Annotated in this window: 447 protein-coding genes, 9 tRNA genes, 1 pseudogene and 1 CRISPR repeat array (1 of these 458 only partly in view); of the genes and pseudogenes, 271 read left to right on the forward strand and 186 right to left on the reverse strand. The window is 29.3% G+C overall.

What is annotated here, in order from left to right; all coding sequences use genetic code 11:
- The first annotated feature begins 157 nt into the window (after window positions 1-157).
- From AANAER_RS03400 to AANAER_RS03415, 4 genes are all read left to right on the forward strand, one after another.
- Window positions 158-1,225, forward strand: a complete 1,068-nt coding sequence (locus AANAER_RS03400; RefSeq protein ID WP_228714775.1) for a hypothetical protein — start codon at window positions 158-160, stop codon at window positions 1,223-1,225.
- On the forward strand, window positions 1,215-1,520 hold the full coding sequence (locus tag AANAER_RS03405; RefSeq protein ID WP_044415998.1) for a metal-sulfur cluster assembly factor: 306 nt from the start codon (window positions 1,215-1,217) through the stop codon (window positions 1,518-1,520). The genes AANAER_RS03400 and AANAER_RS03405 overlap by 11 nt, the downstream gene beginning before the upstream one ends.
- A gap of 21 nt (window positions 1,521-1,541) precedes the next feature.
- Entirely contained in the window at window positions 1,542-2,135 is a 594-nt protein-coding gene (locus AANAER_RS03410) for an FmdE family protein (RefSeq protein ID WP_129082415.1), read from the forward strand.
- A gap of 392 nt (window positions 2,136-2,527) precedes the next feature.
- Window positions 2,528-2,803, forward strand: a complete 276-nt coding sequence (locus tag AANAER_RS03415; protein ID WP_129082416.1) for a c-type cytochrome — start codon at window positions 2,528-2,530, stop codon at window positions 2,801-2,803.
- 128 nt (window positions 2,804-2,931) lie between these two features.
- On the opposite strand, the gene AANAER_RS15065 is transcribed toward AANAER_RS03415, so the two are convergent.
- Together AANAER_RS15065 and AANAER_RS15070 are read right to left on the reverse strand one after the other, a co-directional pair.
- Window positions 2,932-3,117, reverse strand: coding sequence for a hypothetical protein (locus AANAER_RS15065; protein ID WP_228711165.1), 186 nt, complete (start codon window positions 3,115-3,117; stop codon window positions 2,932-2,934).
- On the reverse strand, window positions 3,081-3,236 hold the full coding sequence (locus AANAER_RS15070; RefSeq protein WP_228714776.1) for a hypothetical protein: 156 nt from the start codon (window positions 3,234-3,236) through the stop codon (window positions 3,081-3,083). The genes AANAER_RS15065 and AANAER_RS15070 overlap by 37 nt, the downstream gene beginning before the upstream one ends.
- A 254-nt stretch (window positions 3,237-3,490) precedes the next feature.
- On the opposite strand from AANAER_RS15070, the gene AANAER_RS03425 reads away from it, so the two are divergent.
- Complete coding sequence (locus AANAER_RS03425; protein WP_129082417.1) at window positions 3,491-4,753, forward strand: DEAD/DEAH box helicase; 1,263 nt, start codon at window positions 3,491-3,493, stop codon at window positions 4,751-4,753.
- A gap of 23 nt (window positions 4,754-4,776) precedes the next feature.
- On the opposite strand, the gene AANAER_RS03430 is transcribed toward AANAER_RS03425, so the two are convergent.
- The 5 genes from AANAER_RS03430 to cowN form a co-directional block, all read right to left on the reverse strand.
- Window positions 4,777-5,979, reverse strand: coding sequence for an acetate/propionate family kinase (locus AANAER_RS03430; protein ID WP_044415991.1), 1,203 nt, complete (start codon window positions 5,977-5,979; stop codon window positions 4,777-4,779).
- A 31-nt stretch (window positions 5,980-6,010) separates the two neighbouring features.
- Window positions 6,011-7,003, reverse strand: a complete 993-nt coding sequence (pta, locus tag AANAER_RS03435) for a phosphate acetyltransferase (protein ID WP_140544037.1) — start codon at window positions 7,001-7,003, stop codon at window positions 6,011-6,013.
- Window positions 7,004-7,174: 171 nt separating this feature from the next.
- Window positions 7,175-8,374: an acetate/propionate family kinase gene (locus AANAER_RS03440; RefSeq protein ID WP_044415987.1), complete on the reverse strand. Its 1,200-nt coding sequence runs from the start codon at window positions 8,372-8,374 to the stop codon at window positions 7,175-7,177.
- Window positions 8,375-8,444: 70 nt separating this feature from the next.
- The gene (pta, locus tag AANAER_RS03445) at window positions 8,445-9,437 is read right to left on the reverse strand and encodes a phosphate acetyltransferase (protein WP_140544040.1); all 993 of its coding nucleotides are present in this window, start codon (window positions 9,435-9,437) and stop codon (window positions 8,445-8,447) included.
- Between the two features lie 173 nt (window positions 9,438-9,610).
- Window positions 9,611-9,925: a N(2)-fixation sustaining protein CowN gene (cowN, locus tag AANAER_RS03450; RefSeq protein ID WP_044415983.1), complete on the reverse strand. Its 315-nt coding sequence runs from the start codon at window positions 9,923-9,925 to the stop codon at window positions 9,611-9,613.
- A gap of 93 nt (window positions 9,926-10,018) precedes the next feature.
- Between cowN and AANAER_RS03455 the strand changes: the two genes are divergently transcribed.
- Complete coding sequence (locus AANAER_RS03455) at window positions 10,019-11,026, forward strand: AraC family transcriptional regulator (protein ID WP_044415981.1); 1,008 nt, start codon at window positions 10,019-10,021, stop codon at window positions 11,024-11,026.
- On the opposite strand, the gene AANAER_RS03460 is transcribed toward AANAER_RS03455, so the two are convergent.
- From AANAER_RS03460 to AANAER_RS03560, 21 genes are all read right to left on the reverse strand, one after another.
- A complete protein-coding gene (locus AANAER_RS03460) occupies window positions 11,023-12,216 on the reverse strand; it encodes an acetate/propionate family kinase (protein WP_044415979.1) in 1,194 nt (397 codons plus the stop codon). The genes AANAER_RS03455 and AANAER_RS03460 overlap by 4 nt on opposite strands.
- Window positions 12,217-12,273: 57 nt before the next feature.
- Window positions 12,274-12,894 carry a 3'-5' exonuclease gene (locus AANAER_RS03465; protein ID WP_129082918.1) on the reverse strand — a complete coding sequence of 207 codons (621 nt, stop codon included), beginning with the start codon at window positions 12,892-12,894 and terminating at the stop codon, window positions 12,274-12,276.
- On the reverse strand, window positions 12,887-14,728 hold the full coding sequence (locus tag AANAER_RS03470; protein ID WP_129082919.1) for a putative nucleotidyltransferase substrate binding domain-containing protein: 1,842 nt from the start codon (window positions 14,726-14,728) through the stop codon (window positions 12,887-12,889). The genes AANAER_RS03465 and AANAER_RS03470 overlap by 8 nt, the downstream gene beginning before the upstream one ends.
- A 98-nt stretch (window positions 14,729-14,826) precedes the next feature.
- Window positions 14,827-16,476 (reverse strand): cation acetate symporter, encoded by a 1,650-nt coding sequence (locus AANAER_RS03475; protein WP_129082920.1) that lies wholly within the window; start codon window positions 16,474-16,476, stop codon window positions 14,827-14,829.
- Window positions 16,476-16,790, reverse strand: coding sequence for a DUF485 domain-containing protein (locus AANAER_RS03480; RefSeq protein ID WP_044415972.1), 315 nt, complete (start codon window positions 16,788-16,790; stop codon window positions 16,476-16,478). The genes AANAER_RS03475 and AANAER_RS03480 overlap by 1 nt, the downstream gene beginning before the upstream one ends.
- A 219-nt stretch (window positions 16,791-17,009) precedes the next feature.
- A complete protein-coding gene (locus tag AANAER_RS03485) occupies window positions 17,010-17,642 on the reverse strand; it encodes a 3'-5' exonuclease (RefSeq protein ID WP_129082921.1) in 633 nt (210 codons plus the stop codon).
- Window positions 17,642-19,456: a DUF294 nucleotidyltransferase-like domain-containing protein gene (locus AANAER_RS03490; RefSeq protein WP_129082922.1), complete on the reverse strand. Its 1,815-nt coding sequence runs from the start codon at window positions 19,454-19,456 to the stop codon at window positions 17,642-17,644. Before AANAER_RS03490 ends, AANAER_RS03485 begins: the two co-directional genes overlap by 1 nt.
- A 53-nt stretch (window positions 19,457-19,509) precedes the next feature.
- Window positions 19,510-21,387 (reverse strand): sodium:solute symporter family protein, encoded by a 1,878-nt coding sequence (locus AANAER_RS03495; RefSeq protein WP_129082923.1) that lies wholly within the window; start codon window positions 21,385-21,387, stop codon window positions 19,510-19,512.
- Between the two features lie 9 nt (window positions 21,388-21,396).
- Window positions 21,397-21,651 (reverse strand): DUF4212 domain-containing protein, encoded by a 255-nt coding sequence (locus AANAER_RS03500; protein WP_044415964.1) that lies wholly within the window; start codon window positions 21,649-21,651, stop codon window positions 21,397-21,399.
- Window positions 21,652-21,819: 168 nt separating this feature from the next.
- Window positions 21,820-22,482, reverse strand: a complete 663-nt coding sequence (locus tag AANAER_RS03505; protein WP_044415962.1) for a response regulator transcription factor — start codon at window positions 22,480-22,482, stop codon at window positions 21,820-21,822.
- Window positions 22,463-24,046 (reverse strand): sensor histidine kinase, encoded by a 1,584-nt coding sequence (locus AANAER_RS03510; RefSeq protein WP_129082924.1) that lies wholly within the window; start codon window positions 24,044-24,046, stop codon window positions 22,463-22,465. The genes AANAER_RS03505 and AANAER_RS03510 overlap by 20 nt, the downstream gene beginning before the upstream one ends.
- A 91-nt stretch (window positions 24,047-24,137) precedes the next feature.
- Window positions 24,138-24,214: transfer RNA gene (locus AANAER_RS03515), tRNA-Asp, on the reverse strand.
- Between the two features lie 56 nt (window positions 24,215-24,270).
- A tRNA-Val gene (locus AANAER_RS03520) sits at window positions 24,271-24,346 on the reverse strand.
- Between the two features lie 8 nt (window positions 24,347-24,354).
- Window positions 24,355-24,429, reverse strand: a tRNA-Glu gene (locus AANAER_RS03525).
- Window positions 24,430-24,483: 54 nt separating this feature from the next.
- Window positions 24,484-24,559: transfer RNA gene (locus tag AANAER_RS03530), tRNA-Lys, on the reverse strand.
- A 19-nt stretch (window positions 24,560-24,578) separates the two neighbouring features.
- A tRNA-Asp gene (locus tag AANAER_RS03535) sits at window positions 24,579-24,655 on the reverse strand.
- A 14-nt stretch (window positions 24,656-24,669) separates the two neighbouring features.
- A tRNA-Glu gene (locus AANAER_RS03540) sits at window positions 24,670-24,744 on the reverse strand.
- Window positions 24,745-24,749: 5 nt separating this feature from the next.
- Window positions 24,750-24,825, reverse strand: a tRNA-Val gene (locus tag AANAER_RS03545).
- A 4-nt stretch (window positions 24,826-24,829) separates the two neighbouring features.
- A tRNA-Lys gene (locus AANAER_RS03550) sits at window positions 24,830-24,905 on the reverse strand.
- Between the two features lie 59 nt (window positions 24,906-24,964).
- Window positions 24,965-25,474: a CinA family protein gene (locus AANAER_RS03555; RefSeq protein ID WP_129082925.1), complete on the reverse strand. Its 510-nt coding sequence runs from the start codon at window positions 25,472-25,474 to the stop codon at window positions 24,965-24,967.
- 51 nt (window positions 25,475-25,525) lie between these two features.
- Window positions 25,526-26,878 carry an FAD-dependent oxidoreductase gene (locus AANAER_RS03560; protein WP_044415957.1) on the reverse strand — a complete coding sequence of 451 codons (1,353 nt, stop codon included), beginning with the start codon at window positions 26,876-26,878 and terminating at the stop codon, window positions 25,526-25,528.
- A gap of 380 nt (window positions 26,879-27,258) precedes the next feature.
- Here AANAER_RS03560 and ileS point away from each other — a divergent pair, with 380 nt between their 5' ends.
- From ileS to AANAER_RS03580, 5 genes are read left to right on the forward strand one after another with little or no spacing between them, the layout of a single operon-like run.
- On the forward strand, window positions 27,259-29,991 hold the full coding sequence (ileS, locus tag AANAER_RS03565; protein WP_129082926.1) for an isoleucine--tRNA ligase: 2,733 nt from the start codon (window positions 27,259-27,261) through the stop codon (window positions 29,989-29,991).
- A 1-nt stretch (window position 29,992) separates the two neighbouring features.
- Window positions 29,993-30,115, forward strand: coding sequence for a hypothetical protein (locus AANAER_RS15125; RefSeq protein ID WP_267884006.1), 123 nt, complete (start codon window positions 29,993-29,995; stop codon window positions 30,113-30,115).
- A complete protein-coding gene (locus AANAER_RS03570) occupies window positions 30,112-30,390 on the forward strand; it encodes a NifU family protein (RefSeq protein ID WP_044415953.1) in 279 nt (92 codons plus the stop codon). Before AANAER_RS15125 ends, AANAER_RS03570 begins: the two co-directional genes overlap by 4 nt.
- Window positions 30,390-30,983, forward strand: a complete 594-nt coding sequence (locus AANAER_RS03575) for a hypothetical protein (protein WP_044415951.1) — start codon at window positions 30,390-30,392, stop codon at window positions 30,981-30,983. The genes AANAER_RS03570 and AANAER_RS03575 overlap by 1 nt, the downstream gene beginning before the upstream one ends.
- A complete protein-coding gene (locus tag AANAER_RS03580) occupies window positions 30,964-32,247 on the forward strand; it encodes a UDP-N-acetylmuramoyl-L-alanyl-D-glutamate--2,6-diaminopimelate ligase (protein ID WP_129082927.1) in 1,284 nt (427 codons plus the stop codon). Before AANAER_RS03575 ends, AANAER_RS03580 begins: the two co-directional genes overlap by 20 nt.
- Here AANAER_RS03580 and AANAER_RS03585 read toward each other — a convergent pair.
- From AANAER_RS03585 to AANAER_RS03605, 5 genes are all read right to left on the reverse strand, one after another.
- Window positions 32,244-32,957 carry a hypothetical protein gene (locus AANAER_RS03585; protein WP_129082928.1) on the reverse strand — a complete coding sequence of 238 codons (714 nt, stop codon included), beginning with the start codon at window positions 32,955-32,957 and terminating at the stop codon, window positions 32,244-32,246. The genes AANAER_RS03580 and AANAER_RS03585 overlap by 4 nt on opposite strands.
- An 11-nt stretch (window positions 32,958-32,968) precedes the next feature.
- Window positions 32,969-33,772 (reverse strand): vWA domain-containing protein, encoded by an 804-nt coding sequence (locus tag AANAER_RS03590; RefSeq protein ID WP_218937436.1) that lies wholly within the window; start codon window positions 33,770-33,772, stop codon window positions 32,969-32,971.
- Window positions 33,773-33,875: 103 nt separating this feature from the next.
- Window positions 33,876-34,262 carry a hypothetical protein gene (locus tag AANAER_RS03595; RefSeq protein WP_129082930.1) on the reverse strand — a complete coding sequence of 129 codons (387 nt, stop codon included), beginning with the start codon at window positions 34,260-34,262 and terminating at the stop codon, window positions 33,876-33,878.
- Window positions 34,262-35,095: a DUF58 domain-containing protein gene (locus tag AANAER_RS03600; RefSeq protein ID WP_179951808.1), complete on the reverse strand. Its 834-nt coding sequence runs from the start codon at window positions 35,093-35,095 to the stop codon at window positions 34,262-34,264. Before AANAER_RS03600 ends, AANAER_RS03595 begins: the two co-directional genes overlap by 1 nt.
- Before the next feature lie 3 nt (window positions 35,096-35,098).
- Window positions 35,099-36,049: an AAA family ATPase gene (locus tag AANAER_RS03605; RefSeq protein ID WP_129082931.1), complete on the reverse strand. Its 951-nt coding sequence runs from the start codon at window positions 36,047-36,049 to the stop codon at window positions 35,099-35,101.
- Window positions 36,050-36,280: 231 nt separating this feature from the next.
- Between AANAER_RS03605 and AANAER_RS03610 the strand changes: the two genes are divergently transcribed.
- From AANAER_RS03610 to gmk, 6 genes are all read left to right on the forward strand, one after another.
- A complete protein-coding gene (locus AANAER_RS03610; RefSeq protein WP_129082932.1) occupies window positions 36,281-37,258 on the forward strand; it encodes an NAD(P)-binding domain-containing protein in 978 nt (325 codons plus the stop codon).
- A 278-nt stretch (window positions 37,259-37,536) separates the two neighbouring features.
- Complete coding sequence (gene rpsB / locus AANAER_RS03615; protein WP_044415938.1) at window positions 37,537-38,340, forward strand: 30S ribosomal protein S2; 804 nt, start codon at window positions 37,537-37,539, stop codon at window positions 38,338-38,340.
- 1 nt (window position 38,341) lies between these two features.
- Window positions 38,342-39,391, forward strand: a complete 1,050-nt coding sequence (tsf, locus tag AANAER_RS03620; RefSeq protein WP_129082933.1) for a translation elongation factor Ts — start codon at window positions 38,342-38,344, stop codon at window positions 39,389-39,391.
- Window positions 39,392-39,419: 28 nt separating this feature from the next.
- On the forward strand, window positions 39,420-40,109 hold the full coding sequence (locus AANAER_RS03625) for an ABC transporter ATP-binding protein (RefSeq protein WP_044415934.1): 690 nt from the start codon (window positions 39,420-39,422) through the stop codon (window positions 40,107-40,109).
- Window positions 40,109-40,888, forward strand: a complete 780-nt coding sequence (locus AANAER_RS03630) for a hypothetical protein (protein WP_129082934.1) — start codon at window positions 40,109-40,111, stop codon at window positions 40,886-40,888. The genes AANAER_RS03625 and AANAER_RS03630 overlap by 1 nt, the downstream gene beginning before the upstream one ends.
- Entirely contained in the window at window positions 40,888-41,502 is a 615-nt protein-coding gene (gene gmk / locus AANAER_RS03635) for a guanylate kinase (RefSeq protein ID WP_164969371.1), read from the forward strand. Before AANAER_RS03630 ends, gmk begins: the two co-directional genes overlap by 1 nt.
- 3 nt (window positions 41,503-41,505) lie before the next feature.
- On the opposite strand, the gene AANAER_RS03640 is transcribed toward gmk, so the two are convergent.
- The gene (locus AANAER_RS03640) at window positions 41,506-44,139 is read right to left on the reverse strand and encodes an HD domain-containing phosphohydrolase (protein ID WP_129082936.1); all 2,634 of its coding nucleotides are present in this window, start codon (window positions 44,137-44,139) and stop codon (window positions 41,506-41,508) included.
- A 51-nt stretch (window positions 44,140-44,190) separates the two neighbouring features.
- Window positions 44,191-45,810 carry an EAL domain-containing response regulator gene (locus tag AANAER_RS03645; protein WP_129082937.1) on the reverse strand — a complete coding sequence of 540 codons (1,620 nt, stop codon included), beginning with the start codon at window positions 45,808-45,810 and terminating at the stop codon, window positions 44,191-44,193.
- 116 nt (window positions 45,811-45,926) lie between these two features.
- Between AANAER_RS03645 and AANAER_RS03650 the strand changes: the two genes are divergently transcribed.
- Window positions 45,927-48,368: a heavy metal translocating P-type ATPase gene (locus AANAER_RS03650; RefSeq protein ID WP_129082938.1), complete on the forward strand. Its 2,442-nt coding sequence runs from the start codon at window positions 45,927-45,929 to the stop codon at window positions 48,366-48,368.
- Between the two features lie 8 nt (window positions 48,369-48,376).
- Window positions 48,377-48,610, forward strand: coding sequence for a cbb3-type cytochrome oxidase assembly protein CcoS (ccoS, locus tag AANAER_RS03655; protein WP_129082939.1), 234 nt, complete (start codon window positions 48,377-48,379; stop codon window positions 48,608-48,610).
- Window positions 48,611-48,636: 26 nt separating this feature from the next.
- On the opposite strand, the gene AANAER_RS03660 is transcribed toward ccoS, so the two are convergent.
- The gene (locus tag AANAER_RS03660; RefSeq protein WP_044415925.1) at window positions 48,637-48,918 is read right to left on the reverse strand and encodes a c-type cytochrome; all 282 of its coding nucleotides are present in this window, start codon (window positions 48,916-48,918) and stop codon (window positions 48,637-48,639) included.
- A 166-nt stretch (window positions 48,919-49,084) separates the two neighbouring features.
- Between AANAER_RS03660 and AANAER_RS03665 the strand changes: the two genes are divergently transcribed.
- The 15 genes from AANAER_RS03665 to AANAER_RS03735 all read left to right on the forward strand — a co-directional run bounded on the left by AANAER_RS03665 (window position 49,085) and on the right by AANAER_RS03735 (window position 67,464).
- Window positions 49,085-49,702: an ATP-binding cassette domain-containing protein gene (locus AANAER_RS03665; RefSeq protein WP_129082940.1), complete on the forward strand. Its 618-nt coding sequence runs from the start codon at window positions 49,085-49,087 to the stop codon at window positions 49,700-49,702.
- Between the two features lie 3 nt (window positions 49,703-49,705).
- Window positions 49,706-50,641 (forward strand): ferrochelatase, encoded by a 936-nt coding sequence (gene hemH / locus AANAER_RS03670; protein WP_129082952.1) that lies wholly within the window; start codon window positions 49,706-49,708, stop codon window positions 50,639-50,641.
- Window positions 50,642-50,661: 20 nt separating this feature from the next.
- A complete protein-coding gene (amrA, locus tag AANAER_RS03675; protein ID WP_129082941.1) occupies window positions 50,662-51,216 on the forward strand; it encodes an AmmeMemoRadiSam system protein A in 555 nt (184 codons plus the stop codon).
- A gap of 1 nt (window position 51,217) precedes the next feature.
- Complete coding sequence (gene amrS / locus AANAER_RS03680) at window positions 51,218-52,210, forward strand: AmmeMemoRadiSam system radical SAM enzyme (RefSeq protein ID WP_129082942.1); 993 nt, start codon at window positions 51,218-51,220, stop codon at window positions 52,208-52,210.
- A gap of 11 nt (window positions 52,211-52,221) precedes the next feature.
- Window positions 52,222-53,025: an AmmeMemoRadiSam system protein B gene (gene amrB / locus AANAER_RS03685; protein WP_129082943.1), complete on the forward strand. Its 804-nt coding sequence runs from the start codon at window positions 52,222-52,224 to the stop codon at window positions 53,023-53,025.
- Window positions 53,026-53,158: 133 nt separating this feature from the next.
- Window positions 53,159-53,911 (forward strand): metal ABC transporter ATP-binding protein, encoded by a 753-nt coding sequence (locus AANAER_RS03690; RefSeq protein WP_129082944.1) that lies wholly within the window; start codon window positions 53,159-53,161, stop codon window positions 53,909-53,911.
- Between the two features lie 3 nt (window positions 53,912-53,914).
- Window positions 53,915-54,712, forward strand: coding sequence for a metal ABC transporter permease (locus tag AANAER_RS03695; RefSeq protein ID WP_044415915.1), 798 nt, complete (start codon window positions 53,915-53,917; stop codon window positions 54,710-54,712).
- The gene (locus AANAER_RS03700) at window positions 54,709-55,545 is read left to right on the forward strand and encodes a CvfB family protein (RefSeq protein WP_129082945.1); all 837 of its coding nucleotides are present in this window, start codon (window positions 54,709-54,711) and stop codon (window positions 55,543-55,545) included. Before AANAER_RS03695 ends, AANAER_RS03700 begins: the two co-directional genes overlap by 4 nt.
- A gap of 139 nt (window positions 55,546-55,684) precedes the next feature.
- A complete protein-coding gene (gene tpx, locus AANAER_RS03705) occupies window positions 55,685-56,173 on the forward strand; it encodes a thiol peroxidase (protein WP_129082946.1) in 489 nt (162 codons plus the stop codon).
- 520 nt (window positions 56,174-56,693) lie between these two features.
- Window positions 56,694-59,405 carry a methyl-accepting chemotaxis protein gene (locus AANAER_RS03710; protein ID WP_129082947.1) on the forward strand — a complete coding sequence of 904 codons (2,712 nt, stop codon included), beginning with the start codon at window positions 56,694-56,696 and terminating at the stop codon, window positions 59,403-59,405.
- Window positions 59,406-59,675: 270 nt separating this feature from the next.
- Window positions 59,676-61,718 carry an ATP-dependent helicase gene (locus AANAER_RS03715; protein WP_129082948.1) on the forward strand — a complete coding sequence of 681 codons (2,043 nt, stop codon included), beginning with the start codon at window positions 59,676-59,678 and terminating at the stop codon, window positions 61,716-61,718.
- 85 nt (window positions 61,719-61,803) lie between these two features.
- The gene (locus tag AANAER_RS03720; RefSeq protein ID WP_129082949.1) at window positions 61,804-64,440 is read left to right on the forward strand and encodes a valine--tRNA ligase; all 2,637 of its coding nucleotides are present in this window, start codon (window positions 61,804-61,806) and stop codon (window positions 64,438-64,440) included.
- A 16-nt stretch (window positions 64,441-64,456) separates the two neighbouring features.
- Window positions 64,457-65,224, forward strand: coding sequence for a hypothetical protein (locus AANAER_RS03725; protein WP_129082950.1), 768 nt, complete (start codon window positions 64,457-64,459; stop codon window positions 65,222-65,224).
- 76 nt (window positions 65,225-65,300) lie between these two features.
- Window positions 65,301-66,563, forward strand: a complete 1,263-nt coding sequence (locus AANAER_RS03730) for a serine hydroxymethyltransferase (protein WP_140544043.1) — start codon at window positions 65,301-65,303, stop codon at window positions 66,561-66,563.
- A gap of 52 nt (window positions 66,564-66,615) precedes the next feature.
- The gene (locus AANAER_RS03735; RefSeq protein ID WP_129082612.1) at window positions 66,616-67,464 is read left to right on the forward strand and encodes a methylated-DNA--[protein]-cysteine S-methyltransferase; all 849 of its coding nucleotides are present in this window, start codon (window positions 66,616-66,618) and stop codon (window positions 67,462-67,464) included.
- Here AANAER_RS03735 and AANAER_RS03740 read toward each other — a convergent pair whose 3' ends face one another.
- The 5 genes from AANAER_RS03740 to AANAER_RS03760 all read right to left on the reverse strand — a co-directional run bounded on the left by AANAER_RS03740 (window position 67,465) and on the right by AANAER_RS03760 (window position 75,588).
- On the reverse strand, window positions 67,465-70,548 hold the full coding sequence (locus tag AANAER_RS03740; RefSeq protein WP_129082611.1) for an efflux RND transporter permease subunit: 3,084 nt from the start codon (window positions 70,546-70,548) through the stop codon (window positions 67,465-67,467).
- A 118-nt stretch (window positions 70,549-70,666) separates the two neighbouring features.
- Entirely contained in the window at window positions 70,667-72,886 is a 2,220-nt protein-coding gene (locus tag AANAER_RS03745; RefSeq protein WP_129082610.1) for a bifunctional diguanylate cyclase/phosphodiesterase, read from the reverse strand.
- Between the two features lie 11 nt (window positions 72,887-72,897).
- On the reverse strand, window positions 72,898-73,548 hold the full coding sequence (locus AANAER_RS03750; protein WP_129082609.1) for a transglutaminase-like cysteine peptidase: 651 nt from the start codon (window positions 73,546-73,548) through the stop codon (window positions 72,898-72,900).
- Window positions 73,549-73,608: 60 nt separating this feature from the next.
- On the reverse strand, window positions 73,609-74,208 hold the full coding sequence (locus tag AANAER_RS03755; protein WP_228711169.1) for a transglutaminase-like cysteine peptidase: 600 nt from the start codon (window positions 74,206-74,208) through the stop codon (window positions 73,609-73,611).
- Window positions 74,209-74,271: 63 nt separating this feature from the next.
- Window positions 74,272-75,588 carry an MFS transporter gene (locus AANAER_RS03760; protein ID WP_129082608.1) on the reverse strand — a complete coding sequence of 439 codons (1,317 nt, stop codon included), beginning with the start codon at window positions 75,586-75,588 and terminating at the stop codon, window positions 74,272-74,274.
- A 73-nt stretch (window positions 75,589-75,661) separates the two neighbouring features.
- Here AANAER_RS03760 and rdgB point away from each other — a divergent pair, with 73 nt between their 5' ends.
- Complete coding sequence (gene rdgB, locus AANAER_RS03765; RefSeq protein ID WP_129082607.1) at window positions 75,662-76,252, forward strand: RdgB/HAM1 family non-canonical purine NTP pyrophosphatase; 591 nt, start codon at window positions 75,662-75,664, stop codon at window positions 76,250-76,252.
- A 12-nt stretch (window positions 76,253-76,264) separates the two neighbouring features.
- Here rdgB and AANAER_RS03770 read toward each other — a convergent pair whose 3' ends face one another.
- Genes AANAER_RS03770 through AANAER_RS03785 form a run of 4 tightly spaced genes read right to left on the reverse strand, consistent with a single transcriptional unit; the run spans window position 76,265 to window position 77,966 of the window.
- On the reverse strand, window positions 76,265-76,591 hold the full coding sequence (locus AANAER_RS03770; RefSeq protein WP_129082606.1) for a hypothetical protein: 327 nt from the start codon (window positions 76,589-76,591) through the stop codon (window positions 76,265-76,267).
- Window positions 76,588-76,938 carry a hypothetical protein gene (locus AANAER_RS03775; RefSeq protein WP_129082605.1) on the reverse strand — a complete coding sequence of 117 codons (351 nt, stop codon included), beginning with the start codon at window positions 76,936-76,938 and terminating at the stop codon, window positions 76,588-76,590. The genes AANAER_RS03770 and AANAER_RS03775 overlap by 4 nt, the downstream gene beginning before the upstream one ends.
- Window positions 76,925-77,215 (reverse strand): hypothetical protein, encoded by a 291-nt coding sequence (locus tag AANAER_RS03780; RefSeq protein WP_129082604.1) that lies wholly within the window; start codon window positions 77,213-77,215, stop codon window positions 76,925-76,927. The genes AANAER_RS03775 and AANAER_RS03780 overlap by 14 nt, the downstream gene beginning before the upstream one ends.
- Window positions 77,202-77,966 (reverse strand): pyrroline-5-carboxylate reductase, encoded by a 765-nt coding sequence (locus tag AANAER_RS03785; RefSeq protein WP_044415888.1) that lies wholly within the window; start codon window positions 77,964-77,966, stop codon window positions 77,202-77,204. The genes AANAER_RS03780 and AANAER_RS03785 overlap by 14 nt, the downstream gene beginning before the upstream one ends.
- Window positions 77,967-78,094: 128 nt before the next feature.
- On the opposite strand from AANAER_RS03785, the gene AANAER_RS03790 reads away from it, so the two are divergent.
- The 8 genes from AANAER_RS03790 (at window position 78,095) to AANAER_RS03825 (ending at window position 86,227) form a co-directional block, all read left to right on the forward strand.
- Window positions 78,095-78,766, forward strand: coding sequence for an outer membrane protein assembly factor BamD (locus tag AANAER_RS03790; protein WP_044415887.1), 672 nt, complete (start codon window positions 78,095-78,097; stop codon window positions 78,764-78,766).
- A gap of 19 nt (window positions 78,767-78,785) precedes the next feature.
- A complete protein-coding gene (gene lon, locus AANAER_RS03795; RefSeq protein WP_129082603.1) occupies window positions 78,786-81,203 on the forward strand; it encodes an endopeptidase La in 2,418 nt (805 codons plus the stop codon).
- Window positions 81,204-81,207: 4 nt separating this feature from the next.
- Window positions 81,208-81,783 (forward strand): hypothetical protein, encoded by a 576-nt coding sequence (locus AANAER_RS03800; RefSeq protein ID WP_129082602.1) that lies wholly within the window; start codon window positions 81,208-81,210, stop codon window positions 81,781-81,783.
- Window positions 81,770-82,309, forward strand: coding sequence for a rhomboid family intramembrane serine protease (locus tag AANAER_RS03805; RefSeq protein WP_129082601.1), 540 nt, complete (start codon window positions 81,770-81,772; stop codon window positions 82,307-82,309). Before AANAER_RS03800 ends, AANAER_RS03805 begins: the two co-directional genes overlap by 14 nt.
- Before the next feature lie 298 nt (window positions 82,310-82,607).
- Window positions 82,608-83,900, forward strand: coding sequence for a Y-family DNA polymerase (locus tag AANAER_RS03810; protein WP_129082600.1), 1,293 nt, complete (start codon window positions 82,608-82,610; stop codon window positions 83,898-83,900).
- Between the two features lie 28 nt (window positions 83,901-83,928).
- A complete protein-coding gene (locus AANAER_RS03815) occupies window positions 83,929-84,243 on the forward strand; it encodes a hypothetical protein (RefSeq protein WP_044415880.1) in 315 nt (104 codons plus the stop codon).
- A gap of 9 nt (window positions 84,244-84,252) precedes the next feature.
- Complete coding sequence (locus AANAER_RS03820) at window positions 84,253-84,657, forward strand: hypothetical protein (RefSeq protein ID WP_129082599.1); 405 nt, start codon at window positions 84,253-84,255, stop codon at window positions 84,655-84,657.
- 4 nt (window positions 84,658-84,661) lie between these two features.
- Window positions 84,662-86,227: a PAS domain-containing sensor histidine kinase gene (locus AANAER_RS03825; RefSeq protein ID WP_129082598.1), complete on the forward strand. Its 1,566-nt coding sequence runs from the start codon at window positions 84,662-84,664 to the stop codon at window positions 86,225-86,227.
- Here the strand turns inward: AANAER_RS03825 and AANAER_RS03830 are convergent.
- A complete protein-coding gene (locus AANAER_RS03830; protein ID WP_129082597.1) occupies window positions 86,224-88,086 on the reverse strand; it encodes a mechanosensitive ion channel family protein in 1,863 nt (620 codons plus the stop codon). The two genes, AANAER_RS03825 and AANAER_RS03830, sit on opposite strands and share 4 nt — an antisense overlap.
- 155 nt (window positions 88,087-88,241) lie before the next feature.
- On the opposite strand from AANAER_RS03830, the gene AANAER_RS03835 reads away from it, so the two are divergent.
- From AANAER_RS03835 to AANAER_RS03855, 5 genes are all read left to right on the forward strand, one after another.
- Window positions 88,242-88,544 (forward strand): DUF2325 domain-containing protein, encoded by a 303-nt coding sequence (locus tag AANAER_RS03835; RefSeq protein WP_044415875.1) that lies wholly within the window; start codon window positions 88,242-88,244, stop codon window positions 88,542-88,544.
- Between the two features lie 3 nt (window positions 88,545-88,547).
- Window positions 88,548-88,748 carry a hypothetical protein gene (locus AANAER_RS03840; RefSeq protein ID WP_044415874.1) on the forward strand — a complete coding sequence of 67 codons (201 nt, stop codon included), beginning with the start codon at window positions 88,548-88,550 and terminating at the stop codon, window positions 88,746-88,748.
- Window positions 88,748-89,506: a hypothetical protein gene (locus tag AANAER_RS03845; protein ID WP_129082596.1), complete on the forward strand. Its 759-nt coding sequence runs from the start codon at window positions 88,748-88,750 to the stop codon at window positions 89,504-89,506. Before AANAER_RS03840 ends, AANAER_RS03845 begins: the two co-directional genes overlap by 1 nt.
- Window positions 89,507-89,519: 13 nt before the next feature.
- Entirely contained in the window at window positions 89,520-90,011 is a 492-nt protein-coding gene (locus tag AANAER_RS03850; protein ID WP_129082595.1) for a flavodoxin, read from the forward strand.
- A 99-nt stretch (window positions 90,012-90,110) separates the two neighbouring features.
- Complete coding sequence (locus AANAER_RS03855) at window positions 90,111-91,298, forward strand: Opr family porin (protein WP_044415869.1); 1,188 nt, start codon at window positions 90,111-90,113, stop codon at window positions 91,296-91,298.
- A gap of 48 nt (window positions 91,299-91,346) precedes the next feature.
- Here the strand turns inward: AANAER_RS03855 and AANAER_RS03860 are convergent, their stop codons facing one another.
- The 9 genes from AANAER_RS03860 to AANAER_RS03900 form a co-directional block, all read right to left on the reverse strand.
- On the reverse strand, window positions 91,347-93,239 hold the full coding sequence (locus tag AANAER_RS03860) for an EAL domain-containing protein (protein ID WP_129082594.1): 1,893 nt from the start codon (window positions 93,237-93,239) through the stop codon (window positions 91,347-91,349).
- Window positions 93,229-93,696: a hypothetical protein gene (locus AANAER_RS03865; protein ID WP_129082593.1), complete on the reverse strand. Its 468-nt coding sequence runs from the start codon at window positions 93,694-93,696 to the stop codon at window positions 93,229-93,231. The genes AANAER_RS03860 and AANAER_RS03865 overlap by 11 nt, the downstream gene beginning before the upstream one ends.
- The gene (locus AANAER_RS03870; RefSeq protein ID WP_129082592.1) at window positions 93,696-94,670 is read right to left on the reverse strand and encodes a TonB-dependent receptor domain-containing protein; all 975 of its coding nucleotides are present in this window, start codon (window positions 94,668-94,670) and stop codon (window positions 93,696-93,698) included. The genes AANAER_RS03865 and AANAER_RS03870 overlap by 1 nt, the downstream gene beginning before the upstream one ends.
- A gap of 102 nt (window positions 94,671-94,772) precedes the next feature.
- The gene (locus AANAER_RS03875) at window positions 94,773-95,576 is read right to left on the reverse strand and encodes a TonB-dependent receptor plug domain-containing protein (RefSeq protein ID WP_129082591.1); all 804 of its coding nucleotides are present in this window, start codon (window positions 95,574-95,576) and stop codon (window positions 94,773-94,775) included.
- A 116-nt stretch (window positions 95,577-95,692) separates the two neighbouring features.
- Window positions 95,693-96,853 carry a cytochrome-c peroxidase gene (locus AANAER_RS03880; RefSeq protein WP_129082590.1) on the reverse strand — a complete coding sequence of 387 codons (1,161 nt, stop codon included), beginning with the start codon at window positions 96,851-96,853 and terminating at the stop codon, window positions 95,693-95,695.
- Entirely contained in the window at window positions 96,853-97,755 is a 903-nt protein-coding gene (locus tag AANAER_RS03885; RefSeq protein ID WP_129082589.1) for a sterol desaturase family protein, read from the reverse strand. Before AANAER_RS03885 ends, AANAER_RS03880 begins: the two co-directional genes overlap by 1 nt.
- 12 nt (window positions 97,756-97,767) lie before the next feature.
- The gene (locus tag AANAER_RS03890) at window positions 97,768-98,754 is read right to left on the reverse strand and encodes an imelysin family protein (RefSeq protein ID WP_129082588.1); all 987 of its coding nucleotides are present in this window, start codon (window positions 98,752-98,754) and stop codon (window positions 97,768-97,770) included.
- A 1-nt stretch (window position 98,755) separates the two neighbouring features.
- Window positions 98,756-100,153, reverse strand: coding sequence for a di-heme oxidoredictase family protein (locus AANAER_RS03895; RefSeq protein WP_228711168.1), 1,398 nt, complete (start codon window positions 100,151-100,153; stop codon window positions 98,756-98,758).
- Window positions 100,122-101,465: an imelysin family protein gene (locus AANAER_RS03900; RefSeq protein WP_129082586.1), complete on the reverse strand. Its 1,344-nt coding sequence runs from the start codon at window positions 101,463-101,465 to the stop codon at window positions 100,122-100,124. Before AANAER_RS03900 ends, AANAER_RS03895 begins: the two co-directional genes overlap by 32 nt.
- 234 nt (window positions 101,466-101,699) lie before the next feature.
- On the opposite strand from AANAER_RS03900, the gene AANAER_RS14940 reads away from it, so the two are divergent.
- The 9 genes from AANAER_RS14940 to AANAER_RS14945 all read left to right on the forward strand — a co-directional run bounded on the left by AANAER_RS14940 (window position 101,700) and on the right by AANAER_RS14945 (window position 109,190).
- Entirely contained in the window at window positions 101,700-101,870 is a 171-nt protein-coding gene (locus tag AANAER_RS14940; protein WP_157840819.1) for a hypothetical protein, read from the forward strand.
- 153 nt (window positions 101,871-102,023) lie between these two features.
- Window positions 102,024-104,177 (forward strand): heavy metal translocating P-type ATPase, encoded by a 2,154-nt coding sequence (locus AANAER_RS03905; RefSeq protein WP_129082585.1) that lies wholly within the window; start codon window positions 102,024-102,026, stop codon window positions 104,175-104,177.
- Between the two features lie 65 nt (window positions 104,178-104,242).
- The gene (locus tag AANAER_RS03910; protein ID WP_129082584.1) at window positions 104,243-104,557 is read left to right on the forward strand and encodes an HMA2 domain-containing protein; all 315 of its coding nucleotides are present in this window, start codon (window positions 104,243-104,245) and stop codon (window positions 104,555-104,557) included.
- Window positions 104,557-105,348 (forward strand): ferritin-like domain-containing protein, encoded by a 792-nt coding sequence (locus AANAER_RS03915; protein ID WP_129082583.1) that lies wholly within the window; start codon window positions 104,557-104,559, stop codon window positions 105,346-105,348. Before AANAER_RS03910 ends, AANAER_RS03915 begins: the two co-directional genes overlap by 1 nt.
- A 93-nt stretch (window positions 105,349-105,441) precedes the next feature.
- Window positions 105,442-105,696 carry a YtxH domain-containing protein gene (locus AANAER_RS03920; RefSeq protein ID WP_129082582.1) on the forward strand — a complete coding sequence of 85 codons (255 nt, stop codon included), beginning with the start codon at window positions 105,442-105,444 and terminating at the stop codon, window positions 105,694-105,696.
- The gene (locus AANAER_RS03925; protein ID WP_129082581.1) at window positions 105,683-106,030 is read left to right on the forward strand and encodes a magnetosome protein MamC; all 348 of its coding nucleotides are present in this window, start codon (window positions 105,683-105,685) and stop codon (window positions 106,028-106,030) included. Before AANAER_RS03920 ends, AANAER_RS03925 begins: the two co-directional genes overlap by 14 nt.
- Window positions 106,030-106,365 carry a YtxH domain-containing protein gene (locus AANAER_RS03930; RefSeq protein WP_129082580.1) on the forward strand — a complete coding sequence of 112 codons (336 nt, stop codon included), beginning with the start codon at window positions 106,030-106,032 and terminating at the stop codon, window positions 106,363-106,365. The genes AANAER_RS03925 and AANAER_RS03930 overlap by 1 nt, the downstream gene beginning before the upstream one ends.
- Window positions 106,366-106,373: 8 nt before the next feature.
- Window positions 106,374-108,500, forward strand: a complete 2,127-nt coding sequence (locus tag AANAER_RS03935) for a heavy metal translocating P-type ATPase (RefSeq protein ID WP_129082579.1) — start codon at window positions 106,374-106,376, stop codon at window positions 108,498-108,500.
- Window positions 108,501-108,509: 9 nt separating this feature from the next.
- The gene (locus AANAER_RS14945) at window positions 108,510-109,190 is read left to right on the forward strand and encodes a SpoIIAA family protein (RefSeq protein WP_129082578.1); all 681 of its coding nucleotides are present in this window, start codon (window positions 108,510-108,512) and stop codon (window positions 109,188-109,190) included.
- Between the two features lie 10 nt (window positions 109,191-109,200).
- Here AANAER_RS14945 and AANAER_RS03945 read toward each other — a convergent pair whose 3' ends face one another.
- From AANAER_RS03945 to AANAER_RS03970, 6 genes are all read right to left on the reverse strand, one after another.
- Window positions 109,201-109,452: a hypothetical protein gene (locus tag AANAER_RS03945; RefSeq protein ID WP_129082577.1), complete on the reverse strand. Its 252-nt coding sequence runs from the start codon at window positions 109,450-109,452 to the stop codon at window positions 109,201-109,203.
- Window positions 109,453-109,622: 170 nt separating this feature from the next.
- Complete coding sequence (locus AANAER_RS03950) at window positions 109,623-110,474, reverse strand: DUF4198 domain-containing protein (protein WP_129082576.1); 852 nt, start codon at window positions 110,472-110,474, stop codon at window positions 109,623-109,625.
- Window positions 110,475-110,559: 85 nt separating this feature from the next.
- On the reverse strand, window positions 110,560-110,859 hold the full coding sequence (locus tag AANAER_RS03955) for a hypothetical protein (protein WP_044415837.1): 300 nt from the start codon (window positions 110,857-110,859) through the stop codon (window positions 110,560-110,562).
- A gap of 2 nt (window positions 110,860-110,861) precedes the next feature.
- On the reverse strand, window positions 110,862-113,378 hold the full coding sequence (gene feoB / locus AANAER_RS03960) for a ferrous iron transport protein B (protein ID WP_129082575.1): 2,517 nt from the start codon (window positions 113,376-113,378) through the stop codon (window positions 110,862-110,864).
- Window positions 113,365-113,619 carry a FeoA family protein gene (locus tag AANAER_RS03965; protein ID WP_129082574.1) on the reverse strand — a complete coding sequence of 85 codons (255 nt, stop codon included), beginning with the start codon at window positions 113,617-113,619 and terminating at the stop codon, window positions 113,365-113,367. Before AANAER_RS03965 ends, feoB begins: the two co-directional genes overlap by 14 nt.
- 114 nt (window positions 113,620-113,733) lie before the next feature.
- On the reverse strand, window positions 113,734-113,850 hold the full coding sequence (locus AANAER_RS03970; protein ID WP_119173267.1) for a FeoB-associated Cys-rich membrane protein: 117 nt from the start codon (window positions 113,848-113,850) through the stop codon (window positions 113,734-113,736).
- Window positions 113,851-114,083: 233 nt separating this feature from the next.
- On the opposite strand from AANAER_RS03970, the gene AANAER_RS03975 reads away from it, so the two are divergent.
- The gene (locus AANAER_RS03975; protein ID WP_129082573.1) at window positions 114,084-116,207 is read left to right on the forward strand and encodes a sensor histidine kinase; all 2,124 of its coding nucleotides are present in this window, start codon (window positions 114,084-114,086) and stop codon (window positions 116,205-116,207) included.
- A gap of 269 nt (window positions 116,208-116,476) precedes the next feature.
- Complete coding sequence (locus AANAER_RS03980; protein ID WP_129082572.1) at window positions 116,477-118,042, forward strand: BCCT family transporter; 1,566 nt, start codon at window positions 116,477-116,479, stop codon at window positions 118,040-118,042.
- Between the two features lie 75 nt (window positions 118,043-118,117).
- Here AANAER_RS03980 and AANAER_RS03985 read toward each other — a convergent pair whose 3' ends face one another.
- From AANAER_RS03985 to AANAER_RS04005, 5 genes are all read right to left on the reverse strand, one after another.
- Window positions 118,118-118,519: a hypothetical protein gene (locus tag AANAER_RS03985; RefSeq protein WP_179951809.1), complete on the reverse strand. Its 402-nt coding sequence runs from the start codon at window positions 118,517-118,519 to the stop codon at window positions 118,118-118,120.
- Window positions 118,512-119,006 (reverse strand): hypothetical protein, encoded by a 495-nt coding sequence (locus AANAER_RS03990; protein ID WP_129082571.1) that lies wholly within the window; start codon window positions 119,004-119,006, stop codon window positions 118,512-118,514. Before AANAER_RS03990 ends, AANAER_RS03985 begins: the two co-directional genes overlap by 8 nt.
- Window positions 119,007-119,245: 239 nt before the next feature.
- Window positions 119,246-119,330 (reverse strand) — tRNA-Leu (locus AANAER_RS03995).
- Window positions 119,331-119,439: 109 nt separating this feature from the next.
- On the reverse strand, window positions 119,440-121,575 hold the full coding sequence (locus AANAER_RS04000) for a methyl-accepting chemotaxis protein (RefSeq protein ID WP_129082570.1): 2,136 nt from the start codon (window positions 121,573-121,575) through the stop codon (window positions 119,440-119,442).
- A gap of 150 nt (window positions 121,576-121,725) precedes the next feature.
- Window positions 121,726-122,040, reverse strand: coding sequence for a F0F1 ATP synthase subunit C (locus AANAER_RS04005; protein WP_044415827.1), 315 nt, complete (start codon window positions 122,038-122,040; stop codon window positions 121,726-121,728).
- Between the two features lie 217 nt (window positions 122,041-122,257).
- Between AANAER_RS04005 and AANAER_RS04010 the strand changes: the two genes are divergently transcribed.
- Entirely contained in the window at window positions 122,258-124,411 is a 2,154-nt protein-coding gene (locus AANAER_RS04010; protein WP_129082569.1) for a hypothetical protein, read from the forward strand.
- 4 nt (window positions 124,412-124,415) lie between these two features.
- On the opposite strand, the gene AANAER_RS04015 is transcribed toward AANAER_RS04010, so the two are convergent.
- Entirely contained in the window at window positions 124,416-125,120 is a 705-nt protein-coding gene (locus AANAER_RS04015; protein ID WP_044415824.1) for a rhodanese-like domain-containing protein, read from the reverse strand.
- Window positions 125,121-125,216: 96 nt separating this feature from the next.
- Between AANAER_RS04015 and AANAER_RS04020 the strand changes: the two genes are divergently transcribed.
- On the forward strand, window positions 125,217-125,921 hold the full coding sequence (locus AANAER_RS04020; protein WP_129082568.1) for an SDR family oxidoreductase: 705 nt from the start codon (window positions 125,217-125,219) through the stop codon (window positions 125,919-125,921).
- 110 nt (window positions 125,922-126,031) lie between these two features.
- The gene (locus tag AANAER_RS04025; protein ID WP_129082567.1) at window positions 126,032-126,631 is read left to right on the forward strand and encodes a TetR/AcrR family transcriptional regulator; all 600 of its coding nucleotides are present in this window, start codon (window positions 126,032-126,034) and stop codon (window positions 126,629-126,631) included.
- Between the two features lie 33 nt (window positions 126,632-126,664).
- Here the strand turns inward: AANAER_RS04025 and AANAER_RS04030 are convergent, their stop codons facing one another.
- Genes AANAER_RS04030 through AANAER_RS04050 form a run of 5 tightly spaced genes read right to left on the reverse strand, consistent with a single transcriptional unit; the run spans window position 126,665 to window position 131,300 of the window.
- On the reverse strand, window positions 126,665-127,861 hold the full coding sequence (locus AANAER_RS04030) for an APC family permease (protein WP_129082566.1): 1,197 nt from the start codon (window positions 127,859-127,861) through the stop codon (window positions 126,665-126,667).
- Window positions 127,845-128,753 (reverse strand): DMT family transporter, encoded by a 909-nt coding sequence (locus AANAER_RS04035; protein WP_129082565.1) that lies wholly within the window; start codon window positions 128,751-128,753, stop codon window positions 127,845-127,847. Before AANAER_RS04035 ends, AANAER_RS04030 begins: the two co-directional genes overlap by 17 nt.
- Window positions 128,754-128,784: 31 nt before the next feature.
- Window positions 128,785-129,591 (reverse strand): AraC family transcriptional regulator, encoded by an 807-nt coding sequence (locus AANAER_RS04040; protein WP_129082564.1) that lies wholly within the window; start codon window positions 129,589-129,591, stop codon window positions 128,785-128,787.
- 54 nt (window positions 129,592-129,645) lie between these two features.
- Window positions 129,646-130,926 (reverse strand): Na+/H+ antiporter NhaA, encoded by a 1,281-nt coding sequence (nhaA, locus tag AANAER_RS04045; RefSeq protein ID WP_129082616.1) that lies wholly within the window; start codon window positions 130,924-130,926, stop codon window positions 129,646-129,648.
- Entirely contained in the window at window positions 130,926-131,300 is a 375-nt protein-coding gene (locus tag AANAER_RS04050; RefSeq protein ID WP_129082563.1) for a Fur family transcriptional regulator, read from the reverse strand. Before AANAER_RS04050 ends, nhaA begins: the two co-directional genes overlap by 1 nt.
- A gap of 134 nt (window positions 131,301-131,434) precedes the next feature.
- Here AANAER_RS04050 and AANAER_RS04055 point away from each other — a divergent pair, with 134 nt between their 5' ends.
- Both AANAER_RS04055 and AANAER_RS04060 read left to right on the forward strand, forming a co-directional pair.
- Window positions 131,435-132,379 (forward strand): metal ABC transporter solute-binding protein, Zn/Mn family, encoded by a 945-nt coding sequence (locus tag AANAER_RS04055; RefSeq protein WP_129082562.1) that lies wholly within the window; start codon window positions 131,435-131,437, stop codon window positions 132,377-132,379.
- Window positions 132,360-133,778, forward strand: a complete 1,419-nt coding sequence (locus tag AANAER_RS04060) for a nickel/cobalt transporter (RefSeq protein WP_170218428.1) — start codon at window positions 132,360-132,362, stop codon at window positions 133,776-133,778. The genes AANAER_RS04055 and AANAER_RS04060 overlap by 20 nt, the downstream gene beginning before the upstream one ends.
- Window positions 133,779-133,791: 13 nt before the next feature.
- Here the strand turns inward: AANAER_RS04060 and AANAER_RS04065 are convergent, their stop codons facing one another.
- From AANAER_RS04065 to AANAER_RS04080, 4 genes are all read right to left on the reverse strand, one after another.
- A complete protein-coding gene (locus tag AANAER_RS04065) occupies window positions 133,792-135,735 on the reverse strand; it encodes a methyl-accepting chemotaxis protein (protein WP_129082561.1) in 1,944 nt (647 codons plus the stop codon).
- Between the two features lie 156 nt (window positions 135,736-135,891).
- Window positions 135,892-136,488 (reverse strand): FAD-dependent oxidoreductase, encoded by a 597-nt coding sequence (locus AANAER_RS04070; protein ID WP_129082560.1) that lies wholly within the window; start codon window positions 136,486-136,488, stop codon window positions 135,892-135,894.
- A gap of 86 nt (window positions 136,489-136,574) precedes the next feature.
- Window positions 136,575-138,068 carry a PLP-dependent transferase gene (locus AANAER_RS04075; RefSeq protein WP_129082559.1) on the reverse strand — a complete coding sequence of 498 codons (1,494 nt, stop codon included), beginning with the start codon at window positions 138,066-138,068 and terminating at the stop codon, window positions 136,575-136,577.
- A gap of 1 nt (window position 138,069) precedes the next feature.
- Window positions 138,070-139,224: a trans-sulfuration enzyme family protein gene (locus tag AANAER_RS04080; protein WP_129082558.1), complete on the reverse strand. Its 1,155-nt coding sequence runs from the start codon at window positions 139,222-139,224 to the stop codon at window positions 138,070-138,072.
- Window positions 139,225-139,367: 143 nt separating this feature from the next.
- Here AANAER_RS04080 and AANAER_RS04085 point away from each other — a divergent pair, with 143 nt between their 5' ends.
- From AANAER_RS04085 to AANAER_RS04095, 3 genes are all read left to right on the forward strand, one after another.
- Window positions 139,368-140,825, forward strand: coding sequence for a protein adenylyltransferase SelO (locus tag AANAER_RS04085; RefSeq protein WP_129082557.1), 1,458 nt, complete (start codon window positions 139,368-139,370; stop codon window positions 140,823-140,825).
- A gap of 109 nt (window positions 140,826-140,934) precedes the next feature.
- Entirely contained in the window at window positions 140,935-141,960 is a 1,026-nt protein-coding gene (locus AANAER_RS04090) for a cytochrome-c peroxidase (RefSeq protein WP_129082556.1), read from the forward strand.
- Between the two features lie 108 nt (window positions 141,961-142,068).
- Window positions 142,069-142,929 carry a patatin-like phospholipase family protein gene (locus AANAER_RS04095; protein WP_129082555.1) on the forward strand — a complete coding sequence of 287 codons (861 nt, stop codon included), beginning with the start codon at window positions 142,069-142,071 and terminating at the stop codon, window positions 142,927-142,929.
- A gap of 3 nt (window positions 142,930-142,932) precedes the next feature.
- On the opposite strand, the gene AANAER_RS04100 is transcribed toward AANAER_RS04095, so the two are convergent.
- Window positions 142,933-143,247: a hypothetical protein gene (locus AANAER_RS04100; protein WP_129082554.1), complete on the reverse strand. Its 315-nt coding sequence runs from the start codon at window positions 143,245-143,247 to the stop codon at window positions 142,933-142,935.
- Between the two features lie 47 nt (window positions 143,248-143,294).
- Here AANAER_RS04100 and AANAER_RS04105 point away from each other — a divergent pair, with 47 nt between their 5' ends.
- The 3 genes from AANAER_RS04105 to AANAER_RS04115 all read left to right on the forward strand — a co-directional run bounded on the left by AANAER_RS04105 (window position 143,295) and on the right by AANAER_RS04115 (window position 145,585).
- Window positions 143,295-143,726: a secondary thiamine-phosphate synthase enzyme YjbQ gene (locus AANAER_RS04105; protein WP_129082553.1), complete on the forward strand. Its 432-nt coding sequence runs from the start codon at window positions 143,295-143,297 to the stop codon at window positions 143,724-143,726.
- Window positions 143,727-143,849: 123 nt separating this feature from the next.
- Window positions 143,850-144,701 carry a DMT family transporter gene (locus AANAER_RS04110; RefSeq protein ID WP_129082552.1) on the forward strand — a complete coding sequence of 284 codons (852 nt, stop codon included), beginning with the start codon at window positions 143,850-143,852 and terminating at the stop codon, window positions 144,699-144,701.
- Between the two features lie 38 nt (window positions 144,702-144,739).
- Window positions 144,740-145,585: a bifunctional helix-turn-helix domain-containing protein/methylated-DNA--[protein]-cysteine S-methyltransferase gene (locus AANAER_RS04115; protein WP_129082551.1), complete on the forward strand. Its 846-nt coding sequence runs from the start codon at window positions 144,740-144,742 to the stop codon at window positions 145,583-145,585.
- Window positions 145,586-145,622: 37 nt separating this feature from the next.
- Here AANAER_RS04115 and AANAER_RS04120 read toward each other — a convergent pair whose 3' ends face one another.
- The 9 genes from AANAER_RS04120 to AANAER_RS04160 all read right to left on the reverse strand — a co-directional run bounded on the left by AANAER_RS04120 (window position 145,623) and on the right by AANAER_RS04160 (window position 153,551).
- A complete protein-coding gene (locus tag AANAER_RS04120) occupies window positions 145,623-146,771 on the reverse strand; it encodes an MFS transporter (protein WP_228135465.1) in 1,149 nt (382 codons plus the stop codon).
- Entirely contained in the window at window positions 146,772-147,113 is a 342-nt protein-coding gene (locus AANAER_RS04125) for a metal-sulfur cluster assembly factor (protein ID WP_044415792.1), read from the reverse strand.
- Between the two features lie 3 nt (window positions 147,114-147,116).
- Window positions 147,117-147,524 (reverse strand): SufE family protein, encoded by a 408-nt coding sequence (locus tag AANAER_RS04130; protein ID WP_129082550.1) that lies wholly within the window; start codon window positions 147,522-147,524, stop codon window positions 147,117-147,119.
- 11 nt (window positions 147,525-147,535) lie between these two features.
- On the reverse strand, window positions 147,536-148,717 hold the full coding sequence (locus AANAER_RS04135) for an aminotransferase class V-fold PLP-dependent enzyme (RefSeq protein WP_129082549.1): 1,182 nt from the start codon (window positions 148,715-148,717) through the stop codon (window positions 147,536-147,538).
- Window positions 148,710-149,546, reverse strand: coding sequence for a SufB/SufD family protein (locus tag AANAER_RS04140; RefSeq protein ID WP_129082548.1), 837 nt, complete (start codon window positions 149,544-149,546; stop codon window positions 148,710-148,712). The genes AANAER_RS04135 and AANAER_RS04140 overlap by 8 nt, the downstream gene beginning before the upstream one ends.
- Complete coding sequence (gene sufC / locus AANAER_RS04145; RefSeq protein WP_129082547.1) at window positions 149,521-150,288, reverse strand: Fe-S cluster assembly ATPase SufC; 768 nt, start codon at window positions 150,286-150,288, stop codon at window positions 149,521-149,523. The genes AANAER_RS04140 and sufC overlap by 26 nt, the downstream gene beginning before the upstream one ends.
- A gap of 123 nt (window positions 150,289-150,411) precedes the next feature.
- Entirely contained in the window at window positions 150,412-151,848 is a 1,437-nt protein-coding gene (gene sufB, locus AANAER_RS04150; RefSeq protein ID WP_129082546.1) for a Fe-S cluster assembly protein SufB, read from the reverse strand.
- Between the two features lie 134 nt (window positions 151,849-151,982).
- Window positions 151,983-152,780 (reverse strand): amino acid ABC transporter permease, encoded by a 798-nt coding sequence (locus AANAER_RS04155; RefSeq protein WP_044415781.1) that lies wholly within the window; start codon window positions 152,778-152,780, stop codon window positions 151,983-151,985.
- 3 nt (window positions 152,781-152,783) lie between these two features.
- Entirely contained in the window at window positions 152,784-153,551 is a 768-nt protein-coding gene (locus tag AANAER_RS04160; RefSeq protein ID WP_228711170.1) for a transporter substrate-binding domain-containing protein, read from the reverse strand.
- Window positions 153,552-153,807: 256 nt separating this feature from the next.
- On the opposite strand from AANAER_RS04160, the gene AANAER_RS04165 reads away from it, so the two are divergent.
- The 4 genes from AANAER_RS04165 to argH all read left to right on the forward strand — a co-directional run bounded on the left by AANAER_RS04165 (window position 153,808) and on the right by argH (window position 157,764).
- Window positions 153,808-155,004 (forward strand): NifS family cysteine desulfurase, encoded by a 1,197-nt coding sequence (locus tag AANAER_RS04165; RefSeq protein WP_044415779.1) that lies wholly within the window; start codon window positions 153,808-153,810, stop codon window positions 155,002-155,004.
- A gap of 21 nt (window positions 155,005-155,025) precedes the next feature.
- Window positions 155,026-156,006, forward strand: a complete 981-nt coding sequence (locus AANAER_RS04170; protein ID WP_044415777.1) for an iron-sulfur cluster assembly scaffold protein NifU — start codon at window positions 155,026-155,028, stop codon at window positions 156,004-156,006.
- Between the two features lie 98 nt (window positions 156,007-156,104).
- Window positions 156,105-156,287, forward strand: coding sequence for a hypothetical protein (locus tag AANAER_RS04175; protein WP_044415775.1), 183 nt, complete (start codon window positions 156,105-156,107; stop codon window positions 156,285-156,287).
- Window positions 156,288-156,369: 82 nt separating this feature from the next.
- On the forward strand, window positions 156,370-157,764 hold the full coding sequence (argH, locus tag AANAER_RS04180; RefSeq protein ID WP_129082544.1) for an argininosuccinate lyase: 1,395 nt from the start codon (window positions 156,370-156,372) through the stop codon (window positions 157,762-157,764).
- A 24-nt stretch (window positions 157,765-157,788) separates the two neighbouring features.
- On the opposite strand, the gene AANAER_RS04185 is transcribed toward argH, so the two are convergent.
- Window positions 157,789-158,694, reverse strand: a complete 906-nt coding sequence (locus AANAER_RS04185) for a chemotaxis protein CheV (protein WP_044415771.1) — start codon at window positions 158,692-158,694, stop codon at window positions 157,789-157,791.
- Window positions 158,695-158,765: 71 nt separating this feature from the next.
- A complete protein-coding gene (locus tag AANAER_RS04190; protein ID WP_129082543.1) occupies window positions 158,766-159,416 on the reverse strand; it encodes a tRNA threonylcarbamoyladenosine dehydratase in 651 nt (216 codons plus the stop codon).
- A 74-nt stretch (window positions 159,417-159,490) separates the two neighbouring features.
- On the opposite strand from AANAER_RS04190, the gene greA reads away from it, so the two are divergent.
- The 8 genes from greA to nth all read left to right on the forward strand — a co-directional run bounded on the left by greA (window position 159,491) and on the right by nth (window position 167,641).
- A complete protein-coding gene (gene greA / locus AANAER_RS04195) occupies window positions 159,491-159,976 on the forward strand; it encodes a transcription elongation factor GreA (protein ID WP_044415767.1) in 486 nt (161 codons plus the stop codon).
- A complete protein-coding gene (gene argC / locus AANAER_RS04200) occupies window positions 159,976-160,980 on the forward strand; it encodes an N-acetyl-gamma-glutamyl-phosphate reductase (RefSeq protein ID WP_129082542.1) in 1,005 nt (334 codons plus the stop codon). The genes greA and argC overlap by 1 nt, the downstream gene beginning before the upstream one ends.
- The gene (locus tag AANAER_RS04205) at window positions 160,970-161,665 is read left to right on the forward strand and encodes a UDP-2,3-diacylglucosamine diphosphatase (protein WP_129082541.1); all 696 of its coding nucleotides are present in this window, start codon (window positions 160,970-160,972) and stop codon (window positions 161,663-161,665) included. Before argC ends, AANAER_RS04205 begins: the two co-directional genes overlap by 11 nt.
- Window positions 161,662-162,222 carry a hypothetical protein gene (locus tag AANAER_RS04210; protein WP_129082540.1) on the forward strand — a complete coding sequence of 187 codons (561 nt, stop codon included), beginning with the start codon at window positions 161,662-161,664 and terminating at the stop codon, window positions 162,220-162,222. The genes AANAER_RS04205 and AANAER_RS04210 overlap by 4 nt, the downstream gene beginning before the upstream one ends.
- A gap of 85 nt (window positions 162,223-162,307) precedes the next feature.
- Window positions 162,308-163,204, forward strand: coding sequence for a polyphosphate kinase 2 (gene ppk2, locus AANAER_RS04215; protein WP_044415760.1), 897 nt, complete (start codon window positions 162,308-162,310; stop codon window positions 163,202-163,204).
- Between the two features lie 80 nt (window positions 163,205-163,284).
- Window positions 163,285-165,258, forward strand: coding sequence for an excinuclease ABC subunit UvrB (gene uvrB, locus AANAER_RS04220; protein ID WP_129082539.1), 1,974 nt, complete (start codon window positions 163,285-163,287; stop codon window positions 165,256-165,258).
- A 125-nt stretch (window positions 165,259-165,383) separates the two neighbouring features.
- Window positions 165,384-166,934, forward strand: a complete 1,551-nt coding sequence (locus tag AANAER_RS04225; protein ID WP_129082538.1) for a methyl-accepting chemotaxis protein — start codon at window positions 165,384-165,386, stop codon at window positions 166,932-166,934.
- A 53-nt stretch (window positions 166,935-166,987) separates the two neighbouring features.
- Window positions 166,988-167,641: an endonuclease III gene (gene nth, locus AANAER_RS04230; RefSeq protein WP_044415757.1), complete on the forward strand. Its 654-nt coding sequence runs from the start codon at window positions 166,988-166,990 to the stop codon at window positions 167,639-167,641.
- Here the strand turns inward: nth and AANAER_RS04235 are convergent.
- The 4 genes from AANAER_RS04235 to AANAER_RS04250 form a co-directional block, all read right to left on the reverse strand.
- On the reverse strand, window positions 167,628-170,036 hold the full coding sequence (locus AANAER_RS04235; RefSeq protein WP_129082537.1) for a transporter substrate-binding domain-containing protein: 2,409 nt from the start codon (window positions 170,034-170,036) through the stop codon (window positions 167,628-167,630). The genes nth and AANAER_RS04235 overlap by 14 nt on opposite strands.
- Window positions 170,037-170,054: 18 nt before the next feature.
- Window positions 170,055-172,031 carry an EAL domain-containing protein gene (locus tag AANAER_RS04240; RefSeq protein ID WP_170218429.1) on the reverse strand — a complete coding sequence of 659 codons (1,977 nt, stop codon included), beginning with the start codon at window positions 172,029-172,031 and terminating at the stop codon, window positions 170,055-170,057.
- Complete coding sequence (locus tag AANAER_RS04245; RefSeq protein ID WP_129082536.1) at window positions 172,021-173,589, reverse strand: sensor histidine kinase; 1,569 nt, start codon at window positions 173,587-173,589, stop codon at window positions 172,021-172,023. The genes AANAER_RS04240 and AANAER_RS04245 overlap by 11 nt, the downstream gene beginning before the upstream one ends.
- Before the next feature lie 212 nt (window positions 173,590-173,801).
- Window positions 173,802-174,503: a response regulator gene (locus AANAER_RS04250; protein WP_164969361.1), complete on the reverse strand. Its 702-nt coding sequence runs from the start codon at window positions 174,501-174,503 to the stop codon at window positions 173,802-173,804.
- 104 nt (window positions 174,504-174,607) lie between these two features.
- Here AANAER_RS04250 and AANAER_RS04255 point away from each other — a divergent pair, with 104 nt between their 5' ends.
- Window positions 174,608-175,261, forward strand: coding sequence for a response regulator transcription factor (locus AANAER_RS04255; protein WP_170218430.1), 654 nt, complete (start codon window positions 174,608-174,610; stop codon window positions 175,259-175,261).
- 3 nt (window positions 175,262-175,264) lie between these two features.
- Here AANAER_RS04255 and AANAER_RS14950 read toward each other — a convergent pair whose 3' ends face one another.
- From AANAER_RS14950 to AANAER_RS04270, 4 genes are all read right to left on the reverse strand, one after another.
- Window positions 175,265-175,438 carry a hypothetical protein gene (locus AANAER_RS14950; protein ID WP_164969360.1) on the reverse strand — a complete coding sequence of 58 codons (174 nt, stop codon included), beginning with the start codon at window positions 175,436-175,438 and terminating at the stop codon, window positions 175,265-175,267.
- Window positions 175,439-175,536: 98 nt separating this feature from the next.
- Window positions 175,537-176,514, reverse strand: a complete 978-nt coding sequence (locus AANAER_RS04260) for a hypothetical protein (protein ID WP_129082534.1) — start codon at window positions 176,512-176,514, stop codon at window positions 175,537-175,539.
- A gap of 1 nt (window position 176,515) precedes the next feature.
- On the reverse strand, window positions 176,516-176,926 hold the full coding sequence (locus AANAER_RS04265; protein WP_129082533.1) for a hypothetical protein: 411 nt from the start codon (window positions 176,924-176,926) through the stop codon (window positions 176,516-176,518).
- Between the two features lies 1 nt (window position 176,927).
- The gene (locus tag AANAER_RS04270) at window positions 176,928-177,215 is read right to left on the reverse strand and encodes a hypothetical protein (protein ID WP_044415748.1); all 288 of its coding nucleotides are present in this window, start codon (window positions 177,213-177,215) and stop codon (window positions 176,928-176,930) included.
- Between the two features lie 134 nt (window positions 177,216-177,349).
- Here AANAER_RS04270 and AANAER_RS04275 point away from each other — a divergent pair, with 134 nt between their 5' ends.
- Window positions 177,350-179,281 (forward strand): TonB-dependent receptor plug domain-containing protein, encoded by a 1,932-nt coding sequence (locus AANAER_RS04275; protein ID WP_044415746.1) that lies wholly within the window; start codon window positions 177,350-177,352, stop codon window positions 179,279-179,281.
- Window positions 179,282-179,306: 25 nt separating this feature from the next.
- Here AANAER_RS04275 and AANAER_RS04280 read toward each other — a convergent pair whose 3' ends face one another.
- A complete protein-coding gene (locus AANAER_RS04280) occupies window positions 179,307-180,536 on the reverse strand; it encodes an HD domain-containing protein (protein WP_129082532.1) in 1,230 nt (409 codons plus the stop codon).
- 150 nt (window positions 180,537-180,686) lie between these two features.
- Here AANAER_RS04280 and AANAER_RS04285 point away from each other — a divergent pair, with 150 nt between their 5' ends.
- Window positions 180,687-181,667 (forward strand): DUF2156 domain-containing protein, encoded by a 981-nt coding sequence (locus AANAER_RS04285; RefSeq protein ID WP_129082531.1) that lies wholly within the window; start codon window positions 180,687-180,689, stop codon window positions 181,665-181,667.
- Window positions 181,664-182,086, forward strand: a complete 423-nt coding sequence (locus AANAER_RS04290; protein ID WP_129082530.1) for a GNAT family N-acetyltransferase — start codon at window positions 181,664-181,666, stop codon at window positions 182,084-182,086. The genes AANAER_RS04285 and AANAER_RS04290 overlap by 4 nt, the downstream gene beginning before the upstream one ends.
- 13 nt (window positions 182,087-182,099) lie before the next feature.
- Here AANAER_RS04290 and rpiB read toward each other — a convergent pair whose 3' ends face one another.
- Genes rpiB through folD form a run of 3 tightly spaced genes read right to left on the reverse strand, consistent with a single transcriptional unit; the run spans window position 182,100 to window position 184,205 of the window.
- Entirely contained in the window at window positions 182,100-182,549 is a 450-nt protein-coding gene (gene rpiB, locus AANAER_RS04295; RefSeq protein ID WP_044415740.1) for a ribose 5-phosphate isomerase B, read from the reverse strand.
- Window positions 182,549-183,346 (reverse strand): signal peptidase I, encoded by a 798-nt coding sequence (gene lepB, locus AANAER_RS04300; RefSeq protein WP_044415738.1) that lies wholly within the window; start codon window positions 183,344-183,346, stop codon window positions 182,549-182,551. The genes rpiB and lepB overlap by 1 nt, the downstream gene beginning before the upstream one ends.
- Window positions 183,347-183,350: 4 nt before the next feature.
- Window positions 183,351-184,205 carry a bifunctional methylenetetrahydrofolate dehydrogenase/methenyltetrahydrofolate cyclohydrolase FolD gene (gene folD, locus AANAER_RS04305; protein WP_129082529.1) on the reverse strand — a complete coding sequence of 285 codons (855 nt, stop codon included), beginning with the start codon at window positions 184,203-184,205 and terminating at the stop codon, window positions 183,351-183,353.
- 73 nt (window positions 184,206-184,278) lie between these two features.
- Here folD and AANAER_RS04310 point away from each other — a divergent pair, with 73 nt between their 5' ends.
- The 5 genes from AANAER_RS04310 to AANAER_RS04330 all read left to right on the forward strand — a co-directional run bounded on the left by AANAER_RS04310 (window position 184,279) and on the right by AANAER_RS04330 (window position 187,336).
- A complete protein-coding gene (locus AANAER_RS04310; RefSeq protein WP_044415735.1) occupies window positions 184,279-184,650 on the forward strand; it encodes a c-type cytochrome in 372 nt (123 codons plus the stop codon).
- A gap of 65 nt (window positions 184,651-184,715) precedes the next feature.
- Window positions 184,716-185,252 (forward strand): 50S ribosomal protein L25/general stress protein Ctc, encoded by a 537-nt coding sequence (locus AANAER_RS04315; RefSeq protein ID WP_129082528.1) that lies wholly within the window; start codon window positions 184,716-184,718, stop codon window positions 185,250-185,252.
- Window positions 185,253-185,263: 11 nt separating this feature from the next.
- Window positions 185,264-185,818, forward strand: a complete 555-nt coding sequence (gene pth, locus AANAER_RS04320; RefSeq protein ID WP_129082527.1) for an aminoacyl-tRNA hydrolase — start codon at window positions 185,264-185,266, stop codon at window positions 185,816-185,818.
- 1 nt (window position 185,819) lies between these two features.
- Window positions 185,820-186,890: an LptF/LptG family permease gene (locus AANAER_RS04325; RefSeq protein ID WP_044415731.1), complete on the forward strand. Its 1,071-nt coding sequence runs from the start codon at window positions 185,820-185,822 to the stop codon at window positions 186,888-186,890.
- Window positions 186,890-187,336, forward strand: coding sequence for an NUDIX domain-containing protein (locus AANAER_RS04330; RefSeq protein WP_044415729.1), 447 nt, complete (start codon window positions 186,890-186,892; stop codon window positions 187,334-187,336). The genes AANAER_RS04325 and AANAER_RS04330 overlap by 1 nt, the downstream gene beginning before the upstream one ends.
- Here AANAER_RS04330 and AANAER_RS04335 read toward each other — a convergent pair.
- The 15 genes from AANAER_RS04335 to AANAER_RS04405 form a co-directional block, all read right to left on the reverse strand.
- Window positions 187,299-188,624 (reverse strand): N-acetylmuramoyl-L-alanine amidase family protein, encoded by a 1,326-nt coding sequence (locus AANAER_RS04335; protein WP_170218431.1) that lies wholly within the window; start codon window positions 188,622-188,624, stop codon window positions 187,299-187,301. The genes AANAER_RS04330 and AANAER_RS04335 overlap by 38 nt on opposite strands.
- A 67-nt stretch (window positions 188,625-188,691) precedes the next feature.
- A complete protein-coding gene (locus AANAER_RS04340) occupies window positions 188,692-189,765 on the reverse strand; it encodes a nitronate monooxygenase (RefSeq protein WP_044415725.1) in 1,074 nt (357 codons plus the stop codon).
- 10 nt (window positions 189,766-189,775) lie between these two features.
- A complete protein-coding gene (tyrS, locus tag AANAER_RS04345; RefSeq protein WP_129082525.1) occupies window positions 189,776-190,984 on the reverse strand; it encodes a tyrosine--tRNA ligase in 1,209 nt (402 codons plus the stop codon).
- Between the two features lie 13 nt (window positions 190,985-190,997).
- Window positions 190,998-193,136, reverse strand: a complete 2,139-nt coding sequence (locus tag AANAER_RS04350; protein WP_129082524.1) for a RelA/SpoT family protein — start codon at window positions 193,134-193,136, stop codon at window positions 190,998-191,000.
- A gap of 41 nt (window positions 193,137-193,177) precedes the next feature.
- Window positions 193,178-193,393, reverse strand: a complete 216-nt coding sequence (locus AANAER_RS04355) for a DNA-directed RNA polymerase subunit omega (RefSeq protein WP_129082523.1) — start codon at window positions 193,391-193,393, stop codon at window positions 193,178-193,180.
- Window positions 193,394-193,409: 16 nt separating this feature from the next.
- Complete coding sequence (pyrH, locus tag AANAER_RS04360) at window positions 193,410-194,117, reverse strand: UMP kinase (RefSeq protein ID WP_044415719.1); 708 nt, start codon at window positions 194,115-194,117, stop codon at window positions 193,410-193,412.
- 61 nt (window positions 194,118-194,178) lie between these two features.
- Window positions 194,179-195,246, reverse strand: coding sequence for an ATP-binding protein (locus AANAER_RS04365; RefSeq protein ID WP_129082522.1), 1,068 nt, complete (start codon window positions 195,244-195,246; stop codon window positions 194,179-194,181).
- A complete protein-coding gene (pdxA, locus tag AANAER_RS04370) occupies window positions 195,246-196,181 on the reverse strand; it encodes a 4-hydroxythreonine-4-phosphate dehydrogenase (protein ID WP_129082521.1) in 936 nt (311 codons plus the stop codon). Before pdxA ends, AANAER_RS04365 begins: the two co-directional genes overlap by 1 nt.
- The gene (locus AANAER_RS04375; RefSeq protein WP_129082520.1) at window positions 196,181-196,957 is read right to left on the reverse strand and encodes a pyridoxine 5'-phosphate synthase; all 777 of its coding nucleotides are present in this window, start codon (window positions 196,955-196,957) and stop codon (window positions 196,181-196,183) included. The genes pdxA and AANAER_RS04375 overlap by 1 nt, the downstream gene beginning before the upstream one ends.
- A 10-nt stretch (window positions 196,958-196,967) precedes the next feature.
- Window positions 196,968-198,380 carry an anthranilate synthase component I family protein gene (locus tag AANAER_RS04380; protein ID WP_129082519.1) on the reverse strand — a complete coding sequence of 471 codons (1,413 nt, stop codon included), beginning with the start codon at window positions 198,378-198,380 and terminating at the stop codon, window positions 196,968-196,970.
- A gap of 15 nt (window positions 198,381-198,395) precedes the next feature.
- Window positions 198,396-199,304: an SPOR domain-containing protein gene (locus AANAER_RS04385; protein ID WP_129082518.1), complete on the reverse strand. Its 909-nt coding sequence runs from the start codon at window positions 199,302-199,304 to the stop codon at window positions 198,396-198,398.
- A 33-nt stretch (window positions 199,305-199,337) separates the two neighbouring features.
- Entirely contained in the window at window positions 199,338-200,600 is a 1,263-nt protein-coding gene (locus AANAER_RS04390; RefSeq protein WP_140544047.1) for a serine hydroxymethyltransferase, read from the reverse strand.
- A 27-nt stretch (window positions 200,601-200,627) separates the two neighbouring features.
- Window positions 200,628-202,145, reverse strand: a complete 1,518-nt coding sequence (gene lysS / locus AANAER_RS04395; protein WP_129082809.1) for a lysine--tRNA ligase — start codon at window positions 202,143-202,145, stop codon at window positions 200,628-200,630.
- Window positions 202,146-202,165: 20 nt separating this feature from the next.
- Window positions 202,166-202,912 carry a CvpA family protein gene (locus AANAER_RS04400; protein ID WP_129082808.1) on the reverse strand — a complete coding sequence of 249 codons (747 nt, stop codon included), beginning with the start codon at window positions 202,910-202,912 and terminating at the stop codon, window positions 202,166-202,168.
- Window positions 202,913-202,988: 76 nt separating this feature from the next.
- A complete protein-coding gene (locus AANAER_RS04405; RefSeq protein ID WP_129082807.1) occupies window positions 202,989-205,223 on the reverse strand; it encodes an ATP-binding protein in 2,235 nt (744 codons plus the stop codon).
- Window positions 205,224-205,361: 138 nt separating this feature from the next.
- Here AANAER_RS04405 and ispG point away from each other — a divergent pair, with 138 nt between their 5' ends.
- The 12 genes from ispG to AANAER_RS04465 all read left to right on the forward strand — a co-directional run bounded on the left by ispG (window position 205,362) and on the right by AANAER_RS04465 (window position 216,531).
- Window positions 205,362-206,432: a flavodoxin-dependent (E)-4-hydroxy-3-methylbut-2-enyl-diphosphate synthase gene (ispG, locus tag AANAER_RS04410; RefSeq protein WP_129082806.1), complete on the forward strand. Its 1,071-nt coding sequence runs from the start codon at window positions 205,362-205,364 to the stop codon at window positions 206,430-206,432.
- An 88-nt stretch (window positions 206,433-206,520) separates the two neighbouring features.
- The gene (locus tag AANAER_RS04415; RefSeq protein ID WP_129082805.1) at window positions 206,521-207,960 is read left to right on the forward strand and encodes a replicative DNA helicase; all 1,440 of its coding nucleotides are present in this window, start codon (window positions 206,521-206,523) and stop codon (window positions 207,958-207,960) included.
- Window positions 207,961-208,030: 70 nt separating this feature from the next.
- Window positions 208,031-208,420 carry a type II secretion system protein gene (locus tag AANAER_RS04420; protein ID WP_129082804.1) on the forward strand — a complete coding sequence of 130 codons (390 nt, stop codon included), beginning with the start codon at window positions 208,031-208,033 and terminating at the stop codon, window positions 208,418-208,420.
- 42 nt (window positions 208,421-208,462) lie between these two features.
- Window positions 208,463-208,987, forward strand: coding sequence for a D-glycero-beta-D-manno-heptose 1,7-bisphosphate 7-phosphatase (gmhB, locus tag AANAER_RS04425; RefSeq protein WP_129082803.1), 525 nt, complete (start codon window positions 208,463-208,465; stop codon window positions 208,985-208,987).
- Between the two features lie 80 nt (window positions 208,988-209,067).
- The gene (locus AANAER_RS04430) at window positions 209,068-209,610 is read left to right on the forward strand and encodes an adenine phosphoribosyltransferase (RefSeq protein ID WP_129082802.1); all 543 of its coding nucleotides are present in this window, start codon (window positions 209,068-209,070) and stop codon (window positions 209,608-209,610) included.
- A gap of 12 nt (window positions 209,611-209,622) precedes the next feature.
- Window positions 209,623-210,837, forward strand: coding sequence for a tryptophan synthase subunit beta (trpB, locus tag AANAER_RS04435; RefSeq protein WP_129082801.1), 1,215 nt, complete (start codon window positions 209,623-209,625; stop codon window positions 210,835-210,837).
- 8 nt (window positions 210,838-210,845) lie between these two features.
- Window positions 210,846-211,532, forward strand: a complete 687-nt coding sequence (locus tag AANAER_RS04440) for a DedA family protein (protein ID WP_129082800.1) — start codon at window positions 210,846-210,848, stop codon at window positions 211,530-211,532.
- Window positions 211,522-212,925 (forward strand): leucyl aminopeptidase, encoded by a 1,404-nt coding sequence (locus AANAER_RS04445; protein WP_129082799.1) that lies wholly within the window; start codon window positions 211,522-211,524, stop codon window positions 212,923-212,925. Before AANAER_RS04440 ends, AANAER_RS04445 begins: the two co-directional genes overlap by 11 nt.
- Before the next feature lie 19 nt (window positions 212,926-212,944).
- On the forward strand, window positions 212,945-213,937 hold the full coding sequence (gene rfaE1, locus AANAER_RS04450; protein ID WP_052502562.1) for a D-glycero-beta-D-manno-heptose-7-phosphate kinase: 993 nt from the start codon (window positions 212,945-212,947) through the stop codon (window positions 213,935-213,937).
- A 12-nt stretch (window positions 213,938-213,949) separates the two neighbouring features.
- Complete coding sequence (locus AANAER_RS04455; protein WP_129082798.1) at window positions 213,950-214,384, forward strand: OsmC family protein; 435 nt, start codon at window positions 213,950-213,952, stop codon at window positions 214,382-214,384.
- 179 nt (window positions 214,385-214,563) lie between these two features.
- On the forward strand, window positions 214,564-215,667 hold the full coding sequence (gene ychF / locus AANAER_RS04460; RefSeq protein ID WP_129082797.1) for a redox-regulated ATPase YchF: 1,104 nt from the start codon (window positions 214,564-214,566) through the stop codon (window positions 215,665-215,667).
- A gap of 45 nt (window positions 215,668-215,712) precedes the next feature.
- Entirely contained in the window at window positions 215,713-216,531 is an 819-nt protein-coding gene (locus tag AANAER_RS04465) for an HDOD domain-containing protein (RefSeq protein WP_129082796.1), read from the forward strand.
- A gap of 30 nt (window positions 216,532-216,561) precedes the next feature.
- On the opposite strand, the gene recO is transcribed toward AANAER_RS04465, so the two are convergent.
- Window positions 216,562-217,179, reverse strand: coding sequence for a recombination protein RecO (recO, locus tag AANAER_RS04470; RefSeq protein WP_129082795.1), 618 nt, complete (start codon window positions 217,177-217,179; stop codon window positions 216,562-216,564).
- A gap of 112 nt (window positions 217,180-217,291) precedes the next feature.
- On the opposite strand from recO, the gene ppnP reads away from it, so the two are divergent.
- Entirely contained in the window at window positions 217,292-217,615 is a 324-nt protein-coding gene (gene ppnP, locus AANAER_RS04475; RefSeq protein WP_129082794.1) for a pyrimidine/purine nucleoside phosphorylase, read from the forward strand.
- An 18-nt stretch (window positions 217,616-217,633) separates the two neighbouring features.
- Here the strand turns inward: ppnP and AANAER_RS04480 are convergent, their stop codons facing one another.
- The 4 genes from AANAER_RS04480 to AANAER_RS04495 form a co-directional block, all read right to left on the reverse strand.
- A complete protein-coding gene (locus AANAER_RS04480; RefSeq protein WP_129082793.1) occupies window positions 217,634-218,350 on the reverse strand; it encodes a response regulator in 717 nt (238 codons plus the stop codon).
- Window positions 218,340-220,205 (reverse strand): 7TM diverse intracellular signaling domain-containing protein, encoded by a 1,866-nt coding sequence (locus AANAER_RS04485; RefSeq protein WP_129082792.1) that lies wholly within the window; start codon window positions 220,203-220,205, stop codon window positions 218,340-218,342. The genes AANAER_RS04480 and AANAER_RS04485 overlap by 11 nt, the downstream gene beginning before the upstream one ends.
- Window positions 220,206-220,252: 47 nt before the next feature.
- The gene (locus AANAER_RS04490) at window positions 220,253-222,535 is read right to left on the reverse strand and encodes a diguanylate cyclase (protein ID WP_129082791.1); all 2,283 of its coding nucleotides are present in this window, start codon (window positions 222,533-222,535) and stop codon (window positions 220,253-220,255) included.
- A gap of 129 nt (window positions 222,536-222,664) precedes the next feature.
- The gene (locus tag AANAER_RS04495) at window positions 222,665-223,051 is read right to left on the reverse strand and encodes a class II SORL domain-containing protein (RefSeq protein WP_044415663.1); all 387 of its coding nucleotides are present in this window, start codon (window positions 223,049-223,051) and stop codon (window positions 222,665-222,667) included.
- Window positions 223,052-223,184: 133 nt separating this feature from the next.
- On the opposite strand from AANAER_RS04495, the gene AANAER_RS04500 reads away from it, so the two are divergent.
- The 3 genes from AANAER_RS04500 to AANAER_RS04510 all read left to right on the forward strand — a co-directional run bounded on the left by AANAER_RS04500 (window position 223,185) and on the right by AANAER_RS04510 (window position 225,537).
- Window positions 223,185-224,012 carry a thiamine-phosphate kinase gene (locus tag AANAER_RS04500; RefSeq protein ID WP_129082790.1) on the forward strand — a complete coding sequence of 276 codons (828 nt, stop codon included), beginning with the start codon at window positions 223,185-223,187 and terminating at the stop codon, window positions 224,010-224,012.
- 9 nt (window positions 224,013-224,021) lie between these two features.
- Window positions 224,022-225,086, forward strand: a complete 1,065-nt coding sequence (truD, locus tag AANAER_RS04505) for a tRNA pseudouridine(13) synthase TruD (RefSeq protein WP_129082789.1) — start codon at window positions 224,022-224,024, stop codon at window positions 225,084-225,086.
- A gap of 91 nt (window positions 225,087-225,177) precedes the next feature.
- Window positions 225,178-225,537 carry a hypothetical protein gene (locus AANAER_RS04510; RefSeq protein WP_044415657.1) on the forward strand — a complete coding sequence of 120 codons (360 nt, stop codon included), beginning with the start codon at window positions 225,178-225,180 and terminating at the stop codon, window positions 225,535-225,537.
- Window positions 225,538-225,558: 21 nt separating this feature from the next.
- Here the strand turns inward: AANAER_RS04510 and AANAER_RS04515 are convergent, their stop codons facing one another.
- Window positions 225,559-227,748 carry a methyl-accepting chemotaxis protein gene (locus AANAER_RS04515; protein ID WP_129082788.1) on the reverse strand — a complete coding sequence of 730 codons (2,190 nt, stop codon included), beginning with the start codon at window positions 227,746-227,748 and terminating at the stop codon, window positions 225,559-225,561.
- 96 nt (window positions 227,749-227,844) lie between these two features.
- On the opposite strand from AANAER_RS04515, the gene ruvA reads away from it, so the two are divergent.
- From ruvA to AANAER_RS04540, 5 genes are read left to right on the forward strand one after another with little or no spacing between them, the layout of a single operon-like run.
- Window positions 227,845-228,405 (forward strand): Holliday junction branch migration protein RuvA, encoded by a 561-nt coding sequence (ruvA, locus tag AANAER_RS04520; RefSeq protein WP_129082787.1) that lies wholly within the window; start codon window positions 227,845-227,847, stop codon window positions 228,403-228,405.
- A 14-nt stretch (window positions 228,406-228,419) separates the two neighbouring features.
- Window positions 228,420-229,454: a D-alanine--D-alanine ligase gene (locus AANAER_RS04525; RefSeq protein WP_129082786.1), complete on the forward strand. Its 1,035-nt coding sequence runs from the start codon at window positions 228,420-228,422 to the stop codon at window positions 229,452-229,454.
- The gene (locus AANAER_RS04530) at window positions 229,455-230,174 is read left to right on the forward strand and encodes an alpha/beta fold hydrolase (RefSeq protein ID WP_044415651.1); all 720 of its coding nucleotides are present in this window, start codon (window positions 229,455-229,457) and stop codon (window positions 230,172-230,174) included.
- Window positions 230,174-231,613, forward strand: coding sequence for a Mur ligase family protein (locus AANAER_RS04535; protein ID WP_044415650.1), 1,440 nt, complete (start codon window positions 230,174-230,176; stop codon window positions 231,611-231,613). The genes AANAER_RS04530 and AANAER_RS04535 overlap by 1 nt, the downstream gene beginning before the upstream one ends.
- Window positions 231,614-231,622: 9 nt before the next feature.
- Complete coding sequence (locus AANAER_RS04540) at window positions 231,623-232,111, forward strand: HIT family protein (RefSeq protein ID WP_129082785.1); 489 nt, start codon at window positions 231,623-231,625, stop codon at window positions 232,109-232,111.
- Window positions 232,112-232,123: 12 nt separating this feature from the next.
- On the opposite strand, the gene AANAER_RS04545 is transcribed toward AANAER_RS04540, so the two are convergent.
- Together AANAER_RS04545 and AANAER_RS04550 are read right to left on the reverse strand one after the other, a co-directional pair.
- The gene (locus AANAER_RS04545; RefSeq protein ID WP_129082784.1) at window positions 232,124-232,531 is read right to left on the reverse strand and encodes a putative periplasmic lipoprotein; all 408 of its coding nucleotides are present in this window, start codon (window positions 232,529-232,531) and stop codon (window positions 232,124-232,126) included.
- Entirely contained in the window at window positions 232,528-232,821 is a 294-nt protein-coding gene (locus tag AANAER_RS04550; RefSeq protein WP_129082783.1) for a colicin Z C-terminal domain-related protein, read from the reverse strand. Before AANAER_RS04550 ends, AANAER_RS04545 begins: the two co-directional genes overlap by 4 nt.
- Window positions 232,822-233,243: 422 nt before the next feature.
- On the opposite strand from AANAER_RS04550, the gene AANAER_RS14955 reads away from it, so the two are divergent.
- The gene (locus AANAER_RS14955; protein WP_164969364.1) at window positions 233,244-233,612 is read left to right on the forward strand and encodes a CPBP family intramembrane glutamic endopeptidase; all 369 of its coding nucleotides are present in this window, start codon (window positions 233,244-233,246) and stop codon (window positions 233,610-233,612) included.
- Window positions 233,613-233,644: 32 nt separating this feature from the next.
- On the opposite strand, the gene AANAER_RS04560 is transcribed toward AANAER_RS14955, so the two are convergent.
- Entirely contained in the window at window positions 233,645-233,914 is a 270-nt protein-coding gene (locus AANAER_RS04560; RefSeq protein WP_129082781.1) for a hypothetical protein, read from the reverse strand.
- Between the two features lie 154 nt (window positions 233,915-234,068).
- On the opposite strand from AANAER_RS04560, the gene AANAER_RS04565 reads away from it, so the two are divergent.
- Window positions 234,069-235,319, forward strand: coding sequence for an NAD(P)/FAD-dependent oxidoreductase (locus AANAER_RS04565; protein WP_129082780.1), 1,251 nt, complete (start codon window positions 234,069-234,071; stop codon window positions 235,317-235,319).
- Between the two features lie 11 nt (window positions 235,320-235,330).
- Here AANAER_RS04565 and AANAER_RS04570 read toward each other — a convergent pair whose 3' ends face one another.
- Window positions 235,331-235,654, reverse strand: coding sequence for a ribonuclease E inhibitor RraB (locus AANAER_RS04570; protein WP_129082779.1), 324 nt, complete (start codon window positions 235,652-235,654; stop codon window positions 235,331-235,333).
- 125 nt (window positions 235,655-235,779) lie between these two features.
- Entirely contained in the window at window positions 235,780-237,066 is a 1,287-nt protein-coding gene (locus tag AANAER_RS04575; RefSeq protein ID WP_129082778.1) for an NAD(P)/FAD-dependent oxidoreductase, read from the reverse strand.
- A 110-nt stretch (window positions 237,067-237,176) separates the two neighbouring features.
- Here AANAER_RS04575 and AANAER_RS04580 point away from each other — a divergent pair, with 110 nt between their 5' ends.
- Complete coding sequence (locus AANAER_RS04580; RefSeq protein ID WP_129082777.1) at window positions 237,177-237,800, forward strand: CPBP family intramembrane glutamic endopeptidase; 624 nt, start codon at window positions 237,177-237,179, stop codon at window positions 237,798-237,800.
- On the opposite strand, the gene AANAER_RS04585 is transcribed toward AANAER_RS04580, so the two are convergent.
- A complete protein-coding gene (locus AANAER_RS04585; protein ID WP_129082776.1) occupies window positions 237,797-238,213 on the reverse strand; it encodes a hypothetical protein in 417 nt (138 codons plus the stop codon). The two genes, AANAER_RS04580 and AANAER_RS04585, sit on opposite strands and share 4 nt — an antisense overlap.
- A 123-nt stretch (window positions 238,214-238,336) precedes the next feature.
- On the opposite strand from AANAER_RS04585, the gene AANAER_RS04590 reads away from it, so the two are divergent.
- The 25 genes from AANAER_RS04590 (at window position 238,337) to AANAER_RS04710 (ending at window position 251,220) form a co-directional block, all read left to right on the forward strand.
- On the forward strand, window positions 238,337-239,086 hold the full coding sequence (locus AANAER_RS04590; RefSeq protein ID WP_129082775.1) for a ribonuclease T2 family protein: 750 nt from the start codon (window positions 238,337-238,339) through the stop codon (window positions 239,084-239,086).
- Between the two features lie 199 nt (window positions 239,087-239,285).
- Window positions 239,286-239,600, forward strand: a complete 315-nt coding sequence (gene rpsJ, locus AANAER_RS04595; protein WP_044415638.1) for a 30S ribosomal protein S10 — start codon at window positions 239,286-239,288, stop codon at window positions 239,598-239,600.
- 16 nt (window positions 239,601-239,616) lie between these two features.
- Entirely contained in the window at window positions 239,617-240,192 is a 576-nt protein-coding gene (gene rplC / locus AANAER_RS04600; RefSeq protein WP_044415637.1) for a 50S ribosomal protein L3, read from the forward strand.
- On the forward strand, window positions 240,189-240,779 hold the full coding sequence (gene rplD, locus AANAER_RS04605) for a 50S ribosomal protein L4 (RefSeq protein WP_129082774.1): 591 nt from the start codon (window positions 240,189-240,191) through the stop codon (window positions 240,777-240,779). The genes rplC and rplD overlap by 4 nt, the downstream gene beginning before the upstream one ends.
- A 1-nt stretch (window position 240,780) precedes the next feature.
- Window positions 240,781-241,062, forward strand: a complete 282-nt coding sequence (locus tag AANAER_RS04610) for a 50S ribosomal protein L23 (protein WP_044415633.1) — start codon at window positions 240,781-240,783, stop codon at window positions 241,060-241,062.
- A gap of 12 nt (window positions 241,063-241,074) precedes the next feature.
- Window positions 241,075-241,902, forward strand: a complete 828-nt coding sequence (gene rplB / locus AANAER_RS04615; RefSeq protein WP_044415632.1) for a 50S ribosomal protein L2 — start codon at window positions 241,075-241,077, stop codon at window positions 241,900-241,902.
- Between the two features lie 9 nt (window positions 241,903-241,911).
- Complete coding sequence (rpsS, locus tag AANAER_RS04620; RefSeq protein WP_044415630.1) at window positions 241,912-242,190, forward strand: 30S ribosomal protein S19; 279 nt, start codon at window positions 241,912-241,914, stop codon at window positions 242,188-242,190.
- Window position 242,191: 1 nt separating this feature from the next.
- Complete coding sequence (gene rplV / locus AANAER_RS04625; protein ID WP_044415628.1) at window positions 242,192-242,524, forward strand: 50S ribosomal protein L22; 333 nt, start codon at window positions 242,192-242,194, stop codon at window positions 242,522-242,524.
- Entirely contained in the window at window positions 242,524-243,225 is a 702-nt protein-coding gene (rpsC, locus tag AANAER_RS04630; RefSeq protein WP_044415626.1) for a 30S ribosomal protein S3, read from the forward strand. Before rplV ends, rpsC begins: the two co-directional genes overlap by 1 nt.
- A gap of 2 nt (window positions 243,226-243,227) precedes the next feature.
- Window positions 243,228-243,653 (forward strand): 50S ribosomal protein L16, encoded by a 426-nt coding sequence (gene rplP, locus AANAER_RS04635; protein ID WP_044415624.1) that lies wholly within the window; start codon window positions 243,228-243,230, stop codon window positions 243,651-243,653.
- Window positions 243,640-243,828, forward strand: a complete 189-nt coding sequence (gene rpmC / locus AANAER_RS04640; RefSeq protein ID WP_044415623.1) for a 50S ribosomal protein L29 — start codon at window positions 243,640-243,642, stop codon at window positions 243,826-243,828. Before rplP ends, rpmC begins: the two co-directional genes overlap by 14 nt.
- A gap of 11 nt (window positions 243,829-243,839) precedes the next feature.
- Window positions 243,840-244,094: a 30S ribosomal protein S17 gene (rpsQ, locus tag AANAER_RS04645; RefSeq protein WP_044415621.1), complete on the forward strand. Its 255-nt coding sequence runs from the start codon at window positions 243,840-243,842 to the stop codon at window positions 244,092-244,094.
- A complete protein-coding gene (gene rplN / locus AANAER_RS04650) occupies window positions 244,094-244,462 on the forward strand; it encodes a 50S ribosomal protein L14 (protein ID WP_044415619.1) in 369 nt (122 codons plus the stop codon). The genes rpsQ and rplN overlap by 1 nt, the downstream gene beginning before the upstream one ends.
- Window positions 244,462-244,701, forward strand: a complete 240-nt coding sequence (gene rplX, locus AANAER_RS04655; RefSeq protein ID WP_044415617.1) for a 50S ribosomal protein L24 — start codon at window positions 244,462-244,464, stop codon at window positions 244,699-244,701. The genes rplN and rplX overlap by 1 nt, the downstream gene beginning before the upstream one ends.
- Before the next feature lies 1 nt (window position 244,702).
- The gene (gene rplE / locus AANAER_RS04660; RefSeq protein ID WP_044415615.1) at window positions 244,703-245,251 is read left to right on the forward strand and encodes a 50S ribosomal protein L5; all 549 of its coding nucleotides are present in this window, start codon (window positions 244,703-244,705) and stop codon (window positions 245,249-245,251) included.
- Window positions 245,251-245,436: a type Z 30S ribosomal protein S14 gene (locus AANAER_RS04665; RefSeq protein WP_044415613.1), complete on the forward strand. Its 186-nt coding sequence runs from the start codon at window positions 245,251-245,253 to the stop codon at window positions 245,434-245,436. The genes rplE and AANAER_RS04665 overlap by 1 nt, the downstream gene beginning before the upstream one ends.
- 13 nt (window positions 245,437-245,449) lie before the next feature.
- Window positions 245,450-245,848, forward strand: a complete 399-nt coding sequence (gene rpsH, locus AANAER_RS04670) for a 30S ribosomal protein S8 (protein WP_044415611.1) — start codon at window positions 245,450-245,452, stop codon at window positions 245,846-245,848.
- 9 nt (window positions 245,849-245,857) lie between these two features.
- Window positions 245,858-246,394, forward strand: coding sequence for a 50S ribosomal protein L6 (gene rplF, locus AANAER_RS04675; protein WP_044415609.1), 537 nt, complete (start codon window positions 245,858-245,860; stop codon window positions 246,392-246,394).
- Window positions 246,395-246,404: 10 nt separating this feature from the next.
- On the forward strand, window positions 246,405-246,764 hold the full coding sequence (gene rplR, locus AANAER_RS04680; protein ID WP_044415607.1) for a 50S ribosomal protein L18: 360 nt from the start codon (window positions 246,405-246,407) through the stop codon (window positions 246,762-246,764).
- Between the two features lie 9 nt (window positions 246,765-246,773).
- Window positions 246,774-247,217 carry a 30S ribosomal protein S5 gene (gene rpsE / locus AANAER_RS04685; protein WP_044415605.1) on the forward strand — a complete coding sequence of 148 codons (444 nt, stop codon included), beginning with the start codon at window positions 246,774-246,776 and terminating at the stop codon, window positions 247,215-247,217.
- Between the two features lie 3 nt (window positions 247,218-247,220).
- The gene (gene rplO / locus AANAER_RS04690; RefSeq protein WP_044415603.1) at window positions 247,221-247,619 is read left to right on the forward strand and encodes a 50S ribosomal protein L15; all 399 of its coding nucleotides are present in this window, start codon (window positions 247,221-247,223) and stop codon (window positions 247,617-247,619) included.
- Window positions 247,620-247,621: 2 nt separating this feature from the next.
- Window positions 247,622-248,884, forward strand: a complete 1,263-nt coding sequence (gene secY, locus AANAER_RS04695) for a preprotein translocase subunit SecY (protein WP_129082773.1) — start codon at window positions 247,622-247,624, stop codon at window positions 248,882-248,884.
- Between the two features lie 2 nt (window positions 248,885-248,886).
- Window positions 248,887-249,651: a type I methionyl aminopeptidase gene (gene map / locus AANAER_RS04700; RefSeq protein ID WP_129082772.1), complete on the forward strand. Its 765-nt coding sequence runs from the start codon at window positions 248,887-248,889 to the stop codon at window positions 249,649-249,651.
- A gap of 18 nt (window positions 249,652-249,669) precedes the next feature.
- On the forward strand, window positions 249,670-249,888 hold the full coding sequence (infA, locus tag AANAER_RS04705; protein WP_072682044.1) for a translation initiation factor IF-1: 219 nt from the start codon (window positions 249,670-249,672) through the stop codon (window positions 249,886-249,888).
- Between the two features lie 84 nt (window positions 249,889-249,972).
- Window positions 249,973-251,220, forward strand: coding sequence for a GGDEF domain-containing protein (locus AANAER_RS04710; RefSeq protein ID WP_129082771.1), 1,248 nt, complete (start codon window positions 249,973-249,975; stop codon window positions 251,218-251,220).
- 81 nt (window positions 251,221-251,301) lie between these two features.
- Here the strand turns inward: AANAER_RS04710 and AANAER_RS04715 are convergent, their stop codons facing one another.
- Window positions 251,302-251,511, reverse strand: coding sequence for a hypothetical protein (locus AANAER_RS04715; protein ID WP_129082770.1), 210 nt, complete (start codon window positions 251,509-251,511; stop codon window positions 251,302-251,304).
- A 123-nt stretch (window positions 251,512-251,634) separates the two neighbouring features.
- Between AANAER_RS04715 and AANAER_RS04720 the strand changes: the two genes are divergently transcribed.
- The 13 genes from AANAER_RS04720 to mgtE all read left to right on the forward strand — a co-directional run bounded on the left by AANAER_RS04720 (window position 251,635) and on the right by mgtE (window position 266,139).
- Window positions 251,635-252,300, forward strand: coding sequence for a uracil-DNA glycosylase (locus AANAER_RS04720; protein WP_129082769.1), 666 nt, complete (start codon window positions 251,635-251,637; stop codon window positions 252,298-252,300).
- A complete protein-coding gene (locus tag AANAER_RS04725; RefSeq protein WP_129082768.1) occupies window positions 252,297-253,400 on the forward strand; it encodes a hypothetical protein in 1,104 nt (367 codons plus the stop codon). Before AANAER_RS04720 ends, AANAER_RS04725 begins: the two co-directional genes overlap by 4 nt.
- A 58-nt stretch (window positions 253,401-253,458) precedes the next feature.
- Window positions 253,459-255,222 carry an aspartate--tRNA ligase gene (gene aspS, locus AANAER_RS04730; protein WP_129082767.1) on the forward strand — a complete coding sequence of 588 codons (1,764 nt, stop codon included), beginning with the start codon at window positions 253,459-253,461 and terminating at the stop codon, window positions 255,220-255,222.
- Window positions 255,223-255,239: 17 nt separating this feature from the next.
- Window positions 255,240-256,031, forward strand: a complete 792-nt coding sequence (locus AANAER_RS04735; protein ID WP_129082766.1) for a metal ABC transporter substrate-binding protein — start codon at window positions 255,240-255,242, stop codon at window positions 256,029-256,031.
- 201 nt (window positions 256,032-256,232) lie between these two features.
- The gene (locus tag AANAER_RS04740) at window positions 256,233-258,821 is read left to right on the forward strand and encodes a chemotaxis protein CheW (RefSeq protein WP_129082765.1); all 2,589 of its coding nucleotides are present in this window, start codon (window positions 256,233-256,235) and stop codon (window positions 258,819-258,821) included.
- Between the two features lie 61 nt (window positions 258,822-258,882).
- Window positions 258,883-260,613 carry a YgiQ family radical SAM protein gene (locus AANAER_RS04745; RefSeq protein ID WP_129082764.1) on the forward strand — a complete coding sequence of 577 codons (1,731 nt, stop codon included), beginning with the start codon at window positions 258,883-258,885 and terminating at the stop codon, window positions 260,611-260,613.
- Between the two features lie 8 nt (window positions 260,614-260,621).
- The gene (locus AANAER_RS04750) at window positions 260,622-261,035 is read left to right on the forward strand and encodes a thioredoxin family protein (RefSeq protein ID WP_129082763.1); all 414 of its coding nucleotides are present in this window, start codon (window positions 260,622-260,624) and stop codon (window positions 261,033-261,035) included.
- The gene (locus AANAER_RS04755; protein ID WP_129082762.1) at window positions 261,032-261,469 is read left to right on the forward strand and encodes a hypothetical protein; all 438 of its coding nucleotides are present in this window, start codon (window positions 261,032-261,034) and stop codon (window positions 261,467-261,469) included. Before AANAER_RS04750 ends, AANAER_RS04755 begins: the two co-directional genes overlap by 4 nt.
- Window positions 261,470-261,559: 90 nt before the next feature.
- Window positions 261,560-262,129 (forward strand): adenylate kinase, encoded by a 570-nt coding sequence (locus AANAER_RS04760; protein WP_129082761.1) that lies wholly within the window; start codon window positions 261,560-261,562, stop codon window positions 262,127-262,129.
- Window positions 262,129-262,887 (forward strand): competence/damage-inducible protein A, encoded by a 759-nt coding sequence (locus AANAER_RS04765; RefSeq protein WP_129082760.1) that lies wholly within the window; start codon window positions 262,129-262,131, stop codon window positions 262,885-262,887. Before AANAER_RS04760 ends, AANAER_RS04765 begins: the two co-directional genes overlap by 1 nt.
- A 132-nt stretch (window positions 262,888-263,019) precedes the next feature.
- Window positions 263,020-263,739: a 2OG-Fe(II) oxygenase gene (locus AANAER_RS04770; RefSeq protein WP_129082759.1), complete on the forward strand. Its 720-nt coding sequence runs from the start codon at window positions 263,020-263,022 to the stop codon at window positions 263,737-263,739.
- Window positions 263,740-263,804: 65 nt separating this feature from the next.
- Window positions 263,805-264,779, forward strand: a complete 975-nt coding sequence (locus tag AANAER_RS04775; RefSeq protein ID WP_044415580.1) for a zinc transporter ZntB — start codon at window positions 263,805-263,807, stop codon at window positions 264,777-264,779.
- Between the two features lies 1 nt (window position 264,780).
- On the forward strand, window positions 264,781-266,139 hold the full coding sequence (gene mgtE / locus AANAER_RS04780; protein WP_129082758.1) for a magnesium transporter: 1,359 nt from the start codon (window positions 264,781-264,783) through the stop codon (window positions 266,137-266,139).
- Window positions 266,140-266,147: 8 nt separating this feature from the next.
- On the opposite strand, the gene AANAER_RS04785 is transcribed toward mgtE, so the two are convergent.
- From AANAER_RS04785 to uvrC, 3 genes are read right to left on the reverse strand one after another with little or no spacing between them, the layout of a single operon-like run.
- A complete protein-coding gene (locus tag AANAER_RS04785) occupies window positions 266,148-266,810 on the reverse strand; it encodes a tetratricopeptide repeat protein (RefSeq protein WP_129082757.1) in 663 nt (220 codons plus the stop codon).
- The gene (locus AANAER_RS04790; protein WP_129082756.1) at window positions 266,807-267,829 is read right to left on the reverse strand and encodes an alanine racemase; all 1,023 of its coding nucleotides are present in this window, start codon (window positions 267,827-267,829) and stop codon (window positions 266,807-266,809) included. Before AANAER_RS04790 ends, AANAER_RS04785 begins: the two co-directional genes overlap by 4 nt.
- 4 nt (window positions 267,830-267,833) lie before the next feature.
- Window positions 267,834-269,666 carry an excinuclease ABC subunit UvrC gene (gene uvrC / locus AANAER_RS04795; RefSeq protein ID WP_044415570.1) on the reverse strand — a complete coding sequence of 611 codons (1,833 nt, stop codon included), beginning with the start codon at window positions 269,664-269,666 and terminating at the stop codon, window positions 267,834-267,836.
- Window positions 269,667-269,766: 100 nt separating this feature from the next.
- Between uvrC and AANAER_RS04800 the strand changes: the two genes are divergently transcribed.
- Entirely contained in the window at window positions 269,767-270,453 is a 687-nt protein-coding gene (locus AANAER_RS04800) for an SOS response-associated peptidase (RefSeq protein WP_129082755.1), read from the forward strand.
- On the opposite strand, the gene AANAER_RS04805 is transcribed toward AANAER_RS04800, so the two are convergent.
- From AANAER_RS04805 to AANAER_RS04815, 3 genes are read right to left on the reverse strand one after another with little or no spacing between them, the layout of a single operon-like run.
- On the reverse strand, window positions 270,439-271,374 hold the full coding sequence (locus AANAER_RS04805) for a sensor histidine kinase (RefSeq protein WP_129082754.1): 936 nt from the start codon (window positions 271,372-271,374) through the stop codon (window positions 270,439-270,441). The two genes, AANAER_RS04800 and AANAER_RS04805, sit on opposite strands and share 15 nt — an antisense overlap.
- On the reverse strand, window positions 271,371-274,913 hold the full coding sequence (locus AANAER_RS04810) for a transporter substrate-binding domain-containing protein (protein ID WP_129082753.1): 3,543 nt from the start codon (window positions 274,911-274,913) through the stop codon (window positions 271,371-271,373). The genes AANAER_RS04805 and AANAER_RS04810 overlap by 4 nt, the downstream gene beginning before the upstream one ends.
- Complete coding sequence (locus AANAER_RS04815) at window positions 274,910-275,626, reverse strand: transporter substrate-binding domain-containing protein (protein ID WP_052502547.1); 717 nt, start codon at window positions 275,624-275,626, stop codon at window positions 274,910-274,912. Before AANAER_RS04815 ends, AANAER_RS04810 begins: the two co-directional genes overlap by 4 nt.
- A 170-nt stretch (window positions 275,627-275,796) precedes the next feature.
- On the opposite strand from AANAER_RS04815, the gene AANAER_RS04820 reads away from it, so the two are divergent.
- The 3 genes and pseudogenes from AANAER_RS04820 to AANAER_RS04830 form a co-directional block, all read left to right on the forward strand.
- The gene (locus tag AANAER_RS04820; protein WP_206732552.1) at window positions 275,797-276,351 is read left to right on the forward strand and encodes a SiaB family protein kinase; all 555 of its coding nucleotides are present in this window, start codon (window positions 275,797-275,799) and stop codon (window positions 276,349-276,351) included.
- Window positions 276,352-276,355: 4 nt separating this feature from the next.
- On the forward strand, window positions 276,356-276,736 hold the full coding sequence (locus AANAER_RS04825) for a DUF1987 domain-containing protein (protein ID WP_044415564.1): 381 nt from the start codon (window positions 276,356-276,358) through the stop codon (window positions 276,734-276,736).
- 158 nt (window positions 276,737-276,894) lie between these two features.
- Window positions 276,895-277,548, forward strand: a pseudogene (locus tag AANAER_RS04830) (HD-GYP domain-containing protein); the annotation flags it as partial.
- A gap of 44 nt (window positions 277,549-277,592) precedes the next feature.
- On the opposite strand, the gene AANAER_RS04835 reads toward AANAER_RS04830, so the two are convergent.
- From AANAER_RS04835 to AANAER_RS04845, 3 genes are all read right to left on the reverse strand, one after another.
- Window positions 277,593-278,810, reverse strand: a complete 1,218-nt coding sequence (locus tag AANAER_RS04835) for an IS256 family transposase (protein WP_129083082.1) — start codon at window positions 278,808-278,810, stop codon at window positions 277,593-277,595.
- A 78-nt stretch (window positions 278,811-278,888) separates the two neighbouring features.
- Entirely contained in the window at window positions 278,889-279,503 is a 615-nt protein-coding gene (locus tag AANAER_RS04840; protein ID WP_044415562.1) for a hypothetical protein, read from the reverse strand.
- Window positions 279,484-280,050: a hypothetical protein gene (locus AANAER_RS04845; RefSeq protein WP_044415561.1), complete on the reverse strand. Its 567-nt coding sequence runs from the start codon at window positions 280,048-280,050 to the stop codon at window positions 279,484-279,486. The genes AANAER_RS04840 and AANAER_RS04845 overlap by 20 nt, the downstream gene beginning before the upstream one ends.
- 138 nt (window positions 280,051-280,188) lie before the next feature.
- Here AANAER_RS04845 and AANAER_RS04850 point away from each other — a divergent pair, with 138 nt between their 5' ends.
- Window positions 280,189-280,581 (forward strand): NifB/NifX family molybdenum-iron cluster-binding protein, encoded by a 393-nt coding sequence (locus AANAER_RS04850; RefSeq protein WP_044415560.1) that lies wholly within the window; start codon window positions 280,189-280,191, stop codon window positions 280,579-280,581.
- A 23-nt stretch (window positions 280,582-280,604) separates the two neighbouring features.
- Here AANAER_RS04850 and AANAER_RS04855 read toward each other — a convergent pair whose 3' ends face one another.
- Window positions 280,605-281,555 carry a tetratricopeptide repeat protein gene (locus AANAER_RS04855; RefSeq protein ID WP_044415558.1) on the reverse strand — a complete coding sequence of 317 codons (951 nt, stop codon included), beginning with the start codon at window positions 281,553-281,555 and terminating at the stop codon, window positions 280,605-280,607.
- A 48-nt stretch (window positions 281,556-281,603) separates the two neighbouring features.
- Entirely contained in the window at window positions 281,604-282,083 is a 480-nt protein-coding gene (locus tag AANAER_RS04860; RefSeq protein WP_129082976.1) for a GNAT family N-acetyltransferase, read from the reverse strand.
- Window positions 282,084-282,274: 191 nt separating this feature from the next.
- Here AANAER_RS04860 and AANAER_RS04865 point away from each other — a divergent pair, with 191 nt between their 5' ends.
- The 5 genes from AANAER_RS04865 to AANAER_RS04885 are packed head-to-tail and all read left to right on the forward strand — an operon-like array spanning window position 282,275 to window position 287,332.
- The gene (locus AANAER_RS04865) at window positions 282,275-282,694 is read left to right on the forward strand and encodes a MarR family winged helix-turn-helix transcriptional regulator (protein ID WP_129082975.1); all 420 of its coding nucleotides are present in this window, start codon (window positions 282,275-282,277) and stop codon (window positions 282,692-282,694) included.
- Window positions 282,695-282,701: 7 nt separating this feature from the next.
- Window positions 282,702-284,132, forward strand: a complete 1,431-nt coding sequence (locus tag AANAER_RS04870; RefSeq protein WP_129082974.1) for an efflux transporter outer membrane subunit — start codon at window positions 282,702-282,704, stop codon at window positions 284,130-284,132.
- A complete protein-coding gene (locus tag AANAER_RS04875) occupies window positions 284,116-286,221 on the forward strand; it encodes an FUSC family protein (protein ID WP_129082973.1) in 2,106 nt (701 codons plus the stop codon). The genes AANAER_RS04870 and AANAER_RS04875 overlap by 17 nt, the downstream gene beginning before the upstream one ends.
- Window positions 286,221-286,421: a DUF1656 domain-containing protein gene (locus tag AANAER_RS04880; RefSeq protein WP_044415550.1), complete on the forward strand. Its 201-nt coding sequence runs from the start codon at window positions 286,221-286,223 to the stop codon at window positions 286,419-286,421. The genes AANAER_RS04875 and AANAER_RS04880 overlap by 1 nt, the downstream gene beginning before the upstream one ends.
- Before the next feature lie 8 nt (window positions 286,422-286,429).
- Window positions 286,430-287,332: an efflux RND transporter periplasmic adaptor subunit gene (locus tag AANAER_RS04885; protein ID WP_129082972.1), complete on the forward strand. Its 903-nt coding sequence runs from the start codon at window positions 286,430-286,432 to the stop codon at window positions 287,330-287,332.
- Window positions 287,333-287,336: 4 nt separating this feature from the next.
- Here the strand turns inward: AANAER_RS04885 and AANAER_RS04890 are convergent, their stop codons facing one another.
- Window positions 287,337-288,155 carry a LysR family transcriptional regulator gene (locus AANAER_RS04890; RefSeq protein ID WP_129082971.1) on the reverse strand — a complete coding sequence of 273 codons (819 nt, stop codon included), beginning with the start codon at window positions 288,153-288,155 and terminating at the stop codon, window positions 287,337-287,339.
- A 9-nt stretch (window positions 288,156-288,164) separates the two neighbouring features.
- The gene (locus tag AANAER_RS04895; protein WP_044415545.1) at window positions 288,165-288,908 is read right to left on the reverse strand and encodes a sulfite exporter TauE/SafE family protein; all 744 of its coding nucleotides are present in this window, start codon (window positions 288,906-288,908) and stop codon (window positions 288,165-288,167) included.
- Window positions 288,909-289,065: 157 nt separating this feature from the next.
- Between AANAER_RS04895 and AANAER_RS04900 the strand changes: the two genes are divergently transcribed.
- Window positions 289,066-289,404, forward strand: coding sequence for a DUF6172 family protein (locus AANAER_RS04900; protein ID WP_129082970.1), 339 nt, complete (start codon window positions 289,066-289,068; stop codon window positions 289,402-289,404).
- A 17-nt stretch (window positions 289,405-289,421) separates the two neighbouring features.
- On the opposite strand, the gene AANAER_RS04905 is transcribed toward AANAER_RS04900, so the two are convergent.
- Together AANAER_RS04905 and htpG are read right to left on the reverse strand one after the other, a co-directional pair.
- Window positions 289,422-290,621 (reverse strand): RelA/SpoT domain-containing protein, encoded by a 1,200-nt coding sequence (locus tag AANAER_RS04905; RefSeq protein WP_129082969.1) that lies wholly within the window; start codon window positions 290,619-290,621, stop codon window positions 289,422-289,424.
- A 229-nt stretch (window positions 290,622-290,850) separates the two neighbouring features.
- A complete protein-coding gene (htpG, locus tag AANAER_RS04910; protein ID WP_129082968.1) occupies window positions 290,851-292,764 on the reverse strand; it encodes a molecular chaperone HtpG in 1,914 nt (637 codons plus the stop codon).
- Between the two features lie 166 nt (window positions 292,765-292,930).
- Between htpG and ciaB the strand changes: the two genes are divergently transcribed.
- Entirely contained in the window at window positions 292,931-294,811 is a 1,881-nt protein-coding gene (ciaB, locus tag AANAER_RS04915; RefSeq protein WP_129082967.1) for an invasion protein CiaB, read from the forward strand.
- Between the two features lie 19 nt (window positions 294,812-294,830).
- On the opposite strand, the gene AANAER_RS04920 is transcribed toward ciaB, so the two are convergent.
- The 3 genes from AANAER_RS04920 to AANAER_RS04930 all read right to left on the reverse strand — a co-directional run bounded on the left by AANAER_RS04920 (window position 294,831) and on the right by AANAER_RS04930 (window position 299,990).
- Entirely contained in the window at window positions 294,831-295,307 is a 477-nt protein-coding gene (locus AANAER_RS04920) for a glutathione peroxidase (RefSeq protein WP_129082977.1), read from the reverse strand.
- 133 nt (window positions 295,308-295,440) lie between these two features.
- A complete protein-coding gene (locus tag AANAER_RS04925) occupies window positions 295,441-296,259 on the reverse strand; it encodes a tetratricopeptide repeat protein (protein ID WP_129082966.1) in 819 nt (272 codons plus the stop codon).
- Window positions 296,256-299,990, reverse strand: a complete 3,735-nt coding sequence (locus AANAER_RS04930) for a hypothetical protein (RefSeq protein ID WP_129082965.1) — start codon at window positions 299,988-299,990, stop codon at window positions 296,256-296,258. The genes AANAER_RS04925 and AANAER_RS04930 overlap by 4 nt, the downstream gene beginning before the upstream one ends.
- Window positions 299,991-300,215: 225 nt before the next feature.
- On the opposite strand from AANAER_RS04930, the gene tssA reads away from it, so the two are divergent.
- The 34 genes from tssA to AANAER_RS05095 all read left to right on the forward strand — a co-directional run bounded on the left by tssA (window position 300,216) and on the right by AANAER_RS05095 (window position 343,897).
- On the forward strand, window positions 300,216-301,730 hold the full coding sequence (gene tssA / locus AANAER_RS04935) for a type VI secretion system protein TssA (protein ID WP_164969374.1): 1,515 nt from the start codon (window positions 300,216-300,218) through the stop codon (window positions 301,728-301,730).
- A gap of 8 nt (window positions 301,731-301,738) precedes the next feature.
- Window positions 301,739-302,227: a type VI secretion system contractile sheath small subunit gene (tssB, locus tag AANAER_RS04940; RefSeq protein ID WP_044415535.1), complete on the forward strand. Its 489-nt coding sequence runs from the start codon at window positions 301,739-301,741 to the stop codon at window positions 302,225-302,227.
- Window positions 302,228-302,244: 17 nt separating this feature from the next.
- Window positions 302,245-303,720, forward strand: a complete 1,476-nt coding sequence (tssC, locus tag AANAER_RS04945; RefSeq protein ID WP_129082963.1) for a type VI secretion system contractile sheath large subunit — start codon at window positions 302,245-302,247, stop codon at window positions 303,718-303,720.
- A gap of 2 nt (window positions 303,721-303,722) precedes the next feature.
- A complete protein-coding gene (tssE, locus tag AANAER_RS04950; protein ID WP_129082962.1) occupies window positions 303,723-304,145 on the forward strand; it encodes a type VI secretion system baseplate subunit TssE in 423 nt (140 codons plus the stop codon).
- Window positions 304,135-305,910, forward strand: a complete 1,776-nt coding sequence (gene tssF, locus AANAER_RS04955; protein ID WP_129082961.1) for a type VI secretion system baseplate subunit TssF — start codon at window positions 304,135-304,137, stop codon at window positions 305,908-305,910. The genes tssE and tssF overlap by 11 nt, the downstream gene beginning before the upstream one ends.
- Window positions 305,910-306,905, forward strand: coding sequence for a type VI secretion system baseplate subunit TssG (tssG, locus tag AANAER_RS04960; RefSeq protein WP_170218432.1), 996 nt, complete (start codon window positions 305,910-305,912; stop codon window positions 306,903-306,905). The genes tssF and tssG overlap by 1 nt, the downstream gene beginning before the upstream one ends.
- A gap of 10 nt (window positions 306,906-306,915) precedes the next feature.
- The gene (tssH, locus tag AANAER_RS04965) at window positions 306,916-309,468 is read left to right on the forward strand and encodes a type VI secretion system ATPase TssH (protein WP_129082959.1); all 2,553 of its coding nucleotides are present in this window, start codon (window positions 306,916-306,918) and stop codon (window positions 309,466-309,468) included.
- Window positions 309,469-309,477: 9 nt separating this feature from the next.
- The gene (locus AANAER_RS15130; protein WP_267898132.1) at window positions 309,478-309,612 is read left to right on the forward strand and encodes a hypothetical protein; all 135 of its coding nucleotides are present in this window, start codon (window positions 309,478-309,480) and stop codon (window positions 309,610-309,612) included.
- Window positions 309,613-310,944, forward strand: a complete 1,332-nt coding sequence (gene tagH / locus AANAER_RS04970) for a type VI secretion system-associated FHA domain protein TagH (protein WP_129082958.1) — start codon at window positions 309,613-309,615, stop codon at window positions 310,942-310,944.
- A gap of 10 nt (window positions 310,945-310,954) precedes the next feature.
- Entirely contained in the window at window positions 310,955-311,407 is a 453-nt protein-coding gene (tssJ, locus tag AANAER_RS04975) for a type VI secretion system lipoprotein TssJ (protein ID WP_044415523.1), read from the forward strand.
- Entirely contained in the window at window positions 311,407-312,735 is a 1,329-nt protein-coding gene (gene tssK, locus AANAER_RS04980; RefSeq protein ID WP_044415521.1) for a type VI secretion system baseplate subunit TssK, read from the forward strand. The genes tssJ and tssK overlap by 1 nt, the downstream gene beginning before the upstream one ends.
- A gap of 15 nt (window positions 312,736-312,750) precedes the next feature.
- A complete protein-coding gene (icmH, locus tag AANAER_RS04985) occupies window positions 312,751-313,608 on the forward strand; it encodes a type IVB secretion system protein IcmH/DotU (protein WP_129082957.1) in 858 nt (285 codons plus the stop codon).
- Window positions 313,609-317,085 (forward strand): type VI secretion system membrane subunit TssM, encoded by a 3,477-nt coding sequence (gene tssM, locus AANAER_RS04990; protein ID WP_129082956.1) that lies wholly within the window; start codon window positions 313,609-313,611, stop codon window positions 317,083-317,085.
- Complete coding sequence (locus AANAER_RS04995) at window positions 317,085-317,762, forward strand: PP2C family protein-serine/threonine phosphatase (RefSeq protein ID WP_129082955.1); 678 nt, start codon at window positions 317,085-317,087, stop codon at window positions 317,760-317,762. Before tssM ends, AANAER_RS04995 begins: the two co-directional genes overlap by 1 nt.
- Window positions 317,759-318,616, forward strand: coding sequence for a serine/threonine-protein kinase (locus AANAER_RS05000; protein WP_129082954.1), 858 nt, complete (start codon window positions 317,759-317,761; stop codon window positions 318,614-318,616). The genes AANAER_RS04995 and AANAER_RS05000 overlap by 4 nt, the downstream gene beginning before the upstream one ends.
- Before the next feature lie 98 nt (window positions 318,617-318,714).
- On the forward strand, window positions 318,715-319,239 hold the full coding sequence (locus AANAER_RS05005) for an Hcp family type VI secretion system effector (RefSeq protein WP_129082953.1): 525 nt from the start codon (window positions 318,715-318,717) through the stop codon (window positions 319,237-319,239).
- 114 nt (window positions 319,240-319,353) lie between these two features.
- Window positions 319,354-322,245 carry a type VI secretion system Vgr family protein gene (locus tag AANAER_RS05010; RefSeq protein WP_140544051.1) on the forward strand — a complete coding sequence of 964 codons (2,892 nt, stop codon included), beginning with the start codon at window positions 319,354-319,356 and terminating at the stop codon, window positions 322,243-322,245.
- Between the two features lie 40 nt (window positions 322,246-322,285).
- Complete coding sequence (locus AANAER_RS05015) at window positions 322,286-323,377, forward strand: tetratricopeptide repeat protein (protein ID WP_129083080.1); 1,092 nt, start codon at window positions 322,286-322,288, stop codon at window positions 323,375-323,377.
- On the forward strand, window positions 323,370-325,943 hold the full coding sequence (locus tag AANAER_RS05020; RefSeq protein ID WP_129083079.1) for a T6SS phospholipase effector Tle1-like catalytic domain-containing protein: 2,574 nt from the start codon (window positions 323,370-323,372) through the stop codon (window positions 325,941-325,943). The genes AANAER_RS05015 and AANAER_RS05020 overlap by 8 nt, the downstream gene beginning before the upstream one ends.
- A gap of 10 nt (window positions 325,944-325,953) precedes the next feature.
- On the forward strand, window positions 325,954-328,236 hold the full coding sequence (locus AANAER_RS05025; RefSeq protein WP_140544054.1) for a type VI secretion system Vgr family protein: 2,283 nt from the start codon (window positions 325,954-325,956) through the stop codon (window positions 328,234-328,236).
- Between the two features lie 9 nt (window positions 328,237-328,245).
- On the forward strand, window positions 328,246-330,624 hold the full coding sequence (locus AANAER_RS05030) for a hypothetical protein (protein WP_140544058.1): 2,379 nt from the start codon (window positions 328,246-328,248) through the stop codon (window positions 330,622-330,624).
- Window positions 330,608-331,390 (forward strand): tetratricopeptide repeat protein, encoded by a 783-nt coding sequence (locus AANAER_RS05035; RefSeq protein ID WP_129083074.1) that lies wholly within the window; start codon window positions 330,608-330,610, stop codon window positions 331,388-331,390. Before AANAER_RS05030 ends, AANAER_RS05035 begins: the two co-directional genes overlap by 17 nt.
- A 6-nt stretch (window positions 331,391-331,396) precedes the next feature.
- On the forward strand, window positions 331,397-332,590 hold the full coding sequence (locus AANAER_RS15040) for a hypothetical protein (protein ID WP_206732555.1): 1,194 nt from the start codon (window positions 331,397-331,399) through the stop codon (window positions 332,588-332,590).
- 2 nt (window positions 332,591-332,592) lie between these two features.
- Window positions 332,593-333,243 carry a hypothetical protein gene (locus AANAER_RS05045; RefSeq protein WP_129083075.1) on the forward strand — a complete coding sequence of 217 codons (651 nt, stop codon included), beginning with the start codon at window positions 332,593-332,595 and terminating at the stop codon, window positions 333,241-333,243.
- A 545-nt stretch (window positions 333,244-333,788) separates the two neighbouring features.
- The gene (locus tag AANAER_RS05050; protein WP_206732556.1) at window positions 333,789-334,178 is read left to right on the forward strand and encodes a glycoside hydrolase family 19 protein; all 390 of its coding nucleotides are present in this window, start codon (window positions 333,789-333,791) and stop codon (window positions 334,176-334,178) included.
- Window positions 334,179-334,979 (forward strand): SH3 domain-containing protein, encoded by an 801-nt coding sequence (locus tag AANAER_RS05055; RefSeq protein WP_129083077.1) that lies wholly within the window; start codon window positions 334,179-334,181, stop codon window positions 334,977-334,979.
- A 203-nt stretch (window positions 334,980-335,182) separates the two neighbouring features.
- Window positions 335,183-336,748, forward strand: coding sequence for a pesticin C-terminus-like muramidase (locus AANAER_RS05060; RefSeq protein WP_140544061.1), 1,566 nt, complete (start codon window positions 335,183-335,185; stop codon window positions 336,746-336,748).
- On the forward strand, window positions 336,742-337,404 hold the full coding sequence (locus tag AANAER_RS05065) for a hypothetical protein (protein ID WP_129083067.1): 663 nt from the start codon (window positions 336,742-336,744) through the stop codon (window positions 337,402-337,404). Before AANAER_RS05060 ends, AANAER_RS05065 begins: the two co-directional genes overlap by 7 nt.
- A 119-nt stretch (window positions 337,405-337,523) precedes the next feature.
- Window positions 337,524-338,438, forward strand: a complete 915-nt coding sequence (locus AANAER_RS05070) for a glycoside hydrolase family 19 protein (RefSeq protein ID WP_129083068.1) — start codon at window positions 337,524-337,526, stop codon at window positions 338,436-338,438.
- A 4-nt stretch (window positions 338,439-338,442) separates the two neighbouring features.
- Window positions 338,443-339,144: an SH3 domain-containing protein gene (locus AANAER_RS05075; protein ID WP_129083069.1), complete on the forward strand. Its 702-nt coding sequence runs from the start codon at window positions 338,443-338,445 to the stop codon at window positions 339,142-339,144.
- A 14-nt stretch (window positions 339,145-339,158) separates the two neighbouring features.
- On the forward strand, window positions 339,159-341,555 hold the full coding sequence (locus tag AANAER_RS05080) for a glycoside hydrolase family 19 protein (RefSeq protein ID WP_129083070.1): 2,397 nt from the start codon (window positions 339,159-339,161) through the stop codon (window positions 341,553-341,555).
- 31 nt (window positions 341,556-341,586) lie between these two features.
- A complete protein-coding gene (locus AANAER_RS05085; protein WP_129083071.1) occupies window positions 341,587-342,198 on the forward strand; it encodes a hypothetical protein in 612 nt (203 codons plus the stop codon).
- Window positions 342,199-342,515: 317 nt separating this feature from the next.
- Window positions 342,516-343,316, forward strand: a complete 801-nt coding sequence (locus AANAER_RS05090) for a glycoside hydrolase family 19 protein (RefSeq protein ID WP_164969381.1) — start codon at window positions 342,516-342,518, stop codon at window positions 343,314-343,316.
- On the forward strand, window positions 343,313-343,897 hold the full coding sequence (locus AANAER_RS05095; RefSeq protein ID WP_129083073.1) for an SH3 domain-containing protein: 585 nt from the start codon (window positions 343,313-343,315) through the stop codon (window positions 343,895-343,897). The genes AANAER_RS05090 and AANAER_RS05095 overlap by 4 nt, the downstream gene beginning before the upstream one ends.
- A gap of 50 nt (window positions 343,898-343,947) precedes the next feature.
- On the opposite strand, the gene AANAER_RS05100 is transcribed toward AANAER_RS05095, so the two are convergent.
- The 5 genes from AANAER_RS05100 to AANAER_RS05120 all read right to left on the reverse strand — a co-directional run bounded on the left by AANAER_RS05100 (window position 343,948) and on the right by AANAER_RS05120 (window position 348,220).
- Entirely contained in the window at window positions 343,948-345,165 is a 1,218-nt protein-coding gene (locus AANAER_RS05100) for an IS256 family transposase (RefSeq protein ID WP_129083082.1), read from the reverse strand.
- 87 nt (window positions 345,166-345,252) lie between these two features.
- The gene (locus tag AANAER_RS05105; protein ID WP_129081776.1) at window positions 345,253-345,903 is read right to left on the reverse strand and encodes a hypothetical protein; all 651 of its coding nucleotides are present in this window, start codon (window positions 345,901-345,903) and stop codon (window positions 345,253-345,255) included.
- Between the two features lie 9 nt (window positions 345,904-345,912).
- On the reverse strand, window positions 345,913-346,488 hold the full coding sequence (locus tag AANAER_RS05110; protein ID WP_164969340.1) for a M23 family metallopeptidase: 576 nt from the start codon (window positions 346,486-346,488) through the stop codon (window positions 345,913-345,915).
- Between the two features lie 239 nt (window positions 346,489-346,727).
- Window positions 346,728-347,135: a hypothetical protein gene (locus tag AANAER_RS05115; RefSeq protein WP_129081778.1), complete on the reverse strand. Its 408-nt coding sequence runs from the start codon at window positions 347,133-347,135 to the stop codon at window positions 346,728-346,730.
- A gap of 14 nt (window positions 347,136-347,149) precedes the next feature.
- Window positions 347,150-348,220, reverse strand: coding sequence for a hypothetical protein (locus AANAER_RS05120; RefSeq protein WP_129081779.1), 1,071 nt, complete (start codon window positions 348,218-348,220; stop codon window positions 347,150-347,152).
- Between the two features lie 130 nt (window positions 348,221-348,350).
- Between AANAER_RS05120 and AANAER_RS05125 the strand changes: the two genes are divergently transcribed.
- Both AANAER_RS05125 and AANAER_RS05130 read left to right on the forward strand, forming a co-directional pair.
- On the forward strand, window positions 348,351-349,034 hold the full coding sequence (locus AANAER_RS05125; RefSeq protein ID WP_129081780.1) for a hypothetical protein: 684 nt from the start codon (window positions 348,351-348,353) through the stop codon (window positions 349,032-349,034).
- Window positions 349,035-349,063: 29 nt separating this feature from the next.
- Window positions 349,064-351,088 (forward strand): P-loop NTPase fold protein, encoded by a 2,025-nt coding sequence (locus tag AANAER_RS05130; RefSeq protein ID WP_129081781.1) that lies wholly within the window; start codon window positions 349,064-349,066, stop codon window positions 351,086-351,088.
- 12 nt (window positions 351,089-351,100) lie between these two features.
- On the opposite strand, the gene AANAER_RS05135 is transcribed toward AANAER_RS05130, so the two are convergent.
- Together AANAER_RS05135 and AANAER_RS05140 are read right to left on the reverse strand one after the other, a co-directional pair.
- A complete protein-coding gene (locus AANAER_RS05135) occupies window positions 351,101-352,036 on the reverse strand; it encodes a hypothetical protein (protein WP_129081782.1) in 936 nt (311 codons plus the stop codon).
- An 18-nt stretch (window positions 352,037-352,054) separates the two neighbouring features.
- Complete coding sequence (locus AANAER_RS05140) at window positions 352,055-352,543, reverse strand: J domain-containing protein (protein ID WP_129081783.1); 489 nt, start codon at window positions 352,541-352,543, stop codon at window positions 352,055-352,057.
- A 214-nt stretch (window positions 352,544-352,757) separates the two neighbouring features.
- On the opposite strand from AANAER_RS05140, the gene AANAER_RS05145 reads away from it, so the two are divergent.
- Window positions 352,758-353,069, forward strand: coding sequence for an SHOCT domain-containing protein (locus AANAER_RS05145; protein WP_129081784.1), 312 nt, complete (start codon window positions 352,758-352,760; stop codon window positions 353,067-353,069).
- Between the two features lie 40 nt (window positions 353,070-353,109).
- Here AANAER_RS05145 and AANAER_RS05150 read toward each other — a convergent pair whose 3' ends face one another.
- Window positions 353,110-354,951, reverse strand: coding sequence for an ATP-binding protein (locus AANAER_RS05150; protein WP_129081785.1), 1,842 nt, complete (start codon window positions 354,949-354,951; stop codon window positions 353,110-353,112).
- A gap of 171 nt (window positions 354,952-355,122) precedes the next feature.
- On the opposite strand from AANAER_RS05150, the gene AANAER_RS05155 reads away from it, so the two are divergent.
- Genes AANAER_RS05155 through AANAER_RS05170 form a run of 4 tightly spaced genes read left to right on the forward strand, consistent with a single transcriptional unit; the run spans window position 355,123 to window position 358,129 of the window.
- Window positions 355,123-355,386 (forward strand): DnaJ domain-containing protein, encoded by a 264-nt coding sequence (locus AANAER_RS05155; protein ID WP_129081786.1) that lies wholly within the window; start codon window positions 355,123-355,125, stop codon window positions 355,384-355,386.
- Window position 355,387: 1 nt separating this feature from the next.
- Window positions 355,388-356,821 (forward strand): DUF4139 domain-containing protein, encoded by a 1,434-nt coding sequence (locus tag AANAER_RS05160; protein ID WP_164969341.1) that lies wholly within the window; start codon window positions 355,388-355,390, stop codon window positions 356,819-356,821.
- Window positions 356,822-356,832: 11 nt separating this feature from the next.
- On the forward strand, window positions 356,833-357,699 hold the full coding sequence (locus tag AANAER_RS05165) for an ADP-ribosylglycohydrolase family protein (protein ID WP_129081788.1): 867 nt from the start codon (window positions 356,833-356,835) through the stop codon (window positions 357,697-357,699).
- Between the two features lie 7 nt (window positions 357,700-357,706).
- The gene (locus tag AANAER_RS05170) at window positions 357,707-358,129 is read left to right on the forward strand and encodes a phosphate-starvation-inducible PsiE family protein (RefSeq protein ID WP_044415466.1); all 423 of its coding nucleotides are present in this window, start codon (window positions 357,707-357,709) and stop codon (window positions 358,127-358,129) included.
- Window positions 358,130-358,166: 37 nt separating this feature from the next.
- Here the strand turns inward: AANAER_RS05170 and AANAER_RS05175 are convergent, their stop codons facing one another.
- The gene (locus AANAER_RS05175) at window positions 358,167-359,195 is read right to left on the reverse strand and encodes a cytochrome-c peroxidase (RefSeq protein ID WP_129081789.1); all 1,029 of its coding nucleotides are present in this window, start codon (window positions 359,193-359,195) and stop codon (window positions 358,167-358,169) included.
- A 253-nt stretch (window positions 359,196-359,448) separates the two neighbouring features.
- Here AANAER_RS05175 and AANAER_RS05180 point away from each other — a divergent pair, with 253 nt between their 5' ends.
- Window positions 359,449-361,824: a methyl-accepting chemotaxis protein gene (locus AANAER_RS05180; protein ID WP_129081790.1), complete on the forward strand. Its 2,376-nt coding sequence runs from the start codon at window positions 359,449-359,451 to the stop codon at window positions 361,822-361,824.
- A 49-nt stretch (window positions 361,825-361,873) separates the two neighbouring features.
- Here AANAER_RS05180 and xth read toward each other — a convergent pair whose 3' ends face one another.
- The 3 genes from xth to AANAER_RS05195 are packed head-to-tail and all read right to left on the reverse strand — an operon-like array spanning window position 361,874 to window position 363,142.
- Entirely contained in the window at window positions 361,874-362,659 is a 786-nt protein-coding gene (xth, locus tag AANAER_RS05185; protein ID WP_129081791.1) for an exodeoxyribonuclease III, read from the reverse strand.
- On the reverse strand, window positions 362,656-362,904 hold the full coding sequence (locus AANAER_RS05190; RefSeq protein ID WP_129081792.1) for a hypothetical protein: 249 nt from the start codon (window positions 362,902-362,904) through the stop codon (window positions 362,656-362,658). The genes xth and AANAER_RS05190 overlap by 4 nt, the downstream gene beginning before the upstream one ends.
- Entirely contained in the window at window positions 362,888-363,142 is a 255-nt protein-coding gene (locus tag AANAER_RS05195; protein WP_044415448.1) for a CBU_0592 family membrane protein, read from the reverse strand. Before AANAER_RS05195 ends, AANAER_RS05190 begins: the two co-directional genes overlap by 17 nt.
- Before the next feature lie 63 nt (window positions 363,143-363,205).
- Here AANAER_RS05195 and AANAER_RS05200 point away from each other — a divergent pair, with 63 nt between their 5' ends.
- Both AANAER_RS05200 and AANAER_RS05205 read left to right on the forward strand, forming a co-directional pair.
- Window positions 363,206-363,922: a TSUP family transporter gene (locus AANAER_RS05200; RefSeq protein WP_228711142.1), complete on the forward strand. Its 717-nt coding sequence runs from the start codon at window positions 363,206-363,208 to the stop codon at window positions 363,920-363,922.
- On the forward strand, window positions 363,916-365,103 hold the full coding sequence (locus AANAER_RS05205) for an MFS transporter (RefSeq protein ID WP_129081793.1): 1,188 nt from the start codon (window positions 363,916-363,918) through the stop codon (window positions 365,101-365,103). Before AANAER_RS05200 ends, AANAER_RS05205 begins: the two co-directional genes overlap by 7 nt.
- Here the strand turns inward: AANAER_RS05205 and AANAER_RS05210 are convergent.
- Both AANAER_RS05210 and AANAER_RS05215 read right to left on the reverse strand, forming a co-directional pair.
- Window positions 365,092-366,990, reverse strand: a complete 1,899-nt coding sequence (locus tag AANAER_RS05210) for a hybrid sensor histidine kinase/response regulator (RefSeq protein ID WP_129081794.1) — start codon at window positions 366,988-366,990, stop codon at window positions 365,092-365,094. The two genes, AANAER_RS05205 and AANAER_RS05210, sit on opposite strands and share 12 nt — an antisense overlap.
- Window positions 366,991-367,079: 89 nt before the next feature.
- Entirely contained in the window at window positions 367,080-367,904 is an 825-nt protein-coding gene (locus tag AANAER_RS05215; protein ID WP_129081795.1) for a LysR family transcriptional regulator, read from the reverse strand.
- A 95-nt stretch (window positions 367,905-367,999) separates the two neighbouring features.
- Here AANAER_RS05215 and AANAER_RS05220 point away from each other — a divergent pair, with 95 nt between their 5' ends.
- The 3 genes from AANAER_RS05220 to AANAER_RS05230 all read left to right on the forward strand — a co-directional run bounded on the left by AANAER_RS05220 (window position 368,000) and on the right by AANAER_RS05230 (window position 370,007).
- The gene (locus AANAER_RS05220) at window positions 368,000-369,184 is read left to right on the forward strand and encodes a YbfB/YjiJ family MFS transporter (protein WP_129081796.1); all 1,185 of its coding nucleotides are present in this window, start codon (window positions 368,000-368,002) and stop codon (window positions 369,182-369,184) included.
- Window positions 369,185-369,194: 10 nt separating this feature from the next.
- Window positions 369,195-369,401: a tautomerase family protein gene (locus tag AANAER_RS05225; RefSeq protein ID WP_129081797.1), complete on the forward strand. Its 207-nt coding sequence runs from the start codon at window positions 369,195-369,197 to the stop codon at window positions 369,399-369,401.
- 111 nt (window positions 369,402-369,512) lie between these two features.
- On the forward strand, window positions 369,513-370,007 hold the full coding sequence (locus AANAER_RS05230) for an asparaginase domain-containing protein (protein ID WP_044415434.1): 495 nt from the start codon (window positions 369,513-369,515) through the stop codon (window positions 370,005-370,007).
- Window positions 370,008-370,009: 2 nt separating this feature from the next.
- On the opposite strand, the gene AANAER_RS05235 is transcribed toward AANAER_RS05230, so the two are convergent.
- The 5 genes from AANAER_RS05235 to AANAER_RS05255 all read right to left on the reverse strand — a co-directional run bounded on the left by AANAER_RS05235 (window position 370,010) and on the right by AANAER_RS05255 (window position 375,453).
- Window positions 370,010-371,092, reverse strand: coding sequence for an ABC transporter permease (locus AANAER_RS05235; protein ID WP_044415432.1), 1,083 nt, complete (start codon window positions 371,090-371,092; stop codon window positions 370,010-370,012).
- The gene (locus AANAER_RS05240; RefSeq protein ID WP_129081798.1) at window positions 371,092-372,195 is read right to left on the reverse strand and encodes an ABC transporter permease; all 1,104 of its coding nucleotides are present in this window, start codon (window positions 372,193-372,195) and stop codon (window positions 371,092-371,094) included. Before AANAER_RS05240 ends, AANAER_RS05235 begins: the two co-directional genes overlap by 1 nt.
- Window positions 372,188-373,885, reverse strand: a complete 1,698-nt coding sequence (locus tag AANAER_RS05245) for an ATP-binding cassette domain-containing protein (RefSeq protein WP_129081799.1) — start codon at window positions 373,883-373,885, stop codon at window positions 372,188-372,190. The genes AANAER_RS05240 and AANAER_RS05245 overlap by 8 nt, the downstream gene beginning before the upstream one ends.
- Before the next feature lies 1 nt (window position 373,886).
- A complete protein-coding gene (locus AANAER_RS05250; protein ID WP_129081800.1) occupies window positions 373,887-374,861 on the reverse strand; it encodes an efflux RND transporter periplasmic adaptor subunit in 975 nt (324 codons plus the stop codon).
- Window positions 374,862-374,943: 82 nt separating this feature from the next.
- A complete protein-coding gene (locus AANAER_RS05255) occupies window positions 374,944-375,453 on the reverse strand; it encodes a ferritin (RefSeq protein WP_129081801.1) in 510 nt (169 codons plus the stop codon).
- A 157-nt stretch (window positions 375,454-375,610) separates the two neighbouring features.
- On the opposite strand from AANAER_RS05255, the gene AANAER_RS05260 reads away from it, so the two are divergent.
- The 21 genes from AANAER_RS05260 (at window position 375,611) to AANAER_RS05360 (ending at window position 402,958) form a co-directional block, all read left to right on the forward strand.
- Entirely contained in the window at window positions 375,611-376,531 is a 921-nt protein-coding gene (locus AANAER_RS05260; protein ID WP_044415422.1) for a manganese-dependent inorganic pyrophosphatase, read from the forward strand.
- A gap of 52 nt (window positions 376,532-376,583) precedes the next feature.
- Window positions 376,584-377,015: a GNAT family N-acetyltransferase gene (locus tag AANAER_RS05265; RefSeq protein ID WP_044415420.1), complete on the forward strand. Its 432-nt coding sequence runs from the start codon at window positions 376,584-376,586 to the stop codon at window positions 377,013-377,015.
- Window positions 377,016-377,240: 225 nt separating this feature from the next.
- The gene (locus AANAER_RS05270; RefSeq protein ID WP_129081802.1) at window positions 377,241-379,790 is read left to right on the forward strand and encodes a putative bifunctional diguanylate cyclase/phosphodiesterase; all 2,550 of its coding nucleotides are present in this window, start codon (window positions 377,241-377,243) and stop codon (window positions 379,788-379,790) included.
- Between the two features lie 127 nt (window positions 379,791-379,917).
- Complete coding sequence (locus tag AANAER_RS05275) at window positions 379,918-380,391, forward strand: RNA polymerase sigma factor (protein WP_129081803.1); 474 nt, start codon at window positions 379,918-379,920, stop codon at window positions 380,389-380,391.
- On the forward strand, window positions 380,392-381,369 hold the full coding sequence (locus AANAER_RS05280) for a FecR family protein (RefSeq protein ID WP_129081804.1): 978 nt from the start codon (window positions 380,392-380,394) through the stop codon (window positions 381,367-381,369).
- An 87-nt stretch (window positions 381,370-381,456) separates the two neighbouring features.
- Window positions 381,457-383,820: a TonB-dependent siderophore receptor gene (locus AANAER_RS05285; RefSeq protein ID WP_129081805.1), complete on the forward strand. Its 2,364-nt coding sequence runs from the start codon at window positions 381,457-381,459 to the stop codon at window positions 383,818-383,820.
- Window positions 383,821-384,139: 319 nt separating this feature from the next.
- Window positions 384,140-384,256: a hypothetical protein gene (locus AANAER_RS15075; RefSeq protein WP_233736964.1), complete on the forward strand. Its 117-nt coding sequence runs from the start codon at window positions 384,140-384,142 to the stop codon at window positions 384,254-384,256.
- A 586-nt stretch (window positions 384,257-384,842) separates the two neighbouring features.
- Window positions 384,843-385,775 carry a helix-turn-helix transcriptional regulator gene (locus AANAER_RS05295; RefSeq protein ID WP_129081806.1) on the forward strand — a complete coding sequence of 311 codons (933 nt, stop codon included), beginning with the start codon at window positions 384,843-384,845 and terminating at the stop codon, window positions 385,773-385,775.
- 67 nt (window positions 385,776-385,842) lie between these two features.
- On the forward strand, window positions 385,843-386,445 hold the full coding sequence (locus AANAER_RS05300; RefSeq protein ID WP_129081807.1) for an HIRAN domain-containing protein: 603 nt from the start codon (window positions 385,843-385,845) through the stop codon (window positions 386,443-386,445).
- Between the two features lie 174 nt (window positions 386,446-386,619).
- Complete coding sequence (gene cas9, locus AANAER_RS05305) at window positions 386,620-389,838, forward strand: type II CRISPR RNA-guided endonuclease Cas9 (protein WP_129081808.1); 3,219 nt, start codon at window positions 386,620-386,622, stop codon at window positions 389,836-389,838.
- On the forward strand, window positions 389,835-390,800 hold the full coding sequence (gene cas1 / locus AANAER_RS05310; RefSeq protein ID WP_129081809.1) for a type II CRISPR-associated endonuclease Cas1: 966 nt from the start codon (window positions 389,835-389,837) through the stop codon (window positions 390,798-390,800). Before cas9 ends, cas1 begins: the two co-directional genes overlap by 4 nt.
- Window positions 390,793-391,134 carry a CRISPR-associated endonuclease Cas2 gene (cas2, locus tag AANAER_RS05315; RefSeq protein WP_206732540.1) on the forward strand — a complete coding sequence of 114 codons (342 nt, stop codon included), beginning with the start codon at window positions 390,793-390,795 and terminating at the stop codon, window positions 391,132-391,134. Before cas1 ends, cas2 begins: the two co-directional genes overlap by 8 nt.
- A 167-nt stretch (window positions 391,135-391,301) precedes the next feature.
- Window positions 391,302-391,929: a CRISPR direct-repeat array (repeat unit 36 nt; unit sequence ATTCTAACATATTAAAGCTTGGGGAGGTATAAGAAC).
- A gap of 373 nt (window positions 391,930-392,302) precedes the next feature.
- Window positions 392,303-393,376, forward strand: a complete 1,074-nt coding sequence (locus AANAER_RS05320; RefSeq protein WP_129081810.1) for a DNA alkylation repair protein — start codon at window positions 392,303-392,305, stop codon at window positions 393,374-393,376.
- Window positions 393,373-393,840 carry a Cys-tRNA(Pro) deacylase gene (gene ybaK, locus AANAER_RS05325; RefSeq protein ID WP_129081811.1) on the forward strand — a complete coding sequence of 156 codons (468 nt, stop codon included), beginning with the start codon at window positions 393,373-393,375 and terminating at the stop codon, window positions 393,838-393,840. The genes AANAER_RS05320 and ybaK overlap by 4 nt, the downstream gene beginning before the upstream one ends.
- An 88-nt stretch (window positions 393,841-393,928) precedes the next feature.
- Window positions 393,929-397,126, forward strand: a complete 3,198-nt coding sequence (locus AANAER_RS05330) for an NAD-glutamate dehydrogenase domain-containing protein (RefSeq protein WP_129081812.1) — start codon at window positions 393,929-393,931, stop codon at window positions 397,124-397,126.
- 116 nt (window positions 397,127-397,242) lie between these two features.
- A complete protein-coding gene (locus tag AANAER_RS05335; protein ID WP_044415408.1) occupies window positions 397,243-397,452 on the forward strand; it encodes a hypothetical protein in 210 nt (69 codons plus the stop codon).
- 197 nt (window positions 397,453-397,649) lie between these two features.
- Window positions 397,650-398,363, forward strand: a complete 714-nt coding sequence (locus AANAER_RS05340) for an ATP-dependent zinc protease family protein (protein ID WP_052502539.1) — start codon at window positions 397,650-397,652, stop codon at window positions 398,361-398,363.
- Window positions 398,363-399,901: an inactive transglutaminase family protein gene (locus AANAER_RS05345; protein ID WP_129081813.1), complete on the forward strand. Its 1,539-nt coding sequence runs from the start codon at window positions 398,363-398,365 to the stop codon at window positions 399,899-399,901. Before AANAER_RS05340 ends, AANAER_RS05345 begins: the two co-directional genes overlap by 1 nt.
- A gap of 4 nt (window positions 399,902-399,905) precedes the next feature.
- The gene (locus AANAER_RS05350) at window positions 399,906-400,856 is read left to right on the forward strand and encodes an alpha-L-glutamate ligase-like protein (protein WP_129081814.1); all 951 of its coding nucleotides are present in this window, start codon (window positions 399,906-399,908) and stop codon (window positions 400,854-400,856) included.
- Window positions 400,857-400,858: 2 nt separating this feature from the next.
- Window positions 400,859-402,142 carry a SagB family peptide dehydrogenase gene (locus tag AANAER_RS05355; protein ID WP_228711143.1) on the forward strand — a complete coding sequence of 428 codons (1,284 nt, stop codon included), beginning with the start codon at window positions 400,859-400,861 and terminating at the stop codon, window positions 402,140-402,142.
- Window positions 402,143-402,187: 45 nt separating this feature from the next.
- The gene (locus AANAER_RS05360; RefSeq protein WP_044415401.1) at window positions 402,188-402,958 is read left to right on the forward strand and encodes a GGDEF domain-containing protein; all 771 of its coding nucleotides are present in this window, start codon (window positions 402,188-402,190) and stop codon (window positions 402,956-402,958) included.
- 7 nt (window positions 402,959-402,965) lie between these two features.
- Here AANAER_RS05360 and AANAER_RS05365 read toward each other — a convergent pair whose 3' ends face one another.
- Both AANAER_RS05365 and AANAER_RS05370 read right to left on the reverse strand, forming a co-directional pair.
- Window positions 402,966-403,724: a hypothetical protein gene (locus tag AANAER_RS05365; RefSeq protein ID WP_129081815.1), complete on the reverse strand. Its 759-nt coding sequence runs from the start codon at window positions 403,722-403,724 to the stop codon at window positions 402,966-402,968.
- 103 nt (window positions 403,725-403,827) lie between these two features.
- Window positions 403,828-404,655 carry a DUF4197 domain-containing protein gene (locus tag AANAER_RS05370; protein ID WP_129081816.1) on the reverse strand — a complete coding sequence of 276 codons (828 nt, stop codon included), beginning with the start codon at window positions 404,653-404,655 and terminating at the stop codon, window positions 403,828-403,830.
- Window positions 404,656-404,779: 124 nt separating this feature from the next.
- Here AANAER_RS05370 and AANAER_RS05375 point away from each other — a divergent pair, with 124 nt between their 5' ends.
- The 3 genes from AANAER_RS05375 to AANAER_RS05385 are packed head-to-tail and all read left to right on the forward strand — an operon-like array spanning window position 404,780 to window position 407,099.
- Complete coding sequence (locus AANAER_RS05375; RefSeq protein ID WP_164969342.1) at window positions 404,780-405,511, forward strand: 5-oxoprolinase subunit PxpA; 732 nt, start codon at window positions 404,780-404,782, stop codon at window positions 405,509-405,511.
- Complete coding sequence (locus AANAER_RS05380; protein WP_228711144.1) at window positions 405,508-406,188, forward strand: 5-oxoprolinase subunit B family protein; 681 nt, start codon at window positions 405,508-405,510, stop codon at window positions 406,186-406,188. Before AANAER_RS05375 ends, AANAER_RS05380 begins: the two co-directional genes overlap by 4 nt.
- Window positions 406,185-407,099, forward strand: a complete 915-nt coding sequence (locus AANAER_RS05385; protein ID WP_129081818.1) for a 5-oxoprolinase subunit C family protein — start codon at window positions 406,185-406,187, stop codon at window positions 407,097-407,099. Before AANAER_RS05380 ends, AANAER_RS05385 begins: the two co-directional genes overlap by 4 nt.
- Here AANAER_RS05385 and AANAER_RS05390 read toward each other — a convergent pair.
- A complete protein-coding gene (locus AANAER_RS05390; RefSeq protein WP_129081819.1) occupies window positions 407,071-407,886 on the reverse strand; it encodes a diguanylate cyclase domain-containing protein in 816 nt (271 codons plus the stop codon). The genes AANAER_RS05385 and AANAER_RS05390 overlap by 29 nt on opposite strands.
- A complete protein-coding gene (locus AANAER_RS05395) occupies window positions 407,876-409,027 on the reverse strand; it encodes an EAL domain-containing protein (protein ID WP_228135454.1) in 1,152 nt (383 codons plus the stop codon). Before AANAER_RS05395 ends, AANAER_RS05390 begins: the two co-directional genes overlap by 11 nt.
- 272 nt (window positions 409,028-409,299) lie before the next feature.
- Here AANAER_RS05395 and AANAER_RS05400 point away from each other — a divergent pair, with 272 nt between their 5' ends.
- Genes AANAER_RS05400 through AANAER_RS05410 form a run of 3 tightly spaced genes read left to right on the forward strand, consistent with a single transcriptional unit; the run spans window position 409,300 to window position 411,547 of the window.
- Entirely contained in the window at window positions 409,300-409,830 is a 531-nt protein-coding gene (locus AANAER_RS05400; protein ID WP_129081820.1) for a DedA family protein, read from the forward strand.
- A gap of 24 nt (window positions 409,831-409,854) precedes the next feature.
- The gene (dbpA, locus tag AANAER_RS05405; RefSeq protein WP_129081821.1) at window positions 409,855-411,222 is read left to right on the forward strand and encodes an ATP-dependent RNA helicase DbpA; all 1,368 of its coding nucleotides are present in this window, start codon (window positions 409,855-409,857) and stop codon (window positions 411,220-411,222) included.
- A gap of 43 nt (window positions 411,223-411,265) precedes the next feature.
- A complete protein-coding gene (locus tag AANAER_RS05410) occupies window positions 411,266-411,547 on the forward strand; it encodes a peptidylprolyl isomerase (protein WP_044415387.1) in 282 nt (93 codons plus the stop codon).
- Between the two features lie 18 nt (window positions 411,548-411,565).
- On the opposite strand, the gene AANAER_RS05415 is transcribed toward AANAER_RS05410, so the two are convergent.
- The 3 genes from AANAER_RS05415 to AANAER_RS05425 all read right to left on the reverse strand — a co-directional run bounded on the left by AANAER_RS05415 (window position 411,566) and on the right by AANAER_RS05425 (window position 415,056).
- A complete protein-coding gene (locus tag AANAER_RS05415) occupies window positions 411,566-411,937 on the reverse strand; it encodes a hypothetical protein (protein WP_044415384.1) in 372 nt (123 codons plus the stop codon).
- 70 nt (window positions 411,938-412,007) lie between these two features.
- Window positions 412,008-413,723, reverse strand: coding sequence for an HD domain-containing protein (locus AANAER_RS05420; RefSeq protein ID WP_228711145.1), 1,716 nt, complete (start codon window positions 413,721-413,723; stop codon window positions 412,008-412,010).
- The gene (locus AANAER_RS05425) at window positions 413,683-415,056 is read right to left on the reverse strand and encodes a PhoH family protein (protein ID WP_044415383.1); all 1,374 of its coding nucleotides are present in this window, start codon (window positions 415,054-415,056) and stop codon (window positions 413,683-413,685) included. The genes AANAER_RS05420 and AANAER_RS05425 overlap by 41 nt, the downstream gene beginning before the upstream one ends.
- A 114-nt stretch (window positions 415,057-415,170) precedes the next feature.
- On the opposite strand from AANAER_RS05425, the gene AANAER_RS05430 reads away from it, so the two are divergent.
- The 6 genes from AANAER_RS05430 (at window position 415,171) to AANAER_RS05455 (ending at window position 419,793) form a co-directional block, all read left to right on the forward strand.
- Window positions 415,171-416,106, forward strand: a complete 936-nt coding sequence (locus AANAER_RS05430) for a class I SAM-dependent methyltransferase (protein WP_044415381.1) — start codon at window positions 415,171-415,173, stop codon at window positions 416,104-416,106.
- A 43-nt stretch (window positions 416,107-416,149) separates the two neighbouring features.
- Window positions 416,150-417,166 carry a lytic murein transglycosylase B gene (mltB, locus tag AANAER_RS05435; protein ID WP_129081822.1) on the forward strand — a complete coding sequence of 339 codons (1,017 nt, stop codon included), beginning with the start codon at window positions 416,150-416,152 and terminating at the stop codon, window positions 417,164-417,166.
- A gap of 54 nt (window positions 417,167-417,220) precedes the next feature.
- Entirely contained in the window at window positions 417,221-417,649 is a 429-nt protein-coding gene (locus AANAER_RS05440) for a disulfide bond formation protein B (RefSeq protein ID WP_044415379.1), read from the forward strand.
- Window positions 417,650-417,657: 8 nt separating this feature from the next.
- Complete coding sequence (locus AANAER_RS05445) at window positions 417,658-418,218, forward strand: TlpA family protein disulfide reductase (RefSeq protein ID WP_044415378.1); 561 nt, start codon at window positions 417,658-417,660, stop codon at window positions 418,216-418,218.
- A gap of 87 nt (window positions 418,219-418,305) precedes the next feature.
- Window positions 418,306-419,487 carry a hypothetical protein gene (locus AANAER_RS05450; RefSeq protein WP_044415376.1) on the forward strand — a complete coding sequence of 394 codons (1,182 nt, stop codon included), beginning with the start codon at window positions 418,306-418,308 and terminating at the stop codon, window positions 419,485-419,487.
- Window positions 419,488-419,496: 9 nt separating this feature from the next.
- Window positions 419,497-419,793 carry a hypothetical protein gene (locus tag AANAER_RS05455; protein ID WP_129081823.1) on the forward strand — a complete coding sequence of 99 codons (297 nt, stop codon included), beginning with the start codon at window positions 419,497-419,499 and terminating at the stop codon, window positions 419,791-419,793.
- Between the two features lie 16 nt (window positions 419,794-419,809).
- Here AANAER_RS05455 and AANAER_RS05460 read toward each other — a convergent pair whose 3' ends face one another.
- Together AANAER_RS05460 and AANAER_RS05465 are read right to left on the reverse strand one after the other, a co-directional pair.
- Window positions 419,810-420,277 carry a ferritin-like domain-containing protein gene (locus tag AANAER_RS05460; RefSeq protein WP_044415372.1) on the reverse strand — a complete coding sequence of 156 codons (468 nt, stop codon included), beginning with the start codon at window positions 420,275-420,277 and terminating at the stop codon, window positions 419,810-419,812.
- 74 nt (window positions 420,278-420,351) lie between these two features.
- Entirely contained in the window at window positions 420,352-421,098 is a 747-nt protein-coding gene (locus tag AANAER_RS05465) for a hypothetical protein (protein ID WP_129081824.1), read from the reverse strand.
- Window positions 421,099-421,431: 333 nt separating this feature from the next.
- On the opposite strand from AANAER_RS05465, the gene AANAER_RS05470 reads away from it, so the two are divergent.
- Complete coding sequence (locus AANAER_RS05470) at window positions 421,432-422,547, forward strand: pyridoxal phosphate-dependent aminotransferase (RefSeq protein WP_129081825.1); 1,116 nt, start codon at window positions 421,432-421,434, stop codon at window positions 422,545-422,547.
- On the opposite strand, the gene AANAER_RS05475 is transcribed toward AANAER_RS05470, so the two are convergent.
- The 7 genes from AANAER_RS05475 to pgp3 all read right to left on the reverse strand — a co-directional run bounded on the left by AANAER_RS05475 (window position 422,533) and on the right by pgp3 (window position 429,469).
- Window positions 422,533-423,171 (reverse strand): HAD family hydrolase, encoded by a 639-nt coding sequence (locus AANAER_RS05475; RefSeq protein WP_129081826.1) that lies wholly within the window; start codon window positions 423,169-423,171, stop codon window positions 422,533-422,535. The two genes, AANAER_RS05470 and AANAER_RS05475, sit on opposite strands and share 15 nt — an antisense overlap.
- Window positions 423,172-423,234: 63 nt before the next feature.
- A complete protein-coding gene (locus tag AANAER_RS05480) occupies window positions 423,235-423,642 on the reverse strand; it encodes a ModE family transcriptional regulator (protein ID WP_129081827.1) in 408 nt (135 codons plus the stop codon).
- A gap of 288 nt (window positions 423,643-423,930) precedes the next feature.
- Window positions 423,931-424,506, reverse strand: coding sequence for an LOG family protein (locus AANAER_RS05485; protein WP_129081828.1), 576 nt, complete (start codon window positions 424,504-424,506; stop codon window positions 423,931-423,933).
- A gap of 114 nt (window positions 424,507-424,620) precedes the next feature.
- On the reverse strand, window positions 424,621-427,098 hold the full coding sequence (locus AANAER_RS05490; RefSeq protein WP_129081829.1) for an efflux RND transporter permease subunit: 2,478 nt from the start codon (window positions 427,096-427,098) through the stop codon (window positions 424,621-424,623).
- 9 nt (window positions 427,099-427,107) lie between these two features.
- On the reverse strand, window positions 427,108-427,692 hold the full coding sequence (locus AANAER_RS05495; RefSeq protein ID WP_129081830.1) for a Tgt2/MlaC family protein: 585 nt from the start codon (window positions 427,690-427,692) through the stop codon (window positions 427,108-427,110).
- Window positions 427,693-427,696: 4 nt separating this feature from the next.
- The gene (locus AANAER_RS05500) at window positions 427,697-428,551 is read right to left on the reverse strand and encodes an MlaA family lipoprotein (RefSeq protein ID WP_129081831.1); all 855 of its coding nucleotides are present in this window, start codon (window positions 428,549-428,551) and stop codon (window positions 427,697-427,699) included.
- A gap of 66 nt (window positions 428,552-428,617) precedes the next feature.
- Complete coding sequence (gene pgp3 / locus AANAER_RS05505; protein ID WP_129081832.1) at window positions 428,618-429,469, reverse strand: peptidoglycan metallopeptidase Pgp3; 852 nt, start codon at window positions 429,467-429,469, stop codon at window positions 428,618-428,620.
- 92 nt (window positions 429,470-429,561) lie between these two features.
- Between pgp3 and AANAER_RS05510 the strand changes: the two genes are divergently transcribed.
- Window positions 429,562-430,269 carry a YebC/PmpR family DNA-binding transcriptional regulator gene (locus tag AANAER_RS05510; RefSeq protein ID WP_044415356.1) on the forward strand — a complete coding sequence of 236 codons (708 nt, stop codon included), beginning with the start codon at window positions 429,562-429,564 and terminating at the stop codon, window positions 430,267-430,269.
- An 18-nt stretch (window positions 430,270-430,287) separates the two neighbouring features.
- Here AANAER_RS05510 and AANAER_RS05515 read toward each other — a convergent pair whose 3' ends face one another.
- Window positions 430,288-431,091, reverse strand: coding sequence for a M48 family metallopeptidase (locus tag AANAER_RS05515; RefSeq protein WP_129081833.1), 804 nt, complete (start codon window positions 431,089-431,091; stop codon window positions 430,288-430,290).
- Between the two features lie 121 nt (window positions 431,092-431,212).
- Between AANAER_RS05515 and yddG the strand changes: the two genes are divergently transcribed.
- The gene (gene yddG / locus AANAER_RS05520) at window positions 431,213-432,109 is read left to right on the forward strand and encodes an aromatic amino acid exporter YddG (RefSeq protein ID WP_044415353.1); all 897 of its coding nucleotides are present in this window, start codon (window positions 431,213-431,215) and stop codon (window positions 432,107-432,109) included.
- Here yddG and AANAER_RS05525 read toward each other — a convergent pair.
- Window positions 432,099-432,539, reverse strand: coding sequence for a YiiD C-terminal domain-containing protein (locus AANAER_RS05525; RefSeq protein WP_044415351.1), 441 nt, complete (start codon window positions 432,537-432,539; stop codon window positions 432,099-432,101). The two genes, yddG and AANAER_RS05525, sit on opposite strands and share 11 nt — an antisense overlap.
- 330 nt (window positions 432,540-432,869) lie before the next feature.
- On the opposite strand from AANAER_RS05525, the gene AANAER_RS05530 reads away from it, so the two are divergent.
- The 14 genes from AANAER_RS05530 to AANAER_RS05595 all read left to right on the forward strand — a co-directional run bounded on the left by AANAER_RS05530 (window position 432,870) and on the right by AANAER_RS05595 (window position 450,752).
- Entirely contained in the window at window positions 432,870-435,443 is a 2,574-nt protein-coding gene (locus tag AANAER_RS05530) for a bifunctional aconitate hydratase 2/2-methylisocitrate dehydratase (protein WP_044415349.1), read from the forward strand.
- 162 nt (window positions 435,444-435,605) lie between these two features.
- Window positions 435,606-436,199, forward strand: coding sequence for a TetR/AcrR family transcriptional regulator (locus tag AANAER_RS05535; protein WP_179951810.1), 594 nt, complete (start codon window positions 435,606-435,608; stop codon window positions 436,197-436,199).
- Window positions 436,186-437,082 (forward strand): NADH-quinone oxidoreductase subunit B family protein, encoded by an 897-nt coding sequence (locus AANAER_RS05540; protein WP_129081834.1) that lies wholly within the window; start codon window positions 436,186-436,188, stop codon window positions 437,080-437,082. Before AANAER_RS05535 ends, AANAER_RS05540 begins: the two co-directional genes overlap by 14 nt.
- A gap of 18 nt (window positions 437,083-437,100) precedes the next feature.
- The gene (locus AANAER_RS05545; protein WP_129081835.1) at window positions 437,101-438,456 is read left to right on the forward strand and encodes a nickel-dependent hydrogenase large subunit; all 1,356 of its coding nucleotides are present in this window, start codon (window positions 437,101-437,103) and stop codon (window positions 438,454-438,456) included.
- Between the two features lie 269 nt (window positions 438,457-438,725).
- Window positions 438,726-439,967, forward strand: a complete 1,242-nt coding sequence (locus tag AANAER_RS05550; protein ID WP_129081836.1) for a hydrogenase small subunit — start codon at window positions 438,726-438,728, stop codon at window positions 439,965-439,967.
- Window positions 439,967-441,703, forward strand: a complete 1,737-nt coding sequence (locus AANAER_RS05555) for a nickel-dependent hydrogenase large subunit (protein WP_129081837.1) — start codon at window positions 439,967-439,969, stop codon at window positions 441,701-441,703. Before AANAER_RS05550 ends, AANAER_RS05555 begins: the two co-directional genes overlap by 1 nt.
- 1 nt (window position 441,704) lies before the next feature.
- The gene (locus AANAER_RS05560; protein WP_044416804.1) at window positions 441,705-442,430 is read left to right on the forward strand and encodes a cytochrome b/b6 domain-containing protein; all 726 of its coding nucleotides are present in this window, start codon (window positions 441,705-441,707) and stop codon (window positions 442,428-442,430) included.
- Between the two features lie 131 nt (window positions 442,431-442,561).
- Window positions 442,562-443,137, forward strand: coding sequence for a HyaD/HybD family hydrogenase maturation endopeptidase (locus AANAER_RS05565; RefSeq protein ID WP_129081838.1), 576 nt, complete (start codon window positions 442,562-442,564; stop codon window positions 443,135-443,137).
- Window positions 443,128-444,663, forward strand: coding sequence for a Kae1-like domain-containing protein (locus AANAER_RS05570; RefSeq protein WP_129081839.1), 1,536 nt, complete (start codon window positions 443,128-443,130; stop codon window positions 444,661-444,663). Before AANAER_RS05565 ends, AANAER_RS05570 begins: the two co-directional genes overlap by 10 nt.
- Window positions 444,664-445,010: 347 nt before the next feature.
- Window positions 445,011-446,168 carry a hydrogenase small subunit gene (locus tag AANAER_RS05575; protein WP_044415336.1) on the forward strand — a complete coding sequence of 386 codons (1,158 nt, stop codon included), beginning with the start codon at window positions 445,011-445,013 and terminating at the stop codon, window positions 446,166-446,168.
- Window positions 446,169-446,171: 3 nt separating this feature from the next.
- Complete coding sequence (locus AANAER_RS05580; protein ID WP_129081840.1) at window positions 446,172-447,902, forward strand: nickel-dependent hydrogenase large subunit; 1,731 nt, start codon at window positions 446,172-446,174, stop codon at window positions 447,900-447,902.
- A 9-nt stretch (window positions 447,903-447,911) separates the two neighbouring features.
- Window positions 447,912-448,577: a Ni/Fe-hydrogenase, b-type cytochrome subunit gene (gene cybH / locus AANAER_RS05585; protein ID WP_129081841.1), complete on the forward strand. Its 666-nt coding sequence runs from the start codon at window positions 447,912-447,914 to the stop codon at window positions 448,575-448,577.
- Window positions 448,577-449,140: a HyaD/HybD family hydrogenase maturation endopeptidase gene (locus AANAER_RS05590; protein ID WP_044416802.1), complete on the forward strand. Its 564-nt coding sequence runs from the start codon at window positions 448,577-448,579 to the stop codon at window positions 449,138-449,140. The genes cybH and AANAER_RS05590 overlap by 1 nt, the downstream gene beginning before the upstream one ends.
- Window positions 449,124-450,752: a hypothetical protein gene (locus AANAER_RS05595; protein ID WP_129081842.1), complete on the forward strand. Its 1,629-nt coding sequence runs from the start codon at window positions 449,124-449,126 to the stop codon at window positions 450,750-450,752. Before AANAER_RS05590 ends, AANAER_RS05595 begins: the two co-directional genes overlap by 17 nt.
- Before the next feature lie 6 nt (window positions 450,753-450,758).
- Here the strand turns inward: AANAER_RS05595 and AANAER_RS05600 are convergent, their stop codons facing one another.
- Window positions 450,759-451,493: a hypothetical protein gene (locus AANAER_RS05600; RefSeq protein ID WP_129081843.1), complete on the reverse strand. Its 735-nt coding sequence runs from the start codon at window positions 451,491-451,493 to the stop codon at window positions 450,759-450,761.
- Between the two features lie 114 nt (window positions 451,494-451,607).
- Here AANAER_RS05600 and hypF point away from each other — a divergent pair, with 114 nt between their 5' ends.
- The gene (gene hypF / locus AANAER_RS05605; protein WP_129081844.1) at window positions 451,608-453,827 is read left to right on the forward strand and encodes a carbamoyltransferase HypF; all 2,220 of its coding nucleotides are present in this window, start codon (window positions 451,608-451,610) and stop codon (window positions 453,825-453,827) included.
- A 99-nt stretch (window positions 453,828-453,926) separates the two neighbouring features.
- Complete coding sequence (locus AANAER_RS05610; protein ID WP_129081845.1) at window positions 453,927-455,273, forward strand: sodium-dependent transporter; 1,347 nt, start codon at window positions 453,927-453,929, stop codon at window positions 455,271-455,273.
- A gap of 18 nt (window positions 455,274-455,291) precedes the next feature.
- Here AANAER_RS05610 and AANAER_RS05615 read toward each other — a convergent pair whose 3' ends face one another.
- Together AANAER_RS05615 and AANAER_RS05620 are read right to left on the reverse strand one after the other, a co-directional pair.
- A complete protein-coding gene (locus AANAER_RS05615) occupies window positions 455,292-455,588 on the reverse strand; it encodes a DUF3817 domain-containing protein (RefSeq protein WP_129081846.1) in 297 nt (98 codons plus the stop codon).
- Window positions 455,589-455,695: 107 nt separating this feature from the next.
- Entirely contained in the window at window positions 455,696-456,355 is a 660-nt protein-coding gene (locus AANAER_RS05620) for a hypothetical protein (protein ID WP_228711146.1), read from the reverse strand.
- 211 nt (window positions 456,356-456,566) lie between these two features.
- Here AANAER_RS05620 and hypB point away from each other — a divergent pair, with 211 nt between their 5' ends.
- The 7 genes from hypB to AANAER_RS05655 form a co-directional block, all read left to right on the forward strand.
- Window positions 456,567-457,364, forward strand: a complete 798-nt coding sequence (gene hypB / locus AANAER_RS05625; RefSeq protein WP_129081848.1) for a hydrogenase nickel incorporation protein HypB — start codon at window positions 456,567-456,569, stop codon at window positions 457,362-457,364.
- A gap of 9 nt (window positions 457,365-457,373) precedes the next feature.
- Window positions 457,374-457,658 (forward strand): HypC/HybG/HupF family hydrogenase formation chaperone, encoded by a 285-nt coding sequence (locus AANAER_RS05630; RefSeq protein WP_044415321.1) that lies wholly within the window; start codon window positions 457,374-457,376, stop codon window positions 457,656-457,658.
- Between the two features lie 2 nt (window positions 457,659-457,660).
- Window positions 457,661-458,785: a hydrogenase formation protein HypD gene (gene hypD, locus AANAER_RS05635; RefSeq protein WP_129081849.1), complete on the forward strand. Its 1,125-nt coding sequence runs from the start codon at window positions 457,661-457,663 to the stop codon at window positions 458,783-458,785.
- A 1-nt stretch (window position 458,786) separates the two neighbouring features.
- Entirely contained in the window at window positions 458,787-459,506 is a 720-nt protein-coding gene (locus AANAER_RS05640) for a glutamine amidotransferase (RefSeq protein ID WP_129081850.1), read from the forward strand.
- The gene (gene hypE, locus AANAER_RS05645; protein ID WP_407646596.1) at window positions 459,499-460,494 is read left to right on the forward strand and encodes a hydrogenase expression/formation protein HypE; all 996 of its coding nucleotides are present in this window, start codon (window positions 459,499-459,501) and stop codon (window positions 460,492-460,494) included. Before AANAER_RS05640 ends, hypE begins: the two co-directional genes overlap by 8 nt.
- 1 nt (window position 460,495) lies before the next feature.
- On the forward strand, window positions 460,496-460,837 hold the full coding sequence (gene hypA, locus AANAER_RS05650) for a hydrogenase maturation nickel metallochaperone HypA (RefSeq protein ID WP_044415318.1): 342 nt from the start codon (window positions 460,496-460,498) through the stop codon (window positions 460,835-460,837).
- A gap of 111 nt (window positions 460,838-460,948) precedes the next feature.
- Window positions 460,949-461,373: the 5' end (the start) of an ABC transporter substrate-binding protein gene (locus AANAER_RS05655; RefSeq protein WP_129081852.1), read on the forward strand. Its footprint extends 691 nt past the window's final position; only the first 425 of its 1,116 coding nucleotides appear in the window; it begins with the start codon at window positions 460,949-460,951; its stop codon lies beyond the right edge, outside the window.

The raw sequence follows: 461,373 nt of genomic DNA on the forward strand, positions 1-461,373 counted from the left end.
TGCTCCTCCATTTAAATTGATATCACCATATCTTTTGATAGGAATATTAATTTTAGTATGTAGTACTTTTTTACTGTTTACAATAGATATTGTAAATCTACATAACCTAAATAGTATCACTCTCTCATGGGTGCACTTATTTTTATTGGGATTTGTGATGATGGTTATTTTTGGTACCATGGCTCAATTAGTACCTGTAGTCCTTGAAGTTGGACATTTTGCAGTTGATTTATATTATATAATCTATCCTTTACTTTTTATAGGAACTTTGTTGATGGTAATTGGATTTCATTATTATCCTAGTTTTTTACTTTTTGGCGGAGTTGTTTCATTTGTTGCATTTTCAATATTTTTGCTTGAAACATTTTTGACTATTTTAAAAGTCAAAAAGCTGAATTTTGTTATTTCAACAGTTTTAATAGCAAATATATTTTTACTTTTTGGTTTAATTATTGGGATACTATTAGCATTTGGATATAGTGGTGAAATTAATATTAATATATATCAGTTTTTAAAAGCTCATGTTTATTTAGTCCTCGTAGGTTATGTAGGAGTCACCATAATGGGAATGTCATTGATTTTATTACCTATGTTTTGGCTTAGTCATAGTTTTTCATGGATATATGTAAAAAATGCTTTAGTTATCTTATGTGTGGGAATATTACTTGTGGTTTTTTCAAGTTTTATTGATATACAGTTTTTTGAATATATAGGTTATTCCTTTACATTTTTGGCACTGCTTTTATATTTTTTTCAAATATTCATAATATATAGAACAAGAGTTAGATTAGAGATTGATATCTATTTCAAAAGTATGATGTTTTCATATATTTGTCTGCTTACGTCAATAATAATGGGAATAATATATATGTTTTATCCTATTCAAACTTTACTATTATCTCTTTCATGGCTTGGTATTTTTGGTTTTATTACTTTTCTAATTACAGGACATCTTTATAAAATAATTCCTTTTTTAGTTTGGTATGAGAGATTTTCACCATATGTTGGAAAAAGAAAAGTTCCCATGTTAGCTGATATGATTCCCGTTAAGAGTGCAAATATGCAATTTTTATTTTCTACTTTTGGAGTAGTTGTGATTTCAATAGGGCTTTTATTTATTAATGAAGTAGTTTATAAAAGTGGAGTCAGTTTATTAAGTGTAGGTGCAATTTTTTTGTTAAAAGATATTTTATATATGATAAGGTTTAAAGAAGATGTATTCTAAAGAAGAAATTTTTAAAGCAGTCTCAACGGTAAATGACCCGGAAGTTGGTTTCAATCTTGTGGAAATGGGACTAATCTACGATGCTATTTGTAATGAGAATATGGAAGTAACGGTAACAATGACACTAAGTACAAAAGCTTGCCCTCTACATCAAATGATTCTGCAATGGGTAGAAGAAGCTATCTTAAAAGAACTTCAAAAAACGAAAAAAGTAATTATTAACTTAGTTTGGGAACCCACTTGGAATATTACAATGGCAACTGATAAAGTAAAGTCAAAACTTAGTACTTTTTAATAAATATTAAAAAGAGGAAAAATGAATTATCCAAATTTTTTTAATGACATAGAAACAATAAAATTAAAAGATGAGTTATCAGAATATTTGGGTGCTTTTGAAAAAGGCATTATTGAATTTAGTTATTTAGATATAGTTAAAAGTTCTGGTCACTCTTGTCCTACTATTGCAGGAGCTTATATTATGACACTTAAAGCTTTAAAAGAATTATATAAAGATGAAATGCCCAAAAGAGGTGAAATTTTTGTAAGTTTTAGAGAAAATTCAAAAGAAGGTGTAACCGGGGTTATTGCAAATGTTGTTACTCAAATAACAGGAGCTACAGAAAGTTTGGGATTTAAAGGATTAAATGGAAAATTTGAAAGATTTGGACTAATGAAATTTAATGAAGATATTACTTTGAGTATAAAATTTCAAAGACTCGACACAAAAAAATTTGTTGAAATAATATATAATCCTGATTTGATTCCTTTGAATCCTAAAATTAATCAATTACACCAAAAAATAAGGCAAAATAGAGCTCTTGAAGAGGAAAAAATTGAATTTGGAAAATTGTGGCAAGAAAGAGTTAATACAATTTTTAAAAATATAGATAAGGTTGTAACAATAATATGACTGAAGAAAAATTTCAAATCGAAGTAGATATTTTAATATTGTGTAAATAAATATGAAAAACACAATGGAGAAGTTTAGTAAAACTTATGAAGTGGGATAAGATTTGAATTAAACAAAATCAAAAATTAAATTTCAAGAGACTCAAAAGAGATAGCAATTATTATAAAATTATTTTAATATTAAATATTAATAGTTTAAATTAAGCTATATTTGTGAATTATTTAATAATGAAGCCACTGAGAATAACAAAGTATTGTGTGAATAAAAGTTGAATAATAAATAAAAATTTAATTAAAAGAGTTAATCAGGAGAGTTTTTCTTGATCTAAGTCTATTTTTTTTATTCAATATTTATATATACTTGTTATATTATACTTTAATAAAGGAAAGAAAATGAGAAAAATATTACTTTTAACTTCAATTCTAACATATGCTGCTTTTGCAAGTCCGTATGCTAGATGTGTTTCATGTCATGGTGCAAATGGAGAAAAAGTTGCATTAGGTAAATCCAAAATTATAAAAGATATGACTAAAGCAGAAATTATTACTGCATTAAAAGGGTATAAAGATGGAAGTTACGGTGGTGCTATGAAAGGTCTTATGAAAGGACAAGTTTCATCTTTATCTGATGTTGATATTGATACAATAGCAAATCAAATTAGCAAATAAGGAATAATCCTTTCAATTTTGTTTATAATGTCTGTATCAAAATTATTAAATTTTTATGTTTAGGTAGTGTAAAACTAACTGTGTAAATCCAAAAATAGAAATTTATTAGATAGAATAAAAAGAGCTATTTAGTAGATTTTATTTGAAGGAATTACAAATATTCTAGAAGCTGAACCGTTTGTTGCTATATCTCTTGCATCACTTCTTCTTTTATTGTTTTTTACAGGGTCTAAAACTAATCCCATTCTATCTAGTTCTGCACAAACTATTTCTCTGATTAGCGAGGTATTTTCACCAATACCCCTGTAAAATATAAAGCATCGACTCTGTCAAATGCAGCAACATAAGAACTTACGGATTCTTTAATATTGTAAGCAACTATTTGAACCGCCAACCTACATCTGACATCACCTTCTTGCATACATATAAGCATAATCAGGCATTGTTTCAATAACTTTCGGAGTTACCATTACAGAAGTAGAAAACTCTCAAAAGTTCAAAAACCTGTTTGGAAAAAAGAGGGTAACTTTTAAAAAGTTGCCTCTTCTTTTATATATTATGATATACTTCGCAAAATTAATAGTAAATAATCTAAAGTTATCTTCGTTTTATCTAAATTATAAATAGTTTTTTAATTAACCTAGCATATCCTCATTTTAAATTACTAAAATTATTCAAAGGTAATTAATGTCATTTTCACATTTAGGATTAAATCCTAACATTTTAAAAGCAATAAAAGAGCAGGGGTATGTAAATCCTACTCCGATCCAAAAACAAGCTATTCCAATCGTTTTAGAAAAGAACGATATTTTAGCTGCTGCTCAAACAGGTACAGGGAAAACAGCTGCATTTACACTTCCCTTATTGGAAATAATGAGTACTCAACAAAATAAAGGAGAAAAGAAGCATCACATTAAAGCTTTGATTCTGACTCCAACAAGAGAATTAGCTTCACAAGTTAGTGAAAATATTCAATCGTATTGTAAATATCTTCCTTTTAAAACAGCCGTTATTTTTGGTGGAGTGGGGATAAATCCACAAAAAGCAATTTTGAAAAGAGGTGTCGATATAGTTATCTCAACTCCTGGAAGATTGCTTGACCATATTTCTCAGAAAACAATAAATTTATCAAAGGTTGATTTTTTAGTTCTTGATGAAGCAGATAGAATGCTTGACATGGGATTTATCAATGATATAAAAAAAGTTATAAACTGTCTTCCCAAAAAGAGACAAACACTTCTTTTTTCTGCGACTTTTTCAAATGAGATTAAGCTGTTATCTAAATCATTTCTAAGTAATCCGAAACTTGTAGAAGTTGCTAGAAATAATAGTTTGACAAAACAGGTTTCTCATGTTGTACATTATGTAAAAAAAGATATAAAAAGAGAACTTTTAGTCTCTTTGGTGCATAAAAAAAATTTAAATCAAGTTTTAGTTTTTACTAGAACAAAACACGGTGCAAACAGATTATGCGAATTTTTAAATAAAAACGGTATATCTTCACTTGCCATTCATGGAAATAAATCTCAAAATGCGAGAACAAAAGCTTTAAAAGATTTTAAATCAAAAGAGATAAATATTCTAGTTGCAACTGATATTGCTGCCCGTGGACTTGATATTGAAGAACTTCCTTATGTTATAAATTTTGAATTACCGAATGTTCCTCAGGATTATGTTCATAGAATAGGAAGAACAGGAAGAGCAGGAAATATCGGAGAAGCTATCTCTTTGGTTTGTGATGAAGAGTCGAAATTTTTAAAAGATATAGAAAAACTTATAAAAGTTACGATACCTGTAAAAGCTATAGAAGGATTTACTCTTTCAAAATTAAGATATGTAGAGAATAAAACTACTCCTAAAAATTCAAGAAGAAAACGTAGTAGAAAAACTGAAGTAAGTAGTAATAATAAAACCACTTCTAGAAGACGAAATCAAAGTATAAAAAGATAAGAGAAAATTCCCTTATCCTTTTATTAGCATTTTGTACCTGATACTACTTTATAAGTATCATTTGCAATAACATACTCTTCATTTGTAGGAATTACAAATATTCTAGAAGCTGAACCGTTTGTTGCTATATCTCTTGCGTCACTTCTTCTTTTATTGTTTTTTACAGGGTCTAAAACTAATCCCATTCCATCTAGTCCTGCACAAACTATTTCTCTGATTAGCGAGGCATTTTCACCTATACCTCCAGTAAAACATAAAGCATCGACTCCGTCAAGTGCAGCAACATAAGAACCTACATATTTTTTAATATTGTAAGCAACCATTTGAACTGCCAATCTACATCTGTCATCACCTTCTTGCATACCTTCTAAGATCTCTCTTAAATCAGAAGATTTACCTGAAATTCCCAAGATTCCCGATTTTTTATTCATAACATCTAAGGCTTCATCAATAGTCATACCCTCTTGACTCATCATAAATTGTAAGGCACCGGCTCCAACATCACCGCTTCTTGTTCCCATCATAAGGCCTTGAATCGGAGTTAGTCCCATTGAGGTATCTATACATTTACCATTATATACAGCTGAAACAGAAGAACCGTTTCCTAAGTGGCAAACAATAATTCTTGTATTTCTTTTTTTATCTAACATACCTCTTGCTTCGTTTGAAACATAATAGTGGCTTGTACCGTGAAAACCGTATTTCCTAATACCGTGTTTAGTATATTGGTCATAAGGCAGAGCATACATATAAGCATAATCAGGCATTGTTTGATGAAATGCAGTATCAAACACAGCTACGTTAGGTTTCCCCGGCATTAATTCTTGACAAATTTCCATACCTAAGATATTTGCGGGATTGTGTAACGGAGCAAGAGGAATTAATCTTTTCATAGTTTCAATAACTTTTGGAGTTACCATTACAGAACTAGAGAACTCTTCTCCTCCATGTACGGCTCTGTGTCCGATGGCATCAATATCGTTGATTGAATCAATAACTTTTCCTTCACCTGCTGTTAAAGCTGATAATACAGATTCTATTGCCTCTTTATGAGTAGGCATATCAATCTCTTCTACTAGTTTTTTGCCCTCACCGTATTCATGTTTTAATACTCCATCGATACCTATTCTTTCACAAATTCCTGAAGCAAATACTTTTTTAATAATTGGATTCATTAATTGATATTTTAATGATGAACTTCCTGCGTTTAAAATAAATACTAACATGTCTTTTCCCTCTTCTTTTAATATAATTTAATTATTTTTGCGTTGCAGTAATAGCAACTAAATTAGCGATGTCCTCAACAGAGCAACCACGAGATAAGTCGTTAACAGGTTTAGCTAAACCTTGAACAACAGGACCGTGGGCATGAGCACCTGCAAATCTTTGAACAAGTTTATATCCAATGTTTCCAGATTGTAAATCAGGGAAAACTAAAATATTAGCATGACCTGCAACCTTAGAATCAGGAGCTTTTTTAGCACCTATTGCTTCAACAATAGCAGCATCTGCTTGCATTTCACCGTCAAATGCGAAATCAACATTTCTCTCAGCTAAAATGTCAACGGCAAATTGAACTTTGTCAACAAGTGGATGCTTAGCACTGCCTTTTGTAGAGAAAGATAACATAGCAACTTTAGGGTCAATTCCAACAACACTTTTAGCAGTAGCAGCAGTAGCACAAGCAATGTCGGCTAACTGTTCCGCATTAGGTTCAGGGATAACGGCACAGTCAGCAAAAAGAAGAAGACCGTTTTCTCCGAATTTTCCGTCAATAGTTTCCATGATAAACGCTGAAGATACAGTGTTTATACCAGGAGCAGTTTTAATAACCTGAATAGCAGCTCTTAAAACATCTGCAGTAGGAGAGTTAGAACCTGCGACAAGACCGTCGGCATCAGCTAATCTAACCATCATACAACCAAAAAATCTAGGTTCGGTAGTCATAATTTTAGTAGCTTCTTCTCTTGATAGACCTTTGGCTTTTCTAAGCTCAACTAATTCATCAATATATTTTTCAATATCTTTAAATGATTTAGGGTTAATAATAGTAGCACCGTCAATATTTGCACCGCAAGATTTAGCATCGTTTTTAATAGTATCTTCGTCACCGATTAAAACGATGTTTGCAGTTTTTTCTTCAAGAACCATAGCAGCAGCTTTCAATACTCTTTCGTCTTCCGATTCCGGGAGAACTATAGTTTTTAATTCTTTTTTAGCATTCTCTTTAATATTCTCAATTAAACCCATTCATGCTTCCTTTCTTTCTATGAAATATCACTTTTGATTATAATATGCTAGAATAGCAAAAAAATAGCAATTGCAAAAAAGGGTAAAATTTTTTAGGATATAATTTTTTTTGTGTATTTTCGGAAGGAATTTTTATAAGTGTAATAAGAGTCTTAAAAAAGACTCTTATTTTTAATCGGCAAACTCTCTAACAACATCATATGTATCATGTGCGATTACATACTCTTCATTTGTAGGAATTACGAATATTCGTGCAGCTGAACTGTTTGTTGCAATATCTCTTGCATTATGTTTTTTCTTATTATTCTTAATCGGGTCTAAAACAAGTCCCATTCCATCAAGTCCTGTACAAACTATTTCTCTAATAAGAGCGGAATTTTCACCGATACCTCCTGTAAAACATAAAGCATCGACTCCGTCAAGTGCAGCAACATAAGAACCTACATATTTTTTAATATTGTAAGCAACCATATCAACTGCTAATCTGCATCTTTCATCTCCTTGCTGCATACCTTCTAATACTTCTCTCAAATCAGAAGATTTACCTGAGATTCCCAAGATTCCGGATTTTTTATTCATGATGTTAGTAACTTGGTCTATATCAAGTCCTTCTTGTTTCATCATATATCTAATTGCTCCAACTCCTACGTCTCCTGCTCTTGTTCCCATCATAAGACCTTGAACGGGAGTTAATCCCATTGAAGTATCAATAGATTTTCCGTTTAATACAGCAGTAACAGAAGAACCGTTTCCTAAGTGACAAACAATAATTCTTGTATTTCTTTTTTTATCTAACATGCTTCTTGCTTCGTTTGAAACATAATAGTGGCTTGTACCGTGAAAACCGTATTTTCTAATTTTATATTTTTTATATTGGTCATAAGGCAGAGCATACATATAAGCATAATCAGGCATTGTTTGATGAAATACCGTATCAAACACTGCAACATTTGGTTTATCAGGCATTAACTCCTGACAAATTTTTATTCCCATAATATTTGCCGGATTATGAAGAGGTGCCAACGGAATAAGCTCTTCTATTTTCTCAATTACACTGTCATCGACTAATGTAGATTTTTTAAAAGCTTCTCCTCCGTGGGCAACTCTGTGTCCGATAGCTTGAATATCGTCAATAGAATCAATAACTTTGCCTTCTCCACTTGTTAATGTTCTAAGAACTAATTCAATTGCTTCTTTATGTGTCGGTAAATTTGCATCAAGTTTAAGTTCCCTATCCTCAAACTCATGTCTTAAGATACCGTCTATTCCAATTCTCTCACAAATTCCACTAGCCAAAACCTCCTTTGTCACAGGATTCATCAACTGATATTTAAGCGATGAGCTTCCTGCGTTTAAAATAAATACTAACATGTCTTTTCCCTCTTTTAGTCTATTTTATTCGTTTATATTTCGATTTATAGTATGAAATAATATATATTGTTTATGCTTGCGTTGCAGTAATAGCAACCAAATTAGCGATGTCCTCAACAGAGCAACCACGAGATAAGTCGTTAACAGGTTTAGCTAAACCTTGAACAACAGGACCGTGGGCATGAGCACCTGCAAATCTTTGAACAAGTTTATATCCAATGTTTCCAGATTGTAAATCAGGGAAAACTAAAATATTAGCATGACCTGCAACCTTAGAATCAGGAGCTTTTTTAGCACCTATTGCTTCAACAATAGCAGCATCTGCTTGCATTTCACCGTCAAATGCGAAATCAACATTTCTCTCAGCTAAAATGTCAACGGCAAATTGAACTTTGTCAACAAGTGGATGCTTAGCACTGCCTTTTGTAGAGAAAGATAACATAGCAACTTTAGGGTCAATTCCAACAACACTTTTGGCAGTAGCAGCAGTAGCACAAGCAATGTCGGCTAACTGTTCCGCATTAGGTTCAGGGATAACGGCACAGTCAGCAAAAAGAAGAAGACCGTTTTCTCCGAATTTTCCGTCAATAGTTTCCATGATAAACGCTGAAGATACAGTGTTTATACCAGGAGCAGTTTTAATAACCTGAATAGCAGCTCTTAAAACATCTGCAGTAGGAGAGTTAGAACCTGCGACAAGACCGTCGGCATCAGCTAATCTAACCATCATACAACCAAAAAATCTAGGTTCGGTAGTCATAATTTTAGTAGCTTCTTCTCTTGATAGACCTTTGGCTTTTCTAAGCTCAACTAATTCATCAATATATTTTTCAATATCTTTAAATGATTTAGGGTTAATAATAGTAGCACCGTCAATATTTGCACCGCAAGATTTAGCATCGTTTTTAATAGTATCTTCGTCACCGATTAAAACGATGTTTGCAGTTTTTTCTTCAAGAACCATAGCAGCAGCTTTCAATACTCTTTCGTCTTCCGATTCCGGTAGAACTATAGTTTTTAATTCTTTTTTAGCATTCTCTTTAATATTCTCAATTAAACCCATTCATGCTTCCTTTCAATAAGTAAATTCAATAAATTCAAACATTAAAGAATAGCATAAAAATAGCATTTTAAATTAAAAATTGCTTACTATTAACATAAAAATTTCAAAAGTGTAGAAATTTAATACACTATTTTGACATAATTTTTTTAGTGTTACTTTCTCCTACATCAAAATTAGCAGCATTCTTGCTCACATTTGTTTAATACTTCAATTGCTTCCTCATCTTCTGCTTTCTCAAAAAGTTCATCTAAATAAAAAGCATTTGAGCAAACCAGATATAAAACTTCCTCTTTTGAATCGGCTTTAGAATCTCTTTCATAATATGCTTTTGGAATCATTGGTACTATCTTTTTCCAATAAATATTCATATTTTTAGGATTTTCCAATACTTTTAACATATGATCTATTACAATGCAAGCATTTTCAAAACAATCTATATTTTTGAAGCTTTTATAGCTTTCATCTACATTAATCTCTATTTTTGACATAATTTCTCCTCATTTGCTAAAAATTATACAAGAGCTAAGGTATATTTGTATGTTATAATATGAAGATAAACTGACATTTTACGAAAGGATTTTATGGCAAAGGTTTCTTCTGTAACTTTTCATTATGTATTAAAAGCTTTACAAATGCATTGTGATATTACTATTGATGAAATGTTGCAAGAAGTGGATTTGAATAAAGAGAGTATTTTTAATACGGATTCAAAAATAGATAGTTCTTATTTGTCTGCTATTTTTAAATATTGTATGAAAAAAAGCAACGATTACTCTTTGAGCCTTAAAATAGGAAGTTCAATAACCTATCACTCTTTGGGTATTTTAGGATATTTGATGTTAAATACGAACTCTTTAAAAGAGATGATAGAAAAATTTAACCATTATCAAAAGTTAATAAGCGGATTTATAAAGTTTCATTTGGATATTTATAAACAGCACTATAAATTAACGATTTATATTAACGAAAATCCGATGATTCCTGTTCCTAGTTTTCATGCTGAAGTGCATTTATGTGCTATATTATCCATTCTTTCACAGATTATCGATGAAAAAATAGTTCCTGATAAAACATATTTTTCCCAAAAAAAAATCTCAAATATAAAAGAATATGAAAAAATTTTCGGTTCAAATATTTTTTTTGAAAAAAGTGAAAATGCAATTTTCTTTAATGAACAAAATCTAAAAAAAGTTGTAAATAACTCAAATCCCGCAATGTTGGAATATTTTCAGATACAAGCAAATAAAATTTTAGAAGATTTAAAAGAGAGCTCATGTTATAGCAAAGTGAAAAAAGAGATATTAAAAAATATAGGAGAATGCGATATCACGATAGATTTTATTGCTAAAAAACTGAATATGAGTGTTAGAACACTACAATATAATTTAAAAGAAGAGAATAAAAAATTTAGAGATGCTTTATTAGTCGTTAAAATGAATTTGGCAAATCATTATATTAAAAATTCTAATATGGATATTAGCAGTATTGCTTTATATTTAGGATACAGCGAACCAAGCTCTTTTTTTAGAGCTTATAAAAAATATTTTAAAAAAACACCCAAAGAAAATTTAGGTAAAAAAGGGATTTAATCCTTTTTTACTAAATTATATGTATCTCTTGCTATTACGTACTCTTCATTTGTAGGAATAACATAGATTTTAATTGGAGCATCATCTTTGTTTATTTCTCTGTTTCCGCTCTCTCTTTTTTTATTTTTTCTTTTATCTATTTCTATACCTAAAAATTCTAAACCTGCACAAGCTTTTTCTCTGATTACATCGGCATTTTCACCGATTCCGGCAGTAAAACAAATTGCATCTACTCCACCTAAAAGTCCTATATATGAGCATAAATATTTTTTGATTCTATTTGACATCATCTCTATACAAACTTTTGATCTGTGGTCTCCGTCTTCTGCTGCTTTAAGAACTTCTCTTAAATCCGATGAAATTCCCGAAACTCCTAAAATCCCTGATTTCTTATTTAGATAATCAATGATTTCATCCGGGCTCATACCTTTTCTATCCATTAAATAAGGAATAACTCCTGCATCAATATCTCCGCTTCTTGTTCCCATAACAAGACCTTCAAGAGGAGTTAATCCCATAGTAGTATCTATTGATTTTCCATCTTTAACAGCACACATTGATGAACCGTTTCCTAAGTGACAAACAATAACTTTTGTATCTCTTTTATTTAACATTTTAATTGCTTCATTTGAAACATAATAGTGACTTGTCCCATGGAAACCGTACTTTCTTAAGTGGTGCTCTAAATAATCTTCATGAGGAACTGCATATAAATAATTCTCTTCTGGCATTGTTTGATGAAAAGCCGTATCAAATACTGCAACATTGGGTTTATCAGGTAAAAGTTGTTTACAGATTCGTATTCCCAAAAGATGAGCAGGGTTGTGTAACGGAGCTAAAGGAATAAGCTCTTCGATTTTTCTAATTACATCAGGGGTTATTAAAACAGATTTTTTAAAATACTCTCCACCGTGAACAATTCTGTGACCGATTGCTTTTATTTCATCAATTGTCTCAATTACTTTCGTATCGTCGTGTGTAAGTATATTTAAGACAAACTCGATTGCCTCTTTATGAGTAGGCATAGGTTGGTCGATTTCCAATTTTCTGTGTTCGGCGATTTCATGTTTCATTACTCCGTCAATACCGATTCTTTCACATAAACCGGAAGCTTTTACCTCTGCTGTTTCTACATTTATAAGTTGGTATTTTAAAGATGAACTCCCTGCATTTAAAACAAGAATTAACATATATTTCCTCCATTTTCTTAAATTTTCTAAAATGAGTATAGAAGTAACAAATTTTCGCTATTTTATTTTAACTTTTGGCTGATTTTTAAGTTTTATAAACATCATAGCAGTCATGATTGCATCATTATACGCATCATGTTTTCCCATGTTGGGAATTTCTAATTCACTTAATATTGTATCAAATCTTAAATCAATATTGCTTTGCGGAATTTTTTCAATTTTCCAATCATGATAAATAGCTGAGACTTCATAGGCTCTATTAGGCAGTTTTATTCCAAGTTTCGGCTTTAAATATTTATTTATCATAGCAATATCAAACTCTAGAAAATACCCTACAAGCTTTCTGTTTCCGATAAATTTTAAAAACTCATCTATTACTTTTTCTATCTCTTCAGCCTCTTTTAAATCGCACTCTCTTATATGGTGGATTTTTATTGCCTCTTCTTGAAGTTTTGTTTTCGGTTTTATATATTTAACAAATCTTCTGCTTGAAATAATTCTATTATTTTTTATAATTACTGCGCCAATTGAAATTATATCATCTTTTTGTACATTTAATCCAGTGGTCTCACAGTCAAAACATACATACTCATCTTTAATACAAGAGTCAAAAAGATAAAGGTATTTATTATCTTTTAGCTTCCTTTTATTAAAATAGTTTTTTATTTTGTTAAACATAATTCAACTTATAGTGATGTTCTAGTTTTTTCTTTAATTTGTTTACTATTTTAAAACTCTCTTTTAAAAGATCTTTTTCCATGGTATTTAGTTTTTCAGGATCAATATAGTTATCCACTTTTTGAGCAGAATCCAGTTTTTGCAAATTTGATTTTAGTTTAAGGGTTAAAAGAAAGTTAAATGCCTCTTTTATCTCAGAAGCAAATTCTGCTTCAAGTTCTCCTTTGTTTTCTAACTCTTGGACTCTTTTTAAAGTGTTTACTCTCATAAGTTTATGCTCTAAAGACAAGGCTCTGATACTTTGTACTATTATGAAAATTCCGCCTCTTTTTATATCTATCTCATTTTTATGCTCTTTATCTTTTGAATCAAAAACAAAACCGTCAAAAAAGCCTAGTGGAACGTTAAAATCCATAATTGTTTTTGCAAAATACATATAAAAGGTTTTTGAGGTTGAACCTATTTTAAAAAGATACTCTTTTAACGCAATTAAAAGTTCTCTGTTCCCTGAAGCTGCCATTGCATCATAAAAAATTGCAAGATTCATATAATCATCTTTGCTTGGATTTGTAATCCAGTTGTAAATCAGATCTTTAAACTCACTTTTTGTTCTACACCAATAGGGATTTGAAACCATAATATTCCCTTCACATCTTGGAAATCCGAAATCAACTAAAGTTTCCGTAAATTTTTGCGTAAAATCAAAAAGTTCTTTTTTTGAAATTTTACATTCGTCTGAGAGAATAAGTGCATTGTCTTGGTCTGTTTTTAATATCTGTTCTCCTCTTCCTTCACTTCCCATAACAATAAGACAAGAGTTGCCAAGCAGTGTTTTTGGTGCAAGCATATTAAAGAGTTTATCCATTACTTTTCTGTTTAAACGATTGATTAATTTTGAAATGAAATCTACTTTTACCCCTTTTGCATGAAGGGATTTAATAATTTTAGTAAAAGAGAGACATACTTTTTTTAACTCTTCGAGATTTTGTGCATTGTCAATCTCATTTGAAACGGAAAAAGAGTGTGTAGCAAAAAAAGAGGAGAGTGATATTTGGTCAATAATTCCTATTATTTCATTTTCATTGTTTTTTACGACCAATCTTTTTAATCCATATTTGGTCATAAGAAGCTGGGCATTAAATAAAAATTCATTTTCATTTATATATTTAATACCTTTTGATGAAATTTTACCTACTATATCATCAAAATCCATTCTATTTAAAATAACTTTTTCTCTAAAATCAGAATCTGTTACGATATAAATTTCATCATCTTTATTTTTTAAGAGTAAAGTCGGAATTTTCTCTTTTTTTATTGTTTTTACGGCTTCAAAAATTGTAGTTTCATAAGGAACGATAACTGCTTTATGAAGATTTACGTCTTTTACTTTTGCTACCATTAAATTAGCTAACTCTTTATTTTTTTGATCAACCATATTTGTGTTTAGTTTTTGAGATATTGATTGAAAGAAAAAACTCTCTAAAGAGGAGTTTTTATGCAAAGTTTTAATAAATATATCTTTGGGAAGAAGATAACATATGGTCTCTTGGGCAGTTATAAAAGAGTTTTTTGAACGGTTTTCAATTAAAGAAAAAGGATCGAAAATCTCTTTATTTGAATAAATAGAGATTACCTCTTCCTCTTTTTTTTCCTGAACAACGCCTTTTATTATAAAATAGAGATTTTCAGGCTCTTTATTTGCTTCTTGTATTATTATATTTTTTTTAAAATAGACTATATCCAGATTATTAACAAAGTCATCTAACTGTGATTTCGTAAGATTCTCAAAAGGGTGTATCTCTTTTATAAATGCAAGCTGTTCATGTATACTCATATTTTACTTCTTATGATTTATTAAAAAATAGTTTATAAATTGTAGCTACTCTTTAATAAATCGTAAATTATCAAAGGAGAAAACTCCTTTGATAAGAATTAGTGATCAACCGCTCCTGCTGCACCGAATCCTGTCTCTGCTCTGACTTTTTGAGCTTCAAAAGCTTTTGCTTCGTCTTTAGCTCTTTGTGATTTATCAGTAATACTAAAGAACCAAATACCCACAAAGGCAATTATTACAGAGAATAGGGCAGGGTGTTTATAAGGGAATAAAGGCTCTGCATTTCCTAAAATCTGTACCCAAACAATAGGTCCTACAATTACAAGAACAACGGCAGTTAATAATCCTAAAAGACCACCTAAAAATGCTCCTCTTGTAGTTAGTTTTGACCAATAAATCGATAAAAACAGAATAGGGAAGTTTGCACTTGCCGCAATAGCAAAAGCAAGACCAACCATAAATGCAATATTTTGTTGTTCAAAGGCAATACCCAAAATAACACCTACAATTCCAATTATAATAACCGAAATTTTAGAAACTCTAATCTCTTGTTCCTCACTTGCATTCGGATTGATAACAGATGCGTAAAGGTCGTGAGAAATAGCACTTGCTCCTGCTAATGTAAGACCTGATACAACAGCTAAAATAGTAGCAAAAGCAACAGCTGAAATAAATCCTAAAAATACATTTCCACCTACCACATGAGATAAGTGAATAGCAGCCATATTGTTTCCTCCGAAAAGTTTTCCGTCGACAAAATATTGTTGTCCTTCAGGTGAATTTAAAAATACGATTGCACCAAGTCCGATTACCGCAATTACAAGATAAAAGTAACCTATAAATCCTGTTGCATAAACAACAGATTTTCTAGCCTCTTTTGCGTTTCCTACGGTAAAAAATCTCATAAGAACGTGAGGAAGTCCCGCTGTTCCAAGCATTAATGCCATACCTAAAGATATTGCGGAAATAGGATCTGAAATAAATCCTCCCGGTTCCATAATTGCCTGACCTTTTGCATGAGAGTCAACAGCTTTTGTTGCAAGAGCTTCAAAACTGAATCCAAAGTGTTGAAGAACCATAAATCCCATAAAAGAAACACCTGATAAAAGAAGAATAGCTTTTATAATTTGAACCCAGGTAGTTGCAAGCATACCGCCGAATGTTACATATATAATCATCATAACACCCACAAGTATTACGGCATATTCATACTCCAATCCAAACAATACTTGAATAAGTTTTCCCGAACCTACCATTTGGGCAATTAAGTATAAAGTTACAACTGCCAATGAACCGAATGCAGCCAAAGTTCTAATCTCTTTTTGTCCAAGTCTATATGCGGCAATATCGGTAAAAGTAAATTTCCCTAGATTTCTTAATTTCTCAGCCATTAAAAATAGAATTACGGGCCAACCAACTAAAAAACCGACAGCATAAATAAGACCGTCGTAACCGCTTAAATATACAAGTCCCGAAATACCTAAAAATGATGCTGCAGACATATAATCTCCGGCAATAGCCATTCCGTTTTGAAATCCTGAAATTCCTCCTCCTGCTGTATAAAAATCACTTGCAGATTTTGTTCTTTTTGCCGCCCAGTAAGTAATTACCAAAGTACCGCCTACAAAAATAAAGAACATTATAATTGCCGGGATATTAAGCTCTCTTTTTGTTGCTTCAAAGCTTGCATCCCCTGCTGCAAAAAGTGCTATTGAAAAAATTGAAATTAGTGCCAAAATTCTAAACATTATAATTCATCCTTTACATCTTTTCTTACTTTTTCTATCAAGTCTTCAAACTCGCCGTTTGCTCTTCTTACGTATATAAGTGTAGTAAAGAAACTTATAATAATAATAGCTGCTGCTATAGGGAATGCAATCGTCATTACTCCGTCTCCGGTTTTTGCACCTAAAACTGTAGGATCAAATGCAATAGTTAAAATATATGCATAAAACATTACCAGTACAAAAATTCCCAATTTTATGGCAAAACCAGTTCTTTTCTTTATCAATGTTTGATAATTAGGATTAGCTTTGATTTTTTCTACTAATTCATCATTCATAGATTTATCCTTTCACTCTTTATTTAAGTTTACTCCTTTGCTTTAAGCAAATATATCGGACTAAAACAGAAAAATTATACATTTATTTATAATTTTTCTCTATATCAGAAAAGAATATTAAGTAAGAATTAAGAGAGCAAAACAGAGTTAGTAACAATTGGTTACAATATGAAAAATAAATGCTATTTTAATGCTACGAAAGCCTATTTCATGGACTTTCTAGCCAGTATAAAAAGTTGAATTTGCAGGAGCTTTATCTTTTAATTTTAAGAAAATCATTGAGGTCATAATAGCATCATTTAAGGCATCATGTTTTCCAAGTTCGGGAATCTCTAATTCTTTCATAATCGTGTCGAATTTAAGATCAACAAATTCATATTCACTGCTTCTTTTTTTTGTTTTAAAATATATAGATGAGACTTCGATTTGATGATTTGGAAGTGATACTCCAATATACTCTTTTGTATATTTGGAAATAATAGCAATATCAAATTTTATATAATATCCTACTATTGGTCTGTTTCCTATAAACTTTAAAAGTTCAAAAATGGCATCTTTGGGTTCCACAGCATTTTGCAAGTCAACGGGTCTTATTTGATGAATCTTTATTGATTCACTATTTATATTTCGTGAAGGTTTTACAAATATATTTAGTGTTTGTCTCATAAGTATTTTGTTTTTTTTAATAATTACTGCGCCTATAGAGAGTATTTCATCTTTTTTAGGGTTTAAACCTGTTGTCTCGCAATCTAAACAGACATATTCATCTTTTGCAGGTTCTTCAAAAAGATATTCAAAGTTATTGTCTTTTAGATTTCTTTTTTTTAGGTTATTTATTAATTTTTTAAACATTATAAAATCTTATCTATTCTAAAGGTATATATAATAAACTTTTTAAAATTGCTTACAATTTTAAAACTGTCTTTTAACAAATCTCTCTCTATTTTTCCCAAAGTATGAGTATCTATTTCATTATTTAGTTTTTTACCGTCTTGAAGTTTTTGTAAATGGGCTTTTAATCTTAGCGTATTTAAAACATCAAAAGCTTCTAAAAGTTCGTTTGCCATTTGAGGTTCTATTGCTTTTTTTTGTTCTAAGATTTTTATTCTTTTAACAGTTGTCGTTTCCCTTATTCTTTCTCTTAAAGCTAAACTTCTGATTCCTTGTACAATAGGAAAAATTCCTCCTTTTTTAATATCCAAATAGTATGTTTTAGTCATAAAATTTGCAACAGTGCTTGGAGTATCGAAAGTTAAAGTTGCTTTTGCAAAATAAGCCATAAAAACATCTTTGTCATGAAGTTTGTTAAATAGATCTTCTTTTAAATTAATAAGCAGTTCTTTATCTCCAGCTACGGAAAAAGAGTCAAAGAAAATTGCCAGATCCATATAGTTTTGCATGGCAGGAGCTTCAATCCATTTTGCGGTTTCATTTTTATAATCTTGAACGGTTTTACACCAAAAAGGATTAGAAACCATAATATTTCCAGGACATGGAGGATATCCGAAATCAATCAAAGTTTCCGTTAGTTTTTCCATATAGGGTCTGTATTGTTCTACATCAATTCCGTCTTTTACCACCAATGCATTATCTTGGTCTGTTTTTATTATCTGTTCATTTCTTCCTTCGCTTCCCATTACTATAAAACAAGCATCTTTTTGAAGCTCTTTTGGAAGAATCAATCTATAAACTTTTCTGTAAATTTTAATATTTAACTGTCCTATAAGACTTGAAATATGATTTACTTTTACCCCTTTTGCATTCAGTGTTTTAATAGTGCTTATTAATTCATTGCTGGCATCTTTTAAATCTTCTAAATTATTTGCATTTTTTATTTTTGTATCGACTACATAAGTATGATTTGCAAAGTGAGACAAAATATCAATTTGTTCTAAAATTCCAAGAAGTTCACCTTTTGTATTAATTACTCCGATTCTTTTAATACTCTTTTTTATTAATAGAGTCAAAGCATCAAAAAGATAATCCTCTTTATTAATGGATAAAAGAGGAAAAATTGCAATGGATTCTACAGGAATAGATAAATCTCTACCTTCCAAAAGAACCTTAACTTTTAGTAAAGAGTCGGTTATAATTCCGTATTCATTATCCTTTTTTACTATTATTGTAGAGGTGCTGTATTTCATTGATTTGTCAATCGCATCAATCAGCTTGGTTCCCGTTTCAACAATACAGGGTTTACGAAGTATCGTATCACTTACTTTTGCAATCATAAAAGATGATAGATCAGATTTATACTCTTTATCTTTTAATGTTTGTAATTTATTAACAAGATTATTTAAAAAGAAGTTTTTAAAACCTTCATTTTGCTCTATTAGTTCAAGGAAAATATCTTTTTCTATCTCATAACAGATTAAATCTTCATATACTTTAAAACTATTTTTTGATTTTCCATAAATAAGTGAGTTTGAATCAAAAGAGTCTTGCTGATGGTAATCCATCAAAATCTCTTCCTCTTTGTATTCATGTACAATACCTTTTATGATAACAAAAAAGTGATTTGGAATTTTTTCCGGAGTGATTAAAATCTCATTTTTAGGATAATAAGCTATATCCATATGTCTAATACATAAATCCATCTGCTCATTACTTAGCAGTTCAAAAGGATGGATTTTTGAAAGAAAAGATTTTTGATCTCTTAGACTCATCTCTTTTCCCCTTTCATTGATAAAAGCCAACCAAAATCGGTTGACTTTTATTTTTAGTGAGCTGAAGCCGCTCCTGCATCATTTGGAAGTCTGATAGCTTCAACAAGTTCTTGCACATCGTGCGGTGGTTCCGGAGTCATTCTTGATACAACAAATGCCACAATCAAGTGTAATATTGTACCGATTGTTCCAATACCTGTAGGCGCAATTCCTAAGAAATAATCTTTTGGATCTCCTCCTAAGAATACAAAGTATACTATGTATCCGAATGTGAAGATAAGTCCAGTTAAGATACCTGCAATAGCACCTTCTTTATTCATTCTTTTGTCAAATACCCCAAGAATAATTGTCGGGAAGAATGCCGCAGCTGCCAAACCAAAGGCAAAAGCAACAACCTGCGCAACAAATCCCGGAGGATTAACACCCAAATATCCGGCAACACATATGGCAACAACAGCCGATATTCTTGCCCACATTAATTCTGTTTTCTCATTAAGAGAAGATTTCCCCGTCTCTTTGTCTTTAAAGATAACCTGCCCCATCAAATCGTGTGAAATGGCAGATGCAATTACAAGTAACAACCCAGCAGCAGTTGATAATGCAGCAGCAAGTCCTCCCGCAGCAATAAATGCAATTACCCAGTTAGGAAGATTTGCAATCTCCGGATTTGCTAAAACCATAATATCTCTATCAACATATAACTCATTTTCAATTTTACCTGAATTTTCAGGAGCTTTACCGTTTGTAGTAGCTCTTTCACCGCTTGGTCCGGTATTTGTACCGTCAAATACAGGTTTTCCTTTAGCTCCTTCAAATGCAGCTCCAGGTCCGTATTGGATTTTACCGTCTCCGTTTCTATCCGTCCACGCTAATAATCCACCTTCTTCCCACGTTTTAAACCATGCTCCGTTATTAGGAGTTCCGTCTGCATGTCTAGTTTCACCCGATACAAAAGCTTTGTACTCAACATCTTGTACGTTTTTAATCAGGTTTAATCTACCGATTGCAGCAACAGATGATGCTGTTGTATACATAATCGCAATAAATACTAAAGCCCAACCTGCAGAAACTCTTGCATCTTTTACTGTAGGAACAGTAAAGAATCTAACGATTACGTGAGGTAATCCTGCAGTTCCCAGCATTAAAGCTGTTGTAAGCATAAACATATTCCATAAATTTCCAGGTTCTGTATAAGCTTTGAAACCTAAATCGGTTATGGCGCTATCCAGTGCATGTAATAAATAGGTACCTTCCGGAATTACTTTTATCCCATCGTTAAATTCAAATGTTGTTTGTCCAAACAGTGCTAATTGCGGCAAGAATGTATCTGTTACTTGAAGCGATAAGAATATAGCAGGAATCAAATATGCCATAATCATTACGCAATATTGTGCAACTTGAGTATATGTAATACCTTTCATTCCACCTAATACCGAGTAGAAGAAAACTATTGCCATACCGATAAGAACACCCGTATTTACATCAACTTGCAAAAATCTTGAGAAAACAATTCCTACCCCTCTCATTTGACCTGCAACATATGTAAAAGATACAAATATTACGGCAATTACGGCAACTGTTCTTGCTGCATCTGAATAATATCTATCACCTACAAAATCAGGAACGGTAAATTTTCCGAATTTTCTTAAATAAGGTGCCAATAGCATTGCTAAAAGAACATATCCACCTGTCCATCCCATTAAGTATGCACTTGCATCTGAACCTTTAAATGCAATAATACCTGCCATTGAGATGAAAGAGGCTGCCGACATCCAGTCTGCCGCTGTAGCCATACCGTTTGCAACCGGGTGAACTCCCCCTCCTGCAACATAAAAATCCTTAGTAGATCCAGCTTTTGCCCAAAGTGCAATACCAATATAAATGGCAAATGAAACACCTACAAATAGGTAAATTAAAGATTGTAATTCCATACTTATCTCCTACTCATGTACGCCATATTTTTCATCTATTGCAGTCATTTTTGCAACATAAACGAAAATCAGTATAACGAATACGTAAATTGCACCTTGTTGTGCAAACCAAAATCCTAACTTAACACCTGAAATTTCTATAGTATTAAGTTCATTGATGAATAAAATACCACAACCAAAAGAGACGATAAACCAAATAATTAATAATTTAATTATTGTTGAGATATTCTCTTTCCAATAAGCTTGTGCTTTCTCTGGACTCATGTTATACTCCTTTTTTAAGTTTACTAAAAATATAAATCTGTTTTAGTAATTCAACAATAAAAGTATAAAGGGTCAATATAGCAAAAAGGTAGCAATGAAGAAATGTTTTTGCGTAACGTAGTATTAGTGTAGCAAACAGGCTCTCTATCAGCCTATTTACGGGCTAGATTAAATTGAATAAAATCTATCGATTTTATATCCCAAACCTCGAATATTTTTTATAAAATCCTCTTTTAGTGCTTTTTTTAGTCTTGAAATTTCTGCTCTTATGGTTGGATTGTCAATATCTTCTCCTCCCCAGATATCAATTCTAAAGCGTTCAAAATCAACAATCATATTTATATTAAGAGCTAAAATATGGATAATATCAAGCTGTTTTTTTGTTAAAGGCTGAGGTTCTCCGTTGAAGTATAAGGTTTTTTTTTCTTTTGAATATGAATAGTTTTCGGAAAATCTAACATGTGAAGTGCTTTTTTGATCTTTTTTAAGAATTTGATTTATTTTTATTCCAAGCTCTTCTAAATGAAAAGGTTTTTTTAGATACTCTCTGCAACCCAAATCATACGCTTTTGTTATATCTTCTATATCATTTAAAGCGGTAATAAAAATAGTGGGTATATACAGTCTTCTTTCATTTAGTTCCTGTAATATTTCAAAGCCGTCTTTTTTAGGAACATTTATATCTAAAATCAATAAATCAAAACTGTTATCGACACTGTTTGTAACTTCTTCACCGTCAGTGAAACTTTCAACCATATGTCCAATACCTTTTAGATATTCACATATTGCATTATTTAACATTAATTCATCTTCAAGAAGTAGTATTTTCATTTATTTTAAACCTATATGTAAATTTTGTTTCATTATCAGTTGATTCGAGTTTGATTATAACCAAATTCTTATCACATATCTCTTTTACTATTCTAAGTCCTAGTCCAAAGCCTCCTCTAGCGTTATTCTCTCTATAAAAATCATTGAAAATCTTATTTGTTTCTTCTATTTTTTCGGAGTTTGTTTTTACGCTAAACTCTACATAATCATCATTAAAATATGTAAGTCTTATATATATGGGTGATTTTGCATATGAATATTTTATTGCATTGGAAATATTATTGTCTACGATTCTTTGAAGTTCCAATCTGTTGAATTTTATATAAATATCTTCATCGATATTTGTAATAAAGAAAAGATCATTTGCATTTGCAACTCCGTCAAAAAACTCAAGTCTTTGTTTTAAAAACTCTGAAAAATCTATATACTCTTTTGGATAATCTACTCGGTCTTTTTTTATCAAATAAGATAAATCATCATATATATATTGAATAATTTTTGCTCCGCTTTCAATATTCGATACATATTTATTATCTTTTTCATGCATCTTAAAAAGATCTATATTTGTTCTAATAATAGATAAAGGAGTGTTTATTTCGTGAACGGAATTTTTTAAAAACTTTTTTTGTGAATCAACTAAATCTTTTAACTCTTTTGTTTGAAGATTTACAGTCTCTTCAAGGTGCTTGTTTAACTCTTGGAGCATATTATTTTTATCTTTTATATTGTGCATAGCATCATAAGCATAATTTGCAATAACTTTAAACTCTCCGAATATAAGTCTGTCTTGTTTTATTCTGTTATCGTCTTGTTGTGTCTCTTTTAAAAACTTGCCGATCTCTTTTACATCGTTTACTATTAAAATAGTTGCATTTTTATAGATAAATATTGAGTAAAGAACAAGCATAATCGTTAAAGACATTATTTGAAGAATATAGTTTGATATTTTCTCATCATATTCATCTTTTTTCTCTTTTACTATTTTATCTATTTCATCAAGGTATATTCCGCTTCCTATAGTCCAGTCAAAAGGTTTGTATGCCAAAGCATAAGATATTTTTAAAGCATCTTTTCTAATCTCAGGCTTATACCAAATATATTGTACAAAACCTCCTTCTTTTGTTTTTGAAATATTGATTAACTCTTGAATTACTTTTTTACCTGAAGGGTCTTTAAATTCATAAAGATTTTTCCCTATATCTTTTTTAAGAACAGGATAATATATTGAAGTACCGTCAAAGCCATAGATAAAAAGGTAGTGATTTAAATCTCCGTCTCTTCTCATAGTCTCAAAAGATTTTAAAATCTCTTCTTTGATCTGTTTTTCGCTCTTTGTATCTTTATACCTTTGATGATAATATTTTATAAACTTTACGCTGTTTTTTATATCTGCTTGGATTAAATCTTTTCTTTTATCCGAATAGTTCTTTTTTATAATATCAATCTTTTCTTGGAATTCGTCAAAAGCATTTTCAATAATAATAAAAGTAAAAGAGGAGGTTAGTATAACAATAAAGAATATACTGTATAAAATAAGATGGTATAAAGATTTAGCTTTAATCATATAATAAAATATCCTAAACAATAAAGTTTTAAAGAATAACTTAAAAATCTTGAAACATAGCTAAAAAATAATTGGGGACAATATAAAAGCGTGGCGCGGCTGACGAGACTCGAACTCGCGACCTCCTGCGTGACAGGCAGGCATTCTAACCAACTAAACTACAGCCGCACTACATAAGCAAAAAAAAAGCGCATTATGCGCAATATAAAGTTCTGTTAAACTTATGGTGGTCGATATAAGACTCGAACTTATGACATCTACCTTGTAAGGGTAGCGCTCTACCAACTGAGCTAATCGACCTTTTATTTTGGTGACCCCTAGGAGACTTGAACTCCTGTGGCAAGGATGAAAACCTTGAATCCTAACCGCTAGATGAAGGGGCCTTAAAATAAAATTTTAATTATTCTTAGATTAACAAAAGTTAAATCTAATTTTAATGGTGACCCGTGAAGGATTCGAACCTTCGGCCACCTCCTTAAAAGGGAGATGCTCTACCGGCTGAGCTAACGGGTCAATCTTAAAATAAAAAAAGTGGCGCGGCTGACGAGACTCGAACTCGCGACCTCCTGCGTGACAGGCAGGCATTCTAACCAACTAAACTACAGCCGCACCAATAAATAAAATGGTGACCCCTAGGAGACTTGAACTCCTGTGGCAAGGATGAAAACCTTGAATCCTAACCGCTAGATGAAGGGGCCAAAAATGGTGGTCGATATAAGACTCGAACTTATGACATCTACCTTGTAAGGGTAGCGCTCTACCAACTGAGCTAATCGACCAAAATGGTGACCCGTGAAGGATTCGAACCTTCGGCCACCTCCTTAAAAGGGAGATGCTCTACCGGCTGAGCTAACGGGTCATAAACTCTTTAAGAAGTGCTTCTTCTTAAAATGGAGTGGAATTATACTTATTTTTTTTTTATTTGTCAAGGGTTTTTTTTAAAAAATTGAAAAGTTTTTTCAAAGAGTATTTTGCACTTAAATTTTGTACTTCATTTCTTGTACCTTTAAAGTGACAAATCTCAATATTTTTCTCAATATTTTTACCCATTACGCCAATTACAACTGTACCTACAGGTTTATTTTTTGTTCCACCGTTGGGTCCTGCAACCCCACTTACTGCTATTGCAAAATCTGCATCAAACTTTTTTATAACGCCTTTTAGCATCTCATCTACGACTTGAATACTAACTGCGCCGTAATTATCTAAAGTATCTTTTTGTACACCTAGTTCTTGAGTTTTTATTTCATTGCAGTAAGTTACAACAGCACCTCTGAAAATGTCAGAAGAACCTGATATTCTTGTAATCATTGAGGCTATTAAACCTCCGGTACAACTCTCTGCTGTTGTTATGGTTTTTTTATGTTCTCTTAATAGATTTTGGAAATCTATTAGTTCTTCTTCATTAATAAATAAAGACTTTTCCATTTTATACTCTTTTATATATTTAAGATAAAAAGAGAGTTAAAGTCTCTCTTTTTATTCTTGGTCTGTTAACTCTTCTTTAAATTTAGCTTCGTCGAAAGTTAAATTCAAATACTCGCAAACAGTTCTTATATCTCTTTCTGCATTTCCAAGACATGATGTAGCACCTGGACTTGGAGTCATATTAAAGATAATTCCGTCACCTGGATTAATTGAAGCTTCACCAAGCATTAATTTTTGTTGCTCTTTATTAAGAACTTGAGGTCTTACTCCTCCAAATCCTTTTGCATATTCAATATCATCTGTATCTAGTGAAGGAACAATTTTTCTTGCATCTTTTACAAAAAGACCTTTATTGATACCTGGAACCTCAAATAAGAAGTTTTTAAATACATAATTTCTAATATCTCTATCTTTTAATAGATCCCAGAAAATTTTTAGAATGTTTCCGTCAAAGTTCATTGTTTTTAAACATTGGAAGAATGATTTACCGCCTTTATATCTCTCTAATACAAGTAAAGCAAGTGCAGTAGGTCCAAATCTTGTTTTCCCGTCACATAAAATATCAGGGTCTCCGTGTAGTGCAGCAAATGGAAGTTTTGGATTTTGTACCATATATACTTTACCGTTTAAGAAGTGATCGTTTGTAATATAAAAAGATCCCGCCATTGATAAAGAACCCATATGTTTACCGTATCCCATTTTATGAGCCAAATATAAAGAGTGCGCACCTGCATTTACAACTACGAAGTTTGCAGTAAATACCGAACCGCTTGTAGTAGTAACTTTAAATTGTTCTCCTACTTTTTCCATCTCATCAACTTCTGCATTAAAAAATACATCAGTAACTTTATCTTCTTCTTGAGCTGCTTTTACAAGCTCTTTTGTCATAGCACCAAAATCAACTGTAGTATATTCGCTTTGAGTCCCCATTGCGACAATCGGTTCAGGTCTGTCTTTTGTTTGTTCTTTGTCTGCATAAACAAGTTTTGGTTCTACTTCTCTTAGTTTCTCTTTATCCCAAAGTTCTAAATAAGGGAAAAGTTGTTTAAACTCTTCATATCTGTTTGTAATGAATTCTACCTCTTTTTCTCCAACACCTAAAGCCATTTTTTGATGAGCAAACATAATCTTATCTTGTAATCCCCTCATAAGATTAAATTTAACAATCATTCTTGCTGTTCTTTTTGTGATTTTTGCTTTGTCTAGAGTGTAGTTTGTTTCAATATCACCTACGTGGATTGTTTGAGAGTTACTTGTACCCTTTGAGTTCAGTGTTGCCAGATCTTCATATTTTTCCAACATACAGATACTTTTTGCATCTGAATATCTTGCCAACTCATAAAAAAGTGCAGCACCTGAAATACCTCCACCCACAATTATTACATCATAATGTTTTGTATTCATTTAATTTCGTCCTATTACTGTTCTTTTGATTTTAAAAGATTTTAGCATATAAATGAGCATTTTCTAGTTGAAAGTTTTGATGAAAATGGTAAGATTGCTAAAATTATGTTTTATAGTAACATTTTATTGATTTTTCCTCAATTAAAGAGATGCTCAATATGTGTACATATGTAACCTTTTATCTCATTTTAGAGCATCGGGCTATATAAATGTATAGTTATTGTACATATAAAAAGATAATTGTACTAAATTTTTATAAGTTATGTATATTTTCTACATTAATGTTTAAAATATGTGTTATAAAAGATTAACTTTCAATTAGATATAATCAGCGATTTATAGAAGAAATCATAAAGAATTGATAATTTAAGGTATTTAAAATGGATTATAAAGAGAGTTTATTATTACCAAACACAAAATTTCCAATGAGAGGAAATCTTCCTCAAAACGAACCTAAAAGATACAAACTTTGGGATGAGGAAAAAGTTTACGAGAGAATGAAAAAGAATAGAGAGGGAAAACCCTCTTTTACTCTTCATGATGGACCACCGTATGCAAACGGTCACATCCATATCGGGCATGCGTTAAACAAAATACTAAAAGATATTATTGTTAAATACCACTATTTTGACGGGAAATCTGTTAGATATGTTCCGGGGTGGGACTGTCATGGATTACCGATTGAACAAAAAGTTGAAGAAAAGATAGGAACAACTAAGAAAAAAGAGCTTCCTAAATCTAAAATCAGAGAGTTGTGCAGAGAGCATGCCGCAAGATTTGTTGATATCCAAAGAGAAGAGTTTAAACAACTAGGAGTTCTTGGAGATTGGGATGAGCCGTATTTAACTATGGATTTTAAATTTGAGGCAAATATATACAGAGAGTTGTGTGCAATTGCAAAACAAGGTTTGTTAACAAGAAGAAGCAAACCCGTATATTGGTCTTGGGCGGCACAAACTGCACTTGCCGAAGCAGAAGTTGAATATGAAGATAAAACTTCGCCTTCTATATTTGTGGCATTTAAACATGAAAAATTGGACGCAAGTATTATTATCTGGACTACAACTCCTTGGACTTTACCCGCAAATACGGGAATTGCTTTAAATGCAGATGAAGAGTATATATTAACAAGCGATAAATTTATTGTTGCACGTAAGTTATATAACTCTTTAATTGAACAAGAAGTTATAAAAGGAGAAATTGTTGAAACGATTGATCCTAAAACTTTGGAAAATACAAATGCGATAAATCCTTTAAACGGACGAAAATCTACAATTGTTTTGGCAGACCATGTAGAAATGGATGCAGGTACGGGTGCTGTTCACACTGCTCCTGGACACGGTGAAGATGACTATAAAGTAGGACTAAAATACGGTCTTGATGTAATTATGCCTGTTGATGATGAAGGTAAATATGATGAAACAATCGTAAGAGAAAAACTTTTTAAAGATACAGACAAATATTTAGGAATGCACGTATTTAAAGCAAATGAACTTATTTTGGAAGAGTTGAGCTCTTGCGGGGCACTTTTAAAAAGAGTTGATATTGTTCACTCTTATCCTCACTGTTGGAGAACTCATAAACCGATTATTTTCAGAGCTACAAAACAGTGGTTTATTTCAATTGACGATAAATACGGAAAAGAGAATAAAACCTTAAGAGAAAATGCTTTAAAAGTAGTAGAAGAGATTGATTTTTATCCTGAGTGGGGTAGAAACAGACTTAGATCTATGCTTGAAGGAAGACCTGATTGGTGTATTTCAAGACAAAGAGACTGGGGTGTTCCAATCGCATTTTTTAGAAATAAAAAAACAGATGAAATCATTTTTGACGAAAAAGTTTTAAATTACGTTGCAATGATTTTTGAGATGAGAGGTTGCGATGCTTGGTATGATTTAAGTATTGAAGAACTTCTTTATCCGGGAAGCGGTTATAATCCGGAAGATTTAGAAAAAACTATGGATATTTTAGATGTATGGTTTGATTCGGGTTCAACTCAAAATGCAGTATTAAGATCTAGAAATTATGATGCGGGAACATTCCCTGCTGATATGTATTTGGAAGGAAGCGACCAACACAGAGGTTGGTTCCAATCTTCACTTTTAACAACACTTGCTTCAAGCGAAGTTGCACCGTATAAAGCTTTAGTTACCCATGGATTTACTATGGATGAAAAAGGCGAAAAAATGTCTAAATCAAAAGGAAACGTAATTGATCCTGCAAAAGTTATGAAACAATACGGTTCTGAAATACTTAGACTTTGGGTTGCAATGAGTGATTATCAAAATGATCAAAAAATTTCTGATAATATCTTAAAACAAAATGCAGAACTTTATAGAAAAATAAGAAATACTGCAAGATTTTTACTTGCAAACGTAAATGATTTGGAAAAAATAGTACCTGTTGAAAATATGGGAATTTTGGATAAATGGATTTTAAGTAGAGCTAAAAAAACTTTCGATGAAATTGAAGCTTCTTTCTCTATTTATGAATATTCTAAAGGTTTAAACAAATTAAATAACTTTTTGGTTGTTGATTTATCAGGTATATATTTAGATGTTTGTAAAGACAGATTATATTGTGATGATAAAAATGATATTCACAGAATTGCATCTCAAAGTGCAATGGCAATGATCTTGAAAAAACTAATCTCAACTTTAGCTTGTATTTTAACGTATACTATGGATGAATTATTAGAGTTCGCTCCTAAATTTTTAAAAGGCAATGCAAAAGATATTTTTGACTTTGAAAAAGTTATTTTACCTGAAGTTGAATCTAATCTTAATGATGAAATTTTATTATTAGCTAAAGATAAATTTAGTGAAGCTATTGATACACTTAAAAAAGATAAAGTTATTAAATCAACTTTAGAGTTGGAAATTTCAACAAATTGTGAAACTATTTTAGCTTTAGAAAAAGTTGAAGCACAAGATTGGTTTTTAGTAAGTTCTGTTACAAATGAAAAACAAGATGAAGTTTTAACAAGTTTCAAAGTAGAAGATTTTGAATTTACTGTTGCAAAAGCAAAAGGTTCAAAATGTCCAAGATGCTGGAAATTTACATCTACAAGTGAGGAGACTCTTTGTAGTAGATGTGAGAGCGTAGTAGAGTAAAATGTTTGAAACAGAAGTTACATTAACGACTATATTTATTACAATAGGCGTAATTATTATTCTTACGGCTATTGGAATAGTTTATGTAAATAAAAAGAGTAAGAAAGTAGACAAAAAGAGATGATGCCCTTTACCGATGAAGATTTAATGCCGCCTGTTAGTTCTATAATTGAGAATAAAGTTGCTCCTATGTTGGCAAAAGACGGAGGAGCAATAAAGTTATTGGATATAAAAAACGGAAAAGTTTATGTGCAGCTTCAAGGTGCCTGTGTCGGGTGCAGCGCAAGCGGAAGCACTTTGAAGTTTATTGTTGAAAAAGAGCTAAAAGCTGCAATACATCCGGAACTTGAAATAATAAATGTACCACAAGGTATGGAAAATAATTTACAGGAGCTTTAATGATAAATGAGAATAGATTATTAAATGAAGCAAATAAATTTTTTATGGAAAAAAGTTTTGATAAAGCTTTATTTGTTTATTCACAACTATCATCAAACTTTCCAAAAAATAGGGAATATCCCATATACGCACTATTTTGCGATATAGCAAGTGAAGATGAAGAAAAAGCTCAATCTTTGTTTGATTATTTCGCAGTTACAAAAGATGAAAATCTTGATGAAGCCATTGCTTATGTTGAAAATGTGGTAAATGCTTATGATGGAGATGTTGATAAAATGATGGAGATTTTACAGGAGTTAACAACTTCAACGGTAGAATCTTTGGATGCTATTAAATATGAAGATTTTAAAAAATTAATTGAATCAAGAGGTTCTTTTAGAATAGCTTTTGAAGATATAATGTTTTCAACAAAAGTTGCAATAGAGACAAAAGAGGATTTCTTTGATTTTGTAGATAAATTGATTGAAAATGATTTTAACAGTACGGCTTATTCTTATTTAGATGGATTTAACGAATATTTTTCTTATGATTCAAAAATAGAAGAACTATATAAAAAACTAGAAGAGAAGAAAATTGCAACTAATCACAAATGAAAAAGTTTATACAGATAATTCAAGAGAGGTAGATAAAGATTCAATTTTTGTTATTTCAAAACAAAATGCGGAGTTTTTAGAGGATGCAAAAAGAAATGGATGCAAAAATTTTATTGAAGCAAAAAATTTAAAAAAAGAGTTAGATCTTTCATCAATTAAAATAATAGGTATAACAGGAACCAACGGAAAAACAACTACAGCTGCGGCTATTTATTCTATTCTTCTAGATTTGGGTTATAAAGTTGCACTTCAAGGTACTAGAGGTTTTTTTATAAATGATGAGAAAATAGAAGATTATACTCTTACTACTCCCGTTCAATTAAGAAACTTCGCTCATATTATAAAAGCTATAGAAAACGGCTGCCAATTTTTTGTTATGGAAGTTAGTTCTCATGCAATAGAGCAAAAAAGAATTGAAGGTTTGGATTTTGAACTTAAAGTTCTTACTAATATAACGAGAGATCATCTTGATTATCATAAAACTATTCAAGAGTATATAAATGTAAAAAACTCTTTTATTAGTGATGAGAGTAAAAAACTTATTAACAAAGATGATTTAAAAGCAAAATTCAATACTAAAAATGCATTAACTTACGGTTTGGAAAATCCTGCTACTTATAAAGTAAGTGCTTATTCTTTTACAAACGGTACAAACGTAATGTTCTCCAAGATAGATAAAATGTACTCTTTTACATCAAATCTAATGGGTATTTTTAATATATATAATATTTTAGCGGCTGTTGCAAGTGTTGATATGGTAACAGATAATAGTTTAGATGAAATCTGCGAAGCCGTTGAAAATTTTGCCGGAGTTAGCGGAAGAATGGAAATAATCTGCAGTGATCCTCTTGTTATAGTTGATTTTGCCCATACACCCGACGGGATGAAAGAGGTTTTTGAAAGCTTTAATCATAAAGATATAATTACCGTTTTCGGAGCAGGTGGAGACAGGGATAAAAAGAAAAGACCACTTATGGGAAAAGTTGCTTCAAATTATGCAAAAAAAATTATAGTTACTTCGGATAATCCAAGGTTTGAAGATCCTGATTTAATTATAGAAGATATTTGCAAAGGGATAAAAGACAAAGATAAACTAACTGTGGAAGTAAATAGAAAAGAGGCAATTAAAAAAGCAATTGAATCTGGTAAAAAAAATCCGAATAACGTAGTTTTGATTTTAGGAAAAGGGGACGAACCTTATCAAATAATTTATGATAAAAAACTTCCTTTATCGGATAAAGAAGAGGTATTAAAGCATATCTAATGATATGCTCTAATTATAACTCCCTGCTCATTGTTTTTATCTGATTTTACATAATATTGAGAAGAGGTAACTATAGTATCTTCTCCTAAAACTTTTTTAATATACCAAACACTTTCAAGTATTCTTTCACTTGACAAACCTATATTTAAATACTCTTTTACTTTATCTTGAAACTCTTTAGGTTTCTCTTTTAAATTCTCTTCTATCTGTTTATATATTACCGTATCGTTTTGAGATATAAGAGGTACGATTTCAAATCTGTTTGCATTTTTGTTTTTTTCCAAAAAGATATCCAAATTCTCTTTACACTCTTTTATAGGAAGGGCTATGTTCCCATATTTAAAAGAGTAACATTTATAAGTATCATAGTTTTTAGAGTTATAAAGTCTTTTGAAATATGACTTTTCTTCTTTATTTGAATTTAATGAAACACTTTTTTTAACAGGTTTACTACTGTTAAACAGATAAATTGTTACAAAAATCAAAATCCCCATTATTGCCAACAATATAAAAAGTAGCAAATTAAGATTCATTTTTTTGGTTATAAAATCTTTATTAGCCGGTTTGTTATGAGTTATTTTAGATTTTTTTTCAAACATCTCTCTATCTTTAGAAGCTTTTTTTATCTTCTCTTTTAATTTTTTCTCAATATCATCTTGTGAAAAACTGTTTCCTAATACTTCTTTTAATTCATTTTCTTTTTTATCCAAAATAAGTTTTATTACTCCCTGTTTTTTAAATATATATACAAAATCAGTGCTATGATAGCAAAAAAGAGTGGATAGAAAAATAAATACTCTTTAAAAGTAATTTTATTACTCTCGATTTTACTCTTTTCTAATTTGTCAATTTGATTATAAATATCGTTTAAATCCTCTTTTGAATATGCAATATAAGATTTTCCGTTTGTCTGTTTTGCTATTTCATTTAGTATTATTTTATTGGAGTTTCCTATTCCTATCGTATAAACTTTTACGGCATATTTTTTTAGAAGTTTTAGAACTACATCAAAAGGAATTTTACTGGCATTGTCTTCTCCGTCACTTAGAAGTATTACGATTTTAGATTTTGCTTTTGCGTTTTTTAAAATATTTACAGAAGATGCAAGAGAATCGATCATTGCGGTTTTATCTCCTACTATTCCTACTTCTAAATAATCTACAATCTCATTTTGTGCTTGTTTGTCAAAACTAAGAGGAGTTGCCATCATAACAGAAGATCCGAATACTACGATTGCTATATTGTCATTTACTCTTTTGGGAATAAAATCTTTTACTATATCTTTTACTACTTTGAATCTGCTTTCGTTTCTGTTTTCTTGATTTAAGCCTTTCTCTTTCATTGAGCCGCTTGTATCCAAACTTAAAACTATGTCAATACCGTCATTTTTTACAAGCTGAGTATTTAACTGTTTATATGGAGAAGCTAAAGCTGTAATAGAACCTATAATGACTATATATTTTAAAATTGTAGTTATTATAAGAGATTTATGTCTGCTTTGTTCAAATATATTTAAATGAGGCATAAGATAAGTAGGAATTTTTACTTTACAAAAAAATGCGCAAAATATAAATACTAATATAATAAGAAAAAAGTAAGGGTGTTCAAATCTGATACTTAAAAAATAATCAAACATCTACGCTATCCATAAATCTTCCGAAAATAATTTTAAAATCACTGCTTAAAGCTTCAACCTCTTTTTTGTATTTGTAAGTTTCCAGCTCTTCAATCAATTCGTGGCAAAGTTTTTTCTCTCTGTCGCTTTGACTTAAAAGCCTTGCATATTTTGTAATCTTATAAGCTGCTTGTTTTGAATTATCCAAATCTACGCTTTTTAAGATTTTATAATACTCTTTTCTTTTATTCTTTTTTCTGTTTAAAAAAAGTTTGATTATTATAAAAACTAAAATAAAAAAGACTAAACATCCAAGTATCCAAAGCAGCATATAAATATACAAAGAAAAATCAGGAATATCGACTAACTCTTTTATATCGTGAATTTTAAGTTCATTCATTATTTCATCAACCTTAAAAGTTTGGGCAAGGGCTCTTCACTTGTATAAATCTTTGTAAATTTTATACCGCATTTTTGAAAATGCTCATAAAGTTTATGATCGTTTTCTTTAACTCTTTTTTTATACTCTTTTATTATAGATTTGTTTATATTCCCGTCAAAAACTTTATTTGTAGAAGGATCGATTAAATTTACGTTTCCAAGTTCAAAAGGATCTTCTTCAAATTTATCTCTTACTATTATCGTAACTATTTCATGTTTTTTGCCAAGAAGTTTGAAATCAATATTTTTTGCATCAAAAAAATCTCCGATTAGAAAAATAATTGATTTTTTTCTAATTTTTTTAAAAAGTTCATCACTGAGTTTTTTGAAATCAACCTCTTTTCCTATAGCATTATAATCAAAAATTTTTTCACTCATTTTTGTAACTGCAAAATTTCTTTTTGATTTTTTTGTACATAATTCAAGGGTTTCATTTCCTATAAAAGAGGAAAAAGGATCGCCTTGTTTTATACAAGAGTATCCCAAAATTGCACAAATTTCAGTTATTAACTCTTGTTTAAATCTTTTTGAGCCAAAATAAACCGAACCGTTTAAAATAGGAACAATATTTATATTTAACTCTTTTTGTGCATGGAAAACTTTTACGAAAGGTTTTTTAAATTTTGCACTTATTAACCAATCGATTTTTTTTACATCTTCTCCATATTCATACTCTTTTAATTCCAAAAAATCATACCCTTCACCTTTTAAAAGAGAAGAGTTGTTCCCTATTATTTCTGAAAAAATATTTCGTCTGGTTTTTATTATGATTTTTTTTAGATTTTGTTTCATAAACTAAGGTATATCAATCTTTTCTAATATTTTTTGGATTAAATCATCGACTTTTATCTCCATTGCTTCAGCTTCATAAGTCAAGATTATTCTGTGTCTTAATACGCTTTTTGCAACTAACGCAATATCAATAGGTGATACAAAATTATTTCCTCTAATAAAAGCCATAGCTTTTACAGCTTTAAACATATCTATTGTTGCCCTTGGACTTGCACCGAATTGAATATAATCTTTAATCTCTTCAATCCCGAAATTTTCAGGTTCTCTTGTTGCACAAATTATATCAACAATATACTCTTCTAACTCTTTATCTATATGTATATTTCTAACTTCTGTTTTTAGAGCATCTAGCTCCTCTTTATTTATAATTTTATGAAGTTCGATATTTTCATTTGAAGTTACTTTTTTTGCTATTTCGTACTCTTGTTCTTTTGTATTGTAACCTACTACGATTTTGAACATAAATCTGTCAAGCTGGGCTTCAGGCAGAGTGTATGCTCCTTCTTGTTCTATTGGATTTTGGGTTGCCAAAACTAAAAAAGGAGGCTCTATAATAAAAGTATCATCTGCAATAGTTACTTGTCTTTCTTGCATCACTTCTAAAAGTGCCGATTGAACTTTTGCCGGAGCTCTGTTAATCTCATCGGCTAATAAAAGATTTGTAAAAACGGGACCTTTTTTTATTCTAAAATCGCCGCTTTTCATATCATATATTTGGGCACCTATTATGTCGCTTGGAAGTAAATCCGGGGTAAACTGGACTCTTTTAAATTTTAAATCAACTACGTCTGCAATTGTTTTTACCGTTGTTGTTTTGGCAAGTCCGGGAACACCTTCTAAAAGTATATGTCCATTGGTTAATAGTCCTATTAATATAGAATTTACCATATCTTCTTGACCAATAACGATTTTTGAAATCTCTTCTTTTATTTGTGTGATTTTATTATTTGCCATTTAGCTCTTCTTCTGCAATTTATTTTAGCTGGATATTTTATCAAAATAAAGGTTTCAACAGCTTAAAAGAGCACACTTAAAAAATGCTTAAAAATAATCTTATTTTATAGAGTTAAAAACAGTTTTATACTCAAAAAAATCTGCTTAAAATTTAAACAAAAAATCTTACATGAACTTATCTCAATAAGTATAATTAAAATAGAAAGGAAAAATTTTATAAAGGAGATTGATATGAAAAGTGTTTATGATATAGCAATAATTGGTGCAGGTCCGGCTGGAATTGCAACGTCATGCGAAGCAGTCATCTTCGGAGTAAAAAATATCTTAATGTTTGAAAAAGGAGAGAATCATTCACAAACAATAAGAAAATATTTTAATGATAACAAACCTGTCGATAAAGACTGGAAAGGTATTGAAGTAGAGTTGAAAGGTCATATAGATTTCAAAGACGGCACAAAAGAGAGTACCCTTGATCTTTTTGAAGAATCTTTGGAAAAAAGAGTTATTGATGCAAAATTCAAAACTGAAATATCACAAATAAGCAGGCTTAAAAACAGGTTTAAAATTATAACTACAACAGGTGAGAGTTATTTCGCAAAAAGAGTTGTAATTGCAATAGGGAAAATGGGAAAACCCAATAAGCCTGATTATAAAATACCAGTAACATTAAAAAACAGAGCCAATCATACAATAAGTGATTGCAAAGGAAATGAAGATGTCTTAGTAGTAGGCGGAGGAGACAGTGCCTGTGAATATGCCTACTTTATTCATCAAGATAATAAGGTTACATTTAATTATAGAAGGGAGAAGATAACAAAAGCAAACCCTAAAAATATAAAAAATCTTATGAATTGCGTGGAAGATAAAGAGATTGACCTGAAACTTGGAATTGATATAAAAAAAGTTGAAGATGAAAAGGGAAAGTTTAAAGTCTTTTATACAAACGGTGAAATAGGTAGATATGACAGAATTATTTATGCTTTAGGCGGAGTAACTCCAAAAGAGTTTCTAAAGAGTTGTTGTGTAGAATTTGATGAAAAAAGTAAACCTTATATAAATCATAAAAATTTAAATACCCAAGGAGTTTATCTAGCAGGAGATATTTGCGGTTCAATCGGAGGTTCTATTGCACTTGCTTTAAATCACGGTTACAATATTATTATGGATTGTATGTCGCAAGAGTTTGCTTTGGAAGCAAAAAGTGCATAAAACAATATTTTGAAGAGGATTTCCCTCTTCAATTAAAAAAACTTTCAGTAAAATCTATTTGAATAGACCACTTCAAGAAAAATTAAACTTAACTTAGATAAAATCACGACTCTATTTAAAAAATAGATACCTCTCATGTGTCAATCCTGGTATGGGTTGTGACAAGTTAATTGTACTTGCCATTAAGGGGCACAGAGGCTAAACCCAGATTTCTTTTTAGCAAAATTTATTTTTGCGTGAAAAAAGAAGACATAAATATTAAAAAACAAGGAAAAACTATGGTTACAATGAAAGACCTATTAGAGTGTGGTGTACACTTCGGACACCAAACAAGAAGATGGAATCCAAAAATGAAAAAATTCATTTTCGGTGTTAGAAAAAATATCTATATTATCGATTTACAAAAAACGTTAAGATATTTCAGATATACATATAATGTAGTTAGAGATGCGGCAGCTGAAGGTCAAACAATGATTTTCGTCGGTACAAAAAAACAAGCTAGCCAAGCTGTAAAAGATGCAGCAATTAAATGTGGAATGCCTTATGTTAACCACAGATGGTTAGGTGGAATGTTAACTAACTACGGAACAATCAAAAAATCAATTAGAAAATTAGAAGTAATTAAAAAAATGAGAGAAGAAGGTCAAATGGACCTTTTAACTAAAAAAGAAGCTTTAATGCTTACAAGAAAAGAAGAAAAATTAGAACTTTATCTTGGTGGTATTAAAGAGATGAACAAACTTCCTGATATGATGTTTGTTTTAGATGCAGTAAAAGAAAAAATTGCAATTGCAGAAGCTAGAAGATTAGGAATCAAAGTTGTAGCTCCATTAGATACAAACTGTGACCCTGATGTTGTAGATTTCCCGATTCCAGGAAATGATGATGCAATCAGATCAATTCAACTATTTTGTAATGAAATGGCTGAAGCTATGAATGAAGGTAGAGCTGCATTAGCTGAAGAGAGCGGTGAAGAAATTCCTGTATCTGAAGAAGAAACAAAAGAAGTTGTTGCTGAAGCAGTAGCTGAGGGTGAAGCTGAAGCTGTAGTAGAGACTGAAGAAAAAACAGAGGAAGCATAATATGGCAGGAGCAACTCCAAAACTAATTAAAGAGTTAAGAGAAAAATCTGGTGCAGGAATGCTTGATTGTAAAAAAGCACTTAATGAGTGTGATGGAAACATCGATGAAGCAATAAAATATTTAAGAGAAGCAGGACTTGCAAAAGCTGCTAAAAAATCTGGAAATGTTGCAGCTGAAGGTTTAATTACTATTTTAGTAAATGACGAACATACAAAAGCAACTATGACAGAAGTTAACTCTCAAACAGACTTTGTTGCAAAAAATGATCAATTTATCAATTTAACAAAAGAGATTACTGCTCATGTTCAAGCTGAAGGTTGTACTGAATCTTCTGAATTATTAAAAACAACTATTAACGGTACAAACTTTGAAGAGTATTTAAACGGAAAAATTGCAACAATCGGCGAAAACATCGTTGCTAGAAAAATGGTAACTGTTTCAACTGACAACGGAGTTGTAAACGGTTATGTTCATATGGGTAAAGTAGGTGTTATTCTAGCAGCAACTTGTGCAGATTCTGCAAAAGAAAAAACTGTTGATTTATTGAAAAAAGTTGCGATGCATGCAGCTTCAATGAAACCAACTGTTATTTCATATAAAGATTTAGATGCAGAGTTTATTAAATCAGAAAACAAAGCAATTATTGCAGATATTGAAAAAGAGAACGAAGAGTTAGTTAGACTTGGAAAACCTCTTAAACATATTCCTCAATTTGTTTCTAAACAACAATTAACACAAGAAGCTATTGCAACTGCTGAAAAAGAGATGAAAGAAGAGTTAATTGCTCAAGGGAAACCTGAAAAAATTATCGACAATATTGTTAAAGGTAAAATTGGAAGATGGATTGAGGATAACACTCAATTAGATAAAGCAAATGCACTTTTATCTCAAACATACGTAATGGATGATTCAATGACTGTTGAAGAAGCAATCAAAGCAGTTGATTCATCAATCGATATTATTGAGTATGTTAGATTCGAACTTGGTGAAGGAATCGAGAAAAAAGAAGAAGATTTCGCTGCTGAAGTTGCGGCTCAAATGGGTAAATAAAACTTAATAAATATATGAAGTCTGAGTAATGGGTGAAACAGTTATAAATAATGAACCCATTACTGCTGACGCAAAAATCTTGCTTGAAGCAAAAAATCTCACACATGAATTTGATTATAAACTTTTTGAAAATATAAATCTTGATTTAAAACAGAAAGAATCAATTGCCATTATCGGTATAAGCGGTAGCGGTAAATCTACACTTTTAAATATTTTTTCTTCTTTATTAAAACCGAAATACGGTGAAATATTTTATAACAACAAAGAAATTTATAAACTAAAAAAAAGAGAACTTTTAAATATTAGACGAAAAGATTTTGGTATAATATTTCAAGCACATTATCTCTTTAGAGGTTTTTCTGCAAATGATAATTTAGAAATTGCCACTTTATTAAGTGGAAATGAGATCGACAAAGATCTATTAAAAAGATTAAATATCGATTTCGTACTAAAACAAGGTGTAGGAGAATTAAGCGGTGGACAGCAGCAAAGATTGTCTATAGCAAGAGTTCTTACAAAAAAACCTAAAATTATATTTGCAGATGAACCTACAGGTAATTTGGATAAACAGACCGCCCAAGTTGTGATGCAAACACTTCATAAATATGTAAAAGACAATGATGCAGGAATGATTCTTGTTACTCATGAAGATGATTTGGCAATGCAGTGTGACAAAGTCTATAAACTAGAAAACTTACAGTTAGAAGAGTTGAAATAATGGATTTGATATTAGTAAGCAAAACAGCAATTATAGAGAAAATATTTACTCTTGTATGTGCAAAAATGAATATAAATCTTACTGTACAAGATAGTTTAGATTTTGATAAAAATGTTGATATTATCGTTATTGATGAAGAGTTTGTAAATGAAGAGTTTAATACTTTAAAAACTTACACAAAAAAATTGGCGGCAATAGTAAGTGAAGAACTTCCTTTTGACAAATCTAGGGATTTTATAGTAAATAGACCCTTTCTTCCCAATGTATTAGAAAATCTTTTAAAAGAGCAAATAGAATTTATAAAAGATGATGAAAAAAGTCAAAAAAAAAGAGCAACAGAAGATTTTAATGAGGAGGAAATAATCTCAAACTATGTAGAGTCTTTGGCTGAAGATGTGGCAATGGATATAGAAGAAGATAATGATGAAAGTATTGTTACGGTAGCTTCTTTAAATAAAGGCGGTGTATTAGATAATAACGAACTTACTAAAATAAGCGATATCTTGCATGATGATGAGATACATGATAAAGTTTCAACAGGCGTAGATGAAAATGATTGGAAAGATATAAATACAATTATTGATGACGCTTTAAACGAAGTAAAAGAGTATGAATTTGATTTAAAAGACAAAAAAGAGGGACCTTCAAAACTGATATTAAACAATTACAGTATAAATGAGTTAAAACCTTTTTTACAAAAATTCGATCAAAGTGTAATAGATAGACTTTCAAACGGGGAAGATGTTGACGTTACTTTATCTTTAAGGGTTAATAAATAATGGAAAAAAAAGGTGCTATTTTAATTCTTTCAGGACCTAGCGGTTGTGGAAAGTCTACACTTTTAAAAACTGTATATGATAAAATAGGTGATTATCATTTTTCTATTTCTACAACTACAAGAGAACCAAGAGTAGGGGAGAAAAACGGAGTTGATTACTATTTTGCATCAAGAAAAGAGTTTGAAGAGGATATAGAAAACGGTGAGTTTCTTGAATGGGCAGAAGTTCACGGAAACTACTACGGAACTTCTTTAAAACCAATTAAAGCTGCCGTTTCACAAGGTAAATTAGTTATTTTTGATATTGATGTGCAAGGCCATAATATTGTTCGAAAAAAACTTGATGATATTGTAACTTCCGTATTTATAACGACTCCTTCTCTAAAGGATTTGGAAAAGAGATTAAAAAATAGAGATACCGACTCAAAAGAGGTTATTGAAAAAAGATTAATAAATGCAAAAACTGAGATAAAATCTTTTCGAAATTATGACTACTTTATAATAAACGATGATTTGAAAAAAGCTTCAAAAGAGTTAGTTTGTATAGCTAGAATCGCCAGAATAAAAGCAAAACTTTTTGACAAAGAGGAGAGTATTAAAAACTGGATAGAGTAAAATCTAGTTTTTAATTTTTTCTTGATCCTTTTTTAACTTATTAATATCCAGTATATTTAACTTAAATTCAATTCTTTCATAAGTAAGAGTTTTAATAAAATCTTTAAAAATAATCTCTTTATTATCTTTACAAAAGAGATAAAAACTGTTTGGTTTTATAAAAAAGTTTACATCTGCTTTGTCTTTTATCTTAAGAGCCACATCTTTAAAAAGATTTTCAACAGTTTTGATACTGCTTTTAAGTTCTAGCTGTAAAGTGTTTATTAGCTGAATTTCATAGGCAAATTTAAACTCTTCAATAAACTCTTTTTGATTTAACATTAATTTTAAATAAGTCTCATTATAAAAATCTGTTGTATAATCTTTATAAAAATATGCTAATCTCTCCCTCTCTATTTCATTTTTAGGGCTTTGATTTATTGTTGAGGGAACTTCTATATCTTTTAAAACTTCGACTGCTATATCAACAATTTTGGGATTAAATTGGGTTCCTTTTAATTTTTTTAACTCTTCTAAAGCTTGAGAAACACTTTTACTCTTTTTATAAATTCTTGTGCTTGTCATTGCATCAAAAGCATCTGCTACGCTCATAATAGAACTTAAAAGCGGAATCTCTTCGCCTTTTAAACCTTTAGGATATCCGCTTCCGTCATATCTTTCATGATGATATAACATAATTTGTGCCAAATCTTCATAGATTTTAATCTCTTTTAGCATCTCATAACCTACTGTTACATGCTCTTTTATCATCTTATACTCTAAATCATTAAGTGTTCCCGGTTTTAGAAGTACGGCATCAGGTGTTGATATTTTTCCTATATCATGGAGAATTGCGGCTTTTGTCAGTTTATGAATCTCTTCATTTTTTAAGTTCATTTTTTTTGCAATCAATTCTGAATATTTTGCAACTCTTGTTGTATGTCCTGCCGTATAAGTATCTCTTTGTTCTATCATTTTTACAAAAGAGATTATAGTCTCTTCATAGTTTTGAATTTGTTCGTTTTTAAGTCTTTCATGTTCTATAGAGTCAATATTTGCTTTAATTGCAAAACCCAAATCACCGCTTAACTCCTCTAACATTCTAATTTCTTCTAACTCAAAACCGTTTTTATTTTTGTTAAGAATTCCCAATATTCCATTATAATAAGGCTTGTCTACATCAGGTTTTAATGCAAAAAAAGCGCAAGAGTATATATTTGAATCTAAGCAGAGTTTTCTAAACTTTTCATCTAAATCATAAGTTTGAATATCATTAATAATTTCATTATCTTTTTTTTCTTGAAAATTTGAAGCCAAACCTTGCTTTGAAATAAATTCATTTTTTATAAAATCTTCCAGCTTTGCATACTCTTTTTTTGATGAGCAAAACCATTTATCTTTATAAAAATCCTCTTCTAAAAGAATAAAACTCATAGAGTACTCTTCAATTTTTATCAATCGTTGGCAACTCTTTACTAAAAGTTCATTAAGTTTTTTATATGTAATTAAATATCTGTTTATATCCGATATCGTAGACATAATAACTCTAAGATATCTCTCTTTTTCAAGGAAATTTTCCATATTTGAGGTTCTTTCCTGCACTTTTTTTTCTAAATCCTCATTTATATTTGCCAGTTTTTCTTTTGAACTTTTTAAAGATATATTTAGTTTTAATACATATATTATTAAAAAGATAACAAAAATAAATGTAATAACTATAAAACTGATAAAAAAGAGATACTCTTTAATAAATTCATATATATACTCTTTAAAGGTGTGTTTATAAGGCTCGATTTTTAAAGTTTGCAATGTTTTATTTACCAAAGAGTAATTTGCAGGAATAGTCCAGCCTCCTATACCTGCACTTATTGCCGCTTTTGAGGTTGAAGGCATATACATTAATTTCAAAGCAACCTCTTTTGCCAGTTTGTTTGAAGTTTGAGGTAGTTTTGAAATGGGCCACTCGGGATATAAAGAGGTACTGATGGAAAAAGGAAAATTAGAACTTTCAATTTTATGAATAATAAAAAAATCATTTAGATTTATTTTTTTCTCTTTTGCCATTCTCTCTAAAGTATCGCTTCTAACCGTTCCTGCCGTTATTTCTCCGTTTAAAACGGCTTTAACTACTCTATCGTGAGTTCCTAAATATTCAATTTTGGAAAAAAACTTTAAAGGATTAATCCCCATATCATGAAGAAGTTTATTAGCCATAATCCATCCCCCGAAAGAGTTTGAATCAACAGCTGCAAAACTTCTATTTTTTAAATCTTTGATTGTATTTATATTTGAACTGCTTTTGGTAAAAATAACTCCGCCGTAATATGAAACAAAATTTTTATCATCATATTTATTTAGCAAAGTCGCAATTCTGCTGATATTATATTTATGTTCAAGCTGTATGTAAAAAACGGGATTTGTTATTAGAAAATTTATCTCGTTTTTTCTAATTGCCAAATCGATTTTTTCAAAACTTAGAGGAAGAATTTCAAAGTTATAATCTTTTATTTGAGATTCTAAATATTTTGCAGTCTCTTGCCATTTGTTTAAAGCTACTTCATCTCCTCGTTTTGCTAAAACTCCGATTTTAACGGTTTGAGGAGTTTGGGCAAAAAGATAAAATTGAAATATTATCAGCAGTAAAAATTTAATATACACTTTGTACCTTTATAAAATATTATCAATTTTATTTTTATTATGCCTTTTTAATTAAATTTCATCATAACTTAAAGGAGCATCAAAGTAGTAACCTTGGGAATAATCTACTCCAATCTCTTTAACTTCATTATAAATCTCTTCTTCAGATACGAATTCGGCAACAGTTTTAAATCCGAATTTTTTGGCAAATTCATCAATAGTTTTTACGATAATTTGCTGATTTTTCGACTCATTTATTCCTCTTATCAAAGAACCGTCGATTTTTACATAGTTTATATCAAGATTTACAAGCATATTAAAGTTTGAATATCCTGCTCCAAAGTCGTCTACTCCAACATTACATCCGTATTTATTCATATTTTTGATAAATTTAAAAACTTCAGAGAAATCGGAAATCTCTTCTGATTCTAAAATCTCAAATTCAAGACTGCTTGCATACTCACTATTTTCTTCAATAACTTTATATACATATTCCATAGTAGTTGCACTTGCAATATCTTCAAATGAAATATTTACGGCAACTCTTTTGTTTTTGGTTTTTATTAGATGAAAAGCTTCATTTATCATTATTTTTATGATATTCGGATAAAGCTTGGCTTTTTTTGCAATATCTAAAAAAGTAAAAGGAGAAACGACGGTTCCGTCTTCATCTATATATCTGACAAGGGCTTCGTATTTATAAATCTCTTTTGTTTTAGTATCGACTATGGGTTGAAAATAGGCTTTAAAATTGTCGTTTTTAACACCGTTTTTAATCTTTTTAATCCACTTAATATTCTCTTCAAACGATTCTTGAATATTAAAAGAATCATTATAAATCAAAATAGGCTCAAATTTTTTTCTTGCATAAGAGATAACTCTTTGTGCATATTTATAAGCATTTCCGTCTTCACTTTTTGCAATACCTATAGTAATATTAAGGTCAATCTCATGTTCATCGATACAAACAGGATCCTCTTCTATAAAATCTTCAAATTTTTTACACAGGTCGTAAAATTCTTGAATATCAAGTTCATACTCTTTTGATATTACCAAAAACTTATCTGCTTCTACTCTGTATATAGAAAATTTATCTTTGTTGAAATATTTTTGTAGAGTATCTGAAAACTTAAGTAAAACTCTATCTCCGTTATGCTCACCGAAAAGATCGTTAATAGTAGAAAATTTATCAATATTAATCATTGCCATAAGATCTTTATTTGAGTCTTCCAAATCTTTTTTCAATCTATTTCTATTTGGCAGATGGGTTAGATTATCAATATATAAATCTTTTAATTCATGGTATAAAAGAGATTGACTCATAAGCTGCAAAAGTTTTTTCATATCTATAGGTTTTAAAACATATTTATCGACACCTATATCTATTGCTTCAAGCAGATATTCGGTATTTGAAAAAGCGGTTGCAACAATAATAGGTATATTAGGGTTTATCTTTTTTATCTCTCTTATCATTTCAAGCCCGTTCATTACAGGCATATTTACATCTGTTATTATTAAATCAATTTCTGATTCATTTTGTTTAAAAAGCTCTAAACCCTCGGCTCCGTTTTTAGCCACTAATTGCTTTTTTGTAAAGCCTTTTAAGATATTTAAGGTAATCTCTTTTAAAGCTTCTTCATCTTCTGCGTATAATATGGTTATATTTTTTAATATAGATACATTTGATATCATTAAGACTTACTCCAAACTAATTAGGATATAATATTATAATATCTATTATATAAATGTTAACTATTTCAAGTTTCATTTAGTTTTTTATTATTAATTTATTATTTTAGGATTATTTAGTGGCTAAAGTTAAGTGTAACCACTGTCATTTAGAGTTTGATGAGAGTGTGATGATTAAAGAAGGAGATTTAAACTTCTGTTGCAAAGGCTGTCAGGGAGTTTATCATATACTAAAAGATGACGGATTAGACTCTTTTTATGAAAAACTGGGAAATAAAACAATAGCGCCTCCTATTGAAGTAGACGATGATATCCAAAGATTTGATACAAAAAGTTTTGAAGATACTTTTATAAAAACAACCCAAGACGGTTATAATCAAATTGATTTGATTATAGAAGGGATTCATTGTGCAGCTTGTGTTTGGTTAAATGAAAAAGTTCTTTTTGAAACAGAAGGAATTATTAGTGCAGATATTAATTTTACAAATAACAAGGCAAAAATAGTTTGGGATAATGATAAAATCAAACTATCTCAAATAATTCTCAAAATTAGAAGTATCGGTTACAATGCTTATGCTTATGATGCTTCTGTTGCCGATGAACAAGTTGTAAAAGCAAAAAGATCCTATTTTATAAGAATGATGGTTGCCGTTTTTGCCAGTGTTAATATTATGATGCTGGGTGTTGCAAAATATACGGGATTTTTTACGGGAATCGATGAACAAATAAGAGAATATATTCATATAGGAGAGTTTATTTTCTGTACTCCGGTACTTTTTTATTCGGGTTGGATATTCTTTAGAGGGGCTTTTTACGGTCTTAAAAATCGTATTTTAAATATGGATTTTCTGGTTAGCTCCGGAGCTACACTGATGTATATCTACTCCTTGTATATTCTTTTCGGTGGAAAAGGAGAGAGTTATTTTGATTCGGTTACGATGATTATAACCTTTGTTTTAGTAGGAAAATATTTAGAAGTGATAGGTAAAAAAAGTGCCGTTGATACTTTAGATAAGATTAAAAGTTCTATTCCTTTGGAAGCTACTGTTGTAAAAGAGGGTGTTAAAAAAGCTATTGCTTTAAATAGTATAGAAGTAGGAGATATAGTAGAAATAAGAAGCGGTGAAAAAGTTTGTGTTGACGGAAAAATCATAAGCGGAGAGGGAACTTTTGATGAATCAAGTTTAACAGGAGAGTCTCTTCCTATATTTAAAAAAGTAGGAGACAAACTTTACAGCGGAACTATAAATAACGATTCTCTTATTAGATATGAAGTTACGAAAACTTATAAAGAGTCTACTCTAAACTCAATTGTAACGCTACTTGAAGACTCTTTAAGCTCAAAACCTGAGATTGAGTATAAAGCAAATGAGATATCAAAAGGGTTTAGTTTAACTATTTTAACTCTCTCTTTTTTAACTTTTATCGTTTGGTATTTCTTTGGAATTGATTTTGGCTTTGATTATGAAAATGTAAGTCATTTTGAAAAATCATTTATAGTAGCAATTTCGGTTATTGTTATTGCCTGCCCTTGTGCTTTGGCTCTTGCTACGCCTATTGCAAGTCTTATAGGAATTTCGGAGCTTGCAAAAAAAGGTTTGCTTTTTAAAGAAGCAAAATTTATAGAAACAATGGCAAAAGCAGACACTTTGGTTTTAGATAAAACAGGAACAATCACAAAAGGAGAGTTAAAAGTTAAAAAAGCAAGAATTTTAGATAAAAATATACATAAATTAAATCTAATGTACTCTTTACTTGACTCTTCAACACACCCCATTTCTAAATCGGTAAAAAAATATCTGCAAAAAAAATATGATAATTTAGAGCTAAAAGATATATTTGACGTAAAAACCGTTCAGGCAAAAGGAGTAGTGGCAAAATATAAAAATATAGAAGGAAAAACTTTTCATTTGTTAGGAGGAAATGTTGATTTGTTAAGAGAAAATCAAATCAATTATAATTTTGATAGTGGAAATTCGGTTTATATTTTTGCAATAAACAGAAGAGTAATAGCAACTTTCGAGCTTGCCGATGAGATTAGAGAAGAAGCAAAAGATTTAATCAATAGCGTGCAAAAAAACGGCTTAGAAGTTGTAATGCTAACAGGAGACAATGAGAGTATAGCTTCAAAAGTTGCTTCAAAAGTAGGAATAAAAAAAGTGGTTTCTCATATTGATCCTATAGGTAAAGCAGACTATATTAAAAAACTTAAAAAAGAGGGAAAAATCGTAGTAATGGCAGGTGACGGAATAAATGATTCCGTTGCTTTGGCTAATTCTGATGTAGCTATTGCAATGGGAAATTCCGCCGATGTTACTATTTCCGTTTCCGATATTGTTTTATTAAACAGCTCTTTAAGCAGTTTAAAATATGCTTTTGTTTTATCAAGAAGAACATATAAGTTTATAAAACAAAACCTGCTATTATCTTTGATTTACAATTCAATTACGATTCCTCTTGCAATGGCAGGACTTGTAATACCGTTAGTAGCGGCTCTATCGATGAGTTTAAGCTCTTTACTGGTTGTAGCAAACTCTATGAGAATTAAATTAAAAAGTTAGGAAAAAAGATGATAAACGATACGCTTTTTATGATGTTGGGTGTGGGAGTTATTCTCTCTTTTGCAGTTTTGGGTCTATTTATCTGGGGTGCAAAAAGCGGTCAATTCGATGATAGTGAAAAAATGATGGGCGGACTTCTTTTTGACAGTACGGAAGACTTAAATGATGCTGTTAAAAAAGAGGACAAGAAAAAAGAGGCAAGTAATAAAAAGAAAGAAAAAAAAAGTGAACCACAAGAGTAGTTCACTTTAAAAAAAATTTATGCTATTTATTTAAATGCAGCAATTTGTTTAGCTAAATCTTCGATATCTGCATCTGAAAGTCTTGCAACTTGACCTTTCATAACACCTTTCATAGCTCCACCGTAAGATCCGTCTTTATAACCTTTTAAAGCAGCAACAGTTTTTTCAACAGGCCAACCTTTGATTATTTGTGATTTCCCTAATGCAGCTTTTTCAGCTGTAGCTCCATGGCATGTAGCACATGTTGCATAATTTGCAGCCATTAAAGATGCAGCAGCTAATAGTGTTCCTAAAACAACTTTTTTCATTCTTTTTCTCCTTAAAATTATAAAGCTTAATTTTATCAATTTAATCTTTTATTAAGCTTATATAAAGAGTATTATATTGATAATTTTTAATTATAATTTTTGTCGGAAATTAGTTCTGTTTTAATTAAAATTTTTATATAGTTATTAATGAAATCGAGGATATTTGATGAACATAGAACAAACAGTCTTGAAAATTGATAATCTAAGTTTTGGTTATCATAATAAAAAGTTAATTTATAAAAATTTTAATTTAGAGTTAAAATGTGGAGAATTAGTCTCTATAGTGGGAAGCAGCGGAAGCGGAAAAAGTACGCTTTTTGAACTAATTAGCGGAAACTTAAAACCTCAAAACGGAGAGATTAAGAAAAAAAAGATAAGTTCGATTTATCAAGATCCTTACAGCTCTTTTCATCCATCTTTTAAAATAATTGAACAGATAAAAGATGTTGTGGATATTGATTTAAAAAGTTTTGATAAAAATTTAGATGAAAAAATAAACTCTTTGAGTTTAAATAAAGAGCTTTTATATAAAAAAACCCATGAATTAAGTGGAGGGCAGTTACAAAGATGTTCTATTTTAAGAGCATTATTAATGCAGCCGGATTTGTTGCTTGTTGATGAAGCAACTTCTGCATTGGATAATATTGTTGCTTTAAATGTTATGAAACTTATAGTAAAACAGCTGGACAGATGCGGTATTTTACTTATTACTCATGATATGAATTTGGCAAAATGGTGCAGTGATAATATTATTAATTTAAATGAAATTATAACGGAGAATTAAATGATAAAAGAGTGCAGTAAAGCTTTAGTGCTTCTAAATATGGGTGGTGCTAGAAATAAAAACGAATTAGAGATGTTTTTGACGAATATGTTTAATGACAAAAATATTTTAACAATTAAAAGTGATTTTTTCAGATCTTTAATTGCAAAATTTATCGTAAAATCAAGAAAAGATTCTGCCTGGAAAAATTATGAGGCAATAGGGGGAAGATCTCCTATTAATCCTTTGACGGAAAAACTTTTATCCAAACTTAACGATGAGTTAACCGATACCTGTGTTGTTCAGGTAATGCGATATACTCCACCTTTTGCGCAAGAGGCTATAAAAGAGTTGGAGAAGAAAAAAGTAAAAGAGGTAATTTTATTTCCTATGTATCCTCAATATTCAACTACTACGACAAAATCTTCCGTTGAAGACTTTCTTTTTTTCGCAAAAAGAAAATTTCATATAAAAGTTATTGAGCCTTTTTATAAAAATAGAGTTTTTAACGAAGCTATTATTGATACTATAAAAAACAGCGTGGAAAAACATGAAGAGTATAATCTGATTTTTTCAGCCCACGGACTTCCTCAGAAAATAGTAGACAGCGGCGATCCTTATGAAAAACAGATAAATGAACATGTGGAAATCTTATCTGCTCTTTTAGAAGAAGAGAATATTCATTTTAAATCAATCTCTTTGGCATATCAATCAAAAGTAGGACCTTTAAAATGGCTGGAACCTGCTTTAGATGAAGAGCTTAAAAAGTTCAGAGATCAAAAAGTTTTAATTTACCCCATTGCTTTTTTAATAGATAATTCCGAAACGGATTTTGAGCTTAGTATTGAGTATAATGAAGAAGCAAAAAAGATAGGAATAGAAGAGTATAAAGTCTGCAAATGCCTAAACGACGGTGAAAATTTTATAAAGGCTATAAAAGATATTATAAATGTAGTATAATAATAAAAAAGGAGAAAATAATGGATAAAAATAGTTTATTGCTAAAAATAGCAAGAGATGCTATAGAGTCAAATTTTAATCCGGAAGTAAAAATAGACAAAGAGTTTTTACTCTCAAACTTCTCCTTTTTAAATGAAAAACAGGCAACTTTTGTAACTTTAACGATAAATGGAAAGTTAAGAGGTTGTATAGGTTCTTTAATTGCCCATAGAATATTGCTTGATGATTTGATTTATAACGCAAAAGCCGCAGCTTTTGACGATCCTCGATTTAACTCTTTATCTTTTTCTGAGTTTAATGAAATAAAAATAGAGATCTCTTTATTAACTGCTCCTGAAATATTGGAGTATAAAGATTTCGAAGATTTAAAAAAGAAACTAATACCTAATAAACATGGAGTTATTTTAGAACTTAACGGTAAAAGGGCAACTTTTCTTCCTCAAGTTTGGGAGCAACTTCCCGAATTTAATGCCTTTATGGTTCACCTTTGCCAAAAAGCGGGTCTTAATCCCTCTTCTTTGTCTGCTTTGCCCAAAATTCAGACTTATGAAGTAATTAAAATAGAAGAAGAATAAAATGCAATACTTTAAAACTTCAATTAAAAATCCCGATAAAATCGTATGTATGCTTTGTTCATATTATTGCAATTTAAAAGCGGGACAAGTGGGAGTTTGCGGTGTAAATAAAAATACGGGTGATAAAATAGAGTGTCTTGTTTATGGATATATCAGCGCTTTAAACGTAGATCCCATTGAAAAAAAACCGCTTTTTCATTTTTTACCTAATTCCAAATCCCTCTCTCTTGGAACAGTAGGATGTAATTTTCACTGTAGTTTTTGTCAAAACTACGGAATCTCTCAAGAAAAAAATATTGACAGAACAAATTATATATCTCCTAAACAGATTGTGGAACTTGCAAGAAGTAAAGGGTGTGAATCTATCTCTTATACTTATAATGAACCTACAATATTTTATCCTTATGCCAAAGATATTGCCCTTGAAGCAAAAAAATACGGTATAAAATCGGTTTTTGTAAGTAACGGTTTTGAGAGTAAAGAGATGATAGATGATATGAAAGGAGTAATTGACGCAATTAACGTTGACCTGAAATCTTTTAATAAAAAATATTATAAAAAAGAGTTAGGCGGTAATTTAGAACAAATTTTAAAAAATCTTATTCATTTTCAAAAAAACGGAATCTGGCTTGAAGTCACAACTTTGCTAGTTCCCACAAAAAATGATTCCAAAGAAGAGATAAGCCAAATCGTTAAATTTATTAAAGAGAATTTAGGCGTAAATGTTCCTTGGCATATTTCAGCATTTCATCCCGATTACAAAGAGTTAGATCTTCCTTCAACTTCTATTGATAAATTAAAAACGGCATATAATATTGCAAAAGAAGAGGGGCTAAATTATGTCTATATAGGTAATGTAGCCTTTGAAAACAGCACTGTTTGTCCAAACTGCAAAGAAGAACTTATTTCAAGAGAGTATTTTGGTGTAAGGGTTAATAAAATAAAAGAGGGACGCTGTCCTAATTGTAAGCAAAAAATAGACGGAGTTTTTTAAAGGAGATAAAAATGAGCCAAAGAGAGATGAGTGTTGCCGGAACTTTTTATCCGGATAGTAAAAGTGAAATAGAAAGATATATTACTCATTTTAATAAAAGTTTTTCTGTAAAAGATGAAAACAGAAATAAAATCAAACCAAGAGCAATAATTTGTCCCCATGCAGGATATATTTACAGCGGGTTTACATCAAATTTAGCTTTTAATCTGTCTTCAAATAAAGATATAAAAAGAGTAATTGTTTTTGGACCCTCCCACAGGGTTTATATAAAAGGTGCTTCTATTGCTCTTTTTGATACATATAAAACTCCTTTGGGAGATTTAAAAATTGATTTGGAATACTCAAAAAAATTAAAAGAGAAATACGGCTTTTTGGATTTTAATGAGAGTTTGCACAAAGAACATTCAACGGAGACGCAAGCTCCTTTTATAAAAAACTATTTTAAAGAAGCAAAAATAATAGAGATTGTTTACGGTGAACTTGATTTTAATGAATTATCCAAACTAACCGATGAACTTCTTCTTGATAAAGAAAATTTTATAGTAATAAGTACCGATTTAAGTCATTTTTACCCTTTAAACGAAGCAAAAAAGTTAGATAATATATGTTTAAATGCTATTGCTTCAAAAAATTTGGAACTTTTTGACAAAGGGTGCGAAGCCTGCGGTAAAATAGGAGTTAAAGCCATAATAAAATCTGCAATAAAATATAATTTTGATACAGAACTTTTATATTATTGTACAAGTTACGATAAAACAAAAGATGACAGCAGTGTAGTAGGTTATGCCTCTGCTTTAATAGGAGAAAAAATTTAGATTCTTCCAAAGTTTAATTTTAAGTCGCTTCTTCTACTTTAGTTTTTCCGAAAATAAAAAGGTAAAAATAGAGTTTTATCTAAATTGATAATTGCATATTGTATAATTCACGCGAAAATAAGGATAACATTTAATGAAAAAATTAATAGAAGTTAAGAATATCTCTTATAGTTATGATAATACAAATGTTTTGGAAAATATAACTCTTGATATAATAGATAATGATTTTTTGGCAATAATAGGTCCAAACGGCGGAGGTAAATCTACTTTACTTAAAGTAATGCTAGGTCTTCTAAAAATAAAAAGCGGACAAATAATAAAAAATCTGAAAAACGAGGATATAGGTTATGTTCCTCAAAATACCAATTTAAATACGGATTTTCCAATTACTGCTTTAGAAGTTGTTTTAATGGGACATAAATCAAAAAAAAGAAAACTTTTCGGATTTAGTAAAGAGGATATTGATGCGGCAATGACCTCTTTAAAAGAAGTTGAGATGCAAGATTTTGCAAACAGTAAAATAGGTGATTTAAGCGGAGGACAAAGACAAAGAGTATTTATAGCAAGAGCTTTATGTACAAATCCTAAAATAATGCTTCTTGATGAACCTACAGCTAGTATCGACGTAAAAGGACAAAAAGAGATTTATGAACTTTTAAAAGAGCTTAATAAAACTATATCTATAGTTGTAGTAAGCCATGATATTTCAATTCTTTTGAATTATGCAAAAAATGTTGCTCATATAAATAAAAAACTTGTTTATCACCATTTAAAAAATACTAAAGAGAAAATAGATACGGAAAAAGAGCATTTATGTGAAGTTGAACTTCTCTCTGCTCTTGGAAAAACAGAAATTTGCTGCAATCAAACACATCAATTAGGTTAAAAAATGTTAGAAGCTTTACAATATGATTTTATTCAAAATGCAATAATATCGGGAATCCTTGTCTCAATAGCAGCAGGAATAATAGGTTCTTTGGTTGTTGCAAACAAAATAACTTTTTTAGCAGGAGGAATTGCACACAGCTCTTACGGTGGAATAGGACTTGCTATTTTTCTAGGAATCCCCGTTCTTTTCGGAGCAACCGTTTTTGCCGTTGCTACTGCTATGGTAATTGCGGCACTTACAATAAAAAGTAGAAAAAGAATAGATGCAATTATAGGTATAATGTGGGCATTTGGAATGGCTGTCGGGATAATTTTTGTAGATTTAACGCCGGGATATAATGTAGACTTGATGAGTTATCTTTTCGGTTCTATTATTGCAGTCTCACATGAAGATATAGTTTATCTTGCAATATTAGATGTTTTTATTATAGGGGCGGTTCTGCTTTTTTACAAACAGATTTTAGCAGTATCTTATGACAGCGAGTTTGCTCTTTTAAGAGGAATTAATGTTAGATTCTTTTATACGTTGATTCTTATATTAGCAGCATTAAGTGTAGTTGGAGCAATAAAAGTTGTAGGACTTATTTTAGTTATTGCACTTTTGACGATTCCGACGTATTTAGCAGAGATGTTTGCCAAGAAGCTTTCATCAATGATGATAATAAGTGCTTTTTTAGCTACAATATTTACGCTTATAGGACTTGTAATATCTTATTATTTCGATATTAGTTCAGGAGCAAGTATTATTGTTGTCGGAGTTGCAGCTTTATTAATATCAAAACTTTTAGGAAAAAAATGAATAAAAAAATAGAATTAGGTGTTATAAATACCCTAAAAGTAAGCAGAGTTTCAGAACCTGGAATATATCTTTGTTCTCTTGAAAACGAAGAGGTTTTACTTCCAAACTGTTATGTTTCAAGCAGTATGCAAATAGGTACTGAAATTGAGGTTTTCATCTACACCGACAGTGAAGACAGAATAGTTGCAACAACACTAAAACCTTATGCTATGAAAAATGATTTTGCGGCTTTAGAAGTCGTTGATAGTACAAAGTTCGGTGCTTTTTTAGATATGGGACTTCCAAAAGATCTTTTAGTTCCTAAAAATAGACAAAAATCTACTTTTCAAATAGGTAATTTAAAAGTGGTAAAAATAGTAGAAGATGAAAAAACCCACAGATTAATAGGTACGGAAAAGTTTGTTTTAGAAAAATTTCCCGAAGATTTGAAAAAAAATGATGAGGTTGAAATCTTACTTTATATGAAAACACCTTTAGGTTTTAAAGTTATCGTAAATAACAAATATGAAGGTTTGATTTATCATAACGAAATTTTTGAACAAATAAATGTTGCAAATAGAAGAAGAGCCTTTGTAAAATATATAAGAGATGACGGGAAAATTGATATTTCTTTACAGAAAATAGGGGTAAAAAAGAGTAACGATAATCCTGAAAAAATTTTAGAAATTTTAGAAGCAAATAATGCCCAAATGAATTTTACGTATAAAAGTGACCCTGAAGATATCAAACAAAACTTCTCAATGAGTAAAAAAGCTTTTAAAGCTGCTTTAACCAAACTCTTAGAAGAGAAAAAAATAGAACTTTTAGAGGATTCTATCAAACTAAAAGTTTAGTAATTTTTCAATAATTTTTATATTGATTTTAAGTCAAAAATATGTAAAAGTTGTCTAAAATTAACTTTAGGATTTATAATTAAAAGCTGTTTTAAACTTTTAAATTATAATTTCACTAAATTTTAGAAAAAGGGAAGATATGGCAACAACAAATCTTAGTGGAAATCCAGTAAATTTAGCTGGAACAGAAATCAATGTAGGAGACAAAGCTCCCGTAGTAAATGTTGTAGGGCAAGATTTATCGGATATTGAAATTGGTAAAAAGGCACAAGTTATTGTTGTAGTACCGTCTTTAGATACTCCTGTATGTGCAGCAGAAACAAGAAAATTCAATGAAGAAGCGGCAAAAACAGATGCAGAAGTTGTAGTTGTTTCTATGGATTTGCCATTTGCAATGGGAAGATTTTGTACAACTGAAGGAATTGAAAACTTAAAAGTAGGAAGTGATTTCAGAAATAAAGATTTTGTAAACTCATACGGTGTTTTAATTGCCGACGGACCATTGGCAGGTGTTGCGTGTAGAGCAATTTTTATTACTGATGAAAGCGGTACTGTAATATATAAAGAGATTTGTCCTGAAATTACGGAAGAACCAAATTATGAAGCTGCATTAGCTGCAATCAAATAATATCTTTCAAGAAGAGAACTTCTCTCTTCTTAAAAATATATTACTTTCCGTAACAATAAATTTTTTATAAATCTAATGTTTAAATTTAGAATAGATAGACGTCATATTAGGCTTTTTAAATAGTTTTCTTTCTATTTTTTTATTTTTAATCTAATATTATTTTTATTTCTTAAAAGTTCTTGGATAAGAGATTTATCTTAATAATTAAATTTTTTTATTTTTCAATTCTTTTTTTTATTTTTCAAAAAAATTATTTTTATAGTAGAAAAAGTATTAAAAACTACTCTATATATCATTTATTCTTATAATTATAAATTTTCAGATAATATAATATTTAATATATTTAATAATTATTTTTATCTTTATAATCCATTTCCTGAATCTTATATAAATTATTAAGAAAATAATTTTTTATAAATTAATTAAATAACCAAAGTAATAGTTTGAAATTATTTTTAAGAAAATTTTAATAGGTTAATAAGTTATAATAACTCTTAATAGATATGAACATGGAGCAGATATGAATAATTGGAGTATAGGAAATAAACTAAACCTATCGATTTTGATAAGTTCAATAGCGGGACTTGTTATTGCTTTTGGAATATTCTCTTTTTACCTTAATAATGTAAAAGTTAATGTATACAAAGAGTCCTCTTCTAATATGAATTCAATAGTAAAACAAAAATTAAGCGCAAAAGAGGAAATATGTATTTCAAATGCAGTTTCAATTGCAAATGACGGGAAAATAATAGAGGCTTTAAAAAGTAGAGATAGAGAAGGTCTAATCTCTATTATGCAAAAACTTTCAAAAGATTTTAAGAACAATACAAATTTTAAAAATATAAAAGTTCATATTCATGATGATAAGGGTGACTCTTTTTTAAGATCATGGAATCCCAAATCTTTTGGAGATAATCTACTTAAAAGAGAAGCGGTTTTGAGTGTCCATACAAATAAAAAAGCAGTCGTAGGAACGGAAATCGGTATATCTAACGTAAACTTAGTAGGTGTTGCTCCTATTATCAAAGATGATGAATTTATAGGAAGTATTGAATTTAAAGCAGGATATAACTCAATTGTTAAAGATATAAACAGATATTACCACTCTAATTTGTTGATGCTTTTAGATAAAAATATCGTAAAAAACAGTACTGTTTTGTCAAAATTAAAAACTATAGGCTCATATGCTTTAAACCAAAAAAACTATAACGAAGATTTTGCAGAGTATATTTCAACGTTAAACTTAAAAGAGTTGGAAAAAAATACTTATCATGTAGATGACAAATATTTTGTTACTTTAAGTCCGATAATTGATTTTTCAGGTGAAAAAATAGGATATTACGTAATAGGTGAGAATTCAAAATATATTAAAGAATCAGTATCTCATGCACAAAAAATAGTTTATATTGCGGTTGTTTTGATTGTGGCAATATTGATTATTATAAGTTTGATAATTGCTCTTTTCTCAAGAAAAATAATTATAAAACCTCTAAAAGAGCTTGATAAAGCGATTACTGATATAAACAATAATTCAAATACTTCAAATAGAGTAGATGTGCAAAGAGAGGATGAAATAGGAACAGTTGCAAAAAATTTCAATAAATATTTAGATAAAATCGAAGAAGGAATAAAAAAAGATACAAAAGTTATTGAAGAGGCAATCGATATTGTTCATAAAGCAAAAGAGGGATTTTATACTTATGATATAAAAGAGGTTGCAAACTCTGTTCAAGTAGAAGAGTTAAAACAAAAAGTAAATGAGATGTTAAAAGTGACAAAAGACAATCTCTCTTTAATAACAAATGCTTTAATAGAGTACGGAAATGCAAGATATAATTATAAAATCGATGCAAAAAGTTCAGGAAACGTAGGCTCTTTAATAAAAGGAACAAATGCCCTAGGAACATCGGTTTCTGAAATATTAAGTATGGTTGATAATACCGGCAAAAGATTATCATCAAATGCGGAAGAACTAGCCGCAACATCAGAACAGCTTTCAGCTTCATCTTTACAACAAGCTGCCTCTTTGGAAGAGACGGCTGCCGCTATTGAAGAGATTACTTCAACAATTACGCAAACCGATGAAAAAACAAAAAGAATGTTGACAATATCTAAAGAGATGGAAGATACAAGTCATCAAGACGATGAATTGGCTCATAAAACCGGAAAATCTATGGAAGATATTAATCAAGCTACAAATGACATCGTAGATGCAATAACTATCATAGATCAAATAGCTTTCCAAACAAATATTCTATCTTTAAATGCAGCAGTAGAAGCGGCAACGGCGGGAGAAGCAGGGAAAGGCTTTGCCGTAGTTGCACAAGAAGTTAGAAATTTGGCAAATAGAAGTGCCGAGGCTGCAAAACAGATAAAAGAGTTAGTTGATTTTGCACAAGAAAAAACAAAAGAGGGGAAAAGCACCGCCGATAAAATGGTTGAAAGTTTTAATTTCCTAAACTCAAAAGTTTCCGAAGTAGCACATTTGGTAAATGACGTATCAGACGCTTCCCATGAACAAAGATTAGGAATGGATCAAATAAATGATGCAATAAACCAACTTGACAAAGCAACTCAAGAGAATGCAAATGCCTCAGAGAGTGTTTCTCAAAAAGCAATGGCTTTAAGCGAACTCTCTTCTCAACTGGTTTCAATAGTAAACAGAACAACCTTTGACAAATCAAGAGAAAACAGTGTTTGTGACGTGAATTTGGTATTTGATACAACAAAATTAAAACTAGACCATATCTCATTTAAAGAGAACAATTTCGAAAAAGTAGGTAACGGTCAAAACTGGCATGTAAAAGATCATCATGAATGTGATTTGGGAAAATGGATAGAAAAACACTCAAATGAAGTTTACACCAAAAATCAAGATTGGCAGGATCTGTTAAAAGCTCATGAAAATGTACATAAAGGGGTACAAGAGTATATAGATGTAGACTCTAAAGATAAAAAAGATGCCAGACTTTATGATATTGCAAAAAATATAGAAGATAATACTTCAAACGTATTTAAATATATTGATAAAGTAAAAGAGCATAAATGTAATGAAATGAGATTAAAAAGAGGAAGGGATGTTGTAGGAAAAGAGACAAAAGATCCTAAAGTTTATCATGAAAAAATATCTAAATATAAAAAAGATGAATCTCTTCACGACAGAGTATCAAAAAACGGGACTGTTACTTTAAAAGAAGAGAAAAATGATGATGAACAGTGGGAGAGTTTTTAATTAAATTTCAGGATTTATAGTAATATTAACTATTGATTAACCTTTTGTTACTTTAGTATTAATGCTCATTGTCTATAATTTTCATATGGATTAAGAAGGTGCGATGATTTCCTTCTTAAATATTTAAAAACTGCGAATTTTTAAATTTTCCAATTTGTTTCCTTGTGTGTGTAAAAGGCTCCTTGAAAAAGGAGCCTTTTTTTTTACCCAAATTAAAGTACATTACTGCTACCATTCGGCAAACAAAAAACTTTCAAAGAGTATTCACTAATGCCATTATCAAATTTAAATGAAGAGCAGTTAAGCGCTGCAACCTGTAAACGAGGTTATAATCTAATTATTGCCAGTGCCGGTACAGGAAAAACATCAACTATCGTGGGAAGAATTGCAAATTTAATAAATAATAATATAAAACCCGAAGAGATTTTACTTTTAACTTTTACAAATAAAGCAGCCGCGGAAATGGTAACAAGAGTAGGGAAGGTTTTCGGTAAAGATGTTGCAAAAAAGATAATGGCAGGAACTTTTCACTCTGTTTCATATAAACTTCTAAAACAGCTAAATATAAATATTACTTTAAAGCAGCCAAGTGAATTAAAAACACTATTTAAATCCCTTTATGAAAAAAGGGTTTTTTATGACAGAAGCGATGAAGCAAACCCTTATGACGGAGGCTATTTATATGATAGATACTCTTTATATCTAAACTCGAACGAGGGTGAAAATTTTACTTCATGGATACTAAAAAAAAGTCCTGATCATGAACTGTATACGGCAATTTACGAAGATGTAATTTTAGAGTTTAATGAACTAAAAATAAAATACGGTTATGCAAATTTTGACGATTTGCTTACTATTATGCTTGATACGCTAAAAGAGCATGAATTTGATTTTAAAGAGATACTTGTAGACGAATATCAAGATACAAACCCTTTACAAGGAAGATTACTTGATGCTTTTAAACCGAAATCGCTTTTTTGCGTGGGAGATTATGATCAAAGTATTTATGCTTTTAACGGCTCTGATATAGGTATTATCTCTACTTTTTCAAAAAGATATGAGGATGCAAAAGTATTTACTCTAAGAAAAAACTATCGTTCAAGTAAACCTATACTTGACTTGGCTACAAAAGTTATAGAGTACAATGAAAGAGTATATGAAAAACATCTTCAAGTGATGAGAACAGATGTAAGCGTTGCTCCTAAACTTTTAGCTTTTACTGAACTTTTTCAGCAATATCATCATATCTCCGAACTAATATCAAACAGCGGAACACCGCACAATGAAATAGCAATTATTTTTAGAAATAATTCAAGTGCAGACGGTATCGAAGCAAATCTAAGAGAGTACGGAATTCCTGCAAAAAGAAAAGGGGGAATGTCTTTTTTTGATTCTGTTGAAATCAAATATATCTTGGATATTATGGTAATGCAGTTAATTCACAATGATATGATGGCATTTATTCATATTTTGGAGTACGGAAAAGGTATAGGAAAAGCAATAGCCAAAGATATTTTTGATGCTTTGACAAAGCTGGGACACGGAAATATTTTCAAAGGTTTATTTCATCCTGACGAAAAGATAAACAACCCTTTTGAAACAAACAGAGTAAAAAATATTCAGCTAGGACTTTTTGATGATTTTTTAGAGTTAGGTTCAGTGTCCAAATTTAAAAATTGCGGTTTTGAAGAGGCTTTTTTAAGTAATCCCATACTAAAACATCCAAAACTCTCAATTGACGGGGCTAAATATATTTATGATTTTTATCTGCTTATGAAACAGGTACAAAGAATCAAAAATCCCCAATCAATGGTAAACTCTATTGCAGGTTCTATGCTTTATTCAAAAATCAGGGATTTTTTGGCAACAAAAAGAGCAACTCAAAAAGACGGAACGGTAAACTCTATTCAAAAAACAAAAGCTTTGGCAAAGATAAATAGGAAAGTGATGCTCTTAAGAACACTTTCCAAAAATTTTCAAGAGCTATCAAAATTTCTAAACTCGGTAATTTTAGGCGGCGGGGAGATGAGTGAAGGAGAAGGAGTAAACCTTTTATCTGTTCATGCAAGCAAAGGTTTGGAGTTTAAAGAAGTTTACGTAATAGATTTGATGGACGGAAGATTTCCCAATAGAAAGTTGATGAGCAAAGGCGGAAGTTTGGAAGAAGAGAGACGTCTTTTTTATGTAGCTGTAACAAGAGCAAAAGATATTTTGTATCTAAGTTATGCAAAATACGACAAAATCAAAAAAATGGATTTTATCCATTCACCTTTTTTAAAAGAAGCAGGGCTTATAAGAAACGAAGAAACCTGATTCTTTTTAACTTACCAAAGATAAATCAATTTTTAGCTATAATCGCGGATATTTTACAAACTTAATAAAACATATAGGAATTTAGATGAGTGATAAGTATGAACCTTCGAACGTAGAAGATAAGTATTATAAAATTTGGGAAGAGAGAGGTTATTTTGAAGTAGACGGAAATAAAGCTATTCAAGAAACCGACGAAAAAGGAAAACAAAAAACTTTTGCAATAATGATGCCTCCTCCAAACGTAACGGGGAGTTTGCACATCGGTCATGCTTTGACTTTTACCCTTCAAGATATTATTACTAGATTTAAAAGAATGGACGGGTATAAAACTTTATGGCAACCGGGAACCGACCATGCGGGTATTGCTACTCAAAACGTAGTTGAAAAACAACTTTTGGCTCAAGGTACTACAAAAGAGGCAATCGGCAGAGAAGCCTTTTTGGATAAAGTTTGGAAGTGGAAAGAGTATTCAGGCGGTACTATTGTTCATCAAATGAGAAAATTGGGTATTTCTCCTGCTTGGTCAAGAGAGAGATTTACGATGGATGAGGGATTAAAAGAGGCTGTAAAAGAGGCTTTTGTTCATCTTTACAATGAAGGTATGATTGTTCAAAACAACTATATGGTTAACTGGTGTACTCATGACGGTGCTTTATCTGATATTGAAGTTGAGCATGAAGAGGTAAACGGTAAATTTTATCATATGAATTATCATTTTGCAGACGGAAGCGGATATGTAACCGTTGCAACTACAAGACCTGAAACATACTTTGGGGATACTGCTATTATGGTTCATCCAAATGATGAAAGATATAAAGATATAGTAGGAAAAGAGGTTATCCTTCCTTTAACTGACAGAAAAATTAAAATTATTACGGATGAACATGTTGATATGGATTTTGGAACAGGTGTGGTAAAAGTAACTCCTGCTCATGACCAAAATGACTACGAAGTAGGGAAAAGACACGATTTAGAGTTTATTACTTGTTTTGATGAAAAAGGTATTTTAAATGAATATTGCGGAGAGTTTGCAGGTTTAGAAAGACTTGAAGCTAGAAAACCTATTGTTGAAAAGTTACAAAAAGAGGGATATATTACAAAAATAGAGGATCATGTTCATCAAGTAGGACATTGCTATAGATGTAAAAATATTGTTGAACCTTATATCTCTAAACAGTGGTTTGTAAGAAGCGAAGTTGCAAAAAGTTCTATTGAAAAAACATATGCAGGTGAAGCAAAATTCCACCCTTCTCATTGGTTAAACTCTTATAGAGCATGGATGGATGAGTTAAGAGACTGGTGTATCAGCAGACAATTATGGTGGGGACATAGAATTCCCGTATTTACTTGTGAAGAGTGCGGTCATGAGTGGGCAGACAAAGAGGATAATCCCGAAGCTTGCCCAAAATGTGCAAGTAATAAAATAAAACAAGACCCTGATGTACTTGATACTTGGTTCTCTTCTGCTCTTTGGGCTTTTTCACCTCTTGGATGGGGAAATAACGGAAAAATGCAAGGAAGTTTCCAAGATAGTGATTTAAAAGATTTTTATCCAAACTCTCTTCTTATTACAGGGTTTGATATTATGTTCTTCTGGGTTGCAAGAATGATGATGATGGGTGATCATTTTATGGGAAAACTACCTTTCAAAGATATCTATATGCACGCTCTTGTAAGAGATGAACACGGTGCAAAAATGTCAAAATCAAAAGGAAACGTAATAGATCCTTTAGATATGGTAAAAGAGCATAGTGCAGATATTATCAGATTTACTTTGGCTTATTTAGCCGTTCAAGGAAGAGATATAAAATTAGGAGCTAAAAACTTAGAGCAGTTTAGAAACTTTACAAACAAACTTTACAATGCTTCAAACTTCTTAACTTTAAATGTAGATACTTTCCCTGATTTAAAAGATATAGAGATAAAAACACCTCTTGGATTATATATGCAAAGCAGACTCTCTTCTGCCGTTGATGAGATAAGAGATACTTTGGAAACTTATAAATTCAATGAAGCTGCAAGTTCTCTTTATAGATTTGTTTGGAATGAGTTTTGTGACTGGGGTATTGAGTATAGTAAAGCAAGTAAAGAATCTATTATCGAATTAGGAAGTATTTTTAAAGAGACTCTAAAAATGATATCTCCGTTTATGCCTTTTATTTCCGACTTTTTATACCACAAATTAAGCGGTACTTCTTTAGAAAATAGTGATTCGGTTATGATTATGAATTTCCCTAAAGATGTAAAAAAAGATGAAAAAATGGAAGAGATGTTCTCTCTTATAGAAGAGGCAATTATCGCAATAAGAAGAGCAAAAGTGGTTATTGATATGGGTAACTCGAAAATTCCTAAAGCTTATGTAAAACTTGATAAAACAATTGATAATGAAATAGCAAAACCTTTTATTCAAAAACTGGCAAAAGTTGAGAATATAGAGTTTGTAGATAATAAACAAGAAAATTGCGTAACAGACGTATCTGATAATCTAGAAGTTTATATACCGACTTTAGAGATAGATATGACTCCTATTATCAATAAACTTACTAAACAAAAAGAGAAAACACAAAAAGAGGTTGATAAATTAAACGGTATGTTATCAAATGAAAAATTCGTGGCAAATGCACCTGAACATGTTGTAGCTGAAAACAAAGCTGCACTTGAAGATGCACAAGCAAAATTAGAAAAAATAGAGAATGAATTATCATCATTAACGCAAATATAAAAAGATAAGACTAAAAATGGCTAAAATTATAAAATATCTTTTTTTTATAACTATTTTAGCTTTTTTTAGTGCATGCTCCGTAACCCAAGATGATATTAGAGGGGCTCTTCAATCAAACTCGGCGGAACTTATAACAAAAGATAAAAAAAAGTTGCAAGAGCTGCTTGTAAAATTTAAAACAAAACTCGATAAAAGAAATCCAAATAATTTCAGTAAAAAAAACAGACAGAAAATCTATATTTCTATAGAAGATTTTAATAAAAAACTTTATCTTAAATATAAGAAAAAGGTTTTAAAAGATTATAAAGATTACTTGCAAATGGCTTTTAGCAAAGATTCACTTTTTAATAGAAACGATTATTTGATTCTTGGAATGACTTATATGATTTCAAATGCTTATTCAATAGAAAATTTTCATGCTCTTACAGCTTTTCAATTTGATAAAGAAAAACTTCACAATCTATATAAAAATTTACAGGTTATTAGATGGAGAATTAAAGTTGAAAAAGATTTAAAAGATGATTATCTTTTTTTAACCTGGCAAAATAATTGGCAAATTCAACTTGAAAAACTGTTGCAAAAAAGACCTGATATCTCTTATGAAGAGATAAAAGATTTAGAGTATATAAAAAATAAAAAAGAGACTTTGTTTAGTCACTCAAATTTCTCTTTTGAAGTTCTTTTAACACAAATGATAGACCGTGTGGAAAACTCTTTAAAAGCTTTGGGTGAAGAGCCCAGAGATTTAAGTATCTCTGCACTTACATTTTTTGTATTTTTATAAGTTTAGCAATATTTGGATTGTCTGAATTTTTTTCTTTGGTTATACTTATTAAAAATAATATTTATTGGAGGCAATAATGAGTTACATAACAAACAAAAGCTTAGAAGAAGCAGATAAAGAAGTATTTGAGATATTAGAGAATGAATTAGAGAGACAAACAACACACTTGGAAATGATAGCAAGTGAGAACTTTACAAGTCCTGCCGTAATGGAAGCAATGGGAAGCATATTTACAAATAAATACGCAGAAGGATACCCAAATAAAAGATATTACGGTGGATGTGAAGAAGCAGATAAAGTAGAACAACTAGCTATTGATAGAGCTTGTGAAATCTTTAACTGTAAATATGCAAATGTACAACCTCATAGCGGATCTCAAGCAAACGGAGCAGTATACGCAGCATTAATAAAAGCAGGAGATAAAATCTTAGGTATGGATTTAAGTCATGGAGGACACTTAACTCATGGGTCAAAACCATCTTTTTCAGGGAAAAACTATCATGCTTTCTACTATGGAGTAGAATTAGACGGAAGAATAAATTATGATAAAGTTCTTGAAATAGCAAAAATAGTACAACCAAAAATAATAGTGTGCGGAGCAAGCGCATACGCAAGAGAGATAGACTTTAAAAGATTTAGAGAAATAGCAGATGAAGTAGGAGCAATACTTTTTGCAGATATAGCACATATAGCAGGATTAGTAGCAGCAGGAGAACATCAAAGTCCTTTTCCTTACGCACATGTAGTAACAACAACTACCCATAAGACACTAAGAGGTCCAAGAGGTGGGATGATAATGACAAATGATGAAGAACTTGCAAAAAAAATAAACTCGGCAATTTTCCCTGGATTGCAAGGTGGACCATTAGTACATGTAATAGCAGCAAAAGCAGTAGCTTTTAAAGAAGTGTTAGATCCAAAATGGAAAGAGTACGCAAAACAAGTAAAAGTAAACGCACAAATACTAGCAGAGGTAATAAGTAAAAGAGGATATGATGTAGTATCTGGAGGTACTGATAATCACTTAGTGTTAGTATCGTTTTTAAATAAAGATTTTTCAGGTAAAGATGCAGATGCAGCATTAGGGAATGCAGGAATAACAGTAAATAAAAACACAGTACCCGGAGAAACAAGAAGTCCGTTTGTAACAAGCGGGATAAGAATAGGAAGTCCGGCTTTAACAGCAAGAGGGATGAAAGAAGAAGAGTTTAAGTTAATAGCAAATAAAATTTGTGATGTATTAGATGATATTAACAACACGGATTTACAAGCTAAGATTAGTTTAGAGCTTAAAGACCTTGCTAATCGTTTTGTGATTTATAATCAATCTACATATTAATTTAATATAAAAAAGTAGTAATCTTACTGCTTTTTTATTTTTGGGATATTTTATGAAAGATAGTTTATCTTTAGAAAATGAAAATTATAAAAAAATAGAAAAAGTAATAAGATATATAGACGAAAACTTTAAAGAACAACCCAAAATAGATGAAATTGCTCAATATATAGGTATGAGTAAGTATCATTTAATCAGAGTATTTAAAGAGTATGTGGGTGTAACTCCTATTCAATTTCTTCAATCCATCACTTTAAATTATGCAAAAGAACATTTAAAAGAGTCAAAATCAATTTTAGACAGTTCATTAGACTTAGGTCTGTCAAGCTCCAGCAGACTTCATGATCTGTTTGTAAATATAATAGGAGTTACTCCAAAAGAGTATAAAGAGCTTGGTAAAAACGTAGATATAATTTATGGATACGGTTCTACTCCTTTTGGTGAGGCTTTAATAGGTTTTACCAAAAGAGGGGTTAGTTATCTTGGTTTTATTGATGATAACAAAGAGTCCATATTTAACAGGTTTAAGGAAATCTGGGCAAAAGCAAATCTTATAAGAGATGATGAAAAAGCAAAAGAGTATCTAAATAAAATTTTCGTAAAAAAAGAGAAATTTGATTTATACGTAAAAGGAACGAATTTTCAAATAAATATTTGGAAAGCACTTTTAAATATTCCAAGCGGAACAATAACAACTTACCAAGATATAGCAAACAGTATAAACAAACCCAAAGCAGCAAGGGCAGTTGCCAGTGCAATCGGCTCAAACCATATCGGATTTTTGATTCCCTGCCATAGAGTATTAGCTAAATCAGGAGCAATGAGCGGCTATAGATGGGGAATAGAGAGAAAAAAAATTTTGGTTGCATACGAAGCTATGAAAAGCGGCAATCAAAAATCTTGATTACTCTTTTTTTAATCTATGCGAAATTGAATAAATAACCGGAAGATAAAGAAGATTTAAAATAGTTCCCCATAATAATCCAAATCCAAGACCAATAGCAATAGGCTGAAAAATTACCGCTTGTCCCGTAGGGAAGAAGATTAATGAAGCCATTCCCATTAGTGTCGTAATAGTCGTAAGCATAATAGGTCTGAATCTTTTTGTTGCTCTATTAAAAACATCATGCAAGGTTTCTGCTTTTTTAAGATAGGTCATCATAATAATTCCGTCGTTTATTACAACTCCCGCTAATCCCAAAGCTCCTATTAAAGAAGGCATTGAAAGATTTATTCCCATAATTTTATGTCCTATTAAAACACCTAAAAGAGAAAAAGGAATAACACTCATTAAAATAAAAGTCTCTCTAAATGAGTTAAAAAGATAAAGCATAGAAAGCATTATTAAAATAACAGTAAGTCCCGAAGCTAAAATCAAATCATTCATTAAACTCTTTTGTTTTTCCGCTTCTCCTTTAAAAATGAGTTTAACACCGTTTTCTTTAATCTTTTGAAGTGTAGGTTCCAGTTTTTTTAAGACTTCGTTTGCAGTTAAAATATCAGGGTTTACGTTTGCAAAAACATAAAAGTTTCTTTCTGCATTGTCTTTTACTAACTGTTCAAAACTTTTTATTATTTTGAAATCGACTACTTGGTTTAAAGTAACGAAAGTTCCGTTATCTAAAGGAACTTCCATTGTTTTGAAATTTTCATAATCATCTTTGTTTACACTCTCTATTTTTATATCAAGCATATCTGTTTCGTCAAAAGAGACTGCTTTTTTCTTAGACAAATACATATTTGATAAAAAAGAACCGATAGTTGCTTCATCTAAACCTAATTGTTCTCCATAGGCATTTACTTTTAATTTTATTTCATCTACGCCGAATTTTAGAGAGTTTGACAAAGATTTGATTCCTTTCATACTTTTTAACTCTTTTTCCAAAGTATTAACAGCTGATATTATCTTTTCATTATTATTTGAAACAAGACCTATTTTTATATCTGCTTTAACAGGTCCTACTCTTCTTTCCAAAACAACAATTTCATTTAGATTGAATTTTTTTTGATAATCTTTCTCTTTTATAAACTTTTTTAATTCACTTGCTATTTCTATAGATTTTTTTGTTCTCTCTCTTCCCTCTTTATCATAATAAAGACTTAAATAAGGAGTAATATATTTATCAAGAAAATTTGCATCTTTCATTTTTTGTAATTCAACCGTCATATACATAACATAAGGGTAATTCTCCGTATTATCCCCCGTATCTTTTCTAAAACCTGCAACAGAATCAATACTTCTTATAAAAAATTTCTTTTTATTTTCAATCATATCTTTTTCTATTGATTGAACTATTTTAAAGGCATCTTCGAGTTTTGTATTTTCATTTGCTTTAATAGAGATTTTAATATCCGAAGCATCAAATTTTGGAAACATTTGAAATCTTGAACTTTGAAGTTCAAAAAAAGTAGCCAAAGGAACAAGGATTATAAAGATTATTAAAAAACTCTTTTTCCAATCCATAAAAAAGTGTAATATAGAGTAATAAATATTGTTTACTTTTTCCCAAGAAGTAGCTTTTGCCTTTGCTTTTAAAGTGTGTGCCGCATGAATAGGTAAAAAAGCAAAAGATTCAATAAGTGAAGCTATAACCAAAGCCGAAACAGCTATAGGAATCAGTTTCATTACTTCACCCATTGTTCCGCTTATCATTAAAATAGGTAAAAAAGAGAAAAGAGTAGTAATAGAAGCTACCGTAACGGGTTTAACCATCTCTTTTGCACCCATTATAGCAGCCTCTTTAGGTTCATATCCCTCTTCAATATGTTGTTGGATATTTTCACTTACTACAATAGCGTCATCAACAACAATACCTATTGCTATTAAAACTCCTACAAGGGAGATCATATTTATAGTATATCCCGAAAGATACATATATAAAGCTGCAATTACAAAAGAGGTAGGAATACCGATTGCTATAATAAACGACATTCTAAAATTGATTAAAAGCATTACTAAAATAGTAATTAGAATAATTCCCAAAATAATATTTGATACAACAATATTTAATCTGTCCAAAATTCTTTCACTGTTATCATCGGCAATACTGATTTTTATATCAGGATTTGATTTATTTATTTCAGGCAAAAGCTTTTTTATTTTTTGGGTTATTTTAATAGCATCCGCAAATTCGCTTTGTTCTATAGCAAGAGATATTGCACTTTGCCCGTTAAATGAATATAGAGTAGAAGAGTCTTCATATTTTTTATGAATTGTGGCAATATCTTTTAAATAGATATTGTTTTCTCCGACTCTTATTAAAGTACTTGCAAAAGCATTTGCAGTTTTTGCTCCATTAAAAGTAGAAAGATAGTAGTGTTTCTCTCCCTCAATTTTTCCTATAGGAAAGATATAAGAGAGGGTTGAAATAGCTTCAAAAACCGAACTCTTATTTAGTTTCATTGCTTTTATTTTTTTATCGTCTAAAAGTATTTCGTAAAATTTATCGGAATCTCCGTATATAGTTATATCTTTTACGCCGTCTACTCCTAAAAGCTGGCTTTTTAATCTATCTGCAAAGGGCTTAAGTTCATCAGTAGAGTATTTTTCTGAAGTTAAAGTTACGTCCATAAGAGATCTTGAACGCTCTAAAGCATTTACGGTAGGTTCATCCATATCCGAAGGAAGATCTGTTTTTACCAGATTTATAGCATCTCTTACTCTGTTTGCTTCGTTATATTTGTTTACGCCTTTTTTTAGTTCTAATATAATTGAAAAACTTCCGGGACTTATAACTGTAGTAATTACGTCAACACTATCTAAATTTTTAATATTGTCTTCTATCTCGGATACTGCCATTCTATCTAAAATATCGACAGAAGCACCGCTGTATGAACCTTTTATTGAAATCATATCTAGTTCAAAACTAGGGAAAATCTCTTTTGGAGTGTTATTATATGACCAAATTCCTACGGCAAAAACTAATACAAAAAGTGTGTAATTCATTCTTGAATTTTCTACAAAAAATCTCAAAAATTTTTCAAACATTAACTTCCTTTATTTTAAGAACAGAATTATATTATAGGATTATTAATTGTAGTTTAACACTTTTTTCAAATTTTGATATTGATATAGAGCAAGCAGAAAAGAAGATTTTTTAATCTTTTTATCTACTTATTGCAAAAAGTTTTAATTTTTTGACTGTCTCTAAATCTTTTTCCTCTTTAACTGCCTCTGCACAAACTTTTATATTAAGAAGATTTCCTAATTCATTGATTGATTCCACAAATTCGATTTTTGATCTGTCTTTGTTCATATCGCTTGTGTAATCTCTTGCAAGTCTTATATAGTCGACATTAAATGTTTTTAAGTTTTCAGTTGGAATAAATTTACTTTCAAATCTTTTAATAATAATTTTTGCATTGCTGTTATGAACCGTTTCACAGAAGTTTTTAAACAGTTCCATATCTTTTGCCACACTGTAAGCAGAGAGTGAAAATACAAGCTGTTTTGAAATCTCTTTATTTGTATTAATTGTGTTTTCAAGCCAGCTTATAAAAGTATTGTTGGCAATAGAGTCCATAGACAAATTGATACATATATCGTGTTTTATATTGTTTATTAAAATATAATCAATAATTTTTGAAATAACGGCTTTATCAAAGTCAATTATTTTCTCATATTTTTCGGCAATTGAGATAAATGAACCTATTGGAATAGGATTATTCTCTTTATCTTTTGCATTTGTGAATGCCTCTTGCATAATAAGATTCTCTTCATCTTTTAACATATATGTATTATTGATAAAATCAACAATAAAATGATTATTATCTATTATTTCGGTAATTAAATCTCTCCAAGCATTCATATCTCTTGATAAATCATTCTTATCTCTTATAAAATACTCATTTGGACCTATTAATTTAGCTTTTTCATAAGCTTCATTTGCCGCTTGTCTCATCTCATCCAAAGTTCCAAGTTCATTAAAAGGAGTACCTCCTATATGGGCTATCTCATTTAACTCAAATTTTTCTGATAAATGATTAAACTCTCTTTTTAGTTTAGAAGCTATTACTCTTGCACAATCATAATTACATCTTTTAGCAACAACTAAAAATTCCGAACCGAAAATTCTATATGCTTTTATTTCAACATCCTCTTCTTCAATAGTTACGTTTTTTAGTTTCTCTGCAAAGTTTATAATATAATCGTCTATTTCAGTATCCGTATGTGTTTTTACGTAGCCTGATAAATTATCGATTCTAATATCAAAAATATATCCTGTCTCTTTTTTTATAAACATCTGTTTTATATCGGTTCCTAAAGTCTGTTTTAGACTAAGTCCGGTAAGTTCGTCTTCTGATAATTTTTTTGAAAGATTTGCAAGATTGTTTGTAAGTTTATTTATCATTGCTTCGATTTTTCTTGACATATCGTTCATTGCAATAGATACATTTTTTATCTCCGTAGTCCAAGGAAGAGGATTAATTACGTCAAATTTACCTTTTGCAATATCTTTTGCCAAACCTTCAATTCTTTTTAAAGGTCTTAATATAAATTGAACAAAAATTAGAAGCAATACTATAGATACGGCAAAAGCGATTATTGCATAAATAATAGAGTTTCTGGCTTGCTCATAAAGTTTTGCGTAAGCCTCTCCCGGATTGGGACTTACGTAAATAATAGCGGAAGTATTCCATCCGTCGGATATTTCACTGCGTTTTTCTTCTAAAGTTATGGGGATCAATCTTATAAACCATTGAGGAACTGATTCAAATTTAATATTTCTAGTCTCTTTTATAAGAACTTTGTTAATAGTAATGTTTGCGAAAGTATCAACGCTTTTATCTCCTTTTTGTGCAGTGAAATCAAAAGTTATATTTCCGCCTTTTTTATAAAGCGAACTAGGAACATATCTATATTTCTCATCATTGTCAAAAGGGTCAGAAACATCAATCTCATCCTCTTCGTCTTCAAGCTTTAACAGCTGTTCATTTAGTTGCTTGTCCGATTCGACTTTTTCCACGTATCCATATTTAGGATCAACGGAAATTTTTGTTATTTTCCAATCTTCATCATCTAAATCCGTAGAAGCTTTTATAAGTTCGTTGCTTTTTATAATAAAATCTGCATCTTCTAATCGTATCTCTTTATAAAATCCGCTGTTGGAAATAGCTTTTATAATTGATTCAATTTCTGCATCTTCTTTATCTTTTATTAGAGGTCTCAAACTCATTCCTATGGAAGTTGCCGTATCTTGTGCTTTTGTTGAGGACTCAACCTCTAAATATCCTTTCATATTATTTACACTGATTAAAAAGTTACCGCTAAATATTATAAAAAATATAAAAGCTATAATTATATAAAGTTGTTTGGATAAAGACATATTTGCTCCTTTTAAATTCTACTCATCATTGATTTCCAGTTTCTCAAATTATTTGAGCCAACTCTAATTGAGGTTCTACCTCTGTTTTTTGCCTGCCACAAGCCTTGGGCATTGAAACTGTAAACAGGTCTTAAATCTTTTCTTGTCGTTGCAAGTTTAAGTTTCTTGTTTACATTGTCAAGTACAATCGGAGTAGCTCCGGGTTTGTGATAATAAGTCAATACCATGTGGGCCTCTTCATATTTTCTTCCTGCTCTTAAAAGTTTTACGTAAGTGATTCTTAATTTACTGTCAGGAACCCCTAATTCTCTAAGACTGAAATATTTTGCAATGGCATAATCTTCACAATCTCCGGCTCCTACACTTAAAAATTCAAAGGGAGTTGCCCAATAATCTTTTTTACGCCAAACAACAATATCTCTTTTATATTTGATTTTATTCCAAAAATCATTTACATCTTTTAACTTATGTAAAATATCTTTTGATTTTGAACTTTGCATCACTTTATCCCAAAGCTCAAATCTTTTTCTTGCTTTTTTACCGTATTGTAATGCAATTTCTTGGAGTTTTTCTTCTGAAATATTAAAAGTTTTGTTTGCAGGTGTTGTTGTAGTAAAAAGAAGTGAAATTATAAAAAATGATATTAAAAACATTTTTTTCATATTTCACTCCTTTTTAAAGTAGATTATAGTCTATTACAGTTTAAGTGCGTTTAAAATAATCTATTCATTGATTTTTTTACTGTTAATTCTTGCCATAATATTTTGTTGACTATATTTCTTTGATAAGTTGTTATTTGTGTAAAGAGGTATTAAATCTGTTCTTTTAGTAGCAAGTTTGAGTTTTTTGTTTATATTATCTAAGACAATGGCAGTGGCTCCCGGCTTATGGTAATAAGCCAATACTAAATGGGGTTCACGCCTACTCCTGTATCTTTTTTCCGGGTTTGTTAATATAACGGAAGTGATTTTTAGTTTACTCCTGGGAATACCTAGTTTTCGAAGGCTGAAATATTTTGCAATGGCATAATCTTCTGAATCTCCTGCTCCAACACTTAAGAATTCAAGAGGAGTAGTCCAATAATCTTTTTTCTGCCAAACAATAATATCTTCTTGATATTTGATTTTATTCCAAAAATCATTTATATCTTTTAATTTATGCAAAATATCTTTAGATTTTGCTTCTTGCATTATTTCATTCCAAAGCTCTACTCTTTTTCTAGCTTTTTGTCCATATTTTGATGTGATTTTTTGAAGTTTTTTCTCTGAGATAATAAAATTATCTTCAGAGAAAAGGTTTTGAGTCAGGAGTAAAACCGTCAAAAAAGTTATTAAAAATAATTTTTTTATGAGTACTCCTGTTTTTTTAATAAGAATTATATTAAATTAAGCTTTAAGCGTATTTAAAATAACCTCTTCATTGATTTTTTCACTGTCATATTTTACGACAATTGTCTGTTCAGTATCATTTATATACCATTCATCAATTTCCGAAATATCGTTTAACTTATCGCTATTCTCTTTTGAATCTCTGTCAAGAGGTACATATAGAGTTTTTCTCTTAGAAGGATTTGCCATTGTAAGTATCAAAATAATCCAAATAAGACAGATTACGGCAATTGTTATAACAAGAGCACTTAAAGATACTTTTTGAAAAAATATACCTCCTAAAAGTCCTCCTATAAAAGTTCCGAAATATCCGCAAGCATTAAATATCCCAAGGACTAAACCTCTTTGGTGAACTTTTGCAAATTTTGAAGCAAGTGATTGCATAATAGGTTCATGCATATTAAAACCGATAAAGAAGATAACAACTCCGACTACAAAAAAAGCGGCACTTGAACTAAATCCGATAATCAAATAAGAAATTGCAAAAAAGATAATTCCCAAAGCCAATATCTCTCTGAATTTTCCTTTTTTCTCTGCAATAATAGCAGCAGGTGCCATTACTAAAAAACCGCAAATCATTGAAGGTAAATATACTTTCCATAAATCACCCATTTCCCAATGAAAAGTTTTAATCAAAATAATAGGAATAATCATAAAAGCAAAAGTCATTAAACCTTTTTGTAAAAAGTTTGTAATATTCATTTTGATTAGATTTTTATTTGTAATTGCTTGAATAAACTGTTTATCGCTAGGATACGAGTGTATTATTTGAGGAGGATTTGGAACAAACTTAATCAAAATAAAGATTGAACCAAAAGCAATAACTGCTGTTAGATAAAAAAGAGATTCAACACCTGCAAAAGTACTGATTGTAGGTCCTAAAACCATTGCAGCGGCAAAACTCATTCCTATTGCCATTCCCATAGTTGCCATTGCTTTAGGTCGTTGTTCTTCTTTTACTAAATCACTGATTGTTGCAGTTACAACCGCGCCTATTGCACCTGCACCTTGTAAAAATCTTCCTAGCATTAGAAGTAAAATATCATCTGCAATAGCGCAGAAAATTGAACCGATACCAAAAAGAATTAAACCTGTAATTATAGTACCTTTCCGTCCTAGTTTATCACTCATTATTCCAAAAGGAACTTGGAAAATCATTTGTGTTAAAGCGTATCCTCCAACTACGATACCTACTAAAGTGGTATTCGCACCGTGAAGATCTAAAGCATAAACCGATAAAACTGGAAGTACTATAAAAAGTCCGAAAAATCTTAAAGCTATAATTGAGCTAAGTGGTAAAATAGATTTAATCATATATAATCCCGTAAGTTAAATTAGGGAAAAATTATATAGCAATAAAGTTAATATTAGAGTTAAAAGGAAAATTATGAAAATAGTTTTAGCTACAGGTAATAAAGGAAAAATAGCTGAGTTTGAAAAATTACTTCCAAATGATGAAGTTGTCTCTTTTAAAGAGTTAATAGGTGATTATGAAGTTGTAGAAGATAAAGATAGTTTTAAAGGTAATGCAATAAAAAAAGCAAAAGAAATTTACGAAAAAATTGCCGATGAAAATATAATCGTAATATCTGATGACAGCGGAATTACTGTTCCTGCAATAAATAATGAACCTGGGGTTTATTCAGCAAGATATTCGGGTGAAAACGCAACAGATAAACAAAACAATACAAAATTAATCTCAAAATTAAAAGAGAAAAAGTTGGAAAAAACAGAAGCATATTATACGGCTTGTATAGCAATAGTATATAAAAATGAAGTTTATACGGTACACGGTTGGATGTACGGAGAAGTTATTCCAAAAGAGCTAGGAGAAGGAGGGTTTGGTTATGATCCGATGTTTATACCAAGAGGTTTTGATAAAACTTTGGGAGAACTTCCTTATGAAGTAAAAAAAGAGTTTTCTCACAGAAGCAAAGCTTTAAATCTGGCAAAAAAAGTGTTGGATGTGATTTTATAAAAAGGTTGAGTTTTAAAGCTCAATCTTTTTAAAAACTCTTACTTTGTAATCAAGAGCTTTAACACTTAAAAAAGCAGTAAATTTTTCATCCTCTTTTTTTATTAAAGCTAAGATTTCAAAATTATCGTTTTTTATTTGAATTTTGTCAACCATTTCCAAAGATTCCATACTTTTTATATACTCTTCTAAAAATCTAAGATGATTTTTTGCCTGAATATAGTTATATTGTTTTAAGATATTTATTGATGTGATATTTTTTGTTTCAAATATTTTTACGGCTAATAAAGAGAAAAGTAAAATTAAAATCAGCGTTGAAAAAAGGGTAAAAGATTTTTTCATAATCCAAATTCCCAATTTTGTTTTATTTTTTTATCTAAAGTAATGTTAATATTTAGGTATTTTGGCTCTTTTTTCATACTAAAAGAAGTTACATCTTTAAGTAAAATATTTTCATTTATATATAAAGTTTGGTTTTCATATCTTAATTTATTGATTATTTCAGGTAGATTTTTTTCTATAATTATTTTAGTCGAGTTTAAATCCAGTTTTAATATTGCAAGCTTTTCATTCTCTTTTTGTGTAAATAAGAACTCTTTTGTAAGCATAGAGGTGGAGATTAAAACTATAGAAGAGATAAAAATTACTAAAATCAACTCAAATAAAGAGAAAGCTTTAATTAATCTCATATTTTATCAACTTTGTTTTTTCATCTTTGTATTTTATCTCTTTTACTGAAATTTCTTTTATTTGGGTTTCATTTATAAAAACTTGAATATCTTTTGAGGAGTTTGTAAAGTTATGTGTATAGTTTTTTTTATTAAATGAGTTTTCTATTTTGTTTAAAGAGTTAAACTCTTCATCAAAATTGTCATAGTAGGAGTATTTTATAAATCCTACTACAACAAGACTTAGCAAAACAATACTAAGCAGAGTTTCAAAAAGAGTAAAGCTACTTTTTACCAATTTCAACTGCTTTGTTATGGGCAGCTTCGATAGCTTTTATCATATGGCTTCTTACGGCACCTTCTTCTATTTTTGCAACACCTGCAGCCGTTGTTCCTCCTGGACTCATAACAGAATCTTTGATTATTGCGGGGTGATTATTTTCCAAAAGTTTTGCATACCCTTCAAAAAGACCTTGAACTAATTCATTACTTATTTTTCTGTTTAAACCTGCTTTTACGGCTCCATCACTTAAAGCCTCTGCAATCAAACATAAAAAAGCAGGACCGCTTCCGGCAACCGCAGTTGCTATATCTAGTTCTTTTTCCGTATCAACCCAAACAGCTTTTCCAATATACTCAAAAATTTCATGAGCTAATTTTTTTACCTCTTTGTCTCCTGTTAGGGTAGTTGCCGATTTACTGACAGAAGCAGCTACGTTTGGCATTACTCTTACATAATATTTTGATTTAATCTGTTTTCTCAAACTCTCCAAAGAGGTACCCGCTAAGATTGAAAACAGGATATTTGCTTCTCCTTCAAGTCTTGCCGCAACACTTTGCAAAGCATAGGGTTTTACGCAAAAGATTACGTTTTTACCGTTTATATCTTCTGCATCTTCCAACTCTTTAATTTCAATAGCGGGAATTAACTCTTTTACTTTTTTTAATTTGTTAATATCTCTTCCTATAATTTCAACTTCAAATTTTTTAATCAATCCTTTAGCCAAGGCTTGAGCCATAAAACCGTTCCCTATAAGTGTAAGTTTCATATATTTCCTCTTATTTTTAATTATTTTTGATATTATAACTAATCTAAAATATTAGGTCAAAAAAAGTAAGAAAATAGCAAGGTTTTATTAGATAGAATAACTGTTCTAAGATAAAAAAGGACTGATTGATGGGTAATTACGTAAAGTTTAGAAGTCTACTTTTTGCAGTAGCTTTGGTTTTTGTGTTTTCGGCTTGTTCTCAAAAATCCGAAAAAGTAAAAGAGTTTGATAAACCGGCACTGTATTGGTATAACAAAATGATTAAAGAGATTAGTACCGGATATTTGGAAGATGCAGATGACACTTATATCTCTCTTGAGAGTGAACATAGAAATTCACCGCTTCTCTCAACAGCACTTCTTGTTTTGGCAAACGCTCATATTGATGAAGAAGAGTATGAATTAGCGAATTTTTATTTAGATGAGTATATAAAAAGATATGCCCTTAGTAAAAATATTGATTATGTTAGATATTTGAAAATTAAAGCAAACTTTCAAGGTTTTGCTTATGATTTAAGAGATCAACAATTAATAGAAGATACTATTGCCCAAATAGAAGAGTTTAGAAAAAGTTTTCCAAGGTCTCCGTATACACCTTTGGTTAATACAATGAGTGCAAGACTTTATATGGCAAAAGCAAACTTGGATAAAGAGATTGCTGATCTATACAGTAGATTAGACAAACCCGAAGCAGCAAAATATTATAATGAAAAAGTAAAAAAATCATGGGTTAACCCAAAAGAGATAGAACCTGTTGAGGTTCCTTTTTATAGATACCCGTTTGAAAGAAATCTTTTTTAAATAAAAATTAGGAGTTTAGATGGAATTAGAAAATTATGATTCTTTTCCACAGGAGATACCATTAATTATAGAAGATGATATCTTCTTATATCCATTTATGATTGCACCACTTTTTTTGAGCAATGAAGAGAATATAAAAGCAGTGGAAGATGCAATTGAACAAAATAAATTAGTAATTGTAACAGTAAGTAAACCCGGACAAGAAGGTAAAAGAGAAAAAGAGAGTTTTTATGATGTCGGGGTAGTTGGAAATATTATGAGAAAAGTAAGTCTTCCTGACGGTAAAGTAAAAGTGCTTTTCCAAGGATTGACAAAAGGTGAAATCAAAAATTTTAGCGAAGATAATCCGATTTATGCTTTTGTTGACAGATTAATTGATGAAGAGTATTCACAAGAGAGCGTTAACTCTATAATTGATGTTTTAAGAGAACAAGTTAAAAAACTTTCTAGAATAAACTCGAAATTTCCTGTTGATTTGATAAAAACAATTGAAGAAAATGATGATGCAACAAGAATTGCGGATTTGATCTCTTCTGTTTTAAGAGTTAAAAAAGAGGATGCCTACAAACTCTTTTCTGAAAGAAATGTTGAAAAAAGACTGCTTGAAATAATCGAAACTATAAAAAAAGAGATAGAGAGTTTTAAAATACAAAAAGAGATTACCCAAAAAGTAAACTCTAAAATAGAAAAAACTCATAAAGATTATTTCCTTAAAGAGCAGATAAAAGCAATTCAAAAAGAGTTAGGTACGGATAATCAAAAAGATGTAGAGATAAAAGGTTATAAAAGAAAATTAAAAAAATTAAAACCTTTTATGCCAAAAGACGGTTATAAAGAGACAAAAAAACAGATTGAAAAACTATCAAGAATGCATCAAGATTCGCCTGACAGTGCCCTTTTACAAACATATGTCGAAAATGTTCTTGATGTTCCTTTCGGAAAATATTCAGATGAAAAAATTTCTGTTGAAAATGTAGAAAATCAATTAGATCACGACCACTACTCTTTGGAAAAACCAAAAGAGAGAATTTCTGAATACTTTGCCGTAAAAGAGATGCTTGAAGAGAGAAAAATCGAGAGCTTAAAATCTAAAGGTACTGTTTTATGTTTTGTAGGACCTCCGGGAGTGGGTAAAACTTCTTTGGCAAACTCTATTTCAAAAGCCTTAAAAAGACCTCTTGTTAGAATTGCCTTAGGTGGAATGGAAGACGTAAATGAATTAAGAGGTCACAGAAGAACATACGTAGGTGCAATGCCCGGAAGAATAGTAAAAGGTTTAGTCGATGCAAAAACTATGAATCCCGTAATTGTACTTGATGAGATTGATAAATTAGGAGCAAATCATAGAGGTGATCCAACGGCAGTTATGCTTGAAGTTTTGGATCCTGAACAAAACAATGATTTTAGAGACCTTTATTTGAACTTTGCTATTGATTTATCTCAGGTTATTTTCGTAGCAACTGCAAATGATGCCAGAAATATTCCCGCACCTCTTAGAGATAGAATGGAATTTATAGAGATGTCGTCATACACTCCAAATGAGAAATATCATATTGCAAAAGATTATTTGATACCTCAAGAGCTTGAAAAACACGGTTTAAAAAGAAGTGAAATAGTTCTTTCAAAAACAACAATAGAGATAATTATTTCTAAATATACAAGAGAAGCCGGAGTTAGAAACCTAAGAAGAGTTTTTGCAAAACTTTTTAGAAAAGCGGTAAAAAAACTTCTTAAAAATAAAGATTTGAAAAAAGTATCTATAAATACAAAAAATCTAAAAGAGTATTTGGATAATCCAATTTTTGAAATTGATCCTGCAGAAAAGAAAAACTCAATCGGAGTTACAAACGGTCTTGCTTGGACGGCTGTCGGCGGAGACGTTTTAAAAACCGAAGCTGTAAAACTAAGAGGAAAAGGAATTTTAAGCGTAACCGGTAATATGGGAGATGTAATGAAAGAGTCATCAAAAATCTCATATTCGGTCGTAAAACTTTTAATTGATAATAAAAAATTAAAAATAGATAAAAAAATAATTCCTCTTACGCAAAAAGAGAAAGAAGAAAAAGTCGAATTAGAACCAAGTGAAGTCTATAAAAGATTTGATATACATCTTCATATTCCTGAAGGTGCTACTCCAAAAGACGGACCAAGTGCAGGTATTACCATGGCAACGACAATTGCTTCAATTTTAAGTGAAAGAGAAGTCCGTTCTGATATCGCTATGACGGGAGAATTGACTCTTACGGGGAAAGTACTGCCTATTGGTGGATTAAAAGAGAAACTAATAGCAGCTTATAAAGCTAAAATGAAATTGGCATTAATCCCTAGAAAAAATTTCCAAAGAGATTTGGATGAAATACCTTCTGAAGTAAAAGAAGCGATGCAAATCAAAGCTGTAGATACTATAGAAGATGTTTTAAAAGAGGCATTAGTCTAAATAGATGGGAAGAGGGGCAAGAGACAGTTTAGTAGTTAATAACTTCTTTACTTTTGCCTCTATTGTCATAATTACAATTACCCTTACACTTTATACAAAATATATTCGAAATGATTCAGATAAATTAAAAATCAAAGAGCTTCAATGTCAAAAACAGAGTTATACAAAAGTTACACTTTTTAATCATAAACTCTTAAAAAAATCAATAAAAGCTTTAAATAAAGGATATTATAAAGTTGAAGGGGCATACTTAAAGTCTCAAATCAACAAGTCTATAATAGAAGATGTAATCTCACTTGAAGAGATTGAAAAATATTATGAAACTTTAATAGGAGTCGAGCCTAAAAAAGAGATTGAAAAGTTTCTAAAAATTAGATTTGAGTTAGTTGAAAATGATAAAAGTGATAAAGAGAGTAAGGAAAAAGAGCGTTTTAAAGCAGGTACTTTGATAACCTCTTTTAGAATAAATTCAAAAGAGCTGTTGCGATTTGAGAGTGATTTTAAATTTATGTATAAAAATGCAATTAAACAAAGAGTTGATTGTTCTATGAAGGTTTATAAAAATTATGTTAAAAACTAAAGATTTTACATTAACAAATATTGTTATATTTATTACCGTGATATTTTATCTCTTACAGATAAATATGAATTACGGTGCTTTATATTTTGGACTTAATATCTATTTTACCGAAGGATTGTTTTTTTGGCAACCTCTAACTTCTATGTTCGCCCACGGCGGATTTGGACATATTGCTATGAATATGTTTGTACTTTATCAGTTTGGAAATTTAATAGAGAGATTCAGAGGTAAAAAAGAGTTTTTCTTTGTCTATTTCCTTGGCGGAATTTTAACTTCACTTTTAAGTTATTTGTATATCTATTTTTTAGATAATCAAGTAAATTTAGTAGGAGCATCAGGAGCAATTTGTGTTCTTTTAGGATATGTAGCATATTTTGATAAGTTTCAAAGAAAAGGTATAATAACTTGGATTTTGATTATCTCGGTTGCACCTATTTTAATTGGATTGCCTATAGCTTGGTACTCTCACTTTATAGGACTTGCTTTAGGATTTATTTTTGGAGTTATTAGAAAACTGACTCACTAAACTCACTGTTGGGGCATGAAATATGTCACAACAGACATTACAACTAAAACTACGGCAATTCCTATAAAAATATCTTTTAATTTAACGGTCGGATTTAGTATCCCGCAATAAGGACATCTTCTTAGTTTAGGTTTGATCTCTCTCTTACAGTTTCTACAAGGTTCTAACTTTTCTATTTTAAATCCTTTTTATTTTTTCGATTATAACTAAATCTCTCTTGATAAAAATAGAAATTTTTAAAATAATTTCATAGTGCAATTATATTGCAATTTGAAATATTTTAAGATATAATTAGAGAATGTTTATTCACCTAGACCTTGATTGTTTTTTTGTATCGGCTCATAGAACTTTGGATAATAGTTTAAAAAATATTCCTGTTGCGGTGGGAGGAAGAAGCAATTTGAATATTTTTTCAAGCCAAAAAGAGGTTCGTAAGATCAGCCAAAACAGCGGTGCTTTTGTTAGTACTATTTTAACTAATGAAGGAAATAAGACTTTTAAAGACTATTTTGTCGATGAAAACGGAAAGATCAGAGGAATTATCACTACCTCTTCTTATGAGGCAAGAGGTTTTGGAGTAAAAACGGCAATGAGTGTAAATGAAGCCTTGCGTTTATGTCCTTCTCTTAAAATGATTCCTCCTAATTATCCTTTGTATCATGAACTTTCACAAAAACTTTTTAAACTTTTGGAAGAAGAGATACCTTTAGTTGAACAGTTTTCTATAGATGAATTTTTTGCAGACTTAAGAGGATATGTAAAAGAAGAGGATATTGTAGCTTTTGCCTATAAAATAAAAAACAGGATAGAAAAAGAGTTAAAATTACCTATTTCTATTGGAATTGCCCACTCTAAATATCTTGCAAAACTAATAACTGAATATGCAAAACCTGACGGAATAAAATATATAAAAAAAGAGCATATGCAAAGTTTTATAAAAGATATTCCAATAGAGAAGTTTCCTGGTATCGGAAAAGGATATCAACAACGACTTAAAGGTTACGGGATTAAAACCTTAGGAGATATTAAAGAGAAAAAAAATCTTTTTTATTCTTGGAAAAAGCCCGGGATTGAACTTTATAACAGAGTTTGCGGGATAAACGATACGAAAATTGTACAGCAAAGAGATAAAAAATCAATAGGAATGGGAAGATCTTTTGATCCTATTTATGATAGAGATGAACTTATTAGAAGAGTATTGATTTTAAGCAGGTATCTCTGTTTTATCGTAAAAAAGAGTGAAGTGAATCCTTTGACATATGCGATTAAAATAAAATATGAGTCAAATTTAAAATCGAAAAATTATATAAATGTAAATAGGATTTTTAATGAAAGTGATTTTAAAGCAACAATGAAAAAGTTATTTATACAAAACGATACTCACGCTTCCCACGGGGTAATTCAATTAAATCTTACCGTATCAAATTTTTCAAATGAAAAAGAGTTTACCTATAATATTTTCGAGTATGAAAACGACTTAAAAAAAAGAGAATTAAGTAATAAACTTCAATATCTTAGAAATAAGTACGGTATAGATATTATAAAAACAGCTTCAGAATTAAAAGATAAATTATCGACTAAAATGTTATAATATAAAAAAATGTAATAGGTAAGCGTAAATGAGTATAAAAGATAGAGTAAAAAAGGGTTCAAGCAAACTTATAAATATAGCTTCAGAAAATATTACGAAAGCTTTTGATTACCCTTCAATAAAAGGTCGAGAACTAAAAAACGCAGTAAAACAAAAAATAAGAGAGAAAGCAATTTTAAGTACAAAAGCAAGATTGGCAGAGCATCATAAAACTTTTGATGACTATACTGACGAAGAGTTAGAAATAATAATTTGCGATGAAGAGAGTAGAATAAAAGATGATTTAAAAACGAAATCGTTAGTAGGGGCTTTGGCGATTTTAGGTTTAGATTTTTTAGTTTAGAGAAAAAGAATGTTTAAACAAGTAAAATCAGCACTCTTTTGGTACTATTTATATAAGTTTAGAAGAAAAGTCGTTTTAATAGCTTTTTTACTCTTAATAGCCTTTTTTGCAAATGCAATTTATTCAGACATAGTTCAATATTTGACTTTAAAAGAGAAGTTGGAGTATTTGGAATTAGTCCTTATAGGCAAATGGTTTATTATCATATTTAATATTTTATTTTCTATATATCTTCTTTTAACTTTATTTAAAAAACAAGAGAAAAATGAAAAAGAAAAATCTGTAAAAAATTTTGAAAAGAAGAGTAAAGTTTCAAAAGAAGCTCCTAAAAAAGAGTCAAAATTTACAAAAAGAGAAGAAGAATTTTTAAATAAAAAGTTGAAATCAAAAGCTGATTTACTTGTTGAAAGATAAAATAATGGATGAAAGTAAGCAAAATTTAGAAGATAATATTATAAAACAGAATAAAGAGATTGATACTTTAAATGAATACTACAGTAAACTTTTTGAACATACGCAAGTAGGAATTATTTGTTTAAATCCCGACGGTTGGTTTATAAAAGCCAATCAAACTTTTTGTAATATTCTAGGATATACAAAAGAGGAGCTTCAAAAATTAAATTTTCTGGAAATTACTTACAAAGATGATATTGATAAGAGTGTGGATTTATATAATAATGTTTCGGAAAATAAAAAAAGAAGCTATAACTTAGAAAAAAGATATATAAGAAAAGACGGAAAACTTATTTGGACTGAAATTTTTGTAAATCATATAACAGATAAAAAAGGAAAGTTTTTATATACCTTGGGAGTTGTTACTGATATTTCAAAAAGAAAAGGTATTCAAGATACTATTTTAGAACAAACTAAAACAATGCAGTTATATCTTGATATTGTCGATGTTGCTATTGTAGTAGTAAACAAACAAGGGAATATAACCTTGGTAAATAGAAAAACCTGTGAAATACTAGGTTTTGAGGAATACTCTATATTAGGAAAAAACTGGTTCAAAAACTTTATCAGCAAAGATGAAAGAATGGATCAAATCAAAGATTTCCAAGATGCAATAATAAATAAAACGGATATTTCAGAGAAAATTCAATATAGCGTTATTTGTTCAAGCGGTGAAAAAAGAACAATTTTATGGCGAAGAAGATATATTTATGATGAAGAAAAAAGTATTGACGGAATGATCTCCTCAGGTGAAGATATTACGGAACTTCTGAAACTTGAAGAAGAGAAAAGAAAAAATGACGAATTACTTTTTCAGCAGGCAAAACTTGCATCAATAGCAGAGATGTTAAGAAATATAGCCCATCAATGGAGACAACCTTTAAGTACGATTTCAACTGCAGCTTCTGGTATGAAAATGCAAAAAGAGATGGGAATTTTAAGTGATGAAGATTTTGATTTGGGTATGTCTTCTATTGTAGGTATGACTAAATACTTATCACAAACCATAAATGATTTTCAAAGTTTTTTTAAAGTAGATGATATAAATAAAGAGTTTACAAATGAAGAACTTTTTTTCAAAGTAGAAAATTTTATTTTAACGACTTTTAAAGCTTCAAATATAGAGTTAAATATCAGGGCAAAAGAGCATTTTACTATAACAGGCTCTCTTAATGAAATGATAAAAATCATTATAACTTTGTTAAATAATGCAAGAGATGCTTTTGCCCAAAAAAATTTGGATAAAAAAGCAGTTTTTTTAGAGAGTCATCTGCAAAAAAAATCTTTTTCTATTATTGTAAAAGATAATGCAGGCGGAATTAAAGAAGAGATAAAAAATAAAATTTTTGAGCCGTACTTTACCACAAAACATCAAAGTTTAGGTACGGGAATAGGGCTTTTTATGGTTAAAAATGTTGTAGAAAACAGACTTAACGGAAAAATCGAAGTACATAATGAAGAGGTCTCTTATAAAAAAGTTCATAGAATAGGAGCTGTTTTTAAAATTACAGTTCCTATAAAAAAATATTAATCGTTTTTCATAAACAGTGTTTGAGTAGGGTATGCGAAATCACAATTATTTTTCTCAACAAGTTTGTTGATTTTTATTATTACATCCTCTTTTATTAAAAGCCAATCTTCCCATGAAGGGCTTCTTGTAAAACAGTAAATCAGAATATTTATAGAACTTGCTCCATATTCATCTATATAAACCATTAGATTTCTTTTTACACCATGCAAATCTTCTCTTTTTATTGCTTCAAACTTTCTGGTTCTTTTTTCCGTAATTGTTTTTTCACTTGCAATTCCGGAATGATTTGAAAGCATTTCATAGATATCTTTTTTTAGATTGTAAATATCCTCAATAGAACTTTCATAAGTTATATTAAGAGTCATTTTTATTCTTCGTCCTATTCTTCTTTTTGAATAGTTTTTAATATGAGTATTTGCAAGTTCGGAGTTTGGAATAGTAATCATAGCATTGTCAAAAGTTCTTATTCTTGTAGTTCTCATTCTAATATCGACAACAGTTCCTTCAACATCGTTTGCAACTATCCAGTCTCCTTGAGAAAAAGAGTTATCACTCATAATATTAAGCGAGCCGAAAAAGTTTGCCAAAGTATCTTTTGATGCAAGAGCTATTGCGATACCACCGACTCCAAGTGAAGCTGCAATAGCTTTTATATCAATTCCTAACTGGGTAAAGAGAAAAAGAATTACTAAAAGAATAAAAAATACTTTTATTATTCTTAAAATAAAGACAATCATTTCTCTTCTGACGTTTGGGTATTTTTCTACTAATTGTTCGGCAAAATTTGAAATACTGTTTGATAAAAGAGAATAAATAGCCCAAGAAAAAAGACCCATATAAAGTGTATTTATCCAAGGAATTACTTTATTTAAAAGTATAACGTCTTTTATTAATATATATAAAGATATATGTATAGACAAAGTATATAAACCTATAACAAAAGGTCTTTTTATTGAGTCTTCAATATACTCTAAAATTGCCTGATCTTCTTCCTCCTCTTCATCCTGCTTTTTTCGTGTTATAAAAATCTTATTTAAAATTAAAATAACCAAAGAGATAAATTTTGTAACAAAGAGTTTGAAAAACAGCAGAATTAATAAAACAACGGTTACTTCGCCTATAGTAACTTTAAAATGATAAGAACAAAATTTTGAAATAGGTGAAATAAAAGAGTTTGAATCAATCAATGATATTAAATATTTGTAATTTAAATTATCAATAAAAAAGTTGGGTTTTCTATATAAATCAATATTTTCTTTTAAATATTTTAAGGTAAAAAGATGTTGAATATTCTGATTGGCAAGTTTGATATAATTGTCAATTAACTCTTTAGAAATTTTATTTTCACTGTTTCTTTCTTGTTCATACAAGCTTTTATAGTTATTAAAACTATTTTTTTCAATAAATTGAATATTATTGTCTAATACGGAAATAAAATAGTTTCTATCTTTAAAAGATTTTTTTGCCTCAATCAACTCTTTTAAAGTATTATCATAAATCTTTTGCCCTTTTAGCTGCAAGAGTTCTATCTCATCTCTTTTTATTGCCAAAGTATTATCTTCTCTTTGATTAATACTTATTCTGTTTTGCAGATAGTTTATTCTGGTATCATAATCTTTATTCTTGAACTCGTCTAAAATATATATTTCATCATTTATATTTTTTAATACATCTTTTGCTATGTTTAACTGTTCCGTTAATCTATCATCTACACTTTTTATACTCTCTTGTTTCTCTTCAATTTTTACATTTTCATTTAAATTATCTTTAGGTGTATCATTAAATACAGGTTCAACGCCAAATAAATAAATAGGAATTAAAAAGAGTAAAAATAGAGTTTTGAAAAGGTGTTGTTGCATAGTTGCTCCCTATATAAACTAAAAACATATTATATAAAAAATAGACTTATTTAGACTTATTGCATAAATTTATGATAACAGTTATCAATATTAGGAAACTTTAAGTTTACAAAGTGTAATATTTTGATATTGATTATCATTAAAAGGAGTATCGAATGTCAGTATTAATTATAGGTGGAGATAAAATAGATACCATCAAGGGAATTTTAGATGAACTTGGAAAGTTTTCAATAACTCACTGGGATACTAGAAAAAAATCAAGTGCTTGTAGAAAAGAGATTCCTAAAAATACGGATTATGTCTTAATGCTTACGGATTTTATAAATCATAATGCAATGTATAAATATAGAAAAGAGGCAAAAAAGAAAAATATTCCTTTAATCTGTACAAAAAGAAGTGCAAGTTCAGTACATTGTGAAGTGTGCAAGTTTTTAAAAATGGACAAATGCAAGGAGTAGAAAATGAGTGAGATTGTAATTAGTAAGTTAAGTCACTTTAGAAATTATAAGTATGAACCTCTTTCTAATAGAATTGTTAATCTAAGAGGAGCAACAAATGCCGATCTGGATGAGTTCTTGGCAATTGCACATATCTTAGACTCCAACTATATTAAGTATAAATTCTCTACTAATATTGATATTCGAATAATTGGGAAAAAATAATGGGAAAAATAGGTTTTGACGTAAATAACGAGTTTTTACCCTCTTTTGACAAGTTTCAAACGATGGTAAACAGAAGATTGATGTTTCTTAAACTTTATAATCAAGAAGTGCCTTGTGATATGAAGTTTTCAAAAAATGAAATTAATGAGTCGAAAAAAGAGACTCTTTTTAATATTTTTGCTAAAAAAATTTTAAAAAATTTAAAACATCCTACATATATTCAATCTCATATAACAAAGATTGATGTGGAATTGACAAACAAAATTAACACCTTTTTAAAAAAAGTGAATAAAAAGAGCGGCAGTTTATATAGATTTTCTCTTTTAAATAGCTTTGAAGAGAGAAATATCTCAACGGCTGCAAAATTGATTTGCATATTAGAAGAGTGCAATTACTCTTTTTATTTAGACGGGGAGAAAATCTTTAAAAATTTTGTTTTAAATAAGATTTTGCGTTCTAGTGAAAACAGAGAAGTAAGCGTAAATTTGGACTCAATAGATATAAAAAGCGAAGAGTATCTTTTTAAGACCAAAATTTTTACTTTTTGGGAGTTTATAAACAGCGAAAATTTAAAAATTGATAAACATATACAAAAAGCCGTTAACTGCATAAAAACTTCGGAATTCAATCAAGTATATCTTGTTTATCCAAAGAATGAAAATTTTAACAGACATATTCAAATCAAATGTGAAGATTTGGCAAACAGTGAATATATGATTAAATTAATACCGTATTCTATGCGTTCAACATTAAGATAAAGGAAGAAAAAAAATGAAAGCAATATTTTATGCAAGCAGCACCGGTAATACAGAAGATGTAGCAAATAAAATAAAAGATAAACTAGAAGATTTTGAACTTATTGATATAGCCTCACAGGGAGTATCGAAAATAAGTGAATGTGATTCGTTGATAATAGGAACACCTACTTGGGGTGAAGGAGATTTACAAGATGATTGGGAAGATAGTTTTGATGAATTACAAGAAATAGATTTTTCAAATAAAACAGTTGCTTTGTTTGGTCTAGGTGATCAAGAAAACTATTATGATGAGTTTGTAAACGCTATGGGAACTATGTATGAAGCTTTAAAAAGTAAAGGTGCAAATATTATAGGATTTACCTCTACTCAAGGATATGAATATGAAGAATCAACTGCTGAACTTGATGGAAAATTTGTAGGTTTGGTACTTGATGAAGACAATCAACCCGAACTTACGGATGAAAGAATTGCAAACTGGATAAGTGATATAAAAACAAAACTATAATATTGATAACTGTTATTAAAGTTTAAAGTAAAATCTGTTAATATTACAAAATTAATATAGATTATCATTTTCTATATTAAAACACAAGGAGAACAATTAATGAAAAAAATTAGTCTAGTAGCAGCTTCTTTACTATTATCTAGTAACTTAGTAGCAAATAATAGTATAGAAGAGGCTATTAAAGGTGGAACAATAAGCGGTGACGTAACACTTTACGGTGAGAGACAAAATAACAGCGGTCACAATACAGCTGATGAAAACGTAAAAGATTCTGGTTTTACAATGGGATCAATTAATCTTATGTATGAAACAGGAGACTTTAACGGTTTTAAAGCAGCTGTAGGATTTAGAGGTAATCATGATTTTTCAGAAGTAGAAGATAATGATTATTTTAACGAAGATGATGAGGGATACCAAGAAAAAACCGCTATTCTTCATACTGCAAATATCTCTTATACAAATGCTTATTTCGGTTTAACTTTCGGTAGACAAGAGATTGATTTGGAGTGGATGGGTGATTTTCATGAAGCTGCCGTATTAGCTGTGACAGCTATTCCCGATACGACAATTGTTGCCGGATATTCTGAAAGAATTGCAGTTGCCGATGAAGATGCCTTTTTAGAAAAATTCGATGACCTTGGTGACGGAGCATTTGTTTTAGATGCAAAGTATGAAGGTATTGAAAATTTAGTATTAAATCCATACTACTATAATGTTGATAAAGATGTTGAAGATGAAGATACGGGAAGACATAGAAATGCAGATGCCTCTTGGTATGGTTTAAAAGCGGATTTTGATACGGAAATGTTCGGAATTACACTTCACGGTGCAAAATCATCGGAAGATGAAAATGGAGTGGATGACGGACAGATTGTTCATGCAGAAGGTAGATTAAATATTGCGGGATTAGGTTTAGCAGCAGGATATATAAAGACTGATTCAGACGGAGGAATCGGTTCAATGGATGCAGCAGGAGACAATATTAATCCTTTTGATGCAATTATCGGAGGGGATGGTAACCAAGTCTATTCAACCGATGCAAAAACAGCTTATATTGCCGCAACTTATGAATTGGCAGGAATTGGATTAACAGCTGTTTACGGGCAAACAAAATATGACAATGAAGATGATGAAATAAAAGAAAAAGAGTTTGATTTAGGTGCTGAATACGGAATTACCGAAAATCTAAGTGTTGCTGCACTTTATATTAATGTAGATTCGGATAAACCAACTGAAGATTATGAAGATTACGATAAATTTACTCTAACTTTACAATACTCTTTTTAAAAAAGAAAGTGTATAGAAAAGGGAAGAAAAATCATTTCTTCCCTTTTTTTATAAGTTTTCTTCAGGTTTGGAAAAGTAAAAACCTTGAGAATATTCGATTTTTAACTCTTTTACTTTCTCATATATTTTCTCATCGCTTACAAACTCGGCAATCACTTTTATATTTGCCTCTTTTGCAAAGTTTACGATATTTTTTACAACCAAATAAGAGACTTTGTCATCTAGTATTTTTCTTATTATATTTCCGTCAATTTTTATAAAATCTGTTTTTATTTCCGTTAAATAAATAAAGTTTGAATAACCACTTCCAAAATCGTCTATATAGAGTTTGTAGCCTAAGTTTTTCAGCATAAGAAGATTCTTTTTTGCTCCGTCGTAATTTATAATATCTTCATTCTCTACTATTTCCAACCCTAATCTATTTGGGATATCGGGTTCATTTGCATAGTTTCTAAGAATTGCCAAAATCGAATCATTTACCACATCTTGAGGATTTAGATTAACATTTAAAGAGATATCTTTATTTTCCAAAAGTTTTTTATAACAAATATCTAATACGTATTTTGTAATATTTCTTGAGATAAAAGTTCCTTTTATTACAGGAAAGATTTTATCAGGGGTTATAATTTCACCTTTTTTATTAATTACTCTTAATAAAGCTTCATAATGTGAAGTATCTAAATTTTCATTATTTACGATTTTTTGATAATAACAAGTTAATCTTCTCTCTTCTATGGCATCTTTTATATCGTTTATTGTCATATAAAAGTTTTCATTTTGTTCATTTGAGTAAATTTCGATTTTATTTCTACCCTTGTTTTTTGCATTATACAGTGCAATATCGGCTAATTTGAAAGCATCTTGAAAAGTTCTTGATTTCCCCGGAGTAAGATTAACTCCTATTGATACCGTAAGGTTTATACTCTCTGTTTCGGAAATTCTAAATTTACTTTCTTGAATAGAATTAAAGACTCTTTCAAGTACGTTTAACGCGGATAAATGATTTTTCCTTTTTGTTTTTATAAGAATAAGAAACTCTTCTCCTCCGTATCTTACTATTGTATCGTCATTTACTCTTGTGCAAAGCTGCATAATATTTGCAACTTGTTTTAAGATTCTGTCTCCTGCATCATGTCCGTAGGTGTCATTGATTTTTTTGAAATAATCGATATCTATGGCAACTAAAAGATAATCATTTAAATTGATAAAATCTTTGTGCTCTTGAAGATAGTTTCTGTTAAATACATTGGTTAGTTTATCAATAAAGGCACTTTTTTTAGCCGTTACATATTTTATTGTTTGAACGACTAAGGCAATAATAAAAAACAAAATAATCAAAATAATCGTGATAATGGCATATTTCATTATTTTGATAATTTTATTTATATCTTCGATTTTTTTTACGGAGAAATCAATTGCCAAAATAAGTTTGACTTCATTTTTATTCAAAATAGGGATTAAATAGGTAATTGAGAGCTGATGTAAAAGAGGTTGTTTTATTAAAACGGGATTTTTAGTTTTGAAAATTTCAAGCCACTTGGGACTGTCAATATCAAATTTTTGATTAATAAAAGCCTTGTCCTCTTCTGCCGCATCTGCTAAAAATCTAAAAACTCCTTTTTTGTCCCTATAAAGCAGATATGCGTATTTGATATTTTTTGTTAAAAGGATATTTAGATTTTTTTCAACTTCTTTATGTAAGTTTTCATCTTTTTTAATATCTTCTATATAATTTGAGCTGTTTTTTAATAATTTGGAGATAGCTTTTGAGCTGTTTAAAGAGATGGAAATAACGTCACTAATAGAGATACTAAGCATTTTTTGTTCTAATTTTTTTTCCAGTTTTATTGTTCCGTAAAGAACAACAAACATTGATACAAAGATTATAAGAGAGAATAAGATTAAGTATTTTGGATTTTTTATTACGAATTTATTTTTCATCGTAATCCTCTATGAACTGATTATACTCTTTTGGAAGTTTTATTCTTTTTTTATTTAATCTTTTTTTGATTAAGACAATATTGGGGCGGCTTTTACTCCAAAAAAAAGCACCTAAAAATTTTCTGTTTTTTAGAAGTTTTTTATAATTGTTTGTAAAGAAAATTTTATTTTTTTCACCTTCACATTTTTTTAGATTAACTTTGTATTTTATAAAAATAAAGTTGGCTTCTTCACAATTATGAACTAAATCTACTTTGCTTGAATAGACTTTTTCATCCAATCTTTTTAAGTGGGGAATATAGAGTTTGACTTTTTTATCTTTTACTATATCTTTTGCAATTTTACTTATGATTTTTGCTTCTAAATCAATTACTTTATCATATTCATCAATCAAATATGTATAGTTTCGTGCTTCTAAAGAGAGAATCAATAAAGCTACTATAAATAAAACTCTCATTAAAATCTCCAATTTAAGCTAAATGAAACTTCTCTATCATAATCATCAATTAAAGATAGAGTAGGACCGTTAATGATTGATTGAGTTGATTTATCAAGTAAATTTGCTGCTTTTAAACTAAAACTTAAATTTTTTGTAAAATTATAAGTCGCACCTAAATTTAGATCAAAACTATCGTCTACATCCAAATCCATATAGGTAAAACCTTTTCTGTAAAGAACTGAAGCAAAATAACTAAACTTGTCAAAACTTTGCATATATTTAAAATATCCGCCGTGGGTATAGTTGTTTTCATTTTCCGTTAATTGGCTGGAAAAATAGTTTAGTTCTACTTTGCTTGTCTTGTTTATATTGTATAAATAGTCAAAAATAAAACCGTTTGTTTTTATAGTATGGTCAATATTTATAAAACCTATTGATTTTTCATGATATATATAATCATCAATATGTACGTTAAAATATTCTAAACTTATTCTGCTTTTGTTATATGTATAAGCCGTATCAAAAGTGAAATATTTATATTTCTGAGAATCTATTTTGTGATCTAAAAAAGATGAAAAATCAGTGTTATAAAATGAAGGAGGAATATGACTTATAGTATAAAAAGTTTTAAAACCTAAATTTTTTGTAGGAAGATATATGGAACCTATTCTGTAAAGAGTCTCGGTGCTATCTTCCATATAACCGTTTCTATGATATTTATCTACTTTAAAATTTCCTATTAAGATAAGATTATCTAAAATTTTATAATCATCTTGTATTGCAAGAGAGTATGAAGTCTCTTCATTAAAATCGTAAATCTCTCCAACTTTTGTGTTATTTATTTTTCTGTTTTTAGTATCATATTTAATATTTTTTATATTAAAAGCCGTAAAAAAATTGTTTTTTCGTGTTTTAAACTCTTTTGAAAGAGAAGCCGTTGTTTTGGTTAATTTTATATCTTCTTCATATGCTTTTATCCAATCTATTTTCATGGGGTTAAAATATGCAGGAATAGATATTCCTTCTTTATTTTCTTCTTTATACTCTCTATTTTGAACATCAACAGAAAGCGTAAATTTCAGGGATTTGTCCCTTTAAAATTTAGTGCTGTAATTTATAAAAAAATCGTTTGATGAGGTTTCTCCGTCATCTGATAAAGAGTCAAAAGACAATCCTTGGTAGTTGTCTTTTTTTAGGGTTGTATATGCTACGTTAATAGTGTTATTTCCGTCACCAATGTCTAGAAAAACATATTGCTGCGAGCTATTTGCATTTAAGTTGTTTTTATTATAATCTCTTTTAAAAAAATTATTTTGATTTGCAAAATAGGCAAAATATGACCAACCGTTTTCTAAAACAGTTGCATAAGAGATCTCTTGAGAATTTGTACTTTTACTTGTTATTGTTGTTTTTAGATTTGCACCGTTCTCTTTTGAGGCTTTTTTAGTATATACTCTGATAAATTCAATTCCTGTTTTATTTCCTAAAGTAAAAGAACCTTCACCGTAATAAACTTCAATATAATCAATAAGAGAAATAGGAAGATCATACCAACTTAAAAACGGAGATTGGGTATGTGCGGAACTTACTTCATGGTCATTAATAAAAAGTCTGAAAAAGCCACTTGCATCGGCTTTTGTTCCCACAAGAGACAAAGTACTTACTCCTAAAGCATTTCTATTTAGACTTGTAATAGGAAGCTCTTTTAATACTTCGCTTAGCTTGTCATACTGCATAAGTTTTAACTCTTTTTGGGAGTAGATTCTTGCATGACCCATTTTTTCATTTAGTGTTTGAAGTGAATTTTTTGAAGTATCTTCATACTCTTCTAAGAGATTTTGTAAAGAGGAGGCAGAACAAAAATTAAAAAGTAATAAAATTAAAAGTAGTCTAGACACTAATTTCCTAATGAATGGTTTTTCATTTATTATTATACTTTTTATCTTTTAAAGATTAGTAAAAAGTTAAAAAAAGATTTTTTGAAAGATCTTCTAAAAAAGGAGATCTTCCAAATTTATTTATTTTCTTCCAAAAGATGTTCATATCTTTTATCCGTTAATAGTTTTAAAAAGGCTACTAAAGCATCGATTTTTCTATCATTTTGTTTTTTTGCTTTTAATTCATCCAAAGATATAGTATCTTTTACTTCCGGTTCTTCCCAAGGTTTTTTTGTTTCCGGATTTATTTTTCTATCTTTATTGTTATATTTATCATAAAACTCAACAACTGTTCTTAAATCTTTAAAAACTCCGTTATGCATATATGGAGCGGTTACGGCAACGTTTCTTAGTGTAGGAACTTTATATTTTCCTCTTTTGCTTTTGTCCGTAACCTCAGGATTTGCCAGTAATCCGTCGTCATGTATTTTTACTCCGTTTTTAGCTCTTAAATTTTTGTTTTCAGGTACACCTATATTATGATATTCATAATTGGTAAAAGTTTCTCCTTTTTTATCTTCTCCTTTTAAAACATGGCAAGTTGCGCATGAGTTATTGTTATTTGAGAAGAACAAAGATCTTCCTAAATCTTCAAGAGGAGTCAAATCATATTTACCTTCTAAAAATCTGTCATATTTTGAATCAAAAGGTGCAAACTCTTTTGTCATTTCAAACTTTTCGATAGAATCAGTCATAGCCCAATATGCTTTATCTACAGAGTTGAAAATATTGTCTCCGTAAATAGTTTTTAGAGTATTAATATAATACTCATTCTCTTTTAATCTATCAACTACGCTTTTTTTGTCGGGCATTCCCATTTCAATAGGATTTAAAGGAGGTCCGCCTGCTTGTCCTGCCAGTGTTGCTTCTCTACCGTCCCAAAATTGACCGCCTATGTATTTTTTCTTTTTTTTGTCATAATGGAATTTAGGACTAAACATTGCGTAGGTTGCCGTAGGAGCTTGTCTGTCTCCTATTGATTTTCCGTTATCGCCCATAGATGCCATAGAGTTTACACCGTTGTTTCTGTCATCGGTAAAACCTTTTTGGGGATTATGGCAGGTTGCACAAGCCTGAGTTCTGTTTTTAGATAAATTTTTATCAAAAAAAAGCGCTTGTCCTAGTTGTTCTTTCATTTTTATTTTTTTTGCCAAATCTTCTTTTGTGGGTGTTGTATTTGAACAAGCATTTAAAAGAAATGCACTTAAAATAAAAGTGCCGAATTTCAAATATTTCATTAATTTTTCCTTCTTAAAATATTTATAAATGGATAAAATATAATTTTAATAAGCGACTCATAGTTTTTCATCTGTTCTTTTCTTAAACCGAATTTCAAAACATTCACTTCATGTGAAAGTTTTAAACTTCCGAAAACTCTGTCCCAAATAGCCAAATAACTTCCGTAATTTTTATTAAAATATTTTTTACTGTGGTGTATTTGGTGTTGTTTTGGGGATATTAACCATTTTTCCAAAAATTTAAAGTATCCCAAAGGAATATGAGAGTGTCTTAAGTTAGAACCTAAAAGAGAAAAAACAAAAACAAAAATATTTGCTCCCAAGATTTCATAAAGTCCGATTTTTGAACCAAAAAAGTATATAAAAACTCCGGTTACCAAACCTATACTTAAAGAGTATCTAAAGCCGTATAAAATATTTTCAACGGGATGAACCCTGTAAAAAGTTAAAGGATTTAAAACTTTTGCACTATGATGTACTTTATGAAAATCCCATAATAACGGGATTGTATGTAGAAATCTGTGAAGCCAATATCTAGTAAAGTCACTTACGACAAAGATTGTAATTGTATATAAAACAATAATCATTTCATAAGAGATAGATTGAATATGATTAAAACCAAAGTTATAGTATAAGTATTTATTTACTGAAAATGCTACTGTTTTTGCACTGATTACAATAGGAAAAATCAGTGAAATTTTTATAAAGTATGATAATAAAAAGTAGTAATAATCAAGTTTTGAACTTGGATGCAACCAAAGTTTTGAACTGAAATTTACTCTTTTATATTTTCTGTTAAAATAGATAAAAACTATTGCTATGGCAAAAGAAGAGAGTAGATAAATCCAATAAGTTCTTCTTCCTGAATTTATCAAATACTCAAATACTAAATAATCATTCAATCTAAAATCCTCTTAATCCCCGTCTGCTTCAATAATTTTTGCATTAATAGAGAGCTCTTCAATAATTTCCAAAAACAGAATCAAATGAATATTGCTGACCTCTTCATATAACTCTTTAGCGTTTGAAAAATCGTCATTTTTTATATTTTTAACAAGTTTTAAAGAGTTGTTTATAGATTCTCTTAAATCTTTCACCTGTGTACCATCGGTGATTTCAAGAAGATAATCTCCGTAATCTTTAAACTCTTTATTTTCGAAAATCTCTTTGAATGTCTCTAAAATAGCCTTTATAGCATTTGCGCTGTTTTTACTAAAATAGTATTCTGCTCTGCTGTTTAAAGGTTTCCCTTCATACTTTTTAGTCTCTCCTATTACGTCTCCTATTCTCCACTCTTTTAATTTATAAGTATTTTGGATAATTGCATTGATAGTAATAGAGTTGGCTTTTTTTAAATCACTTAAAAAGTTTTTCTCTTGGAGTTTATATTCACTTTGTATCTCTAACATTAACTCTTTTAATCTATCAAGAATTGTTAAAACAATCAAATTAACTCTTTCATTTTTTATATCTTTTGAAAAAAGAGTATATTCTAAAGCATTGATTGATTTAAAAGAGTTTTTAAATAGGGCAATAGAGGGTGAATCACCGCTTTTTATCGCTCTGTCTAACTGTTTTGCAATATCTTCGCTGTTGTTGTGGAAAATATCGAAATATCTTGGAAGATCGATATAATCATCGTTTAAATCTCCCAACAAATAAAAAGCTTGAACACTTTTCCAAGATTTTACCAATGAAGTAAAATCCTCTTTTGTTTTCTTCTCTTTTTTCTCTTCTACGGATTGCTTTAAAGTATCAATATCTTTTAAAGTTCTATTTACATCTTTTAATATAACTTTTTCATAAAGATTTTTTAAAACCTCTTTGTTGTCTTTAGTATCATCTGCAACTGCAAAAAGTGATAATAAAGTAACTAATAATAAACTTTTAATTAATTTCATTTTATACCTCTTCTAAAAATTTAAGTAGTTTTTCTCTTTTACTTTTTTCAAGATTCATATAAGACTCTTTTATGTTTTGAGCCTCTCCTTGATGCCAAAGAATAGCTTCTTGGAATGTTCTTGCTCTTCCATCATGTAAAAGTCTGGGTTTTTTCCCGTTTATTTTTTCATGAAGTGCTAATCCCCATAAAGGAGCCGTTCTCCACTCTGTGCCTGTTGCTCTAAATTCACTTCTTTTATCGGCTAAGCCTTCTCCCATATCATGAAGCAGCAGATCCGTAAAAGGAGCAATTTCTATTCCGCTTTTTGTTGTAAATGAAGATATATGACATTTGTTACAACCGATTTGCTTAAATATTCTTAGACCCTCTTTATACTCTTTTGTTTTTTCTGCCGTATATGTTTTTCTTTTTTCTACATAATAAGTTATTGCATCTAATCTTTCTTGTGTTATATCAAAAGGATCTCTTGCTTTAGGTGCTTTTTTACACTCGATTTGTTTTGAAGTACAAGTATCAAAAGGGTAATAAACAGTTGTTAATCCCATATCGTTATTTGCAGCATCTGCCACTTGGTGTTTAACGGAAGTTATATTTGCTTTCCAGCTAAATCTTCCTAATTCAACTCTTTTTGTAATAGGTGAATAAGCATAATTTGCTTTTCCTGATATTCCGTCACTGTTTCTGTCAAATTCATCTTCGTTTTTAAGAATATCCTCTTTTGAAATATCTTCTAATAAACCTATACCGTTTAAAGAAGGTGCTAGTCTAAAAGTAAGAATTGAGTCTTTATGAAGTTCGCCGTATTGCAGCTGTTTTAAAGCATAATGGGGTTTTAAAAGAGTATCAACTTCTCCGTCAGGGAATGTTATTTGAATTTTCTCATAAGTAATACCGGCTTTTGCTTCAAAGTTTACACCGTGAACACCGTTTATTGATATTTGGTTTCCATAACTTGGTTCGGGTACTAATCCCATTTTTTCTATAAGGGCTTTATGCTCTTTAGAGTTATTACTCTTTATTGATAGTTTTGGAATAAGACTTCTTGAAAAATCACCGTTTTTATTATACAAATTTCCTCTTCCGTTGCCCGGATGGCAACTTGCACAGGTATTTGCATTAAACAAAGGACCTAAACCGTCTCTTGCAGTTGTAGCACTTGGAGCTTCAACCCAAGGAATTCTAAAAAAACTTTTTCCTAAAATAAATTTGTCGTACTGCTCATCACTAAGTTGTGATATTGGTTTAAGAAGTAAAGAGTTATTTTTATCAGTTGATAAATCTTTGCTTGAACTATTAACGGCAAAAAGCCCCATAGCAAAAATTGCTATAAGGCTTTTATTTAAGGCTTGTTTTGTAATCGAAAAATTAAATCTTAGTTTCTTCTGGATCTGTAACATCATCTGTACTTAACGAAACTCCGTTTGCTTGTGCAACTGCAACCATTTGGTCACCTAATTTTCTCAACTCGTTTTTAAGTTTTACAATAACTTTTGCTTGAGGATTATCAGGTCTTATTTGATAATCGAAGTGAGCAGTAGTTTTTGCTATTTTATCAATGCTTGCAATTTTTACTTCAATTGATTTCATAAGAGCAATAATTTTTGCTTTTTCTTCAACTGAAACAGCATCTAAAAGAGAAGAACCGTAAGATTTACCCATATATGATGAAGTTAAAACATTTTTAAATCCTAAATAGTTTGTAACAATATCTCTGTGTGTATTATCAGAAAAACAAGAGTGTTCATCTTCTTCTGACGGAGTTAATACAGCAACGGCAATTCTTTCGTTTGCAAGTTCTGATTTTATAAATACACCCATTCCTGCAATAATTTGTTTTAAAGCAGTATTTGTCGGAATATTTTTATTTGCATCTTTTCCTGTTAGTTTTCCTAAAAAGGCATTTTTATATAATCCGTTATCTTCCCACGCATTAGATACTGTTTCTAAATCATTAACAATTTTATCCGTTGATGCTTTTAGGTATGTCAATCTTCTTTGAGCGTTTTTATCTGTTGTAAAATCAGATAAAGGTCTTTGTCCCGCAGTTAAAGGTCCGTTTGTTATTGAATCTTTCATAAAGTTTGAATAATCTTGATCTTGTCCCCAAAGTAAAAATTCAACTGCATGATAACCTGTAGATACATTTGCTTCTCCACCGTTTTCATTTAAAGCAGTAAGTGAATCAATTGTGATTTTAGAAACATCAACTGCACTTGAATCTTCACCGCCTGGATTAAAACTACCTTTTGTATCGATAATATTTCCTGAAGTTGTTTTTCCGTCTGCATCTGTTGTATAATCAATCATATTTTCATCTAAAGGCCAAGCATTGATTTGTCCTTCAAGTGCTCCGTAAGTATCTGCTACCCAACCTTCTTCTGCATCAATAGGACCGTTTGAAAGTCTGAAAATTTCAGTTTGCCCGTAAGATTCTCTTGAAGTAAGCCAAGCTTTTTTTGCATTTTCAAGTGTTGTGCCAGTGGGATTTTTAACAAAAGCATTAATTGCTGCTTGTAAAGCTTTTGCATCTTTTAGTGCATCACCGTAAGTATCTTGAGCAATTTTTGCATAAGAGTTTAATATATTTTCCGTTTTATTCTCAACTTTTATCGATGCTGTTTTTGTATTTTCAGAAGTTGTAGAACAACCTGCAAACGCTAATGCAGCTGCAAAACTTATAGAAGCTGTGATTAATTTCGTTTTTTTCATTTAGTTTCCTTTTTATTATTTAAGAGAATGATATCTTAATTACTATTTTAATAATTAATATCAAGAATGTGGAGGAATTCTATTATTATCAAGCTTAACAAACACTTAATACTAATAATGGTTATCAATAAAAAGAAAAATAATACAAGAGAAAAATAACAGATTTATAAATGTTTAAGTTTATTAGATATATTATTATAATAATGATTATCAAAATAGTTTAAAGGAGAATTTATGTCAGATTACAGAATAAGAGCGGAAATTAACAGGTTGGTGGAACAAAACAATATAGAAGATCCTAAAAAATCAATTTGCCCAATTATAAAAATCATAAAAATGAGACACAAGCAATTAGATACGAATAGAATTTTAAAAGTTGCAAAAGAGGTTTTTATAGAAGAGTAAGTTTTTTTTAATTATACTTTTATGATATTAATTATTAAAATTGTACTTATATAGCTCTTATTATGTTTATAAGAATAGATATTGCAAATATCTTTTAAAGAAGATTTTAATTTGAATTATAAATAGTATACTAAGAGCAGAGGTTAAAAGAAAATGAACGACGAAATTATTATAAAAAGCGTAGCAAACAACAGAGTCAGATTAAAATCCGACTTGTTTGCATTAAGTTCCAATTTGGAACTTATAGAAAATGAGTTTAAAGATATTTTTATAGATTTTAGAAAAAATATTTCCTGTAAATCGATTATCTTTAAATATAACCTTAATATAACACTTGACAGTGTAATTGAGAGATTAAATAATTTATTTAATATAACTGCATCTATTCCTGCAAGTAAAGCTATATGCGGTACAAGTTGCAGCAGTTGTAGTTTGAAAAAGCATGATGAAAAGTCCTGGAAAAGAAAACTTTTTGAATTTGCTCTTTTAAGCGGTTATGCAATCTATATTTTTGTAAGTGAAAATATTTTAGGAGCAACAATTGCTTCAACTGCTTTTAGCTTAGTGGGAATTATCTCTTTTGTAGCAGCAATTCCGCTTTTAAAAGAGTCTTTAGAGGATATAAAACAAAAAAGATTTACTCTTCAAACTTTTATGAGCGGAACACTTCTTCTTGCAATTTTCTTTGGAGAAGCAACGGCAGCTTTTGAAATTATCTATATTTTAAGAGGCGGAATGCTGCTTGAAGAGTATATTGCAAATAGATCAAGACAAGAGATTCAAAATTTAGTTGAATTAGATGTAAAAAAAGTTTATGTTTTAGTTGATGATGTTGAGATAGAAGTAAATATAGAAGAGCTAAAACAAAACGATATAGTTGTTTGCAGAAGCGGAGAAAAAATTCCCGTTGACGGAATAATTACCCAAGGAAGTGCTGAAATAAATGAAGCAATTATAAACGGAAGAAGCGAACCTGAATATAAAAAAGAGTCAGATGAGGTCTTTGCGGGAACTGTTTGTGAGAGAGGAAGAGTTTTTATAAAAGTTATTGCTTTGGGAAATGAAACTTATATCTCAAGAACAATGAGAGAAGTAGAACTCTCTTTAATGCAAAAATCTCCAAGTGAATTAGAAGCGGATAGATTGGCAAACAGACTTCTTAAACTTGGAACAGCTTTAACAGTAGGTACTTTTTTATTAACAGGCTCTTTTAGTGCAGCCTTTTCCGTTATGATAATTATGTCTTGTCCTTGTGCAACGGTATTAGCTGCTTCAACGGCAATAAGCGGTGGAATTGCAAATGCTGCAAAACAAGGAATTTTAATAAAAGGCGGAGATGCCTTAGAAAATGTTAGTAAAAGTGAAGTTTTTTGTTTTGATAAAACAGGAACTTTGACAACAGGAAAACCCGTAATCACGGATATAATCTCTTTAAGCAATAAAGATGAAAAACTGTTATTAGAGTATGCTGCATCGGCTGAATACAGAAATTCTCATCCTCTTGCAAATTCAATCGTAAAATATGCAGATGAAAAAAACATAGAGATAAATCAAAATATTTTAAGTGAAGTCATTCCAGGTTTCGGAGTTAAATCAAAAATCGATGATAAAAGACTTCTAGTAGGTAACAAAGCTTTATTAAACAGATATAAAATTTCTTTAAAAGATTATAAAAATGTTAGTTCAAAACTACTAAACAGCGGCAAAACGGCAGTTTATATAGCATTGGACGATGAAATTTTAGGAGTTCTTGGCTTTACTCATGAAGTAAGAAAAGGAACAAAACAGATGATTGAGGATTTAAGACAAAGAGGAGTTAAACATATAGCTTTATTAACAGGTGATGAGGTTAAAGTGGCAAACGGTTTTGCTCTTGATTTCGGTTTTGATTCTGTTTTTGCAAATCAATCTCCTAAAGGCAAAGCCGATGCAATAGAAGAGTTGAAGAAAAAATACAAAAGCGTTGTTATGGTAGGAGATGGAGTAAATGATACTTATGCTATGAGTAAAGCAGATGTTGCAATCTCTTTTGCAGCAGGTGGAAGTGAAGCCGCTATTGCAGTATCGGATGTAGCAATCACACACTCACATCCCGAAGATATCGTTAATCTATATGATGTAAGTAAAAAAAGCTTGAATGTAGTAAATCAAAATTATTATATAGGAACAAGTACAAATTTAGCGGGTGTTGCTTTGTCTGCCATGGGAAGATTAACCCCTGTAGGTGCGGGTTTGATCCATATCGGACATACAATAGGAATTATGGCAAACTCTTCAAGATTGGCTATTGATGATAATAATTCTTGATTTATATTAAGTTAAGTTTAAAATAGAAGTGTAGATAATTGTGAATAATAAAAAGGAATATAAAATTGATTACAACAGAAAAATTAATAGAGATTAGTTCTTATTTAACTTTGGTTCACCATATAAAAGGAAGAATAAGAGTTAGGGTAAATCCCAAAATAAAAGAACAGAGTCAAAATATAACTTTAGAAGATATTGAAGATATTCCTAATAAAATAGATGGAATAAAAAAAATAAAGATAAATAAAATTGTAGGTTCAATAACAATTGAATATGATAATAAAATATTTCCTGATAAATTATGGAAAGATTTGATTGGTCAAGAAAATTTAGAAGAGATTGCAGAAATTTTAAACAAGCTTGAAAAAGAGGTGGCATAATGCAAGAAAATATTCAAGAAAACACAGTAACGCAGGAACAACTGGAAACAAAGCAAGATAGTATAATAAAAAATTTTGATGAAGATCTGCTAAAAGGTTTAAGAGTAGATCCAAACTATAATGAACCGGTTTTAGATCAAGTCTTAAGAATAGCTATCTATGATGAGTATCATGCTTATGAAACATATAGAAAAATATTGGAAAAATTTGGTAACGTATCACCTTTTTCAAATATTTTAGAAGCAGAAATAAGACATTATCAAGAGTTGGCTTTAATATTGGAAAAACATCAAGTTCCTATGCCCGTAAATGACTGGGAAGGTAAAATCGAAGCCCCGAACTCTTTATTGGAAGCTTCTGAAATAGCAGTTGCAGCAGAAATCGATAATATAAAAATGTATGATAATCTAATCTCTTATGCTAAAGATTATCCAGATGTTTTAGACACTCTTTACAGAATGCAAGCTGCTTCTTATAATAATCATCTTCCAAGTTTCAGACAGGCTGTAATTAATCATTCAAGCAGTGATACACAAGTAAACGTAAATGAAATTTATCAACAATATTCGCAACATAATATAGATGAAGCAATTTCAAAAATGGATGAATTCGGTCAAATGGCTTCAAAATTTGCTTCAGGACAAGTTACCCAAGAAGATATGTTAAAGCTTTTAAGTAATACAAATCTCTCTTTTATAGGCGGAGCTTTGTTAGGAGCCGTAGGTGCAGGTGTTTTATCTCAAATGACGAAAGAAAAAAGCGAAGATATCCAAGAAGACGAGGAGGTGTAATATGCCGTTAATTCCGTTTGCCTTAGGAGCTGTTATAGGCAGTTCTTTAGTGTTGTTATTTTCAAAAAAGAAAAAATCTAAAAAGGAGAAATAATGTTACCGTTCATAGCAGGTATAGCAGCAGGAGCAGTTGCAGTTGTTGCATACAATAATAATAAAAAAATCAGAAAAAACGTAAATGAAGGTGCAAAAAAAGCCAAACATCTTGCCCAAGAGGGATATGAAAAAACAAAAGAGTTTGCAAAAGACGTAAAAGCAAGCGTTGATGAAAAAGTCGAGTCTTTAAAATCAAAAAAAGAAGAGAAGAAAATTGAAAAAGAGGGAGAAACAGCCAATGGCAACGAGTAGTTTATCAATTAATACAGGTGCACCAAGAAATGTAACAGGGCATGTAGTAAGCGGTTCATTAGCAGCAGGGGCACTTGCTGCGGCTATAAATTATAATAAATATAAAAACGGTGAAATTCAAAAGAGTGAAGCTATTAACAGTTCAATTAAACTCTCTGCTCAAGGTGGAATTGCAACAGGAAGTGCAATTGCAGCGGCTAATTATTTAGGGCAGGGAAATATAGTTAATATGCTTACTGCAATTTCAGTAGGTGTTATGGGTGTTTATGCAGTGGAAAAAGTAAGTGATAAATTAACTCAAAGAAAAGAAATCGAAGCAGAAGAGGAAAAATAATGCAAAATAATACAATAGATACAAATCCATATATAAATAATCAAAATCAGGCACAACAAGATCTTAACTTAGCAAATCAAAACCCGTATATAAGCGATAATACGACTGCTGCAAATACAAATTCAAGTCTTTTAGGCAGTTTTGATACAAATAAATTTTTATTAGGTGCCGTAATAGGAGCTGTGGGAGCTTATGTTCTTACAAATGAAAAAGCACAAAAAACAATTTTTAAAACTATTGCAAAAGGAAGTGCTTTGTTCGGTGCAGGAATCGAAGAGATGAAAGAGAGATTTGAAGACGCAAAAGCTGAAATGGAAGCTCAAAAAGAGGATTAAACAGATTTATGAGTTGTAATATAAAACTTTTACATAAAACTTCCAAAAGAGCAAGATTTTATTGTGAAAGCTTAAAAAATGAAGAGTATAACACTTCTTCTTTAATTCAATATTTAGAGTCCATTAACGGAATAAATAAAGTACGGATAAATAAAAAAATAGGTTCTATAGTTTTTGAACATGACGGCAGTGCGTTAAATACTATTAGAGATATTCTTTTGGGACTTGATGTAAACAAATATAAAATATGTGATACCTTCAAAGGTTCATGTATAGATTGTATAGATGAGAGTGAACCTAGTTTAAACGGTGTAATAAGAGCAAGCAGTGTTTTAGTAGCAGAACGATTTATCTCAAATGATTTGGCAAAATTTCTTCTAACAACTGTTGCTGCAAAACCTCTTTTAGTAGAAGGAACAAAAGAGCTTTTTAAAGAGGGATTAACTTCTAAAGTTCTTGAAGCAACTGCTGTTTCGGTTAGTATTGCACGAAAAGATTATTTAGCTGCAAATAGTACCAATGCTATGCTTGAACTTGGCGAATATATTGAAGAGACTACGGTTCATAAAAGTGATGATTTGATAAAAGAGTTGGCAAAACCAAATGTAACCAAAGCCTGGGTTGAGTTTGAAGAGAATGGAAAATTAACCCAAAAACTTATAAATACAAGTGAACTTAAAGTAGGGGATATAGTAATAGTAGGTGCTGGCGATACAATAGCCGTTGACGGTCATGTACTTACGGGAAATGCTTCTGTTAATCAAGTCTCAATGACAGGCGAGAGTGAACCTGTAGCAAAACAAAGAGGTGACAGGGTTATCTCAGGAACCGTTATAGAAGACGGAAGATTAAAAATCTGGGCTGAATACGTAGGAGAAGATACTGCAACTGCAAGAATAAAAAATTATATTGTAAGTTCTTTAAACGAAAAATCTTCTATAGGACTAAAAGCTACGAAACTAGCTGATAAATTAGTGCCTGTAACTTTAGGTTTGGCAGGAGTCTCTTATCTTATAAACAAAGATTTTGAGAGTGTTGCAGCTGTGCTTCAAGCTGATTACTCTTGTGCCCTTAAACTAGCAACTCCCGTTGCTTTTAAATCTTCAATTTCAAAAGCGGGAAAAGACGGAATTATGATTAAAGGTGCAAAAGCTATTGAAGCTTTACATAGTGCCGATACTTTTGTTTTTGATAAAACAGGAACCTTGACTTACGGTCATTTAGAAGTAGAATCTATTAACTCTTTTGATGAAAAGTGGGAAGAAGATGATATCTTAAATTTGACGGCAAGTGCGGAAGAACACTATTTTCATCCTGTTGCTGAAGCTGTTGTTAAAGCCGCAAAAGAGAAAGGTTTTGTTCATATGCATCACGAAGAGGTTGAATTTATTGTTGCACACGGCGTAAAAACTATTGTAAATGATAAGGAGGTCGTAATAGGAAGCAGACACTTTTTAGAAGATGATGAACAAATTGATTTTTCTAATTATGAAGATAAAATAGAACAATGCCTATTGGACGGAAAAACTATTCTTTATGTAGGATATGACAAAAAACTTTTGGGTACTATAGGTATGAGAGATAAAGTTCGTGAAAATGCCAAAGATGTACTTCAAAAATTAAAATTATCGGGTGTAAAAAATATCGTAATGCTAACAGGTGATATAAAAGAGAAAGCGGAAGCTTTAGCTTTTGAGCTGGGAGTTGATACGGTGTATGCAAATATGAGACCCACTGATAAAGCAAATATAATAAATAAATTAAAAGAGCAGGGTTCTAAAATAGCTTTTGTAGGTGACGGTATAAATGATGCACCGGCTTTAATGAGTGCAGATGTCGGAATAAGTATGAGCAAAGGTGCCGATATTGCAAAAGCTACAGCCGATATTGGATTATTAAAAGATGATTTGGTAGCTATTGCGGAAGTAAAAGAGTTGGCAAATAAAACAATGAAACTAATAAAATATAATTTTAATGCCACAGTAGGAATTAACAGTTTGATTCTAACAGGTGCTACCATCGGATTGTTTACCCCTATTACCACAGCTGTTTTACATAACGGAACGACTATAGGTTTACTCTTTAATTCAATGAAGGGTGTTAGTATTAAAAATAGTATAGAAAATTCTAAATAAAGAAGCAATATGGAAAATCAAATAATAGAACAAAAAGAGAAAAAGAGTTATCTGCCGGAAATAGATTTAGATACGAAAAAAGAGCTGGCTAAAATAGGAATGACGGCTTCAATGGGAATCACAGTTGCTACTTCAATGTATATGAAAACAAAATTTATGAAAAGACTTCATGTAGTAGCAGGTGTTGCCCTTGTAGGCTTCTCTTATTGGCATCATACTTTATATCAGCCCTCAAAAAAGAAGACTAAAAAAGAGCTGTCAAAAATAGATAACAGTGTAAAAGAGCTTGAGCAGACAAAAAATGGGCAGACAGAAGAGGAACAAGTAGAAGAAGAAAACTTGGCAATCTCTTTAAATGACTTTTTTGTTGAATTAGCAGTAAAAGGAAAATTAACCCATAAAGAGTCCCAATCTTTTAAAGATAAAATTGATACTCTGTTGTCAAATTATGAAGTACCTTCAATAAATATTTTATTGGATATTAGAGAGTTTGAAGGAATAGAGTTAAAAGGTTTATGGGATGAAATCCTTTTTACGGTTAAACATATTAAAGAGATAAAAAAAGTCAGTATTGTAGGTCATAGTAAGTTTGAGGAATATTTTATAAATATTGCTCATAAAATGATCTCTTTTAAATTAAAATATTTTGAGGATTATTCCAAAGCCAGAGAGTGGCTTTTATCAAACTAAAAAAGGATAATTATTTATCCTTTGCAGTTTTTAGCAGATTAACATACCAATCTTCACTTATATCTTCTGATTCTAAATCACATAAAATAATCTCTAAACCGTTTGCAGTATAAGAGAGTTCTTCTATTTTCTCTTCAGGGATAAACAGTGCTTCAAGACAGTAGTCATACAGCTGTTCGTCACAAACGATATCTTCCATACCCCAACCCTCTTCAAATTCACTGATTATGAAATACTTTTCATAGTCAATAACTCTTTTCATAAGACTCCTTTTATAATTATGATAATCGGTATTAAAAATTTTCATGAATAATATAACTAAAATACTTTGTATGAACTTAATAAAAGATAAATTATAGGGAGGAAAAAAAGAAACTCCCTATAAGTTTTGAGTAGTCTATTTTTATTTAAACCAGTTTTAATAACTTTGTTTTATTTCATAGGTTTAGCTTCAACCCAGATTACGGCATCTTGGCTTAGTTCTTTACCTTTATATTCTTTATCCGAACCTACACCTAAAGCGCAAAAGCCCCAAAATCCTGCTTTTGGAATAGAAAAAGTAAATTCACCGTCTTTGTTCGCTTTTATTCCCATTGTTATAAAAGCATCTTGCGGCGCTTGTACATATGATGATCCCATTTTATTGTTTTTTAAATCTACGTCTCTGTTTAGATATTCAACTTCAATTTCTGCAAAAGGTACAACTTTACCGTTTGATTTAACAACTCCGGTAAAACTTCCGCCTTCCCAAATTGCATAAGGTTTTGTCAAAGGTACGATTTCAGCTTTTAATCCTAACTCTTCATCCCAACCTGTAGGAGTTCCCGCAACATTTACTATTGATTTTGTAATTTGCTGGATATAGATATCTTCTCCTGCTTCATAATAAGGTGCCGGTTTTAAGATTAAAATATGATCTCCCATTCTTCTTGCTTTATATTGTGAAGCATAAGCATGACCGCTGTTATGATTTCCTTTAAAGGTTATATCTTTTAAAGTCGATTTTAGATCTTTCTTTTTGCCTTTATTTATTACATAAAACTCTTCAACGGGCATAAGTTTTTTTGAATCATGTTGTTTACCCATATCCATTGTATGCTCATCTGCAAAAGGGTGGGTGAAAACTTCTCTTAGTTCAATAGTCTGACCTTTTGTTAAAGCTGTATTTGGTGTATACAACATCTGAAAGTGTGCCAATGCACTTGTAGCCATGATAGTTGTTGCAGCAGCTGCACTTATTAGAAACTTTTTACTTGAAAATTTAAGTTCATCCTTCTTTAACATTGTTCTTCCTTTATAATAATTTTAAGAATTGTTATCAATAAAATAAAATGCCGAGTTTGAAATGCGGCATAAAATAATAAACCTTTTATTCAGTTATATCTGAACCTTTAACTTTTACTTGGTGTCCTTCTCCCGCACTAAATACGGCAGTATATTCACCTTCGGGTTTTTTAAATGTAACTTCACTATCTTCACTCATTTTTGTTTTAAGAACTTCTTTGCCGTCTTTTAAAATATAAAAGTTTACTCCGCTAGCACTGCTTCCGTCACTAAAACCCCCTTCACAAGTAACAGTACCGTCACCGTTATCAAAACAACTCATAATTGCCGTATGGGCAAACACCGAACTAGCAAAAAATGCTAAACTAATTAAAATCTTTTTCATTTTTATTCTCCTTTATTAAGATTTTTGTCATAAATGTTATATTGACCTTGTGCTTTTGATTGTAAGCCGCCTTTCCAGTTTATTCTTTTACTTGGAACTAAACCTATTATCAATGCAATTGAGACAATCGTAATGTAAAAGTAGGTCATAGCTTCTACACCGCTCCAGTTGTTTATCAATCCCACACTAAATACGATTGAAGATAAAACAATTCCTAAAAGTACAGGAAAAAATATTGCAAAAACCATCCATTTGTAACTGTTTGTCTGCATTTTTACTACAATCATTGTTGCAATACAAGGAGGAGTTAAAAGCATAAAAATTATAATTGCAGCTGCATGAAGAGGAGTATATCCGCTGTTTAATGCCATTGCTTCTTCTGCTCTCATATCATCTGCTTTATTGTTTTCATAAATTGAACCAAGCGTTGCAACCGCACTCTCTCTTGCTGCAAAAGAGCTTAGAAAGGCTACATTTATTTTCCAATCAAATCCTGCGTATTGGGTTACGGGTTCGATTGCTCTACCTGCCATACCAAGAAGAGAGTTTTCTACTTTTTCGTTTTTTATTGCTCTTAAAATTCTTTTTCTGTCTGTTGATAATTTTCTAAGAGCTTTATTTACGGTTTTAGCCTCTTTATCTCTTTTTGGTTTTATAAATTTAAAATATGATTCATTTAACGCAAGATAATCTTCGTCAATAGCTTTTGCCGAATCTTTTGACGTAGCAACCATTCTTTTTGTTCTATACCCGTCATAATAGTTTAAAAGTTCAGATACCTCTTCTTTTGTATTAACCTCTTCATAATATTTGCTTTTTTTAACTTTGTTATCAAAAGAGCTTAATGCTTTATCAAGAGATTTTTCATATTTAGCCTCTGCTTCTTTATTTAATCCCGGAAGTTGCAACATTGCAAAAAGAACTATAGCAACTGCCAATACTATGGTTACGACTTTTTTAATATATATCCAAACTCTTTGTGAGGCTCTTATAATTACACCTTTGAAAGTAGGCATATGATAAGGAGGCAGTTCCATTAAAAAAGGTGCTGTCTCTCTTGCTTTTAAAACAGTTGTAGTTAATAATTTTGCCACAATAAGAGCAACAAAAAGAGTAACGGTTGAGATAAAAAACATCATCAAAGCCATATCAGGTTTAAAAAAAGCACCCAGCAAAAGGGTATAAAAAGGAACTTTTGCCAAACAGTTCATATATGGAACGGAAAAAATAGTAGCCATTCTAGCTCTGTCATCCGCAATTCCTTTTGTAGCCATAACACCAGGAACCGCACAACCTCCGACCATTGCCCCTCCTAAAACCAAAGGAAGAGTTGACTGTCCGTGAAGACCGAATCTTTTAAAGACTCTATCTAAAATAAAAGCCATTCTAGGCATATATCCAACATCTTCCATAATCGCAATAAGAGCAAAAAGAATAAAAAATATGGGAATATAGTTCATAAGTGCATTTGCACTATTTACCATCCATATACCAAAATCCGTAATCATAGGAACATCTATCAAATTAGCAGGAGGTAAGATATCTATTACAAAGTTTTTAATTGCCGCAAGTATAGGCCAAGTGTAATCCGTAAGTTTATATCCCCAGACAATTGAAATTTCATACACTAAAAACATAATCAAAATCAAAATAGGGAGAGCCAGAAATCTATTTAAAAGGATTTTATCTGCTTTATCCGTTAAAGTCTCTTGTCCTATTTTTTTCTCTTTTACTGCTTTGTGATAAATTATATCGGCAGATTCATATCTAACCGAAGCTAGAAAAGAAGGAGAGTCTTTATCATATTTTTCATGAAAAATATTTTCTTCTTTTTTTACATCCTCTTCAATATTTGAAAACTGATGTTTTAAATGTTCGGTGATACTTGTATCACCTTCTAAAAGTTTAATTGCAAGCCATCTTTTATTTAAAGGTGAAGTGCTTGAAGAAATTTTTTCTTCAATAGCATTGATATGGGGTTCCAGCTCTTCATAATTGATTTTAAAATCTTCATATTGTTGATTATTTGAAGCAATATTTACGATATTTTGCATTATCTCTTCTGATCCGATTCCTTTTGAACCTGTAGCTTCAATAACGGGGCAATTAAGCATTTTTGCTATTTTTTTAGAATCAATTTCAATCTCTCTTCTTTTTGCTACATCCATCATATTTAATACAACAATAACCGGAATTCCTATTTCAAGAAGCTGAAAAGTTAAGTATAAATTTCTTTTAATATTTGAAGCATCTACAACATTTACAATTACATCGGGATTTTCATCTATTATAAACTCTTTTGCGACTCTCTCTTCTAAAGAGTAAGAACTAAAAGAGTAAGTTCCTGGTAAATCAACCATCTCTATTCTATGTTCATTGTATGTGAAAAATCCTGTTTTTTTATCTACCGTAACACCTGGATAGTTGGCAATATGTTGTTCAATTCCACTTACCATATTAAAAATTGTGGATTTACCGCAATTTGGTTGTCCTGCAAGCGCTACTTTAATTTTCTTCATTCATTTTTTCCTCTATCTCTATTAGTCGGGCTTCGCTTTTTCTTACACTTAAATGATAATTATGTAGTTTTAACTCCATTGGATCAAAAAGAGGAGCTTCTCTTATTACTTCTATTTCTACATTATTTACAAAGCCCATATCTAAAAGTTTGTGTAAGAGTTTGCCTTTTGCATGTAGTTTTCTTACTCTTGCTTTTTTACCTTTTGGAAGAATATCCAGGGTTTTAACTTTTGCATTCATGATTTATCCTTATTGTCAAAGATATTGTTTTTATACAATACTTTATTGAGCCGATTTTGAAATCAAATTAAATATTTGAAAGTCTATTTTGTAATGAAAAATAAAAAATTTAAACTATTTTTTTGAAGAACAATTCTTGTCTCCGCAATTACAACCGCCACTTTTAAATGTTTTTTTAAATATATAATATAGTGCCAACAGAGCAATTATTACCAATATAAAATTTTCCATAATTAGTCCTTATAATAAATAGTGATTTTAATAATAATTATTAATTAGAATTGTAATATATTGACTCTTTATAAATTCTTAAAAGTAAATCATTTTTTTTAAAAAAAATTAATATAAGTAAAAGTTATCTATCTTTTGTCTTTTTAATAATAATTTTCCCAATTTAATTAAATAATACCCTTCTAATACTTTTTTTCTGTATAATTGAATAAGTTATTATAAAAAGGAAAAAAATGCCTAAAAAAGCTCTTAAGAATGTAATATCATCACACTTTATAAAGTTTTCTCTAATTCCGATTTTTGTTGTTGAAGTTGCATTGTTGATTCTATATTTTTCTATTAATGAATATATATCTTCCAAGAGTACGAATCTGTTATTAAAAGAGGCACAAGCTCATACCTATGAAGTTTTGCAGGATGAATCAAAATTTATAAGCGATAAATTAAATGATGTCTCGACCCTTGCAAAATTTTTGCAAAATGAGCATCAGACACTTTTTAAAAATCCATCTAATTTTGCACTTCCAAACGGGAAACCCTCTTTTAGTGTTGCTAAAAACGGAGTTTTTTATAAAACAAATCATGCAGGAGCAAGTCTTTATTACTCTTCTCATACAAAAATAGATAAAAAAGCCAGAGAAAAAGCAATTTTCACAGAAGCCATGGATACTTCTTTAAAAAATATTGTTGATATAAATTCAAACATAGTAGCTGCATATTTTAACAGTTGGGACAATATGAATAGACTATATCCTTTTATAGACTATGTTTATGATCAGTACGGTTCACATATTCAAATGAAAGATTATAATTTTTACTATTTGGCGGATTTAAAACATAATCCAAAAAAAGAGCCAGTGTGGACAAGTACCTATTTAGATCCCGCAGGAAACGGCTGGATGCTCTCTTGTATTGTTCCTATTTACAAAGGAGATTTTCTTGAAGGAGTAACGGGATTGGATATTACGATTGACAGTATCGTAAATAATCTTTTAAGCAGAAAACTTCCATATAATGCAAACCTTTTTATGGTTGATGATAAAGGCATGATTCTTGCTATGCCTGAAAAAATTGAGAACCTTCTTGGACTAAAAGAGTTGAAAGAGCATCTTTATACAAATGCAATATTAAAAACTATAGAAAAACCCGAAGAGTTTAATATCTTAAAAAACAACAGTCCTTTTGCTTCACATTTTAAGAAACTTTTTGAAAAAGATATCTCTGACAGTATATTAAAAATAGGAGAAAATGAGTATCTGACTTTTCAACAAACTATAAATGAAACAAATTGGAAGTTGATGATTTTGATTGATAAAAAGGAGATTTTCGGTGCAATTTCATCTTTAAAAGATATGTCAAACAAAATAGGGTATTTGGCAATTGCATTTTTGCTACTTTTTTATATAATATTTTTCTATCTGTTAATAAAAAAGATATATCAATTTTCTCAAGGAATTACTGAACCTATAGAAAAACTCTCTACTCAAACTTCACAGATAAAAAGTACGGATTCAAAAATAGATTTAATCAAAACCGATATTTCCGAAATTTCTTTACTGAATTCAAATTTTAGAACAATGATGAATGAGTTGAATGAAAAAACGCAAAAACTTTTTGAAGCAAAAAATGTTGCAGAGAGGTTATCTCAAGCAAAAGATGATTTTATGGCGAATATGAGCCATGAATTAAAGACTCCTTTAAACTCGATAAATGTAATAAGCAGCATAATGAAAAGAAACAGTAGTGGAAATCTAAATGAAAAGCAGTTAAAAAGTTTGGAAATAATAAACAGATGCGGCAATGATTTACTCTTTTTGATAAATGACGTATTAGATTTATCTAAACTTGAAGCAGGACAAATTATATTGGATAATAGAACTTTCAGCGTAAAAAATTTAATGGAAGGAATTCATGAAATTTTCCATTTTCAAGCAGAAGATAAAAATCTTGAGCTGGTATATGAAATAGATGAAAGTTTGGATTTAATATACAGTGATGAAGAACGTATAAAACAGATAATAAAAAATCTTTTGTCAAATGCTTTAAAATTTACCCATGAAGGGAAAATCTTCTTTAGAGTAAAAGATGAAAAAGAGAAAATAAGAGTAACAGTAGAAGATCAGGGAATAGGAATAGCCGAAGATAAGTTGGAATATATTTTCGATAGATTTAAGCAAGCTGATTCAAGCACAACAAGAAGATACGGTGGTTCAGGGTTGGGCTTAGCGATATGTAAGGATTTATTAAGTCTTTTACATGGAGATATTTCCGTATCAAGTAAACTAGGAAAAGGAAGTAAATTTGAAGTAACATTTCCAAAAAATGAGAATAAAATAGAACTTTCAGAAGAATCATAAAGCTTTTTTTACTTAAAAAGAGTCAAAAATCTTGACTCTTTTTCTTACACTTTAATACAAATAATTTACCTTTTATATATATAAATAGATATTAATAAAATACCAAAACTTGCTTTTTAATAAATATTCTGATATAAAATACATATAAGGTGTTTAAAAATTACATGAAATATGTAAAAAAATACATAGTTTATGTTTACTATTTTATAATATATAATCAATATAAATTAACACTATTATGAATATCTATATAAATAAAAAGGAGTATAATGTCGACAAAAGTGTATGATACCGATTATGAAGTTGGTCAAGACAATGTAGAAATTTTTGGAATGGACTTACACAATCCTGTATTTTTTATAAGTGCAATTTCTATTTTACTTTTTGTAGTTTTGACTTTAGTTTTCCCCTCAGCAGCCAAAGAGACTTTGGATACGGCTAAATGGTGGACAATAAATAATTTCGACTGGTTGTTTATGTTAGGAGGGAATATTTTTGTAATATTTTGTCTTAGCTTAATTTTTCTTCCGGTAGGAAAAATAAGACTTGGAGGAAAAGATGCCAAGCCTGAATTCTCAAGAATTTCATGGTTTGCCATGCTTTTTGCTGCAGGTATGGGAATAGGTTTAATGTTTTGGAGTGTTGCTGAACCTGTCGCTTATTATACCGCATGGTATAAAACTCCTCTTGGTGTTGAAGCAAATACCCCTGAAGCTGCGAGCTTAGCAATGGGAGCGACCATGTATCACTGGGGATTACACCCTTGGGCGATATATTGTGTAGTTGGATTGTCTTTATCTTTCTTTGCATACAATAAAAAACTACCTTTAACAGTAAGATCAGCATTTTATCCGATATTTGGAGATAAAATTTGGGGCTGGACAGGGCATCTAATTGATCTCTTGGCTGTCTTAGCAACTATTTTCGGACTTGCAACCTCTTTAGGACTAGGTGCGCAACAAGCAAGCAGCGGTTTGAATTTTTTATTTGGAATTGATTCCGGAATTTCGACGCAAATTGCAATAATTATAGTTGTGACATCAATCGCAACTTTTTCTGTTATCAAAGGTGTTGACGGAGGAGTAAAAGTTTTAAGTAATATAAATATGCTTGTTGCAATACTTCTTCTTTTCTTTGTAATCTTAGCAGGTTCTGCATTTAACATCTTCTCAAACTTTTTTACTACAGCAGGAGATTATATTGCCAATATTATTCCTCTTAGTAATTGGGTTGATAGGGAAGATAGTGCATGGCTTCACGGCTGGACTGTATTTTATTGGGCTTGGTGGATATCTTGGTCTCCGTTTGTAGGAATGTTTATAGCAAGAATTTCAAAAGGTAGAACAGTAAGAGAGTTTGTATCTGCAGTATTGTTGATTCCAACTATTATCACGATACTTTGGATGAGTGCTTTCGGTAGTTCGGCTATAGAGCAGGTAAAAGACGGAGTAGGGCAGTTGTCAAACGGAATCTCAGATGTATCTTTAGCTATGTTTCAAATGCTTGAAAATCTTCCTTTTGCAGAGATTACTTCATTTTTTGCTATTTTCTTAGTATTGGTATTTTTTATTACATCTTCTGATTCAGGATCTTTAGTAATTGACAGTATTACAGCAGGAGGAAAAGTTGATGCTCCTGTACCTCAAAGAATCTTTTGGGCAATAGTAGAAGGGCTAATAGCAGGAGCCTTGCTTTTTGTCGGAGGAAAAGAGGCTTTACAAGCTTTACAAGCAGGAGCCGTAACTACAGGACTACCTTTTACCATAGTTCTTCTTATAATGTGTGTTTCACTTTACAAAGGTTTAAAAAGTGAAAAACAGGAGATTGGAGTTTAATACTCTGATCTTTTATTTTTATAAGTTTTTTGAATTTACTCTTTATAATATACATATTTTTTAATTGTATATTAGTTAAGTTTGCTTTTTCCCTATAATTTTTACAAAATCTCCTACATTAACGAAATCAAATTTCTCTAAAGTTCTTTCTCCTGGTTCAATTATTTCTTCAGTAACACCACCTGAAAGTGCTGCTAAACCATATCTTCCAGATTTTTTTATAATCTTCTTTTGCTCTAAGACTGAATACTTATTAGATTTTAATGTTGTCATTTTATTTTGTATATGTATTGGTGAAGCAGTACCTTTTACATTTTCAAGAAAACCTAAAGATTCATTTGTATCTGGATCAAAAAGCTCTTCTCCTTTTTCATAAATCAAGAATTCATAATTTTCCTGAATGTCATCATTATAACCAGCATTTATAACTACTGTATAATCATTTATAACTTTTATAACTTTTATTTTTTTATCCATTATTAGCCTCTTCCAAAATGGTTTGTGGAATTGTAGTTTTTACAATTCCTTTTTCTATAATGTTTTCTGATATGTTATCTACAAAGTACGAAATTATTTTAATTGATATCAATTTATTTTCTTGCGGGTTTTCAACAACACAAAGACATTGTAATTCTTCTATTTCATCAATATTTACGTAAATGGTTAATAGTGAATTTATAGATATATTTTGATTAGTTTTTAAAACAATAAGTTCCTTCTCTTTATTGAATTTGACAATTTTAATTGTATCATATATCTGTTTTTCCCAAATAATTTTATTTAAAATACTAAAGAAGATGATTAAAATTATGAAAAAAATTATGACAAGTAAAATCAACCATTTAATTGATATCATTTGTGATGTATCGATAAAAGCACTTGCAAGTCCTGTTATAAAACCAGTAACTGCTAATACAATATATATTCCTTTTTCTGTTATAACACGTAGTAGAATATCTTTCATTTATTAACCTTATTAATTAAATAAAAGATTATATTATCATAAAAAAGTAATATTTAGAATTAGTAATATTTAGTCTTAAAGAATTTTTGAGAAGTCTATATAGACGATAAGATGGATTATAATTAAGTTTTATTCAATATTCTATGTGAATTTTAGTTTAAATTGAAGAATAGAATAAAATAGTTAACAAAGAGGATACATTATTGAAACTAAGTTTAAAATAATTGCTTAAAAATTAATGGTGCGACCGACGAGATTTGAACTCGTACACCCTAAGGCACTACCCCCTCAAGATAGCGTGTCTACCAATTCCACCACGGTCGCTTTTATTTTTGGACTGAAATTATAGCAACAAAAACTTATAGTTTAAATTAAAATATTATAAAAATAGAGTATTTATATTGAGTTTGCTGTTTTACTTAAGCGAAGAGAGTTATTCCTCTCTAAACTTTTTATTATTGACTTCATCTAAAATTGTTTTTGCTATAGCTGAAGTATTTTCTGCGACTTCATGAGTTTGCGTTGCAACAGAGGCATTATTTTGAGACTGTCTGTCAAGTTCGGTAATCACATCATTTATTTGTTCAATACTTATTCTCTGTTCATTTGATGCTTCAGATATATCTTTAATAGCTTCGGTACTTTTTTGAATATTTAAATTAATTTTTTTATACCCTTCTATCATCTTATCTGCAATTTGTTTTCCTTTATCTGTTTTTAGTGTTGCACTTTCGACTAACTCTTTTATCTCTTTTGCAGCTTCGGCACTCCTACTTGCTAGATTTCTGACTTCTTGTGCTACAACAGCAAAACCTTTTCCCGATTCTCCTGCTGTTGCGGCTTCAACTGCGGCATTAAGAGAAAGAATATTTGTTTGAAAAGCAATCTGATCAATAACGGTAATAGCTTCGGCTATTGACCGGGTTTGTTCATTTATATTATCCATTGCCGTTACTGTCGAGGTTGCCAGATTTTGTCCTTCGTTAATAGAAGAAGAGAGTTCTTCTGAATGATTTGATATTTCTTGAATATTGTTAGTATTATTGGCTACTGTACTTGTAATTTCTTCTAGTGCCGCAGCAGTCTCTTCTAAAGATACTGCCGTTGCGTTTGATGATTTATTTAATATATCAACATTTTTAAGCAACTGTTTTGAACTCTCTTCAAGAGTAAGACCGTTGTGTTTGTTTTCTTGTAACATTTGATTGATAATATTACAAAGATTGTTTAATCCTTTTGCTATATCACCATTTGCATTTGGGATATCTTCTTCAAAGTTTAAATTTGAATAATCTTCAAGTTTTGATAAAATAGGGTTGATATTACTATTTACATTTTTATTTATTGTTGTAATCATATCGTTTAAAATATCTTTTAAGTCATTTAAAGATTTATTTGTCGTAGATTTTTTTACCTCTAGATCTAATTTTCCCTCTTTTATTTTTGCAACAGTCTGTTTAACCTCTTCTATTAAGTATTTGTCTTCTTCAAATTGTTTTGAGATTTTTTCTACTTCTTTATCTATTGTATTTCCCATATTCCCGAATTCATCACTTGTTTTTATATTAAGTTTTTCAGGATTACTTATTTCTGCTTTTAAATATTTGAAAAAAGATTCTAATCCTTCTTCAACTTTTTTTAAAGGATTTAATAATTTAATCATTGAAAAATAGAGTACAAGTAAAATAATTATCAATAAAATCAAGTAAAGAGATGCCTCTTTTATCATACTTTTTTTAATCTCTTCTACTATTTCACTTTTGTCAAGTTGAACAATAGTATGCCAATTTGTCAATTTGATTGGAGAAGTTGCAGCAAATAGTACTTTTCCGTTTTCTTCTACTTCTGCAAAATTCTTTTCATGTTTTTGTTCCATTTTCAAATATAAGCTGCTTTTTTTATGATCGCTTATTAGTTTTTTATTTTTATGAATAAGAATATTTCCATCCTCATCTACCAAATAAGCAAAACCGCTTTCTTTGAATTTTATATTCATAATAGTATTTACAATGGTATCTATAAAAATATCCGAACCTACTACACCTACAATTTTACCGTTTCTTCTTAAAGGGTAATAAACACTTACTATTAATTTTTTGGTAGTATAATCTATATAAGGAACAGTAACTCCACCCGCATTTTTTCTTACGGCTTCTGTATACCAAATACGTTTTCTTGCATCATATCCTGTTGTTTCGGGAGTTCTTTTTTCTTTATCTGATTTTACATAAGTTCCGTCTTTTTCAAAACCGACAAATACTGCAAAAAATTTACCGGCTTTTGAACCTAATATAAGTTTTTCCAAAATCCTAGGATTGTCCATATATAATTGATCCATATTTTGAGGCAACTCATCTGCCACAGCTTTTAATACATCAACTTTTGTCTGTAAATAAGCATAAATAAATTTTGAACTTTGCCTTGATAGTTCTATCTCTTTTTCTTTTAAGTTAGAAAAATGTACATCATATTTTGATTTTATACTATCTGTTCCTAGTATGAAAAAAGATATTATAATTGAAATGAAGAGTAAGATTAAAATCTTCGTTTTTATACCGTATTTTCTCATAAATAATCCTTCTTTGGATAATTTTCCATTATTTTGGATTATTTTAATGCTTCAAAATGAAATAAAAGTGACTTTTTGGAATAAAAAAAAGGTCAGAAGCAAAAGCTCCTGACCTTTTTAAGTTTTTTATAAAATCTGTAGTTCTACAAATTACCCTAAGAATGGGTTTGCATATAATGCAATCATAGCAATTACAAGTGCGTAAATAACTTGTGCTTCGATCATCGCTAATGCAATGAACATAGTAGTCATTAATTTACCACCAAGACCTGGGTTTCTTGCAGTTCCGGCAATTGTTGCAGCAGCAGTATTACCCATACCGATAGCACCACCAAGTGCAGCAAGACCAAGACCGATACCTGCAGCAACTACAGAGTAAGCTTTTAAAGTTTCGTTTGCAACTGATTCATCAGCAGCGAATGCAACACCAGCGATAGCTAGCATTAAAAGAACGATTTTTTTCATTCTATATTCCTTAATTTTATTTTTTACAAAGTCCGTTCGGCTTGCGTATCCCTACTTATCACTTTGTATTGGACAAAATTTTACAAAAAAAATATTTAAGGTTTTATTAGAAAACGGAAAAATTTCACTTTGTTTACTTAATGTAAGGAAATAATAAGTCCTTCAATTTCTTTTATGTATAATCAACAAACTAATACCAAAGTACTAAAGGTAAAAAATGAAAAAACTATTTTTCGGATTAACTCTATTTATTATTATTGTTTTAGGAGCCGTTTACGGCTTGTTATTTACTTCTACGGGTAATTCATTTGTTGCTTCAATTATTGAAAACAAGGTAAATGAAGGGCAAAAAGACGTAAATATGAAAGTTGATGATTTTAAACTTACTACAAGCGATATTTTATTTAAAGCTACTCTTGATAAAAATTCAACAATCAATATCGAAGGTAAATTAAATTTATTTGCAAAAAGTGTTGATTTGACATATGATATAAATGTAAAAGATCTATCAAAACTTCAAAATATCACAAAACAAAAGCTTAACGGCTCTTTTTCTACAAAAGGTACTATAAAAGGAAATCAAGAATTAACAACAGTTGAAGGGAAAAGTTTCCTGGCTTCAAGTGATACTTCATACAATATAAAACTTGTTGATTTTAAACCTAATAATATTTTATTTAATATGAGCAATGCAAAAGTTCAAGAACTTTTATATATGGCAAATCAGCCTGCTTTTGCCAAAGGATTGTTAAATATTGATGCAAATATTAAAAATGCCGATATTCCTACTTTAGACGGTGTTATTAAAACTTCCGTTACAAACGGTATTTTAAATGCAAAAGCTATTAACAAAGAGTTAAAAACAGATAAAACACCTATTACTTTTAATGTAAATACTCTTACAAACCTTATTCCAAACAATGCAAATACCAAATTGGATTTAGATAGTAATATGGCAAAACTGAACGTAAAAGATGCAAACGTAAATCTAAACTCAATGAGTATAAACAGTGATTACACTCTTTTGGTAAAAGATTTATCAAAACTGGAATCACTAATAAATCAAAAATTAAACGGCTCTTTTTCTACAAAAGGAAATGTAGTAGTTGAAGATAAAAATATTTCAGTTAAAGGTGAGAGTGATATCTTTAAAAGTGAGACTTTATACGATATCAAAGTAGAAGATTCAAAACCGAAATATCTGAATATTTTAGTGGGAAATGCAAAAATAGCTTCGATTTTAAATCTTGTAAACCAACCCCAGTTTGCTACAGGTCTTGTAAATATTGTTGCAAAAGTAGATAATGCCAATTTGGAAAATCTTGATGGAACAATTACTACAAAAATTACCGAAGGTTTGGTGAACAACAGTGTCGTAAATAAACAGTTTAATCAAAAACTCAAAGAAAAATTGGATTTCACAGGGAATATTACCACTAATCTTGAAGATACAAGAGCTTTATCGGTTGTGGATTTTAATACAAGCGTTGCTTTACTTGATATGAAAAAAGCAATTTTCAATCTAAAAGATACAAGTTTTAATAGTGATTATATTTTAGATATTGAAGATTTGTCTAAATTAAAAGATATTACTCAACAAAAAATGAGAGGGAAAGTAAAAGTTACGGGAAATATAAAACAAGATAAAGAGGGTTTAAATGTTGACGGAAAAACTTCACTGTTTGGCGGTGATATAAACTTTAATCTTTTAAATGATGATTTCAAAGCAAAAATTGACGGCGTGGAAGTAAAAGATTTAACTCATATGTTATATTATCCTGAAATTTTTACCTCTAAATCTAATATTGACGTAGATTATAATCTTGCTTCAAAAGAGGGGAAAATAAGCGGGAATTTATTAAACGGACAGTTTATTAAAAATGAATATTCAAATATCATAAATACCCTTGCAAAATTTGATTTGACAAAAGAGATTTACGAAAAAGTTGAATTAAAAAGTGATATAAAAGATGAAATAATAAATGCAGTTGTTGATATGAAAAGTAAAAATACGACAATTAAAGTTCCAAGCAGTACGATTAATACAAAGAAAAACACTATAAATGCTCTTGTTCAAGCTGCAATAAAAAAATACAGTTTTGATACTACAATAAAAGGAAGCCTTACAAATCCTAAAGTTTCAGTAGATACAAAAGCCTTTTTAAAAAGTGAAGCAGGTAAAAAACTTAAAAAGAAAGCAGAAAAGTTGGAGAAAAAAATTCAAGAAAAACTCGGTGATAAGTTTAAATTAGATCAACTTTTTAATAAAAACGATATGAAAACAGAACCTCAAAAAAGTTCTGAAGTCAAAAGAGTCCATACAAATCAAGAGATAGCAAAAGCTTTTAAAGAGATGTTCGGACAAAACTAAGAGGCTATTTTTTAGCCTCTGCTTTTTTCGTAAGAGTTAAAGATACTCCTGCCCAAGCAGCAATTCCTCCTCTATACCACAATATTTTATCTTTTGGATAACCTATATTTACAAGCTTTATAATAGCTCTTGGAGATTGGGCACACCATGAACCGTTACAAAAAAACAGGGCAGTTTTAGCATTTGAAAAATCAAATTTGTCTTTTCCTAAAACTTTTACGCCTAGAAGTTCATAAGCTCTTTCATACTCAAATTCAAAATCTTCATCATAACTTAGTTCATCATAAGGAATATTTACCGCACTTGGGATTGTGCCTGCATTAAACCAGTCACTTCTTCTGCTGTCAACCAAAATATATTTATCGGGATTTTTAGAAGATTTATTTGCAATAAAATCCAAAACTTCCAACTCTGCGACACTCTTTACTCCTTTTACTAAACTTAGAGGTTGAATAGTCCCTTTTGTAACAATAAAACTTTTTTTACAGTTATCGTCGATATTTTTGGAAGCTAAATTCCCTGATTGGAAATTTTCTACATTAATAGCCACATCCATACAGTTTGCGGCAACTTCTCTTTGTATTGTATACTCTTTTTTTACACCGTTGCTAAATTGATGTATAACTTTAACTCCTTTTAGAGGCAGCATTATAGGATCAACGGCAAAAAGATAGATAAAAGAGAAAAACATTGTTAATAAAACTTTCATAAAGGCTCCTTTTAAAATCAGTTTTATTATTTTATATATTCACAACTAAGATATATATTAGGTTATTTTTTTATAATAAATTAAAAAGGATATTCAATGTTAAACAGAGTTTTAGTTACAGGCGGAAATAAAGGAATCGGTCTTGAAGTAGTTAAAAAATTTTTAGAAGTTGATTATGAGGTTATAGCTGTAGCAAGAGATTTTTCCAATTTTCCTATTAAGAATAATCCAAAAGTAAAAACAATAGAGTATGATTTGTCAAATATGAAAGATCTTAAAACTTTGGTAAAAGAGGTAGGAGAGATTGATATTTTGGTAAACAATGCGGGGTATATGCAGCCAAAATATACTTATGATAACTACCCTTTAGAAGCAAAAGAGCATATTATGAATGTGGATTTGTATGCTCCTGTTGAACTTATAACTCTTTTTAGCGAAGGTATGAAAAAAAGAGGTTACGGAAGAATAGTAAATACAGCTTCTATTGCGGGACAAATAGGGCATCCTGATATTTGGTACGGAATAGCAAAAGCGGGACTTATAAATGCTACTAAAATATTTGCAAAACTTTTGGGAAGTCACGGTATTATAGTAAATTGTATTGCTCCAAGTCCTGTTGAAACAGATATGCAAAAAGATAATTCCGAAGAGAGAAAACTTGAATTTAAAAAAGCAGTACCTTGCGGAAGATTTGCCCAACCTGATGAAGCAGCGGAAGTGATTTTTTGGCTGGCAACAGATTGTCCTGAATATGTAAACGGAACAACAATCGATTTTAACAACGGCTCTTATGTAAGATAAATTCTTCTCCTCTTTCTAAGAGGGGGGAGGATATTATTGACAATTTTGTTATTTCCTTATATAATTTTTATAAAACTTTTAACCAAATGGTTGGTTATAACAGGTAAAAAATGACTACAAAAGAACAAATACTGCATACAGCAACCCAAGAGTTCTCAAAGCTTGGGTACAATGCTGTTAGCATGAATGATTTAGTTAAAAAACTAAAACTTAATAAAGCAACAATCTATTACTACTTTAAAGATAAAAAAACTTTGTATGAAGAGGTTTTAAAAGATGCCTTAGGCAAAGTCAGTTTAGATTTTGATTTATCAAAAGATGAAGGAGACGGGAAAATACTTCTAAAATCTTATATAGATAATTTATGTTTTAATATTGAGAAAAATCCGTATTTAATAGCTTTGGGTCTTAGAGAACTTGCAAATTACGGAGCAAATATAAATGAAAATATACTTCCTTTAATCAGCAAACAGATAAATTATGTGGATATAATTTTTTCAAAACTAGATTTAAATTCTGAATTTGAAAATATAAACACTTATGCTTTCTCTTCTTTGATTCACGGTACGATACATAATTTTTATGTTATACATATGAGTAAACTTGCTCTTGGTACTGAAGAATTAAAACAAAATGATAAAAAAACTTTGGATTATATCTCAAACTTTTTATTCCAAATAATTATAAATGCAGTATGTAAAGAAAAATAAAAAATTTAGAAAATCTGATTAAAGAAGTAAAATCTACTTCTTTAAATATGTAAATAAAAAAAGTCCTAATATAAGAGCCAAAACGAAAATATTTGAAAAAAGAAGTATAATAAAAAACAGAATAGTCAAAACAATAGCAAAAAATCTTAATATACCGTTTTCAAAAAGAACAACAGCCGTAATCAGTCCAATAATAGCATTTGCTATAAAAAAGCCGTCAGCAAAGGCTACAAGATTATCTAAAGTAAGATGATCAAAATAAACAAGAAGCAAAGTAATAATATAAAAAAGAGATAATAGGTTTAAAGCTCCTATAGGTACCCCGTTTTTAGTTGTTTTAGAGGTAAAAGTGCTTATTTCTAGAGATTTTATAAGTCTTGAAACTCCGCCTACAAAAAGAATCAAAGTTCCTATACAAAGTATTACGGATATAGAAGTTAAAATAATATTCGATACTTTTCCAAAAAGAGGTTCTATTAGCATAAGAAGTTTAAACTCTTGATTTTTTGGAAACTCTCCTAAACAAATAGCAAGAGTTAATAATATATATACCAAAGATACGACAATAGCGGAAAAAATTACCGCTTTAGTAAGCGTAGAGGTACTTTTTACTTCATTTGAGTAGTTTCCTATAACTTCCCATCCTACAATTGCCCAAAATACCAAAATAAAAGAGTAACCTATCTCTTTTATTGAAATATATGGTAACGTAAGGTCAAAATGGTGAGTATTTAATATAATATGAATACTTGAAAGAAAAAATATTACAGTAATACTCGAAGTTACTATTAACATCAATTTCCCAAGAAAACTGATTCTAATAAGAAGCAAAATATAAGTTATAATATATACATAAAAGCCTAAAAGTTCCAAAGAGGTGTTAGGAAAAAACTCTTGTAAAAATTTTCCTGCTATTAAAAGTACGGCGACAGGTCCGAAAAATACGGCACAAATTAGATAAAAAGAGGTAAGCAACTGATATTTTCTTCCTAAAACCTCTTTTGTTGCTAAACTAACTCCTCCGTCTCCGGGAAATTTAATTGCAAGTTTGCCGAAAACAAGGGCAAAGGCAAAACCCAAAGTTAAAATAATCAACCAAATTACAAGAGAAAAATTCCCAATCATATTATATAACATAGCAGGAAGAAGTATAATTCCCGAACCCAATATAGGACCTATAATAAGTCCCGAAAGGGTTAATGCATTTATCTTTTTAATCTCTTTGCTCAATCTTTTTCTTTCTTCTTATTTTTATATTATTTAAAATCTGGACGGCAATTATAGTCAATATTGTCCCAATTATAATTGAAGGAGTGATTTTTTCTTTTAAAAAAAATGCACTTAAGATAATTGCGGCAAAAGGAACAAAGAAGATAAAACTGCTAACCTCTCTGGCTCCTAACTTCTCTATGCCTAAAAAATATATTGTATTTGCAAAAGTTGAAGCTATAATCGTAAGAACAAAAAGGTTTATATAAAATATTTCATCAAAACTTTGATAATTGATTTTTGAAATATCAACAAAAAATATAATATTTAAAATTGAAGTTGCAATATATAAATAGAATGTAAAAACGATAGGTGATATTTTTGTCGATTTTGAACTTAATATCGTGATAATCGGCCAGAAAATAGAGGCTAAAATAAAATACAAATTTTGTATTAAAAATATTTCATCTGTTTTAAAAGACCAAATATTAAGCATGGTTAAAACTCCTATTGCTCCTATAAACAGGGCAAAAGCATCTTTCTTAGTAATCTTTTTTTCTCCGAAAAGTGCTAAAATCAAAAATGTATTTATAGGAATCAGCGTCGTTACAAAAGCTCCGCCTAAACTAGCCGTTCCGTATTTTGTTCCCAAAAAGAAATATTTCATATAACAGATAAAAACAATAGAGGTAATAATAACAAGACCTAAACTTTTTAAATCAATTTTGAAAGATTTTTTTAAGACCAAAATTATAGGAATCATAGTAATTGCAGTTATAAAAAATCGTAAAAACATAGTTTCAAACTCATTTATATAAGAACTTAAAACTTTAACATTTACCCAAGAAGCACCCCAAGAAAGCATTGCCAAAAATAGCAGAAAATAGAATATATTTTTATTTGATTCAGTCATGTAAACTCTTTTTATCGAAAGTTTACATCATTTAATTTTTTTTGTATAGAACAAAATTGCTGTTTTCTTTTATCTGGCTAGGTACATAACCGTAAATTTTTTTGAATGTTCTTATAAAATGGGATTGGTCGCTAAATCCTACACTTGAAGCTATTTCATTTAAGTTTACGTTTTTTAAGATAAGCTCTTTTGCTTTTTGTACTCTTTGCATCATAATATATTGATGTGGAGTTATTCCTGTACTGTTTTTAAAAGTTCTTATATAGTGGTATTTACTTAAGTTTGAATTTAAAGCAAGCTCTTCTAATGATAGGTTTGTTTCAATAGAGTCATTAATATATTCAATAGTATGTTTTATGATTTTTTTGTCATTAAAAAGAGGTTCAAAAGATTTTGTTTTATCTGCGTATTTTTTTATTAGATAAGACAAGGCTTCTATTAGATATGTCTCTATTTCTATAGAATCTTTGTTTTCATATGCACTTACAAAAAATTTAAATAAAAGTTTGTATAAAGTTAGATCTTCAATAATATGTTTTACGAATACTGGAGTTTTTCTCTCAAAAAATATTTGTTCATAAATATCCGTAATAAGTTTAACCGTAGGATAAAAGTTTGTATATTTCCATGAGTTAGAATTACCGCAGTGAACTTCTCCGGGGTTTATTACTCTTGTTGCGTTTTTATATGTTAAAGTGGCTTTGTTTTGGTTTATTGATTTAAAAATACCGTCATGGGTTAGACCTATAGTATAGGTATTATGAAAATGTTTTGAAAATTGACCGTTAGAGTTTTGAATATTTTCAAAAAAAATTTGGTTTAAAGATTCTAGTTTCATAAAAAGATTATACCTAAAGTATAAAAATAGAAATAGAACAAAATTGCTCTATTTCTATGATTTTTTGACTGTTAATAGAAGTATTACTCCAATTACTGCTGCTATAAAAGAAGCTGCAAATACTGCAAGTTTAACTGCCGCAATAATATTTTCATCCATAAATGCCAAATGGGTGATAAAAATTGACATAGTAAATCCGATACCGGCAATAAAACCTACGGCTAAAATTTCACTCCAAGAGATATCATCTGGTTTTTTTACAATTTTAAGTTTTTGGGCAAGATAAGTCAATCCTAAAATACCTATTGGTTTTCCTAATACAAGACCTAAAACTACACCTAAAACTATCATAAAGTTTTGACTTACGCTTGAAAAGTCGATTAGAACTCCTGCATTTGAAAAAGCAAACAAAGGCATAATAAAAAAAGCGGAAAGTCCGTGAAGATTATGCTCTAATCTTACCAAAGGATTTTGAACTTTGTCATAACTATATGCAATATTTTCCAAAGAATCAATTTGGTGATGGTTCAAAATAGGAATCTCGTCTATATTATTTTCAAAATCTTCTAAATTTCTCTTAGTTTCATTAATAAATTTTCTCTCTTCAAGTTTTGATTGAATGGGAATCGCAAAAGCCAATAAAACACCTGCAATAGTAGCATGAATACCTATTGCATGAATATATACCCAAAGAGCAACTCCTAAAATCAAATAAGGAGTTATTTTAGTAACACCTTTAAAATTTAAAGCCCAAATCAGAGCATAAATAATTCCTGCATGAAGAAAATATTCGGCATGTATCTCACTTGTATATACAGTTGCCACAACAACTACGGCACCTAAGTCATCAACTACTGCAAGGGCTACTAAGAAGAGTTTTAATGACGGATTTACTCTTTTTCCTAAAAGCATTAAAATACCGAGAGCAAAAGCAATATCAGTTGCCATAGGAATACCGAATCCGTAAGGATTATCCGTATTAAAAGCTATATAAATAAGTGCAGGTACAAGCATACCTCCAATTGCAGCTACTATAGGAAATGAGGCTTTAGAAACAGAAGATAACTCTCCTATTAACATCTCCCTTTTTATCTCTAAACCGACCATTAAAAAAAATAGTGCCATTAGAGCATCATCTATCCAATAAGTCAGACTCATAGAGATTTTATGATCTGCTATATTTATTCCAAGAGGCATATGCCATAAATCATAATATGCCTGACCTAAGCTAGAGTTTGCAACAACTACTGCTGCAACGGTTGCTATAAAAAGTATAATACCACTTAAAGCCTCTTTGTTTATAAATTTTTCCAAGGTGATAAGCTTTTGTATCATTAATTTTTCTCCTGTTTTATTAAGCATTGAGGGCAAATCCCTTTTATGATTATATTATCTATCTTATGTCCTTTTAAATTAACATCCACTTTTTCATGAATACACTCTATTTTTGAGCATATAGAACATATAAAATGGGGATGTTTTGTTTTTAGAATTTCAAAATATCTTTTTTTGTCATTTGATTCAAAAGAGGTGATAATACCTTCTTCTTCAAATTTTGTGATATTTCTATAAAAAGTTGCTTTATCCATACTGAGTTTGTCTTTTATATCTTCGTAACAAATAGGCTTTTTAGACTCTATTAATTGTTCCAATATGGCTTTTCTTGCAGTTGTCAATTTTATATTTTTTGATATGTTTTCTAAGTTCATAAAACATTATATTCTATCTATTTTTAAAATTAGATTTGATTTTTATAATAGACTTTTGCAATTCAGTTGCATCAAAGTATTTATTTATTAGAATTCAAAAAATGCAACTAGATTGCAAAAAATAAGGATATAATATGAGATTAATTTTATTAACTTTTTTCGTTTTAAGTAGTTTTATATTTGCAAAGGAAGAGGTTACGGTATCAATTCTTCCTCAAAAATATTTTGTAGAAAAAATTGCAGCAGATAAAGTAAAAGTAAACGTAATGGTTCAGCCTGGAGCCTCTCCTGCAACTTATGAGCCTAAAACTTCACAAATGAAACTTTTATCAAAATCGGTAGCATATTTTTCAATAGGAGTTCCTTTTGAAAAAGTTTGGTTAGAAAAATTTGAAAATGCAAATAAAGATATGCTTATAGCAGATACTTCTAAAGGTATCAAAAAAGCAGAAATTGCAGCACACCATCATCACAAAGAAGAAGCAGATGAGCATGAAAATGAACATCATGAAGAGCATGCCGATCATGATGAAGAAGAACATGAACACCATGAACATCACGAAGAGGAAGAACATGCAGGACATGAACATCACGGTTTAGATCCGCATATCTGGCTTGAACCTACTTTAGTTAAAATTCAAGCAAAAAATATTTATGAGGCTTTGGTAAAAGTTGATAAAACAAATGCAAGTTTTTATAAAACAAATTTAGATAAATTTTTAAAAGAGTTAGATAGTTTGGATAAAGAACTTCATAATATATTAAAAAATTACGAAGACAAAGCTTTTATGGTATTTCATCCATCTTGGGGATATTTTTCAAGAAGATATCATTTAGAGCAAATCTCTATTGAAATAGAAGGAAAAGAGCCAAAACCTGCACAACTTGTAAAACTTGTGGATGAAGCTAAAAAACACAATATAAAAATTGTTTTTGTTGCCCCTCAATTTTCTCAAAAAGGAGCTAAAACTATATCTAAGAGTATAAATGGTAATGTTGCGGTTATAGATCCTTTAGCAGAAAACTGGGATGAAAATTTAATTAAGGTGGCAAAAGAGATTGCAAAATCTTATAAGTAGATATTTTCTTCTTTTATTACTATTTTCGCATACCCTTTTTGGGTGTGCGCTTTGTACTTTGTACTCTCCTGAAACAAAAGTCTCTCTTGAAATAAATGCAGACGATTTATATATTAAAAATGCAAAAGTTACCTGGGTTTTAACAAAAGAGTTTACTCAGCAGTTAAAAGATGTTTATGATTTAAACCAAAACTCTCAAATCGATAAAAGTGAAATACCTCCTATTGAACAAGCTTTAATTGATTATATAAAACCTAAAAATTTTCTTACTCATATCTCTTACGATAAAGTTATAGATGAAGAGAACTCAAAGAAAATAGATGTAAGAAGTTATAAAACTTATATAAAAAACTCACTTTTGCATTTTGAATATCTTTTAAATTTAAACTATAAAGTCGTAAAAGATAATATTCTTTATGTAAATATAAATGATGACCAAAACTATTTTATTTTAATAATGGTAAAAAGAGCAGTTAACTTTAATGCTCCTTTTAAATTTGATGAGGTTTTCAACAGACAAAGCGTTGCTTTTTATATAAATCCCTCTTCTGTAATTCAATCAAATATTGAACAAACAAAAAAGGAAAAAGAGGAGAATCAAGAGCTTGAAAAAAATGAAGAAACTCCTAACGAAACACTTCTTTCTAAATATACAAAAAAACTAAAAAGTTATCTTGTAAAGATAGAAAAAGGTGATAACTGGGCTTTAGTTATGCTTTTATTTGTCTCTTTTCTTTATGGAATAGTTCATGCTTTAGGACCGGGGCATGGAAAATCTTTGGCATTTTCATATTTTGCTTCAAATAAAAGTTCTTTTACAAAAGCTTTTTTTATCTCTCAAGCCAGCGCTTTTATTCATATAATAGGAGCTTTGATTTTAGTTCTTGTTTCGGTATTTATTTTAGAATCTGTGTTAAATAATTTTGTAAAAGATTCTGTAGAGATATTAACAAAAGTCTCGGCAGTATTGATTATGATTTTAGCTATGTATATTTTATATAATAAATTAAATAACAAAGGGTGTTCATGCTCTTCTTGCAGTGTTGAGCAAAAACCTGTTTGGAGTGCGACGGCACCTAATAAAGCTGTAAAATTAAAACCTAATTTTATGAAAAAAGATTTATATTTTGTTTTAACAGCAGGGCTTATTCCTTGTCCCGGAACGGTAATTTTATTTATTTATGCTTTTATTTTAAAAACATATTTTGCAGTATTATTAGCTTCTATTTTTATAAGTTTAGGAATGGGAATAGTAATTTTTGCTTCATCTTTTTTAGGTGTTAGTTTAAATAAAATTTCATCAAAATCTCATAATATAACAAACTTTTTGGAAATTGCTGCACCTGTTATAATGTTTGTATTAGGAATGTTGCTATTTTTAAATGCAGCTATAGTATAGAGTTTAGGAGAGTTTAAAAACTCTCCCATTCATCGTCATCTTCTGCTTGGACTATTTTTTCTTGTTCTGTTTTTTTAGAATTTTTATTCTCTTTTGATTTTGGAAGTTCTTTGTTTTTTTCTTCTTTTCTCTCAATTTTTATTTCATTTTTACCTAAAAATTCTTTGCTGTTTGTATCATCAAGTATCTCTTTTGCCAAGTGTTGAGTAGAAGTTGCTATCTCTTTTGTTTTTGAAGCTGTTGTGGCATTTAATTGAGATTGTTGATCAAGAGCATTAATCGCATCGTTTATTTGCACAATACCGCTTTGTTGTTCTTTACTTGCTACGGAAATATCTGAAATAAGTTCAATAGTTCTGTTTATATTTTCACTTAAACCATTATAACCTTGAATCATATTATCAGAGATTGTTTTACCTTCATTTGCTTTTAATGTTGCTTTTTCAACTAAGTCTTTAATCTCTTTTGCCGCGTCCGCACTTCTATTCGCCAAGTTTCTAACTTCTTGTGCAACTACTGCAAAACCTTTTCCTGCTTCACCTGCCGTTGCTGCTTCAACAGCTGCATTTAGTGAAAGAATATTCGTTTGAAATGCAATTTGGTCAATTACTGTAATAGCTTCATTTATTTCGGCAACTTCGTTATTTATCTCATCCATTGAAGATGCTGTTTTTGAAGCTAGACTTTCACCTTTTTGTGCATTTTCTGTTACTTCATTTGCCAATTGAGACATTTGTTCGACTTTAATTGTACTGCTTTTTACGTTTGCCGTAATCTCTTCTAAAGCAGCGGCTGTCTGTTCCAGATTTGCGGCAGCTTCCGTTGAACTCGTATTTAAAGAGTCAATAGTATCTGATAAATCTTTTGAACTCTCATTTAACTGCAATCCACGTCTTTTACTTTTTCCAAGCATATTAGAAATAGTTTCGCCAAGGGTATTAATCCCTTCTAAAAGCTTATCTATTTCACCTTCGCACTCAATTGAAGTTTTTGATCTAAAATCTTCATTTTTATATTTATCCAATGTTTCAAGTGCATGGTCTATAATTTCATGAAGAGTGTGAAGCATACTGTTAAGTGTATTAACAAGCTCCATAATAGCTCTGTTTGAGGTTGTTGTTTTAACTCTACTGTTTAGTTTACCTTTTTTAATATCCTCAACAACTTCTTTTACATCATGAATAACCAAAGAGTCTTCTTCTCTTCCTTTTTCTATTTTATCAAGATATTTATTGAAGTTTTTTGCAATCATTGCTGTTTCGTCTTTGCTTTTTATATCAATTTTTGCGTGACCTTCCGAAGAAGTAGAGAGTTTTTCCATAGCCTCTTCTAAAATCTCTAAAGGCTGAACAATACTTCTTGATAATAAAATATTAAAGATAAGAATCAAAACTAAGATAACAAGGAAAATCAAAATTATACTAATAATTGATTCTTCTATAAAAGTATGATAACTCTCTTGCGATTTTACAGCATCTTTTTTTATACTTTTTAAAATATCTGTAACACTGAATTTTAAGTCTCTCCACGCTTGTAAAGAGGCAGCCATATCTTCTTTTTCTAAAGAATTCCCTTTTTGAACTTTTTCATACAGAGGTTTAACCGTAGTTAAAAAGTTTAAAATCTTATCTTCAAACTTTAAATATAAATCACTATTTAGTTTTTTGAACTCAATGGCAGATTTCATGACCTTTGTTATAGCTTTATTCATAGTCTCTTTTGCTTTTTGTGAGTCAGGGTTTTGAAATACGACACCTGATGATGAGTTATACAAAAGACCATTAATAAAAATAGAGTTTAAAGTATCATTTTGTTTAGCTAAAGCTGCAGAGTTTTTATACTGATTTGATAGTGAATTTAAGCTGTTATAGACAACCAAACCTGCAATTAACAATCCTAAAACAATAAGAGCACTGTTTATCTTAAGTTTTAAAGATATCGAAAAATTATTTAACATTATTTTTCCCCTATTTACGGTATTTCAAACAGATGATATTAAAAAATGTCTTAAAATGTACTTTTAATATTATTTTCTAAAAAAAATAATTTTATAAATATAGAAATAGTAGACTGAAAGTCCAAATATTATTTTAGACTTTCAATTTAAGCAGATCTATTTTTTAGATGCAAAATCATGTACGACTGCAACTTTTCCCGACCATTGTTTAAAAATATCGCAAGCAACTTTTGCTCCGTCTCCGCTTGCTACGCTGAGCATTGTGGGAACTTTACTCGCAAGTCCTGCAACATAGAGGTTTTCTTTTATAAGATTGTTTTTATTTTCAATATAGATTAGATTTGGTTTTGGTGCATTATCATTTGCTTTTACTTCAACACCTTCACATTTTATTTCAAATTTATGGAAACCTGTTGCAAGAACTACGATTTTTGCTTCTACGGTTTCATTTTGTGCAGTAACTTTGAAAATATTATCAGATTTTTCTATTTTTGTTACCGTATCGTTTTTTAATTGGCAAGCTTTAAAATTAGATAATTGTTTTTTCATCTTTTCCAAAAGCTCAACTCCGTTTATACCAAAATCAACTCCCGCAACATTGCAATATTTAGCTGCATTTAAGTCACTTTTGTTGTTGTCAAACATTAAATAGGTTTTATCTTTTGCCCACTCAAATTTATCATTTGCACTTGCTAACGTCAAAGCACAACCAAAACCGGCAGCTCCAGCTCCTACGATAACTACATCATACATTTAAAATCCTTTTTGTAAATTATTGCTAAGTATAAACCTCAAAAAGTAATAAGCAACTTAAATATTTTGAGAGTGAAACTCCTAAACTAGGAGATTTTTTCAAACTCTTTTATAATCTCTTCTATTGGTTCAACTCCGACAGAGATTCTAAGTAAATCAATAGGTAAATCTATTTGTTTTAAAAACTCTTTGCCTTTTTTTGTTTTCGTTAAATCATAATGAGCTAAATAAGTGTAAGGCATCAAAAGGGTGAATTCTGTTCCAAGACTAGGTCCTTTTGCAAAATTTAATTTATCGTAAACTTCTTTAAAAGGCTTTTTAAAAGTTACCGAGATTATTCCTACAAAGCTATTTTCATCAATCATTGTCTGGGAATAGTTTTCTTTATTTTGTTTATCTAAACAATAATAAATTTTATCGATATAAGAGCAGGTTTTAAAATATTCAACCAAAGCTTTTGTATTTTTACTTATTTTTTTAACTCTTTTTTCATAATTTTTTATTTCAAAAGCCAATCTTTGTATATCTTTTATAAAAACAGGTTCGCAGTGTCTAAAAAACTCTTCTGTCATATGTGAAAGTCTGTGTTTTTTATTTAAAATAACTGCACCCATTAAAACATCTGCATTTCCGCAGGCAAATTTGGTCAAAGATTCTACAAAAATATCCGCATAAGAGGTTAGATCAAGATTATAAGGTGTGGCAAAAGTTGAATCAATTACAAGAGGAATATTGTATTTGTCGCAAAGTTTTCTCAAAGCTTTTATATTTGCACATTTTAGCAAAGGGTTTGTTGGTATTTCCGTGATTATTGCCGTAACCTTAAAGCCGTTTATTTTTAAATACTCTTCTAATAAATCAAGGTTTTTTATATCGGGAAATATTTTTTGTCTTTGAAAATGGTGATTAACTATATTCATAGTATCTAAATAAAGCCAGCCAAATTGGATTAGAATATCTCTTCCGTTATGACTTTGAATAGAATTTAAACCTCTAACTACCGAATAGACTGCATTCATCCCTGAAGGTGTTAAGCAGATGTTTTTTTTAGGTTGTTTGTAAGCTTTTGCCAAAGTTTCTATTACTGTGTTTTTGGCTGTTTTTTTATTTTCTACTTTTTCTTTAAATAAGTTCTTTATTAAACCTGCTTTATATAAATAATCTTCGGCAAATCTTGAAGAGAGATTGCATCCTGAGTGTTGAATATAAGTTAATACTTTTTGAAGTTGTGAGGTCTCTTTTTGAACTAAAATAACTCCAAAAGGTTCATCTATCTCTATTTTATTATTGATATAGTATTTGTCGCTTAAAAGTTTTACCGCTTTTGGTGAACTTAAAACGACAATTTCATAGTTATCACATACATGATATTTTTCTTTTATATAATTTGCCAAAATTTTTAAATAGGGATGAAGAACAAATCTGGGATATGCACTTTTTATCTTTTCTAAAGTTTTTGGATTTTGTTCTTCATAACCGATTACATCTTCAAGTTTTGGCATAGAAACAGAGACTGCATGGATATTATTGGGTGGTAAAGTCTCTCCTGTAGGAATCTCTTTGAAAAAACTGCCGTTCATTTTATTTTATTGCCTGTTTTATATCAGCTATTAAATCTTTTACATTTTCCAAACCGATTGAAAATCTAACTGTTCCTTCCTCTATTCCAATAGCTTCAAGTTCCTCTTTTGAAAAAGAGGCATGGGAAATTTTTGCAGGAATTTCTACTCTTGAATCGGCACTTCCAAAAGAGCATTTTTCACCGAATATTTTTGTATTTTCTATAAATTTTTCGGCAAGTTCCAAAGAGCTGAAATTGGCACAAAAAACTCCGGGAATATATCTCATTTGTTCTTTTGCCAATTTATGCTGAGGATGAGATTTTAGTGCAGGGTGGGTTACTTTTGTAATATATTCTTGTTTTTTTAAAAACTTTGCAATTTTTATTGAGTTTTTTTGATGCTCTTTCATTCTTATTTTAAGTGTTGGAATACCAAGAGTTATTAGATAAACATCCATCGGATTTTGGCTTCTTCCATGTGCATTTGCGTAGTAGTGAATTTTTTCTGCAAGCTCTTTTGTTTTTGCAACTATTGCACCTGCAACGACTGCTCCGTGACCTGAAATATATTTTGTTGTTGAAAACAAAGAAAAATCGGCTCCAAGTTCAAGAGGTTTTTGACTAATAAAAGTTGCAAGAGAATTATCAACTGCAAACAAAGAGTTGTATTTATGTGTTAAAGTTGCAACTTCTTTTAAATCTATTATTTTAAGACCTGGATTAGTAGGACTTTCACAAAGAACCAAATCTATTGGATTGTTTTTTAATATCTCTTCAAGTTGTTCAAAGTCTAAAAAATCTGCAAAATGGACTGTAATATTATATTTTTCTTTGAAAACTTTTAAGAGTCTAAAAGTTCCTCCGTAACAATCGGCTTCAACCAAAATATGGGAATTGGCTTTTAAAACTGTTTCAAAAAGCAAGGCTACACAGGCAATTCCCGTGTGGGTACAAACACATCCTGAACCGTTTTCAACTTTTGTAAAGAGGTTTTCCAAAGTCTCTCTTGTAGGATTATCGCTTCTTGTATAATCGTATATTTTATTTCCCTTTTGTTTTTTTAAATCAAATGTTGCCGTATTGTAAATTGGAAAATGGGAAGCTCCTGCAATATCTTCAAAAGGAGCATATTTTGTTATATGACTAAGTGCTGTTTCTACTTTAAAATTATTCATGCATATCCTAATTTTTTGGGCAATTATAGCTTATTTTATATAAGAGTTAAAATATCTTAAATTCAATTATTAGTTTTTCTAATATAAGAGTGTTTTTATCTTATTTTGATAATCTATTTTGAAATAATATATAGAAGAGAAAAATGAAATTAGATGAGTTAGAGTTAAACATTGATTATTTTGAATTTGATAAAAAATTTTATCAAACTTTGGATGCAACACCTTTAAACAGTTCTTATCTTATAAGTTACAGTAAAAGTGCCTGTGATTTGATAAATCTGGATTATAGGGAGTGTGAAAGTGAAGCTTTCGTAAAGTTTGTAAACGGAGAAAAAGTTTTAAAAGGTTCAATTCCTTATTCAATGGCATATGCAGGACACCAATTTGGATATTTTGTTCCCCAACTAGGTGACGGAAGAGCAATAAATTTAGGAAGCGTAAACAATTGGCACCTTCAAACAAAAGGTTCTGGACTTACAAGATATTCAAGACAAGGTGACGGTAGGGCGGTTTTACGTTCTTCAATTAGAGAATTTATTATAAGTGAACATATGTATGCTTTGGGAATTCCTACAACAAGAGCTTTGGCTTTACTTGGTTCAGAACATAAAGTTTATAGAGATTATTTTAAAGCTGAAAAAGGAGCTATTGTTTTAAGACTCTCCCCTTCATGGGTTAGAATAGGAACTTTTGAATTTTTCTCAAGAGGAAAAGAGGTCCAAAAAAATCTAATGCAACTAACAGATTATGTTATAAAACAGAGTTTCCCTCATTTGATAAACGAGAATGAAAGGTATGAAAAATTTTTCTTTGAATTGGTTGATAAAACCGCAAAACTAATGGCACAATGGATGGCTTACGGTTTTATGCACGGAGTTATGAATACTGATAATATGAGTGTTGCCGGACTTACTATTGATTACGGTCCTTTTGCTTTTATGGATTTTTTTGAGAAACATTGCATCTGCAATCATACCGACAGTGAAGGGCGATACTCTTTTAACAACCAACCACATATTGCAAAATGGAATTTGGAAATTTTAGCTTACAGTTTGGGTAAAATTTGTAATTTTTCCAAATTAATGGCTTATCTAAAAAACTTTATTTCAATACATCAAAATGAGTATTTGAAAATTATGAATAAAAGAGTAGGTCTTGATAGCTCTTTAAGCGGTGATTCAAATTTGGATTTAATAGTCGAACTTTTAGATGCTCTTGAAATGTCAAGATCTGATTACAATTTTTTCTTTTGGCAGCTTACAAATTTGAAATCACATGAAGATTTTTCTTCAATTCTAGATTATTGTGTTTATAAAGAACCTATGGCAAAATGGCTTGAAAAGTATAAAAAGATTTGTGAAAAACAAAATCTTGATATTGTAAAAATGCAAATAACAATGAAAGAAGTAAATCCTAAATATATTATAAAAAACTATATGCTTCAAGAAGCGATACAAAAAGCTGAGGATGGAGATTTTACTTTAGTAAATGATTTGCTTGATATTGCCCAAAATCCTTTTGGTGAACATAAAAAGTTTGAAAGATATTCAAAACCTACACCTAATAAGTTTGTAAATTTACAGCTTAGCTGCTCTTCATAAAGGCTTTGTAGTTAAAAGTGTCAAGAAAGTGTCAAAAAAAGTAGATTCTAACTTTACATATTGCAGATATAATTTTTATCCAAATTATTAGAAAAAAAAGGATAAAAATATGAAAGTAGCGATTTCGTTAGTAGCATGTTTATTAAGTGTTAGTTCTGTTTTAGCTAATGAAGCTTTAATTCAAAAAGCAAAAAACAGCGGACTTGTGGCAATCCCGGCTGAAAAAACGGCATTGATGGAGATGATAGACGATAAAAACGACCCTATTACCAAACAAAAAGTAGAACTTGGTAAAAAATTATACTTTGATCCTAGAATCTCAAAAAGCGGAATTATCTCATGTAATACCTGTCATAACTTAGCTTTGGGCGGAGCAGACGGAATACCTGCTGCAATAGGTCATATGTGGACAAAAAATCCTCATAATCTAAACTCTCCTACTGTTTACAATTCGGTATTTTTCAAAGCTCAATTTTGGGACGGTAGAAGTCCTCATTTAGCAGATCAAGCACAAGGTCCGGTACAAGCGGGTCCAGAAATGGCAGCGGCTCCTGAATTGGTTGAAAAAAGAATTACTTCAATTCCAGAATATGTTGATGAGTTTAAAGGTGCATATGGAACAGATGTGAAAATTAATTTTGAAAAAATCACGGCAACAATAGCAACTTTTGAAAAAACTTTGGTTACTCCATCAAGATTTGACGACTTTTTAAACGGAAATAAAAATGCTTTGACTAAAGATGAAAAAGAGGGATTGTCTACTTTTATTGACAAAGGTTGTGTCTCTTGTCATACGGGAATTGCTCTTGGGGGAACAATGCAGCCTTTTGAAATAGCATCAAAATATAAATTTACAAATGTCGGAGATTTTAAAGGGGATAAAAACGGGATGGTAAAAACTCCGACTCTAAGAAATATTACAGAAACTGCTCCGTATTTTCATAACGGTCAAATTTGGTCTTTATCCGATGCGGTTAAAGAGATGGGATCGGTTCAACTTGGTATTGATATAAACGACAAAGATGCGGCTAAAATTGTTACTTTCTTAAAATCCTTAAAAGGAGAAAAACCTCAAATTATTTATCCTCAATTACCTGAATCAACACTAAAAACACCAAAACCTGAATTTAATTAAAAAAATATCTTTAGAAGAAGTCCTTCTAAAGATATCTGCTGTTTTTTTATTATTTTTTCCAACTTTAAATAATATAATGATAATTCAAATTAATTACAAAGTATATTTATGAATAAAAAAAGAGTATCCTTGGTTTTAGGAAGCGGCGGTGCAAGAGGTTATGCCCATATCGGAGTTATAGAAGAGTTGGAAAAAAACGGATATGAAATAGTATCTGTTTCAGGCTCTTCCATGGGAGCATTAATAGGCGGTTTGTATGCCTGCGGAAGACTTCAAGATTATAAGAAGTGGGTTTTGGAGTTTGATATTTTTGATATTTTGAAACTTGTTGATTTCAGTTTCGGTGAAGGCGGAATGATAAAAGCAGATAGAGTATTTAAAAAAATAGATGCTTTTATAAAAGATACCAAAATCGAAGAGTTGCCTATTAGTTTTGCGGCAGTTGCAAGTGATATTTCTAAAAAAGAGGAAGTTCATTTAAATAAAGGCAGTTTAAAAGATGCAATAAGAGCTTCAATTGCCATTCCTACAATATTTACGCCTCAAGAAATAGAAGGAAGAACCCTTTTTGACGGAGGTTTATGCAACCCTTTGCCCCTTTCAATAGTTGATAGAAAAAAGGCTGATTTGATTATAGCGGTAAATTTAAATAAAAGCGAAGAGGTAAAAAAAGAACATACGGATATCTTAGAGAAAAAAGACAATAGTCTAAATTTGAAAATTTTAGACTTTATTAACAACAAATCAAAAAAAGAGAAAATTAGCTATTTTGAGATAGTTACCAACTCTATAGAAACAATGCAGGAGATAATTACTAAGCAACAGATAAAAGAGTGCAATCCCGATATAATCTTAAATATTTCCAATAAGATTTGCCAATTTTATGAATTTCACAAAGCAAAAGAGACAATTGAATACGGTGCAGCAGTTACAAGAGAGTTTTTAGAAAATAAAAATAAGGAAAATTAGAGTCTATTTTTTATTTTTTTGACTTTCATATTGTAAAAAGTTTTGCGGTTCCCCTGAATTTGTTTTTCCTTTTGCATTTTTATCGGGAACATTTTCAATTCCTTTAAAATCATCAAACCATTTTAGTTCTGAAGGCATTCTTGTATCTTTTTTGTTTTTAGAAGCCGAGCTAAAGTCAAAACCGCTTGAAATGCTGATTTTATGGTATGCAAGAAATCCGAATATTATTACAACAATAACTGTTAGGATTTTGATAAGAGTCTCTAGGACGAAATGTATAGTTGTTTTTTTCTTTTGTACAGGTACTTTTTTTTCCATAAAACATTATACACAAAAATTATTAATTTTTAGATATCATTATTTTTATGGAAATATTACAAAAAGAGTTTGAACTAAAATCATATAAAAGAGGCTTTCATCTAATAACCGATGAGGTGATACAAAATTTAGATGAAATAAGTAAATTTGAAGTAGGAGTTTTAAACCTTTTTATAAAACATACAAGTGCAAGTTTGACTATAAATGAAAACTGCGACAGCAGTGTACGAAGCGATATGGAAAATTTTGTAAATGATATAGTTTCAAATAAAAACTACTTTGTTCACACTTATGAAGGTGAAGATGATATGCCTTCACATATAAAATCTTCTATTTTCGGAAGTAGTATAACAATTCCGATAACAAAAGGGCAACTTAACCTTGGAACCTGGCAGAGTATCTATCTAGGAGAGCATAGAGATTTTGGCGGAAATAGAAAATTGCTTGCAACCATTACAGGAAAAAAATATAATTTATAATCTCTCTACTTTTTAAATTAAATAAATCTTTTTTTCTTTTTTGTTCTAAAAAATATAAACTAGCAAGATTCAGATTGTTTTAATCTCATCACTAAATATATAATAAAATCAAAAAGGAAATTTATGAGTTTGCAAAATTGGATACTCTTATTTACTTTATCTGTTGTATGGGGCGGATCTTTTTATTTTGTAGAAAAAGCTTTAATATATTTTTCTTTTGAACAAATTGTATTTTTTAGAGTTTTTTTTGCAGCATTTTTTATTTTATTAGTATTATTTATCAAAAAAATAAAAATTATTTTTGATTTAAAACTTTGGGCTATGTTTTTTGTAATGGGAAGTTTAAATAATGTTATACCGTTTTTAAGTTTTACTTTTGCCCAAGAGAGTATTAGTGCTTCTTTAGCTTCTTTATTTAATGCAACAACACCGATATTTACTGCACTTCTTGCCCATCTGTTAACAAAAGATGAAAAAATATCATTCTTTAAACTAATGGGGATTTTAATTGGCTTTACAGGAATGGTAATTCTACTTCTTCCAAAAGGTTTCGGTAATTTTGAAGCAGCAGGTCTTCTTGCTGTTATGGCAGCTGTTTCTTACTCTTTTGCAGGAATATTTGGAAAAAAATTAAAAGATTATAATCCTATTTTTAATGTATTCGGGATGCTTACGGCAAGCTCTATAATAATGTATTGTGTATTTTTCTCTTCGATAAACAATGTGGAATTTAATTCTTTATATGAATTCAAAGATTTGATTTTGCTTGCACTGCTATCGACTTCAATAGCTTATATTATCTATTTTAGATTACTTTTTAGTGTGGGTGCTGTAAAATTGTTGCTAGTAACATATTTGATTCCTATAAGTGCATCAATATTAGGGATTTTTCTTTTAGGCGAAAATTTTACTTTTAATATGGTTTTGGGTGCTGTGATTATTTTTATTTCATTATGGTTAATTAATAAAAAATAGAAGATATTAAATTTTTTTAAATTTAAAAGGATTTATATATGAATAAGTTAGAAAATAAAAGCAGATATTACAATGATATAAAAAAAGCTATTGAATATTTTGATGAAAACTACTCTTACCAGCCAAAACTTGATGATGTAGCTTTGTATGTAGGGATGAGTAAACATCATTTTTCAAGAATATTTAAAGAGTATGTAGGTGTAACTCCAATGCAATTTTTACAGGCAACCACCTTAGCTCATGCAAAAAAGAAACTAAGCTCTTCAAAGTCAATACTGGATACTTCTCTTGATTTGGGATTATCAAGTTCAAGCAGACTGCATGAGTTGTTTGTAAACTTTGCAGGTGTTACTCCCAACGAATATAAAAAAATGGGAGAAAAACTTGATATAACCTATGGATTTGGATTTTCTCCTTTTGGAAAAACAATGATTGCAAGTACAAAAAAGGGTATTTGTTCTTTGGAGTTTTATGAGAATTCTTATGATGAAATATTTAAAAGAGTTAAAAAGACTTGGAATAAAGCAGAATTTATTCATAACGATAAAAAAGCACAAGAGTTGTTAGATAGAATTTTTATTAATAAAGAGAAAATGAATCTCTTTGTAAAAGGGACAAATTTTCAGATAAATGTATGGAGAGCAATTTTAAATCTAAAAAGCGCAGAAATTTCAACTTACTCCGATGTAGCCCAATTTATAGGAAAACCAAAAGCAGTGCGTGCTGTTGCAACTGCTATAGGTTCAAATCAGATAGGGTTTTTAATACCTTGCCATAGAGTAATTTCAAAAAGTGCGGCAATGGGCGGATATAGATGGGGAATTGATAGAAAAAGAGTCTTACTCTCATATGAAGAAAATGAAAAATCTAAAGATTCTAACTGAAAAACAAAGCTTTGCTGCCGCTAGATGCGGCAACTGCTTAATCATAGGCTTTGAAAAGTTTCCTGCTTAAAAGTATAAAAGCGAAGATAAATACCAATAAAGTTGCAAACATAAATACCGTCATGTCCCAACCGAATTTATCATAAATAATTGCAGGGAAAATAGAACCTACCGCCCCGCCAATATAATAAAAACTAAGATACATACCTGAGGTTAATCCTCTTTGTGAAGCTCTCATTGAGTTTGCAAGTCTTGTTGATACCGTATGAACGGTGAACATACCGACACAAAAAAGAAATACAGTCCAAAAAAGGATTATTGCATCTGAGTTTAGAAAAAGAAGAGTCGATATTAAAAATACTGTAAGTCCTGCCATTATCACTCTTAACTCTTTTTTGAAAAATTTGATAATTTTATGGATTGTAAGAGAGATTAGAATTCCCATTCCATACCCAAGATATAGAAGCCCTATTTTAGTCTCACTTGTTTGGGGAAGCAACTCTTTGATTCTAAAAGGTAAAATATTTAAAAGTCCCGCAAAAACAAAAAAGACTATAAACATAAGAGTATAAATAACGATATAACGTCTGTCTTTTAATATATGCACAATATCAAAAAGTTTCGGTTTTACTAAATTTGCATCACCTTTAAACTCAATTTTATTGATAAAAAAATAGGCTGCCAAAAGAGCCAAGGAGAGTGAAGCAAAAACAACTCTCCAACCGAACTCTTCAGCTATAAATCCTGAAAAAACCCGTCCTACCATACCTCCAAATACAGTTGCAGCCACGTAAATCGACATATTAAGTTTTGTATTCTCTTTGTCTTTTGCCAAAACTGTCATAGCTCCCGTTAATATTGCAGGTATTACGATTGCTTCAATAGTTCTTATTGTTAAAAACATCTCATAGCTGTTTGCAAGAGAAAGACTGAAATTGGTAATTAAAAGTATGATTAATGCTATTTTTAATACTGTTCTTGTTCTAACGGATTCTAAAATATATCCGTAAATAATCGGCGAGATTGCCAAAAACAACATAATAACTGCGGTAAAAGAGGATGCTTTTGTCATAGAGACGTTAAACTCTTTTGCCAAAAGCGGTTGTAGAGGTTGAGTTGCATACATTACCGATAACAAAATTGTTATGGTGTATACAATTATTATAATTCTATTTCGTCTTGTCAATTATATTGCCGCTCCTGATACTGACATTATCTCTTTAGCCTCTTCACTCATCATTGACGGATTCCAAATAGGATCAAAAACCAGATGAACATAAGCTTCATCTATTTCATCAACATTTTGCGTATAATATCTTACTTGATCGACTAAGCTATCGCTTACGGGACAAGAAGGTGAGGTAAGAGTCATTTCAATTGTGCAATAAGTATAGTTATTTTTTACTTCAAATTCAATAGAATAGACTAATCCCAAATCCCAGATATTCACGGGAATTTCCGGGTCATATACGTTTTTTAAACTTTCAATAACTTTTTGTTTTAAACTCTCTTTATCAATTTCTGCCATGATTTACGCCTTTTGTGCTAACTCTTTTATTTTTTTTATCATTCCTATAACACCGCTTTGTCTGTTTGGTGTTATAACCTCTGAAAGTCCTAATTCATAGACTACATCCATATCTACACTTTTTAAAGTCTCTATTTTTTCACCAGAAAAGATTTCTAAAATTATATAAATCAAACCTTTTACGATAATTGCATCTGAGGTTCCTTTAAAATAGAGTCTGTCCTCTTTTTGTTCACATATAAGCCAAACTTGAGAAGTACAGCCGTGAACAATATTTTCAGGAGTTTTATATTTATCATCCAAAGCATCTAGTTTTTTCCCTAAATCTATAATATATTCATATTTTTGTAGTTCATCTTCAAAAAAATCTAGATCCTCTTTTATTTTTTCAACTTTCTGCTTTATTGTCACCTTATAATCCTTTAATTTAATATATCCAAAGCTTTTTTAAGTGCTTTTATTAATTTATTTATATCTTCATAATCATTATAAAAAGCAGTAGATACTCTAATTGTCCCTCTTATTCCCAATTTTTTCATAATGGGTTGGGCACAATGGTGTCCTACTCTTATGGCAACTTTCATTTTATCTAATAAAATTCCAATATCGTCATGGGAAATATTTTTAAAATTAAAACTTCTGCTTCCTATACAATTCTCTATATCGTTGTAAAATACGATATTGGGCAATTTGCTAAGTTCTTCATTTAAGTAGTTATAAACATCTTTTTCAATAGTTTCGATATTTTTATAACCTATACGAGTAATATATTTTAAAGCTTCGCCAAAACCTATTACTCCCGCGATATTTTGCGTTCCTGCTTCAAATTTATAGGGGGAATCCAAAAGTGTAGAGCTGTTAAAATCTACTTCATGTATTGTTGCTCCGCCTGTTTGATAAGGTTTCATATTTTTTAAATGCTGTTGTTTTACGTATAAAGCACCGACTCCTGTCGGTCCAAAAGTTTTATGTCCTGATATTGCCAAAAAATCTACGTCAAGTTCTTGTACGTCGATTTTTGTATGGGCTAAACTTTGTGCGGCATCAACCATAACCACGCTTTCATATTTGTGAGCTAACTCAATAATTTTTTTTATATCGTGAATTTTTCCGAAAGCATTTGAAATATGAGTTACGCTTACAAAAGAGTTTGGATTTTCTTTTAAAATATTTTCATACTCTTCAAAGTCGAAGTTTAGGTTGCTGTCGCAATTTACTACTTTTAAACCTTGAGACAAATTTCTTCCTTGCATATGCCACGGAACGATATTTGAATGGTGTTCTAACGAAGAGATAATAACAGTTTTATAATCCCTTGTAAACGAACTGGCGACGAAGTTAATTGATTCACTCACTCCCTTAGTAAAAATTATCTCTTCGTTTAATGAGGCATTTATAAACTCTTTTAAAATTTTTCTGCTGTCTTCATATTTTTGGGTTGCTTTATTTGCATCGCTAAAGCTGCTTCTATGTGTATTTGCACAATATTTTTCATAATATTCAACTTGCGAATCAATAACGACTTGGGGCTTTTGTGTGGTTGCCGCGTTATCTAAGTAGACAATATCCGAGTTTTTGAAGTATGGAAAATCTTTTTTAAACATTATTGTCCCCTTCTAAATTTTTAAGAAATTCTGCAATTTTCGAGTCTTCGATTTTAGCGTAGATTTCGTTTTCAAAAGCTTTTAAAAGCATTTGTTTGGCTTTTTTCTCTTCTATTCCTCTTGCTTGAAGATATAAAAGCTGTTCTTTATTCAAACTTCCGGTTGTTGCTCCATGGCTTGCTTCTAACTCATCAATACATATTTCCAAATGCGGTCTTGCAAAAATTACCGCATCATCACTTAACAATACTGTATTTGAATTTTGTAAAACTTTTGAGAAGAGGGCACTTTCGTTTACTTTGCTTAAAGCATCAAAAGTAGCTTTTGAACTATCATCCAAAATATGTTTATATTTAATATTACTAAAACATTTTTGCCCGTTATGAGTAGTTCTAAAGATAGATTCTGATTTACTGTTTTTATATAGTTTAACCAAACCGTAGATATTTAATTTTGACTCTTTTTCATCTAAATTTGTAAAAAAGTTGTTTTTATTTGAACCTTCTCCTAGTTCAAGATTTATCATATTTAAAACTGCACTGTTTTTAAGATCTAAAGTATAGTTAATGTTTATATTAGAGTTTTCTCCTATATTTTGATATTTCAAATATTCAAGTTTTGCATTATCTTCGATAATAAACTCTCTATTAAACTCCTCATTTAAATCATTTCCTGCAAAAACCTCTATTATAGAAGCTTTTACCCCTTCTTTAATTTTTATTTTTAAAGAGCTTTTATTCTCTTCTTTTGGGTAATAAATCAGTTTTAAAGGCTCTTTGGTGTTTTCGTCAATTAAGAGTTCATCATTTTTTAAGTTCATTAGTCTCATCTTCTTTTCCTATTATTTCATACCCTTTGCTGTCTATTTCTAAAGCTAAACTGTAATCTCCTGTTTTTACTATTTTTCCGTTTTTCATAACATGTACAAAATCGGGTTTTATTTGTGAAAGCAGTTTATCATAGTGGGTAATCATTAAAATTGAACGATTTCCGTCTAATAAAGCATTTATAACTTTTGCAACCGTTTTAATAGCATCTACATCCAATCCTGAATCTATTTCATCAAGCATAATCAAATCAGGTTTTAGTAAAAGCAGTTGGATAAGTTCATTTCTTTTTTTCTCCCCGCCGCTGAAACCGTCGTTTAAATCTCTTTGTAGAAGTTTTTTATCTATATCAAATTTCCCTAGTTCCTCTTTAGTAAGTTTTAAAAAGTCCATAGCATCAAGCTCTTTTTCACCGAGATATTTTCTTTTTTCGTTTAAAGCTGTTTTTAGAAAATAGCTGTTATTTACTCCGGGAACTTCAACAGGATTCTGAAAACTCATAAAAATACCTTCATTTGCCCTGTCGCTTACACTTAAATCTAAAAGATTTTTATCTTTATAAGTTATCTCTCCTTCTGTAACTTCACAATCATAGTGATCACTTATGGTTTTTACCAAAGTTGATTTCCCTGCACCGTTTTGTCCCATTAGCACATGAACTTCACCCTTTTTTATATTTAAATTCAAACCTTTTAAAATCTCTTTATTATCAATATTTACTTTTAAATCTTTTATCTCTAACATTATTTATTCCTTAAACCAGATCCTACTTTTAAAGGGATCTTTTCTTATATTATTACTTTTTTGTGCAGTTTTTAAAACTGCTAAATTAAACAAAAATTCTAAAGGAGATAACAAATTATCTCTTTATCCGACACTTCCCTCAAGTGAAATATTAAGCAACTCTTTTGCTTCTGCCGCAAATTCCATCGGAAGTTCTTTTAGCACCTCTTTACAAAAACCGTTTACTATCATTGCAATTGCATCCTCTTCTGAGATCCCTCTTTGATTTAAATAAAATAGTTGTTCATCGGAAATCTTTGAAGTTGTTGCTTCATGCTCTATTTGTGCCGAGCTGTTTTTTATTTCATGATAAGGGAAAGTGTGGGCTTTACATCTGTTTCCTATTAAAAGGGAATCACACTCTGAAACATTTCTTGCATTTTTCGCTTTTTTACCTACTCTTACCAAACCTCTGTAGGCATTTACCCCTTTCATAGCAGAAATACCTTTTGAGATAATAGTCGATTTTGTATTCTCTCCTAGATGTATCATTTTTGTTCCCGTATCTGCTTGTTGGGCATGACTTGAAATAGCAACAGAATAAAACTCTCCAACAGAGTTTTTACCTTTTAAAATACATGATGGATATTTCCAAGTAATTGAAGAACCCGTTTCAACTTGTGTCCAAGAGATTTTTGAATTATCTCCTTTGCATATTCCTCTTTTCGTTACGAAATTTAGGATTCCGCCTTTTCCATCTTCATCTCCTGGATACCAGTTTTGAATAGTAGAGTATTTAATTTGTGAATTCTCTAATGCAATTAACTCAACAACTGCCGCATGAAGTTGTCTTTCATCTCTGCTTGGTGCAGAACAACCTTCATTATACGAAACATAACTATTATCATCGCAGATAATAAGTGTTCTTTCAAATTGACCCGTATTTAAGGCATTTATTCTAAAATATGTTGAAAGTTCCATCGGACATCTTGTATTAGGCGGAATATAAACAAAACTTCCGTCCGTAAAAACAGCTGCATTTAAAGCTGCAAAATAGTTATCGGCAGGTCCTACTACAGAAGCTAAATATTTTTTTAAAAGTTCAGGATGTTTGTGTGCAGCTTCTGATATGGAACAAAAAATTATTCCTAATTTTTCAAGCTCTTCTTGAAAAGTAGTTTTAACGGAAACCGAATCAAAAACAGCATCAACGGCAACTCCTGCCAAAACTTTTTGCTCTTCAAGCGGAATTCCTAATTTTTCATAGGTTTTTAATATCTCAGGATCAACTTCATCCAAAGAATCAACACCTTTTTTAGGAGCAGAAAAATATGAAATATCTTGATAATCTATTTTAGGATATTTTAAATTTGCCCATGTAGGTTCTTCCATTTTCAGCCATCTTCTATAAGCTTTAAGTCTAAATTCCAAAAGCCATTGGGGTTCATCTTTCTTTTTTGATATTGCTTTTATAACATCTTCATTTAACCCCTTTGGAAAAGTATCACTCTCTACAAGAGTTTCAAATCCAAGCTTGTAATCTCTACTTAAAATCTCTTTTATCTGTTTGTTATCACTCATAATAACCCCTTTGAAATAAAATAGGAGTATTTTAGTCCTATTTTTATAAACGAAATATATCACTTGTTCATTAATAAATTATTTACCGATTTTACTAATGAAGAAGTTTAAATTTTATTTAAAATTCTATTACTCTATTTCTTTATATTCGCTTCTAGTTTTTTTGTATAATATGAGATAGGGTAAGTTAAAAGTAAATACCCAAGTGCAAGAGGAATATAACTTTCCAAAGTAGAGTAGGTATAAGCATTTACCTCTTGGGCATTCATTGTAAATTCACTAATTGAAATTATTGAAAGAAGTGAAGAATCTTTTATAATACTTGCAAACTGTCCTGTTAATGCAGGTAACATTCTTCTAAAAGCTTGAGGAAAAATTACGTATCTATACATTTGATAATTTGTCATTCCAAGACTTAAAGCTGTTTCATATTGTTCAAGATCAACCGATTCTACAGCTCCTCTAATAATTTCACAAACATAAGCTCCCGAAAACAAAGCTAAAATAAAAACTCCTACAACATATCTATTGTCAAGTCCCAAATTATTTGCAAAAACATAAAAGAAAATCAAAATTTGAACTAGAAGTGGGGTTCCTCTTATTATTTCTATATAAAACCTTGCAATAAACCTAAGAATTAAAAGTTTTGAGTTTTGGGCATAAGCAAAAAACAGACCTATTATAAAACTTAGAATAAGGGCGAAAAATGAGACAATAATAGTCATTAAAAAACCGTCAATGAACTTTTGTCTGTATTCGTAAACACTTTGCCAGTTAAAAGTGTACGAGATATTTTTAAACATCAAATAAAAAGTTGTGATAACCAGTAAAATAAGTAAAGTAGAATTAAAAATATAGACAAACCTGTTTAGAGGTTTGTCTTTTTTTAAACCTTTTTCTTGAATAAATAGATCTTTAAATTTAATAATCAAATCCTAAAAGAAAAAAGGAATTCCAAGCTCATCAAAGGTTTTTTTTGCATCTGTAAGATATTTTTTTGCAAAACCGTCAAATGTTCCGTCTTCTTTAGCTTTTTTTATAAATTCATCAACTTTTTGTTTTAAAGGGTCATTTTGTCTTAAAGCAACTCCCCAATATTCAAAATCTTTTTGAAAAGGTTTAAGAAGCGCGATTGTCGTATCTTTGTTTTTTGCATAATTTTTATAAATGGTAAGTTGGTCATATAAAAATCCGTCAGCTTTTCCTTGAACTACCTCTAAAACACAAGCAGCTTCTTTATCAAAAACTAAAATTTCGGCATTTGGAAGATTGTCTTTTGCATATATATGTCCTGTTGAACCTTTTTTTACGGCTACTTTTTTACCCTCTACATTCAAATCTTCAATAGAACTTACTTGCGAATTTTTATTTGTTAAAATTGCAAGAGAAGTTTGAGCATAAGGGATTGAAAAATCTATTGATTTTTTTCTTTCATCGGTGATAGTCATAGAAGAGATAATTAAATCGATTTTTCCTGTTTTAAGAGAAGGAATCAATCCGTCCCAGGCAATATTCTCTATAACAACATCTTTTCCTAGATATTTCCCTAAAGCTTTTGCAAAATCTACCGAAACTCCTGAAGGTGTTCCATCTTTTTCACTCATTTCAAAAGGGGGATAAGCTAATTCCATTCCCACTTTTAAAACCTCTTTTTTAGGTTCAACTTTTGTTTTTTCTTCCTTCTTCTCTCCTGAACATCCCATTAAAATAAGAGAGAATAGCAAGGTAAAAACCAATAAAAATAATTTTTTCATATATACAACCTTTTTTATATTTGATGTATTATCTCAGAAGTTAACTTATGTTAAAATTAGTAAATTGGATGGAATAATTTTAAATTATTTAATTAAGACTATTTTTATCCTATTTTAAATATAATTTTGAAATTTTAATTAAATGCAATATTTTTTGTGGAATAGTTATTGCATGAGATTTACTAAAGAAATATTAGGAATATGTATGGAAGTATATTTAGACAACAACGCGACAACAATGGTAGATCCGGAAGTTTTCAAAGAGATGGAACCATTCTTCTGTCATATATATGGTAATCCAAATTCACTGCATAAATTTGGTGCCGGGACACATCCAAAAATGGTTGAAGCATTAAATTATTTATATGATGGAATAAATGCAGCAGATGAAGATGATATTATTGTTACGGCAAATGCAACAGAGAGTAATAACACTGTTTTAAAAGGTATCTGGATAGATAAAATTTTAAACGGTAATAAAAATCATATAATCACTTCTGAAGTTGAACATCCTGCAATTACTGCAACTTGTAAATTTTTAGAATCGCAAGGTGTTAGTGTTACTTATTTACCTGTAAATGAAGAGGGTGTATTAGATGCTGCTCAAGTAAAAGATTATATAAGAGAAGATACTGCATTGGTATCGATTATGTGGGCAAATAATGAAACAGGGAAAATTTTCCCGATTAAAGAGATAGGTCAAATCTGCAAAGAAGCAGGTATCCCTTTCCATACAGATGCAACTCAGGCAATAGGAAAAGTTCCGGTTGATGTTCAAGAGTGCAATGTAAACTATTTATCACTTTCAGCCCATAAATTTCATGGACCAAAAGGTGTAGGAGCTTTATATGTTCAAAAAGGTTACACTTTAACTCCGTTATTACACGGTGGTGAACAAATGGGAGGACACAGAGCAGGTACTGTTGATGTTGCTTCTATGATAGGAATGGGTTTTGCAATGAAATTAGCAACCTCTAAAATTGCATTGGCTTATGAGAACAATCATGTAAGAAAACTAAGAGATAAGTTAGAAAACGCAATTTTAGAAATACCTGAAACTCTTGTAATCGGTGGAAAAGAGAATAGAACGCCAAATACGACTCTAATCTCAATTAGAGGTGTTGAAGGTGAATCTATGCTTTGGGATTTAAACCAAAAAACAATCGGTGCCTCAACAGGAAGTGCCTGTGCTTCGGAAGATTTGGAAGCAAATCCTGTAATGAACGCCTTTGGTAGCGATAGTGAACTAGCTCATACGGGAGTTAGATTCTCTTTAAGCAGATTTAATACCGAAGAAGAGATTGATTATGCAATTGAAGCTATTAAGAATGCAATTCATAGATTAAGAGCTATTTCTAGTTCATATGCATATACACCAAAAGACCATGTGTCTGAATTGTAAAAATAAAAGAAGGGAATTGATATGGCAAAAAATGATTTAATCACTGGTTCAATTTGGGATGAATATTCAAATCAAGTAATCAGAAGAATGGATAATCCTACCTATCAAGGGGAGATTACGGAAGAAAAAGCAAAAGAGTTAGGCGGAAAACTGATTGTTGCCGATTTTGGAGCAGAATCATGTGGTGATGCTGTAAGACTTTATTGGTGTGTTGATGAAAATACCGATAAAATTTTAGATTCAAGATTTAAATCTTTCGGATGCGGTACTGCTATTGCTTCGTCAGATGCAATGGCTGAACTTTGTATAGGAAAAACTGTTGATGAAGCGGTAAGAATTACAAATATCGATGTTGAAAAAGCTTTAAGAGACACTCCTGATGTTCCGGCTGTTCCTCCTCAAAAAATGCACTGTTCGGTAATGGCTTATGATGTTATTAAAAAAGCTGCAAGTACTTACAAAGGTGTAGATATGGAGTCTTTTGAAGAAGAGTTCATTGTTTGTGAGTGTGCAAGGGTATCATTGGCTACGCTTCAAGAAGTTATAAAAATAAATGATCTTAAAACTGTAGAAGAAGTAACAGATTATACAAAAGCAGGGGCTTTTTGTAAATCATGTATTAAACCAGGCGGTCATGAAGAAAAAGAGATGTATCTTGTAGATATTTTAGAAAATACAAGAAAAGAGATGGATCACGATAAAATGAAAGTAGCGGCAGATGCAAGTGCTGCAGGTGAATCTTCATTTGATAAAATGACAATTGTTCAAAGAATTAAACTAATTGATGAAATCTTAGATACTGATATTAGACCGATGTTAATGATGGACGGCGGTAATATGGAAATTATAGATATTAAAGAGAATATGCCCCATTATGATATTTATATCAGATACTTAGGAGCTTGCTCAGGATGTGCTTCAGGTGATACTGGAACTCTTTATGCTATAGAGTCTGTTCTTAAACAAAAACTTGATGAAAATATCAGAGTATTGCCAATTTAATATTATTAAACAGTTTGGTTTTAAAAGGTCAGAGCTTTTAGCTTTGGCCTTTTTTTATTTATGATATAATAATATTATACTTTACAAAAGGATAGATAATGAATGCACAAGATAAAGAGTTGGCTCAGTTACATGATACTATTGTTGATGATGTAAAAGATTTAGTTGATAAATATATGTCAATAGTAGGTTGGGATGTTCCTGAAAATAATGAAGATGAAGCAAGAAAAAAGATTTTAAAAATTATTAAAGAAACTATTATTAAACTTGAAAAAAAGTAGTACCTAAAAGGTGCTGCTTGCCTACTTTAAACTAAATACACTTATGTTATAATTTCGAAACTATCAAAATTAGGAATAATTTATGTCAAATAAAAGTAATCAAATACTTAAAAATACAAATGCGCAGATTTTAGATGAATTTAATGCTTCAATTATGTTTGATAAAGAACTTTATGCGCAAGATATTAAAGGTTCAATTGCACATTCACAAATGCTTTGTGAGCAGGGAATCCTTACAAAAGAGGAGCAAGAAGCGATTGAAAAAGGTCTTTTACAAGTAAAAGATGAAATAGAAAGCGGAGAATTTAAATTCTCGTTGGCTTTTGAAGATATTCATATGGCAGTTGAAAGCAGATTAACCGAAATTGTCGGAGAACCTGGGAAAAAACTCCATACTGCAAGAAGCAGAAATGATCAGGTTGCCACTGATTTTAGACTCTATGTTCAAGAAAAAACTTTAAGTATAAAAAAGCAGTTAAAAGAGTTGATTTCTACTTTTATTACCGTAGCAAATAAACATACTACGACTTTAATTCCCGGAATGACTCACTTGCAACATGCACAACCTCTTAATTTCGGTTTTCATATGTTGGCATATGCAAATATGTTTAAAAGAGATTTTGAAAGATTTGAAAGTTCATATAAAAGAAACAATTTTTCTCCCCTAGGAAGTGCCGCACTTGCAGGAACTCCACATAATATCAACAGATTCTCAAGCAGTGAGAAATTGGGTTTTGAAGCTCCTAGTTCTAATACTATGGATAGTGTCAGCGATAGAGACTTTGCTTTAGAGATTTTATTTAATATTTCAACTTGTATGATGCATGTAAGTAGAATTTCAGAAGAGTTGGTAACTTGGTCATCTTATGAATTTCAATTTGTAAAAATGAGTGATGAATATGCAACAACTTCTTCAATAATGCCTCAAAAGAAAAATCCGGACGTACCTGAGCTTTTAAGAGGTAAAACAGGAAGAGTTTACGGAAATTTAATTTCACTTTTAACTGTTATGAAAGGTCTGCCTTTAGCATATAATAAAGATACTCAAGAGGATAAAGAGGGAGTTTTTGATTCAGTTAAAACAGTTGAAATTTCACTTAAAATTTTAAATGAAGTTATTAAAACAATGATTGTAAATGTTGATAAAATGGAATCAGCTTGCAAAATAGGGCATTTAACGGCAACAGATTTAGCAGATTTCTTAGTTCAAAAACAGAATATGCCTTTTAGAACGGCTTATTATATTACAAAAGATGTTGTAGCTTGTGCAAACTCTTTAAATAAAGATATCAGTGAATTGACTCTTGATGAAATAAGAGGTGCAAACAGTGAATTAAAAGATATTAGTGAAGAGATTACGATGTATTTGGATTTAAGAAACTCTATGAATTCAAGAAATTCATTCGGAGGAACTTCTACAATTCAAACAGTTGAACAGATAAAAGCTTTTGAAAATTGGTTAGAGAAGATAAATTAGAGGAGCAAAAGCTCATCTAATTTTTTAGTGTAGAAGATGTTGGTTAACTGCTTGATAAAGTGCTTGAATATCAGTTTTCCCTATAAACTCTTCAACACCTATTTGAATCATTTTATTTTTAACGGCATCAGTTGTCATAGATGAGTTTACTACAATCGGAATATGACTGTATTCATCATGACCTTTTATAAATGATGCAACCTGGAATCCGTCAGCTTCAGGCATCTCAATATCAGTAACAACTAATCCTATATCTTGAGGATCCAATTCTTCAAGTCTATTTAAAAGTTGAGCCCCGTTTGTATATACTTCATAATGAGCTTTTGCTTTTTTAAAGAATTTAGTTAAAACTTCTCTTGCAACTCCTGAATCTTCTGCCGCTAAGATTACTTTTGAGCTGTTAAATGTAGATTCGACATATTTATTTAATACATCGTCTCCGTCTTCAACCCAACCTAAATCTTTTAAGAGTTGTTCTGCATTGAAAACAGTACAAAGTTCATCTTTTTTGTGTACTTTTACATAAGTTGTATAAGTAATTTTTGAGTTTGTTTCCTCAGAATGTCTTAACTCATCTGTAGTTTTTTCTACAATGTCAAGCATATCTTTAATTAGAAAACCAACTTTTTTATGATTAAACTCACAATAGATTATTAGTTTATAATCTTTGATGTCGAGTTTTTTATGCCCCAGCCAGGCATCTAAATTTACAAGTGTAACAGGTTCACCTCTGATTGTTGCAATTCCGGCAATCACATCAGTATCTGTAGGCGTATCATTAATTGTTACTTCTTCGGTAATAATAAATGCTTTAACTTTTGCAATGTTAATTGCATAAATATTATTGTGACCAGTGTAAAACACAGCTAATTGCTGAACGTTTCTTAAATGACCTTGCGTCATTTGTTCAACACTATTAATACCACTCATGAAGACCCTTTATATGCTTTATTGCTAAATTATATTGCTTTTTTTCTTATACTTAACTTTAAAAAATTATTTTATTTTTTTCTCTTAATAATTTTATTAATCGTAACAGATGCCATCATAAAACCAAAAGAACCCGTAACTGCTTCAAAACTTCCTTTTTCCAAGCATTTTGGCTCTTCACTTGAAAAAATGACTTTAAATTTCTTTTTAAATCCGATTTTTTTCAGTTCATATCTTATTTTTCTAATAAATGGATCATTATAAGTATCCCAAATAGATTTGTACTCAATTTTACTTGGATCGACTCTTTTTGCACTTCCGCTTGTTGTTATAACTTTTGTATAGTATCTGTTTATTAGATGAACTTTCGGTTTGATATCATCAATCGCATCTAAAATATAATCATATGAGGAAAAATCAAAATCATCAATCCATTGGTTTGTTATTTTCTCATGAAGAGGAGTTATTTTGGGATACTTTTTTTTCAAAGTTTCAACTTTTGACTCTCCTATATTGCCGTGGCTTCCTAATTGTCTGTTCATATTTGACTCTTCATAGGTATCAAAATCAACAATTGTAATATCGGTAATTCCTGTATTATATAAAGCGTCCAAAGCAAAACTTCCGACTCCTCCAACACCTAATAATATAAGTTTTGTATTTTGAAATTTTTTGAAGTTCTCTTCACCAAATAGTTTTAAGGTTCTATCATATCTTTGCATATCTACTCTTTTATAAAAATTTCGCTATTATAGCAAACAAAATCAAAACAAAAATTAATAATAGGAGGCTTTATATGGATAAAGAGCCAATGACACGTGTAGGGTATGAAAAGATTACGGAAGAATTGAATTTTCTGAAAAGTAAAGAGAGACCTGACACCGTAATTGCACTTGATGAAGCTAGACAGCTTGGAGATTTAAAAGAGAATGCAGAGTATCATGCGGCAAAAGATAAATTAGCACTAATTGATGCCCAAATTGCGGAACTAGGATCTATTATCTCTAAAGCTATCATCATCGATCCAGAAAGTTTGCCTCATGATAAAGTAAGCTTTGGTTCAACTGTTGAATTACTCGACGTTGATACGGAAGAGGAGTTTACTTATGCTATTGTAGGCGGTGTTGAATCAAATGCTGATAAAGGATTAATCTCTTTTAATTCTCCTTTGGCTAAACAGCTTTTAGGAAAAGAAGAGGGTGATGAAGTTACGACAACACTTCCGGGCGGACAAAAAACCTTTGAGCTTTTAAGTGTTTCTTATAAGGAGCTTGAATTATAATGAATGTTGCAATAATAGGCGCAAGCGGTTATACGGGCTTAGAATTAATAAAAATATTGATAAACCACCCGAAATTTGATATAACATATATTGCCAATTCAACAGGGAATGAAAATGTCCAAGACTTACATCCTTGTTTGAAAAATGTTTTAAATGTAGATGTTCAAAAAGCTGATGCAAAAGAGGTTAGTAAAGTTGCAGATTTAGCTTTTTTGGCTTTGCCTCATAAAACTTCAATGTTTTTTGCAAAAGAGCTTTTGGATTTGAACGTAAAAGTAGTAGATTTAAGTGCAGATTATAGACTTGAACTTGAAGCTTATGAAAAACATTATTGCCCCCATGAAGATAAAGAACATATAAACGGTGCTGTTTACGGTTTGCCTGAATATTATAAAGAGAGTATAAAAAATACAAATCTTGTGGCAAATCCGGGATGTTATCCTACTGCTTCACTTTTGGCATTGTTACCTTTTATTGATTATATTGAGAGTGGAAGCCAAATTTTTATAGATGCAAAATCGGGAGTTAGCGGAGCAGGTAAAAAACTTAGTGAAGCCTCACATTTTGCCAATCTAAATGAAAATATCCATGCTTACAACCCTTTTAAACACAGACATATGCCTGAAATTGAAGAGAAAGTAAAACTTTTAAAAGAAAAAGAGTTTCAAATCAATTTTGTACCTCATTTAATTCCCGTAACAAGAGGTATGTTAGTATCGGTGTTTGCTACGTTAAAAGAAGATATCGATGTTCAAAAAGTTTTGGAAGAGTCTTACAAGAACAGTAAGTTTATAAGAATCAGAGAAAATGTAGTTGATATAAAAAGTACGGCCGGAACAAACTTTTGTGATATTTTTGTTGCAAAAAACGGTAAAGCACTTTTTGTAAACTCATCGATTGATAATCTGTTAAGAGGTGCTTCTTCTCAAGCCGTCGTAAATGCAAATTTAATGTGCGGTTTTGAAGAAGATGAAGGGATTCCTAAAATTGCCTATGTACCTTAATATAAAAAGTGATTCTGTTTTTGTTGCAGATTCACATTATAATGAGAGAAAAGGGCAGTTTTTAATTTTTTTAAAAAAGTTAAAGAGTGAAGAGATTAAAACTTCACAGCTTTTTTTAATGGGAGATATGTTTGATTTTATTTCAGGTGAGAGCAGATATTTTATAAAAAGAAATCAAGAATTGATTGATATTATAAATGAGCTTTCAAAAAGAGTTGAAATCATATATTTAGAGGGAAACCACGATTATAATATGAAAGTGCTGTTTCCCGATGTTTTAGTTGTAAAAAGAGAAAATCAGCCTTTATGTGCAAAATATAAAGATAAAAGCGTTCAAATATCCCACGGAGATATTTTTACTCCTTGGCATTATGATTTATATTGCAAAATAATAAGAAATCATCCTTTATTGGTCTTTTTAAATATGATTGATTTTGGATATTTTATTTCAAAAAAAATATATTATACGCTTATAGAAAAAGATATTTGTTACAAAATGAAAAATTTTGAAGAGTTTGCACAAAGAAGATTGAAAAAATATAGTTCCGATATTGTAATTGAGGGGCATTTTCATCAAGGAAAAATTTTTCAAAAAAAAGAACGATTATATGTAAATATTCCATCTTTATGTTGTGAAAATAGATATTTTAGATTAAATGATAAATTTATTGGAGAGGATTTATGAATACAGCTTATATAGGTTATGCTTTAATAGTTATTGCAATTGTTTTCGCAATTATATCTTTAATACCAAAAAGTGAAAGAAAAAAAAGCAACAGCAGTAAAAAAAGCAAAGTTGAAGGAGACGATAGTTATGTTTCTATGCCTAATACCTATAATTTGCAATTGCCAAAACCAATAGAAAAGATGTCGACTTCGCAGATAAAAGAGATAGCCAGAAAGATATTTACTTCATATAAAGCTTTTGATTATAAAGATGCAAGTATGAAAAAACTTGAAGAGAAAGAGTGGCACACTTGGCAAGTCTCTATTTTATTGATGATTTTTAAAAAATCCGATGATTTTATAATTTATGATCAAGAAGATGTTTTTCATAAATTTTTTTTAAATGCTTCTGAAAATGATATAAAAAGTTTAATGAGAGATATAATTAGAAAATATGAAAAATATGTAGATACCTTCCAACTAAAAGACTCTTTATGCAAAGAGTATATATGGTCAAATAAAGAGATTTCCGTAATCTTTTATTTTCTGGCAAATTACAAAAAATATATTAACTAAAGTACCTTTTAAATTGTTAGATTTTAGTTTTATAACTAAAATGTAACATAAATATGGTATATTCCCACTTTTAGGAGATAAAATAATGAAAATAGATAAATTATATGACAGAGATATTGAAGATATTTTAGAATATGAAGATTTTGTAGAAGCATTAAAACAAAGTCCGTCTGAAGAATTTTTAAGAGAATTACATAGAAAATATCAATATAGATCTCAAGAAGAGGCTTTAAGAGTTCTACAAGTAGAGCTTATTAAATTGCAAGACCATTTAGAAAAACAGAATGAAAAAATGATAATTTTGGTTGAAGGAAGAGATGCTTCAGGGAAAGGCGGAGCAATTAGAAGAATTACAAGATATATGAATGAAAAACATTATAGAGTCGTTGCTCTTGGAAAACCTTCAGATGCTCAAATGGGTCAATGGTATTTCCAAAGATATGTAGAACAATTTCCAAAAGCAGGGGAGATAGTTATCTTTGACAGAAGCTGGTATAACAGATCAATGGTAGAACCCGTATTCGGTTTTTGTACAAATGAACAGTATGAAACTTTTATGAATACGGTTCAAGCTTTTGAAGAGGGTTTAATAGCTCACGGAATACATTTTTTGAAAATCTACTTTTCTGTTTCAAAAGAGGAGCAGGCAAGAAGATTTGAAGAGAGGGAAGAAAATCCTTTAAAACAGTGGAAATTAAGTGAAATAGATCTTCAAATGCAAGAGAGATGGGAAGAGTTTACGAAAAAGAAATATAGAATGATAAAAGAGACGAATACCGAAAAATCTCCTTGGACTGTAATCAAAAGCGATAATAAATTTGTAGCAAGATATAACGCTATAAAAACTATTTTAAATAAAGTTGATTATGAAAACAGAGATGAAAGAATAGATTTCTCATTAGATCCCAATATTGTAATCTCTGCTGAAACAGAGTTGAAAAATATGTATAACAGAGCCAAATTAAGAGAACTAAAGAGATAATTATTTATAACTCTCTTTAGTTTTATAATTAAGATATTATAAAAACATCAAGAAAGTTACAATTAGATATAATCTTAAACATGACAAAATTCAAAGTAAACAGCGAATACAAACCCGCAGGTGACCAACCAACTGCTATAAAAGCAATTAGCGACTCTATTCTAAAGGGAAATAAATATACCACTTTAGAAGGGGTTACAGGTTCGGGTAAAACTTATACTATGGCAAAAGTGATTGAAAAAACACAAATGCCTACACTTATTATGACTCACAATAAAACACTGGCAGCACAATTATACAGTGAGTTTAAACAGTTTTTCCCAAACAATCATGTTGAATATTTTATTTCGTATTATGATTATTATCAACCTGAAGCATATATCCCTAGAACTGACCTTTTTATTGAAAAAGATTCTTCTATAAACAGTGAACTTGAAAGACTAAGATTAAGTGCAACGGCATCTTTGCTTAGTTTTGAAGACGTAATTGTAATCGCCTCTGTTTCTGCAAACTACGGTTTAGGAAACCCAGAAGAGTATAAAGCTATGGTTCAAAGAATCGAAGTGGGGTTTGAATACTCTCAAAAGCAGTTTTTGCTTAAACTTGTGGAGATGGGATATAAAAGAAACGATGCTTTTTTCGACAGGGCGGATTTTAGAGTAAACGGCGACGTAATTGATATCTTCCCCGCATATTTTGAAGATGAGTATATAAGAGTTGAATTCTTCGGCGATGAGGTAGAATCTATTACTAAACATGAATATCTTACAAATGAAAAAATAAAAGAGTTAGACGAAGCTATTATCTATTCGGTGAATCCTTTTGTTGTTACAAGTGAAAACTTAGGACGTGCAGTAAAAGAGATTGAAGAGGAGTTAGATGAAAGACTTGAATTCTTTCAAAAAGAGGATAAACTTGTCGAATATCAAAGACTTAAACAAAGAGTAGAGTTTGACTTAGAGATGATTGAAGGTACAGGTATGTGTAAAGGGATTGAAAATTATGCAAGACATCTAACGGGACTTAAACCTGGAGAGACTCCGTACTCTTTAATGAACTATTTTCAACAAATGGGGAAAGATTTTCTTCTTATTGTTGATGAATCCCATGTCTCTTTGCCGCAGTTTAGAGGAATGTATGCAGCAGATAGAAGCAGAAAAGAGGTTTTAGTTGAGTATGGATTCAGACTTCCTAGTGCTCTTGATAACAGACCTTTAAAATTTGATGAATTTATAAAAAAAGCTCCCAATTATCTTTTTGTAAGTGCAACTCCCGCTGATTATGAACTTGAACACAGTTCAGTCGTGGCAAAACAGATTATCAGACCTACAGGATTACTTGATCCTAATATTGAAATTATGGATAGTGAATTTCAAGTTGAGAAACTGCATGATGAGATAAAAAAAGTTACAAAAAGAGGTGAAAGAGTTTTAGTTACCGTATTAACTAAAAAAATGGCAGAAGAGTTAACTGCTTATTATGCTGATTTGGGAATAAAAGTAAAATATATGCACTCTGATATTGATGCAATAGAGAGAAACCAAATAATAAGAGAGTTAAGACTAGGCGAGTTTGACGTGCTAGTTGGAATTAACCTTTTAAGAGAAGGTTTGGATATTCCTGAGACTTCGCTTGTCGCAATTTTGGATGCAGATAAAGAAGGTTTTTTAAGAAGCAGAACCTCTCTTGTTCAAACAATGGGAAGAGCAGCAAGAAACCAAAACGGTAAGGTAATACTTTTTGCAAAAAGAGTAACCGATTCTATGCAGTATGCAATTGATTTAACTAAAAAAAGAAGGGAAATTCAAGAAGCCTTTAACAAAGAGCATGGAATAACTCCTAAAACAACCAAAAGAGCCCTTGATGAGAATCTTAAACTTGAAGAGTATGATGATACTGCTTGGAAAAGAGAAAAGATGAATAAAATGCCTGCGGCTGAAAGAAAGAAAATCTTAATAGAGCTGAATAAAGCTATGACAAAAGCGGCAAAAGAGTTAAATTTTGAAGAAGCTATCAGACTAAGAGATAAAATAGAAAAGATAAAAAAAGCATAATTTTTAAAATCTGATTTTTGATAATAAAAATAAAAAATTTAAATTAAAAATGGTACAATAGTGGTATATTAATAGCATAAAAATAATGTTTTATATTAAATATTATTTTTGTCTAAGGCGGTAAAATGGCACTATTTTCATTCTCTAAAACAGAAGAGGAGAAGGCTCAATTAAGTTCTATAGATGAACACTTTGCAGTAATCTCTTTTACTCCCCATGGAACAATAATCAAAGCAAATAAAAACTTTCTTGATCTTTTAGGATACTCTTTAGAAGAGGTTGTCGGAAAACATCATCGAATATTTTGTGATAAGGAGTATGTAAATACTCAAAGGTATAAAGATTTTTGGGATAAACTAGCAAAAGGCGAAGCCCAAATTTCAGAATTTAAAAGAATAAAAAAAGACGGTACTCCTATTTTTATTCAGGCTTCTTATACTCCTGTTAAACATAGTAACGGAAAAGTTTTCAAAGTTATTAAATTTGCACAAGATATAACTAAGAAAAAGTTGGAAAACTTATATTATAAAGGACAACTTGAAGCAATAAGCAAATCTCAGGCAGTAATTGAGTTTGATATGAGCGGCAAAGTTATTACTGCAAATAAAAATTTTTTAGATGCTTTTGAATACAATTTAGATGAAATTGTAGGCAAAAATCATAGTATGTTTTGTGAAGAGTCATATAAAAACTCAGATAAATATAAAGAGTTTTGGGAAAAATTAAATAGAACAGAGTATGATGCAGGAGAGTACTTACGAATCGGCAAAAACGGTAAAAAAGTTTGGATACAAGCAACATATAATCCTATAATCGGTATTGAAAACAAACCTACTAGAGTCGTAAAATACGCAACTGATATAAGCGATAAAAAGAATAAAATGTTTGAAATTGAAAAAAATATTCAACAATTATCAGACTCTTTAAAACATTTGTCAAATGCTTCTGAATCAATGTCCAATGATGCAAAAAAGACAATGAACGGTTCAAAAGAGGTATCAGAGTCAATAGGGCAAATAAATCTTGCAGTCTCTAATGTATCTGAAAAGATTGAATCAATGCTCTCTTCAATCACAAGTATAGCAGCAGCTTCGGCTCAAGGTGAAAAAGTTGCAAAAGAGGCAAGAGAACAATCTCAAACAACTACTTCTGCTATGCTGAAACTTGATGAAGAGTCCGAAAAAATAGGTGAAACAATTAATATAATTACTCAGATTGCTTTTCAGACAAATATACTTTCACTAAATGCAGCTGTTGAAGCAGCAACGGCAGGAGAGGCAGGTAAAGGTTTTGCAGTAGTTGCCCAAGAAGTTAGAAATCTTGCAGCAAGATCGGATGAAGCAGCAAAAGAGATTACAAAGGCTGTAGAACTTATCCAGTCTTTGATAAAAAACTCTTTGACCTCTATTCACAGTATTGACAGTACAATTAAAGAGATTACGGATATGTCTACAGATATATCAACTTCAATTATGCAGCAGCAGACAATATCAAATGAGTTGTCAAGTACGGCTCTTGAAGCAAGTCAAGGAGTAAATGAAGTAACAAATACAATGATAAATGTATCTAAAAGTGCCCAAAATACAAAGGCTGAATCAGAAGAAACGCAAAATGCTTCGGAAGAGTTGATAAGAGTTTCATCTAAATTAATCTCCATATTAAAGAGACTTAATTAGAACTCTTTGCTACAATACGTTCTTATTTGAGTTTGAGATAAAGGAATATTATATTGCCAAGAGTAAAAAAAGCTACTAAAGAGGATATTCAAGTAATAAAAGAGGCATTTTTAGAAAATTTCAATGATGCTGTTACGGAGTTAAATTATAGAAATGATTATGAGTTGTTAATTGCAATTATTTTATCTGCTCAATGTACGGATAAAAGAGTAAATATTATAACACCTGCACTGTTTGAAAAATATCCTTCTGCTTTTGACTTAGCCGATGCTTCTTTGGAAGATGTAAAGCAGTTACTTAAAAGCTGCTCATTTTTCAATAATAAATCAAAAAATATTATAAAAATGGCACAAAGCGTAGTTTCGGAATATGAAGGAAAAATTCCTCACAGCCACAAAGAGCTTATTAAACTTGCAGGAGTAGGTAATAAAACGGCAAATGTTTTTATGATAGAAAGCGAAGGTGCAAATGTAATGGCTGTGGATACTCACGTTTTTAGAGTCTCACACAGACTTGGACTTAGTGATAAAAAAACAGTAGAGCAGACAGAAGCTGAATTGGTAAAAAAATTAAAAGATGATTTACATATTTTTCATCAGGCAATGGTTCTTTTTGGAAGATATACCTGTAAAGCTTTAAATCCCGAATGTGATAAATGTTTGTTCCCCCATGTATGTAAAACAAAAAAATCTTTTAAACCTCAGTAGAATCAAAATTGATTGTTATTGAGGTAAGTAGTCCCTCTTTTGTATTTTCTAATTTGATTGTTCCTTTTATATAATCTTCAATAATCACTTTTGTCATATATAATCCTAAGCCTGTTCCGTTTTTATTAAGTTTTGTAGAAAAGTAGGGATCAAATACTTTGTCAAATATCTCTTTTTTTATTCCTCCTGCATTATCTTCAATATTAAGAAAAAATTGATTTTTTGTTTTTTGGGTAGTTATTTTTATCCATTTGTCTTTTTTTGAACATTGTTCAAAGGCATCTTTTGAATTATTCAAAATATTCAAAACTGCCTGACCTAGTTCATTTTTATAACCGTAAACATAAGTCGTGTTTTTACAATCAATTTCCAAATTAACATTAATATTTTTTATGGGTTTTATTAAAGAGACGCTTTTTTTTATAATATCGCATAATTCAAACTCCTCTTTTTTTCTTCTTGGCTGGAAAAAATCTTTAAAATCGTCAATAGTCTGAGACATATATTTTATCTGTTTTAGTACATCTGTATTAAATTTTTCCATTACTTCATTATTTAGTTTATCTTTTTTGTATTTCAATACGACAGTTTGAATCATAGTAGAAACATTATTCAAAGGCTGTCTCCATTGATGTGCAATCATTGAAATCATTTCACCCATTTGGGCAAGTCTTGATTGATGAAACATTATTGCCTGTTGAGCTTTGTTTTTATAAACTTGGTTTTCTACTTTTTGTTCAAGAGTTTTATTTAACTCTTCCAACTCTTTTTCTATTTTTTTTCTTCTTATTATCTCTTTTTTTAGTTTTTGATTCCAATAAAGCACAATAAGAAGTATTAAAACAGAGATAAAAATACTTTTCCAAAACAGACTGTAATCTATAATCGTTTCCTGTTTTATACTTATCCATTTTTTATATATTTTATTCTCTTCTTCTTGGGTAATTGAATCAAGAGCTTTTTGCAGTATTGGTATAAACTCTTTTAAATCCTTATTTACTCCAAAAGCTAAATTTAAACGAAAAGGTGTTTCCCCTGAAATCTTCAGATTTGTTATTCCGTTTTTTTGGCTTAAATAATCAACCCGTGCAATATTTCCTATATATGCGTCAACTTTTTCCATTGATACGGCTTTTAATGCCAAAAGTGAATTATCATAAACTTTTAAATTAAGATAAGGGAATCTTGCTTTGATAAGTTCATAAGAAAAATAGTTTTTTTCAATAGCAATTGTTTTATTTTTTAAACCTTTCATTCCGTCTATAAAAGCAGTTTTATTTGAAGTTATTATCATCATAGGATGAGAAATATAAGGTTTAGTAAAATAGAAACTTTCTTTTGTTTTTTTTGTGGGAACAACTGCTGTTAACAAATCCAGCTTTTTATCTTCTGCCATTTTAAGTATTTTATTCCAAGGTTTATTTGGTGATTGAATAAAAGTTATACCCAGGCGTTTTTCAATCAGCTTTATATAATCAGCAGAAATACCTTCATAAATATTTTTATCGTTAATATCTTCAAAAGGGAAAAAAGCTCTGCTTGAAGCTAATTTTATTGTTTTATGATTTTTAAGCCATTTTTTTTCATCTTTATTAAGTACAAGTTGATTTTTCTCTTTTACATTAGGCAGAATATTCCATTTAGAGGCAATAAGATTTATTTTTTCTTCGGTTAAGTTATTAATTGCTTTATCAAGAATTGATTTTAAAGGTTTATCTTGGGGATTAATTCCCATATAAATTTTATAATCCATTTTAGAGATAAAAGCTATAGTTAAATCTGCAATTAAATATTTATTTATCAAATATTGGTAAGTGATATATCCGACCATTGCATCGGCTTCATTTGAGATAACTTTTTCCATCTGTTTTAAAGGTGAGTTTACTACGATTATTTGCGTATTTTCTATTTTTTCTAAATACTCTTTAATTGCCCTTTGTTCTTTTAAAATTACGATTTTTTTATTTTTAAGGTCTTGGACATCTTTTATCTGCGCTTTTTTTTCTCTTTTTGTATATATTACAAAAGGAGTGGACATATAAGGTTTAGTGTAGAGATACTCTTTTTGATTTTGTTTTATATTAAAAATTGCACAGTGTCCGTAAAAACCTTTGCTTTTCGCTTTTTTATGATAATCCGTAATTTTTACGGGACTTAACTCTATTTTTTGACCGATCTCTTGGCTTAAATAGCTAAAAATATCGGGAAAAATTCCAATTAACTTGCCGTTTTTATCAAGCATACTTAAAGGAGGTTGATTTTTAGGCACGGGAAATTTTATATGGGGATTATCTTTTAACCACTGTTTCTCTTCTTTTGTTAAATCTATTGTTTGACAAAAGAGGTTTAAATTTAAAACTATTACTAAAAAAAAAGATTTAAACCAAAAGCTCAAAATCTCTCCTTGCTTTTTTTATAACTCTTTTGGTTTCCCAAAATAGTAACCTTGTGAATAATCAACACCTATTTCATTTAAAATATTGAAAATTGCTTCATTTTCAACATACTCTGCAACAGTTTTTATTTTTTGTCGTTTTGCAAACAGAACAACTGTCTCTACAATATTTTTGCTATATAAATCATTTTCTATATTTTTGATTAATGAACCGTCGATTTTTAAAATATCAGGTTCAAACTTTAAAAGTCTTTCAAAGTTTGAATAGCCTGAACCGAAATCATCGATTGCTATTTTTACCCCTTTTGATTTTACCTCTTTTATAAAATCTTCAATCAGACTAAAATCTTTGATATTTTCATCTTCAAGAAGTTCAAATACAATTCTGGCTGCATCTTTGATATTTTCATCAAGCAGATTAAATATTTTTTCTCTAATCTGCTCTTTTTCAATATCTATTGCAGAGATATTTATTGAGAGTTCGGTTTTGATTTTTTGAAGAATTTTAAAAGAGTTTTCTAAAACTCTTTCCGTAATTTTATTGTAATAATTAGCCTTCTTTGAGATATCTATAAATGAAAAAGGTGAAATTATATCTCCTCTTTCATCAATTAATCTAACAAGAGATTCATACTTCTCAACCTCTTTTGTTTTATTATTGATTATAGGTTGGAAGTATGAGACGATATTGTAGTTTTCAAGTGCTATTTTTACTGTTCTTATCATCTCTAAATTGTGTTTGTTTTCTTCATTTAATGCTATTGAAAAGTCATTTGAGAAATTTAATTTTGTTTTTTTCTTCACTGCTTTATCTAATCCTGCTTTTGCATCTTCATAAAGCATAAATTTCCCTATAGTATAACTTACGGTGATATTTAAATCAAACTCCATTTCATCTAGTTTCAGTGTAGAGTTTTTTACTCTTTGAACAAACTCATTTAAATACTCTTGTATATTTAAGTTAGTTTTATCAAAACTCTTATAATTGGTTAAAAGTCCGAATCTTCCGTCACCCAAAGAGTAAATATTTTCAAACCTGTAACTTTTTGGAAGGTAATATGCAAGATTAAAAGAGAAATCTTTTTCTATTTGATCAATAGTAATAGAGTTATAAAACTTATCAAGCATTTCAAACTCGTCAATTTGTACTAAAACCAATATTGAGAGGTCATTTTGTTTTATTTTATCTAGTATATATTTTTTGTCGTCTAAAATAGCATTTAAACTATCTCTTACTGCAATATACTCGACTATCTCTCCTTCAAAGTTTTTAATAGGAGTTATCATTGTTTTTACATAATAGGATTTCCCGTCTTTTGCTCTGTTTTTTATCACTCCTTCCCAAGTCTGTTTTTTATCTTTTATTTTGTGCCACATCTCTTCATAAAGCTCTTTTGGATTCTCCGGATGCCTCATTATATTGTGTTTTTTACCTATAATCTCATCTTCTTTAAAACCGCAGATTTTGCAGAAACTGTCATTTACGTAAGTGATAATTCCTTCTGCATCCGTTTTTGAAATAATATTACTCTTTTCTACTAAATTAAGATATTGTTTAAGATAGTATTGGTAACTTTTGGAATCATATTCGAGTTTAAACTTTTCCGTAACTTTTTCAACTTCATTTAACAGCTGATTGTATTCAATGGGTTTTAAAACATAACCGTCGATATTTAATTTAATAGCTTCAAGAAGCATTTTATTTTCATTATTTTGAGAAAGTATAATAATATAAGTGTCTTTATTTAAATTTTTTATCTCTTCTATTAATTCCAAACCGTTTAATTTTGGCATTAAAATATCTGTAATAACTAAGTTTATTTCATTTTCTTTAAACTTTTTTAATGCCTCTTTACCGTCTTTTGCCGTAATTATTGAGCTAAATATCTCTTTTAAGAATTCAAGAGTATTTTCTCTTGATACTTCATCATCTTCTACATATAATACGTTTATTTTTTTTGAGTATTCTACGATTTTTTTTATTCTATCTATCACTAAAAAGCCTTATTTCAAATTTTGCACCGACTTTTGTATTTGAAGGAACAATTACTCCGTTTAGGTGTTTTTCTATAATTGTTTTTGCCATAAAAAGTCCTATTCCTGTACCTGATTTAATATCTTTTGTAGAAAAATACGGAGTAAAGATTTTATCAATGATATCTTCTTGGATACCGCCGCCGTTATCTTCAAATATTATTATACATTTATTATTATCTATTTTCATAGTGATTTTTATGTACGCATTGTCAATCTTTTTTTCAGACAAAACATCTTTTGAATTTTGAAAAAGTATAAGAAAAGATTGTAAAAGTTCATTTGGATAACCTTTAATTATAAAGTCTTGAAAATTTGATTTTTCTATTCTTATATGTTTTTTTATATATGAAAATTCTATAAGTTCGATTGTCTTTTCTAATTCATCTTTTATATTAAAATCTATTTTTTCTTTTTTTATATTATAAAAGTTTCTAAAATCATCAATTGTGTGGGACATATATCTTATTTGTTTCATTGTATCGTCTTTGAATTTTTCCATTAAACCATCATTTAGTTTTTCATTTAGATATTTTATATTTACTGTTTGTACCATTGCAGCTATACTATTTAAAGGTTGTCTCCATTGATGGGCAATCACGCTTATCATTTCACCCATTACAGATTGACGTGATTGCAGAAAAATTGTCTCTTCCATCTTTTTTATTTTATCATTTCTGATTTTAAGTATAAAAAACAGAAGTAGAAGTAAAAGTAAAAGTATAATTAGACAAACCGTAAAAAAACTCTCTTTGGGATAACTCTCCCAAATTGGAACAGCTCTATTTATATAAATTGTATCTTCGGGGTTTAAATTCTCTTCTATTTTATACTTCTTTAGCATTTCATAATCGATAAAAGGATTATAAATAGGTTTGATTTTTTTAAAATATCCGTTTTTTATATAAAACAATAAATTTTGCAAACTATTTTGAGCGATTACACTTCCGTCTCTCATATATCCTCCTATAGTTCCGCTTCCTAAATAAGAACTCCAGAAACTATATATAGGAACAGGTGAATCTTTTGCAATATCTTCTAAAAAATCTTTTGGTATAAAGTTTTTGCCTGTTTTATCTTTTAAATTTACAGTATAAAAAACGGCGCTGTTTTTAGGCAGTTTTGATATTTTTTGTTTTAATTTATTTAAAGTAAAATCTTGAAGAATCGTTGTATTTAAGTTTGAATTTTCTAATTGTTTTAATAAGCTTTTTTCTATATTTAAAGCTATCATATTTTGAGTTTTTATCAAATAGATATTTTTTAATTTAGGATTATGTTTTTTTGCCAATTCTATGGATTTTTTTGCCAAATCATTATCAAAACCGTTATAAACAATAATATTCTTTTTTCTTTTTATATATGTATTTGATATATAAATTTTGGGAATATTGGAATAAAGAGTCTCTGAAAAGTTTTCAAAGATAACTGAAGCAAAAGAGGATTCAATTATTATTCCGTCAAATTCTAGATTTTTATATTTGTTTTTTAGATACTCTTCCCAAATTTTAGAATTCATTTGATCTTTTAAACGCAGATAATCAATACTTTCCAAAAAAAGTTCTACACTCTGTTTTGTACTGTTTTTGAAGTTGTTTATTCCTTTTAAAAACTGATTTGTCCAAGGTAATGTTTCATGAAAACTTTGAAAAACAAGTATTTTATAAACTTTTTAATCTGCTTTAAGAAGAAGAGAGAAAAGAATAAGAGTTATAAATAAAGCTTTTATTTTCATCTGATATTTTTCTCTTCTTCTAAAGGATTACTTATTTTTATAAGCTTTTCTACCTCAGGAAGTTTTACGTTTTTTAAATCTAAATCATTAAGTTCTTTTAATACTTTTGCAAGTTTTTTCACCTCTTGGGATATTTTATCTATATCCTTTATCTCATCCTCTTTTGCTTTGAAGAGATTCATCTCCTTTTTTATTATAAAACTTGAAGAGAGAAAGAGAATATGAGCCAAAGATTGTCTCCAGTGATGGCTTATTTCATGTATTAATTTAAGAACAAGAGATACTTTTTCTCTCTCTTGCAAGTTTAAATTGATCTTTTTTAATTCAAGTTTTTGAAGGTTTTTATCTAATATAGCTATTAATTCATCTTTTGTTGCAGGTTTTGATAAAAAAGAGTTGATGCCTATATTTATCGCTTTTTTATAATCATCAATATTTTTAGAACCGCTAAATAAAATTATAAGTTGATTTTTATCTAGCTCTTTTATTTTTTCGCTTATTTCAAGAATGTTTTTATCGGATAATTTTGTTTCGGAAATAACTATATCTTGATGAAATTTTGTAAAACTTTCTATAGCTTCATCTTTAGTTTTTGCAAAATATAAACTTTTTACTCTCTTTTTAAGAGCATCAATTAAAAATTCTTTACTTTGGTTATCTTCTTCAATACACAAAACGGTAGAGTCATTCAGCAACATATTTATTTTCCGATTTAAATAATTAAATAAATTTTTAGAATTGTATAACATAAATCTAAGTGATATTTATATAAAATCTTAGGAATCTTTGTAAAGGCAGTTTTATGATTAAAAACAGAGTACTTTTAATAGAAGATGATGAAGATGTAATTGTATGGATAAAAGAGTATTTGGAGGAGTTTGGTTTTGAAGTTTCTGCTCTAACGACAGTAACCGATGCCATATCAAATATTAGCGTAAATTCTTACAATATTATTTTACTTGATATAAATCTTCCCGATTTCTACGGATATGAAGTATTAAAACATATCCAATCCAATAAAAACGATATTCCCGTAATTGTTATAAGTGCCTATTCAGATAGAAAAACAAAACTTCATGCTTTTAAATTAGGTGCAAGTGATTATATGACAAAACCTATAGATTTGGAAGAGTTAGAAGCCAGAATTAGAGTTCATACAAAAAGTAACTCTCCTGATTTTCAAAATAAACTGTTTTTTGTAAGAGATAACACAATATTTTTTCAAGATAAAGCCTTGAGTTTGACGAAAACGGAATTTGAACTTTTAAGTAAATTAATAGAAAATAAAAATATTTTATTGGAAAGAGAGTTTTTGTGTGAAGCTTTGTCTTCTATTAGTTCAAACAGGTCTTTGGATTATCATATTAGAAATATTAGAAAAAAGATAGGAGATGAGGGCTCTAATCCGAAATATCTTTTAACAGAGTACGGTTTGGGATATAAGTTAATTTATTAGAGTCTAAAAAAAGATATCTTCACTTCCGAAATACTCTTTTAATTTTCCGTCTATTTCGATTTTATCTTCTAATTGTTTTTCTCTATTTTTTTCATTTTTTTTAGATTTATTCTCTTTTGAGCAAAGAACTTTTTCTCTTAAAGTATTGTTTTGTTTTTTTGTATTATTCCTTTCCATAACCTTCCTTGTCTATTATGTTTTGGTTATGGAATATTATTGTTAAAATCTATGTAAATTAAGAATAAATCTTAGGAGTCTTTGTAAAAGAAGATTATTTATTTAAAATAATCTTCCAAAAATAGATTTTTAAGTTTATCGTTTAAACCGTTTGCATTAAACATAATAAGCTCTCTGTAGTATCTTTGAAGGGTTTTGCTTTTTAATATGGATTTTCCTCCGTCTACAATCATAGACAAAGTTATTATTTTTTGCAGTAAATTAAAGAGTCTTACTCTTATTTTATCCAATTCATCAGGATCAGTTGAATTTAAAAACTCTTTTTTTATCATTTTTAATTTTTTCTTGGAATCATTTTTAAGAGTTTCATTGTTAATATGTTCCAAAGCTCCTAAACCAAGACCGTAAAAAGCATAATGTACGGTTTTAGATAAAGATTTGTTTTTAGAATAATTTCCTATAGGATTAGAGGAAACCACATCTTCTTCTTTTACAAAATAATCTTTAAGTTCTATATTTACCGTATTTAAAGATTGTCCTACAAAAGTTCTAGGTGTTTCTCCTATATAAAAACCTTTTGTTTGTTCAAACTTTGTTAAAACTTCCATCTCATTTCCCGCAAAATGAAAACCCACAAGAAGATGATCAAAAATCTTATAACCGCTTGCCCAGGTTAAAATACCGTTTAATTTATATCCGTCTTTGCATTTTTTTGCATTTACATAGGTTTGTGTTGATCTTAAATGGTTTATTGCAATACCGCATTTTTTATCAAAATAGAACTCTTTTCTTTTAAAGTTGTTTTTACTCATTATCGTATTTGCGGCTAATATTTGAATTCCCAAAAAGGTTAATGAAGCCGAATATTTTGTAAATTTTGAGAAGAGTTTCAGTTTTAATTTATCTTGAATCTCTTTATCATAATCATAAAGTCTAAAGCAATCTTTTTTATAGGCTATATCAAAAGATTTTTTTAATAACTCTACATCTTCATCTACTTGGTTCAAAGGAAGTTTTTCCAGTTTTTCCGAAACTTTTTTTAAATTTTTTATATATTTTTTGTATCTGTTTTCCATCTTATTTCTCTATACAGTTCTCTTTTAGATTATGAAAGTTTTCAAAAACATATTCATCTTCGATTTTTTTTATTTTTATGTTTTTTGCTTTACAAAGAAACTCTTTGCCGTCTTTTTTGATTATATAATCAAAGTTATATATAAAATTTGTTTTTGATGAAACATTTCTATTATTTAACCTCTCAAAAGAGAGTTTTTCTATAACTACATTTCTTTCTTGTTCATATTTTTGTTTAAAAAGAAGAGGCACCTTTTCTTCTTGATTTCTCATCATACTAACAACAACTAAGATAGTTACTATAATTACTGCTATTAAAGTTATAAGCTCTTTTGTTGCAAATCTATTATTGATTTTGTATATTACAAAAGCTAAAAAGGCTATTATAATAACAGCCACAAACATTATCTGCATTTTACATTCCTCTTAATTTTTTTTTGAATTCATCTTTTGACAGATATCTGCCTTTTGATGTAGTTTTAGGTAAGAACTCATCGTTTAGTGCATTTTGTTGTATTTTTTGTTTATACTGCTCTTTTGATAGATATTTCTTGTTTGAACTGCTTAAAGAAGAGGATATAGGTTTTATCTTCTCTTTTTTTTCAACTTCTATATTTTTTATAAGACCTGTTTTTAAATTTTCTAAAATATTTAATATTACAGGTAAATTCTTCTCATCTAAATCAATTTTAATTTTTGCCATAAAACACCTTTTTGTAAGTATATCATAAAAAAAGAAAACTATTTTTAAGAGAGTTTTCTTAAAAAAAACTAAAAATTAACACTTAATTAACTGCTGCTTATTAAAATAACAAAAATTAATCACAAAGGAAATAAATGAGAAAGATAGCAACTATCTCCATAGCTTGCGCGGCGATAATGTTTGCAAATGATTCTGTAGATATAGGAACTGTATCAATAACAGAAAAAGTAAATAGCAAAGTTGTTGAAAATGTTAGTCACGAAGAGATTAAATCGGCAGATCTAGCAGAAGCTTTGATGAAAAATATACCTTCAATTTCTATTGTAAGAAGAAGTGGAATCGCAAATGATATTATCTTAAGAGGACAAAAAAAAGATAATATCAATATCTTAATTGATAATGCAAAAATCTACGGTGCTTGTCCAAATAGAATGGATCCTCCGACTTCACATATTCTTACAAATAATATTGAAAGTGTTGAGATAGTTGAAGGTCCTTATGATGTAGAAAACTTTGGAACACTAAGCGGTAAAGTTAGCGTAAAAACAAAAGATCCTAAAAAAGGTGTTCACGGAGAAGTTAACGTCTCAAAAGGAAGTTACGGTTATGAGAAAGTTAGTGCTACATTAAACGGAGGAACAGACAAATTTAAATTTTTGATTTCTGCTTCAAGAGAAGAGAGCGATCAATATGAAGACGGTGACGGTGATGATTTTTATGACCAACAAGTTAAACACGGTGTTCCTTTTGCAAATCGATACTCAAAAGATGATGAGGAAGCTTATGAGAAAAAAACTTTTCTTTCGAAATTTATTTATAATATAGATGATTCCTCGGAATTAAAACTATCGTACACTGCAAACAGAAGTGATGATGTTTTATATCCAAATACTCCAATGGATGCAGACAGCGATGATTCGGATATTTATACTTTAGGATATACAAAAAGAGATTTGGGAAAATATTCAAAAGAGTTAAATATAGATTATTACTACTCAAAAGTTGACCATCCTATGAGTACGACACTAAGAAACAATGCTGTTATGTCTGATTATAAAACAAATCATATGAAAACTTCAATTTGGGGCGCAAAAATAAAAAACAGTATGGAGCTTGCAGATTATCTTGTAACTTTCGGTCTTGATACAAGTGTAAGAAACTGGAGAGGAAGATATACTTACGATACAAAAGCAGATCAAATAAGTTTGACTTCAACCGATACTACAAATAAAGCAATTTTTACAAAAGTGGAAAAAACTTTCGGGAAACTTGATTTAGAGTTTGGTGCAAGATATGATTATACGGATATAGAAGCAACAGATAGTTCAAAAACAGATAAAACCTATGTGGCTTTAAGCGGAAATATCTTCGGTATATATAACTGGGACGAAGATACAAAAATATTTGCAGGTGTGGGTAAATCTTCAAGAGTTCCCGATGCAAGAGAACTTTACTACGGATCTTCAAATAATGATTTGGAAGATACGAAAAATTACGAGGCTGATTTAGGATTTGAAAAAATTATCGGTGATTTAAGCGTTAAAACAAAACTTTTTTATTCAAGATTGGAAGATTATATCTATAACACGGGAACTTTTGAAAATATAGATGCAAAAGTTTACGGAGCTGAGATTAGCGGTATTTATCAAGCTAGTGAAAACCTCTCTTTTGATTATGGAATTGCTTATCAAAGAGGTAAAAAAGATGGAAATTATGAAGATAAAGATTTAGCGGAAATTCCACCTTTAAAAGCGAATTTAGCTTTAAACTATGCTCAAGATACTTCAAAATATACAGCAGAAATAATTGCGGTTGACAGTTGGGATGATTATGATGAAAGTGCAAAAGAACAAGAGTTATCAGGATATATGCTTGTAAATTTAAAATATAACAATAAATTGCACAAAAACTTTGATATAACAATCGGAGTGGATAACTTATTTGATACGACATACGCCTCAACAAATACATATCAAGACGTTACATATGTAACATCGGGAACCGACAGAGTATTATTAAATGATCCTGGAAGATTTGGATATATAAACTTTAGATACAGTTTCTAAAGAAGATTAAAAGAGAGTTTCTCTTTTAATCAAAATCTATTCTAACTTGAGTCTGTCCTGTTGTTCCAAACTCTTCATCTATATTTTTTGCTAATGCTTGAAAGTCTACACCTTCAACTTCTTGCAAAGTTTTCATAATCTGTTTTTTACCGTTTACCAGCTCTTTTGATTTTATGCCGTGAGAGATAGAGAGACTAGCTTCCACAAAAGCAGAAAGTTTATCACACTGTTTTAAAGCTTTTCCGTCAACAGGATTGTATCTGTCCATATTGTATTTAGAAATATCATCAACAAATTCTACTTCATCATCTTTGTAAATTCTATTTGCAAATTCATCTTTTGAATCTTTGTATAAACCTAAAATATAACAAAATTCATCATGGACAAATTCGGGAATATTGGGTAAAATCTCATCATTGATTTTTTTTATCTCATATTCGGCTATTATATTAGAAAGTTCATCTACTGAATATTTTACGGGAGTTATAATATCTCTTGTCAAGGCTTCGGGCAAATCATGAAAAAGTGAAACGTAAAAGTTATTTATAACTCTTTTATCGCAGGCGTTTACTTCTAAAGAGTAAAAGTAAGAAAAAATAGCAACCGTAAGCATATGTCCTAAAACGGAAGTTTCCGGAATTCTAGGGGTTTGTGCCCATCTTTTTTGAAATCTTAATCTTCCGCTTAGATCAACAACTTTTGCCAATTTTTTATTTAATGCAATTTTTCTAACTCCGATTAATTCATAATAATCTTCCAACTCTTCATCAACGCTTTTTTTTACGTTTTCAATATCCGACAAAAATTTTGAAGTTTGATAAACTATTGAAAATTCCCATCTTGTAGATAAATAAGAAGCGGCTTTTAAAATAAATCTCTCTTTTTTGTATATATTAGGATTTGACAGATACTCTTCAAATTTTTGTAAAAAAAGTCCGTTATCTATGGAAGAAATTGATTTTTCTAAGTTTGTTATAACCCAAGAGTTTATCTCTTTTGCTTTTTTTTGTAGAGCATTTCTAAAAACATCAGGTCTTATATCTGTTACTACTACACGTCTTAAAAACTCAAAAATCCCGGCTTCTATTAGGTGATTAAAGTTTACGTCAGGTTCAAATTTTGCTATAAAGTAAGCAATTATAAATTTATGGGCTTGTTTGTCAAGTTCAACAAGTTCAACCATTCTTGGATAATCGTTCCATCTTTGAATAGAAGCAGATGAAAATATATAATCAATTATTTTAGGAGTAATCATTCTTTATCTTCTCTCATAATGTCTCTTCTGTTTCTTTTGATTATCCCATAATGTTGATAAATAGGTGCTTATAATAAAATTAAAAATTTTTTGATGCAAAATTAAAAATCGGATGTATAATTTCGAAAATATTTCATACAAGGAAAATTTATGTCAACTCTGACAATAGGTGATTATACACTTAAATATTTTGATTTAAATGCAAAAGAGGTTATGGATAAATATTTAAGACTTATAAATGTAGATATAAGCGATTATACTTTTGCAGGCAATTATATTTGGCTTTCAACCGCAACTGGATTTTATTCAATAGTAAATGATACTTTTTGTCTTTTTATATTAAATTCAGGCGAATTAACAATGCTTCTTCCTCCTATCGGAAAAAAAGATAATACTTATGAAGCTATTTTAAAATGTTTTGAAATAATGAATGCCCATAACAGTAATAAAAACTACTCAAAAATAGAGTATGTTCATGAAAATATATTAGAGGGTTTTGTTGATTATTTGGAAGAGGGCACTTTGATTTACGAAATGTTAAAAGATTTCGTAATAGAAAAAAAATTAGTTGATTATATTTACAAAGTAGACGATTTAATTGACCTAAAAGGTGACTCTTATAAATCAAAAAGAAATGAGATAAATAAGTTTAAAAAAATCTATCCCAATCATAAAATCGAAATTTTAGATAAAAAAAAGCATGGAAACGATGTTTTAAATCTATTTAACAAATGGGTAAAAGATAGAACGACTTATATGCCAAAAGAGGAAGTTGAACTCTTTTTAGACGGGATATATTTTGAAAGATTTGCAATAAAAAGGTTAATAAACGATTATGACAATCTCGATATTACTGGACTTGTTATCTATATAGACGGGCAGATAAAAGGTTTTACCGTAGGAGAAAAGATAAATGAAAACACGGCAAGTGTTATTATAGAAAAAACAGATTTTGAAATACTTGGCTGTGCTCAGTTTATTTTTAGAGAGTTTACAAAAATTTTGAAAAATGAATATATGGTCGAGTATATAAATGTAGGAGATGATATGGGTTTTGAAAATTTAAAAAAAGTAAAAATGTCATATAGACCGAAAAAATTAGTTCCCAAATATGTGATTTATCAAAAATGAAATTATCCAAAGCAGTTAGAAGTGACGCCAAATCACTTTTTAAAATAGAACAAGAGGTTTTTAAAAACGATAATATGGCTTTATCTCTAAGAAGTTTTTATTATCATTTAAAAAATAGTATTATTTATAAAGTTGAAGTAGATAAAAAAACAGTAGCTTATATTTTATGGTTAAAAAGAAAAGAGTTTTTCAGACTCTACTCTTTTGCTGTTTTAAAAGAGTATAGAAATTTAGGTTTAGCTTCAAATCTTTTGACTTTTAGTTTTAAAAATCTTGAAAAGAAAAAGATGCAGTTAGAAGTTAGAAAATCAAACAAAAAAGCAGTAACTCTTTATACAAAGTTCGGGTTTAAAAAGATAAAAGAGTTAAAAAATTATTATGAAGATGAAGACGGTATTTTAATGAGATTGGAAAGATAATCTTTCCAACTCTTTAAGCTCTGCAGCTTCCGTAAAGGTTATTGATTTTTTGAACTCTTCCTTCATGTCTTCCACCTTGAAAAGAGGCATCGTTCCAAGCATCTACGATAGCTTCAACCATACCGTATCCCGAAACTCTTTCTCCCAGACATAATACATTTGCATCATTATGTTCTCTTGCCATTTTTGCAGAGTATTCATTGTGGCAAAGTGCAGCTCTGATTCCGTCAAATTTATTTGCCGACATAGACATTCCGATTCCTGAACCGCAAATTAAAATACCTTTGCTTCCTTCATTTGCAAGAACTTCTTTACAAACTTTTGCCGCATAATCGGGATAATCGACTCTGTCTGTTGAAAAAGGACCCATATCAATAACTTCATGACCTCTTTTTTCAAATAACTCTTTAACAAACGCTTTTATATTAATTCCGGCGTGATCTGCTCCTATAAAATATTTCATTAGTAAATTCCCTCTTTATGATTTATCTCTATTTTTTTGCCTTCCATATCTTCTTCGATACTTTCGACACTTCTAAAAATTCTGTCCCATCTAATCTCTTTATTTTCATCCCAAGAGAAGTATACAAACCAAGGTTCACCCACTATATATTTATAAGGAACTGTTCCCCAAAATCTTGAGTCGTTTGAGTGATCTCTGTTATCTCCCATCATAAAATATTCACCTTCAGGGATTTGTATAGGAAGCATATCAAAAAGTTGATAAGGTTGTAATCCGTCTTTTGTTACAGACGGATCGTTATGAATTCCAGGGTGATCTTTTCTATATGGATCAACAACGAAAAGTTTTCCGCTTATCTCTACTATTTGTTGATTTTTATAGTTCTCTTTTACGAACTCATTTCCTTCATTTGGATGTAATAAAAGATGTTTGTCTTTTAGTGCAACGATATCTCCGCCTTTTGCAACACATCTTTTTACATAATGAATATAGTTTCCTCTTTCTCTTTCATGAGGAGCATAAAAAACTACAATATCTCCACGTTCCGGACCTTCCGCATTTATAATGTGTTCATTTCCTCTAAAATCGGGTAATACTTGAAGATTGATCCAAGGAATTCTAGGAAGAGGTATTCCGTAAGCAAATTTTTTGACAAAAAGCATATCACCTATTAAAAGGGTGTTTTTCATACTTCCGCTAGGAATAACAAAAGCTTGGGCTATAAAAAATATAATTGCAAGTACAATTATAACGGTCCCAGTCCAAGAACTAGACCATCTATAAACTTTTTTTAACATATATTTACTTTCTTTTCTCTCTAAGTTTTGCCGCTTTAACTGTATTTTTAAGCAACATAGCAATAGTCATGGGACCTACACCGCCAGGAACAGGAGTTATAAAAGAGCATTTATCTTTACACCCTTCAAAATCTACATCTCCTACTAATTTTCCGTTATCTAATCTATTTATTCCCACATCTATAATAATTGCACCCTCATTTATCATATCTGCCGTTACTAGATTTACTCTTCCTGCTGCTACTATTACGATATCAGCTCTTAATGTATGGGCTTTTAGATCTTTTGTTTTTGAGTTACACACTTCAACCGTAGCTTTTGCATTAATTAAAAGTGAAGCCATAGGTTTCCCTACAATATCAGAAGAACCTATTATACATACGTTTTTCCCTATTAAATCGATATTATATTCTTGAAACATTCTCATTACGCCAAAAGGTGTTGCAGGTAAAAAAGCATCCAGGTTTGATACCATTCTTCCTACATTGTAAGGATGGAAACCGTCTACGTCTTTTAAAGGATTGATTGCTTCTAATACGGTCGTCGTATCAATATGTTCAGGAACAGGTAATTGAACTAAAATACCGTCTAATTTAGGGTCGTTGTTCATTTTCTCAATTAGTTTTAGCAACTCTTCTTGAGTCGTAGATGAATCTTTTTTATGTACTTCCGAATAAATACCCGCTTTTTCGCAGGCTTTGTGTTTACTGTTTACATATGTAGCACTTGCTGCATCATCTCCTACAAGAACAACTGCCAAGCCTGGAGTTACACCTTTTTCTTGTTTTAACTGCTCAACTTCAACTCTTACTTCTTCTTTAATTTTATTAGATAAGGATTTACCATCTAGTAGTGTCATTGCTTTATAGCCTCATATATTTTTAATTTTAGGGTGATATAATATCCAAAAAAATTTTACACAAAGGTTAAGATTGAGACTACTCTTTTTTCTATCTTTTTTTATAAGCATTTTATTCTCTCAAACTATTGATACCTCATTTATTACAAAATTTGAATACGGAGCAATGCTTTATGAAAATCCAAGGGGAATAGGGTGTGTAAAATGTCACGGCAGAGGCGATAAGCCGGTAGTAATCGCTAGATATAAACAAAAAGATAAAAAGAGTAAAAAAGTTATTGAAAAATCAATTATAGCTCCTGCTATAAACAATGTAAGTTTTTCTTTATTTATAGATAAGATGACGGCTGATAAAACAGAATCAAAAGTAATGCCTACATATTTTCTAACGGATGAAGAGTTAAAATCTTTATATTACTATATAAAAAATCTAAATAAAAAGTAACTTAAACAAAATTTAAACAAATTTTACATATAATCACGCTCTTAATTTTAAAACAAAGGAAAGTTATGTTAGAGGGTATCGTAAGAGATAGTATGACAAAACAAGGAACTAAATCTTTAAGAAGAGACGGTTATCTTATTGCTAATATCTACGGAAAAGGTTTAGAAAATATTAATGCAGCATTCAAAAAGAATGAGTTTATTAAATATTTAAAAAATAAAACAACACTTGCATTTGATGTAAAAGTTGGTGATAATACACTTAAAGTTGTTGTTCAAGAGTATCAAAAAGATCCTATTTCATCTGATTTGTTACATGTGGATTTAATGGTTGCTCAACCAGGTGTTAGAACTACTTACAAAGTTCCTGTAAAAGTTGAAGGTACACCGGTAGGTTTAAAAAACAAAGGTTTATTTATCTTCCATAAAAAAAGAGTTCCTGTAAAATCTACAATTGAAAATTTACCGGAATCTTTTACTTTACAAATTGCAGATCTTGATGTAGGTCACTCTGTTTTAATAAGAGATCTTGACTTACCTGAAGGTGTTGATTGTTACTTAGACCCTAGAGTTCCGCTTGTGGGTGTAATCAAAGCTAAGTAATTAAAGCAAAAATGCATTTAATTGTAGGTCTTGGAAATATTGGTGAAAAATATCAATTAACAAGACACAATATAGGTTTTTTAGTCATCGATGAGATGACTAAAAACTTAAATACTTCCAATATAAACAAAGCAAACTTCAAAGCTGATGTTCTGAAATCAGGTTATAATCTTTTTGCAAAACCTAAAACTTATATGAATAATTCGGGTGAAGCTGTAGTAGCTATAAAAGATTATTATAAAATTGATATTGAAAATATTATTGTTATTCATGATGACTTGGATTTACCTTTTGGAACCGTAAAATTTAAAACAGGCGGCGGCAACGGCGGTCACAACGGTTTAAAATCAATTGATTCTCATATAGGAAAAGATTATATAAGAGTTAGAATCGGTATAGGAAAACCAAAAACGAAAAATGAAGTTGTAAATTATGTTTTATCAAACTTCTCAAAAGAAGAATTAAATGAACTAGAAGGTATAATCTCACATACTATTTTAGCAATTGATGCGCTTAAAAGCGGTGAATCAATTAATGAAGTAAAATCTAAATTCACATTGAAGTAAGATGAGTATAATTACAAAATATATATTAAGAAAATATCTAGTCAATTTTATAATTGTTTTAATTTCTCTGGAACTTTTTTTCGTAGGAATGGATTTCCTTCAAAATCTTAGTAAGTTACCGGGGTCTGCCAATTTACAACTGCTTTATCTAATGTATAACAGTTTTTTTACTTTAACGTTGACTCTTCCTTTATCTTTGGTATTTGGATGGATTTTAACTCTTGTATTATTTGTAAGGAATAATGAGCTTATTGCTTTTAACTCTTTAGGCGCGACAAAAGTAAATATTTATCTGCCTGTAATGATTATTTCTACACTGCTGCTTATAATTCTTATTTCTATTCAAATGACGCCTATGGCATACTCTTATGAACAGAAAAAAAAGATTCTTGACGGTAACTATTTTACAAATACAAAATCCGATATTTTTTTAAAGTATGATGATAATTTTGTATATTTTAAAAAACTATTGCCTTTGAAAAAGCAGGCTGAGGGAATTCATATTTATAAAGTAAAAGATGAAGATATCGTAGAAACAATTATTGCAAAAAAAGCATATTTTCAAAATAACAAATGGTATGTAGTTGATGCAAAAGTCGTAAAAAAACCCAAATATATGGATTTTGAAAATTCAAAATTGGAAGTAAGGTATGAAAAATTTTTAAATACTTTAGACGGTTTTAAACCGAAAATCCTTGATAATGTTTATGATGATAAGTCAACTTTTTCCATACTTGATGCTATATCTGCACTTTCACTTTTAGCAAAACAGGATATTAGCACGGATAAAATAAGGGCTGCAATATATTACAATATTTTGATTCCTTTTTTTATTCTTCCTATGATGATGCTGATTTTTGCTTTTGTCTCTTCAAACAGAAGATTTTTTAATATGGGATCGTTTACTTCATTTTCAATATTTTCTACCCTAGTTGTCTGGGGAATATTTTTTATGTTGCATAAATTTTCAAATAGTGGTGTAATGAGACCGGAGTTTTCACTTCTAATACCGATGGCACTTTGGTATGTGGTTTCATATTTTATTTATAAAAAAAGAAGTAGAGTATTATAATGAAAAAAATAGAAGCGTACGGAGTTGTTTTATACACTGTAGAAAAAGATTCCATAAAAATTTTATTATGTAAATCCGTAAAGAGTAGAGATAAGTGGGGCTGTTTAAAAGGCGTAAAATTATCTTCTGAAACTCCAAGAGAGTGTGCAAGAAGAGAGTTTTATGAAGAGTCTTCGATTAAAGGTGTAGAAAGTTATCTTTTTGAAGATTATTTTGAACAAAGAAATGAAGAGAAGAATATAGGCGTGTGGCTGGTAAATATTCAAAAAGTGGCAAATTGGAAGAGTTACTTTTTTGAAGATAAACTTTTAGACAACTATTTATCTTGGGAAAATTCAAAAGTTAAGTTTTTTGATATTAAAAAACTGCCGAATATTAAAAAGAAACAAAAAGATTTAATCAAACAGATTAAGGATTTTTTGCAAAATAAGAGTCAACACCGTTAGCAATACCTATTGCTAAATACTCTTGATATCTTCTATTAAAGATTCTTCTTCCCTCTTTTTTATGGGTTATATATCCGATTTCAATTAAAACTGAAGGCATTTGAGCTCCTACAAGTACCCAAAAAGGTCCTTCTCTTACTCCTCCGTCTTCCACATCTTTATGTAATTTTCTAGTGCTGTAGAGCATATTTCTTTGAATATCTATTGAGAGTTTATGAGAAGCTGTAATTCTAGGTCTGTTAAGTGATTCCAAGAAAGCTTTTTTAGAAGAACCGCTCATTTTTCTTATATCTGATTTGTTTTCCAAGGCTGCTACCCTTTTTGCTCTTGAACTTCTTGCAGGGCTTAAAAAGAAAGTCTCTACACCTTGAAGTTTACTTACTTTTGATTTAGGTGCCGCATTTGCATGAATTGAGATAAAGATATCGGCTTTTTTCTTATTAGCTAAAACCGTACGGTGTCTTACTTTTATAAATCTATCGTTGTTTCTTGTCAGATATACTTTGTAGCCTCTTTGTTTAAGTATTGCTTCTAGGTATTTAGTAACACTGAATACCGCGTATTTTTCATACATTTTTTTACCGCTTCCCACTGCTCCTGAATCTTTTCCCCCATGTCCTGCATCCAAAACAACGACTCTGTTAAGTCCTGGTTTATAAACTTTGGGTGATTTTGAAATTTTTGCACTGCTTTTTGCTATTACATTATCTTTTCCCAAAACTTTTAATACTAAACGATTATTATTTATAAAATATATGGTTTTTAAATTTGTTTTATCTTCAAAAAGTATTCTTAATGTACTTTTATCTATCTGTTTTATTACTATTTGATTTACGCCTTTTATAGAGAGTTTAGTGGGATAGGCATCTTTAAAATTCCCTTTTATATCATATACATCTTGATATGCGTCTTTTTCTCTTTTTTCATAAAACTTTACATAATCTTTTGTGATTTTTGTTTTGAAGTCAATAATAATCATATTATTTCTATCTTCTACGGATTTAATGGTATAGTTACTGTTTGAAGGAAGATTTTTTATTTTCGGTTTTGAAATAGTTTTTGTGTTTTCTTTTCTTTTATTTTGACTTATTTTTAAGGGTTCTATCTTTTTTACACTGTTAATTGAACCATTATATTTTTTGAGTTCTTTTTGATATTTTCTTATATCTTTATTTAATTTTTTACCTGTAGAAATTAATATTTTCAGATTTTTTATTTCACTGTTTCTGTCATTATTTAAAACTGCTTTTAGATAGCCTATTCTAGCATCATTATATGTTTCAGACAAGCTAGCTAAAGCAGAAGTTGCAAATAAGAAAATAAAAATGACTGAGAGGAAAATTTTTTTAAAAATTTTATTCCCCTTTTGTCAGTTTTTCCATTAATTCATGTACAGAAATAATTTTGTCGATTTTATAACCGTTTGCTCCGGTGAAGAATAGACCTGTGTCTAAATCTCCTTTATATGCAGCACCAAGTCTATCTGCAATACAATATCCGACTATTTTTGCTTCTTGTCCTCTGTTACAAGGAGCAACACAGTTGGATATACAAGCAACTTTTGGTGCAGTACCTACTTCCATTGATTTTTGAAGATTTGTTCTAACACCTCTTGCCGGTAGACCTACAGGTGATTTCATAAGTTGGATATCTTCTTTTTTTGCATCAAGAATTACTTTTTTGAAATTTGCATCGGCATCACATTCATATGTTCCTATAAATCTTGTTGCCATTTGAACTCCGGTACAACCCATTGCCATATATTTATCAATATCTTTTTTATCCCAAATTCCACCGGCTGCAATAATAGGGAAATCTCCCCAATTTTTAGCTTCTTCAATTACTTGGGGAACTATATTTTCTAATTGGTACTCTTCTTGGAAACACTGCTCATAGGTAAAACCTTGATGCCCTCCAGATTTTGGACCTTCTACTATAACAGCATCGGGAAGTTTATTATATCTTTTCCATTTTTTACAAATAAGTTTTAAAGCTCTTGCACTTGATACGATAGGTATTAATGCAACATCCGGAAAATTTTTTGTAAATTCCGGCATATTAGTTGGAAGTCCGGCTCCTGTTATAATCATATTAATACCTGCTTCGCATGCATCTTTTACTATTCTTCCGTAGTCATTTGAAGCATATAATACGTTACATGCAAGAGGTAAATTCCCGCATATTTTTCTTGCATTTTTTATTATTGTTGTTAAAGCCTCTTTTGAATAAAAGTTAAGTACATCAACCGGTTTATCTTTTTTTGTTTTAATAGTAAATTCATCACTTTTATAATAACCGGTTCCAACTCCGGAAATAACTCCTAGTCCTCCCTCTTTACTAACAGTCCCAGCTAATCTGTCCCAACTAATTCCAACACCCATACCACCTTGTATGATAGGGTATTTTATTTCATATTTTCCTATTTTCAAACTTTACCTTTTATTTTATTATTATCTTAGCAAAACTTTTTTTACCTTTTTGTAAAATATATTCTCCTGCTTCTAAATTTAACTTCTCATTTTTTACTTTTTCTTGGTTTATACTTACTGCGTTTGCTTTTACGTCCCGTCTTGCTTGAGAAGTGGAATTAACAAGTTTTGCATCAACAAGAGCTTGACAAATCCATATTCCGTTTTCCATTTCAAACTCCGGCATATCGGTTGGAATATCTTTTTTTGCAAAAACTTTTTCAAATTCTGTTTTTGCTTTTATTCCAACTCCTGCTCCATGATATCTATCAACTATTTCAATAGCAAGTTCTTCTTTTACTACTTTAGGATGTAATGTACCATTTTTTACGCCATTTTTCAAATTTTCTATATCTTTTAATGATTTAGATGATAAAAGTTCGTAATATCTCCACATTAAATCATCTGAAATTGATAATGTTTTTCCAAACATATCATTTGGCTGATCTGTAACACCGATATAATTACCCAAAGATTTCGACATTTTTTGAACTCCGTCAAGACCTTCTAAAATAGGCATCATTAGTACTGCTTGTTGTTTTTTGCAGTTATAAGCTTTTTGAAGTGTTCTTCCCATAAGTAAGTTAAACTTTTGGTCAGTCCCTCCTAGTTCTATATCCGTACCCATTGCAACAGAATCATAACCTTGAAGTAAAGGATAAATAAATTCACTAACCGCAATAGGAGTATTTGAACTGTATCTTTTTGAAAAATCGTCTCTTTCTAACATTCTTGCAACCGTTAAGTTAGAAGCAAGTGAGATTAATCCGCCTGTTCCAAGCTCTTTTAACCATTTTGAATTAAATTTAACTTCTGTTTTTTCAGGATCTAAAATTTTAAATACTTGTTCTTTATATGTTTCGGCGTTTTTTAAAACTTGTTCTTCACTTAATATTTTTCTTGTTTCACTTTTTCCTGTCGGGTCACCGATTGTAGCAGTAAAGTCTCCAATCAAAAACTGAACAATCGCTCCGAATTTTTGAAAAGTTGCCATTTTTTGAATTAAAACAGTATGCCCTAAGTGTAAATCAGGAGCAGTTGGATCAAATCCGACTTTCACATAAAAGTTTTCACCGTTTTCAAAGTAATTTCTTAATAGTTTTTCTATTCTTTCGATATCTATTATTTCGGCTGTTCCTCTTTGAATTTCAGCTAGGGCCTCTTTTATCTTCTCTTCCATTTATCCTCTTTCCTTATTTATTATATGCATCTCTTTTAGAAAAAAATTCAATAACTTTTACTTTTTTTTCTATAATTTTTCTAACTTCTTCAACATTTGAGATGTTTATTTCAAACTCTATATCACAATATTGTCTATATGAGTGTTTTTCTCTACCGTAATCAACTGATAATATATATCCTTCATATTGGCTCATATAGGTTAACAGTCTTGCTAATTCACCTTTTGTATTAGGTAAACTTACGACCATTTTATATTGATAAAGGGTATCTTTTGTCCACTTACAAAATAACATAGGTTCATTGCTCATTATTTTTTTGTAAGCTTTATCACACATTTTGTGATGAATAACCGCTTTGTTTCCCTCTTTGAAAGCAACAATTTCATCGGCAAATTTAGGGTGACAGCAGTGGTCAAATGATACAGAATTTATGCTAAAATTTGAGTATATAATAAGATTATCAAATTTATATCTTTTGATTTTACTGGTATATATTTTAAATCTAGCTACAAAACCTCTGTGCTGTATAATTTTTTTCTCAATTTCATGTTTGACATGTTTAAAATAATCCAGAATTTGGGGTACTTTATAAAGTGACTCAAATTTATATATTGAAGTTACTTTCTCCATATATTTAGAGAATACAGTATTTATTATATTTCTTCCCGTTAATTCATCTATCTCTTTAATTCTTTGAGAGCAAAGAAGTCTTATCTGTTTTTTTGCTCTGTTTGTTTTTACCATCTCTATCCATGAACATCTAGGAATAGCATAATCAACGGTTTTAATAGATACGATATCTGAGCTGTGAAGTTCCGTCAATAAAGGTTTTTTTATCTTATTTATATAACATTCGACTGCATTTTTACCTACATCCGTATGAACAGCATATGCAAAATCATAAGCTGTTGAACCTCTTGGAAGATTAAAAGTATCTCCGTGTGGAGAGTAAACAACAATCTCTTCTGAAAAGAGGTCATCTTTTGTATCTTGGTAAAACTCTTCTACATTGTCATTTGAAAATTCTAATGATTTAAGCCAATTTAAATTAGGTTGATGTTTTAGTCCGCTTTTATATTTCCAATGGGCAGCTATACCGTATTCGGCAACTTTATTCATCTCAAAAGTTCTAATTTGAATCTCATAAATTTTAGAGTTATAAAATACTGTTGTATGAATAGTTTGATAACCGTTCTCTTTTGGTGTTGCGACATAATCTTTAAATCTTGAGATTAGAGGTTTGTACTCTAAATGTAAAAAACCTAAAACTCTATAGCAGTCAATATCTTCGGGAACTAAAATTCTAATTGCCAAAAGGTCTAGAATTTCATCTATTGTTACACCTTTTCTTTGCATTTTCAGATATATTGAATAGTAATGTTTGATTCTGCTGAAAATTTGGATTTTATCTAAGTCAAAACCGTTTTTTTCCAGTATATTTTTTGTTGATGAAATAAATTTGTTAAAAGTTAATTGAATTGCATGTTCATGTTCAATCATAAAATTATCGATTTTTTTATATTCATTGGGATAAATATAGTAAAAAGCCAAATCTTCCAAAGTATTTTTTACGGTTGAAATACCAAGTCTGTGGGCAATGGGTACATAAACGACTAAAGTCTCTTCTGCTATTCTTTGTTGTTTGTTCTTAGGAAGAGCTTTTAAAGTCAGCATATTATGCAATCTATCGCAAAGTTTTACTATTAAAACTCTTACGTCATCGATTGATGCAATTAACATTTTTCTAAAAGTCATTGCAGAAGAGATTAATTTTTTATCTGAATCAGAGGGTGCTAATTCACTCTCTCTTATGGCATCAATTTTTGTCAAACCGTCAACCATATGGGCAACATTTTCACCCCATCTGTTTCTTACATACTCTAAAGTATATTTTGTATCTTCTACTACATCATGAAGTAGGGCAGTTGCTATTATATCTTCATCTTTTGAAAAGTGAGAAACAACGGTTGCAACAAGAATTGGGTGAATAACATAAGGTTCTCCGCTTTTTCGAAATTGACCTTCGTGTGCTTTTATAGCAAAATCAATTATATCTTCAAGCTTTGCAGAGACTCTTGTTTCATTGTGAAGAAGTGCGATTGCATCATCCAAAGTATTTATACTTTGAACTTTTAAAATAAATGGATCCATAAAATTAGTACCTAGGCAGTAATAAAGCTTTTGCTTTATTACTACTCTTTAGAAACAAGACCTTCGATTTTTAGAAGACCGCTTGCAATTTCATCTATTGCAATGTCAGTGTATTTCATGTTTTGAGTGTTTTTGTCTAATAACGGTTTTGCGCCTTTACTTAGTTCGTCTGCTCTTTGCCCCACAGCGATAGCTAAAATATATCTGTCATTGTTTACTCTTTTTAACGCTTGTGACATTCTCTCTTCTAATCTCATTAATATTCCTTAATTTTTATTTTACTATCGAGCATTTACTATAATCACCGTTGATTATTTTTAGTAAATTCCCTTTTTCATTCATATTTGTTACAACAATAGGAAGTTTGTTGTCTTTTGCTAATGCGATTGCCGTATCATCCATTACTTTGATATGATCTTCCAAAGCTTGGTCATATGTAAGCTCTTTTAGTTTTACCGCATCACTGTATTTCATCGGGTCTTTATTATAAACACCGTCAACTTTTGTTGCTTTTATAAGCATACATGCATCAATTTCAGTTGCTCTTAACGTAGCTGCCGTATCTGTCGTAAAATACGGGTTTCCTGTCCCCGCACTAAAAATTACGACTCTACCTTTTTGCAAATGTCTAGTTGCTCTTCTTACGATATAAGGCTCTGCAATTTGTTCCATTTTTATTGCAGTTTGTAATCTTGCAGATAATCCTTTATGTTCTAATGCCTCTTGCATAGCAACACCGTTTATTACCGTTGCTATCATTCCCATATAATCTGCACTTGTTCTTTTTATTATACCGTCGGCTGCTGCTGTTACACCTCTAACGATATTTCCACCACCTATAACTATTCCAACTTCAATATTGTTATCAACCAACTCTTTGATTTCATTTCCTATGTAGTCTAAAATCTGAGTGTCGATACCGTATCCATCTGCACCTGCAAGTGCTTCACCTGAAAATTTTACAAGTACTCTCTTTCTCATTCATGTCCTTTTGTAGTTGTGCGATTTTATCTAAAAAATTCTAAAAAATAAGTTAATAAAATTAACCTAGTGCCCATTCATAAAAAGGCAGAACATTTATCTGCAGCTCTTTTGACTTTACTGTTTCATTATTTGATACTGTTACGATGTTTATCTCTTTGATATTATATTCCAATGCAGTTTTTTTTATTTTTTTTAGTTGAGATTGCATCATTGTTGAATTGAAAAAAGGGATAGAGACTATCGCCAACTCTTTTTTGGGAATATAAAAATCTATATAATCTAAATAATAAATTTCACTGAATTTGTTTATTAATTCTTGAAAAATAATATTTGTAAGCTCGTTTTTAAACTTCTTTTTATAGGTTATTGCTGTAAAAAAAGCACCATTATACGAATATATTTTTTTAACCGCTTTTTCTTGATTATATTTTGAAATAAAATATATAATCTTTCTGTTTTCAAAGATTTTGCACTGTTCGTAAAACTTGTCTTTTGAGATTTTTATTTTACTTTTTAGGCTTAAAAACAGTTGGTTTAAAGATTTTTTTTCATCAATATTTAAAAATAAAAGTTTTAATATCTCTTGGGAAGTTTTATCAAAAGTTATTAGCCAAATTATATTTTGCAACTCTCTATAAACTTTAAAATCAGGTGTTTGAATGGTTTGAGGAAGATTTCCGTATTTTAAAAAATTATTAAAGTTATGGGTTATATTTTGGTTTTTCTTATCATGTAACAAATACTCTTCAAAATCTAAAGGCGTTAAAAAAAGTTTTTTATACTCTTTTAAATCTTTAGGCTCTTTTGAGGTAATAATTACGCTTTCACAAAAGGGTATTTTTATATCAAATTCAAAGTTTTCTAATACAATAACTTTTATTTTATTCTTGTAAACATACTCTTCTAAATCCTCTTTTATTTGATCTTTTTCTACTCTTAAATCATCAAAATCTATATATAAATAATCTTTTGTTTCAAAGTTTGATAAATAATCATAAATTAAAAAACTTTTACCTGATTTTGGAGGACCTAAAAGAATAGTTTTTGGATGAGTAATTCTTATTTTTCTTTCAGTAAAAACAATTTTACTGAATTCAAGCTCATGGCAGAACTCTAAAGAGGTCATTATCTCTTATCTTGTAGGATTATAGCCTCTTTTACCGCATTAATATAACTTTTACAGTTAAGCTCTCTATTTTGTTTATAAGCTATATCAAAAGCAGTTCCATGGTCAACGGAAGTTCTTATTATAGGAAGATTAAGACTTACATTTATACTTTGATCAAAATATAGTGCTTTAAGAGGAGCCAATCCTTGATCGTGGTACATGGCAACAAAATACTTTAAGTTTTTTCTTGATGCAGGCGAGAATGCGGTATCGGGAACAAGCGGACCTTTGAAAATATCTTTTTGCAGTTTTTTATTTGCATTTTTTATTGCTTTGAAAATTTCAACTTCTTCATTTCCCAAAACGCCGTTATCGCTTGCATGGGGATTTAAAGCTAAAACTCCTATTTTATCGCTGTTTACGCTTTTATAAAAGTCTAATAAAAATTTTGTTAAATCTTTTTCATTAATTGCTTTTGCAACTTTTTTTAAAGGAACATGTTCGGTAAACAAAGCTACGAAGAGTTTTTTACAGCCTAACATCATAATTGCATTTCTGCCGAAAAAATCTCTTAAAACTTCCGTATGCCCTTTATATTTTATTTTTGCTTTGTTCCAAGACTCTTTGTTAATAGGAAGGGTTACGATAGCTTCTACTTCTTTATTTTTTGCTAATTCGATTGCCTCGGTAAAAGAGTCATAAGAAAATTTTCCGCTTTTTTTTGAAACTTTTCCAGGTTTTATATCAAATTCACCTTTTACTTCATGGATATTAAAATCATTTGGAATTTCAAGAGATAAAAGGTTTGAGGCTTTTTTCAGCATCTTTTTATTTATACAATAAACAGGAGTACAAAATTTTGAAATTTTTCCATGAGACTTAAGAGCTATTTCAACTCCCACACCGTTTAAATCTCCTATAGATACGGCAATTTTAATTTTTTTGTTTTCCATTATAAAAGTTCTTTCATCTCTTTTATCGCTTTTTCAAGTCCCGTAAATACCGATCTTGCAATAATACTTTGACCGATATTTAATTCTTCTATTCCTTTGATTGAAGAGATTTCTTGAACATTTTGATAGTTTAAACCATGTCCTGCAGCCACTTTAAGATCTAATTCTTTAGCTTTTTTCGTAGCTTTTTTTATCTCTTTTTTTGCTTTTAAAAGAAGAGTGTTTAATTGTTTTCTTGAGAGTTCTAACTCTTTTATACTATGGTGGGTATTTGAAAGATTTCCGTAAAGCATTGCAAAAATATTTGCGTATGTACCTGTATGAAGTTCAATCCATTGGACATCAAGTTTTGAAGCAGCTTCAATCATCTCTTTACAAGGATCTATAAAAAGTGAAACTTCAATTTCATTTTCATGAAGTTTTTTAACGGCATTGTTTATTCTGTCGTAATTTGCAATTAAATCTAAACCGCCTTCGGTTGTTACTTCTTCTCTTTTTTCAGGAACTAATGTTGCTCTTAAGGGTTTTAGTTTACAAACTATATCTATAATCTCTTCATTGATTGAACACTCTAAATTAACAGGAAGAGCTGAAAGTTTGCAAATTGCCTGTGCATCTTCATCATGAATATGTCTTCTGTCTTCTCTTAAATGAATTGTTATTTGATCCGCTCCTGCTAATTTACAAATAGAAATCGCATCTAAAGGGTTTGGGTCATTTATTTTTCTAGCTTCTCTTAATACAGCTATATGGTCGATATTTACTCCAAGTAGCAAAGTTTTTCCTTTATGATAAATCTTTTAGTGTTGAGATATTTGCCGCAAGTTTATTTTGAACTTCCAAAAATTCAAGTTCGGGAATACTGTCTGCGACAATTCCTGCTCCTGCTTGAAAAATTACTTTGTCTTTTGTTAACATGGTAGTTCTAATAGTAATTGCAGAATCCATGTTTCCGTCAAAACCAAAGTAAGCTACGCTTCCTGAATAGAAGTTTCTTTTTATTCCTTCAAACTGGGCTATAAGTTCCATTGCTCTGATTTTTGGAGCTCCTGTCATTGTTCCGGCAGTAAAAGTTGCCGCAAAAAGATCAAACATATCGTATTTGCTTTCATCAATTTTGGCTTCTACGTCTGATACCATATGCATTACATGGGAATATCTTTCTACTCTCATTAAGTCAGTTGCTTTAACAGTTCCTGCTTGGGCAACTCTTCCTACATCGTTTCTTCCAAGATCAACAAGCATAATATGTTCTGCTCTCTCTTTGTCATCTTCAACCATCTCTTTTTCTAACTCTAAATCTCTATCTAAAGTTTTTCCTCTTTTTCTAGTTCCAGCAATAGGTCTTAAAAGAATATGTCCGTCAACTAATCTAACCATAACTTCAGGAGAACTTCCCGCTATTGAGAAATCTTCAAATTGAAGGAAAAAAAGGTATGGGCTTGGATTTTTACTTCTTAATGCTCTATAAAAACTTAAGTGATCTACTTTTGCATTTTGAATAAATCTGTTAGACATTAAAATTTGAAAAACATCTCCTGATTTTATCATCTCTTTTGATTCTTGAACCATTTCAAAAAATTTATCTTTTGTATAGTTAAATTTTCCTTCATCTAAGATAGTTGCTTTTTTAAGAGGAGTAAAAAGATAAGGAGATAAAAGTTCTTGTTCTATTTTTTCTAAATCTTTTTCTTTGTCTTCAACCGAAGTTACCATTACAAGTTTTGAAGTTTTATGAGAGAATCCAAGAATAATATTCGGTCTGATTAGGTCTAAATCGGGCATATTTAGCTGATCTTCAAGATTTTTCATATATTTTTTTAAAACAGGTTCAAACTCTTTTGACATATCATATCCCACATTCCCGATAAATCCGTCAATAAGACCTATACCTAACTGCTCTGCTTTTTGTTTATAGAACTCTTTATTTATAGATTTATAATATTTTTGAAGAAATTTTAAGGGATTTGATTCAACTTGGCTAATCTCTTTTTTTTCGTTTTTATAGTAACAAATTCCGTTTTCATACCAAACTCTTTCTCTGTCACCGATTATAATATAAGAGTAGTTTCCTTCTGAGGAGTTTATAGTACTTTCATATAAAAAAGTCACTTCGTCTTTGTATAAGTTTTTGACTTTTTCATAGATCGAAACAGGAGTGAATTGATCTAGAAAAAGTTCTTTTGAAAAAAATTGCATATATGTAATACCTTGTTAATATGTTAAGATAAATGCTCCGGATACATTAAGTTTTCTTTTTATATCGTCTGTAGCATTTCTTGCTTGTCCTCTTGAAGTATATGGTCCTATTAATACTTTATGGAACATTTTCCCGTTTATTGAAACTTTATATATTTTATATGAGAAACCTTTACTTGTAATTGTGTTTAGATATTTTGCCGAAGGCATTTTTGAAAATGCTCCGATTTGAACAAAAGTACCTTTTGGTTTTGTCGTAACTGTTTGTGAACTTGAAGATACTGCTTTTGGCACACTCTTTTTAGGTTCGCTTTTTTTAACGGCAGGTTTTGGTTTGACTACTTTTTTTACGGGTTTGGGTTCCTCTTTTTTTACTTCAAATACATCAGGTTTTGTTTCAGGTTCTACTGTTTCATTAACCTCATTTTGCTCTATTTGTTTAAGATTTAAATTTTTATCTACTTCTTGCTCTACTTGAGCCTCTTTCTCTTTTCCTTCTTTTATATTTTTTAATTTTTCATTGATAATTTTTTGGTATTGTTCTTCAATATTCTCATTCCCCGACAACTCTTGTTGTGTCTGTTCATTGTCGTTTGTAAATGAATCATTTGAAGTAGAGTCATTTGTTAAAAGGCGAATTATTATTATTGTTAATAAAAAAAGAATTACTAAGATTAAACCAAGAACAAGGTATTTCTTTTTATTTTGCTCGTTTGTATTGCTTTTACCGAGCATAATATCACTATATTCTCTCTCTTCTTGAATCTCTATTTCTCTGTCTAACTGACTTTGAGAAGGTCTTTGCTGTGCCTCTTCTTGAAACTGTGATTCACTGCTTTTTATCTCATTTAATCTCTGTTCAATTTCACTTTTCTCTTGCTTTAACTGAACTTTTTTTATAAAATCTTCGCCTTTAATTTCCATAGATTATCCTTAATACTTTTAAGTTTTAAACTTTTAGTATGTACTACTATTATAAATCACAAAACGATTAGCAAGGTCTTTAAGCTCTAAACTAATCTTAGCTTGTAAATCCGTGTTGTTAATATCATCTAATACATCACAAATTTTATTTGCTATTAACTTAAACTCTTCTTCTTTCATCCCTCTTGCTGTTAAAGCCGGACTTCCTATTCTTATCCCGCTTGTTACAAACGGACTTCTTGTTTCTCCGGGTACTGTGTTTTTATTTACTGTTATTCCTGCATTCCCTAATGCTGCATCTGCATCTTTACCTGAAAAATCTTTATTTAAAAACGATACTAACACTAAGTGATTATCAGTACCTCCAGATACTACATCATATCCTCTTTTACTTATTACCTCTGCTAGTATTTGTGCGTTTACTTTTACTTGTTTTGCGTACTCTTTCCATTTTGGATCTAACACTTCTTTAAAAGCTACTGCTTTTGCTGCTATTACATGTACTAATGGTCCACCTTGCAATCCAGGGAAAATTGCCGAGTTTATTTTTTTTGCAAGTTCTTCATCATTTGTCATTATCATCCCACCTCTTGGACCTCTTAGTGTCTTATGGGTAGTTGTTGTTACTACATGTGCGTAAGGAAAAGGACTTTGATGTTCTCCTGCTGCTACTAATCCTGCTATATGTGCTATATCTGCAAAAAGTATTGCTCCTACTTCATCTGCTATTTCTCTAAATCTTTTAAAGTCTATCTCTCTTGCGTATGCGCTTGCTCCGCACACTATTATTTTTGGTTGTACTATTTTTGCTATTTCAAGAACTTTATCATAATTTATTCTTCCGTCTAATTCTACTCCATAGTAGAAAGCATGATAGTTTTTCCCTGAAAAAGATGGTTTTGACCCATGAGTTAAGTGTCCTCCATGACTTAAATCCATACCTAAGATTTTATCTCCTGCTTTTATTAATGCTGCGTATACTGCTCCGTTTGCTTGAGATCCGCTATGAGGTTGTACATTTGCATATTTACAGTTAAAGATTTCACAAGCTCTATCAATAGCTAGTTGTTCTACTTTATCTGCTTCTTCACATCCACCGTAATATCTTTTATTTGGGTATCCTTCTGCGTATTTATTTGTAAATATGCTTCCCATTGCTTCCATTACGGCAGGACTTGTAAAGTTCTCACTTGCTATCATTTCCAAGTGTGTTGTTTGTCTCTCTAATTCATTCTCTAATATCTCAAATACTTCTTTATCTGCTTCTTCTAAGCTTTTGTTTGTTATGTAACTCATTATTTGTTCTCCTAAATTATTCAATAACTACTTTTCTTCTTCGTCTTCTTCATTCTCTTCAATTTTCAGAGGTTTCATTGCAGGGAATAATAATACATCTCTAATAGAGTGTTCATTTGTAAGCATCATTACTAATCTGTCAATTCCGATACCTTGTCCGGCAGTCGGTGCCATTCCGTATGATAAAGCATTTACGAAGTCTTCATCCATTTCATGAGCTTCATCATCTCCTGAATCTTTTGCTTCCATCTGTTTTTCAAATCTTCCTAGCTGGTCTAAAGGATCATTTAACTCACTAAAGGCATTTGCAATCTCTTTACCTGCGATAAAAAGTTCAAATCTATCTGTTAAATGAGGTTTTTCATCAGATCTTCTTGCAAGAGGTGAAATTTCAACAGGGTATTCCGTAATAAATGTAGGGTTTATTAATTTTTCTTCAACAAATTCATCAAAAAGTTCCCCTTGAAGTTGTCCTAAATTCATATTTTCATTTACTTCAAGATTATGCTCTTTTAGATATGCAATGATTTTTTCTCTATCTTCTGTTATCTCTTTAGGAACTCCTCCTATTGAGCTTAAAGATTCGATTAACGGAACTTCGCTGAAATTAGAAAAATCAATTTTTATATCACCGTAAGGAAGAACAGTAGGTAAATCCAAATTATCAAATAAAAATTCAAAATACTCTTTTGTAAGTTCAATTAAATCTTTATAGGTTTTATATGCCCAATAAAATTCTATTGACGTAAATTCGGGATTGTGTGTTGCATCCATTCCCTCATTTCTAAAGTTTCTGTTTATTTCAAATACCGCTTCAAAACCACCTACAATTAATCTTTTTAAATAAAGTTCAGGTGCAATTCTTAAATATCTGTTTACTCCTAAAGCATTATGATGAGTTACAAAAGGTTTTGCATTTGCTCCACCTGCTATTGGGTGCATCATCGGAGTTTCAACTTCTAAGAAACCTTTTGCTTCAAAAAATCTTCTAGTAAGTGAGATTACTTTTGATCTTAATTGGAAAGTTTTTCTAACTTCCGAGTTCATAATAAGATCTAAATATCTTTGTCTGTATCTTGACTCTTTATCTTGGATACCGTGATACTTTTCAGGTAGGGGAGATATAGCTTTTGTTAAAATTTTTAGATTTGATACATGAAGCGATAGTTCACCTTTATTTGTAATAAAAGGGTATCCGCTAACTTCGACAATATCTCCTACTTCAACATTTTTTTTAAAAATTTCGTTATAAAAACCTTCTGGCAGATTGTCTCTTGCCACATAAAGTTGAAGTAATCCGCTTTCATCTTCTATTTTTAAAAATGAAGCTTTTCCCATAAGTCTAAAAAATTTTATTCTACCTGCAACCGTATATTTTCTTGTTTCATCTCTTTTTTCTTCAGTTTGAAAAAGATCACTATTTACATTTAAATATTTAGAAATGGTAGTATTCCTCGCAGACTCGTTTGAATATGGATTAAATCCTTTTTCTCTTAAAAAATTTGCTTTTTCTATTCTTTGTTGTATATATTTGTTTTCAAACAATCTTCTCTTCCTTTGTACTCTTATTTATTATCAGTATTTATATCTGTTTCTTCTTTTTGTAACTGTTCTATTTGCTCTTTTGTCTCTTTTTGTATAGATTCTGAAATCTCGTCAGCTACACTTTTCTTTACTGTATCAACAACTGCATTGCCTGATTCTACAGCTTTTTCTTTTATCTCTTTTACCGTATCGGAAACTTCTTGACTTAAAGAATTTTTTTCTTCTTTTTGATTTTCTTTATCTTCAGAAGAGACGCTGTTTTCAACTTTTTTAACAATATCAGAGGTATCTAGTTTTACAATATAACCACCTGTTTTTACAAGTAAAGGGAAAGTAATTGAATCTGATACTTTATTGTTCATCAAATCTTTAAACGATTGAACTTGATATAAAGCATAAGCGATTACCGAGAAAATAAAAAATACTTTTGCACTTCCAAAAACAAATCCTAAAATTCTATCAAAAAATCCTAATCCGCTTACTGAGAAGATTTTACTTAAAATAATTCCAAGAATATAAATAATTGCCCAGAATCCTACAAGTCCAATTATAAAACCTATAAGTTTTATTGTTGCAGAATTTTCTAAAGCTAGAAGCGGAGCTACAAGACTTCCTATCTCTTCAGCCATTCTTGAGGCTACGAATATCCCTCCGATGATTCCTACAAGTCCAAAAATCTCTTTTATAAAACCTCTTAAAAGACCTTTTAGTCCAAGTAGTACAGTGATACTTATTATTACTATATCAAAAACAGTAAAACTTTGCATTTGGTTCCTTATGTATAGTATGGCGCAATTATATCTTAGTTTTTCAAAATTAAAGTTTAATGACTTTTATACTGAATTAAGGCTTACTTTTAAGGGTTATTTTGAAACATGCTCCGTAAAGTTTTTCTCCTTCTAACTCAAAAGATTCATTATTTACCTCAATAGCAAAATTCATATGTTTTGTTAATATCTCTCTGGTCATATAAAGTCCTATTCCTGTACCTTGACTTTGGTGTTTTGTAGTAAAATAGGGCTCAAAAATTCTATTTATTATCTCTTCTTTTATTCCTTTTGCACTATCTTTTATTGTTAGGGTTTTATTTGAACACTCTATTACGATAACTTTTTTTTCTATATCTTTTTTGGAATTTAAAGCATCAACACTGTTATTTATAATATTTAAAATTGCTTGTTGAAACTCATTTTTATATCCGTAAAGCTCTACTTTCTCGTCAATACTTAAAATAACTCTGATTTGATCATGTTTTAGTTTGTCTTTTAGTAGTGAGATATTTTCCAAAATACTCTTTTTTAGTAAAAATTTACTTTTTTCTCTATCTTGTCTAAAAAAGTTTTTGAAATCTTCAATTGTCTGAGATAGATATTTAGAGTTTCTTAAAATCAAATCACAAGTTGACTGAAATCCGGAAGGATCGACTACTCCTAATTCATTTTGCAGTTTTAAAGAACTTATTGCTGCTGATATGGAGCTTAAAGGTTGTCTCCATTGATGAGCAATATTACTTAGCATTTCCCCCATTGCAGCCATTTTGTTTTGTTGAAACAACATTCTGTCTTTTGTTTTACTCTTTTCAATCTCTTCTTCGACTCTTTTTTCCAAAGATTCGTTTAACTCTTGTAACTCTTTTGTTTTTATTTCTACCAAATCCTCTAAATTATCGTTTAATCTTTTTAGTTTTTTTTGCTGTTTTACTTCTTGAGTTATATCTGTTAAGGTCACAATTATATAAGGAACATCATCTTCGTCAAAAATTGTAGAGTTTACATTTAAGGTAAAGTGATGAAGTCTGTTATCTTTTTCTATTGCGGCTTTAAATCTGATTTGCGGATTTTCTAAAATATATTCTGCCCAGTTTTTCCCATTGTAATCTTTATCTATTAAATATGTTTCATCATCCATATTTACAAAAGTTTCACATACGCATTCATATCTTTTTTTAAAATCTTCCAATGAAGAGAAGTTAAAAAATTCTAAAAGCTGTTTGTTTGAATTTTTTATATGATAACCGTCTGTTATTACGATAATATTTTTTTGAGAATCTAAAATAATCTGATTTTTCTTCTCTTGCATCTTTATTTTTTTTAAATTTTTTTCTAATTTGAGATTAAGATTTTCAATACTTCTTAGATAAATATAATATGAAATAATTGTATAAAGCAGTCCAATTAGAAATATTGATAAAAGAACATAAGCTTCTGAATTTTTCTTAAATTTTTTTATATCTAAAATATCTATATCATTTAAGTTTTTTGTTAGGATCATATATCCTATTAGATCATTATCTACTTCTAAAACTTTTAAAGTTGTTAAAATTCTGTTTTCTATTAATTCATAATCTTTTATAGACAAAACTTTTTCTAAATTCTCTTTTTCTACCAAGTTAAGAAGGTTTTTATTTGCATTTAAATTTGCAATATAATAGTCTTTTATAAATCTTTTGGTAAAGGGATATTTTATTGTCTCTTTATATTTTTTATCTGCTAAAACAAGAGCATCTATTTTGTTCTCTTTTAGTATTTTTGCTATTGAATTAAAATGAGTAATAATCTCAAAAATTCCTATAAATTCATTATTATGAAAAAGAGGAATCATAGATTTAAAAGTCATATCAAATCTGCCTACACTAATTGAAGTTAAGATTTTTTTGTTTTTTAATATTTTTCTAACATCTGCTCTAAAATCCAAAGAGTCATGGGTTTTTTTCGTCCAGCTTCTATAAAAACTGTCGCCTTTTTTATCCAATACTTGAAACCATACATTTTTAAATTTAGTATTTTTTCTTAATTCCAAAGAGAACTTATCGTAATCAAGTTTTGAATTATCGTTGTTTAACAAAGCATCGATAATCCTTTTATCTTTTGAAATAGACATTGCAACTGCCAAGGTCGCATTTTTTTTGTCTTTTATTAAATTTGAGGCACTGTTTTTCAAGTTTTTCGAGATAGTTATATATTTTTGGTTTAACTGTTTTTTCTCTTCTTTATTGATATAAAAAGTTGAAACGGTATATATAACAAGTGCAATAAATATATAAAATAAAAAGTTTATGATGAATTTATTTTTTAGCATGATTGTCCTGTATATGATTTAATAATTATAATAAAAAACTATTAATTACTTAATTAATCAAGCATAGAGAATTTAAGTTATTTACAAAGTGAGAAATATTTACTAATAATTAATGTTTTTTTGATACAATTCTGAATTATGAAAAATATAAAAAGATACCCAACAAAAAAGATATATGTAGGTGATGTTGCCATAGGAGGAGATTCTCCTATCTCTGTGCAATCAATGACTTACAGTAAAACTTCAGATATAGAAACTACAGTAGAACAGATAAAAGCTTTACATTTTGCAGGTGCAGATATCGTAAGAGTTGCAGTTCCCGATATAGAAGCTGCAAACGCCTTAAAAGAGATAAAAAAACAGAGTTCTCTTCCTATTGTTGCAGATATACATTTTAATCATAAATTAGCATTAATAGCAGCAGAGGTTGTAGATTGTATTAGAATAAATCCAGGAAACATAGGAAACAAACAAAGAGTACAAGAAGTTGTCAAAGCTTGTAAACAAAGAAATCTGCCTATTAGAATAGGAGTAAACTGCGGTTCTTTGGAAAAAGAGTTTGAAAATAGATATGGACAAACTGCAAAAGGAATGGTTGAAAGTGCCGACTATAATATAAAATATCTTGAAGATTTAGGTTTTGATGATATAAAAGTTTCATTAAAAGCAAGTGATGTTCAAAGAACGGTTGAAGCATATAGAATGTTAAGACCTTTGAATCATTATCCTTTTCATTTAGGTGTTACGGAAGCAGGAACACTGTTTCACTCAACAATAAAATCTTCTATTGCTTTAGGAAGTCTTCTTTTAGACGGAATAGGTGATACTTTAAGAGTCTCTATTACTGGAGAACTTGAAAAAGAGGTTGAAGTAGGGCGGGCAATTTTAAAAGATGCAGGACTTACAAAAGAGGGCTTAAATATAATTTCATGCCCCACTTGCGGACGAATTGAAGCGGATTTAGTAAGCGCGGTTGCCCAAGTTGAAGAGAGAACCAAACATATTAAAACACCTCTTAATGTTTCAGTTATGGGATGCGTGGTAAATGCGTTAGGTGAAGCAAAAGCGGCAGATGTTGCAATAGCATACGGAAAAGGGACAGGATTAATTATTAAAAAAGGTGAAACAATAGCCAAACTTCCCACAGATAAACTTCTTGACAGATTTTTAGAAGAGGTTGAAGTAGAAGCAAAGAAAAACCAAGATTAAATTATTGAAATTTTAAATTCAAAAGGAGAAAATAAGGGGAATAAATAATCAAAAGTAAATATTGGTTATTTATTCTTCCTTAAAAAATATGGATAGTATATATAGTGTAAATATCGAAAGAGCAGTATTAAGTTCAGTACTTTTTAACCCCGATGAGATAGAAGATATTTTAGGGATTTTAAAACCGGCAGATTTTTATTTGCCGGCACATCAGAAAATTTTTGATGTAATGGTGAGACTTCATAATTCAGATATGCCAATAGACGAGGAATTTATCAGAAAAAGAGTAGATTCCAAAGATGTAGATGATTCGATACTTTTAGAAATACTATCAGCTAATCCTATTACGAATACTTTAGCTTATGCAAGAGAGATCAAAGACGGTGCCGTAAAAAGAGAGTTGGCAACATTGGCAACAACAATAAAAAAAGTTGCTATAGAAGATGAAGTAACCGCAAATGATGCTTTGGATGTAGTTCAAGGGGAACTTTATAAAATCTCTACGGATAGTGCAACCAGCGAATTAAAAGATATGGAAGTTGTTACAAACGATACGCTTTCATATATCAAAAAGATGAAAGAGTTAGGTAATAAACACCTAATCGGAGAGACAACGGGATTTTATGATTTAGATAAAAGAACAACAGGTTTTAACGAAGGGGATTTGGTAATTATTGCCGCAAGACCTGCTATGGGGAAAACGGCACTTGTTTTAAATATGGCTTTAAAAAACGTTGAAGCTGGAAAAGGTGTAATTTTCTTCTCTCTTGAGATGCCTGCGGAGCAGTTAATGTTAAGAATGCTTGCAGCTAAAACTTCAATACCTCTGCAAAATTTAAGAAAAGGTGATATGGACGATAATCAATGGTCAAATCTAAATAGAGCCTTTGAAGATTTAAATACAAAAAAACTCTTTGTCGATGACGGTGGTAGCATAAATATCAATCAATTAAGAGCAAGAGTTAGAAAATTGGCTCAAAATGAAGATAATAATATTTCAATGGTAATTATAGATTACCTTCAACTTATGCAAGGTACCGGGAATAAAGATAGACATCAAGAGGTTTCAGATATTTCAAGGGGACTTAAAATGCTTGCAAGGGAGATGAAAATTCCTATTCTTGCTCTGTCTCAATTAAATAGGGGACTTGAAAACAGACCAGATAAAAGACCGATGCTAAGTGACTTAAGAGAATCAGGAGCTATTGAGCAGGATGCCGATATTATCATGTTTGTATATAGAGATGACGTATATAAAGAGAGAGATGAAGCAAGAAAAGAGAAAGAGGCATCAGACAAAGGCGAAGAGTACAAATCCAAGTTTGTTAATAAACCCGTTGAAGAAGCTGAAATTATTATCGGTAAACAAAGAAACGGACCAATAGGTACTGTAAAACTTGATTTCCAAAAACAGTATACGAGATTTGTGGACAAAGAAAATTCAAATGATGCTCCTATAGAAGTCGTTTTTGAATCAATTTCAGATACAAATAAAGAGACTAACGTGGAGATACCTAATATTTTATAATCATGTAAATTATAATAAATTAAGCTTTTTATAAATATAATCTATCAAATTATTTATATGGAGCTTATATATGAAAGCTGCTTTTTCCCTTTTGGAACTTATTTTTGCAATTGTGATTATGGGAATAATCGCTTCTTTTGCTATTCCCAAATATATGGATACAAGAGATCAAGCTTTGGCATCTACAATACAAAGAGACGTAGTAACCGCAATAAACTCTTTTCAAAGTTATTATTTAGTTAATAGAGAGATTAAAGAGATTTCGGATGTAATAACTTTAAATACTAAAAACTGGTCTTTAGAAGAGAATAAAATGACTTTTTTAGAAGGAAATAAAAGTTGCGTAGAACTTTTAGTGGATAAAGAAAAAATTTCAATAACCGTCAATGAAGAGGCAGGAAGCGTCTGTAAAGAGCTTGCAAACAGAGGAATTATAACGCAAGATATTGATTTAATATAAATTTGATAAAATATAGCCACTAAATAAAAAAGGCAAGAAGATATGCAAAAGGCTATATTTTTAGATAGAGACGGAGTAATAAATATAGAAAAGGATTACACCTACAAAATCGAAGAGTTTGAATTTGTAGATTCTTTATTTGATTCTTTGAAATATTTACAAGATTTAGGATATAAACTCTTTATTATCACAAATCAATCGGGTATTGCAAGAGGTTATTACACTATTCAGGATTATAAGATTTTAACAAATTGGATGCTTGATTATCTGGAACAAAAAGGTATTTTTATTTCTCAAACAGAGTTTTGCCCTCACGGTCCTGACGATAATTGTAACTGTAGAAAACCGAAAACAGGAATGATTGACAATATCTTAAAAAAACATGATATTGATTTAGAAAATTCATGGCTCATTGGAGACAAACAAGCCGATATTCAATGTGCAAAAAATGCAAATATCAAAAATACAATACAAGTAAAATCAGGACATAAGTTTGATGAAAAGGACTCTATAGCCGATTTTGTCTGCGATAGTATAAAAGATATTAAAAATATTATTAAGAATTAACTATTATATAAACGTAATATTTTTTTGGATAGAATATTACTCTTTTGAGACGATTATTTTTAAAAAAAGAAAGAGTTGTAATGGAATTAAGCGAAATAGATAAAAATTTAATACAAAACTCCATAAGAGATGTTAAAGACTTTCCCAAAGAGGGAGTTGTATTTAAAGATATAACTACTCTTTTAAATAACAAAGAGGCACTTCAAACACTGATTAATCATTTGGAAGATAGATATAAATCTTATGATTTGGATTATATTTGCGGAATAGATTCAAGAGGTTTTATCTTTGGTTCGATATTAGCAGACAGATTAAACGTAGGTTTTGTGCCTGTCAGAAAAAAAGGAAAACTTCCTAGTACTACAGTTTGTGAAAAGTATGAGTTAGAGTACGGTTATGACGAAGTTGAAATACACCTTGATGCTTTTCCTAAAAAAAATCCAAGAGTTTTATTAATAGATGATTTGATTGCTACGGGGGGAACTGCTGCTGCTGCGGCAAAACTTATAAAAAATGTTGATGCTAATTTAATCGAAGCCTGTTTTATTCTTAATCTTACATTTTTAAACGGTGTAAAAAAAGTAAAAGAGCATACTCCTGTTTATTCAGTATTAGATATATAAAAGAAGAGGAAAATGAAAGAGAATTATTATATACCGAAAGTTTCAAAGTTTGATCCTGACGAAAACGGACACTTTGGAGAATTCGGTGGAAGATTTGTACCGGAAACATTGATGCCGATTTTAGAAGAATTGGAAGAGAGTTATAAAAAATATAGATTTGATAAAGAGTTCTGGAAAGATGTTGATTATTTGCTAAAAGATTATGTAGGAAGAGAGAGCCCTTTATACTTTGCAAAAAATATAAGTGATGAAATCGGAGCTAAAATCTATTTAAAAAGAGAAGATTTAAATCATACGGGTGCGCATAAAGTAAATAACGTAATCGCCCAAGGACTTTTGGCAAAAAAATTGGGTAAAACAAAAGTTATCGCTGAAACGGGAGCAGGACAACACGGAGTTGCAACAGCTACAATAGCTGCGCTTTTAGGTTTGGAGTGTACGGTTTTTATGGGTGCAAAAGATGTACAAAGACAAGAATTAAATGTTTTTAGAATGAAGCTTTTAGGAGCAAAAGTAATTCCTGTCGAAAGCGGAAGCAGAACTTTAAAAGATGCTATGAATGATGCTATTAGATATTGGGTTACTAATGCAAGAGATACTTTTTATATAATAGGAACTGTCGCAGGTCCTCACCCTTATCCTATGATGGTAAGAGATTTTCAAAGTATAATCGGATGGGAAGCAAGAAGACAGATACAAGAAAAAGAGGGAAAACTGCCTGATTACATAGTTGCTTGCATCGGTGGAGGTTCAAATGCAATCGGTACTTTTTCCCATTTTTTAGAAGATGAAAATACAACTTGCATAGGTATCGAAGCAGGAGGAATGGGAGTTGAAACAAATAAGCACGGTTGTTCCTTGAAAAAGGGAAGTCCAGGTGTTTTACACGGTCAATGCTCATATCTTCTTCAAGATGAAGACGGACAAGTTTTAGAAGCCTATTCTATTTCTGCGGGATTAGATTATCCGGGTATTGGACCTGAACACTCATTTTTAAAAGATAATGATGTAGTAAAATATGACTCAATAACAGATGAAGAGGCATTGGAAGCTTTTGTATGGCTTAGCCAAAAAGAGGGGATTATTCCTGCTTTTGAAAGTTCACATGCCGTTGCATATTTAAAGAAAGCAAAAGAGAAGTTCAAAGACAAGATAGTAATAGTAACTCTGTCTGGACGAGGTGATAAAGATATGGTTCAAGCCAAAGATATATTGCATTTTAAATAGGCTTGAAGATGATTGAAAAATTACAAAATAATTCGGGGAAAATACTCTTTGTCGTAGTAATGATATTCCTTGTTTTTTTGGGATATAGTCTTTATCAAGCTCCTGAAGGTGGACTAGAAGATAAATTTATATATCTTTTAAAAACTTACGGATATATAATACTTTTTGCTTGGAGTATATTAGAAGGAGAGATTGGTCTTATTATGGCAGGACTTCTTTCTCATTCAGGTCATATGAACCTTTATATCGCAATATTCGTTGCGGGACTCGGAGGCTTTGCAGGAGATCAAATCTATTTTTATATAGGAAGATTTAATAAAGCCTATGTGCATAAAAATTTTAAAGCACAAAGAAGACAGTTTGCTTTGGCACACCTTCTTCTTATGAAATATGGATGGCCTATTATATTTATGCAAAGATACATGTACGGAATGAGAACAATTATTCCTATATCAATAGGTTTAACAAGATATAGCGGAAAGCTTTTTGCTTTTATAAATCTTTTATCAGCTTGGATTTGGGCAGCAGTTACTATACTGCCTGCTTGGTATTTTGGCGAAGAGATTTTTATCGTAATTCATTGGGCGAAAGAGCATTGGTATTATGCTGCTCCGTTTGGAGTGCTTATAGCAGGAAGTATAATTTACTATTTTTATAAAGTAACTAAGAAAAAGGAGCGAAATTTTGAAAGTTAATTTAATAGAAAATGATTTTAAAAATGTAGAATCAGATATTGAAATTTTTATTGTTGATGATTTGGAAAACTGTGAAGATAAAGATATTTTAGAAAACATCGGTTTTGAAGAAAAAGATGAAACAGTTGCACTTCTTCCTGAAATAGGAAGAATTTATGTAGGTTGTGAAAATCAAGATTATGAAAGTATTGCAATAGCAATTGCAGCTGCAATTAAAAAATTTAATGATACAAAATTTGAAACTGCAAAAATAGAGTTAAATGATTTAGACTTAAAAGCTTTGGTAGAAGGAGCTTTATTAGGTTCTTACGAATTTGACGAATATAAATCTAAAAAAAAGAAAAAGAAAAAACAAGAGTTAAATATTTGCAACTCTAAACTCACTTCTGAAATGAAAGAGATATATGAAGAGTCAAAAATAATCTCAAAAGCAGTAAATAAAACAAGAGATATAGTAAACACTCCTCCTGCAGATTTTTATCCGAAAATCATGGCAAAAACAGCAAAAAAAATGGCAAAAGAGGCACAAATAGAGTGTGTTGTCCATGGAGAAGAGTATTTAAAGAAAAACAGCATGAATGCAATGCTTAGCGTGGGAAGAGCTTCAACTCACGAATCAAAACTTATTCACTTGAGTTATAAACCTGAAAATGCAAAGAAAAAAGTTGTTTTAGTAGGAAAAGGATTAACTTACGATTCGGGAGGTTTATCTTTAAAACCTGCAGATTATATGGTTACAATGAAAAGTGATAAAAGTGGAGGAAGTGCAGTTATAGGAATTTTAAGTGCTGTTGCAAAACTTAACCTTCTTGTTGAGGTACACGGAATAATCGGTGCAGTTGAAAATATGATAGGCGGAGATGCTTATAAACCCGATGATGTATTAAAAGCTAAAAACGGTAAAACAATTGAAGTTAGAAATACGGATGCAGAAGGAAGATTGGTACTTGCAGATTGTCTTTGTTATGCTCAAGATGAGATTGAAGATATTGATTATATTTTTGATTTTGCAACTCTAACAGGAGCTTGCGTTGTAGGAGTAGGGGAATATACAATCGGAATAATGGGGAATGATACTGTATTAAAAAGAGAAGTAGTATCAAACAGTTTACAATCCGGAGAATATGCTACAACTCTGCCTTTTAACAGATTTTTAAGAAAAACAATCAAATCAGAGATTGCCGACATTTGCAATATTGCAAATACAAGATACGGTGGAGCAATTACAGCAGGACTATTTTTGGATAATTTTATTTATGAAGAGAATAAAGACAAATGGGTTCACTGGGATATTGCAGGACCTGCTTTTGTTGAAAAAGCTTGGGGATATAACCCTCACGGAGCAAGTGGAGCAGGCGTTAGAGCGACTCTACAATTTTTGAAAACCCTTTAAGAGAATTAAGGATATGAAAATGATTAACATAGAAAAAAAACCAAAGATATTAGTTATAGGAGATCTTATGATAGACTCCTATCTAATAGGAAAATGCGATAGAATAGCTCTGGATGCACCTGTTCCTATTGTAGATGTAAAAGAAGAAAAAGACGAATTAGGCGGAGCCGGAAATGTTATTCGAAATCTTGCTTCACTTGGAGCAAAAGTTAGTGTAATGTCGGTTGTCGGAGATGATGACAATGCAAAACTTTTAAAACATATGTTAGATGAAGAGGGAACAAAATCTTTCTTACTTGTACAAAAAGGAAGAAATACTTCTAAAAAAACGAGAATAATGACATCAAATCAACAAATTTTCAGATTTGACCATGAAAGTAGAAATAATATCTCTTTTGACAATGTAAAAAAACTTTACGAAAAACTTCAAGAAAAAATAAAAGCATATGACGTAATCTTATTGGCAGATTACGGTAAAGGTATTTTAACAAGAGACTTCACTCAAAAAATAATTTCTTATGCAAATAAAAACAACGTAAAAACAATAGTTGATCCTCACGGTACGGACTATAGCAAATATCAAGGTGCATATTTGATTATACCAAACAGAGACGAAGCAACGGCAGCAACAGGAATAGAAATAGAGAACAATGACAGACTGCTAGATGTTTTAAAAGAGATTAAAAATAAATTTCAAACACATGAAGCGATTGTTACACTATCTGAACAAGGTGTTGCTTTGTTAAAAGAGAACAAACTTGTAGTCTTGCCGACAGTTCCTTTGGAAGTGTATGATGTAGCAGGTTCGGGAGATACCTTGTTAGCTTCAATCGGTTTTGCTCTTGCTTTGGATAATACTCTTACTGCTTCATTGGAGTTTGCAAATTTGGCAACAGGTGTTGTATTGAGAAAACCCGGAACAGGAACAGTCTCGATAGAAGAGATTCAATCAGATCAAGTCTATTTAGATAGAAAAATAATAGAAAGAAATTTAAGCTGTCAAGTAAAATAAAAAGGTAAAGTCGTGGCTAATACAAAATTTGGGATTCAAGCAGTATCGGAAAACAATACGAAAACCGTAGTAAAAGCAAGAAACTTTACTATGGTAATAGATGAACCGCCGTCTTTGGGAGGAAATGATACAGGAGCAAATCCCGTAGAATATCTATTAGCTGCCTTGGCAGGATGTTTAAACGTAATGGGAAATCTTATAGCAAAAGAGATGAGCATAGTTTTAAAAAGTTATAAAATCAATATAAGCGGTTCTTTGGATCCTGATTATCTATTTGGAAAAACAGAAGAAGGCAGAGCCGGATATAAAGAGATAATAGCCCAATTGGAAGTTCAAACAGATGCAAATAAAGAGATTTTGGAAAAATGGGCAAAAGAAGTAGAAAGAAGATGCCCTATTTCAGACAATATTAGCCATCCTACCTCTTTGAAAGTTATTGTAAAATAAACAGAACTTTTATATCTTCTTTTTGTGAAATTCATTTAAATTTCAAATGAATTTCACTCTTTTATATAATTAAATTTTCATACATTTTAAATTTATCTCTTTTTTTGAGTTTTTTAAATATAATATATGCCTAATATAAATATGACAAATATGAATTATGATAAATAAAAAGGAAATTAATGGGATTAGGTGTAGGAATAGTAGGTCTTCCAAATGTAGGTAAATCAACAACTTTTAATGCTTTGACAAAAGCTCAAAATGCGGAGGCTCAAAATTATCCGTTTTGTACTATTGAACCGAATAAAGCTGTTGTTCCTGTACCGGATAAAAGACTTGATGAATTGGCAAAAATCGTAAATCCAAATAAAATTCAACACTCTACTATAGATTTTGTAGATATTGCAGGTCTTGTTAGAGGAGCTTCAAAAGGTGAAGGTCTTGGAAATCAATTTCTTTCAAATATTAGAGAAGTTGAAGTTATTTTACATATGGTAAGATGTTTTGATGACGGTAATATTACTCACGTTGAAGGTGATGTTAATCCTATTAGAGATATTGAAATTATTGAAACAGAACTTATTTATTCAGATATTTCTCAACTTGAAAAAAAGATTGAAAAACTAAAAAGACAAGCAAAAGGTTCAAAAGAGGCTGCTGCTATGTTAAGCATATCTGAGGCTGTTTATAAACATATTGAAGAACTTCAACCTGTAAAAACTTTTGAAGATAAAGATAGTGAACTATTTATTGCCCTTGACAAAGAACTTAGATTTTTATCAAATAAAGATGTAATTTACGGTGCAAATGTTGATGAAGATTCTTTAGCTCAAGGTGGAAACGATTATGTTAATACTTTAAAAGCTCATGCCCAAGAAGTAGGTGCAGATGTTATTATGCTTTGTGCAAAGATTGAAGAAGAGCTTGTCGGACTTGAAGATGATGAGGCAAAAGAGTTTTTGACGGATTTAGGCGTAAAAGAGTCTGGTTTGGAGCAAATTATTCAAAAAGCATTTGATAAACTAGGACTTCAATCATATTTCACCGCAGGAGAGATAGAAGTTAGAGCTTGGACTATTACAAAAGGTACGAAAGCTCCTCAAGCAGCGGCTGTTATTCATAATGATTTTGAAAAAGGATTTATCAAAGCCGAGGTTATCTCTTATGAAGATTTTGTGGCTCTTGGCGGAGAAGCAAAATGTAAAGAAGCCGGTAAGTTAAGACTTGAAGGAAAAGATTATATTGTGCAAGACGGTGATATCATGCACTTTAGATTCAATACCTGATATATTTTAAAATAGATGCAATCTAATATAATGACGGAGTTATACATGAATGAAAATATTGTAGATAAAATCGAGTCTTTACCTCCTTTACCAAAGACTATTATTGAAATTGAAGAGTTTAGACAACAGCCCGATAAAGAGCCTTTTGATTTATTGAAAATTATTGAAAAAGATGCTCTTATCGTTTCAACTTTATTAAAAGTTTCAAATTCGGCAATGTTTGGTTTTAGAAGCAAAGTAGAAACAGCAAGCAAGGCTATAAGTCTTTTAGGAATAAACTTTACTATTTCTATTGCAATTGGCGGAACAATCCAAAACTTGTTGAAAACAAATCTTAAACCTTACGGAATAAGTAGTGATGATTTTATGCGAGCATCAAATTTGGCTACGACTTTGACTTCTTTATGGTTAAATAAAGTATCTTTTGATCTAAAAGAAGAGTTAGCTTTGCCTGCACTTTTGCAAGAAACGGGTAAATTTGTATTATCGGATGTTATTGCTTCATGCGAAAAAACCGAAGAATTTGAAGAACTTTTATCTTCTGGAAAAACAGTTGCTGAAGCAGAAGAAGAGATTACGGGAACTACAACTTCTGAAATAACCGCTAGAATTTTCAAACATTGGAAATTAAGTGAAAACTTAATAAACGTTATTGAATATATTGACGATATTGAAAAATGTAAACCTGAGTATCTGCATAAAACACAGATTTTAAGTGTCGTAAAAACAATTTGTGATGTGAGAGATACTTTTTCGGATAATAGTATAAAAAAAGGTTTGTTAGAGGCTAAGAAGTATAATCTTAACACTATTGCGCTTCAAGATGCAATAGACAAACTACAAGAAAGACTTCTTGACGAGTAATTTAAGAGTTTATTCTTAATTACTCAAAGCTTATAATCCTTGTAAAATGATTTTCCATAAATAATCAATCTCTTTATCCTCAAAACTGATTAAAGTTTTATCTTCAAAAAGTTCTTTTATTTTCTCAAAATCAAATGCTTTGCTGTATGTACAAGAGGCATGAACGGGCATAAAACTTCGAACCAGAGATATATCGCTTGTTATCTCTTTTTCACATAAAAAACAGTGAAATTCACTATGAAGTCGTCCTTCATGTTCAAGCAACTTTAAATATGCTTTGCATATAGCTCTTTTGGCATTTTGTTTTATCATCTTGTGAGAAAGTTTGTCCAATAATTCAAAATAAAAACTGTCAAGAGTTTCAACATCTTTTAAATGAGGATAAAAGAGTTTTATAAATCTTTGCCAAGAGTAGAGTTTTTCATTGTCAAAAATCCATTGGAAACCTAGTTGAATTACATCTTTTAATCTTGGAAGCGAACTTTTCAGATTAGTTTCAAGTTCAAAGTCTATTTTATAGCCGACATTTATATTTGAATGTCTTGCTCCATAAAATCTATAAGTAGTGTAAATGTGCTTTTCAGTTAAAATTGAGACTATCAGGTCATCATCTTTGACTGCTTTAATATCTATTATATAACCTTGCATAAAACTTTCTAATAAAAATTATAAAAAATCTAAAACAAATGAATAATCGAAATTTGCTTCAAATAAATATTATGGTAGTATTACACAAATTTATTTAAAAAAGGGAATGTGAATGGAGTTTAATAACGTTTCTATCGCAAAAGAGGCAAATATTTTATATGATGGTAATATCACAAGTAGAACAATTACTTTTGAAGATGGTACTAAAAAGACCTTAGGAATCATGTTGCCAGGTGAGTATGAATTAAATACTGTAAATAAATCTACTATTGATATAAACTCAGGTGCAGTTGAAGTTATGTTACCGGCTGAAGATTGGGTTCAATACGTTGCTCCGGCTAGTATAAAAATTGCACAAAATTCTAAATATAAATTAAGAGTTAGTTCTCTTGTTGATTATTGTTGTTCTTTTGAAAAAGTACAATATTCAAAATAGGGTTAAAAGTATAAACTTTTAACTCTTATCTTTTTTTAAAACATATCCAAAATTTATAATGTTTTCAATATTTACTTCAGGGATTTTATTTTTAAGTCTTGAGACCGTATCTCTTATGGTTGATGAAGAGACATTTTTAGAGTACCAAATATATTCCCTCATAGTATCGTAAGAGATATTTTGATTGATATTGCGGCAAAAAAAGTTTAATACGCTAAGCTCTTTTTTTGTTAGGCTGATGGGTTTTGCTTTATATGTCAAAGTTGCAGTTTTCGGGTAATATTTATAATCTTTGGTTAAAGCAATAAAATCTGATAGGGGTTCTGTTTCTTTAGTTTTTTTCTCTTTGTCAAATTTACTAAGAAGATGAATAACCACTTTGATTGTTGCTTCTACGTCTTGCAGACTAAAAGGTTTTACTAAATATCCGAAAACATTGCTTTGTTTTGTTTCATTTATTGTGTTAGTATCTCCATATGCCGTTGTATATATTATAGGAATAAAATACTCTTTGTTGATTACTTTTGCGCACTCTATGCCGTCTAAGTTTCCTTCTATATTTATATCCATAAGAGCTAAATCAATATGTTGTTTTTTTACGATTTCTATACTCTCTTTTGCACTTTTAGCTTGAAAAATATTGTTAAAATCCAAAGATAAAAGAATATTTTTTAGATATTCAAATGCGATAAATTCATCTTCTACTATGAGAATATTAAAATCTCTACTTTTCATTGCTATCCTTTTTTTCAAAAGTTAGTATAAATATTGTTCCTTTGTTAAATTCAAAACTAAAATTTGAGTTTAAAAGTTTTTTGGAAAAATCATTTATAAGTTTTAAGCCTAAGCCTTCTTTGGAACTTTTTATATTAAAACCTTCTCCGTTGTCTTTAATTTTTAAAAGAATTTTATTTTTTTTCTCTTCTAAAGAGACAAAAATATTTATATTTTTTGAATCAGGATGATGTTTTATACTGTTATTTACGATTTCATTTATTATAATACTTAAAGATATTGCATCATCAAATTTTAACTCTATATTACCTATGGAAAAATTGATAGTTATTTTTTTATTGGTATAAGTAGAAGAGATACTCTCTATAATATCTTTAAAATACTCTTTTACTTTTATATTTTTTAGATTTTCAGAGGTATACAAAAGGTATTCATGGGTTTTTGACATTGATTTTATGCGGTTTATCAAATCGGAAAAAATATCTTTTTCTTTATATTTTTTACTTTCAAACCATAAAATACCTAAAATCATATGGAAATTGTTTTTAACTCTATGCAAAATCTCTTTTAATAAAAGTTCTCTCTCTTTTAAGATTCGTGATAGTTTATTATTTGCTATTGTAAGTTCATTTGTCCTTTTTTTTACCTCTTTTTTTAAAAGTTTTGCATGTTCGTTTTTTATTGATAATAACTCTTTTTGATATTGAATCTGCTCGTTTTTTATCTCATTATATCTACTTATAATCATTATAGAAAAGATTATATTTTCTAAGGCAGTTCCGTAAACTAATCCATATCTTGTTAGATTATTATACTCAATTAACCCACTTAACATCAGCATAAAAATCATAGCGAGGAAAAAATATATAAGTAGAGCAAAAGTATAATAAACACTTCTTTTATATCCTTTAAAAAAGATATATATAGATAAAGGCAAGAAAATAATAGTAATAAAAAGTGAAAGTGCATTTAAAATTTGATTCCAAGGTTGATAATCAAAAAAAAGTATAAATCCTATTAAAAAAAAGGGAATAACCGAATATCTTAAAAGTTTGTCATATCTCTTTAGATATTTTTTCGTATTTAAATATTCAAGAGAAAAAAGAATTAAAAAAGCATCTAAAAAAGCAACGGAAGAGTGAAGAATATAAATATATTTTTGTAAATCAATGAAACATAACAGACCGCTTATTTTAATAAGATAAATAAGGTTGAAAAGAGTATAACCGAGATAATAGTAATAGATCTTTTCTTTTAAAGTTGCTGATAATCCTATGCTAAAAATAAGTATTATAAAAGTTGTACCGAATATAAATATATAAAGGTTATTCATATCAAGGAAATTTTTCAGTCTAAAATAGTTCTCTTTGTAGAAGGAAACTTCTCCAAAATATGCATATTTCCCTTTTAATTCAAGATAAATATTATTTTGATAGTTTCTAGGAAGATTTAATTTAAAAGATAGTTTGTTGTATTTTATTTCTCTTTGTTTAATAGGTATAAATAAGCCGTTCTCTTTTTTTATCCATCTATTATCTTTTTTGTAATATAAATTTGCTTTTTCGTAAAATGTTTCATTTAAAGTTAGTATGAAATTCTCTTCTTTACTTTTATTTAAAATATTTATTTTTATCCAAATTTTTTGATTTGAATATCCTAAGGCAAAACCGTTATTTGTGATCTTTTTAAACTCTTTTTTTTCTATATCTTTTATGTTTGAAAGGTTGGAATTATCTTTTAAATACTCTATTTTAAAATCATTATAAATATCAGTCGTATCATTAAAAGTAAGGGTTAGATTTTCTGAAAATAAAGAAGAAAAAAAGAGACAAAAAATAAAAAAATATTTGATCATTAAAACTCCAAATACAAATTATAACATAAGTTATTTTTAAAGTTATTCTAAAAAAAAGTAACTTTGTTTCTTCCTGTTTTCTTTGATTTATAAAGAGCATTGTCTGCTCTTGAAACAAAAGATTCTACACTATCTTCTTTTTTAAATATTGTAACACCTATACTTGCGGTAATTTTTTGAGCTTTCGTGAAATTATACCCTTCTATTAAATCTTTTAAATGCTTGGCAAAGATTAAAAGTCTCTCTTTATTTGTATGAGGAACAATAATAATAAACTCTTCTCCTCCCCAACGTCCTACTGTATCCGTTCTTCTGCTATTACTTTTTAAAATATATGCAAACTCTTGTAAAACTACATCGCCTATATGATGACCGTAGATATCGTTTACTTTTTTAAAATAATCTATATCAAAGATTATTAAACCGAATTTATAGTTGTACCTGTCTGAGCGTAGTCTTTCACTTTTTAATACTTCATCTAATTTGTGGCGGTTATAAATATTTGTAAGTCTGTCAGTTATTGCTAATTGTTCTAATCTTTTTTTTGCCAAAGATAATTTACAGTTGGCTTTTTTTAATTTTCTATTCCAATATAAAAAAACTATAAATATCAATAAAGTAACAAAAGCGAGCTGCCAAGCAAGAGTATAATTCACACTTTTTTCATATTTTACGGATACCCATCTATTAAAAATCTCTTTTTTTTGATTAGAATCTATTGTATTAATACTCTTTTGTAAAATAGAAAAAAGTAAGTTGTTATCATCTCGAACAGCAAAACTTACATCTAAATCATTAAAAATCTTTCCCGTAATTTTCAGTTCACCGATATAATTTTCCTGTATACTTGAACTTATTGCTGGCAGAGTATCGATATAACCGTAGAGTTCATCATCGCTGACTTTTTTTAATCCTTCTTTTACATCGTTATTTATGTAAATAAAATTTAAATATGGGTAGTGTTTTTTTAGAAGTTGCATATATGAATGATTTTTAGGAATTCCTATAGTTTTATTTTTTAGATTTTCAATACTGCTTAAAAAAGGAATATCAATTTTAGTAGCTAAAACTAAAGGAAGTTTTAAATAAGAGTCTGTAACTTTAATATTCTCTTTCTTTTTTTTATCTACAAAAAAAGGAAACAACTCACACTTTTTTTCTTCTATATATTCTAATGCCTGCTTTTTTGACTGAACTTTAACAGGGAAAAATTTTGTTCCTAATTTTTTTTCAAAAATATTAAAATAGTCAGTTATCATTCCTTTATAAACACCGTTTTCTAAAAACTCAAAAGGTTTTTGAGGGATAATACAGGTTTTGATTAAAGAGGTTTTTTCTATATAATCTTTTTCTTCTTTATTTAAATAAAGTTTTGATGAGTCATTAAAAGGAACAACTTTATTAAAATCTATTTGACCTTTTACCAGTCCTAAAAGCTTGTATATATTGTAAATATTATCAAGTTTTTCTATATCAATCGTTCCTACTTTGTTTGTCTGATAATATGCCAATTTTTTCAATTCATTGGCTTCATAAAGAAGAGACTCTTTTGTTTTATTTTGAGAATTATACTTTTTTTGAATTAACTTTACGCTCTCTTTTATATTATTAAAAGCATATTCCCACCCTTTTAAAGTAGCCTCTCTAAACTCTTTTACCTCTTCTTTATTTTGATCATAATAATTTTTACTTGTTGCTAAAATATCATTGTAAAAATCAAAGCCGTAATCACGGGGATTAAAAATTACGGGTTTCCCTCCTAATCTATTTAAAATAAAAGGTTCATTTGAGATGTAAGATGCCATTAAATCAGTTTTTCTATTTAGTAAATCTTTTACGTTAAAAGAGTGTTTTATTATTGTTAAATCCTCAAGTTTTATTCCTTGGGAAAAAAGCATAGAGATAATTGAAGCATCACTGTTATGATTTGGTGTTGTCATTACTTTTTTGTTTTTAAAATCTTTTATAGTCTTTATTCCTGAACTTTTATCTGCAAGAAATACTAAAGGACTAGACTGATAAATTGCAGCCAAATAGATAAGTTTTTTTCCTTTTGATATATCGATTAAAGAAGTAGGGCGTAGTATTGCATATTGACTTTTTTGATCTATTAAAGAATCAACGGAATTGATATTGTAATTCCACTCTTTTATATCAATATCCAAGCCTATATCTTCATAAAAACCTTTCTCTTTTGCCATATAAAAACCTGCAAATTCAAATTGATGTTTCCATTGTAATTGCAGAGTTACTTTTTTCAGAGTATGGGCATGGGAAAAAGAGAATAAAAAAATAGTAAATAAAAATAGTATTTGTTGATTAATATGCATAATAGAAATAAAACCTTGATTTTTTCTCTATTATATTTAAAACTTGACGGAATCCTGACGGAAAATAATAAAATAAAAAAAGGCAGAAGCTAAAAAACTCCTACCTTTTTGAAGCATAGCACTTAAAAACTATTCAGCTACTGTAACAGTAACGGGTGTTGATTCCCAAATACCATGCTTAGTACAGTAACCGTGAGCTACAAGGTTTAATTTTTTACCTGTTGGAATAATTGTAAATGTAGTTGTATTGTGAGCTTTTACATTTCCTAGTGTTCCAGGAACATAAGATGCTCTTGCTAATAATGTTTCACCGTTATATAATGCAACAGATTCGATATAGTGATCAAAATCATCCGGGTGAGTATATTCATTTCCCATTTTTACAGTTACTTCAAAAGGTTCACCTTTTTTTGCAGTTTCAGCACAGTGGATAAATGGACTGTGTCTATCAATTAAATCTTTTTTTGCTTCTCTTTCAACAGTATCAATGTCAACGTATTTGTTAATTTTTGGCATATTTTCTCTCCTAATAAAATTTGGTCAAATATTATACCATTATTTTTTTAAAGTATTTAGGATAATTTTTATCCTAAATAAGACTCTTAAGAAAAATATCAGAAAACAAGCTTCAATGTGGTAATATTCTGCCATGAATAAAGAAGATTTTTTTATAAAACAGTTTAATAATAATTCAAAACTAATAGGTGACGACGGTGCTGTAATAGGTGAATTTGTTTATAGCAATGATGCTTTTTTTGAAAACGTGCATTTCAAAAAAGAGTGGTTTAGTTTAAAACAAATAGCAAGAAAAGCAATGCTTGTAAATATCTCCGATGCTATTGCAATGAATGCCAAACCTAAATATGCCCTTTTAACGGTTGCTATTCCCAAAGAGTATTCAAAAAAAGATATAAAGTATTTAGCTCAAGGTTTTTTGGAAGTTGCAAAAGAGTACGGTATAGAAATTATAGGAGGAGATACAATCTCTAACTGTAAATTGGATATTAGCGTTACAATTATCTCTACAACAAACAACCCTAAATTAAGAAGAGGAATAAAAAAGAGTGATTTGCTCTGTTTTACGGGAGATTTAGGCTCATGCAAAAAAGATTTAAGAAGATTGTTAAGCGGTAAAAAAATATCAAAAAAATCAAAATTTTATGAACCTAAATTAAAAGCAGAGTTTTTTTATGAAGCCTCAAAATATGTAAACTCATGTATGGATATTTCAGACGGTCTTTTTTTTGAACTTGAGAGAATGTCAAAGCAGAGCAAAAAAGGTTTTGAGTTTTTTTATGAAATACCTAAAAGAGTAGGTTGCTCGGGAGAAGAGTATGAATTGCTTTTCTCTTTTGAAGAAAAACATAAGATGAAAATAGAAAAAATAGCAAAAAGATATGGTATAAAACTTAATATATTTGCAAAAGCGGTTGAAGGCAGATATAAATGTGATTGTAAAAACCACCATTTTGGATAAGGAAAAAGATTGGAAAACTTGCAAAGATATTTAACTCACTCAAAAATTGACGTACTTTTTAAACAGACAAAAGAGGATTTTGTAGTAACTGAAGTACCTTTATATGAATTTAGCAATGAGGGTGAACATATAATTATTAAATTTAGAAAAAAAGATCTGACAACTTGGAATGCGGTTCAAATATTTTCAGAACAGTTAGGATGTAAATCAAGAGATATAGGATATGCAGGATTAAAAGATAAAAATGCAATGACGATTCAACATATCTCTGTTCCCAAAAGTTGCGAAGAGAGATTAGAAAAATTTAATCATGAAAATATAAAAATATTAGAAATAACAAGACATAACAATAAAATAAGAGTAGGGCATTTAAAAGGCAATAAATTTTTTATAAGATTAAAAAGAGTTACTCCTTTGGATGCAAAAAAGATAGAAGAGGCTATTGCAAAAATAGCCGTGTACGGTATGCCAAACTATTTCGGTTTTCAAAGATTCGGAATAGAAGGAGATAATTATAAAAAAGGTGAAGCTATAGTAAAAGGTGAATTAAAAGAGAAAAATAGAAAGTTAAAACAGATGTTTATTAACTCTTATCAAAGTTATTTGTTTAATTCTTGGCTTTCAAAAAGAATTGAAATTTCAAAACTTATTGAAGCTTTTAAGCCAAAAGAGATTTATGAAAAACTCTCTTTGCCTTTAGATCTTGTTGAAGAGATGAAGAATCAAAAGCACCCTTTTAAAATTTTAAACGGAGATTTGATGAGTCATTATCCGTACGGAAAAATCTTTTATGCCGAAGATTTACAAAGTGAAGCAGATAAATTTTTTGATAAAGATAGAGTTCCAACAGGACTTTTATGTGGAAAGAGAGTTAAAAACTCTATTGATTTTGCATATGAAATTGAAAAAGAATTTGAAGAAAAAATTTTGGAAAACGGGGCAAGAAGATTTGCTTGGATATTCCCAACTGAGATTGAATCAAATTATAAAGAGGATAAAAACTGGCTTGAACTGCAATTTGAACTTCCTAAAGGTTCGTATGCAACGGAGTTTATAGCTGAGCTGATTCATTAAAAAATTAACTATTAATCATATACCTCATTTAATTATTTTTTTTAAGTTAAAGTAGGTTAAACTTTACACTAGCTATAAATAAAGGTAAAAAATGACGTATGAAGAGCTTATAAAAGAGTTATGTGATGTGATAAAAGAGTCTGAAGAAAATGCTATTTCAATTTATGATAATTTGGAAAAGATAGATACGACTCTTGAATCTTTAGATATTCCTAGTCATAAATTAACAAAAGTACAAGAGTTTATATCTGCTTCATTTGGTTTGTTGCAGCATCAAGATATACATAGACAAAAGATTGAAAGAGTTGTTAACTTTGTTTGTGAAAATAAACATATTGATTCAAGTGAATATAATTTGGCCTCTTCTGCGAAACATATAGCAGGGGATTCAGGTGAAGAAGTATTAAGTAATGACGAATTGGAAGCTTTGATTCAAAGTATGAAAAACTAATCAATAAAAGGTTTTTTCCTTTTATTGATTTTTACACGCCTCTTTTTTTAGATGATTCAGTGTTCCGAAAATTCTAAGTGATTCTATCTCTATAGCTTTTGCTTTATCATTTAGAACTTCATTTGGTTTTTTATCTGCATTTGCATTAATCAAATCTTGGAATTTTACTGTTAGATTTTTGTTTAATTCTTTTAAATTTTCTATTACTTCAACATTTGCATTTGGATTAATAGTTATATAGTTTTCTATCCACTTGTTAAGCTCTTCTGAACTCTTTGCAGTCCAAGCTTCATAACTACCTAACTTGGTATATACGCTGTCTTTTACGCTTAATACGTCAACTTTTAATTTTGCAGTGTCATATACCAAATCCACATTGCATACTTCTTCTCTTGCTTCTTCTAGGAAACTTGCCCTTGCAGCTGCTGTTACAAGTGAGTTAGACATATTAGCGATTTCAGTAGACATTTTAGAAATCTCTTCTGCAACTTGCGCATTTTTTTGTGTTGCTTGATCTAAAGTATTAACAGCATCGTTTATTTGAGTAATACCTCTTTCTTGCTCTCTTGAAGCATTTGCAACAAAATCGATTTTTTCAATAGTAAATTGAATATTTTTATTTAAAATCTCATATCCGCCTATCATATCATCAGAGATTTTTTTACCTTCATTGGCTTTTGTTGTTGCATTTTCAACTAAATTTTTTATCTCTTTTGCAGCTTCGGCACTTCTGCTTGCTAAGTTTCTAACTTCTTGCGCAACTACCGCAAAACCTTTTCCTGCTTCACCTGCCGTTGCTGCTTCTACTGCTGCATTTAAAGATAGAATATTTGTTTGGAATGCTATTTGGTCAATTACTTCAATAGCTTCGTTAATAGAGCTTATCTGGCTGTTAATCTCTTCCATTGCTGTTGCAGTTTTATTTGCAAACTCTTGACCCGTATTTGCAGCTTTTGTAACATCACTTGCCAAGTTTGTCATTTCCACCGTTGTTTGGGTATTTCCTTGAATATTAGCAGTAATTTGTTCAAGTGCCGCTGCTGTCTCTTCAAGAGAGGCTGCTTGTTGGTTTGAAGATTCCGAAAGACTGTTTGAAGCAGTTGATAAAGTATGGGTACTTTTATTTAAAGAGTCTCCTGTGTTCATAATCATAGCTAAGATCTCAGAAGTATTGTTCCCTACAAGTTTAATCCCTGCAGTTAGAGAACCTAAATCTCCGTAAATCCCTTTGTCATCAATTCTATAATCAAATTTTGATTCGGAATAGTTTTTTAAAGTGATATTGATTTTATCAAGAGTCTCTTTTGTATGTGAAATCATAGTATTTAGTTTATTTTTCAGATCTTCAACATATGGATTTGCAGCAGTTGATTCAACTTGATAAACAAAAAAACCGTTTCCTGTTTTTTCTAAAATATCATTTGCTTCTTCAATTACTTTTTCATCTTGTTTTAATCCCTCGTTCATTTTATCCATATAAGTGTTAAAAAGCTTGGCAACTTCTCCTACTTCATCTTTTGAAGATACTTCTAATTTAATAGTCGAATCATTTGAACTTAAAAGATTTTGAAATCCGTATTTAAGTGCTTCAATAGGTTTTGTCGCTCTTTTTACAATTATAAGAATCAGCCCTATTGTAATCCATCCGAATATGGTAGAAGCTAATAAAATCTCTATAATCAAATCTCCGATTCTATCATCGGATTCATCTAAAGAGAAGGTTAAATCCATTACACCTATTACGTCGCCTTGTTTTTGGTTAACATGGCATAAAAGACACTCTTGTGTTGCAACCATAGGTTTAATCATTCTTAGGTCATGCTGACCGTTTTCATCTGTTTCTATAAGCTGGTTTTTTTTACTTTTAAAAGATTCTAATATATCTTTGTCTTTTGTAAATTTTGTTCCGGGAGAATACATCTCGATAAGTGGTTTACTCTTTGCTATGGTAAGATTTTTAACACCTTTTATTGTTCTTGCTTGTTCTTCGGCTTTTTGTATTTGAGCCGGGTCACCTGTATTCATTGCATTTCTTAAACTCTGAAACATTGCAGTGTTTAACATTTCCAAATTGACTTTTGTTGTTGCTATGGCATCTTCTTTTACTTTTGATGTTGTAAAATAAGCTACAATTAAACTTGACAGCGACATAAGAACAAAAAGAGCAAATATAATTTTATTACTTATTTTTTTCGTTATTAATTCTAACATTAACTATTCCCCAAATTATTAAGCTGGATTATTATATAATCTAAAACATTTATTATATATAAAATGCTTAATTAAATCAAATAAACTTGGAAAATAATGATAGTCGGAATAGAAGGAACAATAGAAAGAAAAGAACCTACATTATTAAATGTAAATGTTAATGGAATTATATATGAGATTTTTGTTTCCGTTAATTGTAGTTCAAAAATTATTGATCAAAAAGTCAAGCTATATATCACCCATATCATAAGAGAAGATTCTCAAACTCTATACGGCTTTTTAGATCCAAACGAAAAAAAACTTTTTGATACCGTTATTAAAATAAACGGAGTAGGACCTAAAGTCGCTTTGGCAATTTGTTCAACCTTTACTCCATCTTCTTTTTCTCAAATAGTAAGTTCAAACGATGTATCAATGTTAAAAAGAGTTCCCGGAATCGGACCAAAAGGTGCAAGCAGGATTTTAGTCGAACTTTCAGGCTTTATTATTGATACGGATGAGAATGAAGATTCAAGCAGTTCAAATCTTCTTGAAGCATCACTTGCTTTAGAATCTTTAGGGTTTAAAAAAGATATAGTTTCAAAAGTATTAAAAAACTGTTCAGGTACAAATACAAGCGAACTAGTAAGACAAGCATTAAAACAATTACAAAAATAGATCAGGAGAAAATAGTGAAAATCGGTATAGTTTTCGGTGGAGTCTCTTATGAACATGAAATCTCTATTGTTTCGGCAATTGCGATGAAAGATGTTTTAAAAGAGGAATTAGTATATATTTTTTGTGATGAAAACAGAGACTTTTATCATATCCCTACAAATACAATAAAATCAAAACTTTTCAGCAGCGGTGAATATAAAAAATGTGATTCATTGACCCTTACAAAAGGCTCTTTCGTGAAGAAAAGTTTTCTTTCTCAAAAGAGTTTGGATGTTGACGTATATTTAAATCTTTCTCACGGTGCAGATGGAGAAGATGGAGTTTATGCTTCACTTTTTGAATTTTACAATCTGCCTTATATAGGACCTAGAAAAGGTGCAAGCAGTGTAAGTTTTAATAAGTTTTTAACAAAAGGTTATGCAAACAGCTGCGGTGTAAAAGCACTTGATTATAAATTTTATACAAAAAATACTCCCGTGGTAATTGAGGATTTCCCCGTTATTATTAAACCTGTAACTTTGGGAAGTTCAATCGGAGTATCTATTGTAAAAGATCAAAAAGAGTTGGAATATGCTTTAGACGTAGCTTATGAATTTGATGATGCAGTTTTAGTAGAACCATTTATTCCCGGAGTAAAAGAGTATAACCTAGCAGGTTGCAAAATTAATGGAACTTACAATTTTTCTATTGTAGAAGAGCCTCAAAAAGCGGAGTTTTTAGATTTTGATAAAAAGTATTTGGATTTTGCAAGAACTTCAACTGCATTAAAAGCGGATATATCAAATGAATTAGAGGAAAAAATAAAAGACTCTTTTAAAAAAATATATAATAATACTTTTGAAGGAGCATTAATAAGATGCGACTTTTTTGTTATTGACAATGAAGTATATTTAAATGAAATAAATCCTGTTCCAGGTTCAATGGCAAACTATCTTTTTGAAGATTTTAATGCTACTTTAATCTCTTTGGCAAATAATCTTCCAAAAGTAAAAAAGATAAAAATTACATACGATTATGTAAATAAAATTCAAGCTGCAAAGGGTAAATAGTTGGCTTTAAAGAGTATAAACATTGACAATAAACAGTTTGAAATCTCTTATGAAATAATCAATCCCCAAAAAGAAAAAACAATACTTTTTCTACACGGCTGGGGTTCAAATAAAGAGATTATGAAACAGGCATTTTCCACTTTTTTAAAAGATTACAGACATATCTACCTTGATATGCCGGGATTTGGAAAAAGTTCAAATGATTATACCCTTACAACAAAAGATTACTCTAAAATAGTTAAAAATTTTTTAGAAGTTTTAAATATTGATCTTGTTGCAATAGCAGGGCACTCTTTTGGAGGTAAAGTTGCAACTTTATTAAATCCCGAGAACTTAATACTTTTAAGCAGTGCGGGGATTTTGGAAAAAAAACCTTTTTTAGTTAAAGTTAAAATTGCTTTTGCAAAACTTTTAAATAAATTAGGTCTAAAAAATATTACAAAAGCTTTTAGAAGCAAAGATGTAGATAAAATGAGCGAAAATATGTATGCCACTTTTAAAAATGTTGTTGATGAAGATTTTAGCAATGATTTTAAATCTTATAAAAAAAACGGCATAATTTTTTGGGGCGAAGAGGATAATGCAACAAGTCTTAGTTCAGGCAAAAAAATCAACTCTTTGATAAATAAAAGCTCTTTTTACTCTTACAAAGCAGATCACTACTTTTTTTTAAAATTTGCGCAGGATATTTGTAAAAAAATCGAAAATGGAATAAAATAATGGAATACTTGTATATCTTTACTCATATATTACTAATAATGTCTTTAGGATGGTATTTAATTACGAATCTTCAATGGTACAACTATAAGCTTGAAAGAGTTGTTTTAAAACATCATAAATGGCAGTGGCATATTACATATTTTCTAGTACCGATAATCTTTTTTCATCTTTTTCCTGAGTTGTATTTTAATATTTATTTTTATCTGCTTTTTATAACAAGTTTTGTTTTATGGAATAAAAAACTTGATAGACCTCTTGTTTTAACCGGACGCGTAAAAAGATTTTTGGCAATTTTATTATTTACTACTTTCTCAATAATCTCATTATGTCTTACAAGTGAAAACTGTAACTCTTCTGTTGTTTTATTTGTACCTCTGTTTATAGCTTATTTCGTATCTTTTGCTCTTGAAAAAATATTTTTTATCTCTTTTAAACACAAAGCCAAGCAAAGATTACAAACAATTCCGGGACTTAAGATTGTAGAAATTACTGCTTCATACGGGAAAACTTCTATTAAAAATTATTTGTATCATGTTCTAAAAAGAAAATACAAAGTATATAAAACACCAAGATCGGTTAATACCATGGGTGGAATAGTTCTTGACGTAAATAAAGATTTGCCTCTTGATACACAGATTTATGTGGCAGAAGCAGGAGCAAGACAAAAAGGCGATATTGAAGAAATTACCTCTTTTTTGGAACCTCAATATTGTGTTTTAGGAAGTGTAGGGGAACAACATATCGAATATTTTAAAACCTTGGATAATATTATTAATACAAAAATGGAGATTTTAACTTCGCCTAAAATGATAAAAGGTTTTGTACATGAATCTGTTCCGATTAAAGATTATGATACCATAATTAAATTTCCTAATAATCTTCACGTAACTATGTCTAATCTTGACGGAATCTGGTTTGATATTATAATCAACGGAAAACAAGAACATTTTAATGCTCCTATTTTAGGAAGTTTTAATGCTATAAACCTAACGGCTGTAATACTTGTAGCCCATGAACTTGGAATGAGTATAGATGAAATAAAACTGGCATTAAAAAATTTACCGCAAGTTGAACACAGACTTCAAAAAATAGAAGCCGGCGGAAAGATTATAATTGACGACAGTTTTAACGGCAATTTAGAAGGAATGTTAGAAGCTATAAATATCTGCTCACATTATGAAGGAAGAAAAGTAATAGTAACTCCTGGACTAGTAGAATCAACATCCGAAGCAAATATTTTATTGGCAAATGAAATAAATGATAAGTTTGACCTTGCAATTATAACAGGAAGTTTAAATGCCCAACTTCTAAGTTCAAATATTAATGCAGAAAAACTATTTATTTTAAAAGAGAAAAAAGATTTGGAAAGTACGTTAGCACAAAGAACAAAAGCAGGGGATTTGATCCTTTTTGCAAATGATGCACCTAATTTTATTTAAGGAGAAGATGTGGAACATTTATACGCTCCTTGGCGATATTCGTATGTAAGTGAAGAAAAAATAGAGGGTTGTGTTTTTTGTCATATCTCAAAACATATAAAAGAAGAGAAATATCAAGTTTTATTTCACGATGAATTCTGTTATGTGGTTATGAATAAATTTCCATACTCACCCGGACATCTTATGGTGATTCCTCACTTTCATACTGACAAAATAGAAGAACTTGAAGATGAAGTTTGGATAAGAATGAGTATAAGAATAAGACAAGCCGTGAGTTTGTTAAAAGATGTGATAAAGTGTGAAGGCGTAAATATAGGAATGAATTTGGGAAAAGCCGCAGGAGCAGGAATCGCCCAGCATGTACACTATCACGCCTTACCTAGATGGATAGGTGATACGAACTTTATATCCAGCATCGGCGAAGCAAGAGTTTATCCCGCTAATTTTGGTGAGATATTTGGAAAATTAAAACAGAAAGCTAGCAAATTTTTTATATAAAATACTATAAAGTTATTTATTTAAATTTAATCCTAAACTTTTAAGAAAAAGTTTCATTTCTTCTGTTTTAAATTGAAAAGTTATTGAATTATTCGGAGCATACTCTTTATCAAAAATATTATCAATAATTTTTGTATTAAAATTTAATATTTTATTATTTATAATAATACCAAAATGTTTTCCTTCTTCATTTTTAAATAAGGAATACATTTTTTTATTGCCATTTTTCGTTAAAATGTAATAACCAGCGTAAGTATTATCACCTATTTTTTTATATTTAATTCTTTTAAAGTCATTTTTTGTCAATTCTATTGATTTATCAATTATGAAAACAGTTTGATTATAATTGATATTTTCATTTTTAGAAGAGCATCCCGTAAATAAATATGCAAGCAAACTTAATAATATATACTTTTTCATACTTTAACCAATATTAATATATTTTGTCCAACTGTGTGGCTTGAAAATCTTGCACGAGTAATACAAGCACAATTAGAAGATGTAATTCTAGTTTTCCCTGGTCCAATAATTTTTCTTGTCATTGTTTTGCCTCCTTCTCTTACTTCAATGTCAAAAGTAGATTTTACATTAGATAAACTTTTAAACTCTACAATATATGACCCTTTTGTATAATGGCTAATAATGTTAATCCATTTACTCCATCCTAAACCTAAAGGAGGTACCCAAGTTTGAATTTCTTTTAAAACCATTTTTATCCTTTTGAAATAAGTACATTAATTATATTGAAATAACCATAAAGAATATATTTATGAAATAAAGTTTAAAAATTTTTTCATTTTAAATAAGTAAAAATGCTACAATCATAAATCCCTTTTTATTTAAAGGAATTAAAATGCTCCAAAATAAATTATATAAACAGTTTGAATTTATTTTTTTATATGCAGTTTTACCTGCTTTATTTGTTTTTGATATTCTTTCTATAAAATTTTTATTAGCTACTCTCTGGCTGATGACCTTTTATTCTGCTTATATTCTAAAAGTGACTAAGTGTAAATTTTCTCTTAAATTATTTGATAAGAACCAATTAAAATATTTGCTATTAAGATTTTTCTTATTAGCTATTGTTTTTTTATTTGCAAGTTATCTATGCACTCCTGAAACTTTTTTTCATATGGCAAAAAATGAGACGAAACTTTTTATTTTTCTACTTATTTTTTATCCTCTTGTTTCAGTACTTCCACAAGAGTTACTTTATAGGGTATTCTTTTTCTCTCGCTATTCATTTAAACTTTCAAAACAAAAACAGACTGTTTTAAATGCTGTACTTTTTTCTTTTTCCCATACTTTATTTGGATCATCTCTTGTATTAATATTAACTTTTATAGGAGGATTGATTTTTTCACAAACTTATTTAAAAAATCGTTCTTTTCTTTTAGTTTGTATTGAACACACATTATATGGCTATTTACTGTTTGTTTCAGGTATTGGGGAGTTGTTTCTTCAAAAAGGCACTTTAGATACAATAAGAACTTTTTTTTGATAAATAAAATGCCTTTTTAAAAGATAAAAGATTTATTTTTCTTCTGAATGTTCTTCTATTAATTTTTCTATTTTTTCATATATCTCTTGTGCTTGTTCATCATCTATTTTATTTTCATTAACTGCATAAATTATATTTTGTAACTCTACAAGAAACGATTCCATCTCTCTTACTTCATTCATTGTATCATCTGTCTGTTCTTTTTTTTCAATTATTTTATGTAAATCTTCAATATAGGCTTCAACTTCAGGTATCATCGTAGCTTCAACCATTTCTAGTAAATCTTGCTTAATTTTTGTCATATATTTTTCATCCTTTGATTTTTCATATTATAACTTATAAAAGCAATTATTATGATAATTTAAATATTAATTTAGTTAAAATATATACAAAAAATAGCCTGATTTTATGCTATATTTTAGTATGATTAAAATATTATTTTAGAAAGGACGTGTTATGAAAAGAGATGTCGTTATCATAGGCGGTGGAATCGCAGGTCTTTGTACAGCTTATTATTTACAAAAAAGCGGTAGAAAAGTAACTATAATAGATGAAGCAGATATAACAAACTCTACTTCCTTTGGAAATGCCGGATTATTATCGGCATTTGATAAATCTCCTCTTAGTTGTCCAGGTGTAGTTTCAAATACTCTAAAACTTATGTTAAAAGGGCAGTCACCTGCCATTATCCATCCGACATTGGATTTTAAAATATATAAATGGCTTGTAAACTTTATTAAAAACTCAAATGAAAAACGTACAAAAAAAACAATGATGCTTTTTGAAAAATACGGTGAGATAACATTAAATTTATATGAAAAAATGATAAAAGAAGATAACTTGGATTTTGATTATCATAGAGACGGAATGCTTTCTGTTTTTACCGAAGATAAAAGTTATAAAGAGAGATTAAAAAAGTATAATTATACTGATGATGAAAGATTTAAAATATTTAAAAAAGATGAGTTAAAAGAGTATTTACCAAGTGCAGATATCAAAAAAATAAAAGGGGCAATTCTTTTTAAAAAAAATGCAAGATTTGATTCCGGAAGAGTTATGCTTGAATTAAAAAAACATTTGATAGATGCTGGAGTTGAGTTTATATTAAATGAGAAAATAGATAGTATGCGAATTGAAAACAATGAAGTAAAACATATAATTTCTTCAAAAAGTGTTTTTTACGAAGCAGAGCATTTTATTATGTCTACAGGTTATAAAACAGCGCTTGCCGGTAAATATTGCAATAAAGATTTGATGATGACTCCTGCAAAAGGTTACAGCATAACTTTTGAAATGCCAAAAGAGTTTATACCAAAAGTTTCGACGATTTTTAATGATCTTTTTATAGTTATGACTCCAAGAAGAGATAATGTACGGTTTACATCAAAACTAGAAATAGGAAGTGATGATCCCGCAATTATAGAAAAACAGATTGATAGTATAAAGAAAAACTTTTTTGAATATAATCAAACTTTTGAGATGAATAATGAAGTTTATTGGTCTGGATTCAGACCTCTTACTCCAAACGATATTCCCCTAATAGGAAGGGATGAAGATGTTAATAATCTAACATACTGCATGGGACTTGGTTGGCTTGGAATGACTTTTGGTCCAGCCCTTGGGTCTATTGTTTCCGATTTAGTCGTAAATGATAAAAAAAATGCACAAAGTGACGATATTTTGATGTTTTCAGGCTTTTACCAATAACAAGGTAAAAGCTAGCTTACAGCTATCTCTTCAACATCAAAACCGTCAAAACTGTTTATATGCAATTTTTCTGCAAGAGTTTGAAACTCTTTACATCTGTTATATAAAGAATCTACATTATGAACACTAATCTCTTCCACACATAGATAATAAGTTTTATTTTCAAAAATTATTTCTGAACTTGAATATCTATTTGGATCTAAAAGATTTTTTGCTTCTTGCAAATTATCACTTTGTTTATGACTAAAATAGAAACCCCAACTAAGTTTATTGTTAAGATTTAGATTATTCTCTTTTGCCGTTTCGTTAAAAAACTTTTTTATATTCTTTTCCATATTCAAATTTTATAAACGAAAACTAAATCTTAGATAAAAAAGAGATTAAAGTTTTATATTTTACTGCTTTTGACCACAAAACTGTGACTTAACCTGTGACATAATTTATACATAATTACTATAAGCTATTTTTTATTTTTTAAAATATCATTTGCAGCTCTAATTCCCGATGACCAAGCAGCTGTAATTCCCCTGCTTGTTCCTGCCCCGTCACCTACTATATAATACCCTTCTTTTACCATAAAGTTTTTATTTAAAAATTGAGGTTTATTGGAGTAGGTTTTTATCTCGGGATAATAAAGAATAGTCGATGGATGTAAAACTCCCGGAACTATTGAATCAAGCTTTTTCAAAGCGCTCCAAATATCTCTTAAAATTTTTGCAGGCATGCTAAGACTCAAGTCTGCCGCAACAGCATTTGATAAAGTCGGTTTAAAATCGTATAGGTCCTCATTAAAAGTCTCTTTTTTACTTCTTTGACCCAATCTAAAATCGCCGACTCTTTGCATAATCACCGAACCCCCGCTAAGCTGCATAACCATTTGTCCCAATATCTTTCCAAACTGCTGACCGCTTACAACCGGCTGGGTTAATCTAATAGTTTTTAGCATTGCGAAATTCACAAGATTGTTTGCTTTTTTCTCTTTTGAAAGAGAATGCCCGTTTACGGAGTAGTAGCCTTTGTATTTTTCCCTTACAATATGTGCGCAGCCTGAGTTTGTACAAAAAGTTCTGACTTTATTCGGAAATAAAATTTTAGGATCATAATAATCTTTTACAATAGGATAATTCTCCTCTTTTGTTTCAACTCTAATTCCTATATCAACTATATTATCGCTGTATGTAACTCCTATTCTATCCATTTGTGTTTGCATCCAGTCATAATCGGCACGTCCCGGACCAAGGATAATATTTTCAAACTCTATTTTAAAACCGTTATCTAAGGTTATCTCTTTTTTATTTTCATTTAACTCTTTAACTTCTGTTTGCAAAGCAACGGTAACTTTCAAATCTCTTAGTTTTTGGATTAGATCATTAATCAGTTTTGAGGATTTATCCGTACCTACGTGTGCTTGGTCTATTGTCAAAATATTTACATCAAGTTTTTTTGCTCTTTGAATATATTTGTCAATATTTAATCTTTTTTCCATTTTTGGATTTAAATGATTTTTTACCTCTTCTAAAAGAGCGTGAGCTTCTTCTTTGCTCCAATACTCTAAAGGAAATCCTACAGGATAGGTATAGTTTTGTTTACAGTCGTTTCTTAAGCCGCCCGAACTGATTTTTTTCTTTTCAATTAGAAGAATTTTTTTGTCGGAGTTTTCTGCCAATTTAAAAGCAGCTCCCAAACCTGAAGGACCGGAGCCGACGATAATTACATCATAAAATGAGTTTAATTTTAAATTTTCCATAATAAAAATTATACCCAATGTTATGTTCAAAGTCTAAATTCTTTTTATAAAATATAACCAATTTGTTACCGAATTTTTATAAAATGAAAAATTAACAAAGAGGATAATAGATGAGAAAAATCAATTTTTTTAAGATTATAGAGTTTTTTTTTATTTTTATACTTTTACCCCTTTTCTTTTTTTATAAGATTTTACCCTCTGTTTTTGTGTTGCCTACTCTTTGGATTCTCTCTTTTTATGTAATTTTTTTATTAAGGAACGAGAACAATAAAGCACTTTTTGATAAGTTTGATTTTAAAGATTTTTTGTCCGTAATAAAAAGATTTATTATCTTTTCTATTGCTATTTTTCTCTTTACATATATTTTTTATGAGGATAAATTATTTAATTTTTTTTATCAAAAACCAAATATTTATATTCTTGTAATGATTTTATATCCTCTTCTTTCCGTTATTCCTCAAGAACTTATTTTCAGAAAGTTTTTTCTTTTTAGATATGAGTATATATTTACTCCAAAAGCTTTGATACTGCTAAATGCAGCTGTATTTGGTTTTATTCATATAATCTTTTCAAACTACATTGCACTGCTTTTCAGTTTTATTGGAGGTTTACTTTTTATAAAAACCTATATAAACAGTAAATCTCTAAGTCTTGTATGTATTGAACATGCTTTATATGGAGATTTAATATTTACAGTAGGTTTAGGGGAGTTTTTTTATCACGGTAATATTTAAAAAACAAAAGATATATCGACAATACTAATATGATAAATCTCAATTTTACTGCCTTCTGAATCCAAAATAGAATATTTGATCGTATACTCCAAAGGATCTCTAATCTCAATATTTTTTGCCACAAAATTAATATATTTTTTATAATCTATAACAGAATATATAAATTTTACTTTTTCTTCAAATTTTTTATCATCTATATAAAGAGAATAAATCTCTTTGTCTTTTTTTCTATCATATTTATCTAAAAAATTTTTTTTATAAAGTTCTTCTGCCACAGAGTCATTTTTAAAATCACTGCTTTTATATAAAATGTAATCATCTGCTAAAATCTCTTCTAAATTTTCCGTTATTTCAAAATAGTTATATTTTTTATAATCATTTGTCTCTTCAAGTAAATGTTGTTTTATTATCATAGTTTCTCCTGAAAATTTATTCTATTGTAAAATTGCTAATGAAATATTAATACAAGAGTAAATTTTTTTAAATATTATTTTGATATAATCAAAAAAATAATTTTTATAAAGGAGATTTTGTAAATGAATAAAATATTAATAATATTAGGTTTAACAATTACCTTGCTGTTTTCAAAAGGAGAAAAAGGGGAATTTGATTATTATGTCTTCGCTCTTAGCTGGGAAGCCGGGTTTTGTGAAAAACAAAATTACTCAAAAATAGAATGTAAAGAGGCGCAAAAAGATGAGTTCTCTGTAAACAATTTTATTTTACATGGATTATGGCCGAATAAAAATGATGATCCGTTTTCTAAATATTCAGATTGTGAAAATACCTATAAGTGTGAAGGTGAAGGAGGTTGCTGGCCAAATCTGCCTGATTTGCATCTTACCGCTGTGTACAAAGAAAAACTTAGTAAATATATGCCGGGCGTCGACTCTTATTTGCAAAGACATGAATGGCACAAACACGGAACTTGTACAAATAAAACACCGACTGAATATTTTAATCAGGCTTCAAAATTGGTTGAAGAGTTTTCAAAAAGTAGTTTTGACGATTTTATATCAGACCACAGAGGAAGTAGAGTTTCAAACGGACAAATTTATCAAGAATTTGAAAAAGCATTTGGAAAAAGCAGTGCTAGAACCTTAAAATTACTTTGCTCTAAAAAAGCTAACGGAAAGTATTTAACAGAGATTAGATTTTCTTTAAAAAAAGATATTGATGTTACAAAATCTATTTCAAGCAATATTTTTGCACCGGAAGGAAATCAGTTTGATGGATGCGGAGGAGAAAATAGTTATGTAAATATTTTAGAGTTAAAAACCAAATAAATCCAATAATTTACATTTATCTTAATTTTGTTTGAAAATAAATAAAGTTGTCCTTTTAAAAAGGAAAAAATATTTATAAAAAAATCATAGAAATACCATAACTCTTGACATTTAATAAAAAATTAATTATAATACGCGCCCACTAAAAGTGGTTAGAGTGCTTTTTTAGCACGTCTAACGAGTTCTTTAAAGGAAAAACATGGAAAAAATTAGATTAAAGCTTAAAGCTTATGATCATAGAGTTTTAGACAGAAGTGTTGCTTCAATTGTTGAAGCTGTAAAAAGAACTGGTGCTGAGTTGAGAGGTCCAATTCCTCTTCCAACGAAAATCAGAAAATATACAGTTCTTAAAGGTCCTCACGTAAACAAAGACGCGAGAGAGCAATTCGAAATCAGAGTGCACACAAGAATGATTGATATCATTGCTGCAACTCCTGATACAGTAGATTCATTAATGAAACTAGACTTGGCTCCTGAAGTTGATGTTGAAGTTAGATCAATGGGTCAAGAATAAGAAGAAAGGGTAGTAAATGGAATTTATCGTAGAAAAAATCGGTATGAGTAGAACTATTTCAGTTCCTGCAACACCAGTTACACTTTTAAAAGTTCTTGATGCAAAAGTATGTGACGTAAATGAGGGTGTGGCACTTGTATCTTATAGCGATGGTAAAAAAATTAACAAAGCTATAGAAGGTCAACAAAAAAAATATGGTTTAAGCAAAGAGTTTAATAGATTTGCAACATTAGATGTTGCTAACACTGAAGCTGGTGATTTAGATGTATCTGTATTATCTGAAGCTAAAGTTTTAAAAACAACTTTTAAAACTAAAGGTAGAGGTTTTCAAGGTGGAGTTAAAAGATGGAACTTCGCTGGAGGTAGAGCATCACACGGACACAGAATGGGTAGAAGAGTTGGTTCTATCGGTAACTGTGAATGGCCAGGTAGAGTTATGCCGGGTAAAAAAATGCCAGGACAATACGGAAATACAAATGTAACTGTTAAAAATGAAGTTGTTTCATTTAACGCAGAAACAGGAATATTAGTTGTAAAAGGTTCAGTATCTGGATCAAATGGTAGATTAGGAAGAGTAAGGATTGCTAAATGAGTAACGCTGTAGAAGTAAAAGCAAATGAGTTACCAGAGTCTTTCAAAGAGATTAACTCACACAATTTATACCTTTATGTTAAATCATATTTAGCTGCTCAAAGAGCAAACACTGCTAGAGTAAAAAACAGATCTGAAGTAAGCGGTGGTGGTAAAAAACCAAAAGCTCAAAAAGGTTCTGGTGGAGCTAGATGGGGTTCTAAAAGATCACCTCTATTTGTTGGTGGTGGACAAGTTTTCGGACCTACAAAAAGAAACTACAATCAAAAAATCAATAAAAAGCAAAAAGTTTTAGCATTAAACTATGCTATTAACACTCACGCTGAAAAAGGTTCTTTATTTGTAGCTGACTCAATTAAAGCTGAGTCTGGTAAAACTAAAGATGCGGTTTCAATTATTAATGGATTAAACCAAAGAGATACTCTTGTAATTGTTGATACAATTGAAGAGAAAACATACTTAGCGTTTAGAAACATTAAAAATTGTTATATGATTGAAAAACAAGAAATTAATGCATATTTAATTTCTGCATATCACTCAGTACTAATTGAAAAATCAGTATTAGAATCATTAACAAAAGAGGCGTAAGATGGCAGATATTACAGATATTAAAGCAATATTATATACAGAAAAGACAATCGAGCTTCAAGAAAACGGTGTAATCGTTGTTCAAACAAGTCCTAGAATGACTAAAAACGGTTTAAAAGAGGTATTTAAAGAGTACTTTGGAGTAACTCCATCAAAAATTAACTCTTTAAGACAAAGTGGTAAAGTGAAAAGATTTAGAGGAAGACCTGGTAGAAGACCGGACTTCAAAAAATTCTATGTAACATTACCTGAAGGCGCTGAAATAGCGAACCTATCAGCTTAAGGAGTATAGAAGATGGCAATTAAAAAATTTAGACCGATAACTCCTGCTAGAAGATTTATGTCTGTAATGGACACTTCTGATATTACTTCAAAACCAACAGTAAGATCTTTACTTGTAAAAGTAAAAGCAAATGCTGGTAGAAATAATAACGGTAGAATTACTTCAAGACACAAAGAAGCAGGTGCTAAAAAATTATATAGAATTATTGATTTTAAAAGAGAAAAATTCAATGTAGAGGGTACAGTTCTTACTGTAGAATACGATCCTTATAGAAACTGTAGAATTTGTTTAGTTTCTTATTTAGACGGTGATAAAAGATATATTATCCAACCTTCTGGATTAAAAATCGGTGATAAAGTACAAGCTGCTGAGTCAGGACTTGATATTTTACCTGGTAACGCTATGAAACTACAAGCAATTCCTGTTGGTACAATGGTTCACAACGTTGAACTTAAACCTGGAAAAGGTGCACAATTAGCTAGATCTGCTGGTGCATATGCTCAAATCATGGGTAGAGAAGATAAATATGTTATCTTAAGATTACCATCAGGTGAAATGAGAAAAATTCTTGGTGTTTGTATGGCAACAATCGGTGTTGTTGGAAATGAAGATTTCTCTAATATGATTGTTGGTAAAGCTGGTAGAACTAGACATCTTGGTATTAGACCACAAACTAGAGGTTCTGCAATGAACCCGATTGATCACCCACACGGTGGTGGTGAAGGTAAAACTAACTCAGGAAGACATCCAGTTACTCCATGGGGTATGCCAACTAAAGGTTATAAAACTAGAAAGAAAAAAGCTAGTGATAAATTAATCATTTCAAGAAGAAAGAAGTAAGGGTTTAAGATGGCAAGATCAATAAAAAAAGGTCCATTTGTAGACGCACACTTAATGAAAAAAGTTATCAAAGCTAATGAAGCTAAAGATAGAAAACCAATTAAAACATGGTCAAGAAGATCAACAGTATTACCTGAAATGATTGGTTTAACATTTAATGTGCATAATGGTAGAAATTTTGTACCAGTATTAGTAACAGAAAATCACGTTGGATATAAACTTGGTGAATTCGCTCCAACTAGAACATTTAAAGGGCATAAAGGCTCTGTACAAAAAAAGGTAGGGTGATATGGGAAAAGCAGTATTAAAATTTATTAGACTTTCTCCTACAAAAGCAAGATTAATAGCAAGAGAAGTTCAAGGAATGAACGCTGAATATGCAATTGCATCATTAGAATTTACTCCTAACAAAGCAGCAGGTGTTATATCAAAAGTTATTGCTTCGGCTGTAGCAAATGCAGGGTTAGAACCTCAAGACGCAGTTATCACATCTGCAAGAGTTGATAAAGGTCCTGTTCTAAAAAGATACACACCAAGAGCTAGAGGTAGTGCATCACCAAAACATAAACCAACTGCACACATTATGATTGAAGTAGCGGCTGCTGAAAAAGGAGACAAATAATGGGTCAAAAAGTTAATCCAATAGGTTTAAGATTAGGTATCAACAGAAACTGGGAATCTAGATGGTTTCCTAAATTTTCAAATATGCCTGCTAACGTTGCTGAAGATGACAAAATCAGAAAATTTGTTAAAAAAGAGCTTTACTACGCTGGTGTTGCTCAAATTATTGTTGAAAGAACTGCTAAAAAAGTAAGAGTTACTATCGTTGCTGCTAGACCTGGTATTATTATCGGTAAAAAAGGTGCAGACGTAGAAAAACTTAAAAATAATCTTTCAGCTTTAGTTGGTAAAGAGATTGCAGTTAACATTAAAGAAGAGAGAAAACCACAACTTTCTGGACAATTAGCTGCTGAAAATGTTGCTCAACAATTAGAAAGAAGAGTTGCATTTAGAAGAGCTATGAAAAGAGTTATGCAAAATGCTCTTAAATCTGGTGCAAAAGGAATTAAAGTTTCTGTATCAGGAAGACTTGGTGGAGCTGAAATGGCTAGAACTGAGTGGTATTTAGAGGGAAGAGTTCCTTTACATACTTTAAGAGCTAGAATTGATTACGGTTTTGCTGAAGCTCATACAACTTACGGTTGTATCGGTATTAAAGTTTGGATTTTCAAAGGTGAAGTACTAGCTAAAGGTATTCCTCATGAGAGAGATACAGCTTCTAAACCACAAAAAAGAAGACCAAGTAAAAGAAGAGGTAAATAATTATGTTAATGCCTAAAAGAATGAAATACAGAAAATACCAAAAAGGTAGAAACAGAGGTAAAGCACAAAGAGGAAACTCTTTAGCTTACGGAGAGTTTGGTATTAAAGCACTTGAACACGGAAGAGTTGATTCAAGACAAATCGAAGCTGCCAGAATTGCAATGACAAGAGCAATTAAAAGACAAGGTAAAGTTTGGATTATGGTATTCCCTGATAAACCGCTTACTGCAAAACCACTTGAAACAAGAATGGGTAAAGGTAAAGGTGCAATTGACAAATGGGTTATGAATATTAAGCCAGGTAGAATGTGCTTTGAAATGGCAGGTGTGTCTGAAGAAATGGCAAAAGAGGCTCTATCTTTAGCACAACATAAGTTACCATTTAAAACTAAAATTGTAAGTAGAGAAAGTGAAAATGAATTATTCTGATTTAAAAGAGAAAAGCTTACAAGAGCTAAATGAGTTATTAAAAGAGAAAAAGGTGCTTCTTTTTGAATTAAAAGCTAAGCTAAAAACTATGCAGTTAACTAATACTTCTGAATTAAGAGCGTGCAAAAAAGAGATTGCTCAAATTCAAACAGCAATTACTGCAGCTAAAAACTAAGGATCCAAAATATGAGTACACATAAAAGAGAGATTCAAGGTGTAGTGGTTAAAAAAGCTGGTGACAAAACAGCATCTGTATTAGTTACTAGACAAGTTTTACACCCAAAATACCACAAAACTGTAAAAAGATTTAAAAAATATTTAGTTCATGATGAAAAAAATGAATTAAATGAGGGTGATACAGTCGTTGCAATCGAATGTAGACCTTTATCAAAGACTAAATCTTTTAGATTAAAGAAAATAGTAGCTACAGGAGTTAAATAATGATTCAAAGTTTTTCAAGATTAAATGTAGCTGATAACACTGGTGCAAAAGAGATCATGTGTATCAAAGTTTTAGGTGGAAGCCACAGAAGATATGCATCTGTAGGTGACGTTATTGTTGCTTCAGTTAAAAAAGCATTACCAACTGGTAAAGTTAAAAAAGGTGCTGTAGTTAAAGCTGTAGTAGTAAGAACTCACAAAGAAGTTCAAAGAGAAAACGGATCTTTAATTAGATTTGACGACAATGCTGCAGTTATACTTGATACTAAAAAAGAACCAATTGGAACAAGAATTTTTGGACCTGTAGCAAGAGAAGTTAGATATGCAGGTTTCATGAAAATTGTTTCACTTGCTCCGGAGGTACTATAATGGCTTTAAAATTAAAGATTAAAAAAGGTGATACTGTAAAAATTATTGCTGGTGACGATAAGGGTAAAACTGGAGAAGTTTTAGAAGTTATCACATCAAAAAGACAAGTAATCGTTAAAGATTGCAAAGTAGCTAAAAAAACAGTTAAACCTGATCAAGAAAGAAACCCTGAAGGTGGTTTTGTAAACAAAGAGATGCCTATTGATATCTCTAATGTAGCAAAAGTAGAAGGTGAATAAGATGTCAGCAAGATTATTAGAAAGATACAATGCAGAAATAAAACCGACTTTAGAAACAGAGTTCCCTAAAAACAAAATGTTAACTGCAAAGTTAGACAAAGTTGTTATCTCTGTTGGTGCTGGTGAAGCTATGAAAGATAGTAAATTAATGCAAAATATTCAAGATACAATCTCTTTAATTGCAGGACAAAGAGCAGTTCAAGTAATTGCAAAAAAATCTGTTGCTGGATTTAAAGTAAGAGAAGGATCTCCTGTTGGTGTTAAAGTTACTCTAAGAGGTGAAAGAATGTATGAATTCTTAGATAAATTATGTTCTATTGCATTACCTAGAGTAAAAGACTTTAGAGGTCTTAACAGAAACGGTTTTGATGGTAGAGGTAACTTCAACTTTGGTTTAGATGAGCAATTAATGTTCCCGGAAGTTGTATATGATAATATTATTAAAACACATGGTATGAATATTTCAATTTCAACATCTGCTGATAATGATCAAGAAGCTTACAGATTATTAGAGCTTGTTGGAGTTCCATTTACTAAAGGAAGAGCGTAATGGCAAAAAAATCGATGATTGCTAAACAACAGAGAAAAGCAAAATTCTCTTCAAGAGCATATACAAGATGTACTGTTTGTGGTAGACCTCATTCAGTATACAGAGACTTCGGTCTTTGTAGAGTTTGTTTAAGAAAAATGGCTAACGAGGGATTACTTCCTGGCGTTAAAAAATCTAGTTGGTAGGAGAATAAAAGCTATGATGAATGATATGATCGCAGATGCTTTAACTAGAATTAGAAATGCTGCAATGAGAAAATTAGAAGTTGCAACATTATTACATTCTAATACAGTAGTCGGAATTTTAAATGTACTTGAGCAAAAAGGGTATATTGAAGGTTTCAAAGAAGTTGAAGGTGAAAACAATAAGAAAACTGTTCAAGTTACATTAAAATATGATGACAACGATAATTCTGTTATTAACGAATTAAAAAGAGTTTCAACTCCGGGAAGAAGAGTTTATAAAAACGCTTCTGAAATTAAAAGTTTCAAAAATGGATATGGTACAATCATTGTTTCTACAAACAAAGGTGTAATTGCAAATGATGAAGCACACGCTGCAAACGTAGGTGGTGAAGTGCTTTGTACTGTATGGTAGGAGAGTATAATGTCTAGAATTGGAAAAAAACCTATCGCAATCCCAAGTGGAGTTGAAGTAGCAGTAGATGGAACTGTTGTAACAGTTAAAAAAGGGAATAAAGCAATTCCTGTTGAGACTCATGGAAGAGTTGAAGTAAAAGTAGAAGATTCAAATGTAGTTTTAGATAGAGTTGGTGAAGATAAAGAATCATCAGCTTTCTGGGGAACTTACAGAGCTTTAATCAATAATGCCGTAACTGGGTTAAATGAAGGTTTTTCAAAATCTTTAGAAATCAACGGTGTTGGTTACAGAGCTGCTGTTAAAGGAAAAGTATTAGAATTACAATTAGGTTATTCACACCCTATTAATTATGATATCCCTGAAGGTTTGGAAATCTCTGTTGAGAAAAACATTATCCATGTAAAAGGTGCTGACAAACAACAAGTTGGTCAAGCTGCTGCAATTATTAGAGGCTTTAGAAAACCTGAACCATATAAAGGTAAAGGTGTTAAATATACTGACGAGCATATCGTTAGAAAAGCTGGTAAAACTGCTAAGAAATAAGGTGTGAAAAATGAGTAGAGCAAAAGATATAGCAAAAAAGAACTCTTTAAGAGCAATCAGAAAAAAAAGAGTTAGAGGAAATATTAAAGGTACTGCGCAAACACCTAGAGTAACTGTATTTAAATCAAACAAATATTTAAGTGCACAAGCAATTGATGATGTTGCAGGTGTTACATTAGCAGCAGTTAATTCTAAAGCTTTAGGATTAAACGTTAATAAAGATAACGCAGTAAAAGTTGCAGCAACATTTGCTGAAAGCTTAAAATCTGCTGGAATTGAAACAGTAGTATTTGATAGAAACGGGTACCTTTATCATGGTGTAGTTGCAGCATTCGCTGATGCACTTAGAGATAACGGTATTAAATTATAAGGGTTAATGATGGCAGCAGTAAATAGAGAAGATTTTCAAGAAGCAATCGTTAAAATCGGAAGAGTAACAAAAGTTGTAAAGGGTGGTAGAAGATTCAGATTTACAGCTTTAGTTGTTGTTGGAGATAAAAACGGTACAGTTGGATATGGTACAGGAAAAGCAAAAGAGGTTCCTGATGCAATTAAAAAAGCTTTAGATGATGCATTTAAATCTTTAGTAAAAGTTAATATTCATGGGACTACAATTGCTCATGATATTGAACATAAATACAATTCAAGTAAAATTTTATTAAAACCTGCATCAGAAGGTACAGGGCTTATCGCAGGTGGTGCGGCAAGACCTGTTCTTGAGCTTTCTGGAGTTAAAGATATTATTGCAAAATCTTTAGGTTCAAATAATCCAAACAACCTTGTACAAGCTACAGTTGAAGCATTAGCAAGAATTAAAGGATAATTGATGGCATTAGATAATTTACAACCGGCAACTGGTAGTACAAAAGATGTTAAAAGAGTAGGTAGAGGTCAAGGTTCAGGAATGGGTAAGACTTCTACAAGAGGTCAAAAAGGTCAAAAATCTAGATCTGGATTTAAAATTAAAAGAGGTTTCGAAGGTGGTCAACAACCATTACAAAAGAGACTTCCTAAAATTGGATTCTTTTCAAGAGTAGCAAAACCTTACTCTATCAATGTTGATAAAGTAAAACAAGTTGCTCAACTTGAAGAAATTACAGTTGAATCAATTAAATCAGTATACAAACTTTCAAAAAGTGTTACAAAAGTTAAATTAATTGGTGCTTCTGCAAAAGAATTAGTATCTAAAATTAAAGACGAAAACGTAACAACTACTGGAAAATAATTATGAGTAAAGATCTAATAAATAAGATTCTTATTACATTAGGCTTTATTCTTCTTTACAGGTTACTGGCATATGTGCCGGTGCCTGGAGTAAATATTGATGTAGTAAAAGAATTTTTTGATTCAAATGCAAATAATGCATTAGGTCTTGTGAATATGTTTAGTGGTAATGCAGTTTCAAGATTGTCAATTATATCACTAGGTATTATGCCTTACATTACAGCTTCTATTATTATGGAACTTCTAGCAGCAACTTTCCCCGCACTTGGTAAAATGAAAAAAGAGAGAGATGGTATGCAAAAATATATGCAAATCATCAGATATGCAACTATCGTAATTACACTTATTCAATCTATAGGTGTTTCTATGGGGCTTAACTCTTTGACAGGTCAAAGCGGACAAGGTGCAATTTCTATTGATATGAATACTTTTGTTGCTGTTTCTTCAATCTCTATGTTAACAGGGACTATGTTATTAATGTGGATTGGTGAACAGATTACGCAAAAAGGTATTGGTAACGGTATTTCATTAATTATCTTTGCAGGTATCGTTTCTGCAATTCCCGGAGCAATCGGTGGAACTGTAGATTTAGTTAACAACGGGCAAATGAACTTTTTAACAGTTATTGCAATATTGGTAATTGTTCTTGCAACAGTAGGAGCTATTATTTATGTTGAATTAGGTGAAAGAAGAGTTCCTGTTTCATACTCAAGAAAAGTTATGATGCAAAATCAAAACAAAAGAGTAATGAACTATATTCCTATTAAAGTGAATCTTTCAGGTGTTATCCCTGCAATTTTTGCATCGGCAATTTTAATGTTCCCTGCTACAGTGTTGCAAGGTAGTCAAAATAAAATCTTACTTGCAGTTGCAGACTTTTTAAGTCCGACATCATATATGTTTAATGTTTTGATGTTTTTATTCGTAGTTTTCTTTGCATTCTTCTATGCATCAATTACTTTTAATGCAAAAGATATTTCAGAAAACTTAAAAAAACAAGGTGGTTTTATTCCAGGTGTACGACCAGGAACATCTACTGCAAACTTTTTAAATGATGTAGCAAGTAAACTAACTCTATGGGGTGCTGTCTATTTAGGACTTATTTCTACTGTGCCTTGGCTTTTAGTAAAAGCTATGGGAGTACCTTTTTATTTTGGAGGTGTTGCAGTATTAATCGTTGTTCAAGTTGCTATTGATACAATGAGAAAAATAGAGGCGCAACAATATATGAACAAATATCAGACACTAAGTGCCGTGGGACTTTAATTATGGCAATTCCTTTAAGAAAACCAAATGAAATAGAAAAACTTCGAACTGCATCTGTTGCAGTTGCGAAGACCTTAAAATATCTAGAAAAAAATGTAAAAGCAGGTATGACTTTAAAAGAAGTTAATGCAATGGGTGAGGCTTTTATTGAAAGCCTTGGAGCAAGACCTGCTTTTAAAGGACTTTATGGATTTCCAGCAGGTGTTTGTACTTCTTTAAACGAAGTTATTATTCACGGAATTCCTGATGATAAAGTTTTAAAAGAGGGTGATATTTTAGGACTTGATATTGGAACTGAAATTGATGGTTGGTACGGTGATGCAGCCGTTACTATGCCTATTGGTAAAATATCTAAAGAGGATGAAGACTTAATTGCGTGCGCTAAAGATTCGTTATATTATGGAATCAGTTTAATTAAAGAGGGTGTTCGATTTAAAGAGATATCTAAAGCGATTGAAGACTTTATTGTTGATAGAGGATATCAGCCTTTAATTAAATTTTGTGGTCATGGTATAGGAAAAAAACCTCATGGTGAACCTGAAATTCCTAACTATTTAGAATCAGGGAGTCCAAAATCCGGACCAAAAATTAAAAATGGCATGGTTTTTTGTATTGAACCTATGATTTGTCAAAAGGAAAGAGAACCAGTTATTTTAGAAAATGATTGGGATGTAGTATCTGCTGATGGACTAAGAGGAAGTCATTATGAGCATACAGTTGCTGTTATTGATGGAAAAGCAGTTATTTTAAGTCAAGTAGAAGAATAAATCATAGGAGAAAAGTAAGTGGCAAAAGATGATGTTATAGTAATTGACGGTAAAGTTATTGAAGCTTTGCCAAATGCTATGTTTAGAGTTGAGTTGGATAATGGTCATGTTGTTTTATGTCATATCTCAGGAAAAATGAGAATGCACTATATAAAAATATTACCCGGAGATAAAGTAAAAGTTGAAATTACTCCTTATTCGTTGGATAAGGGAAGAATTACTCACCGGTATAAATAGATATAGGTAAAAAGGGGTTATATTAAGCATATTATCCCTTTTTATATTGTATAGTTATACTAAAAGTTAAGAGAGTATGACTATATGAAAGAAATTAATGAACTAACAAAACTTACTTTAAAATCCCTTTCAGAAAAAAATTTAGATGCAACTCCCGAAAATTATGAAAAAGAGTTTTTCTCTCTAGCCCAGAAAAAAAATTTTGTAAACGATGAGATAAATGAACTTCAGTCAGTATTAACAAATCTTTCAAAAAACGATAAAAAAAATTTAAATTCAATTACATATAAAGAGATAACAAAAATACTTTCAAAGAGAGTAAAAGACGAAGATTTAAAACACTTTTTAAAACATTTAGCATATTTTATGATCCCTTCCTTATCTTCAGAGATAAAAACAGATATAAATAACGTATGTACCGATATTTCAAAAAGCCCTAACACTTTGATTGATGTTGATACGATAAGAAGATTAAGAAGAGTGACTACAACAAGAGTTAATGACGATAAAAGAATATTTAACGAAAAAAACAATGATGTAAAAAAATTAATCAGTTTTTTATCGGAATTTTTAAAAAAAAGAGTAGATGAAAATAGAATAACAGTAGATGAAATATCAAATATCAGAGAAGAGATAAAATCTTTGGAACTCTCCGAATCTTCGGATAAACAAGTTAGTAAACTTTATAAAAAACTTACAAAATTAGTAGATAGATTTACTTTAGTTGTTGATAAAAATAGTGAAAATATCGCAAATTCTCAAGATATGAGTGATAAACTTTATGCTCAAATCGAAAAATTAAAACATAACCTTACAAAAGCGGAAGAAGAAAAATCAATAGATTTCTTGACAAAAGTTCTAACTAGGCGTGCATACAGTTTGGAAGTTGAAAAAATAGAAAAAGAGTATAAAGCCTTTGGTTCTAATTATGCAATAGTATTTTTGGATATAGATCATTTTAAAGAGGTAAATGATACCTATGGTCATATTTGCGGTGATTCCGTTTTGGCAACCTTTGGATCAATTCTCAAAAAATTGACAAGAAATGAAGATATTATATCAAGATACGGCGGTGAAGAGTTTGTTTGTCTAATTCATTATAACAATATTTTAGATATAAGAAATTATGTAAACAGAGTAAAAAATATTGTAGGTAACAATAAATTTGTTTTTAATGATATAAAATTAAATATAAACTTTTCAGCAGGTGTAGCTTTAAGAGAAAACTACTCCTCTTATGAAAATATGATAAAAGAAGCAGATATTCTACTTTATGAAGCAAAAAGTTCGGGGCGCGGTAAAATAATTTTTGATAATAGAGAAATATTATAAAGTGAAAATATACATATGAAGCTTAAAATCAGTCCTCACGCATTTAAAAAGAAACCGATAATAAGCCTCATAAATATATTTTTATAATACTTTTTTTGTCAAATCTATCTCTTCTTCAATATACTTTTTTTGTTCAATCATAAAATTTAAGTGATTTTTCAAAATCTCCTTATCTCTATATGAATCTATTATAAATTCATAAAGTTTCGGTCTGTTTTTTTTCCAATTATGCAAGGTGGTTTTATTTACTTCTAAATCCTTTTCTAATTTTCTAAAACTTGGAATACTCATTATTCTCCTTTAAATATGAAAAATATTGTAACAATTATTTGTACAAAAGTCAATAATTAATAATATAATGTACAAATAAATGGAACAAATTATTACAAAAGAAGTTTTTTTGTACAATTTCACATGACAAAAGCAGTTAAAAAAAGAGTTTTATATCATTTAAATTTTTTAAAATCTATAGGTTATGATTATCACGAAATTATTGAAATCAGCAATAAAGAAGTAAATTCAGATTCTTTACCCAATGATTTAAAAGAGTTGAAATCATTAGTAGAAAACTGTTATTTATGTGAATTATCAAAATCGAGAAAAAATGCACTTTTTGGAGAAGGAAATCCAAATGCGACTTTAATGTTTATAAGTGATGAACCAAGTGCTATAGAAGATGAATCAAAAAGTCATTTTGCAGGTAAAAGCGGGGAACAACTAACAAAAATGATAGAAAATGTTTTACCTTTGAAAAAAGAGGATGTTTATATCACAAGTCTGGTAAAATGCAAAAGTGCAAACGGAATGAATAGTTCTCACTTTAGTAGCTGCAGTTCATATCTGTTTAAAGAAATTGAACTTGTAAATCCTAAATTAATTGTTACTTTAGGAGAAAAAGCTTATGAATATTTGTGTCCTGATATGGATAAATACAACCAAATAAGAGGACAAATAATTAAGTATAAAAATTATAGTGTTTTGCCGACTTTTAGCGTAAGTTTTTTACTTAGAAATCCTTCTTTTAAAAGAGAAGCTTTTCATGATATGTTGAAAATAAAATCTATTTTGGAGTCAAATTGAAAAATTTAATATTAATAATTACAGCATGTTTTATGCTGATAGGTTGTGCAACGAAAAAAGATTATACTCTTCCTAAATCTACCGTTGAAAAAGAGAAAAGAGCAGAAGAGTTTAAAAAACCACAAGATACACTATTTGAAGATAATATCGTTGAAGAGCCGGTTATAGAAAATGAAGAGGAACTAAATAAAATTGCTATTATTTATCCTTCGGCAAAAGTGGGAAGATATGCAAAATCTACAATAAGTACAATAAGTGCTTATCTGATTTATACGGATTCTCCTTTTCATTTAGAAGCTTTTGATTCTTATGATGAAAATCCCGATAATATTTTAAGAGAGTTAGAATTATTAAAAGAAAAAGGTTTTACCAAAGTTATAGCAATGTTTACTCAAATAGGTTTTAATACTCTAAATTCGTTAAATAACTTTGAAAATATAAAATTTTATTTTCCTTTGATAAACAAAGAAGAAGTTACGACTTTTAACGATAATTTTATTTTCGGCGGAATCTCTTATAAAAAGCAGTTAGAACTTTTGCAAACCTTGTCAAGTAATAAAAATACTATGTTTTACGTTAAATCGTATTTAGGAAATAAATTAAGAGATATCTATAAACAGACTTTTGTGAATTCAGGAGTTATAAAAGAGATAGCAAGAACAAACAACAGATATAAATATATTATGAAAGATAATAGAATATTAGGAAGTACCATTATCCTAAATACGCCTATTGTAAAATCTTCTATTATACTTTCTCAAATAACTGCTTTTGAGGTTGAACCTGCAAAAGTGTTATCTACTCAGTTAAATTATAATCCTTTGTTAGTAAAACTTACGCAAGAAAAAGATAGAGAAAATTTTTATGTTGTTAGTTCTATTGAAGATGTGAACAGTTTTATAGAAGATTATACAAAATTATTAGGTTCCGACATAGCTTATGAGTGGGTTGATTATTCTGCGTTAGTTGGAGCAAATTATTTGATAAATGAAAATAGTTTGGAGTTGATTAAAACAGGAATTTTTGAAAATCAGGCAGATTATAAACAGACTTTATATAAAAGTACTTCTTACGGATTTGAGAAGGTTCTTCAAAATTAAGTCATAATTGGATATAATCGCAGGATTTTAACTAAAGAAATAAAAGATGGAGTAAGAATTGAGAACGCATTATTGTACTGAAGTAACAGAAAAAAACATTGGTGAAATAGTAACTGTTGCAGGATGGGTGAACAGTAGAAGAGACCATGGTGGAATAGTTTTTATTGATTTAAGAGATAGAGGAGGGTTAGTTCAATTAGTTTGCGACCCTGCTGATAATAAAGAGTCTTGGGAAGTAGCCGACGGCGTAAGAGACGAATATGTACTAATTGCTAAAGGTAAAGTAAGAGCAAGAGGAGAAGGATTAGAAAATCCAAATCTTATCACAGGTAAAATTGAAATTGTAGTTGAAGAGCTAATTATTGAAAACAAATCAAAACCTATGCCTTTTGAATTAGGTGATGAAAAAGTAAATGAAGAGATCAGACTAAAAAACAGATTTCTAGAACTTAGAACAAAAAGATCACATGACATATTCAAATTAAGAAGTACGGCAAATATAGCTGCAAGAAACTGCCTAAACGAAATGGGCTTTTTAGATGTTGAAACACCGATTTTAACAAAATCGACTCCGGAAGGTGCAAGAGATTATCTTGTTCCAAGTAGAGTCCATCCGGGTGAATTTTATGCCTTACCTCAATCTCCACAACTTTTTAAACAACTTCTTATGGTTTCAGGATTTGATAAATATTTCCAAATTGCAAAATGTTTTAGAGATGAAGATTTAAGAGCGGATAGACAACCTGAATTTACTCAAATTGATGTTGAAATGAGTTTTTGTACTCAAGAAGATGTTATAAAAGTTGCGGAAAAACTTATTCACGATATCTTTAAAGCTTGCGGAAAAGATGTCCCTGAAACTTTCCCTAGAATGACATATAAAGAAGCTATGGAAAAATACGGTTCAGACAAACCTGATTTAAGATTTGATATGCCTATGGTTGACGTAATTGATATTTTCGCCAATTCAACAAATGAAATCTTCTCTTCAATCGCAAAAGATAAGAAAAACAATAGAATCAAAGCTTTAAGATGTCCAAACGGAGATAATATCTTCTCTAAAAGACAGATGAAAGGTTTTGAAGATTACGTAAGAAAATTCGGGGCAAAAGGTCTTGGATATTTCCAAATGAAAGAAGATGGATTAAAAGGTCCTTTAACAAAATTCTTTAGTGAAGAAGATTTAGCACAAATTATCAAAGTTACAGAACTTGAAGTCGGAGACGTAGTATTCTTTGGAGCAGGAGATAAAAAAGTAGTTTGGGATTATATGGGAAGATTTAGATTATATTTAGCTTCTCAAATGGATATTATTCCAGAAGATACATATGAATTTTTATGGGTTGTTGATTTCCCTATGTTTGAAGTTGAAGAGGGAAGAACAAAAGCTCTACACCATCCGTTTACTATGCCTAATTTGGAAAAATGTGATTTAGATAATATCGAAGATATTGAAGATATAGAATCAATTGCTTATGATATTGTACTAAACGGAACCGAACTTGGAGGAGGAAGTATAAGAATCCATAAAGAAGAAATTCAATCAAAAGTATTTAACCTTATGGGAATTTCGCAAGAAGAAGCAAATGAAAAATTCGGTTTCTTACTTGAAGCTTTAAAATACGGTGCTCCAAGTCATGGAGGATTTGCAATGGGATTTGATAGATTGATTATGCTTTTAGCAAAAACAGATTCTATTAGAGACGTAATTGCTTTCCCTAAAACTCAAAGAGCTCAATGTCTTCTTACAGATGCTCCTTCTGCAGTTGATAATGAACAATTAAAAGAGTTAAGTCTTAGAATTAGAAAAACTGAGGCTTAATTTCCCAAGGCAATAATATGTATAAAATTTTTTTCATATTATTGCTTTTTTCTACTTCTCTTTTCTCTTTTACCTCAGTAACGGTAACTTATCCTATTGAATACTTTTTTTTAAAAAAAATCGTAGGCAGTGAAATCTATATAACAACAATTACGGAAAATAAAGAGACCTTTGCATTAGATAGTAAAAATATAAAAAAATTCTCCAACAATAACTACTACTTCAATTTTAATCTGCAAGAAGAGGAAAAACTCTCAACTCTTTTAAAAAAAAACGGTTTAATAAAAAGTATAAATATGATAAAAGGTTTACCGACTCTAAAACTTGCTAACGGAAAGTCTAATCCTTATATCTGGCTAGATCCAATTTTAGCACGGGGTATAGCAAAAAACGTATATATAAATATGATAAAAATAATTCCTTCTAAGCAAAAGATTTTTGAAAAAAACTATAAAGAGTTTTTAAAAGAATTAGATAAAGTCTATTTAGATATAAAAAAAAGAATTGACAAAAGCGATTTATACGGTTTTTTCTCTTTTAACAACCAGCTAGATTATTTTGCAAAAAGATTTAGAATAAATATATACCATAAAGAGGAAAAAATATTAAATATCCAACAAGCAAAAGAGCTTATTGCTTTTTCTAAAAAAGAGTATATTAAGCATATTCTAATTCCCGAAAACTCGGATTCTAAAGTTGCATATGCTTTTAAAGGCTACATAGACGGCAAAGTTGTCGAATATGATATCTATTCACAATACTGGAAAGTCAATTTATATAGAATACTAAGAGGAATTGAAAACTTTTAGTAGTTATTTTTATATAAACCTATAATCTCCCTTTTCTTTTCTGCTTACTTTTTATGAAAATCTATAATCAAAAGTTAAAAAAATGCCGATTTGTCTAAAAAAATGACATAAAAATATATAGTTGTATAGTATATATACAAAAAAAGAAAAATTATTTTTTCATTTTGTAGTAATATTTCATATTATGAAGGGAGTTTTTAAATGTCAAAAAACTTAGTAGATTATAAGGGAATAAAAGTAAAAAAAGAGCTCTATCCTTTGATAAAACATATTGAAGATGTTGATAAATATAGAGAAGAATTAGGAAGACTCAGCTCTTCATGGGATATTTTTGCTCTTTTAGGACAACTTGGTGATATAAATATAGATATAGGAAAAACAAAAGAAAATTTTTTAAATCTAACAACAACATTATTAAATCATTTAAGCGATGAAACTGTTAAAAAAACAACACAAGAGATGCATTTTAAAGCCCAAGTGGCTATTGATATAGTAATCAGAAATTTATTTGAAAGAACGGCAGATATAGGATTTTTGGCAACAGACGATGATATTAGAGAATTTATATTGCATTTTGTATCAAAATATGACAAAGAGAGTAATCTTTTAAAAGATCAAATCAGAAAAAGATTTTTAGAGTATGTAAAAAAGTATTCAGTATATTATGATATTGTTTTAGCCGACACAAAAGGAAAAATTTTAGCCAGACTTGATGATAATATAAAAGTTGAAACTATAGACTCTAACTTGGTAAGTAAAATTTTAAATACGAGTGAAGAGTATGTTGAAACGTATAACTCTCACAATTTTCTACCTCAATATAAAAAATCTTTAGTTTACTCTTATAAAGTAACCAGAACAAATGATTTTAATTCAGAATCATTAGGAGTTTTATGCCTTTGTTTTAAATTTAACGATGAAATGCAAGGAATATTCAGCAATTTAGCCGATAAAAAAAATAAAGAAACCTTAGCTCTTTTAGATGAAGACGGATATGTGATTGCATCAAGTGACGAAAACTGTATCTCTTTAAATTCAAAACAAGAAATTGTATTAGATGAAGATTATAAAATAGTATCTTTTGCAGGAAGAGATTTTATTGCAAAAACATGTTTGACAAACGGATATCAAGGCTTTAAAGGTCTAAAATGGTACGGACATATTATGATTCCCTTGGAGTATGCTTTTTTAAGTGAAGAATCAAATGCCACAAAAGAGGTTGACGAACATATAATAGAAGCAATGATGGAAAATGAGCAACACTTTTCAAGAGAACTTAAAGAGGTTTTTAATAAAAGTAAAAATATCCAAGATAATCTAAGTCGTGTAATTTGGAACGGGAATGTTGCTCAAAGTAAAATAAACTCTTCAAATAGAGATTTTTCAAAATCACTGTTATCGGAAATAGGTGTTACAGGCTCAAAAGCAAACTCCTCTTTGAACAATTTAAATAGAACAATTATAAACTCTATTTTAAAAGATAGCGAGTTTTTATCTTCTCTTGCTATTGATATTATGGACAGAAATCTCTATGAAAGGGCAAATGACTGCAGATGGTGGGCATTAACCACATATTTTAGAACTGCTTTTGACGACAATGATTCTTTAATACATAAAGAAGAGGAGATCTCTTCTATATTAAAATATATAAATGATTTATATACTGTTTATACAAATCTTTTAGTATTTGACAAACATGGAAAAATCGTTGCCGTTTCAAATGAAAAAGAGAAACACTTAGTAGGAAAAGTTTTATCAAACAGCTGGGTTGAAAAAACATTAAACTTAAAAGATACTCAAAAATATTGTGTTTCAGATTTTGAAAAAACTACTCTATATGATAATGAATCAACATATATCTATTGCAGCGCTATTAGATCTTTTCAAGATGAAAACATTATAAACGGCGGAATCGCAGTAGTATTCGATTCAAAACCGCAGTTTCAAGCTATGCTTCAAGAATCTCTTCCAAGTGACAACAGCTCTGTTTTTGCTTTGTTTACGGATAGAGATAAAAATGTAATCTCTTCAACAAACGAAAGTATAACAGTAGATTCTAAAATAGATATCGAAGATAGATTTTTTCAACTTAAAAACGGTGAGAAAATAAGCGAAATAATAGAAATAGACAATAAATATTATGCTTTGGGAGTTAGATGTTCAAAAGGTTATAGAGAGTACAAAAGTGCAAGTGATGATTATATAAACGATGTTTTTTGTTTAGTTTTTATTTATATCGGCAAAAAGTGTTTAAACGGTTTGTCTAAAATAAAAAGAAAAAAATTTATAAACAGCAATATTTTAAAAAAATCTTTTGATAAAAACAGTGTCGAATTGGCAACTTTTAATTTAGGTAAAAAATTTCTGGCAGTTCATGCTAAAAACGTAATTGAATCCATAGGAACGGACAAATTAGAAAAGTCTATTGAGATGGATAAAAAAAATCCTTTTAAAGGAATGGTCTTACATAAAGATAGATTAATATCGATTTTAGATATAAGAAGTTTTATAAATGAAGAGATAAAAGACGAAGATCTAAAAACAATAATTCTTTTAGAGTATGATAAAGACAATAAAGAGCACTGTATAGGAATTTTAGTCTCTTCTTTAGAGAGTATCTCAGTAGTAGAAGATAAAGCTATACAACAAATTCAAAGTCACTTTTTAGGAGCCGGAACTTTAGTTGAGAGTATTGTTGAAATCGATGATTTAGATGAACCTCAAGTTGCAATGATTTTGGATATTAAAAAAATCGACGATAATTTAACTCAAAGGGATAAAACTAATTAGAAACTTATATGCTAGGTTAAAACATTTTGGATAGAATTATAAGAAAATTTAAAGATAGAGAATGTTTTTACCTACAACAAAAGAAGAGATGACTGCCCTTGGCTGGCAACAGTGTGATGTAATATTAATAAGCGGTGATGCCTATATAGATTCTCCTTTTATAGGAGTTGCCGTAGTTGGAAGAATACTTGAAAACTTAGGTTTCAAAGTAGGAATTATAGGTCAGCCTGATTTAAACAGTGAAGATATAAAAAGACTTGGTGAACCAAGACTTTACTGGGGAGTAAGCGGCGGAAGTATTGATTCTATGGTTTCCAACTATACTGCAACCAAAAAATTTAGAAACAGTGACGATTATACTCCGGGCGGTAAAAACGACAAAAGACCGGACAGAGCTACTTTAGTATATACAAATCTAATTAGAAGACATTTTAAAGATACAGTTCCTATTGTTCTTGGAGGAATAGAGGCTAGTTTAAGAAGAACTACTCATTATGATTTTTGGTCAAATCGTTTGCGAAAACCTATTTTATTTGATTCAAAAGCGGATTATCTTATTTATGGAATGGGAGAGACTGCAATAAGAGAGTTTTCAACTGCTCTTGATAAAGGTTTAAATCCCAAAGAGGTTAGGGGAGTTTGTTATATCTCAAAAGAACCTGTAGAAGAGTATATTCAACTGCCTAGCCATGATGAATGTTTAAAAAACAAAGAAAAATATATTGATCTTTTCGATGATTTTTATAAAAACAATGATCCCATAAGTGCAAAAGGACTCTGCCAAAAAATAGATAATAGATACTCTATACAAAATCCTCCTTGTGACTATTTAAATGAAGAAGAAATGGATGAGGTCTCTTCATATAAATATCAAAGAGATCTTCACCCTTTCCATAAACCCCAAGGTAAAGTTAAATGTTTGGAGACTATAAAATACTCTATTCAAACACACCACGGATGTTGGGGTGAATGTAATTTTTGTGCAATTGGAGTTCATCAAGGAAGAACTATTAGAACAAGAAGTGAAAAAAATATTCTTTGGGAAGCAAAAGAGTTTGTCAAAGACAAAGAGTTTAAAGGTATTATTTCCGATGTCGGAGGTCCTACTGCAAATATGTACGGTTATGAGTGTGGTAAAAAACTCAAAAAAGGAACTTGTGATGATATTAGATGCGTAGATTTTGACAGACTTTGCAAAGCTATGAAAGTAGATCATAGCAGACACTTAAAACTTCTAAGAGATATAAGACAGGTTCCGGGAATCAAAAAAGCATTTGTTGCTTCGGGATTAAGATATGATTTTATTCCTGCTGATAAAAAGCATGGATATGAGTATTTAAAAGAGCTTGTAAATCATCATATAAGCGGGCAAATGAAAGTTGCTCCCGAACACACTTCCGACAGAGTTCTAAAACTTATGGGAAAGCCCGGGAAACAGCCTCTAATAGAGTTTAAAAAAATGTATGACAGATTAAATAAAGAAGCGGGTAAAAAGCAGTTTTTAACTTACTATTTAATTGCAGCACATCCCGGATGTGAAGAGAAAGATATGCATGAGCTAAAACAGTTCACTACCCATGAACTGAAAATGAATCCCGAACAAGCTCAAATTTTCACTCCTACTCCGGGAACTTACTCTTCTGTTATGTATTATACTGAAATGGATCCTGTAAGCAGAAAAAAAATTTATGTTGAAAAAGAGAGAAACAGAAAAGAGAGACAAAAAGACATTGTAATTGATAAAAAATATTATCAAAGAAGAAAAAAATCAAATAACGGAATGCAAAGCTAAGGATTGTTATGAAAAATTTTTTATTATTGTTATTAATAAGCGTTTGTACAAATGTATATGCAATATCTCCCGATTTTATAAAAATTATGGGATATGAATCAACATATGACAAGGCTTTACAAAAAGCAAAAAAAGAGAATAAAAATATAATGATGGTAGTTGTTCAGAAATCTTGTCCCTGGTGCAGGAAAATGGAAAAACAGACACTAAAAAAAGAGCAAATAGATAGTTTGATTAAAAAAAGATTTATTCCTTTGTTAGTTGACGAAGCATCAAAAGATTATCCTAAAAAATTTGAGGCGAAACTCTTCCCTACAACTATATTTATAGATATAAAAAATGAGAAACAAATAAGTAAAGTTTTAGGCTATAAAAATAAAAAAGAGTTTAAAAAAATTTTAGAAGAGGTTAATAAAAAATGAAAAAATTAATTCTGTTTCTACTTTTTACTCTCTACTCTTTTGCTGTTACGCCATACTCTTTGGAAAATTTAAAAGAGGTAAATTTAAAAGTTTTAAACAAAAAAAATGAGATCTCAGAAAAACTTGAAAAAAGACTTAACGAAGATATTAAAGTTAAACTTGAAAAAGCGGGAATAAAAACAAAAACGGAAAAATATTCAAATTTTCTTGTGAAGATAAAAATCAATAAGATTAAAGATATAAATTTTGTAAGAACATCAATAATGATAAGTGAAGATGTAATTCCTTTAAGAGACAAAGATGTTGAGGCTTTGGCTATAACATATAAAAAAGACGACAGTTTTGAAGCTGAAAATTTAGAAAAAGATATTTATGAATCAATAGTCGACTATCTTTTAGAAGATTTTTTAGAACAATACAAAGATGAAAATTAGACTCTGTCTTATTAAAGTTATAGAGAGATTTGGATAAAATTACACTCTTTTTTAAAACACAAGATAAAAGTATTGATAAGGAAACAGAAGATGAAAAAACTTTTTTTAATCATTGGAGCGCCAGGTTCAGGTAAAACTACAGATGCAGAATTAATTGCGGAAAAACACCCGAATATTACCCACTACTCAACAGGAGATATGTTTAGAGCAGAAGTTGCAAGCGGGTCTCAAAGAGGTCAATTAATCGACTCATATGTATCAAAAGGAAATTTAGTACCTATTGATATTGTAATTGAAACAATTGTTGGTGCAATCAAAAAAGCTCCTACTGAAGTTGTTGTTATTGACGGATACCCAAGAAGCGGTGAACAAATGACGGAACTTGATAAATATCTGGCAACAGAGAGTGAAGTAGAGTTAGTAAACACTATTGAAGTTGAAGTATCTGAAGAAGTGGCAAAAGATAGAGTATTGGGAAGAGCAAGAGGTGCTGATGATAATGTTGAAGTATTCAATAACAGAATGAAAGTTTATACTGAACCTTTAGCGCAGATTCAAGAGTTCTATACACAAAAAAATATTTTGAAAAAAATCAACGGTGAAAGAACTATTGAAGAGATTGTAAATGAAATGGATAAATTTATCCAATCAAGAATCTAATGAATAAAAAAGTTAATTTTTACTCTGTAATAATAGGTACGGAGTTACTTAACGGGCGAAGAAAAGATGCCCATTTTTCTTTTTTAAATGAACAATTACTAAAAAGAGGCTGGAGACATAAAGCCTCTTTCGTAATTGAAGATGACACTACACTAATGGAAAATATCTATAATCTTATAAAAGCTGATGAAAATTCCGTAATGTTCAGTTACGGAGGAATAGGTTCGACTCCCGATGATTATACTAGAGAAGTAGCAGGGAAAGTTTTTACTAACGGTAAAATGGAATATAACCGAGAATCAAAAAGATTAATTGAAAAACAGTTCAAAGAAGAGGCATATCCTCATAGAATTCATATGGCAAATTTGCCGCTAAATGCGAAATTGTTAAAAAATGTAGTAAATAATGTTCCCGGGTTTTATTTAGAAGATAGATTTTTCTTTACTCCTGGATTCCCTTCTATGAGCCAAGCAATGGTTATTGAAGCTTTGGATAAATATTATACGAAAAATCTTTTACAAAGATATAGAAAAACATTAACTGCCCAATGCAGTGAAAATGATTTAATAAATATTATGAAAATTGTTCCAAAAGAGGTTGAGCTTTCATCTTTACCAAGAATGATTGATGATAGAAAAATGGTTGTAATCTCTTTAAGTTCGGAAAACAAACTGTTAGTTGAAAACTATTTTCAAAAATTTGTAGACTTTTTAGAACAAACTTCTATTGAATATATTTTAGAAGATATAAGCAAATAGCTTTTTATATCTTTTCAAACTCCCTGTATCTCGCAAACTTTTCTTAAAAAAAATATTTTAAGATTATTTTTAGCTAAATTATTTTTTTATGATTTATAATTCTGTTGTATAAATTTTATTAAGCAGGTATAAATGACAAAACAAAAACTTGAGCAAATTAGTAATTATGTATATTGTGACAGTCTTTTAAACTCACTTGATATTGAGACAAAATTACTTCCTAACCCTTATTACGATTATCCTTATTTGATAATAAAGGATTTTTTCTCTAAAGAGGTGTGCAGTGAAATAATTAAATCAATTAAAAAAGACGAAGATGCAATTGATGCAAAAGTTAAGTCAAAAAATTATGCAAATCATATAAATAAAAATATAAGAAAAACAAAAATTTATAAACTAGAACAAGAGTATAAAAAAATTTATAATAAAATGTTCAAACTTCATCAAGCAAAAATTGAAAATTTTTTTAATATAGCTCTTACTACAAGTACGAAAATACAAGTTCTTGAATATACTAAAGGCTCTTTTTACGTGGCTCACAGCGATGATTCAAATATGATAAGAAAAGATGATAATCTAATAGGCTTTAAAAGAATTTCAAATAATAGAAAACTAACAAGCGTGCTTTTCGCGACAGGTCACGGCAGCAGTGGTGATATTAACAGTTTTTTTGGAGGAGAACTTCTTTTTAATTATCTTTATGATGAAAAGGGAAATAATATTAAAATAGAACCGGATGCCGGAGATATGATTTTGTTTTTAAGTAATCCATATTTTACCCATGAAGTTTTGGAAGTAAAAAGCGGATATAGATTATCAATAGTTCAATGGCATGATGCTTTGATAAATTAAGTAATTTTTTTTCTATCTTTATTAAGTTATAATATTTTTTTATAAACTCAATAAAAAGGTAAAATATGGATCAAAATGGATTATCTCATGCTTTAATTTTAGATAAAAAGGGTGGAGCCAAAGAGATTTCATATGAACAAATAAGCAGTTTTGAGAAATCTCAAGGAATTTTATGGGTTCATTTTGATTATACGAATCCTCAAGCAATTCAATGGATTACGGACAAAAGTAATATAGACCCCATAGCTGTGGAACTTCTTCTTGCAGAAGATACAAGACCTAGAACTATAGTATTAGAAGATAATGTTTTACTTGCATTAAGAGCCGTTGATTTAAACCCTGATTCAAACCCCGAAGAGATGATATCTTTAAGACTTTTTATAAGTGAAAATTTGATTATTACTACCAAAAAAAGAGATTTACTCTCTATTAAAGATCTTCTTACTCTTTTTAAACAAAAAAAAGGACCTGTCAACAGCTCAGAGTTTTTGATTACAATAACAGACAGGCTAACTTTTAGAATGGACGGAACAATTGATAAAATAGAAGATAGAGTCTCTGAAGTTGAAGAGCTGTTGCTTGAATCGGACGATAATATGGAGTTAAGAAGTAAAATAGCAGCGATTAGAAGAGAAGCAATTACTATAAGAAGATATTTATCTCCTCAAAAAGAGGCTATTTCTTTGTTATACCATGAAAAGGTTTCATGGCTGGATGATTACAACAGAATAGAGTTAAGAGAGGTTAATAATCAGTTAGTCAATTATATTGAAGATTTAGATTCAATTAATGAAAAAATCACCTTGATAAAAGATGAACTTACAAATATAAGAAGTGATCAAATGAATCAAAGGATGTACGTATTATCTATTATTTCCGTTATTTTTCTTCCTTTGAGTTTTTTAACGGGACTTTTCGGTATAAACGTAGGAGGAATACCGGGAGCACAGGATAGCAGCTCTTTTGAAATTTTCTCTGTTCTTCTTATTGGTATAGGATTTTTACAGTTTTTGATATTAAAAAAATATAAATGGATTTAAGATGGAAGAAAAAATCATAGAGTTAAAAAATTATTTATTAGACGCAATTGAAAATTATAAAAAAGGTAATTTTGAAGAACACCCTTATGATCTTGCAAAAGAGCTTGAAAAATTAAGAGATTTAGATGAAACCGAATATGAATCTATTTGTAAAAAGATTCCAAGTGAACTTTTTGCCGAAATCCTTTGTGAAATGCCAAGCTATATTCAAGAAGAGATTGTTGAGGTAATAAGTGATAAAAAAGTTGCAAATATTGCTTCAAATATGGATAGTGACGATGCTTCGGAATTTATCTATAATATCTCTCAAAAAGACGAAGAGGCTGCTCAAACTATTCTTTCCAAATTGGATGAAGAAGATAAACAGATAATTGAAAAATTAAACTCTTATGAAGAGAATGAAGCAGGTTCCTATATGCAAAGCGAGTTGTTTATGGCAACGTTAAACGAACAAATAGGAACAGCATTAAAAAGATTAAAAAAGTTAAAAAACGAAGATCATTTAGATAATATTTTTCATGTCTTTTTAGTTGATAAAAAGGGTAAACTAATAGGTTCAATCGGTCTTGAAGAGTTGATTTTATTTGATAAAGAGCAAGGTTTTAATGAAATTCCCCAAGATAAAATAAAAAACTATGCCTGTAACCATAAAAGCGATATAAGCGAAGTAGTTGAAATGTTTACCCACTACAATCTAAGTTCTTTGGCAATAGTTGATGAAAAAGAGAAACTTATAGGAAGAATTACCCATGATGATATTCATGACGTAATTCAAGAACAAGATACAAAACAAATCTACTCTTTAGCAGGGGTTAACGATGATGCCGAGCATGAAGAGAGTATTTATTTAATAGGGAAAAAAAGAGCAGTGTGGTTGGGTATAAACTTAATAACTGCAATTTTAGCTTCAGTAGTAATCGGTCTTTTTGATTCTACTATTCAATCTTTAGTTGCTCTTGCGGTGTTAATGCCGATAGTTGCATCAATGGGCGGAAATGCGGGAACTCAAACCTTAACCGTAACCGTAAGACAAATGGCTTTGGGGGAAATTAGTTATGAAGATGCAAAAAAAACTATTACAAAAGAGGTTTTAATCTCTTTGGCAAACGGTTTTTTATTTGCTTTAGTTATAGGAATAATAGCTTTTCTTTGGTTTAAAATTCCTCTTTTAGGTTTAGTAATAGCTTTATCAATGATTATAAATCTTTTAAGTGCAGGATTTTTCGGTGCGGTAATACCTATACTTTTAGAAAAGTTTGAGATTGATCCTGCTATTGGTTCGACGGTTATTCTAACAACGGTAACTGACGTGGTGGGTTTTTTCAGCTTTTTAGGTTTGGCAACGATAATTTTACTTTAAATAAGGAGTTAAGGCTTGGTATAAAAGTTAAATTTCCAGCCTTTATCTTCGGGATATTTTTCTAATTTATAATCATTCCAAACTTTAATACATCTTTTATTCCCAAGCTCTTTGCCCTTTTTTGCAAATTGATGAGCTCTACCAAAGTTTGGAAAAACTCCTTTTCCGCTTGCATACATAAAAGCAAGGTTGCATTGTGCTTTTATAAAGCCTTGTTTTGAAGCTTTCTCAAAAAGGTTTACGGCAAGTTTATAATCTTTGTCCACGGCAATGCCGTTTACTAGAAATTCTCCGACCATATTTTGCGCAGGTGCATAATCATTATTTGCCGCTTTGACAAAACTGTTATAGGCTTTTGCCGGATTGAAATAGGGTGTTTTTTTAGATAAATAGAATCTTCCTAAATAAAAAGAGGCTTTATTATCATTTAGTTTGCTGGCTTTTTCCAAAAGCTCTTTGGCTTTGGAAAAACTTTTTTCAATCTCTTTTCCTTCTAAATATATTTTTGCCAGGTGCATCATAGCTTTTGTATTATTTTGTTCGACAAGCTCTTTATAAAAACTTAATGCCTTTATAGTGCCGTTACTTTTCTCAAAATTTCTAACCTCTTCAAAAGTATAAGAGAATAGTGTTGAAAAGATAAGAGAGATTAAGAAAAGTTTTTTTATCATATTATCTCTTTTGGAATATGCTCTTTTAAAGCTGTTGTTATTTCATAAGTGATTGTATTATGAATTTTGGCTAATTCTCTTACATCATTGAAAATACAAACCTCTTCATCATCACAGTTAATAGAAAGATTATCCATAGAGACTTTTCCTAAAATTTCATAGCCTTTGGGTGTTAAATATTTTTGTTCACCGTTAAGTCTGAAAAAACCGTCTCCGTAACCGACTTTATATGTGGAAATTTTCATATCTTCTTGTGCCATATATTTTCCGCCGTAACCAACTCTTTGATTTTCTTTCAGTATTCTTGTAACAATTTTATCTGCCCAAAGAGACATAACAGGTTTTAAAGTTGGATTGTCAAAGATAGAATCCGTGTCCAAATATCCATACTGAGCAATTCCGACTCTTGCAAAATCATAATCATAATTCTTAAACCTAAATAAGGCTGATGAGTTAGCGCAATGGAAGTTTGGCACAGGTATAAAAAGTTTTTCACATAAAGTTTTTATTAAGTTTTTTGCCTCGTCAAAATTTGATTTTTGCCAAAACAATTCACATGATAATTCATCGGCACTTCTAAAGTGAGTAAAAGCCCCCGTCAAATTTAGTTTTTTTCTCAATATCCCATGAATAGCCTCTTCCAGCTTATCCAAAGAAATTCCGTTTCTGTGCATTCCCGAATCGAATTTTATATGAACATTCGTATTTTCGGGCAGTTTTTCAATATCTTCCAAACTGTTAATTGCTATGTGAAAAGTATGTGAACAACTGTGAATATCTGTGTCAGCTAGGATTAAGATTTGTTCAAAAAGTGTCTCAATTTTTTCTGCTTCATTTATAGTTCTTACTACTGCTTTTTTTATACCGTACTCTTTTGCCATTGAAGCAATTTCTACAAGTCCGTGTCCGTAAGCATTATCTTTTAATACAACAGCGATTTTATCTTTTGAACCTAAATGAGTCTCAATAGTTTTAAGATTGTGAAAATAATTTGATTTGTTTAATATAATTTTTGCCAAGGTTTTAACCTTCAAGAGATTTAAAATAATTGATTATAAGCATAGCATCTTTTTCGTTTAGAACATCTTTCAATTCCTCAAGTTTTGCACTTTTTATATTGTCAAATGTTCCAAAATATAAAAGTAGTTTTTTCACCTTTGCTTCACCTATACCTTTGATTTGAAGAAGAGAAATTTGCGTATCTTCTCTTCTTTTCTGTTTTTTATGAAATGTTATGGCAAATCTATGAGCTTCGTCTCTTAATCTTTGTACAAATTGCAGACGTTTATCGCTTGGCAATAAATCAAGCTTCTCTATTAAACCATCTTTTTCATAATAGATAATATCTTTTGCACTACCTTTTGCCCTGTGGGCTTTAAAATCAAGTTTTTCTTTGGCAATAGCTATAATATCAAGATTTACACCGCAAGAGTTTCTTATATCTATTGCAAGTTTAAGTAGTGTTTCTCCTCCGTCAAGAACCCACATATCAGGAGCAGGATTTTTTTCAAAACTTTCAACTCTTCTTAAAAGAGTTTCTCTCATTTGGGAGTATTCATCTTTTGATTCCAGATTATAATGCCTAAAATCGCTTTTTACAAATTTTTCTTCCCAAGTTACCATTGCTCCGACCGTTGCTTGTCCCATCATATGAGAGTTGTCAAAACACTCAAATCTGTTTGGAATTTTTTCAAGATTAAATAGTTTTTGAAGTTGAGAATATACGGAAGATGAATCTTTTACTGCTGAGAGCCTTAAAAGCTCTTTACAGTTGTTTAATGCAACATTTACAATCTCTTTTTTCTTCCCTCTTTTGGGATTGTTTAAAAGAATTTTTTTAGAGAATTTCTGTTTTATAAACTCTTCAATCTCTTCTTTGTCTTCAATCTCATGGGCAATTACGATTTCATCGGGAAGCAGGGGAATTTCATTGTCATAATAGTTTATAATAGCTCTTTCGTAAGCTTCTTGTAAATCTATTGAGATATCTTCTCTGTTTGGTTTTATATAGTTGTGATTACTTGAAGCTAATTTCCCGTCTCTAAAAAACATTCTTACTAAAACAGCTTTTGAATCTTTACTCTCTATTGCAAAAAGATCAATATTTTCATTTGTTGCCAAATCCATACCTGTATGAATTTGCGATTTTTCGATAGTTTTTATTCTATCTCTTAATTTCATAGCTTCTTCAAATCTAAACTCGCTGCTGTACTCTTCCATTTTTTTTGTTAATTTGGAGATTAATCTGTTTTTATTATAGATATAGTCTAAAGCTTCATCCACTAACTTTGCATAATTCTCTTTTGAAATCTTTCCTTCACAAGGAGCAAAACACTTTTTGATTTGATAAAAAAGACAAGCCTCTTTGCCTTTTATACAAGATTTTTTCTGAACCAAAGGAACAATCTCGTAAATTGAGTCTAACATGTCTCTTGCACCTGTTGAATAAGGACCGAAATATTTTATATTTTTCCCTTTTAAGACTTTTCTTGTAATTTCCAATCTAGGAAAATCCTCGTTAAAATCAATATAAATATAAGGATATGTTTTATCATCTCTTAAAAGTATGTTATATTTGGGTTTGAGTTGTTTAATTAATGAATTTTCTAAAATCAAAGCATCATGCTCGTTTGGCACGACTATCCATTCTAAAGATTTAACTTCGGTTATCATTTTATAAATTCGGGCACTAAGTTTATCAGCAGGTAATAGTTTAGGTGTAAATCTAAAGTATGATTTAACTCTGTTTTTTAGTATTTTTGCCTTACCTATATAAAGAAGTTTTCCTTTTGCATCAAAATATTGGTAGACTCCTGCTTTATTTGGCAGTTGTTTTAGTTTTTCTTCTAAATTCATCGGGGAATTTTATCTAAAATATCCTTTGTAAAAAAACACTTTGTATTTAAATATCAATTGTATATAATACAAAAAAATAAAAGACAAAGATAGATTTAATATGCCCGGACGATTAGCAATATTCAGTGATACTGTTTTTAAAGAAGATGCAAAAACTCTTATTAAAAATGATATGGTAGGAGATTTAAACAAAAATTATAATATAGCTCCGACTCTGCCTATACCTGCACTTTTAAACAACGGTAATTATCTTTATACTCATTTTGGATATTTACCTTCTTGGGCAAAAGATAGAAGTTCGATGAATATAAATGCAAGAAGCGAATCTATTTATGAAAAAAAGAGTTTTAGAGAATCTTTTAAATCAAGAAGATGTATTATTCCTCTAAACGGTTTCTATGAGTGGCAAATAGAAGATAAAGAAAAGAAGCCGTATTTTGTCAAAGATATAAAAAACGACTATTTGGCTGTTGCCGGAATTTGGGATGAATGGTTTGATTTTAAATTAAATATGAGAGTGGTTACCGTAGCTTTGATAACTTGTGACGCAAATGAAAAATTATCAAAAATTCACCACAGAATGCCCATAATTTTAGAAAAAAAAGATTTTCAATCCTGGCTTTATAATGAAAACTTATCTGAACTGATAAAACTTTTTAGACCTTACAATGGAGAAAATCTAAATATTTATGAAGTTACGACAGAGGTAAATAAAGTTTTATTTAACGACTTATCTTGCATTCAACAGATAGAAGAAAAACAAGAGGGACAATTATCTTTTTTTTAGTGTGAATAAAGCCCCGTTTTCAATATTTTTGGCGGTTAATTCCGTATTATTCTTTTTTGCTATTTGGTAGCTCATATAAAGTCCGATACCACTGCCTTTGTCTTTTTTCGTGGTAAAATTGGCTTTGAATATATCATTGATTATACTTTTATCTATTCCTCCTGCATTATCGGATATCTCAATAATTTTTTCATCATTTTCTTCATAAACTTTTATAAATATTTCTCTGTTTTCTAAATTTTTTTCTACAAAAGCATCTTTTGAGTTATTGATTATATTTAAGATTATATGTTTAAATTCATTTTCGATTCCCATAAGTTCAAAATCGTCAAGAATTTCAAGCTTAGTATGAATCTTAAATTTTATAAATTCATCTTTTACGAAAAGAAATACTTTTTCTATCATCTCTTTTACATTAAAATATTTTTGTTCTTTATTTGGTCTGAAAAAAGTTCTAAATTCGTTTAGAGTTGTATTCATATGTTCTATAATATCAGTTGCTTTTTCTTGAAACTCTTTTATATACTCTTCATCAATTTTTGAACTTTGAAAATCAAAATCGAGCATGCTTAATTTTAGGTTTAAAATTCCCAAAGGCTGTGCCCACTGATGTGCAATCGCGTCAATCATCTCTCCCATTGCAGCAAATTTAGATTGTTCAATAAGCATTTTCTCTTTTTCTTCTCTTTTTTTAATCTCTTCTTCTACTTTTTTCTCTAAATTATTTTTATACTCATCTAATTGTTCATTTGCTTCTAGAAGTCTTAACTGCATTTTGTCGCTTTGTTTAATAATTTTATCCAATCTCTCACTTTTTCTTTTATAGTCATCTAAAAGTTCGAAAAGCCCGTCTTTAAAATTAATATAATCTTTTTTTAAAAACTTACCGATGTATTGAGTGTTGTCATTTTTTCTTTTCATATTTTTAATCCTACAATTGTGATATCGTCATTATTTTCATACTTGTTTTGATACTTTTTCATTTCATTAAGTAGAATTTCCTGCTGTTTTTTCAAAGGAAGATTAATATTGTCTTTTAACAAATTGATAAACTTTCTTCTTCCAAAAGGAAAGCCTTTTTCTCCTCCGTTTTGATCAATATATCCATCTGTAGTAAGATAGAATTGCATATTTTTTTTAACTTTTATAGTATGTTCTTTAAAAACATGCTCTATATCGGATTTTTTGTACCCAATGGAGTGTCTATCTGCTTTAATCATTTTTATTTCACCTTTATATTCATAAAAAAGAGGAATTTCAGCTCCGGCAAATTTAATTATATTCTCTTTTTTATTATAGTATAAAATGGCTCCGTCAAAACCTGCATTTGAAATAGATGTTTGATCTTCTTGTTTTAGTAAATGTTTCATACTTTTATTAAAAACAGTTAATAGTTTAGCAGGGTTAACGACTTCATCACTACTTATTATATTTGATATAATTTGTCTCTCAATCGCTTTAACCAGCATTGTAACAAAAGCTCCCGCAACTCCATGTCCCGTACAATCAACTAACATTAATATACACTCATTTTCATCTCTTAACTCTTCAAACAGGTATATATCTCCGCCTACTATATCCTTTGGCTGCCAAATAGTAAGATAATCGTTAAAGTATTTTTTAAACAGATCTTCTTCGGGAATCAGTGCATCTTGTATTATTGAGGCATATTTAATACTATCTTTAATATTTTGATTGATTTGTTCAAGCTCTTTTCTTATATCTTCAAGATTTGTAATATCCGTAAAAACCGCAGATTTTAATTTTCTGCCAATAGGCATAAGTGCTGCCGTTACGCTGAATACATGTTCTTTTCCATCTTTTTTTATTGAAACTTTGTTAATCTTTTTTTTGTTCTCTATAATATAGTCTGTCCATTTTTGATTATTCATAAATGTTTGAAGAAAACCTTTTGGAGCTTCCGTATTAAAAGTGTTACAGATACAATCTCCGTATCTTTTTTTAAACTCTTCTATTGTCTCAACTTCGAAAAAATCTTTAAAAGATTTATTTACGGAGACTAGGCTCTCTTCGTCTGTAGTAACAATCATCTGTTCTTGGGAATCTAATATTGTTTGGACGAATTTTTTCTGCTCTGAAAGTTCTATTGTTCTCTCTTCTACTTTTTTCTCTAGATTTTTACTTAAATCTTCTACTCTTTTTTTATCGGTAATATCTTGACTTATTGATTTATAACCGATAATTTGCCTTTCATCATTGTAATTTGGTTCTATTTTTGAATATAACCAGTAAGAGGTTCCGTCTTTTTTTTTGTTTTGAATCTCTCCTTCCCAAACTTTAGCCGCTTTTAGACTCTCCCAAAGTTCTTTGAAAGTCTCTTTTTCCATTTTAGGGTGTTTTACAATATTGTGTTGTTTACCTATTAGTTCAGCAGATGAATAGCCTGAAATTTTGCAAAAAGCCTTACTTACGAGTGTAATTTTACCTTCTAAATCCGTATGTGAAAATATTACGTTTCTATCAAGAGAATCAAGTGAATTTTGCAACTCTTGTTTTTGTTTATTAATATCGGCAGTTTTTTTCTCAACTAAACTTCTTAATTTTTTATTCCAATAAACTATAATTGATAAGATTGCCAATATTATTAAAATGGTCGGTAATACATACGATAATATTTTTTTTAGAGGAAAACCTTTACTCTCTTCAACTTTTACTTTAACCCAGCCGTTGTAAATCCTTTCTTTATCTTTTTGGCTTATTGTTTTAAATACTTTATTTACAATAGAGAGCAGTTCCGGCATTTTGGGATTAATTAAATAGTGATGATGAAAATCTTCTCCGGTTGTTCCTGCAAGTTTTAGATTATCTTTTCCTATTTTCGATATATTGTATAAAGCAGGAGCAATATGCCCGACATAAATATCTGCTTCTTTATTTGATACCTTAAGAAGAGCTTCAAATATACTGTTTGTTTCAATAATTTTTGTTTTTGGATAGAGACCTTTTATGTAATTATAGCTTGTGTAGTATTTTGGAATAGAAAAAACTTTGTTTTTTACGCTATCTAATGATTGCACATAGTCAATATTTTCATTTGTTACCATTACCATAGGATAAGATGCATATTCATCGGAAACTAATCCAAAAGAGGTCTCTTTTTTACTGGTTCCTATTCCGGGAATTAGGTCTATCTCTCCTTTTTTAAACTTTTCAAGTACATCATGCCATGAATTTGAGGGTACATATTTAAATTCTATTTCTGTTTCATCCGCAATAATATTTAAATAGTCTCCCATAATACCGGACATAGAATTATTTTCGATTATTGATAAAGGTTTCCAATCTATTTCACTATATTTGACCACAATTTTTTTATCTAACCATTTATACTCTTTTTTGCTAAAATTGATTTTTCTTTTTTGATTAAACCATTTTAGTTTCAATTTGTCGATATCTTCTAAAGAGACTTTTTTCATAGCCTTTTTTAAAATAGATTGTAATAAAGGATAATCATTTCTAACTGCAATATAAAGATTTTCCATTTCAGGATCGTCTGCTTTTACATCCGAGGTATATTTTAAACCTTTTATAACATTTTCAGAGAGCATATTGTTTAATATTGCAGTTTTACCAAGTGTTGCATCAACTTCACCGTAAACAACGGCTTTTATACTCTCCAAAGTATTAGGGTAGCTTACTACTTCAATTTTTGGAAAATTTTCTTCCAAATATTCTTCATAAATAAAACCTTTGACTACTGAGACTTTTTTACCGAATAAAGAGTGCAAGTCGCTGATATCTTCTCTCTCCTCTTTTGCTAGAATTGAAGTGAGATTTCTTGCATAAACGCCAACATAAAGCAAACTCTTTTCTCTATGTTTTGTTTTTGCAATATTCAACATAACATCAATTTTTTTATTAAAGGCTTTTTTTAGAGATTCATCCCAGGTTCCTGTTTCAAATTTGATTTTTAAACCGGCTATTCGGGCAAGTAATTTCATATAATCAATTGAATATCCCAAAGGTGTATCATTTTTATTAAAGTTAAAAGGTGCCCAATCATACTCATTGTGTACTTTTATTACGGGATGTGTTTTTAGCCACTTCTTCTCTTCATCATTTAATAAAATTGATTCGGCAGCATTTTTATAACAAACTTTTATTCTGCCTATTAATTCATTTTTATAAATTATTTCGGATATTCTTGGAACACAATCTATTTGTAAAGCTGTTTCGTCAAAGGATTCATTAAGAATTTCGGAATCCCTGTTTTTATATAAAAACAAAAATCTTTTATTTGTCAAACTATCATAAACTGCAATATATTTTATTTGACTATTCTCTTGCATATAGGTTTTTAATATATTTTCTACTTCTTCTTCATTTAACTCATAAAATGAACTTGCAATGGAGTTGGAAATACCTTTATCAAGATTTTTTTGATCTGCAAAAATATTTGAGAAAAGTATTAGTAGAAGAAGTAAAAATCTGAAAATCATTTACTTCTCTTTATATAAAGATTAATTTTTTCTATCAATTCATCGGGAACTTTTTTTGAACATATTAAATATCGTTTGTTTCCTTTGGGAATACCCTCTATTTTATAAAAAAGCAGATTTTTATAATTATTCTTTTTCAGAAGTAAAGTAGCTTCTTCTTTTGATATAAACATAAAGTCGGCTCTTCCTCTTTCTATTAAAGTAAGCATTTTTTCATTATTTGAATAAACTTCACTTTTTTTGATTTTATAGTTTTCGATTTTTTTATCTAAAAAATTTCCATAAGAGTATGAGGCTTTTGTTAAAACAGTATATTTCTTATTGTTTAAAAGTTTATCAATATTTATATTTTCAAGTTCTATATTTTTCTCTTTTTTTGCAATAATACCAAATGGTTTATCTTGATATAAAGGCAGAGTATATTTTGCATATTTTTCTCTTTCTTTGTTTTTAAACCATCCCAAAGCGCATATTTTATTTACATTTGCTTTTATCTCAAAAAGATGCCTTTTTGAAGGTTTCTCTTTTAGTACATAAGATATCTTTGCTTCATTTAAAGCTTTAATTGCTGGAGTTGCAACTAAACCCGTTAAGGAGTTATTCTCTTTTTTTACATAAGGTATTCTCTCTTCATATGCAATTTCTAAAATAGAATCTGCTGCTATTAATACATTTGAAAATAAAAATAAAATAAAGAGAGCTTTTTTATACATTTCTTCTCCTAAATTAGAAATTATAATATATAATGTATAAAAATTAATTTTATTAACAACTATTATTTATACAAAAGTGATATTAAATTACTCTTTTGTAATTATTTATTTTATTTTTTTTTGATAAAATAAAGTTTATGTAAGGTAAGAAGTAAAGTACAGGGGCTGAAATGAATATAAAAGTGATTCAAAATATAGTGGATGAAGACGGAATAATATTTTTAACTTACGGAGGCTTTATCTCTCAATCACTAATTACTTCGATGATGGAAGCTTTAGAAAAAGAGACAATAGCAAATGAGTTGAGTTTGGGAGTATCTAACAATATTTTTACGATATTTATAGAACTTACCCAAAACATGATGAATTATTCAAAAAAGAAAGAACTAACTTCTAATGAATTAGCCTCACAAGGTTTGGTTGTAGTTACAAAAGACAGAGCAGACAACTATTTTATACATAGTCAAAATATTGTTACCTCAGAGGATAAACAAAAAATAGAAAAGAGGTTAAAAGAGATTTTGTCTTTAACAAAAGATGAAATAAAAAAAAGATACAGAGAAGCTAGAAGAAGCGGTAAAGATAAACACGGTAGAGGCGGGGGAATAGGATTTTATGAAATAGCAAAAAGAAGTGATGAAATAAAATTCGAATTTAATGAAATTAATGACGAAAAGTATTATTTTCATTTTATAGCAAAGATTGTCGGTAAAAAGGAGAAATAAGTAAATGGAAAGTTTAATAATTGAAGAGACGAAATATACACCCTCTATAAAATTAGATGCCTCTAAAGGAATATTAGAATTGATAGGAAAGTCATATCCTGAAAATACTTTTGAATTTTATAAACCCATGATGGATTGGGTTGAAAAGTATTTTAAAGGAAATGAACAAAGTAAAACAGTTGTTAATATGGAAATAATATATTTTAATTCAAGCAGCTCAAAACTTTTTTTTGATTTTTTTGATTTATTGGAAGAGGCACATAATAACGGAAAAAATATTGAGATAAATTGGATATATGACGAAGAAAACGAAAGTGCAATGGAAGCTGGAGAAGATTTCAAAGAAGATTTTGAGAGCCTTATGTTTAACCTGATTGTAAAATAGTAAAGAAGGAATAAAGTATGCCTGATAGTATCGAAAATAGACTTATTTCAGAACTACATGAACTTCAAAACAATTTTAAAACAACAACTGATAAATTAATAAAAGATATCTATCGTCATGATAAAATAATGGCAAGAAGTGATAAAAGGCAGAAAAAAGAGTATGATGAACTCCAAATAAAACTAGAAGAGGTTAAAGCTTTAAGTAAAGAGATAGAAGAGACACAAAGAGAAGTTGTTTTTACTATGGGCGCAATAGGAGAGAGCAGAAGCAAAGAAACGGGAAATCATGTAAAAAGAGTAGCAGAGTATTCCAAACTTTTAGCTATATATTACGGATTACCCGAAAAAGAGGCTGAAATGCTAAAACAAGCAAGTCCTATGCATGATATAGGAAAAGTCGCTATTCCCGATTCTGTACTAAATAAACCCGGAAGATTTAATGAAGAAGAGAGAAAAATAATGGATACCCATGCCCAACTAGGCTATGATATGTTAAAACTCTCAAATAGACCTCTTCTTAAATGTGCAGCAACCGTTGCTTATGAACATCATGAAAAATGGGATGGAACAGGATATCCTAGAAAGTTAAAAGGTGAAGAGATAAATATCTATGGAAGGATAACAGCACTAGCTGATGTTTTCGATGCTTTGGGAAGCGATAGATGCTATAAAAAAGCATGGGAAGATGAGAAAATTTTTTCCCTCTTTAAAGAAGAGAGAGGAAAACATTTTGATCCCAAGCTTATAGATATCTTTTTTGAACACTTAGATGAATTTCTAAGTATTAGAGAAAAATTAAAAGATGAATAGAGACTGTTTAAAAATCTGTGTCAAGTAACTAATTGTAACTAAAGTTACACCTCTAAAAAATCATCTAACCTTCCCTCGAAAAATATTGCTAACTGAGAGAGAGTTAGATTCCAGTTTCTAACTGGCATTGTCCATTTTTCACTTGCATTTTGTATCCCCATATATAATAATTTTAATAAAGAATTTTCATTTGGAAATGCTCCTTTTGTTTTTGTTAGTTTCCTAAATTGTCTATGAACAGACTCAATAATATTGGTCGTATAAATCACTTTTCTAATTTCAGGTGGATACTTAAAATAAACAGATAGATTTTCCCATTTATTATGCCAAGATTGAAGTACAATAGGATATTTTTTACCCCATTTCTCATCAAGTTTTAGAAGTTCGTCTTCTGCTATCTCTTTTGATACTGCTTGATAAACAGGTTTTAAATCTTTCATAAATTCTTTATGGTTTTTAGAAGCAACATATTTCATTGAATTTCTAATTTGATGAATAATACATAGTTGTACTTCTGTTTTTGGAAATATTGTTTTTATTGCTTCAGGGAAGCCTTTTAAACCATCTACACTTGCAATAAGTATATCTTGCAATCCTCTGTTGTTTAAATCACTTAAAACACTAAGCCAGAAGTTTGCACCTTCACTCTCACTTAGATAAAGTCCAAGTATCTCTTTTTTACCATCTAAACGAAGTCCTAAAACAGTATAAACTGCTTTTGACACATATTTACCACCATCCTTGATTTTATAATGGATTGCATCTAACCATACAAAAGGATAAATTGTTTCTAATGGTCTACTTTGCCATGCTTTTACTTTATCAATAATCTTATCCGTAATTGCACTTATTGTTGCAGTTGATAATTCTACTCTATATATCTCTTCAATATGTTTAATTATATCTCTATAGCTTAATCCTAAGCCATACATTGAAATTATTCTTTCTTCTATTTCATTTGAAATTGTTGTTTGATTTTTCTTTACTAGTTGTGGTTCAAAAGATCCTGCTCTATCTCTTGGTGTATTTAGTTCAAATGTTCCATCTGTTGATTTTATTGTTTTAGATGTTTTACCATTTTTCCTATTCTTATTTCCTGATAATACATCATCTTTTATATGAGATTCTACTTCTGCTTCTAATGCAGCTTCCACTAATTGTTTTACTAAGGGAGCAAGTACACCATCTTTCCCACTTATTTTTTTACCAGCTAAAAGTTGTTGAACTGCTTCATTAAAATCAAACTCTGTTTCTTTTTTCATTGTCAATCCTTGATATTATTTTATCAGATTGACACAGAATTTTTAACACTCCCGATGAATATTAATCTAAAACGTTTTTTATAATCTATCCTCAATTTCAATATCAAAATAGTTTTCCAAAAGATTTTTTCTAACTAAGCTGTCGTTATACTCTCCTTTATATCTTTTTTTGTTAGAGTATTTACTTTTATAATCTTTTTTAAAGCTTTTTAACAGTTTGTCATATAAAAATCCTTTATAATCTAAAATAAAAATATCTTTGCTAGATGAATAGATATATATAACAGACAGGTAGCTGTTTTTATTTACTTTTAAGGTTGAAAAATCATAACCTTTGATATCATAATTTTCTACAACTTCAATATCATCCAACTTTAGTTGATTTCTTATATTTGAAATAAAAAATCCGCTTGGAAGTCCTGTCCAATGACAGTTATGATCCAATCTTACATATTCAATAAAAAGTTTTCCGTATGTAGAACTTTCACCTGCTAGGGTATAAGAGTCGTCAACACATCTAAAATAGTAATGATGTTCTAGTTTTGCTTTTTGAAATTCTACTAAAACAGGATTTTCACTTTTTCCTAAAAACATTGATTTTGCATTATTCATACTATAAACAGAATCATTTTTTATACTGCATCCTGTAAAAAGTAGTATTAAAAATAAAATCTTAATCGTTTTGATAACCAAAATATCCTCCTAAATTGTTCTCTTTTACTAATGAAATATCAAAGTTTATTTCACCTTTTTGTTTCTCTTCATACTTGTATTTATACTCATTTTCAAGTTTTTGTCTTAAATTTTTATATAAATCTCCTTTTGCATCTATAATAATAGTATTTGAAGATGAACTGAATATGTAAATTATATGAATAATGAAAGATTCATCAACTTCATAGATTTTAAAAAGATAATTATCAATCTCTTTTTTCTCAAGCAAAGTAAGTTCTTTGATTTTTAGTTTGTCTTTTATAAAACCTTCGTACAAAGAGAGAGCTTGACCGTTCCATTGAGTATTTTGATCATCTTTTATATATTCTAAAAAGAGCTCTTTTGTTTTTAATGTGTAAGCATGAATTATATAAGGATCATGTCTTGTTTTAATATCATAATCTTCTACAGGGTATTCGTAAAAATCATTGTTTTTTAGTTTAAAACAGAGTCTGTTATTTTCAAATTTATAAGTCGGTATGCTCGCTTTTGCAATGTAATTTATGATTTTTTTTAAAATACCCACTTCTTTTTCCTTTTGTTTAAATCTGTTTATTATACAACCTTTCTTATTAACTATTTAAATTTTTGAACTTGTGGATTAATAATTGCATAGATTAATGTTCCATGTGTAAGATATATAAAAATTTTCAAAAGGATAATAATGAAAATAGCAATTCCGGTAAAAGATGAAAATCTTAGATTCTTCCCAAATGCAGGTCATACTCCTAAGTTTGCAATCTTTTCTATGAGTGGTTCTAGTATGTTCAAATCTTTCAAACTAGAAGAGATTAAAAATAACCCTAGAACAGATCTTGATCATGAACATCCCGAAGAAGAGCATGCTTGTGAACATGACCATGATGATTTGGAACATATTGAACAGCACAATAAAATGGGACGAACTCTTAAAGAGTGTAACTATGTAGTTGTAAAAACAGCTTGTAAAAATACGGCAAAGTCTTTTACAAGTGAAGGTATAAAAGTCGTTAAGTATAACGGAGAATCATTTTTGGCAGATGAAATACTAAAAGAGGTCTCTTCTAAGTTTATTTAAAACCTCTTATTTTTTAAGAGGTTTTAAAAAGTGTTGTTGTTATATCTGTCTTTATCTTTTATAACTTCTGCACTTGCTACTATATTCATAATCATTTCATCTTTACTTTGGGAAAATTTTTCAATAATGCTGTCGCAAACTTCTAAAAGTTCATCTTCTCTTTGAAGTTCACTTAAAAGAATTGATTTATTGTGTAGAGCTAAAGCAACTTGATTTTTAAGTTCGCCTTTGGAGTCTTCAAATTTTTCAATTACTTGATTATAAATATCCAAAGCTTCATTATATTTGTTTAACTCTCTGATTTTTGCCGCTTTATTTACTAAAGCTTTTGCAAAAAATTCCAAAACTCTTGGATTTGAACTCTCTTCAAATTTATTAATAAGATAATCATAAGCTTTTATCGCTTCTTTATTTTGCTCATTTTGTCCGTAAATCAAGGCAATATTATAAGCTGCTTGGGCAACATGAAATAAAACATTTTCTTGTTTAGAGTTTTCAAAATTATTTACCAGCTCTTTATATACAACTTGCGCATCTTTAAAATCTTTTAATTCAGAGATACAAATTGCTTTATTTATATAAGTTTTTGCAAGAACTATTTCCGTATCATAAGAGATATCTTCAATAAACTTTTCAAGCAAAGCGTTATAGGTTTTTAATTCTGATTCAAAGTTTTTCTCTTTTGCATAAGCTAAAGCTTTGTTATAATAAGCATATATTAAAAATTTTGAAATTGTTTCATCTGTTGAATTTTTAAACTTTTTTATGATCTCTTTATACGTACTAATTACTTCACTGTTGTTGTCTAGGTTTGTAAGTGCAGTTGCTTTACCCATTAATGCATAAAAAGTATCTATCTCATTTGTTGCATTATCAAGTAACTGTGAACTTAAAAGCAAAGCCTCTTTAAACTCTCTGTTTTTTAGCTTTTGATTAAATTCATTATAAACTTTTTCAAAACTTTCTAGACTCAAAATCTATCCTTTTATATTATAATTTATGGAAGTATACTTGATTTGGAATTAACTTTCGGCAAAACTATGTAAAGAATCTCCTTCTAATCTATATCCGATCCACTCTTCTTGTGCTTTTGCTCCAAGACTTTCATAAAACTCTCTTGAGGGAGTATTCCAATCAAGACATGACCACTCAAATCTACCGCAGTTTTCTTCAACTGCTTTTTTTGCCAAATGTTTAAGTATTGCTTTTCCTGCTCCTAAACCTCTTTTTGATTCACTTATATACAAATCTTCAAGATAGATTCCTTTTTTGCCAAGCCACGTTGAATAGTTGTAAAAATATACCGCATATCCGATTGCTTCACCGTTTTGTTCACAAATCAGGGCTTGAACAGTTGAGTTTTCTCCAAAAATTGCCTCTTTTGTCTGCTTTGCATCTGTTTTAACTTCGTGTTTTGCATTTTCATAAACTGCTAATTCTATAATAAAATCCAAAATAAGCTGTGCATCGTCAGAAATTGCATCTCTAATCGTTATTGACATTTGAAATCCTCTTCGTTTTAAATTGAGTATAAATTTTAGACAAAAGTTTATCAAAAGATAATGAATTTTAAGAATTTTTTTTTATTTAAACAGAAAAATAATCTTGTTTTAAGGAAAAAAGGATAATATTCTTATCTTATTAATTATTAACACATTAACTAAATCACAATCTTAGTAATTTAAGGAAAATCATGTCTTTTGAATTTGATAACGTATTTGGCGTATTAATAGCCAATATAAGAAATAGTTTAAAGAATAATATTGAAAAACTTTTAGTGGATTATGATATTTCATCTGCTCAAAGTATTATTTTAAGAAGGCTTTGCGAAAAAGATAACCTAACTCAAAAAGAGTTAGCCGAAGATACTTATTTTAAACCCTCAAGTCTAACTCTTATGATAGATAAACTTGAAAAAAAAGGTTTTGTAAAAAGAAAAGCAAAAAAAGATGACAGAAGAGCTTTTTTAGTATGTCTTACCCAAAAAGGAAGAGATTTAGAAAAACTTCTAATCGAAGCAAATAAAAAAATGGAAGAAGAGGCTTTAAAAGATATTGAGGATAAAGAGCTTTTAATTCAAACATTAAAAAAAATATATTCAAATATAAAGTAAGGATAAAATGAAAAAAATCATATTTAGTTTATTGTCGGTTTTTCTGTTTTTAGGTTGTGTTCCTAATATAGAAAAACAAAAAGTTATAAAAGATACGAAAATAGAACAAGAGTTTATAGAAGATTTAAACAGTTTTCAAAGTGTTAATTTGAAGTTGCAAAACAATTGGTGGAGAAAATTTGAAGATAAACAGCTGAACTCTTTGATTGAAAATGCTATAAAAAATACTCCTTCTTTAAAGGCTTTAAAACAAAGATATGCAAAAGCAAACTCTCTTGTAAAAATGAGAAAATCCGCAAATCTGCCAAATATCGGTTTTGGTGCAGATGTATCAAGACAAAGATTTAGCGAAAATTATATATTTCCCGCTCCTTTGGGAGGAAACTATTACAATCTTTATCAGTTTGGTTTAAATCTTGATTATGAGTTTGATTTTTGGGATAAAAGAGCCTCCTTGATTAGAGCTTCTTTAAATGAAGCCTTGGCTCAAAAAGCATATATAAAAGTAAAAGAGTTGTCTGTCTCAACTTCAATCGCCAAATTATATATTTCATTAAATTATAAAAACAGAGAGTTAGAACAGCTACAGATTTTGAAAAAAATTACAAATGAAAAACATCATATTTTAGACAAAGTTCACAAATTGGGTTTATCAAATAGAAAAGAGATAAATGAAAGTGGCTCTTCAATAGAAAAAATCAATCAAAAAATCTCAGATCTTAGAATTGAAATAGAGGATATAAAAAGATCAATCGCAATTATTTCAGGAATGATGCCTTCTCAAATGGATAAGTTAGAAAAAACTGATATTGCAGATGATTATAAAGTTTTTATCCCAAAAGATATTCATTTGGATATTTTGTCTCACAGACCTGAAATTGCAATGCAAAAATATCTTTTACTTAGTAAAAGCGCATATATAAAAAATGCAAAAGCTCAATTTTATCCGAATATTAGTTTAAACGGATTATTAAATTTTACATCATTTCCTTGGTCAAGTCTGTTTAATCATACCTCTTTTGCTCCTTTAGGCGCAGTTGCTTTTTCTCTGCCTTTGTTTGATGCAGGGAAAAGAGAAGCAAATTTGAATATAAAAGTAAGTGATTACAATGAGCAAGTGCAGCTTTATAATCAAAGTGTTATAAAAGCCGTAAATGAAGTGGTAAACTCTTTGAGAAAACTTGAACTAACAAAATCAAATTTAAAATATCAAGATGAAATTTTAAAAAAGAAAAACAAAAATTTACAAATAGAAAAGAGAATTTATGAAATAGGTTTAAACAATAAAATCTCTTATCTTAACTCAAAACTTCTTTTACAAGAAGAGATTTTAAAAAATATAAGTTTGAAAGATAAAGAGTTAAATGCACAAATTGATTTAATCAAAGCTCTTGGTGGCGGATATAAAAGTGAGAGAATAGATGTTAGCCATAACTAAAGAGAATTTTAAATTAGCTGCAAATGAGTGGACAAGTAAGGATTTACCAGGGTTTATTTATGTTCTAAAATCAGTTACAGCTTCACTTTTGGCTTTATGTTTATGTATGGTTTTTAACTTACAAATGCCGCAAACATCCGTGTTTACACTATTTATCGTAATGCAGCCTTTTAGCGGACTTGTTTTTTCAAAAAGTTTTTACAGACTTATTGGAACAGTTTTGGGAACTATTATGGCAATTGCTCTATTAGGAGCTTTTGCACAAGATAGAGTCTCTTTTACGATATTTTTTGCTCTTTGGGTGGGACTTTGTTCTGCTGTAGGATTTATGGCAAGAAACTTTATGACATACGGATTTGTTCTTTCAGGTTATACGATTGCTCTTGTAACTATGCCTATAATGGAAACTCCTTCAGAAGTTTTTAATTTCGGTATTGATAGGCTCTCTGAAGTTCTAATAGGACTTTTGTCTGCAAGTTTCGTAAGTGAAGTACTTTTCCCTCAAAATCTTTCAAAATCTTTGATAAAAAGCGAAAAAAACAAGTTTAAACTTATATTGGAAAATTTATTAAACAAACAAAGCCTTTTTAATTTTGAAACACCTACTATTAATTACAGCAGAGATATATTAGGTTCAGACTCATTAAGAGTCAACAGCTCTTTTGAAACAAATTTAAAAAAAGTTGATAAAATCTATTATAAAAGATTGAATTTTGAGTTTATGCATATTTGTACAACTTTTTTCTCTTTGAGAAATATAATTAATAACAGCAAAGATGACAAAGTCTTTTTAGAGAGTTTGAAAAAGATTTATGATGATTTTGAAGTTGCTTTAAAAGAGTTTCAAGAAAAACCAATAGAAGCAAAAAATATAAATAGTCTTCTTTTCAAATTAAAAGAGGTAAAAGTAAAATCAAAAAATATAATAGAAGAAGAGAAACAGAGGTTGCAGTTAAACAGTTTTGAATCTCAAAACGATTTTAGAAGTATAACTCATCTTATAAAAAGACTTGAAAACGAGCTTTATGAGTATTGCAATACTTATTATAATTTTATAAGCAAAAACAAAAAAATAAAAATATCTCAAAACTTTACACAAAATTTAAAGTTTTCAACATACAGCGATAATGTATTGATTTTCACAATGATTACAAGAGCTACTTTTGCTTTAATTGTGATGATGAGTTTATGGATGATTACGGGATGGCATTATGCGGTTTTTGCCGTAATTCCTGCTGTTGCAAATACTTTGCTTGTAAGTACGGCACCGAATCCATACGGAATAACAAAAAATATGATTATAGGTACGGTCTTAGGTTTGATAATAACACCGATTTATAATTTTTATCTTATTCCCGCATACGTAAATGATTTATTTACCCTTTGTTTGGTTTTAACGCCTGCTTTGGCATTTATTTCGCTTTTGATGATTTTACCGGGAAAAGGTCTTATGGGATTTGGGATTTTATTGATTTTTATCAATACTTGCGCAATATATACCCACTATAATATGACTTTTGAGTTTTTTGCAGATATAAGTATAGCAACAATTATCGGAATGCTTATCTCAGCATATAGTTTTGTTTTGATGGATTTTGCGTCGAATGCCTGGATTGAATCTAGAGTTAAAAAAGTTCTTAGCAAACAAATAAGCGTATTAACTCAGGATGATTTGGCATTGCAAAGAACGAAACTTGAGATGCTTAATTTTGATTTGATGCAAAGATATTCTATGGTCGGAAGATTAGACAATAAAACAAATTCAAAAATCTTTATTTGGATTTTATCAACACTTGAAATAGGGAAATCTATTATAAATATAAGAAAAAAACAGACAATGTTTACCCAGCGTAAACCTGTCCAAATAAGAATAATACTTAACTATCTTGTAAAACTTTTCAATGAAAAAGATAAAACAGACAAAGATAAAATTGTAGTAAAATTCAAGAAACTTATGAATGATTTAGGTAATAAACATCTAAAATCGGCAAATGACCAAGTTTTGTTAAAAGAGATATATTTAGAGCTTTCTATTATATATTCGATTATTAAAAACAGAAAATTTTTACCTTTGAATGAGGAGAATTAATGGAGCAGATAATATCGCTATTTGGTGTACAAATTCCTACATTGGTTGCAGTTTTTTTATTTGCTGGAATTGTACAAATTGCAATAAACAGAGTTCTGTCAAGTTTGGGTGTATATGAGTTTGTCTGGCATCCTGGACTTTTTAGAACGGCACTTTTTATGTGCATATTTACAACTTTTTCACTTTTAATTTATAAATAAGGATATAAATGAATAATAAATTCGTAAAACTATTAAGATATATTATTACTTTCAGTATTGTAACTATTGCAGCGTTATTAACTTTAAAATTATGGCATAATTATGTGGACTCACCTTGGACGAGAGACGGAAGAATAAGAGCTGATATTACTTTGGTTGCTCCTGATGTAGCCGGAATAATCACAAAAGTTTATGTAAAAGATAACCAGTATGTAAAACAAGGAGAGAAACTTTTTGAAATAGATAAAAAGAGATTTGAGGCAAATATTTCAAAACTAAGTTCCATTGTAAATTTAAAAGAAGCAAACTATAAAATGAGAAAAGCCGAATACTATAAAAGAAGTTTGGGTGATGACAGCGTAATAGCAAAAGATGTGAAAGATGATGCAAAATATAAACTTCTTATGGCAAAAGAGGAGTTAAATGAAGCTGTTTCAAAACTAGAGCTTGCAAAACTTGATTTACAAAGATCAACGATTTTTGCTCCTACTAACGGATGGATAAATAATTTACTTGTAAAACAAGGGGATTTTATAAAAGTAGGGCAGAGCCATTTATCTATATTAAATGAGAATAGTTTTTGGGTATATGGATATTTTGAAGAGCATAAAATTCCTAAGATTCATGTAGGTGATGAAGCAATTATGCAGCCAATGGGAACGGACTTTACTATAAAAGGTCATGTAGAGAGTATAGCAAGTGGTATTACGGATAGAGACAACCAAAGAGGTGCTGGTCTTTTGGCAAATGTCGATCCCTCTTTTACCTGGGTTAGATTGGCTCAAAGAATTCCTGTAAGAATAGCAATTGATGAAGTACCTAAAGAGTATATTTTAAGAGCGGGGACAACTTGTATTATTGAAGTTTTAGAAAAAAATAAAGATGAAGATTCTAAAGAGAAAACTCTTTAAAATCTTATATCTTTAAAGCTCTTAAATAATCTTCAATCATAGGAAGATAATCTTTTCTGCAAATAAGATGAGAATCTAAATTGGAATCAACTTTTGTAAGTTTTACGTCATCAAGGTAACCGAACTTTTCGACTATCTTTTTTGATAAAAGGCTAACTCCATAACCTGCTTTTACACAGCCTAACATCAATTCATAATTTTGAAGTGCGATTGTTTTGTACTTCTCTTTTTTATTCTTTTTTACGTATTCTTGTAAGTATAAACAGTATGTACAACTATTTTTATAAGATAGAACACAATTTTGTGCTTTTTTATTTTTTGGTTCTATAAAATATATTTCATCTTTGAAACTATTTAAAACCTCTATATCTTTGTTGTTTGGATTTCCGTTTACAAAAGCAATATCTATCTCATAATTAAGTAATTTATCTATTAGATTTATGCTGCTATCTATATTAAACTCTATTTTCATATCTTTGAAATCTCTATTTAACATCTCAAGAATAGGGATTAACCTTATTGTTGCATTTGATTGGGTTGAACCCAGTCTTAATAACTCTTGATGATTTATATTCCTCATTTTTAGAGTTGCTTCTTCGACTTTTTTTACAATATCAACTGCATAAGGGTAGAACTTTTCACCTTCAAAAGTTAATACGACGCCTCTGTTTGTTCTATGAAAAAGTTCATAACCCAAACTTTTTTCAAGCTGTTTTATACGAAGAGTTACGTTTGACTGGGTAAATCCCAACTCTTTTGCCCCAGCAGAAATACTTTTCGTATTTGCAACCGAGATAAAAACTTTTAGAAGATTTGAATCCATATCTATCCTTTAAGCACCTAAGGTTTGAATAACCAAAGTTGAAGCAATTATAAAAAGAAGTCCTTTTAAAATCTTTACATATAATTTTGCATCAATTATTTTTTTTACTTTTATTCCTAAATACATTCCGACAAGAAGTACGGCAACACTTATCATAGAGATATTAAAATCTTCCATCGTAAAAGAACCGTAATATAAAAATACGGAAATTTGACCAATTTTAGTAAATAAAAAACATAAATTTGATAACTGTACGGTATCTTTTCTTGAATATTTTAATTGTAAAGTATACATTATCATAAGAGGCGCAACAATATTTGTAAGTCCCGATAACATCCCGCCGAATATTCCCAGTCCGTAAGTTGAAGCTTTCGGATATTTTGATACGAAAGTCGCTTCTATCTTTACAAAAGATTGAAGTAGATATAAAAAAATAATAGCTGCAAGTAAAAGTTTAAAAAACTCTGAATTTGTATAAAGCAATAAAACAGTACCCAAAGCACTACCTATTACCATCAAAGTAATAATAAACCAAAATTTTCTTAACGCTTCAAAAAATTTACCTTCACTTGAAATACTCACAATATTTGCCACCATGGTAGGAATAAGCATATATAAAATAGTTGTTTGCATATCAGTAAACAAAGCTACAACAGGAGTAGAAATCATTCCAAAACCAAAACCGATAGCTCCATGAACAATAGAAGCGAAAAAAAGAGTGAGACAAAGAACGAGAATAAAACTGACGTCCATATGAGAATCCTTAATATTACATATAATTATTAATAATACCAAATGATATTACAGATAATTATAGCTAAAAAGAATAAAAGATAAATAAATCTATAATAAAAAAAGAAAATAGACTAAAAGCCGAAAAACTTAGATACAATTGCAAAAAAGGAATTTTTTGAAAAAAACTTTTAATCTACAAGTAGAAAACAAGAATCAAGATAGAAATGTAGACTCTATCAAAAATGAAATAAGAAAATATATAAAAAGAGAGCAAAAGAAGTCTCTTCCAGAAGGAAAAGATTTTTGGTTTTTTGATTGTAAGTTTGCCAAAGATGAAGATACTCCTAAAGAGATATCCTTTGCAGATATAATAAAATTTGTAAATGAAGCAGTTGAAGCAAACAGTAAAACTTTTTATTTAGAGATAATCTCAAGAGCTGAAGAAAAAGTTGTTGAGGAGGAGATAGTAGAGATAATTGAATTAAGTGAAGAGGGAGAGATAAAAGAAAATTAGTCTTTTTTATAAAGTATCTATTTAAATAAATACTTTATTTTATTTCCTAATCTAAATATACTTGGATTAATTCTTTTGTATGCTTCTTGTAAGGTGACAATATTTTTTATAAAAGTTGTAGAATCTGCAAAATAGTTTGGATATGCAATACCTATATCTTTGATAGAATTAGAAGAGACTAATGCTGCGACATAAGTGTTTCCAAAAAGAATTTGCTTCTCTGCTGTTAAATATTCTTTTGTAGCTTTGTCTATTTCATCAACAGGGAAATAACTACTTTTTAACTGAAAAGTTTCATCTTTTATTTTACTGTTTTCAGAGAATACTTTATCTAATTTTGTTATTTCTATTAAAATATAACCTTCTGAATTTCCATTTTTATTACTTATCAATTGCAAGTGTGTTGCTGTTTTATCTAATGATTTACTGTATAAGTCAAATTTTTTTATAATATCCAATTTCTGTGATAAAGAATATACTTGATATAAAGAGAATTCCATTTTTTCTTTATTTTTTTTATATTCTTGCATATAGTTTTGAAAATTAAATCTTATATTTTCTTCATTTAAAAATATATTTTTTTCAAGAAGAGTAAATTGCTCTGAACAATATTTAAAAAAATTACTCCAGTTTCTATCTTTTATTTGATTTGTTTTTATTGATTGGTCTGTAAATAAATCAACTATTTCTAAAGCAGTAGCCCATGAGTGTTGAGTTTTAGTCCTTATTTGCAATTCTATTTTTCTAAGTTCTCCATGAATATTTGGAAATCGACCTATTAAATGAATACTTTTATAACCATCAGGTTTAGGGTCTTCTATATAATTATTCCTAACTACAAAATCTTTACTTTTTGTTAAAAATCTTACAAGCTTTTGAACTTTCTTTATATTAGAAAATATAATTCTACATCCTCCAATATCATTCATTGTAGTTAATTGCATTTGTTTATTTTTTGAATCACTTGCTTTATATCGATTTAGTTTTTTTATTATTGAATCTGTTCTTTTTAACCTTTTTGCAAAAATTGCTTCTTTTTCAATATTAAAAGATATTTCTTTTAAAAGTTTTTCAGCTAATTCAAGAGGATAAGAATGGTCTTTTCTCCACGCTGATAAAATATTTAGTGCTTTTTCATCCTTAATATTTGCTACTAGTCTTTTACCTGCCTTCTTAATATCATTTTTAGAATACTCGCAATTTTCTAATTTACTCAATTATCATTCCTTTATAAACTATTATATTATTATATCTTTTGATAATTAGTGAAAAATAAATTTTGACTTAGAAATAACTTAATAAGATTATTTTATAATTTAACTACCTTCAAAAGAGTTAATTCTATGAAAATTCAAGGAGAAGTGAAATTTTGACAATTGAGCATAATGAAGGTATGCGATTGAACTAAAAATTTACTTCAACGTAGAAGATTTATGCAAAAGCTTTTTAAAGAGCTTTTGCTGTAATTCGTGATAGTCTTTGTGCAAACGCAACTGTATCTGTGATTTCCATACCTTCACTTAGTTTTGCTTGGTCAAGTAGTACCCACGATACGTCTTCAACTAGTTTTTCATCATTTAAATCTTTTAGTTTAGTAACAATTTCATGATCCGGGTTAATCTCTAAAATAGGTGCTGACTCAGGCATCTCTTGTCCCATAGCTCTCATCATTTGAGCCATTTGTTGCATTTGTGCATCACCTGCGTCTTTTACTACACAAGATGGAGAGTTTGATAATCTATTTGTGATTTTTACCTCTTTTACAGCTTCTCCTAGAGCACCTTTGATTTTTTCGGTGATATCTTTGAATTTTTCTTCAACCTCTTTTTTCTCTTCTTCTGTTTGTTCAACTTTCGGAGGCTCAACTGCTGTAATATCTTTAAATTCCCACTCTTTGTAAGCACCGTACATAGGTGTTATAATCTCATCTATCTCTTTGTCATCCAAGATTAAAACTTCAATATCATTTTTCTTATAACTTTCCAAAAGCGGAGAGTTTCTTAATACGTTCTCATTTTCACCGACGATATAGTAAATAGCTTTTTGTTCACTATCTGCTCTGTCTTTGTAAGCTTCTAGCGAGGTCATGTTATTTTTTTCTGCTTTTGTTGATTTAAATCTTAGTAGTTCTAAAAGTAGTTCTTTGTTTGTGAAATCTTGATAAGCCCCTTCTTTAAGAGGTCTGTTATATTGTTCTATAAACTCTTTGTATTTTTCTTCATCTTTTGATAATTTTTTGATTTCATTTAAAATCTTTTTAACAGAACCTTGTTTGATATTTGCCATAACTCTGTTTTCTTGTAAGATTTCTCTTGATACGTTTAACGGTAAATCTTCAGAATCAATAATCCCTCTAACAAATCTTAAATATGTAGGTAAAAGTTCTTTTTCATCATCTGTAATAAATACTCTTTTAACGTATAGTTTAACTCCCGGTTGATAATCTGCTCTATACATATCCATTGGAGCAGTTTTTGGCACGTAAAATAGTGTTGTATACTCATTTACCCCTTCTGCTTTTGTATGAATTGTAAGCATAGGATCTTGAGAATCGTGAGAAATCGATTTATAAAACTCATTATAATCTTCTTGTTTTAGATTTGATTTTGATTGAGTCCATAAAGCAGTAGCTGCATTTGCTTGTTCTCTTTTATTCTCTTTTGTTTTTTTAGCCTCTTTCCCTGCTTTTTTATCTTCTTCGCTTAACTCTTCCGTTACTTCTTCACTATAGTTTAAGAAAATTGGATAAGCAATATGATTAGAGTATTTTTTTACAATAGTTTCAACTCTGTATTTTGAAGTATAATCTTCTGCTTCTTCATCTTTAAGTTTGATATAAATTACCGTACCGCTTGTATCTTTAATGCAAGGATTTAGTTCAAATTCACCTGTTCCCGTACTTGTCCATTTGTAAGCTGTATCTTCACCTGCTTTTTTTGAGATTACATCTACTTTTTCTGCAACCATAAATACAGAATAAAACCCAACCCCGAATTGTCCGATAAGATTTGAATCTTTTTTTGCATCACCGGTTAAAGCTTCGACAAAAGATTTTGTACCAGATTTTGCAATAGTTCCTATTGAGTTGATTAAATCTTCTTCATTCATACCGATACCGTTATCGGCAATAGTAATTGATTTATCTTCTTCATCAAGTTTTATATTGATTTCACCTGACCAGTCTTCTGGAAGTTTTGCTTTTATATTTTCATCAGTTAGTTTTAAATAGTTTAATTTATCAATTGCATCACTTGCATTGGATACAAGTTCTCTTATAAAAATCTCTTTATTTGAATATAAAGAGTGTGTCATTAAATGTAATAGTTGTCCTACTTCTGTTTGAAATTGATGTTTTGCCATTAATCATTTCTCCTATAATTTTATTTTTATTATATGAAATTTTATCAAAACTTTATAAAAGGAAGCTAAAGTTTTGATACTTTTTAGCACTTTTTAGTTTAAAGTGCTAAAGTTAAGCTTTTTTAATGTTTTGATAAGATAGAATAATTTTCTATAAAGGATTAATATGGAAAATAAAAATTTTTTAAAAGACTTAGCAGAAGTTTACGATTTCCTAGATTCTCAAAAGGAGAGTGTAAACAAATTAATCACTTATGTGGAAAATAAAGAATATGACAAGTTAACTTTAATCGATAAATTTGCAGAAACCTTGAATCTTGAAATGCAAGAGGATTTAAGACTTGCTCTTGTTACAAGAGTAGTAAATTTAAGAGATGATTCTTTAGTTCAAGTTTTAAAAAAACTAGGTAAAAATGAAAATGAAATAATAGAACTTCAAGAAAAAGCTTACTGTTTTGTTCGTGATTTTTGGCATGAAAAACATAAAAATACAATAGATTATATAAAAACAAACAATCTTTTAACACCTTTTTATCAAGAAATTTTTGCAGGCGTTTACAATGTAGGACTTAAAATGTCATCTTGGCAGAGTGCTTGGACAAGACATATTATAAACGGTGTAAACAAAGAGCTTTTAGATATGTTTAACGGTGATGAAAACAAAGTATTTGAATACCTTGAAGAGAACTCTTTATTTGATATGGGACACAATAGTATAGTTGCGGATAGATCTTATTCAGCTTTGGTAAAAGATGAAAAAGGAAACTACTCTTCAAAAGCATACATTAAAGCTTTTAAAGAACAAACAACGGCTGTAGTTGACGCGTTGGAACATTTTGAAGAGAGATTAATAAATTTAGAAGATGAAATTTATGAACAAAAATGGAATTATATCCTTTATATTCAATCTTTAATAAAAGCATTTAGTGAAACCAAAGAGCATAAATTGGTTGAAAGATGGGCAGATGTAGACAGAGCTTGGATGAAGATAAAATCTCCGGTTCAAATAGGTCACCCACTTGAATATTATGAAGATCATTTTAGAAAAGCAGTTGCTTTGGAGTGGGATATTAGACTTACAAATCCCGAATTTACGCAAAATGATCACAGAGTAACAAAAATAAAATCAGCTTTTGAAAAGATTTTTGAAAGTTTAAAAGGTGAAAAAAAATATCAAGATATATATAACTTTTCTTTAAAATCATTGGATAAAGTACAACTTTATATAGGAAGACCTGCGCTGTTTTTCGGTGCAGAATTCAACGGTCTGTTTTCAGCACAAGTTGTACCAAATGATGAAATCGTTTCAAAAGAAGAGGGGAAAAAAATATTTGCATTTGCAGATGAAATTTTACAAACAAGTAGAGCAAAACCTTTTTTAAAACTTACTCAAGAGATTTTTGGACAAAAATTTTTAAGTGAAGACAGGACTTTTTTATTTAATGAACCCGAAGCCTGGCATCAAGTTTATGATATTACGACTATTGGGCATGAGTATGGACACATTTTATGGTGTGATGCTGAAACAGAAGCTGTTATGAACAAAACAGGAAACTTTAAAAATATAGAAGAGTTTAAAGCAACAACAGGCGGACTTATCTCTTTTTTCCTTGATGATTCAAATGATGAAAGAGATTTGGAAAAACAAGTTTTAATGGACACGATAAAAAGAGCTGTAGGCTTAATAGCATGGATGGAAGTTGATGAGGTTCAACCTTATTATTGTGAAGGGCTTATTCATCTAACGGCTTTATTTGAAACTAAAATTTTGGATTGGGCAGATGAAGAGTTGATAATTGATATCTCATCTGTAAAATATGAAAATCTTAAACAATGGTATGTAAAAACATATACAGATTTGGCTAAACACTATTTGGATAAAAAAGATGCAACACAGTTTTTAAACAGATTTGCAAAAAAAGATGAAAAATATTTTATGCCCATAAATCCAAAAATAAACTCTTTTGTAAAATACTATTTTAAAAGATATCAAGAAATAGGGCAAGAATTAGATACAGTTGATTCAAAAGAGAATTATATAAAATAGAAACTATAAAGTTTCTGTTTTATAGTAATGATTTTATCTCTTCTTCAATCTCTTCGGGTTTTGTAATTGAACCGTATCTTTTTAAAATATTTCCTTTCTTATCAACTAAAAATTTTGTAAAATTCCATTTTATAGCATCTATTCCAAGGGCTCCTGAAGCTTCACTTTTCAAATATTTATACAAAGGATCGGCATTTTGTCCATTTACATCAATTTTGGCAAACATATCAAATTTGACCCCAAAAGTTAATTGACAGAACTCTTTTATCTCTTCATTTGTTCCAGGCTCTTGGTTTGCAAATTGATTAGAAGGAAAACCCAAAACCATAAAATTTTTATCTTTGTATTTATCAAATAGTTTCTCCAATCCCTCATATTGTTTTGTAAATCCACATTTGCTGGCAACATTTACTATTAGAAGAACTTTACCTTTGTATTTTGATAAAGAGACTTCATTTCCATCAATATCTTTAACGCTAAAATCATAAATACTCATCGAATAATCCTTTGCATAGATAGTTGTAATCAATAAAACGAAAACTAACAAAACTTTTTTTAATACCATATTTTAATCCTTTTATATTATTGTATTATAAAAACTTTTATTTGTGTATAGAGTTTTATTTATTTTATAATCCTAAGTCACCTTTATATTTTATAGGAAATTCATCTGAGTTTAGTTGAAGTTCATATCCTTTTTTTATGATTTCATTTGGGATTTTCCAATCTTTTTTTAATAAATTCATAACTGATCGGTAACTAAACTTATTTCCTATTAAAGCTATAGCATAAGCAGAAGCTTTGATATCATTATGTAAATCTTCATGGTAAAAAAGAGCTATATTATTAAAAGCTGTATAATTTTTTTCTTTTACTGCTTTTAAATACCATTGTTCTGCTTCTTTATAATCTTTTAATTTCTCATTATAGACAAACCCTAAGTTATTCATTGCATTTACATAACCTTTATTTGCAGATAATTTATAATATTCTATTGCTTTATCATATTTTTGTGTATCTTCATATATAGTCCCAAGCATAAATAATGCTTCTTTATTGCTTTTTTGTATGATTGAGTTATTACACCATTTGATAGCTTTATCATATTGTTTCATCTCTTGAAGTACATAACACGCATAAGCAGAATTATCTGCTGTTGGTTTCATTGAGTTTGAGTATTCAAACCACTCTAAAGCTTTTTGATAATCTTGTAGTTTATTTGCATAAGCATAACCTATTTGGGTTGCTGGGATTGGGTCATATTTAGCTTTGTGCCATAGACTGAGTTTAAAATATTTATTTATATGATTTTCTTCAACTTTTGGCATAGGTAAAGTAAATTTATATTGTACTTCTTGCGTTTGGGTTTTTTGTGAGCCTTTATCCTCACAAGCGCTAAAACTAATAATAAATATAAATAATAGTATTTTAGTTAATATTTGTATCATTTCATTTTTCCTTCTATAAATTGTTTATCTTCAGGGGTAAAGCTAATTTGCTCTATATCATTTATTCTCATAATATAGTTTTCACTTACTCCTCTATCTATGTCTATTTTATATTTAGCATTGACTAATGAACTTAAAACTATCACATACATTTTAAAATTTGCACTATGAGCAGATTGTCCAAATTGTCTATTTTGATAATAAGGGGCTTCATTAGGGAAAAGGTTGAAAATAGAGTGACTATCTCCGCCTTCTAAAGAAGTGACACTAATATCCAAGTATTCACTTCCTTGATATGGAGAATAAAAGAATTGAAATTTTTCATCATCAGATAAATTTTGGGGAATCCCTACAGCATGTTCTACATTAAACCCTCTTTCAATCCCTGCAATAACTGTTCTTCTATTTGTTATTTTATAATCTACTTTTTGTAAAGTGATTCCATAAATAGCAGTTTTAAAAAAACTTATCTCATTTTCTAAAGCTGTATCGAAAAATATTTCATTGGTTTTATAGTTTTGACCTATGAAATTTACAAGAGTTTTTGGAGATTTAAATCCTTGGGATTCTATAGCTTTTAGTTTAGCATTGTGATTGGTTGCCTCTAAAAGATAATATGCTTTGTAATCATTATGATCACTATAATGTTCTATTATCGAATGTATTAAAAAAGCTCCTGGAGAGGTATATTTATACCAGTCATTTGACATAGTCTTATAAAACAATGATTTATACAAATACTTCTCAATATCACTATCAATAACGATATGTCCAAAGAAATACCAAAGTAATTCTAAGATAATAAGTAATATAAAACCAATAATAGTTGCACTTAATAGCAAAGAAACACTTAGCATGGTTTTCATAGCAGAAACAACACTCGCATCATAATCTTCATCACTAAAATAGGATAATGTATTATAAGTTCCTGAGATAATGACCAAAGGAATACCTACAGCATTAATCATTTTTGAGCTACTTTTTACTATGGATTGGAATTTGTTATGTTGTAGAATCTTTTGCATAATCGATTCTACTGCATTACCTTGTTTATTTTTAAATTGAGTTATAAGAGTATCTACTGAAATTTTGACAATATTCACTACATCTCCTACTGCTCCCATGCTATTACCAAAGTTTTTATCTTTTCTATAAATAAAATATCCCAATCCTACCATAGACATTAGCATACTAGCACTTTGCATTTGTACTTTGGCTGTAGTTAGGTTTTTAATTGTTTGGTCTAGCTTGTCTAAATCAATATGTGGGATTTTTTGTAATCTAATTGATTCTTTATTTTTTTTAATTTCATCCAATATATCAATAATATTCCCACTAATACCATTAGCTAAGGCAATGACTCCCATAAACTCTTCCATCCTATCTTTACTTTTAAAAGTTGGGTCAAAGAGCATATCATTGATATTATCTAGTTTGATTTTATTTTTAGCAGGAACTTCTTTTTTATATCTGTCTATAAAGCTTTGAGCTTTACTTTGCAAAGCTCCACCTTGCAAATAGGCATTCATTAGATGATACAATTGCATCTCTAAGTATGCTGTAGATATACCATATTGAGTGAAGATAATATCTTTTTTATCGTCACTTAATTTTTTTCTTTTTTCTGTTGTATGGATCATAAAGTTATATATATGAGTTAATTCACTATTAAAAGGGCTTGTTTCATTTCCTTCTTGTTCAATAAGAATTCTAGGAGCACTTAATAAATGCATGATATTCATATTACTTACAGTATATACCAAATCATCAGAATACTCTATGCTTTGATAGATTTTCAAAAGGGAAGCCAGTTTATTATCTTTGAGTTTACTAAGAATTGCAGGCAGGAGACTTTTTGGTGTAGCTACACCACTGTCTTTATACAATGAAGTTGTTGGGGTATAAATAAACTTTGAAGAAAGATTTACTTTGCCACCATTGGCTTCATAGGATTTTATTTTATGCATGTTATTAAGATTTTCAAATTCTTCTAAAAACTTATCTTCTTTGGTTAAAATTGCGTTATAGCTTTGTTTTTGTTTTTCCACAACATTTTTTATATCTCGTATATTATTGCTTCCTATATTTGGTAGAGGCTGCATTAACTTTAGATGAATATAAAACTCTTCTCTTAATTTATAAAGCGTATCATAATTTTTTGAAGCTTTGAGTTGCTCTTCATATTTATTACTAAAAAATATTGCAAACATCACATACCCTGCAACCAATCTTGCATCTTCTTGAATAGTAGTAAATTCTGAGTCTGACCCATAAAATTCAAGAGTTTTAAAGCCTTGTCGACTCATTTTAGGTTTTTGAAACTTTTGGGCATATTTGTTATAATAGGCATATCTATAATTATAATCAAGCATAGTACCATTAAAAGTAACGCCACTATTAGCAATCATAAGTTTATCCATCACAAAGTCTTGTTTTACTGCATTTGCAGCTAATGTTTTATTAAAAATGGTTTTATTCAAATACGCAGTTTCTTGCATATATGCTTTGGCTATTTTCATAGTTTCTTTATCTAAAAACTCAGCTAAGTTTGGCTTACTAAACAACAAATCCACAAATGTTTTATCTGTATAAAGTAGTAAAATTAATCTTGCATACATATTGGAAAGTTTGGCTGCATCTGATTGTTGTTTTTCATCTATATGAAATAAATCCACCAAATTAGCCACAGTATAACCATACGTATTCTTTTTCTTTATATCATCAAAGATTTTTTTATTATGACTAAAGGCTAACTTATAGTTTGTATAATACTCTTCATATAAATCTTCAATTTCTCCTATAATATCTTCTAAAAAGCCTACTATGATATTTGAATTTTTTTCTCCATTTTTAGGAGTTTGGGCATTTAGGAGTTTTTGTTCAATTTCATTCTTATCTATACTATCAATATCTTTTATATAGATCCCATTTTTTTTACCTAATGTTTTTGGATTTATTTCTAATTTTGGAAGTTTTTGTATATCATCTATATTATTCAATTTGAAATTACTATAATAAATTTGATATTTTGTATCCTCTTCTAAAGGGATAAATTTTCTTAAAACTTCATTTTTTGTATCATGATAATATATATCTTTTACTCTTTCAGCATTTATTCCACCGCTGTTATATATTTTGTATTCTATATACTCATTGTTTTTTACTAAATATACAAAAGCTAAAGTATGAGAATAGATATTATCAAAATCACTCTCTTTTTGATTATTCACATAGGTTTCATCTGCTTTTCTAAAGGCTCTCGATGGGCGTATTGGTTTATATATCTCTCCTGATTTTCTTAAAAGATAAAGCTCATATTTTGTTTTTACCTCTTCTTCTATTTTAATATTTTCTTCTTTTAAAGCCTTTTCTTCTGCAACAACATCTTGATTTTCTAAGCTTGGAATAGATGAAATTTTTGAAGTCCCCTGTCCAGGATTCTTTAGTATTACAGCTCTTCCTTTATCTGTTTTAAATCCATCTGTTCTTAGAAGATAGGTTAAACCGCTTGCAGATACATTTACTTCTGTTCCTGCTGTTGAGATACTAGCTACTTTGGTACAAGGATTTATACTTCTGGGACAAGAAACGGGGGCTCCTAATATATCTTTTAGGTATAAAGGTTTTTTACCTGCAATTTTTAGATTCGGTACAGTTGAAGTTAGAGTTACTTTCCCTCCACACGCACAAGTTATTACTGCTTCTTCTATTACATTATATTCATTACCCATTCTTTTAGTCCCAAAAAAATTTTGCTTATATTACATAAAAATAATTTAAATATAGATAATATTTATTAAAATATATAAATAATTTAATTATTGAACTTAAAATAAGTTTAATTTAGATTTTAAAATAAATATTATTAATATTTATTGATAATAAATTTATATATTTTAAAGTTTTATATGGTTAAAATTCACAATTAAATTAATAATTGCAAAGGTTTTTTTATTTTGAGTGAGTTGATTTTAAGAGAATTTGAATCTACGCAAAAGTATGGAATTGACTGTAGATATGAAGATTTATACCTTCTTATTGAGCAAGAAGTAGATAAAGATTATAGTGTAACACAAGAGTCAAGTGATTGGAACTATATATATAAAAATACTCAAGAACTATTAGAAAATAAAACAAAAGATTTAAAATTGGCTTCTTGGTGGCTTTTTTCATCATGGAAAAATAATCTATGGGAAGGTTTAGATGACAATTTAACTTTTTATATATCATTTATAGAGAAGTTTAAACAAGAATTGTTTCCTAAGTCTTTAAAGGCAAAAAGTAATATTTTTCTTTGGTTGGAAACTTCATTGACAAATGAAATAATTAATAATGAAACCAATAAAAAATTGCTAATAAAACCTTCATCTTTTTATGAATTGTTTGTTCAATTGGATTTAGTAATAAAAAAATCTTTTGAAAGTAATGATAACAAATTTAGGAAGATAATATCTTTTTTGAAGCCTTTTTTTGATGAAGAACAAAAAAAAGAAGAAGAGAATAAACTTGAAGCAAAAGTAGAAAAAGTAGAGAAAAAAAGTGAAAATAAAGTTGAACTTTCTGTTGATAGATTAACTGAAGTTTCTTCTGATTCTGATGCAATAAAAGTTTTAAATAATATTAAAAAAAGCTCTTCATTATTAGCTTCTTATTATAGAAAAAAAGATTTTACAGATTTAAGAGCATTACGAATCTCAACTTTCCTTTCATGGTTGGAAACAGATGGATTGCCTTATGCAAATGGCAAAAAAACTCTTCTTTATCCTCCTGCTGAACTGGAACTAGATGAGCTTACTTCGCTATATGAAGATGAAAAGTTTGAAGAAGCATTATGTTTGACACAAGAAATAATAGAAGTATCTCCATTTTGGATTGACGGACATTTTTTTCTTTATAATATTTTTGAAAAAACAAATAATAAAAAAATATCAAATGAAGTAAAAAATACTATTCTAAGTTTTCTAAAAACAAATAGTGGAATTTTAGATTTCTTTTTTAACGATGATACTCCTTTTGCATCAAACAGAGTTAAAAAATGGTTAAAAGATGAGTTAAATAAAAATGATGAAAATGATAATTTAAAAGAAGAAAGCAATAGTTCTGATCAAATTATAGAGTCGATTTATGAACTTGCAAATAACGGAAAAATAAAAGAAGCAATGCAAGAAGTTGCAAAACAATATGAAAGTTCTGCAAGCATTGAAGAAAAGTTTAATTGGAGGTTATATCATGCGCAGCTTGCAGTTGAATTTAACAAAAAGGATATTGCATTAGCATTATTGGAAGATTTACAAAAAGATATAGATAGATTTAATTTAGATGATTGGAATCCAAAACTCGTATCAAAGGTCTACTCTTTGATTTTAAACTCATTTACGAATATAGATATCCAAAATGATAAATTAGAACAAATTTATAAAAGACTTTGCAAAACTGATATAAATAGTGCTTTTGAAATAGAATTAAATTAGGAGAAAAAATGGAAAAACAATCAGAATCACCAAAAGAGAGAATTAACGTCACGTATAAACCTGCAACGGGAGATGCTTTAGAAGATGTAGAGATACCTTATAAATTGACAATCTTAGGGGAATATAATCCAAATGAGGAAAAAGTTCCCGTAGAAGAAAAAAGAGCAGTTAAAATTGATAAAAGTAACTTTAATGATGTTTTAAAAGCTCAAAATTTATCGGTGAACTTTAATGTTGATAATAAACTTATAGATGAGGAAGATTCATCTTTAAACGTAAATTTGAAAATCAATACAGTAAAAGATTTTTCACCGGAAAAAATTGTTGAAAATGTACCGGAGATGAAGGTTTTAATGCAACTAAGACAATCACTAATGGCTTTAAAAGGACCGTTGGGGAATGTACCTGCATTTAGAAAAGCAATTGAAAAGGCAATCTCAAACAAAGAAGAGAGAGATAAGTTAATGGAAGAACTTAGTTTAAGTTCAAAAGAATAGTAGTAGAAAGGACAAATATGGTAACTGAAAACATGACTCAAGATGTTTCATCATTAGAAACACTTTCTTTATTAGACGGAATTGTTGCTCAAACAAAACTATCACAAGAAGATGAAACCTACGATGTAGTGAAATCGGGTGTCGGAGCACTAATTGAAGAGTTAATAAAGTCTGATAATGAAGAGGAAAAAGTAAATAAATCAATAATCGATAAAATGATTGCGGAAATAGATGATAAAATCTCTGCACAAATGGATGAAATCCTTCATCATGAAGATTTTCAGGCTTTAGAATCTAAATGGAGAGGTTTGTATATGTTAGTTGAAAGAACTGACTTTAGACAAAATATCCAGATGGAAATTATTAATGTTTCTAAAGAAGAGTTAATCGAAGATTTTGAAGATAGTTTAGATATAACTCAATCAGGACTTTATAAGCACGTATATACAAGCGGATATGGGCAATTTGGTGGAGAACCTGTAGGTACTATTGTTGCAGATTATCAATTGTCTCCTTCAAATGTTGATATGAAATTTTTAAATAAAGTTGCTTCTATTGCTGCAATGGCTCATGCTCCGTTTATTGCTGCTGCGGGACCGAAATTCTTCGGACTTGAAAGTTTTGAAGGACTTCCTGACTTAAAAGATATAGATGATGTTATGAATTCTCCTCAATATGCGGCTTGGAAAGGTTTTAGACAAAATGAAGATTCAAGATATGTAGGATTAACTTTACCTAGATTTTTACTTCGAGCTCCTTATGATCCGGAAGACAATCCAATATCAAATTTTGTTTATAAAGAAGATGTTTCAAAAAATCATGAGCACTATTTATGGGGTAATACTGTATATGCTTTTGCAAGTAAATTAACAAATAGTTTTGCAAATTTCAGATGGTGTACAAATATAATTGGACCAAAATCCGGCGGTGAAGTTAGAGATTTACCTGTACACACTTTTGAAAGTATGGGTGATATTGAAATGAAAATCCCTACAGAAGTGCTTGTTTCAGATAGAAGAGAGTATGAACTTTCAGAACAAGGATTTATTCCTTTAATTATGAGAAAAGGAAGCAATTCAGCTGCGTTTTTTGCTGCTAGTTCTGCTCAACTTCCAAAAATTTTTCCTGATACTCCTGAAGGAAATGAAGCTGCTTTAAATTATAAACTAGGAACGCAATTACCGTATCTTTTTGCAATTACTAGAATGTCTCATTATATAAAAGTTCTTCAAAGAGAGCATATCGGTTCTTGGAGAGAAAGAGCAGATTTAGAAAGAGAACTTAACAAATGGGCAAAACAGTATGTAGCAAATCAAGAAAATCCAAGTGCTGAGATTAGAAGTAAAAAACCTTTTAAGGATATCGCTATTGATGTTGAAGATATAGATAATGATCCGGGGTGGTACAAAGTAAAAATATCATTAAGACCTCATTTTAAATATATGGGTGCAAGTTTTGAATTATCTTTAGTAGGAAAACTAGATAAAGAGTAATTATGAAGGCATTTAAAGGTAGTTTGTTTGAAAGATTGACTTCTGATTTTGATTATAATCAGTATGAAAACATAGAAGAGGCAGTTTATGCCTCTATTGCAAACAATTTATCTCGTATTTTTTCTACAAATGCAGGAAGCTGTGAAATTGCTACAGATTATGGAAGACCTGATTTGAACAATATAAATTTAAGCATGAAAGACTCTATTGAGAGAATAGAGTATTTTTGTGAACTTTGTATAAAAAAATTTGAACCAAGACTTTATAAAACAAGAGTTGCAGTATCAAAACAAAGATTAGCCGTAAATCAAATGAACATATATATAGAGGGATATTTGCTTGTAAACGGAAAAAGCAAAAGAATAAATTTCAAAGCAGATTTATTAAAAAACGGGAAAGTGAAAATATATAAAGATGGTATTTAACGATTATTATAAAAAAGAGTTAATTGCTTTACGAACAGACGGAGCAGAATTTTCTAAAAAAAATCCAGGCTTGTCTAGTTTTCTCTCAAAAGAGGGGCAAGACCCTGATGTTGAAAGACTATTAGAAGGGTTTGCTTTTTTAACAGGGAGACTTCAACAACAACTAGACAAAGAGTTGCCTGAGGTTGCACATACCTTAGTAGAACTGCTTTGGCCAAGTTATACAAGACCTATACCTTCTTTTAGTATTATTCAATTTGAATCGATAAAAGATTCACTGGATAATATAAAAATGTCAAAAAACAGTGAAGTTCTAAGTAAAATAAAACCTGATGCCATTCAATGTAAATTTAGAACGGTATATGACACTGTTGTTATGCCTTTTGATTTAAAAAGTATAAATTATCATATTCAAGGCAAAAGAAGCAGCTTGGAAATGAATATGAGTATGACAGCTTCCGGTAGTTTGCAAGATTTGATTTTCCGTGATTTAAGACTCTATTTAAGTGGTTCTAAATTTGTTGCACAAGATTTATATTTGTTTTTGACAAGATATGTTGAAAGTATTCAACTAATAATAAAAGATTCAGATAAAAAAACTTTAGATGAAATATCAATAAATAAAAATTCTATTATACCTGTAGGGTTTAATTCTTCAGATTCTTTGACTCCTCAACCGTTAAATATTTTTGACGGTTATGTACTTTTGCAAGATTTTTTTTGTTTTAAAGATAAATTTTTATTTATCGATATTTTAAATTTAAATACTATAAGCAGACTTTCTGAAGAGAGTTTGTCTAAAAGTAGAGATTTTACTATAAAAATTAATCTGTTAAAAAAGATGTCTCAATCAAATTTACCTCAAAAAGAGAATTTTTCTCTTTATTGTACACCAATAGTAAATCTTTTTGAATCAGATGCAGTTCCTATAAGAAAAAATTTTGAATATACGGATTTTTTAGTCTTGCCTGCTGATTTGGATAAAAATCATAGTGAAGTATTTTCTATAGAGCAAGTAAGAGGCTGGATTTCTAAAAAAAATAGTTATCAAAACTATCTTCCTTTTGAATCTTTTGAACATATAGATGACGATAATGAGTATTTCTCAACAAGAATAAAGTTATCAGATGATGGAGAAAGAACAAATACTTATTTAAGATTTTCTAATAGTTTTGAAAATGAAAATGATTTTTCAAAAACTAATTCTACGGTTTCCGTTAAAATTCTTTGCACAAATAAAGATGTGCCGTCAAAGCTTCTTTTAGGTGATATTTGCATATTAAATGCTTTATCGAATTCTGCAAATATAGGTTTTAAAAATATTACTATTCCGACAGTTAGTTATCCTCCTCCCATCAATGGAGATTTCCTTTGGAAAATTATTTCAAATATGTCTTTAAACTATTTATCTTTAAATGATATAAAAACTTTAAGAACAATTTTAGAGACATATGATTTTTTCGGTGCTTATGATGTAAAGCAGAGAGAAAAAACATCAATGATGTTAAAAGGAATAGAGAGTATCTCTTATGAAACTTGTGAAATGATTGACAAAGGATTGCCAATAAGAGGTATGCATATTAAGTTAGAACTTGATCCTCATAAATTCTCTTGTATAGGTGAAGCATATTTGTTTGCTTCCCTTTTAAATGAATTTTTTTCATTATACAGCAATATTAACTCTTTTCACAGATTAAGTGTTGATATTTTAAATGAAGAGTTGTTTATTTGGAAACCTAAAATGGGATCACAAGAGCTTATTTAATGGAGACTAAAAATTTAATGCAGTTAGATATAATCAATAAAGAGCTAAATGATTCTATAAAAAAGACTACTTTACCTCAAGCTATTAGAATAACTTGCATAAACTTAAAAAAATTCTATCCTAGATATAAGTTTGAATCCTTATATGAAAAGATACGTTTTAAATCAAATGTAAGTCTCTCTTTCCAAAAATCTGAAATTGACAAAATAGAATTTGTAGAAAAAGAAGCTAATGTTTTTGTAGAAATAACACTTAATTTTTTGGGTATTTTTGGGAGTTCTTCTCCTCTGCCTTCGCATTATAGTGAGATGGTTTTAAATAGTATAGATGAAGATTTTGTATTGCATGATTTTTTAAATCTTTTTAATCATCATTTACAAAGATTTGTATATCCTATTTGGGAAAAACATAGATATTATATTCAATATAAAAAAGATTTAACCGACAGATTCTCAAAATATATACTCTCTTTCTTAGGCTTGCATTTTGAAAGTAATTCAAGTTCTAAATTAAATTTGCAAAAGCTGATTCCTTGTATAGGAATATTAAGCATGAAACATAAATCAGCAGGAACTTTGAAATCTATTTTAAGACATTACTTATCTCATGATGAAATAGAAATAATTCAATGTATTCCTGCAAAATATGATATTCCAAAATGGCAGCAATCATCTTTGGGAGAAAGTAATATTACTTTAGGAGGAGATTTCTTAATTGGAGAATCAATCATAAGTAAGAATCTTAAATTTAGAGTTTTATTAAAAAACGTTAAATCTCATGAGATTATAAAATATAGTATTTTAGGTGAAAAAATGAGTCAGATAAGCGACATCATATCTTTTTCTTTAAATGAACCTTTAGAATATGAAGTTTGCTTAGAAGTAAAAAAAGAAGAAAAAAATCCATTTATATTAAATAGTGAAGAAAAAAACTATTTAGGAATAAATTGCTGGATCGGAGATTCAGCATTTGATGAACAAATTATTATGGCATAAAAGGTAAATAATGAAATTAGAATTGAAGGAATTAATCAACTCTTTGGATATAAATACAAAAAAGTATTTAGAACAAGCTGCACAAAGATGTGTTCAAAGAGGTGGAAATGAAATAATTATTGAAGATGTACTTTACAATATGCTTGAAAATGAATCAAGTATTTTCCGGGCCGTTTTAGACCAATATAAAATTGATTCTCAAGAGATGTTTAATATAATTCAAGCAAGTACTAAGATATCAAACAGTGAAAGCGGAAATCCAATATTTTCCAATCTCTTGGTTCAATGGCTTGAAGATTCATATATTACTAGCAAAATTGAGCTTTCATTGGATGAAATAACAGAATCTTCTTTGATTTTATCTATGTTTAATAATGCAATAAAATATTCAAATACCTCATATTTCAGACTTTTAAAAAATATTGATTTTGAAGAGGTAAAGAGTTTAATAGTAGGTTTAAATGCAGAAGCGATAAACAGACTCTCTTCAAAAAGAAATGAAAATAGAGCTTTAGAAAAAACTTCAGAATTAGAGAAATATACGACGAATTTAACAACTTTGGCAAAAGAAGGAAAGATTGACCCTGTTTTATGCCGAGATGATGAGATAAAACAAGCAATTGATATTTTATTAAGAAGAAGAAAAAATAATCCTATTATGGTAGGTGAAGCCGGTGTAGGTAAAACAGCAGTTGTTGAAGGATTAGCTCTTAAAATAGTAGAAAAAGAGGTTCCCGATTATTTATATTCTGCTCAAATTTTATCTTTAGATATAGGTGCTTTACAAGCAGGAGCCAGTGTAAAAGGTGAATTTGAAAGAAGATTGCAAGCTGTTATCAAAGAGATACAAGCAAGTACACAGTTTATAATTTTATTTATTGATGAAGCGCATACTTTAATAGGAGCAGGGGGGAATGAAGGTGGTTCAGATGCTGCAAATTTGTTGAAACCTGCTCTAGCAAGAGGTGAGTTAAGAACAATTGCCGCAACAACTTGGCTTGAATATAGAAAATATTTTGAAAAAGATCCTGCTTTATCAAGAAGATTTCAGAAAATAAATCTTTTGGAACCTTCAATCGATGATTCTATAACTATTTTAAGAGGAATTGCAAATAAATACGAAGAGGTTCATGGAGTTTATATAGAAGACGAAGCATTAAGAGCTGCATCCATTCTTTCTGCAAGATATATAACAGGAAGACAACTTCCCGATAAAGCAATTGATGTTTTAGATACAGCTTGCGCAAATGTAAAAATAAGCAGAACAAATGTTCCCTATGAATTGCAAAAAATCAAAACTAAAATATTAGAAAAACAAAGAGAAGTTAAACATTTAAAAAGAGATAGTGAAAAATCAATTAAAGATTATTCTAAATTAGTAAATTTACTAGAGTTGGAAATAGAAGAGTTAGAGATGAAAAAGGGGATTATTGAAGAGAACTGGAAAAATCAAAAAAATCTTCTGGAAAATATAGAAAAGAGTCTTGATAAAAAAGAGCAGGAAAAATTACATGAAGAGTTAAAAGAGCTTCAAAAAGAGGGAAGTCTTATATATAAACATGTAACAAAAAATCAAGTTGCGGAAGTCATCTCTTCATGGACCGGAATTCCTCTTGGAAATATGGTTCAAGAACAGATTAAAACCGTTATGGAACTTGAAGAAAAAATGAAAGAGAGAATAATAGGACAAGACGAGGCTATTTCATATTTAAATACATTTCTACAAATTTCAGTATCAGGGTTAAAAAATGAAGATTCGCCAGCTGGAGTATTTCTTTTAGTAGGTCCAAGCGGTGTAGGGAAAACAGAAACGGCAAGAGCCATAGCCGATCTGATGTATGGAGGAGAGAGATTTATAACAACTATAAATATGACGGAATTTCAAGAAAAACATACCGTTTCAAGATTAATCGGATCTCCTCCCGGATATGTAGGATACGGTGAAGGAGGGCAATTAACCGATCCTGTTAGAGTAAAACCATATTCTGTTGTTTTATTGGATGAAATAGAAAAAGCACATCCTGATATATTAAATCTTTTTTATCAGATTTTTGATAAAGGAGTTGCAAATGACGGAGAAGGAAGAATAATTGATTTTAAAAATACGATAATTATTATGACTTCAAATTTAGCAACACAAGAGATAACAAAACTTTGTATGAATAATGAGAACATAACTATGGATGAGGTATCAAAAGAGATAACACCGATTTTATCTTCTTATTTACAACCTGCACTATTAGGAAGAATGAATACTATCCCGTATTTTAATTTAAAAGATGAATCTTTAAAAGATATAACTAAATTAAAATTAAAAACGATAGAAAAACAGTTAAAGAAAAAAGAGATAAACTTTGAGATAGATAATAGATTTTTAGATTATGTAGTCTCTTTAAGTAATACTGTAGACACGGGAGCCAGAAATATTGATTTAATAATTAATACAAATTTGATGCCTAAACTCTCTAAATATATTTTAAAAGCAAGTTTAGATAACGAAAAGATTTCATCGTTATTAGTATCAATAAATGAAAATAATGAAATTTTAATTGAACATGAATAAGGATTAAAAATGAAAAAATTTTTACTATTTTTAACTATACCTCTTATTACTATAACTTTTAATGCTTGTGTTAGTTTTCAAGAAGAGTATAAACCTTTATATCAAGTAAAACCTGAAATAGAGCCTGTAGAGAGAACAAAATAGATGAAATTGATATTTGACATTATAAAAAATGGAAGAGATTTCCCCAAAAAAAGAAATTTTCATTTCAATATGGCTAATGGAATTATAGGAAGATCGGAAGATTGTGATTTTTATTTAGTGGATTCTCAAAATTATATATCAAATCAACATGCAGTTATCGAATACAAACATGGAATATATTTTATAAAAGATATAAGTACAAACGGAACTTTTTTAAAATCTCCTTATAAAAGATTACCTAAAAATATGTCGATTAAAATCAATTCAACAGATATTTTTATTATTGGTGATTATGAAATACAAGCAAGATTTATAGATGATGATTATAGTCAAGACGATATTGTAAGTTATAAATCTCAATTAGAATATTCAAATGTCGAATCTTCTATTAGAGTGCCAAAACAGGTAATCCCCGATGATGATTTTTTCTTAGAAGATAGTTCAATTATGAATAACTCTTTTGTCCCTCAAGAAGATGAAAATTACGACACCAATATTATGAATGTTTTTGAAAAAGAAGAAGAGGAACAATTTGATGATCTGTATGATTTTGAAAAAGAACCTTTTTTTGAAAATGGTGAAGATATTGGTTCAGTATCCAATCAATTAACGCAAGAACATATAAATATTCCTAAATTTGAAAGAGAGCAGAGTGAAATAACTTTTGATGTTAAAAAAAACAAAGAGAGTGAAGTTTTAATAACACAAGAAGAGACAAGCAAAAAAGAAAAAAATTTGCAAATTTATTCTAATCAAGAAGATGAAGCTCTTTTGATTCTTGAAAAAAAATTGGGAATAAGTTTAAAATCTCTAAGTAAAGAAGAAAAAAAAGCCAAACTTGAAGAGATAGCTCAAATTGTAATTAATTCTTTAGACGGTTTAAAAAATTCATTAGAGGTGAAAGATAAAATTAAAAAAGATTTATCAATTGATAATGTGGGTATCAAAAAAGATGATAATCCTGTAAAAATGGGACAATATGCACTGAATCTTCTCAATGATAGATTAGATAAAAACAGTTTAAAACTTTCAGAAGCAATTAAAAAATCTTTTAATGAATTAAATATTCATAATATTGCGCTACACAGATCGAGTAAAAATTTAATAAATATAGCTGCAACTAAATTTTCACCAAAAAGTTTGGAATTATATTTTGAATCAAACGGTGAAATAAACTCATTAATGCCTAAAAAGTATCAGATGTGGGATGCCTATGTAAAAATGTTTAAAAAGATAAATGAAGACCAGGATTTTGGAATAAATTTTATTGCAAAAGATTTTTCAAAAGAATACAACAATATATGTTACACAATAAAATTGACATCAATATAAAAGGAAAAAAATGAAATATTTATATAGATTGCTAGTAGCACTATTCATAATGTTTAGTTTTAATGCGTGTTCTACAAAACCGACACATATTGAACTTGTTATTAATTCTTCAAATGATTTAAATCCGGATATTAATAAAGTTTCATCTCCTTTGATGCTCTCTTTTTATGAGTTAGAGTCTGCTGAAAATTTTATGAAATATGATTATTGGACGCTAGTGGAAGATTCGGGAAAAAATTTGAATAGAGATCTTATTTCTCAAACAAAACATATAATAGTTCCAAATCAACAGCAAACATATAAAATCAGATTTGACAAAGATGCGAGATTTTTAGGAGTAGTTGCAAACTTTAGAGAGATTCAAAATGATTCTAGCTGGAAACAGGTAATTAATTTGGATGAAGATGGATATAACTTTAGTGAATTGAAGTTAGAAAAATTTAGTATTGAAAGAGTGGAATAATGCAAAATAAAGTAGTTTGGAGAGAAGGGTTATTTATCAGACCCCAACATTTTCAACAAAATGACAGATATATAAATTATGAATTGATGACGCGTACAATGAATTCAAGACCGAATAACTGGGGCTTATTTGATTTAATTGTAGATGAAAACTTATTAAATACAGGAAAACTATCAATTAAAAAAGCATCGGGAATATTGCCTGATGGAACACTGTTTGATATAAAATCAAAAGAACAATCTTTAACTTTGGATATAAAAAGCTCAGATTCCAATAAATTGATATATCTTGCAATCCCTTCAATTATACAAGATAGTGATGAGGTTCATTTTGCAGAACAGAAAAATTTACTTACTAGATATAGTGCACAAGTTATTGAAAATGTGCCGAATATAAACTCAGGAGAGTCAAGTATTAGTGATATACTTGTTGCACAACAAAATTTTAAACTTATAACAGAAGACGGGATAAATGATAATTATATAAAAATTGAAATCGCAAAAATAGGAAATATATTGCCAAGCGGAGCTGTCTCTTTTGATGAAACATTTTCTCCTACTTTTCTTCACTTCAACAATTCAAAAAAACTTGTATCAAAAATGAAAGAACTGCTAAGTATGATAACTTATAGAGCAGAAAGATTAGCCGATAATTTAAGTGATTCTTCATTGCAATCGACAGAATTGGGAAATTATTTAATACTTCAACTTCTAAATAGATTTGAAGCAAGATTTAACTATTTTTTGACTCAAGATAGAGTCCATCCCGATTTACTCTTTTTGGAATTGGTATCTTTAAGTAATGAATTAGCTATTTTTATGAAAAAAGAAAAAAGAATTCTTTCTCAAGTTGTTTATAATCATTCTGAACAGTATTCAAGTTTTGAAAGAGTTTTAGATGAATTAAAATCTATGTTAAGTATGGTATTAGAACAAAATAGTATATCCTTGCCTGTTGAAAAAAGAAAATACGGTATTTATATAGCTGTTATAAAAGATAAAAATATTATCAAAAATTCTACATTTATTTTTTCTGTTTCAGCAGATATTTCAACTAAAAAAATCAAAGAAACACTTCTTTCAAGTTTAAAATTAGGAACAATTGAAACAATAAAAAAACTTGTTAATTTCCATCTTGTAGGTTTCAAAATCAGAGCACTTTCCACTCCTCCCAAAGAGATACCTTTTAAAGTAAATCATCTGTATTTCAGTATTGAATTAAGTGAAGAGAATAAAAAAGAGTTATTAAAATCATCAGGTTTTGCATTTTATTTATCTAGTGAAATTGCAAATATTCAATATGCAATCTGGGCAATAAAAAATAATTAGAAAGAGAATTGATTAATGGGTAATAAAACTATTTTAATCTCAAATGACAATAGAAGTAATACTTTGACGAATTTTGACAAAGTAGATATGACGCCTTATGATAATTTTCGAAAACAAAGCAGTACATTTAGAAGAAATAATTTAAAAACAAAAGCAAATGAATATGAAATAAGTTTTAATCCTTTTATCAATGCTGCTTCACCTCTAATAAAATATGTATTAGAAGTTTGCGAAAATAGCAATGATGAAGCACAAATGGATGATATTAGACAAAACTGCATCTCAAAAATTAATTTATACGGTGAAACAGCCTTAAACTACGGTATTGACAATACTGAAGTATTAGTTACCAGATATATTTTATGTACTTTTGTTGATGAGCTTATGAATATGAATTTTTCATCGGGAAATAAAAGCTGGTCAAGCAATAGTTTACTAAATATTTTTCATAGAGAAACTTATGGAGGGGAGAACTTTTTTCATTTATTAGATAAATTTTTAAAGACTTCAGCAAAATATATTCATATATTAGAGTTGATGTATATTTGCATGGCTCTTGGTTTTGAAGGAAAATATAGAGTAATAGATAGAGGAGAGGTTGAGCTTAATAATATAAAAGATAGTTTATTTAGACAAATAAAAATTGTAAAAGGAAGAGACCCTTACACTTTTTATACTTCGCAAGAACCGTCAAAAGATAAATATAGACTTTTTAATAAAATACCTTATTCTCTTCTTTTCTTAGGAATATTTCTTTTCTTAGCCATTATTTATTCAATTTTAACTTTAACCTTAAGTAGTCAAAATAGTGATTTTATGGATGTAGTCAACAATAAAAAAGTTGTAGTAGATAATTTAAAAGGAATAGAATAGATGAAAAAAAGCATATTTAAGACAGTCTCTTTTTGGATTATTTTTATATCCTTTATAGTCTCTTTATTTATAATTTTTGCTTCTGCTTATCTTTTTGATTCTTTCAAAGATTTAAATTTTAGATTATTAGTTGCCTTTTGCATCTTTTTTAGTAGTATTATAGTTGTTTTATTAACTATATTGTTAAAAAAAGAGGAAACACAGGAGAAGATAAAAGAGAAAAAAGAACAGCTTGAATTAGAAAAAGAGTATAAAAAAGTTATAGCTGAAAAAGTTAAAGATTTAAAAAAGAAATTTCATGAAGCAATAAAGATTATTAGAAAATCTTCTTTATATAAAAACAAAAGAAAAGCAAAATATGAGCTTCCTTGGTATTTAATTGTAGGAAATAATAGCGAAGGGAAAACCACGCTTTTAGAATCATCCGGATTAAGTTTTCCTTTAAATGTTGATTACAATAATAAAAAAGTAATAGAAGAGAGCAGTACAAACGCTTTTCAATGGTATTTTGCCGAACATTCGATTTTTATAGATATGCCGGGAAATTATATTGAGCAAAAACAGAATCCCGAAGATCCCATCGTTTGGAAAGAATTTTTAAAAATTTTTACGAAAAAAAGATGGCGAAGACCTATAAACGGGATTATTTTATCTATTAGCGTAGATACAATTTTAGAAAAATCAGAATTAGAATTAGAACAATATGCAAAAGATTTACGAGATAGATTTGATGAACTTTCAAAAGCTTTTATGTCAAGTATTCCTATTTATCTTATAGTTACAAAAAGTGATAGAATTGAGGGCTTCAATGAATATTTTTCATCTTTAACGGAAGATGAAAAAAATGAAATTTTAGGTATTACTTTTGATAGTGAAAATAAAAATATAGATACTTCCGTTATAAAACCTCAGTTGGAAGATTTGTTAAAAAGATTAAACAGTTCTGTTCTTGATAAAATTCATTATGAATGGGAACCTTCAAATAAAGGTAGAATCTTCTCTTTTTGTGATAACTTTTCAAATTTTTTTGAAAAAGCAAATCTTTTTATTGAGATGTGTTTTTCCCAAACAAGATATAGAAAACCTTTATTGCTAAGAGGAATATATTTTACAAGCGTTCCGGGGAAAAGTAATTCTCAAGCTTTAACGACTAAAAACGGATTGGATTATTCAAGGAGTAATACTAAAGGTTTATTTATAAAAAAACTTCTAAATGATATTATTTTTCCTGAATCGGAAATTATCAAAATGGATGATAATTATAAAAAAAAGATAAAAAGAAATCAATATATAACTTATGGATTATCTTTACTTTTTATTGTCTTTTTTAGTTTTTTTATTCTAAAAGATTTTATTACACATAATAATCTATTAACAAAATTGGAAAAAAATTATGAAATATATCTGGATAAAAAGAATAAAATTTTGCCAAGTGATGATTTTAACGAAATCCTTGAAGTTTTAAATAAATTAGATAATATAAAAAAATATAATGATTTAAATACCTCTGATGATTTTTGGAAATTACTTTTTTATAAAGTTGATGAAAGAAAAAGTAAATTACTGCAACAATATCATACGGATTTGGTAAAACTTTTACTTCCTAGAGTTGCTTCTTTTATTGAATATAATATGAGAACCGAATTAAAAGATTTTAATAAAACATGGGATAACACAAAAGCTTATATTATGTTAAACAACCTAAAAAGAAGAGATTCTGAGTTTTTAATTGAATATATGGCATTGTATTGGAATAAAAAATATCCTAATATGCCCCAAATTCAAAAAGAGTTGAATTATCATTGGCAAGATTTATTAAGACTTGGTTTTAACTCTTATGACATAAATCAAGATACTTTGAAACTGGCGAGAAACAGACTTATAAAACTTGGAATAGAGCGATTAACATATAAAGAGATTAAAGCAAGAGTATCTCATATGAATTTAAAAGATTTTACTTTTGCAAAAGCTTTAGGTAATAATGTTTCATCTTTTAGAGGAAATGAATATGTAATTCCCGGATTTTATACTAAAAAAGGGTATAAAATTATGATAAAAGAGGGAATCTCTTTAACTAGACAAGTTTTGAGTAGTAATTGGGTATTAGGAGAAAGAACGGACTTAAATGATATTGAAATAGGTGATTATTACAAAAAAATATTGGCTTTTTATTTCAATGATTATAAAAACTATTGGAACAATGCCTTATCTAAACTGAAAATTGCCTCATATAGTTCTATAATTCATTTGAATAATCAATTATCTTTGTTAAGTTCATCTGATTCGCCTGTTATTAGTGTATTAAGAGCACTAAAAGAAAATACTCAACTTTATACACCAGAAGAAGAACTTCAAATGAAATCAGATGATAAAGTAAAAAATATTGTCGTAAATAGAGTAGCCTCAGGACAATTAACCCGTATTGCAGCAAAAAAGCTTGCAAATAGTTCTTTTTCAATTATGGATAATACCAGTGTAAAAAGTTTAAGAGAATCTTTTTCCCCTTATAATGAACTTCTAGATGATGAATTGCAAGCATCTAGTATATTGAAAAATTCAATTAACAAAATGAATTATACTTATCAACTTATGACTTCAATTCAAGGAGCTATAACTCCCGATTTTGACGCATTTAAAATTGTAAAAAATAGAATTGAAGGTAAAATCGAGCCTATAGTTGTACCTTTAAATTCTTTACCTATACAGGTTAAAAAGTGGTACACTTATGTATTAAAAAGCAATTGGGAATTTTTATTAAGAAATGCAAAATCTTATGTAGATACAAAATATAAAGAAGAGGTATACTCTTTTTATGATGGAAGATTAAAAAATAGATATCCTGTTGATAAAAAACAATCCAAAAGTTTTGTAAAACTTGAAGACTTTGCTGATTTTTTCAAAAGAGGCGGTGTTTTAGACTCTTTTTATAATGAATATTTATCTAATTTTATAACTGTAAATTCAACAACATATGAGTACAACTACAAAAACTTGGATGGAAGTCGTGTTGATATTGATAAAAGTGTTCTTCAAGGGGTTTTAAAAGGATATAAAATAAGAAGAATCTTTTTTAGAAACAACGGTATTTTAGGTTTTGATGCTTTTATTCGACCAAGAGATTTAAGTAGCAATCTTGCTACAATGTATCTTCTTTATAATAATCAATCTATATATTATGAACATGGACCAATAATTAATAAAAAAATTGTATGGCCTCCTAAAAGTCTAAATAATGCAGTCAAATTTAAACTTTTTGATCTAAGCAACGGACTTGTTTCTCAAGAGTATATAGACAATGACTGGGCTTTATTTAAATTAATTGATAATTTTGGTGTTCAAGTTTCTCGTAATAATGAAGCAATATTTACTTACAAAAAAGAGAAATATTCTGCTTCATATTATATAAAAGGTGCAATTGTCAATATGTTTAATAGGGATGGATCTTTATCAAATTTCTATTTAAGTAGGAGTTTATAATGTATTTTAAAAGTTTTTCTTTTACTCATCCGGGACATGTTAGAAAAGTTAATGAAGATGCTTTTTATTCTAGTGATGAAAAGGGTTTATGGATAGTTTGTGACGGAATGGGCGGTCATGATGAAGGAAATTTTGCAAGTCACTTGATAACTGATATTTTTGAAGATTTTGAACTTAAAGGTGATTTTGAAGATAGAATAGCTCTTATGAATAAACAGTTAAAGGTTATTCATTCTCTTTTACAAAGTAAAGTTGAAAAACTAGGAAGCAATGTACAAATCGGCACAACTTTAATGTTACTGCACATTAGTGACGGTAAAGGAGTTTGTATTCATTCAGGAGACACTAGATGTTATAATTTAAGAAACAATATTTTAAGTACAGTAACAAAAGATCATGCAGTAGAAATTGATGATTTCTATGGATATAGAAGAGTTTTAACTTCTGCTATAAGCGCACCGGGGGATTTAAAAATTGAAATTACACGATTTATTGTTCACCCTGAAGATGTTTATTTGCTCTGCAGTGACGGTTTATATGATAATATTTCAAATCAAATTATTAAAACTTCGATGGAAGATTTATCTTTAAAATCAGGAATAGATAAGCTTAGATTTAATGTATTGTCTTCTGTTGCAGATGATAATATTACAGCTATATTGATTGGTAAAAAATGAGCTTACTAGAAGACATAACTAAAAAAAGTATTAAAAAGAAATTTGATAAAAATGAAAAGACAAAATTTCTAAATAAAAAATATTATTGTCTTGATGAAGTGGGAAGAGGAGGCTTAAGTATTGTCTATGAAGGTTTAGATATTTATAGTGAATATTTTAAAAAAAAGTCAAATATAGTAATAAAAACACCAACTAAAGAGTTATTACAAAAAGATGATATTGCTGCTTTTGTTTATGCCGAATACAGGTTTTTAAGAAGATTAAATTTAGACAGTATTGTAAAAGTAATAGATTTCGGTATAGATAAAAAAAGCAAAATTCCTTATTTAGTATTAGAGTATATTCAAGGAGAATTATTAAGCGAAATCTCAATAGCAAATATGGAGTTAAAAACTAAAAAACATATTTTTAAATCATTAATAAAAACTTTAAATTACATTCATAGCAAGAATGTAATTCATGCAGACATTTCACCTACAAATATAATAATAAATAAAGAAAACAATCCTATTATTATTGATTTTGGAATATCTCAAGATATTAAAGAGAATGAAGATATTTCACTGGAATATAAAAAAGTAAAAGCTCTTAATCCAAGATACTGTGCACCTGAATTATTAGAAAATGAAATGAAAAAACCTACAATATATTCAGATATATTTTCATTAGGTACTATTTTATATGAAATTTATGCAAATAAGCCTCTTTTTGAAAAAACTTCAAAAGAGTTATTCTCTTTGCCAATAAAAAAAAGAGATCTCTCTTCAATCCCATTTGTATTAAGAAATTGGTTTAAAAATGCATTGTCAGTTGAGCCACAAAAAAGAAAATTAACAAAAATATACTTTTTTTAGATAAATTTATAATATTTTCAATTCTTTTTGTATAATTTAATTATAATTAAATTATTAGTTTAGTAATATTCTATACAAATTTTTTTAAAGGAAGAATAATGAATAATCCGATTTTTATTTCGATTACAGGTAGTACTCAAGGTTTAATCACTCAAGGTACTTTTACACCGGAGTCTGTTGGTAACTCATACCAAAAAGGACATGAAGATGAGGCACTTATTAAAGGGTTTTCTCATAATATTAAAATCCCAAGAGATCCACAATCAGGACAACCATCTGGACAAAGAGTTCATGAACCGTTAGTTATTTCAAAACTTTTTGATAAATCTTCACCTCTTCTTTATAATGCTTTGACAAAAGGTGAAACTTTAACGAATGTAGAATTGAAATGGTATAGAACAAGTTATGCAGGTAAACCTGAACACTATTTTAGTATTGTATTAGAAGATGCTGTTATTGTAGATATTGATTCTTTTATGGACAATGAAGAAGGGTTAGCAAAAACTCAAGTTGCACCTCTAGAAAGAGTATCTTTTGCATATAGAAAAATTACATGGAGACATGAAACTGCAAGCACTTCGGGAGAAGATGATTGGAGAATCGGTGTTGGGCTAAGTGCTTAACACTTGAAAAAGGAGATAATTTTTATTATCTCCTTTTTTATTTTTTATAAAGTAATAGTTTAAAAATTATTTTATAAAGAATAATAAAAAGGTGCAACTAAGAGGGAACAAGAAATGACAGAGAAGATAAAGAGAAAAGTAGTAGAAGCGGGGGAAGAGGTAAGATTAAAAGAGTTAAGAAAAGAAGTAAGACAAGATATAAACTGTAGAATAAACCTGTTGAATTATAAAAATAATGAGACAATAGGAGTAGTAGACGGGAACTATAGTGTATATAAATTAAATGGAGAGAGTAGTGTAAATAAACCATATATCTTTAACCTAGTATTTGTAAGTGATGAATATATAGAAGTAGAAGATATAGTAGATACAGATGTAGAGATAAAATTAAGAGATGATGTAAACCCCTTAGTAAAAAAAACAATCTATGGAAAAATATTTAAAGCAAAAGAAGATAGTATCGTATCAAGAAAATACCTCTATGAAGTTCAAATAGTAAGCCCCCTTTATTACCTAAACCTGAATAATAGATATGAAATTTTCCATGAGAAAAAAACAAGTGATATAATAACTGAAATCATAAATAGATATGCCCAAATATTAAACCTGAAAATAGATGTAAAAATAGATCTTCTTCAAGCCCCAATAAGAGAATATACCACCCAATATAACCAAAGTGATTTAAAATTTATCCAAATGCTTTGTGAAGAAGAAGGATACTCCTTAATAATAGATTATAGTTCAAATGATCCATATACAATAACCTTGTGTGAATTAAATGAACATGTAACAGTAAAAACATACTCATCAACTTGTAACTTTAATCATAGTAAGAAATTTACTTCAACGTATTATGTAGAAGATTATTATGATAAAGATAAACCCTCTTTAGAATATAAAATATCAACAGGTTCAACAATGAGCTCCTCAATAGAAGATAATGAAAGTACCAGACAATTAAGAGTAGATATAAAAAGAGAGAAATTAAGAGATAAACTAAATATCCTGGATGAATCACTCTTTAAAGATCTAAATAGATATAACAAAATAGATTCAAAAAGAGAATATGTAAAATCAAATGAAATAGAAGGAAATTCTCAAGAGTTAAATATACAAGATTGCTTGTGTATAACCTTAGAAGATGAAAAAGCAAATAAAAAAATAGACTCAATAATATTAGAAGTAAAATATGAAGGCTTCTTTCCAAATGCTTTAGATGAATATAAACAAAGTATAAATGAGAATAAAAAACATCAACTCCAATATGAGATAAACTTTGTAGCAATACCCAAAGATATAACCTATAAACCACCAATAAAAATAAAAAAACCAAGAATACCGGGAATCCTTACGGCAAGAGTGTCAAATGGAGAATCAAATACAAAAGATTATGAGAATACAATAGATGTAGATGAACAAGGAAGAATAAAAGTACTGTTTCACTTTGAGACAAACCAAACATCTTCTTGTTACCTAAGATTGTCAAACTTTTACTCAGGAACAAACTTTGGAAGTCAATTCTTGCCAAGAGTAAATAGTGAAGTAATAGTAAGTTTTATAAACGGAGATCCAGATTTACCAATTATAATAGGAACTTTGCATAATGGAGAGAATAAGAATCCAGTAAACTTGCCAAAAGAGAAAACTAAATCTTTTATAAAAACATACTCAATTCCACAATATGAGGATAAAGAAGGGTATAACGAAATAGCCTTTGAAGATAAAAGAGGAGATGAGAATCTTTCTTTACGAGCCCAAAAGGATATGAATACCCTTGTTTTTAATGATGAATTTAAACATGTTCAAAATAATTCTAAAACTATTATTGATAATGATAAGGAAGAGACAGTAGAAGCTAATTCTATTCTTACAGTGAATAAAGACTATACACAGAATATAAAAGAGAATCAGATAAATACAGTAGAGAAGGAGAAGATTACTACTGTTAAAGAAGATTATGAAATTCATGGATTAAAAGATATTAATACTATTGTGAAAAATGATATGAAAACTATTATTGAAAATGATATGATTACAAGAGTAAAAGGGACTGTAACCGAGTATGTTGAACAAGATGTAAAAAAGAAGTATCTTGAAAATCTATTTACTCAAGTAGGCAAAGATTTTAGACTTGATGTACAAAATAACTATCATCTAAAAAGCAATAATATAAAACTAAATGCAGATATTATAGAACTTATTGGAGAAACTGGAGTAACACTTAGATGTGGGGGAAATGTTTTAACTGTAAATCAAGATGGGATACACCTAAAATCTTCAAATATAGATACAACTTCAAGTAATGGTGGAGTAAATGCACAAGATGTGGCAAAACCACTTATTAACAAACCACTTTATGAAAAGATAAGAGTAATTTCTTTAGAAGCAAGTGTCTCAAAACAAGCAACTATTGATGAAGTATTAACTTTCACTGCAACAGTAGAAAAATATGAAAATGATGCCTGGAGTCAAACAACAGATTTAAATGAAACACAACTCTCACAACTTCAATGGTACTTTATAAAAAACAATAATGAAGAAGATAAAGATATCATAACTGATAATCCAACAGATGATAATATCACAATAAATGGTCTAACAATGACAGTAAATCTACAAGAAGATAATATCTATAAATGGGGACATGCTCACTGCTATGTGGTAAATAGTGAAGAAGAAGGTTATGCAATAAGTGAACTCGAAAGATACCTAGAAGTTGATGATATCAAAGGTTCTTATCCTCGCCAAGAAGATGGTAAATGCCAAGCTATATTAAATGTAGATGAGCCAAGAGATGAAGAACTTGCACAAATTAGGTGGACAATAGAAGGAAGAGAAGAATCAACATATAATGGTAAAAAAGAGATAACTCATAACTTAAAAGATGAAAATGTTTATGAAATCAATTTTACTGCATATATAGATGGTAAACCAGAAGATGCTGCAAAAGGTAGATTGTACTATGATTCAAATGAAAATCAAGAAGTCAAAAATAATACTAAATAATATTTATAAATAATAAAGAAAAATATCTAAGGAAACTATTTTGAAAATAATAAAATTAATTACAGTATTTGTATTTTTTTCAGCTTTTTTAAATGCTCAAACAATAAAAAAAGAAGACTATCCAATCTCTCAATGTAATAAACAAACATATACTCAAGAAGACTTGAAAGAATATAAATCTTTAATAGAGATAGGTGAAATCCAAGGATACAACTGTGTTGGCCTTTACTATATGAGAGCTAAAGATTATGATAAAGCAAAAGAGTATTTTAATAAGGGAAAAGAAAAAGGAAGTATAGAATCATACGCCCAGTTAGGAAGTCTGTATTCAAATTTTTTAAACGATAAAGATGAAGCAATAAACTACTACACCTATGCTGCAAAAAAAGGTCATGGCAAATCTGCCCATAATCTAGGTGTAATATATGATAAAAAATTTGTATATGATAAAGCTTTGAAATGGTATGAAAAGTCTTTTAAAGAAGGTGATACTTATTCTTTGTTAGCGATGGGAACAATATATTTAAAACAAAATAATCTAGAAAAAGCTATTAAAATATTTGAAAAAGTTGGAGAGTTAGGAAAATCAGATGGATATTATAATTTAGGGATTTTATATAGAAAAAATAAAAAGATAAAAGATTTAGAAAAAGCAAAAATATATTTTGAAAAATGTTTAGACTTAGGAAATGCAATTTGTGCAGGTGGAATGGGAACAGTATATGAGGATTTGGAAGATTATGAAAATGCAATTAAATGGTACACAAAAGGGTTTGAGCTAGGGAGTAAAGAGTCTGTAACAAGGTTAGGGCTTATTTATGTCGAAAAGCTTAAAGATTATGAAACGGCAATAAAATGGTATAAAAAAGGGTTTGAAGAATTGAATTGTGTTGATTGTTTGACTAATTTAGGGAGTTTATATGCAAATAATGGGAATTATAATAAAGCACTGATTTGGTATGAAAAATCGTCTGAATTAGGAAGTTTAAAAGCAACATATAACTTAGGTTTAATATATCAAGATTATATAAAAAATAAAGATGAATCTATCAAATGGTATAAAAAAGCTTATGATATGGGTTATTTAAAAGCAATATATAGATTAAAAGAATTAGGAGTATCTTATGAGTAATGATATTACAATAGGAAGAGCCTATTTCAAAGAAGATGAAGGTTTACATTTAAATGAGTTTTGTTCAAAAGAGGATGAAAAGGCTTTAAGAGAGGATAGAAAAGTAAGAATTGCTTATATGATTATCTCAGATAAAGAGAGTAAGGAAATAAATCAAAATGAAGAAAATAAAGAAAAAATTTTAGAAAAAGTAAAAGATCATTATCAAAAATATCTAGTAAAAGCAGTAGAACAAGAGAGTTTAAAAAATGATATAGCATTAACTTATACTCAATTAAAAGACAGAGTAGAAGAGATAGTTGATAAAAAGTTAGTTTTTTTATCTATGTATTCTCTTTTTTCTACAAAATCTTATGAATATAGTCATGCCCATGATAAAAAACTTGAATCTAATTTAAAAGAAAAAAAAGAAGATATAAGTACCACTTCATTGATATATAGCTTTGATAGTTCTCAAAAACTACTTTGTTTTAAAAATGAAAAAATTGAACAAAAAGAAGAAATAGGACAAGCATATATTATACTTTCCATGCCTTATGTTTATAACATCAAGAAAAATTCGATAAATAAAGAACTTGAACTAACATATTATGAAGATAATGTTATAGCTTCATATATGCCTGAACTTATAGTTGAATATGGTGTTTTTTTTGATGGTACAAATAATAATATCTATAATATAGATTTTTATAGAAACTTCACAGATTTCCTAAAAAAGCCTACACAATTTATACTAGATAATAAAGATAAAAGAGCTTTTGAAATAGAAAAACCAATTGAAGATATTACAAAAATTGAAGAATACATCCTCTCGACTCCTGAACCCAAAGTTTCTGATGAAGTGATAGTTTTACTTCTATCCCAGATGAATAATTTTAAAAAACCTATACGGTATTTCGATGATGAATCAAATCTATCTTTAGATGATAAAGAGGTTTTAAAAAGTTCAAAAGCAAAACATGCAAAAAAGGTTTTTAACTTTTTAGTGGATGTAAAAAAATCTACTAAAAATATAGAAGAAAAAGATATAGCTGATTTTGTTAGGGAAGATATATTATTAGATGATGACGAAGAGAGTAGTTATGTAAATGGTGAATCAAATATTGCTAGACTGCATAAACTTTATGATGGAGATGATGTAAAAAATGGTATAGATTCTGTAGCGACAACTAGATTTAAACTTTATGAAAGTGGTTCTGGTACCCATAATCCTTTTGTATCAAAAAATTATGAAGGTGATTCTATGTGGGGATTAGGTTTAGCTATAGGTGAAACAGGTGTTAAAGCCCATATTATATATAGTTGTATAAAAATAGCTGAACAGTTTGAAGATGCGTCAATTTATCGCATAGATGAATTGGTCTTTGATATTTTTGGTTTTAGTAGAGGAGCTGCCACTGCTAGGCATTTTGTTTGTTCAATATTAAAAGAGGCAGATATTGTTAAGTGTACAAGAAGAGAATATACTATTTCTATGAAAGATGATAAAGATATTTTTTATCCTTTTTTTGGAGATAAAGGATATGTAAATATTGCTGGCAAACTTTTTTTTAATCCTTTAAGAGTAGATATTAAAACTGGAGTATTAGGAGAAAGAGATATACCAAATCCTTATTATAAAAATAAAAAAATAAAAATCGACACAGTATCTTTTAGATTTGTTGGTTTATATGATACTGTTTCACACTATGGATTAAGTCAAGGTAATGATTCTGAAGATTTGAATTTAGACTTTTATTTAGGTGAAAATCATGAAAAAGTTGGACAAGTAGTACATCTCATGGCAGATGATGAATATAGATTTAACTTTGATGCATATTCAATTTTTCCTACTATAAATAATAGTTTTAGAAAGCATGATAAAAAACTACAAAAAGGTGGTTATAAGTTTGAAGAATACTATATTCCTGGCGCACATGCTGATATTGGTGGTGGATATAATGAATCTAGTGAGACAGTTCTAATATCAAAAGAAATATTAGATAAATCAACAATTTCTCAAAAATTAAAAAATAAAATCTTAGTTTGGAATAAAAAATATAATTGGTTAAATACAAATCAACTTGATATCATAGAAAAACACACAAAAAATGAAATAAAAGATTTAGAAGAAGATGGTATTTATTTTATTTCAAGAAGTTTACCAAATAATTCAAAATATGCTTTATTTATATACTTACATAAAGCAAATGTTTCAAATAAATATGAATATGTAGCTTTAAAACTTATGCACAATCGTGCTATTTATCAAGATGTAACAGAAGCGTTAGTTGACAAAAAAGATATCAATCCTTTTGAAAGAGTTCCTTTAGGTAAGTTGACTTCTTATATTTTCAAAGATAATAAAAATATATTAAACAAAACATACGGAATACTAGAACAGAATAAAGAGATGAAAGTGTTTGATTCAAACACCTATAAAGAGCTAAAAGCACAATTTCTTCATCACTCTTCAAAAAATGATAGTTTTGTAAATAGAGCCTCAAATGAAGAAAAAGATAATAATGACTTTTATGGAAGACGAGTAATCTACAGCGCTACTGGAACTAAGTTTACAAGAGTATAGGGAACAAGAAATGACAGAGAAGATAAAGAGAAAAGTAGTAGAAGCGGGGGAAGAGGTAGGATTAAAAGAGTTAAGAAAAGAAGTAAGACAAGATATAAACTGTAGAATAAACCTGTTGAATTATAAAAATAATGAGACAATAGGAGTAGTAGACGGGAACTATAGTGTATATAAATTAAATGGAGAGAGTAGTGTAAATAAACCATATATCTTTAACCTAGTATTTGTAAGTGATGAATATATAGAAGTAGAAGATATAGTAGATACAGATGTAGAGATAAAATTAAGAGATGATGTAAACCCCTTAGTAAAAAAAACAATCTATGGAAAAATATTTAAAGCAAAAGAAGATAGTATCGTATCAAGAAAATACCTCTATGAAGTTCAAATAGTAAGCCCCCTTTATTACCTAAACCTGAATAATAGATATGAAATTTTCCATGAGAAAAAAACAAGTGATATAATAACTGAAATCATAAATAGATATGCCCAAATATTAAACCTGAAAATAGATGTAAAAATAGATCTTCTTCAAGCCCCAATAAGAGAATATACCACCCAATATAACCAAAGTGATTTAAAATTTATCCAAATGCTTTGTGAAGAAGAAGGATACTCCTTAATAATAGATTATAGTTCAAATGATCCATATACAATAACCTTGTGTGAATTAAATGAACATGTAACAGTAAAAACATACTCCTCAACTTGTAATTTTAATCATAGTAAGAAATTTACTTCAACGTATTATGTAGAAGATTATTATGATAAAGATAAACCCTCTTTAGAATATAAAATATCAACCGGTTCCTCAATGAGCTCCTCAATAGAAGATAATGAAAGTACCAGACAATTAAGAGTAGATATAAAAAGAGAGAAATTAAGAGATAAACTAAATATCCTGGATGAATCACTCTTTAAAGATCTAAATAGATATAACAAAATAGATTCAAAAAGAGAATATGTAAAATCAAATGAAATAGAAGGAAATTCTCAAGAGTTAAATATACAAGATTGCTTGTGTATAACCTTAGAAGATGAAAAAGCAAATAAAAAAATAGACTCAATAATATTAGAAGTAAAATATGAAGGCTTCTTTCCAAATGCTTTAGATGAATATAAACAAAGTATAAATGAGAATAAAAAACATCAACTCCAATATGAGATAAACTTTGTAGCAATACCCAAAGATATAACCTATAAACCACCAATAAAAATAAAAAAACCAAGAATACCGGGAATCCTTACGGCAAGAGTGTCAAATGGAGAATCAAATACAAAAGATTATGAGAATACAATAGATGTAGATGAACAAGGAAGAATAAAAGTTCTCTTTCACTTTGAGACAAACCAAACCTCAAGCTGTTACCTAAGATTGTCAAACTTTTACTCAGGAACAAACTTTGGAAGTCAATTCTTGCCAAGAGTAAATAGTGAAGTAATAGTAAGTTTTATAAACGGAGATCCAGATTTACCAATCATAATAGGGACTCTTCATAATGGAGAGAATAAGAATCCAGTAAACTTGCCAAAAGAGAAAACTAAATCTTTTATAAAAACATACTCAATTCCACAATATGAGGATAAAGAAGGGTATAACGAAATAGCCTTTGAAGATAAAAGAGGAGATGAGAATCTTTCTTTACGAGCCCAAAAGGATATGAATACCCTTGTTTTTAATGATGAATTTAAACATGTTCAAAATAATTCTAAAACTATTATTGATAATGATAAGGAAGAGACAGTAGAAGCTAATTCTATTCTTACAGTGAATAAAGACTATACACAGAATATAAAAGAGAATCAGATAAATACAGTAGAGAAGGAGAAGATTACTACTGTTAAAGAGGATTATGAAATATTTGCAAAAAAAAACTTGAACACAATAGTAAAAAGAGATAAAAAAACTTATGTAGAACAAAATATATCAACCTCTATAAAAAATATACTTTTAGAATATGTACAAAAAGATGTAAGTGATAAATACCTAGAAAATCTTTTTATCCAAGTAGCCAATGAGATGGGAGTAGATATAAGTGATAGTTTTCATCTAGATACTACCAATATCTTATATGAAGGGGTAAATGAGATAACCCTAGAAGCCACATCAGGAATAAGTTTAAGATGTGGAGGAAATGTAGCTACTGTGGATAGTTCAGGGATATTTTTTAATACTCCAAACTATGTTAAGAATTCTCCTAATAACGGGGTTGATGGTATGGAAGTAAATAAAATACTAATTGAAAAAGCTATTAAAAGACTAAATATTGAAAAAATATTTTTCTCAGAGTAAAGGGCATAAATGAGTAAATCAAAAATAAATATACCAAAATTTTCTTATCCATTTAAAAAAGTTCAGTCTCAAGAAGAATATTACGATTTATTAGGAAAAGAGACACATGGAAATTATCTATTTAGTAAAAATGGTTTTTGGCATGGAGGAATCCATTTCAGTGATACTTTGACTGAACTTAGTGCAACAGAAGGAATTAGAGCTATAGCTGATGGACAAATAGTGGCTTTCAGAGTAAATAGTGAATATTTACAAAATGATGATGAAGAAAAAGATAATGAAGGTCTATATTCAAATGGATTTTTTCTATTAAAACACTATTTTGAATACCCAATAGGAAATAAATTAACATTTTTTTCTTTATATATGCATACATCAAAATTTAGTAATTATGATTTTAATACACATATAGTAATAGGTGAGAATAGGTTCTTAAGAAAAGGGGTCTCTTATGCTCCAGAAGATAAACTAGAAGAGCTTGATAAAAATACTAAAGTTACTATTGGTGAAGAGCTTGGAGGAAATAGGTATAAAGTTTTGTATGTAGAAAATACACAAAGATTAGATAATGCAACTATTCATATTACTAATATAAAAAAAATAGAAAACAAATTAGAACTTAAGTGTATTAATAGAAAAATAAAAACTGATGAAATAGTAATTCCATCTTCTGATATAAAAGTAAATGCCGGAGATGCATTAGGTTTAGTAGGTGAATATAACAGAAGTTTACAAATAAATAGAGAATTACTTCATTTAGAAGTTTTTACGGGTGATGATGTTTATAGCTTTGCTAGTAAAGCAAAAGCTGCATATGAGGCTGATACTTCAGAAGATAAACCAAAACCCATGAAAGTGATTATAGAAGATGGAAAAGATTTGTATGAAAAAATAAGTGAATGTAAGTTAAATAAAAATTCAAATATAAGAGAAGGTTTTAGTAATACTAGTGCTAAATACAATAACACAACAACCCCCAAAGATACAATCTTAGAAGTTGATCTTACAACTCAACAAAAAGTAGATCAATATACAAGAGTAAAGGTATTAAAAATAGATACAACTGATGTAAGTAGTGCTGACTATACAGTAATAACAGATGTATTAAGCGATAAAAAAGAAATATTTAAAACATTAAGTGAAAAAAGTGTAAAAAAAGAACTACTTTCAAAAGATATAAAAATAGAAAAAGATAGTACAGATGAAAAATATCTTTTATATTCTGATGACTCAAATAAATATATCAAATATAGTGATTGTAAAGAGTCTCATCCAATAACATTTGAATGGGCAAAGATAATAGATGAAAGTAATGAAGATGATATATCTATTTTTACAAACTTACATAAATATCTTTTACCTGATGTAGAAGATTATAAACAAGAAGTATTAAAAGTAAGCTCTATGTATGAAAAACTATTTAAAGAGATAGATACAAATGGCAATAATCAAATAGAGGCACAAGAGTTAGAAGAAGCAACAAAGAATGAAGCAATAAAAAAGATTACAAGTAAATTTATAGTAAAACACTCAAGTGAATGGGACAAAAAGATAAATATGCCAAATACTATAAAACAGATATTAGAAAAGCATAAAGAGAATATAAAAAACTATGATAAGGTAAAACAACATTTAGAGAATGAGGAGAAAAGAGCAGAAAATTTAGCTTTATTTGAAAAGTGTAGTTCTATAGCTGATTTCCCTAATTCTGACAAGGTTTTTCATATTAATCCTATTGGGTTGATTGGGGTGTTTGGAAGTAGTGGATGTTATTATAATAGAGATTTTACAGTTGATGAAGTTAAAGCTATTGTTAAAGCTTTAAGAGAAAGTGAAAAAATAACTTCTACTTCTTTATGGATTCCTAGATATAGTTCTGGAATTTCCCCAACTGATAAATCATATGAGACTACTACTAAAGAATTAAATAGAGTGATGAATAAGTATAATATAAATACATGTTTAAGAAAAATTCATTTTTTAGCACAATGTTATCATGAAACAGATAGATTTCGGGCCATGACTGAATATACAAGTGTATATACAGCAAGGTATGACCCTTATAGAGGTAGAGGACTTGTGCATTTAACCCATGGGGAAACATATAAAAAATTTAAAGACTATATGAATGATAATGAAATTTATACAAATCCTTCTGTTATAGCAACAAATATCAATTATGCATTTGAAGCAGGTGGTTGGTACTGGGAAAATAAAGGTCATGTTACTGCAACAAATGAGAATATTAATTTTGTAGCAGATACAGATAATACATTAAAAGTTTCACAATGTATAAATGGTAGAGTTTCAAACCCAAATGGATTGGCTGAAAGAATTAAATATGTTAAAGAATTGAAGAGGATTTTTAATTATGAAAAAAATATATAGTTTATTATTTGTATTTACATCTTATTTATTTTCAAGTACCTTAAGTATAGGTTCACTGGATATATCTTATAAAATAACTAATGATATTGACGATGTTTATTTAAAAAATAAAGATTATACATTAATAATACAACAAAATAATTTATGGAACAATGCTAAAACGGAACTAAATTTATTTTCTGGGAATAAAGAAAAAATACAAATATCTATGCACTATATTGGTAATAAAGAACTAGGTTATATTTACACTTTTAAAAACATAGATAATAAACTCACTTTTAGTGATGTAGAATTATATCAATTAGATGGAGGTATCATTTGTAAAACTGAACAAATAGTAATAAACAAAACTACTCTTAAACTAGTTGAAACTGACAAATGTAAACCATTAAATAAAGTAGGTATAAGCTTAGATGAAATAAGCTATGTTTCTAAAAATTTTAAATTAAAAAATATTTTATCAAATAATGAAATAAAGTATTTATTAAATAGATTTCCTTTTACTTTAAAAAATGTTACTCAATATAATAATATAGCCTACTACCTCCAAAAAGCAGGAGCAAATAAAGAAGCAATATATCTATTAGAAAAGATTATAGAAAAATATCCAAATAGAATAGTAGCTTATATAAATTTAGGAGATGCATATTGGGATAATGGAGATAAAATTAAAGCAAAAGAAGCTTATAAAAAGTATATAGAGTTAATGAAAAAAGCAGATAAAGAAAAAAGAATTCCTATAAAAGTAGAAGATAGAATTAAATAACAATATTTGAAATATATTGATTGTGAAGAATCTCATCCAATAACATTTGATTGGGCAACAATAATCGATGAAAGTAGTGAAGATGATATATCTATTTTTACAAACTTACATAAATATCTTTTACCTGATATAGAAGATTATAAACAAGAAGTATTAAAAGTAAGCTCTATGTATGAAAAACTATTTAAAGAGATAGATACAAATAGCAATAATCAAATAGAGGCACAAGAGTTAGAAGAAGCAACAAAGAATGAAGCAATAAAAAAGATTACAAGTAAGTTTATAGTAAAACACTCAAGTGAATGGGATGCAAAAATAAATGTACCCCAAAAGATAAAACAGATATTAGAAGAGTATAAAGATAATATAAAGAATTATGATAAAATAAAAGATCATTTAGAAAATGAAGAAAAAAGAGTTGATAAATTGGCTTTATTTGAAGAGTGTAAAGGTATTACTGATTTTCCAGCTAGTGATAAAGTATTTCATTTTAATCCTATTTGGTTGGTCGCAGAGTTTGGAAATACTAGCACATTTGATTGGGCACAAACATCAATAGTAAAACTCATTACCTCTAAAGAGTCTAAAGGGTATTATGGTGCTTATAATATAACGGGCTGGAAAAATGGAATTATCAATCCCAAAAATAATAAAATATATGAAAGTCTCTTTACAGGAAAAGGGACATATGATATTGAAACGATGACTATTAAAGAGATAAAAGCCGCACAAATAACATATGTAGGAACAGAAAAGAAACATCTATTTGCTGTTGGACTATTTCAAATGATTCCTGATACATTAAATAGCTTTTTGTCTTGGCTAAAAACTAAGAAAAAAATAGATGAATCCAAGCAATTGTTTAACAAAGAGTTCCAAAGTTTAATGCCATTGTATTTTTGGGAAAGTAAAAAAACTGATATCGGAAACTACTTTAGAGGAAAGGTTACAGTAGAAAAAGCTGCCTATGCTGTTGCAAAAGAGTGGGCATCGGCAGGAGTTCCTAAAGGGGAAAAACTAGATAATGGAACAGTGTCAGATGGAACAAAAAAAAGTTACTATGATGGTGATGGATTAAATAGTGCTCATTATACTGCAACAGAAACTATAAAAGCACTTAAAGAAACAAAGAAAATGCTTGATGAAGCAGGTGGTTATGAACTAGTTTTAAAAAATGGTTTAGAAAGCTTAAAGGACTAAAAATGAAGTTGAAAATTTTAATATTAATATTTGCTACAGTTAATATCTTATATGCGGAATGTTTAACCTCATATGAAAAAGCACTTCTTAAAAGTGATATAGAAAGTTATAATAAAATGTTTGGAAAGGGGAACTATATTGAATGTGATACACAAAAAAATTCTTTAGAAAAATTTGTATGCAGTCATCGCGACTTTTTATTAATATTTGAGCACTTCACTGGGGTTGATATTGCTTTTTGGATGAGAAATCTTAATATGAAATATGATTATTATAAAGTCAAAAAAAATACTATGTCTTTTTTTGATAAAGATTATAAAGCTGAACCAATTAATACTAATCATTTGTGTTTCGACCTCAAAAGACGTACAACAGATAGACTAGGAGGGGAATCTCCATATAAAATGGTTTATACTGAAAGATTTGATGAAATCAATTATTTCATCCAGGAAAATAAACACGGAGCAGTTTTAACAAATAGAGATGGATATAAAATATATATGGGTAAAAATTGCGATGCGATGGATAGTAAGAAACAAAAGGGGGTTTGGTATAGAGAAGATGAACGATATGTTATAAAATTTGGAAAAGAAAAGATAGAGTTTAGTTTTTCAGACCTTGACATAGAAGATTACAAATGTATTAGAAGATAAAAAAGAATTATACTTTTCTAAAATAACAGGATTTGGAAGAAATATAAGTGTAAGATATAGTAATTCTTCAAGTACAATTATAGTATAAAAACTATATTAGAAAAGCATAAAGAGAATATAAAAAACTATGATAAAATAAAACAACATTTAGATAATGAGGAGAAAAGAGTAGAGAATTTAGCTTTATTTGAAAAGTGTAGTTCAATAGCTGATTTCCCAAGCTCAGATAAGGTTTATCACATTAATCTTATTGGGTTGGGGAGTTTTATCAGGGGTATGAGTGTGGTTTTAATATCACTAACTTCTTTAATGAATACAATAAACAGTTTTCAACTGAACAACTTACTGAAGTAGTTAAAAGTAATCTTATATTATTATTTGATGGTGTATCAAAGTTTTATATTGAACATCCAGAATTTTTATGCGATAAACGTAATCTTGCATATGCATTTGCCACTGCAAGATTAGAAACAAATAAAACATTTGGTAGTGTATCAGAAGCTTACTGGGTAAGTGAATCATATCGTAAAAAATATTTTGAAGATATGTATGATCCTATTTTAGGTAAAAATGAAGATCGTAGAAGAATTGCAAGAGAATTGGGTAATACAGTCCAAGGTGATGGAGTTAAATATCACGGTAGAGGCTTTTGTCAATTAACTGGAAAAACTAATTATATAAAATCAGGTGATTTTCTAGGGTTAGACTTATTAAATAATCCAGAATTAGCAAAAAGTCCAACAAATAATGCAATTCAAATAATATTATATGGAATGCATATTGGGATGTTTACAGGAAAAAAATTTAGTGATTATATAAATGATAGTTTTACAGATTATTATAATGCACGTAGGATTATCAATGGACTAGATAGAGCTACAGATATTCAAGGATTTGCAGAAAAATTAGAAAAATGTTTTACAAAGGCTATTTAAATGAAAAAGATAATACTTATACTTATATTATTGTCTAGTATTTATGGGAATACTTTTAATTTTGAAGAAGTAAAAAAAGCTATTTTACATGAAACTAGAGGTGAAAAGGTTTATATTAATAATTTAACAGATATTTCTACAGCTACATCAAAATATATATCAGTAGAATTTGCTAATGCAAGTATTTATAAATATTATATTGTAATAACTTGTAAAGAAAATGATGTTTTTATTACAAAATATAATTTTAATCCTAATGGTGCATATTCTTTTACAGCTAAATATAAAGGAATAGAATTAGGAATTGATAATTTTTTCAAAAATTTTATAGATGAATCTACTATTCAAAGTAATTACATTGAAAATAATAAAATGCAATTTAATTCCAAAAATAAACTAATTCAACTTAATCTTAAACACAGGATACCATCTTCAACAATTTTTGTAAATAACCAAAAAATAGAAAATAATTTATATATAGAACCAGTTTTTAATATAAAAAATGAGTTAAAATACTTCTTTGTATATTTAGATAATATTACTGAAGAAGATATTATGACTCAAAATTTTTCACAACTCATTAATAAAAAAATATTTCAGATAGCTTTTGAAACTATACAGGTTATTAAAACTCAAAGACAACCCCTCTACAAAAAGCCAAATATAAAAACAAAGATGTACCTAATAAAAGGTGATAAAGTAGAGATACTAGAAAAAAAAGATGATTGGTATTATATTTTATATCATGGGAAAAAAGATATAAAAGCATGGATACCCAAAAGTGCAGTTGAAAATAAATAAAATAAATGTCTTCTCCTCTAAAATCTTTTATAAAAATAAAAGCAGGATAAGTAATAGGATTAGTTGGAGAAAACAATATCAATCATGGAATAAAAAGAGAAGTACTACATCTTGAAGTTTTTACGGGTGATGATGTTTATAGTTTTGCTAGTAAAGCAAAAGCTGCATATGAGGCTGATACTTCAGAAGATAAACCAAAACCCATGAAAGTGATTATAGAAGATGGAAAAGATTTGTATGAAAAAATAAGTGAATGTAAGTTAAATAAAAATTCAAATATAAGAGAAGGTTTTAGTAATACAAGTGCTAAATATAATAACACAACAACCTTAAAAGATACAACATTAGAAGTTGACCTTACAACTCAACAAAAGGTAGATCAATATACAAGAGTAAAGGTATTAAAAATAGATACAACTGATGTAAGTAGTGATGACTATACAGTAATAACAGATGTATTAAGCGATAAAAAAGAAATATTTAAAACATTAAGTGAAAAAAGTGTAAAAAAAGAACTACTTTCAAAAGATATAAAAATAGAAAAAGATAGTACAGATGAAAAATATCTTTTATATTCTGATGACTCAAATAAATATATCAAATATAGTGATTGTAAAGAGTCTCATCCTATAAGTTTTGATTGGGCAACAATAATCGATGAAAGTAGTAGTGATGATATTTCAATATTTGAAAATATAAGAAAATACCTACTTCCAGATTATATAGAAGGTGAATTAAAAATAAACCCTCTATATAAAGAATTGTTTAAATTAATAGATAAAGATAGCAACGGACAAATAGATGCAAAAGAGTTAGAAGAAGCAACAAAGAATGAAGCAATAAAAAAGATTACAAGTAAATTTATAGTAAAACACTCAACTGAATGGGATAAAAGTATAAATCTACCAAATAGTATCAAAGCAATATTAGAAGAGTATAAAGGTAATATAAAGAATTATTATAATATAAAAGATCATTTAGAAAATGAAGAGAAAAGAGTAAAAAATTTAGCTTTTTTTGACAAGTGTAAATCAGTATCAGATTTTCCATCTTCTGATAAGGTTTTTCATATTAATCCTATTGGGTTGGTTGGGGAGTTTGAAAATAAATGTGGACAAGATTGTAAAACAATTGATTTTATGTTAAGTAATGGTAAATACTATAAAGTTTCAGAAAAAACAATGAAGTTTATTTTAAGTTACGAAGGATTTAAGTCTAAACCATATGTTCCAAAAGATGTTAATGGAAATATACTTGGAACAAGTGGAATTACTATTGGTTACGGATATGACTTAGGACAACAGACTAGTAAACAAGTAGAAAAAGATTTAGATGGATTTTATACTTTAGAAGAAATAAAAAAATTCCAAAGTGTAGCAGGACTAAAACAAAATAATGCAGTAAATAATTTATCAAAAGTACAAAATCTGACAATAACTAAAGATACTGCTATGCAATTAACTAGAAGAGTAAAAGCTAATTATGCACAGAAAACTTATGATATATGGCCTGAAGTTATAGATATGCATCCTCATTGTCAAGGTGCCTTACTTTCAATTGTTTACAATAGAGGGAATAGTTTAAATGGAGATAGAAGAAAAGAAATGAAAAATATTCAAATTTATTTATCAAATAATGATTCTTCAAAAATACCAACTGAAATAATAGCCATGAAAAGACTCTGGAATATAAATATTGAGAAAGGGCTTCATTTAAGAAGAGATGAAGAAGCAAAATATTTTAAAAAAGGCCTAAGATGCGAATGTTAAAAATTGTATTACAATTAAAAAAGTTATTAATTAAAAAGTCACTTTTAGTTTTTTTACTTAGTATAAACCTATATGCTAATAATACTAGTATTCTTAATGGGAATTGGGTTTTTAAAGAATATTCAGTTGATAGACAATCTGAACCATATCATTTATTAAATATTACTTTAGATATTAGAGATAATAATCAAATTAATGGAAAGTTTGAGTATTTTTTTAGATGGTTTTCAAGGATAGAAGAACCTAAAAATTTTACTTCTACTCTATCAAATGATATATTTGAATTTGCTTTTGATAGTAATTTTGGAGGTAAAAATGGGAAAGTTAGAATTAAAATTAATGATGATTGCTCATTAGATTGGGTTCTTCTAAAAGAACCAGAAGGTGAATATTATGCCCCTTTTAAGGCTCATCTTTTACCTGATAAGTTAGAAGTCAACCAATATTGTAAAAAACAAGATATCCTTTTAAAAGTGAGAAAATATATTCAAGTTCAAAAACAACCCCTATACTCAAAACCAAACATAAAAACAAAGATGTACCTAATAAAAGGTGATAGAGTAGAAGTATTAGAGGAAAAAGATGATTGGTTATATATTCTTTATCATGGGAAAAAAGATATAAAAGCTTGGATACCTAAAAATTCAGTTGAATAAAATATAATAGCTCTTATAAAGAGTTATTTAATTTAATAGATCAGTTAGAAGAAGCAATAAAAAAGATTACAAGTAAATTTATAGTAAAACACTCAAGTGAATGGGACAAAAAGATAAATATGCCAAATAGTATAAAAACTATATTAGAAAAGCATAAAGAGAATATAAAAAACTATGATAAAATAAAACAACATTTAGATAATGAGGAGAAAAGAGTAGAGAATTTATCTTTATTTGAAAAGTGTAGTTCAATAGCTGATTTCCCTAGTTCTGACGAGGTCTTTCACATTAATCCTATTGGGTTGATTGGGGTGTTTAAAACTAATGATAGATGTGAATTAACTGGTGATTTATTAAAAACTCTTTTAAATAAATCTATTTTATTTACACATACAAATATGGCAAAATATCCTAATGTCTATAAAACAGATGTAAATAAATTTGCTGAAGTTTTTAATAACGTAATTCGTAAATATTCTGAATTTAATAAATGTATTTATATAGCACATTTTTTAGCACAATCTTTTCATGAAGCAGATCATTTTTTCACTACAGAAGAATATTCAAGTGGATGGGATTATGATATAAAAACTTATCCTTCAACTGTTTGCACAACTTATGGATTATATAGTAGGCAATGTAAAAGACATAATCAGATTATATCCGAAGGAAATACATCTATAGGAGATGGTCCTAAATATAAAGGTAAAGGTTTAATACAATTAACATGGAAGGGTACTTACAAAAAGTATTCCGATTTTAAAGGGATTGATTTTGTAAAAGATCCAACTCTTATATCTTCAAGTTTAGAATATGCAATTGATGCATCATGTTGGTTTTGGACTAAATTTAAAGGTGATAATTACTTTAATAAGCTTATAGATAGAAAAGAAGAAGAGTATAAAAATATGGCAGAAAATGATAAAAATGATTTAATAGTTAAATATATAACAAAAAAAGTTAATGGAGGTACAAGAGGCTTGGCAGAAAGACAAGCTTTGTTTAAAAAAGTTATAAAAGAATTAAAAAGGTAATATTGTGAAAAAAAGTTTACTTATATGTTTACTGTTATTTATACAAGTATATGCTAATCAGGTCTTTTTTGAATTAAATGAAAAGACTAAAAGTATTGTTCATAATAATTTAAAGTTCTTTATTAAGGATAATCATCTTTATTGTGAGAATTTGAAAAATAAAAATTTAAATTTGTTGTTAGATAATATTGAATCTAAAATCGAAATAATAAATTCAAATAACTTATATGCCATAGAAATAGCAAGAGGACAAGTTAATACATCATATTCATTATATAGGTTAGATATTAACAAGTTTAACGATCTCAATATTGATATTGTTAATCCTATTTTTCAGAAAAATAAAATATTTTCGTATGAAAGAAGTGGTCCTCAGTGGTATTTAGATATATATTGTATTACTCCAACAAGTATAACACAATGTGGTAAAGGAAAATTATCTCAAATTAATAATACCGATATGTTTGAAACAGAAATATATAATAAGACAATTTATTATACATTTAATGCTAAAATGATTGATAATATATTTACTATTGAATCCCAAAAACAACGCCTATACTCAAAACCAAATGTAAAAACAAAAATGTACCTAATAAAAGGTGATAAAGTAGAGATACTAGAAAAAAAAGATGATTGGTATTATATTTTATATCATGGGAAAAAAGATATAAAAGCATGGATACCCAAAAGTGCAGTTGAATAAAATATTAAAATTGAATGTCTAGTATCCCAAACTTCACTTATAATGCTACTGATGGAATAAGAGCCATAGCAGATGGACAATTGGTTGCATATAGAATCAATGATGAATATATGCAAAATGATGATGATAAAAATGCTAAAAAAGGTGAAGGGTTTTATTCAAATGGATTTTTTCTTCTAAAACATAAACTTGAATACCCAAAAGTAAATACATTAACCTTTTTTTCTCTTTATATGCATATGGCTAAAAAAGAATTATACTTTTCTAAAATAACTGGGAATGGAAGAAATATACGAGTAGGATATAGTAATTCTTCAGGTACAATTAAAGAACATCCGGAAGAATTTGAAAAAGATATAAATATTATTACTGATGGGAAATGGGATAAAAAAACAAATAGAACAAAAATACTTTATGTAGAAGGATTAAATATAGATTTGTCTCAAACACCAACTATTCATAAAAGTAATGTAAAAAAGATAAATGAAGTAGAATACTTTGAAGCTATTGGAGAGATATTTAAACAAAATATTTCTAATGAAGTAAAAGTCTTAGAAACCCCACTTCAAATAAAAGCAGGAGAAGTAATAGGATTGGTTGGAGAAAACAACATCAATCATGGAATAAAAAGAGAATTACTACATCTTGAAGTGTTTGTAAGTGATAAAAAGAGATTATCTGATTTTATACAAACTGCACGAACTAATTATAATACACAAAATACTAATAAACCAAATCCAACTCAAATAAAAATACCAAGTGGTAAAACAATCTATGATATAAAAAATCAAAGTGTAGTACAATCTTCAGATGGTACTGCAACAATAAAAGATAGTAACAATGTTGCAGTTTCTCAAGCACCATTAACCAATGGAACAAAAATAGAAGTAGATACTAGTAAAACTATCTTAAGTAATAGATATAGCCTTTTAAAAATAGATACAAATGATGTATCTATTAATAACTGGAATATCTATAAAGGTTCAGTAGAAAATATACAAATAGCACAATCTACAAATACTACACAACCACAAAATACAATACTAACTATGAGTGAAGTTAAAACAATTACTTTTGATAACAAGAAATATCTTTATATCGATGAAGAACAAACTAAAGCGGTACTTTATAGTGAATGCCAAGAGATACATCCAATAACATTTGATTGGGCAACAATAGTAGATGAAAGTAGTGAAGATGATATATCTATTTTTACAAACTTACATAAATATCTTTTACCTGATATAGAAGATTATAAACAAGAAGTATTAAAAATAAGTTCTATGTATGAAAAACTATTTAAATTAATAGACAAAGACAGCAATGGACAAATAGAGGCACAAGAGTTAGAAGAAGCAACAAAGAATGAAGCAATAAAAAAGATTACAAGTAAGTTTATAGTAAAACATTCAAGTGAGTGGGACAAGAAGATAAATATGCCAAATAGTATAAAACAGATATTAGAAAAGCATAAAGAGAATATAAAAAACTATGATAAAATAAAACAACATTTAGATAATGAGGAGAAAAGAGTAGAGAATTTAGCTTTATTTGAAAAGTGTAGTTCAATAGCTGATTTCCCTAGTTCTGACGAGGTCTTTCACATTAATCCTATTGGGTTGGTTGGGGTGTTTGGAAGTAGTGGATGTTATTGTAATAGAGATTTTACAGTTGATGAAGTCAAAGAGATTGTTAAAGTTTTAAGGGATAGCGAAAATATAAACAATATTGATTTATTTACTGCTTCAAATTGTAATATTCCAAATGCTGATAAGACTTATGGACGTCTCACAGAAGAGCTAAACAAAACTATGAAGAAGTATCATATTAATTCTTGTTTGAGAAAAGCACATTTCTTAGCACAATGTTATCATGAAACAGATAGACTCAAGACAACTCTAGAATATGGAGATGGCAAAAAATATAATCCAGGAAAGCATCCAGATGCAATAAAAAATGGAAATACACAAGTAGGTGATGGTCGTCCAAGGTATAGAGGTAGAGGATTTATGCAGTTAACATGGAAGAAAAACTATAAAGCCTATGAAGATGCAACAGGTGTTACATGTATTAGTAATTCTTCTTTAATATCTGATAATCTAGTAAATGCAATTAATTCAGGTGGTTGGTATTGGGAAAATGGTAGTGCATGGAACGATTTAAATCCAAGAGCTGACAAAGATGATATTTATTATATCAATATTGGTGTTAATGGAGGTAGCAATGGATTTCAAGAAAGAATTAATTATATTAAGAAAATTATTGAAATATTAAATTTAAAGCAATGCCCAAATATTTTTTTAACAAAAGAATTGGGTAAATATAATCTAACTAACAGTGCGATGAAAAATACTCGTTATGTAAAAAATAACCCTAGTATAAAAATGAGATTGGAGGGATTTGATGATTAAAAAGCAATTTTTTATCCTAATAATTTGTTTGATGTTTACTAATACATTTGCAACAAGTAGTATGTCAGGAATTGAAAAGCAAGGTTACTTTGATGATGATGATAATATAGATATTTTGAAATGTGAAGAAAGTCGTACAATGGATTATAAGTGTTTACTTATTTTGAATAGTGGTATAAAAAAAGTTCTTCAAATCACTAATAATAATGAATGTTCAGAATTCTCAATAAATGCAGGTAAAAAAGGAGAGATAATTTTTCAATGCGGCTCATGGGGAGTTAACAATACATACTATTATCAATATGATTCAATATCTTCTAATTGGTATCTTATAAAACTTGAATATTATAAACTACCAATGAATGGACCAGATGATATAGGTGAGCATATTACATATACGTACTTTATTAAAAAATGGGCTATTGATGATTGTTTAATGAATTTAGGAAAGAATAAATTTGTTATTTCTAAAAATTTATTGAAAAGACAACCCCTCTACAAAAAGCCAAATATAAAAACAAAGATGTACCTAATAAAAGGTGATAGAGTAGAAGTATTAGAGGGAAAAGATGATTGGTTATATATTCTTTATCATGGAAAAAAAGATATAAAAGCTTGGATACCTAAAAATTCAGTTGAATAAAATATAATAGCTCTTATAAAGAGTTATTTAATTTAATAGATCAGTTAGAAGAAGCAATAAAGAAAGAAGCAATAAAAAAGATTACAAGTAAATTTATAGTAAAACACTCAAGTGAATGGGATAAAAAGATAAATTTACCAAATAGTATAAAAACAATATTAGAAAAGCATAAAGAGAATATAAAAAACTATGATAAGGTAAAACAACATTTAGAGAATGAGGAGAAAAGAGTAGAGAATTTATCTTTATTTGAAAAGTGTAGTTCTATAGCTGATTTCCCTAGTTCTGACAAGGTTTTTCATATTAATCCTATTGGGTTGGTTGGGGTGTTTAAGACTTCAGCATGTACATTCTCAGTAGAAACTTTAAAGAAAATTGATAAATATATTAAAGAATCAAATGCAAAAAAACATCTTGATGGTATCAATCAAGCTTGTGAAAAATTTAATATAAATACATGTATCAGAAAAGCACACTTTATAGCTCAAATTTTACATGAAACTGGTCACTTATCCCTTGTAAAGGAAGGTGGAGGTGAGCATAAAAAATATCAGCCATATTATGGAAGAGGCTTAATACAATTAACACATGAAAAGAATTATATTACGTATAGCACATATATTGGGGAAGATTGTTATTCAACACCTACAAATTTAGATAAACTTTTAGTTAGTCCACATTCAGGGTTAAGTGCTGGTTATTTTTGGATGAATAAAAAATTAAATAATACTGCTGATATAAATGACTTTTTATATTTAACATGTAGAGTTAATGGCGGTTTTAATGGATTTAATGATAGGTATAGGATATTAAAAAATACTTTTAAGGAATTTAATATTTCTGAAATTACTGATTATAAATTCAAAGATAGCAAAGTGTACAATGACTTGACATATTCCTATGCATGGGGAATGTGGCATGATGAAAGTAAATCACATTTGCATGGTATGACAAAAGATAAAGAAAAAGCTAAAGCTGGATATTATCGTACATTAGAACTTATTAAAGCTGGGGAAAAAGTTCCAACGGGGCAAAATGTATATGGTAATAAAACAACTGCTGATTTAAAAAAATGGGCAACAAAACATTTAATTAGACTTGGAGGTACAGCACCATGAAAAAATTTTTTTTCTTGATATCAATATTTGTTTTTTTTAATTTTTATAGTTTAGCTAATACATTACAAAATGGGCTATATTATACTGATGATAAAAATTGTGTTCAGATTAAAATCAATAATGATGAATATATTATTTTTAATTATATTGCTTTTGAAAAAAACAAAAAAGAAATACGAACTGGAAAGCTAATAAAAGAAAAAGATTTTATACAATTTAAGGGTTTAAAAAGTACATTTTATTCTTCTGAGAAATATGGTCAAGAAGCTTCTGATATTGTAGGAGCCAATCTTATAGATGATACAAGTTTTGGAATGCAAAATTATGGTAATAGCATGAACCCTTATATAGTTTTCGGACAATGTGAATCTAAATATATAATTTTTACATTGTCTAAAAATACTTGTATAATTCTCCCGACAAAACAACCCCTCTACAAAAAGCCAAACATAAAAACAAAGATGTACCTAATAAAAGGTGATAAAGTAGAAGTATTAGAGGAAAAAGATGATTGGTTGTATATTCTTTATCATGGGAAAAAAGATATAAAAGCTTGGATACCTAAAAATTCAGTTGAATAAAAAAGGAGACTGTTTAAAAATCTGTGTCAAGTAACTAATTGTAACTAAAGTTACACCTCTAAAAAATCATCTAACCTTCCCTCGAAAAATATTGCTAACTGAGAGAGAGTTAGATTCCAGTTTCTAACTGGCATTGTCCATTTTTCACTTGCATTTTGTATCCCCATATATAATAATTTTAATAAAGAATTTTCATTTGGAAATGCTCCTTTTGTTTTTGTTAGTTTCCTAAATTGTCTATGAACAGACTCAATAATATTGGTCGTATAAATCACTTTTCTAATTTCAGGTGGATACTTAAAATAAACAGATAGATTTTCCCATTTATTATGCCAAGATTGAAGTACAATAGGATATTTTTTACCCCATTTCTCATCAAGTTTTAGAAGTTCGTCTTCTGCTATCTCTTTTGATACTGCTTGATAAACAGGTTTTAAATCTTTCATAAATTCTTTATGGTTTTTAGAAGCAACATATTTCATTGAATTTCTAATTTGATGAATAATACATAGTTGTACTTCTGTTTTTGGAAATATTGTTTTTATTGCTTCAGGGAAGCCTTTTAAACCATCTACACTTGCAATAAGTATATCTTGCAATCCTCTGTTGTTTAAATCACTTAAAACACTAAGCCAGAAGTTTGCACCTTCACTCTCACTTAGATAAAGTCCAAGTATCTCTTTTTTACCATCTAAACGAAGTCCTAAAACAGTATAAACTGCTTTTGACACATATTTACCACCATCCTTGATTTTATAATGGATTGCATCTAACCATACAAAAGGATAAATTGTTTCTAATGGTCTACTTTGCCATGCTTTTACTTTATCAATAATCTTATCCGTAATTGCACTTATTGTTGCAGTTGATAATTCTACTCTATATATCTCTTCAATATGTTTAATTATATCTCTATAGCTTAATCCTAAGCCATACATTGAAATTATTCTTTCTTCTATTTCATTTGAAATTGTTGTTTGATTTTTCTTTACTAGTTGTGGTTCAAAAGATCCTGCTCTATCTCTTGGTGTATTTAGTTCAAATGTTCCATCTGTTGATTTTATTGTTTTAGATGTTTTACCATTTTTCCTATTCTTATTTCCTGATAATACATCATCTTTTATATGAGATTCTACTTCTGCTTCTAATGCAGCTTCCACTAATTGTTTTACTAAGGGAGCAAGTACACCATCTTTCCCACTTATTTTTTTACCAGCTAAAAGTTGTTGAACTGCTTCATTAAAATCAAACTCTGTTTCTTTTTTCATTGTCAATCCTTGATATTATTTTATCAGATTGACACAGAATTTTTAACACTCCCTAAAAAAGTTGAGTAAGTAATTACTCAACTTTTTTTACATATCATTCTTATTTATCATACATTTTCTAGTTCCACTATCATTTTGAAGTATAAAAATAAATCTATCTTGGTATAGTTTTCCTTTTATCTCAACTGTATAGGGTATTTTGTATATCTTTGTATAATTATCATCTTCACAACTGTAGATTGTATCCTTTTTAATAATGGGTTTCATCTCTTCAAAAGTTTCATCTTTTTCTTTTAGTGGCTCTTGCTCAAATGTTACGGCATTTTCTTGAATATTTTCATCTTTGGGTAAATTTTCTATTTTATCTTCCTCTTGTTCTATTTGGATATCTTCTTGAATTTCACTTTTTTGTAACAGCCCTTGGCTATTTTGAACTTGTACATGATCTTGAACTATATTCTCTTTTTGTGTTTCATTTTTTGAAAACACTCCAAATAGTATAAAAATAGTCAAAAGTAAATTTACTCCAATTGCAGCTATTAATATGTATAAAAGTTTGTATAAATCTAGATTTTTAAATTTTTCTTTACCTTGTTTATTTGTTTCAATTAATTGAGTAAGGTATTCTATTTTAGAACTTATTTCTTCATTTCTTTCATTTTCATTTAAAAGATTTTGTCTATTTAGTTCATGCATTTGTGCTAAGATATTTTGATATTTATCTTGTTCTGAGATCATAAAATTTCCTTATTTTATATCATTTTTCATTAGGAAAATCAGATCTTTCCAATGAATTGTTTCTTGATTTTTTGAAAAAATCGTATCAAAAGTTTTTCTATTCCAATACAAGAAATCAGTAGGATTCAAGTATTTTTTTATATATTTTACTTCATAGTGCAAGTGAGGACCATTGCTTCTTCCCGTATTTCCTGTAAGTCCTATTAATGTTCCTTTTTTTATTATATCCCCTGGGTTTACATAGATATCATCTAAATGGGCATATAAGGTCTCAAATCCGTGGTTATGTATTATTCTTACCATTTTCCCATATCCACCGTTATCAATATTTCTTGCCTCTAATATCACGCCGTTTGCAGTAGAATAAACTTCCGTACCTATTTTAGCTCTTAAATCTACTCCGGTATGTAGTTTTTCTTTTCTAAATATAGGATGAAGTCTGAATCCAAATTCAGAGGTAATAAAAACTTTTCTTAATGGAGGAGCACTTGGTATTGAGTTTAAAATAAACTTTTTGTCTTCTTCATTGATTCTAGTATTTAAATATATATTATTTTTATTTGATAAATCTAAACCTATATTCAACAATTGGTGTAGATCAGTTAATTGTGAGTTTAACTGATCTATCTCATTAATTCTATTATTTATTTGGATTTTGTAAAGGTTGTCTTTACTCTTTATATTATTGTTTAGTTCAATAATATTTAGATTTAAATAAATAATATATGTAAAGGATACTAATAACAGTATCAAAAATATAAAAATATTTTTTTTCTCTAATATTCTTTCAATCACTGTAACTATTGGATAATAAAAAAGTCAAATTAATAAGCTTTTCTATTACTCTCTGCTAAATCATCCATTGATACAAGTAAATTTTTACCGGCAATTTTTCCATACTTATCACCTATTTCAGAAGTATAAATTCTTTCAATTCTTATAAAATTTCCTTTTACATAAAAAGAGTTATTTAATCTTTTATCGTTGATTACCGTATTTCTATTTAACTTATTATAAGGAAACACTTCAATTTGGCTTGGAACTATTTCATAAAATTTAAATGAAATTTTTTTAGCAGGTTTTGCAATTTCTTTTTGCTTGGTATCAGTTACTTTTTCTTCTTTTACTACTGGTTCTTGTTCAGCTGCTTTATTATCTTTTTCAGGTTGATTGTTTATTGTACAACCTGCAAAAATTAAAGCTGTAATTCCATATATGAATATCTTTTTCATATCTAATCCTTTTTTTATTGTTTTAATAAGATTCTTTTTCTTATATGTCTCTTCTCATCTTCAAATTTAACATAAAGAGGAGTTAATTTATAGATTTTAAAACCAAATAATATATCGTTTTCTTTATACAACTTATTATTAAAAACTAAGTTTCCATCTTGATATTTAAGTTGCGTTTGGTATTTTTGGATATCATCAACAGATTGAAGAACAATAGAAGTATCATTATTTTCAATACCCTTCTTAGATTCAGAATTTTGATTTGCAAGGTTCTCTTCTTCTTTAATTTCTGTTTCTTTCTTTTCTAAATCAGGAGTTGTTATTTCATAAGTTACAACTTTATTTAATTTTTCATCTACTTCTACTTCTTCTTCTGGTTCATTGAAGACATTTGCTTCTTCATTAATTTCTTCTTTTTTTAAGTTTTGATCTTCTTCTAAAGGACTTGAATCGACATCATCTACTTTTACTTTTTGATCTGCACTTTCTAACTCTTCTTTTTTGATCTCTTCTATTTGAATTTCTTTATTTTCAGTAGTTTTAGTATCCTCTTTTAACTCTGTTTTTAATCCTACCTTTTCATTTTTTATCTCTTTTTCCGTTGTTTCTTTGCCTAAACTTATATATAAAAAAATTATTAATAATATTAATAATGATACTATTATAATTATATATTTTATATTTAAAGTTGTGATTTTATTATTTGAAAATATTTTAGGTTTTTTATCTTCTCTTTTTTCAACCTTCTCTTCTTCTTTTTTTTGGGTTTGTTCTTCTTTGATTTGAGATTCAATCTCTTCTTCTAATTCGTCTTCTAGAAGATTTTCTGAAATAACCTTATCTTTTATATCAATGATTTCATTTATATCTAAGAGGTTTTCATCTTCGTCAAGCTCTTCTAAAAGCTTGTTTATTGTAGTGTTATCACTACTTATATATTCATTTTTTTTAATTTGATTTAAAATATTTATAAGTTCTTCGTCATGCTTTATTTCATATTTATTTAGAAGATAATTTGCAGATAATTCATTTTTATCGTCATCTAAAATTTCTTGATATATTTTATTGTAATTTTCAAAATTCACTTTTAATTTTCCTATTTTCTTAATAATGGTATGGATTATTACTAAATAATATTTAAAGTTAGTTTAAAATGATTTTATGTATAATAGTTTTGATTATAATATGGAGAATTTAACTCACTTTAGGAAATAAATGAATTTTTTTAATTTAAATAACAGGTTATTAAGTGCATTGAATGATAAATTTATTATCTTTGCTGCAGGTTATAAAGGTGGAATAGGAAAATCTGTAATTGCGTTAGGTTTAGCAAAAGAGTTTAATGTCCCATATATAACAAATGATCAAGGATCTGCAATTTCGGGAAATGCAAAATTTTATGAACATACTTATTTAACATATGATTTTAGTATAACAAACAAAATAAGAGAATCAAAAGTCGTAATAGTAGACTTAGCCGGTTGTTTTCTTTTAGATAAAACAATATTAAAATTGATAAAAAAATCAAATCTTATAATCCTCCCTACAGGAGAAAATCCATATTTAGACCATACCGGATGCTTAATTTCGGCAAATAATATATATGAATTGAATTCAAATTTACTTTTTATTACAACAGGTGTTGAGGCAGATGAAATAAAAAACACTGTTTTTAATTTTTCAAAGACAAAAAGTAAATATCCTCATTTTGAAAAGTTAAAAGTATTTGGCTTGTCTAAATGTAATAAAATAATATATGACTCAATGGCAAAAAAAAGAAGCTATATCAGAACATACTTGTCTTATGCTGAAAATGAAAAAGAGGATTATAAGCCCTTTATGAAAGAGTGGTCAAAAATTATAAAAGAGATTAAAAATAAAATTAAAATTTATCAATAGATTTTAACAAATTAAAAAAAGGGAAAATATTGACAAATATAATTGATGATAAGGCAATTGATAAAATAAAATATGATGCTTTAGATTTTGACAGTTATGTTCATGTATTAGCAGAAAGTATATTAGAAGAATCTTCTCCTCCAAATATTGCAATATATGGTAAATACGGTTCTGGAAAAACTTCTTTGGTTAAACTTCTGATTAATAAAATACATTTGGCACCTAAACAGAAAAATATTATAAATATTTTTTACGATGCTTGGAAATTTGAACATAATAACACAGATTCTTTAATCAATCTGCTAAGTACGCTTGAAAAATCTATACAATTAAATAAAATCAATTTTAAAGAAGATGTAATTCTTAACATTTTTGATTATGTAAAATATATCAAAATTGCCATTTCAAAGATTGATAATCAAAAAAATGAAGAAAAAAATAGTGATAATACTTCTCTTTTGGAAATATATGAGTTATTAAAAAAACTTGAAGACTTATTAGTAGAAGAGAATTTTTTATTGATTTTTTATATAGATAACTTGGATAAATGCAATTCTGCAAATTGTATGAAAATATTAGAAAGTATGAACCTGATATTTGATTTAAAAGGTTTCTCTTTTGTAATCACATCAGATAAAAAACTTTTAAAGGATAAGCTTATAAATTCTTCTATTAAAGATTTTGAAGGCTATTTAGATAAAACAATACAGTTACCTTTTTATATTCCCTCTTTTAGTGGTAAAATGAATGATTTATTACAGAATATCTATTTAAGAACAAATTCAAATACGGAGTTAGAAAAAGAGATAAAAGATGTACTTTTTTCTATCTCTTCTTTTAATAAATTAACACCAAGATTGATTATAAAATTGATAAATAGAATAAAAGTTTGTTCAAAAATATATATTAAATTAAATCCAAATACTCAACTCTCTTATGAAAATATACTCTCTTTATTTGCAATATCATGTACATTAGAAGAGTTGTTTAACGGATTTCACAATGTTCTAATTCAAAGTGATACAATCGCAAAATATATCATAAAAATAATGCAAACGGAACTTTTTTATAAAGATGAATTTATTACAAATATAAATATTCTAAATGATAATAAAAAGTTATTGATTGATTTGTTAGAGAATAATTTCCATATTTTAAAAATGATTTTCAGCACAGAAGCGGGAAAATATTGGTTAGAAAATAAAGCTTACAGAATAAGTACTTATGAATTTTTGAAATCAAATAATGATATTATGGAAGATATGCAGATCAACTCTTTACCGGTATATAAAACAGATTTTATGGAGAATATTATCCCTGTAAAAGAAAAAGAAATAGATCCTAAAAAATTTATATCTATACCTAATAGTGAATATGAAATCAGTAAATATGTTGTTACTAATAAATGGTATGAAGAGTTTATTTTATCTGATGGATATAATAATACAAAATATTGGATTGATTTACCTTCTCAAATCTGGTTAATAAATAATAAAATAACTACGCTTGATGAAAAATATGAAAAGATGATTGAAAAAGAGTCTATTTATTACAGAAAAAAGTTTAATAAAGAATTAAAAAAAGAAGATTTTAATAAAGCCTTACAGCCTATAGTTTATATTACTTATTATGAAGCTTTGGCCTTTTGTAGATATTTGACTGATATAGATGAAAAATATGAATATATGATTCCTAGTAAAAGACAATGGGAATACTTTGCAAATAGCGGTGATAAAACAAGAATTTATCCATGGGGTAATAATTGGGATAACAATTATTGCAATAATGCTTCAAATCAATTAAATAAAACGACTGAAATAGGTATGTTCCCTCAAGGAGATTCAAAATTTGGGGTAAGCGATATGGTTGGGAATGTTTGGGTATGGACATCAACTTTAGATAATAATGATTATAACTACTTAAAAGGCGGCTCTTGGAATTTTAGTGATCCTTCTTATTTTAAAATATCAAATAGCCAAATGAACTTCTACAATAATCCCTCTTATCAACATTATGATATAGGTTTTTTATGTATAAGAAAAGAGAAAAAGTAAAAATTCTCTTTTTTATTGATAATTAATATAAAGCGGTTGTCTTAGTATTTGTCTTCCATTTGCTGATTCCAAACCTAGTATTTGTTTTGGAGTCATAATATATGTATCGGCATGGTAAAAAATTTTAAATCCACTGTCCGCTATTTTGGTTTCATCTTCATTATAAAGTGAATTATAGATTTTAATTTTTACAGCCGGATCTCCATGTCCGTCAATATTATAAATTAAATCTACGTTTTCATATTTTTTTACTAACTCTTTATTTCTTAACATTCTTTTATGAAACATATGAACTATAAGTTGTTTTTTCTTTAAATGATTTTCAATAATATAATTATTTATAAGTTCTTGTGCTGCATTTAAATCTTTTGCATAAATATGGCCGATATATTTACCAGGAGGATATTTTTTATGTTTGGGAATTTTAAATTCTGGGTCTAGTGCTAGATGAACATAATCATATTTTAGATATTTCAGAACAGGCTTTAAAGCTTCAACCGGAGTATTTGTTCCCATTTGCAAGTCAATAATTACTTCAAAGTTTTCTTCTTTTGCTCTTTGAATATATGGTATAAGACTTTTTTCCGATAATCTTAGCATATATGTTCCTCTTCTTCCTGCATCGGAAGTAGCAAGCCCATAGATTATATGAAATGCCATTTTTATATCAACTTTGTTGCCTAGCTCTTTTTTATAATAAGCCTCTTTTTCTCTCATTTTTTTTACTAATTGATCAATATTGCTTTGTCCTAAAATTCCCAAAGATTTTGTGTTTGGTCTTCCGTAATATCCAATAATTAGTTTCTCTTTTTTTACTTCTTTTTCAATTGTCTTTGGAACAATCTCTTGTTTGTTTATTTCCTTAGAAGTAAGTGTTTGTACATTTGCAAAAATAGCTTGCATTGAAACAAATATCAACAAGAACGTTAATCTGAGTTTTATATTCACTCCTTTATCCTAAAAATTTTAATTTCCGTACACTTTTAAAAGCACTTCTTTATAATGATTTAATTGTTGCATCATAGTATCATCTTGATGATTTATATCCGGATGATATTTTTTTGCAAGTTCCTTATATCTTTTTTTTATCTCTTCTTTTGTCGGTGTTGATGTAAAACCAAAAAACTCTTTTGCTTTTTCTACTTCTCCAAATTGAGGTGGAGTATTAAAGTTTCCTCTTCTAAATTGTTCTTCAAATTGTTCAAAGTTAAAATCTTTTGCATTAAATCCTGAGCCTGAACTAAAATCTTTACCGTTAAAAGTAAATTTAAAGCTTTGATTGCTACTCTCTTTTAGTTTTTTCTTAAACTGATAGAAAAAATAGTATCCAATAGCAACAAAGATAAAAAGTATAATTAAAAAAGTACCGAAATTTGTGAATATTAAATATAAAATTCCAAAGAATATTGCCCATTTTATAAGGCTTGAAAAAATATATGTCAACTCTCTACCCATATTATAATAATCCTGTCTATTTTTAAAAGTGATATTATAGTATTTTATACCAAATTATAAGCTTTTAATCAAATCTTGATTTAAAAAGTTAGGAAAGTTTAATTTAATTATTTAAAGATGTTAATAAATATATTATAAAGTAATTTTATTAAGTATAATTTAAGAAATTATTTCATAAAATTTAAAACTAAAAAAAATATTTAAGGATTCTTTTATGAAAAAAGTTTTATTTACTTCAGTTTGTATATCATTATTAACTGTAAATTTACAAGCTAGTTTTTTTGAAAACATGATAGATAAAGTAAGCGATAAAATCACTCAGAAAACAGAGAATGTATTAACTGAAAAAAGTGATAAAATGATTGATAATGCTGTAAATACGATGAATGAAGAAAATAAAAGTACTAAAAAAGTAACTAACTTAAATAAAGTTGCAGAATTAAAAGAATTAGTGCAAATGAAAAAAGAGGGATATATAACAGATGCTGAGTTTCGACAACAAAAAGCATTGATTTTAAATAAGTAATTTTATTTATACTTTGTATATTTTGTAGGAATAGTCTATTTTAAGCTAAGGGAAGTTCTATATAAAATTTTGCCCCCTCTGTTTTATTTTTTACATATATAGTACCTTTTAAATTTTCCGTAACTATCTTATATGTAAGATAGAGACTTATTCCTGTTCCTATTGATTCATGTTTAGTAGTAAAATATGGATCAAAAATATTATTGATTTTATCTTTTTCTATTCCTCCTGCATTGTCTCTTATTGTTATAAAAATTTTATTTTCATTTTTCTTTTTTACTGTTATTACTATTTGTTTATTTGTTACATTTTTATTTTTTGAAAAAGCATCGTTTGCATTTGTTAAAATTGCATTAAATATTTCAAAAAGTTCAGATGTTGTTCCTAAAATATGAAGCTTCTCTTCTTCATATTTTTTTATTATTTCTATATTGTTTTCTTTGAAAAAAGGAGCCAAAAAGTTTACCACCTTATCCATTTTAGATTGAACGCACAGTACTTTTTTCTCTTCATCGTTTATGTCTATATAATCTCTAAAACTATCTAAGGTTTTAGATAAATATTTTGACTGTTCCAAAATAGAGTTTATAAACTTTTCAAAATCTTTACTTTCAAGCATATTCATATCTCTTTCAATTTTTAATCCGCTTGCGCAAGTCGTTATTACACTTAAAGGTTGCCTCCATTGATGAGAAATATTTGTTATCATTCTACCGATAGATGCCATTTTTGATTGATTAAACATATGTAAGTCTTGTTTTCTTCCTTTTCTTACTTCCAAAGAGACTCTTTTATCAAGCTCTTTATTTAGTTTTAAAAGTTTTGCTTTTGCAAAAGTTTGTTTATAAAAGAGATAAAATATTAAAGCTAACAAAATATATGAGATAAATATTTTGGATATTAGGTCATTTTTGTCATTGAGAATTACTTTATCGTCTTGATAGATACATAATACTGCAACTACTTCGTTTGAAACGGGATTCTTTATAGGAATCATTGTTTTTATAAAATCCAAATCATCCTCAAATACGGTAAAAGGTTTGCCTTTCATTAAATTTTGAGTGTAATCTTTTTCTTCTTTTATTTTAGTTTTTAAAGGTGGATATTTCTCATAAATTGATTTTTCATAATAAAACTTTTTATTAGGGCTTAAAATATAGTTTTTAAGTTCATCTTTAAAAAGTTTTTTATCAACAACATCTTTTTTAATCAAAAAATTAAGCTTTAAATTATACGTATTAAGCATTGTTTCAACCATTGCTAAAACGCTAAAGGATATTTCAACGCTTCCTATATGTTTTTTTTCTTCTGAAAAAAGAGGATATACAAATCTAAAACCGTTAAATATTCTTCCCTCTTCAAAACCGTCAATATATTTTTTATATCTATTTACATAAGCTACAGTTGCCCTAATATTTGTTAGATTATCTCCGTATTTATTTGGTCTGTGCATTCTTAAAAAACTTTCATTATCGGGTAAGTGAAAATGCAACTGTTTTAAATTATATCGTTTTAGTTTTTCATATTTTAGTTTTAAATGGTCTAAAAGTTTTTTCCTAATTATATTTTTTTGTGCACCTGAGCTTGTATAAGCCTTTTGGAAAATATTAATGGTATTTTCAGTATTTATATCTGCATCAAAAATAATATTTGAGAGAACTTTATATTCATTATATACAGCTCTGTATTCAAGAAGATGTTGATGGGTTTTATGGTTTAAATAATTTTCTATGCCTTTTTTATATTGTAAAAAATAGAGGAATACAAGTGCAGTTGTTATTATAAAATATATTAAAAGAAATTTAATAATAATCTTTTTTTTATCAGAAAATAGGATTGAATCATTTTGGGAAAATTTGCCTGTTTTATTTTGCTCAATCACAATATATCCTTTTTGCAAACAATTAATCTTATCATAATGATATGAAAAAGTAAATATTTTATAATATATTATCTTTTAATTATTCTTTTATTTTAACTTGAAATTAATAATTATAAAGTATGATTATTTTATAATTAATATAGAATATTTTTAGCAATTTTAGGAAAACAGATGGATTATGAAGAGTTTGAAAAAGCAGTTGAATTTTTTGGAATACTTACTAGAACTTCAAAGAAAGATTTAAAGAAAAAGTACTTAAAACTGTCAAAAATGTATCATCCCGATATGGAAGAAGGAAGTGAAGAAAAGTTTAAGCAACTTCAAGATTCCTATGAATTGTTAAATAAATATATGGATTCTTTTGCTTTCTCTTTTGATGAAGAGGAGTTTAAAGAGCAGTTCCCTTCTTTTACAAATTATAAAAATTGGAGATAAAATGAAATTAATAACTTTTTTGCTGTTTAGTGTAGCTTGTGTTTTTGCAAATGCAAATATAAAAAGCCTTGATATATATTTAAACAAAAGTTTTATAAATCAAAATCTTGATTTATCTAAAAAAAGTGAAAAACTTTTAGGAGAAGTAAGATTAGAAGATTTAAAGTTCACTCTTGATGAAAGTTGTAAAATAAACAGTTTTAATATAGAAACAAAAAATTATGAAAATGATCAATTAAGCGAAGATATAGAAAAACTAAGCCAAAAAATAAATTTTGAAGAGAATCAAATAAAGGCTTTAAAAAGCGAAATCTCTTTTTTAGAAAAAAACAATCTTTCAAATATTGAGAAAGTAAGTATGTTGCAAAAAAGTTCAGCTTTTGTAAAAAAACAGATTCTAGAAGATTATAATGAAATATATAATTTAAACAATCAAATAAAAAAAGATAAACAAGCTTTGGATAAATTGACTCAAAAAAGATCAAATACAAAATACACAAAATTGGATTACGATATAAATTGTAAGAAACCTGTATTTATCACTTATCCTATTTATGCTCTTCAAAAAAAGAGCCTTTATGAGGTAAGTTACGACTCAAAAAAAGAGGAAGTTGAATTAAAAAATTTACTTTATATTACTCAAAGCTCGGGAGAAGATTTAAAAAATATTGTTATAAATTTATATACATATAATTATATTAATCAAATAAAACCAAACCCTTTTATACCTGAATATTTGGACTTTACTGAAAAACACGATGCCGTAACAGAATCAGCAAATGGTATAAAACCGATGCTTATGAAAGCAACAAGAGTTTTAAAAACTCCTGCTTATGATTATTATGAAGATACGACAAAATCTTTTTTTAAAGCTTCAAATATAACTTTATCAAGAGGAAAAGAGAATAAAGTTTTATTTGCAAAAGATAGTTATAAAGCTTCAAAAAGTTTGGAAATAGATGGGTACTCGATGTCTCAAGCTTTTTATAAAGTTGATTTTAAAAGCAAAAAACTTTACGGTATAACAAGTGCAAATTTGTATCTTGACGGAACATATATCGGAAAAACAACATTAAAAGAGATTCAAAAAAATAAAGAGAGTTCTATATATTTTGGAGCAAATAGATTTATTGATATAAAAAAAGAGCTTGTAAAAGATATGAAAGAGGAACCTTTTTTCTCTATAAATAAAACCAAAACTCAAAAAATATGGAACTATGAAATAAAAAACAGTAGTAAACAGACTCAAAAGATTGTTTTGTTAGAAAGAGTTCCCGTTTCGAAACATGAAGATATAAAAGTTAAATTGATTGGCGAATCAAAAGAGAGCAAAATGGAAAAAAACGGTAAAATCTATTTTGAATTTGATTTAAATCCAAATGAGAGTAAAACTGTTAATTTTGGATATGAGATTGAAAAACCTACTAAAAAGTAAGGAGCTTTATAATGTTTGAGAAGAAAAAAATTAAAGAATTAATATTGGTTTCTTTGGTTGCAGATGCATATTGTCTTGGTGCCCATTGGGTTTATGACGAAAAGCAACTGGAAAATTTGGATATTAATTGGGATGAATTAAACGATGCTAAATCTCTTTGGCATAAAGGTAAAAAAGCAGGAGAATTTACCCATTACGGAGATCAAACATTATGGTTGTATCAATTTTTACAAGATAAAGAGAGTTTTGATGCAAAAGAGTATATAAAATATTGGAAAAGCCAAATTGAGATTTACAATGGATATATAGATTCAGCTACAAGAAAAACTTTGGAAAATATTGAAAAAGGTATTTTACCGACAGGTTCGGATTCTACGGATTTATCTATTGTAGGCAGAATTGCACCTTTGCTTTTAGTCTCAAAAACAAAAGAGGAATTTTTTAAAAATGTAGTAGAATTTGTGAAATGTACACATAACTCAACTGCTGCAATCGAGACTTCAAAATATTTTGCAAAACTGCTAATAGAAGTTTTAAACGGAAAAGATATTGAAGCTGCGATCATCTCTTTAAAAGATGAATTTGATGCAAAAATTCAATCATATATAACAAGTGCAATCGCTTCAAAAACTGAAAATACTTTTGATGCAATCAGGGAATTTGGTCCTGCTTGCGGCATTGAAGGCGGTTTTCAAAGTGTTATTCATCTTTTATGTAAATATGATAATTTAAAAGAGATGCTGATTAATAACGCCAAAGCCGGAGGTGACAGCAGTGCAAGAGCTATGATAGCTTCAATAATTTTTATGGCTAAGCCAAACAGAACACTTGCTTTGATTCCTCAATCATGGTTAGGTATAAAAGCAACTATAATATAGGGAAGAAATGAAAGGTCAAAAATTTTTTAAGGATAAATTTTATATAGAGTTTGCTATTACTTCTATTCTTTTTTTAATTGCTTTGGCAATGGATAAATTGATGGAAGCAATAATTTATATGCTCTATTTTATTATTTTTTTAGAGATAGTAAGAACAGTAGTAAATTATGTAAGAGAGCAGATTGTTATTATAACAACGTTGGTTGATGCTTTTATCGTATTGGCTCTTAGAGAGTTAATCGTAAATTTGGTAAAAATAAATAATGAAAAAACAGAATCTATAAGCGAACTTTTTTCTAGTACCTTAAATCATAATCTTTTAGTTATTTCAGGAGTAATTTTATTTTTACTTTTGGTTAGATATCTTTCTATTAAAACTTCATATCAGTATATAATAGAAAAGCAGAAAAAACGGGAAGAAAAAGAGTAAGAATTTATAATCTTTAGGGAGATTTCCCTAAAGAGTTTTATTTCATATCCGGTTTTGGAGTTTTATCTGAAATTACAGGTAGCTGAGGATATTTAATCTCAGGTTTTTCACCTGTTAATGATTTTAAGAATGTAGAGATTTTAGTTGCATCCGCATCGGAAATTTTCATTCCTAGTTGAATGTCTCCCATTAATTTAACTGCTTGATTTAAAGACCATACATTACCGTTATGGAAATAAGGTGCAGTCTCTTCAACGTTTCTTAGTGTAGGAGTTTTAACCATACCGTCTTTTGTTCCCGTAAATCCACCTACATTTAAGTCATATTTTGAAGCATCAAACGGCATCATAGTTCCACCAAGTCCTATATCATTGTGACAGCTTGCACAACCTTTATCAATAAATATATTTAATCCTTCTTTTTCCGCATCAGTCAATGCATTTAGTTTTCCGTTTAAAAAGGCATCATATCTTGAAGGTGTAATAAGAGTTTTTTCGAAAATTGCGATAGTATCGGCAATTAATGCAAATGTAACTTTTACATCATCACCATAAGTTTTTTTAAACTCTTCAACATAACCTGGCATTGAAGTAACTCTTTGAACAACTAAACTAGCAGGAGCTGCCATTTCAGGTGCTGCTTGCATAGGACCTTGTGCTTGGTCTGCTAAGTGTGGAGATCTTCCATCCCAAAATTGAGCTTTATTTAAAACAGAGTTGTAAACAGTCGGTGAATTTAAATGAGCAGGATTCGGAGTCCATTTATGACCTACTGCTGCACCTACACCGTCTACACCACCCATTGCCAAGTTATGACATGTATTACATGAAATAATTCCTGATTTAGATAATCTTGGATCAAAATATAGTTTTTTACCAAGTTCTACTTTTGCATCTGTTATTGGATTTTTTGGATCATCAACAAGTTTTAAAACCTCAAGTTGCGATTGTGGAATTGCTTTTAATCCCGAATTTGTAGCTTTTTCAAGTAAAACTGCATCTGACGCGGCAAATGCACTTACCCCTGCAAACATAATTGAAGCTACTGCTAAACTAATTTTTTTCATCTCTTCTCCTTTTGTAAAATAAGATAATTAAAATCATAGGATAAAATTTATTAAATAAAAATTAATTCTTATAAGAAATTTTATCTAAATATAAAAATTAAATTTTATTTAAGATAGAGTTTATTAATTTAACCAACTGTATAAAAAATAATATTTGTGACATATGTTTCAGAAAAAATTCATGTTATTATTTCAAATCTTTTAAAAGAGTCTGTAAAAATAATTCCAATTTTAAAAGTTTTTAGGAGTATAAATGAGTAAATTAAATTTTGGGACAAAATTACTTTTAATTTTAATTTCGGCAAGTATAATCTCTCTTGGGACAATGATTTTTGTTATTTCATCTTATTCATATTCAAATTCGGAAAATGATGCAAAAAACTATATTAGTGAATTGACCAAAAAAAATGCGGTAGAGATAAAAAGTACATTGGATAAAGCAATTATTATTGCAAACTCTTTTGCAAGTAAATATGAAAGTGCGGCAAAACACAATGAAAAAGTATCGAAAAAAGCAACTATAAGTTATTCAAAATCCGTATTAGAAGACAATCCTTTTATATTGGGAATTTGGTTCTCTTTTAAAGATAATTCAATGTTTTATGAAAAAAATTTAGATGAAGTCAATCCTCATTTTTATACGAAAAAAGGAGCTTTCCAACCTTATGTAGTAAGAAATAGTGACGGAAGTTTTACTATTGAACCCTCAGATGATTATAGTTTAGATTTCCCTTGGATTAATCTTCCTTATAAAAATAAAAGAGTATCAATAACCAAACCATATAAATTTAAAATTGACGGCAAAGAAGTTCTAATGACTACAATCTCTTCACCTGTATATTATAACAATGAGTTTATAGGTGCAGTGGGAGTTGATTTCTCTTTGGATTTTTTTAATAAAAACATAAGTTCTATAAAACTATTTAAAACAGGTTATTGCAGTGTGATGGATTCTTACGGAAAAATTATCAGTCATCCTAATGTAAAAGCTTTAGGAAAATCTATGAATGAAATTACTTCAAATAAAAGTATTTTAAAATCATTAGAACTTACAAAAGAGGGGAAAGATAATATTTTTAGTGCAGAGAATTTAAAAACAGGTGAAATTTCTCACTCCTATTCATACCCTTTTGAATTTGGGAATACAGGTACATATTGGACTTTTATTTCAACAGTTCCCGAAGAAGAGTATTTAGAAGAGGCAATTTTTATAAGAAACTTTTCTATAGGTTTTGGTTTAGTAGTTTTATTGGTTATTATAGTTGTTGTTTTATATAGTATACGAATTTTAAATAAAAACTTAACATCAATAAAAGAGGGCTTATTAAGTTTTTTCTCATTTTTAAATAAAGATTCAAAAGATGCACAGCTTATAAAAATAGATTCAGAAGATGAATTTGGTCAAATGGCTAAAGTTATTAATGAAAATATTGAAAAAACAGAGAGTTTAATAATTCAGGATAATATTCTTATAGAAGATGTAAAAAGAGTCGTAAATGAAGTAAAAGAGGGAAGATTCAATAAAAAGATTGAAAAAAGCACAGATAATGAGAGTTTGGAAGAGTTAAAAAATACATTTAACGAAATGTTAGAAACCACTAAGAAAAACGTGTGTGAAGATATAAACAAACTAACAGAAGTTTTAGATGATTTTTCAAAACTAAATTTTAGAACAAGAGTAAAAAACGATAAAGGAAATGTGGCAGTAGGAGTAAATAATCTTGCTGATATAATAACTAAAATGTTAATTGAAAACAAAGAAAACGGACTTACTTTGGATGAAAGTTCAAATATACTTCTTAAAAATGTAGATAAATTAAATATAAGTTCAAATGAAGCGGCAACCTCTTTGGAAGAGACAGCAGCCGCATTGGAACAAATAACTTCAAATATCAGAAGCAACACGGAAAATATTGCAAAAATGGCAAATTATGCAAATGACGTAACTAAATCGGCAAAAAACGGAGAAAATTTAGCAAATCAAACAACAATGTCAATGGATGAAATAAATGGACAAGTAAATGCAATAAATGAGGCAATTACGGTAATCGATCAAATAGCTTTCCAAACAAATATTCTTTCGTTAAACGCGGCAGTAGAAGCTGCAACGGCAGGAGAAGCAGGAAAAGGCTTTGCCGTAGTTGCCCAAGAAGTTAGAAATCTTGCAAGCAGAAGTGCAGAAGCAGCAAAAGAGATAAAAGAATTAGTTGAAACTGCAACAAATAAAGCTAACCAAGGTAAAAGTATCGCAAGTAATATGATTGAAGGATATAAAGAGTTAAATGAAAATATTCATCAAACGAAAAATTTGATAGAAGATATAGAGATGTCAAGTAAAGAACAACTTAACGGAATAGAACAGATAAATACGGCAGTAAATCAGCTTGATCAACAGACTCAGCAAAATGCGGCAGTAGCCTCTCAAACACAAAATATAGCAACTCTTACGGATGATATAGCAAAACTTATAGTAACAAATGCGGACGAAAAAGAGTTTGAGGGGAAACAAAGCGTAAAAGCAAAAGATATAAATATAGATAAAAACTCTTCAAATTCAAATAAAAAAGAAGAGAAAAAACAGAGCAGAAGTGAAAATAATAAAGAACAAGAAACTTGGGAGAGTTTTTAAATTAGCAGAGTTTTGATTTTAGAGCTGTAAAGAGTAAGAGAGAATTCTCTTACAGCTTTATTTCAAGTGCAATAGGGCAGTGGTCACTTCCCATAATTTCACCCATAATATAAGCATTTACGATATTCTCTTTTAAATCTTCGCTTACATAAAAATAGTCGATTCTCCAGCCAACGTTATTTGCTCTTGCATTTGCTCTGTAACTCCACCAGCTGTAGTTATTTGGTTCCTCACCGTTTATATGTCTAAAAGTATCAATATAACCGTGCTCTAAAAATTTTGTTATCCATTCTCGCTCCATAGGTAAAAAGCCTGAAGTCTCTTCATTTGCTTTGGGTCTTGCAAGATCTATTTCTGTATGAGCTGTATTTACGTCACCGCAAACTATTATAGAGAGTCCCTCTTTTTTTAAGTTTTCGCAGTGTTCTAAAAATCTGTCATAAAACTCCATTTTATAAGTTAATCTTTCCTCTTTGCTTTGACCGTTTGGAAAATAGACATTGAAAAAAGCTATTTTTTTATCTGTTGTTTCAAAATGAATTTCATTTATTCTGCCTTCATCAAGAATATCAACACTAGGACAGTTTGATTGAAAAAAAGGTTCTATATCAGTAAAGAGTGCTGTTCCGCTTCTTCCTTTTATTGCCGATTGTGAAGCAAATACGGTTTTATATTCTCTGTCAAAAATCGTATTAGGAATCTGCTCTTTTGTAGATTTTGTTTCTTGAATTCCAAGTAAATCAATATTTGCTTCGTCAACCCATTTTAAGGCTTCTTTTCTATCAACAGCTCTAATTCCGTTTACATTCCATGAGATGAACTTATATTTTGTCATTTGTTTTTGGCTCCTTTAGACTCTATTTTTTGAATCTGTTCTATTTTTATAAAATTTTCATGTTCTTTTGGTTTTTTTTTCTTTTTTACAGGTTTATCCGAAAAAAGTCCGATATTGTTTGAAAAACCTTTGTTGTTTAACAAAGAGTCGCCTTTGCCGCCGTGAGTATCAATTTTTCCTTGTTCATAGGCAAAACAAAAGTTTGAAAAAGTTAAAAGTAAAAATATTTTAAAAAGATTTTTCATCTGTTTTCCTTAAATTTTTATACATTCCTAAAAGTGTTATTGCTATCCAAAAAATTTCTATAATAAATGAACCCAGATTGAAATGTACCAAAAGTGAAATAAGAAGTAATATTGCACCAATTAGATTTAATATCTGGTAAGTAAATGAAGTTATTTTATGTTTTTCAGTTTGTAACAAAAAGTAAGCAACAACCACAAATATCATACCGATAAATCCAATAAATTGAAAAATATCCATATCTATCCTCATAATTAAGTCTAAATTTGCTATTTTACGATAAATTATTTATAAAGATATTAAATGATAGATGAAATCGTATTAGGACTTATTACTTTTTTTACTTCTACTGTTGCAGGAGTTGTAGGACTTGGTGGAGGCATGATGTTAATTGCAATTTTGCCTTCTTTTCTGCCTTTAAATGCTTTAATTCCAGTTCATGGTTTAACCCAAATGTCGAGTAATCTAAGCAGAGCAGTCTTTGGATATAAATATGTAAAACTAGAAACAATCCCTAAATTTCTTTTGGGTTCTATTTGCGGTATTGCTTTATTTGCTTCAATTTTATATTTTATCTCTTTAGAGTTTGTTCCTCTTTTTATAGGAATTTATATTCTTCTTTCTTTATGGAGTAAAAAGTTTAATGAAAAGATAAAAAGATATGAAAGTTACTTCTTAGCAGGTTTTTTTCAAACAGGACTTTCTATTGTTGTTGGAGCAACGGGTCCTTTAACTATGACTTTACTTTTAAAAGATTATGAGGATAAACATATTGTTGTAGCAACGGGAGCTGCTCTTATGAGTATAACCCACACTTTAAAAGTTTTTGTTTTTATGTTTTTCGGTTTTGTATTTTTTGATTATCTAGGAGTATTAATTGCTATGATAATAGGAGCGGTTACGGGAAGTTATGTTGGTACAAAACTAAGAGATAAAATAGAGGGTAAAAAGTTTGTACTTTTATTAAAAGTATTGCTTTCTGCATTGGCTGTTAAACTAATTATTGGATTATTATGGTAAAAAATTTATTTAAATCAAGAGAAGCTTTGCTTTATATTATGACTATTTCAATGGTTTTTTCTACATCTGCTTGGATGAGTTTGTTAAATAATTTTGCAATAGAAGCTGCCTCTTTCGACGGTAGCCAAATAGGTATTTTGCAAAGTTTAAGAGAAATACCGGGATTTTTAGCTTTTACCGTTGTAATTGTTATTATGTTTATAGCCCAGCAAAGATTGGCATATATCTCTATGATGCTTTTAGGTTTGGGAGTTATCTTAACGGGATATTTTCCAAATGCTTTGGGACTTTATATTACGACTGTTATTATGTCTGTTGGATTTCACTATTTAGAGACTTTAAATCAATCTTTGTCTTTACAGTGGTTAAGTAAAGCAAAAGCTCCGATTGTTTTGGGAAAAATAACGGCTGCCAAATCTTTTACCTCTTTGATTGTTTTTGTTTTGATTTATATTATGATGAAATATTATTCTGTTGAGTATAAATATGTATATGTTTTTTTTGGCGGAGTAACTTTTATAACAGGAGTTTTAATCTGGATTTTTTTTGAACACTTTAAAGACGATGTGGTTCAAGAAAAAAGAATAGTTTTAAAAAAAGAGTATTGGCTTTTTTACATTTTAACACTTTTTGCTGGTGCTAGACGGCAGATTTTTATTGTGTTTGCAGCTTTCTTACTTGTAGAAAAGTTCGGTGTAGATATTCATAATATGGTTGCTTTAATGTTTATAAATGCAGTTTTAAATATCTATTTTGCTCCGGCAATAGGAAAATTTATCTCAAAATTCGGAGAGAGAACAACTTTAAGATTTGAGTATTTAGGTCTTGTTATAGTTTTCGTCTCTTACGCTTTTGTTACAAATGAATATGTGGCTTTTGGTCTTTATATTATTGATCATTTGCTTTTTTCTATGGCAATTGCTCTTAAAACATATTTTCAAAAAATTGCAGATCCTAAAGATATTGCAAGTGCAAGTGCGGTTTCCTTTACCATAAATCATATTGCAGCGGTATTTTTGCCTTTTGTTTTAGGAATACTTTGGTTATATTCAAGTTCTCTTGTTTTTGTTATTGGAGCAAGTATCGCTGTTTTGTCTTTTATTTTATCTTTTTTGGTTCCAAAAAATCCTATGCAAGGTTTTGAAACAACGTTAAAAGAGAAAAAAAGATTAGCTGTCTAATCTTTTTAAGATTGTATTAACCATTTGATTTGTATCAAATGGTTTTTCTACAATCTCTTGATTTTCTATATCTGTTTTCTCTTTTGAGACTAAAATTATTTTCTCTTCTTTTTCTAAAATATAGTTTCTTAACTGCTCTTTTGTAACAGAATCGATATCTACAATTAAAAGATCAAATTTCTCTTCTTTTGTTTTTGATATGAAATCTTTTAGTGATGCGCTTTGTTGTACTCTGTAATTTTTATTTAACTCTATTACCAAACTCATATATGATAGGTGGTCATTATTTAAAATTGCAATACTTCTTTTCTTTTTGCTCTCTTTATTTTCCAGCTCTTCATCAAAAAGAAAATCAAGAGTTTCGTTTTTTGTTTTTTTAGCTTTTTTTGTAATAAGTTTTTCTTCCTCTTTTTGTAGTTCACATTTATTTACCTGATCTAAATTTTTTGGAATTAAAACCGTTATAGTTGTTCCTTTATCTATCTCACTCTCAATTTTTATATCACCTTTAAATAGCCCAACCAAATCTCTACAAATAGCCAAGCCTAAGCCTGTTCCTCCGTATTTTCTTGTTGTGCTTCCGTCAACTTGTTTAAATCTGTCAAAAATTGTTTCTAATTTATCTTTTTCTATTCCTATACCGTCATCACTTACAATGATTTCTACATACTCTTCTTTATCTTTTATTAAAAGTCTAATTTCTCCTTCATGAACAAACTTTAATGAGTTGCTTAAAAGATTTTTAACTATCTGTTTTATTCTTTGTTTATCGCTGTAAATAAGCTCTAGTTTTCTATCAAACTCAAATTTAAACTCCAAATCTTTTTCTAAAACTTGCGGTTCAAACATATCTTTTATCTCATACATCAACTCTTTTACATCTATAGTTTCATAATATAACTCAAGTTTTCCTGCTTCAAGTTTGGAAATATCCAATACATCATTTATTAAAAAAAGTAAATCGTTTCCGCATCTGTTTATTATTTCTAAATTTTTAACCTCTTTTTCATTTAATTTTTTATCTTTGTTTTTAAGCATAATCGAACTTATAAGGTTTATTGAATTTAACGGAGTTTTTAACTCATGACTCATATTTGCAAGAAAATCATCTTTTGCTCTGTTTGCTTGTTCCAACGCCTTTTTTTGTAAGTTTTGAATCATGGTAAGCTGTCTTAAGTTGATAATATCTTCACTGATTTTACTTGACATTTTATTAAAAGAATCAGCTAAAACAGTAAGTTCTCTTAAATTGTTTAATTGCAATTTAATATGACTTCTCTCTTCTTCATGCTCTTCAAAGCTTTTAATACCGTTAATTAATTTTTTAAGAGGTATTGTAAGATATAAATTTGTGTATGTAATTACAAGAATCCAAAACATTAATACGCTTATTAAAATATTAATTATTATTAACATAATACTTTTTTTTGATTCTTTTTTTATTATATCTTTGCTTGCAAAAAGTTGAATACTTGCCAAATATTTTCTGGGATTTTTTGCCGTATCAAAAATAGAATAACCGTAACTTACAAAATCTTCACTGTTGATATTTTGTTTATGCCGTAAAATTTTTTCTTTATTGATTTCAAAAGTAATACCGCTTATTAAATCATCTTTTAATATAATCTCTATAATTTTATCAATTCGTTCTTTGTTATTGTTCATAACGGCTTTAGTCAAGTCATCTATAAAAAGATTCTCAATTCTTTTTAAATCATTAATAAGCTCGTTTTGTGCTTTATTATACTCTGAAAAGATTTGGTAACTTGCCAAAGTAAGTACTAAAAAAATATACCCTAAAAATATTTTTTTGAATATTAAATAACCTATTGTTTGATTAAAATTATTAAATATATCGCTAAAATAATTAAGAATTCTTTCTTTCATAATAAAACCCTTTAAATTATCTTTTCGAATTATAACTTTAAATTGTATTATAATAGTATTATTTTTTATACCTTTTTTTAAATATAATGCTAAATTTTAAATTTTTTTAGATAAGAACTTATTTTGGGAATACAATCTTTTCTACAAACAAGAGTTGTAGGAATATTTTCTAACTCTTTGACTTCTGAGACTTTTACTTTGTCTGTAAAGCCCAGTTTTTTTACTACGTTAAAAGGAAGAAGAGTTCTACCCATTCCCGCTTCCACACAGCTTAAAATAGTTTCCAAACTACCGAATTCAAAATTTCTATGAGAACAAATTCCTTTGTCTGAATAGTGGTTATGAAGATATTCGTTATAAGTGCATCCTTTTTTAAAAGTCAGTATTACATTAGGAATCTTTTCGCTTTTAGGTTCTAAAAGTACGATTTTCTCTTTAAACTCGTTTAATATTAAAAGCTCGCTGCTTTTTGGTTTGTCGCTTATAAATGCAATATCCAGTTTATAATCATGAAGCTGATTTGTTATATCTTTTGTAGTACCTGTTACAAGCTCTAACTGCATATTGGGAAATTTTTTGTGAAGTTTTAATAAAAAAGGTGAAATTCTTGTTGCTGCATTTGATTCTGTTGAACCTATTCTTAAAATAGTTTGTTCCTCCAAAGATTTCATCTCTAAGATCGTATTTTCTATTTTTTTTATAATCTCCAATGCGTGAGGATAGAGTTTTTCCCCTTCAAAAGTAAGTTTTACGCCTTTTGGAATTCTATGGAAAAGATTATGTCCCAGATTTTTCTCTAACTGCTTTATCCTAGAAGTTACGTTTGATTGAGCAAAACCTAACTCTTGTGCTGCAAGAGAGATACTTTTATTATTTGCAACTGCCACGAAAATTTTTAATAAATTTGAATCCATATCATTTTTCCTTATATCACCTATCATGATTTAATATTTGACAGAAAATCACTTTAAGTGATATTATACATAAAAATGAAAAAAAGGGAAAGCTAATGAATCTCTTAGATAGAAATAAAAACAGTTCAATTATTTTAGCAGGAATTTTATCTATTATAGTAGGTTTGGGTGTAGCAAGATTTGTTTTTACTTCACTTCTGCCACCTATGCTTGATGATTTTTTGACTATTACTTTTGCAGGAGTTTTAGCCTCTATTAACTTTGCGGGATATTTATCAGGCTCTATTTTTGCAACTTTTATAAAAGATATTAATACAAAAGTAAAATATTTTAGAATAGGTATGATTATTTCTGTTTTATCTGCTTTAGTTTTAGCTTTTAGTCAAAATGAAACACTTTGGGCAGTTTCAAGAATTATTGCGGGGTTTGGATCTGCTATGGCATTAGTAGTAGGTTCTGCTATTGTTATGACAAAACTTAAAATGGATAATAAAACAAAAGCTATGGGAATACACTTTAGCGGAATCGGTTTTGCTATTTTTACTACGGATTTAATAAGTAGATTAGTTCTCTATTTTGACGGAACTTGGCAAGAAGCATGGCTTATATTGGCAGTTTTCGGTTTTTTTGTATCTATATATTCAGTTTATATACTTAGTTTTGATAAAGAGATTAAACAAAACGTGGTAAAACATAAATTCGATTTTTCTTTATTTAATCCTTTTATGATACTTCTGATTATGGCATATTTTACGGAAGGAGTAGGTTTTGTAGTTCAAGGTACGTTTTTACCCGATATTATCAATTCACTTAAAGGTTTAGAAGGTTATGGAAGTTTTACTTGGACTTTGGTTGGCTTAGCAGGAATTCCTTCTTGTATAGTATGGATGACATTGGCTCATAAATTTGGAAGCGTAAATATTATAATAGTTGCAATGCTTACCCAAATTGCGGGGATTCTAATCTCTGCACTTACGACAAATATATATTTAAATCTTTTTAGCGGAGTTTTATACGGTGGAACTTTTGTAGGTTTGGTTGCGCTTTTTATGAATTTAGGAGGGAAAATTGCAGGTAAGAATCCTGTTATATTAATGGGAGCTTTAACTACTTCTTACGGAATAGGGCAAGTTGTAGCGCCTTTATATAGCGTAAAGTTAATAGAGCTTTACGGAAATTATAATAGCTCTTTATATCTAACAGCTTTTATAGTTTTCGGCGGAGTTATTTTTCTTTTTATCTCAAAAAAATTTGCAACAATAGAACAAAAATCAATATAAAGGATTAAAAATGCCGATTATAAATGTAAAAATGACTCATGAAGACGGTGGGGCAACAAAAGAACAAAAAGAACTTTTGGCAGAAAAACTTACAAATGTTTTTGTCGAAATTTTTAACAGAGGCGAAAAAACTTGTGTAGTTACAATAGATGAAGTTTCAACGGATAATTACGCAATCGCAGGTAAAACAATAACAAATATCAGAAATAAAAAGTAGTATTAAAATACAAAATTTACTACTTTTAACTCTTTTTATCTATTAAACTTTTTTTTAATATTATGATATTATTTCGAAGAAAAAAGTTTATAGATTAAAAGGGTAATTTTAATGAATGTAACTATTATAAATACAGGCGGAACTTTTAACAAAAGATATAATCCCATAAAAGGACAACTTGAAGTACCAAAAGACAATAAAGCTTTGGAAAAGATTATTGCAGCTTGTCATAACGTAGATTTTGAACTTATAAACGTAGTTTCAAAAGATAGTTTGGAAATGAACGATGAAGATAGACAGATAATAGTACAAAGTGTCAAAAATACGAAAAATGATAAAATTATAATTATTCATGGAACCGATACCGTTCATTTGACAAGTGCTTTATTAAAAGAAGAAGTAAAAAATAAAAAAATAGTTTTTACAGGAGCAATGGTTCCTATGAGTATAGATGAAGTGGAAGCTACAATGAATTTTTCTCAAGCCTTGGGCTTTTTAAGCGCAAATATCCAAAACGGTACATATATCTCTATGCACGGAGTTGTAGTCGATTGCTCAAAATTAGTAAAAAACAGGGAACTTGGACAGTTTTTAATTCAAGAGTAGTTTTAGGTAACTTTTTTCTTGAAAAACCAAGTTGCAACACCTAAAGTTACTACTCCTAAAGCAATCATGGGAAGAATTTCCCATATTGCAATATCCCATGAAATATCTTTTAAGAATACTCCTTTTACCAAAATAAGAAAATATTTTAAAGCTACAAAATCCGTATAAGGAACAAGCCAAGAAGGCATATTTTCCACAGGGGTTGCGAATCCTGACATCAAAATTGAGGGAACAAGAATAATAAAAGCTCCTAAAATTCCCTGCTGTTGGGTTGAGGAAATAGATGAAATAAAAAGTCCGAAACCTACAACCGAAAATACAAAAGCGATAATAGCCGTAAATAAGATCCAAAAGGAACCTAAAAAAGGAACCTGAAAAAACCAAATTGCCGATAAAAAGATAATAAATGCTTCAATAATACTTATTACCATAGGAGGAATAGTTTTTCCAATTATTAAAGTCATAGGACTTAAAGGTGCAACGGAAATCTGTTCAAAAGTTCCAAGTTCACGCTCTCTTGCAACGGACAAAGAGGTTAATATAAGTGCTACGATTATAGTCAGACTTCCTATTAAATTAGGAACAATCCACCAAAAGTTTTCCAAATTCGGGTTATACCAATTTCTTACAACAATATTTTGGGAGTTTTTTAAAAAAGTCGATTGGATTATCATTTGGATATATCCAATAGCAATTTGGGAACTATTAGATTTTCTACCGTCTCCAATTAGTCCAATTTCTGCTTTTTGACCTTTTTGTATTTTTTGTGAAAACTCTTGAGAAATCTCAATAGCAACCATAATTTTTTGTGAATCTAGTTTTTCTTGTAAATCTTTATTGCTTTTTAAATACAAAACTTCACTAAAACGATCGCTGTATTTTAAGCTTCTGATAAACTCTTTGCTTTGATTTGAATTGTCTCTGTCCAAAACTCCTATAGAGATATTTTTTACCTCTAAAGTTACCGCAAAAGAGAATAATACCAACTGAATAAGAGGCGGTGAAATAATTACTATTCGTGAACGTTTGTCACTCCAAATTGCCAAAAACTCTTTTCTAATAAGCGCTAATAGTTGATAAAACATCAGTTTAACTTCTTTTTTGTGATTTTAAAAATTATTGCAAAAAGTACAATTCCTATAAGCAGCATCCATAAAGTATTAGGAATTATTACTTCATATATATTTCCCGATAAAAACAGAGTTTGCAAAATAGTCGTAAAATATGTTGCGGGAATAAAATTTGTAATAAACTGCAGCCAAACAGGCATACTGCTTATTTGAAATATAAAGCCCGATAAAATCATTGCAGGTAAAAATCCTATTATAAGAGCCATTTGGGCTGCTACAAACTGATTTTTAGCCAATGTTGAAATTAACAAACCAAGACTTAGAGAAGGGATCAAATATACAGCCGAGGTTAAAAAAAGGATTAAATATGAACCTCTAAAAGGAATTTCAAACCAAAGAAGGGTAATTAAAATACAAATTATCAAAGAGAACATTGCCAAAACAAAGTAGGGCAAAAGTTTTCCTAACAGAAGCTCTAAAATAGTCGTAGGCGTTGACATAATAGCTTCCATCGTTCCTCTTTCCCACTCTCTTGCTACAACCAACGCCGTAAGTAAAGTTCCTATTAAAGTCAAAATTACGGCAATAGAACCTGGAAACAGAAAATAACTGCTTAATAAAGGTGCATTAAACCAATATCTGGTTTTTATATCTATGAGTGAATTTGTTGCCAAATTTTCATATACAAGCCAATTTTGCCAAAGTTCTTGGGAATATTTGTTTACATAACCTGCAATATTAGGTTCGCTTCCGTCTGTGATGATTTGGATTTTTGGATTGCTGTTTAAAATATCTTTATCAAAAGTTGAAGGAATAACAATCATAGCTCTTAATTTTCCTTCTTGAAGATATTTTGTAAAGGTTCTTTTATCTTTTGCCAAACTAACCTCAAAACTTTCACTGCTTTCAAAAGCTTTTACCAAACTTTGAGTATATTTCGAACTCTTTTCAACTACAATTCCTACAGGAATATTTTTTGAATCCAGAGAAATAGCATAACCCATTAGAAAAAGCAGCATCAAAGGAAGAATCAAAGCAATAATCAAAGCACTGGGATCTCTTATTATTTGAAGACTCTCTTTTAAAAAAATTGCTCTTAATCTTTGAAAACTAAACATTGTCTTCTCTTTTAATAAGTTCGATAAAAGCCTCTTCCATAGTAGCATTTTCTCCAATTTGATTAATTAGATTATGAGGAGTATCAAGAGCTATGGCTTTGCCTTTATAAATTAAAGCAATTCTGTCACAATACTCTGCTTCATCCATAAAATGGGTTGTAACCATGATTGTCATACCTTTTTGCACCATTGCGTAAATATGATTCCAAAATTCACGTCTGGTTTGGGGATCAATTCCGGACGTTGGCTCATCTAAAAATAAAACTACAGGATCATGCATAACGGCACAAGATAAAGAGAGTCTTTGTTTATATCCCAAAGGCAGATTTTTTGCCGCTGTTTTTCTATATTTCTCAAGTTCAAAAATTTTAATCATATTTTCAATCTTTTCTTTTCTTTTTTTGCCTTTTAATCCATAAACTCCCGCAAAAAATTTAAGATTTTCAAAAACTGAGATATCTGCGTAGAGTGAAAACTTTTGAGACATATAGCCTATTTTTTTTCTTGCTTTATATGAAGATTTTTCCAAATTCATACCTAAAACTTTTGCACTACCGCTAGTTGGTGTTATAAGACCGCAGAGCATTTTAAAAGTAGTAGATTTTCCAGCTCCGTTTGGACCTAAAAAACCGAAAATTTCACCTTTTTGTATTTTAAAATTAACTTTATCTGTAGCCGTGAAAGAACCGAATTTTTTTGTTAAATCAATAGCTTCTATAAGATTTTCTTCCCCGTTTGTTTCAAGTTCTGAAATCTGTTTTGCCAAAAGAGATTCTCCGTTGAAGTTTCCTTTTAAAATATTCATAAACCCGTCTTCAAAATTCGGTTCCATCTTTTCATATTTGCAATTTTGGGCATTTATACTTTCTAAAGAGGGTAGAAGTTTTTCATCTTCGCATATTACTTTTATGCTGTTTCCTAGGATTACGCCGTCTTTTATATTTTCATTTTTAAGTGCTAATCTTAAAGTCTCTCTTTTATTTTCTAATTTCCCTACTATTTTAAAGACTTTGCCTTTCATTGTATTGCTTAAATCCAAGGGGATTCCGTTAAATAAAATATCTCCTTCATTTAAAAGAATAACTTCATCACAAAGCGCCGCTTCATCTAAATAAGCAGTACTCCAAATAACGGTTACCCCGTCATTTATCAACTGATTTACTATACTCCATAACTCTTTTCTTGAAATAGGATCGACTCCTACTCCAGGTTCATCAAGAAGCAAGAGTTTTGGTTTTTTAATAAGAGCGCAGGCAAGACCTAACTTTTGTTTCATTCCTCCTGATAAATCTCTTGCTAAAAAAGATTTAAAATCTTTTAAATTTATAAATTCAAGTAACTCTTCAATTCTTTGTTTCTGTTTTGATTTTTCTATTGATTGTAAATTTGAATAAAGTTTTAGATTCTCAAGTACGGATAAATCCTCATAAAGTCCGAATTTTTGAGGCATATATCCAATCTCTTCTTGTATTTTAACTGCATCTTTAGGTAAAGAAAATCCTAATATTTCAAGTTCTCCTTCATCTAAATCCAAAAGTCCCGTCATCATTCTAATAAGCGTTGTTTTTCCAGCTCCGTCAGGACCTACTAAACCGGTAATTTTACCCTTTTGTATTTGCAAATTTAAATTGGAAATAGCTTTTATATCACCAAAGTTTTTACACAGATTTTTAGCTAAAACAAGAGGCATTTTAATTTTCGTCTAAATCTTCAAATTCGATAGTTACAGGCATACCTTGTCTTATATATTCGTCGGGGTTTTCTACTATTAACCTTATTCTATAAACAAGCTGGGTCCTTAGTTCCGTCGTTTGTACGCTTTTGGGTGTAAATTCCGCTTGGGCAGATATAAAACCGACTCTTGCTTCATATGCTTTATCAGGTTGGCTGTCTGTATATACTTTTGCTTTCATATTTGGATGTATAAGCCCTAAATATTTTTCACCTATATAACTTCTTATCCAGTATTCATTTGTAAGAGCCATATCAACTATCGGAGTTCCTTGTGAGACAATAGCTCCTACTTCATGGGCTCTTGTTAATATTGTCCCGTCGTTTGGAGAAATAAGTTTTGTATCTTTTAAATGAATAGAAGCCTCTTTTTCTTGTGCTTTTAAACTTTCAAGTTTTGCATAAGCTGAAGCAATGTCTTCTTTTTCATAACCGTTTTTCATCTGTTTTAGCTGGCTTTTTGCATAATTTGATTCGGCTTTAGCATTCTCAAAAGCGAATTTATAATCATCAAAAGTCTGTTTGGAAACAGATTTTGTTTTACTTAATTTTAAATATCTTTCATAATCTTTTCTACTCTTATTTAAAGCAACGACACTTTTGTCATAAGTTGCTTGAGCTTTCTCAATTTCCTCTTCTCTATAACCTTTTTCCAGTTTTTCTATTTGAGTTTTTTGCATTTTTATTTGTGCTTGAATACTTTTTAAAGATTGAGTATATAAATCATCTTCAAGTTTTGCTATAGTATCGCCTTTTTTAAGTGTTTGTCCTTCGTCAAAATAGATATTTTTGATTTTTCCCGATACCCTGAATCCCAAACTGACTGTTCTTAAATCTACGTTTCCGTAGAATTGGGTTTTCTCATCTTCTTTAAAACAACCGCTTAAAAAAAGCAGTGCAACAATGGGCAGAATAAATATATATGATTTTTTCATTATTTGTCCTAATTGGATTTTATGGCAAGTATTATATCAAAATAGTATTTATCTATTTTATAAATAAGAGGAGAGTTCCCTCTTATTTTGTAGTTGGGTCTGTGAAAGTTCTGCTTCCTAACTCTTTATCTATAGTATAAAGTCCATAACCGTTGTCTCCTACAAGTTTGATATGGTCAATAATCGCTTTTACGGTAGCTTCTTCTTCCACTTGTTCCGTTACGTACCATTGTAAAAGGTTGTATGTTGCATGATCTTTGTCTTTCATAGCCAAGTCACTTAAAATATTTAAGTTTTTTGTCATTTTTTGTTCATGAGCCAAAGATTTTTTAAAAACATCCAAAAGAGAGTTGTAATCAACTTTTACTCCTTGAATAGGAGGAAGATTTATATCCACATCTTGGTCTTCTAAATATTTGAACATCTTCATGCCGTGTGCAACTTCTTCTTGGTATTGAATTAAAAACCAGTTAGAAGAACCGTTAAATCCCTCTTTTGAACAATAAGCACTCATCCCCAGATAGATATAAGCAGAGTGATACTCTTTGTTTAGTTGTTCTATTAATGCTTTTTCTAACTCTTTACTAACCATCTTTTGCTCCTTAATGTTTTATTTAATATACTGCTTTTATTAGTTTATCTTTTTATTTTTGTATATAATATAACAATTTACAGTAACATGACTTTTTAAAAGTAACATAACTATTTTTTAGATAAAATCCCTAAAAAATTAAAGATAGGATATTTATATGGCAATTTATACATGTGGACATACAACACCTGATTCAGATTCAATCTGTTCAGCTATTTCATTAGCATACCTTTTAAATAAAATCGGACGTGAAGCAATCCCTGCTAGACAAGGTCCGGTCTCTCCTGAAACACAATTTATTTTGGATAAATTCGGATTTGAAGCACCCCAACTTAAAACTGAATTTGCAGGGTGTGAGCTGTTTATTACGGATTATTCAGATAGAGGACAAGCTCCCAAAGATTTGGATCAAGCTACTGTTGTAGGTATTGTTGACCACCATAAATTAGGAGATATTACAACTTCTACTCCTTTAGAGTGTTGGATTAGACCCGTTGGATGTACAAATACAATCGTAAAAGAGATGTATGACCATCACGGAGTTGAAATTCCTGCAAATATAGCCGGAATTATGATGTGTGCAATTTTAAGTGATACTGTAATTTTTAAATCACCGACTTGTACGGAAGTTGATATTAAAGCAGTTAGAGAGTTGGCAAAAATTGCGGGTGTTGAAGATTTCGGTGCAGTTGGAATGGAAATGTTCAAAGTAAAATCAGCTGTTGAGGGAGTGCCTGTAAGAGATCTGATTTTAAGAGATTACAAACCTTTTGATATGCATGGAAGCAGAGTAGGAATAGGGCAGCTTGAAGTCGTAGATTTATCAATCTTTGATAGTATTAAAGATGAATTACAAGCAGACTTAGACAAATTAAGAGAAGAAGAAAATTTACATACTGCTTGTCTTCTTTTAACTGATATTATGAAAGAGGGATCTGAGATTTTAGTATCAAGTGAAGATACATCGGTTTTTGAAAAAGCTTTTGATGTAAAACTTGAAAACAAAAAAGTTTGGTTAGACGGTTGTCTATCAAGAAAAAAACAAATTATTCCTTTCTTAGAACCTGCCTTTGCATAAAAGACAAGACAGCTTTTTGCTGTCTTATCAAAACTAAAATAAAGAAAAATCAATGATTACAAGAGTAAAAGAGTCTGAATATAAAACATTAACCACTATCTGGGAAGATTCAGTACGAGCTACACACACTTTTTTAAGTGATGCGGATATTAACTTTTTCAAACCGAAAATAATGAATGAGTATCTATATGCGGTAAAACTGTTCGCATATAAAGACGAAGCTGAAAATATTTGCGGTTTTATAGGAATTGATGAAAATAGAGTGGAAATGCTTTTTATTCATTCTAAATATTTTAAAAAAGGTATAGGAAAAAGACTTTTGGAGTATGCCATTAAAAGTTACGGTATTAATGAACTAGACGTAAATGAACAAAATGAAGATGCAGTAGCTTTTTATAATCATTTTGGGTTTAAAGTTATAGGTCGAAGTCAAACAGATGAGTTTGGAAAACCTTTTCCACTTTTGCATATGGAATTAAAATAGAAGTATAAAAGGAACTTCAATTGCAAATAAAAGAGTGGAAGAAGAGTATAAATAATTTATAGATAATCTTTTTTAATCTATTACAGTGTCAAATAGTTACAGTTTTTCTCTTTTTTCTTTAATATTATAAATAAATAAAAATAATTTATTAAATCAAAACTTTATTAAAAGTTTTAATTTAGTAGAATGAAATAATTTTTTAATCTATTTTTATAGGAAATCTCTATGCAAATAAAAACTCTTAAAAACTATTTTCGTATTTCAATGGTTGGTATAACATTTTCTCTGTTTTTAGTATTTTATCTTTTCTCTTCGTATATTCATACAAATTTGGCAATTAGTGAAAATCAGAAAATATCAGAAGCTTTATCCAAGCAGGTTTTTAATTCAATGTATCAAGTTATGAGACAAGGATGGAGCAGAGAACAGCTTCAGGAGTTTGTAAATGTTACAAAAGACTCTTTTCAAGGAAGTTCGTACAGCGTCGATATTTTTAGATGGAAAAAGGTTGAAGAGTTATTTGGAAAAATAGAACAATCACCTATTACAAACGATGTTCAAAAGGTATTTGAGAGTAAACAAAAGTTTTTTGAAACAGATAAAAAGTCTATGAAAAGCGTAATGCCCATAATTGCAAAAAACGAATGTCTAAAATGTCATACAAATTCAAAAACAGGTGATATCTTAGGCGCAGTAAAAGTTGATTACAACTTTGAAGAGATTGTCTCTAGTACTCAAAATAAATATCTTCTTTTCTCTTTGATTATTCTACCTCTTATGTTTTTGATTGCTTATTATATCTCTCTTAAAATATTAAAAAGAATAAATCTGGCAATAGAAAATTTTAAAGAAAAAATTGAAAGTGTTAATTCTGTCAAAGAGTTTAAAAATATAGATACTACGCATGTTGAAAAGAGTTTCAACGAGTTTGAACAAATTATGGAAGGTTTAGATACTTTAAGCAAAAAATTAAAAAATATTGCAGTTGATAAGAGTATTTTGGAATTTGAGGTAAAACTTCTTGATAAAATGGTTATTACTTCCGATATTATAAAAGATTGGAAAGAGTATATAAAAGATCTTTTACAAGAGATACATATAGTTTTACCCGTTTATTGTTTGATAACAATTTTTAAAACAGATGAAGAGAATTATGAAATAGAGATTTTTTGGCTTGGAGAACCTGACGAAGATATTAAAAAACATATGGAAAAAACTTCTATTGATATGATAACCAAATATCATAATCTTACGGTAATAGATTACTCTATAAACCACAATCTCTCAAACGGAAAATATTGTCTCTCTTCTCTTACTATAGATGATATAGAACACGAGGCAAAATCAATCTTGCTCGATACTCCAAGAATAGGGGGAATCGTAGGATTGGGAATTCAGTCAAATATAGAAAAAGATTCTATTCATTCAATAGTAATTGATTCGATTTTAACAACTCTTTTAAATCTAGTGGGTTCAATAAAAGCTATAAACAAATACACGGAAAATCTTGAATTTTATGCTACAAGAGATCCTTTAACCGGACTTTTCTCTCAAAGAGTCTTTAGAGATCTTTTAAGTTATGAGATAAAAAGAGCCGCAAGACATAAATATCAGTTTGGTGTTCTTGTTATTGATTGTGATAATTTTAAACCTATCAATGATACTTACGGACACAGTTTCGGTGATGATTTTCTAAAAGCTTTTGCCGATCTTCTAAAAGATTCAAAAAGAGATGAAGATATTCTTTCACGTTACGGTGGAGATGAATTTACCGTAATCTTACCAGAAAGTACCGAACGTGAAGTATATACCGTAGCAAGCAGAATTTTGGAAAAAGTAGGAAACTTTGAATTAGAAGCACCTGATGCTACAAAAGTCAGCTTAACAGTATCAATCGGTATGGCAATTTATCCAAACCACTCGACTCATGCAAAAGAGTTGTTTAATATAGCAGATACGATGATGTATCAAGCAAAAAATCAAGGGAAAAACGCAATTAGATTTCCAAGTGAATATGATATTGAAGAGATTCATAAAGAAGTCGAAGATAAATCAATGATAGTTTTAGATGCTATTAAAAATGAAAAAATAGTGGCTCACTTCCAACCTATTATGAATACTTCGGATAATAGTGTTGAAATAAATGAACTTCTTATGAGAATAGAGATAAAAGATGAAGTTCTAACAGCAGGAAAATTTATAGAAACAGCAGAATCTTTGGGAATAGTTCATAAAATGGATTATATCGTAATAGAAAAAGCCTTCAAAAAAATAAATGAAACAAACTATGAAGGAATATTATTTATAAATCTCTCTCCAAAAGCACTTATAATAGGAGAATTTATAGAAAAAATAGTGAATTTAACCCATAAATATAATATAAATAAAGAAAAAATAGTATTTGAAATAACGGAAAGAGAAACGGTAAAAAGTTTCACCCTTTTGGAAAAATTTGTAAAAAATCTAAAACTAGAAGGTTTTAGTTTTGCAATCGATGATTTCGGTTCGGGTTTTTCAACTTTCCATTATGTAAAAAGATTTCCTATTGATTATATTAAAATTGACGGAGATTTTATAATAAATTTACATAAAGATGAAAAAGATTTAGCTTTTGTAAAATCAATTGTTGCTTTAGCAAAAGAGTTAAAAGTAAAAACAATAGCAGAGTTTGTAGAAGATGAAGAGATCTTGAAATTTTTAAAAGAGATTGATGTTACTTATGCACAAGGATTTTATATAGGAAAACCCTCTCCTGAACTTTCGGTTAGGAAATAAAGTGGAAATAACAATTTTCAAAGATGAAAATATTCCTTTTTTAATCTGCTTGTCATGAAAACAATTTATTTATAGTTAGCCTAAGATTAATTTTGATAATCTATATCAAAAATACTTAGGTGCATTGATGTTAAAATATTACAATGAACTTCTATATTTTGCCCAAAAATTAGTCGGTGATAAAGAAAAAGCAAAAGATATTATACAAGAAACTTACAGTAAAGTTTTAGAAACTCAAAATAAAAGAGAAATAAAAAATCAAAGAGCATATTTATATAAAGTAGCAAAAAATGTAGCTGTAGATGAAGCAATACAAAATCAAAAATTACAAACTGCCGTTTATGAAGAGAGTGAGCATCTTACTCAAAAACATGAACAACCCGAAGAGATAGCAATAAAACAAAATCAAGAAGAACTTTTTATGCAAATAGTAAACAAATTACCAAAAAGAGCAAGAGAAGCTTTTATTTTGTATACGATTGACGAATACAGTAGAAAAGAGATTGGCAAGATTATGGATATAACTTCAAATGCTGTTGAAAAGCTTATAAAAAGAGCAACTTTAAAAATCGAAGAAGAACTTGCAAAAAAGGGATTTTAAGTGAATAATGATAAAAAGATGAAAGAACAAGCAGTTTATTGGCTAAGCTGTGAAAAAGAAGGGTTTACAGAGTCCCGGAAATTAGAATTTGAAAACTGGCTTAAAGAGAATCCTTCTCATCAAAAAGTATATAATAGAATGAAATTTATACATAAAATACCAAAATCTCTATCAGAAAAAAACAGAGAAGATTTAAGTCAAAAAGTTCATAAAGAGCTTAGTAAAACAAAACTCTCTTTAAAAATAAAATATTATTACTCAGGTGCAGCAGTTTTGATTTTAATTCTATTTTTCTCTTTGTTTAAAACTTATGATAATAACTCTTTGCAGTATGAAAAAATATATGTAACTGATGTTAAAAATCTTTCAAAACAGAGTTTGCCTGATGGGTCTATCATTTCACTTGATGCTAAAACGAATCTAAATATAGAGTTTTATAAAAATAGAAGAGAAGCTTTTTTAACAAACGGTAAAGTTATATTCAGCATAGCAAAAGATAAAAGCAGACCTTTTGTCATATCAAGTGATAATATTCAAATAGAAGTAGTAGGAACAAAATTTGAAGTTATAAATCTAGATAATAAAATAACAATAAATGTGCAGGAAGGAAGAGTAAAAACATATCATTTAAATAAGAACAAAAAAAGAGAAAATACAATAATCCTTACAAAAGCAGATACTATAACTTATACAAATAAAGGAGAAGTAAATAATTATTCAAAGATTAATCCTGAAAAAATAGCAATCTGGCAAGATGATTTGATAAACTTTAATCAAGTAACATTAAAAGAAGCCTTTACTGAGTTTGCAAAATATACAAACCATACTTTTGAATTTTCATCAAATGAGATAAAAAATTATTTGGTCACAGGAGAGTTTAAATCAAATCAGCTGGATATATTTTTAAATACAATTATAAAAATCTACCCAATAAAAATAGAAAAAAAAGATAAAACAATAAAAATCATAAAAAAATAGAAAATTAATGTCCGTTTTTTTATAATTTCTCAGTCTTATATTAAAAATGATTATCAAGATTGTTTTTAAAGAATAAGGAGAAATTAAATGAGTTCACTTAAAATAAAATTTTTAAGTCCGATTGCTGCAATGACACTTTGCATAAATCTTTATGCAAATGAGATAAGCTATACAATTAAAAGCCAATCTTTAAAAGAAGCTATAGAAGTAATCTCAAAAAAATCAAAAATACCATATATTGTAAATGGAAAACTTCTTGAGAATAAAACTTCAAAAGCAGTAAAAGATATAAAAGGTACAAAAAATGCCTTAAATCAAATTTTGGAAAACAGCGGCTTAGAAGCAGAGATAGAAGATGGTGCAATTATAATAAAAGAAAAAAAGCCAGAGAATAAAAGTAAAAATGATTTAGGGAAAGTGGATATTTTAGCCAATGAAAATGACGGCTCTGTTGAAACAGGATACTTGGTAAAAGAGTTAAAACAAGTAGGTCCTTGGGGTGCAAAATCACTTCAAGATACTCCTTATTCTATGAGTGTAATGTCAAGTGATTTTATTTCAAATATCTTGTCAAGCGAAATTGATCAATTATATAAAATGAATCCCCTTATTGATACTGGTGTTACAATGAATTATTATGGAGCTCCAACTGTAAATATAAGAGGATTTACTTCGAGAAATGTAGCTTTTGATGGAATGAGTTTATCTGCTGATTTAGCTGGGAGTTTAGAAGAAGTTGAAAGAGTAGAAATAATGAATGGCCTTACGGGATTTATGTATGGCTCTGGAAATGTAGGAGGTCTTGTAAATTATGTTCTTAAAAGACCTACTTATAAAAGACTTACAAATTTAACGGTAGGTAATTATGGAGGGGATTCATATTTTGCCCATTTAGATGTAGGAAATAAGATAGATGAAGAGGGTAAATTCGCTTTTAGAATAAATGCTTCTTTTCAAGATGGAAAAACTATTTATGAAAATCAAAATATTGAAAAAGGCTTAATTAGCGGTGCTTTAGATTGGAATATAAGTGATAATTTAATACTTCAACTTGATGCTTCCCATAGACATTATCGAGTAAATAGACCTAGATTGGCCTTTCAAGGTATGGCAAGATTATTTAAAGTTCCAAATGCGGATTCTTTTGATACAGATAAAATTTATGGACCATCTTGGTCGTATTCTGAAACTGATACAGATAAATATGGGGTAAATTTTACTTACAATATAAATGAAAATTTTACTTTAAGATCAAGATATTTACATAAAGTAGATGATTTACAATATTCAGGGGCTTATCCTACCCTTTCAAATGATGGAACTTATGGCTATTATATTTATGCAACTGCGCCAAGAGAAATTATTTCAGATGCAGGATATATTTATTTAGATAGCAAATTTGATACAGGATATATAAAACATAAATTAACATTAGGTGTTTCGGGGGATTTCAATAAAAATAAATGGTATACAAATGATACCGTAACATCCTGGCCATCAGGATTAACTTATGATGAGTCAATGTCATATCCTGAAGTGGAAGCTCCTTCTAATGGACATAAGTATACAAAAGAGAAATCAAGAAATATAAATATTATTTTAGGAGATGACATAGTTTTTGATGAACAATGGAGTGCTTTAATAGGAATAAATTACACAACAATTAAATCAAAAACATATCTTGATACATCTGCCAGTATTGATGGTCCAGAGGTAGATAATTCATATGATAAATCAGAAGTTACACCAACATTATCTTTAATATATAAACCTTTTAATAACTTGACTACTTATTTTTCTTATATGGAAGGTTTAGAAGAGGGGACAATTGTAGGTAATTATTATAGTAATGTTGGAGAAGTATTAGAACCAATGATAAGTAAACAATATGAAATAGGTGCAAAATATACATTAAATGAAAATTTGCTTTTAAGTACCGCACTTTTTAGAATAGAAAAACCAAATGAATTTTCAGATGGAGCAAGTCCCCAACCTAAATATGTTCAGGATGGTGAAGAAGTACATCAAGGTTTAGAATTAACTTTAACTGGAAAAGTTACTGATAATTTGACACTTATGATAGGAGGTACTATAATGGATTTAAGTGTCGAAGATGCAAGTTCAAAAGAATTAGAAGGTAAAAAACCAACAAGACAAGCTTCTAAGATGGCAAGTATTTATGCTGAGTATTCAATCCCTGGATTAAAAGATTTAATTTTGACAGGAGGGGCATATTATGTGGGTAAAAAATATGCAAATACTGATAATTCACTTTATATTCCTTCAACTACTACTTTTGATGCAGGTTTAAGATATAAAACAAAAATAGATAAATATAAAACTACTTTTAATTTGAATGTGACAAATCTTATGGATAAAAAATATTGGGCATCTCCTGAAAATTTAGGTGCACCAAGAACAATAATGTATTCTATGAAAATGGAGTTTTAAATATAAAGAGACAAAAGTCTCTTTATATTTTTTAATCTTACGCATGGGTTTCAAAAAACATATTCTCCCAAAATATAAAACTTTGGAACCCAGTCGTAAGTTTATTATCTTTTAAATACTAAAATATAACAATTTGCAATATTCTCAAATCAAATCTTATTTTTATGTTAGAGTTTTATAGATCATCTTTTTAAGGTTGAGTTATGAATAATATATTAAATAGTATAGTTTATAATGACGGAGAGTTAGAGTTGAAAGTTTCAGTAGATATAGAGTAAAGTCTCAAAAGGGTGTAAGATTTCGTCAATGGGCAACTTCCATACTAAAAAGCTATATTAAAAACGGTTATGCAATAAACAGTGAAAAAATCACCAATGAAAGATTTGTATCTTTAGAAAATGATGTAAATATCCTAAAATCACAAATGGTGAAATAAAATTACTTGTAAAAATAATAAACTTGAAACAAAGCAAGGAATATTTTATGACGGGCAAATATATGATGCCTACAACTTCGTATTCGATCTAATTAAACTAACTAAAAATGAAATAATCTTAATAGATAATTATATTGATGAAACTATTTTAATCCTAGATCAAAAAGAGATTTATCATATTGGTGCAAGTCTTAAAGACTTAGGTAAAAAGTGGTTTGCATTTTCAAAGATAGATTTAGATGCTAAAGAACTTATAGCAAAATTAGACTAAGTTTTATTTATTTTGCTTGTCATGATACTTTTTTGATACAGACAACTATGAAATTTCAAAAGAATTATTTAGTTTAGCTTAAAAATGATAAAGAATACAGAGCTTATAAAAGATATTAAGAGACTTCCACAAGAGTAATTAAAGCAAACAAAAGTTCAAAGTAGTTATTTTTATGCAGATTTTGTGATACATTTCAAATTGGATATATTTTTAATAATAGTATAACTAAATTAATTCATTATATATGATAAAGTAAAATCCTTTAGCAAAATTGTATTATACTAACTGGACAATATAAAGTCCAAAAGGTATAAAATGAAGAAACATGACTATGATAAAATACTTTATAGGCTCACCACTATTTGGGCTAGGTTAAGAGAGGGTGAGATTTTAAGTACAAATGAACTGGCAATTGAGTTTAATGTATCTGCAAAAACTATACAAAGAGATTTTAACGAAAGACTAATCCATCTTTTCCCTATAGAAAAAATTGGGCATAAATGGAGAGTAAAACAGGGGTATGATATTGATAAAACTTTGGATTATGAAGATGAGATTGTTTTAGATATTTTAAATGAATTTGGTTCATCTATGAGTTCTTTAATAAGTAAAAGAGTAAATAATCTTTTTAAAAAAATTTCAAATGAACATACTAATCCTATATATTCAAGAATAGAAATAGAAGACTTGTATGATAAACTTGATTTGATAAAAGCTTTGCAAGGCGCAATTGAACAAAACCTGCAAGTGGAGTTTTATCATAAAAAGAAATATAGATATATAGAACCTATAAAAATAACTACTTTTGAAGGATACTGGTATTTATATGGTAAAGATGTACAAGTGGATAAACTAAAAACATTTTATATAAAAGATATCAGTAATCTAAACACTACAAATAAAAAGTTTATTGTAGAGCCAAATGCTATAAAAATAATAGATAATGCTATAAATATCTGGTTTAACCCACAAAATAAACCCTTTGAAGTACATCTAAAAGCAAATGCAAATATCGCAAAATATTTTATAAGACGTCCACTATCTAAAACTCAAAGAGTAGTGCAATTTTATGATGATGGCTCACTACTGCTAAGTGTTTATGTCACCTCTGAGCTTGAAATCTTAAGTGAAGTTAAAAAATGGATACCCAATCTTTTTATCCTAAACCCTGCAAAAATAGTTAAAAAACTTAGAGATGAAACTATAGAGTTTCAAAAAAAACAGATGGATTTATTAATAGATGTATAAAAACGGACATTAAGTGTTCTAGCAAATATCTTAAACTGCTTTTATATAAAAATATAAAGGCTTAAAAATGTTTTATCCAAATTTGATGGAGATGTTTCATCCACTCATTGGTTCAATGACTTTAGAACAAAAAAATAATTTAAAAAAAGACAATAGCAAATTTTTTGATTCTATTGTAGAACACTTTAAATTGTTATTACAAAATAAAATAGATAATAAACATATCTTAGAAGAGATATACTCTTATCAAGAAGAATTTAGCTTAGAGCAGTGCTATTTTCTAACAAATATAAATGATAGGGCAAAAGCAATAACTCAAATATATCTACACTATATAACTACAAGAGTTGAACCTGATAAATTACTTGGGATTTGTTTATTTGAAATAATAGTTGCAGGTACTTCTTATGTTGATGGAATATCTGAAAAAATTGATAATCTGAAAAATGGTGAAAAGTTAAAACTAGATAGAGAAAAAAATAATCCATATGATAAAAATGCCATCAAAGTTTTAAGTAAAAGAGGAAAATTAGGATATATACCAAAACAAAAAAATAAGGACTTAATATTTTTGATGGAACAAGACTACAAACTTTTTGCAATACTTAAAAGAGTAGTTTGGACAAAAGAGAGTATAAAAATAAAAATTTATGTTTATTGTGAAAATTGATAAAGGGGAATAAGATGATAAATAAAATTTTTGATTATCATGAAAGTATATGTTTGGGGAAATGGACATGAAGCATAATTGGAAGTGGATATTGGATTTACTACTTTATGTTTTTATGATACAAATTATAATAGATATTTTGTATAATAAAGGAAATTATAAAAAAGGTTGGTTATGAAATATACTTTAGGGATAGATATTGGTACTTCCTCATTAGGATTAAATGTAAATGAATTGGATAGAAACAATGATTCTAAAAATATATTTTATACAGCTGATTATATATTTGGAGAGCCTGTAATAAACAATAAAGGTAAATATATAACAAAAAACAAAGAAAAAAGTTCAAATCAATTAGAACAAAGACAGCATGAAAGACAAAATCGTAGAAAAAAAGCTATTTATTATTTGGCAAAAGATATAGGTATAAAAGAAGAAGATATTAAGGATATACAATTTAATGAAGATATTTTAGAGATAAGAGCAAAAGCGTACAAAGAAAAAATATCTTTACCTAAATTTTTTGCAGTTATGGTGAATATTAGTAAAAACCGTGGATATAGTGGAAGATTAAAAAAAGAAGATAGAGGCTTAGGAGAGCTTTTTGCTCAAACTAATGAAAAGATACAAGAGTTTAACGCTAAAACTATAGGAGAGCTTAAATTTAAACTTGTAAAAGAGCAAGGTTCTAAAATATTGTCACATGTAAAAAAGAATAATGTAGAGGGTACTTTTTTTAGAAGAGAACAGATTGAAGAGGAGTTTGATCTTATTTTACAAGAACAATTAAAACATTATTCTATTTTAAAAGAAAAAACAAAATACCCATGTAAAAACGATAGTGAACATAATCTAGTTATATACAAAAAACTAAAAGCAATCATTTTTTTTCAAAGACCTATAAAGTGGGATAAAGATAGTATCGGTAATTGCAATATCTATGAAAATGAAAAAGTTGTATCAAGATCGAGTATTTTATTTGAAAAATATAGGGCTTTACAATTATTAAATAATCTTGAGTTCACCGATAATACGAAAATTGATATAAAAGATTTTTCAAAAGGGATAGATTTATTAAATGGCTTTAAAGAAAAAAGTGTCACAAAGTTTTTAAAAGAGTTAGGATATGAGAATAAAACTTTGAAAAATAACGGGAATATAAAAGACGAAAAGATAAAAGGTTTATATACAAATAAAAAATTATTTGATACTTTTGGTGAAGCTTGGGAGAGACTTTCATTAAATCAAAAAGAGAGTGTTATAGATTTTTTAAGTATTTTATCTTCTGGCGATGAGATAGAGCTAGGAGATTTGGAAACTATTTACAATGATTATATAAAGTTTGCACATAAAGATGAAAAGATAAAAGAGTTTTTGGAACTAAATAAGGATAAACTTTCCCCTTTAAGCGAGTTTGATTTACCAAAAGGTAGAGCTACTTATTCTTTAAAAGCATTAAAAAAATTTATTGAATTTTTTGAAAATGGTGTAGTTGAGGGGATAAATGAACCTGACAAAACTTTAAGAGAGATAGAAAAGATTGATGAGCCTAAAAAAACTTTTGAAAATCTAAATATTACAAATCCTATCGTTCAAAGAGCAATTAAAGAAACAATATTTGAAATAGATAAATTGGTTAAAATATATGGTGAACCTTATAAAATAAATATTGAATTTACTAGGGATATAAAAAAATCCCTTAAACAAAGAGGAGAAATAGAAGCCAAAAATAATAAACGATATAGTGATAAACAACTTATTAAAAAAGAGCTTCAAAAATATGCTATAAAGCCAACTAGTAAAAATATTCAAAGATATATTTTATGGCAACAGCAAAAACATCAATGTATTTATACAGAAAAAACAATTGGCTTATCAGAACTCACTCATTATGAGTTAGAGCATATAGTTCCTGAATCAAAGGGTGGTACTAGAGTCATGTATAATCTTGTATTAGCTGATAAAGAGGCAAATAAAGATAAAAACAATAAAACACCATATGAGTATTTTCATGATAAAGAAAATTGGAAATATATTCAAAGCTATATAAATCATTTAGAAAATATTCTAAAAGAGACAAAAGATTTAGAGGTTTTTATTGAAGGGAAAAATAAAATAACACTTGATAAAGAAGAGTTAAAAAAGAAATTGAAACTTTTAAATTCCCAAAAAAGTGCTTTTGAATTGGGTAAAAGTGAATTTGGACAAAGGAGCTATAGCGATACAAGTTATATAGCAAAAGAGGTAACACAACTTCTAAAAGATAAATATCCAAATACAAAAGATATCGTTATTACAAAAGGGGGTATTGTTGCTTATCTTAGAAGCATGTGGGGACTCAATGATATTCTCCCTTTTGTAAGAGATAAAGAAAATAAACCGATATATGATAAAGATAGAAATAAAATATCGTATGAAGACTACCAAAATGCAAAAAAAGAAAATCTATTTGAATTTGATAAAAGATGTGACCATAGACACCATGCAATAGATGCGATAGTAATATCTTTTTGTAGTAGAAGTTTGATAAATAAACTTTCAGCTTTTCATGCAAAATATGGATATCTTCCAAGGAAAAATCCAAAAGAATTTCATAAAGGTGAAAAAGAGCTTTTTGCTGAGGTAAAAAATATATTTGACAAAAATAGTTTTTATACAAAAATTCAAAATATTATGAGTGAGATAGTGGTTTGGCATAAACCAGATAGATATCCAAAAGGTGATTTTTTTGATGAAACAATTTATGGTAAAGATAAAGAGGGATATTTTACAAAAAGAGTTAAAGTAGTTGATTTTTTTGATGGAATTACAAAAGTGGATAAAGCCAAAGAAAAAATTGAAAAATGGGTAGCAAATGAAGAGACAAAAACTGCACTGTTAGAAAACTTTGAAAAGTTTAAAGATGAAAAAAGTGTTAAAGAAATAGTTTTAAATTTGTTTAATTATCAAAGAAAAACTCCTATAAAAAAAATACAAATTAAATTTGGAAAAAGAGCACCACAAAAATTTAATGAGAAACTGGATAAAGAGCTAAAAAATGGTTATGCTGTAAATAGTGGTTATAGTTGTATAAATATTGATAAAAATACTTTTAATTATGAATTAATACCAAATCATAAATTTTTAAAAGTAAAAGATAAAAATATAGTGCAACTATTTGCAAATGATATTATTTTTGATAAAGAATCCAAACAATTTTATAAAATTGTGAGTTTTGCACAAAAAGAGATTATCAAGGCTAAAAATATTACAGAAAGTGATAACTTTGATTCGTTACTGAAACAAGATAAAGGAGGGAGATCATATAAATTTTTTGGAAGTACAAGTTTAAAAAATATTGTTCTAGTAAATTCACAACCTGATATAGAGACGATTAAAGAGAAGTACTTATGAACGAATATATAATTGATATACAAAACCCATGTAAAATAAATATAAAAAATGGAGTGTTGCATATCCATCTTTATAAACAAGATGCTATACAAAAAGTAGCCATTATAGATATTGCTGTTTTAATTATCTCAAACAAAGAAGTTACTATAACTTCTTTGGCTATTGCTGAATTATCAAATAGTAGTGTGATAATCATATTTACAGATAAAAATCTTTTACCTGTATCAATTTGTTCAGGGAAAGTTGTAAATACAAATGGATCATATAGACCATTTCTTCAGGCAAAATATATAGATACAACTTATTCACAAAATTGGCACAAACAATTGATACAATCAAAAGTAACATCACAAGCTTTTATATTAGATATCTTTGCTTGTAAAGACTCATTTAAACTATTAAATTTATCAAAAAAAGTAAAAGAGGCTGATAGTTCAAATATTGAAGCTCAAGCTTCAAGAATATTTTGGAGCAATTTTTTTACAAATTATGAAACTACTACCAAAAGAGTAAAGCAAGGTGCAACTGATATTATTAATATCTCTTTAAATTACGGTTATACAATTATAAGGGCAATGGTAGCAAGAGCAATTTTTTCATATTCCTTACACAGTGGCTTTGGAATTATTCATATAAGAAAGGATAATCCATATAATTTAGTAGAAGATTTTATAGAGCCTTTTCGATTTATTTGTGAACAAACTATTTTTAGAATATTTGATAAAAAAGATACAAAAAATCTAATATTTGATAAATATATTAAACAAGAGATCATCAATACAGTTTTAAATGCTACTGTCAAGATACAAGATAAGGATTACAGAATATTAAGTGCTATAGATAAAGTAATCGTATCATTTTGTCAAAGTTTAGAAACTCCAAATAAGAAACTACTTCTACCATTTATATCTGATAATAGACAAAAACAAAGTGAAAATATAGAACAAAAGATATATGTCTAATATAAAAAAGAACAGCTTTAGAATTATGTGGATAATAGCAGCTTTTGACTTGCCAACTGATACTCCAAAAGAGAGAAAAGCATATCGCGAGTTTAGAAAAAAACTACTTGAAAACGGTTTTAATATGTTTCAGTTTTCTATTTATTTAAAACATGTACCTACTTTTGCCAAAGCTAAAGCTGTCACTAAAAAAATAGAAAAAGATATACCTAAAGATGGAAGTGTAGTATTTTTTTATCTTACAGATAAACAATTTGGTATGACAGATAATTTTATAGGTGAAAAAAAGTCAAATGATGAATTGCCTCAACATACGCAACTTCTAATGTTTTAGAAAACTCCCATTTAGGGAGTTTTAGTTTACGGCGTTGTCTCGCCTATTTCTTATAAATCTTCCCCAAGATTTAATGTGTTAAGTAATAAAAGTTTAACAAAAATAAGAACTTTTGTCAAGCTTTTTTTCTTATGAAAGCCTTATTTAAGGGCTATATTGCGAGCTTTATTCTAACATATTAAAGCTTGGGGAGGTATAAGAACTTTCTACATCATATGTATTAAATTTAAAATATTCTAACATATTAAAGCTTGGGGAGGTATAAGAACAAAATAGAGCGTTGGGAAGAAGATGGTGTAATTCTAACATATTAAAGCTTGGGGAGGTATAAGAACCTATCTCCTAACTCAATCGCTAAGTAATCTATTCTAACATATTAAAGCTTGGGGAGGTATAAGAACCTTGTAGGCTTAGGATACTCCATACCTAAATTCTAACATATTAAAGCTTGGGGAGGTATAAGAACAAATACCCTTTTTGTATAAAATTTTACATAATTCTAACATATTAAAGCTTGGGGAGGTATAAGAACTTGGTACGTTGTGCTTACCTCAATAAACTCATTCTAACATATTAAAGCTTGGGGAGGTATAAGAACCGGTACTGTTCTACATAAATTAATGTTTTAATTCTAACACATTAAAGCTTGGGGAGGTATAAGAACTATTTTCCCGAGAAGTTGACATCGCTTCAGATTCTAACACATTAAAGCTTGGGGAGGTATAAGAACAACATTTTGTATTTAGATAATCCATTGCTATTCTAACACATTAAAGCTTGGGGAGGTATAAGAACTATCCCCATCTTCTATCTTGTAAACTTTAAATTCTAACACATTAAAGCTTGGAAGAGTTGCTATATGATATCGATAAAAAATAAGTAAATTATTAGATCTCCTTGATAGAATATTAAGAGATTAGAAAAAAATAAAATAAGGTTATATGAACTATTAGAACTTTTTAAGTATAAGAAATAAATATGTTTATAAATGATAAAACAATAGATATAACGGTATTGAAGAGTTATATTTTTATAAATGGAAAAAAAGAATTATAAGACGTGGAATCAATATATTTAAATGAAAATAAAACAATTAATTTGAAATTTCAAGAGAGTGAACAAAAAGCTTTTTATAGTTTTTAAAGTAAAATAACAAAAAAGTAAAAATATGGCAGAACAACTAAAAAATGTATATACAAAACAATATCTTGAAGATTTGGCTTTAAAGATTAAAAATGAATTTAAAGAGTTTAATGAAAAAGCTTTTTGCAAAGCTGTTTTAGATGATATTTGGCAAACTTTAGAGTTAAAACAGAGAATGAGACATATTGCTTTATGTTTAGATAAATTTTTACCTTTTTCTTATAAAGAGCAATTAGATATTTTAAAAACAGTTTCAAAAGATTTTAGCGGTTTTGAGGCTATGTTTTTTCAAGATTTTGTTGAGGTTTTTGGGCTTGATGATTTTGAAAATTCCATAAAAGCTTTAGAAGTTTTTACTCTTGATTCCTCTTCCGAGTTTGCGATACGGCAATTTATTTTAAAATATGAAGATAAAACAATGGCTCAAATGAAACTTTGGGCAAAAAGTGAAAATGAACATTTAAGAAGGCTCTCCTGTGAAGGGTGCCGACCAAGACTTCCTTGGGCTGTTTCTTTGCCAAGATTTAAACAAAACCCTATAAAAATTTTAGAGATAATTGAAGTTCTTAAAAATGATTCTTCAAAGTATGTGCAAAAATCTGTAGCTAATAATCTAAATGATATCTCAAAAGATAATCCGCATTTTGTAATAGAGTTTGTAAAAAATAATTTGGGGAAAACAAAAAGTTTAGATTGGATTTGTAGACATGGCAGCAGAACACTTTTGAAAAAAGCAGATAAAGAGATTTTAGGATTGTTTGGTTATTTTGACTCCTCTTTTATAGATATTATAAATTTCAAGTGTGACAAAGAAGTAAAGATGCAAGAGGATTTAAATTTCTCTTTCGATATTATTAGTTCTAAAAATATCGGTAATATAAGAGTAGAGTATGCTATTTATTATAAAAAAGCCAATAGTAAACACAATAAAAAACTCTTTATGATAATGCAAAACGAGATAAAAACAAAACATAAAACTTTTTTAAAAAAACAGAGTTTCAGAGATATGACGACAAGAAAACATTATAAAGGTGAACATTTTATCTCAATTATTATAAACGGTGAAGAAAAAATTAAAAAGGAGTTTACTCTTTCATGACACCTGCAATTAATTTACTAAAAAAAAATAAAACAAAATTTGAAATACATAAATATGACCATGACCCTTTGAATACGGATTTTGGAAAGGAAGCAGTTACAAAGTTGGATTTAGATGCAGATCAAGTTTATAAAACCTTATTAGTGGAACTTACACCTAAAGAGTTGGTTGTTTGTGTTGTTCCCGTATCTAAAATGCTAAGTCTAAAAGAGGTTGCATCTGCTTTTAAAGCTAAAAAAGCAGTAATGGCAGACAAAGAAGAGGCTCAAAAAGTAACAGGTTATCTTTTAGGAGGAATTTCTCCTTTAGGTCAAAAAAAGAGGTTAAAAACTCTAATTGACAGCATGGCTTTTAACTTTAAGACAATCTTTATAAGCGGCGGGAAAAGAGGACTTGACCTAGAACTTTCTCCTAGTAGTTTAAAAGAGTTATTAAATGCAAAAGAGGGCAATATTAGCGTTTAATATAAATTATCCCTTTGTATATTATTTTAACAATTTTTTAATCTTTTCAGTGTAGTATTGTTATAAATAAAAGTTTAAAGGATTTTTTATGGGAACTACTTCTGATATGAATGCAATTTGTTCTCAACTTTTGACTCCTGAAGATTTAAATATTTCAGAAGAGTTATTTAATGAAGTTGTTGAGAATACAATTGTTACAAACATAGCAAATAGTCAAGATACGAAATGTATCAAAATTTATTCGACATACCAGTTGTTCTTATCCTCAATAACACCGATTCTTCATGATATCGGTTTTATGATTATTGATGAAGTAACTTACAATATTAGCAAGAGTTCCAAACTTATTTATGTATCAAGATTTAATCTGAGAATCAACGATAAAGATGATTTAAAAAAGATTGAACATGCAAGAAGAAATCTTGAATTGATTATTACAAGATGTTTAAAAGACCCTTCAATAAAACACTCAAAAGTCTTTTCTCTTGTTTGCAATCAAAATTTTGATTTTAGAAAGTTGATGCTTGTAAAAGCTTTTATTGAGTATTTAGATCAATCCGTACTTACGATAAATAGCGTTAGTGTTTTAAATACTTTGACTTCCCACCATGAAATAACTGATTTATTTGTAGATTATTTTTGTGTTAAATTTGATCCAAGAGTAAAAAAAAGAGAAGAAAAATTAAAAGCAATAATTGAAGATATAGAAGAAAAAATTAAAGAGATTCCCCAAATTATGGATGATAGAATTTTAAAATTAACTTTCTCTTTACTTCAATCTCTGCTTAGAACAAACTATTATCTAAATAAAGAGACAATAGCTTTGAAAATAGATACGAAAAATTTCGGTATAAATTTAAAAGGACTTCAGCCGAATTTGGAAAATTTCATTTTTCATCCGGACTTTTACGGAGTTCACTTAAGAATGAGCAATATTAGCCGAGGTGGACTAAGATGGAGTGACAGACATGAAGATTATAGACAAGAGATAAAATCTTTAATGATAACCCAAGAGGGGAAAAACTCAATTATTATTCCAGATGGTTCAAAAGGCGGATTTGTAATAAATAAAGATAATTCTCAAATTACAAAAGAGTATTTTCAAGAGATTTACTCTATGTATATAAATGCAAATCTTGATTTAGTAGATAATATGGTTGATTCAGAAGTAGTAAGAGATGAAAAAATCATAGCATATGATGAAGATGATCCGTATTTTGTTGTTGCAGCGGATAAAGGAACAGCCTCTATGAGTGATGTTGCAAATGAGATTGCAATCAGCAGAAATTATTGGTTAGGTGATGCTTTTGCCAGTGGAGGAAGCAACGGCTACGGGCATAAAGATTTAGGAATAACAGCCCGCGGTGCAATAATGTCAACAAAAAGATTCTTTATAGAAAAAGGCATAGATATTTACAAAGATACTATTTCCGTAATGGGAATAGGTTCTATGAGCGGAGATGTTTTTGGAAACGGACTGATTGAAACAGACAGATTTGAACTTCTTGGGGCTATCGGACATAAAGAGATTTTTGTAGATCCAAATCCTGATTTACAAGAGAGTTTTAAAGAGAGAAAAAGACTTTTTAACTCTAAAAACGGCGGATGGAGTAATTACGATAAATCAAAAATATCAAAAGGCGGTGGAGTCTTTTTACGAAGCGATAAAGAGATTGAACTCTCACCTGAAATGAAAAAATTGCTTAATACCAAACGAAAATTTGTATCAGGTGAAGAACTTTGTGTTTTACTTCTTAAAATGAATGTAGATTTGCTTTTTAACGGAGGTGTAGGAACTTATGTTAAAGCAAGTGACGAAAATTCTATAGATATAGGAGATAAACAAAACGAAGCAGTTAGAATTGATGCAACGGATTTAAAAGCAAAAATCGTATCTGAAGGAGGAAATCTAGGTTTTACCCAAAGAGCGAGAATAGAGTATGCTTTAGGCGGAGGTCGAATAAATATTGACGGAATCGATAATGCCGGCGGAGTTGATACTTCCGACCATGAAGTAAATCTGAAAATACTTCTTAACACGGTTAGTTCACATGAAGATCTTTGCTCCGAAGAGAGACAAAATACTTTACGTTCTATGACGGATCAAGTCGTAAATTTAGTTTTAGAAAGTAATTATAATCAATCTTTGGCAATCTCTTTGGATGAATTTTTCTCTAAAAAACATTTAAACAGTTTTATCAGGGCTATAGAAGTGCTGGAAAAAAATGTTGACGCTTTTAACAGAGCCTCTTTTTTTATTCCAAAAAATGAAAATATACAAGAAGTAGTTGATATAAACGATTCAATAGTAAGACCTGTTTTATGCTCTTTATTATCTTATTCTAAAATTTTTATTAAAAAAATACTTCTTGATTCAAAACTTATTGATGAACAATTTGCTTTGCCGTATCTTTACAGATATTTCCCAAAATCATTTATAAGTGCATATGAAAGGGATATTTTAAATCATCCTTTAAAAAGAGAGATAATAGCTACAAAAATAGCAGATGTTATAATCAATTCTCAAGGCTGTACTTTTATCAGTGATTATGAAAGATTGGGAAAAGAGAGATTTTTATTGAAAATCCAATCTTATTTAGTAGCTAAAAGATTATTCGGTTCAAAAGGAATACGATATAAAATTGCTTCTCAAGATTATATTATGAGTACGGAAAAACAGTATGAATTGATTAATAAACTTGAATATATTTTATCTGCAAGTACAAGATGGATGGTAAAATATTTGAAAAAAAATCAATTAGATGCAGCTCATATTTTAGATCATAAAGATGAACTATTCTCACTTTTAGAACAAGTGCATAATCAAAAAATAGAAGTCTTGATTGAAGGTGATGATAGATTTAATCTTTTCTTCTCTGTAATCGATTATCTAAGATTTGCTATTCCTGCAATTGTAATTAAAAGTAATACAAACCATCAATTTAAAGATGTTGTCGTAATATTCTACTCATTGATTCATGAGTTTAATATATTGGATATTATTGTTGCATTAAATAAAATAAAAGTTGTTACATCAAATGATTTGGTTCTTAGAAATCAAGTTTTACAGTTCATAGAGTTTATTGTTGTTCATTATACAAAGAAAATTTTAGATTTTCAAAGAGTAAATGAAGAAGCAGACGTAGCTTTTGCAAACTTTATTAATAATGAAAAATCAACATTTTATAAAGTAAGAGATACTTTGGATCTGTTTATGACAAAAGAGAATAAAGATATCAAAGAGATTGCAATAACCGTTAATCAAATGATGGTCTCTTTATTATAAAAGAGTAAAATGACGTTATAAGAAAAAGTTAATCAAATATTAAAAAATATTATAACTTTAACTTATGACTATTATTTTAAGTTCTAATTAGATAAAGTTCTTAAAAAGGAGATAACATGACAAGTAATATGGACGATGAATTATCTTTAGAAAAAATTGACGACTATAATGGAAAAGAGCCAAAAGAAAAAAGAAAAATTGTTTGGCTGGTTATAATATTTTGTTTAATAATTGGAGCGGTATTTGCTATTATAAAATCAACAAATCAGTTTGATGATTATATAGGAACAGAAGAATCTCCAGGTATTGTTACAACAAAAAATTAGCATTTATAAATAGTGCCGAATTTCCTTATTCGGCACATTTTAAATGATAAAAAAATATTATAATATCTTTTTACCTAAGATTTTTTTTACAGTTTATGAACATATACTTTAATAAAGTTTTAGGTTAAATTACTATAATCTTATCCGTAAAAAACCTTTTTCACTTACAAAATTATATACTTAAAAGGTCTTAATTAATGAGATATATTTTTATACAGCTATTGTTATTTTCTCTGTTTCTAACAGGATGTGTTAGAAATAACGAGGTGCAAATAAATTCTCCTAAAGTTTCAGCTGAAACGCCTGAAAAGAAGGAATCTTCTATCAAAACTGATATTATTGAAAAAAAAGATGAAATTTTAAAAGATAATAAAGAAGAAAAAACAGAAGAAAACAAGAGTGTCGAAGAAAAAAAAGTCGAACCCAAAGTTATTATAAAAGAGAAGACTAAGATTGTGGTTGTGGAAAAACCTATCAGCAGCGATTCTAAAATTATAGTAGGTTCAAACGAATATGTATATGTTCCCTCTTTAAAACTTACATATAAAGCTAAAATTGATACCGGAGCTACAACAACATCAATTCATGCTTTAGATATTAAAGAGTTTGAACGAGACGGCAAAAAATGGGTTAAATTTAAGTTAGACGATACAAAAGGCGGCTTAATAGAAAAATCACTTCCAGTTGAAAGAGTCGTAAATATAAAACGGCATAAAGAAGATAGTCAAAAAAGATATGTTGTTAAAATGCGAATAAATCTTGGAAAAACAAGTGAAGTCGTTGAAGTCTCTTTAACGGATAGAAGCCAGTTTAACTTTCCTGTTTTAATAGGAAAAAATTATTTAAACGGCTATGTTATTGTTGATGTTTCTAAAAAATATTTAACAAAACCTAAGAAAACAGATAAATAATGCAGTCAATATATAAAATATTAATTTTCTCTTTTCTTCTGATTGTCGCAGCTTTCTCTTTAATGTGGTACAAAATAGTCTATTTGGGCTTTCCACTGCTTCAAGACAAAACAGAAAATATTTGGAATATTCAAGCAAAAATTACATTTAACAGTAAATATAAACAAAGCGGAGTAGTATCTTTAACTCTACCTTCCAAACAAAACGGATTTTTGATTATAAATGAAGAATCAAGTTCTCCAAACTACGGTTATAGTGTACAAAACGTAAATGATGTTAGAAAAGGTGTTTGGTCAAAAAGAGAACTTCAAAGAGGTTCTCAGGTTTTATACTACTCAATAGATATTATAAAAGATAGATATTCAAAAGTCGATCCTCAAAAAGAGTTTGAACAAATTATCTACCAAGAAGATGTTTCTACTCCGATTATGGTTGCGGGAAAATCGATATTAAACAGTATTTATGAAAAGAGTGCAAATGCCACTACTTTTACCTCTTTATTAATAGATGAATTTAATCAAAAAGATCCTTCTCAATCAACAAAATTAATCAGAAACAATTTTATGAAAAATGATATTCAAAAAAGAGACACTCTTCTAAAAATGGTTGATTATATGGGATATAAAGTAAGAACGGTCGGAGCTTTATATTTAGAAGATAGAAAAAGAAATGTCGATTTAGTTCCTATGCTGGAAGTTTTTGACAAAGGCAAATGGCAGCTTTTTGATATAAACAAAGGAAGAATTTCAAACAATTCGCATATCTTTATCTGGCAAAGAGGTTCTCAGTTTTTACTAGAAGCAGAAGGTGTTTCAAACTCAAATGTTAAATTTTCAATTACAAAAAATATTGTTCCTGCAAGAAATGCAGCGTTAGTAAAAGATGTAAAAAATCAGAGTGCTTTACTGGACTTTTCTTTATTCATTTTGCCAAATGAGACGCAAAATACTTTTAAATTTTTATTATTGATTCCTCTTGGTGCTTTAGTCGTAGTTTTTATGAGAGTTTTCGTGGGAATAAAAACCTCAGGAACTTTTATGCCTATACTGTTATCTATGGCATTTATAGAAACAGAACTGCTTCCCGGGATAGTTATGTTTATAGTTGTTGTAACTATGGGATTGGTAGTTAGGTCATATCTTTCTTATTTAAACCTTTTGCTTGTTGCTAGGATATCTTCTGTTTTAATTGTAGTTCTTGCTATTATGGCTTTTGTTGCAATTATGTCCGAAAAACTAAATTTAGAGTATGCCACAAGTATTACTTTTTTCCCTATTATTATTCTTTCTTGGACAATTGAAAGAATGTCTATTATTTGGGAAGAAGACGGAGCGAAAGAGGTTTTCCAGCAAGGAACGGGCTCTTTGATTGTTTCGGTGCTTGCATATTTTGCAATGACAAACCAGACTCTTAGTTTTATAACTTTTAACTTTCCTGAAGTTTTATTGGCAGTTTTAGGATTAACTATTCTTTTGGGAAGATACAGCGGTTATAGATTAAGTGAATTATATAGATTTAAAACAATGGTAAAAGAGTAGGCGAATGTTATTTGCAAATCCTTTTTCTTTAAGAAAATTAGGTATTCTGGGTATGAATAACAGAAATATCAATTTTATAGGAAAATATAATGAAAGAAAAAATTATCCTTTAGTTGATAATAAACTTCAAACTAAACATCTAGCACAAGAACACAATTTGGCAGTTCCCGAGCTTTTGGGCTTTATTGAATATCAAGTTGAAGTAAACTCTTTTGAAAAATATATAAAAGACGAAAAAAGTTTTGTAATAAAACCTGCAAAAGGAAGCGGCGGAAAAGGTATTTTAGTAATCTTAGATTCTAAAAACGGGAAATATATAAAACCAAGCGGGGAAGAGTTAGATAAAACAGATATTAGAAGACATATCTCAAATATTTTAAGCGGTCTTTACTCTCTTGGAGGTAAAAACGATATTGCCGTTTTTGAGAAAGTAGTAAATTTTGATGATAGATTTGACGGTTTTAGTTTTGAAGGTGTTCCTGATGTAAGAGTAGTTGTTTATAGAGGTTATCCTTCTTTGGCTATGATGAGACTTTCAACTTCCGAAAGTGACGGGAAAGCAAATCTTCATCAAGGTGCTGTCGGAGTGGGAATTGATATTTGTACGGGAAAAGCTTTAAGTGCAGTACAATTTAATCGACCGGTAAAATATCATCCTGATACCAATAAAGAGTTGAAAACATTGGAAGTTCCTTATTGGGATGATATTTTATATCTGTGTTCTCAATGTTATGAAATGACGAATATGGGGTATTTAGGTGCAGATATTGTTATAGACAAACAAAGAGGACCTTTGATTTTAGAGTTAAATGCAAGACCGGGATTGGCAATACAAATCGCAAATGATTTAGGTGCCTTGACAAGATTTAAACAAATTGATAAGGTTTATGGAAAACATAAAACTATACAAGAGAGAATAGATTTTTCAAAAAGCAACTTTTGCAGTAAAGGATAAACTTGTCAGATTTTGATTCATTTTTTGATTATCATATGAAAACAAAACACTCATATTACTCAGTAAGGAGTTCTCCCAACAGACTTGATTGGGACAATCAACCAAGTGCTTTTAAATCTTATCCTGAAAAATTTGCAAAAATCAAACTGGATATGGAAAAAGAAAATCATAGTTTTATCTTTTTTACTGCCGGAATTACTGCAAAAAAAACTTATCCGGGAGTTGAATATTATCTAAGGGTAAATCCCAGTGCAGGAGCACTTTATCCAAATGAAATCTATTTTCAAAGCAGAAACAATGAAGGGATAGAAGACGGCATTTACCATTTTGATATACAAAGTTCCAGAATAACTTTTTTAAAACGAATTACAGATGAAGGAATAGAACCTTTTTTTAATCTAAAAGAGAAGCAAAACGGTTTTATATTTTTAATCTCTTCAATCTATTATAGAAGCTCTTGGAAGTATAAAAACAGAGCTTTTAGATACTGTTTACTTGATGCAGGACATCTTTTAGGAACTATTGAAGCCTCTTGTTATATTCATGAAAAAGAGTATGATATAATTTATGATTTTGATAAACAAGCTTTAAATGAAGCTTTTAATTTTGATAATCAAGAGTTCTTCACAAGTGCAGTTTTTATAACAAAAAAAACAGATAAAAAAGTAACAAAAGCCGAGCTTAATTTGCCTCTTGTAGATGGTTCTTTATATTTTGAAAAAAATGAAATGATAGAAAAAGCCTATATAGACTCTTTAAAAGTGCAAAATCCTCAAAAACAGATTTTTAAACCTAATTTTAATTTTAATAAAAGTTTTTTTAAAGAGATTATTTTAAAAAGACGTTCTATAAGAGAGTTTACAAAACAAAGTATCAGTAAAATTGAGTTTGAATCAATAATGCAAGCAGTAAATAATCTTGTTACCTCAAATTGTGATGAAGAGTTAAATCTTTATTGCGTTATTAACCGAGTTCAAGGTATGAAATTAGGATTGATAAAAAACGGTGTGTTTATAAAAGAAGCAGATTTTGCAAGTAAAGCAGGATATCTTTGCTTAGAACAGAATTTGGGAAAAGATTCAGCCGTTACTTTTTTTATAACTTCAAATTCAAAAAATTATCAGGCAATGTATCAAAAAGCAGGTCTTTTAGGACATAGGTTATATCTTGCTTCAAACTATTTAGGAATAGGCTGTAGCGGAATCGGCGCTTATTATGATGATGAAGTTTGTGAATTTATAGGAGAGTATACGCAAGTTTTATATGCCCTTGCAATAGGAAAATAAAGAAAAAAAGTGTAAAATTATTTATATACTTTCCCAAGGCATTTAATGAATATAAAAAAAGTAAATTTTTGTGCTTTTACTACGCTTTTATCTATTATATTATCTCTATATATTTTAATAACTTTTTTAATAGACTCTGCAAAGATAGATTATAATAGTTACGATGCAAATAATTATTTTATAAAAGTAGTAATTTTTGCAATCTTATTTATAGCAGTTGCAGTTGGCTTTACTCTTTTTAAACTTTACAAAAACAGATATATAGAAGAGCAGATAAAACAAAGAACTGAAGATATACAAAATGAAAATCAAACTTTAAAAATATATTCACATATAGATCCTTTAACTCAATGTTTAAATGAAAAGTTTTTTATGAAAAGATTTAAAGAGGAGTTTAAAAGGGCAATAAGAGAAAAGCAGAATATCTCTTTGTTTATAGTAAATATAGATGAATTTAAATCTTTTAACGATATTTACGGAGAAGACGAGGGAAATGAGTGTTTAAAAATTATTGCAAATATATTGGTAAATCACTGTAACAGACCGACTGATTTGGTTTCAAAATTTGAAGGAGATGAATTTTATGTTCTTCTTCCTAATACAAAAGATGCAAAAACAGTTTGCAATAACTGTATAAATTCAGTAAGATCTTTAAACATACCCCATGACAACTCTATTGCTTCAAATGTTTTAACAATAAGTATAGGAACAGCAACTCTTATGCCAACAGATCAAATAGAAATGAAAGAATTGATAAAAAAGGCAAAAGAGTCTTTAAAAAAAGCAAAAATCAGTGGAAGAAATAGAGTTTATTAAAATTCTTTTAGGCATAAAAACTATTATCACCTGAAGCATTTAAAATATTAGAATAAATAGTTGATAAATTATTGTATTGCTCAACTTTTTCTTCATATTGTTTAATAGCCTCTTGAAGAATATTTGGATTTTTTAAAGCATTTTCAAGATTTTCAGAGTGTTTTTGAAACATTTTTTCAAAGAAATTACTTAAATCAGTATTGCCATTAGTCCTTTCTTCCACAAGCCATTGTATATAATTGTCATCAGAAGTAAAAGTTTTAGCAAGATCACTTCGAACTTGACTAAAGATATTTGATCTCTCTATAAAATCTGAAGTTTTACCCATGGCAGTATATAAAGATTGATTAAAGGAATTGTCCTTTGTAAGCGTTGCAGCATTTATCATATCAGCTACTTGTTGATCTCCTCCAAAAGTTTTTATATATGAAACCAAACTATTATCTTCCCCTGCTTGCAATCTATCATTTAAAATACCTGCAATTTTTTCCACTTGTTCATATGGTAAATTGTTTAATTCTTCTACCGTAAGTTTTTCATCTTCAAGGATATTTTTAAAAGTTTGAGCCTCTTCTTGGGTAAGATTATAAGAAGCTGCATATTTCGTATAAACACCTAAATCAACTGACGAGGATTCACTTGTTTCTTGGTTTTCATTTGATTCTAGTAACTCTTGAAAAGAGATACCTGAATTTGTTGTTTCTCTTGTATTTGCATTAGAAGTTTCATTGTAAGAGGTGGGTTGTGTATTATTGGTAATCTGCATAAAAACTCTCCTTTATAAATATATATAAAATATATAAAATAATAATTTATAATAGATTTTATTGTTTTTATGCTTAAGATAAAAAATAAAAGGTTAAATCCTTTTATTTTCCAAAAACTTCTTTTAATAAAGAGGTTGTTTGCTCAACGGGATTTTCTCTTATTGCTGCTTCTTTTTTTGCAATCATCGCAAAAAGTCCGTCAATTGCTTTTGTAGTTACATAATCATCTAAACTTTCATCACTGCTTCCAGGAAGATAAGAATCAACTCCGAAATTTTTTGCAACACTCATTACGGAACTGTTATCAACATAATCTTTTGCATACTGTTTATAATAATCGTTAAAAGCAGAATAATATTTTGCTACGCTGTTTTGTTCCATTGCTTCTGTGATTATTGGTTTTATGGTCTCTTTTAAAGAGCTTGTTGTATTTGTTTTAAAGTATTGGGTTGCTGCATCATCTTTCCCGTTTAAAATAGCCGTTGCATCATCTAAACTCATATTTTCAATTGCTTTTGCAAAAATTTCGGCAGTTTTCGGAGCTGCTTTTGTAGCTGCGCTGTTCATTGCTTCTATTAAGTTATCCGCAATCTTATCTCCTCCTACTTTTCTTATAATTGTTTCTGCATTTTGTAAATTTTGGGGAAGAGGAATTTTTACAGAAGAGTTATTTAAGTATCCGTTTTGGGCTCCTAAAGTCTCAACAGCATAAGTAACACCTTCTTGTAAAGCCTCTTTTAAACCGCTTGAAATAGTCGAATCACTAAGATTTGTTGAAGAAGTAGCTGTTTGAGAAGTTTTTTCATTACTTGATGAATTTGTAACATTATTTATAACATCTTTTGCGATGCTTCCTAAATCAAAACTAAAAGCTGCAGTTGTACATAAAAAAACAGATGCGGCAATAAATTTTTTATTAAATTTTATCATATCAATCCTTGAATAAATTATTTAGTTATTATATGAAAATAAAATTAAAATTCACCAAAATTTAGAAAACTAAATGATTATATAGTTATGGTAAAATAAGAGAAGATTAATGCAAGGTAATAAGATGATTAGATTAAATTGTGATATGGGTGAAAGCTTTGGAATCTGGAAGATGGGAGCGGATGAACAGATTATGCCTTATATCTCTTTGGCAAATCTTGCTTGCGGTTTTCATGCTTCTGATGCCGTTACAATGAATAGATCAGTTGAACTAGCAAAGAAGGATAACGTAACAATAGGAGCACATCCTTCTTATCAAGATTTAGTCGGTTTTGGAAGAAGAAGTATTAGTTGCTCTTTAGAAGAGATAAAATCAAAAGTTCTTTATCAGTTGGGAGCCTTATACGCTTTTTGTAAATCCCACGGTACGACGGTTGCTTATGTGAAACCTCACGGCGCTTTATATAATGATATGATGAGAGATCAAAATATTTATAAAGCTATTTTAAGTGCAGTTGCGGCATTTGATAAAAATATAAAATTAATGATATTATCAAATCCAAATAATGAAGCTTTTGAATATACGGCTAAAATGTACGGAATAACTCTTATTTATGAAGTTTTTGCGGATAGAAATTACAATGATGACGGAACTTTAGTTTCTAGAATGCTTCCAAATGCAGTTATTACCGATGAATTAGAGATTATGCAAAGGGTAAAAACTTTAAAAGAGTATGGTTTTTTAGAGAGTATAAACTCAAAAAGATTATATTTAAAAGCTGATACTATTTGCGTTCACGGAGATACGGAAGATGCCCTTAATTTTGTAAAATCTTTATATAAAGTATTAAATTGATAAAAATCCAAGTTGCATCGGTCGACTCTCTTATAATATATTTTGCAGATGTGATTTCAAAAGAAAACTCTTTAAAAGTCAAATCTGCATACAAATGTCTAAAAGCTTTAAATAATAAAGCTTTTATTGAAATAATTCCTTCATATACTTCTATTTTAATTACATACGATATTTTTTTATATGATTTTTATTCATTAAGAAATATGTTGACAAAAATTTTAGATAATTTGCCTATAGAAAAAGAGAGTTCACAAAATCTTATAAAAATAGATGTATATTACTCCTTGGAAGTAGGATTAGACTTACAAAGAGTTGCTTTGCACTCTAATCTTAGTATTGATGAAGTAATTAAACTTCACAGCAGTAAAATATACGATGTTTATGCAATAGGATTTTTACCTGGATTTGCTTATTTGGCAAGTGTAGATGAAAAAATAAAAACACCGAGATTGAAAACACCGAGAAAAAAAATACCTAAAGGAAGTGTTGCTATAGCAGACAGCCAAACAGCCGTTTATCCAAAAGAAAGTCCCGGAGGCTGGAATATTTTAGGAAGAACTGCTTTTAATTTTTTTGATAAAGATTTAGAAGCTTTATCTCCAATATCAATAGAATCGAAAATCAAATTTAATCCAATCTGTAAAGAAGAGTTTTTATCTCAAGGTGGAATTATATGAGTGGCTTTGAAGTGCTTAAAGCAGGAGCATTTACTTTAATAGAGGATTTCGGAAGATTCTCATATATGAACTTAGGTGTAACAAACTCAGGCTTTATGGATGAATATGCAGCTTTAACGGCACATAAACTTTTAGATAATAATTTTGATGAAAACCTTTTGGAAATTGCATTTGCAGGTCTAAAACTCAAAGCTTTAGGAGAAACAACAATCAGCGTAACAGGAGCTAAATGTCATTTTAAAATAAATGAAGTTGAAAAAAATATTTGGCAGACTTATAAAATAAAAAAAGGTGATTTAATCCAAATTGATAAAATTTTAGAAGGACAGAGAGTCTATTTGGCAGTAAAAAACGGCTTTAAGATTAAAAAAGAGCTGGGAAGTTCTTCTGTTACAATAAAAGAGAATCTTGGAGGAGTAGAAGGACGACAAGTTAAAAATCAAGATTTTCTGCCATATGAAGAGTTTAAGCAGTTTGTTTCAAAAAGATTAAAAAAAGAGTATATCCCAAAATATGAAAAAGAAGTTAAACTAAGAGTAATACTATCTTATCAAGAAGGAGATTTTTCAGAAGAAGAAAAAGATAAATTTTTTAATTCAACTTATACAATAACACCTGATTTTAATAGAATGGCATGCAAATTAAAAGGAGAAAAAATCAAAGCCGATATTGATGGAATCATATCAGAAGGCATTGCTTTTGGAGCAATTCAAATACCAAAAGACGGAGAGCCTATTATTCTTTTAAAAGAGAGACAAACAATCGGAGGTTATCCTAAAATAGGTTCTGTTTTATCTATTGATTGTTTTAAATTAGCCCAAATGAAAACAAACCAAAAAGTAACATTTGAGTCTATTGATATTTTAAAGGCTCAAAAAAAAGTTAAACTATTTTATTCTGCTCTTCTTTGATTTTTTTTGTAAGAGACTCTAATGAGGTATGAAAAGATTGATTCTTTTTAACTTCGATAAATGAATAATCAAAAGTAGGTTTTATCAAAATTCCCGAATTACTTTGAAGTGTTGTTTCAAAGAGTGAATCAGAAATTGTATTTACGACAGATCTAATCTGACTTAAACTCTCTTCATCAAAGATTATTATTAATTTGTTTGTTAAAAATCTTATTGTCTTAAATTTTAATTGTTCGTCTATAAAGGCTTTATTTAAACATTTTGAAATATAAATTAAAAGATTGTTTGCAATTAATTTATTATATGTTTTTGATATATAATAGTAGTCTGTAATATCTATTAAAACAACGATTGCGCTCTCTTTAAAGTTTGCTTTTTCATCTAAATATTTAAAATAGAGCCATTTTTTATTATAAAGTTTTGTTAAATAATCTTTATAAATATTGTTAGTCATCTCTAAAAGTTCTTTTTTTAAAGTCGTAATCTGATTATACAAATTTTTTAAAAGCAGTGAATCGTTTTGTTCAATAGCTTTTTCTGCCTCTTTTGTAATATCTGCGACATTGTCGATTGTTTTCATTGCATCGTTTACATAAGAGTTTATTGAATTGAATTCATCTAAAATAAGCTGATTTAACTCTTTTTCAAAGTCCTCGCTTTTTAAATCGATATCAATATTTTTTGCATTTTTATCAAAACATTGGAAATAGTTAGAGGGTAAAATTATCTCATTTCCCAATAGCTCATTTATTGTGGAGTCTGTAATTTCTCTTAATTTATCTTTCAATTTTATTCTCCATTATTTTCTCTATTCTCTGCGGTTTGCCTATATAATAACCTTGAGAGTAATCAATGTCAAGTGATTTTACATATCTTAAGATTTTTAAATTACTGACAAACTCTGCTACTATTTTTATATTTTGTTCTTTACTAAACAAAACAATACTTTTTAATAAATTATAATATATATCTTCGTCTATCTTTTTTATCAAACTGCCGTCAAGTTTGATATAATCCGTATTAATATTTAAAATATGTTCATAATTTGAAAAACCGCTACCAAAATCATCTATAGCAATTTTTACGTTAAAGGCTTTTAAATCATTTATAAAATCATTTACTAAATAGTAGTTGCTGATTTTTTTGCTTTCAAGTATTTCAACTGTTATATAACTTCCTACTTTGCTGTTTTTAATATTGTCGATTATAATATTTTTCATTGTAGGGTTTAAAATATCGTTATAATCAAGATTAATACTTACATCGATTTTATATTTTTTTATATAATCTATAACTTTTAATATCAGTATTTCCATTAGTTTGTTAAAGAGTCTGTATTTTCTGGCTTTTTCTATAAAAGTTTGAGGCATTAGGATATTGCCTTCTTTATCATAAAGCCTCATTAAGGCTTCATATTTAACTATTTTTGAAGTTTTGTTATCTTGTATAGGTTGGAAAAAAGGTTCAACTGTTTTATCTAATATATTTCTATGCAGGGTTGTTAAAAGCTCTTCATTTATAAAATGACTTTTAAAGAGTTTGGAATCATAATACATAAAATGGATATAGTTCATTTTTGCATTGTGCAAAGCCCTTTCGGCAAAAACCAGAAGTTCCTGACCTTTCCCTTTTGAACAGCCGATTGTAATATCTATATCAATAGAAACATCGGAGTTATGTAAAAAGAATTGAGAACTTATTATATTTTTGTAGATAATGTTTTTTATATTTATTATGTCGGCTTTTTCTAAATCTTCAATAAGTGTAATAGTGAAAACATCAACATGAATATTTTTTATATCTATACACACTTTGTGCTTTAAATAAGAAAGAATTTCATTTTTTATTTTACTTTTAAGAAGTTTGTAGAGTTGTAAAAGGATAAAATCTCCGTTTTTGAATCCATAAAAAGCATTAAGATCTTTCATATACAGAATATCAACTATAAATATAGTTTTAGTTTTATTCTTATAAAAATGGTTACAAAAGCTTTGCAATAAGGACATTTAGAACCCTTTTTTTAATCAGGTAACAGCAGTATATGTAATTTAATCTTAAGAAATGTATATAAAGCCGAAAAACCGAAGAAAAATTTTTAAAAATATATTATTAGATATACAATTTGTATAAAAATCATTTTTTAAAGATATTCTGCTAAAATCTTCGCAATATTTTACTGATTTGATTAATAAGGTTTAACTTGGAAGAAATTATAAAAGATTGGGGTTATATTGCCCTGTTTTTGTACTCATTCGGAGGCGGTTTTGTAGGACTTGTAATAGCAGGAGTTTTGTCTTTTACGGGAGATTTAAATCTTTTTATCTCAATGGCTGTTGCAGGAGTTTCAAATTTTATAGGAGATCAGTTTCTTTTTTATATGGCAAGAACCAATAAAAAGTATGCAAAACAGACTATGAAAAAATATGGAAGAAAAGTAGCCCTTGCACATTTATGGATGAGAAGATACGGTTCACCTGTTGTATTTGTTCAAAAATATATATATGGGATAAAAACTTTAATACCTCTTGCTATGGGATTAACAAAATACTCTTTTAAAAAATTTACGATTTATAATGCAATAGCTGCGGCAGTTTGGGCTTGCGTGGTAGGATATGCCAGTTATACCATGGGACAAGTGATTTTAACTTATGCGGATGATTATAAATATTATGGTGTTGCTACTATCTTAGCCATTGTTTTTATAGTATCATACTATTTTAAAAAAATATAGAAGGATTAAATTATAAAAAACAGCATAGAGTTTTCCTCTTTGAATATTTCAAAAGAGTTTAAAGAAAACATAAAATCTTTAGGCTTTGCACAAATGACTACAATACAGTCTTTGTGTATAAATCCTATTTTAGAAAAAAAAGACGTAATAGTTCAATCAAAAACAGGTTCTGGAAAGACTGTAGCTTTTAGTATTCCTTTAGTAAATAAACTAGAAGTTAAAAAATATAAAATCCAGGCTTTGATTTTAGCCCCCACAAGAGAACTTGCAAATCAAATTGCAGTAGAGATAAGAAAACTAAGCAGACATATACCCAATGTGAAAGTCCTTACTCTTTGCGGAGGAACACCTTATAAACCTCAGGTTGCCTCGTTGCAAAGAGGAGCCCATATTGTAGTGGGAACTGTGGGACGAGTTTTACAGCATATAAATGAAACAAAAGTAGATTTCTCAAATATTAATACTCTTGTTTTAGATGAAGCGGATAAAATGCTTGATATGGGATTTTATGATGAGATTTTAAAAATTGTCGAATATCTTCCAAAACAGAGACAGAGTCTGCTTTTTTCAGCGACTTATTTAAAAGATATAGAAACTTTATCGAAAAAGATTCTAAAAGAGCCACTTTTTATAAAAAATGAAGAGACTCATGAAAAAGAGTCTATTAATCAAAAACTTTATGAAGTAGAGAGTGAAAATAAAACTTCGCTTCTTTTATCTTTAATAGAGAGATATAAAATGGATTCTCTTTTAATTTTTTGCAATACAAAGTTAAACTGCGATGAACTAGCAGATGATTTGGAATACTTGGGAATAGATGTTTTAACTCTTCACTCCGATTTTGATCAAAGACAAAGAGACGAAACCGTAATTTTATTTGCAAACGGGTCTTATCCTGTTTTAATTACTACGGATATTTTATCCAGAGGAATTGATATTAAAGATATTAAATATGTAGTAAATTATGATATTCCAAGAGATGAAACTATTTACACACATAGAATAGGAAGAACGGCAAGAGGAGAGAGCAGTGGAGTTGCTATAACCTTCTATGAAAAAGAGGAATCTTATAAAGTTACTGCAATAAAAGAAAAGTTTCCCGATATCGAGTTTAACGATTATGAAAAAATAGAAGAAAAAAGTGATTTTATAATAAAACCTGAATATAAAACAATGATGATACTAGCAGGTAAAAAACAGAAGTTAAGAGCAGGGGATATTTTAGGCAGTTTGACTGCTGGTATAGGTTTAAAAAAAGAGGATATAGGAAAAATCAATATTTTAGATTTTTTCTCTTATGTTGCTATAAAAGAAGAGGTTTTTAAAGAAGCATTTTCTAAACTTCAAAGAACAAAAATAAAAGGCAAATTTTTTAAACTATATGAAAAATAGTTATGTTACAATCACGCCTTTAAAAAAATGAAAAAGGAAAAATATGGCAAGAGCATCAGCTAGACATCTTTTAGTTACAACGGAAGAACTTTGTAATGAATTAAAAACAAGAATAGAAAACGGCGAAAAATTTGAAGATTTGGCAAAAGAGTATTCTCAATGTCCATCAGGAGACAGAGGTGGAGATTTAGGAACTTTTCATCAAGGTGAAATGGTACCTGAATTTGATAGAGTAGTTTTTAATGAAGCCGTAAATGTAGTACACGGACCTGTTAAAACTCAATTTGGATATCATCTTTTAGAAACAACTGCAAGAGAAGATTAATCTAAAAACGCAGTGTAATTAAGAGCTTAAAAGCTCTTTTTTTACCTCTTCTTCCCAAAGAATCGAAACTCCGTACTCTTTATCTGCAATTGCATATTTAAAATATTCACCGCTTCCTTTTCTTCCGTGAAGTCTTACTATTGTTTGTCCCTCTTTTAATAATCTTTTCATCTCATTTTCAGAGAAGCTTTTTTTATTCCATCTTAAAAAGGCATTTGAATATACTCTAAAAGTGCAAGTTGAATCTGCCGTAAATACGTATTGTTCACTTTCATCGTACTCTTTTTTTGCATTTTCGCAAGAGTAGAGTTTGATTGTTTTTCCTTTTGTGTTGAATTTTCTTGAAATTACATTTGCACCGCAATAAGGGCATTTGCCTAAAATAGACATATATCTCCTTTTTTATTTTTATTATAACGGCAAATTTAAATCTTTGGAAAAAATATTACAAAATGAAATATTAATCTTTAAAAACTTCAAAAAGAATCTCTCTTAAATCCTCTTTCATCTCAAAACTAAGCTCTTTGCTGTTTGAATAAATATAAAAAGGAACAGTATTTAACATAGATTGTTTAAGTCTTTTTCTAACAGTTGAAATTTCATCCATAAAGATAATATTCTCTCCGTCATATAGCCTGAAATCTTTTTCTATACCTATTTTAAAAGATACTATTTGATAAGTAAAAAAAAGATCTTTCTCTTTTGATTCATATTTTAAAATAAACTCTTCAAGCATATCTCTTAGTTTTTTATATCTATTTTTATTTATATATCCGAAACTCTCTCTAAATTGATATCTTTGAACAGTCGTAAAGCCTAAGACTTTATAAAATTCGTTTAGATTTTTCCAAGGTGATCTAAAAAATCTTTTACCGAAAAGAACCTCTTCAAAACAGTATTTATATTTATAATCCTCTTGTGAAAGCTCTCTTTTGTTTTTTATGGTAAAGTATTCGTTTTTGAAAAATGTGATAAGCCAGTTTTCATCAAGCATACTTATAATATCAAGTTTTATTTCATTCTCTTTTTGGTTAAAAAACTTCCACAACATAGAGATAGAGTTTGAAGGTTTGTCATCTATTACTCTGCTTTGAAAATATTTAGTACAAAGATATTGGACGACATTTTCAAGCAGGGCATCTGTTTTTGCGATTCCATGGTTAAAAATCACTTTTTTATAAAGATTAAATCTCATCTCAAGCATATGTTCTATATCGATTAAACCCATATCAAAATAACTTACGTAAAACTCTTTTTCATCTTTTACTAAAACAGCCTCTTTTGTTATTCTTATAAAATCACTAGGTCCTGTTATATAACCGCTTGCAAGCATATCTCTGTTTATATAATCCAATCTGTCGGCATCAACCGTACTATCTACGATTCTATGCAAAACTTTAAAATCAAAGTTTTTATAAACCCGGTTTTCCAAAATATATGAAGATAGTATTTTTATTAGTTTTATATAATCTTTCTCCTCTTTTAAAGTAATAAAATCAAAAACTTCATAATCCAAAAGAAGAGTTAGTAAATTTTTACCTATTGCTTCATGTAAAACAAGTCTCTCTTTTTGTGTTACTTTTTCGTAAAACTCTTTAAATTCAAGTTGTTTTGCATTTAATTTTTTATGGTTTTTTAAAGAATCATAAACATTTTTTAAAGAATTTTCAACTTGGTGGGAAAAAGGCAAATGACCTACATCGTGAAGAAGAGCAACAACTCTTATTGTTTGTAAAATAATTGTATAAACAACTCTGTCTTTTTTATTTTTAGTAGGAATGGTAAATTGATATAAAGCTTTATTGTCAAAATAGCTTAAATCATCTATTTTTATATTTAGATCATTATCTTTTATTACATTTTTTACAACTCTTTTTAATGTTTTTAAAAAATCGTCTTTTGTCTGCTTATCTGCATTTAAAAGTGAATTTTTGAAGATAAAAGAGCTTAAATGCATAGTTCCCAAAGAGTGGATAAATCTTTTTGTGGTAATAGAAGGGTATGAAAAATAGGCTAAAGCGTTTTGGGTAATAAACTGTAGCCTATTTACAATCTTTGTTTGAAGAAGTTTATCTTCAAGTTTTGTATACTGAATATGATTATATATCGTATCGTTTATTATTCTGTTTTGTATGTTATTTTTTCCTTTCGAATATTCTTTCGGTAAACTCTGCAAACTTACCTCGAACTGCTTTTTCTAACTCTATTGCAAACATATTTATCTCAGGGTGAGTCTCTCTTGTTTGTTTTAAAAGCGTAGTAAGACCGTTATTATATTTGTTTAAATAAAGATTATCGATTTGTCTGTTAGAACCTATGACAACTGCCATACAAGATTCATCAAGTCTGCTTAAAATAAGCTGTGTTGTTTTTTCACTTGAGTTTTGCCACTCATCCATTATAACAATAGCTTCAGACAAAGTTCTACCTCTTGCTTCTCCGGGCCATAAAGTCTCTATACAGTATCTTGAAGTAAGTTCTGAAATTTTTGATTCTATTGATTCTTTGTTTTCTCTGTTCTCACTTTTTTTAAGATGTTTTTTTGCAATAAACTCCAAAGTATCTTGCAATGCCATATTGTAAACTCTAAATTTTTCGTCATTTCCTGCTAAATACCCTACATCGGCACCTTTGTCTAAAGATTCAATAGAGTTTCTAACATATACGATTTTATCATAATGCCCTAAATCAATAAGTCTCATCGCGCTTACTATAGACATTAAAGTTTTACCCGAACCTGCTTTTGCATCAATTACCAGCAAATCAAACATATCCGTTAAAATAGCTTTCATAAATAGTTTCTGTTTTAAATTAACAGGTTTTACCTGTAAAGCTTTAAAATCCGTTTCATCTAAAATACTGATTCTTTCGTTTAAAATAATTGCATAAGCTGAGTTTCCGTCTTCACTTTCAAAAATATAACAAAAATTTTCATAAGTATACTCTTCATCGAATTTTTTAATATTTGAACCTTCAAGAGAGTTAAAAAGTGAAGAGTCAAGTTTGATATATTTTACAAACTGAAAATTAGGAACCGTTGATTTGTCATCATGCAAAGTTTCGGCTTTTATCCCCTTAAAAAGAGCAAAAGTTCTAGCGTAAACATCTAAAGATAAAAAAAGAGTTTGTGCCCCTTTATAGTACTCTTGGGCAACTGCTGCTGCTTCGATTATTCTTTTATCGTTGCTTTCGCTTAAATGAGCTTGTTCAATTTGGGAATCATATTTATCTTTTGAAATAATATGTAAATTAAGCTCTTCATTAAAAAGTTTTACAACTTTAAACCCAGGTTTATAATCAACCTCTTTTATCTTCATTCTTGCCAAAAGCCGTGCAAATTCTCTAGAGTAGTAACCTAACTCGTTAGTCAGTTTCTTTTTGTCCTCTAATTCAATTAAAACTGTTTCGGGAATTACAATTGTATTTGTTTTATTGTCAGATATTCTACTTAAGTTTTGCACATTTTGTAAGATGATATTTGTATCTAAAACATAAACTTTTTCTTTCATAAAACAAATTATAACATTATATTTTAATAAACAAATTATTGTTGTGTATATATTTTGTAACCAATATATGTTATAGAAATTTTTAGTTATAATAAATCAAAAAATAAGAATCAAATGAAGAAATTTACAAATGAAGATTTATATGAAATTGTTTTATATCTAAAAGAGAGTTTAAAAAAAAATTCCAAAGTTTGCATTGAGGTTTTAAATCCCGATTTCGAAGAGTTTTTATATTGCGGACAGGTTTTATTTATAGATGAGGTTGCGTATAAATACAGATCTTATAAAGATTGGACGGATTTGGCACAAAAGCTTTTTTGTAAAATTGAAACGCCTAGAATAGTCTCTTTAAATACAATAGCCTTAACTTTTAAAACGTTAGATAAAAAAGACTCTTTTCATAACTCTGTTTTGGATAAAAAAGAGAAATACGGCGTAAATTCGACTTTTTATAATATAAATAAAAATGAGCAGCCTGAAATTTTGTTAAGTTTTCTAAATGCACTTAAAAATGTTAATCTTGAAAAAAGAAAAAGAGTTTTAAATTTAGGCGTAAACAGCGGTTTGGAGTTTGAACTTATAAAAAAATATTTTAAAAACTTTTCTAAGATGGAATTTGTGGGAATCGATTATTGTGAATCTGCTATAAATGAAGCTAAAAAAAAGTTTCAAAATGATAAAAACGTAAAATTTATAAATTCTGATATAAAAGAGCTTGAACAGCTTAACTTAGGGCAGTTTGATTTGATTATATCAATAGGAACACTGCAAAGCTCAAATTTAGAGTTTAATAAAATTTTTATGCAAATAGTGCAAAACTACTTAAAAAAAGAGGGAAGTATAATTTTAGGTTTTCCTAATTGCAGATGGATTCAAGGAGAGATAATATACGGAGCAAAGGCTGCAAACTACGCCTTTTCTGAATTATCGTTACTTTTTAAAGATGCTTTTTTTTGTAAAAAATATCTTCAGCAAAAAAAGTTTAGAGTAACGCTTACGGGAGAGTATTATATCTTTCTTACGGCAACTTCAATTAGAAAGTTAAAATAATTTTAAATATAATTACTTTAATGTTAAATTTGAGGATTTTAATATGTATAGAAAAATTTTCAGCATAGTTATACTCTTTTTTCTGCCGACACTTCTTTTTTCAGAAAATAAAAATTATTATAAAAATAAAGAGGTGAAAAAATTTATTAAAACTCTTGAAAAAGAGCATGGTTTTAATAAAGAGAATTTAAAAAAATTATTCTCAAAAGTAGAGATTCAAAAAAGTGCGTTAAAACAGTATCAACCTTCGAAAAAAAGAGTAAAAAAAGTAAAAAAAACAGAACGAAAAGCAGGCAGCTGGGATAGATATGAAAAAATGTTTTTATCTGCAAAAAGAGTAAAAAAAGGGGTTCTTTTTATGAAAAAATATAAAAAGAGTTTAAATAAAGCCTATAAAATTTACGGAGTTTTACCCGAATATATAACAGCAATCATAGGAATAGAAACTTTTTACGGGAAAAATACGGGAAGATATCCTGTTTTTGATACTCTAACGACTCTAGCTTTTGAAAAGAATAGAAGAAACCGTTTTTTTAAAAATGAGTTAAAAGAGTTTTTGATTCTTTCTAAAAAGAACAAAGAGAATCCAAAAGCAGTATTCGGCTCTTATGCAGGAGCAATCGGGTTAGCCCAATTTATGCCGAGCAATTTTAAAAAGCTTGCCGTTGATTTTGACAATGACGGGGTAATTGATTTAAATAATGTAGTTGATGCTATAGGAAGCGTAGCAAACTATTTTAAAAAAGCGGGTTGGAGCAAACATATACCTGTTGCAACAAGAGTCAGTTATATAGGAAAAAGATTTAATCGTTTAAAAACGGGTTATCAATATAAGTATAAACGTTCTCATCTTAATGGAATAAAACCTAAATCCGGAAAGTTTTATTATGCAAAAAAAGTTCATTTGATTAAACTAGACAGAAAAAAGTATGATGAACTTTGGTACGGAACAAAAAACTTTTACGTAATAACAAGATACAATAGAAGCAACTATTATGCCATGGCTATACATAAATTGGCGGAAAAAATAAAAAAGAGGTATAAAAGATTGATAATATAGTCCACAAACTCTACACAAAATTAAGATAAAATTTTTTATTTACTTAGGACGGTTATGCATAAAAAAGAGTATATTTCAAAAATAATTTTTTATTGTTTTATTATTTCGGCTATTGCTTCTTTGGGTTCCCTTTTTTTTAGTGAATTTATGAACTTTATCCCTTGTACAATGTGCTGGTATCAAAGAATTTTTATGTATCCTTTGGCAATACTGTTTTTTGTAAATCTCTTAAATTATGATGAAAATATTTTTAAGTATGCAGTTACTTTGGCTTTCTTGGGTTTTCTTTTCTCTTTATATCATAATCTTTTGATGTGGGGAATAATCAGTGAAGATATTGTCCCTTGTAAACATGGAGTTCCTTGTTCTACAGAATATTTTGAGTATTTAGGTTTTATAAATATCCCTTTTTTATCTTTAAGTGCTTTTAGTTTAATTCTTTTTTTATTACTTCTTGGTCAAAATAGGGCAAAAAAATTTTAAGGATATATATGAAAAAATCTCTGTTTCTATTTAGTATTGTTGCAGTTTTTCTTTTTGGAGGATGTAATAGTGAAGATGAAGCAAAAGCCGTATCAAACAACAATAATGCAAGTTTTGAAAAATTAAAAGCTTTAAGTAATAAAACATATAATCTAAAGACTTTTGAGGGCAAAACACTTCCTATAAAAGTTGAAAACGATATCTTAAGTTCAAAAGAGTATAAAGATAAAATCGTATTAATAAATTTTTGGGCAACTTGGTGTCCTCCTTGTATAAAAGAGATTCCTGTCTTTAATGAACTTTATGAAAAATATTCCGATAAATTTGTTATTGTAGGAGTACTTTTTGAAAAAGACAAAGATCCAAAAGAGTTAGAAGCTTTTATAGAAAAATATAATATAAAATTTCCTATAACAGTAGGAGATGAAAACTTTAGAATGGCAAAAGCCTTTAATGATGTTAGAAAAGTTCCCGAATCTTATTTGTACTCTAAAGAGGGAAAATACGTAAAAGATTATATCGGTGAAGTAGATAAAGAGGATTTGGAAAACTATTTAAAAAGCAATTAGTTTCTAGTTTTTTTATATTTTGCTCCTGCAAAGATTATCAGCTATATTTTTGTATACTTTAGTTTTACTTTATAAAAAGGGAGCAAAATGTCATTTTCTCAATTTTTTGCACTTGCAAAAGAGTCTTCGTTTAATCTTTTAAAGATGTATGAAAAAGCACCTGATCAAACACTTATTACTTTTGGAATATTACTACTTCTGATTCTTATAATTCTATTTTTTATTTACAGAGCAGTAAAAATAAATATGGCTTTGAAACTTATCAAAAATATTCAAAATGCTAAAACTTATGAAGAATACGATGAAAAACTTACTTCTTTAATAAAAGAGTTTCCAAAAAGAGGAGAAAAGGTTGCACAGGCTTTAAATGAGTCTAAAATAGATATCTACTCTTTAACTTCAAAATTGATGATACCTTCATTAAGTATAAAAGAGAAAATAAGAAGATATCTTCTTTTAAGCAAAAACTTCGAGAAACTTTCAACTGCATCAAAAAAATATAATAACAGTGAACTTACAAACTATTTTTTTAAAAAGTCAAAAGATTTAGTTGAAAAGAAATTGGCTTTTGAAATAGAAAATTATTATAAAAATACAAACTTTGATTTGGATGAACTTGAGAATATAAATGCAGTCGTAAAATATGCTAATAAAGCACAAAAAATTGATTCTATTTTAGAAGCAATGAAAAATGAGCTTAAGAAGTTTAGTTTTGCATATAATAGTGATTTGTATAAACTAATTGAAAAAATGGATATACAAAACGGTAAACAAATTTACGAATATTGTAAAAACAGAGTCGATGAACTTTTTAATAGCGGAGAAAAAGAGGTTTCAACTAATATTTTGGACTATCTTTTTGAAACAGATCAAAATCAAAAAGTTTATGATTATATATCAAATTTAAAATTGAAAGGGTATTTGCAACAGCTTTACACTCTATATTTTGATAAAAAAGAGGATATAAATCTTGATTTGGCATTTATAGCAAACCCTTTAAAAATAGATTCCGATTATAAAGATTATTTAGATAACTCTTTAACCTCTAATTGGAGAAATGAAGAGCATATTAAATTCCTTTCAAAAGCAAAAGGAGTATTGGATGTTCTAGGGCATGAAGAGTTTAGAACGATAATTCAAAGAGTCGAAACTCTTGAAATTGAAAAAAAGAATCAAGAAAAAATTCAAGAAGCTATAAATATTGCCAAAAGAGCCGAATCTATAGCTTTAGAAGCAAAAGGCTTAAAAGAGCCAATCAATATAAAATAAAGAGAGAAAATGGCAGAAAACAGTTTTGTATATATTGTAATGTTTCTTCTTTTTGTAGGATTAGGTGTAATTTTATATAAAAAATCAACAATAAAAAGTAAACCTGCTTATTTAAAAAAAGAGGAAATCATAAAGCAATACGAATATGAGATGTTGAAATTGATTTCAAAATATGAAAAAGATAGTAAGCTTTTATCTCAAAAAAAAGTAGAGTTTTTAAAACAGGCAAATAAAGAGCTTCATCAAAATATATTTTTTGATGAAAATGAGGCTAAAGCTTTGATTTTAAAGCTTGCCTCTTTTTAAAACTGAATTTTATTTTTTAAAATTCGGCACAGGCTACCCAACTAGCAGGCTCTTCAAGATATAATACAATTTCTTCTAAAACTCTTTTATGTTTTTTCTCTTCATTTGCAATTTGCAAAAATATCTCTTTCTCTTTTTTATTTTCCAACTCTTTGGCTTTTGAAGCATAAAAATCAAAAGAGTTATCTTCTCTGTCTATTGCCTCTTTATAATATTGAATATGTTCAGAGTCTAAATTAACATTGTCTCTCTCTTCATTTAGCGTTTTAAAAATAGTTTCCGTATCTGTAATTAAATCTAATTTGTCTAAATCCATATCTTCATTTTTCATCATATTTCTAAAAATATTGTAGTGTTTTACCTCTTCATCGGCTAGCATAGTAAAAATTCGTTTTAAACCTGAGTTTTCAGCTTTTTCAGCCATTTGTCTATAATAAGATTCTCCCTCTTTTTCTACTTTCATAGCATACTCATAAACATTCATGTTATACCCTTTTAAATAAGATTATTTAATATAATATCACACAATATAGATTAAGTCAATGAAAGGATTTTTACTTATTCATAGGCAATACAAACAGGTGGAATCTGTTCAAATGCTTTTTTTGTACTATGTGATATTGCATGTTTATATTTTCCCATTTGCAGAGGTGCAGCAAATTGCAAATGCTCTTCACACCAATTTTTAGTTTTCTCTTTTTTATAAACAAAAACGGCATTTTTACCCATTTGTACAACTCTTTGATATATTGTTCTTGCATAATTGTCTATATAAGGAAACTCTTTTGAATTTATCTTTTCTCCCCAGGCAAAAAATACAAACTTTCCGTTTGGAATAAATGTTTGAGCATCAAAATACATAATCTCTCTGTCAAACTCCGTATTTTGTGAAGAGTTGTATGTTTCAAGATCGGAATTGAACTTCATAAGAAGTTGAGAAGCATCAATATTTTTTTCATTTAGATTAAAAAGATTTTTAATCTCTACTAATTTCCCTTCATAGTTTTTCGATAAAGCTTGTTTAAACAAAGTTATATAGTTTTCTTGCTTTAACTCTATATATTCGTCAAATTCATCAAAATCCTGATCTAATAAAAAAGTATTGGAATCATAACCTAGAGGCGTTACAACAGGATTATATAAAAAAATTGTACCTGCAATATTTTTTTTTCTCTCTTTATTTGTTTTTATCATCTGTTTCAGCTCTTTTGAACTTATATTCTCATTCTCTTTATTAAAATATAAAAAGCTAGAAGTCAAGAAGATCTCTTCGTATTTAGTTTCGATTACACCAAAATATTGCATTGTTTATCCTATCTTTAAATTTTATTTGAAATAGTAGCAAAAAAGAGCATATTTTCTAGTAAAAAATATTTAGAAGATAAAAATTATCATCTAAACTTAAATAAGACTAAAAATATCCTATTTGTTTTTTTTATATGAAAATGTTTAAGCCTATTGTGTTAGTATTTCAATACATTAAAAAAATTTGATGTAAATAACACAGCCAAAATGCAATAGAAATTAACAAAGTATTTATTCTTCTCCTTCGCTTTTGTTAATTTCATTGCACTTCCAAATTTAAAATTTCACTTATTATTTTTTCGATATAATCTTCTCTTTTTATTAGGAATTTAAATGCGATATGAAAAGATGAGTTCTTTTATTGTAATGGATATAGTAAGAGAAGCTCTAAAATATGAAGATACTATACATTTTGAAATAGGTCAGCCTGACTTAAACCCCACACCCAAAGTGAAACAAAGACTTGCAAAAGCTTTAGATGATGATAAATTCTCTTATACTGAAAGTTTAGGTCTTTTGCAGCTAAGAGAAAAGATTGTTGAACACTATAAAAAAGAGTATAAAGTAGATATAAAGCCTTCCCAAATCTTATTAACTCCCGGAACCTCAGGCGCTTTTTTAGTAGCTTATACGCTTACTTTAAAACATAAAGGAAAACTTGGACTTAGTGATCCTTCATACCCTTGTTATAAAAATTTTGCGCATATGCTTGATATTGATCCGGTTTTTATGAATATTGATAAATCTTGTAATTATCAACTAAATATAGAACATCTTAAAAAAAATAAAATAGATGCTTTACAAATCTCTTCTCCTTCAAATCCTACAGGAAATATATATGAAGATAATAATTTAAAAGAGCTGATTGAATATTGTGATAAAAACCGTATTGCTTTTATTTCAGATGAGCTTTACCACGGTTTGGTTTATGAGAAAAAAGCAAGTACGGCTTTACAGTTTAGCAGTAATGTAATAGTAATAAACGGTTTTTCAAAATATTACTGTATGCCAGGACTTAGACTTGGTTGGATGATTGTTCCTGAAAAGTTAAGCAGGGAGGCTGAAATTATTGCACAGAATATTTTTATATCAGCTCCTACACTTTCTCAATACGCTGCTTTAGAGGCTTTTGATTATGAATATTTAGAATCAATCAAAGAGATATTTAAAAAAAGAAGAGATTATTTGTTTAAAGAGTTAAATGAGATATTTAGTGTAGATGCAAAACCTGAGGGTGCTTTTTATTTATGGGTTGACGTATCTAAATATACCAACGACAGTTTTTCTTTTGCAAAAGAACTTTTAGAAAATATTCATATAGCAACAACTCCGGGAATCGATTTTGGGAGCAATAAGACAAATAAATATTTAAGATTTGCCTATACACGAGATATTGAACATATGAAAGAGGGAATAAAAAGATTAAAAGAGTATCTACAAAGTAGATAATAACTCTTTTAAATCTTTAATATTCTCTATAAAATATTTTGCTTTTGAAAAGTCATGTGTTTTAGTAAACTCATTTTTTACAATAGCACAATCTATTTTGGCAGCAAATGCAGAGCTTAAACCTCGTTGAGAGTCTTCAACTACTATAGTATGTTCTTTTTTTGCGTTAAACTTTTTAAGACCTGCAAGATAGGGATCGGGATAAGGTTTGGCTCTTTTGTACTCTTCTACACATAAAGTGAAATCCATAAAATCTACTATTCCTCTATTTTTGTGAATTAAATCAAAATCCACCCGTCTTGAAGTTGTGATAATTGCCATTTTATATTTTTTACTAAGTTCTTTTAGAGTCTCTTTTACACCTGAAATTGTTATATCTTTTGTTTTTAAAAACTCTTGATAGTATATATCTCTTTTTTCTCTTTGTTTATCGATTATATGTTCTTCAATTCCTTGCTTTTGGGCTACTTCCCAAGCTGTTCCGCCTCTTGCCATAATTTCTTGATAAACATCTTCATACAGTTTTATATTTAATTGAGATAAAGCTTTTACATTTGCTTCAAAATACCATTTTTCAGTCTCTACTAATACTCCGTCATTATCAAAAAGAATAAAATTTTTCAAAAATTTATACCTTTAAAGTTTTTTGGAAGTATACTGAAATTAGTTAATAAAAAGATTTAATAATTAGGCGTCATCGTATTTTTCATACTCTTCATCATAAAAACAACCTAACTGGCAGTGGGTTACTTTTATATCTGAATTATTAATAGTAGAACCGACTTTTTTCAAGCTTGCACCTTTTTCTCTAGCTGCGTGCCAAGCTACTTCACATTCTACTTTTTTGTTTTGATTAAAGTTTTCAGAGAGTTTGTTATAAATATTATCATCTAAATCAGTGAATCGTAATTTCCCGAAAACACCCAATTCACAATTAGTAATTTTTATATTTAATGATTTTGTAATAGCATCCATCTCTTTAGGTTTTACACCAATTAACCTTGCAACTTTAAATGCTTTAAGACAAGATAGTTTCCCATCTTCATCTAAGTTAGTCATTAGTAAATCCATTTGAGTATCATCAAGCTTTTTCATAAAAAATCATAACCTTTTTTAATTATAGTTTTATAAATCATATGAATAAATATTCAATATTTATGAGATTCAATTATACGATTTTAAAGTTAAAATTGTGCGACAATTAAGAATATTTTCTAAACAAAATAAAAAAATGTAAAAAAAAAAGACAAAACCGGGAAAGTTTTGTCTTCTCAAGGAGAGTTATTCGCAAAAATTCCAATAAGTAGTTCGCTTCTACTTAATTGATATTAAAATTATACATACCCACTATTAACAAAGCAAAAATAAAAGGTTAATCAAGAGTTAACTTGCAGATAAAATCTCCCATTTGCTTTTTGGAGCTTGATGATTTTTTAATTTTTTATAAATATAATTGATATCATCACTTACAATAAGAGAGTCTAAATGTTCTTGCAGCAAAAATCCCTCATCTTTACAAAACTTAAGATAATCTATTAATTTATCGAAATATCCGTTGATATTGAATAAAGCACAAGGTTTGTTTGTAGTTCCTACTTGTATTGCAGTAAAAATCTCTGAAACTTCTTCTAATGTACCGAAACCTCCAGGAAGGGCAATAAACGCATCTGCTAACTCTTCCATTCTCTCTTTTCTCTCTCTAATTGTAGCAACTTTTTCAAGTTTTGTGATATTGGTATTTTCTATCTCTTGTGTTGCAAGAGTATATGTAATAACACCGTATACCTTCATATTCAAACTCATGGCTTCATTTGAAATCAAGCCCATAAGTCCTGATTTACTCCCTCCGTAAACAATTGAAACATCTTTTTTACTTAAGTAGTCTATTAAATTTATAGCTTTTTCTTTATAAATCGGATTATCTCCGAAAGATGTCCCACAATATATCGCAATATTCATTTTAAATTTTATTCCTTTTTTATAACTAAAATATTTTAATTTGATTGTATTAAAACTCTATTTGATTCTAAGCATATCATTTGGTATATAGGCTGTTTCCATATTGAAAAAACATTAAGAAAGATGTTTTTTCTTATATGGCTTAAATATAATTAAAAGTCTTGGAAGTAACAGTAAATCGGCAGCTAATACCGTAATCATAACAATAACCGTTAATAATCCAAAATATATGGTCGGTATAAGATTAGACAATACTAATATAGAAAATCCTAAAATAATTGCAACTGAGGTATAAACCATTGCATAACCTATTGTTTCATGTGATCTTCTCATTGCATTTAGATAATCGTGATCTTTTTTCAACTCGTCATGGAATCTATGAATATAGTGAATAGTGTCATCAACACCGATACCTATTGAAATTGCAGCAATAGTAATTGTCATAATATCAAGAGGAATATTTAACCATCCCATTATTCCAAAAAGTATTGAAATAGGAACAACGTTTGATATCATTCCTATAAAAGCAATTAACCATGATCTAAATAGAATCAAAAACATAAAAAATAGAATTACAACAACAAAGCCCAAAGTTTTGATTTGAGAATCAAAAAGAGATTGAAGCAAGTTATTATACAAAATCATCAAATTTGATAATCTAAATTTAATTGTAGAATCGTTTATTACGGCAGGTAACTCTTTGTTTATTCTATTTATTAATTCATCTCTTCTAAGTTTTTGATTGGAATCAATAATTCTTGTAGTGATTCTTGCTTGATTATACTCTATATTTACATAAGGAGTAAGAATCAAATCTTTATAATTTTTCGGAAGTTTTTCATACAATAAAGCTAAAGTAAAACCGTCTAAATCTTTACCTTTATTTAATGTTTTTCCTGCTTTTAAAAGAGTTGCCAATGATGAAACTTTACCGATTTCGGGAATAGATGCCAAATAGTCGTGAACTCTTGTAATAGCTTGCATCTTATCTACAGTAAACCAATATTTTTCATCATCTTCATTTTGGGCAAATTCATCTTCAAAGTCTGAAAATTCATCGCTGTTTTTAGAAGAAGGTTTTTTCTCTTTTTTTGTATCAAAAGTTAAAACTACATCCAAAGGAGTTGTTCCTCCTAATTGATTATCAATAACTTCCATCCCTTTGTATATTTCAGTAGATTTTTTAAAATAGTTGATAAAGCTGTTTTCTACAATAAGTTTTGAAGCCCCCGTCAATGAAAAGAGAACTAAAATAAAAGAAGTTAAAAATATCCATTTTCCTTTTCTTTCAACAATTATTGATAGTTTTGGCATAACTCCTAATTTGAACTCTGAGCCTTTTTTTATATCAACTCTTTTCATAGTAATTAATATAGCCGGAAATACGATAAATGCAATAATCAAAGATATTGAAATCCCCGTACTCATCATCCAACCTAAGTTTTTAACAGGTTCAATTCCGGATAAAACCAAAGAGCCGAAACCTGCAACAGTTGTGATGATTGCAAAAAATGAAGGGTTTAGTTTCGATAAAATCGTATTTATAACCAACTTATATTGAGAAGCATGTTTATAATCTTTTGTTAACTCCCTATATCTTACTATTAAGTGAAGTACTATTGAAATAGTTATAATAAGCTGCAAAGATATAAAATTTGAAGATATAACGGTTACTTCCCAGCCAAACAGACCTAAAGCTCCTGTTGTGGAAATTACGGATAAAGTACAAATTATCAAAGGTAAAATAATCCAGATTATTTGTCTGAATATAATCCATAAAACTAAAATCAAAATAATAATTAATGTTGTTCCGTAAATCAGTAAATCATTTTTTACAAAGCCGATTATATCATCGGCTATCATAGTTACCCCACCAAGAAAAAGCTGACCTCTGTTTTGATACTCTTCTATTATTTTTCTTACTTGTTGTACGCTTTTATGATCTTTTTCTCTTAATTGGTCTCTATACTCTTTAAACTCTTTACTAACAATTTTTAATTGTTTTAACTCTTCTTTAGAGGCACTTCCTTCACGTTTTTTGGCTAAAAGTGCATTTCTTTTATAAAGTATTTCAAAATATTTTTTATCATCTTTTAAATTAACCACTATTGAAGTAGTTTTAAAATCGGGACTGACAAGACTATTTTTATATAATTCAGAACTTAAAAACTCTTTTTTTACTAAAGTTTTATCAACTTCGCTATTTTCCAAAGTTCTAACCCCGTCTAAAAGTTTTGTTAACTCTTGTAGGGGTGATTCAAGTAAAGGAACAGTTAAGATTGAAGTAACATTGGTTACTCTGTCAAGTTTCTCAAATTCATTGCTTATATCTTTTATTGTTTTTAAACTTTTTTTTGATAATAAATCTTCTTCGGGTTTAAATGTAACAAGTAAAAAATCGGGAGAATGATATCTTTGATGAACTTCTCTGTAAAATTTTAGATCTTTATCATCATCTAAAAGAAGAGTTTCTGATGAAGCATCGATTTCTAATTTTGTAGCATAAAAAGCTAAAATGGAAACTCCTAAAAAGAGTGCTATAAGTATTCTTATAGGATGTTTTAAAATAATATTATCAAAAAACGATTTCATTTTGCCGTACTATTTAGTATTTGTAGGTTCGATTGATAAATTTGCCATCAAATCTTCAAAACTTTTATCTTTTAGAAAACCTGCAAATTGTTGTCTATACGTTTGGATAATGCTAACTCCAAGTAAATTTACATCATAAATTAACCAATTATCATCATTTTTTCTATAGAATTTATAATCAATACTGTATTTATCCTCTTTCCCCACAATTTGAGTTTTTAAAATTATTCTATTGTTTTTTGGCTCTTCTGTTCCTAAAATTTCAACAAACTGATCTGTATACAAATCAAGTTTGTCTAAATATGAGGTTCTAAGTTTATTTGTAAAAAGTTTTATAAATTTCTCTTTTTGTTCATCTTGCAATGTGGACCACATTCTGCCTAATGAGAGTCTTGACATTAAAGAGTAATCGAATATTGAATTCATTATAGATAAAATTTTCTCTTTTTTTTGATCTTTTTGAAGTTGGTCATTTTTTAAAATTAGTAAAACTTTATCTATTTTAGTGCTCATTTTAGGTTTTATTTCATCTTTTGTTAAAGCAAAAGAGTATGATACTAAAAGTAGTAATGTTAAAATTAATTTTTTTATCACTTTTTTATTCCTTAATCATTTTTTCTCTATTTTGAGTATATATGTCTCTAAAGAAAGGGTATAAATCTATAGCATCTTTCTTTAAGTTTTCATATTTCCCTAAATTTAAAGAGGTTCTGTTTATTATTTCAAATGTTGTTATTCCTAAAGATTTCTCAGGATTATCCGGTATTTTATATTGTAAATCATTATATCCCGTATCATTTATAGGACTTACATATAAATCAGCCACTAATCCCATAATATCTCTTATATTTGACGGTCCGTAAAAAGGTAATACAATATGGTAACCGCCTGAAAATCCATAATAACCTAAAGTTTGACCGAAGTCTTCATCATGTTTTTCTATATTTAACTTTTCTGTTGCCGGGTCCATAAAACCTAATAATCCAAAGGTTGAATTTATCAAAAATCTTTCGCTCTCTTCTAAAGCATTATAAAATTTAAATTGTAATAAATTATTAATAAATCTTATGGGGAAAGTGATATTGCTAAAAAAGTTTGAAATAGCAACTCTTCCGTCTTCGGGAATTATTTTCGCATAACCTTCTGCTACAGGGTTAAGTATATTCATATAAAAGTAATCATTAAAAGAAGTCATAACTCTGTTGTATCCTTCAAAAGGGTCTGAAATCTGCTCTTGAGCTTCAAACTCATCGTCAAAAGATTGAAAATCTTTCTCTTCTTTAATCTCTTTTATAAATTGTTCTTTACCGAAAACTTCATAAGTTTTTCTTTCAACTTTCGGTATGTATTCATATTCTAAATTAGAATTAACTTTGTAATGACTTGTTACTGTACAGCCATTAAACCCGATAATAACTAATGTTATAAAAATTACAATAAGTGAATTTTTCATGGTTAATTTCTGCCTTGCGTGTTGTGTGTAAATAGCAATATTATCTGATTTTTTTATAAAAATTACTTAATAAAGATGGTTTTTATTTAATAAAGTGATAGCCTGTAGAGGATCTACTTGAACACCGTTAATTCTAAAAGCAAAATGCAGATGCGGTCCTGTAACTCTTCCTGTACTTCCGCTTAGTCCTATAATTTCTGATTTTTTTACTCTATCTCCTACTTTAAAATTCATTTTACTTAAATGAAAATAGCAAGAGTAGATACCTTGACCGTGATCTATTACTATTGAGTTCCCTGCATAAAATCTATTTTGAGAGATAACCACGATACCGTCGTTTACTGCTTTGACTTTTGTTCCTACTGCAGCTTTAAAGTCCGTACCGCTGTGATAGGATTTAAGAGTATTGTTATAGACTCTTTTTTTCCCGAAAGAGCTTGTTATTTTTGAATTCATCGGTTTTATAAAGGCACCATTTAAATAAAGTTCAGGTGTAACGGTATTATAAATTTTCATAGCTTCTTTATACTCTTTTTCAACTCTTTTTTTATTTTTTGGGGAGAGTGAAACTTTTCCTTTTGGAACGTTTATTGTTTCACTTTTGTATTTTCCGTCAATTACATTTAAAGTAATTCCTTTAAAAATCTTTTTATTATTTTGAAAATAAGAGACAATAACCCTGTAAGCTTTTTTATCTTTATAATAAGATACTGGAATCAAAGCATAATAAGACTCTTTTTTTGAAGGGTATGGAAAAAAGTTGATATTATGTTTATCAAAAGTGAGTTTTGGATTTTGAATATTTTTTTGGTTTAAAACTATTAAAGAAGTATTAGCATTTTTTACATTTTTAGGAGTGATTTCCAGAGCATTTATAATTGCCGTAAAGCTTAATATAATTAGTAATATTTTTTTCATTTTTCAATTGTATCAAAATAACTCTTTTTGTATCTTAATTACAATCTTGGTATAATCCCCCAAAAAATTGAGAAATAAATCGGAGAATATATATGGGTAGAGCCTTTGAATATAGAAAAGCGGCAAAAATGAAAAGATGGGGAAATATGTCAAGAGTTTTCCCTAAACTTGCAAAAGCGATTGAAATTGCAGCAAAATCAGGCGGCGGTGATCCTGATATGAACCCGGCTTTAAGAACGGCAATTCTTAATGCAAAAGCACAAAATTTACCGAAATCAAATATTGAAGCGGCTATTAAAAGAGCTTCAGGAAAAGATGCAAAAAACTATTCTGATGTAAATTTTGAGGGTAAAGGACCTCATGGAGTATTGATTTTTGTTGAGTGTGCAACAGATAACAATACAAGAACCGTAGCAAATATAAAAATGCATTTTAATAAAAACGGCGGACAAGTTGTACCTACTGGTTCATTGGAATTTATGTTTGATAGAAAAGCTATTTTTGAGTTTAATAAACCTGAAATGGATTTAGATGAATTAGAATTAGAACTAATAGATGCAGGACTTGAAGAGCTTGAAGAAGAAGAGGGTGTTGTAATTGCTTTTGCAGATTATACCGACTTTGGAAATATGAACAATAAATTTGAAGAGTTAGGAATTGAATTAACAAAAGCAGAACTAAAAAGAGTTCCTAATAATCCGCAAGAATTTACAGAAGAACAGCATGATGAAATAGCTAAACTTTTAGAAAAACTTGAAGAAGACGACGATGTTCAAGCTGTATATACCAATATGGCATAAAAAGGGAACTTTCCCTTTTTAATGTATTTTCTTACCTAAAATTTCGTTATTATAAAGTTTTCCTAATCTTTTCTCTTCATTTTCAATCTCTTTTATTACTCTTTTTATATTATCTATTCTTGTTTTTGAACTTGGGTGTGTAGAGAAAAATTCATTTTGTTCTTTTTCTCCTTTACTCATATTTTCCCAGAATTTTAAGGCTTCATGAATATTATACCCCGCTTTATACATAAGATGAACTCCTATCTCATCTGCTTCATTTTCTTGAAGTCTTCCGTAAGGAAGCATTACTCCGTAAGTGGAACCCAATCCGTAAGCTATATTAAAACTGCTTAATAAATGAGAATGATTGCTACTTAAAATTATATTACCTATAAACTGGACACTTTGTGTTACTAATCCCGAACTCATTCTTTCTGCTCCGTGACGAGCTAGGGCGTGTGCAATTTCATGGGAAATAACCGTAGCTAACTGGTCATCATTTTTAGCAATATCCAAAATACCCGTATAAACTGCAACCTTACCTCCTGGAAGACAAAAGGCATTTTTACTCTTATTTTCTATTAAGTTGAATTCCCATTTATAACTTGGAATATTTGCTACTCTTGCAATATTTTTCCCTATTGTTTTTACTCTTTTTGCATCTTTTGTATTTTTTATAACTTTTGATTTTTTTAGAACTTCTTCATAAGACTGTTCTCCTAGTGCCAACTCTTGAGATTGTGAGATTATAATAAATTGATCTCTATTTGTAATTGGTGCTTTACTGTTACATCCTGAAAATAGCAATAATAAAGATAATAATAAGATTTTTTTAAACACTTTTTATGCTCCTAAAAAGTTTATGATTTCCTAAGCCTTCATTTTATCAATTTTTTAATTAGTATAAAAATCGGAAATTAAGATAAGCAGAGGTATAATTTCCAATTTTAAGGAAATATAATTGAATCAAGCACATATAAGAGGTAATATTTTAGGTTTAGCAACAATATTTTTGTGGTCAACCTTAGCTTTATTTACGGTACTCTCAGGTAATATTCCCCCTTTTGAATTACTCTCAATCTCTTTTTTTATTGCATCATTTATCGGTTTAGTTATGTTAAAAAAACAGAAAAAATCTTTTAAGGATTTATTTAAAATTCCTCTAAAAATATATTTTATCGGTATTTACGGACTTTTCGGTTATCACTTTTTTTATTTTGTAGCTATTAAAAATGCTCCCGCTGTTGAGGCAAATTTATTAAATTATCTTTGGCCTTTGTTAATTGTTGTTTTTTCTGCATTTTTACCCAATGAAAGACTTAGATGGTTCCACATTTTAGGAACCTTGTTAGCTTTATGCGGAGCTTTCTTACTTGTATCAAAAGGTTCTAGTCTGGATTTTGAAGAAGAGTTTACAAAAGGATATACTTCTGCAATCGTTGCAGCATTAATTTGGTCATCATATTCCGTAATTTCGAAAACTTTAAAACATATACCAACTTATGCGGTTGCCGGATTTTGTCTTCTTACTGCAATTCTTTCTTTAATAGCTCATTTAGCTTTGGAAGAGACTGTTATTCCCTCTTATTCTCAGCTTTTTGCTTCTATTATGCTAGGACTTGGACCTGTAGGAGGAGCATTTTATTTATGGGATTATGCGGTAAAAAACGGAGATATTAAAATTTTGGGTTCATTAGCTTATTTAGCTCCCCTTTTATCTACTTTAATATTAGTTTTTATCGGAATTTCAGATCTTACCGTTTCCGTAATCTTAGCTTGTATTTTTATAATTTTAGGTTCAATAGTAAGTTCAAAAGAGTATATAAATACAATAAAAAGATTTTTTATTAAATCTTAACGACATATACCCCTTTGTACTCAACGCACAATTTATCGTCTTGAACTATTTTTGATTCTATTTTTATTGAACCGCTTTTTTTCTCTTCTAACTTTCTTTTTAAAAGATTTAGTTGCTCTACTGTAGGAACTTTTGTTTCACAGATTAAATCTTTTGTAACAGGAGCTCTGTATGCCGTGTCGCTTTTAATAACGGCAATCATACAATTATCAAATCCCATCTCTTTGAGTTTTAAGTAACATATACTCCAAGCAGAAATAGTAACCAAAGTACTTAAACTACCTGCAAATGCAGTACTTTTATCATTTATATTAGGATTAAGAGGGGCTTTTGTTATAAGGAAATTTTCATTTAATTCTTTTACCTTCAATTGCATATATTTTGTCAAAGGAATTTCCGAATGTAATTTTTTTTCTAACTCATTAAGCATATTGTCTCTTTAGTTTATATTGTTTATTCATATTTTATATAAAAAATATAAAAATAAAATTATAATTTCAAACTATGTACATTTTAAGGTTTAATGTACAATTTTTGTACATATAAAGTTCTTTATCTCAAAAACTACATAGATATATTTTATTAAACTTAATTTATATAATTACATTATAATTTGGCTATTTTAACAGAATATTTATTTTATTACTTTTAGTAACTTTTGAGTTAATTATAAAAAATTGTGACCTTGTAAACAAAAATTGTACATTGGATGAAATAAAGATTATGATATACTTGTGTACAAATTTTATAGGAGATGTATATGAGTTTATTAGCTACTTATAAAGCACATACAGAAGAAAGAATAGAAGAGGGTGGATTGCCTCCGTTAGCTTTAACAGCTGAGCAAACAGCAGAGCTTGTTGAACTATTAAAAGCAAATCCAGTAGAAGAAACTGAATATTGTTTAGACTTATTTAAAAACAGAATCAATCCGGGTGTTGATGATGCAGCATATGTAAAAGCTGCTTTTTTGAATGATATTGTACAAGGAAATGTTACATGTTCTGTAATTTCTAAAGCAGATGCTATAGAAATTTTAGGAACTATGATGGGTGGATTTAACGTTACACCTCTAATTGAAGCATTAAAAGTTGAAGAAGTTGCTGAATTAGCTGCTACTCAATTAAAAAACACTATTTTAGTATATGATGCTTTTAATGACGTAAAAGAGTTAATGGACTCTGGAAATGCAAAAGCTAAAGAGATTATTGAGTCTTGGGCTAATGCAGAGTGGTTTACAAACAAACCTGCTTTAGAAGAAGAAATTAAATTAACTGTTTACAAAATCCCTGGTGAAACAAACACAGATGATTTATCTCCTGCAACAGTAGCATTTACTAGACCTGATATCCCGTTACACGCAACTGCAATGTTACAATCAAGAATGGAAAAACCACTTGAAACAATGGCAAAACTTAAAGAAAAAGGTAATCCTTTAGCTTACGTTGGAGATGTTGTCGGTACAGGTTCATCAAGAAAATCAGGTATTAACTCTGTTCAATGGCACATGGGTAGAGATATCCCGGGTGTTCCAAATAAAAGAACAGGCGGTGTAGTTATTGGTTCTATTATTGCTCCGATTTTCTTTAATACAGCAGAAGATTCAGGGTGTTTACCTGTTGTAGCTCCTGTTGATGAATTAGAAACAGGTGATGAAATTGTATTAAAACCTTATGCAGGTGTAATTGAAAAAAACGGAAAAGTTGTTTCTGAATTTAAACTTTCTCCAAATACTCTAACAGATGAAATGAGAGCAGGAGGAAGAATTCCTCTAATTATCGGTAAAGGACTAACTGCAAAAGCTAGAGAAGCTTTAGGTTTAGGTGCTTCTGATATGTTTATTGCTCCTGAGCAACCTGAAGATAACGGTAAAGGTTATAGTCAAGCTCAAAAAATGGTAGGTAGAGCTTGTGGAATTGAAGGTGTAAAACCTGGAATGTATGTTGAACCGATTGCAACTACTGTTGGTTCTCAAGATACAACAGGACCTATGACAAGAGATGAGATCAAAGAGCTTGCTGCATTATCATTCGGTGCAGATATGGTTATGCAATCTTTCTGTCACACAGCTGCTTATCCAAAACCTGCGGATATTAATTTAAGACACACTTTACCTGACTTTATTAACTCAAGAGGCGGTGTTACATTAAAACCTGGTGACGGTGTTATTCACTCATGGTTAAACAGACTTTGTTTACCTGATACAGTAGGAACAGGTGGAGATTCACATACAAGATTTCCTATAGGTATCTCATTCCCTGCAGGATCTGGACTTATCGCATTTGCAGCCGTTACAGGTATGATGCCTTTAACAATGCCTGAATCAGTGCTTGTTAAATTTAAAGGTGAAATGCAACCTGGAATTACTTTAAGAGACCTTGTAAATGCAATTCCTTATTATGCAATCAAACAAGGATTGTTAACAGTTCCTAAGAAAAACAAAAAAAATATCTTTGCAGGTAAAATTATTGAGATTCAAGGATTACCTGATCTTAAAGTTGAGCAAGCATTTGAATTATCTGATGCATCGGCAGAAAGATCTGCGGCAGCTTGTTCTGTTCAATTAGATAAAGAACCGATTATTGAATATTTAAGTTCAAATATTGCATTAATCGAAAAAATGATTGAAGAGGGTTATGAAGATAAAAGAACTCTTCAAAGAAGAGCTGACAAAATGAAAGAGTGGTTGGCAAATCCTGAATTAATTCAACCTGATGCCGATGCAGAGTATGCAGCAGTTATTGAAATTGATTTAAATGATGTTAAAGAGCCTATTTTAGCTTGTCCAAACGATCCTGATGATGTTGCTACTTTATCTGAAATTTTAGCAGATGATTCAAGACCAAAAAATATCGATGAAGTATTCGTTGGTTCTTGTATGACAAATATCGGTCTATTTAGAGCTTTAGGTGAAGTTCTTAAAGGTGAAGGTGTAGCACCTGCTAAATTATGGGTTGCTCCTCCAACAAAAATGGATGAAGCACAATTAACTGAAGAGGGATATTATTCAATTTTTGCAGCAGCAGGTGCAAGAATAGAAATTCCTGGATGTTCTTTATGTATGGGTAACCAAGCTCAAGTAAACGAAGGTGCTGTTGTATTTAGTACAAGTACAAGAAACTTTGATAACAGACTTGGTAAAAACTCAAAAGTATACTTAGGTTCAGCAGAAGTTGCAGCAGTTGCGGCACTTCTTGGAAGACTTCCAAGTGTTGAAGAGTATATGAAAATTGTACCTCAAAAAATTACTGAGAAAAACAGAGACGGAGTTTATAAATATCTTAACTTTAACAAAGTTACTCCAGAGCAACTAACTAATTTAGTTCATTCTTAAAAAACAGGATATAAAGAGGGTTTCCCCTCTTTATATTTCTTCTAAATCTTTACTTTTACGTAACAATTAACTATAATAATTAATTTATCTTATGAATTTTCATTCATGCTTAATAGTTTTAATAATATAATTAAAAATAAAACTTAACATTAAGGATAGATTTTGTCAACAAAAGAGGAAAAAAAGAACAACATAATTGAAAACTCTTTAAAGCTGTTTTCAAAAAACGGTTTTTATAATACAACGATTCCTGATATAGCAAAATCAATGAAGATGAGTGTCGGTAATATGTATAATTACTTTAAGTCAAAAGAGGAGTTAGCAAAATATGCTATTAAATACTCGACAAATATTTTGGCAAAAGAGTTAAAAACTATAAATCAGATGAATATCTCTTCAAAAGAAAAAATATATCTATTTACAGAAAAATATTTAGAAAATGTAAAAAAATCTCCGGAAGTTATTGAATATTTTTTAAGAGTATATCTTTCAAACAGAGAAGTCTTTGCAAAAGGATGTGAAGGTTTTTTATGTGTTAGCGAATTTGTTACCGAAGTAATGATTTTACTTGATGAAGGTGCATCAAATAAAGAGTTTAGACAACAAGATTTTTTTCCTGCATTTGCAGTAATAATGGGTGCTCTTGGAGGATTTGCTTTTCTTTCGGGAGAAAAAGTTTTAGAAAAAGATATTATGGAATATTCAGATGAAGTTGCAGAAAATATCTATAGAGCACTTAAGTATGAAGAAGGATAAAAAACCAAAAGTCTTGTGGCTTCAAGCCATAACTTGCAATGGGAATACGCACTCTTTTTTAAGTGCAAATAATAATAGAATGAGACTATTTTTAAATAGTTTCGATTTGATTTATCATCCCTCATTAACTACAGATATTACAATTAAAGAGATTATTGAAAAAAAAATTAACTTTGATTTTTTATTAGTTGAAGGGGCAATTTCCTCAAACAAAGAATTTTTCTCTATTTCAGGATATTCTCCCTATGAAATGCTTAATATTTTAGTTAAAAGAACAAAATATCTTATAGCCGTAGGCTCTTGCGCTTCTTACGGAGGTTTACATGCAAAGTTTGAACAAAATAGCGATATACAAGGTATAGGAGACTCTTTAAGTGCCGAAAATCTTTATATCTTAAAACATCCAGTTGTAAATCTTACTGGGTGTCCTGCCCATCCCGAATGGATAATCCAAACTCTTTTTTCCCTTAAAGATTACGGAAAAATGGCTTTAGATGAAAAAGGAAGACCAAAAGAGTTATATTATGGATTGGCTCATCACGGCTGTACGAGAAATGAATATTTTGAATGGAAAGTTGAAGTTAAACATTTTGGCTTAAAAGAGGGATGTCTTTTTTACGAACAAGGCTGTAGAGGACCAATGACTCATTCAAATTGTAATAAAATATTATGGAATGACGTAAGTACTAAAACAAGAGCAGGAATGCCTTGTATAGGATGTACGGAATTTGATTTTCCAAGAGAAAATATGCTAGAAACCAAAAAAAATATAGGTATTCCAAATGAAGTTCCTTTAGAAGTAAGTAAAAGAGCATACTTGTCTCTAACTGGTGTTGCAAAAACATTTAAAATAGGAAGACTTAATAAAAAACTTATAGATTAAGTTTTAAAAAGAGAAAACATGAGAACAGTTGATATAGTTGAAAGAATAGAGGGTGAAGCCAAATTAGTTTGCACTTGGGATGATAAGATTATCACAAATGCACAAATAGAGTTTTTAAATTTTAGAGGTTTTGAATATATTTTGGAAAAAAAAGCTCCCCTTGATGCTTTGATTTACACCCCTAGAATTTGCGGAATCTGTGGACAGGCACATCTAAAAGCAACTGTTGAAGTTCTGGAAAATATTTATAAAAATCTTAATTACGAAATAGAATTGACAAATAAAGCAAAACTTTTAAGAGAAATAGGTTTGAATATCGAGATTATAGATTCTCATATTAAATGGTTTTATATGTTTATAATGCCCGATATTACTGCTTTGTCTTCAAAAGATTTTAGTTCTTATAAACCTTTAAAAGGTGAGAAATGGCTTAAATCTTCATTTATTACCAGTGAAATTATAAAATCATTAGCAATAATAGGAGGTCAGTGGCCTCATACTTCTTATATGGTTCCAGGCGGGGTAGTTAGTGATCCGACTCTGTTAGATTTAACTACTATGAAAAATTATTTAGATAGTGCAATAAACTTTTTTGAAGATGATTTTGCAGGTGTGTGTATTGACGATTATCTTAGTTTTTCAAAAGCCGAAGATCTTGATAAAATAGGCAAAGATTTAAAAGATTTTATTGATTTGTGTTTTGAGCACGGTTTTGACAAAATAGGTAAAAGTTATAACAGACATTTAGTTCTTTCAAGCACCGAACTTTTTAAAGTAGGGAAAAGTAATAAAAGAGTTATAAACAGAGTTGATTTAGAAAGAATTGAAGAGAGCTGTGAATATACTTTTAATATTGATAAAAACAAACAGTCTAAAGAAGCATATACATGGGCTAAAAATGTAAGATATGCCGATAACTTTTTTGAAACGGGACCTTTATCCAGAGCAGTTATTTCAAAAAGAGCTTTTATCTCAAAACTTCATGAAAAGTTTGAAGATTCTGTTTTAACTAGAGTAATGGCAAGAATGGACGAGTTTGTTCATCTATTGTATATAACAAAAAATCTAATCTCAAAAATCGATATAAGCGAAGAATCTTTTGTAAAACCTAAAATTTCGTTAAATGAAATAAAAAATGCAGAAGCCAAATCAGTTGTAGAAGCAAGCAGGGGTTCTTTATTCCACGATATATCAATAAAAGACGGGAAAATCAGTAAATACAATGTTATTACTCCTACAGTTTGGAATTTGGGTCCTGGAAATAAAAGTGAACCTTCAGTTGCACAAAAAGCAATTATAGGATTGGATTCAATCGAAAAAGCTGAAATTACTTTAAGAAGTTTTGATATCTGTTCTGTTTGTACTACACACTAATATATGTTTCTTTAAGTAACAAATAAAAAATAAATTTTTTCTTAAAATATAATACTATAAGATTATATTTAAATAGGATAAATTTACTCAACTTTCTGTATAGCAGATAAAATAACCCTTTCAATAAAAAAACAATATAAACTTAAAATTATATTAAGATCAGTGCTTTTTCATTAGTTTTATTTATTAAGTTTAGCTTAAGTGCCTAATAGATAATTTTCTATTATTAATAAATGAATGTTCATTTAAATAAGACAAAGGAGATATGCATGGCTGATTCGCATGACATGGTAAAAAAAGTTTTTACCACAAATTCTGCAAGAGTCGAAACAAATAAGGGTGATGCTTATTATGACTCGCTTTTTGAAAAAGCGAAGTTGAGATTAAAAGCATTAAAAAAACAACGACCTCTTAAAGATATCGATATGATGGATATTGTTGAGAGTGAAGGGGTAAATAGAAGGGATTTTATGAAATGGGCAAGTGCAACAACAGCTACATTGATGCTGCCGCCTATGTTTACTCCGTTGGTTGCCGAAGCTACTGAACTTATGAACAGAGTTCCGGTTGTTTGGATAGAGTTGCAAGATTGTGCAGGAAATTCAGAAGCACTTCTTAGAAGTTCTGCTCCTACAGTTGATGATTTGATTTTTGACGTATTAAGTTTGGAGTTCCATGAAACTATTATGGCAGCATCTGGACATCAGGCAGATGCACAACTAGAAGATGCTATTGAGCATTTTAAAGGTAAATATCTACTTTTTGTTGAAGGTGCAATTCCAACAGCAATGAATGGTCAATACGGAACAATAGGTGCAAGCGGTGAAACTTTTCAAGAACACTTAGAAAGACTCTCTAAAGATGCTGCTGCCGTTGTTGCAGTAGGTACCTGTGCTACCTTTGGAGGTATTCCTGCGGCTGCTCCAAATCCAACGGGTGCTGTTGGTGTTATGAATATTGTTAAAGGTAAACCTGTAATCAATATTCCTGCCTGTCCTGCGAATCCTGCTAATATGGTCGGTGTTGTTCTTCATTATGTATTAACAGGGCAAATTCCCGAATTAGACTCTCTTCTTAGACCTAAATTTGCATTTGGTTACAGAATTCATGACAATTGTGAGAGAAGGGCTCACTTTGATGCGGGTGAATTTGTTGAAGAGTGGGGAGATCATGGAGCGCAAAACAATTTCTGTTTATATAAAGTAGGGTGTAAAGGTCCTATGACTTTTAATAACTGTTCTATTATAAGATATAACGAAGGTGCAAACTGGCCTGTAGGTGTGGGTAGAGGATGTATCGGGTGTTCGGAACCTGATTTTTGGGATAAATATGCGTATGAAAGACCAATGGCTGATGCAAATATTAAAGCTCCTACAGGAGGAGTTGAAAAAACAGTTGATCAATTCGGTCTGGGTTTATTAACTGCAACAACTATCGGTATAGGTGTACATGCCGTTACAAGTGCAATGGTCGGTAAAAAAACAGTTCATACTAAAGATGGAGAAGAGTAATGAGTAAACATGTAGTAATAGATCCGATAACAAGGATAGAAGGACACTTAAGAATTGAAGCAGTTATTGATGAAAATAATGTGATAAAAGAGGCTTTTAGTTCTTCTACAATGTTCAGAGGGATTGAAGAGATTCTAAAAGGCAGAGATCCTAGAGACTGCGGTCTTTTGGCTATGAGAATCTGTGGCGTTTGTACAGGTACTCATTATCAAAGAAGTATAGAAGCCGTTGAACATGCTTTTGGTGTAACAATTCCAAAAAATGCAAGACTTGTAAGAAATTTAATGCAAGGTGCTTTATATTTGCATGATCATATTGTTCACTTTTATCATCTTCATGCACTTGATTGGGTTGATATTACAAAAGCTTTGGAAGCAGATCCTAAAAAAGCAGTCGAAGAAGCACAAAAATGGGCTAAAATAGCAGGAACCAGAGCTTGGAATGCAAGTGAAGACAACTATAAAGAGGTTCAAGACAGAGTAACAAAATATGTAAAACAAGGAAGACTTGGTGTATTTGGAAATGCTTACTGGGGAAGCAAAGCTTATAAACTAACTCCTGAGCAGAATTTAATAGGTCTTTCTCACTATTTAGATGCACTTGACTTACAAAGAAGAATTGCAAAAGCTCAAGCAATTTTCGGAGGTAAAAACCCCCATCCACAATCAATAGTAGTAGGTGGAGTAACTTGTGTTCAAGATATTAAAAATCCTGCAAGAATTGCAGAGTTTAAAGATATTATCCAATTAGCACAGAAATTTACTAAACAAGCATACCTTCCTGATGTATATATGGCTGGAACAATGTATGCGGATGAAGCTTTAGCAGGTGTTGGAGGCGGTTTAGGAAACTTTATGTGTTACGGTGATTTTAATCTTGATGATACACCGTTTTACGAAGCAAAAAAACTTTTCCCAAGTGGAATCGTATTAAACAAAGATTTATCAAAAGTTTATGATTTAGATCAATCAAAAATTACAGAAGACGTAACACACTCTTGGTATGAAGGAAATGATAATCTTCACCCCTTTGATGGGAAAACAAATCCTAACTATACAGGTTTTAAAGAGAAAAAAGAGGGTATTGCATATTTAGATACGGATAAAAAATACTCTTGGATAAAATCTCCGCTTTATGACGATCAAAGAATGGAAGTAGGTCCACTTGCAAGAATGATAGTCGGAGTTGCCAGAGGAGATGAAAGAATTACAAAATATGTAACTACCTTTTTGAAAAACGGAAATCTTCCTACAAAAGTTTTATTCTCAACAGTAGGAAGAACGGCAGGTCGTGCTATTGAAAGTGAAATGATGGCAGATGTGATAATTCAATGGTGTGACGAATTAGCCGCAAACGTGGCAGCAGGTGATTTATCTACTTGGACAGAGTTTGATTTTGACAAAGTATCAAAAGATGCTCAAGGTTACGGAATGGCAGAAGCTCCAAGAGGTAGTTTGGGGCACTGGGTTAAAATAAAAGACGGAAAAGTCGTAAATTATCAAGCAGTTGTTCCTTCAACTTGGAATGCGGCACCAAAAGATTATAAAAATAGAATGGGAGCTTATGAAGCTTCATTGGTAGGAACAAAAGTGGTTGACCCTGATCAACCTTTGGAAATTATTAGAACAGTGCATAGTTTTGACCCTTGTATTGCTTGTGCAGTTCATATTGTAGATACAAAAGGTAAAGAACTTGCGGTATATAAAGTAGATCCATTAGGAGGATGCCGTGCCTAAAATGAAGCGGGTTGAAAGAATGACTCCAATCATGCGAACCATTCACTGGTCGAATGCCGTTTGCATGCTTGTGGCAGTTATAACCGGGCTATATATAGGTCATCCGTATTATCAAACTTTTATAGCTGATCCTGCAGTTGATAAATATGTGATGGCATGGAACAGATGGGGGCATTTAATTGCCGCAATCGTATTTGACGTAACTGCTATTTTAATCGGTTACTTATATCTATTTTCAAGATTTGAAAAACCATATAAAAAGATACTTCCTACAAAGAAAAACTTTATAGAGTTTTGTGAAGTATTTTTTAACTTAATAACGTTTAACAGAAGAAAAAAGTTTAACAGTGAATACAGTGATAGTTACAATATTATGTTTTTCACGCTATTTCATATTCTTTTAGTATTTATGTTATTAACAGGTCTTCAAATGTATGTACACGGTTTAGCGTCAGGAGAGAGTTCTATAGGAGCATGGTGGCCTTGGATATTGCATTTGTCTACTGATTGGACTTTAAGCGTATTCGGTGGAAACATGGGCGTTAGAATTGCTCATCATACAGCAATGTATATATTGATTATGTGGGTTATGTGTCATATTTATTATCAAATCTGGAGAACAATCTTTTGGAAAGAGGGTGATATAAATATTGTATTCGGCGGTTATAAATTTGCTAATAAAAATTCAATTGAGGCAAAAAATAATTTAGAAACCCAAGGAAAATAGCAAAAGTGTTTCTTATGGTAATAGGCTGCAACAATTTAGTTGCTGCCTATTTTTTTATAAAAGTTTATTTAAGATAAAATATTAAAAGTAAATATTTATTTTAAATAAATTTTTAAATTACAGGGAATTATATGAAAAATATTCTTATAGGTGTAGGAAATGTACTATTTAAAGACGAAGGAGTAGGAATCTATGCCTCTAAATATTTACAAAAAAATTTTGATTTTGGTGAAGAATTAGAAATTATCGAAGGCGGTACTTTAGGTTTTAAATTGATGACTTATTTTCAAGAGTATGATAATGTTATTATTTTAGATACTGTTTCTATTGAAGATAAAGCAGGTGAAATCTACAGATTACCTTCTGACGTTCTTTTAGGTCTTGGACAATATAGAAAAACTGCTCATGAAGTAGAAATAGTAGAGATGCTTGAAATATGTTCTGTTTTGGAAAAACATGCAGAAGTTACTATTTTAGGAATAATCCCCGAAGATATACAAAGTGTAGAAATAGGATTAACCCAAAATATTGAAAATAGATTTGATGAATATATAGCTCAAGCTTTAAAAGAGTGTGAAAGCATAGGAATAAAACCTAAAAGAAAAGATAATAAAAGCATTAAAAATATAGCTCAAGAGTTAATAGGAAGCTATAACGGGGAACACTTAAATAGAATCCCCAATGAGGAAGATACTACATGGAACTAATTTATAAAATAGAGTTTAACAGTACAAATTTTTATTTTAAAGATATAATTGACGAGATAATAAAAGCTTCGGCAGTAAATGCCGTATCAAAAATGTATAGAGGTTTTATTTTATTGGTCTGCAATGATACTGAAGAAAAAATTAAAGAGTTTTTTGAAGCTTTGGAACAAAAACTTCCTTTATCTATCTTTTTATCTAAAGCAGAAGTATTGGATAGTTTTGATTATGAAAAAAACAAAGAGCTTGAAGATAAACATATAAAAGTAAATTTATCACTGCTCACAAATGAACAGATAAAAAAGATTCTTGAATTAAACAGCATTGATTTTTCAAATGATATAAATAAAATAAAAGAGGGTGGAGTTTCACGTTTTGAAACACACAACGGATTAAAAGATTTTTTTCTTCCTTCACGAGCTTTAAGAGAAGATTTTGAAGCAAAAGGGTACGAAGTTAAATTACTTATTACTGATATAAATAAAATATCGGATCTTTTAGAAATTTCACAAAAAGATTTACAACTATTATGTTCTATAGAAAGACCCTTAGTCAAATTAAAATTCAAACTTCTTTATAATAAAAATAAAGAGTATTCCGATACTAGATTTATTTATGCCAAAATTCCCGATGATAAAGAGACTATTCTTTTTGCACATGCTTTAAAAAACAGCGGTCTAAATTATCTTTTATATGTAAATGACGATGTTTATCAAAACGGTTTAAAAGTTACATATAATGATAAACAAAATATTGTAGTTTACGGAGATAAAACACTTTTTCCTAAATATGATTATAAGTTAAATAGAAAAGTAAACTCTTCTGCTGATTATTTTGAAGAGTACGGTTGCGTATATAAAGCAGTTCTTTGTCAGCTTAATAAAAAAGATGTTCCTACTGTAGGAGTATATTTTTCATATAAGAGTGATGAATCTTCAATAAGAGTTAATATACCTGATATAGGGCAAAAAGAGATTATATATATTCCAAATGTTTTAAACAGCGTGGATAACTGCTTGGAAGATATAAAATCAATTGATGAAAATACGGATAGATTGGTTGAAAACTATGTTAAAAAATTTCCTCAATTCTTTGAAAAAGAGTTTTTAGACAAAAATAGCGACGGCTTTGCATCAATTTTAAATATCCTAGCTTATATTTTAGGAATGAAAGATTATAAAGAGTTTGAAGATACGGCACTTTTATATAGAGCTAAAAGCGGACTTCAAATAGATATGAACGTGCTTAAAATTGATGGGAAAAATTATTTGGATTATAGAAAAATTATCCAAAGTTCTATGAGTTATAAAATGGCTGATGTTGAAGATAGTATGATTGCCTACTCTTTTTATGAGAGTTTATGTGACTTTATAGCAGAACATGTTAATACAATATCAAAAGAGATAGGTGCAAAAGATTTAATCCTTTGCGGAAATATGTTTGCAAATTCGATTCTTCTTTCCAAAATAGATAAAAACTTAAAAAATATTAATATAATACTTCCTAAAGAGTATCCTTTAGATTACTAAAAATAATAAATTCTTCTTCTTTTTGAATAATAAGTTTAATTATAAATAAAAGTTATAATTAAACTTATTGATAAAATGTAAAAAAAATGTAGAAACTAAGAAGCAAAAACTATCAAAAATATTGAAAATATGGTAATTATGTCACGTTAATGTCATCTTAGAAAGATAAAATCAAATTATATTAAAAAACTTTAAAAAAAATTTAAATTTTTAGTTAAAGTTAAGTTTAAGTCATGTAATATTCTTTATATATAATGAATATTCATTCAAGAAATTGATTTAAGTGACAAGAATTTGTCGTAAGTGGTTATTATATAATTGAATAATTGTTTAGTAAAGGAAATATTGTGAAAGAGAATAGTTTATTTAACAGACTTTCGAAAAGATTGGAGTCTCTTGAAAAACTTCCAAAAATAGATGAAACTAAATCTATTCCAAAAGTTTTAGAAGAGAAAGGTTTCTCAAGAAGGGATTTTATGAAATGGGCTACTGCAGTTACTGCAATGTTAGCACTTCCAGCTAATTTTACTCCTCTAGTGGCAAAAGCTGCTGAGATAAGTGATAGATTGCCTATTATATGGCTTCATATGGCTGAATGTACAGGTTGTTCCGAATCGCTGCTAAGAACTGATGCACCTACAATTGATTCTTTGATATTTGACTATATCTCTTTAGAATATCATGAAACATTAATGGCAAGTGCAGGGTGGCAAGCAGAAGAGAATTTAGAACATGCAATAGAAAAACATAAAGGTAATTATATCCTTATGGTTGAAGGTGGTATTCCAAGCGGTGATACCGACTTTTATCTTACAATAGGCGGTCACGGTAAAACAGGAGAACAAAATGCAAAAGATGCCTGTGAAAGTGCAAAAGCTATTTTTGCTATTGGCACCTGTTCTTCTTTTGGAGGTGTACAAGCTGCAAATCCAAATCCTACAGGAGCGGTTGCTTTAAGCAAAGTAACTAACAGAACAGTAATAAACGTACCTGGATGTCCTCCAAGTGAAAAAAATATTGTGGGTACTTTACTTCATTTTATTCTTTACGGTACTCTTCCTGCTTTAGATCCATATAACAGACCAAAATGGGCTTATGGCTTAAGAATTCACGATCTTTGTGAAAGAAGAGGGCATTTTGATGCAGGTGAGTTTGTTGAAGAGTTTGGTGATGAAGGTGCAAAAAAAGGTTATTGTCTTTATAAAGTCGGTTGTAAAGGACCATATACTTTTAACAACTGTTCAAAAAATAAATTTAACCAACACACTTCTTGGCCTATTCAAGCAGGACATGGATGTATCGGGTGTTCAGAACCTGATTTCTGGGATACAATGGGACCTTTTGAAGAACCGGTTGCAGACAGATTGTATAATAGTGTATTCGGCGGTTTAGGAGCTGATGCAACAGCTGATAAAATAGGTGTTGGACTATTAGCGGTTACAGGTATCGGTATAGCTGCCCATGCTGCAATTTCAAAATTTAAACACCCAAAAGATGAGGAGTAAAAAATGTCAACAAAAAGAGTAATTGTCGACCCTATAACAAGAATTGAAGGACATTTAAGAATAGAAGTAGAGGTTGATGAAAATAATGTAATTCAAGATGCTTTTTCATCTGCTACTTTATGGAGAGGATTAGAGACTATTGTAAAAAACAGAGATCCAAGAGATGCCGGTTTTTTAATGCAAAGAATTTGCGGTGTATGTACTTTTTCTCATTATAGAGCAGGAATTGAAGCTGTTGAAGATGCTTTAGGTATTGTTCCTCCTTTAAATGCAAAATTAACAAGAAGTTTGATGAATCAAGCACTTTTTATGCATGACCACGTTGTGCATTTTTATCATCTTCACGGTTTAGACTGGGTTGACGTGGTATCAGCACTTGATGCAGATGTTGCAAAAGCTTCAAAAGAGGCATTTAAATATACAAAATATCCAATTGCAACAGGTGAAAATGATCTGTTAAAAGTTAAAGATAGAGTTAAAGCATTTGTTGACAAAGGTGAATTAGGACCGTTTGCAAACGCTTATTGGGGACATGGAACATTTAAATTTACTCCTGAGCAAAATTTAATTGCACTTTCTCACTATTTAAAAGCTTTAGAAGTTCAAAGAACAGCTGCACAACTTATGGCAATGTTCGGAGGTAAACAACCTCACCCTCAAAGTTTAACAGTAGGTGGAGTTACTTGTGTAATGGATCTGCTTGACCCTTCAAGAATGGGTGAATATTTAACAAAATACAAAGAAGTTGCAAACTTTATTGAACATGCATATTATGCCGATATAAAAATGGCAGGTGGTGCATACTTTAAAGAAGGAAGTGTTACTGCACAAGCAGGTACAATGAACTTTATGTCTCATCAAATGATGGAGTTAAACAGAAGTGAATATCTTTTTGATACAGGTATTATTTTAAACGGTGATTTATCAAAAGTTTATCCTATAAATGAAGATTTAATCACAGAAGAAGCAACTCACTCTTGGTATGCAGATAATGAACCTTTACATCCATATAACGGGAAAACAAATCCTAACTATACAGGATTAAAAGATAAAATGACAATTGGACCTGACGGTAAAGAGATTCCTTCTAAATCACTTGACGATCAAGGAAAATACTCTTGGATTAAATCTCCTAGATATGACGGTCAAGTTATGGAAGTGGGACCTTTATCTTGCTTGTTGGTTTCATATGCAAAAGGTAATACAAAAGTTAAAGCTGTAGTAGATGAATTTTTACAAGAGACAGGACTTCCAACCGAAGCTTTATTTACTGCCCTAGGAAGAACAGCTGCAAGATGTTTACAAGCTATGGCTATTATTAGAAACGGTATGGAAACATTCAATACTTTAATTGAAAACTTAAAAGTTGACCAAGAGACTTGTGCTTCATATCATATAGATAAAGATAAAGAGTATAAAGGAAGATTTATAGGAGATGTTCCAAGAGGAATGTTATCACACTGGGTTAGAATCAAAAACGGTGTTATTGAAAATTATCAAGCCGTAGTTCCTTCAACTTGGAATGCAGGACCGACAGATTCTAAAGGACAAAAAGGTCCATATGAATCAAACTTAATAGGTTTAAAAGTTGAAGATATTTCAAAACCTTTGGAAATTATCAGAATTATACATAGTTTTGACCCTTGTATTGCTTGTGCGGTACATGTAATGGATAAAAAAGGTAATAATCTTGGTGTTTACAAAGTAGATCCAATATACGGATGCAGCTGTTAGGAGCATATTATGATTAAAAAACATTATGAATTCTCATACTGGCTTAGAGTTACTCACTGGATTAGAGTTGTAGCAATTATTGTATTAACCGTATCAGGTTTTTATATAGCTTCACCTTTTATAACTCCTGCTAGTGGAGGCGAACCCACAAATTTTATGAATGCTCTTTTTAGATCATGGCATATAATTTTTGGATTTTTATTAATTGCAGTGACAATAGGAAAATTCTATTTGTTTATTTTTGATAAACAAAGTCAAGTAGAGAGAAAATCTTTTTGGGATTTTATTAATCCAAAAACTTGGATACAACAAATAGGATATTACTTACTTGTTTCAAAACATCCACATACAAAAGGAGCATATAATCCTTTGCAATTTTTAGCATATGCAGGGATTTATATCTCGCTTGTAATGATATCTTTAACAGGATTGATTTTATATGTAAATGTTTACCATGACGGAATGGGTGGATTATTATACGATGTTATGAGAAATTTTGAAGCAATATTAGGTGGACTAGCTTGGGTTAGACAGTTACATCATATCTTTATGTGGATTTTTATAATATTCTTACCAATTCACGTATATTTGGTAATCTTTAACTCAGTCTACGGAAAACACGGTGATGTTGATTCTATTGTAAGCGGATATAAATGGGTGAAAGAAAAAGAGTAATGAATATTTTAATATTAGGAATAGGAAATATCCTATTCCAAGATGAAGGTATCGGAGCTCATTTTGTACACTATTTAGATGAGAAGTATGATTATCTCTCAAATGAAAATAGCGTAACAATTGTTGATGGAGGAACATTGGCTCAAAGGCTGATTCCTCTTATCATAAAGTTTGATAAAGTTTTTGTGATTGATTGTATTGATGCACAAGACAGTAAAGCAGGAGATGTCTATTTCTTTGATTATTTAAAGGCACCTTCAGAAGTTGACTGGCAGGGAAGTGCTCATGAAGTAGAAATGCTTCAAACTCTTAATATGATAAAAATGAATGGAGATTTGCCTGAAACTTTTGTTTTAGGGATAATTCCCAAAAGAGTTGCAGATGATACCACTTTTGATTTAAGTGAAGAGATTGTAAAAGCATCGGCAACAATGGAGCATACGATTCTTAAATCTTTAAAAGAGTTAGGAGTTGAAACAAAAATTAGAAACAGCAATATTACTATAAACGATATTGCAAAAATTTCATTTAAAAGAGAGATTATTAATGATCTTAAAATATGAGTTTGAATATCAATCAAATAACAACTCTTTTATTACGATTTTAGATAATCTTCTAAAATCTAAAGAGTCTGAATATAAAATTGATAAAATAGGTGACAAAATCTTTTTATATGTAGAAGATGAAGAGAAAAGGCTAATAGAGTTATCGGACGAATTGTCAAAAGAGTTGCCTGTCTCGATATTTTTAAAAGATTTTTCATTGGAAGTTGTACCACACATACCTCCTATTGACTATCAATACACCCTAGATAGTTGCTTAAAGTCTTATTGTCCAAATTGTTTAAATGAAACTGAAAATAAAAAATCGGCAAATTATTATAATCCCTTCATAAATTGTCAGATTTGTGGTACAACTTCCAATGAAAAATCAATGCAAATTTATGAAAAAAACGAACTTTTAAGTTTTGAAAGTTTTAAAAAAAGTTTTGAATATTTAGCCTCTTCTTTAAATAATGGAAAAATTATAAAAATTAAAAACTCATCAAAAACTTTTTTTCTAAAAAAGTTTGAAAAAATAGAGTATGAAGATCAATGGTTATTATGTAATGATGTAGAAAATTTATCTAAACTAACTGTGGGGTCAAAACAAAAAAATATAGCTCTTCTTAGTTTGGAAAAGCCTGTTATTGATTTTAATATTAATGCTATTTATAAAAGAGCAAATAAAATTGATTTTGAAAAAGTAAAAATCTCATATCCTTGGGATTTGGTTTTATACCTTTTATCAAAAGAGCTTTTAGAACAAGAAATAGAGTTTCTATCAATAGAAGAGACAAAAGATGATTTTGATATAGAAGTAGTTTATGATAAAAGTCTTACTCCTCCTAATATCTCGGTAACTGAAAATAGAATTTTTCTTCTTGGCAACAGCTGCTATGACGAAAGATTGGATGAAATTTACGATAAATTCGATGAAGCATCAAAATCTCAGTTTACAGTTCTTTTAGATGAAAATGCACTTTATGAAAAATCAATTTTAAATATCTTCTTTTCATCAAAATATGATGACGCAATATCTCTATACTCTCCAAAAATTGACGGGATTATCGATATTGTAAAATTTAAATTGCCAAATTCAATTGAAGAACTTTTTGCAGAAATTAAAAAAAGTAAAAACGGAGAAAAACTTTTAAATAATTATAAAGAAAAATTTCCGGAAATTTATGAAAAAGCTTTACAAACAGATATTTCGACTTTACATAAAAATTCAATTTATTCTTTATGGGAAATTGCATCAACAGTTTTGGAAATAGATAATATTTATTCAAAAGCAAGCCATTGTATTTTACAAAAAGGTCCTAGAATAGATTATAAACTTAATAAAAACGATAAACTTTTTAATAATGAATTTGATTTTGTAAGTTTTATAAAAAGCGGTATAAGTTTCAAATTGGCAGGAGTTGACGAAAAAACAATATCTTTGGGATATGTAGAAAATTATATCTATTTTTTAAGTGATTTATTTGATAAAGTTAATGAAGAGTTTGAGCTTGACGGAATCTCTTTTTGCGGTGATTTTATAGGTGAAGATTTTATAAATAAACTTATAAATAAAATTTTTAATAAACAGTTAAAAATTTATTATAACAGAGATTTCCCGATACAAAAATAAAAGATTTTAAGTATCTGTTTTATTTTTGTTTTCGGAATTAATCTCTTGTTTTAATTCTGCAATTTGTGAGAGCAACTCCTCTTTTGATTTATTCTCTTTTTCAAGATCTTCTTCTAATTTTTTATTTGAAACTTTTATTTCATCGATTCTTTGAGTAATTGTAAGTTCTGCTTTACTAGCTAATTTATCAATAGTATTAGGAACAAGTTTCTCACTAAATCCGGCAATAAAACACCAAATCATGGCTTTTAAAACATCATGATTTGTTTTAGGAAGGATTTGTTGGAAAAAGTTTAAAAAATCTCCTGAATAGTCTGCTTCTAAATTTGAAAATTCCGGGAAAAAACTTCCTTGAATAAGTCCTGAAGAAATAGTTGCATAAAAAATCAATCCTAAAGTTCCCGAAATCAACAAAGATACATATATTTGAAGGATATTTATAATTTTTTCTTTCGGTACGAATTTATCAAGATGAGAAGAGGGAAGTTTATTTATTCTAAGATAGTTATTAATTACTCCGCCTAACATTCCGCATAAAAAAAGTATCAACAGTAAAGGATATTTTTTCCCATCATCCCAAAAAAAATCAGGTCTTTTTATCATTAGAATCAAAAAGTTAATTGCAAGAACGGCTGCAATCATTGCATGAACTCTAAGGCTTAAAGTCAAATCTTTAAGCAGATTTTTCGTATTTGTGGTCATTTGTTTAAAAGCTTGCATAAGATTTGCAGTTGGTTTCATTATAACCCCTTTGATATAATCTTTAGACTTATTTTATTATACATAAAAATTGTCACAAACGGTGTCACAATTAATAAAAATTTTACTACAATTAGAAAAAAGATTAGGAAAAGTATGAAGGCTGTTTATATTGAAGTAAAAGGTATAGTGCAAGGTGTAGGTTTCAGACCTTTTGTTTTTAATCTTGCAATTTCAAATAATCTTGCAGGATGGGTAAATAATGATGACAGAGGCGTTAATATAGTATTAGAAGGTTCTTCTTTAAATATAGAAAATTTTATTGAAACTTTAAAAAAAACTCCTCCGCCTTTGGCTAAAATAGACTCTCTTGAAACAAAAGAGATTAAAGCAAAAGAGTATAAAAAATTTGAGATAAAAAAGAGTGAAACAACTTCAAATAAAACAACAATAATCTCTCCTGATATGGCAATTTGCGAAGATTGTATAAATGATATAAACGATAAAAACAATTTTAGATATAACTATGCTTTAACAAACTGTACAAACTGCGGACCTAGATACTCAATTATTAAAACAGTTCCTTATGATAGATGTAATACTTCTATGAGTGATTTTATTATGTGCGAGGATTGCCAAAAAGAGTATGAAGAGCCTTCAAACAGGAGATATCATGCCCAACCCGTTTCTTGTGAAAAGTGTGGACCGAAAATTGCTTTATATGATAAAAACAATAATCTAATTTCAGAAGATAATAAAGCAATAAAAGAGATAGCTTTAAAAATAAATAGCGGAGAAATAGTCGCTATAAAAGGAATGGGAGGTTTTCATCTTATTTGCGATGCAACAAATGATAAAACTGTTGAACTTTTAAGAAAAAGAAAAAACAGACCTGCAAAGCCTTTTGCTGTTATGTTTAAAGATATAAAGCAGTTAAAAGAGTTTGCAGACTTTACAAAAAAAGAGGAAGAGATAATTACTTCAAAAGAGAAACCTATTACTCTAATTAAAGCAAAAAGTTCATCTTTAAGTTTTTTTGTTGCACCTAATATTGACAGATTAGGGTGTTTTATTGCATATACTCCTTTACATATAATTCTTTTTAAATATTTAAAAAATCCCATAATAGCAACAAGTGCAAATCTATCTGATGAACCGATTATCAGACAAAAAGATGAGTTGCTTGAAAAGCTTGCAAATGTGGTTGATTTTATATTAGATTATGACAGAGAGATTGTAAATGCCTGCGATGATTCAGTCGTACAAGTTGTAAATAATGAAATTTCAGTTTTAAGAAATGCCAGAGGTTATGCTCCCACATCTTTAAAAGCAGAGAAAAAAACAGCTAAAAAAATACTAGCTTTAGGCGCAAACCAAAAAGCAACAATAGCTTTGGCGTTTGAAGATAATCTGATTTTATCTCCTCATATAGGAGATTTGAATTCAATTACTTCTTTGGAGTATTTTGAAAGAACAATTGAAACTTTTAAAAGGTTTTATGATTTTGAACCTGAACTTATAGTTTGCGATAAACATCCAAATTATGAGAGTACAAAGTGGGCATTAAAACAAAATATTAAAACGGTGCAAATTCAGCATCATTATGCCCATGCTCTTTCGACTATGGCTGAATACGGCTTAGATGAAGATGTTTTGGCTTTTTGTTTTGACGGAACAGGGTATGGCGATGACGGAAATATTTGGGGAGGAGAGGTCTTTCTAGCAAATAAAAAAGAGTATAAAAGAGTAAATCATTTTAAATATTTTAGATTAATAGGCGGAGAAAAATCTATAAAAGAGCCAAAAAGAGTAGCTCTTTCCCTTCTTTTTGAAACTTTTTCTTTAGATGAAGTATTAAAGCTTGATACTCCCACAGTAAATGCTTTTTCCGTAAATGAGATAAAACTTTTGCATACAGTTTGGCAAAAAGGTTTAAATGCACCACTTACAAGCTCTGTAGGAAGAATTTTTGATGCTGTTGCCTCTTTTAGTTCAATCGCCCAAACGCAAACCTATGAAGGAGAGACGGGACTTCAAATAGAGCAAGCATATGATAAAAAGATAAAAGAGTTTTACTCTTATGAAATAAAAAATGGAAATATAGATTTAACAAAAGCAGTAGAAGAGCTAATAAAAGATAAGCAAAAAGAGTTAATTTGCTCAAAATTTATAAATATGTTAGTTGATATTATAATAACAATATCTTTAAAATATGATCTGCCTATAGTGCTTACGGGAGGAGTTTTTCAAAATAAAACTCTTTTGGAACTGGTCTGTAAAAAACTGGAAAAAGAAGGTAAAAAATATTATTACTCAAAAAGAGTTCCTTTAAATGACGGAGGAATAGCTTTAGGACAACTCTACTCTCAAATTTAATAGATAAAAGTTTCAAGAAAATTTTATAAAAATTCCTTAAAATGACTTTTAACTCACTTTTAGATAAAATCAATACTTCAAATTTTTACAAGGTGAGTTATGTCAATAACAAGATTTAGTAGATTAGGATTTATTTTAGCTGCAGTAGGTTCTGCAGTTGGGTTGGGAAATATTTGGAAGTTTCCCTATGTTACGGGAGAATACGGCGGTGGAGCTTTTGTTTTAGTATATTTGATTACAGCACTTTTTATAGGTATATTTGTATTAATAGCTGAACTGTTAATCGGTAAAATTGGACAAAGTGATGCTGTTTCCATGTTTGAAAAACTTGCGGTTAAAAATAAAAAAAGATGGAAATTTGCAGGTTTTATCGTAGTTTTACCTTTAATAATTCTTTCATACTATTCTGTAGTAATCGGTTGGATTTTTCATTATATTGCAATCTCTTTTGAAAAATTACCCACAACGGTAAAAGAATCAACCGACAATTTTATGAATCTTTTAACAACTGATTATCAAACACAACTTTTTTATCATACTTTGGTATTTATTTTAGTTACGGCAATTGTTTTAAAAGGAATCAAAGAAGGAATTGAAAAGATAAATAAAGTATTAATGCCTCTTCTTGGAATTATATTAGTTATTTTATTTATATATTCAATAAATATCAGTGCTTTTTCAAAAGCAGTCCATTTTATGTTTGACCCTGATTTCTCAAAACTTACATCAACAGCCGTAGTTGTAGCAATAGGTCAGGCTTTTTATACTTTATCTTTAGGAATGGGGATTATTATTACCTATGCTGCTTCTTTGCCAAAACATACGAATATCGTAAAATCTTCGGTTTTAATTGCAATTATTGATACAATAGTTGCAGTTGTGGCAGGACTTATAATCTTTACTCTTCTTTTTGACAAAGGAGCCGAATCAACAAAAGGTGCAGGTTTGGTCTTTATCTCTTTGCCTTCTGTTTTTTACGAGTTTGGAAGTGCGGGAAAATTTTTGGCACTACTTTTCTTTATTGCTATTGCTTTTGCGGGTATTACTTCTGCAATCTCTATGATGGAACCGACTGTACTTTATTTGATTGAAAGATATAAAATGACAAGAGCCAAAGCTGCATTAATTTGTAGTGCTTTTTTCTATCTTTTAGGTATAGTAACTCTTTTTTCAAATATTACGGATTATGCCCCTTCTTTACAAGTAGGAGATAAAAGTTTTTTTGACTGGGTAGATTTTGTCTGTTCTACGATATTGGTTCCTTTTGGAGGTATTTTAGTAGCTATTTTCGTAGGATATAATATGGATAGAGAAAAAATCAAAGAAGAACTTATTCCGGTCATGGGAAAATCTCTTTTTAAAATCTGGTTTTTTATGATTAGATATATAATTCCTGTTGCACTTGTAGCGGTAATTTTAAATGAAACAGGATTGTTTAAATTCTAAGAGGTTTTTCTCTTAGAATTAATTATTAGCTCTGACTTTTACTCTTCTTTCTATAAAAAATGCTCCAAAAGGTATTAGTGAAAGTACAAAAAGTTGAAACATAAAACCTATATTCCAGTTCTCTTTTATTTTTGCCTGAAAAAGTGAAAACATAAAAATAAGAAACAAAATACCGTGAATCATTCCAAAAACTTTTACAGGGTAAGGATTTTGTCCTACATATTTAATAGGCATAGCAATAAAAACTAAAAGTAAAAAAGATAGACCCTCTGTTGCAGAGATTAGTCTAAATCTATTTAAAGCATTGGTAAACATAAGTATCCTTTATTTTTCTTGTAATAATAATAAGATAAAATTATATTAACTTTATGTAAATAATAAAAATTATCTCTTTATAAAAGTTTAATATTTTATTGTATAATCTATGTGTAGTATAAATCTTTTAAAATCTCTATTTGTTTGTTTTGCAGATAATTAAACTTAAATTCACACTCTTTTAAATAGTAAAAAAAGTTCTCTTCATCGACACCTTTATATTTTTTAAGACTCTCTTCTAAATATTTCCAAAAAACACTTAACGGAGTTGCATACGCATAATGGGAATATATTTTGTGCCATTTTAAATAATCCTCAAAATTCTTGCTGTCTTCACCTCTGTCGTATTTTGTAAGTTTGGGCATTAAAAGAGTAAAAACTTTTCTATTTGAGTAAAATCCTAATATATTGATTGCTTTGTATAAAGATCTTTTCTTATCTCTTTTTTGTCTTTTTGTAAAGTAGTAATACTCTTCATATGAGCTGTTGTCCAAAATCGAACTATAATGCTCATTTTCTAAAAAGTAAGCTATAAGTTTTCTAAAAAGGGAATATCTATTTTGAATTGTTCTATAATTTACATTAAGTATTTTTGCGCATTTGTTTGCATTTATATTATTACAAAAAAGTTCTATAACTCTCAGATCCGTGTTGATTTTCTTAGGAGAGAATTTTCTTTTACAAACACTGCATTTTTTATAGTTGTCTTTTAAGTTATAGACCCTTTTACTTTTACAATAAGGACAGTTCATTTTATATATCTTCACTTTAAAAATTTTTTACTTTTATAATAAATACAAAAGAATTTAAACAATATAATTTTATAAGAATTATATAGTTCAAATAATACATAAGAGTACCATAATCTTAGTTTAATTTTAGGTTACATAGACTAGACTAAATTAAATGAATAGATATTCATAGTTAAAAAATATAAAAAAATTCTCTTAAAAAAAAGAGAAAAAAAAGGATAAAATTATGTGTAAAGATTGCGGTTGTAGTATAACAGACCATCACCATCATGATCATGAACACTCTCATGAACATTCACACGACCATAGTCATGGAGACAGTGTTCCTCATCAAGCAGCTCATGAAACACTTCACCATAATCCACAGTTAAATGATAGCAAAACAATCTCTGTTATTCAAAAAATTTTAGATAAAAACGATCATGAAGCAGCACATAACAGAGCACATTTCAATGACTACAAAGTTTTAGGAATAAATCTTATGAGTAGTCCCGGAAGCGGTAAAACAACACTTCTTGAACATTTGATGCCTCTTGCTGATTTTAAATTCGGTGTTGTTGAAGGTGACTTGGAAACAAATAAAGATGCAGACAGATTAAAAGAAAAAAATATAAAAGCAGTACAGATTCAAACAGGAAGTGCTTGCCACTTAGATGCTTTTATGGTTCACAAAGGTTTACACGATATGCCTTTAGATGATATTGACGTATGTTTTGTAGAAAACGTAGGAAATCTTGTTTGTCCCGCTTCATATGATGTGGGAACTCATTTAAATATTGTTTTGGTTTCTGTTCCTGAAGGGGAAGATAAAATTGCAAAATATCCCGTAATGTTTAGAGCGGCAGATTTGATTTTATTTACAAAAACAGATTTACTTCCTTATTTTGAATATGATTTGGAAAAAGAGAAAGCAGAAGCTAGAAAATTAAAACCCAACGTTGATATTTTAGAAGTTTCAATAAAAGACAAAGACTCTTTACAAGCAGTTGTAGATTGGATTAATTATAAAAGAAAATTTAGATAAGGGAATAAGATGTGTTTATCAATACCATCAAAAATTACGAAAATAGATGAAAAAAACAATATTGCAACTGTAGATACTATGGGAGTAGAAAGACAGGCAAGTCTTGATTTAATCGATCAAGAAGTAAATGTCGGAGATTATGTTTTGATTCATATTGGTTTTGCAATGAATAAAATAGATGAAAAAGATGCATTATCCTCTTTGGAAGTATATAAAGAGATTATCGAAAAAATGGAAGAAGAGGATAGGCGTCAAGCTATTTTAGAGGATGATGCCTGTCCTAACAGAGGTTAAAAATGTCTGAACTTAAATTAAAAGACCTTTATGACGGGTTTAGAGATCCAAAGGCAATTAAAGCATTAAAAAAATTAATTGATGAAGAGGCAAAAAATTTACCTAAAAAAATAAGAGTAATGGAAGTATGCGGAGGGCATACGCATACGATTATGAAATACGGTTTAAATCAACTTATGCCTTCAAATATCGAGTTTATACACGGTCCTGGGTGTCCTGTTTGCGTGATGCCAAAAGAGAGAATAGACCATGCTTATATTTTAAGTTTGCAAGAGAATGTGATTTTAGTAACCTTAGGAGATATGATAAAAGTTCCCGGAAGTCATGGGAGTTTGCAAGATGCAAGAAGTAAAGGTGCAGATGTAAGATTTGTATACTCTCCTTTGGATACAATAAAAATTGCACTTGAAAACCCTGATAAAAAGATTATCTTTTTTGCGATAGGGTTTGAAACAACAACTCCAATGACGGCAGCACTTCTTGAACATATAACAAAAAGAAAAATTGACAATATCTTTTTTCATATAAATCATATTACGGTTCCTCAACCTATGAAAGTTTTATTAGAGAGTGATGACTGTAAAATAGATGCTTTTATAGGACCCTCTCATGTTAGCGTAATAACAGGTTCTAAAATATATGAAGAGTTTGTAAAAGATTATAAAAGACCTGTAGTTGTTGCAGGTTTTGAACCTGTAGATGTAATGCAGTCAATTTTAGCAATAGCAAAACAGTTTAATGAAAACAGATGTGAACTTGAAATAGAGTATTCAAGAGCGGTATCTCATGACGGAAATATTGCCGCACAAAAATTAATCGATAAATATTTTACAAAAGCAACACACTTTAGATGGAGAGGTTTAGGCGATATCCCGGATTCAGCTTTAAGATTAAGAGACGAATATGCCTATCTTGATGCTGAAATTATATATAAAGATATTTTGCCAAATGAAAAAATCGATGATCATAAACTCTGTATTTGCGGAGATATTATGAGAGGAGTCGCTAAGCCTCATGACTGTAAAGTTTTTGGCAAAGCCTGTAATCCTAGTTCTCCTCTAGGAAGTTGTATGGTGAGTAGTGAAGGTGCTTGCAGCGCCTATTATAAATATGGGAATCTATTATAAAATGAAAAAACTTTTTATTATAAAAACAGGAAAAACTTTTAAAAATACATTAGAAGAAAACGGTGATTTTGAAGATTGGGTAATTAAAAGAATCGATAATGAAAATTTGGAAAAAAAAGTTATTGATATTCAAGCGGGACATCCTCTTCCGAATTTAGAGGAGTGTGCAGGAGTTGTTTTAACAGGTTCTCACTCAATGGTTACCGATGAAGAGCCTTGGAGTCTAAAAATTGAAAAATGGATACCATCTTTAATTGAAAATTCTATACCTCTTCTTGGTATTTGTTACGGACATCAATTATTGGCAAAAAGTATGCAGGGCTTTAGTACCTATCATAAAAAAGGTATGGAAATAGGAACGGTGAATATAAGTTTGACTAAAGAAGCAAAAGATGATGAACTCTTTAAAAATTTACCTGAAAGTTTCAAAGCTCATACAATCCATTCCCAAACAGTTGAAGAACTTCCTAAAGATACAATAAGATTGGCTTTTAATACCCATGATAAAAACCATAGTTTTAGAATAGGGAAAAATGCCTGGGGAGTACAGTTTCATCCTGAATATGATAAAAATATTATGAAATCATATATTAAAGAGGTTTCAAAAGCTAAAGAGCTGCCTTTAGAAGAGTTGTTAAACAATGTAGAAGAGACCAAAGAAGCGAATTTTGTTTTAAAAAGATTTGGAGAAATAGTAGAAAAAGAGGTTGACAATGACTAATATTACCCTAGCTCACGGAAACGGCGGGCAAGAAAACAATGAATTAATTACTAAAATTTTTTATAAAGCCTTTAAAAACGATATTTTGGCAAAAAGTGAAGATGCAGCTGTTATAGAAAACGGTAACTTAGCTTTTAGTACCGATTCTTTTACCGTAAGTCCAATAGAGTTTCCTGGCTCAAATATAGGAAAACTCTCAATTTGCGGAACTTGCAATGATTTAGCCATGATGGGTGCAAGTCCTAAATATCTTACTTGTTCTGTGATTATAGAAGAGGGCTTTGATGTAAAAACTTTGAAAAGATTAGTTTCAAGTATGGAAGAAGAGCTTAAAATAAACGGTGCTGTTGTTGTAAGCGGAGATACAAAAGTAGTTCCAAAAGGAAGCGTAGATAAAATTTTTATAAACACAACAGGAATAGGAGAGATAAAACAAAAAGGTATTTCTTCAAATAATATCCAAGAAGATGACGTAATCCTTGTCTCTAACTCTATAGGAAAACACGGAGCCACTATTTTTGCAGCAAGGGAAGGAATAGATTTTTCGACAAATTTAAAATCCGATTGTGCTTCACTTTGGCCGGTAGTAGAAAAACTTATTGATGAAAATATTCAAATAAGAGCTTTAAGAGATGCTACAAGAGGCGGAGTTAGTGCAGTTTTAAATGAATGGGCGAAACAATCGGATATTTGTATCGAAATTGAAGAAGAAAAAATTCCCGTATGTGATGAGGTAAACGGAGTTTGTGAGCTTTTGGGTTTTGAAGCTTTAAGTCTTGCAAATGAAGGAACTTTTGTTATGGCTGTTTCTAAAGAACAAGTTTCAAAAGCTTTAGAAATTTTAAAATCAATGCAGACCTCAAAAGAGGCTGTAGTAATAGGCGAAGTAACTTCAAAACATAAAGGAAAGGTTGTATTAAATACAGCTTGGGGAACACAAAGATTTATTGATTTGCCTACAGGTGAATTATTGCCAAGGATTTGTTAAAATGCACGAATATAGTATTGTTCAATCTTTATTAGATAGTTGTGAAGAACACGCAAAACAAAATGATTCTACAAAAGTTACGAAAGTAGTTGTTAAAATCGGAGTTTTAAGCGGAGTTGAGCCTGATTTACTTCAAACAGCATTTGATACATTTAAAGAAAAAACTGTTTGTGATGGTGCCGAATTTATAATAAACCATCAAAAAGTGGTTATCAGCTGTCTCTCCTGCGGTAAAGAATCCACTTTGGAAAAAAATGAATTTTGCTGCCCTTCGTGTAACTCAAACAAAATAAAAGTAATCGACGGAGAAGATATGTTTTTAATGAGCTTGGAGATGGAATAAGTACCTAAAACATATAACTTTCTTGTAATTTGAACGAAATATATACAACATATACAAAAACTTTTTGCAAATTTATGATACCATTTTTGAATAAATTTACAAGGAGTATAAATGAAGAAATTAATTAGTTTAGCAGTTGCTTCAGCATTAACTTGTGGGGTAGCTCTAGCAAAAGAGATTAAAGTCGGTGCATTAATGCCAATGACAGGTACCATTGCTGCATACGGACAAACTGCTAATTTAGGAGTTGAATTAGCAAACAAACTACAACCGAAACTTAAAAACGGAGATACTATAAAATTAGTATTATTAGATAATAAAGGGGATAAAGTAGAGACTGCAAACGGTACGACAAGACTTATCTCATCTGATAAAGTTGTTGCTATTTTAGGACCTTTAACTTCTTCAAACACAGCTCAAGCAATCTCAATTGCAGAGAAAAAACATGTTCCTATTGTTGCACCTGTTGCTACAAATGACAAACTGACTACAAAAAGAGAGTATGCAAATAGAGTTTGTTTTACTGACTCTTTCCA

This window comes from Halarcobacter anaerophilus, assembly GCF_006459125.1.
In the GTDB taxonomy this organism is placed as follows: domain Bacteria; phylum Campylobacterota; class Campylobacteria; order Campylobacterales; family Arcobacteraceae; genus Halarcobacter; species Halarcobacter anaerophilus.

Coding starts and splice junctions, on each gene's coding strand:
- rplC (WP_044415637.1), top strand. CDS start 239,617: ATGGAATTTATCGTAGAAAAAATCGGTATGAGTAGAACTATTTCAGTT.
- AANAER_RS04420 (WP_129082804.1), top strand. CDS start 208,031: ATGAAAGCTGCTTTTTCCCTTTTGGAACTTATTTTTGCAATTGTGATT.
- rplX (WP_044415617.1), top strand. CDS start 244,462: ATGGCTTTAAAATTAAAGATTAAAAAAGGTGATACTGTAAAAATTATT.
- AANAER_RS04290 (WP_129082530.1), top strand. CDS start 181,664: ATGAAATTATCCAAAGCAGTTAGAAGTGACGCCAAATCACTTTTTAAA.
- AANAER_RS03600 (WP_179951808.1), bottom strand. CDS start 35,095: ATGAAACAAAATCTAAAAAAAATCATAATAAAAACCAGACGAAATATT.
- AANAER_RS03760 (WP_129082608.1), bottom strand. CDS start 75,588: ATGATTAAATCTATTTTACCACTTAGCTCAATTATAGCTTTAAGATTT.
- rpmC (WP_044415623.1), top strand. CDS start 243,640: ATGAATTATTCTGATTTAAAAGAGAAAAGCTTACAAGAGCTAAATGAG.
- AANAER_RS03900 (WP_129082586.1), bottom strand. CDS start 101,465: ATGAAAAAAACGAAATTAATCACAGCTTCTATAAGTTTTGCAGCTGCA.
- cas9 (WP_129081808.1), top strand. CDS start 386,620: ATGAAATATACTTTAGGGATAGATATTGGTACTTCCTCATTAGGATTA.
- AANAER_RS05640 (WP_129081850.1), top strand. CDS start 458,787: ATGAAAAAACTTTTTATTATAAAAACAGGAAAAACTTTTAAAAATACA.
- AANAER_RS04610 (WP_044415633.1), top strand. CDS start 240,781: ATGGCAGATATTACAGATATTAAAGCAATATTATATACAGAAAAGACA.
- AANAER_RS03850 (WP_129082595.1), top strand. CDS start 89,520: ATGAAAGCAATATTTTATGCAAGCAGCACCGGTAATACAGAAGATGTA.
- AANAER_RS03905 (WP_129082585.1), top strand. CDS start 102,024: ATGAACGACGAAATTATTATAAAAAGCGTAGCAAACAACAGAGTCAGA.
- AANAER_RS05335 (WP_044415408.1), top strand. CDS start 397,243: ATGACAAGTAATATGGACGATGAATTATCTTTAGAAAAAATTGACGAC.
- AANAER_RS05195 (WP_044415448.1), bottom strand. CDS start 363,142: ATGGATATTTTTCAATTTATTGGATTTATCGGTATGATATTTGTGGTT.
- AANAER_RS05385 (WP_129081818.1), top strand. CDS start 406,185: ATGAGTGGCTTTGAAGTGCTTAAAGCAGGAGCATTTACTTTAATAGAG.
- AANAER_RS03485 (WP_129082921.1), bottom strand. CDS start 17,642: ATGTTTAAAAAATTAATAAATAACCTAAAAAAAAGAAATCTAAAAGAC.
- AANAER_RS04710 (WP_129082771.1), top strand. CDS start 249,973: ATGAAAGAAATTAATGAACTAACAAAACTTACTTTAAAATCCCTTTCA.
- AANAER_RS03870 (WP_129082592.1), bottom strand. CDS start 94,670: ATGAAAATAGATTGGATAAAAGCATATGAAGAAGATATAAAATTAACC.
- AANAER_RS03820 (WP_129082599.1), top strand. CDS start 84,253: ATGTTTAAACAAGTAAAATCAGCACTCTTTTGGTACTATTTATATAAG.
- AANAER_RS04190 (WP_129082543.1), bottom strand. CDS start 159,416: ATGCAAAGATATGATAGAACCTTAAAACTATTTGGTGAAGAGAACTTC.
- AANAER_RS14940 (WP_157840819.1), top strand. CDS start 101,700: ATGTCAGATTACAGAATAAGAGCGGAAATTAACAGGTTGGTGGAACAA.
- AANAER_RS04105 (WP_129082553.1), top strand. CDS start 143,295: ATGGAAATATTACAAAAAGAGTTTGAACTAAAATCATATAAAAGAGGC.
- AANAER_RS03890 (WP_129082588.1), bottom strand. CDS start 98,754: ATGAAATTAATTAAAAGTTTATTATTAGTTACTTTATTATCACTTTTT.
- AANAER_RS05550 (WP_129081836.1), top strand. CDS start 438,726: ATGGCTGATTCGCATGACATGGTAAAAAAAGTTTTTACCACAAATTCT.
- AANAER_RS03465 (WP_129082918.1), bottom strand. CDS start 12,894: ATGTTTAACAAAATAAAAAACTATTTTAATAAAAGGAAGCTAAAAGAT.
- AANAER_RS04510 (WP_044415657.1), top strand. CDS start 225,178: ATGACGTATGAAGAGCTTATAAAAGAGTTATGTGATGTGATAAAAGAG.
- AANAER_RS03425 (WP_129082417.1), top strand. CDS start 3,491: ATGTCATTTTCACATTTAGGATTAAATCCTAACATTTTAAAAGCAATA.
- AANAER_RS03480 (WP_044415972.1), bottom strand. CDS start 16,790: ATGAATGATGAATTAGTAGAAAAAATCAAAGCTAATCCTAATTATCAA.
- AANAER_RS04095 (WP_129082555.1), top strand. CDS start 142,069: ATGAATAAAAAAAGAGTATCCTTGGTTTTAGGAAGCGGCGGTGCAAGA.
- AANAER_RS04090 (WP_129082556.1), top strand. CDS start 140,935: ATGAAAGTAGCGATTTCGTTAGTAGCATGTTTATTAAGTGTTAGTTCT.
- AANAER_RS05360 (WP_044415401.1), top strand. CDS start 402,188: ATGAATATAAAAAAAGTAAATTTTTGTGCTTTTACTACGCTTTTATCT.
- amrS (WP_129082942.1), top strand. CDS start 51,218: ATGCAATACTTTAAAACTTCAATTAAAAATCCCGATAAAATCGTATGT.
- AANAER_RS04035 (WP_129082565.1), bottom strand. CDS start 128,753: ATGACTGAATCAAATAAAAATATATTCTATTTTCTGCTATTTTTGGCA.
- rpsQ (WP_044415621.1), top strand. CDS start 243,840: ATGAGTACACATAAAAGAGAGATTCAAGGTGTAGTGGTTAAAAAAGCT.
- rplV (WP_044415628.1), top strand. CDS start 242,192: ATGGGAAAAGCAGTATTAAAATTTATTAGACTTTCTCCTACAAAAGCA.
- AANAER_RS04070 (WP_129082560.1), bottom strand. CDS start 136,488: ATGTATGATGTAGTTATCGTAGGAGCTGGAGCTGCCGGTTTTGGTTGT.
- AANAER_RS05610 (WP_129081845.1), top strand. CDS start 453,927: ATGTCAATAACAAGATTTAGTAGATTAGGATTTATTTTAGCTGCAGTA.
- AANAER_RS04040 (WP_129082564.1), bottom strand. CDS start 129,591: ATGAAACTAGAATCTTTAAACCAAATTTTTTTTGAAAATATTCAAAAC.
- AANAER_RS03840 (WP_044415874.1), top strand. CDS start 88,548: ATGAGTGAGATTGTAATTAGTAAGTTAAGTCACTTTAGAAATTATAAG.
- AANAER_RS05270 (WP_129081802.1), top strand. CDS start 377,241: ATGCAAATAAAAACTCTTAAAAACTATTTTCGTATTTCAATGGTTGGT.
- AANAER_RS04880 (WP_044415550.1), top strand. CDS start 286,221: ATGGAGCAGATAATATCGCTATTTGGTGTACAAATTCCTACATTGGTT.
- AANAER_RS05250 (WP_129081800.1), bottom strand. CDS start 374,861: ATGAAAAAATCATATATATTTATTCTGCCCATTGTTGCACTGCTTTTT.
- AANAER_RS05255 (WP_129081801.1), bottom strand. CDS start 375,453: ATGGTTAGTAAAGAGTTAGAAAAAGCATTAATAGAACAACTAAACAAA.
- AANAER_RS05295 (WP_129081806.1), top strand. CDS start 384,843: ATGAAGAAACATGACTATGATAAAATACTTTATAGGCTCACCACTATT.
- AANAER_RS03845 (WP_129082596.1), top strand. CDS start 88,748: ATGGGAAAAATAGGTTTTGACGTAAATAACGAGTTTTTACCCTCTTTT.
- AANAER_RS04775 (WP_044415580.1), top strand. CDS start 263,805: ATGGATCAAAATGGATTATCTCATGCTTTAATTTTAGATAAAAAGGGT.
- AANAER_RS05350 (WP_129081814.1), top strand. CDS start 399,906: ATGTTATTTGCAAATCCTTTTTCTTTAAGAAAATTAGGTATTCTGGGT.
- AANAER_RS03880 (WP_129082590.1), bottom strand. CDS start 96,853: ATGAAATATTTGAAATTCGGCACTTTTATTTTAAGTGCATTTCTTTTA.
- AANAER_RS03945 (WP_129082577.1), bottom strand. CDS start 109,452: ATGAAAAGAGTTATTGACTATGAAAAGTATTTCATAATCAGTGAATTT.
- rpiB (WP_044415740.1), bottom strand. CDS start 182,549: ATGAAATATTTTATAGGAGCAGATCACGCCGGAATTAATATAAAAGCG.
- tssC (WP_129082963.1), top strand. CDS start 302,245: ATGGTAACTGAAAACATGACTCAAGATGTTTCATCATTAGAAACACTT.
- AANAER_RS05600 (WP_129081843.1), bottom strand. CDS start 451,493: ATGAAACCAACTGCAAATCTTATGCAAGCTTTTAAACAAATGACCACA.
- tagH (WP_129082958.1), top strand. CDS start 309,613: ATGAAATTGATATTTGACATTATAAAAAATGGAAGAGATTTCCCCAAA.
- AANAER_RS04260 (WP_129082534.1), bottom strand. CDS start 176,514: ATGGAAAACAGATACAAAAAATATATAAAAAATTTAAAAAAAGTTTCG.
- AANAER_RS03975 (WP_129082573.1), top strand. CDS start 114,084: ATGCCTAAAAAAGCTCTTAAGAATGTAATATCATCACACTTTATAAAG.
- AANAER_RS05370 (WP_129081816.1), bottom strand. CDS start 404,655: ATGATAAAATTTAATAAAAAATTTATTGCCGCATCTGTTTTTTTATGT.
- AANAER_RS05200 (WP_228711142.1), top strand. CDS start 363,206: ATGATAGATGAAATCGTATTAGGACTTATTACTTTTTTTACTTCTACT.
- icmH (WP_129082957.1), top strand. CDS start 312,751: ATGGGTAATAAAACTATTTTAATCTCAAATGACAATAGAAGTAATACT.
- AANAER_RS03855 (WP_044415869.1), top strand. CDS start 90,111: ATGAAAAAAATTAGTCTAGTAGCAGCTTCTTTACTATTATCTAGTAAC.
- tssK (WP_044415521.1), top strand. CDS start 311,407: ATGCAAAATAAAGTAGTTTGGAGAGAAGGGTTATTTATCAGACCCCAA.
- AANAER_RS04385 (WP_129082518.1), bottom strand. CDS start 199,304: ATGGAAATTAAAGGCGAAGATTTTATAAAAAAAGTTCAGTTAAAGCAA.
- AANAER_RS03990 (WP_129082571.1), bottom strand. CDS start 119,006: ATGAAAGATATTCTACTACGTGTTATAACAGAAAAAGGAATATATATT.
- AANAER_RS04885 (WP_129082972.1), top strand. CDS start 286,430: ATGAATAATAAATTCGTAAAACTATTAAGATATATTATTACTTTCAGT.
- AANAER_RS04350 (WP_129082524.1), bottom strand. CDS start 193,136: ATGGATCCATTTATTTTAAAAGTTCAAAGTATAAATACTTTGGATGAT.
- AANAER_RS03610 (WP_129082932.1), top strand. CDS start 36,281: ATGAAAAGTGTTTATGATATAGCAATAATTGGTGCAGGTCCGGCTGGA.
- AANAER_RS03745 (WP_129082610.1), bottom strand. CDS start 72,886: ATGTCTTTATCCAAACAACTTTATATAATTATAGCTTTTATATTTTTT.
- rplF (WP_044415609.1), top strand. CDS start 245,858: ATGTCTAGAATTGGAAAAAAACCTATCGCAATCCCAAGTGGAGTTGAA.
- AANAER_RS05175 (WP_129081789.1), bottom strand. CDS start 359,195: ATGAAAAAAATTAGTTTAGCAGTAGCTTCAATTATGTTTGCAGGGGTA.
- AANAER_RS03505 (WP_044415962.1), bottom strand. CDS start 22,482: ATGAAAATACTACTTCTTGAAGATGAATTAATGTTAAATAATGCAATA.
- AANAER_RS05065 (WP_129083067.1), top strand. CDS start 336,742: ATGTTAAAAATTGTATTACAATTAAAAAAGTTATTAATTAAAAAGTCA.
- AANAER_RS04820 (WP_206732552.1), top strand. CDS start 275,797: ATGAATATAAAAGTGATTCAAAATATAGTGGATGAAGACGGAATAATA.
- AANAER_RS04860 (WP_129082976.1), bottom strand. CDS start 282,083: ATGTCAATAACGATTAGAGATGCAATTTCTGACGATGCACAGCTTATT.
- hypF (WP_129081844.1), top strand. CDS start 451,608: ATGAAGGCTGTTTATATTGAAGTAAAAGGTATAGTGCAAGGTGTAGGT.
- AANAER_RS04270 (WP_044415748.1), bottom strand. CDS start 177,215: ATGGCAAAAATTAAAATTGATTTAGATGAGAAGAATTTACCTGTAATA.
- AANAER_RS05230 (WP_044415434.1), top strand. CDS start 369,513: ATGAATGTAACTATTATAAATACAGGCGGAACTTTTAACAAAAGATAT.
- AANAER_RS03665 (WP_129082940.1), top strand. CDS start 49,085: ATGAACATAGAACAAACAGTCTTGAAAATTGATAATCTAAGTTTTGGT.
- AANAER_RS04285 (WP_129082531.1), top strand. CDS start 180,687: ATGTCAACTCTGACAATAGGTGATTATACACTTAAATATTTTGATTTA.
- AANAER_RS04825 (WP_044415564.1), top strand. CDS start 276,356: ATGGAAAGTTTAATAATTGAAGAGACGAAATATACACCCTCTATAAAA.
- pta (WP_140544037.1), bottom strand. CDS start 7,003: ATGGGTTTAATTGAGAATATTAAAGAGAATGCTAAAAAAGAATTAAAA.
- AANAER_RS05540 (WP_129081834.1), top strand. CDS start 436,186: ATGAAGAAGGATAAAAAACCAAAAGTCTTGTGGCTTCAAGCCATAACT.
- AANAER_RS03695 (WP_044415915.1), top strand. CDS start 53,915: ATGTTAGAAGCTTTACAATATGATTTTATTCAAAATGCAATAATATCG.
- rpsH (WP_044415611.1), top strand. CDS start 245,450: ATGATGAATGATATGATCGCAGATGCTTTAACTAGAATTAGAAATGCT.
- AANAER_RS04020 (WP_129082568.1), top strand. CDS start 125,217: ATGTTAAACAGAGTTTTAGTTACAGGCGGAAATAAAGGAATCGGTCTT.
- AANAER_RS05590 (WP_044416802.1), top strand. CDS start 448,577: ATGAATATTTTAATATTAGGAATAGGAAATATCCTATTCCAAGATGAA.
- AANAER_RS05260 (WP_044415422.1), top strand. CDS start 375,611: ATGGCAATTTATACATGTGGACATACAACACCTGATTCAGATTCAATC.
- ileS (WP_129082926.1), top strand. CDS start 27,259: ATGGATTATAAAGAGAGTTTATTATTACCAAACACAAAATTTCCAATG.
- nhaA (WP_129082616.1), bottom strand. CDS start 130,926: ATGATACAAAAGCTTATCACCTTGGAAAAATTTATAAACAAAGAGGCT.
- AANAER_RS04890 (WP_129082971.1), bottom strand. CDS start 288,155: ATGGATTCAAATCTTCTAAAAGTTTTTATCTCGGTTGCAAATACGAAA.
- map (WP_129082772.1), top strand. CDS start 248,887: ATGGCAATTCCTTTAAGAAAACCAAATGAAATAGAAAAACTTCGAACT.
- AANAER_RS04920 (WP_129082977.1), bottom strand. CDS start 295,307: ATGAGTATTTATGATTTTAGCGTTAAAGATATTGATGGAAATGAAGTC.
- AANAER_RS04770 (WP_129082759.1), top strand. CDS start 263,020: ATGACAAAACAAAAACTTGAGCAAATTAGTAATTATGTATATTGTGAC.
- rdgB (WP_129082607.1), top strand. CDS start 75,662: ATGAAAATAGTTTTAGCTACAGGTAATAAAGGAAAAATAGCTGAGTTT.
- AANAER_RS04810 (WP_129082753.1), bottom strand. CDS start 274,913: ATGATTTTCAGATTTTTACTTCTTCTACTAATACTTTTCTCAAATATT.
- AANAER_RS04170 (WP_044415777.1), top strand. CDS start 155,026: ATGGCAAAAAATGATTTAATCACTGGTTCAATTTGGGATGAATATTCA.
- AANAER_RS04265 (WP_129082533.1), bottom strand. CDS start 176,926: ATGCAGATAATGTTTGTGGCTGTTATTATAATAGCCTTTTTAGCTTTT.
- AANAER_RS14945 (WP_129082578.1), top strand. CDS start 108,510: ATGGAAAATCAAATAATAGAACAAAAAGAGAAAAAGAGTTATCTGCCG.
- AANAER_RS04405 (WP_129082807.1), bottom strand. CDS start 205,223: ATGCTAAAAAATAAATTCATCATAAACTTTTTATTTTATATATTTATT.
- AANAER_RS05030 (WP_140544058.1), top strand. CDS start 328,246: ATGAGTAAATCAAAAATAAATATACCAAAATTTTCTTATCCATTTAAA.
- AANAER_RS05160 (WP_164969341.1), top strand. CDS start 355,388: ATGAAATTAATAACTTTTTTGCTGTTTAGTGTAGCTTGTGTTTTTGCA.
- AANAER_RS05630 (WP_044415321.1), top strand. CDS start 457,374: ATGTGTTTATCAATACCATCAAAAATTACGAAAATAGATGAAAAAAAC.
- AANAER_RS03950 (WP_129082576.1), bottom strand. CDS start 110,474: ATGTTAAAGAAGGATGAACTTAAATTTTCAAGTAAAAAGTTTCTAATA.
- AANAER_RS03915 (WP_129082583.1), top strand. CDS start 104,557: ATGCAAGAAAATATTCAAGAAAACACAGTAACGCAGGAACAACTGGAA.
- secY (WP_129082773.1), top strand. CDS start 247,622: ATGAGTAAAGATCTAATAAATAAGATTCTTATTACATTAGGCTTTATT.
- tsf (WP_129082933.1), top strand. CDS start 38,342: ATGGCAGGAGCAACTCCAAAACTAATTAAAGAGTTAAGAGAAAAATCT.
- AANAER_RS05020 (WP_129083079.1), top strand. CDS start 323,370: ATGAGTAATGATATTACAATAGGAAGAGCCTATTTCAAAGAAGATGAA.
- AANAER_RS03925 (WP_129082581.1), top strand. CDS start 105,683: ATGGCAACGAGTAGTTTATCAATTAATACAGGTGCACCAAGAAATGTA.
- AANAER_RS04440 (WP_129082800.1), top strand. CDS start 210,846: ATGATTGAAAAATTACAAAATAATTCGGGGAAAATACTCTTTGTCGTA.
- AANAER_RS04850 (WP_044415560.1), top strand. CDS start 280,189: ATGAAAATAGCAATTCCGGTAAAAGATGAAAATCTTAGATTCTTCCCA.
- AANAER_RS05240 (WP_129081798.1), bottom strand. CDS start 372,195: ATGTTTAGTTTTCAAAGATTAAGAGCAATTTTTTTAAAAGAGAGTCTT.
- amrA (WP_129082941.1), top strand. CDS start 50,662: ATGGATAAAAATAGTTTATTGCTAAAAATAGCAAGAGATGCTATAGAG.
- AANAER_RS03400 (WP_228714775.1), top strand. CDS start 158: ATGATGGTTATTTTTGGTACCATGGCTCAATTAGTACCTGTAGTCCTT.
- rpsB (WP_044415938.1), top strand. CDS start 37,537: ATGGTTACAATGAAAGACCTATTAGAGTGTGGTGTACACTTCGGACAC.
- AANAER_RS03800 (WP_129082602.1), top strand. CDS start 81,208: ATGGGAAGAGGGGCAAGAGACAGTTTAGTAGTTAATAACTTCTTTACT.
- AANAER_RS05155 (WP_129081786.1), top strand. CDS start 355,123: ATGGATTATGAAGAGTTTGAAAAAGCAGTTGAATTTTTTGGAATACTT.
- AANAER_RS03935 (WP_129082579.1), top strand. CDS start 106,374: ATGAGTTGTAATATAAAACTTTTACATAAAACTTCCAAAAGAGCAAGA.
- AANAER_RS05100 (WP_129083082.1), bottom strand. CDS start 345,165: ATGAAAAAAGAAACAGAGTTTGATTTTAATGAAGCAGTTCAACAACTT.
- rpsC (WP_044415626.1), top strand. CDS start 242,524: ATGGGTCAAAAAGTTAATCCAATAGGTTTAAGATTAGGTATCAACAGA.
- AANAER_RS05220 (WP_129081796.1), top strand. CDS start 368,000: ATGAATCTCTTAGATAGAAATAAAAACAGTTCAATTATTTTAGCAGGA.
- AANAER_RS05125 (WP_129081780.1), top strand. CDS start 348,351: ATGAATTTTTTTAATTTAAATAACAGGTTATTAAGTGCATTGAATGAT.
- AANAER_RS05140 (WP_129081783.1), bottom strand. CDS start 352,543: ATGGGTAGAGAGTTGACATATATTTTTTCAAGCCTTATAAAATGGGCA.
- AANAER_RS05050 (WP_206732556.1), top strand. CDS start 333,789: ATGTATGATCCTATTTTAGGTAAAAATGAAGATCGTAGAAGAATTGCA.
- AANAER_RS03510 (WP_129082924.1), bottom strand. CDS start 24,046: ATGATTAAAGCTAAATCTTTATACCATCTTATTTTATACAGTATATTC.
- AANAER_RS05490 (WP_129081829.1), bottom strand. CDS start 427,098: ATGAAATCGTTTTTTGATAATATTATTTTAAAACATCCTATAAGAATA.
- tssG (WP_170218432.1), top strand. CDS start 305,910: ATGGAGACTAAAAATTTAATGCAGTTAGATATAATCAATAAAGAGCTA.
- AANAER_RS03555 (WP_129082925.1), bottom strand. CDS start 25,474: ATGGAAAAGTCTTTATTTATTAATGAAGAAGAACTAATAGATTTCCAA.
- AANAER_RS03790 (WP_044415887.1), top strand. CDS start 78,095: ATGGGTAATTACGTAAAGTTTAGAAGTCTACTTTTTGCAGTAGCTTTG.
- gmk (WP_164969371.1), top strand. CDS start 40,888: ATGGAAAAAAAAGGTGCTATTTTAATTCTTTCAGGACCTAGCGGTTGT.
- AANAER_RS05410 (WP_044415387.1), top strand. CDS start 411,266: ATGGCAAGAGCATCAGCTAGACATCTTTTAGTTACAACGGAAGAACTT.
- AANAER_RS04585 (WP_129082776.1), bottom strand. CDS start 238,213: ATGATAATAAAACAACATTTACTTGAAGAGACAAATGATTATAAAAAA.
- AANAER_RS03965 (WP_129082574.1), bottom strand. CDS start 113,619: ATGAATGCAAAAGTTAAAACCCTGGATATTCTTCCAAAAGGTAAAAAA.
- AANAER_RS05415 (WP_044415384.1), bottom strand. CDS start 411,937: ATGTCTATTTTAGGCAAATGCCCTTATTGCGGTGCAAATGTAATTTCA.
- AANAER_RS04125 (WP_044415792.1), bottom strand. CDS start 147,113: ATGGCAGAAATTGATAAAGAGAGTTTAAAACAAAAAGTTATTGAAAGT.
- AANAER_RS03895 (WP_228711168.1), bottom strand. CDS start 100,153: ATGTTACAGATCCAGAAGAAACTAAGATTTAATTTTTCGATTACAAAA.
- tssH (WP_129082959.1), top strand. CDS start 306,916: ATGAAATTAGAATTGAAGGAATTAATCAACTCTTTGGATATAAATACA.
- AANAER_RS05500 (WP_129081831.1), bottom strand. CDS start 428,551: ATGAAAAATTCACTTATTGTAATTTTTATAACATTAGTTATTATCGGG.
- AANAER_RS04250 (WP_164969361.1), bottom strand. CDS start 174,503: ATGTTGCTGAATGACTCTACCGTTTTGTGTATTGAAGAAGATAACCAA.
- AANAER_RS04355 (WP_129082523.1), bottom strand. CDS start 193,393: ATGAGATTAGAAGAGAGAATGTCACAAGCGTTAAAAAGAGTAAACAAT.
- AANAER_RS04110 (WP_129082552.1), top strand. CDS start 143,850: ATGAGTTTGCAAAATTGGATACTCTTATTTACTTTATCTGTTGTATGG.
- AANAER_RS05375 (WP_164969342.1), top strand. CDS start 404,780: ATGATTAGATTAAATTGTGATATGGGTGAAAGCTTTGGAATCTGGAAG.
- AANAER_RS03825 (WP_129082598.1), top strand. CDS start 84,662: ATGGATGAAAGTAAGCAAAATTTAGAAGATAATATTATAAAACAGAAT.
- AANAER_RS04785 (WP_129082757.1), bottom strand. CDS start 266,810: ATGATAAAAAAACTTTTCTTAATCTCTCTTATCTTTTCAACACTATTC.
- AANAER_RS03725 (WP_129082950.1), top strand. CDS start 64,457: ATGGCTAAAATTATAAAATATCTTTTTTTTATAACTATTTTAGCTTTT.
- AANAER_RS04815 (WP_052502547.1), bottom strand. CDS start 275,626: ATGTATAAAAAAGCTCTCTTTATTTTATTTTTATTTTCAAATGTATTA.
- AANAER_RS05485 (WP_129081828.1), bottom strand. CDS start 424,506: ATGAATATTGCGATATATTGTGGGACATCTTTCGGAGATAATCCGATT.
- hypA (WP_044415318.1), top strand. CDS start 460,496: ATGCACGAATATAGTATTGTTCAATCTTTATTAGATAGTTGTGAAGAA.
- AANAER_RS14950 (WP_164969360.1), bottom strand. CDS start 175,438: ATGGAAAGGAATAATACAAAAAAACAAAACAATACTTTAAGAGAAAAA.
- AANAER_RS04000 (WP_129082570.1), bottom strand. CDS start 121,575: ATGAGAAAATACGGTATAAAAACGAAGATTTTAATCTTACTCTTCATT.
- AANAER_RS04665 (WP_044415613.1), top strand. CDS start 245,251: ATGGCAAAAAAATCGATGATTGCTAAACAACAGAGAAAAGCAAAATTC.
- AANAER_RS04465 (WP_129082796.1), top strand. CDS start 215,713: ATGAATGAAAATATTGTAGATAAAATCGAGTCTTTACCTCCTTTACCA.
- AANAER_RS03730 (WP_140544043.1), top strand. CDS start 65,301: ATGAGTTACATAACAAACAAAAGCTTAGAAGAAGCAGATAAAGAAGTA.
- ppnP (WP_129082794.1), top strand. CDS start 217,292: ATGGAGTTTAATAACGTTTCTATCGCAAAAGAGGCAAATATTTTATAT.
- rplE (WP_044415615.1), top strand. CDS start 244,703: ATGTCAGCAAGATTATTAGAAAGATACAATGCAGAAATAAAACCGACT.
- AANAER_RS05595 (WP_129081842.1), top strand. CDS start 449,124: ATGATCTTAAAATATGAGTTTGAATATCAATCAAATAACAACTCTTTT.
- amrB (WP_129082943.1), top strand. CDS start 52,222: ATGAGCCAAAGAGAGATGAGTGTTGCCGGAACTTTTTATCCGGATAGT.
- cas1 (WP_129081809.1), top strand. CDS start 389,835: ATGAACGAATATATAATTGATATACAAAACCCATGTAAAATAAATATA.
- tssM (WP_129082956.1), top strand. CDS start 313,609: ATGAAAAAAAGCATATTTAAGACAGTCTCTTTTTGGATTATTTTTATA.
- tssF (WP_129082961.1), top strand. CDS start 304,135: ATGGTATTTAACGATTATTATAAAAAAGAGTTAATTGCTTTACGAACA.
- AANAER_RS05365 (WP_129081815.1), bottom strand. CDS start 403,724: ATGCAGATTACCAATAATACACAACCCACCTCTTACAATGAAACTTCT.
- tpx (WP_129082946.1), top strand. CDS start 55,685: ATGGCAACAACAAATCTTAGTGGAAATCCAGTAAATTTAGCTGGAACA.
- AANAER_RS05080 (WP_129083070.1), top strand. CDS start 339,159: ATGTCTAGTATCCCAAACTTCACTTATAATGCTACTGATGGAATAAGA.
- AANAER_RS05330 (WP_129081812.1), top strand. CDS start 393,929: ATGGGAACTACTTCTGATATGAATGCAATTTGTTCTCAACTTTTGACT.
- AANAER_RS03805 (WP_129082601.1), top strand. CDS start 81,770: ATGTTAAAAACTAAAGATTTTACATTAACAAATATTGTTATATTTATT.
- AANAER_RS04930 (WP_129082965.1), bottom strand. CDS start 299,990: ATGGGTAATGAATATAATGTAATAGAAGAAGCAGTAATAACTTGTGCG.
- AANAER_RS03410 (WP_129082415.1), top strand. CDS start 1,542: ATGAATTATCCAAATTTTTTTAATGACATAGAAACAATAAAATTAAAA.
- AANAER_RS03810 (WP_129082600.1), top strand. CDS start 82,608: ATGTTTATTCACCTAGACCTTGATTGTTTTTTTGTATCGGCTCATAGA.
- AANAER_RS04835 (WP_129083082.1), bottom strand. CDS start 278,810: ATGAAAAAAGAAACAGAGTTTGATTTTAATGAAGCAGTTCAACAACTT.
- AANAER_RS04245 (WP_129082536.1), bottom strand. CDS start 173,589: ATGAATTCTAAAATTTGGGAAGAGTATCTAAAAAACAAATATAAAAAT.
- sufC (WP_129082547.1), bottom strand. CDS start 150,288: ATGTTAGAGATAAAAGATTTAAAAGTAAATATTGATAATAAAGAGATT.
- hypE (WP_407646596.1), top strand. CDS start 459,499: ATGACTAATATTACCCTAGCTCACGGAAACGGCGGGCAAGAAAACAAT.
- AANAER_RS04500 (WP_129082790.1), top strand. CDS start 223,185: ATGAATAAAGAAGATTTTTTTATAAAACAGTTTAATAATAATTCAAAA.
- AANAER_RS03970 (WP_119173267.1), bottom strand. CDS start 113,850: ATGGAAAATTTTATATTGGTAATAATTGCTCTGTTGGCACTATATTAT.
- trpB (WP_129082801.1), top strand. CDS start 209,623: ATGAAAGAGAATTATTATATACCGAAAGTTTCAAAGTTTGATCCTGAC.
- AANAER_RS05340 (WP_052502539.1), top strand. CDS start 397,650: ATGAGATATATTTTTATACAGCTATTGTTATTTTCTCTGTTTCTAACA.
- AANAER_RS04175 (WP_044415775.1), top strand. CDS start 156,105: ATGAATGCACAAGATAAAGAGTTGGCTCAGTTACATGATACTATTGTT.
- AANAER_RS03710 (WP_129082947.1), top strand. CDS start 56,694: ATGAATAATTGGAGTATAGGAAATAAACTAAACCTATCGATTTTGATA.
- rplP (WP_044415624.1), top strand. CDS start 243,228: ATGTTAATGCCTAAAAGAATGAAATACAGAAAATACCAAAAAGGTAGA.
- AANAER_RS04165 (WP_044415779.1), top strand. CDS start 153,808: ATGGAAGTATATTTAGACAACAACGCGACAACAATGGTAGATCCGGAA.
- AANAER_RS05215 (WP_129081795.1), bottom strand. CDS start 367,904: ATGGATTCAAATTTATTAAAAATTTTCGTGGCAGTTGCAAATAATAAA.
- AANAER_RS03470 (WP_129082919.1), bottom strand. CDS start 14,728: ATGAGTATACATGAACAGCTTGCATTTATAAAAGAGATACACCCTTTT.
- AANAER_RS04330 (WP_044415729.1), top strand. CDS start 186,890: ATGAAAAAAATAGAAGCGTACGGAGTTGTTTTATACACTGTAGAAAAA.
- AANAER_RS03645 (WP_129082937.1), bottom strand. CDS start 45,810: ATGATATCAAATGTATCTATATTAAAAAATATAACCATATTATACGCA.
- AANAER_RS03690 (WP_129082944.1), top strand. CDS start 53,159: ATGAAAAAATTAATAGAAGTTAAGAATATCTCTTATAGTTATGATAAT.
- uvrB (WP_129082539.1), top strand. CDS start 163,285: ATGACAAAATTCAAAGTAAACAGCGAATACAAACCCGCAGGTGACCAA.
- AANAER_RS04895 (WP_044415545.1), bottom strand. CDS start 288,908: ATGGACGTCAGTTTTATTCTCGTTCTTTGTCTCACTCTTTTTTTCGCT.
- ruvA (WP_129082787.1), top strand. CDS start 227,845: ATGATAGTCGGAATAGAAGGAACAATAGAAAGAAAAGAACCTACATTA.
- AANAER_RS03770 (WP_129082606.1), bottom strand. CDS start 76,591: ATGAAAAAATCTTTTACCCTTTTTTCAACGCTGATTTTAATTTTACTT.
- AANAER_RS04065 (WP_129082561.1), bottom strand. CDS start 135,735: ATGTTAAATAATTTTTCGATATCTTTAAAACTTAAGATAAACAGTGCT.
- AANAER_RS05105 (WP_129081776.1), bottom strand. CDS start 345,903: ATGATCTCAGAACAAGATAAATATCAAAATATCTTAGCACAAATGCAT.
- AANAER_RS04225 (WP_129082538.1), top strand. CDS start 165,384: ATGGCACTATTTTCATTCTCTAAAACAGAAGAGGAGAAGGCTCAATTA.
- cas2 (WP_206732540.1), top strand. CDS start 390,793: ATGTCTAATATAAAAAAGAACAGCTTTAGAATTATGTGGATAATAGCA.
- AANAER_RS03985 (WP_179951809.1), bottom strand. CDS start 118,519: ATGGATAAAAAAATAAAAGTTATAAAAGTTATAAATGATTATACAGTA.
- AANAER_RS05180 (WP_129081790.1), top strand. CDS start 359,449: ATGAGTAAATTAAATTTTGGGACAAAATTACTTTTAATTTTAATTTCG.
- AANAER_RS05525 (WP_044415351.1), bottom strand. CDS start 432,539: ATGCTTAATGAGTTAGAAAAAAAATTACATTCGGAAATTCCTTTGACA.
- ccoS (WP_129082939.1), top strand. CDS start 48,377: ATGATAAACGATACGCTTTTTATGATGTTGGGTGTGGGAGTTATTCTC.
- AANAER_RS04185 (WP_044415771.1), bottom strand. CDS start 158,694: ATGAGTGGTATTAATAGTGTTGAACAAATGACGCAAGGTCATTTAAGA.
- AANAER_RS04205 (WP_129082541.1), top strand. CDS start 160,970: ATGTACCTTAATATAAAAAGTGATTCTGTTTTTGTTGCAGATTCACAT.
- AANAER_RS05580 (WP_129081840.1), top strand. CDS start 446,172: ATGTCAACAAAAAGAGTAATTGTCGACCCTATAACAAGAATTGAAGGA.
- rpsS (WP_044415630.1), top strand. CDS start 241,912: ATGGCAAGATCAATAAAAAAAGGTCCATTTGTAGACGCACACTTAATG.
- AANAER_RS04280 (WP_129082532.1), bottom strand. CDS start 180,536: ATGATTACTCCTAAAATAATTGATTATATATTTTCATCTGCTTCTATT.
- AANAER_RS05085 (WP_129083071.1), top strand. CDS start 341,587: ATGTTTACTAATACATTTGCAACAAGTAGTATGTCAGGAATTGAAAAG.
- pyrH (WP_044415719.1), bottom strand. CDS start 194,117: ATGAGAAAGAGAGTACTTGTAAAATTTTCAGGTGAAGCACTTGCAGGT.
- AANAER_RS04025 (WP_129082567.1), top strand. CDS start 126,032: ATGACTACAAAAGAACAAATACTGCATACAGCAACCCAAGAGTTCTCA.
- AANAER_RS03955 (WP_044415837.1), bottom strand. CDS start 110,859: ATGAAAAAGATTTTAATTAGTTTAGCATTTTTTGCTAGTTCGGTGTTT.
- AANAER_RS05450 (WP_044415376.1), top strand. CDS start 418,306: ATGTCATTTTCTCAATTTTTTGCACTTGCAAAAGAGTCTTCGTTTAAT.
- AANAER_RS04075 (WP_129082559.1), bottom strand. CDS start 138,068: ATGAACGGCAGTTTTTTCAAAGAGATTCCTACAGGAGAGACTTTACCA.
- AANAER_RS04750 (WP_129082763.1), top strand. CDS start 260,622: ATGAAAAATTTTTTATTATTGTTATTAATAAGCGTTTGTACAAATGTA.
- tyrS (WP_129082525.1), bottom strand. CDS start 190,984: ATGGAAGAGAAGATAAAAGAGGCCCTAGCTGAAATTCAAAGAGGAACA.
- rplN (WP_044415619.1), top strand. CDS start 244,094: ATGATTCAAAGTTTTTCAAGATTAAATGTAGCTGATAACACTGGTGCA.
- AANAER_RS04550 (WP_129082783.1), bottom strand. CDS start 232,821: ATGGTTTTAAAAGAAATTCAAACTTGGGTACCTCCTTTAGGTTTAGGA.
- AANAER_RS04575 (WP_129082778.1), bottom strand. CDS start 237,066: ATGGAAAATTTAAAATTAAACTCATTTTATGATGTAATTATCGTCGGC.
- cybH (WP_129081841.1), top strand. CDS start 447,912: ATGATTAAAAAACATTATGAATTCTCATACTGGCTTAGAGTTACTCAC.
- gmhB (WP_129082803.1), top strand. CDS start 208,463: ATGCAAAAGGCTATATTTTTAGATAGAGACGGAGTAATAAATATAGAA.
- AANAER_RS05225 (WP_129081797.1), top strand. CDS start 369,195: ATGCCGATTATAAATGTAAAAATGACTCATGAAGACGGTGGGGCAACA.
- AANAER_RS05115 (WP_129081778.1), bottom strand. CDS start 347,135: ATGAAAAAGATATTCATATATGGAATTACAGCTTTAATTTTTGCAGGT.
- AANAER_RS05245 (WP_129081799.1), bottom strand. CDS start 373,885: ATGCCTCTTGTTTTAGCTAAAAATCTGTGTAAAAACTTTGGTGATATA.
- AANAER_RS05035 (WP_129083074.1), top strand. CDS start 330,608: ATGAAAAAAATATATAGTTTATTATTTGTATTTACATCTTATTTATTT.
- AANAER_RS05430 (WP_044415381.1), top strand. CDS start 415,171: ATGAAGAAATTTACAAATGAAGATTTATATGAAATTGTTTTATATCTA.
- AANAER_RS05000 (WP_129082954.1), top strand. CDS start 317,759: ATGAGCTTACTAGAAGACATAACTAAAAAAAGTATTAAAAAGAAATTT.
- AANAER_RS05555 (WP_129081837.1), top strand. CDS start 439,967: ATGAGTAAACATGTAGTAATAGATCCGATAACAAGGATAGAAGGACAC.
- AANAER_RS04495 (WP_044415663.1), bottom strand. CDS start 223,051: ATGCCAAAAATTAACAAATACGTTGACATTGATACTGTTGAAAGAGAA.
- AANAER_RS05345 (WP_129081813.1), top strand. CDS start 398,363: ATGCAGTCAATATATAAAATATTAATTTTCTCTTTTCTTCTGATTGTC.
- AANAER_RS04545 (WP_129082784.1), bottom strand. CDS start 232,531: ATGAAAAAGTATATATTATTAAGTTTGCTTGCATATTTATTTACGGGA.
- AANAER_RS14955 (WP_164969364.1), top strand. CDS start 233,244: ATGGCAAAAAATGAGACGAAACTTTTTATTTTTCTACTTATTTTTTAT.
- AANAER_RS03575 (WP_044415951.1), top strand. CDS start 30,390: ATGATAAATGAGAATAGATTATTAAATGAAGCAAATAAATTTTTTATG.
- AANAER_RS03590 (WP_218937436.1), bottom strand. CDS start 33,772: ATGCCTCATTTAAATATATTTGAACAAAGCAGACATAAATCTCTTATA.
- pta (WP_140544040.1), bottom strand. CDS start 9,437: ATGGGTTTAATTGAGAATATTAAAGAGAATGCTAAAAAAGAATTAAAA.
- AANAER_RS04565 (WP_129082780.1), top strand. CDS start 234,069: ATGAAAAGAGATGTCGTTATCATAGGCGGTGGAATCGCAGGTCTTTGT.
- ybaK (WP_129081811.1), top strand. CDS start 393,373: ATGACACCTGCAATTAATTTACTAAAAAAAAATAAAACAAAATTTGAA.
- AANAER_RS05045 (WP_129083075.1), top strand. CDS start 332,593: ATGAAGTTGAAAATTTTAATATTAATATTTGCTACAGTTAATATCTTA.
- ciaB (WP_129082967.1), top strand. CDS start 292,931: ATGGAAAATAAAAATTTTTTAAAAGACTTAGCAGAAGTTTACGATTTC.
- AANAER_RS03775 (WP_129082605.1), bottom strand. CDS start 76,938: ATGAGATTAATTAAAGCTTTCTCTTTATTTGAGTTGATTTTAGTAATT.
- AANAER_RS04590 (WP_129082775.1), top strand. CDS start 238,337: ATGAATAAAATATTAATAATATTAGGTTTAACAATTACCTTGCTGTTT.
- AANAER_RS04720 (WP_129082769.1), top strand. CDS start 251,635: ATGACAAAAGCAGTTAAAAAAAGAGTTTTATATCATTTAAATTTTTTA.
- AANAER_RS03715 (WP_129082948.1), top strand. CDS start 59,676: ATGCCATTATCAAATTTAAATGAAGAGCAGTTAAGCGCTGCAACCTGT.
- pth (WP_129082527.1), top strand. CDS start 185,264: ATGCATTTAATTGTAGGTCTTGGAAATATTGGTGAAAAATATCAATTA.
- AANAER_RS03830 (WP_129082597.1), bottom strand. CDS start 88,086: ATGCAACAACACCTTTTCAAAACTCTATTTTTACTCTTTTTAATTCCT.
- AANAER_RS05010 (WP_140544051.1), top strand. CDS start 319,354: ATGACAGAGAAGATAAAGAGAAAAGTAGTAGAAGCGGGGGAAGAGGTA.
- AANAER_RS04010 (WP_129082569.1), top strand. CDS start 122,258: ATGAAAAAACTATTTTTCGGATTAACTCTATTTATTATTATTGTTTTA.
- AANAER_RS03455 (WP_044415981.1), top strand. CDS start 10,019: ATGGCAAAGGTTTCTTCTGTAACTTTTCATTATGTATTAAAAGCTTTA.
- tssB (WP_044415535.1), top strand. CDS start 301,739: ATGGAAAAACAATCAGAATCACCAAAAGAGAGAATTAACGTCACGTAT.
- rplO (WP_044415603.1), top strand. CDS start 247,221: ATGGCATTAGATAATTTACAACCGGCAACTGGTAGTACAAAAGATGTT.
- AANAER_RS04400 (WP_129082808.1), bottom strand. CDS start 202,912: ATGCAAAGTTTTACTGTTTTTGATATAGTAATAATAAGTATCACTGTA.
- AANAER_RS05465 (WP_129081824.1), bottom strand. CDS start 421,098: ATGCAATATTTTGGTGTAATCGAAACTAAATACGAAGAGATCTTCTTG.
- AANAER_RS04055 (WP_129082562.1), top strand. CDS start 131,435: ATGAGATTAATTTTATTAACTTTTTTCGTTTTAAGTAGTTTTATATTT.
- AANAER_RS05445 (WP_044415378.1), top strand. CDS start 417,658: ATGAAAAAATCTCTGTTTCTATTTAGTATTGTTGCAGTTTTTCTTTTT.
- AANAER_RS05320 (WP_129081810.1), top strand. CDS start 392,303: ATGGCAGAACAACTAAAAAATGTATATACAAAACAATATCTTGAAGAT.
- rplB (WP_044415632.1), top strand. CDS start 241,075: ATGGCAATTAAAAAATTTAGACCGATAACTCCTGCTAGAAGATTTATG.
- AANAER_RS05510 (WP_044415356.1), top strand. CDS start 429,562: ATGGGTAGAGCCTTTGAATATAGAAAAGCGGCAAAAATGAAAAGATGG.
- AANAER_RS04390 (WP_140544047.1), bottom strand. CDS start 200,600: ATGAGTTACATAACAAACAAAAGCTTAGAAGAAGCAGATAAAGAAGTA.
- AANAER_RS04535 (WP_044415650.1), top strand. CDS start 230,174: ATGGAATACTTGTATATCTTTACTCATATATTACTAATAATGTCTTTA.
- AANAER_RS03865 (WP_129082593.1), bottom strand. CDS start 93,696: ATGAGAGTTTTATTTATAGTAGCTTTATTGATTCTCTCTTTAGAAGCA.
- mgtE (WP_129082758.1), top strand. CDS start 264,781: ATGGAAGAAAAAATCATAGAGTTAAAAAATTATTTATTAGACGCAATT.
- greA (WP_044415767.1), top strand. CDS start 159,491: ATGGATAAAGAGCCAATGACACGTGTAGGGTATGAAAAGATTACGGAA.
- AANAER_RS03405 (WP_044415998.1), top strand. CDS start 1,215: ATGTATTCTAAAGAAGAAATTTTTAAAGCAGTCTCAACGGTAAATGAC.
- AANAER_RS05455 (WP_129081823.1), top strand. CDS start 419,497: ATGGCAGAAAACAGTTTTGTATATATTGTAATGTTTCTTCTTTTTGTA.
- AANAER_RS04480 (WP_129082793.1), bottom strand. CDS start 218,350: ATGAAAAGTAGAGATTTTAATATTCTCATAGTAGAAGATGAATTTATC.
- AANAER_RS04210 (WP_129082540.1), top strand. CDS start 161,662: ATGAATACAGCTTATATAGGTTATGCTTTAATAGTTATTGCAATTGTT.
- lon (WP_129082603.1), top strand. CDS start 78,786: ATGGAATTAGAAAATTATGATTCTTTTCCACAGGAGATACCATTAATT.
- AANAER_RS03750 (WP_129082609.1), bottom strand. CDS start 73,548: ATGAAAAAAATGTTTTTAATATCATTTTTTATAATTTCACTTCTTTTT.
- AANAER_RS05480 (WP_129081827.1), bottom strand. CDS start 423,642: ATGAAAAAGCTTGATGATACTCAAATGGATTTACTAATGACTAACTTA.
- rplR (WP_044415607.1), top strand. CDS start 246,405: ATGAGTAGAGCAAAAGATATAGCAAAAAAGAACTCTTTAAGAGCAATC.
- AANAER_RS03735 (WP_129082612.1), top strand. CDS start 66,616: ATGAAAGATAGTTTATCTTTAGAAAATGAAAATTATAAAAAAATAGAA.
- AANAER_RS04100 (WP_129082554.1), bottom strand. CDS start 143,247: ATGGAAAAAAAAGTACCTGTACAAAAGAAAAAAACAACTATACATTTC.
- AANAER_RS04085 (WP_129082557.1), top strand. CDS start 139,368: ATGAAATTAGATGAGTTAGAGTTAAACATTGATTATTTTGAATTTGAT.
- AANAER_RS04275 (WP_044415746.1), top strand. CDS start 177,350: ATGAGAAAGATAGCAACTATCTCCATAGCTTGCGCGGCGATAATGTTT.
- AANAER_RS04570 (WP_129082779.1), bottom strand. CDS start 235,654: ATGGAAAAGAATATAAAAAAGTTTTTTAACGAAACGGCAAAAGAGAAT.
- AANAER_RS04580 (WP_129082777.1), top strand. CDS start 237,177: ATGAGAAAAATCAATTTTTTTAAGATTATAGAGTTTTTTTTTATTTTT.
- feoB (WP_129082575.1), bottom strand. CDS start 113,378: ATGAAGAAAATTAAAGTAGCGCTTGCAGGACAACCAAATTGCGGTAAA.
- AANAER_RS05285 (WP_129081805.1), top strand. CDS start 381,457: ATGAGTTCACTTAAAATAAAATTTTTAAGTCCGATTGCTGCAATGACA.
- mltB (WP_129081822.1), top strand. CDS start 416,150: ATGTATAGAAAAATTTTCAGCATAGTTATACTCTTTTTTCTGCCGACA.
- AANAER_RS04995 (WP_129082955.1), top strand. CDS start 317,085: ATGTATTTTAAAAGTTTTTCTTTTACTCATCCGGGACATGTTAGAAAA.
- AANAER_RS05005 (WP_129082953.1), top strand. CDS start 318,715: ATGAATAATCCGATTTTTATTTCGATTACAGGTAGTACTCAAGGTTTA.
- AANAER_RS04805 (WP_129082754.1), bottom strand. CDS start 271,374: ATGAAAAGAAAAAATGACAACACTCAATACATCGGTAAGTTTTTAAAA.
- AANAER_RS04745 (WP_129082764.1), top strand. CDS start 258,883: ATGTTTTTACCTACAACAAAAGAAGAGATGACTGCCCTTGGCTGGCAA.
- AANAER_RS04160 (WP_228711170.1), bottom strand. CDS start 153,551: ATGGGATGTTCAGGAGAGAAGAAGGAAGAAAAAACAAAAGTTGAACCT.
- AANAER_RS03490 (WP_129082922.1), bottom strand. CDS start 19,456: ATGAGTCTAAGAGATCAAAAATCTTTTCTTTCAAAAATCCATCCTTTT.
- AANAER_RS05530 (WP_044415349.1), top strand. CDS start 432,870: ATGAGTTTATTAGCTACTTATAAAGCACATACAGAAGAAAGAATAGAA.
- AANAER_RS03835 (WP_044415875.1), top strand. CDS start 88,242: ATGTCAGTATTAATTATAGGTGGAGATAAAATAGATACCATCAAGGGA.
- AANAER_RS03430 (WP_044415991.1), bottom strand. CDS start 5,979: ATGTTAGTATTTATTTTAAACGCAGGAAGTTCATCATTAAAATATCAA.
- AANAER_RS03815 (WP_044415880.1), top strand. CDS start 83,929: ATGAGTATAAAAGATAGAGTAAAAAAGGGTTCAAGCAAACTTATAAAT.
- AANAER_RS03785 (WP_044415888.1), bottom strand. CDS start 77,966: ATGAAACTTACACTTATAGGGAACGGTTTTATGGCTCAAGCCTTGGCT.
- AANAER_RS03415 (WP_129082416.1), top strand. CDS start 2,528: ATGAGAAAAATATTACTTTTAACTTCAATTCTAACATATGCTGCTTTT.
- tssE (WP_129082962.1), top strand. CDS start 303,723: ATGAAGGCATTTAAAGGTAGTTTGTTTGAAAGATTGACTTCTGATTTT.
- pgp3 (WP_129081832.1), bottom strand. CDS start 429,469: ATGAAAAAAATATTACTAATTATATTAAGCTTTACGGCAATTATAAAT.
- AANAER_RS05210 (WP_129081794.1), bottom strand. CDS start 366,990: ATGAAAGAAAGAATTCTTAATTATTTTAGCGATATATTTAATAATTTT.
- lepB (WP_044415738.1), bottom strand. CDS start 183,346: ATGTTAAAAAAAGTTTATAGATGGTCTAGTTCTTGGACTGGGACCGTT.
- AANAER_RS05460 (WP_044415372.1), bottom strand. CDS start 420,277: ATGAATGTTTATGAGTATGCTATGAAAGTAGAAAAAGAGGGAGAATCT.
- AANAER_RS04485 (WP_129082792.1), bottom strand. CDS start 220,205: ATGATCAAATATTTTTTTATTTTTTGTCTCTTTTTTTCTTCTTTATTT.
- AANAER_RS04735 (WP_129082766.1), top strand. CDS start 255,240: ATGTATAAAATTTTTTTCATATTATTGCTTTTTTCTACTTCTCTTTTC.
- AANAER_RS04365 (WP_129082522.1), bottom strand. CDS start 195,246: ATGACCTCTTTAGAGTTCTGCCATGAGCTTGAATTCAGTAAAATTGTT.
- AANAER_RS05070 (WP_129083068.1), top strand. CDS start 337,524: ATGCCAAATAGTATAAAAACTATATTAGAAAAGCATAAAGAGAATATA.
- AANAER_RS05055 (WP_129083077.1), top strand. CDS start 334,179: ATGAAAAAGATAATACTTATACTTATATTATTGTCTAGTATTTATGGG.
- argC (WP_129082542.1), top strand. CDS start 159,976: ATGAATGTTGCAATAATAGGCGCAAGCGGTTATACGGGCTTAGAATTA.
- htpG (WP_129082968.1), bottom strand. CDS start 292,764: ATGGCAAAACATCAATTTCAAACAGAAGTAGGACAACTATTACATTTA.
- AANAER_RS03920 (WP_129082582.1), top strand. CDS start 105,442: ATGTTACCGTTCATAGCAGGTATAGCAGCAGGAGCAGTTGCAGTTGTT.
- xth (WP_129081791.1), bottom strand. CDS start 362,659: ATGACAAAATATAAGTTCATCTCATGGAATGTAAACGGAATTAGAGCT.
- AANAER_RS03500 (WP_044415964.1), bottom strand. CDS start 21,651: ATGAGTCCAGAGAAAGCACAAGCTTATTGGAAAGAGAATATCTCAACA.
- AANAER_RS05615 (WP_129081846.1), bottom strand. CDS start 455,588: ATGTTTACCAATGCTTTAAATAGATTTAGACTAATCTCTGCAACAGAG.
- AANAER_RS03495 (WP_129082923.1), bottom strand. CDS start 21,387: ATGGAATTACAATCTTTAATTTACCTATTTGTAGGTGTTTCATTTGCC.
- AANAER_RS04380 (WP_129082519.1), bottom strand. CDS start 198,380: ATGCAATTTTTTTCAAAAGAACTTTTTCTAGATCAATTCACTCCTGTT.
- AANAER_RS03660 (WP_044415925.1), bottom strand. CDS start 48,918: ATGAAAAAAGTTGTTTTAGGAACACTATTAGCTGCTGCATCTTTAATG.
- AANAER_RS03630 (WP_129082934.1), top strand. CDS start 40,109: ATGGATTTGATATTAGTAAGCAAAACAGCAATTATAGAGAAAATATTT.
- AANAER_RS03440 (WP_044415987.1), bottom strand. CDS start 8,374: ATGTTAGTATTTATTTTAAACGCAGGAAGCTCATCGCTTAAATATCAG.
- AANAER_RS05565 (WP_129081838.1), top strand. CDS start 442,562: ATGAAAAATATTCTTATAGGTGTAGGAAATGTACTATTTAAAGACGAA.
- AANAER_RS04325 (WP_044415731.1), top strand. CDS start 185,820: ATGAGTATAATTACAAAATATATATTAAGAAAATATCTAGTCAATTTT.
- AANAER_RS05470 (WP_129081825.1), top strand. CDS start 421,432: ATGCGATATGAAAAGATGAGTTCTTTTATTGTAATGGATATAGTAAGA.
- hypD (WP_129081849.1), top strand. CDS start 457,661: ATGTCTGAACTTAAATTAAAAGACCTTTATGACGGGTTTAGAGATCCA.
- AANAER_RS03460 (WP_044415979.1), bottom strand. CDS start 12,216: ATGTTAATTCTTGTTTTAAATGCAGGGAGTTCATCTTTAAAATACCAA.
- AANAER_RS04005 (WP_044415827.1), bottom strand. CDS start 122,040: ATGAAAAAAATCGTTCTTTTAATGCTAGCTATCGCTGGTGTTGCATTC.
- AANAER_RS03930 (WP_129082580.1), top strand. CDS start 106,030: ATGCAAAATAATACAATAGATACAAATCCATATATAAATAATCAAAAT.
- AANAER_RS04765 (WP_129082760.1), top strand. CDS start 262,129: ATGAATAAAAAAGTTAATTTTTACTCTGTAATAATAGGTACGGAGTTA.
- AANAER_RS04080 (WP_129082558.1), bottom strand. CDS start 139,224: ATGAATAATTTTAAAGTAGAAACAGCACTTAGTCATATAACAAAATAT.
- AANAER_RS04255 (WP_170218430.1), top strand. CDS start 174,608: ATGATTAAAAACAGAGTACTTTTAATAGAAGATGATGAAGATGTAATT.
- ychF (WP_129082797.1), top strand. CDS start 214,564: ATGGGATTAGGTGTAGGAATAGTAGGTCTTCCAAATGTAGGTAAATCA.
- uvrC (WP_044415570.1), bottom strand. CDS start 269,666: ATGAATTTAGAAGAAAAACTAAAACAACTGCCAAATAAAGCAGGAGTC.
- cowN (WP_044415983.1), bottom strand. CDS start 9,925: ATGTCAAAAATAGAGATTAATGTAGATGAAAGCTATAAAAGCTTCAAA.
- AANAER_RS03595 (WP_129082930.1), bottom strand. CDS start 34,262: ATGAATGAACTTAAAATTCACGATATAAAAGAGTTAGTCGATATTCCT.
- AANAER_RS04050 (WP_129082563.1), bottom strand. CDS start 131,300: ATGAACTTAGAAAACATATCAAAAAATATAAAATTGACAACTGCAAGA.
- AANAER_RS05545 (WP_129081835.1), top strand. CDS start 437,101: ATGAGAACAGTTGATATAGTTGAAAGAATAGAGGGTGAAGCCAAATTA.
- AANAER_RS05300 (WP_129081807.1), top strand. CDS start 385,843: ATGTTTTATCCAAATTTGATGGAGATGTTTCATCCACTCATTGGTTCA.
- AANAER_RS04760 (WP_129082761.1), top strand. CDS start 261,560: ATGAAAAAACTTTTTTTAATCATTGGAGCGCCAGGTTCAGGTAAAACT.
- AANAER_RS03700 (WP_129082945.1), top strand. CDS start 54,709: ATGAATAAAAAAATAGAATTAGGTGTTATAAATACCCTAAAAGTAAGC.
- hypB (WP_129081848.1), top strand. CDS start 456,567: ATGTGTAAAGATTGCGGTTGTAGTATAACAGACCATCACCATCATGAT.
- rplD (WP_129082774.1), top strand. CDS start 240,189: ATGAGTAACGCTGTAGAAGTAAAAGCAAATGAGTTACCAGAGTCTTTC.
- AANAER_RS04115 (WP_129082551.1), top strand. CDS start 144,740: ATGAATAAGTTAGAAAATAAAAGCAGATATTACAATGATATAAAAAAA.
- AANAER_RS05025 (WP_140544054.1), top strand. CDS start 325,954: ATGACAGAGAAGATAAAGAGAAAAGTAGTAGAAGCGGGGGAAGAGGTA.
- AANAER_RS05265 (WP_044415420.1), top strand. CDS start 376,584: ATGATTACAAGAGTAAAAGAGTCTGAATATAAAACATTAACCACTATC.
- AANAER_RS05205 (WP_129081793.1), top strand. CDS start 363,916: ATGGTAAAAAATTTATTTAAATCAAGAGAAGCTTTGCTTTATATTATG.
- AANAER_RS04715 (WP_129082770.1), bottom strand. CDS start 251,511: ATGAGTATTCCAAGTTTTAGAAAATTAGAAAAGGATTTAGAAGTAAAT.
- AANAER_RS15125 (WP_267884006.1), top strand. CDS start 29,993: ATGTTTGAAACAGAAGTTACATTAACGACTATATTTATTACAATAGGC.
- AANAER_RS05395 (WP_228135454.1), bottom strand. CDS start 409,027: ATGAAAGATCTTAATGCTTTTTATGGATTCAAAAACGGAGATTTTATC.
- AANAER_RS04315 (WP_129082528.1), top strand. CDS start 184,716: ATGTTAGAGGGTATCGTAAGAGATAGTATGACAAAACAAGGAACTAAA.
- AANAER_RS04875 (WP_129082973.1), top strand. CDS start 284,116: ATGTTAGCCATAACTAAAGAGAATTTTAAATTAGCTGCAAATGAGTGG.
- AANAER_RS03570 (WP_044415953.1), top strand. CDS start 30,112: ATGATGCCCTTTACCGATGAAGATTTAATGCCGCCTGTTAGTTCTATA.
- rpsE (WP_044415605.1), top strand. CDS start 246,774: ATGGCAGCAGTAAATAGAGAAGATTTTCAAGAAGCAATCGTTAAAATC.
- AANAER_RS04560 (WP_129082781.1), bottom strand. CDS start 233,914: ATGACAAAAATTAAGCAAGATTTACTAGAAATGGTTGAAGCTACGATG.
- sufB (WP_129082546.1), bottom strand. CDS start 151,848: ATGAGTGATAACAAACAGATAAAAGAGATTTTAAGTAGAGATTACAAG.
- AANAER_RS04140 (WP_129082548.1), bottom strand. CDS start 149,546: ATGAGACTAATGAACTTAAAAAATGATGAACTCTTAATTGACGAAAAC.
- AANAER_RS03560 (WP_044415957.1), bottom strand. CDS start 26,878: ATGAATACAAAACATTATGATGTAATAATTGTGGGTGGAGGTATTTCA.
- AANAER_RS04865 (WP_129082975.1), top strand. CDS start 282,275: ATGTCTTTTGAATTTGATAACGTATTTGGCGTATTAATAGCCAATATA.
- AANAER_RS03720 (WP_129082949.1), top strand. CDS start 61,804: ATGAGTGATAAGTATGAACCTTCGAACGTAGAAGATAAGTATTATAAA.
- AANAER_RS15070 (WP_228714776.1), bottom strand. CDS start 3,236: ATGCTTATATGTATGCAAGAAGGTGATGTCAGATGTAGGTTGGCGGTT.
- AANAER_RS04515 (WP_129082788.1), bottom strand. CDS start 227,748: ATGTTAGAATTAATAACGAAAAAAATAAGTAATAAAATTATATTTGCT.
- ispG (WP_129082806.1), top strand. CDS start 205,362: ATGAAAAATATAAAAAGATACCCAACAAAAAAGATATATGTAGGTGAT.
- rpsJ (WP_044415638.1), top strand. CDS start 239,286: ATGGAAAAAATTAGATTAAAGCTTAAAGCTTATGATCATAGAGTTTTA.
- recO (WP_129082795.1), bottom strand. CDS start 217,179: ATGCAAGGTTATATAATAGATATTAAAGCAGTCAAAGATGATGACCTG.
- AANAER_RS04925 (WP_129082966.1), bottom strand. CDS start 296,259: ATGATACAAATATTAACTAAAATACTATTATTTATATTTATTATTAGT.
- AANAER_RS03475 (WP_129082920.1), bottom strand. CDS start 16,476: ATGTTTAGAATTTTGGCACTAATTTCAATTTTTTCAATAGCACTTTTT.
- AANAER_RS04135 (WP_129082549.1), bottom strand. CDS start 148,717: ATGTTTAAAAAAGATTTTCCATACTTCAAAAACTCGGATATTGTCTAC.
- AANAER_RS05190 (WP_129081792.1), bottom strand. CDS start 362,904: ATGAAAAATCTTTTTAAAATATTTTTACTTTTAACTTTTTCAAACTTT.
- AANAER_RS05165 (WP_129081788.1), top strand. CDS start 356,833: ATGTTTGAGAAGAAAAAAATTAAAGAATTAATATTGGTTTCTTTGGTT.
- AANAER_RS05145 (WP_129081784.1), top strand. CDS start 352,758: ATGAAAAAAGTTTTATTTACTTCAGTTTGTATATCATTATTAACTGTA.
- AANAER_RS04015 (WP_044415824.1), bottom strand. CDS start 125,120: ATGAAAGTTTTATTAACAATGTTTTTCTCTTTTATCTATCTTTTTGCC.
- AANAER_RS05235 (WP_044415432.1), bottom strand. CDS start 371,092: ATGTTTTATCAACTATTAGCGCTTATTAGAAAAGAGTTTTTGGCAATT.
- AANAER_RS05095 (WP_129083073.1), top strand. CDS start 343,313: ATGAAAAAATTTTTTTTCTTGATATCAATATTTGTTTTTTTTAATTTT.
- argH (WP_129082544.1), top strand. CDS start 156,370: ATGTCAAATAAAAGTAATCAAATACTTAAAAATACAAATGCGCAGATT.
- AANAER_RS05275 (WP_129081803.1), top strand. CDS start 379,918: ATGTTAAAATATTACAATGAACTTCTATATTTTGCCCAAAAATTAGTC.
- folD (WP_129082529.1), bottom strand. CDS start 184,205: ATGACACTACTAGATGGTAAATCCTTATCTAATAAAATTAAAGAAGAA.
- AANAER_RS04755 (WP_129082762.1), top strand. CDS start 261,032: ATGAAAAAATTAATTCTGTTTCTACTTTTTACTCTCTACTCTTTTGCT.
- AANAER_RS05560 (WP_044416804.1), top strand. CDS start 441,705: ATGAAGCGGGTTGAAAGAATGACTCCAATCATGCGAACCATTCACTGG.
- AANAER_RS05060 (WP_140544061.1), top strand. CDS start 335,183: ATGAAAGTGATTATAGAAGATGGAAAAGATTTGTATGAAAAAATAAGT.
- AANAER_RS03980 (WP_129082572.1), top strand. CDS start 116,477: ATGTCGACAAAAGTGTATGATACCGATTATGAAGTTGGTCAAGACAAT.
- AANAER_RS03860 (WP_129082594.1), bottom strand. CDS start 93,239: ATGAAAAATAAATTCGTAATAAAAAATCCAAAATACTTAATCTTATTC.
- pdxA (WP_129082521.1), bottom strand. CDS start 196,181: ATGGAAAACAAAAAAATTAAAATTGCCGTATCTATAGGAGATTTAAAC.
- AANAER_RS05570 (WP_129081839.1), top strand. CDS start 443,128: ATGGAACTAATTTATAAAATAGAGTTTAACAGTACAAATTTTTATTTT.
- AANAER_RS15130 (WP_267898132.1), top strand. CDS start 309,478: ATGAAAAAATTTTTACTATTTTTAACTATACCTCTTATTACTATAACT.
- AANAER_RS04415 (WP_129082805.1), top strand. CDS start 206,521: ATGGATAGTATATATAGTGTAAATATCGAAAGAGCAGTATTAAGTTCA.
- AANAER_RS03740 (WP_129082611.1), bottom strand. CDS start 70,548: ATGTTTGAAAAATTTTTGAGATTTTTTGTAGAAAATTCAAGAATGAAT.
- AANAER_RS05425 (WP_044415383.1), bottom strand. CDS start 415,056: ATGAAAGAAAAAGTTTATGTTTTAGATACAAATATCATCTTACAAAAT.
- AANAER_RS04490 (WP_129082791.1), bottom strand. CDS start 222,535: ATGCATATTAATCAACAAATACTATTTTTATTTACTATTTTTTTATTC.
- AANAER_RS05440 (WP_044415379.1), top strand. CDS start 417,221: ATGCATAAAAAAGAGTATATTTCAAAAATAATTTTTTATTGTTTTATT.
- rfaE1 (WP_052502562.1), top strand. CDS start 212,945: ATGATTAACATAGAAAAAAAACCAAAGATATTAGTTATAGGAGATCTT.
- AANAER_RS04870 (WP_129082974.1), top strand. CDS start 282,702: ATGAAAAAAATCATATTTAGTTTATTGTCGGTTTTTCTGTTTTTAGGT.
- AANAER_RS05170 (WP_044415466.1), top strand. CDS start 357,707: ATGAAAGGTCAAAAATTTTTTAAGGATAAATTTTATATAGAGTTTGCT.
- AANAER_RS03625 (WP_044415934.1), top strand. CDS start 39,420: ATGGGTGAAACAGTTATAAATAATGAACCCATTACTGCTGACGCAAAA.
- AANAER_RS04800 (WP_129082755.1), top strand. CDS start 269,767: ATGCCCGGACGATTAGCAATATTCAGTGATACTGTTTTTAAAGAAGAT.
- AANAER_RS03605 (WP_129082931.1), bottom strand. CDS start 36,049: ATGGCAAATAATAAAATCACACAAATAAAAGAAGAGATTTCAAAAATC.
- ppk2 (WP_044415760.1), top strand. CDS start 162,308: ATGAAAATAGATAAATTATATGACAGAGATATTGAAGATATTTTAGAA.
- tssJ (WP_044415523.1), top strand. CDS start 310,955: ATGAAATATTTATATAGATTGCTAGTAGCACTATTCATAATGTTTAGT.
- AANAER_RS04740 (WP_129082765.1), top strand. CDS start 256,233: ATGTCAAAAAACTTAGTAGATTATAAGGGAATAAAAGTAAAAAAAGAG.
- AANAER_RS04430 (WP_129082802.1), top strand. CDS start 209,068: ATGGAATTAAGCGAAATAGATAAAAATTTAATACAAAACTCCATAAGA.